The organism is Rufibacter sp. DG15C (genome assembly GCF_001577755.1).
Lineage (GTDB): Bacteria > Bacteroidota > Bacteroidia > Cytophagales > Hymenobacteraceae > Nibribacter.
The window spans coordinates 807,400-1,268,772 of record NZ_CP010776.1 but is presented as its reverse complement, the minus strand read 5'-3'; the positions used below and the strand labels follow the sequence as shown (position 1 = coordinate 1,268,772).

Here is a 461,373-nt window from a genome sequence, read left to right as displayed (position 1 = left end):
TGTGAAGAAAAAGACAATATTGAACCAGTGGGCAACTGGGAGCTGAGTTCAGCCGTGTTGGGCAATCCCGCAGAAAATGCCACCATCACCTTAGATGAGACCAAGCCAGACGCTACCGTTCGGTTTGAGTGGGGAGCCGCTATGTCCAGCAAGAACTACGGCGTCACCTACAAGCTGGTCCTGGACTCAGCCGAAAACGCAGATTTCAAAACGCCTATTCTCACCATGGCCACCGGAGACGCCGGTAAAAACCAGTTCCTCACCCCAACGGCCACGCAGTTAGACCAGGCGCTGTCGGCGGCGGGGTATGATGCCAACACCACCGTCAAACTGAAGTGGGCGGTCATTGCGCAGTCGTTGAGCAAAGAGAGCGTTTCACCCAGCAAGACCGTTTCTATCACACGGTTTGCCCATGAGACCCATCCTACCACGCTGTACATCTCAGGCTCAGCCACAGAAAAAGGGACAGACGTCACCCAGGCCATTCAATTGCGCCCTTTAAAGGATGCCAATGGAAACCAGACGCACGTGTTTGAAGGCTACACCAGCTTTACCAGCGGCGGAACGTTTAAAATCTACTCGCAGCAGAACGCCCAGTCCTTGGTATACGGAGCCGCCAACGGCGGAGGCCTGCGCAAGAACGGGACCGCCATTGCCGCCCCCGGTGCCGGCACCTACCGCGTAACCGTCAACCTGAACACCAACACCTACAGCTTCCTGAAGATTGACAGATGGAGCATGGTGGGCAGCGCCATTGCCGCCGGCTGGGGCGGAGACGAACCCCTGCAATACAAAGGAAACGGCGTGTGGCAGACCTCAGTGGACATTGAAAAAACAGAGGGCTTCATCTTCAGGGCCAACGGCGACTGGGGGTATTTGATGAAGCGCGTGAAAGGCACTACCAACCAATTGGTGATGGAGTCACAGGCGGCCGCCGGCACGTTTGAAGACATTCCGGCTACGGCGGTTGGCAAGCACATTGTCACCATGAACTTAAATGGTGAGCAGTACACCTATTCCATCGTGAAAGATGAGACGGTGACGCCGCCTGCCGCCATGCCAGACAAATTGTACCTGCTGCAAGGAGGCACCGTGGTAGCCGAGCTGGTGAAAGACGGTACCACCTTTAAGACCAATGGGTTTATAGCTCTAGAGAAGAGTAAGACCTACACGCTTAATGCTGCCAATGATGGTTCTGGCACCGCCTTCACTACCACCGCCAAAGTAGGTGAAACCACTACGCCAGACGCAGACGCCGTCACCGTGCCGGTTGATTTTGGCACAGGCAGCGCTCCTATTGCCGTCACCCGTGACCAAGCCTACCAGATAACCATCAACTTCGCCACGGGCAAACTCACCTGGAAGTACTACAACATCAAGCTCTTCCATTGGGACGATGCCGGCGGAGGCTGGGATGCCCGCAACGAGTACCTCATGACCTACAAGCACCCTTATACCTTTGAAGGCACGTTCGCGCTTAAAGCCAACTATGACCTCAAGTTTAATTCCCCTTGGGATGTTCAGTTCGGCTCTAACGGAACGGCGTTGAGCGGCACCATGACCAACGGCGGCCCTAACTTTAAAGGCGTAACGCAGGCGGGTACTTACAAAGCCACCATCACAGTAACCCCAGATTACAAAACCGCCGAGTATTCATTTGTGAAGCAATAACATTAACAAGGGAAGCTGCTGCCAATAACACAGGAGCTTCCCTTTTTTTTGAGATCGAACTAAAGGGTTGCTCCCGTTTTTGGCCTGTTTTCTAGAAATCAGGCCAAAAACGGAAGTTCACCCAAGTAGCATGTAGCAGAGGTGTTCTTGCCTTTCTTTTTACCAAGCGTTTTATGAGCTTCCCGTTTTCAAATAGAGTATCATCATTTTTAGGGGCGGTCCTGCTTGCCGGTTTGTTGGCTGGTTGCGGTGACAAATCAGACCCAACGCCGGCCCCGCCACCGCCACCGCCCGTGGTGTCCAGTGCTAGCCAAGTGGCGTTCTGGCTCACCAACGGCGACAAGTCCGTCCTGTTCAAAAGACAGGGTGTAGCCTTAAACTTCAAAGCAGAGACCAACAACAACCTCACCATTGACATAGACACCACCCAGACGTTCCAGACCGTGGACGGATTTGGTTATACCTTGACCGGTGGCAGTGCACTGGTGTTGAGCCAGATGTCTTCGGCTAGCCGGCAGGAGCTTTTGAAAGAGTTGTTTGCCTTTGACAGCACCTTTATTGGCACCAGTTACCTGCGGTTGAACTTGGGCGCCTCAGACTTGAGCCCCACGGTGTATTCCTACCAAGACCAGATGGGCGGGGCGTTCTCCCTGGCGCCAGACCAAGCCTATTACATTCCGGTGCTCAAGGAGATTCTGGCCATCAACCCTACGCTTAAGTTACTGGCTTCGCCATGGTCTCCTCCGGCCTGGATGAAAAGCAACAACAGCCCCAAAGGCGGTTACCTGAAACCAGAGTACTATGATGACTACGCTACCTATCTGGTGAACTACATCCAGGGAATGAAGGCGCAAGGGATCACCATTGACGCCATCACCATCCAGAACGAGCCATTGCATGACGGCAATAATCCCAGCATGTACATGTCGGCTACGGATCAGTTGACCTTCGTGAAAAACAACATTGGGCCGGCCTTGAGAGCCGCCAACCTGGCTACCAAGATTATTCTGTATGACCATAACCTGGACAAGCCAGAGTACCCCATTAGTATTATGAATGACCCGGCGGCCAAGCAGTATGTGGATGGTTCAGCCTTCCATTTGTACGGCGGCAACGTGAGTGCCATGACTACTGTGCATAATGCGCACCCAGACAAGAACGTGTATTTCACGGAGCAATGGGTGGGCGCCAATGAGGGAGACTTTGCGTCTAACTTAAAGTGGCACGTGTCTAACGTCATCATTGGGACCATGCGCAATTGGAGTAAAAACGCCTTGGAGTGGAACCTGGCCGCAGACCAGAACAACCGGCCTTTCACAGAGGGGGGCTGCAATTCTTGCCTGCCCGCAGTGACCATTAATTCTAGTAGTGTCACTCGCAACGTGGCGTATTACATAATTGCCCACGCCGCCAAGTTTGTAAGGCCCGGCTCTGTGAGAGTGCAAAGCTCTCTGAGGAATGCGACTAACAATGAGTTGTTCAGTCCTCTGCAAAGCGTCGCGTTTAAACGCACAGACGGCAAGAAAGTCCTGATTGTCTTGAATGACGGCGGTGCTGCGCAAAACTTTAACATTAGGTACAGAAACCAGATTGTCACATCCACCCTCAAGGCAGGATCAGTAGGCACGTATGTCTGGTAGCACATTTCATTGCTCCATTGCCTGCAAGGGTTCCATTGGACAGAAAACCTTACAGGCTGAGGATAACAATTTTCATCACCTTCAAACTCTTATCAAATGAATTTATTCCCCCAAAAGCGTTGGTTGAGACAGGTAAGCCTAGCTCTTTTGCTAGGCGGCCTGTTCAGTTGCAGCACTAAAACCGGGCAGTTGTCTAAATCTGATGCTGCGCAGCTCTGGCTGACCACCGCAGATAAAACTGTTCTGTTCCAAAAGCAGGCCACGGCGCTGCCTTTCCTAAAAAGCGAAGGTGCGCAGAGTCCTGTTATTGAAGTAGATGACAGCCAGACGTTCCAGTCCATTGACGGGTTTGGCTATACGCTCACCGGTGGCAGTGCCTATCATCTGCACAAGGTGACTCCTGGCGCGCGGGCTGCTCTCTTGAAAGAACTGTTCGCCACAGACGGAACCAACATTGGCATCAGCTACCTGCGGGTGAGCATTGGCGCCTCTGACCTGGATGAGAAAGTTTTCTCTTACAACGATCTACCTGAAGGACAGACAGACCCCAACCAAGAGAAGTTTAGCCTGGCGCCAGACCGCGCGTTTTTGATTCCGGTGCTCAAGGAGATTCTGGCCATCAATCCAGACATCATGATTTTGGGTTCTCCGTGGTCGCCGCCTACCTGGATGAAGACCAACCAAAACTCCAAAGGCGGGAGCCTGGAGCCGAAGTGGTATGATGCCTATGCCAAATACTTTGTGAAGTACGTGCAGGAAATGGCCAAAGAAGGGATTAAGATTGATGCCATCACGGTCCAGAATGAGCCTTTGCACCCAGGCAACAACCCCAGCCTGCTCATGTTGCCGCAAGACCAAGCCATTTTTGTAAAGAACCATCTGGGCCCTTCTTTCCAGAAGGCCGGCGTCAAGACCAAAATCATCATCTATGACCATAACCTGGACCGCCCGGATTACCCCATCAGTATCTTGAATGACCCCGAGGCCAAAAAGTACATTGACGGTTCTGCCTTTCACCTGTACGGCGGTAAGATTGAGGCAATGGCAGACGTGCACAACGCGCACCCAGACAAGAATGTGTATTTCACGGAGCAGTGGATTGGCGCGCCCGGCAACTTCCCCGAGGATATGAAATGGCACGTGCGCGAACTGATCATTGGAGCTACCCGCAACTGGGCGCGCAACGTGCTGGAATGGAACCTGGCCGCTGATCCTCAGCAGAGACCCTTTACCCCCGGCGGCTGCAACCAGTGTCTGGGCGCCATCACCGTTAATGGAGACCAGATTACCCGCAATCCTGCTTACTATGTGATTGCGCACGCCTCAAAGTTTGTGCGTCCAGGATCGGTAAGAATTGGGTCCAATGTCTTGGAAGGCTTGCCCAACGTAGCTTTTAAAACCCCCAAGGGAGAGCGGGTAGTGGTGGTCTTGAACAACAGAGCCTCTGCGCAGACTTTCCAGATTAAGCAAGGCGATAAAAGCTTTTCCACTACCTTGCCCGTGGGTGCGGTAGGGACGTATGTTTGGTAATTTAAAAGAAGAGAACAGACGGCTGAGTAAGATTCCGTTTTTGGCTTGTTTTCGTCAAAACAGGCCAAAAACGGCCTAACTTTCATTTACCCACGTCTACCTTAAATCATTCAATCACTCATTGATTCATAAGATGAAGAAACTATTTCCGGTTGTATCCTTCTCCCTCATGGCCCTTGGGCTGATGGGGGCTTGTACGCAGACCAATCCGTCGCAAAGCAAAAGCAATAGCCAGCCATTTCAACTGCAGAGCAGAGCGGTCACGGTCTATACCACCGCGCAGAATACCGAGCACAGACTAGCCAAAACAGAGACTCTCCAGTTTAAAGAGTTTGGTCAGCCTCTGGAAACGCAGGTGTGCGTGTTTGTAGACCCCAGCAAGACCTTCCAGACCATGCTGGGGATTGGCGGCGCCATTACAGATGCCACGGCAGAGACCTTTGCCAAAATGCCGAAGGACAAGCAGGACGAAATCATGCGGGCCTATTATGACCCTACCAACGGCATTGGCTACACCCTGGGCAGAACCACCATTCACAGCAGTGATTTTGCCAGCGGAAGCTACACCTATGTGGACGAAAATGACAAAGAGCTGAAAAGCTTTAGCGTGAAGCATGATGAGCAGTACCGCATTCCGTTCATCAAGCAGGCCATTGCCGCCGCCGGCGGAAAGTTAACCATGTACGCCAGCCCTTGGAGCCCGCCGGCCTGGATGAAAGACACCAAGACCATGCTGCAGGGCGGTAAGCTGTTGCCAGAGTACCGCCAGAACTGGGCCAACTACTTTGTGAAGTTTGTGAACGCCTATGAAAAGCAGGGCATTCCCATTTGGGGATTGAGCGTGCAGAATGAGCCCATGGCCAAACAAACCTGGGAGTCCTGTATTTTCACCGCCGAAGAGGAGCGCGATTTCATCAAAGAATACCTGGGACCCACCTTGCACAAGAGTGGCATGAAAGACAAGAAACTCATCGCCTGGGACCACAACCGTGATCTGATCTACCAGCGCGCCAGCACCGTGCTGAATGACCCGGAGGCCGCCAAATATGTATGGGGTATTGGCTACCACTGGTATGAAACCTGGACCGGCAGCGACATGCTTTTTGATAACCTCAAAAAGGTGAAAGAGACGTTCCCTAACACCAATTTGATCTTCACCGAAGGCTGTATTGAGAAATTCCAGTTCTCCCGCATCAATGACTGGGCGCTGGGTGAGAAATACGGCTACTCTATGGTGAATGACTTCAACGCCGGCACGGTGGCCTGGACAGACTGGAACATGGTCTTAGACGAAAACGGAGGACCCAACCACGTAGGCAACTTCTGCTTCGCGCCCATCCACGCAGACACTAAAACGGGCAAGGTGCACTACACCAACAGCTACTATTACCTGGGGCACTTCTCTAAGTTTGTGAAACCGGGTGCCAAGCGCATCATCAGTTCTTCTAACCGGGATGCCCTGCAAACCACCGCCTTCCTAAACCCTGATGGGCAGGTAGCAGTAGTGGTTTTAAACACCACAGACAAGAAACTGGACTACAAACTCTGGATTAATGGCAAGGCCGCTGATGCCACCAGCCTTCCGCACTCCATTGCCACGTTGGTCTTGTAATTTCATTACTTATGGATAAACACTGTAAAAGAGTAACTTAAAATTTCAAATCTACAGTCAAACAAAAAGCCCCTTAGTATTTTCTAAGGGGCTTTTTTATGTCTAATTGAATTTAATTCCACTAGCCTTGGCAGATGTGCCTTTTGGCTCCGCTGCCAGCTTCACTTCCTTTAGATTGTCCTTTAATTCCCAGTCAACCAATAAAAAGTTTGGGTCAATGCCCGCCTTGTCAGGTTTGCCCGGGACCGTCACCGTAATGGTCTGGTTAGCGGAAGTAATATGATGCTTCTGCAAGTAAATCCGTTTGCCCAGTGCTTCTCCCTCCTTTGCCTTGGCGTAAATGCCCACCTCTATCCAATCCTTGATGGGTAACTTAGTTTCTACGCCTATGCTGTCCACCACAAACTTGCGGGCTTGCACATTAAGAATCACTTGCCAAGCGCCTGCCTTGGTTTGTTGGGCCGTAGCCTGTTCTGTTTTTAGGTCCCAGAAGGTATTGGTCACAAAAAAGTCATGCAACAGCGGTTGGAGCGTGTCAGGCGTGGCCACTTTAAGCTCTTGGTAAAGGTCAAGCGAGGTAGGGAACGGCGGTTTTCCTAAAGCATGCTTTTTGAGTAAACTCCGGAGGGCGCCATTCACGCGGTCCTTGCCCATGTATTGGCTCAAGGCATACAGCGCCATCGGGCCTTTGCGGTAGTTGTGGTACCAGTCGGTGGCTTGGAGCAGAGGGACTGACGCCTTGGTTTTTGGAACCTCATACTCTTCCCGTAAAAAGCTCAGCAGTTTCTGTAAATGCGCAGGGCTGTATTTTTCTTCCATAACGCCCATCGCCGAATACCACGCCAAGCTCTCAGAAAGCAATCCGGAGCCTTCTGTCAAGGCCGGGTCTACTTGGTTGCCCCACCACTGGTGCGCAACTTCATGAGCCACCACTGCCGTCACCAAATCAAAGCCGCGTTCGTCGTTCTTGGGGTCCAAGATAAAGAATGCCTCCTGCGCAGTGATGTTGATGGGGGCTGCGTGGTTTCCAAAACCGTACCCAGGAAACGACACAAACCGAATCTGGCGGTGCGGGTACGGTCCGAACTGCTGGGTGTAGTACGTCAGCGAAGCCTCCACGCTTTTGGCCATGCGCTCTAGGTTCAGCGTTTGGCCGAGGTCATAGTAAATCTGAATGGTGACGTCTTTCCATTGCTTTTCATGTACCGCGTACCTAGCGGAGAAGAAGTTGTATTCGTTTCGGATGGGCGCGTCTGTCACATAATGGAAGTACTTTCTGCCGTCTTTGGTCCAGGTACGGCGCAAGGCACCCGGCCCTACCAACGTCTGGTCACCGTTGGTGCCCACCACCGCATCCACAGCGACGCGCTCCGCGAAGGGGGCGGTCAAGCGCGCTTTTTCATCATAGAGGGAAGCGGTCATGGGCCGAGGAACAAGCCCATACTCTTTTCTGGAACCAGCGTCATCCAACTCCCGGTAATCCTGATAGCCGATGGCGGGCAACCATTCATAGTTCCGAAAGTTGGTGCTATTGGCCATCACCGAGGCGTCTGCTCCGCTATTGGCAAAGCCTTGTGCCTTGGAATGCACCGAAAAGCTGAGTTGCAACGAATCTCCAGGCTGGAGCGGTGCGGACAGCGCATAGATATGGTGTCTTAATCTCTCATCAGCTAACAGCTTTTTTGATGGCCGGTCAAAGGCAACTTTGGTGGTTTGCACGCCTGGCGTAGTGGCCAGATGAATGGTGTCAATGGCAGATTTTGTGTTGTTCACCAGAAAGTAAGTGGCGCGTATATCTACCTCCTGGCGCTCAGGATAAATCTCCACGTGGAGCTTGGTTCTGGTCAAAAGCGGTTGGGGCCTGTTTTTATACTGCCGGTAGCGCTTCTCATATTCGGCCCGTTCGGCTATGCCCTCAGCGGAAGTGGTGTAGTCATTGAGTACATTGGTGTTATAGAAAATGAAACTGCCCAATATGAGGACAAGCCCCGTTGAGACAACGGTAACCAAGGCAGTGGAACGGGTAAAACGACCGCGGGCTACCTTAAGACGCGACCGTATGCTTCCTTCCCGGCTCCGGACCCAGAGCAGGTTCGCAACTACGGCTATCAGTAGCGCCCATGCCACCCAATACAACTTGAACCATAGCCACGGCGCCAGCGAAGTGCCATAGCCCACCATGTCTGTGTAGGACCAATTCGGGCTGGCGCCGTAGACGAAAAGCTTGTGCTCAATGCCTAGGTTAGGGGCAAAGAGCAGGAACCCGTACACCAGCAGAGCCACCAAATGGGCCACGAATTTCTGATTGACCAGCACGTGCACAAAGAGGGCCAGCAACGCAAACAAGAGACAATCCACCAGCTGTAACCCGAACATGCTTTGCAGGTAAAGGCCCATCTCAGGACTTCCGCCCCTGCCTAACTGCGATAAGATTCCGGAGGTCATTAAGAAGACCAGCCACCCTGCCAACACCAGACCAAGCGCCAAGAACTTGCTCAAAAAAAGCACCCATTCCGGCACCGGCGTTGCGTGGGCAATCTCGCTCAGGCCTGATTCCCGTTCCCGCCACACCAGTTCCCCGGCGTAGTAAATAGTAAGAAAGGCAATGATAATCCAGAAGAAGTCCAGTTCGCCTAGAGGTGCCGTAAAGAGGTTCAGAATCTGGTCGGTTCTGGGAAGCAGTGGAACGCCTTTGGCCTTCAGGTTGCCGTTCAGGGCAAAGGACTCCATGACCGCGATGGTTGCCAAAAGCGGAAGCCCGGTAAAACTTTTACCTATCTGCAGAAAGCCCTTCCAAGTGAGGAGGCGCAACTGGCGCAAGTGCGTGGCCAACCCGAACATCCCCTTGATGTGCGGTAATGCTTTCCCTGCTAAGCTGTTGCCCCAGGTCAAGCCTATTATAGTTGTTTCTGGTTGAAGGACTTGCTTCCGTTTTTGGTCTGTTTCCGGTAAAACAAGCCGAAAACGGAAATAGGTAAGCGCCAGCATTCCCCCTGCAATGCAAAGCCACAGCAGGCGGTTGAGAAGCAGAGTACCTTCCAGCGCCAGAAGACGCGTGTTCTTTTCCAGCGGGCTCCATTCATTGGACAATTGGCTTTGGATAGGCGTGAAACCTACGGGGTCAATCAGATTTCCCCATTCGCCTTTGTTTTGCAACACCTGCCCTAAAATAAACGCCGCCACAAAGAGAATGGCCCCGCCCAGATAGCTGGCCATGGACCGCCGGGTGAGCGACGCGAAGGAGAACTGGATGGCCGTTACAATCAACGTGTTGGGCAGAATGAGATAGAAGAAGGTAGTCATGTAGGTGGCCAACCTGAACGGACCCATAATCTCAGGTTCCACGCCTGTGCAATAGAGGCTAATCAAGATGCCCAGCGGGATGCCGAGCAGGACGATGGAGTTGAGGCACAAAGCCGCTAGGAACCGGCCTCCCAGATAGGCAAATTTGCTGGCGGGGGCAGTGTAGGTGAGCGAGAACATGCGCGTCTCCACATCGCGGGCCGCCGCATCTCCCGCCACCGAGGCGCCTATCAAGAGCCACGCCACCATGCCTAGCACGGTAACCGCCCCAATCACGATGGGCGCGTTGACCAGGAAATATCCGTCCCGCGCGTCATGAATGTAATTACCTATCATCCAGAGAAGGGAAAGAACCAACTGGACTAGAAAGTACAGCCAGGTGGTGACACTGCGTAACCCGTAGGTGAACTCCATTTGAAAAATCTTCCGGAACTTCATAGCTGTACCACCTCCTTCACTTTCTGCGGTTGCCCATAATTACCCGTCATGGTAGAGAAGTACACGTCCTCCAAATCTGGTTCTACCAGTTCAAATCCATTGCCGGGGTCTTCCTCATTGTAAATATGGACCATGGTGCGCCCGCTCAAGAGTTTGGCCGAGATGACCTGGTGTTCCTGCTCCAGGGTAGGCAGGGTATCCTTATCTGTTAGTTGGCGCCAGATTCTGCCTTTCAGGGCCGTTACCGCTTCTTGGGTATTTGCCTGCAGCAGTATCTGTCCCTTGTTGATGATGGCCATATTGGTGCACAGCTCTGAGACATCTTCCACGATATGAGTAGACAAAAGCACCACACTGTTCTCGCCTACTTCGCTTAAAAGGTTTAGGAAACGCACGCGCTCCGCCGGGTCCAGGCCGGCCGTAGGTTCGTCCACAATCAGCAGTTTTGGATTGCCCAAGAGTGCCACGGCCACACCGAAACGTTGCTTCATTCCCCCAGAGAATCCGCCCAATTTTTGTTTGCGCTTGTCCCAGAGGTTGGTTTGTTTGAGCAGGCCTTCGGTCACTTCCTTGCGCGAGGCCCGGTGGGTAATGCCTTTGAGCACGGCAAAGTAATCCAGCATTTCTTCGGCGCTTACCTTGGGGTACACCCCGAACTCCTGCGGTAGATACCCGAGCGTCTGGCGCACTTCCTCTTTCTGGCGCAATACATCTATGTCGCCCAATTGGATGCTTCCTTCATCGGGTTCCTGCAAGGTAGCCAACGTACGCATAAGGGTTGATTTTCCGGCGCCGTTGGGGCCCAGCAAGCCGTACATGCCCGGCGGAATTTCCAGGTTTATATTGGTCAAGGCCTGCACGCCGTTGGCGTAGGTTTTGGAGACATTTTGGATGGACAGGGTGATTGGGTGACGTTCCATATTTTTCATGATTGCTCAGTTGAAAACTTATCAGAGGTAGGGCTGTTTTTCTTTCCGTTTTTGGCTTCTTTTGGTGAAAACAGGCCAAAAACGGAAATTTCAAAGCCTTTAGAAGCGATGTATTTACTCGTATCGGTTCCTCTTCTTTGTAAAGGAATTATCTTCCTTGCAGAAAAGGAAAAACGATATGCTACCTCGGTAAAGTAATCGACGAACAGTGACTTTGCTTCCGCGAAAGCGCTTGCGGCCTGAAGTTAGGATTTGGTAGATTGGGAAGGCAGGCTGGTCGAGAAAGGGAGTTATGGAGTGGAGGGAAACAATACCTTTGTTTTATGAATCGAGTTAAAAAGCTATTCACATACATTCACATTGGTCTCTGGGTTCTGTTCACCCTGTTGGTGATGCTTCAGCTCAGTCAGGACAATGAGCACTGGCGGACCTTAACGTTGGGATTTGTCTTAACCTGCCTGTATGTATTTTACACCCATTTCATTCTCCTGACCCGGTATTTGGGTAAGAACCAGAAGAAGGCCTACTTCAGTAGGCTGGCAGTCATTATGCTCACCGGTCCGATTCCTTTTATGGTATTCCATTACCGCAAGATGACTATTTGGGACGTTTTCAGTGAGCACTATATTATTACTTTTTTCACCTGCGTCCCCATTTTTGTCTTTCTTAGCTGGCTGGCCAGGGTCACCGAGAATCTGGTCATCAACACCATTAAGAAGGAGCAGTTGGAGAAGCAGGCCGTAGAGGCAGAGCTGTATTACCTGAAATCCCAGATCAATCCGCATTTTCTGTTCAATACCCTAAACAACATCCACACGCTGGTGTACAAACAAGCGCCGGCCGCGCCAGAAGCCATCATGCGACTGTCTTCTCTCATGCGCTATATGATTTATGAATCCAATGCCTCCACGGTACCCTTGTCCAGAGAGTTGGACTACCTGAATGATTACGTGGGCTTGCAACAGCTTCGGTATAAAAATAGCCCGGTGGTAGACATGCAGGTGGAGGGCGAGATAGCTTCTTGTCACATTGCGCCGCTGTTATTCATCCATCTTCTGGAGAATGCCTACAAGCACAGCCCCGCCCGGTTGGAGCCGGGTGCTATAAAAATCAACGTGGAGGTACAGGAAGATACCCTTACCTTCAAGGTGCAGAACCCCATTGGGAATAACCGGACTATTGGATTGGAGGAACCCGGCGGGATTGGCTTGCCAAACGTTCAGAAGAGGCTTGCTTTGATTTATCCGGGCAAACACCATTTGGAGATTGACAGCCAGGGCACTACCTTTTCCGTTGTCTTAAAAATCGAAGGCATCCACTCACCCGCGCATGAAAGAAAAGCTGACGTGTTATATCATTGATGACGAGCCGCTGGCCCAGGAAATTCTGGAAGAGTACATAGCCAAGGTTTCTTTTCTGGAGCTCAAAGGTGTTTTTATGAGTCCTTTAGAAGCCGTGGCCCCTCTTGAAAAAGACAAACCGGATCTGCTTTTCCTGGACATCAACATGCCGGACCTGGACGGGCTCAGCTTCATTCCCATGCTGAACCCCAAGCCCATGATCATCCTCACTACGGCCTATGACCAGCATGCCATCAAAGCATTTGAGCTGGAGGTGAAGGACTATCTGTTAAAGCCTTTCTCCTTTGAGCGGTTCTACAAAGGCATATTACGCCTGTACCAGGAACAAAGCCCAAGACATTCTCAAGAAGTGAATAAGACGATTCCTGACTCTAAAAATGAGCAAAAGTATATCTTCTTAAAGGTAGGCCACCGCATTCAGAAAGTAGCCATCAAAGACATCCTGTTTGTGGAGGGGATGAAAGATTATCTGCGCATTCACACTCCGCAGGAAAAAATCATGACGCTCATCAGCTTCGCGAAGCTGGAGGAACTCTTACCTGCCCGGGATTTTGCCCGGGTGCACCGGTCATTCATGGTGGCCATTGACAAGATAGACCATATTGAGAAAAACAGGATACAGATAGGAGATCAATTGATTCCCATTAGTGACACCTACGCAGAAGCATTCTATAATAAGCTAAAGGGTTTGGCGTAAAATAGAAATTGGCGCTTTTACAGGGGAAGGCACCATTCCATACTTCTGGTAAACGCTGGAAAGCTATCCTTTAAAGTAGATTTTGAAAGTAGAACCCTGGCCTACTGTGCTCTCTACCTGTATTTCACCGCCCATGTCTTCCACCATGTTCTTGACAATGAACAACCCAATCCCCGAGCCCTCTACCTCGTTCCTTAATCTGATGTAGCGGTGAAAGACTTCGTCCTTTTTGTCTTCCTCAATCCCCAAGCCATTGTCGCTCACGGTCAACAGAATAGCATCTGGTAGCTGTTCAGTGGTGATATGTATCTCAGGGCGTCTGTCAGGGGCCTTGTACTTGATGGCGTTGCTGAGTAGGTTGTAGATGATGCTTCTCACGTTCTTTCTGGAGAAGTTAATCTCAGAGACGGTCACCTTAGAGGTGATTTTAGCATTGGTCTCGGTGATTTTATCCTTGAGAGAGAGGATGGCATCCTCAATCACATTCTCAAAGTTCACGCGCTCTGGTGCCTTCGTGAAATCAGTGCCTTTCTCGCCAATGTCCACTAGGTCATCTACCGTCTCCTTCAGCTTAGAGATAGAAAGTTTTATCATTTCCAGCACCTCTATGGTCTCTGCCTCATCGCTGTCTTTCTCCTCCAGAATGCTCACCAACGACTCAAGGTTGGAGATAGGTCCCCTAATATCATGGTAGAGCGCATGGATGACCACTTCATAGTTCCTGTTCAGCTTTTCATAGCTTCTTAGGTTCTGGATGCGGTCATTGATATCAATGAAGGTGATGATGACGCCATTGGTCCTTCTCTCCTTTTTTATGATGTAAGGCAGGATGTTCATTTGGTACCACAACTTGTCTGTGGTTTGAATCTCTTTTTCCAGCGCCTCATTGCTGTCAATCACCTCATGGATGTTATCAATGATGGTAGGGAACCTAATGTTGTTGGACACGTCATTGATGTGTCGCCCCACGTCACTGTCAGAGAGTTTAAAGTGCGTCATGGCGGCAGGCGTGAACTTGCGCAGAATCATGTCAGCATCCACAAAGAGCTGCGGAATGATGGTATTGCTAAAGTAGTTCTCCAGCTCATCATTCAGCTCAATTAGTTTTTCTAGGTTCTCTGACTTGCCAGATGCTTCTCCCATCAATGAAGGTTATTAGGAATTATAATTATAGAAGACACTTCTTAGAAAAGAACAGGTGAGTGCCCTTCTGTTTGAAGTGGTTAGCTGCAGACAAACAAGGCTATAGCGGTTCTCACACGCTCTTTTTAGCCGGTGCTTTTCACTGACACTACCCTACTAGCGCTGCCTTGTTCTGCATTCTACGGAATAACCCTATACGGGTATCATGAACATAGTTGCCTGACAAGACAGAAAAGCCTTAATAGTGCTGTGTAAACCCCAAAAAATCTGACGGATTGAGTGGCAGCACCACTCAATCCGTCTAAAAGAAATATAAAATTAGTTACGGTATAAAAGGCGTATCTTTCAGATAGTCAATAAGGTTTATTCAAACACACATCTGCCCTTCTACAGAACCAAGCCTGTCTTCTCTTTCCCTTAGAAGCCAAATTGCTCTAATCCTTACTCCGGCTTTTACTTGAACAACCAAAACGCTTACCGCCAACTTGCACACACCCGGCGCTTTATCCTCCATAGTATGAATGAAAGTGAAAAAAGATACCGTCGTTTAATTGAGGCCAGCCGAGACTTATTGGTGACGGTAGACCTGCAGGGAAAAATCCTGGATGCCAATGAGGCGTCGGTGACCATGACGGGAGAGGGGCGTGCTACCCTGATGGGCTCAGATTTTTTTAAGTATTTCACTGAGCCAGAACAGGTGCGCAACATGTTTGCCGAAGTGCTCTCAAAAGGTGACCTGACCAACGCGCCTTTTACGCTGCGTCATGTCAATGGCACCCTCTCAGAAGTGCTCCTTTCTGGATCTGTCTACAAAGATGAAAACGGCCACCTGCAAGGAGCCGTGATAGTAGCCCGCGAAACCGCTGAAAAGAAATGGGCTACGGAGTTGCTGCTAGCCAACAAGGAGCTTGCCTTTCAGCATGATGAGAAAGAGAAGCGTGCCGAAGAACTGAGCATTGCCAACGTAGAGCTCGCTTTTCAGAACGACGAGAAGGAGAAACGTGCCCAAGAATTGGGGGTGGCCAACGCTGAATTGGCGTTTCAGAACAATGAGAAGGAAAAACGAGCGCAGGAGCTGGGCGTGGCTAATAAGGAGCTGGCGTTCCAGAACGATGAGAAAGAAAAGCGTGCCGCAGAACTAGTCCTTGCCAACAAGGAACTTGCTTTCCAGAATGATGAAAAAATAAAGCGGGCCGCCGAGCTGCGCATTGCCAATTACGCCCGCGGCTTGATAGAGGCCAGCCGTGACCCCTTAGTCACCATCAGCCCCGAGGGAAAGATTACAGACATGAACCAGGCCACTGTGAAAATTACGGGCATTGGGAGAGAGCAACTTCTAGGCTCAGACTTCTTTGCCTACTTCACAGATCCGCAGATGGCGCGGGAGGTCTACCAAGAGGTGTTTGCCAAAGGCGCCGTGGCAGACTCGCCGCTCACGCTGCGGCACAAAGCCGGCAAACTCACCGATGTGCTTTTCAATGGCTCCGTCTATAAAAACGATGAAGGTACCGTGCTGGGCGTGGTGATTGTAGCCCGTGACGTAACCGACCAGAAACGCATAGCCACTGAACTCAACGAAGCCAAGATTGCCGCAGAGCTGGCCATGGTGCAGGCAGAGGAAGCTCAGTTAAAAGCAGAGCTGGCCACTGGCATTGCAGAAGACGCGGTAAAAGCCAAGCAGCAGTTTCTGAGCAACATGAGCCATGAAATCAGGACGCCCATGAATGCCATTATTGGGTTCACCAAAGTGGTCCTGAAAACAGAGCTCACCGACAAGCAGAAAGAATATTTGAATGCCATTAAGCTAAGCGGTGACGCCTTGATTGTGCTCATTAATGACATTCTGGACCTGGCCAAGGTAGACGCCGGCAAGATGACCTTTGAGCAGGCGCCCTTCAAACTCTCGGCGTCAATTTTTGCCATGGTGCATCTCTTTGAGACCAAGATCCAAGAGCGCAACCTGGAGCTGGTCATGGAATATGACTCCAAAATCCCCGAGGTGCTGGTAGGCGATCCCGTGCGTCTGCACCAAATCATCCTCAATCTGGTGAGTAACGCCGTTAAGTTTACCACCAAAGGCAAGATTACCGTGGGGGTACGCATGCTAGTACAGGATGCCGAGAAAGTGATTCTGGAATTCTCGGTGACAGACACCGGCATAGGCATTGAAGAAACCAAGCTCACTTCCATCTTTGATAACTTTCAGCAGGCCACCAGCGGCACCTCCAGATTATACGGCGGCACGGGGCTGGGGCTAGCCATTGTGAAAAACCTGGTAGAGCCGCAAGGTGGCACCATCACCGTGAAAAGCAAAGTGGGCGAAGGCTCTACTTTTAGCTTTATCCTCAGTTTCAATAAAACCCATGAAAAACCAGATGCAGAATCCAGGCTCAACATTGAGCTAGAGGATGGGTTTAAAGACGTGAAAGTGTTGGTGGTAGAAGACATCGCCTTGAACCAGCTCTTGATGAAGACCTTGTTAGAGGATTTTGGGTTTGAGATGGAGGTGGCAGCCAACGGGAAAATAGCAGTAGAGAAGCTGCGCCACCACCACTTTGACATTGTGCTCATGGACCTGCAGATGCCAGAGATGAACGGCTTTGAGGCCACAGAGTACATCAGAAATGAGTTAAAACTAAAAGTGCCCATCATTGCCCTCACCGCCGATGTGACAACCGTAGACGTGGATAAGTGCATGGCCGTGGGCATGAACGACTACATCTCCAAACCCATAGATGACAAACTGCTCTACAGTAAAATCATCAAATACCTTAAGAACCCAGAAGACGTCAAGAAGACGGTAACTACAGATAACCAAGACGCACCAAACCAGAACCAAACCTGCGTGAACTTTGACTACCTCAAGCGCATCACCAAGACAGATGCCCGCATGGTAGAAATGATCAAGCTTTATTTGATGGAGATTCCGCAGCTAGTGGTGGAGATGAAAACGGCCATTGACCAGAGAAACTGGCTGGGGCTTAAAAACCTCACGCACTCCATCATTCCCACCTTCTCTACCATGGGCATTCACCCAGAATCAGAAGAAATAGCCAAAACGCTGCAGTCGTTGGTGGCTAGTGTACGGGCCAATGCCAATGATGACGGTGTAGACGGTAAAACCATGGGTGTTATCCTGTCCTTGTTCTCCAAAATTGAATCTGTCTGCGCCCTGGCCGCGCATGAGCTAGAAGAAGAATTGGCTACGCATGCCCACGGGGTGCAGAAACAGTAAAAAGCGCTGTAGGTTACCTAACCAAGAGGCAAACTAGAGAGATCTGGCTTGCCTCTTTTCTTTTTAAGCTTGTAAGTGAGTTTATGACCGACTCTTGACCTTTATTATCGCTTCGGTCATCTTGGCGCTATGATAAAAATGCCTTCCCCTAAAAGCACAAAATTTCTCTTAGGTGCCCATTGCCTTGGCTTTTCTAATTACTATTGCAGTAAACTTCATGGTCTTGTAATGAGCACTTCTTGGTACCGGAATATGTAGAAACAAACGGTACCTACGGGAGCGTCTCAGAATTTGGCCGTGCCCAAGAAATCAAAATCACTAAATAGCAGTATTATACAGTAACCCTTGCAAAAGTCCCCAACCTGTACCAAGTAATCAGCAGCAAAATATATGACTAAACTTCTTCTAACCACCTTCCTTTTCCTCTCCTTTATGGGCTTGGTCAATGCACAGGACCTTTCTTCTCCCAACGGAAAGCTAACCATGAAATTCGCGCTGCAGGCCGACGGCAGCCCCACCTACACCCTTACCTACAAAGGCAAGCCGGTCATCAAACCCAGCAAGCTGGGGTTTGAGCTGAAGACTAGCGCCGCTATGAACGCCTCTGGAGGCTCAGACGCCAACATGGAGCAGAAAGGCGTGAACCTGCAGGCCTCCCTGCACCACAACTTCACGGTGGCTGACACCAAGACTTCTAGCTTTAATGAGACCTGGAACCCGGTCTGGGGCGAGGTGAAGACCATCCGGAACCACTACAACGAGCTGGCAATAACACTTAACCAGAAGGGGACCAACCGCCAGATGGTGGTGCGCTTCAGGTTGTTTGACGACGGATTGGGTTTTAGGTATGAGTTCCCTACCCAGAAGAACCTGGCCTACTTTGTCATCAAGGAAGAGAAGACGCAGTTTGCCATGGCCGGTGACCACACCGCCTTCTGGATTGCCGGCGACTATGACACGCAGGAATACGACTTCACCACTTCTAAACTGTCTGAGATACGGGAGATCATGGCCAAGGCCGTGACGAGTAACTTGTCGCAGACGCCTTTTTCGCCTACCGGGGTGCAGACGTCTCTCATGATGAAGTCCAAGGACGGTCTGTACATCAACCTGCACGAAGCCGCCCTGATTGACTACCCGGCCATGCACTTAAACCTGGATGACAAGAACCTGGTGTTCGAGTCTTGGCTGACGCCGGACGCCATTGGAGACAAGGGCTACATGCAGGCCCCGCGCAGCACCCCTTGGCGCACCGTGATGGTCAGTGATGACGCCCGCGACATCCTGGCCTCCAAGATGACCTACAACCTCAATGAGCCCAGCAAGATCAAAGACGTGTCCTGGATTAAACCGGTGAAGTACGTGGGTGTCTGGTGGGAAATGATCACGGGCAAGAGCAACTGGTCTTACACGGATGAATACCCGTCGGTACAGTTGGGCATCTCTGACTACACCAAGGCCAAGCCCCACGGCAAGCACGGCGCCACCACGGCCAACGTGAAACGCTACATTGACTTCGCGGCCAAGCATGGCTTTGACGGGGTGCTGGTAGAGGGCTGGAACATTGGCTGGGAAGACTGGTTTGGCAACTCCAAGGACTATGTGTTTGACTTCGTGACGCCGTACCCAGACTTTGACGTGGTGGGCATTAGGGAGTACGCCAAGTCAAAGGGCGTGAAGATGATCATGCACCATGAAACCTCTTCCTCGGTGCGCAACTATGAGCGCCATATGGACAAGGCCTACCAGTTCATGAAGGACAATGGCTATGACGCCGTCAAGAGTGGGTACGTGGGTGATATTCTGCCGCGCGGCGAGAACCATTACAGCCAATGGATTGTGAACCACTACCAGTATGCCATTGAGAAGGCCGCCGAGTACAAGATCATGGTCAACGCCCACGAAGCCGTCCGTCCTACCGGGGTGGGCCGCACCTGGCCTAACCTAATCGGGAACGAGTCTGCCCGGGGCACCGAGTACCAAGCCTTTGGGGGATCCAAGCCCAACCATGTGACCCTGCTTCCCTTCAACCGTCTCATTGGCGGACCTATGGACTATACGCCTGGTATTTTTGAGATGGATATCAGCAAGCTCAACCCAGGCAACACCTCACATGTAAACAGCACCCTGGCCAACCAACTGGCGCTATACCTGACCATGTACAGCCCGCTGCAGATGGCGGCAGACTTGCCAGAAAACTATGAGCGATTCTTAGACGCGTTCCAGTTCATCAAGGACGTGGCCGTGGATTGGGACGACAGCAAGTACCTGGAGGCGGAGCCCGGCGAGTACATCACCGTAGCCCGCAAGGCCAAAGGCACCGGCCAGTGGTTTTTGGGCAGCGTGGGCGGCAACAACGCCCGAACCTCTAACATCAAACTGGACTTTCTGGACAAAGGCAAAAAGTACGTGGCCACCATCTACGCAGATGCCAAGGACGCCCACTACAAGACCAATCCGCAGGCCTACACCATCAGAAAAGTAGACGTAACCAGCAAGACGAAGCTGTCGCAGTTTGTGGCTCCCGGCGGCGGCTATGCCATCAGTTTCGTGGAAGCATCTGGCAAGAAATAGAAAGCAGGAAGACTGGTTCTTTTTCTTCAGAAACTGGACAAGTTTATACACAAAAACGAACAGACGCGGGCAAAACCTCGCGTCTGTTCGTTTTTGGCCTGTTTTCTGAAAATTAAGCCAAAAATGGATTTCCTTATAACCATCGAGGTTCTAAAACCAATTTGTCATTGGGTCTTAGACATAGGAAAGAGTACTGCAGGGAAGTGGGTTTGAGAAACTTCTTGTTCTTTGAGTAGCCAAAAAATGCCTGTTTTTTCCTGATGTAATGCGGTGGTTTTATGAAAGGAAGGGATCAATTCTACGTATCTTTAAGAAGAAGCAATGTGAGGCTATGCAGTACTTTGTAGACAAGGAATCAGTGGTCCGGAAGATATGGGGCAAGAGTGACACCATCCTGTTCATTTTTGCGGGCGCCTCGGCTGAGTTTGCCCTCAATAAGGCGGTGGACTGGCTGTACTTTACCGGCAAGCTTCCGGCAGACCCGCTAGGCCGACTGTTCTCTACCGTTAGGTACGCCAGAATGATCGTGTTCTCGTCTATGGAAGACGCCAACAAAGCCATTGACACCATGGCCAAAATCCACTCGGCGGTAGAGCAAAGCAGAGGCGCTACTATCCCAGACTGGGCCTACCGCGATGTCCTCTTCATGCTCATCCATTACTCTATTGCCGCCTATGAGCTGCTGGAAAAGAAACTAACCGACGCCGAGAAGGAGGAAGTGTACAACGTCTTCTACCGGGTAGGCACCCGGATGGGCGTGAAGGAACTCCCCCCAACGTACGCCGCGTGGCTGCCGGTACGGGAGGCCCATCTGCAGGAGAACCTCCAAAGAAGCGAGTACACCTATGACCTGTTTAAGCAATACAAGAAACACTTGGGGGCTATGCGCTTTAAGGTGTTGATTGAAGGCCAGAAACTGGTAGTGCCACAACGGGTAAGGGAGCTGTTAGACTTCAGTGATTTCTCACTACTCACCCCCGTAGTGCCGTTGTACAAAGTAAGCCGGCTTATGAAAATGGACTGGCTCCTGAAAAACATCTTGCTTCCCGCTGACTACAAAGACCAGATTGACCAACTAGACGTTCACCCAGACTAAAATGCCACTTGTCCCAAGAATGAAGAAACCCGAGGCGCGTATTCTCTGCCTCGGGTTTCTTCGTTTTGAGATTGATTAGCCTATTTAATTGGGCGAACGCTAAAGGAAATTTTAAAGGACGTAAATAAAGAAGATGCCGTTTTTAACCTATTTCCTGAGAAACAGGCTAAAAACGGCATCCATCTTAAAGGCAAAGAGTTAGGGTAGATTAACGTTGGCTGGTCAGTTCTCCTAGCTTGGTGAACCTGATGTTGCGCACCACCGGGTTGCTATACTCCAGGGCCACTACTTTGCCGGTCTTGTCCCGCATAAAACGTACTAGCACGCCGCCTAACTGGAACGTATCAGGTTTAACCGGCGTCAGGGCAAAGCCGGGGCCGGCGGCATCATTGGCTTTACCCATTAAGCCGTCCTTGCCGGGAGCCATGTCAAAGAAGGCGCCTACCTCCTCGCTGGTGTATCTGCCGGTTAAGGCCTTCAGGTCAGCTGGGCTGGGAGTGTAAGGCTCGGCGCGTTTGTATTTGGCCGTTTTGCCTTCCATGGTCTTCAGTTCAAACTGGTCTGGTGACAAGAAGTTCAACTCAAACTGGTCCTGGGACATGTACTGCACAAAGGCACCATGACGCTTAAATCGGTTTTTAGACAAAGGCACTAGGCCTGGGCCACCTGCCACGCGCAGTCGGTCGCGGTCCAGGGCCAGACGCATGGTCTCGCCGGTCTGCTCATGGATGAACAGGCCAGCCTTGCCTTTAGCTTCCAGCAGCGTGTCACCGGTAAGGGCGGGCGGAGGACCTGCCAATGGATCCTGGGGCGTCTTGTAGCTCACAAACAAATCGGCTAGGCGTTCTGCCAGGCCGGTGGCGGGTTTTGCGTCTGAGTTGCACACCACGGCAATGGAGATGTTCTGCTCAGGAAAACTGCCCAGCCAGGAATGATACCCAGCCGCGCCGCCAGAATGCCACACCTCTTTCACCCCTCTAAAACTCTCCAGAAACAGGCCTCGGGCGTAGCCTAGTTGTCGACCGTTGTTCAGCTTGGCCGGTTCCTGTAGTTTCTCGCTCACAAAGGCACCCAGGCGGTTGTTTTTGAGGGCGTCGTTCCAAAGGACCAGGTCATTGGCCGTGCTCAGGATGGCCCCGCCGCCCCGGTCATTGCCCCAGTACATGTCCAGCTTGTAGCCGTCTTTCTGTTTCTCATAGGCCATGGCTCTGTTCTTGATGACGGCGGTCATATCTACCACGTAGCTGGTGGACTTGAGCCCAAGCGGTTCAAACAGACGCTTGCGCAGGAACTCCGCGATGGGCATGCCGCTTTTACGCGCCACAATCTCAGTGAGCAGGACATAGCCGCTGTTAGAGTAAGACCATTCCTCGCCGGGCGCAAAATTGAGTCCTTTTTGACGCAGGATGAGCGTGAGGGCCTCGGGCTTTCCGTTGGCCAGTGGCAGCAGACCCGTCCAGTCGCGCAGTCCGCTGGTGTGCGTGAGCAGGTGGTTCAGCGTGATTTTTTGACCATAGTCAGGGAGTTCGGGGATGTAGGTGTGAATGTCTTCGGTGAGCGAAAGGCTTTTCTCGTCTACCAGCAACAGGACGGCCGCCGCAATAAACTGCTTCCGGACGGACCCGATGTCAAAGATGGTGTTGGGTGTGATGGGTGCGTTGCGCTCAAGGTCCGCGGAACCGTAGGCGCGGCTCACCACCACTTTGCCGTTCTGAGAGACGGCGCAGGCGCAGCCGGGCGTTTCTTGATTGGCCCAATTGAAGATCTTGTCCACTTCGGCGGTCTTGTCCTGCGCATGCGCCGGCGAAGCGAAAAGTATAGCCACCACCAGCAGCGCCAAGAGAATGAAGTGTTGGAGAAACGATTTCCCCTGAAAGGAATAGGGCGTGTGTAAATGCTTTTTAAGTAGTTTCATATGTCATGCTTTTAAAAGTGTGGATTACTTGTGTTTTTGAAAGTGCTTTGAAATGCAAAGTTTAAAGACAAAAAAAATAGGCCGTTGGGTTAAGGTAACATGCGCTTCTTTAGAGCTACCTCAAGACTGGCGGTAAGATCTCGTTTTTGGCCTGTTTTCCGGGAAACAGGCCAAAAACGGATTGTGTAGGAGTCCGGTCAAGCTGATATCTAGGCTATAGATGCCTCACTTGAGAGCAGGGTTCTGTTTAGCGTTCTCATAGGCTTCCAGACATTTCTGAAGGGGCTGGCCTGCTAGGTGAATACAATCGCAGAACGTGACACAGGCTGCTGGGTTAGCGCTGTCCTCGCATTGGCTTTTGCAGTCTTTGGACGTGTTGCGCGGCATCAGCTCAAATCCATGAAAGGCGAACAGCACCACCATCGCCATCATGGTTGCTACCCCCGCAAAAAACTTAAACGGGAAGGTCGTATTCAGTTCTGGCCATTTAGGCAGCGGGTTGGTATTGGGATCTGGGTAGAGGGGTAGAATGTACTTCCATCTATGGTAGTACCAGCAGAGCAGGTACAGGTTGGCCATCACCATCAACGGCGAGGTGACAAAAGACCCTTCAAAGCGCACCGAAATGGACAAGATGCAAATGTTTAAAATGATGGGAAAATAGATGATGGCTCCCAGCAGGGCGGTCCTTGGAATCAACAACAGCACGGCCGCCGTCACCTGCAAAACCCCGATGAGGGTGTAGTAAAAGCCCGTATTGTAAATGGCTTCTAGGAAATTGCCCATGGGGTGGCTATCTGGGAGTACCGTGAACCGGTTGCCCAGCACCTTGACCATACCAGAGGTGATAAACCCGAAGGCCAGGGCCACCCTCAAGAAAATGGCGAAAAGATAGAGCCAGCGGTTTCCTCTTGCCCATGCATGCAGCTGGTCTAATTTGGTAGTGATTGTCATTCTTGTGTGCGTATGGTCTGGCCTTTCGGTTCTAAAGTGCTGCTGGTTTCTGTGTGCTAAAGTTTGTCAATCATGTCGCCTAGGTCACTCACCCCAAGCGTGAATAGCACAATGACTACGCCAAGGCCAATTTTAAGCACCACGGGCATGGTGAAACCAAACCATCCTTTAAGCAGGGCATTGGCCGGCGGCAGGTAAAGGAGAGAGAGAATGAAGTAGGCAATGGCAGGGACAGGATGTACCAGAAACAGATTGAGAATGCCTATCGCTATGATCAATAGACCAAACACCCAGCCTGCTAAATGACCTGTGTTCATTGATGAGTTTGACGTATTTTCCATGATAATTTCCTTTTTAAGTAAATGAAAGCAGTGTTTTTAAGCTGGCTTGGGCTGCTACTTTCTTAAGGCCCAAGCCAGCAGAAGATAAAGTGACGGTTGAAAAATCCGTGGCTATTTAAACCCGAAGAGGATTGGAAACAGGAAGGTCACGATAATGGCCCATAGGCAATAGATGGGCAGGTAAGTGGCAATGGTCTTGCCAACCCCGCTAATGTCGCCTCGCTTGGATAGGGCTCTAACCAATTGCGCCGTTACCAGCAGCAGGTTAATCAGAATAAGGACGTTGCTCCCCAGAACGGCCGCTCGGTTTGGGGTAATGCCCCACTCGGCAATCCTGAACAAGATGGCGGACAGGGCAATGCCGTTTACCAGAATGGTGACCAATGACAGGAGCGCCAACACCCAGATTTCTATTTGGCTTTTGGTAGATTTGGCCCCCTCCGCGATAGAGAAGAAGATAATGGCCATCACGCCAATGAGCAGCGCATTGAACATGATCAGGAACTCGCGGTCATTGTAAGGGTCTTTGCCCGAGTACATGATGGCCACCAGGTAGATCACCAGCATCACCAAGACCAGCGGGCTAAACATTCTGGCAATGACCGGTGAGACTTTGCCCACTAATTGCGGATTGGTCTGGATAAGATAAGTGCCCAGGATAGGAACCGCCGGTAAGCCAAAGACCACCACGTTCTGGAAGTAGAATTCGGCTATGTCAAAGCCTATCAAACCAAAAAGTCCCAGCGTGATGCCCGTCATGATACCGCCCGCTATGACAATGAGCGTAGTCATGACCACCAAGTCCCCATTGAACTTTAAGTACCCTATGCGCCGCTCCACGTCATTCTGCGGACCGCCTACAAAGGCAAAACCCAGAATAGACCACAAGAACAGAAGCATGTGCAGGCAGGAAAGAATCAAGGTATCACTGGTCTGGACATTAGGCAATGAATTGATGAACACCACCCCTGCCAAGGTCAACGCAGTCATCAACATGATTTTGCCGGTTGACAGTCTGTTCTTCCAGGCAAAGTAGGCCGTTAACAGCGGGAAGAGGATGAACCCAATGTTTCTGGGGTAGAAGAACTCCTCATTGATGGAGAAGATAGCCGGAAACTTAGCGATGATTCCCGCCACCAGCGCCATGAGGAGCACCAACCTAAGTTCTGTGCCAGAGCCCCAATTAATCTCATCAGAGTCATGTGTGAGCCGCTCATGCCAAAAGTCTGCCAGGGTGTTGCCTTTCACCGTTGGGTACAGGGAGATGAACTCCTTTTTAAAGGGAGCCTTGTTGGACCGGTAGAGTTTTTCCAGATGGCTGGGATTGTCAAGGTGGGTGATGATTTCTTCTCTCATGGGAATGTGCTTTGCGCCTTTATGGCAATGTTTAATCCTTTTTCTTAAGAATGCTTAATTCCACATGGTGCCAGCCAAGCCCAGCACAATGCCTAACCAAAGGCCAATGAAGAACACCACAATGCTGAGCAATATGGCCAGGGTTCTGTTAAAGCCTCGCGAGCTTTGGTAGTCCATGAAGGCGTAAAACAAACCACCCATTGCGCCAGCCAGAGGCGTAATGATCAAAGGTCTGATTTGCCAATATTGACCCCACGCTGGGTTTGGATGGTCTACCCCAAACACGAAGAAGGAAATTGCCAGCAGGCCAATGATGGCTCCAATGATGACTGGCATGGCCAAGGGAACTGAATGCTTGGGCTGGGTTGAGAAATTGTCTTGCGTTGTCATGATGCTTGAAATTAAAGTGTTATGCAGTTATTTGTTTTTATTAAAGTACTTTGAAATGCAAAGTGTATGGGCAAAAAAATATAGATTATCTTATCCTTTTACGCGAAAACAGTTGGTGAGTACACAGGATTGATTTGGTTTTCATTTCAGTTAGTCACATTTATGAGGATCAGATTGGTTGCTTAAGGTTTTAGAATTCCTACCTATCAACCTACTCCTTTTATCAGTTTCTCTAAGGCTTTAAGATGGTCTTCAAAGGCTTTCTTCCCTTCTTTGGTGATGAAGTAGGTAGTGTTAGGTTTTCTGCCTACAAAAGATTTCTCCACGCCAATAAACTCTTCCTTCTCCAAGGCCTTCATATGGCTGGCCAGGTTACCGTCCGTTACATCCAGGTACTCTTTCAAGGAGTTAAAGTCAAGCCGGTCGTTGACCGCCAGCACCGACATGATGCCCAGCCTAATCCTGCTCTCAAATGCCTTGTGTAAACCATGAATTGATATTCTCACCGCTCGTACTTGTAATGCATGTAAATGCCATATATGATATGGACCACCCCAAAGCCTAAGGCCCAGAAGAACAAGCCATAGCCCACAAAGTAAGCGCTAATCAATCCTAACCCAACCTGAATGAGGCCCAAGCTTCTCATCTCGCCGTAGGTATACTTGCTGGCATTGTACAGCGCCAAGCCGTAGAACAACAAGGTGAAAGGAGCTACAAAACCAATGAATCCTTTAGCGATCAAGATCAGAATCAAAAGACCACCCACCGTTAAGGGCACAGCCATGTTGATGAGCACTCTTCGGGCCGTGGCATTCCACAGGGTCTCACCGCGTTTCTCAGCCTTCTTAGACGAAAGGTAGATAGCCGTCCCAATGGCCATGGCCAGTATAAAGGCCGCCAGAAGAATGATGTTCAACAAGCCAGTAGACCAAGCGCCCGCCGCAAACGCGCTGTCTGTGATCCCGTCAGGGTGAAAGTCAAAAACGGCATAGGCAATGTAGGCACCCACCAAGGCGTAAATGCCTGCCATGATGCCTGCCCACCCAGAGAGCGACAGAAACTTAGTGGACCGCTCCATCATGGTGCGGATCTCCGCTAGATCCCGGCTATAATCCTGTTCTTGTTTCATCTAAAAGTGCTTTGCGTTTCAAAGTTAATAAGATTTAGACTTATCCCAATAAATCCATGAAAATTATTTTTGCAAAACGTGGGCAATTACCCACTTAACTTAAAAAGGGAGGCTCTGTCCTCTGTGTACAGGGCCTCCCTTTTTAAGGTTGGAAAAAGATGTAGCAATAGGATGTCTTGTGGATAAGGTGGGCAGCTGGGCTAGAATAGTTCTTGTGATGGTCCTTTACTTACTGGCCAGAGCCCTTGTTAGACGCAGCTTTCTGCTGAGAACAGAAGATGTCTGTCAAGTGCTTCTCAAAATAGCTATTGGGCGCCAAGGTAGAAGAGACTACATGGTCCATCACCTGAATGCGCATGGTGATGCTGTTGTCAAGGTTACTCTCAAAGTAGTATGCCTGGTTGTTGTTGTAGTCTGTAGAAATGGAGGCTATGAGTCTGAATTCCTTCAAGAACTTGTCCACGGCTATTTTGCAGTGGTCATTTTTATAGGTCTTGAATACCAAAGTGTCATTGTTGATAAGGGGCAGGATTTCTTTCTGGAACTGCTTCATAACCATTTCTTTACTTTAGATTACCTATTCATAGTGCAATGACATTCATTGAATGTTAATAGTTTCATTAATAACGGAAATAATTGGATGTTTATTGAAGGTATTGGATTGATTATCATTTAATTACAGGATGATTTCTTCCTGTGAATCACCGTTGCTTCCTCTGAAAAGGTAGAACAAAAGCTCTAATCGTTGATTTAATAGGTGAAGGCGGGTTACTTCTTACATCCGCATTCCCATCTGTAGTTTTCAGAGAACTCTACCGTCACCTGCGCCACCGTGGTCCCCTTCTGGAATTTAGAGGATTTGGGCGCCTGTCCTTTCATGGGACCCGAAAGCCAGGTGATGGCGCCCGTTTTGACGTTGTAGCTATACCTGCCGGTTCCCCCATTGTCTAGCCACCGGTAAGTGCCGTCCTTTCTTAACTCAAAGTAGCCTTTGTAATCAAACCTGTAGGCGGGGCTGGCGTTGGGGCCGTTCCAGATAGATTGGTGGCAGGTGTATTTTCCATAGGTCAGCGGGCCGCCATACGTCACCTTAGGAGCAGGTGCAGGCTTAATTATCTTGGCTTGTTGCTTTTTGTCCCATAGGGCTTTGGCCGAGGCCACGTCTGTTGTGTATTGGTTTTGCAGAGCGGCGTCGCCGGCAATGGCTTTCTGGTAATAGGACTGGGCGGCTGTAGTTTTGCCCTGCGCTGCCAAAGACACCGCCATCAAGTAGTTCACATAGGGATTCTGGGCGTCTCTGGCCAAGGATAGGAAGAAGCTGGTTTCAGCACTCGCAAATTCGCCGGCCTCATAATACTGGATACCGCCATGGGCCTCCTGGCCGGCACTCAACATCTGCGTCTCGGGGCCGCTGATGGCGTAGGAATGTTTGATCTTGGCAATATAGGCGGCCAATCCTTGTGCCGAAGGATTTGTACCTATGGGGTTACTAGGTTTGACTGGCGTTTTAGGATTGGGTGTGGTGGATACGGTAGAACTGCTTTGCGGCATTTCTCTGGCGAATCGGGCTTTTAACCCAGGACTCAATGCAAAGGCACGCTCTAGATATGCTTCGGCTTCTTTGGCTTTCTCTGGGTCGTTTTGCTTAAGGAGTGAGACCGCTAGTTGATAATTAGCATAGGGATGGTCTTGCTGCCGTTGCACTATGGCCCTGAAACTATACGCCGCCGAGGAGTAGTTCTTCGCCTCATAATACTCCTGCGCATACATGAAATCTGACCCGATGGACATGAACGCCGTCTCATTTCCGCCCGTGGCTTTGGATGCCTTCAGCTTTTGGATGTAAGCCTCCAACTCATCCTGCCCGCTTTGGGCAGACGCTACCCAGCCCGTACCAAGCAACAGGCACGCCATAAACATACGCAACAGTAATCTAGTCATAGAATAAAAGTGTGAGGAACTGTACCGAGGGATGTTAACTAAAGATAGTAAAATCTTAATATTTAATAGAATAATAGAAACTATTTTTTTAACCCGCAGAGCAGTTACAGGTTGGTTTTAAGCACAATAGACTTACTATGCTGGAAGAGGTTAGGCGTTTTTGACCTGTTTTCCAGAAAACAGGCCAAAAACGAAGGACAGTCAGCATTGGTGAGTAAGCCATGGGGCCAGAAAATGGGTTCAGAAATAGTTTTACCAGAGCAGGCAACCTGACTCTAAACATCTGCATCTCATAAGGGCAAGGCAACCAATACTAAGCTTCACCCACTGCCAACCTACCCAACTATGAAAAACCTATCAAGATTTCCCCAGGCCTTCGCTCGGCTTGCCGGCGCGTTTACTTTTGCCATTTTACTGAACCATCAACCAGCGCAGGCTCAAACAGACAGCGTTGATGTGTTCTTGCAAGAGATAATGCAACAGCGGGCCATCCCGGGCATGCAAGTGGCCGTGGTACAGAAAGGGCGCATCATTAAACTGGGCGCCTACGGAGTGGCTAACTTGGAATACAAGGTTCCGGTGACCAACCAAACCACCTTTTCCTTGAACTCCATTACCAAGTCCTTCACAGGTGTGGCGCTTATGCAGTTGGTTGAGGAAGGCAAGCTGGCGTTAGACGCACCCGCCGCACAGTACCTGGACAACCTGCCGCTAGCCTGGCAAAAGGTTACCGTCAAGCAACTGGCGTCTCATACCGCGGGTTTGCCCAACGTGATTGACCCTGCCACCGGCGAGTGGACGTTCCAAACCCTAGGCGATGCCGGGTGGGCCCAAGCGCTCACCCAGCCAAATGAGTTTGCCGCCGGTCAGAAGTTCAGTTATAACCAAACCGGCTACGTGCTTTTAGGGCAGATCATTGAAAAACTGACAGGTAAACCCTTCGCAGAAATTGTAACAGAGCGCCAGTTGAAAACCGCAGGCCTGCAGAAAACCGGTTTCGGGGATTTTAGCGACGTGGTGCCTGGGCTGGCCAAGCCCTACGTCGTGCGCAACAGAAAGCACATGAACGTGGCAGAGCACTTCCCAACGGTGACCAGAACCGCAGCCGGTATGTACAGCACCGCTCAGGAAGTAGCCCAATGGACCATTGCCCTGCAACAAGGCAAACTCCTTGAAAACACCAACAGCCTCAAAGCCCTTTGGGCGCCTACACCCTTGACTGACGGGCAGCTAGGAGGGTTTTCAAGGTTGTTAAACGGCTACGGCATAGGTTGGCCCACCATGACCAGAGCCGAACACCCAGCCGTGGGCGGGATTGGCGGCGGACGGTCGGCGTTTTTCATCTACCCCCAGGATGACGTGACCATCGTGGTCTTGACCAACCGCATGGGCTGCGCCCCCGAAAGCTTTATAGACGAGCTAGCCAGTTTCTACGTGCCCTCCATGAAACCATCCACCGGGTTTGGCCTTCCGGCCGAAGTGCTGGTGTTGCACAAGGCCTTCACCAAAAAAGGCTTTCAGAACGCAGAGAAAATAGTGCAGGACCTCAAACGGAGGGATAAAAACTACCAGGTAGCGGAGAATGATCTAAACGATTGGGGCTATTTACTCTGGAAGCAAGGAAAGCTGCCCCAGGCGCTGGCCGTATTCAAACTAAACGTGGCACTCTACCCCAACAGCGGCAACGCCTATGACAGCTACGCCGAAGCTCTGCTAGAGAACGGTCAAAAGGATTTAGCCATCCAAAACTACAAACGCGCCGTAGCCTTAAACCCGAAGAACAATGGGGCCATTAAACAACTACAAGCCTTAGAAGGCAAATAGCAGTTGATGAAAGGAGAATAACTGAATCTCCTGATGGGATAGGTAAAGTTAACGGAGCCTCGTTTTTGGCTTGATTTCCGGAAATCAGGGCAAAAACGAGGCTAGGTTATTTCTGCTTGTCGGTGGGGGGATGGCCCAGGCGCAGGCAGATGAGGAACTCGGTGCCAACGCCCTCCTTGCTGGAAACCTGAATATCGCCGCCCATGCTTTCTACCTGCGTCTTGATCATGAACAATCCCAGTCCCCGTCCTTCAATCTCATGGTGGAAACGCTGGTAGAGTTTAAAGATCTTGTCGCCGGCTTTTTCTTCGTCAAAGCCAGAGCCATTGTCTGTGAACAGGACTTTCACCCATTTGCCCTTGACCGTAGCCGAGACGCTGATCTCCAGGTTTCTGTCTGGTGAGCGGTATTTGATGGAATTGGTGAGCAGGTTGTGGAACATACTGAACAGGTACGCCTTGTTGCCGGAGACCCGTAAATCTTGGTCTATGCTTAGCTTTACCTGGCCATGAACCGCGTCAATGGACTCGCGCAGGCTTTCCATGGCCTCTGTGCAGACAGAGGTGAGGTTGATGCTCTCCACGTCCAGGGTGTCTTTGTTAAACCCAACGGTGAGGATGGTGTTCAAATCCTTTAACACCGTGTCAATGGAGAGAATGGACTTTTCAATTCCCTTCAGGGCTCGTTCATAGCCGCTGTCTTCTTTCTCTAAAAGCGGAAGCAGTTTGGCCAGTCCCAAGGCGTTAGCCACCGGTGCCCGCAGGTTATGCGACACAATGTAGGTGAACTGCTGCAAGTCCAGGTTTTGGCGGTTGAGTTCCTCGGTGAGCTTGGTTTGCTGTTCCTCGGCTTTTTTAAGCTGGGTGACGTCCGTCTGGATGGCAATGAACCTAATCACCTTGCCTTGTTCGTTTTTGACAGGGGTGATGTTGAGGCTTACCCAGAATTCCTCGCCGTTCTTCTTGTAGTTTAAGATTTCCTGCGTGAAGGGCTCGCCAGACTTATATCCGGCAAAAATACGTTTTCTTGCTTCTGGGTCAGTATTGGGGCCATGAAAGAAGTCATCGGGGCGTTTGCCTACTACTTCTGGCAGGGTATAGCCGTTAATGTTGGTAAAGCCCTCATTCACCCATTCAATGTGGCAATGGGCGTTCATGATGACCACGCCGTTGGTGATTTTGCTGGCCACCAAGGACAACATGCTCAACTCATTTTGATACCGTATGCGCTGGGTGATGTCCAGCAGATACACGGAGAGTCCGCCTTCAAAAGGGAAGAATTTCACGCTCAGCCATTTGCGCTTCCGTTTTAGGTAGGCTTCAAAAGACACAGACTTGCCGGTGGTGAGCATGCGTTTGTAGTGCTTTCTAAATTCATCCTCTACCTCTTCAGAGAATACTTCCAGAATGCTTCTGCCCAAGCTGTCTTCTTTGTCTATGCCCAAGAGTTTGACCATCTCGCTGTTGAGGTGGGTGATTCTTAGGTTGCGGTCCAAGGTGAAAAAGGCGTCTGTGATGCTCTCCAACACGGTATTCAACCGCTGGGCCTGCCTTTGAATAGTCTCAAAGGCCTGTTTAACCACGGTGATGTCTTTCGCAATGGTCTCTACGCCTAATAACTTGCCTTTTAAGGACAGGGGGTACATGACAATCTCAAATACCTTCTGTTGCTTGGTTTTAGTGATTAAGGGAATCTCAAAACTAGTGGTTTTTCCGGCCAGAGACTCCTTGAAATACCGCATGGAGGTGGCTAATTGGTCGGGGGGCAGTAGAAAAGCGACTTGTTGGCCTATTACTTCTTGGGCTGGATAGCCCAAGGCCTGCTGAAACGCCTGATTTACCTCAATGATAGAACCCTCTGGGTTCTGCAGAAAGACTACATCTGGGTTCTTCTCAAACAGGTTCCGGTATTTCTGCTCGCTTTCCTGCAAGCGGTGGTTGCTTTGCACCTGCTCTGTGATGTCTCTGGAGCTTACCACCAGGGCTTGGATGTTGGGGTTAAGGAGTTGGTTGCTCACCGAGGTGTCTACCCAGCGCCACTGTCCGTCTGCCCTTTTAAACCGAAACCCGCGGTTGTTGATGTACGTGTCTGATTGGAGTAGCGTGGCAAAAGAACTCTTAGCCTCTGGCAAGTCATCTGGGTGGATGTAATGGAAAACGTTCTTGCCTATCAAGTCTTCTGGACGATAGCCCAAAATGCGTTCTGTGGGGCCGCCTACATAGGTATAGATGCCTTCTAAGTTTAAGAGCGCCATCATGTCTGCCCCGTACTCCACCAAAATCTCATGTAAGTCTTTGGTCTGGCCCGGCCCGGTGGTGTTTACTTCCTGGTATCTGCAGTCTTTGGCCACGCAGTAGAAAATGTGGTCTTGCTCAACCCAGATGGCAGACCACTCCAGTAAAATGGGGGCTCCGTTTTTATGTTGATGGCTTATCCTTTTCCTGATGGGCAGTTCTGGCAGGCTGGAGTTTTGTCTAAGCAACTGCCTTGTTGTCTCTAAGGGAGGATAGCTATGCTCTGTTCTTATGATCTCTGACAAATGCTTGCCCAGCAGCTCATGGGGCAAATACCCCAACAGATGTAAGCTGGCTTCATTCACGTACTCAAAATGGCCGGTTTGATCAAGGGTGCAGTGCAGGTCTGTGGAATACTGTACCATTTTCTCAAAATCCACAGGCTTGTGGCCATTGTCCTGCTCGCTAGATCCCGGGGGTACTCCCAAGGTGGACGCTACCTTACTCATACTGATAAGGCTTTAATTAAGTGTTGAGGTACTTCCAGAATGCAAGAGTAACTAGGCTAGCCTAGGAATACATGCGTTTTAGGGGGAAAAGCGGCTATGTATTTTGCTTGTCTTTCTTCTTGGGGGAACGAAGGGGAATATAAAACCTGGCAAATAGTAGTTTACGAAATTTTAGAATGTAAAGGTGTTGGTTGTCAGGTATTTTGGTTGGTTGGCAGGACTAAAGCTTACGATAAAGATTTGATTGCTGTTGTTAAATATATTAAAAAATATTGGCAAAATTATAGAATGCTTTTGCGTTGTGTAATTATTATCAAGAAGAGGATTCATGGAGAGCATCCTCCATTAAAAGAGAGAGACTTGTTCTGTAAAGGAACAAGTCTCTCTCTGATCAATCACTTGCAATTATTGTATCACTATCTTCTGTTGAAGTGTGGCAGTGGCTGTTTTTATATGCAAGATGTACACTCCCTTGGCAAGAGCCTGGACAGCCCATTGGCGCTTGAAGTTGCCTTTGACTCCTAAGACCTTGTCTACCTTAACCACCTTGCCGCTAAGGCTTACCAATTGTAAGAGTATATCTGTTTTAGTATCAACGGTGGTTTCAATATTCAGGACGTCTGAGCTGGGGTTAGGCGTGGCTTTGAAGGTAGCCAGCATTACGTCTTCCTCAATGCCCAAACAGGTACTTACAGTTAATGGCTGAGTGGCAGTATTAGAACAACCGTTCCCATCTGTATAGGTGTACGTAATGGTGTGCGAACCAGGTCCGGCTACCCTTGCATTGAACTGATTGTTGCTGACCCCTGGCCCACTATAGACACCTCCTGTTGGAGAACCTCCTGTTAAGGTAAAAGGACTTTTATCTTGACAAAGCGTGGCAAAGGCCTCTAACGTTACAGTTGGCGGTGCCACAAGTGTAACTTGCGTAGCAGCTGATGTTGTTTTGCACCCTTCGGAATTACTCACGGTAACAAAATAAGATCCTTTTGTAGAGACGGTAATGGAACGAGTCGTTTCATTGGTGCTCCATAGGTAAGAAGTACCTTCAGAGGCAGTGAGGGTGACACTAGAGCCTTGGCAGATAGCAGTGGAACCACTTGCTTGAATGGTAGCCACAGGACCTGGCGTCACCGTAACAGTCACCTGAACCGTTTTGGAACATCCTTTGGCGTCTGTACCGGTCACCGTATAGGTGGTGGTTTCTGTAGGTGAGGCAATCGGGTTGGCAATAGAGGCATTACTCAAGCCTGTAGCCGGCGACCAAGTATAGCTTACCCCCCCAGATGCGGTCAAAGTAGTAGAGCCGCCCTGGCAAATGGTAGAAGCACTAGCAGAAGCTGTGATGTTAGGCAATGGGTTTACAGTCACTTTAACTTGGTCTGTTTTTATACAAACATTGTTTTCATTGGTGACGGTCACGGTATAGGTGGTGGTGGCACTGGGCGACGCAATCGGGTTGGCAATGCTAGGGTTACTTAATCCCGTACTTGGGGTCCAAGCGTAGGTTAAACCCCCGCTGGCTTGCAATTGGACACCGTTTCCAGCACAAACCGTCACATCTGGCCCCGCATAGGCTGCTGGGTTCACCGTCACCTTTACCACGTCTGTAGAAGAGCAACCATTGGCTGTGGCAGTGACAGTGTATTCCAAGGTGATGGGTGTATTGCTATCGCTTGGATAAGTCAGCGTTGGGTTGGCAATGCGGGTATTAGATAAGCCAATGGCTGGAGACCAAGAATAGGTATAGCCGGTGGTGGCAGCTGTTCCTAACACAATAGGCTGACGGGAGCAGACCACCTTGTCTACCCCGGCGTTGGCCACTGGAATTGGATTGACTTTTACTGTGACGGTTTTGGTAGACACGCAGCCCGCCGCCGAGGTGCCGGTCACAGTGTATGTAGTTGTGACGGCTGGAGAGGCAATTGGAGTAGCGCTGGTAGGGTCATTTAGGCCAGTGGCCGGACTCCAAGTATACGTTGCTGCCCCAGTGGCTTGTAGTTGCACCGAAGAACCTATGCAGATAGAAGGGGTCGCGGGTAAAACCGTCAAAACAGGCTTAGGAGTTACATTCACAAAAACCGTGTCATTGCGGCTGCAACCTTCAGCATTGGTTACGGTGACAATGTACCGCGTAGTAGCCGTAGGGAAGGCGAATGGGTTGGCAATGTTAGGGTCGCTAAGGTTGGTGGTGGGGCTCCATCTATAGGTAGTGCCTCCGGTGGCATTTAACTGGGCACTATTCCCTGCGCAAAGAGCCACATCTGGGCCCGCATTGGCCGGAACGGCTGGGTTGATGGTAATACGTACTTCATCAGTGGTGGTGCAGCCATTTGCAGTCACTGTAAGCTTATATGCTCTGGTGATAGCCGTCTGGCTGGTGTTGATGACGGTAAGCGTAGGTGTTTTGACTGTGGCACTAGACAAATCTGTGGCAGGCTCCCATAAGTATGTGCCCGTAGAGGTAACTGCTGAACCCAGCACTAATGCCTGGCCAGAGCAGATACTTCGGTCAAAGCCGGCGTTGGCTATTGGCAAAGGCTTAACAGTAACCGTTACTGTTTTGGTATTCGTGCAGCCCGTGGCTGAGGTTCCAGTTACAGTATAGGTAGTTGTTTGCGCAGGCGTAGCGACTGGGGTGGCGCTGGTAGGGTCATCTAAGCCTGTAGTTGGGCTCCATGAGTAAGTTGTCGCCCCTGATGCCTGCAGTTGCACGGAGGCACCCGCGCAAATCGCGGGGGCTGCAGGAGCTATGACCAAAGTAGGCAATGGGTTGACGGTCACTACAACTTGGTCTGTGCGCACACAGCCATTGGCATTAGTGACAGAAACGGTATAGATAGTAGTAACGGTTGGTGAAGCAATAGGACTGGCGCTAGTACGGTCATCTAGAGTGGTGGATGGGGACCACAGATAGCTTACTCCACCGCTGGCCGTCAGTTGTACGCTCTGGCCTGGACATATTACCTTGTCCTCTCCCGCGTTAGCGGTGGCTGGCTTTACTTCTACTACCGTGGTGTTAGAGTTAGTACAGCCATTCAAAGAAACGGTAAGGGTATAAATACCGCTGGCTGCAGTCTCAGCATTTGGAATGGAAACTGCTTGGCCTGCAGCTGAAAATCCGTTTGGTCCGGTCCAGGCATAAGTGGCACCAGTAATTCTGCCCGCAGTTAAGGTAAGCGTACTGCCCGCGCAGATGCCCGAATTAGACGTGATGGAGGGTTTTGCCGGAGGAGTCCCAATGGTAAGATTACTCCCATTGTCCAAGACCATCATATTGGAGGTAGGATTCGAGGCTACCACTCTAATGCGATAACCTGTGCCCGCCGTAATATTTAGAGGTAAAGCCACCTCTATCTGGCCAGAAGCAGTGCCTGATGCGCTACCCAAAGCCCGCGGTGAAGTGAAACTCCCAGAAGAACTAGATAACTGAACTGTGAAGGTATTGCCCAGAGGGAAATTAACGTCAGTATAAAATGGTACCGTCACCGTACTACCCACACAAAAAGGAGAGCCTGCGATAGGGAGGGTTTTAAGAGTGTCGTCAACGGCTCTAAATTCTTTGGCAAACGCATGGGCCTGCGGTGTAGTAAATAGGCAGCTCAGTAAGACTCCAAAGAAGAATAGTAAAGAATGTTTCATATTAGCAGAAGGTATAAATAGCCGCTAAACAACCCGGCTATTAATGGCTTAATAGTGAAATTAAGTAACAAGTAAGTACTATTTACAAAAAAACGCTAAATAGCTGTTTTTAAGTCACAGAAAGCCTAAATGTCAGGTTAAATAAGGGCAAAAAAGAATGGAGGTAACTGATTAGTACTTGACTTACACCTTCTCCTCCAGCCACAGGAACCCTAACGCCAGCAGTAATCCCAACCCAAAAGGCCACAAGGGGAAGGCTTCTTTTTGCTCGATATGCTTCTTGTCAATTGCATGTTTAGGAGCCGAGGCAAGGTTTAGATTGGATTGTTGTAAGTGATATAGCCGATGGGTTTGCCAGGAAGTAGATGGATATATAAAGAAATTGGCACTTAGACCGGGAGCTGATTGAAAGGAGTGCCAGCCTTGCTTTTGCGGCCAGATAGTAAAGGTCAATTGAGATGGCAACACCGTTGAACCAGCTGAGAGAACAGACGATGAGCTGCCGGTCTTTTCAGTTGATATCACAGGCTTTTGTAATTGGCCTTCGCCGGAAGTAGTAAGTGCTGCGGACTGGTGAACAGTAGCGAAGAGGGGCTCTACAGAAATAGCAGATTCTTCCAATGGTTTTGCCAAGCCAGTCAATACTGTGGCCCAGAAATCCTGATACAGCTTTTCTTTTCCCTCTAAGGCCAACGAGAAAGTCTCAGGCACCAAACTGACGCCCACTTGCCCTACTCCTTTTCTAGAGGTGAGGACCAATGCTTGGTTTTGCCTGTTGCTCCATGCCAGCGGTTGCTGGCCTTGTGTAGGCCTTATCGCAAAGGCTGTTAATGGAAGCACCACCGCAGAAGAAGTCTGCCCCTGCCATCTTACCGGCCCGTTTACGGCCTCTTTTTCTGAAATCCGGGCAAAAGCAGCTTCCCCAAAGAATGGGATGGACTTGGGCCTGTCACCGGTGAACGTGGTCAAGACGCCTAACCCCTGTTGCCGGACGGCCTGCTGTACCGCCTGCTTCTCCTGGCCCGACATGCTTTGCAACGCAGCCGCATCTAACAGCATCACGTCAAATTTCTGTAGCAATGCTGGCGTCACGCGGCTAACCTGAACCGCAGGCAGGTTCACGGTTTCGGTTTGGTAGATTCCTTTACTCACCTGGCTCCGCACCGCTACCCCGTGGCCTTTCTGCGCTAAGGCGTTCTTCAGAAACTTGACCTCAAACGACGGCGCGGAGGAAAGCAGCAGCACGTTTAACAACCTTGGCGCTTCTACTATCACTGGGATTTGTTCTTGGCGCAAAGAATCCTCCGCATCTCGCCACTGCAAATGGTACACAAACCGACCGGTAGTCTTGGGTTGGAACCTGAGCCTGAACATCTGTTCTGCTCCTTTCTTGATTTCCACGGAATCCCGCTTTATACCCGCTGCCTGTAGATAAAGACGCGTAGCCTGTCCAGTCGATATGAATTTGCCCTGCACCTGCACGTCCTCGCCTAACGTGATTTTATGGGGCCAGGAAGCGGAGAGCACCCCGGTTGGCAAGGGAGCCAAATGCGGAATTACCTGCAAATTGCCTAACTCAGCTAGTGTTTCTTCTTCTAACCCATGACCCAAAACATGCACTGTCTGCACTGCGGGGTTGCTCGCTTTGAACTGGCTAAAGTCCGTCACCAAGGTGGCGCGGTCTGCTTTCACGTCATAACTGAATACCTTCGGTTTGGGGCTTAAGCGATTGAGAAGCGAGGTAAGGGTGTCTGGCCTGTAGCCTTCGGTTAACAGGATGGCCTCTGTGGCGCTATAAGTGCGGGTAATGGACGGGGGAGACACCAGCAAAACCAGGCACGCTACTGCCACCCACGAAGCGACTATCCGCCAAGCCAGTCTTCTTCGGTCTGCACGGCGCACGGCCAGCCAAGTGAGCCAGGTGCCCAGCAACACAGCAAATACCAAAAGAAGCAGTAGGGAAATGGTCACGGTTAGTTGAGGCGGTTAAAGTAGTCTTGGGCTAGGTTTTTCTCAGGTGCGGGCGTCAGGCGTTTTTGGGCTGATTTCTCAGAAACAGGCAAAAAACGGTGCAAGGCGCTTTCCACGCGCACCAAGCAGTCATGGCACAACTTTCGGTTGGCTCTCAGGTCTTGAACCACTTGGCGTACATCCTGAAGGGCGCGTAAATACTGTCCCGGCTCGCGAACGGCGGCTCTGCCCAGTTCTTGCCCGGCTTGTTCCAGTAAGCTCGCATCTTCTGGCTTGGCTTTGCTTCCTGCTTTCAGGTTCTCTACGCGTTGCAGGGCCTGGCGCACCACGGGGTAAGAGGCAGATGGCTTTTCTTCGCGGCGTTGCTGGACGGTCTGGACTTTACTCAAATCGCCGGTGAGGCGTTTTTCTGGCTCTTTCAAAGGAGGCGGTTCAAAACCGCTTTTCTTCACATAAACCCTAGATTTCTGCTGAACGTCTTTGAGCATGCGCAGGGCTTTGTACTCAAACGGCAGGGCTTCTTTAGGTCGATTGGTGCGTAGCCGAAGCTCGGCTTCCCACATCTGGGCCAGGGCGCCTTTGAGCTTCGCTTTGATGGCGGGCTCAAAGAAGGTGGCGGCTTCTTCCTGGTCGTGCTTGTGCAGGTAGGGGTCTAGGAGTTCGCCCATTTTGGCCTCGTGCTCAGTGACGCCTTTGGGCGGGGAATGGTCGTGGCCGTCGTCTGCGGTGTGGCCTTCGGCTAAGCCTTCGGGCAAGGCGGCATTGCCGATGGTGGATTCAAACTCCTCACCCAGGAACTTGCCATAGCGCAGGCGCAACAGTTTCTGGTCTACGCCAATGTTGTTGGACCGGTCCGCGAAGACCGCTTGCGTAAGGCCTTTCTGTTCCTGAATCAGTTTCTCGGTGTCAATGATAATCTGGCGCTGGCTCCTGAAATACTCGGGGTTGGGATTCACGCCAAGGGACAGGTCATCCATGGTTTCTACCACGGTGGTGTCTTCAATCTCCACCAGAAAAGACTCGGTGCGGGTGTAGCCGCGGTGGTTGTCGTAGGCCTGCAGGTAGAAGTACAGCTCATCGCCGTAGGTCATGCCCAGCTTCTTCAGATCCAGGGTCTGGTTGAGTTGTAATTGTCGGGGCTGTCCCGCGAAGGAGAGGTTCAAGGGGATGCGCTGTTCCCTGAACTTGACCGCCTCACCTTCGCCTTGGGCCACGGTGGCCACCATCTCGGCTGAACGCAAGCCGTAGTCATCCTGCAAGGTGGCCTGAACTGTTACGCGCTGGGCTTGCCCGAAGAGAATCTCCAGGTACTGCGCTGGTTTCTTCACGGTGATGCTAGGAGCTTGATCTGGTATCACTTCTATGGAATAAAAATCAGAGGCCTGCCCGTTCAGTTGCAGGTGGTAGAGCGTGGATTGGGTGAGCGTCACCGATGCCGTATAAGTGTTCTTCTGGTTGGGCGCCGGCCGCAACAAGATTGGCTTCTGGTTGCTCAATACCAGTTTAGGCGATGGAATGGCTTGGTTGGTCTGTACCGTCCATGTGACCTGCGCGCCCACCTCGGCCTTAAATGAAGGCTTGGTGACGGCATACGGAGCCTTGCGGGTGTAGGCGGGCGGCGAAATGCGGATGTTCATCTGCTCAATGTTCAGCAGAATCTCCTTCGGCTGGGCCACGGCTTCTTGTGCATTAGTGGAAGTGCCAATACGGGTAGCGCCTGCTTGTTGTGGCTGTTGCAGAAGCCGGGGCACAAACCACAAGCCCGTCGCCAAGACCAAACCAATCACCAATGGCAAGAAGCCGTTTCTATAGCTCACCTGTGACACTTCCTTAGCCGGAATCTGCGCCAATACATCCGCCACCCGCTGCCGCTGAAGTTGCGGGAGCAAGGTCAGTTCTTCTTCGGGTTGCAGGAGCAGTTGGGTGCTTTCCTCTAGTTGCGGGTATTGGCGATTGAGGTGTTGCGCCACGGTGGCCAGACTGGTCTTTCGGTAGAGATCCCACCAGCGCCAGACTTGTAAGGTAAACACAAGCAACAGCAACAAGAGCGCCGCCATGACGCCTCCTTCCCTGCCCCAGCCTTTGTACGCCCACATGCCCAACGGCAACGCCATGCCCAGCGCCTGCAAGGCCATCACCGCCGCTTTCCTCCGGAAGTAGTGCGTACGCACTCGCTCCAAAGTAGCGGTCACTGGGGTGGTATGGGAGGTGGTTGAGGTCAAGAATTATTGTTGGACTGTGTTAAACAAAGCGCTTTTATTCTATTATTTTCCTCAAATCAGAAATAACTGATGGTAGTATTGTTGGGTCAACCTGAAATTCAACTTTAATGTCATAGGAGTAGTCGTTTGCAATCCTATCCTCTTCCAATAGATTGATGCCGACTGCAAGATGCCCTAGATTATCTATTGCTCTAAAATACAATGTAAATTCTCCAGGGCTCATTCCTTGAATTTCTGCTTGTCCTTTTCTGGTTTTGTCGAGCTCATTTAAACTTGAGATAAAGTTTTCTAGGTCTCCAAGGCTTATCCAAATGTGCTTTCTAAAACTTCCTTTAATGATTTCGGTGTCGAGTCCAACTTCAAGCCGGTAGCTTGGGTAATCCTCTTTTATTGATTCAGCTACTATGACTTCAATTGTTCTATTCTTTAATTCATTCTGAACTTTCATGATTTAAATGACGGCCAACTATTGTATAGTAAAAAGACACAAATTAGAAGGAATACCAACGCAATGGCTGTATATGTTAGCATATTGACTGCGCGGCTATTGGCTTGTGCTTCTTTTTTGTCGTTTTCAATTTCCTGTTTTAGAATCACATATTCCTTTTGCCATTCGCTTCTTCTGATCTCAATGTCAGTTTTGTCTATATCGAATGGGTGTTTGTCAAAAGTGGATATATTTCTTGTCAATCCACATTCAGAGTAAGAAATAGTGTCATTTTGGATATGCTCTGAATAGATTATCCACCTCCCTTTGTGGTTCGGCACTCCGGAACAACTAGACCAGTAATTACCTATTAGAGTATCGTTTTTCACTGTTCCTTTGATTACTTCTATAACTCTTAGAGAGTATGAATTAGTTGACTGCTCCTTTGAACTTTCAAAGATTGGCTCAGCAATGAAGACCAACTCAGAGAAGTAAAGGCTGTGCTTTACCCGGTCTGGGGTCCAATAGTATTTAGTACAGGTGCAGGCATGTGCCTCCAAGTGTAAGAAAAGGAATAAAAGCCCAATAAGATATAAGTAGCGCTTCATCCTAGCTAGCTATTCTTTTTCTTCTCCCAGCTAACCACCGTTCCAGTGCCAGCAACAAAGCCAAAACACCCACCAACCAAAGCTTCAAATCAAGCACCTCTTCCGTTTTTGGCCTGATTTCCTGAAAAGAGCCCGAAAACGGTTTAGGGCGTTCTACTTCTGGTGGCAGGGCGCGGGTGTCATACAGGGTTTTCCAGGTGGTATCTTCCGGGAAGAGCAGACGAAGGAGCGCTTCGGGGAAGTGGCCGCTATCCACCAGCGTGTTCCACGTGGGATGGAAGCGGCTGTAGAACTGATATTGGGTCTGGTTGGCTTTGTGTGTTTGGGTGAGCAGCGGGTCGCCGTAACCGTCCTGCCACAGTATCTGAGCCTGAAGATTCTTCTCAGCCAAAGTGCGCTGGTGCAAGGGCACCTGTAGCGGAACACCGGGAATCTGAAGCCAGCTTTTTCGTTTCTGCACGCGGGCAGAAGTGGGCGCATCTTGTAGCGTTTTCAACCTCTTTTCTGGAAAACGGGCCAAAAACGATGCTAGCGGTTCATCCGTCAGCCAGAAAACCCAGTCAGGCGCGGCGGAAGGCAAGGGCTGAGGGCTGGAGGAGGCGGTGAGGGAATAGGCCTGCTCGCGGTAGTCCAATGCCGTTTGTAGGGCGGCTTTCAAATACCGCACATCGGCTTGCCGGGCTTTGTCTACCTGCACCAATACCTGCAAAGGCAATTTTTGCAACGATATGGTGTTTTGGGCGCCGCCTTGTAAGGTCAGGGAATCAGCTTGAGCATGAGTGGTGAACTTGACCGCAGGAAGTTGAGGCAGAGAAATGGTCTGTCCATAGGCAGGCTTGGCCACCGTGTGTTCGGTAAAGATCACGGCCTGGTCATCGCTCTTGCCCACTTTAACACGCAGTTGGTTTTTCTGGGTGCAATAGGCTTCCTGCAACCAGACTTCCGTTTGCGGCGCACTCACCGGCACCCAGGTGAACCCAGCGCGCAAGGCAGGCTGTGCACCCCGGTGATGCCGGACCAGATTTGTGGTGAAGATCCAGGCCTTCGCGTGGGATGGGAAGCTTCGGGTCAGAACGCGTAGGCGCGCCCAGGCGTTGGTCGTATCTGCTGTAGTGCTGTCGGACTGAAAACTGGCGATGGACGTCTCTTGGTCTAAGGATAGCTTCGGGAATCCCGAAGCCAGCGTATGCACCTGCCAGCCTTTGCCGGCTAGCGAATCTACCGTAGTCGTAATCTGGGAAAGGTACTGCTTTTGGAGAAGGGCTGGGTGCAGGTATACGTGGTTTTCGGGCTGGGCCGTGATAGGCCGCGTCCATTGCGGTTGGGCCAAAAGCAGGGCCAGCAACAGCACCATCAGGCACCTGAGCAAGAGCAACCACACCTGCGACAGATGGATACTGCTCAGCTTCTGGCTCTGCGACGGCTGTAACCACCGGATACTGCCCACCTGCACCGTCTTGGGCGGTTTCTTGTTCCATAAATGGATAGCAATTGGCACCACCACGCCGGCTGCCGCCCATAACCAAACCGGATGCAGAAACTGAAGCAAGACTACTTAGAAAGAAGCAAGGTGTACCACATAATTCGCAAGACCAAGGGTATCGGTCTCAGGAACCAAGATACTGGCAGGGCGCGTCATTTCCTATACTGCCACCCGTTAATGTGCGCTGATGCATAGCACTAACCGCATAGAATTAGGTGGATGGCGCCAGCGTGCTTTTGAGATGGCGGTCATACAGGATGATGGACCCCGCCGAGGCTACGTTCAAAGACGTTTCGCCGGGCAGTTGCACCAGGTGGTGGCATTTGGCAAGGGCAGCTTTGGTGAGGCCGTGGTCTTCGGCGCCCAGCAGGTACACGCACCGCTCTGGGTGTGCAAACTGCTCTACCGGCACCGCTTTCTCATCTAGCTCAATCCCCACCAGTTGACAACTGTAGGGCAGGTGCTGGTAGAAATCCTCCAAGTCCTGGTAATGGTACAGCGGAATCTCCTTCCAACTCTTATTAGTATCTGTACTCTGCTTTTTGTACCGCTTGCCAATGGTGAAAATGAAGCTGGCCCCCAGCAAACTCGCCGACCGCCACAGCGTGCCCATGTTGGTCTCGTGCTTAGGCTCAAAAATGCCTATCCCAAAGTAGCCGCTTGTTGACATTGAAAGAGTGAGAGATGGAATGATTGAATGAATGGGCAAAGATAGACGGGGTGTTTCATTTTTGGCCTGTTTTCTGGAAAAGAGGCTGAAAACGGAAAATTGGTTATTCTTTTTCTACTGGCGTGGAAGTCTCCTTGTTGAATTGCTAATTCCTAGATTTTAGCTATTTGCTTTTTGTTTACAGTGAATGTGTAGTCAGTTCCGAAACTCAAGGTGTTTCCATTTTTATCTATAACCTCTATTTCGTACGCATCTTCATTATACTTCTCAAGGACAGCTCCATGCATCCCTTTTTTAAGGTTTGGATTAATATCTTCAGTTAACTCAACAACATCATATTGTTTTATTTCCACGATAAGCTGTCTTCAAAAGTAGTGGCCTTATAGTTTATTTTCTCTGGCGCGTTGCCTTTGTATTGCCAACTCAGAACTCCTTATTGCTTGGCTCGATTTAAAAGGAAAGCTCTGAGTGCTTTATCCAAAGGCTCATGCAGGTGGAAGCGTTCATAATGAATTTGGCGTTTGCGGGTGTCTGTTTCCAGGGTTTGCAACCAAGGGTTGAGGTTCTCCAGATAGTCTCTTCGTTGGGTATCTGAATTAACCTGCAGGGTTTGCCCCGTCTCCAAATCCTGAAAATCCACCTGCCCCTGGTAGCTGAATTCCAGTTCATTCTTGCCCATAAGATGAAACAGAAGTGTGTCTTTTTCGCGGGCGCCAATCTTGCGCAAGGTCTCTGAAATTTCAGACGTCTGCTCGTACATATCAGTAACCAAGACGGTAATTTCTTTTTGCCGTTTTTTCGCGAAAACAGGCGTTAATCGGTCCAGGCTGGGGAAGTTGCCAGCAGGTTGCAGTTGGTCCAACTGATGGAAGAGCCGTTGCAGGTGCTGAGTGGATTGTCCAGGTGCCAAAGGAAGGACCTGATTCTCCTGCAATACAAACAACCCCACGGCATCGCCTTGTTGCACCGCCAGATACGCCAACGCCGCCACCAGATACCGGGCGTAGTCCAATTTGGTCAAGTTGCCATCTTGATGTGCCATAGAACCACTGGCATCTACCACAAACCTTACAGCCACACTGCTGTCCACCTCAGACTCCCTAATGTAATACCGGTCTGCCCGCGCAAACAACTTCCAATCCAAAGCCCGTAAATCATCGCCGGGCTGGTAACTCCTGTACTGACTGAACTCAATCCCCGCCCCTCGCCGGATACTCTGGTTCTGCCCCAGCAAAAAGCCATCCACCACGGCCTTGGCAATCAAGCGCAGGTCTTTGATAGCAGTGAACGTTTGCGGGTTGAGCAGGCGGTGGGGCATGGGATTGATTGAATTACTTTATATTGTTAGGGGCTTCTTCGTCCCCCTTTGAAGGGGGTAGGGGGATGATTTACTCTTGCTGAGCAAGGCATTCCCGAGAAGCAGTTTTGGCTTTCTTAGTAGTTTGGCAGTTGGTTCTTTTACCGTCTTTGTCATCCCCCTACCCCCTTCAAAGGGGGACGGAATCCGTGTTGAAAACTCATTGTTTTTTCTCCATCTTCTCAGCTATCCAAATTTCTAAAGTCCGTTGCACGTTAGTTAAGTCGTTCATAACTTCACTATCTGTGAACCGGAAAACAGTAAATCCCAATTCAGCCAAAGCTTTATCCCTTACCGCATCTTCCTCTGTTTTAAACCTGTGGGAGTAGCCATCTACTTCAATAACCAACATCAATTCTTTGCACATGAAATCAGCGATGTAGTTGCCAATGGGCCGTTGCCGAAGGAAAGAATAACCCAACTTTCGTTTATTCAGCAATTCGCACCATAACCTGATTTCTGACTTGGTAGAGTCTGCCCGCAGAGATTTGGCTAATGGTTTCAGGTTCTTGTTGTAGCGATTGTTTTCTGCCACGACTCTAACTAATACCTACCGCAACACTTCCCTCGGCAACTCTACGCCTTTCACCAACTCTTCCACCACCTTGTCAGTGGTAATATTATCTGCCTCTGCAGAGAAGTTGACCAAGATTCTATGTCGAAGGACCGGATACGCCATGGTATGCAAATCAGGTAAGGTCACCGCGAACCTGCCTTGCAGAAGGGCGCGGGCTTTGGCGGTAAGAATGAGCGCCTGTCCAGCACGCGGACCGGCTCCCCAGCGCACAAATTCCTGAACAAAGGGCACCTGGGTTTCTTCTGGGCGCGTGGCGCGGACCAAGCGGGCAACGTAGGCGACCAATTCATCTGAGATGGTGACTTCGCGCACCAAGCTTTGCAGGGCCAGAATCTCAGGCCCCGTCAAGATAGGTTGTACTTGCGCACGCGCGCCACCGGTGGTGCTTTTCAGAACGGAGATTTCCTCCAACTCTGTGGGGTATTTAATTTTGATGTACAGCAGGAAACGGTCCAGTTGCGCCTCGGGCAATGGATACGTACCGCTTTGCTCAATGGGGTTTTGGGTGGCTAATAAAAAAAATGGCCGAGGCAATGGATAGGTTTTACCCGCGTATGTCACCTCAAATTCCTGCATGGCCTCCAATAGGGCCGCTTGGGTTTTGGGTGGGGTCCGGTTAATCTCATCTGCCAACACAATGCTCGCGAAAATGGGACCTTCATTGAACTGGAAAAAGCGCTTGCCGGTAGTGTGGTCCTCTTCAAGAACTTCGGTGCCCAGAATGTCTGTAGGCATGAGGTCTGGCGTGAACTGAATGCGCCGGAAAGGTAAATCTACGGCGCTGGCCAAGGTACGCACCAAGAGCGTTTTAGCCAGCCCCGGCACACCTTCCAGCAGTCCATGCCCACCGGCCAGAAGCGTGATGAGCACCTCGTCCAGGACCTCTTGCTGGCCTACAATAATTTTACCTATTTCCTGCCGCAGGACAGGGAGTTTGTCTAAAAGCTGAGTTACTTCTTGTGCAGTCAAGGGAGATAGAAGCTAATGGATACGTGGTAACCAAAGTAAGGGATTGTTATGGAATTTGCGCGTTGTTTTTAACCTAGTTTCCAGAAAAGAGGCTAAAAACGGAAAGGCTGGTTCCTGTCATCCTGCGCCTGAAATATTTGTGTACCTTAGAGTAGACATATTCCCTAATGCCGCTCTTATGAAAAAGCTTCTTTGGCTTTTATTATTCATTGTTTCAATTACCCAGATGCAAGCCCAGTCCAAGCGGTGGGCAGAGTGGCAGAAGCGTGGCGAGAAGCAAATCAATCTGTTGCCCATGTACGGCGGCCAGCCCAAGTCTAAGAATCTGTTGGCTTTGGATAAAAAGTTTTTAGCCTCGGTAGACAAGAAAGGCGGTACCCGCGCCGAGAACAGTAAGTATTTTTCTGACCGCGGATGGCAGCACTTTCAGCAAGGCGATTTTGAGACCGCTATGTTCAGGTTCAACCAAGCCTGGCTATTAGACTCTACCAATGCCAAGCCATATTGGGGCTTCGGGATTATCTGTGGCATGCTAGAGAATTATGATGATGCTTTTACCTATTTGCACAAAGCATACGCGCTGGATTCTTCTGATGTCCAGCTTCTATGTGACATTGTGTTCACCAACTTTTGCAAGTACCAAGAAACGAACCAAGCGCTCTATATAGAGAACGCATTAGTGGCCAGTCAAAAAGCGCTTCGCCAGAGTCCAGATCATGCCTTTGCGCTCTATTCCCACGCCTTAGTGCAGTACATGAAGAATGACTATGCCAGCACTTGGGAGTATCTATACAAAGCTAAGGAAAAGGGAGAAGTGGGGCTAGACCAAGATTTTATAAAAGCCTTGCATGCTCAGCTACCTGATCCAAAAAAAGAGTTTGTGAAAGATTGAGAGAGACCATCTTTTTCCATTTTTGTTTTAGTTTCCCAAAAACAGGCTAAAAACAGAGCAGACGATTTCTAATTTCTAATTCATAATTTCTAATTCGGCATAGACTTAACTGGTCAGCGCATACATCAAAATATTCACCCCAAACTTAGTGTTGTCCTCCGCTAGCCAGCGCTTGTTCCGGAAGTCATAGTCCCACTCACAGCCGTAGTCTTTGTTGCTATATAATACACCAATTCTTCCGTTCACCTCATAGGCTTTGAGGTAGTCGTGCACCAGGTCATCGCCCCAGCCGTTGAGCTCAAACGACGTGGTAGGCGGACCTTCCTCAAACTTGAAAAAGGATTTGTACAGCGCATGGGTATTGGGGAGCTTCTTCAAGGCCTTCTGGCCGAAGCAGACGCGCATCTGCTCCTCAAAAGAGCGGGCAAAGAGCCCGTCAATGTCATGGTTGCAGTCATCTACAAACACGAAACCGCCGTTCTGCACATACTTCACAAAATTGGCTTTCTCCTTGGCATTGAACTGCACCAGCTTGTGCCCGCTCAGATAGCAGAACGGGTACCGGAACAACTCAGCGTTTTCCAAAGAAATTACTTTCTCCTGCTCTATTACGGGCACGGTGGTGTATTCCACCAAGGAGTGTAGCAGGTTAGAGGGCATGCGCTGGTCAGTGTCCCAGTTGCCGGAGCGGTATTGTAAGCGTACGAAGGTGAAAGGAGTAGGCAAGGCTATTGATTTAGCTTAACTATTCTTTGGGTTTCCTTCTTCCCGCCAGCATCTATTTCCAGAATATACACGCCATCTGGTAAATAGCCTAAGGGAATAGATTGTTTAGTAGATGCGGAAGCTCTAGAAATAGAGTTTTTGTACAGTTCCTTTCCTGTGAGGGAAACCACCCGAATAGTAACGTTTCTGGCTTGTTCCCCTCTGTTCTCAAAATTCACAGATTCTTTGAACGGATTGGGGTAGGCACGGGAAGTAGTTGCTAGTGGAGAATATTCCTCTGGGGCTGCTAGAACATTATTAGAAATTATTCTTACTAACCCACTGGCTGTTATGGCCCCATAAGAAACAAGAGAAGAGGCTACAATGTAACTTGTAGCTGTTTCCTTTTTAAGGTCATATACATAGCCTAAGTCAATTCCTGGTAAGGCAACAGATGATAAATATTTGCCAGTAGGGTTTAGCAGAACGAGAGCACCAGTAGTAGACACATCATGACCATCAAAAGAATCAAATTGGCCAGCCACCAGCATGTTCCCATTTGGGTCTGGAACTATACTATTAATTAAAACAGCATTTGGGTTTTTTCCAGCAGGCCCAGCTCCAATAGAAAAAGATTCATCTAGGCTTCCGTCTGCATTAAACCGCATCACAAAATCATTAGGGTTTTGCACAAAGTTTCCAGAAGCCCATCTACCTGCCAATATTTTGCCGTCTGCTTGCAATGCTATAGTTTGAGCTGAGAACGTAACATTGGAGGCGGCATTGAAATTTTCATCTATGGTGCCGTTTGCATGTAGTCTGGCAAACCTTTTACCATTGATATACCCGGCTACTGCAATCTTGCCATCTGGGCCCACTGCTAAGTATTGAGCACTAATAGATGGTGTTTTAATAAAGGTTGGATCTTCTTCACCGTTATAGTTAATGCGCATCAAGTTGCTTTCTGTAGGGGAAAGCAAAATAATTTTATCTCCCTGCATGGCCATGGGGTAACTTCCGCCTATAAGGTGACCAAATGTAAACGTGGGGTCCAAAGAGCCATCTGGGTTGAGCCGTGCTGCCATGTTGACTCTAGTGTTGTTCACAAACTTAAAGGGCCCTGTTACAATAAGCTTTCCGTCTTTCTGTACATATACCTGTTCAACCAGCATATGAGTCTTTACATCTGGCACAAAACTTTGTTGAACATTGCCTTCTGGGTCTAATTTAGAGATACCCTTGTTCAATACCTCTTCTACCTTGTTGAGTGATCCACCTATAATTATGCTGTTGTCTGGTTGCACAACCATGCTTTTACACACGCCAAATGTGGTTTTAGGGGAAGGGGAAAAAGCAACATCTAGCGTGCCGTCTAAATGGAGCCGCATCACGCTTTTAGCAACATAGGTGGCAATGTTAGTTATGGCGCCGCCTACTAAGATTCTATTGTTTTGCAGAGCTAGTGTATTGATAGTGCTATAATACTGAGCAGAAGGGCCCTCTCCAAAAGTATTGGTAAAACCAGAAAAGATCGACCCATCCGTATTCAAACATCCAATACCTAAGTATCCAGTATCTGAGGCACTGCGTTTCGGTTTTGTGGCAAAAACAATTTTACCATCTGGCAGTAAAAGAACGTCTGTAATACCATTGTTATCTGCTACGCGGTTATCCCATCTGAAAGAAGGATCTACAGAACCATCTTCTAACAAACGTATTAGTTTTTTATAAACCTCAGAGCCGTTAAACAAAGTAAAGTCACCCGCTACCAGAAATTTGCCATCTGGTAATTTTTCAATGGCTTTTACTACTGCATTAGCTCCGCTAGAAACCAAAAACGTCTCATCTACAGCACCGTCGGCATGTAGCCGAGCTATATTTCTAAGAGTAGGATTGTCTTTTAAAGTAAAATTGCCCCCAATTAGAATTTTACCATTGGGTAGAACAAGAATGCTACCCACATACCCACTTGCTAAGGGGCTTATAAACGAATTATCTGGTGTGCCGTCTGCCAATAAACGACTAATTCCTATCTTCCCTTGATTGTTGAAGGAAGAGGTGGAGCCTCCTAAAAGAATTCGTTTATCGGGTTGCTCTACCGTAGTGATGGTAGTTATATTATACGTGATGGCTTCTGATTTAAAAGTTGGGTCTATGGTGCCATCTTGGTTTATTTTAACCAATCCAAAAACTTCTTTATCACCAGTGGTATGAATTATGCCTCCTGCCAATAGGTTACCATCACTTAGTCTTGTAATACTATTAACGTCTGCTTCTGCTTCAAACTTAGGGTTAAAGTTAGGGTCTATTTGTTGGCTAACTCCCTTGAAGGAAACGACTAAAAAGAAGAAATAAAGAAAGGGTAAAGTTTTTTTCATGTAAGGAGGAGTAAGCTAGAAAGATAAATAAAAATGCCGCAGACTAATAGAAAGGCCTGCGGCATTTTTGATAATGAAAGTAAGATCTCTACACCGCGTCTGACAAGCTGGTGAAGGTAAAGTCTCTGATTTTCATTGGAGGCACCAGGTTACCGCCAATTCTTTGCGGTTTGCCCAAGGCTTCCAAGTTATTGAGCATAATTACCGGGCTCTCATTGAAGCGGAAGTTCTTGACCGGGTGCTTAATCTTGCCGTTCTCAATGTAGAAGGTTCCGTCGCGGGTGAGGCCGGTGTAGAGCAGGGTCTGTGGGTCTACGGCACGTATGTACCACAAGCGCGTCACCAGAATGCCTTTCTGCGTGCCTTTAATGAGGTCTTCCAGGCTTTGGGTACCGCCTTGCATGATGAAGCCACCCGGCATAGGCAGGCCTTTCACACCTTTCTTTTGGGCCCAGAAGCGCGAGTAGGGCATCTGCTTAATAACACCTTTGTCAATCCAAGTCACCTTCTCGTGCGGACGGCCATCGCCGGCCCAGGTTGAGGTAGGAATTTCTGGGTTAGTGGGGTCTGAGGTGATAGTCACGCGTGCGTCAAACATCTTCTCGCCTAGCTTGGTGGCCCCGCCGGTCTTGCTCAGGAAAGAACGACCTTCCTCCGCAGAGCGGGCATCCATGCTCCCGAACATGTTCTGCAACAAATCTACAGCGGCTGTAGGCTCCAGAATAACCGTGTACTTGCCAGGCTCAATGGCTTTGGCGTTCATAGAGCCAATGGCTTTCTGCGCGGCAATGGCCGAGGCGGCCGCCGTGTCCAGCTTGCTCACGTCGCTCACATCACGGGTCACATAGCCAGAGCCGGTGCCGTCCTCGGTGCGCATGGTCACCGAGAAGTCCACGTCTGAGCTTTGGTTGTAGGCGAACAGGCCTTTAGAGTTCATCTTGGCGTTAAAGCCACTGCGGTCTTCCCAGAAACCAGCCGATGTCAGTTTCTTGCTGTCTGCCAGGGCCATGCTTTTGCGGGCGGCCTCAGCGCGGTACTCTGGGTTGATGTCTGCGGTGCTTTTGAACCACGCGTTGCTGGGCAGGTAGGTCTGCGGCCCCAGCATAGGCACGTACTCTGGGCTCTCGGGGGCGATGCGGGCCACCTCTTCGGCGCGGCGCACTACTTTCTCCAGAGAGGCGTCATCAAACTCATTGATGGTCGCCACACCCGAGCGTTTGCCAAAACGGGCTTCTACGGCCAGGGACATGTTTTCTTCCTCGCCGCTGGTAGAAACCGTGCTGCGGGCGTAGCGGATGTTGCCGCCTTTGTAACCGCTGAGGTTTACCTCACACTCATCGGCTTTTGAATAACTAAGGGCTTTTTTGAGAAGCGCCTCGGCTTGGTCTTTACTTAGTATTGCCATTGTTGGTATCTCGTAGTAAGTAGCAAGACACAAGACATTATGGTGTCACTGGCCCTGCTAGTTTCCCTCTAATTAAATTTTACGACCAGTGTTAATCACGTTCACGCCATTGAAACGCGTATGGGCAGAACCGTGCGACACGGCGCTCACCTGGCTAGGTTGGCCTTTGCCGTCAAAGAACGACCCGAACATACGGTAGTCGCTTTGGTCACAGATAGCCGCGCAGGAATTCCAGAATTCCTGGGTGTTGCTCTGGTAGGCCACATCCTCTAATGGTCCTACAATCTTGCCGTCTTTGATTTCATAGAACAACTGACCCCCAAACTGGAAGTTGTAACGCTGTTGGTCAATGGAGTAAGAACCGCGACCCGCAATGTAAATGCCGCGTTTCACGTCCTTAATCATCTCATCTACGCTCAGCTTGTTTTTGCCGGGCGCCAGCGACACGTTTGGCATGCGCTGGAACTGCACCGAGCTCCAGTTGTCGGCATAAGAACAGCCGTGTGATTCTTTCTCGCCGATGATGTGGGCTTGGTCGCGGGTGGCCTGGTAGTTTACCAAGGTGCCGTCTTTGATGAGGTCCCAGCGCTTGGTTTTCACGCCTTCGTCATCATACCCTACGGCGCCCAGAGAGCCTTCCTGCACTTTGTCTGCGAAGATGTTCACCAGCTTGCTGCCGTACGGGAAGTTCTTGGTTTTCCACTTGTCCAGCGTCGCAAAGGAAGTACCGGCGTAGTTGGCCTCATAGCCCAGCACGCGGTCCAGTTCCAACGGGTGACCCACAGATTCGTGGATGGTCAAACCCAGGTGGTTAGGGTCTAGGACTAGGTCATATTTACCAGCTAGCACCGACTTGGCCGTCAGTTTCTCGCGGGCTTGTTTGGCGGCCAGACCAGCGTCTGCCACAATATCATAGTATTTGTCATAGCCAATAAGACCGGTGCCTTCTGGGCCTTTCATGGTAGGCGCCTTTACCGTGAGGTACTCATAGCCCATGCCCATAGGCGCGCTCAAGGCATCTCTTGTTTTGAACTTGCCGGATGCTTTGTCTACGGCGGTTACCGTAAAGTTAGGCCAGATTCTATGGATGTCCTGGTCAATGTAAGACCCGTCCGTAGACGCGAAGTACTTTTGCTCATTGATTTGGAACAGCGCCGAGTTTACGAAGTTGGCACCGCCCGCCAAAGCGGCAGCGTTGGCAGCTAAAAGCAAGTCTGCCTTCTCAGACACCGGCACCGCAAACGCGTTCTGCTTGATAGGCGTCTTCCAGCTTACTTCACCAAAGCCTTGTTGCGGAGCAAGTACTACGGGCTCTTTCTGCAGTTTGGAGTTGGCTTTGGCGATGGCCACGGCCTGCTCGGCGGCTTTGGCAATGCCTTTGTCCGTCACGTCTGAGGTAGCCGCAAAGCCCCAAGTACCGTTGGCAATCACGCGCACGCCTACGCCGTAGCTCTCCGTGGTGCTGATGCCCTGCACCTGCTTCTCACGGGTGAACATGTTCTGCGACAGGTAACGGCCAATGCGCACGTCGGTGTAAGTGGCGCCTTTGGCTTTCGCGGCGTTGAGGGCCACGTCTGCCAGGCGTTTCTTCAAGGCCACGTCCACGGTTTCAAGGGCGCGGGCCGGGTCAATCTCGTGACCAAACGTTGGGATGTTGGCGAACATCAGTCCTCCTACGCCCATGGCGGTCAGTCCTATAAATTCACGTCTTTTCAAGTGTTTGTTAGTTAGGTAAGCGAGTAGGTTCACAGGCAAATACATTTGCCCCATTAAGTTTACCGCTTGTTTGGCAGGAAAGCAAGAAAGTGCCTTTAGAATTAAAGCACCCGGTATTTGAAAAAGAAGGAATAGGACGTTTTTGGCTTGTTTTCTGGGAAAGAGGCTAAAAACGGACTGCTTGTTTTAGTCTCCTTATATCATAGAAGAACCGAGCCTAAAGCAAAAAGGGAGCTACCAAAAAGTAGCTCCCTTTTAAAGGTTGTTTGAAAGAGGTCCTAAAGACTACTTGGCCAACACCACGCGGCTAGTAGTTACTTTGTTATCTGCTTCTATGCGGTAGATATACGTACCCGCCGGCAGTGAGCTTCCGTCAAAGTTGATAGTGTAGTTACCAGACTTTTTAGTCTCGGCTACTAATGACTGTACTTTGTTGCCTAGCACGTCATACACAGCTACGGTTACTGGTCCGTCTTGTGCCACGGCATAGGTAAGCGTTGTCTTGGCAGAGAACGGGTTAGGGTAGCTGTACACGCGCTCATTCTTGGCTATTGCAGAAGAAGTGCTGGTAGCGGCCACAGGTTGCGTGGCGGCATTCCACAGCGCGTGCGTGCGCGTAATGATGACTGCAAAATCGCCGCGGGTTACATCTTGCAACGGTTTAAACGTAGCGTGTAAGGTAGGTTGCAAATCATACGGCCCTTGCGTCACCGCATAGTAGGCATTGATGAGGTTCATCTCCAAGGCCACGCTTACGTATCCTTCCAACCCGGCCGGAATAGTGGCCGCGTCTTCAATAGGATACACCTTGCCGTCTACAATGACCGTAGGGGTTTGGCCGTTGCGCTCCAAGGCAAACTTCTGCAAACCTAGGGCCTGTACCAAGGAGTAGGCAATCTCTGCTCTGCTCACTTTGCCGCTAGGTGAGAACTTACCTGGGGCCACTGGTAGCATGATGCCGTTGTATATTTGGTCACGGTCACGCAGGGCACCGGCCTTGGCCACAATAGACTCCGCCAGCAGGTTTCTTTCTTTCACATCTGTCAAAGTGAAAGAACCGTCCACAGGCAGGAACTGACGAACGCCTTCGCCCATCATCAGGTAATCTGCCAGGTCAATACGCTTCAATAATTCATCTGGTCTGTACACGCCACCAGCTAAGCCATCTGCCAAACGGGCACTCACCGCCATCTTGATAGAGGCCTCTGCGGGGTGACCGGCAATGTCAGATAGGCCAGAAATACCGGCAGATGTCATTTTGTTCACCACCCCGTTGATGGTCTCAGGGAAGCCTACACCGTTCAAGCCAGAGATTTCGGCAGTCCAGGTGCCGGCCTCTGGGTTGGCCACAGATACGCCGCGGTCATAGCTCAAAGAGAACGTTACCGGAATACCCGCGCTGGTTCTTACGCCGCTTGGCGAGATGAGCGTCAAACGCACGGGGTTACCGGTTTCGCCGGCCAGACCTGTAGCTTTGATTTTGGCTTCCATGCCCGTGGTGCCAGACGCAACATTGAATCTGTACACGTTGGTGGCGGCAGTGGCTGGGTTGTAGTTGATGGTAAAGTTCTCGGCCTCATTGCTGGCATTCACATTGCTGTTGAATACTCGGGTAAGGTTAAGGGAAGAACCATAAGGAGCAGTAGGTCTGAAGGTTTTATCAACGGCGGCATAGGCATTCACATACCCGGCACCAACCTCCCAAGGCTGTCTGTTTGGTATGTTAGTAGCTGTCTGTTGCAAAATCTCCTTTACCTGTGCGGCGGTTAATGCCGGGTTGGCGTCCAATAAAAGGGCTACAATACCTGCCACGTGCGGTGCCGCCATAGACGTGCCGGTCATGTGGGTGTAGAAGGGAACGTGCGTGGGCTCTAACGTAGTGGCATCTTTGTCAATGGAGAGCGAAGAAACCGGGGCAACAACACGCGTAGAGACAATGTCAACGCCCGGGGCGGTCACCGTTGGACGGTCCTCCCAGGTATAGGACTTGCCTTCAAACGTGAAAGAACCACCTTTGCCTTGCACCCCTCTAGAGGAAGAAGCCGTTAAGCGGCCAGACTTTTCGCCGTTTGCCACACAAATCACCCACGGCGCTTTTTTGTAGTTGCCCGTGATGGTGCTGGAGCTAGGGCCAGAGTTACCGGCAGAGAACACCACTACAATGTTTCTGTCCACGCAACGCTTCGCCGCCAGGTTGATTGGGTCAGCTGGGTTTACGTCCGTGCCTGTGTCACCGGTGGCACCCCAAGAGTTGGTGATAACGCGTATGTTGTAGATAGACTGATTGATAAGGGCATAGTCAAAACCAGAAAGAACATCTAGCATGAGCAACGCGGCGCCAGAGCCATAGCCTACCAGATGGGCACCCGGGGCAACGCCCGTGTACTTACCAGAAGAAGCCTGACCTGTACCACCCACTATCCCAGCCACGTGGGTACCATGTCCGCCGGTAGCGTCTGAGTTTGGAACGTTTTCAATGGGGGTATATGGCAAGATGCCGTTCACTGAATTCAGGTTAGCAATGGCTGTCACATTCTGCTTCAGGTTCTTGCCTAGCTGCAAGTCTGGGTGCGTGCCATCCACGCCGCTGTCATTCACCAATACGCCAATGCCATTGCCTGTCACTGGCAAACCGCCGTTTTTGGTGGTGAAAGCCATCTCATTCCGCACTTTAACCACGCCGCTCACGGAGGTGGCGTTGTCGTTTTCATGCTTCATGGACTCATTCAAATACAGGGAGAGAATTCTTGGGTTGGTAGCCAGTCTCTCTACCTGAGAGGCGGTGGCCACTATCCCGGCAATGGGGAGCGCTCTTAACGTTAAGCCTTTGAGAATACCTACCTGCGAAAGGGCAGAAACGTCCAGTAACGTAGGGGCGCCTTCTCCTTTAAAGGTCACTACCACTTGCACCGGGGTTAGGCTGTTAGAAAGCGCGGCTTTCAGTTTTGGGTCTACATAGGCTTGTGAGAAAGCCTGGCTCACTGCCAAAAAGCAGAAGAGGACAATAGATAAAATTTTCTTCATCTAGTTTAGGGGGTAAAGGTTTGACATAGAGTTTTGTTTGTTGTGGTGTTTGAAAAGGATTGGTTGATTAAAAATGATCAAGTGAAAGTAGGAGCTGCCCTTGGCGAGATAAAGGAGAGTTCACGCCAAAAAGTAACATGGTCTACCTGTGCACCGGCTTCATTTTAACCTTGACTATTTACGAAAAGCCATTGCCTACAGAATTTCACGATACCAAGGAACTATATAGACCTTTCAATATTTTTTAAGCGCACGTAACACGTCAACTGACTGATGAACAGTAAGCTGTGGAAGGCTTAGAGATGGGACTTTTTATAGGGCAATGGAAGGTCTGATGGCCTGTTTTAGCTGCTGAGTAGAAAAGGCAACAGCATCGTTTTTGCCCTAAATTCAAGGAATCAGGGCAAAAACGATGCTGTTGAAGAAGTGCTATTATGAGTGCAGTATCTGTTAACTTCTTTCCTTGAGCCAGGCGTAAATTTCTTCTACGTCTTCTAAGCGGCAGAGCTCAGAGCCGGGTGTCATGGAGGTGGCTGTTCCGGTGGCTACGCCGTATTTAATAACATCAGACCAAGCCCATCCCTGGGTGAGTTTTAAGACCATGCCGCCTACCATGCTGTCGCCGGCACCCACAGCGCTTTCGGTTTTGACCGTAGGCGGGGTGACGTACTCAAAGCCGTCTTTGTTGGCCAGCATAGCGCCTCTTGGGCCTAAGGACACCACCAGAATTTCGCTCTTGCCTTCTTCTATTACCTGGCGTGCTAGTTCTTCTTGCTCACGGGCATTGATTTTTTCTTTTCCGGCCAGGGCGGACAGTTCGTTTAGGTTAGGTTTAAGCAGGTAAATGCCTTTCCCGGCAGATTTCAACAAGGCATCCCCCGAAGTGTCTACTACCAGTTTAAAACCTTTTCGGACGGCAATCTGGGCAATCTGCGCGTAGAAATCATCGGGTACGCCGGGACAAAGGCTGCCGCTGGCCACCACAAACTCGGGGGTTTCTTCCAGGTCTTCCAAGGCCTGCAGAAGCTGTTTCCATTCGGCCTCAGCCACAGACGGGCCGGGCATGCCAAAGCGGTACTGCTGACCGCTGGCGGTTTCAAAAACCATGAGGTTTTCGCGGGTCCAATGATCGCATTTGAATTCGCGGTATGACACGCCCTCTTCCTTCAATAATTTACCTAGCAACTCGCCAGACCCGCCCCCTGAAAGGTACCACGCACACGACTCGCCACCCAGCTTTTTAATGGCCCTGGAGACGTTGATGCCGCCGCCGCCAGGCTCATAGGTGGGCTGTTCGCAGCGCAGTTTCTTCTCTGGGGCTACTTTGTCCAGGCGGGTGCTTTTATCTATGGCCGGGTTGACGGTGATGGTAATGATTTTCATGGCAGGTGTCGGGTTGAATTCTAGCTAACGTGCCATTGAAATATGAGTTGGAACTGCACCCTTTTGAGCGCTGATGAGAGAAGATTCGTTTTTGCCTTGTTTTCCAGAAAACAGGCTAAAAACAATTATTAATCTAAGCTCACTTGCTGACCGTCTACCCAAACTTGTTGTAAGCTCATGTCTTGGTGAAGCACTACCAGATTGGCGAAGGCACCGGGCACCAATTGACCCACTTGATTTTCTAGTTGGAGGACCTGTGCCGGGTAGAGCGTGGCCATTCTTAGGGCTTCGTCTAGAGGGATGCCCACCAATTGCACGGTGTTCTGCATGGCTTTGAGCATGGTGAGCGCAGAGCCGGCCAAGCGGCCGTCCTCGGTTTCGCAGCGGCCGTTACGGTAATACGACCTGAAATTCCCGAACTGGGTGTAGGGAATGTCTGAGTTGACGCAGGCGGCGCAGTCTGAGATTAAGAGCAGTTTTTCGCCCAGCGCCTTCTTGGCCAGCCGAACCGCCGCGGGATGGCAATGTTCGCCGTCCACAATGATACCCGTCCAGGCTTTTCCAAAGTCTAGCGCAGCGGCGGCCAGTCCCGGGTGTTTGGTGTCCATACCGCTCATGGCGTTGTAGAGATGCGTCACCGCGGTCACGCCTTGCTGGAAGAAGCGCATGGCCTGGTCATAGGTGGCCATGCTGTGCCCCGCCGAAAGGACGATACCGCTATCCAACAGCCTTTGCAAAACAGAATCTTCTACGCATTCAGGAGCCAGGGTCAGGTACTTGATGACGTCCTGGCCGGCTCCCAGCAGAATGTCCAGCTCTTCATGCGTGGCCGTCCTGATGCAGGCCACGTCATGAGCGCCGGCTTTCTCCAGACTGAAGTAGGGACCCTCCAAATGCATGCCCAGAAACGTGCTGGGGTACTGGTGCATGGCCTCGCGTACGGCGTCAATGGTCTGCAAAATAGTCTCTTGAAACGCCGAGATGACCGTGGGCAAAAAGCTGGTGGTGCCAAACTGCAGATGCGCGTCCCTAATGCTGTTCAGGCTCTCCAGTGTAGGGTGTTGGGTGAAGTAAATGCCGTTTCCACCGTTCACCTGCAGGTCCACAAAGCCCGGGCAGATGATGCCGCCCTTTGCGTCTATTTTGGTGACATCAGTTGGCAAATTTCCCTCCAGAAGAATCTCCAACACGCGGCCGTTCTCAAAAATCACCGCGTGGCGATCTAAGATTGAATAACCCGAATAAATGGTACCGTTGCAAAGGGCAGTGCGCATAGGGAGTGTTTTCGTTTTTTGGCTAATTTCTGGGAAATAGGCCAGAAACGTCAAAGCTTTACACGGCAAATAACTGTTCAAGTTTAAAAGACGGAGGAAGTAGCCGAAGTCTGGCAGCTGCCGGGCTGGAAAACGGATGTTTACCCCAGCGCTACTCCCCCTGTTTCACGTCATCGTTCCGGATGGCTTTCTTCTTGCGCGCCGCGCTGGCAGCCGGATTTTGCCTGCCAAATTTATAGTCAAAGCTTAGGCGCACCGCGCGGTTAAAATTCCTATTCTCATTGGTTTGCACAAAGGCGTCGGTCACGGTTTCCTGCCCGAAGTTCACGGATTTGGTAAGCGGGTTGTTGACACCCAGGGTCAGGCTGGCCTTCTTTTCCCAGAATTCCTTTTTCACCGCCAAGCTGTACTGTTGCCAGGCCAGGGCGCGGCCTTGCAAGGTGACTCTGGGCGAGTTGAACATGCTGGTAAACTGACCCGAGAACCCTTTGCCAAACTCATAACCCGTAGTCAGGTTGAGGTTGTATTGCCAGCCGGTGGCCAGTCCGCCCAGGCCCTGCAGGCGGTTGTAATAGGCATTCAGGTTTCCGTTGAGGCTGAGTGAAGGAACCGGTTTGGTGGAGCCCGAAAGGTTGAGCCCATAGCTCAGTAACTTGCCTGCGTTCACAAAGGTGTTCTGCGCCACGCCCTCCTCAATGCCCAGGTACACCTGCTGAATGACGTTGTTAACCTTTCTCAGGTACATGGTGGCCACCACCGAACTGGTTTTAAAGAAGGTGCTATAGCCCAGTTCATACAAATGTGTGAGTTCTGGGTCCAACGCCGGGTTCCCGAAGAAGACGCTTTTGGGGTCCCGGCTGTCGCGGTACGGGTTCAGCAGGAAGATGTGCGGCCGCTGGATGCGTTGGGTGTAGTTGGCCTTGACCGTGTGGATTTCCTTGAACGTTCTGGACACCGAAAAGCTGGGAATGAGCGTGTGGTACTCTTGGTTGAGCGTGGTTTGGGTGCTGGTGAAATCCCCGCTCAGCCAGGTGTGCTCATACCGGCTTCCCACTTTTACGGCGTACTGCTTGGCCAGCGTAAACCCATAGGACAGGTACCCGGCGGCCACGTCTTGGCGGTAGTGGAAGTTGTTCTCCTCAGGCAGGGACTTGTTCTCTAGCGGAAACCGGATGTCATACTGGGCATCGCTTTCGGCGCGGCGCAGAATGGCTTTCACGCCCACTTCCAGGGTGGCTTTGTTCAGGAACGGATGCGTGTAGTCAGATTGCAGGGTAAGCTCCCGGTTCACGTTCTGGTTGGTGTTGCGCTGCACGTAAAACAGCTCCTCTTGCTGCGTAAAATGGTCCTGGTCCACCAGATTGCCATGCGCCGACCGGCTATACTGCCCCAGCAAAGTAAGCTCCTGCTGCGGTTTGAAGATGTGGGTATAGTCCAGGTTGACGTCGGTGCCCAGCGGCGTGAACTGGTATTGGCTGGTGTTCCTGATGTAGTTGTAGGGCCGGGCCACGGTAGCGGTAGTAATCTGCTGGTTTTCGCCGCGGTACTTGCCCTGGTTGATTTTGACACCCGCCGAGAAGAGGTTGGCAGAGTCCAGGTCATAGTCCAGGCCCAGTTGCGCGTTGCTTCCGCCACCAAATACTTTCCCGTCCCCGTCCTGGATGGTGATGATGTCCTGGCCTTCTGCAAACTCCCGCCGGTACATGCCAAAGCCTTTGGGCACGTCATAGGTAAAGGCGCCCACGCTCAGGTTCATGCCTAGCTTAGTACGCCGGGCGTTGAGCGTGCTATTGAGGTTGGTGCTTTGCGTGCCCACCATGCCTGCCACGTTGCCATGCACGCCCGGCAGCAGGCTTTTCTTGGTGATGATGTTGATGATGCCCGCAGAGCCTTCGGCGTCATATTTAGCCGAGGGGCTGGTAATCACCTCCACGCTTTTAATCATGTCTGCCGGAATCTGCTTGAGCGCGTCTGCCACGCTGGTGGCCAAGAGGCTGGAGGCTTTGTTGTTCACCAGCACCCGCACGTTGCCAGAGCCCCGCAGCTGCACGTTGCCGTCCACGTCCACCGTCAAGGAGGGCACTTTCTTGAGCACGTCCTCGGCGGTGCCGCCCGCGTTGGTGATGTCCTGGTCGGCGTTGTAGACCAGGCGGTCGGCTTTGTCTTCTACCAAAGGCTTTTGCCCTACCACGGTCACTTCTTTCAGCCGGTTCTCCACCGCTCTCAACCGGATGATTGGCACTGTCACCTCCAACTGATTTTCTGTTACTTGAACCGAATTGGTCTTGTGCGGCTGGTAGCCCACATACGAGACCGTAACCTGGTACTGGCCCGCCGGTATTTTGCTGAAGGTGAACTGCCCTTTTTCATCAGACAGCGCCCCATCCACAGACTGGGTAGCGTTGAGGAGCGTGAGGGCCACCGTGGCAAACTCTACGGGTTGACCGGTGGTGGAGTCTGTGACCGTACCGGTGATGGTACCCAGGGTTTTAGGAGAGGCTGAAATGGGTAGGGAAGCGCTTGAGGCCTGCGCAAACGAAGCAGTGGTATTGCTCAGGAAAAGGCATAGCAATCCCAGCAAAAAGTGAAGACTTTTTTTCATAGGTAAGATAGAATTGAGGCGGTAAAAGATGTGGTTGAAAAGCCTGAGGAAGGCTGGAAGCGTTTTTAGGCTGTTTTCTGGAAATCAGGCCAAAAACGGGAGGTGAGGATGAGGGGTTGGCGTTGTTGCTTCTGTAGAGACAACGGTACCGCCTTGTCTCTTGCGCATTGCTGATTTTATGTTCTTGTGTAAACACCCCTCTTCAGAGCTACCGCTCGCTGCCTCAAACTCTCGTTTGGGCAATCCTCAAGGGGAGAATCTGCGCTTGGCAAAGGTTCTTGGCGCAGACGCTTGCAGGTCCTGCCGGACGCTAAGAGGTCTTTGGAGTAAGCAGCATCGGCATTTTTGGCCTATTTTCAGGAAAGCAGGCTAAAAACGGAAAGTCTGCATTTGGTACTAGAAGTTCTGGATAGAAGCGCCCTTGCCCTCCCCCTACCCCTGTAAGGGGGCGAAATGCGTGGACTATTTCTAATTTGGAATTTCTAATTTTTAGCTACCTCTATTCCAGGCTGCCTAGGGGAGAGCAGCCTGAAATAGAGGTACTACTTTTTCTTGCGGAGGTAGATGTTGTTGCTGATGGATTCCAGTTGGATAGAAGAGCCGCCTTTGTTGACATCGCCTTTGAGCTCATAGCCTACCATGGGGATTTCCTTTTGCTTGTCTGGGAAGGCGATGGGAAGGTCTGTAAAGACCTCGCCGGTGATGGTTTTAAGAGCCACGGATGCCCCTTTCTGGGTGGGCCAGTCCATGTCCACGAATCCACTGATGGACTTGGCCTTGATAGGGCCGGTGAAGCCTCTCAGCTCAACGTCGCCATTGATGGTTTCCAGGGTGATGTGGGCGTCTTTGGGAAGGAAAATCTCATAGTTTATCTGCGTGCAGGCTCCTTTCCTGGCCTGACCCTTGGTATAGTTGCCAAAGCTGGTGGTGGCGCCCTCAGGGCAGTCGCCTTCATAGTTGCTGTTCTTAAGGAGCTCATGGTCCAAATCTGCCAGGACGGTCAGCTGGTCTTGCCCTGACGTGAAGGTGAGCAGCATGGCCTGGTTCAGTTTTCCGCCGTTAATCTCATAGGTCACCTTTATGTAGGCATCCTTCTTGTCCCAGGCGGTCACTTTCACGGCGTTGCCGAACTTGAGATTGAGGTTCACCTTCTTGCTGGCTGGCAGGTCCAAGGTCTTCTCCACGGTTTTTTTCTGGGCATAGAGGTTCCCGGCACCCCACAATAGCAGGGCGATTAACAATAATTTTTTCATGATAGGTAAGGTGTTAGGTGGTGTGAGAGGTGGTTATTTCTTCTTCCGGATGTAGATGTCGCTGGAGATGCTTATGATAGTGATGTCTACACCGCCACCGTTGGTTTTACCTTCAATGTTGCCTCCGCCGCCAATCATATTCAAATCGCTTTTATTTTCCTTCTTCAAGTTCATGTCAAAGTCGGTATAAATTTCGCCTTGTAGCGATTTTAAATTGAAGTTGGCTTTAGTGTTGGAGGGTAGGGTAATGTCTACTTTACCACTGACAGTTGAGATGACGTTGGGTTGTTTCTGATCCACAGAAGCGTATTTTATATTTACATTGCCGCTAATGGACTGTGCGACAATAGGGCCTGAAACGTTGTTCAAAGTGGCATTGCCGTTTTTGAGCATTAATTCAATTTCGCCGTCTACCTCAGACAGCGTAAGGTTAGCACTATTCCAATTAGCTTCTTTAAATACAATAGAAGCATCTTTAGGTACTTTGATGGTGTATTTGCCGTTGCCACGAGAGGCTTTGGTGATGGTGAGCGTGTTGTTTTCTTTCTCTGCCGAAAGTCCCATGCCGGTATTGTCCTCCAGCTGGTTGTAAAGCGGTTTCAAGCCTTCGGCGCGGGCTGGGGCGGCGGTGTTGGCACCGGTTCCTTCTATCACCACGTCATCGCTGTTATGTCCTACAATAGTCACTTGGCTACTGAAGAGGTTGAAGATAACCTTGCGGTCTTTGCCGTTGCCCAGCTTCACCTTGTAGGTGCGGGTGTTGTTCTGCTCCAGGACGGGTGTGTCTGGGGAGTTTTTTGCTTGAGAAAGGGCAAAAGAGTCCAAGGCAAGCAAGAGGCATGCTCCTGCCAGTACAATTAATTTTTTCATGACGGTACTTTGTTAGGTGTATTTTTAGATAAGGGTGCCTAGGCTTTCCTGGGCTTTGTTTTTTACAATGGGTAAGAGGTTCTCCTGCTTGGCCAGCTTCTGCAATTGCGGCGCGGCGTTGAGGTCTTTTAAATGCGTGACAACATCAATCAAAGACAGCTGCATCAAAGGGTTCTTCTCCTGACCCAGGGCCTGTAGGTACGCTTTGCGCACGGTTGGGTCTTCTTTGAACTTGAGCAAAGCCTCACAAGCGGCCAGACGCACGTTCACGTTTTCATCTGCGGTCATGGTCTTGATTAAGAGGCGCGTTACTTCCTGGTTTTCGGCGTCGCCCAGTTCCTGGGTGTTGAACGTCTGGCTCACTACCCGTATGCGGTCACTGGCCGAAGAACTTGCCGAGGAAGAAGAGGCGGTCAGGACCTGTTTCATCTCGCGCACTTCTTTTTGCAGGGCCACCACGTCTGCGGTGCCGGTGCTTGGTGAGTTCAGGAAGTAATGACCGGCCCAAAACGCGACTAGCAACAGGCTGATGCTGGCGGCCATCTGCCAACCGTAGGCCTGGAAGAAATTCTGCTTTTTCTCCGGGATTTTGGTAGCCGCCGTGGGGTTCTCAATCTTCTCAAACAGCCAGTCGTCTGCCAGAAACTTGTCTACCTGCACGTCCTGCTCCTGGGCGTAATGGTTGAACTGGAGAGCGTGTGGCTTGAGGTGGTCTGGCAGCAGCTTGGTCTCTGCAAAGAAGCGCTTGAGCTGGGCCTCCTCCGCCAGGGTGCTCTCCCCGTCATAGTATTTCTGCAGCAGGCGTTCTATCTGTTCAAATTGCATAATCTTCCATCTTTAAAAGTCCGTCCCGCACGCTTTTTCTGGCTCGGCTCAAGGCCACGCGGATGGCGTTGACGTTGGCGCCCGTGACCTGTTCAATCTCGGGGTAGTCGTAGCCCTCCACGTCGCGCAGGTGCAGGATGAGGCGCTGTTGCTCTGGTAGGAGCTGGAGCAGTTCCTGCACCTTGCTTACCTGGTCTGCGAGCTCATAGCGCTGGTGGGGGTTGGCGTCATGAGAGCCCAGTTCCAGGTCCACCACGTCTATCATGTACTTGTGCTTGCGGGCTTTAATTCTGTCCAGGCACAGGTTCTTGGTGACGGTCATGGCAAACGCCTCAATGCTGGCGTAGGCGTGGAGCTTGTGTTTGTTGGACCAGAGTTTCAGGAACACGTCCTGCAAGATGTCCTCTGCCTCCTCCTTGTTCTGCAACAGGAAGAGCGCCAGCCTGTAAAGCTTCTGTTTGCCCGGGAGTACCTTGGTTTTAAACTCTTGTAAGTCCATTCAATAACAAAGACGACGCAGGCTCCAAGTCATTACAGCCTTTTTGAAAAAATTTTCCTTTTTCTGAAAGATGGAAGTGAAACAGCCCTCTAGTGGGACTGAAGAAGGATTCTGTCTGGGAAGATGCGAAGAATTTAGCTGGAATGAAAGAGGCCGTTTTTAGCCTGATTTACGGGAAACAGGCAAAAAGCGGCCTAGGCTAACTTTGGGCAAATTGATTCTTATTTGCGCTCAATGCGCTGGAAACTCCGCTGTAAAACTCTTATCTTTATGATCTTACTTTTGGCATACCCCCTATGAATTCCCGCATTTTACTTACCCTGCTTTTCTTTTTAGCGCTTCGGCCGGGCTATGGCCAGACGGCGCAGGAGTTCTTGGGCAGGGGGGCGGCCAAACTGGAGCAAGGCCTCTTTGACGATGCCATTGTGGAGTTGGACAAGGCCATCGCCCTGGATTCTGCCAACGCCCTGGCCTACTATCACCGCGGCAATGCCAAGTTTGACAAGGAGGCCTTCAACGCCGCCAAGGTAGATTACAGAAAGGCCCTTCAGCTCAATCCCAACATCGGCTCGGCGTATTTTAACCTGGGTGTGATTGCGTTCAAAGGTGGCTTCTACCCGCAGGCCAAAGAGAAGTTTGACCAGGCCCTCACCTACCAGAAGACCAACGTCAACTGCTACTACATGCGGGGCCTAGTCAACCATGAACTGGGCCAGTACAATGCCGCCATCATGGACCTGGACCGCGCCCTGCAACTGCAACCCGACTATTACGATGCCATGGCCCAGCGCGGGCACACCAAAGCCTACCTGCAGGATTTTGACGGCGCCCTCCAGGATTTGCAGAAGGCCATTGCCATGAACGCCAACATGGAGTTCGCCTACGCCTACCGCGGCTACGTGCATATGAAACGGGAAGAATACCAGGAAGCCCTCCAAGACCTGGACCAGGCCCTGGACATCAACGAGGATTTTACGTTGGCCTATCTCTACCGCAGCCACGTAAAGACCGCCCTGAAAGATAGAAGAGGCGCCTACCAGGACCTGGCCAGCTCAGACGATGAAGGATGGGAGGATGAAGACCCCATCACCTGGTAAAACCTTAGGGGTAGAATCTGATACTTGAGTGATGCCGGACAGCTTTTGTATTCGGTAAGCTGAATGTGATTTAGCTCTGAAAAGCAGTCAGTATCCGTTTTTGGCCTGTTTTCCAGAATATAGGTCAAAAACGCTACACCAAGGCCCGCCGCACAAAGAACCCCGACACGGCACTCAGTCCGCCTACCAAGCCACCCAGCATCACCGTCACTGCCAGCAACACCCACGGCGACCCAACGGTGAACATCTCCGCCACCCGTGCACTCAAAATTCCATCACTCATTATCTGCCAGAACAGCGCCGCGCCCAGCCACGTGAGGCCTACTCCCAAGAAGCCTGCCGTAAACGCCTGCCCGCCTCTATGCGCTTTCCAGAAGGCCAACGCGAAACACACCACCGCCACGCTCCACCACGGCAAAAACAACTGGGCAACAAGGCTGAGAATAAGAATGAGGAGGAAGAGCATATGTGAGTAATTGAGTTGTCGTTTTTGGGCTGTTTTGGTGAAAAGAGGCTGAAAGCGGATGTAGATTACGGCATCAGGAAAATATCTATGAGTACTTGGTTGCCCTCTCGCCATTTATGCCAGCCTGTTGTTGGATAGAGCATTAATTATAGTCATTACTATACTGCCATTGAAGATTTTAGACATGATTAGACTAGGATTAAATCAATTTCTAAAATACTGGATTATGGTACCTGCAAGGTTAAATTACTTGGAACATTATACCTTTTAAGTGCTAAGTCAAAATCCTGTTTATTTAATGGACCAAGTACAATTGTATCTGAGTGGACAATTAGCCAATAGTAAATTTTATCTCTGCCGGATGGGTAAGTTAAAGTGCTGTCATACAGAGGGTCGTCTGTAGCATTGGGTTTCTGTGCAGCAATTATAAAATCACTGTTGTAGTCATAACTTAGAACATTAGCTGGAATTTCTTTTCTGTTAGGTAAATGTGGTAGGATTTCATTTATATCTCCTCCTTCGGCTCTGTAAAAGTAATCACCACTTAATTCTGAAGAATAATCTCCCCCGGCGCAAGCACTTAACATAAAGCATATTTGCACTTGAAGGATGTAAAATGACCACTTTAAAATTTTCATCTTATGGTTTTATTATCGCCAACTTAAGTATTTAATTACCTCTTCCCCTTCATCACCCACACCACACTCGTATTGCCATTCCTATCCTCTGAGGACTTCAAGAATAACAGTTCATGCAGTTTGCCTAGGCGCCAATCTTCTACCAGGTTGTCATAGAACTTACTTCCGGGGTTGCCGCTTTGGCCGCCGGGGTACACGCCATAAGCTTTTACTTGGGGGCCCATTTCTACCACCATCCGCCAGGACGGACCGTGGCTACCGTTGAGGGCGTTGATGGAATTGGCGCTCCCGCCAGTAAACAGCTTCTGCCCGAAGCCCGGCAATCGCGCCATGTGCCCAATGCTGGAATTCTTGTGATGTCCCCACTGCCATTGGTCAGTTACCGCGCCGTAGTCTTTGGTCAGGGTGTCCAGCGCTTGGGTAAAGGACAGCCGAACGATGTCTTGCATAGTCTCCTTTTGCGGCGTAGAAATGTCATCAAACCATTTGGCGGTGGGTTCCTGTAAGAGCATCTGTACGGTTCTGTCCCGGGCCGGTACTTTGAAATTCTCTATCGGAAACTCGTCTCGCCAGGTGTTGCGCGTAAGGGCCTTCCACCATTCCTCAAACAATGAAGGCGCGACGGCTTCGGCTACATATTGGTACTTCCAAGTGCTAAATGCTTGGTAGGCTTTCTGCTGCGCAGGTGTGAAAGCGCTTGGGTCCAGTTGCTTTAAAAGGGTGGGCAGGACGTTCTGCGCGTGTACATTGAAGTTGTCTAGTTGCAGGCGCTGGAAACTGTCTGGTGCGGCCTTGGTCATGGTGGCCAGGCGCTGGTTGATGCGGGCCCCGCGCTCATACCCGGCAAACGAAGCCCCTAGATAATACGGATAGTCCTTGGGCGAGACGGGAGATTGGTTCGCTGAACTCACAAAGCCCCGCGTTGGGTTCAAGACCTGCGGCACCTGGTCCATGGGAATCCAGCCTTGCCAATCGTGGGTGGGGTTAGTGCCGTCCAGCAGGTACTGGCCCTGGCCTTTCCATTTGTTGGGGAAGAGCCCATTGGAGATAATGGCAATGTTCTGGCTATCGGCGTAAACGAAGTTGAAGGCCGGAGCTGCCCAGGTAGTCAAGGCTTTTTTGAAGGCTGGGTAATTGGTGGCGCGGTTTACGCCGTGCAAGGCCATGAGCTCGTTTTGGGTGTCATGGGCGGTCCAGCGCAGGGCATGACCAATGGGCGTGGTGGCTTCGCGGTACGGGGTCTCATTAGGCAGGTAGGCCACGGGGCCGTGGTGCGTGTAGAGAACGGTGTCTATTTTGGAGGCCTTGCCTTTGATTTTGATTTCCTCCAGCACGCGCTTGATGGGCTTCCATTGGTTGTCGTGCCAGTACTCCCGGCGGGTGGCGTCCTTGAATTTGACTTCGTACCAGTCCATCACATCTGAGCCCACGTTGGTCATGCCCCAGGCTATGTGCTCATTAAAGCCAATGCCCACACCCGGCGCCCCCGGAATCATCACCCCGTACACGTTCACGCCCGGCGCGTGCAACTGCACCGCGTGCCAGATAGACGGCAAGCTCAGGTTCAAGTGCGGGTCTGAGGCCAGCAAGGGGTAGCCGTTGGCGGTGCGCGCGCCCGCCACGGCCCAGTTGTTACTGCCCAGGTTTTCGGGCTTCTGGCGTTCTAGTTGATGTGAGGCCAGACCGGCCACAAACTCTGCCGGGGTTGTTGGAACGGGCATTGGCTTAAAACTTATTGGCGTGCCTTCCGGAATGATGGGTTCTTCCCGGAAGGGATACTCAGGGAACAGGTCTTTCATGACGGTACTCCCGTACTTGCGCAGGTTGTTGGTCATGCGCAAATCATCTGAAAAGCCGGTCATGTCATAGGCCAGCATCTTCAAAAGCAGCGCGGTTTTAAAAGGCGTCCAGGGCTCTGGCGCGTATTTCAAAAGCTTATACTCCAACGGGTACTCCCTTGGCGAAAGCTGTTGGATGTAGGCGTTGACTCCGGCGGCGTAGGCATCCACAATTGCTTTGGAGGCGGGGGCTGAGGCGAATTTTTGCAGAGACTCCCTGGCAGATTTCATCATGCCCATGCGGCGCTGGTACTGATCCATGGCCAGGGTCTGGTCACCGATAATCTCTGAGAGCCGACCGGCCGCAGCGTGGGTCATGAACTCCATCTGCCAGAGTCGGTCTTTGGCCGTGACGTAGCCCTGGGCCAGGTACAGGTCATGGTCGTTCTGCGCAAAGATGTGCGGCACCCGTAGCGAGTCAAACCGAATCTGCACCGGCGCCCGCAGTCCCTCTATGGTCAAATCCTGAGACACAAAATCCCCGTCCCGCTCACTGTTCAGCCAAAACCCTTCATACGGGCTCAGGAACGGTCCCAGCGCCGGCACCACGCCGTAGGTTCTGTTGAGTCCATAGAGTACCAGTACTGCAAGGAAGGTGGCCAGAGCCGCTTTCAACCATTTCATAGAAGCAGAAAACAAAAGGATGCGTCCTGAAAGATAGCCGTTCCGCTTTCAGCGGACAATTAAATAGTAGAAATTAAGAATTAGAAATAGGATGACGCATTCCGTCCCCTTTCGAAGGGGGTAGGGGGATGACTACTAGGACGGTTGCATAGCAAAGAACTGTTACTAAAATCAGATTCGTAGATTCTCCCCTTGAGGATTGCCCAAACGAGAGTTTGAGGCAGCGAGCGGTAGCTCTGTAGAGGGATGTTTACATCAGCAGTTTTACATCAGCAAAAGAAAGCAATGCGTGGGAGACAAGGCACTGCCTTGTCTCTACATTATCTCAAACATCAGCCCTCTCATCCTAGCATTCTCCCTCTAGGAGTAGGGACTGCTCACAAGCATTTTTGGCCTCTTTCCCAGAAAACAGGTCAAAAACGCCACTCAAACAAAAAGCCCAAGCGGTGGGCTTCGGCTTTTTCTGTTCTTATCAAAAAGAATGTATTAAATGTCTCCTTTGGTTTTGTTGGTGCCTCTGATGGGTTGGCGTTTCCCCTGGCCTTGTTCCATCTGCTTGGCCAGCATGGCGGCAAACTTCTCTTGCTGGGCGGGCGTCAGGATGGCGTTGATTTCCAAGGCGCGCTTCTGGGCTTCGGCTTGCATGGCTTGGCGGTCTGGGCGGGTGCCGGGGGTGCGCAGTTTATCCATTTCCTGCACAGAGGCGGTGACAATGGCGGTGATTTTAACGGTTTGCTCTGGCGTTAAGTCCAGTTGCTTCTGGTAGCGCTGTACCTGGGCCTGGGCACGCTGCTCGGCAGTGAGGTTGGCTCTGGGGTTGCTGGAGTTGGCCTGCTGGGCGAAGGCGGTGGTGCCCATCAAGAAAAGTGAGAACGCAAAGGCCAACCGGGTGACTTTCTTAAATGTCTTCATACTAGATAAGGGGATTAAAGGGTTTACAGCTTAGAACGAGAAACGGACCGAAGGTTAATATACACCCAAAAATTTATTTCTAGGGGCAAGGCAATCAGGCCAATAGAATTGATTTCCGTTTTTTTGAGTTAATTTTAAGGACGATTCAATTTTTGAGTACGCCAAACCAACCAAACGGACCCTTACTTTTTTTAACGCTTTTTGAATGAAACGCTTATTGTTGAGTACCCTGTTGCTGGGTGCCGGCCTCACCGCCGCCGCGCAGAGCAACAAGATTGCCTTCACAGAATATGACCTGCCCAACGGTCTGCATGTGATTCTGCACCAAGACAAAACCACGCCCACCGTTGCCGTCACCATGATGTACCACGTGGGCTCCAAGAACGAAGACCCGCGCCGTACCGGTTTCGCGCATTTCTTTGAGCACTTGATGTTTGAAGGCTCTGAGAACGTGGCGCGCGGCAAATACATCAACATGGTTCAGAGCGCGGGCGGGGCCGTGAACGCCAACACCTCCTTTGACCGCACCTATTACTATCAAATCCTGCCGTCCAACCAATTGGCCTTGGGCCTTTGGATGGAAGCTGACCGCTTGAAATCTGCCAAGATTGATGAGCAGGGTGTAGAAACCCAGCGTCAGGTAGTCAAAGAAGAAAAGAAACAACGCATTGACAATCAGCCGTACGGCACCCTGCTGGAAAACACGTTCTCTACGGCGTACTCCGTGTTTCCGTACCGTTGGACGCCTATTGGCTCGGCGCAGTACATAGACCAGGCCTCTCTGCCAGAGTTCATGAACTTCTACAAAACCTACTATGTGCCCAACAACGCCACGTTGACCATTGCCGGAGACTTGGACGTGAACCAGACCAAGGCCTGGGTGGAGCAGTATTTTGGCAGCATCCCTAAAAGTAACATTCCCATCATTAGACCCAGCGTCACCGAGCCTGCCCAAATGGAAGAAGGCCGCCGCGTGATTTTTGACAACATTCAGTTGCCGGCCGTCATCCAGGCCTATCACATTCCGGCGCAGGGTACGCCAGATTCGTATGCCATCAACCTGTTGACCACGCTATTGTCAGGGGGGCAGAGCTCTCGCCTGAACAAGGCCTTGGTAGACAATCAGCAGAAAGCGGTGCAAGTGGCTTCAATCCCCATGCCGTTAGAGCACCCAGGCTTGTTCATCAACCTGGCCATTGCCAACATGGGCGTAGACGCACAGGAATTGGAGCGTGCTCTAGATACAGAAATTGAACGCGTGAAAACCGAGCCCATCACCGATCAGGAGTTCCAGAAACTGCGCAACAAGATTGAAACCGAGTACATCAACAGCATTTCTACCTTAGAAGGCCGCACCGAGAAACTGGCGTCTTACCACGTGCTCTACAAAGACACCAACCTCATCAACACCGAGCTGGACAAGTTGCTAGCCGTGACCAAAGAAGACATTCAGCGGGTGGCCAACCAGTACCTCACCAAAGAAAACCGCGTGGTGTTGCATTACCTGCCAAGGGGTAGATAATTTGAAGATGTGCAGATTTGAAGATTTGAAAATGAGCCGAGTAAGAATGCTGTTTCAAGCCTTCAATAGTTTCAGTTATTAGTTTAGATTTCGATGAAAAAATATATATCAATTTTCTGTTTAGCACTTTCTGCCGCGGTGGTAAACGTGGCGCAGGCGCAGCAGACTCCGCCCGTAGCGGGTCCCGCTCCTACCATTCAGTTGGGCGCGTATGAGTCGTTTGTCTTGTCCAATGGTTTAAAAGTGTATGTGGTAGAAAACCACCAACTGCCCAAAGTAGCCATGAGCTTGGTGCTGGACCGTGACCCTCTGCTGGAAGGCGACAAAGTTGGCTTGACTTCGGCGGCTGGTTACTTGATGCGCAGTGGCACCGCCACCCGTCCTAAAGACAAACTAGACGAAGAGGTGGACTTTATTGGCGCCTCCTTGAACACCAGCGCCACAGGTTTCTCCGCATCTGGCTTGAAAAAGCATCTGCCTAAGTTGATGGAACTGGCGGCAGACGTAACCTTGAATCCGCAGTTCAAACAAGAAGAACTGGACAAGTTTAAAAAGCAGATGCTGTCTAATCTTGCCGCTAGCAAAACCGATCCTGCTGCGATGGAACAAAACCTGCAACAGTCACTCCTGTTCGGGAAAAACCATCCATACGGCGGCGTAATGACGGAGAAGACCGTAGAGAACATCACCCTGGCAGATGTGCAGAAATACTATTCCACCTACTTCCGGCCGAACATTGGTTACTTAGCCATTGTAGGCGATGTGAGCGTGAAAGAAGCCAAAAACTTAGCCAAGCAGTACTTTGGTAAATGGAAGAAAGGTGATGTGCCAACTGCCACTTATCCGGCGCCTGCTGCTTTGTTAGAGAACAGAGTAGCCATAGTGGATCGTCCTAACGCGGTGCAGTCTCAAATCTCCGTGACCTACGCCGTAGACCTAAAACCCAACAGCCAAGATGTGATTGCCGCTACCTTGTTGAACAACATTTTAGGTGGTTCTTTCGCCCGCCTGGATGCCAACCTACGTGAGAAACACGCCTACACCTACGGCTCAAATTCCACGCTGTCGGCAGACAAGCTGGCGGGGTATTTCACGGCCTATGCCAACGTGAGAAATCAGGTGACGGACAGCGCCTTCACGCAGATTCTGTTTGAGATGGACCGTCTGCGCAAGGAGCCGGTACCTGCCCAAGAGTTGCAGAAAGTGCAGAGCATGATGACGGGTTCGTTCGCGCGTTCCCTGGAGAACCCGTTGACGGTGGCCATGTTCGCCATCAACACGGCCCGCTACGGCCTGCCCAAAGATTACTATGCCAACTACCTTAAGAATGTAGCCGCAGTCACGCCGGCAGATATACAAAAGGCCGCTCAAAAGTACCTGCAACCAGAGAACGCGCACCTATTGGTAGTAGGCAATGCCCGTCAGGTAGCCGGTTCTCTAAAGCGTTTCAACACCAGCCAACCTATTGGGTATTTTGACGCCTACGGTGAAAGAGCCGAGGCGCCCATCATCTCTCTGCCGCAAGGCGTGACCGTAGAAAGCGTGCTGGCCTCATACATCAAGGCCATTGGCGGACAGGCCAACATGGAGAAAGTGAAAGATCTTACCTTAAAGCGCACCATGAAAGTACCGGGCGGCGAACTGTCCATCACCCAGCAGCAGAAAGGCTTCGACAAAATGCTGATGTCTACCAAATACGGCACCGAGGAGCTGAACCGCGTCACTATCAACGGCAATCAAGGCGCACTTAACTCCCAAGGTCAAATAAAAGAACTGAGCACGGTAGAAGTACAGGACCAGAAACTGGAGGGCATTCTTCTTAGCGTGCTCAATTACGGCAACCTGGGCGTGCAACTTGCCTTGAATACCATGGAGAAAGTAGACGGCCGCGATGCCTTTAAACTGGAACTGACCCTGCCCAGCGGCAAACGCTCGTTCCATTACTTTGACCGCGAGACCGGCCTAAAGGTGCGCGAAGTAGCCACGGAGCAAACCTCCGTAGGCACCGCCAACCAAACCACCGACCTGAAAGACTACCGCGAAGTGAACGGCCTCAAGTATCCGCACCAGATTGACCTGCACGTGGGTGGCCAGGTGCTCACTTCCACTGTGACCAGCATTGAAGTCAACAAGAACCTGAAAGACGATTTGTTCAAAGTGAAGTAAGCCGTTCTTTCTAAGTTAATTTCCGCTCTCGTTTTTGGCCTCTTTTCTAGAGAAGAGCCCAAAAATGAGAGCGGTTTTTTTTGTGCTTGATCACAACTCTATCCCTCATCAGATTTGTCATCCTGAATGGATTTTGGTAGCGAACTAGACAGGCCCTAGCCATGAAATAACTATGACTCTCCTCTGGCATGAACTCTATTTCTCTCTTGGTAAACGCTACTACAGATTGGCCACAAGATTCTTTAAGGATGACAAAAGTGGAGGGGTTGCTACTTCACAGATAGAGCGGATTACCAACTTTCAGATTACAGACTGGGCAACATTTCTAACTTCTTCCTTAAGGAATTTTCCCTGCAGCCCCTGCATCGTTTTTGGTCTGATTTCTTAGAAACAAGCCAAAAACGAAAACCTTATTCCCTACCTGAAAACAACCTTGAAAGAACACTTTAAACTTGACCACATCTGGACTTGAGTGTCCACTTCTGGACAGTGGGTTGTGATGAAACAGTTTGTAATTCACTTAAAAACAAACATTTATAAGTTGGCACGGCGCTTGGATACAAAATGGTACCAAACCTGTATTAAAATGGATAGAGAATTACCACAAACCGTTGTTCAGCAAGCTAAGCGCCGCCGCCTTTGGGTGATAGGTGCCGTGGTTGTAACCGTGTTGCTGGGCGTGTTGGGCTTCCGGCTTTTGCTAGAGACCAGAGTGGCGAAATCTGAATTACGGTTTGCCACGGTTGAGATAGGCGCGGTAGAAGCATCGCTTACCGCCACCGGTACCGTGGTTCCCGAAAACGAGGAAGTCATCACCAGTCCCATTCAGGCCAAGATAGAACGCGTACTGCATACCCCAGGTGACCAGGTCGCCTCTGGCGAATCCCTTCTGCAACTAGACAAGCAACTGGCGCAAACTTCTTTTGAGAAACTGAGAGACGAGCAGCAATTGAAGCAGAACAAGACCGCTCAAGTAGAAAACGACCTTAGAAAGAACGTGAACCAACTCCGCTCCCGCTACGCCGTGCAAGAAGTGCGTGTGAAGAGCTTGCAAGCTGCCCTGGCAGACGAACAATATTTGCTGTCTATTGGTGGGGGCACTAAGGAAAACGTGAAGAAAGCCGAGCTGGATTTGAAAGTAGCCATGCTAGAGCTGAACCAACTGCAACGCCAGATTAAAGACGAGCAAGAAGCCGCCCGCATTGGCATGAAAGACGTGGGCTTTGAACTGGAGATGAAGCGCCGCGACATTGGCCAACTGCAGCGCCAACTAGACCAAGCAGACGTGAAAGCCTCGCGCAAAGGCGTGGTGACTTGGGTGAATGAGGAAATTGGCGCCACCGTCAACGCCGGAGACCCATTGGCCCGCGTAGCCGACTTGAGCAGCTTCAAAATAAAAGCCACTATTTCTGACACCTACGCCGAGCAATTGAAAGTAGGCGGCCCCATCACCGTCCGCATCAACAACACCGACATGCGCGGCGAGATTGCCAACATCCAGCCCAAGGTTGAGAACGGCATCATCACCTTCTATGTGCGCCTGCAGGAGAAAAATCACCCGTCTTTGCGGTCTAACCTAAGAGTGGAAGTGTTTGTGCTCACAGACTTCAGGCCAAATGTATTGCGCGTCAAGAACGGGCCTTTCTATACCGGTGCCAAGGAGCAAGCCGTGTTTGTGGTGCAGGGTGACAAAGCCATCCGCCGCACGCTCAAGACCGGGGCCAGCAACTTTGACTTCGTGGAACTGCAGGGAGACATCGCTGCTGGTGAGCAAATCATCCTCTCCAATACCAAGGAGTACGCGCACCTCAAGGAGCTTCACCTCACCAATAACTAGGCCTGCGTCATGAAAAAGATATTCCTTTCTCTAGTTGCGCTAGTGCTATTGTTTCAAACTACAGTGGCGCAACTGCCGGGCCGACAACTGACCTTGCAGGAAACCATTGACCTGGCACTTAAATCTTCTATAGGCGCTAAGCAGATTGCCACCAACAAAACCAGCAGTTACTGGCAGTACCGCACTTTTAAAGCCAATTACCTGCCGCAACTTTCTTTGACCGGAACGGTGCCTAATATGTCCAGAAGCATTGTGCCAGTGGTGCAGCCAGATGGAACCACAGATTTCAGGGCGGTATCTATTAGTAATTCAGAGTTGGCCTTGACGGCTTCACAAGCGGTGGGCGTGACGGGCGGGCAGTTTTTTGTGACTACGCAGAGCCAGCGCTTTGATGATTTTAACCAAGACCAGCGTCGTTACAATTCGTTTCCGGCTATCATTGGGTTCAGTCAGCCGTTGTTTGGCTACAACCAACTGGCCTGGGCGAAGAAGATTGAACCGCTACGCTATGAAGAGGCCGAACGTCAATATTTAGAAGATAGAGAGAACTTGGCCACCTCGGCTACGCAACGCTTCTTTGAAGTGCTCTTGCAGCAGGTGAATTATGACATCGCGTCTAAGAACGTGGCCAACAACCAAGCCTTGTTCAAGGTAGCCGAAGAGAAGTACCGCCTAGGCCGCCTATCCCGCAATGAGTTACTGCAATTGAAACTAAGCCTTATGAACGCGCAACTGGCGCAGGCCGAGGCCAGCACCGAGTTGAAATCCGCTACCATGCAATTTGCCGCTTATGTGGGTTTACCGCAAGGCGAAAAAATTACGGTGCTAGCGCCAGAGGAAGCCCCTACTTTACTGGTAGATGAGCAGGCCGCCTTAGACCAAGCAAAGCAAAATCGTAAAGAACGCTTCCAAAACCAGCGCAAGGTCTTGCAAGCTCAGGAAGACGTAGCCGAAGCTAGAGGCAAAGGCGGTTTTAATGCGAATCTGTATGCCACCTTCGGGTTGACCAAAAGCGCCAATAACTTTGGCGAAAGCTTCGCGCAACCCGAAAACCAACAGCAGGTAACCTTGGGCTTTAGCGTGCCGCTGGTAGACTGGGGACAGCAGAAAGGAAGAGTTAAAACGGCGCAGGCGCAACTGCAACTCACCCAATACACCGTGGAGCAAGAGCAGACTGCTTTTGAGCAGAGCGTTTTGACGCAGGTGAACCAGATAGAATTGCTGAAAGAGCGCCTTCGCATCACCGCCGCCGCAGATTCCATCGGTCAGGAACGCTATGACATCACCAAGGCCACGTTTCTGGTAGGCCGCATCAGCATCACAGACTTGAACATAGCCCTGCAAGAAAAAGACCAGGCCCGTCGGGCCTTCATCTCCGCCTTACAGGATTTCTGGGTGGCTTATTACCGCCTGCGCGCCCTTACTTTATATGACTTTGAACGCGGCCAGCCATTATTAGCCAAAGAGTAACTGTTTTTGGCCTCTTTTCCAGCAATCAGGCCAAAAACGAAATGTAAATATGCATACCACCCTTTTCAAAAGAGACGAGAAAGAAAATAGCACATTAGAAAAAACTTAGCACATCAGACTATGATACAGTTATCTAACATTGAAAAAGTCTACCGCACCAAAACCATTGAGACGGTAGCCCTCAACTGCGTGAACTTACACGTGGAACGCGGCGAGTTTGTGTCTATCATGGGCCCCTCGGGCTGCGGAAAGTCTACCCTGCTCAACATCATGGGCCTGCTGGACGAGCCTTCTGCCGGACAAGTGGTGATTGACGGACTTCCGGTGAAGACGCATTCAGACAAACAGCTGGCCAAACTCAGAAATGAGAAGATTGGTTTCGTGTTTCAGAGCTACCATTTGATTCATGACCTATCTGTGGTGGACAACGTGGAATTGCCCTTGCTGTACCGCAACATCTCAGGTTCAGAGCGCCGCAAACGGGCGTTGGAGGCTTTGGAAAAAGTAGGTTTGAGCACCCGTACGCGTCACTTCCCTAGCCAATTGTCAGGTGGGCAGCGTCAGCGCGTGGCTATTGCGCGGGCCTTGGCTGGTAACCCAGAGATTATCCTGGCAGATGAGCCTACTGGTAACCTGGACAGCGTGATGGGTGAAGAGATCATGGACATCCTGCTAAGACTCAACAAAGAGGAAGGCACCACCATTGTGATGGTGACCCATGATGAGAACATGGCGCACAAGACCAGCCGCCTTATCAGGTTCTTTGACGGACAGCAGGTAGCGGATTCTTTGGTATTGGAGGCGCAGATTTAAGACCACGGCCATGTTAAAAAACTATATAAAAATTGCCTGGAAGGTCTTGCAACGGCGCAAGTTCTTCACCTTCATCAGCCTCTTCGGGATCAGTTTCACTTTGATGGTATTGATGGTAGTGACCTCGCTCTTTGACCATGTCTTCGGGCCCCAGATGCCAGAGCGCAATACCGACAAGCTGTTGTTTGTGAACATGATGCGCGAGCAGGGAGAGCAGGGATTTAGCAGCAGCGGTCCGCCCAGTTACTATTTTTTGGACCGATATGTGAAGAAACTGCAAACGCCAGAGAAGGTCTCTATCAACTCAGTGTTCATCACGGTTAACAGTTATGTGAACAACCAAAAGCTGGCCTTGGATCTTAAGCACACAGACCGGGCGTTCTGGGAGATTCTGGATTTTGAGTTTCTGGAAGGCCGGGCCATCAATGAGCAAGAAATTGCCAATGCCAGCCACGTGGCAGTCATCAATCAGAATACCCGTAAAAAGTACTTCGGGGATGCCGCGGCCATTGGCCAGGACATAGTGGTAAACCAAGTCAAATACAAGGTGATTGGCGTGGTGAAAGACGTGCCCGTGCTACGGCTCAACTCTTACGCTGATGTGTGGGTGCCCATTACGTTGCGTCAGAATGAGTTCAAGAACGACGGTTTGCGCGGTACCTTTTTCGCCATTATCCAAGCCAAGCAACCGAGTGACCTGTCAAAAATCAAGGACGAGTACGCTCAGATGATGACCCAGGTGGAGATTAAGAACCCTAAGGAGGTGTCCACGCTCTATTCCTTCCCGGACACAATCCTGGAAACCTTTGCGCGCACTTCCCTGGGAAAAGGCGAGAAGTCAAATGTGGCCCTGTTCTATTCCCTGCTGGCCCTGGCCGCCTTCTTGTTCATGCTCTTGCCTACCATTAACCTGGTGAACATCAATATTAGCCGCATCATGGAGCGGTCCTCTGAGATTGGGGTTAGAAAAGCGTTTGGTGCTTCGTCTAAGGTGATTATTGGTCAGTTTGTGGTAGAAAACGTGTTCCTGACCTTGATTGGGGGTATGGTGGGTTTGGCTTTGTCTCTGGGCGTCATGCACCTTATTAACCAGAGCGGCATCATTGCTTATGCAGACCTGGGGCTCAATGTGCGCGTGTTTGCCTGGGGCATTCTACTGTGCCTGGTGTTTGGGTTAATTTCTGGGGTGTACCCCGCTTATAAAATGTCACGCTTAAACGCCGTTGAGGCACTGAGAGGAGGTTCAAAATGATACGCCATCTGTTTAAACTAATCTGGAACCGGAAGAAAAGTAACTTCCTGTTGATATCTGAGATTTTCTTCTCCTTTCTGGTACTGTTTGGAGTGCTCAGCTTTGCGCTCTACAACTACCATAATTACCAAAAACCGCTGGGCTTTACCCATGACAATGTCTGGCTCCTTACCATGGAGACCCGGTCAGATTCTACTGCCCAGAACGCGCAGATTCAAGAGCAGATTATGCAGCGGGTGCGTAGTTTCCCAGAAGTGGAACATGCCGCTTTATCCAGTAGCAATGCGCCTTTCTCTTTCTCTACCATGAACAACAAGCTTTCTTACGGCAACGTGAAAGAGCTGTACGCCAACCAATATGACGTAGAAGATCCGTATAAAGACGTGTTAGGGTTGAACGTGGTGCAGGGCCGCTGGTTTGGGCCGCAGGATGGGACTAGTTTGCACCAACCCATTGTGATTAACCAACAATTGCAAAGGGAACTGTTCAACGACGAAGACCCCATTGGAAAGCTCCTGCCTATCAATGACTCTACCCAGTACCAGGTGATTGGAGTGATGGATTATTTTAGGGCTTCTAGTGAATACAGTGCAGAAGAAGGCGCATACTTTACCCGCATCAAACGTGGCAAAGATGATTACCAATGGAACAGCCTTTTAATTAAGGTAAAACCAGGCACAGACATCGCCTTTGAAGAAAAAATGATGCGCGAGCTGGGTCAGATTGCCAAGGGCTGGACCATGGACGTTTCTACGCTGGAGAAGATGCGCCAGAACAAAGCCAATTTCACGTTAGTGCCTTTGATTGCGCTGGCCGTGGTGTGCGGGTTCTTAGTGTTCAACGTGGCTTTGGGTTTGTTTGGCGTCCTGTGGTACAACATCAACAAGCGTACAGGAGAGATTGGCCTGCGCCGCGCCATGGGGGCCACTACGCGCCAGATCAGGGCTCAGTTTGTGGGCGAAGTGGTGGTGCTGGCTTTCTTTGGGGTGATGCTAGGGCTGTTGCTGGCCGTGCAGTTTCCGTTGCTGGATGTGTTTCAGTTGTCTTCAGAGATTTACTGGCAGGGCATGGCCTTGGCGGGCGTGTTCATCTTCCTGCTGACCGCGCTCTGCGCCTTGTACCCAAGCCGACAGGCCTCAGGCATACAGCCGGCTGTGGCCTTGCACGAAGAGTAAACCACGGTCCTTCTTTTTGGGAGGGTGTTTTTATAAAGCGTTTTTGGCCTGTTTTTCAGAAAACAGGCCAAAAACGCTACCTTCATCTTATCTATTCCTAATAGTGTCTTTCTCTCCAGTGCCATGATCCTTATCATTGACGATGACGTTGCCGTACGGGCCTCTTTAAGTCTCTTGCTCAAGCAGGCCGGCTACACTACGGTGCAGGCCGCCAACCAGCCCGAGGCCCTGCAGGCGGCCGCCAAGCACCGGCCGCAGCTGGTGCTCATGGACATGAACTTCTCCATGGAAACCACCGGTGAGGACGGGCTGGAGCTCCTGGGCAAATTAAAGGAATTGTATCCGGCCATCCCGGTCATTCTGATTACCGGTTGGGGTTCCATCAACCTGGCCGTAGAGGGCATCAAAGCCGGCGCCTCTGATTTCATCACCAAACCTTGGAACAACGACTACCTGCTCCAAGCCATAAGAACGGCTATTGACCTGTCCCTACCTGCCCGCGAAGCCGCCACTGATAAACTTACCCGCAAAAAGCTGGACGAGCTCTATGATTTCTCCATGATTGTAGGCGAAGACGCGGGTTTGTTGCAGGTGTTGCGCAACGTAGGGCAGATTAGTGCCACAGATGCCTCTATCTTGATTGAGGGCGAAAGCGGCACGGGCAAGGAACTCATCGCCGAGGCCATCCATAAAAACAGCCACCGCGCCAAAGCGCCCTTCGTGAAGGTGAACCTAGGCGGCATCTCAGCCAGTCTGTTTGAAAGTGAGATGTTCGGGCACCGCCGCGGCGCGTTCACAGATGCCAAAGCCGACCGCGTGGGCCGTTTTGAGATGGCCAACAAAGGCACCATCTTCTTAGACGAGATTGGTGAACTGGACCTCTCCAGCCAGGTAAAACTCTTACGTGTACTCCAGGATAGAACGTATGAAGTACTCGGCGACAGTCGTTCCCGCAATTTGGACATACGCGTCATCTGCGCCACCAACCGCGACCTCCGTGAGATGGTCTTGGAAGGCAAGTTCCGGGAAGACCTTTATTATAGAATCAACCTTATCACCGTGCGCCTGCCAGCCCTGCGTGAACGTCCTCAGGATATTCCCTTGCTGGTGCAGCACTTCGTGAACAACCTCAAGAAGACGTACCATAAACAGGAACTGGAGGTGAGCACCAAAGCCTTGGCTTGGCTCAAGGAACAGCCCTTGCCCGGCAACATACGGGAGTTAAAGAACTTGGTGGAGCGCACCGTACTGGTGTCTGGCAAGAGCCTACTCACTGAAGATGACTTCCTGAACCAACTGCAGGGCGGCTTGCGCAAGCAGGAAGACAAAGCCTTACCGTCTGTGGGTGCCATGACCTTAGATGAACTGGAGGCCAGCATGATCAAAAAGTCTATGGCCCATTATAATAACAACGTAAGCAAAGTGGCCAAAGCCCTGGGCGTAAGCCGCGGTTCTTTATATAGAAGGCTGGAGAAGTTTAACATCCCGTATGACGCTGCGGAGTAAGTTCATCCTTACCATGGCGTTGCTGTACCTGGCCATGGGCGTGCTGGCCTGGCAGCTGTTGCGCTTTGACAAAGTGCTGTTTGTTGTGGCGGAGGGCTTGATTGTCATCAGTCTGGTGTTCACCTACCGGTTGTACATGTCCTTCGTGCGGCCCATGAACCTGATTGCCGCCGGCGTGGAGTCCATCAAAGACCGCGACTTTTCCATCAAGTTCATGGAGACGGGCCAAAAGGAAGTAGACCAACTCATTTCTGTCTATAACCAGATGATGGATGAGTTGCGGCAACAGCGCGTAACCCAAACCGAGAAGCATTTTCTGCTGGAGCGCCTCATTGAAGCCTCGCCTTCAGGCATCATCCTATTAGATACCTATGACCGCGTGGCTGGCTTGAACCCAGCGGCGGCGCAGCTATTGCAGACCTCGGGCAAGAACGTAGTAGGGAAAGCGCTGGGCGAACTGCCTGGCCACTGGGGCAACTCCCTGGAAAGCATTCCTAAGGACGAGCAGCGCGTCATCAGGCCCAACGGCATCCAAACCTACCGCTGCCGCAAAATAAGGTTCCTGGATCGGGGCTACCACCGGTATTTCATTCTGGTGGAAGAACTCACGCAAGAACTCTTGGAGAAAGAGCGGAACGCCTATGAGAAGCTCATCCGGATGATGAGTCACGAGATCAATAACTCCATCGGCGCGGTCAACTCCATTTTGCATTCCTTCAAGTATTTCTCTCCGCAATTAAATGCAGACACCAAACCAGACTTTGATGAGGCGTTGCAGGTCTGCATTACCCGTAATCAGAACCTAGCCGGGTTCATGGCCAACTTCGCGAACGTAGTGCGCATACCCGTGCCGGTAAAACGACCTGTACCCTTGCATGAACTGTTGCAGGGCATTCATACCCTCATGGGACCTAGCTTTGAGCAGAAGCAGATAAGCTGGCAATGGGAACTGGATCAGGAGTCTCCTATGGTGGCCGTAGATGTGCAGCAACTAGAGCAGGTCTTAATTAACGTAGTGAAGAATGCACTGGAGGCCACGGAGCCGGGCGGTTGGGTGAAGGTGAAGACCAGTGCCTCGCCCATTGTCAAGCTGTGCATTCAGGACAACGGGAAGCCCATCACCCCCGAAGTGCAGGAAAAGCTGTTCTCGCCTTTCTTCAGTACCAAAGTAAACGGCCAGGGCATAGGCTTGACCATGGTGCGCGAAATCTTATTGCAGCACGGATTTAGGTTCTCTTTGCAGACTGGCCAGGACGGACTCACTGCCTTTGCCATAGACTTTATAGAAGCGTAAGAAGTAGCGCCTACCGTTTTTGGCCTGTTTTCTGGAAATAAGGTCAAAAACAGCCTGTCACCTTATATATAGAGTAAGCAGCTTTCTTAGAACAACTGGCCTTGTATCATCTGGGGCAATTTCTTGGGCCTCTGTATGGAGATGCCGGTGCGTTCCTCCAACTGATCCATGAGAAAGGCCAGGGCGGGCGGGGCATGTAGTATCTCCTGCTGGTGCATGAAAAAGTAAACTGTGTGCAGGCCCTGTTCCAGCCACTGGTGAAGGCGCGTGGCCCAATCCTCCAGCCGGGTGTAATCAGTGGGGTGCAAGCCATGCCCATTAAACCGTATCATGGCCATTGGCGCCGTCAGGCGCATGTGTAGCACGTCTCTTCTGCCAGCCACGTCTGTGAGGACCGTGGCCATTTGCAGCTCCTCTAATAAGGTGAATGCCTCGTCTTGAGCCGAGCCTGGTCTAAACCAGTCTGGGTGCCGAAACTCCACGGCCAAGGGCACTTCTTTCGGGAATTGCTCTAAAAACCGGCGCAGAATGTCAAAGTCCTCTGGCCCGAAGAACGGCGGCAGCTGCAGAAAGGCCATGCCCAACTTATCCCCTAATTCTAAGATAGCCTCGCAGAAACGCTGCGTGGGCTCTCCGGCGTTCTGCAACAGTTGGTCATGACTTATGATCTGCGGCAGTTTGGGGCAGAAGGTAAACCCCTCAGGGACGGCCTGCTTCCATTTGTGCACCGTGGCCAGGTCTGGGATGCGGTAGTGCGTGGTGTTCATCTCCAGGGTGTTGAACTGCTGGCCATACCAATGCAACAGTTGGTTGTCTGGCGCACCGGCGGGGTAGTAAGAGCCCAGCCAGTCCTTGTTCACCCACGTAGGGCAACCCAGGTACAAAGACGGTTTGGTAGGGCGCTCAGACCGGGCCAAGACTCGCGCCGTGGCCACGTGATCTTTGGGAAGAAGAAAGGTTGTCTTGCTGATGTCTGGGAGCCGTCCGAAATCCATGAGATAAATATATGCCTTAAACGATATTCGGCTAAAAAAGGAGGACATTTAAGGGGCAAAATTCTAGGCTTGACTATTTTTTTTAGCGAAAAGCCATTTTTTTTTCTCGCTTTCTATTTTTCCAAGGAAGTGTTACGTGGTCAGCTTACCTGTTTGGCTAGCCAAAATTTAGCCATACGTTCTGTATGCCTACATTCTGGGGGTTTGAACTATTGAAATCTTGGCATACCATGTTTTATGAATAAAGTTATATTTATGAAATTTTATTTTGAACATTATAATAATTTTATATAATTTTAGAAAGTTGTTAAGGAGGGCAAAGGAGGTTGCTTTCAGGCTAGCAGTAGCATTGGAAAAAATAATTCCTAATTTTGTCCCCTCAGAATTGATGTTCCACCAACAAAACCAACAATGGGGATACAGAAAATTTACCATGCAATTGTCGTTCTTTTCATATCAATCATCACCTTTGCCCCAACTGCCTCTGCGCAGGAGATAGGCGAAACCCAAAAAGGCCTAGCCTCTTGGTACGGCGCCAAATACCACGGCCGGAAGACCAGCAGTGGTGAAGTCTACAACCGCCACAAGCTCACCGCCGCCCACAACGGCCTACCATTGGGAACAGTGGTGAAGGTGACCAATCTCTCCAACGGAGAAAGCGTAACGGTCAAGATCAATGACAGAGGCCCGTTCAGAGGTCGCCGCATCATTGACCTCTCTGAAGCCGCCGCCAAGAAAATCAACTATCGTAATGCGGGTCTAACCGAAGTGTCTGTAGAAGTGGTAGAATTGCCACAGTCGTACATGGCCAAACGCTCTAAGCCCGTGCCAGCGCCTACAGAAACCAAAGAAGTAGTAGCCGAAACCGTATTGGCGGCCAACACGGTCTCTTCTTACGTGATCCAAGCGGGTGCTTTTGGCAGCCTGGCCAATGCCCAGGCCCAACTAGACAAGCTTAAGAAAATCTACCAGCAGATGCCGGTTTCCTTGATGGAGGAGACGGTGAACGGTAAAAAAGTGCACCGTATAGTGGCTGGCAAGTTCCAGGACAAGACCACTGCAGAGCAGGCGCGCCAGGATCTGGTGAAGAAAGGCTTCTCTGGACTGGTGAAAGAAATGAAAGAGCCCGCCCAGGTGGTGAGTGCTATCTAAGAGTCCATTTGTGTTTACGAGTACCGCCAAGTTTGCTCTTGCAGGCTTGGCTTTTTTGTGTCTGGCGTTTTTGGCCTGCTTCCCAGAAAACAGGCCAAAAACGGAAAGCGCTGAATCTTATCAGGAATTTTTTGTTCTTTACACATGGACGCCACCCGCGCCGGCAATTAGCGTACAAGGGAGCTGTCTCATACCAAGGCGCCGCAAAGCGCGTTACAACCAAGAAGTATTTTGATTGAAAGGCATAGCATGAGTTCACTTTTTTCATACGGGGGCAGGCTGCTGGTTTTGGGAATGGTCTTGTCCATGGTTTTGCCCAACACCATTCAGGCGCAGATTATAGGCAAAGAGAAGAAAAAGATCTTCTTCTGGCAGCGCAACAAAGAGCTGGTGGACCTGTCGCCGGCAGACACCATGGCCGTTCTGGACTCCCTGGGCAAGCCCTCGCTGGCCGTGGCCACCAAAGACAGCCTAGCCGAAGAGGAGAAGAACAAGAAGTCTAAAAAGAAGAAGGCCTACTTTGGCTACCGGGTCAAGAAAGGGTTCGCCCGGCAGGGCAAAGGCAAGAACCAGATAGTGGAGACTTTCCATTACCTGCGTGAATTTCAGCAACCCAGCGCGTTCGCGCCTGAGAAGTATTACTATGATGTCAAGAAGCGCGATGTGCTGCGCACCTTCAACTTCACCTTAAAGCCAGCGCAAGCCAAGATTCTGCACGGCCCTTATACCCGCATGCGCGGCGATGTGGTCATTGAGCAGGGATATTTCTATGTGGGCACCAAGCACCTGCGCTGGGAAACCTTTAGAACGGACAGTACCCTGGCCAGCAAACTGCATTATGAGAAGGGCTTCCCCAGGGACGCCGTCATCTCTTATTATGACGCCGGTAAGACCAAGATCAAAGAGGTGATCCCGTACCAATACGGCGAGGTGCAGGGCCAGTACCTGAAATTCTATGAGAACGGCCAGCTGGAATGGCGCGGTACTTATGACAAAGGCAAAAAGGTGGGCACCTGGTCCCATTTCTATGATTACAGAGGCCGCCTGCAGCATGAGTTCCAGTACCCAGAGTCTGCCTACGACAAACCCGCTGAGCCTATCCTCACCAAGCACTATGACGCCTACGGGGTGCTGGTGTATGAAAAGAAAGACTAGCGGCTAAGTGTCGTTTTTGGCCTGCTTTCCAGAAATTAGGCCAAAAATGGGCTTTTAATGGAAGGCGTCCTCTATGTGCAGAACCTCTGGGTGGCTGTGGTGCCAGAAGATGGAGACCACGTCAAAGCGCACTTCGTGCTGCCAATCCAGTTCCTGTATCAGTTCCTCGGCGGCCAGAAACAGCATCTCCTGCTTTCTGCCGGACACCGCCTCTTCTGGGTTGCCATATTGACGACTGCTGCGGGTCTTTACCTCTATCAATACCAGAAATCGGTCTTTCTGCATGACCAAGTCTACTTCGGCACGTTTGTAGCGGTAGTTTCTGTGCAGGAGCGTGTAGCCTTGGGCCAATAAATAAGTTTCAGCGGTTTTTTCGCCCTGCTGGCCCAAGGTGGTGTTGGTGTTCATTTTTGGTTGCTCCTGGTTAAATGAGTAATTTGCAGAAATTCTACTGGACTGGTTTATACGGGGTAACCAAAAAATTGCCCAGCCCCGGCGCGTGAACAGAAGGTTTTACCCATTTCAAGCTGACGCTGTGATTCAAAACAAAGAAGTGCTTCTTCAAAAACTGGGGCTGATAGACTACCAACAAGCGTGGGACTACCAGGAACAGGTGTTTAAGGGCATACTGGATATAAAGGCGCAGAACCGTACGCTGCCCGAAGAGGAGCAACAGATCACCCCCAATTACCTCTTGTTTTGCCAACACCCGCATGTATACACGCTGGGGAAAAGCGGACATCTGGACCATCTATTATTAGATGAGCAGGGCTTAGCCGAGAAAGAGGCTACCTTTTACAAGATCAACCGGGGCGGCGATATTACGTACCACGGTCCGGGCCAGTTGGTGGCGTACCCGTTGCTGGACTTGGATAACTTCTTTACAGATATCCATAAGTACCTACGGCTTTTAGAAGAGGCCGTGATTCTGACCCTGGCAGACTTTGGTTTGAAGACTGGTAGAATTGAGGGTTTAACGGGCGTTTGGCTGGATTTTGAGGAGCAGAAGAACCCGCGTAAGATCTGTGCCATGGGCGTTAAGTGCAGCCGCTGGGTGACCATGCACGGCTTGGCCTTGAACGTGAACACAGATTTGACCTATTTCGGGAATATTGTGCCCTGCGGTATTTCTGACAAGGCTGTTACCTCCTTGCAACAAGAATTGGGACGGCCGGTAGTGATGCAGGAAGTAGAGGAAAGGCTCTTGGTGCATTTTCAAGAGCTATTTGACGCACATATAGTAGAGAAAGCACATGAAGAAAGATATTGAGTTCCATGCAGTAGAAGGCGTTTCGGTGGCCATTGCCCAAGAAGTGAACGAACTGGGCCAGGAAGAATGGAACGTCTTTTTTATCAATAACAACGATCTGTACCTGGACAATGTGATGGTGGCTTCCAAGGGCTACGGCGAGCATGAGGGCCAAGAGGTGAAAACATCTGTGCTCCGGCACATGTTTGAGCAAGTAGGACCCAAAAGCTCTGTGCAGATAGAGCCTATTGACCCGGCCTTATTTGGCATTACCAATGAGTACTGGGTGAGTTATTACATTGGGCAGACCATCTATGACAAGAAGTTTCTCTTTGTGCCGGGCTCAGTGGTAGAGGAAAACTTGATAGATATTTCTATATTGAACAAGCGGGGGGTGTTGCATTCCTAAGGGATACTGCATCTGCAGGCCGTGGCTTGCGTAATGATACTTTTTCACAGCTTTTTATACCTTTGTGACACCGCATGAAATTTGTTACCTACCTGCTTTCCTTTAGTTGGTCGTTTTTCATAGCCTTGTTCGCCATACCGTCTATTGTGTATGTGGCGCACTTGAAAAACATCCTTGACCAACCCAACCAGCGCACGGTGCACGTGTCGCTTACGCCTAGACTAGGGGGGCTTGGGGTATTTGCCGGTTTCATGTCGGCGCTAACCATCTTCGGTGATCTTAATAACGGGGTGCAGCAGCTGCTTGCAGGATGTATCATTCTGTTCTTCGGCGGCCTAAAGGATGACCTGGTGTCCATCTCGGCGTTTAAGAAGTTCTTTATGCAGGTGCTAGCCACGGGCGTGGTCATGTTCATGGCTGATATCAGAATTTCCAGCTTTCAGGGTATTTTCAACATCCATGAGTTGCCTATTGGCTTGAGCTATGCCTTTACCTTTTTCGCGATTGTGGGCATCACCAATGCCATTAACCTGATTGACGGCTTGGACGGCTTGGCAGGCACCATGGTGACCATCATTGTGGCCACGTTCGGTTTCTTTTTCTGGGCCTCGCATTACAGTGGTTTCTCTAACTACGCAGGGGTGGCGGTCTGTCTGATTGGCGGCTTGCTGGGCTTTTTGCGGTATAACTTCTATAAGGCGAGGATCTTTATGGGCGACACGGGCTCCTTGGTCTGTGGCTTCATTGTGTCTGTGCTGGCCATCCAATTCATAGAGATGCGGTATGTGCCTTCATCGCCATCAGTGGCGCTAGGAATTTTGTTTGTTCCTTTGTTTGACACCATTCGGGTTTCTGTTATTCGGGTATTAAAAGGACTTTCTCCTTTCGCGCCAGATAAGAACCACATACATCACCGCATTTTAGCCATGGGCTTTAGCCAGGTGACCACTGTGTTGATTCTAGCCTTGCTGAACATCTTGGTCACAGCCTTTGTGTTCTATTTCTCTTACTGGGGCAATTTGAACCTGTTGCTCTGCTTGTTGGGCTTCTCTTTGGTCTTAAGCTTTGTGCTGGGGCAAAACACCACCAAAGCTACCACTACTCCTACAGTGTAATCTATGCGGTTTTGGGGATTGCTCCTAGGCTTCTGGTTGATGTGGGGGGTGGCTTGGTCACAGGCTGTACCACTCAAGCCGCTCATCTCTTCTGACTGGCTTATTTACCAGCCGCAGAGCAACCAGCTCGTTCCTTATCTTCCAGAATTTCATGATGAACGGCAGGCGCTTTACCAATGGGTGAAACTTGATGCCTTTACCAGTCCGGTGGTTGAGTTTGCCGCCCGGCAGCAGTTATGTGTCTTCTTGGATAACAAGTTAGTGTTTGTGGCAGATTCTACGGCTAAGTACACCGTAGACCTTAGCAAATGGATGAAGCCCGGTCAGAAATATCTGTTATCTGTCTGGCATCCTTTGCAGCAACCCGACTACCATTCCTTTAAATTGCCAGAGGTGCAAGTCGCTCAAAGTAGTTTCCTGCCGCAAAAAGCTACTCAGTTTCTAACCAAGCCCTCCAGTTCACCGCGCAGTGTGCTCATCTTATTTATGGTGATTGTGGGCTTGATTTACGGAAGCCTGCGCATGACTTTCCCCACGGACTTCAGCAGTATTTTCAAGCTTTCTAATTTTGCCAAGGAGAAAACCTTGGAAGAGGGACTTTTGGCAAAGCCCATTGGCAACTGGTCCAGTATCCTGTTTGTGCTGGCTTTCTCGCTCTCCTTTGCCTTGTTGATAGTGGCCATTCATAGAGATATTGAGGATCTAGCCTTGTTGAACCAGCTTTTCACTGTGACGCAAGCAGACTTAATCTTAAAGATTATCCTCTACGCACTGTTGGTTTTCTCCTTTGTGGTCTTTAAGTATCTCTTTCTGCAATTGATGGGCTTCATCTTTGGGGTAACCGAAGTGGTACTTACGCAATACCGAGAGTTCTTGCGGACGCTATTGGCCCTGGGAGTATTTTTGCCGCTCATCTTGCTTCTGCATTTAGGGCTTTCTAAATCAGCGCCTTTGACCATCTATTGGATTGCGAATCTAAGTGTGGCTGTTTTGCTTATTTTTACAGTATTCAGGACTTTTCTTACAATCAGTAAAAAGTATTCGCTTCAAAATCTTCATTTATTTTCGTACATTTGCGCCACAGAAGTAATCCCTTTGATGATTTTGCTCAAATTGATTGTTTTTGTGTAGTAACAAGCGGAGTATAAGCGTCTTGTCACTAGAATCCTCAATCTAAAAGTCGTTTTAACTACTTTCTACAACATGGCTGACGGTAAAGAAAAGTTGGGTGCGGACAGACATTCGAAGAAGATTACCAGTATTCTGGTCACGCAACCAAAGCCGGCAAATGATAACTCCCCTTACTTAGGCATTGCTGAGAAGTATGGGATTAAAGTAGATTTTAGAGCTTTTATTGACATTGAGCCGGTTCCATTCAAAGAATTCAGAAAAGACAAGGTCAATATTCTAGAACATACGGCGGTTATCTTTACTAGCCGGAATGCGGTAGACCATTTCTTTAGAATCTGTGCTGAAGGCAAGATTGACGTGCCCGCAGAGATGAAGTACTTCTGTATTTCTGATCAAACGGCCTACTACCTGCAGAAATACATAGTGTTGCGCAAGCGCAAGCTATTTGTAGGGGGTAAAGTGGCTGCAGATTTGTTTGATGTATTGAAGAAGCACAAGACCGAGAAGTTCTTGTACCCTTGCTCTAACATCAGAAAAGAGGACATCCCGGAGTTCATGCGAGCGAATGGCTTTGATTTCTCTGAGGCCACCATGTACAAAACCGTAGCTTCTGATCTGTCAGACTTAGCTGAGGTGAAGTATGATTGCATTGCCTTCTTCAGTCCTTCAGGCATCCATTCTCTGTTTACAAACTTCCCCGACTTTGTGCAGGATGGAACGCGCATTGCCGCCTTTGGTCCCACTACGGCTCAGGCGGTGAGAGATGCCGGTTTAGAGCTGGACATTGTTGCCCCTATGCCTAATGCTCCTTCTATGACTGGGGCTATTGAGGTGTATATCCAGCAACATTCAGGCAAAAAATAATAGGTTTTGCTCTACCTTAGGGTATAATATACGTAGCTAAGCAAAAGCTTAGAAAATGAATATAAATTTTGGTCTTTATCCATCATTTTCATAGCTTTTGCCAAAAGGCACCTGTGCCCAACGTTTTCTATCTTCTGGTATGATGCCCAAAACTTTACGCTCCCTTTTAGTTTGTGCCTGTTTGCTGGTTGTCAAGCCTTTGGCAGCACAGCAACTTCCCCAGTTCAGTCACTATGCCTTTAATGGTCAATTTATTAGTCCTGGCTATTCAGGGATAAAAGGGCAGACTGAGTTTAATTTCTTATACCGTTACCAATGGTTGGGCTATGAGGGCTCTTTTGACGGCGGCGGTTCCCCTAAAACAGGCTTATTCTCTATCTCTACCCCTATTCCATCTTTGAAGAGCGGCGTGGGTTTGGTGGTGATGAAAGATGAGATTGGAGCCGTAGATGTTTTCCAAGCGCAACTTTCTTATGCCTACCATGTCACTTTAGGGAACGGGAATTTAGGAATAGGTGTTCAGGGGAACATAACTAACATGAGCAAAGGAAGTTACAGGCCCAATACGGAGTCAGATCCAAGGGTGCCCTTCCAGAGTTCAGACAGGAAATTGGATATGGGAGTTGGTTTATGGTACCAACAAGAAAAGTGGTACCTGGGGGCTGGACTTACTAATTTACTGGGTGCTACTTATGAGTTTGAGAACAGGGACCGCGGGGACGAGAGAAGCACAGTGACGGGTGAAAAGCATTTTATGGTTTCTGGAGGGTACACCGCTGAGGTGTCTAGCTCAGTTTCTGTAACGCCCACGGCCATTTTGAAACATGACTTGAGCGCGGGCGTATCGTCTGTGGAAGCTGGAGCACGGGCTACGTTCTATGATAAGTTCTGGGCAGGTGCCGGTTACAGGTTTGGCGAGGCCGCTACGGGTCTGTTAGGCGTTTACTTTTTAAAGGACAATGCGTTAAGCTTTGGATATGCATTTGATTATACCTTGGTAGATGCTGCTGCAAAAAGCGCTACTTCACATGAGGTAATGTTGGGCTATAGATTGCCAAAATCTAAGAATACTGCAAAACCTCCTATCAAGACACCTAGATATAACTTTTAGGAACAAAACAGGGTAGGGTGGTCAAATACCTGACACTATTATATTACTGGTTTCAAATACTAAGAATTCTCTTGGAACGTTAAAAAAAATATGTTCAAGAAAAATTAATAGTTTTATTTTTGAAACCGGTTATCTATATTTGCTTTCTTAAAATCCGAATACTCTTATTAGCGCGTTTTCTTTTCAATTTTCAAGTTATATGAATAAGGTTTTACAGTTTTCTGCCATTGCTTTGAGCGCCATTTTGACGGTGGGTTGCGGTATGGGAAGAAGCTCCGAAGGTGATCTGATTGGTGCAGAGGACCGTCCGGACTTTAATCCGCAAGAGGTGCCCTATGGAATGATTGCCTGCCCAGGCGGTACATTCCACATGGGACAGACTGACCAGGATATTGCTGCAAGTATGTCTAACCTGAACAAGCAGGTGACAATTGGTGGCTTTTACATGGATGAGACTGAGATTACCAATAATGAGTATCGTCAGTTTGTGGATGCCATCAAAACCGACTCTGCAGGTGCGCCTGGCTATGATGAGGACTATGTGATGACCAAGCTTTATCCAGATACTACTGTTTGGGTAAAAGACTTTAGTAACCACATGGGTGATCCATTGATGGAATACTATTACACGCACCCTGCCTTTGATGACTATCCGGTGGTGGGAGTAAGCTGGCATGGAGCCAAGCGTTTTAACGAGTGGCGTACCAAGCACAAAAACAACTACAACCTAGATAACGGTCAGGCGCCAATGCCTAACTTCCGTTTGCCGTCTGAGGCTGAGTGGGAGTATGCCGCCCGCGGTGGTCGTGATTTGGCGACGTATCCTTGGGGTGGTCCTTACCTGCGTAACTCTAAAGGTTGTATGCTAGCTAACTTTAAGCCAGGTCGTGGTGACTATTACAGCGATGGGTTTACTTATACAGCCCCAGTTGGCCAGTACTATCCAAACGACTTTGGTCTGTATGACATGTCTGGAAACGTGGCAGAGTGGTGTGAAGATGCTTATTCTGTAGCGTCTGTTCCATTGGTATGGGACTTGAATCCAACCTTCAGCAATGATACTATTAAAGAGAAAGTAGTGCGCGGTGGTTCTTGGAAAGACATTGCCCATTTCTTAGAAACAGGTGTTCGTAACTTTGAACACGAAGATTCAACCAGATCCTTTATTGGTTTCCGTAGTGCAATGATTTACATAGGTCGTTCTTCTGGCCGTGAGTTTGGCTTCGGGAATTAATCTAGACCCTTTATAATTGACGAGTAACAAATACAAAACTTAATAACTTTAAATCTGTCAAAAAAATGAGCAAATCAAAAGGTCACTGGTTCTGGGATGGTTTAATGCCCAAAATTTATGGTATTGGTGCCGCAATCGTAATCCTAGGTGCATTGTTTAAAATCTTGCACATTGGCCCAGCAGATATTATGCTAATGGTAGGATTGGGAACTGAGGCCGTTATCTTCTTCTTAAGTGCATTCCAACCAGCCGCTCATGAGCCAGCTTGGGAGCGTGTATATCCTCAATTGCGTGATGACTATGATGGTCCACTTCCTACGGTTGCCTCTAAGTCTAGCGAAGGTTCTTTAACTGGTGACTTAGATAAAATGCTGCGTGATGCTAACGTGACGCCTGCTACGATCAACACCTTAGGCCAAGGCTTGAACAGATTGAGCGAAACTGCTGCTCAGATGTCTGATTTGTCAGATGCTACTATCGCTACAAACGAATACACTTCTCGCGTAAGAACAGCTGCTACGTCATTAGACAAAATCAACGAAGCATACGGTGCGACGGTTGAAGCTGTTTCTCACATGGCAAAATCAACTACAGACACACAAGAATACCATATGCAAGTTCAGAACATCACCAAGAATTTGGGTGCATTGAACGCTGTGTATGAAATGGAGTTGCAAGACGCCAACAACCACTTGAAGTCAATGAACAAATTCTATGGTAGCTTGACTATGGCTATGGAGAATTTGACAGAAGCAAGCCGCGATACAGAGCAGTTCAAAACGGAGGTTACTAACTTAACTAAGAACCTTCACTCATTGAACAATGTGTATGGCAACATGCTTAACGCAATGAGAGGTTAATCTCTGCCAATCCTATTATTAAACCAATAGTTTAACTAAAAAACTAGACACAAGGATTATATGGCTGGAGGAAAAGAAACGCCACGGCAGAAAATGATCGGGATGATGTATCTCGTTCTTACTGCAATGTTGGCTTTGAACGTAAGCTCTGCAATTCTTCTAAAATTTCAGTTTATAGATGACAGTTTAACAACTGTGAACACTAAAACTAAAAGTGATAACGGAGGTATTGTAAACGGCATTAAAACAACCGTAGGTGAGTCTGGTAACAGACCAGCCGACGTTAGAGTAGTAGAAAACGCTACTGCTGTTAGAACCAAAACCAGTGAGATTATTGCTTACATGGATGGTTTACGCGAGCAACTTGTGAAAGAAGCTGGCGGAAAGAACGAAGAAACTGGTGGATACAACAATCCAGAGAACAATGAGCGTGTAAACATGCTTATGATTGGTGGACCAGGTAAGGGTGGTAAGGCATATGAGTTAGAGAAAAAGCTAAACGAATACGCCGCCTTCTTACGCCAGTACAATGAAAACGCTCCCGCTAAATTAGCGATGAGTGGTAAGGAAGACCCGCGTGTTCAAGGGAACAAGCAGCAAGTAAAGAAAGACTTTGCAGAAATCAACTTTGAGGAGACCCCTATTGTAGCTGCTTTGGCTACCATAGCACACATGGAATCTGAAGTATTGAAATACGAGTCAGAGACCCTTGCTAAATTGGCCCAAAAAGTGGGTGCAGATATCATCAAGTTTGAGAAGATATTTGCCATGGCGAGTGCTGAGTCTAAGACAGTAGCTGCTGGTACCAAGTACAAAGCAGAGATGTTCTTAGCGGCTTCTTCTGATGCGGTAACGCCTACAATGTCTGTAGACGGTAGACCAATCAAAGTACAGGCTGGTAAAGGTCAGATTGAATTTACGGCAAGCGCTGGTAACTATGATGCAGAAGGCAACGCTAAAAAGCAATGGACAGGCCAAGTGCGTTTCCGTCAGCCAAGCGGCCGTGATACCGTGTTTACAGTTAAGCAAGAATACGTTGTAGCCAAGCCTGTTATGCAAATTCAGTCTGCCGCTATTAACTCACTTTATTTTAACTGCGGTAACGAACTAAACATTCAAGTTCCAGCGTTAGGTGCTACATATGAGCCTTCGTTCTCAGCTTCTGGTGCAACTGTTGTAAAAGGAGCGAAGAAAGGTTTTGTAACGATCATTCCTAACGGAAGAACAGTGAAATTGAACGTGAGCAGCGGGGGTAACCTGATTGGTTCACAAGAGTTCACCGTGAAGACAGTTCCAAGACCACAGATTGCTGTATTGGCCAATGGTCGTCAGGTTGACCCAGTAAGAGGGATGGCAGCGCCAGGTCCAAGAATTTTGCAAGTGAATGCAGTGCCAGATGAAAGCTTTAAAAACTTGCTTCCTAAAGAAGCTCGTTATAGAGTAACCAACTACACAGTGTACCTAGTGCGCGGTAACCGCCCAGTAGATCAAGTACCTGGTAATGGCCCATCTGTAAACATTACTGGTCTTGCGTCTAAGGCGCGTCCGGGTGACCGTATCGCTATTGAGGTGAAGGAAGTTCGTAGAATGAACTACCGTGACCAGCAAGAAACGGTTCCGTCAAACGGAATGAGCATGACGTTTGCACTTAATTAATTAAGTTATTTTCCCTAGTACCATGAAAAAGTTAATTGTTTTGGGTTTAGCGGGTTTGTTGAGCTTACCAGTGGTATCTGTGGCTCAAAAAAGAACCACTACCACTAAAAAGAAGACAACTACTACTACAGCCAAATCATCTGCAGCTACTGCAGCTCAGGAGAAGGCTCGTCAGGAGGAGTTGGCAAGACAACAACAAGAGGCAGCTGCATCCCAGAGATCCCAACAATTACTGGCAAAATCTGACTCGGCAAATCCTTCGGCTAGACCAATTCCAGCATCAGATGTGATGTTCAAGAAAACAGTTTGGCGTTTGATAGACTTGCGTGAGAAGCAGAACAAGCCAATGTTCTCACCAGGGAAAGAAATCACTAAGCTTATTGTAGATGCAGTAAAGCGTGGTGAGTTACAGCCTTATGCCACTGACAGCTTAAACAGACCAATCACTCCTCAAGAGTTTTTGGCCGCAATCTCTCCTGACCAAGGTGGTGCCACCGCCTTAACTGAAGAAGAGAAAAAAGCTGGTTTTGGTACTGCTGACGTTGCCACTGATGATGGTTGGGGAGCTCCTGCAACTCCAGCCAAAGGTGGTAAAACTGCCGCTGCTGCTGCGCCAATGACTGCTTCTAATGAGCTTTTCGCGAACCAGTTGTATCAAATGGAATTGAAAGAGGATGTGATTTTTGATAAAAAGCGTTCACGCCTATATCATGACATTCAGGCTATCAGCATTACAGTTCCATCAAAGTACAATGCGCTTGGAATTGAGAAGCCTGCTGCTTCTTTCAAATACAGTGAGTTAGCTAAAGTATTCAAGGCGCATCCAGACGAGGCGCTTTGGTTCAACCAACAGAATGATGCCCAGCACAAGAACTTGTCAGATGCATTTGACCTATGGTTGTTTAGCTCTTACATCACCAAAGTATCTAACGTAGGTAACGAGCGCTTAGACGAGGTTTACGGTTCTGGCAAGAAAGGCCTTTTGGCTGCTCAGCAAGCCATGGAAGAACTGATTGAGTTTGAGTATAGCCTTTGGAGCTACTAATTAGCATACAGTATAATAAAAAAAGGAGATCAACTGGTCTCCTTTTTTTATGCTCTAATTGCAGAGTTTATTTATCATGATTCTTGTACACTTCTCTTCATCAACTATAACTTGATGCTTAGATGTCTTGATGAAAGAATGCGTTTTTGACCTAGTTTCTAAAAATTAGCCCAAAAACGACTGACTTAGTTACATAGTAGAACATGACGTTTCATTATATGAATGATGAGAGGTGATGTGAATACTATGCACTGAACTAATGAAGTCATTAGAGGTCCAGAGATATAGAATACGTAAAATCGTTTTTGACCTGTTTTCAAGAAAAGAGGCCTAAAACGATTTCACTTAAACCTTCCCGAAATGGGCTAAAAGCAGTTTCGTTTTGCTCTTACCTACCTCAGCTTCTAATTCTTGCTGGGAGAGTTCGGCAATCTTCTTGACAGACTTAAACTTGGTCAAGAGCTTTTCGGCGGTGGCAGGGCCAAGTCCTTTGATCTGGGTAAGCTCGGTTTGCAAGGTTCCCGCATCGCGCAGGGAACGGTGGAAGGTAATGGCAAAGCGGTGCGCTTCGTTTCTAATACGTTGGATTAGTCGCAAAGACTCAGACTTCTTGTCTATGTACAGCGGTAGCGTATCCCCAGGGTAGAAAATCTCCTCCAGTCGTTTGGCAATGCCTACTATGGCAACCTGGCTGTAAATGCCTAAGTCTTTGAGCGCCTTCACGCCCATTCCCAACTGGCCTTTGCCGCCGTCTACAATAATGAGTTGCGGCAAGGGAGTGCCCTCGTCCAATAATCTCCTGTACCGACGCGTGACCACCTCATACATAGAGGCAAAGTCATCTGGGCCTACCACGGTTTTAATATGGAAATGGCGGTAGTCTTTTTTAGACGGCCGCGCGTTTTTAAAGCAGACCATAGACGCCACCGGGTTATCTCCCTGAAAGTTGGAGTTGTCAAAACACTCAATGTGCTTGGGCAGTTCGGTCAGCCTAAGGTCCTTCTTCATGGTCTCCATGATACGTACCTCGTTGCTGTCTTTGGACTTATCCTGCATGCTCTCCTTCTCCTTGCGCAGGTAAAGGGCATTCTTCATGGACAGGTTTAGTAGCTTCTTCTTATCACCAATCTGCGGGACGGTAATAGAAACGGTATCCAAGGGAAGTACTAGGTCAGGAATATTGACGATGATTTCCCTGGACATGCTTTCAAACTCTTGCCGCAGTTGCATGATGATAGAGGCTAGGATCTCTTGGTCGGTTTCTTCCAGCTTCTTCTGCAACTCCAAGGATTGAGTGGCAATAATGGACCCGTTCATCACCTTCAGGTAATTGACAAAGGCGCATTTCTCATTAGAGGTAATGGTGAAGACGTCAATGTTGGTGAGGGTATGGCTTACCACCGTAGACTTCGCCTGGAAGTCCTCTAGCCTATCCAGCTTCTGCTTGAATTGATGCGCCAGCTCATATTGGTAATCGGCGGCGGCCTCAGACATGCGCTCCTTAAAGTAGGTCTTGGCGATGGTGAGGTTTCCCGAAAGGATGTTCCTGATCTGCTGGATATGCTGGTTGTATTCCTCCTCTGAGTATAGATTTTCACACGGCCCTTTGCAGTTGCCAATATGATACTCTAGACAAACCTTGAACTTGCCGGCGTCAATGTTCGCTTGGGATAAATTATAACTGCACGTCCTGAGCGGGTACAAGGACCGGATCAGCTCCAGCAAGACATACATGCTGGTGCCCGTCGGGTAAGGCCCAAAGTACCGAGAGCCATCATTGATCTTGTTGCGCGTGCTAAAAATGCGGGGGAAACGCTCATTGGTGATGACCAGGTACGGATAAGTCTTGCCGTCCTTGAGCAGGATGTTGTATTTGGGCTGATGCTGCTTGATGAGATTATTCTCTAACAAGAACGCATCAGCCTCATTGTCTACAATGGTAAACTCAATGCGCAGAATCTGCGAAATGAGTTTTCTGGTCTTTTTGTTGTGCTGTGTGGAACGGTTAAAGTAACTGCTCACCCGCTTCCTGATATCTATGGCTTTGCCTACGTAGATAATGCCCTTATCGTCATAGAACTTGTAAATACCAGGCCTGTGCGGCAAGTGTTTAATCTGCTCTCTAATCTGTTCCTCAACGGCCATGTGTGCGCTTCCTTAAAACTCTTCTTCCGTTACGTTTTGTGGAACGGTTAAAACTTGGTCTTGTTTTACGGAATCAGGGAGCGCAGGTGTTGTATTATAAGCCCCACAGTTGATATTAGTTGACAAAGGCGTAGTTGGTTTAGGGAAAGGCGCCTTAGAGACGTTCAACGCTTTGTCAGCATACACCTTTCGCATGAAGGCTCCATAGATAGGCATGGCTAACTTGTTCCCTTGTCCATAAGCGGCACTCCTGAAGTGGATACTACGATCCTCGCCGCCCACCCAGACACCAGCAGCCAAGTCAGGCGTAATACCCATGAACCATGCATCAGAGTAGTTAGAAGTAGTACCGGTCTTGGCACCAATCTCGTTTTTTAAGTTATTCCTGAATCTTAGGCCATAATAGGCAGTACCCCCGCGCGTGTCTGCGGAGCCTTGCAGCATGTGCACCATCAAGTAGGCTGTTTCTTCGCTTAAAGCCTCTACCGTCTTAGGTGCGAACTCCTGTACTACGGTACCGGCCTTGTCTTCAATGCGAAGGATATATTGTGGTTGCGTCCAGACGCCTTTGTTAACATAGGTACCATACGCGCCCACCATGTCAAACAAGGTTACATCACTAGACCCCAAAGCCAAAGAAGGAACAGCCTCTAATGGCGTGGTGATGCCCAACCGGCGGGCAGTAGTGACCACCGCTTCGGGACCCAGCTTCTTCATTAAGAAGGTAGTGATGGTATTCACTGAAAGGGCTAAGGCTTCACGCAAGGTATACCTACGACCCGTGTACACGCCTTCACTGTTTTTAGGAGTCCACGGCACACCGTCTTCGTTGATGATGGTTACGGGTGCATCTACCACCTCATAACAAGGAGAGTAGCCTGCCTCAATAGCGGCGGTGTAAACGAATGGCTTAAAGGTAGAGCCCGGCTGACGGGCACCCTGCTGCACGTGGTCATACTTGAAGTACTTGTAATTAGTGCCGCCCACCCAAGCCTTCACGTGGCCGTTCAAAGGGTTCATGGCCATAAAGCCCGCGTGCAAGAAGTGTTTGTAATACCGCAGCGAATCCATAGGGCTCATGACCGTGTCAATCTCACCTTTCCAGGAGAAGATGCGCATAGGTATTTTCTTGGTCAGGTGGTACTTGATAGAATCTTCGTTGCCGTCATACTGCTCATTCAAGCTTTGGTAACGGGCCGTGCGTTTTATCTGGGTGGCCAGGAAGTTCTTGATTTCTTTGCCGTTCTCGTCTATCCAAGGGTTTTTGCCTTTCCATTGCTGGAAGAAAATTTTCTGCATGGCCTTCATGTGGTCTTCCACAGCGTCTTCGGCGTGCTTCTGCATGCGCGAATTGATGGTGGTATAGATACGCAACCCGTCTGAGTACAGATCATAACCATTCTCCTTGGCCCATTTGGTCAGGAACTTGCCCATCTCCGTCCGGAAGTAAGGCGCCAGTCCCTTGTTCTGGTTTTCTACATTGAAGTCCAGTTTCATGGGTTTACTTACGCTGGCCTGGTAGGCTGGCTGGTCAATGTAATTGTACTTGAGCATCTGGTCCAGCACCGTATTGCGTCTGGCTTTAGAGCGCTCTGGTTGGCTTACCGGGCTGTAAAATGAAGGACCTTTTAAGACGCCTACCAAAGTAGCTGACTCTTCCAAAGTTAACTGCTCAGGCTCTTTGTTAAAGAACGTTTTAGCGGCCACTTTCACGCCGTAGGCGTTGCTGCCAAAATCCACGGTGTTCAGGTACATCAAGAGGATCTCCTTCTTGGTGTAAGAGCGCTCCAGCTTAATGGCCATGATCCACTCCTTGGTCTTGATGATGAGCATGCGCAAACCGGGTACGCTGCTTAACAGACCGTCGTTCAAGTCACTGCGGGTTCTAAACAGGTTACGCGCCAACTGCTGGGTAAGCGTACTGGAGCCCCGGTCCTGCTTGCCAGTCAATTGGTAATACGGTACCGCCAGGGTGCCTTTAAAGTCAATACCGGAGTGCTCTTCAAACCGAATATCCTCTGTAGCCACCAACGCGTCTACCAAATGTTTGGGCAGTTGTTCATAGGTCACCGGGCTGCGGTTCTCCCTGAAGTATTTTCCCAGCAGCACGCCGTCTTCTGAATACACCTCAGAGGCGAGTTCGCTTTTGGGATTCTCCAGGGCCTTAAGGTCCGGAAGGTCTCCAAACAGGTTGAGAAAGTTGATGCTTACCGCAAAAACGTATAGGACGAAGAAGATGAATCCTCCAGCAAAGCAAAGCCACAGCGCCGAAATAATTTTCCGGAACGTGCTATTAGGCGACGAGAACATACTATTGGTAATTTTTTTCAAAGAAGGCTAAATACGCAGGCAAGTCCTTGAGCTGTTGCAGCAACAGCAGGTTCTCTGCAGATATGACAAAGGTAGCAAATTTCGGGCCTTTTACGGTAACCAAGGGAGAGTTACGGGCTTTCTGCAACCTGGAGAATTGATCGGTGGTTTTGTAGTCGGCAAACGGCTGCACCACAAGAAGCCTAGTGCTGTCTGTAAGCGGGATGACTTGGATAGTCAGGTTCTTTTTGGCGTGGTATCGCGTGTTGTATTGCTGAAAAGCAGCCATCATTTTTTGCGCCGCCAGGCTGTCGTTGGGGTAAGAAACGACAAAGGCATGCGGTGCGGCTATATTTACCTTGTAGCTGGGAGCTTCAACCACCGGCGGTGCCACTGGAACAGGGTCTGGTTTTTTGTTTAGTTCTCCGCTTTCCAGGCGCTGGTGCAGACTCAGCAAATCCTTGGCTCTTGGTTGTAAGGGACTGTCTGGGTATTGCTGCTGGAAAGCCTCCAACGCCGACTTGAACGCCGCGGGTGACTGGGTGCGGCCCGTAATCAAAGCCTGTAAAAACGTGACCTGGTCAGGAATGTCATTTCCGGGGTATTTTTGCGAAATCTCGCCTAAAACAGCAGAAGCCAGCGCATACTTTTCCTCATCATACAGCTGGTACGCCGAATCATACAAGGCATGCGCCGCGGCATTCTCGGCAGTGAACTGATTCAGGAAGTCTGGTTGGTCAATGAGGCGGCTGTACTTGGAGTTAGGGAAGCGGTCTTTTAAGGCTTTGGCAAACTGGGCGGCCTGTTCGGGTTGCTTCTGGGCCTGCGCAATCAGGTAAAGACCATAATAGGCCTCAGAGGCATGCACTGAGTTAGGGAAGCGTTGCAGTAACTGCTGGAACGTTTTGGTAGCTTGCTCCGGCTCGCGCAAGCGCTGCTGATAGATATTGGCCAAGGTGAACAGCGCCTCTTCCACCTTCTTGTCAGAGGCCTGGCGTTGCTCCACGGTGACCGGGATGGCCTGCAAATAGGCTTCCTGCTTTTGGGCGTTTGCCGTCGCCAAGGCGGTGCTGTCCACAGCTGGGCGCACGGTTGCATCGGCTGGCTGGCCGCCGCTCATGGACAGCGCGGTGGTGCGGCGCCAGTTGTCTTGTAAAGGACGCTCGCCCCATACGCGCAGGAAGTCGTTTCTAGCGCCGGCCATGGCCACCGGGTTGTCAAAGTACCAGGTGCCGCCCGCGGCGCCAAATCCTCCGGCTGGTGGTGGGCCGGACGTCCCCGCGCTAGTTCTGGCAGCGGCTGGCGCAGATTCGGCGGCAGTCAAGGCCTGCTGTTCTTTTTCAAGCTGCTGGGCAATGCGCAGGGTGCGTTCGGCAGCAGGCAATTGGGCTAAGGCTTGCAAGCTGTCCTCGGTCCTGATGATCTCCAGTTGCTGCGTAAAGGCGGTGAGGACCGTACGTCTGTCGGCCAGCTCTTCGTAGCCCAGGGTGTTCTGCGGCAGCAACTGCAAGGTGCTGTCATAGTAGGCTTGGGCCAGCTTGTACTGTTGCAGGTGCTCGTAATGAATCTGTCCCGCTAATAGATAGGAGTAGGCCTTCTGGGTGCGGTTAGAGGTGGCGGCTTTGGTGGACTTGCCTAGGTACTCCAAAGACGCCGGGTACTGCTTTTGCTTCAGCTCCAGACGGGCTAGGTCATAGTAGATCTTATCCAGGTACTCGCGGTTCTTCTCATCCTCGGCCAGGTTGTTCAGGAAGCCTTCTACTTTGTCCTGGTCGGTGGCGTCCTTTAGTTCAGTGACCTGCGCCTGGTTCAGCTTGGAGTAGAAGCCCAGTTCATAGGGCGGCCTTTTCTTGAGGATTTGAGAGAACTGCTCATAGGCTTTGGCATCTTGGTTGGTAGCTTGATAGGCTTGCCCCAAGATGAACCGTACCCTTGACTCCTCATCGCGCTGCTCTACAAATGGTAAGGCGTTCTCCAGGTTGGCGATCATGTCTGGCAGGTTGTTCTGCTCGCTGGCCAGCTGGGCTCTGGTCAAGAGTAACTCGCGGCCGTTGTCCTCGTTCATGCGCTCATTTCTGAACAGCTCTGAGATGGAGGAGGCGTTGTCATAGTCTTTGGCCCTCAAATATGTGCGCATAAGCCAGACCAGCGCGGCGTGCTTGGCATTGGGGTCCTTGCTGGTGGACTGCACGTACCTGAAGGTCTTGATGGCCTCGGCTTCCTCACCTTGGTAATAACGGGCTTTCCCTATCAAGACGTAGCAGTCATCTATCCACTTGGATTTGGGATGGCGGGCAATGGGGAAGGAGGCGCGTTTGATGACTTCGTCCAGGTCTGGCTGAAGCGTTCTGAGTACCGTGGTGTCTATGGGCGGCAGCACGTCCAGGATGCGGTTGTAATCGTTGACGTTGGCGGCAGCCAGCTTGTTCTCAATCTCCAGCATCTTCTCCCTGGCCAGAAAGTAGCCGTTGAACCGGGCGTTCAGGTTGCGGAAGGCACGGCTCATGGGGCCATTCTTCTCAGAAGAACAGCCGGCCAGCAGGCCAAGCAGAAGGAAATAGACAAAGAAACGCGTCAGCTTCAACGTATAGGAGTATTGGAACAACAGTAGAACTGTGCAGGGTTAGATTTATTTTACCGGCAAACCGCCTTTCTTACACCAGAAGGACGTATGAAAGAGCGAATTGCTATATAGCAAACTTACGCTTTTTTGGGCTCATGCTACCCTAGTACGCAAATGCCCGGTAGATAGATAACGCACAGGCGCGGCAGATGGATATGCCCGAGGCGTTTTTGGCCTGATTTCTAGAAAATAGGCCAAAAACGGAAGATTTACAAGACCTTACCTTATAAGATGCTTTTGTACCTTTGTTCAATCAACGACCTATGGAGCCAGAGAATAAACCAACCGAGAAGCCACGGCAAGAATCACAGGCAGCCAAGCCGTACCTGAAGTATTCTGGGCTGGCGTTTCAGATGATAGGCATCATGGTGCTGGCCGCCTTAGGCGGACGCAAGCTGGATGCGCATTTTGGCAATGACACGCCGTGGTGGACCTTGGGTCTGCTGTTGGTGGCCATTGCCGCGTCCATGTACCTGGTCATTGTCTCCCTGACTAAAAAAGATTAACGCGTGGGTTTTATTAGAGGACTGGTTTTGATCACCGGATTGGTGGTGCTAGTAGCCAGTGGTTTCATCGCTTTTACCGGAAACGAGTTTATCCATCCCTTGATCTGGTGGATGGTGGGCTTCTTTGTCTTTGTGACCGGCTTTGCCCATTATGTGGCGCACATGGGCTTAAAGCATGATCAAGAGCATTTGCACGCCTACTACTACGCCTCCATGGGGGTGCGGATGGTGTTCGTGATTATAGCAATTTTTATATATAGATATTTCAATGAGGAGCGGGTAATCCAATTCGTGTTCAACTTTTTCGTGCTTTATTTTATTTACACTGGATTTGAAATCTACTCATTGTTGAGTAACTTGCGCCAAAATTCAAAAAAGCAAATCTAGGGGAATGTGTCAACTAAGGCACGTTACTTTTAAACCGCTCTTAATGAAGAAGATATTCGTTTTTCTGCTTTCTATTCTTACTTTTTCAGCCCAGGCGGCAGAATCTACTGAGGGTGGAGAATTCAAGCCCGGCGACATGATTATGCACCACATTGGTGATGATTATACATGGCATTTCGCTGATGGTCTGGTGCTTCCCTTGCCAGTAATTGTAAAAGGTGAAAACGGATGGGATGTGTTCTCATCTGCTAACTTCTATAATGCCAACCATGAGTTGCAGCCTTACAAAGGCTATGTGATGGAGCATGGTCACATCTATTACGCAGACGCCAACGGTCATCCAAGAACTGAATTGGTGAACGGCGAGGAGAAGCACGTGGGTCCTTTTGACCTGTCTATCACTAAGAACGTTGCTTCTATGCTGTTAAGTGTGTTGCTGCTGTTTTTAGTGTTCATGTCTATTGCAGGCGCTTACAAAAAGAATAGAGGCAGAGCGCCAAGAGGTCTTCAGTCTTTCTTTGAGCCCATCATTATCTTTGTAAGAGACGAGATAGCAAAAACCAACATCGGGCCTAAGTATGAGCGCTACATGCCATATTTATTGACTGTATTCTTCTTTATCTGGTTTAACAACCTATTGGGTCTTTTGCCAGGTGGTGCCAACTTAACTGGTAACATCACGGTGACGTTGATCTTGGCTGTATTCACGTTGTTGATCACGGTGTTCAGTGGTAACAAATCCTACTGGGGTCACATCTTCAACACGCCGGGCGTTCCGTGGTGGTTGAAGTGGGGTATTCCCATCATGCCATTAGTAGAGGTGATTGGTATCTTTACCAAGCCGTTCTCTTTGATGGTCCGACTTTTTGCCAACATCACGGCGGGTCACATCATTATCCTTTCCTTGTTTAGCTTGATCTTCATCTTCAAGTCTGTGGCCATTGGTCCGGTGAGTGTTGCTTTTGCCACGTTCATGAACTTTTTGGAGCTGTTTGTGGCTTTACTGCAAGCGTACATTTTCACCCTGCTGTCTGCCATGTACTTTGGTGGTGCGGTAGAAGAACATGACGGCCATGATGACATGGGCCACGGCGATGCTCCTTACGTAGTGGACGCACACCATTAATCTGAATTTCTTTTTTAACTATATATACCTACAATTATGTTAGCATTATTGCTTCAAGCTTTGTCAGAAGGCGCAGGTTTTGCGATTATGGGTGCCGGTATCGGTGCTGGTTTAGTTGCTCTTGGCGCTGGTCTTGGTATCGGTAGAATCGGTGGTTCAGCCATGGAGTCTATTGCAAGACAACCTGAGGCCGGTGGTAAGATCCAGACTGCAATGATTATTGCTTCTGCTCTTATTGAAGGTGTTGCCCTTTTCGGGGTGGTTGTTTGCCTTCTGATCTCTTTCATCAAGTAAGATGATTCTATCCTTCTCCCGTCCTGACGATTGGTCTGGACGGGATGAAGTGATAAAAGGAGTGGGTAGAGTATATGCGTTATTAGAGGGATTGCCCTCCAAGACTTTAAATAGAAAGAAATGAATCCATTAGTAACTCCAAATCTAGGGCTACTTATCTGGCAAGCAATCACCTTCCTGATTGTGATGTTTTTATTGTCTAAGTTTGCCTGGAAGCCTATCATGGCCGCCTTGCGCGAACGTGAACAATCTATTGACAGCGCCTTGCAGATGGCTGAGAAAGCCAAACTGGAGATGCAGTCTTTGAAAGCAGACAACGAGCGTCTTTTAAACGAAGCCCGCGTAGAGCGTGAGCGCATCTTGAAAGAAGCCACAGAAACGGCTAACTCTCTAATAGAAGGAGCTCGTTCTAAAGCCACTGAAGAAGGACAGCGCATGATTGAGAACGCCCGTGAGGCGATTGGTCATGAGAAGCAAGCAGCCCTGACCGAGGTGAAAAACCTGGCGGCTACCTTGTCTATCAACATCGCTGAGAAGCTGTTGAACCGCGAGTTGCAAGACGAGCAGGCGCAACGTGCGCTGGTGCAAAGCTACCTACAGGACGCCAACTTAAGCTAAGACCGGTAAAGGCGAGCCGCTTCCCGCCCATTGAAAAGGAAGCCTGAACCTTAAACCACGCTAGAGAGATGTCAGACGTTAGAGTTGCCTCCAGATACGCCAAGTCGCTGTTGGAGCTAGCCAATGAGAGAGGCCAGCTAGAGCAGGTGTACGCAGACATGCTTTTATTTACAAAAGCTGTTGCCGAGACCCGCGACTTGCACCTGGTGTTGCAAAACCCCATAGTAAAACACGATAAGAAACTTGCCATCCTTACCTCTATTTTCTCAGGGAAGGTAACCGAGTTGACCCTTGCCTTCTTCAAGATTCTTACTCAAAAGAACCGCGAGAAGATTTTAGAAACGGTGGCCACAGAGTTTGTGACCCAGTACAATGAAGTCAAAGGCATTCAAATAGCAACGGTGACCACTGCCGTGCCATTAACTGATGAGCTGCGCGCTACTTTCCAGAACATGGTGAGAGAGCGCTCTGGCAAGACAGTAGACTTGAAAGAAGTGGTGAACCCAGCCGTTGTAGGCGGGTACGTATTGCGCGTTGGTGATGAGCAGATTGATAACACAGTCCGCGCCAAGGTGCAGAAGTTGAAAAATAAGTTTAAAGAAAATCCATACATTACTAAACTATAATCATGGCAGAAGTTAGACCTGATGAAGTATCAGCGATATTAAGAGAACAACTGTCAAACTTCAGAACAGAGGCTGAACTAGAAGAAGTTGGTACTGTTTTGCAAGTTGGTGACGGTGTTGCTCGTATCTACGGCTTATCCAAGGCACAATCTGGTGAGTTGTTAGAATTCGAAAACGGTCTGCAGGCCCTTGTTCTTAACTTAGAGGAAGACAATGTGGGTGCGGTATTGTTGGGTGACTACAGCAACGTTAAAGAAGGCGATACTGTAAAGAAAACAAATAAAATTGCCTCCGTTCGCGTAGGTGATGGCATGGTAGGTCGTGTAGTGAACACCTTGGGTCAGCCAATTGATGGTAAAGGTCCTTTGGTGGGTGAGCTATATGAGATGCCGATTGAAAGAAAAGCACCAGGTGTAATCTACCGCCAGCCGGTAAATGAGCCTATGCAAACCGGTATCAAAGCCATTGACTCTATGATTCCGATTGGCCGTGGCCAGCGTGAGTTGATCATTGGTGACCGTCAGACAGGTAAGACTGCCGTGGCCATTGATACCATCATCAACCAGGGTGAGTTCTTTGACAGAGGTGAGCCTGTATTCTGTATCTATGTAGCGGTTGGCCAGAAGGCTTCTACGGTTGCACAGATTGTGAACGCTCTACAAGCCGGTGGCGCCATGCGTTACACGGTAGTAGTTGCCGCCCCTGCCGCTGACCCTGCTCCAATGCAATTCTACGCGCCGTTTACAGGTGCTGCTATTGGTGAGTTCTTCCGTGATACCGGTCGTCCTGCACTAGTAGTTTATGATGACTTGTCTAAGCAAGCTGTAGCTTACCGCGAGGTGTCTCTATTGCTTCGTCGTCCTCCAGGACGTGAGGCCTATCCAGGTGACGTATTCTACCTTCACTCTCGTTTGTTAGAGCGTGCGGCTAAAATCAACGCTTCTGATTCTATTGCGCAAGACATGAACGACTTGCCAGAGTCTATCAAGCACTTGGTGAAAGGTGGCGGATCCTTGACCGCTCTTCCAATCATTGAGACGCAGGCTGGTGACGTTTCTGCGTATATCCCAACTAATGTGATCTCTATCACAGACGGTCAGATCTTCTTGGAGACCAACTTGTTCAACTCTGGTATCCGTCCGGCTATTAACGTAGGTATCTCGGTATCACGTGTAGGTGGTAACGCCCAGATCAAGTCAATGAAGAAAGTGGCTGGTACCTTGAAACTAGACCAGGCGCAGTTCCGTGAATTGGAAGCCTTCGCTAAGTTTGGTTCTGACCTGGATGCCGCTACTAAGTTGACCATTGAGCGTGGCCGTAGAAACTTAGAAGTATTGAAGCAACCACAGTTCTCTCCAGTATCTGTAGAAGACCAGGTAGCTATGATTTACTGCTGTACCAACGGTCTGATTGATGATGTGCCAGTAAACGAAGTTCGTGCCTTTGAGAAAGAATTCTTGATGACCATGAACGCACAGCACCGTCCGGTATTGGATGCCTTGAAAGCTGGTAAGATTGATGACAACGTGACCAACGAGCTGAAGCAAGTGGCCCGTGACATCACTGCCAGATATCGTAAAAATTAACTCAACAGAAGAAGAGCTTTGCCCACCCGGCAGGCTCTTCTTTCTCTGTTCATATTTGACTAACTATTAATGGCTAGTTTAAAAGAAGTACGCAATAGAATTGTTTCCATTGGGTCTACGCAACAGATCACCAAAGCCATGAAAATGGTGGCGGCGGCCAAGTTGAGAAGAGCACAGGACAACATTATCCGTATGCGTCCCTATGCACAACGCTTGAACAGTATTTTGTCTAACGTCTCTACGGTAAATGCAGAGTCAGACACTAATATCTATTCGCAGAAGCGTGATGTGCAGCGGGTATTGATCATTGTGGTGACCTCTGACCGCGGTTTGTGCGGGGCTTTCAACTCTAACGTGATGAAAGCGGCTAACCTTTTGATTAAAGAAAGATACAGCGCACAAGAAGCCGCCGGCAACGTAGAGATTATGGCTATTGGTAAAAAAGGACATGAGTTCTTTACCAAGCGTAACTACACGCTAGCCGGTGACTATACTACGGTCTTCAACAACCTGTCCTTTGAGCGCGTACGCGTTGCCGCAGAGCAGGCCATGGAAGGCTTCATCTTGGGTCAGTATGACCGCATTGATCTTGTGTACAACGAGTTCAAGAACGTGGCTACCCAGATTGTGCGCACAGAGCAATTCTTGCCAATCCCTGAGAAGACTGAAGAAGAGACGGCCAACAACGCCAACTCTGACTATATCTTTGAGCCTTCAAAAGAAGAGATTGTGGAGCAGTTGATTCCTAAGTCTTTGAAGATTCAAATCTACAAAGCGGTGTTGGAGTCTAACGCTTCTGAGCACGGTGCTCGTATGACCGCCATGGACAAAGCCACTGAGAACGCCGGTGAGCTCTTGAAGCAATTGAAACTGACCTACAACCGAACGCGTCAAGCGGCCATTACCACAGAAATCCTAGAGATTGTGGGTGGTGCAGAGGCGCTCGCGGCCAGCAGATAAGCTACTTTCACCCATATTTGCGGCGCCCATCCAGAAAGATGGGCGTTTCGCATTTTAAAGCGGTGCGTGTTACCGTAAGGTTATCATTTGTAAAACGTTAGCAGAAGAGACAGTGCAAATGCAAAGCACAGGTATCTTTGCTTCGTTTTTTACCTGTTTTCTGGAAAATAGCCCAAAAACGGCCAATCAACCTCCACTTATATGGAAAGAAGATTTTTCAACTTCCCCCTGGTTCTTCTCTTCTTGCTGTTGTCTTTCTCTGCGGAGGCGCAGAAGAGAAACCGTTCTCGCAAAAATCTACCAGCCCAGCCTAAACTGGTAGTGGGGATTGTGGTGGACCAGATGCGCTATGACTACCTGTACCGCTATTGGAGCAAATACTCTAATGACGGCTTCAAACGGCTGTTGCGCGAAGGCTTCAATTTCAAAAACAACCATTACAACTACGTGCCCACGTACACGGGACCGGGCCACGCGTCTATCTACACAGGCACCACGCCCGCTATGCACGGCATTGTAGGCAATGATTGGTACAACAGAACTACGGGTAAGAACATCTACTGCGCCGAGGATAAGACGGTACAGTCAGTAGGCTCTACTTCCGCCGCCGGGCAGATGTCGCCGGTGAACATGATTTCTACCACCATCACGGACGAGCTAAAACTGGCCACTAACCAGAAGAGCAAAGTGATTGGCTTGAGCCTGAAGGACCGTGGGTCCATTCTGCCGGCCGGACATGCCGCCAACGCTGCTTATTGGTTTGACGGCACTAACGGCAACATGATCACCAGCACCTATTACATGCAGGAATTGCCAACCTGGGTGCAGGCCTTCAACAACCGCAAGTTAGCTGACCAATACCTAAGCCAGCCGTGGACGACGTTGTTGCCTATAGAACAATACACCGAAAGTACCGCTGATGACCAGCTGTTTGAAGGATTGTTCACCGGTGAGAAGAAACCGGTTTTCCCGCATAATTTACCAGAACTGCGCGGCAAGAATTTTGATTTGCTGCGGGCGGTGCCCTTCGGGAATACTTACACCAAGGACTTCGCCATTGAGGCCATTAAAGCTGAAAATCTAGGGAAAGGACAAGTAACAGATTTTCTGGCTATGAGCTTCTCTTCGCCAGATTACATTGGTCACCAATACGGTCCAAATTCCATTGAGGTAGAAGACAACTATTTGCGTTTGGACAAGGACTTAGCTGATTTCCTCAAGTTCCTGGACGGTCACCTAGGCAAGGAGAATGTGCTCATCTTCTTAACGGCAGACCATGGCGCGGCCCACAACCCTAATTATCTGAAGAGCCTGCGTATTCCGGCGGGTACCACGGGCGGCGCTGTGATGACAGACTCTCTTAAGAAGCATTTGAATCAGAAATTTGGCGCGGCAGAATGGGTGTCCAGCTTCTTTAACCAGCAAGTGTACCTGAACCACGCGGTCATTGAGAGCAAGAAAGTAGACTTAATAGCCATTCAGGAAGAAACTGCAAGATTTATGCAGCGTTTCCCGGGTGTTTTACGTTGTATCACCTCTGATGCCCTCATGAAGTCTCATTGGGAGAGCGGCGTAGGCATGCTGGTAGAGAACGGCTATATGCCTTACCGCTCAGGTGATGTGATGGTGATGCTGCAGCCCGGCTGGTATGAAGGCTACGGACGCGGCGAACCGAAAGGCACCACCCACGGAAGTCCCTGGGCCTATGACACCCATGTGCCGCTGCTGTGGTACGGCTGGCAGATACCGGCGGGTGAGAGTTCCCAGAGAAGCCAAATCACAGACATTGCCCCAAGCCTGGCCAACTGGCTGAACATTCAAGAGCCCAACGGCACCACCGGAAAAGCCTTACAGCAATACATGCAGAAATAATCTGTTTCTGCGCAAAACGATAAAAATAGAATAGAATTTAAAGTACATATGTTAGAAACCTCAAAAAAAACAGCCAGCAACCCTTGGCATGATGTTGAATACGGCGATCAAGCGCCAGCAGTAGTAACCGGTATCATTGAAATCCCGAAGGGATCCAAAGCAAAATACGAGTTAGACAAAGAAAGCGGCCTTTTGAAACTGGACCGCGTGTTGTTCTCAGCGGTGCATTATCCGGCCAACTATGGCTTCATTCCGCAGACCTACTGTGATGACAAAGACCCTTTGGACATCCTGGTGCTCTGCTCTATTGACGTGGCTCCTATGTGCCTTATTGATGCCAAGGTGATTGGTGTGATGCAGATGATTGACAACAACGAGGAAGATGACAAGATCATCGCCGTGGCTGCCAATGACATGTCTGTGAAGCACATCAATGACATCTCTGAGTTGCCGCCGCACACCTTGCTAGAGATTCAGCGTTTCTTTGAAGACTACAAGAAGCTGGAGAACAAGCAAGTAGTGGTAGAGAACTTCCTAGGCCGTGAAGACGCTTACAGAATCATTGAAGACAGCATCAAGCTCTACAATGACACCTTCCGCAACGACGCGTAATTTGTAAGTACTCATCAAAAGCGCCGCTTCCTGCAAAGGGAGCGGCGCTTTCGTTTTTAGCCAGTTTTCCAGAAAAGAGGCCAAAAACGAAAGAGATTTTTGAACATGTTGTCAGGTTTCTCATCTGCAACGTATCTTGCCATACGGACTCATTCTTGCCGTAACCAGATCAATGCGCCTCCTTCAGAAAATTCTGGATTTCTTCTTGTTCAGTAACTTTTTCATTGCCATCTGCGCAACGGCGTTGGTATGGGAGACCTATTTGCTCAACGGCATGCCCATCTCTGTGAGGTTAGGGGTGATGGCGTTCTTTGCCACGCTGTTTGTCTACAACGCAGACAGCCTCTTGCCCTACAAGTTCAACCAGGACGTGCCGCTCACGCCGCGCATGGCCTGGGTGCAGAAAAATAGATTGGTCTTGATGGCCATTGCCGCCACCAGCGCCATGTGCGTATTTACGTTGTATTGGACCGCCGCCTTTGAGTTGAGCTTCTGGTTTATGCTGCACTTGGCGGTGGTGGCGGGCGTATATTCCATCCCCGTGTTGCCAGACCGAGAAGGCTATATTCCGCTGCGCGATGTTCCCTTATTAAAGGTATTTCTTATTGCCTACGTCTGGTCTGCCATCACGGTGCAATTGCCGCAGATGGAAGCCGGCCGCGACCTGTTTGCCGCGGACAGTCTTATCCTGTTTGTGCGCCGCTTCCTGTTCATCTTTGCCTTGACGCTGGTATTTGACATCAGGGACATGCAGAAGGATAAACTGACGGGGACGGTGACGTTTCCGGGGATGTGGGGAATTGCCAGAACCAAACGTCTGGCGCTGATGGCCTTGCTGCTTTTCGCCCTGCTTTTGCCCGCAAGCGTTAGCTGGCCGGTGCGCATTGCCTTGGGGCTATCTGCGGTTGCGGCTGCCTGGGTAGTATGGAACGCCCATGAGAAACGGTCTTATTACTACTTCCTGATTCTAGCCGATGGCATGATGCTGCTGCAGTTTCTGCTGGTCTGGCTTTTGATTTGACTTTCCTGCACAATAAATCGTTTTTGGCCTGGTTTCCAGAAAACAAGCCAAAAATGCGTTTCAATCTCAGGACGCCTGCAAGGCTAGAAAGGCTTTCCCCAGAAAAGCAGTAAGGTCTGAGGCAACCAAAGAAGCCTGTCCCATTTCCTGCGCAGCCAAGTCCCCGGCCAAGCCATGCAGATAGACGCCCAACAGGCATGTTTCTAAGGCGGTGTAGCCTTGGGCCCGCAAAGACGTGAGGATGCCTGTGAGCACGTCGCCAGAGCCCCCGGTGGCCATGCCCGGGTTACCGGTGCTATTGAAGTAGAACTCACCGGTAGGCGTGCCCACGCAACTATGCGCCCCTTTCAAAACCACGTAACATTTATGTTCATGACAGAAACTCTGGAGCAGCTGCAGTCTATGGAAATCATCCGTGGCGGGGCCAGCCAAACGTTCAAATTCCTTTAGGTGCGGGGTTAAAATGCTTCCTTCGGGTAGGGTTCTGAGCAGCGTACGGTCGGCGGCCAATAGATTGAGGGCATCGGCATCCAAGACCAGCGGCGGAAGATGGTGTCTAAACAATACCTCCAGCGCTAGTCGGGTGTCTTCTGCCTGTCCCAGGCCGGGGCCAATGCCCAAGCACGCATAGGCGTCTGGCTGACCGGTAAACCGCGTGAAGTGCAGGTCATGGGCGTCTGTGAGGGCCATGGCTTCGGGTACGGCGGTTTGTACAATGCTATAGCCCACCTGCGGAACCTGCACGGTCAACAATCCCACGCCAGCCCGCAAGGCCGCCTTTGCAGCCAGGATAAGCGCTCCCAGTTTACCGTAGCTTCCGCCAATAATCAGGGCGTGGCCATAAGTGCCTTTGTGGGCATATTTCTGGCGTGGCTTAAGAATGGTCTTTACAAAAGCGGGCGTGAGAAATTGATAAGGTGAAGAAACCTCCTGTAAAAAGGCTGGGTGGAGGCCAATGGGCACCACATGCCATTTGCCCACATATATGCCCGAAGAAGGCAAAAGGAACGATAATTTGGGCTGTTCAAACGTGACGGTGTGCGTGGCATGTACCACGGCATTGTCTTGCAGCAAACCTTCATCGGCAAAAAGCCCCGAAGGGATGTCCACGGAGATAACGGTGCCGCCAAACTGATTCATCTTCTCCACCACCTGCGCATAAATTCCGTGCAAAGGCCTAGACAAGCCAGACCCAAACAACGCATCCAGCAGAACGGTATCAGATGATACATTAGGCAAATCTTCTATGGATTGGATGGAGTGCTGGGGAATTTCCTTCGGAAGCCGTTTTAAGTTTTGGCTGAAATCCTCAGATTTGGTCTGACCGGCCTCTTCCACCAGAAACACCTGCACGTTATAGCCGCTGTTGTGCAGAAGCCTGGCCGCCGCCAGTCCGTCTCCGCCGTTGTTGCCCGGTCCGCAGAAGATTGCAAACGGCACCGCTGGAGAATACCTGGCCGTTAGCCATTTCACCAATGCCCCCGATGCTCTTTCCATCAAGTCCAGGGAAGTGATAGGCTCATGCTGAATGGTGTAGGCATCAGCGGAGCGGGTTTGGGCGGCGGAAAGGATTTTCATAATGAATTGTTGATTGTCAATTGCTGGGAAGAGTAGAGGTTATGTACCTTATTCTACGTGCAGAAAAAAGCATGGTGCTGGAGAAAAGGCATATAGAAAGAGAGTCGTCTTGAATGCTTCTATTAATACGCTTCTTAGACGAAGAACTGATGGAAGTACGCCCATGATTAGTTTAGGCGTAGCCCATTGCTAGTGCCCACCTCCATTCTAGCCGCCGTTGTTGGTATTGTCCCAACAACCCTATCAGCCTCTCTCAACCCAAGTCCTTTCCCAACTCCAGTAAAAGAAGAAATCCGTTTTCGGGCTGTTTTCACCAAACTAGCCCAAAAACGGATTTTTTCTTCTGATTGCCTTCTTTTACAATCAGCTATCAATAATTAATAATCAATTAAAACTTTACGGCCAGCCCCATGCCCATTTCGCCGTTGGGTAAGACGGTGGGTGCCAGCGTCGCATTAAGGCCTTTGTTTCTGGCAAACTTGTCATGAAGCCAATAGACCGTGTTTACAGATAGGATTCCAATTCCGGCGCCGGCCAGTACGTCAGACATCCAGTGCTCATTGTTCAAGACGCGCATCACGCCTGTGGCAGAGGCAATGGTGTAACTGCCCACGCTTATCCAAGGGCTCTTGTCTCTGAACTCTTTGTCTGCAATGGTGGCAATGGTAAAGGCGTAGGCCGTATGCCCCGAAGGGAACGCCCGTGGCAAACCATTGGGCCGGGTCTGGTTAGACAAAATTTTAGTAGGATAGACAATGGCCGTTGTTAGAGCTCCCGAGGCCAGTAGCAAACCGGTCTGGCGCCTAATGTCATGCTTGTTCTGCGAGGAGAACAGGTTGAACCCATACAGCCCTACAATAGGCACGAAGAAAAGGTAATCATCTACCTTAGTACTGAACCTGGGGAATTCTGTTCGGGCGTCATTCTTGGCGTCATAGCTGCTGTAGAAACCGTTGTCTTTGATGGTATAGATACCAGCCGCCACCAAGACAGCCGATGGCAGAACCGCCTTCTTCAAAAACTGTCTATTGCTACGCTTCTGCTCTATTTTATGAAGAGAGTCTGTCCTGGTGAGGATAGAAACAGAAGAACTAGAAAGTTCAACGGGCGGGGTCACCTGCTGCGCCTGCACATTGCCCAAAAGGCTCAAGGACAGGAGCGGGACCGCTACATATTTTCTGAGATTCAAACGCTTCTTGATTTTTGGTGAAACAGAGACATAACGCACAAGCCAACAAGAGAATTCACAAAAGTAATCCCAAATTTGTTTAAGCGGTGCGCAAGCTACTGAATTAGAAAGGAATAGAATCATTTTTGGCCTGTTTCTCAGAAAATAGAAGGAAAACAGAAAGCATTCTTTACATCGTCACAAATAGAGATGGGAATAAGGTCTTGTGCTGGAGGTGGCAATGCAGCTGGCAGAACCTTGAAATTTATGCAGTGTTATGTGGCGTAGTTTTATAGCTCTATTCTCGCTTTTTTGCCGTCCATAACTCCCTCTGCATAAATCTTTCCTTTCTTATGCTCTATGGAGAGCAAGTCAAACCCATTCTTGATTTTTCTTTGCCCTGTCGTATCAATAACGTACCACTTGCCATCTCTCTCTATCTGGCCATGGTACCATTTGAACTCTGATATGCCGCTTCGGCTGAAAGATGAGAAAAGTTTACCTTTGTAATCAATAAAAGCATATTGATTGCCTTTTCCGACAACGGAGACGCCGTTCTTGAATCCCCAAACTGTATCAAATGGGATGGCGGAAATCAACTCCTCCTTTTTATTAATCATGTAATATTTTCCTTTTATCTCCACAACAGCAGTTCCCCTGTAAAATGGAACGGCATGTTTGAACTTAGGCTTAATCAGCCAATTTCCTGTGGTATCGACATATCCATACAAAGAGTCTTTAAGCACCAAGGCGGAATAGTCATCCACTAAAACATAATCGAACTGTGGCCTGAACAGCACTTTGCCAGTTGCATTAATAAGACCGTATTTGTTGAATTTGTAATCATTGTATTCCCTTTTGCCTCCTGAATCTACCAAGATGAACCCGTATTCTTGCCAGTCTTGGATATAGTCGAACTGGGCCGGCAGAATGATATTACCTATGGAGTCAGAAAGTCCTTCCTTTCCCTTTTCCTCATAGATATAGACCGTCTCTTTTATCTCGCCGATTGGACGCATTGCTACATCTTCCTGGCTTGGCGCTTTACAGGAGACGATAAAGTAAAGAAGTAAATATAGGACCCTCCTCATTCTTTTTTATGTCATGTACTTAAGTGATAAACTGAATTAAGAGGTGCGCCATAGTTATCACCTATCTAACTCACCCAAGACAATGTCCACTGAACCTACAATGGCGATGAGGTCAGAGACCATACAGCCTTTGCTGATTTCATGCAACACAGAAAGGTTAGAGAAACACGGTGAACGGCCTTTGCACCGGAACGGCACATCGGTGCGACCGGTGGTTCTAAAGAAGTAGCCTAATTCACCACGCGGGGTTTCTGCCCTGAAGTAGAAGTCCTGTGCCGCCGGTCGTATCTTTTTGGGGCATAGGGCCTGCGGGTCGAAGTCTGGGGTGCGTTTGTGGTCTCCTTCTAGTTGGTCCAAACACTGAGAGATGATTTTGATGCTCTCATGGCATTCCTGCGCGCGCACGTAATTCCGGTCCCAGCAATCACCCACGGCGCCGGCCAAGCCCTGCCCAATGGGAATGTCAAAGTCCAGCTCTGGATAGACAGAATAACCGTCCACCCGTCGCAAATCAAACCGAAGGCCAGACCCACGGAGCAAAGGGCCCGAGCACCCGTAGTTGATAGCCACGTCCAGCGGCAGAGTGCCCACGTTGGCGGTGCGGTCAATGAATATTTTATTCTGAAGCAGAAGTGTGTCTAGTTCTGTGAGTTTGGGCAGGAGGTACATGATGAATTCGCGGCAGCGCTGTTCAAAGCCCACAGGCAGGTCATAGTACAGACCGCCAATCCAGATGTAGTTGTAGAGCATGCGCGCGCCCGTCACCCACTCCAGCAGGCGCTGGATGTGCTCACGGTCGCGCAACAGCCACAGGAACGGAGTGAAGGCGCCAATGTCAATGGCATAGGTGCCAATGGCCAGAAAATGCGAGGCAATGCGGTTGAGCTCTGCTACCAGCACGCGTATGTATTCCACACGTTTGGGCAGTTGTCCGTCCAGACCCAGCATCTTCTCCACAGCCATGCACCAGACGTGCTCAGAGTTCATGGCGGCTAGATAGTCCATGCGGTCCACGTACGGAATGGTCTGGTGGTAGGCCAGGGCCTCGGCGTGTTTCTCAAAACAGCGGTGCAGGTAGCCAATGTGCGGCACCACCTCCACCACCAGCTCGCCGTCCGTGACCACCTCCAGCCTCAGAACGCCGTGCGTGGCCGGGTGCTGGGGGCCCATGTTCAAGAGCAGTTCGCCGTGTTGCAGGCCGTCTACGTCAAACTTGTTGGGTTCAGACTGAAGCAGGTACTCTGTGTAGCGCGTGGTGGTGGCCAAAGGGAATTAGTGATTTTAGGCTAATTTCTGGAAAACAAGGCAAAAACGGAAACAGCTAGTTCACCGAGCGTGCCTGGGTGACCAGCCGTTCAATGTCATCATCCGTGTTAATCTTCCGGTCCTTGCCCGCCGATGTCAGTTTAAAGCCTAGGTTAGGCAACATAGGTTGATATACCACGCGATTGCCCCAGCTGTCATAGGTGTTGTTTCTAATCATCGGGTCATTGGCTACTACCTCATTTAAGTGCGCCGGAAGCATAGCCCGTGTTTGGTAATACTGGGCAATCTGTCCGCTTAGGCGGTTTAGTTTGAGCGAGGTGTTTCGTTCTTTGACCATGTTGTAAGTCAAAGCGTAGACTAACAACATCAGCACAAAGCCGCCTACTAGTACAATCATGGCCAGGCGAATGACGGGTCCCAAGGTTCTTGTGAAGCTGTTCCAAAAGCCACGTCGGCCTTCAAAGTTGTTTCTGGTTCTCACGCCAAACAGCAGGGCCAGAAAATCGAATATATTTCTAATCTTTCTCATGAGGGTAGATTCCAATCGTTTTTAACACCGTTCTCTTCATTGTGCCGGTCATAAGGCACCTTGATGCCATGGTAGGTGGCCGGCCACACGTAATCTTTCCTGAGCGGATGTCCTTCCCAGTCGGCCGCGCACAGAATGCGCCGCAGGTCTGGGTGGTCTGGAAACGAGACGCCCACCAAATCATAGACTTCGCGCTCATGCCAATCCGCTGACCGCCACACATGGCTCACCGTGGGGACGGCGGGCAGGTGCTGGTCGGGTAGATTGCGGGGTACCTGTACCTTTAACGCAAAATGATGGTTGTACGGGATGGAGTAGAGGTGATAAATTACTTCCAGGGTGCCCGCCTCTGGTCCGTTGTCTACGCCCGTGAGGCAGGAGAGGAAGTCAAAATAGGTCTGCTCCTGGTCATGCAGAAACTCCGCCACCTCGGGCAAGGCCCACACGGCCACCAACGCATAACTCTGCAAAGGATGCATCTCTTCGCCCAAAATCATGTTTGGCCCGAACCGGGAAAGAAGCAAGTCTTTGATTTCTGCGAAGGTCATGTAACAACAGTTATTTGAAGACGAACATAGGACAAGTGGCGCTGTTATTATGAACTCTGGTGATGATAGTATCTTTTTTAATGATTCTGTAGGTGAGTTCGCTTGCGTTCTTAATAATTGAATCGCCTATTTCAAATTGTTGAAACTCTAGAGTATCTGTAGTGGAGTAATAATATCCTTCATTTAAACTGTTTGCGGCTTGCACTGATAGAATGTACTTTCTACTTGGATTAGGGTATTTGGCACTAACCACTCCCCTAAATGAGATTTCCCTAGTACAAGCTTCTTTCTGTGACTGCGAAAAGAACATACTGTTATACCTGCATTGAAAACAGATAAATATTAAGAGGAATATAATTCCAAACAGGGCTGATTTTTCTGTGGAGTTCATCCTTTAGCTTCCTCTTGGTCCAATAACCTCAAAACGGCCCTAGGCGCGGTGATACTTTCCTTTCTAATGAGTTCCTGCAGTTTCAGGAAGCCGCCAATCAGGGCCTCGGGACGGGGCGGACAGCCGGGCACGTAGACGTCTACCGGAATGATGCGGTCCACGCCTTTGACCACGTGGTAGCCGTGCTCCCAGTACGGACCGCCGCAGTTAGAGCAGGAACCCATGGAGATGACGTAGCGCGGCTCGGGCATCTGTTCGTAGAGGCGGCGTATGCGGTCGGCCATTTTAAAAGTGACAGTGCCGGCCACAATCATGACGTCGCTCTGGCGCGGCGAGGGCCGGGGCAGAATCCCAAACCTATCCATGTCATAGTTAGACCCATACGCGCCCATCATCTCAATAGCGCAACACGCCAGACCAAACCCCATAGGCCACAACGCCGACAGCCTGGCCCAGTTGAGCAGGTCATCCAGTTTGGCGATGAGGACGCCGCCTTCGCCGGTTTTGTCTGTGGGGAGCATAGGTGCGTTTTTGGGTTGTTTTGATGAAAATAGGCTAAAAACGGTTGGGTCTATTTTTTATATCTGTCATTCACCTGCTGGTACAAATCGCCCGGAATCTTAGACCGGCTTTTAGGCACTACCGGTTTGGGCTTAATCCAATCTAAATGGCCTTTCACCCAGGCATAGGCCAGGCCCAAGGCCAGCACCAATACAAAGAAGAACATCTCGGCCACCGCAAACCACCCCCAGGTGCCATTAGAAGCGTCTATCAGTTTTTTGTCGCCAAAGACCACTGCCCAGGGGAAGAGGAAGACCAACTCCACCTCAAACAGCAGAAACACCAGGGCAATGACGTAGAACCTGGGGTTAAAAGCGCCCCAGGCGTTGCCTAGGGCCTCCTCACCAGATTCATAGGTGGCCAGCTTCTCTGTGTTGGGGTTGTTGGGCCGCAGCAGTCTGCTGGTAAAAAGCCCGAGCGCCACAAACACCACTCCGCCAATCAGGAAGAGCAGAATCACTCCGAAGTCTGAGAAATATGCGCTTTTTGTCATGAGCTACAGGCCTATACAAAACTAACCCATTTCTTTAAAAGTCTAGTGTAAATATACTGGGCGGGGCCGAGCGCAACCTTTTTTTGGAGCCGCGGTTAAGAAAGCTTAGTTCATTCATCATATTCATTTTACGGATTCTCTATGCTGACAGGAGTTGTCAACGCCCCCGAAATAAACACCAAGCACGGCTGGCTCAACACAGACCGCTCCTATACCTTAAAAGACTTCAGGGGGAAGATTGTGCTGCTGGACTTCTGGACCTACGGCTGTATCAACTGCCAGCACCTCATGCCAGACCTGCACCGCCTGGAGAAGGAATACCCCCAGGAACTGGTCATCATTGGCGTGCACTCGGCTAAGTTTGAGGCAGAGAAAAGCCACGAAGCCATCAAGCAGGCCATCCTCAAGTTCGGGATTACGCATCCTGTGGTGAACGACGCCGATTTTGAAGTATGGAAGCATTACGCTGTCAACGCCTGGCCCACCGTGGTCCTCATTGACCCCAACGGCAAGGTGATTGGGCAGAAACCCGGCGAAGGCATTTATGACACCATCAAACCGCACCTGGACCAATTGATAAAGGACTTCGGGGACAGAATTAACCGCGAGCCGTTTCCCTTTACCCAAGAGCAAGCCGCCAGGCAGGTCCTCAATTTCCCGTCCAAGCTCATCGCAGACCCAGAAGGCAACCTGTATCTGTCAGACAGCGGTCATAACCGTATTCTCAAGCTTTCAACGTCGGGGCAAATACTAGAAGAAATTGGCAACGGTGATGCTGGATTCACGGATGGTTCTTACGCGCAGGCCACGTTCAATGAGCCGCACGGCCTGGCTTTGCACGGGCAGACGCTGTACGTGGCAGACGCCAAGAACAACGCCATCAGGGTCGTCAACCTTGAGACGAAAGAAGTGGCCACGGTAGCCGGCACCGGCGAACTGAGTTATTACTTCTTTGACGACCAACTGGGCGCGCCCGTCAACCCCAACAGCCCCTGGGATTTACTCTTGGACGGTAACCAACTCTACATCGCCAGCGCCGGCAACCACCAGATTCTGCGCATGGACCTGCAGACAAAGCACGTGCTAAGATTTGCCGGCACCGGCCGCGAGGCCCTGGCAGACGGTTCTCTGCGCGAAGCCGCCTTTAACCAGCCCAGCGGCCTGGCCCTGAATGGCCGCACCCTGTACATCGCAGACCCCGAGGCCAGCGCCATAAGAGCGTTGGATTTAGACAAAGCCGCTGTCTCTACCCTGATTGGCCGCGGTCTCTTTGAGTTCGGTGATGAGGACGGCTATTTTGACGAGGCCTACCTCCAGCACTGCATGGGCCTCACCTTCCACAACGGCCTGCTCTATGTGGCGGACACCTACAACGGCAAAGTCAAAGTGCTAGACCTAGAGAAAGAGCAAATCCACACCGTGCTGGACGGCCTGCAGGAACCCAATGACGTCCTCGTGCACCAAGGCTATCTATGGGTCACCAATACCAATGCCCATCAGCTGGTGAAAGTAAACCTAGAGACCGGAGAGCAGGAAGTAGTGGAGGTGAAGGGATAAGTTTTCATGTAATGCGAAATGCGTTTTTGGCCTGCTTTCTGAAAAGCAGGCCAAAAACGCATTTTTGTTTTCCAGCCAATACCGGTAAATGATAGAAAATCATCCATCTTCACTTTGAGGAGGCTGAAAGGCTAAAGCACCAAACTCATCCAATCACCAGCCCCAACCTAGACCCAACTGATTTCCTGATGGATTACAAAGACTATACCCTTAAAGCTGTATCAAAAGACCTTGAAGCGGTGAAGGAGCGGCTTGTAAGAATGGAGGCAAAATTTGTGGGGCTTGACCGGCAGGTGGACACGTATTTTGACACACCGCAAGGAAAGCTCAAACTGCGGCAAGGGACCATTGAGAACCTCATCACCCACTATGAGCGGGTAGTAGAAAACGGGGTAGAAAGGACCATCGTCTACCGGTATGACCAACACCCGACTGAAGAGGAGATGGAGGAACTCAGAGCCAAGCATAGACAGATAGCCGTGGTCCTGAAAAACAGGGAGATTTATACACTAGCGAACATCAAAATTCACCTGGACACCCTGCCCAACCAACAGCGGTTCATAGAGATTGAAGCCATGGACCTAACCAACGCCTTCACCAAGGATGAGCTGAAGGACCAGTGCCTGGCCATGAAATCAAAACTGGGAATACAAGATGAGGACTTGGTGAAAACTGGATATTTAGCAAAGTAGTTGAAAGATATGATTAAGTTTTAGCAACTTTAGATACTAGTTAAAAGGCTGTTTTATTTGAATAACTAATGAATATTAATGCTAGTAAGAAGAAAAATCGCCTATCTGCCAATCTTAGGATATATGTTTTTGCCTGTATAGGCTTTACTATCTTAATCTTTTCAACTGGGTGTGTTCAGAAAGATGAGAATAACAAGTTGCCCAATACGTATGCTTATGAAACTGAAATAACAGATACTTTGCTGTTACAGTCTATTAAAGCTTATTTTAAGGAGAATAAGCTGAAGCATAAAGAAGTAATTGTCTTTCTCACAATAAGGAGGTCTGGAGAGAGATACAATTATTATCTAACTCACTCATATAACAGCATAGACAAGGCAGAAGCAAAGCCCATTTTATTTGCTGTGGTTGACTCTTATATTGTCCTATTATATGGAGGTGTTGAGCAGGTTATTGCTCATGATGGTCCTTTTAAGGAAGTTCAAGCCTACATGAAAGAAAACGGATACAAGCAAACTCAAGACTATCTGTTAGAACATTATTTAGCTTGGCGAATCACTAAAGATTGTGATGGTAAAATCTCAAAAGAAGTAGATAATTATTTTTTTGATGATATTCCTTGTGGGTACTCTATCAAGCTTACTGAGCAAAAAAGTTTAGTCTTACAAAAAGATAAGTAAAGAAGGCGGATAATGGTCTTAGAGAAGTCTTTGCATCTTTAACTTATCCAAAAGAACTAGAACCGCCGACCTCTTTCACACCACCAAACTCAAAGGCTGTCCGGCGCTTTCCTTTACTCTTAGGGCCTGTTGCAGATGGCGTTGCTCATGCAGTACCACAAACTCTAGCGCCTCGCCTAGGCGTAGTTTCAAAAGCTGAAAGAACTCCACCGGCACGACTTTCCTGTTTAAATCCACAGAGGTAGATTCCTTAAGTAATTGCAGAAGCGTGTCTTGGTGTTGCAAAAACTCGTCTAAAACTGCCTTAGTAAGTTGACTGTTCTGCGGGTTCATGCGAGCAATGGTCTTGTGCTTTTTAGCGCTTTCTGGGTTTACCATCTCCAGAGACTTCTTCCCGAACCAGGAGTACCTTACGACCTGGGCAGAAGCAGAGGCCGGCGCATGGGAAATGGCTTTGGCAAAGGCGGGCAGGTAGAAGCGGCTGTAGCGGTTCAGGTGCTCCAGGCATTCCAGAATGCTCCAGCTGCCGGCTTGCGGTTTGAAGTTGAGGGCGGCGGCCTCCAAAGAAGAGAATTCTGTTTGGGCAGTGATTTTGATGTGCTGGAAGCGGTCCTGCAAGTGGGTGAGAAAGGTCTTCGTTTCCATAGCGATTTCTTTTTTTACCAAAGGTATAGGGCCGGTTCTCCTGAATCCTTGATGCAAATCAATATCTCCGGATGCGGCTCAGGGTCTCTGGGGTCATCCGCAGGTAGGAGGCAATGTACTTTAAGGGCACCAGTTGGAAGATATGCGGGCTTCGGGCCAACAGGCGGTCCAGGCGCTGCTGCGGGTCTAGCAATTGTAGGTCTATCTCGCGCTCCATCTTGCCAATGAGGGCTTTCTCCAGTTCATGCCGCCAGAATTTGCCAAACACCGGCCGCTCCTCCTGCAAGGCGTAGAAATCTGCCCTGGAAATGGCCAGCAGCTCACTTTTCTTCAGGGCCTGGATGCAGTAGGTAGAAGGCGTCTGCGTGACCAAAGACGGAAAGGCGGTAATCAACGTATTAGGATAGGCGAAGCCCACGCAGATATCCTCCTCGGGCGTTGGATAGTAGAGCCTGAACGCGCCGCTTAGCACAAAGTACAGATTGTGCTCCACCTGGCCTTCATGGATGAGAAAGTCGTTGCGCTTCACGTGCATCTGCTTGTTCCAGAGGGGCACAAAGGCGGCCACGTCCTCAGGCGTGAAATAAGGAACTTGGCGTAAGAGCTTGGCCAGCATAGGCAAGGTTGTTTTTGGGCTGAAATCCAGAAAACAGGCAAAAAACGACGCCAGAACTAGTGCCAGCGGTATTTCGCTTCTGCTAGGGGCGGGAGAAGAGCAGAATCTGTTTTTCTTTCCGTAAATTTAAAGGCTAAACGCACGTGCGCAAGCTTGCAGATAGACCATAGTTCGTCCTGAAGCGCGCATACCCACCACTGATTTTTGGTCTTACTAATATGGCATTACTATTTAACGATTTCGCGAGCTGGGGAAAACATTGCGCCGAAACCGGCGAACCGCTCTGGCAGGCCGTCCTCACCTATGAGGTGGAGCAGAAGGGCCGCACCGAGGACGTGATTTGGGACGGTCTGGCCCGCGCCTATGACGTCATGCGCGACGCCGTGCACACCGGCTTAACGGATGACATGACCTCGCGCTCCGGCATGATAAACAACGGCGCCAAGAAAGTGGCCGCCGCCCCGGTGACCGTCTTGTCCCCTGAGTTTCAGATGCTGATAAGCCGCGCGCTGGGTGCCAAGGAGGTGAACTCCTGCATGGGCCGCGTGGTGGCCGCTCCCACGGCGGGTGCCTCCGGTATCCTGCCCGGCATCCTCACCACCATCCAGGACCTGCACAAACTAGACGACCGCAAAATCCACGAGGGCCTTTTAATTGCCGCCGGCATTGCCCTCATCATTGAAACTAACGCCTCTCTGGCCGGCGCCGTGGGCGGTTGCCAGGCCGAGACGGGCAGCGCCGCCGCCATGGGCGCGGGCGCCATTGTCTACTGCCTGGGCGGAAACGTGGACCAGACCTTCGCGGCGGTGGCCGTGACCATCCAGTGCATGTTGGGCTTGATTTGTGACCCGGTAGCCGGTTTGGTGGAGGTGCCCTGCGTGGTGCGCAACGCTAGCGCCGCCGCCATTGCCTTCTCCAGCGCCCAGATTGCCATTGCCGGCGTCAATCCGGTTATTCCGGTAGACCAGTGCGTGATGGCTTTGGGTGAGGTAGGCCAGAGCATGGAAACCAAGTACAAAGAAACCGCGCTAGGAGGCCTCGCCAACACGCCCAAGGGAAGAGAGATAGAGAACATGGTGCTGGTGCAGGACGTAGAAATCCTTCCAGACGAAGACTAGAACTTAGTCGCGAGTCTGGATTGTAGTTAAACCGATAATACAGAACCGTCCCGTTTTTGGCCTGAATTTGTGAAATCAGGCCAAAAACGGGACGGTTCTGTATTAATGATATCCGCACTTTAAATGACTCGCGACTCTAGACTCAACACTCGCAACTCAATAATTAGGAATATCCTCTACATCTCGCTTAGTTAGAAGCAGGCCCAGCATCATTAAGAGACTTGTCAGAATCACCACAAAGAACAATACGCCTTCGCCCAAGCCTGTAATGGAATATTGAGGTGGGATGCTGTAAAACAGCAGGATGGTGATGAGCCCCCTGGGCGCAATGAACAATTCTGGGATAAGCGGCGTGCGGGCCACGTACTGCAAGTATAAGAAGCGCACCAACAGGGTGATGGAGAAAATAGTAAAGCCCAAGACCCAGACATCCAGGCTGTACAAGTCCTCCAACTGAATGGAAAACCCAAAGAGCAGGAAGAAAAACGTCCTGATGACAAAGGCAGACTCACCGTTGATTTGTTTCAGTTGCTTAAGCTCTGCGCTCAGGTTGCCCAAGTGCAGGTAGTTGGCCATCCTGCCTTTCACAAACAGCGCCGCGTTGTTGAGCATCAGGCCGAAGACCAAGACCATCAAAAGAGAGGAAAGGTGCATCTTCTTGCCAATGGAGTAGAGCAGAATCAGGAGCGCAATAATGAGGAAGAACTTGATGTGCGTTTTAATCTTATCCAGAAAGAACAGCAGAATAAGGCAGCAGACTATGGAGATGGCCAGAATGGTGAAGATGTCAACACCCAGCCCTACAAAAGAGCCGAACCCAATCTGCTCATTCTGGATGGCAAAGTTAAACAGCATAATGCCAATGATGTCTGAGAAAGTGGCCTCATAGACAATGAATTCGCGCTTTTCTGGCGTAAGGTTAGACACGCTGGGGATGGCAATGGCACTGCTGATTACCGCCAAGGGAATGGCATTGATGAAGGCCACCTTGTAGCCTACCTCTAACCAATAATGCACAAAGAGGGCAATAAGCGCGGCTGTAATAAGAAGCGTTAATGTGGCCGTGATAAGGGATTTACGGATGACCGGCAGTTTCTCTTTGGACAGCTCCAAGTCCAGTGCGCCTTCCAATACAATTAAGATGAGGCCTATGATGCCAAACAGCTCTAAGATGTTACGCAGCGGTGGGGTGCTCACGCCAAAATACGTGCCGGCCAGTTGCAGTAAAATGCCGGTGGTGAGCAGCATAATAACAGACGGTACCTTGCTGCGCTTGGACAAAACATCAAACAGATAGGAGACCACTACCAGGCCACTCAGGATAATCAGGAAGGTATATACGTCTAGAATCATTCAGTAGGTTTTAGGTGAAGGCACGCACTGGCGGCCTAAAGGATAAAGAAGATACGGAATGGTTTCCAAATTCAATGAAAATCAGCGCAGGAATAGGGGGAAACCGGCAGACAACGGTCTATTAGTTAGTACGCACCAAAGGCAGAATTATTAAACAAACCCCTGCCATAAGGCACTTGCCCGTGCGCCAGCTCCTCCGTTTTTAGCCTGTTTTTCCCAAACCAACCCAAAACTATGAAATCAAAGTCTCGCCTTCGGGCTGTTTTAGCGGGCGCGCTGCCCTTGTTTTTGCTGACCGTAAGCGCCTGCTCGGTGCCAGACATGCAGGTAAGCCAGAGTTTCGCGGAGAAGGCCACGGTGCTGCCGGTTGAGGGCCGTCCGCTGGTGCGCATGTCCATAGGCAAGGAGAAGGGCTTCCAATTTGGGCAGTACCAGTTGCGCGACATTCAAAGAGGCTGGACCAGAAAGACAGAGCCAGACGCCTTCTGGCTCAAAGTGTCAGATGCCTACCAGAAATACACCTTCGCGGTGAAGGACACGGCCCGGCAGAAAACCTGGCCGGTGCAGGCGGCGGCCTTGCACAGCTCCACTGCCCTGGAGGCCGAGGGTCTCTCCATTTCTCTGGACAAACAGCGCGAGTTCCTGCAGGCAGAGTTCACCTCGCCGGAGAGTGGTGTCTGGCAACTGGCGCTGGCCGACCCCGGCACCTACATAGAGCGCGTGCACTTTAAAGGAAGCCTGGCCAACGGCAAAGAGGAGATTGAAGTAAGGCCGCTCTACAAATGGCAGAGCAAATCGTTGCCGTCCAGTACCAATCTGGGCTATGAGTTCTCTGTAAACGGCGAGGTGCTGGCCACCGTGCAGACCGTGAACAGCGGCAAAGTCTGGCTGAAACAAGGCCTAAGCCCAGACCTGCAGATGGTGCTGGCCAGTGCCAGCGGTTCCCTGCTGCTCTATGATAAACTAGGTGAAGAGAAGTAAACCACCGCACAGGAACCAATCTCATTCTGTGGTAGTTACCGCCTCGGCTTGTTCCAAATACAGGAAAGCTGGGGCGGTTTCTGTATGTTTGCCCACTTTTTGACGACTACTATACAATTCCCGCCTTTTTAGCGTTACCCAGAAACTAATTTTAACACGGATGCAGCTGCATCCCAGTATTTTATGAGAAACTTCTTTTGGTGGTGTGCCGGCGCCGACGACCGCATTCTGGCACAGTGCCCTAAATCTGAACACATCAAGTTTGGCGGTATAGGCGCTACCGTTTTGTTTACCGGCATCCTGGCCTCCCTTTCGGGTGGTTACGCCCTCTACACCGTGTTTGACTCCGTTCCCTTCGCCGTGGCCTTTGGCCTGTTGTGGGGCGCCGTCATCTTTAACCTGGACCGTTTCATTGTCTCCACCCTCAGAAAAGAAGGCAAGTTTGGCCGCGAGTTTCTGCAGGTGCTGCCGCGTATCTTGTTGGCGCTGGTGTTGGCCATTGTGATTTCCAAGCCTTTGGAGCTGCGCATCTTCCAGAAGGAGATTGACAGCGTGCTCATGGAGAAGAAGGCCGAACTGGCCCTGGAGCACCAGAAGCTAGTGAACAAGCAGTTCACCGAGACCGACTCGGTGCGCAAGGACATTGACCGCCTCAAGGCCGAGATGGCCACCAAGTCGGCCCAGCGCGACACGCTCTACACCCAGATGTCTGCCGAAAGCGACGGCACCGGCGGTACCAAGAAAATAGGTCGAGGTCCTATTTACACCGAGAAGAAAGCCCAGCATGACAAGATCGACCTGGAGCTGAAGCAACTGCAGGAGCAAACCACCCAGCTCATTGCCGAACGCCAGAAACGCATAGACACCCTCACCGCCCAGCGCGACAAGAGCATTGCGCAGGGCAAGGAGCGCTTCGATAATTACGGTGGCTTGATGGCGCGCATTGAGGCCATGGAGAAGCTTCCGTTGCTGCCCAGTCTCTTCATCACCCTGCTATTTATCTGCCTGGAGACCGCGCCTATCTTCTCCAAGCTCATTTCCAAGCGTGGACCCTATGATGACCTGCTCCGCGATGTAGAGTCTGAGGTGGAACTGGACAGCTTGGAGAAACTGGAAGGCCGCCGCCGCGAATACGACACCCGCAAAGCCATTGAAGACGTGGGCAAAGACGCCCGCATTGAGCACTACAGCTACAACCGCCGCGAGACCGTCAAGGCAGACGCTGATGCGGATTTGGAACTAGCCCGAACCAACACCCAAGCCCGCCTGAAAACCGGCAAAGAGAAAATTCGCCGCGAGACAGACGCGTACATGGATTTGGTGTAGCACTGTTCTAGAAAGATACACCCAATATAAACGAAGAAGCCGCTCCTAATCATGGGAGCGGCTTCTTCGTTTATATGTACTTCGTATTTGGGGCTGCTTTTCAGAAAACAGGCCAAAAACGAAATGCTACTAATTACGTCTTGCAGATGAAATCAAAAGAAGAAGGTAATACATCAGAGACAAGGTGATGCCTGGTCTCTACAATTAACACGCATTTCGTCCCCTTTGAAGGGGGTAGGGGGATGATTACACCCTCGCGAAACTTCCCACCAAAGGCTACGGTCTTTCTATCAACTCTGGGCGGTTGGTAATGACGCCGTCTGCGCCGTTTTTAAAGAGCTGTTTGATGTTCTCGGGGTCATCCTCTGTCCAGACGAAGGTCTTGAAGCCCTGGTTGTGCAGCGAAGAGATAAAGGACTTGGACGCGAAGTGGCGATGAATGTTGATGGCGGCGGCTTTGTGGTAGCGGTCCAGGCTGCCAAACTTGAACTCGTGGTCAAAGAAGATGGGTAGAAACGGCACCTTGCCCATCATGAGCTTGTGCGTGGGAATCATGAAGTCTGACTGCCAGATGCGCTCCAGAATGGGGTCATAGAAGGACTGTAGCACGCACCAGTCCGTGGCCTTGTGTTCACGCAGCAGGTCCAGGGTTTTCTGTTCCAGGCCTTCGTAGTAGTCTTTTTCGCCTTTCTTGAGCTCAATGAGGAGTTTCTTCTTGCCCCGTACGACCTTCAGCACCTGCGCCAAGGTGGGGATGCGTTCGCCTGCAAAGGCAGAGTCCAGCTTGCGGCCGGCGTCCAGTTTTTTAAGTTCTTCTAGGGTGAGGTTGGCTATTTGGCCGGTACCGTTGGTGGTGCGGTCCACGGTGGCATCATGGATGACCACCACTTCACCGTCTTTGCTCAGGTGCACGTCAATCTCAATGAAATCTGCCTCAGTCTCTATTGCCTTTTTAATGGCTGCCAACGTGTTTTCGGGGGCCTGGTGAGAGGCGCCGCGGTGGGCAATGACAGAGACTTTTCGGCCTTTGTTGTTCATGAGTTTTACCTTGGCGTTGGGGTCTGAGGGAGTGCAGGAAACTACCGCTAACAGTAGTACGGGCAGAACAAACCGAAAGATGGATAGGGAAGAACAGGTAAATCTTTCAATCATAAAGACTTGTCCCGGCAGGGGTGGCTATCGCTTAGAAAGATAACTCAACTGTAAAATGTCACCAAGGTAAAAAGGGTGGCGCAAAGGCAATTAGAGGATGTCTACCTGGCGGGTGATGCTTTCCTCTAGAGAGATGATGGTCTCTGTACGCTCCACGCCCGGGATGATCTGGATCTTCTCATTCAGAACCTCACGCAGGTGCAGGGTGTCACGGCAGACAATCTTGGCAAACATGCTCCACTGGCCAGTGGTGTAGTGCATCTCCACAATCTCGGGCACTTCGCGCATCTGCTCCACGGCCTGCTGGTACACAGAACCCTTCTCCAGGTAAATGCCAATGAACGCGCAGATGTCAAAGCCCACCGCGTTGGGATTGATCACCAGATGAGAGCCTTTGATGACGCCCAGTTCCTCTAGTTTTTTCATGCGCACGTGTACCGTGCCGCCAGAAACCTGTAACTCTTTCGCTATATCTGTATACGCCCGGGTGGCATCCTGCATCAGCATGGATAAAATCCTCCGGTCAAGATTGTCAATTTCTGAAACTTGAGGCATTGTGTAGAGCTCTTTTTATCAAATCAACAACAAAAATAAACATATTTTAATGATGTACTAATATATAAATTTTATCCTTACAATATTATCAATTAAAAAGCATGTTTGGTATGTTTGTGTTAAGTAATAATTGATTTTGTTAACACATTTATAAAAAATAGAAGGCATGCAAACTGATCTTATAGAAGACGCCGAAGTTTCTCTGGAGGCCACCCTGGCGCAGGTAAAGAACCCTGCCACCGTAGATGTTCTCAAAGTACAACAGGCTATCATACGGGCAACGCACACGTTTATGTTCAACCGCGGCTTGGTGCAACTCATGCCCCTCATGCTGTCGCCCATCACAGACCCCTTGAACCACGGGGTGGTAGACGCCGCTATTTCCTACGCCGGAAGTCGCTGGAGCCTCACCAAGTCCATGATTTTTCACAAGCAGCTGGCCCTGTTGAACGAGGAGCTGGACGCCATTTATATTGTGTCGCCTAACGTGCGCCTGGAGTTCGCCGATCGTGCCTTTACCGGTCGCCATATGTTTGAGTTCACGCAAATTGACTTTGAGTTTAAGAACCAGGATGGCGCTTATGTTCGGCAGTTTATGGAAGATTTGGTGGAATATATTTTCTGCGCCGTCAACGCGCAATTGCCGCAAATTGTGGCTAAATACAGACCTGGTTTACTGCCTGTTTTTGACAAATTAAAGGTGTTTAGAACAGAGGAATTGGAAGCCCAACACGGCCCTGATTTTGAGCACATCAAATCCAAGGAATCAAGTGCGCCGTTCTGGCTTTTGAACCACCGCCGCGAGTTCTATGACAAAGAAGACCTGAGCCGCCCGGGCACGTTCCTCAACTATGACCTCATCTGGCCAGAAGGTTTTGGCGAAGGCTTGTCTGGCGCAGAGCGCGAGCATGAGTACCACCAGATCCTAAAACGCATGGAAGAGACGGGCACCAACCAGGAGGTGTTCAAAAACTACCTAGAGGTGGCCAAGGACGGTCTGCCCGTGACGGCCGGCGCCGGCTTTGGCGTGGAGCGCATGGCCCGCTACATCTGCCGCGTGCAGGACATCAACGACGTGACGCCTTTCTCCAGAAGACCAGGCCAGCCGGCGCTTTTCTAAACGTTGCGTAGAGGAAGAATCGTTTTTGGCTTGTTTTTCAGGAATCAGGTCAAGAACGATTTCTCCTTTTAAATTGCCCTCAAGCATAAACGCACGTAGCTGGTTTAGGCGGCAGAAACGTAGTACAGATACCTAGAGCCAAACGCTTTCCCTCATGCCCACCCAGAAGCACTTTATCATAGATTTTGACAGCACCTTCACCAAGGTAGAAGCCCTGGACGTGCTGTGCACCATCTGCATCCCAGACCCCGAGCAACGCCAACAGACCCTGCGGGAAATCCAGCGCCTTACCGACCTGGGCATGGAAGGCGAGATTCCCCTGACCGAGTCCCTGGAACGCCGTCTGGCCCTCCTGAAGGCCAACCGCACGCACCTGGCCGAGCTCATCCGGCAGCTGCACGGACAAGTGTCAGAATCATTTAAGCACAACAAGGCGTTTTTTGACGCTTTCCGGGAAGATATCTACATCATCTCCAACGGGTTCAAAGAGTTCATTGTGCCCATTGTGCAGGAACTGGGCGTGAAGCCCGAGAACGTCTTCGCGAACAGTTTTGAATATGACGCAGACGGCAACATCACCGGCTTTGACCGCGACAATGTCCTGACGCAGAACCAAGGCAAAGGCAAGCAGATTCTGGCCTTGAACTTGCCCGGCGAAATCTACGTGATCGGTGACGGCTACACGGATTATGAAATCAAAGGCGCCGGCATCGCCGACAAGTTCTACGCCTTCACGGAGAACGTGGAGCGCGAAAGCGTCATGGACAAAGCTGACCACGTCACGCCCAGCCTGGACGAATTCCTGTACGTGAACAACCTGCCTAGCGCGCTGTCCTATCCTAAGAACCGCATCAAGGTCTTGGTGCTGGAAGGCATCCATGACAAGGCCATCCAACTGTTCAAAAACGAAGGCTATCAAGTGGAAGTGGTGAGCGGCGCCCTAGAAGAAGACGAACTATGTGAGCGGATCCACAACGTGTCCATTCTCTGCATCAGGTCCAAGACGCAGGTCACCGCCAAGGTGCTGGAAAACGCCACCCGGCTCATGGCCATTGGGGCGTTCTGCATAGGCACCAACCAGATTGATTTGACCACCTGCACTGAGCGCGGCATCATTATCTTCAACGCGCCTTACAGCAACACCCGCAGTGTGGTGGAACTGGCCTTGGGCGAAATCCTTTTATTGTCCCGCGGCATTGTGGAGAAGAGCAACAAACTGCACCAGGGCATCTGGGACAAATCAGCGGCGGGGGCTAGGGAGATACGTGGTAAGAAGCTGGGTATTATGGGCTACGGAAGCATCGGTTCTCAACTATCTGTTCTGGCTGAGTCGCTGGGGATGGAGGTGTATTTCTATGACATCGTGGACAAGCTGGCGCTGGGCAATGCCAAGGTCTGCTACTCGCTGGCAGAGTTGCTGGCCATCTCAGATATTGTAACTCTGCACGTAGACGGCCGCCAGGAGAACAAGCATTTGATAGGCGCGCAGGAGTTTGAGAAGATGAAGCCGGGTGTTCTGTTCCTCAATTTGTCGCGCGGGCACGTGGTGGATTTGGAGGCGTTAACGGCCAACATCAAAAGCGGAAAGATTAAAGGCTGTGCCGTTGACGTGTTCCCGTATGAGCCTAAAAACAACGATGAGGTATTCCAGTCTGAACTAAGAGGCCTGCCCAACACCCTGCTCACCCCGCACATTGGCGGCAGTACCGAAGAGGCGCAGGAGAACATTGCCCAGTACGTGCCTTCCAAGATGATAGACTACATCAACACGGGCGGCTCTTACAACAGCGTCAACTTCCCTAACCTGCAACTTCCCGAACTCAGAAACGCGCACCGCCTCATTCACGTGCACCGCAACGTGCCGGGCATCCTGGCTAAAATCAACAACGTGCTGGCGGCGCACAACATCAACATCCTGGGCCAGTACCTAAAGACCAACGAGACCATCGGGTACGTGATCACCGACGTGGACACCACCTATGACCGCTCCATGACCCGTGAACTGAAGCAGATTCCAGACACCATTAAGTCCAGAACGCTGTATTAAGTTTTGAGACACAAGAAGCAAGATGTAAGACACAAGATTCAAGACACAAGATTTATTTCATTAAGCGATTTAAGGACGAATAGATTGAGAAGCGTTTTTGGCGTATTTTCTGGAAACTAGGCCAAAAACGAGAGTAGAAGTGTGCAATGGGACTTGTATTCTAACTCCTGCTCATTTCTAAAATCTCCACATCTTCAAATCAAAGAATAGTACATCAGCACATTAACCAATTAGCACATTAAACAAAATGGCTTCTGTTTACTTCACACCCGGCCCGGCGCAGTTATACCCAACTGTTGAGAGACATCTGCAACAGGCATTGGATAATCAGGTGCTTTCGCAGTCGCATAGGAGCCAGGGATTTAAGGAATTGTACAAGCGGGCAGACACGGCGCTCAAAGAGCTGTTCCAACTGCCTGCGGGCTATGCCATTTACTTTACGGGGTCCGCTACGGAGATTTGGGAGCGAAGCCTGCAGAGTCTTACGGCTAACACGTCCTTTCATCTGGTGAACGGCTCCTTTTCCATGAAGTACCTGGAGCATGCGCAGTGGCTGGGAAGAGAGGCAGACGCGTATCAAGTACCGTTCGGAGAGGGGTTTGACATGGCCCAAGTGCACGTGCCAACGCAGGCAGAACTGATAGGCATTGCTCAGAATGAGACCAGTTCCGGCGTCTGCACGCCCGTCTCAGACATTCATGCTTTAAAGGCCCGTTACCCAGAACCGTTACTGTCGGTGGATATGGTCTCAGGAGCACCCTATGCCCAACTGGACTTCAATCTGGTAGATACAGCGTTCTTCTCGGTACAGAAAGGGTTTGGCTTGCCTGCGGGATTGGGCGTATGGCTGGTGAACGAAAAATGCTTAGCCAAAGCGGCTTCTTTACAAGGGCAGCAGTACACGGGTGGCCATCACAGCATTGCCATGTTGCATGAGTTTTACCAGCAGTTCCAGACGCCGTGTACGCCAAACGTCCTGGCCATTTACCTGCTCACGCATGTGGTGGAAGACATGCTGGCCAAAGGCATAGACACCATCAGAAAGGAGACAGAGGTCAAAGCCGAGATGGTGTACAATTTTCTAGAAGAGAGCGAGTTGTTCCAACCATTTGTGCAGGAGCCTGCCCATAGGTCACCCACCGTGATAGTAGCCGAGGTGAAGGGGAAACCTGCTTCTGACGTCATCTCCAAGTTGAAAGAGCAGGGTTTAGTATTGGGATCGGGGTACGGGAAGTACAAGGATCAGCACGTGCGCATCGCTAATTTCCCGGCGGTCTCTGAGGCCGACATGGAGCGATTGGTAAAGGCGCTGAGGTTATTGTAAGAAATTTGTTTTTGGCGTGTTTTCTGGAAAACGAGCTAAAAACGGGTTGGCGATGTCTCATCTCTTCCAGTGAATCCCAAATAAAACAAGTTCGTAGGATAGGGCATGTGTCACTAATTCCATGTCCAACCTATGAAAAAAAGTCTACTTGCTTTAGTACTCGCCTCTATCTTAGTAGGGCTGGCGCCTGAGGTGTTTGCCACTGAGACAGTCACCACTTCCACCACTACCTGGAAACTGCCTATCTTCAAAAAGAAAAAAACCGCCAAGCTAAGCCGCGCCGCCACGGCTAAAAAATATAACCCGGTGGTGAAAAGAGCTAAGAAAGGCACCAGCAAACCGAAGCGTAATTGGTAAGCGTTTTAACTCAAACGCATTTCCCCCTTATGCCATTTAGAGACTGTGTTGCTCCCCCCCCCCCCAACAAAAAAGGCCCGCTAATAAAGCGAGCCTTTTCTTTTATCCTCGTTGCTTTCGCCACATCTCATTAAACGACTTCGGCGCAGCCAGAAGGGGCTCCCGGCGTTTACTCCAAGTGTCCTTCTGGACATGGCGCAACACAAAGTTCTTGACCGAGGCGGGCGCCAGATTAAGGAGGGTGCGGCTCTTCATGCCACGTACCCAGAACTTAAAGGCCAGCTTTTCATTCTTATCCACCAGGCCTTCGTCCACGCTTTGTTTGCGGTTCAATAAGAGCAGGTTGTGCAGGTTGATTTTCACCGGGCATACGCTGGTGCAGGCGCCGCAGAGCGAACTGGCAAAACTCAAGTGCTTGTTTTCTTCCATGCCCGCCAAGTGCGGCGTAATCACCGATCCAATAGGGCCGCTGTAGGTGGTTTCATAGGTATGGCCCCCAATGTTCTTGTACACGGGGCACACGTTCAAACAGGCGCCGCACCGGATGCAATTCAAGGCCTCACGCTGTTCTGGCTGGGCCAATAGGTTGGTGCGGCCGTTGTCTAGCAGGATGACGTACATCTCCTCGGGGCCGTCTTTCTCGGTGGGCTGGCGCGGGCCGGTCAAGATGGTGTTATAGATGGTCACGTTCTGGCCGGTACCGCTGGTGCTGAGCAAAGGCCAGAACAAGTCTAGGTCATGCACAGACGGCAGCATCTTCTCAATCCCCACAATTGCTATGTGCGTCTTGGGGAAGGTAGTAGACAGACGTGCATTGCCTTCATTCTCTGTGAGTGCAATGCCGCCAATGTCTGCCAGAATGAAGTTTGCGCCAGTCACGCCCACTTCTGCGCTGGTGTATTTGTCGCGCAACAGCTTTCGGGCGGTAGCCACTAGTTCTTGGGCATCATCCGTCAAAGGAATGCCCAGTTTCTTGGTGAACAGCTCAGAGATGTCTTTCTTGGACATGTGCATGGCGGGCGTCACAATGTGGTAGGGGCGCTGCTCGGCCAGTTGCACAATGTATTCGCCCAGGTCGGTCTCTACGGTCTCAATGCCATTCTTCTCCAGAAACTCATTCATGTGAATCTCCTCGGTGATCATGGACTTTGACTTCACCACCGATTTGGCACGCTTGCGTTTCATGATGGCGCCAATCTCGCGCAGGGCTTCTTCATCATTCTGGGCCCAGATGACCTTGCCGCCGCGCTTGGTAAAGTTGTTCTCAAACTCCACCAGGTACTTGTCCAGGTTGTTGATGGTCTGGGTCTTGATGAAGGACGCGCGCTCCCGGGCCAACTCATGGTGCTCATAGGCCTGCATGCCGTTGTGCACGGCCGCGTTGTACTTGCCAATATTGAAACGAATCTTCTGCCGGTGGTCCAGGTCAAAAGCCTTGGCCTCTGAGTCCAGCAAAAACTGTTTTAGTTTAGTGCTCAAGGTAACTCCTCTATGTTGTATAGGCTACTCGCTATGTATGCTTGATTGCCTGTGTTTTGTCTATAGGTCTTCGTTTTTAGGCTATTTTCTGGAAAACAGGCTAAAAACGGCGGTGCAAGTTCTACTTTTCTTCAAGAAAACAAACATCCCCACAAAACTAACGACCAAACCTGCAAGAAGATATACTTTCAAAGAAAAAGGAGAGGCCAACGCCTCTCCTTTTTCTTTGAAACAGTCCTGAGTTCTGAGTTTCATTTTTGACTCAAGACTCGCGACTCAGAACTCAGGACTGAAATAAGCGAAGCTTATTTCTTATTGCTGTCTACTTTGATGCGCTCGGTGCGGTTGGCCAGTTCCCAAGCGGTGTGGAATACCAAACGGCTTACTTTTTCAGCAGACGGGAAGTTGATTTTCTCCACGTCATCGGTTGGCTGGTGGTAGTCATCATGCACGCCGTTGAAGTAGAACGCGATTGGAATACGGTGCTTGGCGAAGTTATAATGGTCTGAACGGTAGTAGAAACGGTTCGGGTCATTAGGGTCGTTGAAGGTGTAGTCCAACTCTAGGTTAGAGTACGTCTTGTTGACATTCTCAGAGATGGCGTGCAGCTCAGAAGAAAGCTTGTCAGAGCCAATCACGTAGATATAGTCTGGCTTGCCTTCGTGCTCTTTGTCATGACGGCCAATCATGTCAATGTTCAAGTCAGCCACGGTGTTGGCCAACGGGAACACAGGATGATCTGTGTAGTACTCAGAACCTAACAGGCCTTTTTCCTCGCCGGTTACGGTCAAGAACAAAATGCTACGACGTGGTCCGGCTCCGGCTTTCTTAGCCTCGGCGAAGGCTTGGGCCAGTTCCATCACGGCTACGGTACCAGAACCATCATCATTGGCGCCATTGTATACCACGCCGTCTTTGATGCCTTCATGGTCATAGTGCGAGCTGATCACAATCAGTTCGTCTTTCAGGTCAGAGCCTTCCAGATAGCCCAATACGTTTTCAGTTGGCAACGGCTGGCGCTTGCGCTCGGTCTTTACTTTCACGCCAGTGGCGGGCTTAAACGTAGAGGCCACCGGCTTGCCGGCTTTGGCTACGCTAGCGCCGTAGGCAGTTAAATTAGTGGTTTTGGTGTTCAACAACGCTGAAGCCATGGTAGGCGACACCATCATCAAGGCGGCACGTGGCTGAGTAGCTGTAGCGCCAAACCCGATGGACGGGCGCGTCAAGGCGTTGGCGTAACGGCCGGTCATTTTTTGGAATTCCTCATCTGTGGTGCCCGTTACCAGCAGTACTGCTTTGGCGCCTTTTTTAGTGGCTGCGGCAGCTTTGGTACGTGGGTCTTGGCTCCAGGTGCCCATCTTGTCAGTGCCACTGATCATATAAGTACCATCGGCTTTCTTAGGCTCACCGGCCAGGACCACCACTACTTTGCCGGTCACGTCCAGGTTGGTGTAGTCTGAGTAGGCCGGGTCGTCAATACCGTAGCCCGCAAATACCACTTGCGCGGTCTCTTCTGCCTGGAACGGCGAAGCGCCCAGCACAAAGAAGTCTTTGCCCATGGTGTATTTCTTGCCAGCAATGGTCATGTAGCCTTCGCCCCATGAGCTTTCTTCCAGGTCAAAGGTTTGATAATATGGATTAGCACCAGTTTTCACTGGACCTGTTAAGCCAATGTTCCGGAAGTGCTTAGAGATATAATCAGCAGCCATCTTCTGCCCACGACGACCCGTTTCACGACCTTCCAGTGAATCTGAGGCTAGGATGCGCAGGTGTTTCTCAAGGTCTGCTGCGGTGATAGTGCTGGCGTACTTGGTTGGGTCTGCGGCAATGGCGCCTACCGCCTTAGCGGCCGTGCTCACCGCGTCTGCGCCAGATGCAGCCGGGGTCTGGGACGTTGAACACGCCGACAAAAAGGCGGCGGCCATGCCCAGGGTATACAAATGCTTTTTCATGTACTGGAGTTTGTTTGTTGTTTTGGTAGTCTAATGATAGGCAAAGTTGCGGCTAAAATCAAGTTTAAACCGTTTTTGGCCTGTTTTCTGGGTTTAGACTGAAAACTGGGGAGAAGGTTTAATTGGCTACTCTATGAATCAATACCGTGGCATAGGCGGCTACGCCTTCCTTCTTACCCACAAATCCTAATTGCTCCGTGGTGGTGGCTTTAATGGAAATATCGTCCTCCGGAATGCCCATCACCTCGGCCAGGCAGGTTTTCATACCAGGGATGTGCGGGTTTACCTTTGGCTCTTGCAAGCAGACGGTGGAGTCAATGTTGCCTACTTCATAACCCTTCTCTCTCAGCAACACCATCACCTCGCGCAACAGAATCTTGCTGTCAATGCCTTTGTATTTGGGGTCTTTGTCTGAGAAATGGTAGCCAATGTCACGCAGGTTGGCGGCTCCTAGCAGGGCATCACAAATGACGTGAATGAGGACGTCTGCGTCTGAGTGGCCCAGGGCACCGTGCGTGTGCGGGATTTTGATGCCGCCCAGCCAAAAGTCCAGTCCTTCCTGTAATTGGTGCACGTCATAGCCGAAGCCGGTTCTTATGTGAAAACTCATGGTATTGTTTAGATAGTGGACATAAGATGCAAGATATAAGATACAAGACAGAGATGCGTCAAAGATGTTTGTCCGGGCTAAAGTAAAAGCCGTGTATTTGAACTAAGACTCCCCGCTTTGTCATCCTGAAAGGAACTTGTGGTCAAACTAGACAGACAGTTTTGACTAGGAAGCACAAAGCCTGTACTGCTGAAAGTGAAAGGCTAGAAGAGGTTAGTTTACTTTAGTCTATGTCATGGTGAATTAGTCCCAAATCTCTGAGCTTCTTCTTAAACTGCGGATCTTTGGTGTTCACTAATTTAGTTTTAATGCCTTTCCCTATTCCGTAGATGAACGGTCCCGGTCTTTTGCTCCAGCCAATTCCAAAAGGACAAGGTGGGTACCCTGCTCTCCTTCCTGTTATTCTCAAAATATTTTCCCTTGATTCTGGTTTCTCAATGACTAAGTCCACACAGGGGTAAATCTCTTCTTCAGAAACAAAAACCCTGTCTGCTATTGCATAAACAATGTTTTCTCTGCCAGTAGTAATGGTTCGGTCATAAGATGTCCATTCAAATGCTAGCTCATGGTCGCTAAAACTTTTACCCGCATGTACTTCGGCATAAAGAATTAGCTCGCTTAAAGTCTTATCTACAAATGCTTGGAAGTCCTCAAGAGACATATTGAATACTTTGTATAGCTCCCAGCTATGAGCAAACGCTACTACAGCTGGCCCACAAGTTCCTTTCAGGATGACAAAAGAGAGTTAAAGAAAGGAGCCGAAGCTTAGATTTTCCGTTTTCGGGCTGTTTTCACCAAAACAGCCCGAAAACGAGAGTATGAGATTACTCCTCTGCCATGGCTTCTTCCAGCTCAGACAAGGTGGCGGCGCTGGGAGCGGCTTTATAAATTAAGGTAGAGCAGTTCTCTGGTCTGAGGACTTCCTGGGCCTGTTGGTAGAGGTCTTCGGCGGTGACGGACTGGACACGGCTGGCTTCCTCGTTGACGTAGTTGGGGTTGCCCATCAGTTTGCCGTAGGCCAGGTTCATGGCGCGGTTCAGGAGCTCAATCTCAGAGAAGACAATAGAGGTCTCGGCCTTGTTTTTGACTTTCTGCAACTCGTCCTCAGCTACGTGGTGGGCGCGTACCTGGGCTACAATTTCCTCTACCGCGGCATTGGCCTGGTATGGGTCTACGCCCACGTTCAATTTGCCTTGGATGATGAGCAGGCCGGGTTCCAGAGAGCCCGTTACAAACGCCCCGATGGAGTTGAGCAGCTTCTGCTCTTTCACCAGCTCATTATAGAGCCTGGACGAGTTGCCGTTGCCCAAAATGTCGCTTAGTAAATCGGCGGCGTGGTAATGCGGGCTGGTGCGGCCGGGCATGTGGTAGGCTTTGTAAAGCGCGGTCAAGGGCACATCGGCTTCCATTTCTAACAGGCGGGCTTCGGTCTGGCGCGGCTCTAGGGGCAGGTTACGCTCATACTTCACGCCTCCCGGTATCGGTCCGAACCATTTTTCCGTCAACTCCTTCGCGCGTTCAAACGTGATGTTGCCGGCCACCACCAGAATGGCGTTGGCCGGCGAGTAGTGCTTTTTGAAAAAGGCACGCACGTCATCCATCACGGCGTTCTCAATGTGACTGATTTCCTTGCCGATGGTCGCCCATTTGTAAGGGTGGTGCTGGTAGGCCAACGGACGAAGCTTCAACCAAATGTCGCCGTACGGTTGGTTTAAGTAGTTCTGCTTGAATTCCTCTACTACCACTTTGCGCTGTACCTCTAAGCCGTTCTCACTGAAGGCCAGGTCCAGCATGCGGTCAGACTCCAGCCAGAAACCGGTCTCTATGTTCTGGGCCGGTACCGTCAAATAGTAATTGGTAATGTCTGGACTGGTGAAGGCGTTGTTCTCGCCGCCGGCCTGTTGCAGGGGCTCGTCGTAGCTGGGAATGTTCACCGAGCCACTGAACATGAGGTGCTCAAACAAGTGCGCAAACCCAGTGTGGGTTTCCACTTCGTCCCGGGAGCCTACGTTGTACAACACGTTTAAAACCGCCAGTGGCGTGGTAGGGTCCTCATGCACCAGGCACTGAAGACCGTTATCTAAGGTAAATTCTTTGAATTGAATCATAGGGATGCTCTTTTTAGGCGAAGCCAATACGTAGTAACGAGCCCGTGCCGCGGGTGTTGCCGATGGGCTGGTTTCGTTTTTGGCCTGGTTTCTGGAAACGAGCCCAGAAACAGTAAAAGTAAAAATAAGATCAGGAATATTTCCGTGTGACTGGGATTGCCTTAAATTTACACGTTCAGAATGTTGTAATCCGCCATGAATTTCAATAGAAAAGACTATACCGACGATGATTTACTGATGTTGTACCGCGGCATCCTCAAACCAAGAATGATTGAGGAGAAGATGCTGATTCTACTGCGTCAGGGGAAAGTGAGCAAGTGGTTCTCGGGCATCGGGCAAGAGGCTATCTCGGTGGGCTCTACCTTGGCCCTGGAGCCAGACGAGTACATTCTGCCCTTGCACCGCAACCTGGGCGTGTTCACCTGCCGTCAGATTCCGTTGGACAGGTTGTTCGCGCAGTTCCAGGGTAAGCGCACCGGTTTCACCAAAGGCCGGGACCGTTCCTTCCACTTCGGGACCAATGAGCACCACATTGTAGGCATGATTTCGCACCTGGGCCCGCAGTTGGCTGTGGCAGACGGTATTGCCCTGGCAGACCTGTTGGACAAGCGCGAGAAAGTAACCGTGGTATACAGCGGGGATGGCGGCGCCAGCGAAGGAGACTTCCATGAGGCCCTGAACGTGGCCGCCGTGTGGGGCCTGCCGGTCATCTTCATTATTGAGAACAACGGTTATGGACTGTCTACGCCTAGCAACGAGCAGTTCAAGTGCCAATACTTTATAGACAAAGGCCCGGCCTATGGCATGGACGCCTTGCAGATAGACGGCAACAACGTGCTAGAAGTCTATGACACTGTGCGTCAGGCCGCCTACAGCATCAGAAAGAATCCGCGCCCCATGCTCATTGAGGCGATGACCTTCAGAATGCGCGGACACGAGGAAGCATCCGGAACCAAATACGTGCCGCAGGAGCTGTTTGAGCGCTGGGCGAAGAAGGACCCGGTAGAGAACTTTGAGAAGTACCTGCTGGATGAAAAGGTGTTAACGCCTAAGTCACTGGCCGCGGTTAGAGAAGAAATTAGAGCCGAGATAGAGCAAGGTTTAGAAACTGCGTTCAATACGCCAATGCCGGTCGCGGACCCTAAAGAGGAGTTAGCTGACATGTACGCGCCGTTCATCCAGACGGTCATGACGCCCAAGGACAGCGCCCGCACTGATAAGCGCTTCGTGGATGCTATCTCAGATGGTTTAAAGCAGAGTTTGGAGCGCTACCCAGAGTTGGTGGTGATGGGCCAGGACATCGCGGAATACGGTGGCGTCTTCAAAGTCACCGAGGGCTTCGTGGAGAAGTTTGGGAAGGAGCGCATCCGTAACACGCCATTGTGCGAGAGTGCCATTCTAGGTGTGGGTCTGGGCATGTCCATTAAGAAAAAGAAGTCGGTGGTGGAGATGCAGTTTGCAGACTTCGTGACCTCAGGCTTTAACCAAGTGGTGAACAACCTGGCCAAGACGCATTACCGCTGGGGCCAGAACGCCGATGTGGTGGTGCGCATGCCTACGGGTGCCGGGGCCGCCGCGGGTCCGTTCCACAGCCAAAGCAATGAAGCTTGGTTCTTCCATACGCCGGGCTTGAAGATTGTGTACCCAAGTACGCCGTATGACGCCAAAGGCCTTTTGAATGCCGCCATTGAAGACCCGAATCCGGTCATGTATTTTGAGCACAAGATGCTGTACCGCTCACTCACAGAATCTATCCCGGATGATTATTACACCGTAGAAATCGGTCGCGCCAGACTGGCTCAGGAAGGAACCGACTTGTCTATCATTACCTACGGCATGGGCGTACACTGGGCGAAGCAGTTGCTGGCCACCATGCCAGACGCCAGCGTAGACGTTTTGGATTTGCGTACCCTATTGCCTTGGGACAAAGAAGCGGTGCGCCAGACCGTGGCCAAAACCGGCCGCGTATTGGTCTTGCATGAAGATACTATCACGGGCGGCATTGGCGCCGAGATTGCCGCTTGGATATCGGAGCATTGCTTTGAGCAGTTGGATGGACCAGTAGTACGCGTGGGCGGTCTGGATACTGCTATTCCGTTTGCGCCGCCGCTGGAGCAGGAGTTCTTGCCTGTCAAGCGCTTACGAGAGAAAGTAGAGCATCTGCTTAACTTCTAACCTTTCCGTTTTTGGCCTGTTTTGATGAAAACAGGCCAAAAACGATTCACAATATCCGTGGCTGGGCTGTATTACGTATACTCTTTGATTGTGCCGTTATGAATCTAAAAGACAGATTGTGGATGTTCCTGCTGGTGGCAGGAATTGTGATGAGTAGCTGTAACTCTGGCAGGATTCCCTGCCCAGACGTGACGGGTAAAAAAAGCCTGAATCCCTTGGCCATGTTCAAGCCAAAAGAACCCACCCCAGAGGACCAGGCCAAAGAAGGAACAGACATTGGCGGCCGTAACATGGAGTTTGGCGCCAAGGACGGATTGCTCAAGAAGAAGAAAGTGAAGATGCCAGGTGCCAAGAAGAAACAGAAGGTAGTAGTCAAATTTGGCAAAGGACCCAGTAGTAAAAATTAACCCCCAATTTCATGAAACAATCTTTACACTTCTTTCTTTTTACGGGGATGTTGGGCGTGTTTTTGCTGCTATCTACGACGGCCAACGCGCAGGTGGAGCATAAGTCCCGTAACCAGCAACGCCAAGAGGTACGTAAGAGTCTACGCGAGGCCCAGAAGGTAGAGTCTGAGTACAGCGAGTCTCATTTGAATCTGGCCAACCACAGCTTTAAAGACGGCGAAAGCTCGCGCAAGCGATCAAAGAAGAAGGAGGCCCGTGATAAAATGGAGATCAAGGAGGACGGCACCGCCGCCAAGCCAGACGTTCCTGTTAAAAAACGTAAGAAGGCTAAGAAGAAGTAAAGGTTGAACCCCCACGTTAGATTAGAGTGTATGGAATGGAATTCATTGACCAGCCAAGAACAGCTGGCCCAGATAAGAGAAGAGTCTAAAACACAACCAGTAGTTATTTTCAAGCATAGTACTACTTGTTCCATTAGTGCCACGGCCAAAAGCCGGCTGGAGCGCCAGTGGGGTGACAGTGGGTTAGCCCAGGTGAAACCGTATTACCTGGATTTGTTAAGCTATAGACCTATCTCTAACCAGATAGCAGAAGAGTTTAGCGTGCGTCATGAGTCCCCGCAGTTGCTGTTGATTAAAGACGGGCAGGTGCAGTACCATGGTTCTCATTTAGGCATTAACCTGCAAGAAGTTAAGAAACATTCAGCGTAGACAATACTATCCGTTTTTGGCCCGTTTTACAGCAAATAGGCCAAAAACGGAAATTAATTGCTGCCGTTAAGGAGAAAGTAGTCCTTGTCATTCAAGGGAGAAAGGCTTCACAGCTGCTATTGTCTGAAAGCCTGGCCTTGGGTCTGTTTTAGAGGTGCTTATATTTTAGTAGTTTTAACAAAATTTAGCCTTTTTGCCCGTGCGCAAATATCTACTCATCCTTTTGGCCTGTATCTGCTTTCCTTGTTCGTGGGCCTTTGGTCAGAACGTAGAGGAAGAGGAGACCTACACCCGTGAGTTTACTTACGGCATCAACTTCAACTCCAACGGCGGCCTTATTGGTGGTCTCATGATCAAGTCTGCCTACCACCTAACCAACAACTGGTACCAATTCTGGGCGATTGAAGGCGTTGAGGTGAAACACCCCAAGGAATATAGATACCAGAATGTGAACACCGGGGCGAATTTTGTCTTCGGCAAAAGCAATTATTTCTTTGTGCTTCGTCCAGAGTATGGCCGGGAGTATACCTTCTTTAAAAAAGCCGCCGAGTCTGGCGTGCAGGTAAACGGGATTGCGGCCATTGGGCCTTCCATTGGCATTCAGGCGCCCTATTACATTGACTATGACCGTAGCCGGTATGTCTATAACCCGCAGACCAGAACCTATTACCGCACCGGCGAAATGATTGTGGCCTCAGAACCCTATGATCCCGCCATCCATAATGACGCCTTGATTCTGGGTAGTTCTGGTCCTTTCAAAGGCCTGGGTGACCCAACATTCAAAGTGGGCGCGCACGTAAAGGCGGGTGTCAGTTTTGAGTACGGGCGCTATATGGAGAGTGTGACTGGCATTGAGGTGGGCATGGTGTATGAGGCTTTTACAGACAAGATTCCTATCATTCCAGTGGCAGAGCAGAGCAGTCATTTCACGTCTGTGTACTTAACCTTGTATTACGGACGCCGCCGTTGAACAATTCGGCCACCTCGGCTGTTTTTTGTCTATCCGCTCCACGCTTAGTACCTTTGCCCCATGGATCAATTGATTGCATTGCCCGTTATACAACCGGCAGAAGCTCAGACAAAAAACCGCAAACCAGACTGGCTTCGTGTAAAACTGCCCGTGGGCAAAGAATACGCGAAAGTGCGCCAACTGGTAGATACCTATAAACTGCATACCATCTGTGAGAGCGGCAACTGTCCTAACATGGGCGAGTGCTGGGGAGCCGGCACGGCCACGTTCATGATCTTGGGCAATGTGTGTACCCGTTCCTGTTCTTTCTGCGCGGTGGCCACGGGTCGTCCCAATGAGTATGACTTGGATGAGCCGCGCCGCGTGGCCGAGGCCATTCAACTTATGGGCGTAAAGCATGCCGTGATCACCTCTGTGAACCGTGACGAGTTGAAAGACCGCGGCGCCAGCGTGTGGCATGAGACTATTGTGCAAATCAAGAAGCTTTCGCCAGAGACTACCATTGAGACCCTTATTCCAGACGTGAAAGCAAACTGGGAGGCCTTGGAGGTGATGATCTCAGCGGGACAGGAAGTAGTTTCCCATAACGTGGAGACCGTGCAGAGCTTGTACCGCCGGGTGCGTCCGCAAGCCAAGTATGAGCGAAGCCTGGAGCAGTTGCGCCGCATCAAGGAATACGGCAAGCGTTCCAAGACCGGGATCATGTTGGGTCTAGGCGAAACCCAGGAAGAAGTCTACCAAGCCATGGATGACTTGGCCGCTGTTGGGCTGGATATCTTGACGCTGGGCCAATACCTGCAGCCTACCAAGATGCACTTAGAGGTAGCCGAGTTCATCCACCCGGATTTGTTTGCGCATTATAAGGAAGAAGGCCTTAGACGGGGCATCAAGTATGTAGAGTCCGGGCCGCTGGTTCGTTCTTCTTACCACGCAGAGCGTCACGTGCACGTATAATCTTTTTAAAACTGAATTTCTTCAAAAGCCTCGCAACCCTGCGAGGCTTTTTTCGTTTAGGGCTCTGGTGCTTTTCCAAGCTTCTGTGGCTATTCCCCTAAAACCTATTCCATCAGCATGAATTCCAGATTTTGCATAAAACTCATATAGTGGTTTTAAGCCTGGTTCTGTGTGTCTGGATGAGTTGAAATAGGTAGCTGTGCCTAGGAGATGAGAGCAGCCTTGAATATTGAAGAATTTATATATAACTTATTGATAATTAAATTATTTGTTTCACTTAAGTGATGGAGAGAGGGTAATGGGAAGATAAGTGGTAGGAAGTAGTTTTAAATAACCACCTTTGAGGTGCTTTGGGGTATTTGCATCTTTTTTATACCTCGAAACCTTTGGTTTGGCAGAGAGTACACGTAAGGACTCATATATTAATATGACTATATACGGTTAAGTTTATTTTGATAATAGTTTAGTTGGTCGCATGAAGAAAATTTTACACCTAATAGCAGCACTGTTTGCTATTTCAATTTCAACGAACGCACAAACTCAGAACGCCCCAGGTTTAGGGGCGGCACAGGAGTTTGCCGTGTTGGCCAGTGGCTCTGTGGTAAACACAGGTAGCACGCTGGTGTATGCAGATTTGGGTACCTCCCCCGGTAACGTGATTCTTGGTTTCCCTCCCGGGATTGTGCTGGGTGAGATTAGACCTGGTGGGGTAGAGCCTGCCGCTGCGCAGGTAGACGCCCGCAAAGCCTATGACTTCCTAGCCACGCTAACCCCCACCAGTAACATGACGGGTCAGCAGTTGGGTAAGGGTTTCTCCAGAACCCCTGAGGCAGTAGCCGGTACCGTATTGGGGCCTGGCGTTTACCGTTTTGACGGTGACGCTCGCCTAAAAGGCCAGTTGCGCCTAGACGGCAAGGGAAATCCTAACGCTGTGTTTGTGATCCAGGTCAACGGAGACTTGATTGTAGATGAGGGCTCAGTTATCTCGGTACAAAACGGCGCGCAACCTAAGAACATCTTCTTTAGAGTAACCGGCAACGTAGTGGTGGGTAACCAAGGATTGGTTGGTACCTCTTCGGCCTTGAAGGGCAACGTGCTGGTTCAAAACAACATAACTTTAAGCAACGGTACCACGCATGAAGGACGTCTTTTGTCTTTGGGTGGCAACGTGGTTTTAAACAACAATACGGTCTTCCTTCCGCTTATTGTAGAGACAGACTTAGCCATTACCAAAACCGCAGACAGATCTGAGGTAGCCGTTGGTGATACCATTACTTATACCATCACCGTAAGAAACCAAGGGCCAGATGACGCTACCGGTGTTCAGGTGGTAGAGACCTTGCCTTCTTCCCTGGCATTTATTGACTATACGTCGTTCCGGGACAATGTGCCGGCTACTTTTGCTTACAATGCCACTACCAGCACCTTCACAATTGGTAACCTTGCCTTTGGCGAGACCGCTACCATTAAATTGAGAGTGCGTGTGTTATCCTCTGGTAACTTGGTGAACCGTGTACGCGTGATTGGCAATGAGCCAGATCCAGATAAAGACGATGATGAAGACGAGGAGCCGGTAGTAGTACCTGGCGTAGTAACCGACCTTCAGACCATTAAGACGGTAGACAAGACCCGCGCCAACGTAGGCGATGCCTTGACCTATACCATTGTGGCCCGTAACAACGGACCAAACGCCGCCACGGGTGTTATCATTAGAGACGTGTTGCCAATTGGTCAAATCAACATCACTGGCCAGACGTCCACCAACGGAACCAACTTGGATATCACTACCGGAGTTTGGACCATCGGGAACTTGGCCAGCGGCCAGTCAGTGACCCTGACCATCAATGCCACAATCACCGGCACTGGTACCATTGTCAACACCGCTATCATTAGAGGAAACCAGGCAGACCAACAGCCTGCCAATAACACCTCAACGGTGGTAACAGTAGTAACCCCAGGCGTTGGGCCGGGTGCCATGGCAGATTTGCAAGTGCAAAAAACGGTAAACAAAACCCGCGCTAGCGTAGGCGATGCCCTAGTCTATACCGTGACGGCTCGCAACCTAGGTCCTGACAACGCAACTGGTGTAACCGTAAGAGATGTGTTGCCGCTTTCTCAGATTGACCTGGTAGGCAATGTGACGGTTTCTACCGGTACGTATAATGCCACTACCGGCATCTGGACCATTGGCAACCTAGCGGTTGGTCAGACGGCTACATTAACCGTTAACAGTACCATTAAAGCCAACGGAGTCATTGTAAACACGGCTGTGATTAGTGGTGATCAATTAGATGAGCGCCCAGAAAGCAATACCTCTACCGTGATTACAGTGGTAGGTGCTGGCCCAGAAGTGCCAACAGTCTTTACAGATTTACAGGTTGTAAAAACAGTAGATAAGACAAGAGCCAACATTGGAGACGCCCTGGTATACAATGTAACGGTTCGTAACAACGGTCCTAACAATGCTACCAATGTATTTGTGGTAGACGTACTGCCAACCAATCAATTGGATATTGTAGGCCAGGTGACGGTATCTGTGGGTACTTACAACGCGGCCACTGGGGTTTGGACTATTGGCGCCTTGGCCAACGGACAGACGGCCACCCTGCGTGTGAATGCTACTATCAAAACCGCTGGTACTATTGTCAACACGGCCATTGTAAGAGGCAATGAGGCAGACCAACAGCCAGTAAACAATACTTCTACCGTGATTACCATTGTAGGTGAGACGCCTGGTCCAGGAACGTCCACTGATTTAGAGGCTATCAAAACGGTAAACAGAACCCGCGCTAGCGTAGGTGATGCTTTGACCTATACAGTAACAGCCCGTAACAACGGACCTAACGCTGCTACAGGAGTCATCATTAGAGATGTGTTGCCATTGGCGCAGATCAACGTGGTGGGTACCATCACACCTTCGGCTGGAACGTACAACGCGACTACTGGTATATGGACCATTGGCAACCTGGCAGCAGGACAGTCAGTGACCATGACCGTGAATGCCACTATCAAAGCCACCGGCACTATTGTAAACACCGCTATCATCTCTGGCAATGAGCCAGACTTGCAACCGGCCAACAATACGGCAACGGTAGTAACCGTGGTAGGAGACGGCACCGGCAACCCAACCACTTCTGCTGACTTGCAGGTGGTAAAAGCCGTTGACAAGACCCGCGCCAACGTAGGTGATGCACTTCGCTACACTATCACAGCGCGTAACTTGGGGCCAAACACTGCCACTGGGGTGAAAATCACAGATGTGTTGCCAGTTGCGCAGATAGACCTAGTTGGCGCCGTAACGGTTTCGACGGGTACCTATAATGCCACTACCGGCATCTGGACCATCGGGAATTTGGGAGTAGGACAGACTGAAACCATGACGGTGAATGCCACCATTAAAACAACTGGTACCATCATCAACACGGCCATCATTTCTGGTGACCAGGTAGATGAACGTCCAGAAAGCAATACCTCTACCGTAATTACCATTGTAGGTGGCGGAACGGGTAACCCAACCGAAGCCACTGACCTAGAAGTAGTGAAAGCCGTTGACAAAACCCGCGCCAACGTGGGTGATGCGCTACGCTATGATGTAACCATCAAGAACAATGGGCCTAGCAGTGCTACTGGCGTATTAGTAGTAGATGTGTTGCCATTGGGTCAATTAACTTTAGTAGGGACTCCAACCGTGAGCAAGGGTACCTACAATGTGGCCAATGGTGTTTGGACGGTAGGAAATCTAGCCAGCGGCGAGACTGCCACCTTTACGGTAAACTCTACCATCACAACAGCTGGTACTATCGTGAACACGGCCACCATCAGGGGCAATGAGGCAGACCAAACGCCTGGCAACAACAGCTCTACCGTGATTACCGTGGTAGGTGCCACAGGTGCAGGCGTAGCCAACTTAGGCATCTCTAAATCAGTGGACAAAGGAGACGTGACGTTAGGGGAGCAAGTAGTGTTTACCCTACGTGCCACCAACGCTGGTCCTAGTGACGCCACTGGCGTGAAAGTAACAGATGTGCTGCCAGCAGGACTTGACTATGTGAGCGCTTCTACTTCTGTAGGAACTGTTGCCTTCAATGAAGCTAATAGAACCATCACATGGTCAATAGGAAACATTGCAAGAAACCAGGCAGATGTCGTTCTTACTATTACCGCAAAAACCTCATTGGTGGGTAAATTGAGAAACGTAGCCGTGATTGACGGAGATCAAGTGGATCCAGATGAAGATGATGACGATGATGACGCAGAAGTGTGTGTGCGTCCATTGGCACCAATCGTGAACAATCCTACCGCTTGTGTGGGCGGTAACGCTACCTTCACCTTCACGGCCACTGGAACTACACAGTATGAGGTAACTGGACTTCCTGGAGTGACCAATCCAGTGACAGTAACGGGTGGTGCTTATACAGTGTCAATTGCAACTCTAAGTGCTGGTAGTTACACGATAACCTTTAAAGCAATAGGTAGTTGCGCGAGCAGCTTGCCATCTACTGCCACGTTGACGGTAAGTGCGCTTCCTGGTAAGCTTGGTCAGATCACGGCTTCTAGCCCAACGCTTTGCGTAAATGTAGCCATCAGATACAGCGTGACGCCAGTAACTGGAGCCACCAGCTACATCTGGACAGTGCCAGCCGGCTGGAGATTAACTGGAACCACCACGGGCAACGGTCCTTTCACTACCACAGCGCCTGAGATTGAATTGATCCCAAGCACTACTAAAGGAGAAATCACCGTGAAAGCGTCTAATAACTGTGGAACCAGCGAGGCTTCTATCCTAGCGGTAGAGCCAGGTGCTACGCCAGCCACCCCGGTGATTATAAACGAGAGCGGTCCATGTACTGATTTGATCTACAGAGTGGCTGGAGTTACAGGAGAAACTTATACCTGGACTGTCTCTGGAGACATTAAGTTCAAAGGTACAACTGCTACTTCTGTGGAAGGTACAACGGTAACGCTTGAAGGTACTAGTGCTGACGCTAAAACCGGAACGCTTACGGTAACTGCTACTAACGGAGGCGCCTGTGGCAATGCAGTAGCTTCAGTGACAGTAGATGCCACGGCTCCAGGAAGCCTCTTCATCCCGAACGTGTTCACTCCAAACGGAGACGGCGTGAATGACTTCTGGGTGATCCGCAACTTGGAGAAATTCCCAGACAATGACTTGGCTATCTACAACCGTTGGGGCAATGAGGTGTTCAAGACCCGTGGTTATAACAATACTTGGCAAGCCGCTGGTCTAGAGGAAGCTACTTACTTCTATGTACTGCGTGTGAGAGGCTGTAACGGCGACGAGCAAGTGTACAGAGGACCAGTACAGGTAGTTCGCTAAGCCTAGCACTAGACATAATCCTAATTTCAAAAAGAGATATGAAACGAATTCTAATACTGATCATGACGATGCTGGCCACAGGAAACCTGTGGGCCCAGCACCGTCCCCAGTACTCACAATACATTTTTAACCAGCTGGTAATCAATCCAGCGTACGCAGGTGCTAAAGAAAACCTTACCTTGAATGCTTTCCACCGGCAACAGTGGGCAGGCTTGGAAGGCGCTCCCAACACCCAGTCCTTCAGTATTGATGGCCTGACTAAAAACAAGCGCATTGGCTTGGGATTCCATGCCACCCGTGATGAAATCTTTGCACAGAATCGCAAGAACTTCATCGTAGATGCTTCTGTCAAACTGCCTGTGAGCGCAGACGGCGTGATTAGTGTAGGTTTAGGTGCCGGGGTGTCACATTACGCAGTTGATGCCAACAAGTACAACGTAGACGGTGACCCTACTTTGATCAACCAGAAGGAAACCACCTTCAGCCCAGATTTGAACCTGGGTATTTTCTACCATACAGAGCGCTTCTATGCTGGGGTGTCTGTGACAGACCTTTTAGGAATTGATAAAGACATCAACTATGACCCAGAGAGACATTACTTCTTCACGGCTGGGTATGTGGCTGACCTAGGCGACAACATTAAGTTCAAGCCGAGCTTCATGCTCAAGGACAACTTTGATGGACCGTCTAACGTGGACTTCAACTTCTTCTTCTTGTTCAAGGAGCGCATTTGGTTGGGTACTTCTTACCGCACGGGCATCAACATCTTCAAAAACGACTTTGAGGCAAAAGGCCTGAACCACAGAGACGCCATTGTAGCCATGACAGACATTTACTTAACCCAACGTCTGCGGTTAGGCTATGCTTATGACTACACCCTGCACAGTAATTTGAATGACCTCTCTACCCATGAAATATCTGTTGGATACACGTTCCTGCGCATGCAGCCTACCAAGATGGTAACGCCACGTTATTTCTAATTTAAAATTTGAATTGACTATGATCAATAAATACAAATCTTTATCACTGGCTCTTCTTCTGGCAGGCGGTTTAGTGGTGGGTGGCTGTAATTCTACCCGCAAAGCTGACTTGCATTATGAGAACTTTGATTACACCCTTGCTATTGAAGAGTATAAAGAAGCCTTTGCCTCTAGAGAGCCAAACCTAGTAGGGGCACAGCGCCTAGCTGACTCTTACCGCCTGACGGGCCGCACCAAAGAAGCGGAGGAGTGGTACGCCAAAGTGGTGGCCATGCCAGAGGCAGACCCCATCAACATCTATTACTATGCCGAGGCCCTGCGGAGCAACGGTAAGTACTTTGAGGCCAAGACCCAGTACCAGAACTACGCCATGAAAGTGCCCGCCGAGGCCGCCAAAGCCAATGCCAAGGCCAACGCCTCTGACGCTGCTTTAAAGCTGTTAGAAGAACCGGTATCTGCCATTGTGGTGAATGAAACTGCCATCAATTCTGGTAACGCAGACTTCAGCCCGACGGTGTATGAAAACGGTATCATCTTCGCCTCTGACCGCGGTGGCCCTAAAAGCAACGACAAGGATGTAGACGCAGGCACCTACGGCTGGACCGGAAGACCTTACTTACAGATGTTCTATGCAGAGCGCAACCAGGACAGCACCTGGCAGTTGCCTACCATGGCTAGCGAGTCGTTGAACTCTTTGTACCATGACGGCCCAGCCGTGTTGGACAGCTCTAACTCCACCATCTATTTCACCCGTACCCACATGGTAGAGGTGAAAAACAAGAACGTGAACGTGGATCCTACCAGCTGGGTGAAGAAACCAATGACCAATGATCACGTGAACCGCCTGGAGATTTTCTCGGCTACGCGCAGCGACAGTGGTGCTGCCGGCACCTGGTCTGCTCCAAAGGCCTTTCCTTACAACAAGGTGAGTGAATACAGCGTGGGTCACCCGGCCTTGTCACCGGATGGTAAGACCATGTACTTTGTTTCTGACAAGCCCGGCGGGTTCGGTGAAACTGACATCTATTACTCAGAGCTTCAGGCAGACGGTAATTGGGGACAACCGGTAAACGCTGGTAACACCATTAATACGGTGGGTAAGGAGATGTTCCCGTCGTTTGACAGATCTGGGTACTTCTACTTCTCTTCAGACACGCATCCGGGCTTTGGTGGTCTGGACGTGTTCAGAGCCCAAGGAAGCCGCGCCAGCTGGACCAAGCCACAGAACTTGAGAAATCCCATTAATTCACCTAAAGACGATTTCGGGATGACGTTCATGCGCAACGTGGAGAAGAGTGAGACCGTTGGGTATCTTTCTTCTAACCGTGACAGCAACAACGGCACAGATGACATCTACAGCTTTAAAATGCTGAGCAACGCGGTGCTGCTGGTGACTACCTTAGAAAGAGTCTCTCTGCCTAGCAAGCGCACCACTACCCAGCCGTTGTCAGATGTACAGTTGAAACTGGCCATCAAAGGTTCTACAGATACTACTGCCGCTTTCACCAATCTTAATGGTGAGTATGCGTACGGTGTCATGAAAGGCAATGTATATGAATTGGCTGGTCAAAAATTTGGCTACCTGAAGCAATCCGCTACGGTTTCTATTGACACGACCAGCCTGGCAGACACCACCCGCGTGACCTTGATCTTTGATAAGAGCAAAGCCAACGTGGCCATTGCCCTGGAGAACATCTACTATGACCTGGACAAGTGGAACATTAGACCAGATGCCGCATTGGAGCTAGATAAGCTGGTGCGTATTCTACAGGATAACCCGAGCATCAAAATCGAGCTAGGTTCCCACACAGATGCCCGCGAAGGCCTAGGCTACAACATGTTGCTGTCTGAGCGCAGAGCCCAGTCGGCGGTGGAGTACCTGGTTAGCAAGGGTATTCCTAGAAACCGCCTCAGCTGGAAAGGCTACGGCGAGACGCGTCTTAGAAACGGTTGCGCTGATGGGGTAGAATGTACCGAGGAGCAGCATCAGATGAACCGCCGCACTGAGTTCAAAATCAAATAAATTCTTCTTGTTGATCCAATTCTATAAAAGCCACCCTTTTGGGGTGGCTTTTTGTTTTACGTCCGTTTTTGGCCTGTTTTCCAGAAAATAGGCCAAAAACGGAAGCTGTTAAAAAAGCCCTAGCTTGTTGGGCTAGGGCTTTTTAAGTGAAACCAAGTTTCTAATACTGGCTAGAGGACACTTGGTCATTACTAGTCTTAGGCGGGAACTTGGCCAAAATCTGGGTAATGACGGCTTGGACTTTTTCTTGGGTCAAGGATCTCTCGCCGCCAGTGGTTTGCCCGGTGCCGCGCCATACCAGTTCATTGCTTTGGGCGTCCACAATATCCAAAATAATAGTACCCGCCTGGTATTCTTGCACGGTGGTATTATTGTATAGCCTGTTGTAGGTGTAGGCATAGCGGTAACCGTACCAGTACCCATACCCTATGGTAGGAATACTTATATAGTCTGGCCGAATGCGCTGCACATTCTCAATACTCACATCATAGGCCAAAAGCATGTCTGTTTTTTGTGAGCCGGCAGCTAGCTGAAAGCCTCGGCGGGCCATTTCACTTTCTACCGCAGTCTTCACCCGCTTGTCTAAGAACGTACTGTATTTACGGGTAGAATCACTTTTTGCCACAGGTTGGTCTTGGTACCAGCGCCAGGTACGGTATTGCGCAAAATTGGTGTTCTTCTCATAATCTGAGGAGACATGGATGGAAGGAGCACAGCCTGCAAAGCCTAAGATCAAAAGGCTCATGCTTAACCCCATCAAATACGTAAGGATGCTGTTTGGTGAGTTCATCTTGTTCTGGATTTGTATGTAGAATAAACAACGTCTCAGTCTCTATTGCACAGGGAGTCAAATACTTATATTATACGTTTTTGGGAATATAGTAGCCCTCTGGATTATAGAGACTTGCTAGGAGGTGAAGTGCAGACTATTCCTGTCACATAGCGTTTGTCTATTCCTTAGCGGCGTTGCTGTGTCTTATACAAGTGAAGAAACTATCTGCATGACTATTGTGAAAAGCAGATAGGTGGCCGTTTTTTGGCTGTTTTCCAAGAATTAGCCTAAAAACGAAAACGCCCGCTGCGGTGAGGCAACGGGCGTTTTCTGTAAGGAATACTTAAAATGGTGATTACACCGCGGTCATAGGCTGGTCTTGCTCATTATAGGCTTCTACCGGGGCACAGCTACAAATCAAGTTACGGTCACCGTAAGCACTGTCTACGCGGCTCACGGTTGGCCAGAACTTAGCAATTCTGGTATACGGCACTGGATACACTGCTTTCTCTCTGGAGTACGGCAAGGTCCAGTTCTCTACCAGGGCAATGTGCGCCGGGTGAGGAGCGTTTTTCAACACGTTCACCTTCTGATCGGCTTTGCCTTCTTCAATCTCAGTGATTTCTGCTCTGATAGAAATCATGGCTTCGCAGAAACGGTCTAGCTCTGCTTTGCTTTCGCTCTCAGTAGGCTCTACCATCAAGGTTCCGGCCACTGGGAAAGATACTGTTGGCGCATGGAAGCCATAGTCCATCAAACGCTTGGCAATGTCTTCTACCTCAACACCCACTTTTTTGAAGGCGCGGCAGTCTAAGATCATTTCATGAGCGCAACGGCCGTTGGTACCTACGTACAATACTGGGTAGTGCGGCTCCAGACGGGCTTTGATGTAGTTAGCATTTAGGATGGCAATCTTGGTGGCCTCTGTCAAACCTTCGCCGCCCATCATGGCAATATAGGCATAAGAAATTGGCAGGATGCTGGCGCTTCCCCAAGGTGCGGCAGAAACGGCATTGATAGCCTCTGGTCTACCCAAATCTACCACCGCGTGGCCTGGCAGGTACGGAGCTAAGTCAGCCACTACGCCAATTGGGCCAACGCCTGGTCCACCACCACCGTGCGGAATACAGAAGGTCTTGTGCAGGTTCAAGTGGCACACATCCGCGCCAATGTTACCCGGCGAGGTCAAGCCCACCTGGGCGTTCATGTTGGCACCGTCCATATACACACGGCCACCGTACGTATGGATAATCTCACAAATTTCAAGGATGCTTTCCTCATACACGCCGTGGGTAGAAGGATAGGTCACCATTAGGCAAGATAGATCGTCTTTGTGCTGCTCGGCTTTCGCTTTCAAATCAGCTACGTCAATGTTACCGCGCTCATCGCACTTCACAATCACCACTTTCATTCCGGCCATCACCGCAGAGGCCGGGTTGGTGCCGTGTGCCGAAGATGGGATCAACGAGATGTTACGGTGATGATCACCGCGCGCCTCATGGTAGGCTCTGATTACCATCAGACCGGCGTACTCGCCTTGGGCACCTGAGTTTGGCTGCAGAGAAACAGCGGCAAAACCAGTCACCTCGCATAGCCACGCTTCCAGATCTTCAAAGATTTGGGCGTAGCCTTTGGCTTGGTCTACTGGGGCAAAAGGGTGCAAAGAGCCAATCTCTGGCCAGGTCACCGGAATCATCTCGGCGGTGGCGTTCAGTTTCATGGTGCAAGAACCCAACGGAATCATGCCGTGCGTCAAAGAGAAGTCTTTGTTCTCCAGGTACTTCATGTAGCGCAGGATTTCGCTTTCTGAGTGGTACTTGTTGAACACCTCGTGCTGCAGGTAAGAAGACGTTCTGATCAATGACTCTGGCCACTGAATGTCTACTTGCTCAGGCAATTCGGTCATCTCCAGCTCAGCGGCTGGTTTTCCGGCTACTTTTGAGAAAACAGCCAAAATCGCTTTCACATCCTCTAAGTCTGTATTCTGATTAAGAGAGATGCCTATGTTATGAGAATCTGCGAAGTAGCGGAAGTTGATCTCAGATGCCTCTGATTCTTGCTTGATGGCATTTTGCAACTCAGCGCTCTCCACTCTAATCTGTAGGGTGTCAAAGTAGTTGTCGTTGATCTGCTCAAAGCCCAGACGCTCCAAGCCTTTCTCCAAGATTTGGGTCAGGCTGTGGATGTTGAGGCCAATGTATTTTAAGCGACGCGGTCCATGGTACACGGCGTACATACCGGCCATCACGGCCAATAATACCTGCGCGGTACAGATGTTAGACGTGGCTTTCTCTCTTCTAATGTGCTGCTCACGCGTCTGCAAGGCCATACGGTAAGCTTTGTTGCCGTGCGCGTCCACAGAAACCCCAATTATACGGCCCGGGATGGAACGCTTGTACTCTTCTTTAGTGGCAAAGAAACCAGCGTGCGGTCCGCCGTAGCCCATAGGTACACCAAAACGTTGCGAAGAACCTACGACTACATCGGCACCCATTTCACCGGGGGCTTTCAACAAGGTCAAGCTCATCAAGTCAGCGGCTACGGCCACTAACATATCCTGGGCGTGTGCCTGAGAGATGAAGTCTGTGTAGTCAAATACCTCTCCATTGGCGGCCGGGTATTGTACCAAGGCCCCGAAGATGGTGTCATCTTCCAGGTTCACGTCCAGGTGGTCGCCTACAATCAGTTCAATGTTTAATGGCGTGGCGCGCGTAATCAACACATCTAAGGTCTGCGGCAATACCTGGTCAGAGACAAAGAAGCGGGTGGCATTCTTTCTGGAGCCTTTGCGTAACGCATAGAGCATGTTCATGGCCTCAGCAGCAGCCGTAGCCTCATCCAGCAAAGACGCGTTGGCAATCTCTACGCCGGTCAACTCAATCACCAGGGTTTGGTAATTAATCAACGCCTCCAAGCGGCCCTGGGCAATCTCGGCTTGATACGGCGTATAAGCGGTGTACCAACCTGGGTTCTCCAGGATGTTGCGCTGGATGACCGGAGGCAAGATGGTGTCATTATAGCCCAAGCCAATGTATGACTTGTACAGTTTGTTCTGCTTGGCAATCTGAGAGAACTTGCGCAAGAAGTCGCGCTCCGTTAAGGCAGATGGCAGGTTTAAGGGTTGTTTTAGTCTGATGGCCGCGGGTACGGTCTCATCAATGAGCTGATCCAAAGAATCTGCACCAATTACTTGCAACATCTCCTGAATTTGGTCTTTCACAGGGCCGTTGTGGCGTTCTTTGAAGATGTCTGCTGGTTTGGTCTTAAATATCATGTGAGGTATATTAAGAGTAGAAATGGAATCTTGTTATCTGAAAAACAGCCGTCAGGCTCAAATCATTACACAAAAGTAAAGCTTAAAATTCAGTAATTACACCCAGACCTCCTAAATTGCAGAGACAGCGCGCCGTCTTTGGCCTGTTTGCGACGTTCTTTTTTGATTTGCACCTTAAACCTGGAGTAGAATTCCATTTGCAGCATATGACTAAAGTAAAGCTTGGCATTTTAAGAGAGGGCAAAATGCCCGTTGACAAACGCGTTCCCCTTTCTCCTAAAAAATGTCTGCAGGTATTGCAGGAATTCCCCAATGCGCAATTAGTGGTGCAGCCCAGCCCGCACCGGTGCTTCAAGGACCAAGAGTACACAGACCTGGGCATTCCGCTGCGCGAAGACCTGACCAACTGTGATGTGCTGTTTGGCGTCAAGGAGGTGCCGGTAGACCAACTCATCCCGCATAAAACCTACTTCTTCTTTTCACATACCATCAAGAAACAACCTCATAACCAGAAACTACTGCATGCGGTTTTAGAAAAAGGCATTACGCTCATTGACTATGAGCTCATCACCAATGACCACGGCGAGCGCGAAGTGGCTTTTGGACGATGGGCCGGCATTGTGGGCGCCTACAACGGGCTGCTCACCTATGGCAAGAAGTGGAACCTGTTTGACCTGAAGCCCGCGCACCAGTGCGTGGACATGATGGACATGGAGGAGGAGTTCTTCAAGGTGAAGTTTTTGCCCAACATTAAGATTGCCGTGACGGGCGGCGGCAGGGTGGCCTTTGGCGCCATTGAGGTGTTGCAGCGCATGGGCTTGCGGCAAGTGACCGTGGCTGAGTATTTGAATGAGGAGTTCGCGGAGCCGGTGTTTGCGCAGCTGCGTTCCTCAGACTATCACGCCAAACCTGGTTCAGACACCTGGGACTCTCAGGATTTTTACCACAACCCGCAGCTGTACCAGTCCACCTTCTCTAAGTTTGCCAAGGTCACCGATTTGCTCATGGTCTGCGCCTACTGGAACCCGGCCGCTCCGGTGCTCTTCACTGAGGAAGACATGCGCGACCCAGATTTCAAGATCAACACCATTGCCGACATTAGCTGTGATGTAGATGGCCCCGTGCCGAGTACCAAACGCGCGTCTACCATTGCAGAGCCGGCCTATGATTACAACCCCTGGACTCAGAAAGAGGAGCCGGCCTATAGCTCTACCAAGAATATCACGGTGATGGCGGTAGACAACCTGCCCTGTGAGCTGCCCAGAAACGCTTCTGTGGATTTTGGACGGCAGTTAATAGCCCACATCATGCCCGCCTTGATCAATGGTGATACCCACGGAGTGCTAGAAAGGGCTACTATCGCCAAGAACGGCGTCCTAACGGAAAGGTACCAGTACCTGCATGACTATGCCATGGGCACGCTGGAGCAAAAATAAAGGGAAGAAAAGCTACAAAGAATAGGCATCGGCCATGGCAATGGCTTCCTCAGGCGCGTGCTTCTTTTTGGCAAACCACTTAAGGGCGGCGGCAATGTCATCTACATACTTCAACTTGAAATTAAGCGAGGTATAAGAGGCGTATACCATGTGCTGCAGGCTTAGTTGCTCGGCGTTCTGGTCAGATTCCAGCACTGCCACTTTCTTTAGGGAAGACTGCAACACCTTGGGGATAAACTCATACGCCACCCAGTCATAGTCTTGCAACGGCATGGGCCGTAGGTCTTGTATGTTGTACACGCAGTATAGCAGCTGAGAGCTGTTGATGAGCTGCAATGCCCGCTCCAGGGTTTCTCTAAAAACGGCACTCGCAACTACCCCCGTCCATTGCAAATGCAATATCTTTTGGTCTAAATCTTGGGAGATGGTGGCAGAAGGAGATGTGTAGGTAACAGTCACGTAATGTCTACGCTAAGGATTAATCTAATAGCAGGGGACGCACAAAGGTAGAACGAAAGTCTTTATATGGCACTATTCTTTCAAATAATATAATTTAATAATTTTTTAAGTTGAGTTGTAAGTGACTAATACTTAGGCTTTAAACAAGATTTTCTAGCAAGAAAATTGGGTGATATAAAAATACTGTTTTTCCTATGTTTTATGTACCAACCTTGTTTTGGCGTAAAGCACACGTTTCTGTTTTTAGCCTAGTTTCCAGAAAACAGGCCAATAGCAAAGCTCTGGTTGCAAATGTTTATTCAGCTGGTGATTGCCTATAGGGAAACGTAAGAATAAGCTAGACACAAAATACGGCAGAGGAATTATCGCCCATGTCATTTTAAGAATTGATCGTTTTTGGAAAAGAATAGAGATGAGGCAGCTAGGGAAAGGCCTTGACCAATTGTTGGGTGGCTACCCAGTTAAAAACAGAAAGCCCCGAAGACATTTCTTCGGGGCTTTCTGTTAACGTTTTTCCCTAAGGGGATTATTGGTCTTTCTTGTCAGCTACGCCGTCATCTACTGTAGTGTCTTGTACAGTAATGGTGTCTCTGCTTTCAAGGGTGTTGTCTATGTCATTACCAGCTTCGTTGGCCGCATCGCCCATTTCATCGCCGGCGGTTTCTACTGTTTCTTCTGCTTTGTCAGCGGTTTTAGATTCACAAGAAGCAAATCCAAACGATAGCGCTACTAAGGCCGCTGCCGCTACTCTGGTTACTTTTTTCATAGTCTCTGTTTATTGGTTTTGGAATGGGTATACGTGAAGCCTCTCAGAAAGATTAAGAAAGTGCTACACATTGAAAATCAGAACCTTTCTCAACTCCGGTTTTGGCCTGTTTTCCAGAAAGTAAGCCAAAAACCATGGCAGGGATTCCCGCTATGCGTTTCATTCTACAACCACGCCAAACATCTTGTTTAGAGGAAATTCGCCTTGGTTAAAAAGCTAGGACTTTAAGCGGGCATGAGCTGGCTTTGCTTGTAGAGGCCGTCCAGGGGTTGCTTGCCAATTCTTAGGCCGTAGTAGGCCGCGTCTTCAGAGATGTTCCAGATAATGTCAGTGATCTGGGCCATCATGCCTTTGGGCTGGTTGGCAGGCCGTACAAACTCCCCGAAGGTGAAGGGCAACGGATGAATAGTCGAGTAAAAGTCTGGACGCACTTTGAACTCCTCGTCTGCGTAGCGCAGCAGGTACCAGCCGTTCAACTCACTCACCTTCTCAAATACTTTGTTGTGAGGCTCCAGAACCTCAAACTCGCGGCGGTTGGCTGGGTGGATGGCGGCATACCCGTACCCCGGAAACCACGGATAAACTCCAAACTCCTGAGACTTCTTTGGCATTGTTTCTTAATCTTTACGGTACCCAAATTTCCTTCTTAAGAAGAAAACAAGGACAATGAGGGTTCCCAGAACCAACAGGGTGATTCCGGTTTTAAGGTCAGTATCTGATGAAATCTCATAGCCGGGAGCATGGGCCAACACCCAGAAAATGACATTCAAGATCACCAGCACAAACAGAATAGCCAATAGGGTGTTGAACAGGGCTCTCATGGCGCTTTTTTCTATTTACAGCACAATACCCATGGCTGCGGCAGTTTGCAGGACAATCTCACGGGCGTAGTTTTTCTGAATGACCAAGTCTCCGGTCTGGCTGTAGTGCGTGATGATGCTTTGGTCCAAGAGCAGCGGCGTGGCATAGGCACCATAGGCATCTATGAGGGCTTTCTGCACCAGGCATATCTGGTCTTTGCGGGCCTCAGTCTCTGGGGTCTTAAACCGCGGCGGGTACGGGCTGGACGGCAAACGGTTAGAAATCTGACGCTTCTTGGCTTCTTGCAGCGCGCCATTGATGATGCGTTGTAGTTGCGCCTCATAGCGGTCCTGCTGCAAACGGCCATGAACGCCGCGCGTATGGTGCAGCCACTCGTTCAAGTTGCCTTCTGGGTTGTTGAGCAAGGCCATGAGCGCAGCCGTATTGATGACCTGACCCGCCGGAATGTTCCATTTCTGAGCCAGCTCATCCCTAAAGTCATAGATAGGCTTCAAGATAAACTGCTGCAAGTACGTGAGGCGCTGCGGAAACTTGATTTTTAAGTGCGGGTCTGCCGGAACAGAGAACACGATAGATTCCAAGAGCTTGTCTTCCTCTGCCAGCCAATGCAGACGGCCCAGTTCTGCCACTTTGCCTAGCATTTTGTCTTTGAGCAGGTGCAGGTGCAGCACGTCCAGGGTGGCGTACTCCAGCTGGCGTTTGGTCAAGGGACGCAGGGTCCAATTGCTCATCTGCTGCGACTTGTCCAGGTTCAAGCCCAGTTCTTCTTCTAGCAGCGTGCCCAGGGCGGCTTTGGCGTAGTTGAGGATTTTGGCGGCCACGGCGGTGTCCACCAGGTTGTGTACCTGGCAGCCCAGCATGCTCAACAGCATGAGGTCATTGTTGGCGTGGTGGAAAATCTTGATGATGGCCGGGTCTTCCAGCACCTGCCAGAGCGGCTGCAGGTTTTCAATAGCAAAAGGGTCTATCAAAAAGCAAGCCTGCCCGTCAGAGATCTGGATAAGGCAGAGCGTGAAGCCGTACGTATAATGGTGTTGGTCAAATTCAAGGTCTAACGCCAGTTCTGCTTGCTGGCTTAGATAGACCGCTGCCTCAGACAAGGCCTCTTCCGTTTCCACCAAATATACTGGTCTGCCCTCTAAGACAAATGCAGGTTGATTCATAACTCTCAAATGTACCAAAGATTTGGCATTTGCTTGACGTGCAAGGCAAAGACAACGTTGTGGTTTTTGAGGTATTTTCCAGAAAATAAGCCAAAAACGCCGGCCCCGCCTGTAAAAGATGGCAAGACCGGCGTTCCTGGCGCTTTTGAGGGATCTGCTATTCTAAAAGAAAACTCACTTCTACTGAGGAACTGATGATGATCTGGCCCGCGGCCAGGGTAGGACCTCCGGCATCACCGGCCATGGACTCGGCCATCATGCGCTGGTTGGCCATCTTCCCGAAGATGGGCATGGGGCCCTGTCCGCCGCCTTCATTGATGTTGTACACGCGGCCAATCTTGGCGCCCAAGTCGCCGGCCAGCAGCGTGGCTTTCTGTTTGGCCTGCTGCACGGCTTTGCGTCTGGCTTCTTCTTGGTACTTGAGTAATTGGCTGCTGGTGTAGAAAATACCGTCCACGCGGTTGGCGCCTGCTTTGTAAGTGCCGGCCATCACCTCGTCAAACTTGTCCAGCTTTTCTAGAGTCACAGAAAGCGTACGGGTGGCCATGTAAAATTGCGGGGTGCTTTGGCCGTACTCGCCGGTGTACATGGGCTGTAGGGACAGGTACGCCGTCTGGATGTTCTTTTCCTCTATACCGCTCTTTTTGAGGTAGGCAATAAGGGCGGCGGTGCGCTGGTCGGCTACTTTACGGGCCTCTTCCAGGGTTTTCTCGCGCACTTCCACACCCACGTTAAAGGTGATCTGGTCTGGTCTTACTTTCACCTCGCCGGTGCCGGTCACGGTCACCAAGGGTGGTAGTTGGCTTTGGGCCTGGCTCTGGAAAGAAAACAAGGAGAGCAAGGCGAAGCTTAAAAGGGGAAGGAGCTTTTTCATAGATGTAATTTTAGGTTTCAAGGGCAAACACAAGGACCATGCCGAACTGCCTTTACCCGCAGGTACAACGCAAGTAACCAAGCCTTGGTGTATTTACGCAGGTTTGATTTGTATCTTTGCGGTCTGTACGTTTTATCTTTCTTTCTATGCAGCAGCACTTGGCCATCTTTGATCCCTTTGAGAACATGCGGTTTGGGTACCGTACCTGTTTTCTCTGCGGCAACACCATCACGCAAGACCAGGTTACGCAGGTGTTTCCTCAATGGCTGATGCAGGAGTTTGACATAGCCGAGCGCCCCCTTAGAATGCTGGACCAGAGCGTGGTGCAGTTCCAGGAGCTTCAGGTGCCGTGCTGCCGCCGCTGTCAGACGCAGTACGTGCAGCCGCTAGAAGAGCAGGTGCAGCAAGCCTCCCAACAAGGTGTAGCCGGTCTGCGCGCCTTAGACCCTAAGTTGCTGTTCCAGTGGCTGGGCAAGATGTTCTACGGCACGCTTATCAATGAACTCATCAAAGAGCAGGACCCGCTCATCAAGCCAGAGTACGCCGTGAGCGAGCAGCCCAAGATGCTCATGAAGTTTCAGGCGTTCTTTAGGGTGCTACAGTCCATCAGGGTGCCTATGACCTTCGCCGACTTTCTGCCCAGCTCGATTTTTGTGGTAGAGGTAGACGCTGCCGCAGAGCCCAGCCGCTTTGAGTTCAGGGATGATTTGACCACCATGATGGTCAGTCTGCGCATGGACAATGCCTTGATTGTGTGCTGCCTGCTGGACAATGAGCTGCTCAAACGCGCCATGCGCCGCGTCTGGACCGAAGTAGAGCCTAGAAAACTTCAACCCATCCAGGCCGCCGAGTTCAGTGCCCGCGTATTCTATGGTGCCTACCTGCTCAACGTCATACCAGATTACCTGCCCCGCCCGGCCAAACCACAGGACGAGGTGCTGGTGATGGACTCCCTCATTGATGATATTACCGATGTCATTTTCAACCCTTGGGAGAACAGCGCCTACGCCAAGATGCTGGCTCTGTCCTGGGCGCGTTGGGGCGTGACGCAGGAAGACATCCTCCAAGACCCAGAGCATCCCATGAGCATGCTTTTTACGCCGGCCGGCGAGTTTATTGAGTTTCCTTCCATCCCGGGGCAAGGATAAAATCAAGGAAGAGATTGCATGGAGGTGCGCGCTCCGTTTTTGGCCTGTTTTCCAGAAAGCAGGCCAAAAACGGAGCGCGCTTCTTTGGAGCCATAGCTAAAAGTGGTTGGGCAAGCGCGTGGTAAGGGCTGGCAGATAAACCTCTCACACCCGCCTGCGTACTCAGAGGTACGGCCTTCTTAGCCGACTAACCTAAACTGATAAAACTATGGCTGAAATTAATGTTGAACGCAAAAAGCGCTCTGGCTGGTTGTGGATTATTGTGCTTGTGGTACTGGCTATTATTGGCTATGCCCTGTACAGATACCTGAATGAAGACAACAACACCGCCGAGTACAATGGCGCCCCTACGTCTTTTGTAATGCCTGTCGCTCCCCATCACTTAGGGAGCGTTTGAGTTTCTGACCTCATAACCTAAAAGAAACATGGCAAACAATAATGACTATTCAAAGGGAGTGCGACTGCGCCCTTTGCATAAACTGAGCAATTTTAAAGTATCTGACAACAACCTTGACGTGCGCGGCTGGGAAGTGGTAGGCGCTGACGGCCGCCGCATTGGCAAAGTGGATGACCTCATCGTGGACCAAACGCTCATGAAGGTTCGCTACTTGGACGTAGACGTAGATCCCAACCTGCTCTTGCCAGACACCGATGACCGCCACATTCTGGTGCCCATTGGTGCGGCCCATTTAGATGAGTCAGCTGATGAGGTGCGCGTGACTGGTTTGGAGCTAGCCGGTTTGTCCCGCTACCCATTCTACCGCGGCGGCGAGGTGACCCCAGACTATGAGTACCGCGTGCTGCACGCCGTGACCAGTCCTACTACGTCGTTCATGACCACGTCTTCGCATACCACGCCACCAGATGACCAGTTCTATGAGCATGAGTCTTTTGATGACAGCCGTTTCTACCAGACGCGTCGTCAAGATGATTACATAGACCAGAGAAGCTCGGCTGTGAATGCAGACATGAACCGTAACATAAACCCAAATGTGGGCTCTACGTCCTCTGGCATGGGCTCAGGCACAACCGGCATGGGTGGAAACAGCGCCATTGACGGGGACATTGCCACCATTGAACGTCTTAAGCGCATGCTAGACGAGGGCACCATCAACCATGACGAGTTCACGGCCCTAAAGAGAAAAGCGCTGGGCTTATACTAGTTTTCACCTGATTCTGGGAAAACAGCCCAAAAACGAAAAGAAGAAGGCGAGCCAATTGGCTCGCCTTCTTCTTTTTATAATTCCAACCCGCTTCTGCTAGGGATAGTTGTTGGTAGCGTCCGGCATGTCTAGATAATCTCCCGAAGGATGGTACAGGTTGCCTACCGTGGCGTTGGTAGCGTGTTGCGTGTGGGCTTGGCCTGGCCACCGCTTGCGCTGCCGTAACTTGCCGTTGTGCTGGCTTCGCTTGGCCACTGAGTATGCCGCCATGCCTGCTAAGGCTACCAAGCCAGCGGTGGCCAATACCTTAGGCACAGTGTTCTTGACAGTAGGGGGCAATTCTACCACACCGCTCTCATCTGTAATGGCCGGGTGGTTTACGTAACGTCCCTTGTTAGGCACTGCCAATTGGTCAAACAACCTGGCTAGTTCGCTTAACTGCTGCTCTAATTCCTGACCTTGCATAGGTAGACCGTGCCCACTAGCTGCTACCAAAGGCCGAATGCTTGCCAGTTTCTGGACAGACGCCTTGGCTGCCGCCCAGTCTGGTGTAAAATACGCTGGCGGTCCGCAGACTTCTTTCTTTTGAGTGAGTACCGCCAAAGCAGATTCCGGTTTTCTTGTCACAAAGGCATCACCTACCAGCAAGACGCGGTCATGTTCTCTAAAGAAAGAGACGTGCCCTGGCGTATGGCCCGGGGTTTCCAACCATTTCCATTCTGGCATGAACGGCACAGAACCATCTGGCGGAAGTGTCTCTAGTCTGCCATGGAATTTGATGGGCTTTTTAGGGTACATGAAGGACATGTACGCCATGCCGCCGCCGCCCACGCTAGAGTCTGGCGGTGGGTAGCTAGACATGCCGGTCAAATAAGGCAACTCTAATGGGTGCGTAAACACCGGCACATTCCAATAGTCAGCTAAGGTCTGTAGAGCGCCCACGTGGTCAAAGTGTCCGTGCGTAAGCAGGATGGCCTTGGGTGGATTAGATTTGCCAAACTTCTCCTCGGCGGCCTTTCTGATGCGGTCAGCTGAGGCATAAAGCCCCGCGTCTACCAACACCCAGGAGCCGTCTGGGTTTTCTACAAAGTAGAGGTTCACAAAGACAATCTCCATCCCCAGAATGCCGGGGGCTACCGGAAAGGTAGATTGCTGTTTCTGCTGTAATATCTGTTGAATCTGGTCTTGCATAGAATTCTGGATTAGGTGATACATCAGCTGTCTAGCCGGCCAAATACACTTTGCTCATTGTCTGTGTCATGCCGCGAGTTGGCGTCCCGGTCGGTTGATTTTCCGCCTTGGCCTCCTTGGCTGTTGCCCGGCTGCTTGCCGCCCTGCTGAAAGCTGGCGTTGCCTTTGGCGCCCGCGCCCGGCTCCTGGTTTTTGTTTTGCTTCATGTCCTGTTGAGAGGACTTGCCCCTGGGCAGTTTGTCGTCCAGATTCAGGTTTTGGTCCTTTTTTTCTTCTTGTGCCATAGCTTTATGGATAAGGTGAGTAATGGAGACGTAACTGGCTAAGCCAGATTTAAATGTACGTGCCTGAAAAAAAGTAGGTGCCTGGGAATAAGATAAATTGCAGGGCTGCGTTTTGGAAGTTGGAAAACAGTTCGTATTATAGACTTGTTATAACCAGAAGGCAGCCCCTAAATTTGGCGAGGAATTTGCAAGAGAAAGGATAGGGGGCGAGTGACCTGCCGGAATTTTTTACACCTGTTCACCGTTTATACGTCATGGTAAATTTGATCTATCCACCCAGCTATATGGCCGTTTATGCGAAATGCATAGATGCTACCCCGCCTGCCTTTGATCCAGAGGAATGGATTGAGGAAGGGCACATTTACACCGTTAAGCATTTTACAGAGCCTTTGAACCAGGAAGAAGGAATGGCCGTGACAATCATTGATGAGTCTGGTGACGAGATTCACCCCAGCCCGTCACACTGGAGCTTCTCTTCTAACCGCTTTGAATTGTTCTCTGTCTTCTTGAACTAGGCGTTTTTAGCCTGTTTTCCAGGAAATAACCCAAAAACGAAAGGGGCTGACCATCTGGTCAGCCCCTTTCGTTTTTACAGGATTGCTGGTTTCTAGAAGAAGAAGCCAGCCTTGATTAAGGGTAGTTTGTCCTCTTCAGAGACGGTGTAGCCTAAGGAGATGACCACTTGGTTTACTGGAGCAAACCAAACGCCGCCGCCGTAGCCCGTGTGCCATTCTTTAGAATTCTCGCCTTCTACCCACACGCGGCCCATGTCATGAAACCCGAATATGCCCACCGTAGCCGGGAACAGGTAGGTGGTAAAGCTGAATAGCCGCAACCTAGCCTCTGTGTTGTTATAGAACGCGGTTTGGCCGGTAAATCTGGTTCTTCTGTAGCCGCGCAAGGTGTTCAAGCCGTCCAGGTGCTGGCCCTGGAAGAACTCAAAATCATCTCCTCCGTCACTGTCAAAGGTGTGCCCGCCGCCAAAGCGCGTGGCCAAGGTCAGCTTAAACGGAATCCTGATGGTATGGTACAAAGACAATTCAGAGTTGACCCGGTTAAAATCTTTTGAACCCGTCTTGGTGCCTTTCATGAAATCTGCGCCTACCGTCCAGTGAATCCCCTTGGCCGGCAACGCCGCCACGTCTCTGGAATCCAGAACATACTCAAGGCGCGCGCCAGCGTAGGCCTTCGGGTCATTGAAGTTCTCATACCGCTTCTCTGTAGTTGGGACCGTTGTTATGAAACGATCTGGCGTACGCTCAACATTCACCGTCTGGAAAACGGGCCCAGCAAAAAACGTAGCGTGCTCGCCAATCCGTTTGCCAGCCAAAGCGTTCACGTACAGCTGCGACGAACGGTAACGGTAGTACTCAATGTCAATGTCTGGGTTATACGCGCTCTCATTGCTAAACCCGAAGAAGTTGTCTGAGAAGCCCGGCGACTTGAAATTGACATTCAGCTTTACGTCCAAGCCCAGGCGCACTCTTGTGAAGTGGCCGGCATAGTCTACCAAGAAGGAGCTGGTGGCAAAGGCGTAACTGCCCGTCAATCTTTGGCGCATGGCAAACGGCTGCTTTTCAAAGCCTTGTTTCTCTAACAATACTCCGCCACCCAGCAAGAAGCCGTCATCTCGGTTAAACTGGAAGGAAGCCAACGGTCCTAGGTAATTGTATTTGTAGGCTTTTCGGTCATACTCTGCCGTGGGTCGGCGGTGGGTGAAGTCCCGGGCCTCAGTGCCGGCATCAATAGAAATGCCGTCTGGCTTGTCATAGACATAGGTAAGCCGGCGCAGACCCTCTACGTTAGAGCTGTCAATGGCTTGGTCATTTCCTTCGCCGCCAATGATGCGTACTCTTATGCCTTCCTCAGCGCGGCCTTTTACCAAGAAGTGGTCATTGCCGCCTAAGCCGTACAAGCGTATTTCATCTGTCTCTGCGGGCAGGAACTGGCGCTGGTAGATAATGTCTTTTGCTTTGTACTGAGCAGAAGCCGAGTCTTTTTTGAACACAGACACCAACGTGTTGCCGTCTGCCTGGCGCTGTACCTCAAAAAACTCAGGTTGGTCTGTGCCCACTACGTCCACTTGCTTGGCCAGGAACTCATAATAGTCCTCAGCGTCTTTTTTAATGGAGGCGCGGCGGGCTTTCAAGGTGCTGGCTAGTTGCTGTCCAGAGAGTTTGTAGATATCTTCTGGCAAAGCGCGCACCGCCTTGTCAATGGCCTCATCTGTGAGCGACGCGGTTAGGCTATCAGCCATGGCCAGCCAGTCTTTACGCTCCAGCCCAGTTAAAAAGCTTCTGTCAAAGTAGCGGTTGTTGAAGTTAAAGCCCTCAATGTCACGCAGGCTTTCGTCAAATCCCTGCACCTTGGGCAGAATCCACTTGCGGCTGGCAATGTTAGGAATCACGCCCTGGTTCACGAAGAAGGCCTGGTCGCGGTCTCTCGGGATGGCCTTATAGACTTTGCCCTTGCCGTCTTTCTTGAACTCGGCCCAGCGCCACTGGTCATCGTGGCGGTCCCAGTCAGCGATGAAGAAGTCAAACAGGCGGGCGCGCAAGAGGCTCATCTGGTCAATCTGGTCGTTCTGGTCTTCGCGGATGTTCTCCAAGACCTTCTCTGTGCTCACCACATTTTTGGAGTTGCCCACGCTTGCCAAATGGGACATGTCCTCATCTGGCCGCTCTTCAAACAAACCAATGGTGTTGGCGAAGCCTTTCAAGTACTTACCAAAGCGCGGGTCATTGGGAATGGCAAAGTACTGCGGGTTGGTATGGTATACGCCGGCAGCATCCGCCAACGGCGTCACCACCAGAGAGCCGTAAGGGTGCGAGGCCGAGATCTGGTCCTTCACCACATCGGCGGCAATGGTTTTCCTAAACACCGCCGGCAGGGCCGCGTCTGGGTACTTCTCTACGGAACGCAAGACGTACTCCTTGCCGGTGCTGTCTGCTAAGCGCAAGGACACCGTCTGGAATCCGCCGCCGCGCTGCACAACTTTTAGACCGCCGTTATGGGTGCCTATGTCAAACACGGGCAAGGCCACGGGCTCGGTCCATTCTGGCCGGTAGTTTTTTCCCAAAAGCCAATGCCTGAACTTGCTGGCCTGGTAGACTTCGCTGGCTTTTAAGGTAGCCGTCTTGCCCACAAAGCTCAGGTTCATTTTCTTGATTTTAGCTTCTAGCTGCTTGGTGGTGGGTTTTTGGGAGAGCTTGGCTCTGTAGGCTACCTGTCCCTGGGCGCTCTGAACATCTGGGGCGGTCCAAATCTCCAGCCACGTCTCGCCGTTGGCCAGGTACAGCACCTTGGCAAAACCGGGCGTATTGGTAGCATGGACTGGATTGGTGTCTTTGACTGGCTTGATGTCTTCTCCCAAGCCAGCGCTCACGTAATGCAGGCTGTCTTTGGTACGGTGCTGCAAGCCGTTGGAATTGCCCTCTACGTGAACCAGTCCTGCATGAGGGGCATATATCTGAGAGAGTTGGCGGTGCATGAGTTTGTACTCCAGGCCTTTCATCTCGGGGGAGATGCTCATGACCACCAGCAGGTTCTTTTCTTCATTGCTGCGCAGGGCGTCATCTACGGCAGCCATGGTGGCGGTGCCGCCTACAATCTCACAGCCGCGCATTTCTTTCTTGTCGTCCATGCGGCGGTTGGGCATGAGCCACTGCGTGTCCAGGAGCAATAAGTGGGCATCATCTGTAAGGGGAACTTCGGTGGGGCCAGGGCAGGCATTCTCCGGTAGAATCAGTTTGTCACTGCCCAGCACCTGAGAAAGATAGCGTTCCTGGTTTCTTACTTCCTGCACCACCTTGCCTTTGGCGTTGTGCTCGCCGGGCATGACAATGATTTTGCCTTGATAGCCTTGCAGGTATTGGAGTTGGGCGCGCAGTTTGGCTTCTAACGCGGGTCTGTCTGGTGCAGAAACTCCTGGCAGGCTAGCCGGCTGAAACGGGTTGCCTATAAAAACCAGGGTGCTCTTTTTGCCAGCCTGTTGCAGTTGCTTCTGTAACAAAGGCAAGGGTGCAGCAGTGGATTGGTTGGGTGCCCATCGTCCGGCCAGCAAAACGGTGTGTGTTACTTCTGAAGAGGGCAGGGCTGCCATCTGGGCCCAACTGCTCACGGGTAGAAGCGCACAAGTGACAAACGATAAGCGGATTACCCAGCGGGGTAAGTGTATTCTCATAGTGTGGTAAGTTCTGAGCTCTTTTACGAAAGGTCGTTTTTGGGCTATTTTATGGGAAATAGGCTGAAAACGGAAGTAAAAGGGCACGGGTTCTCAAAGGAGCTTAGTCCCTGTTTGCCGTGTTTACGCAGGTTAGCCGCCTTTGGGTTGAATTTATGTTTGCGTACCCCAGATATCCCTGAAAATAAGGCTGAGAATAGGAGGAGAAACAGGTCTTTGGGAATAATTTAAGGACTGTGGGTGTTGTATATTCGTAACGCTACCCTATGCCCGCATTAGACAAGACCCTCAGGAAAGCCGTGGTAGAACTGCCCGCCTCCAGAAAAGATAAATTGCTCCTACAATTGCTCACCGCCAACCCTGTTCTACAGGAACAATTGGCCTATGAACTGCTGGAGGGCGAAGACGCTTTAGACACCCGTCGTCAAATTCTGCAAGCGCACCTCCAAACCCACACCCAAGGCTTTTACTATAATGCTACCGAGCTCTTGATTTGCTTGCGGCAGGTCTGTCCCTTGCTAGCACACCATGTTAAGATCACCAATGACGTGGAAGGCGAGATACGTCTGTTGCTTCAATTACTCCAGGAAACCTTGACCCATCAAAAAGAGCATCTGCATACCTTGAGCGGCTCCAATGAGGCCTTGGGCCAATTTTTAGCCAAGCGTTTGGAAGAAGCTTTGCAGAAACTGGCTAAGCTGCATGAAGATTTATATGTAGAGTTTGAGGATGAAGTGAATGCCGTCTTGCCCTTGGTGCATGCCTCGGCGGCGGGTTATGCGGCCAGAAAGTTGGGCTTGCCAATAAAGTGGAAGTGACGGAAGAAAGAATTTCGTTGGTTTTCGGCTACGCCGCCCAAGAGTAACTGTCCGGTGCGCCTTCATGCAGGGCTTTGATCGCAAACAGACAACCGGCTAAGTCTTGCTGCAGCTGGCATTCCCAAATAACAAGGACCTGCCAGTTGGCAGCTTTTAGCTGGGCGCGGTGCTTCAGATCCCTTGCTTGGTTGCGCTCAAATTTATCCTGCCAGAAGGCCGTGTTGGATTTGGGTAAGGAGGGCTGGCAGTGCGGACAGCGGTGCCAGAAGCAGCCGTGCACGTAAATGGCCAATCGGCGGCCGGGGTAGCAGATGTCTGGTTTGCCGGGGGCTTTCTTCCAGTGCAGCCTGTAGCCACGCAGACCTGCCTGCCACAAGGCTTTTCGTAAGGTGACCTCAGGCTGGGTATTCTTGCTTTTGTTAGCCCGCATGTTTTTGCTCACGCGCTCCTGCGCCGTTAAGGGCGGGGCAGACGAAAGGCTGTATTTCTTTTTCTTTTTGCGGAGCTTCTGCATACTACTAAGCGGTCAATTGGTAAACGCCGTTTGTCTCTGGAGAGTGCCAGGTTTCCGTTGAAATTTCATTCATCCTACCTCATTTTTGGCCTGTTTTCTAGAAAGTAGGCTAAAAAAAGAAAGGCCCCGCAGTCACTCTGCGGGGCCTTTCTTTTTGAAAAATGATAAGTAATGTTAGTCGTGCACTTCCTCGGCGTCAGCAAACTGATGGCCCGTGTAGCTTACCAGGGCAATGGCGCCAATGGCTACCGCAGCCACGGCCAGAATCATCTGGACAGGTGTCATTTTTTGTCTGGTTCTCAAAAGTAATTTACCGGCGTCTGCCAAGAGTTCTGGCAATACGTCATGTTTCCCTTGGTAGACATTTAAGATAGACTCAACGGTACGCGCCAGGTCCTTAGGCTGCACCAGGGCAGTAGAAGTGTTAGTTGATTGTTCCATAGTGGTAGTTCTGAATTAGCATGAAAAAAGGAATCCCGGCCCGTGGTCCAAGGAATGGACACGGGCCGGGATGTTTATACGCAAAGAGTGCGCCTTAGGTCAAGCAAAAATCAGATTATGCCACTTGGCCACCGGCAGAACGCACGGCTTCGTTGATTTTCTCAATGATTTTGTCTGGGCTAAACATCATGCTGGCCGGAAAGCTCACTGCCACGTTGTTGATTTGCAAGGTCTGGTCTCCCTCTTGGTAGGCATAGTCTGCGGTCACGCCTTGTTTAGACACTCTTCCAGAGGTGCCTTCCAATTCAATGCCGGCGGCGCCTAGTTTGCTGCGCAGGTTGTTGTATAACTCAGGAGTGATGCCGGTGTAAGTAGCGCTATTTGCCATAGTTTCAGTTTTTTATAGTGGATGGAACATTGTAAACGCAGGATTTTGCCCGAAGGTTGGTCTTGGCGTCCCTTGGTTAAAGGTAGTGTTTTTCGGCTGTTTTCAGAAAAAGAAGCCAAAAACGTCCTGTGCTTCTGCTAACCTTTAAGGGGTTTTTAAGGTAAAGCGGTTCAACTAAGTTTGCGTTTTTTACCATGAAGAAGCTTTTTCTGGCCCTAGTACTATTCATCTTCCTGTTTGGGGTGGCCAGGTACTTCTTTCCTGGTCATCCCGCCTCCAGCCTAGACCAGTCAGGTGATTTCTTCGGGGAGAACCGGCATCTGCTCAACACCCCAGACAGCGTCATGGCTAGTGCCGGCGCGCATTACCAGATCAGTGCAATAGGAGAATTCTTCCTGGGCAAGCATTACCGCGCGGTCTGGGCCACTCCCGTCAAAGCCGAGGTCTTCCATATGGACAAGATTGGCGGGGGCTTGCGCATGGAGAAACTTGGCGGCGGTATGCAAACCACCAGCCTCACCCTCACAGACACCGCCGGCCATAAATGGGCGCTTCGGTCCCTGGACAAAGACCCCATCAGTGTATTGTCTCCATTCTGGCGGAAGACGTTTGTGGGTAGTTTTGTGCGGGATCAGGTGTCGGCTACCAATCCATACGCCGCTTTGGTGGTGGCACCCCTAGCCGAGGCCATCGGGGTGTTCCATCCTTCGCCCAAGCTGGTGTTTGTGTTGCCCTCAGACAAAGATTTCAGGCAGCATTCCCATCTGTTCAGCAACCGGTTATTTTTAATAGAGGAGAAGTTTACCTCAAAAGCCTCCTTGACCAAGAAGTTTGGCCCGGCCAGAGATTTGGTGGGCACAGAGGTGGTGCTGCAGCGCCGCTTCCAAGACACGCACCACAAGATTGACCAATGGGCCTTTGCCCGCGCGCGCCTCCTGGACTTGCTTTTGAGCGACTGGGACCGGCATGAAGGGCAGTGGGACTGGGCCGAATATAAGCAAGGCACGGAGACGTGGTACAAGCCCATTCCCAAAGATCGTGACCAGGCGCTTTGCTGGTATGATGACGGCGTGTTGCCCTGGGTGGCTACCCGTAAGTTTGCCGCACGTAAGTTTGAGTCGTTTCACCCCACGTTCAAGGATGTTTATGGTCTTACCATCAATGCTTCTTTCCTAGACGCCCGGGCCTTGTCTGAAGTGTCTCTGGCCGACTTTAGAAGGATAGCACGAGAAATTCAGATGGCTTTGACTGACTCCGTGTTGCAGGATGCGGTGCATAGGCTCCCACCGGCCGTATATGATCTGGTAGGACGGCAGACATATGATATTTTAAGGAGTAGACGCCAACAGCTAGCCAAGGCCGCCGATCAGTATTACCATATCTTAGCCAAAGAGGTCATAGTAGCTGGGTCAGATGGGGCAGAACGGTTTTTGGTGCAGCGTCTGGCGCAGGGCAAAACCGTGGTAGAGGTGTATAAGATAAATGAGAACGGCGTTAATATAGGCAGAAACTACAGCAGGACCTTCTTTGCCAATGAAACCAGCCAAATCCATCTACATGGTTTAGACGGTGATGATGTGTTTGATATTAGGGGAGACGTATTGGTAGGGTCTACGGTTTATGTGTATGGAGGCAAAGGCAAGGACCAGGTCCTAGACAAGTCCTCCGTGCAAGGTTGGCGCAAAAAGACCATTGTCATTGACGCGAAGGAGAATGTACAAATCCAGAAAAGCGCAGAAACAGAGGTGCAGTTAAAAGAAGATAAAGTTATCTCCTTGGTCAGATTTTGGGACAAGTAAGTTTGGGCTATTTTAATAGTCTAAGCAATTATATAATAAGGCTCCATATTTACTGATTCATCTTTTTTTGGAGTATTCCGTAAAGAATTGTTGCTCTTCTTTCCATTCTGCCTTACTTATAGAGTATGGCTGCCTATCATTTGATAATCACTTATATTTGCTTATGCGAATAAAAGGGACATCACTTTAAAAACCTTTCTTTACTTTGGCATTGTCGAGTAAAGAAGAATAAACACTTATGGATAAATACTCTTATATCGCTAATGCCCACGGGACTTATATAGATGAGCTCTATAAGCAGTTCCAGCAGGATCCAGAATCAGTTGAGTTTGGATGGCGAAAGTTTTTTGAAGGCTACGAGTTCTCTGACAATTATCCGGGAGAAAACGGAACATCTGCCCCAGCGACCACGCAAGGTCAACCTGCCGGTGCCTCTGCCACGGCGGTAGACAAAGAAATTCAGGTTCGCAACCTAATACATGCGTACCGTTCCCGCGCGCACCTAAGAGCCAAAACCAATCCGGTACGCCCAAGAAAAGACAGAAAAGCCAGATTAGACATTCAAGAGTTTGGACTTTCTGAGGCTGACTTAGATACGTCTTTCCAATCTGGGGCCGAGCTTGGCTTAGGCAATGCCAAACTGCGTGACATTATCAACGCCTTGCAAACTATCTATGAGCGCACCATCGGGTTTGAGTTCATGTACATCCGGGACCCAGAGGTACTGGAGTGGTTCAAGACCAAGGTGGAGAAAGAGTCTCTGGCATTCAACCCATCCATAGAATACAAAAAGCGCATCCTTTCTAAGCTGAACGAAGCTGTTGTCTTTGAGAACTTCTTGCATACTAAGTTCTTAGGGCAGAAGCGCTTCTCTCTAGAGGGTGGCGAGACCACCATCCCAGCCTTGGATGCCATCATTGACAAAGGCGCCGAACTGGGCGTGCAGGAAGTGGTGATTGGCATGGCGCACCGCGGGCGTTTGAACGTGCTCGCCAACATCATGGGCAAAACCTATGAGCAGATTTTCTCTGAGTTTGAGGGAACGGCTGTTCCAGACTTGACCATGGGCGACGGAGACGTGAAATACCACATGGGTTACTCTAGTGAGGTAGAGACGCCGTCTGGCCACAAAGTGAACTTGAAACTGGCTCCCAACCCCTCGCACTTAGAGGCGGTGAACCCAGTGGTAGAAGGCTTTGTACGGGCCAAGATTGATACCATGTATGGCAAAGACTCCAGCAAAATTCTTCCTATCTTAATACACGGTGATGCGGCCGTAGCTGGTCAAGGCATTGGCTATGAGCTTATCCAGATGGCCCAGCTGGAAGGCTACGGCACTGGTGGTACGGTGCATTTCGTGATTAACAACCAGGTGGGTTTCACCACTGACTTTGAGGACGCCCGTTCTTCTATCTACAGCACAGACCTAGCCAAGGTAGTAGACGCGCCAGTATTGCACGTGAACGGGGACGACCCAGAAGCCGTGGTATTTGCCGTACGCCTGGCTACTGAGTATCGTCAGAAATTCAAGAACGACATCTTCATTGATATGGTGTGCTACCGCCGCCATGGACACAATGAGGCAGATGAGCCTAAGTTCACCCAGCCGCAGCTATACAACCTGATTTCTAAGCACCAGAACCCGCGCGAGATTTACAACAAAACCTTGGTGAGCCGTGGTGATGTAGACGCACAGGTAGCCGAAGAGATGGACAAGCAGTTCAGGAACATGCTGCAAGACCGTCTGGACATGGTCAAGCAGAAGCCATTGCCGTACAACTACCAGAACCTGGAGAAAGAATGGCAAGAGCTTCGCCGCTCCACGCCAGAGGATTTTGACCAGTCGCCTGAGACCGGTATTTCCATCGAAGCCATTGAGCAAGTAGGAAAAGCCTTAACTACGCTTCCAGAAAACTTCAAACCGCTCAAGCAGATTGAGAAATTGACCAAAGAGCGCCAAGACATGTTCTTCAATGCCCGCTCTTTGAACTGGGCCTCTGCTGAACTATTGGCTTACGGGTCTATCTTGCTAGAAGGAAAGATTGTGCGTATGTCTGGACAGGACGTGCAACGCGGTACGTTCTCGCACCGTCATGCGGTGTTGCATGATGCCAACACCAGCGCTGCTTATACCAACTTAAACCACATTGCCGAAGGCCAACAACAACTGCATATCTACAACTCCCTGCTTTCTGAGTATGGCGTGCTAGGGTATGAGTTTGGCTACGCGATGGCCAACCCCAATGCCTTGGTGATTTGGGAAGCCCAGTTCGGGGATTTCGCCAACGGCGCGCAGGTCATGATTGACCAGTTCATCTCTTCCACAGAGTCTAAGTGGCAGCGTATGAACGGCGTAGTGATGCTGCTGCCGCATGGCTATGAGGGCCAGGGTCCGGAGCACTCCAACGCCCGCCCAGAGCGCTTCTTGCAGTTAGCCGCTGAGTACAACATGTACGTGACCGCCTGTACCACGCCGGCTAACTTCTTCCATATGCTGCGCCGCCAGTTGGCTACGCCGTTTAGGAAGCCGTGTATCCATATGTCGCCTAAGTCTATGCTGCGTCACCAAGCGGTGATGTCTCCTATTGAAGACTTCACGCAAGGCTCGTTCCAGGAAGTGATTGGCGACGGTTTTGTAGACGCTGCCGCGGTGACCAAAGTGTTGCTGTGCTCTGGCAAGGTGTACTATGACCTGTTGGAAGAACAACAAAAAACAGGTCGTACAGACGTGGCCATTATCCGTTTGGAGCAGTTGCATCCGTTCCCTAAAGTGCAGTTGCAGGCTGAGCTGGCCAAATACCCGAACGCCCAAGTATACTGGGTACAGGAAGAGCCATATAATATGGGTGCCTGGACGTACATCTTGAGCGTGATGCGCAATGAGGTGGTAGACGTGGTTTCACGTAAATCAAGCTCATCGCCGGCCACTGGGTACAACAAGGTGCACCAGAAAGAGCAACGCGCCATAGTTGAAAAAGCATTTGCAATATAATTAAGAAAGAAAGCTTCCGTTTTTGTGCTACTTTTCAGGAAATAGCCCAAAAACGGAAGCGTATTAAGTTAATCTTAATCAAAAAGATATGTCATTAGAAGTGAAAGTGCCGGTAGTCGGTGAATCCATCACCGAGGTAACCGTTGCCAAATGGTTAAAGCAAGACGGTGACCAGGTAGCCATGGATGAAATCATCTGTGAGCTGGAGTCAGACAAGGCCACCTTTGAACTGCCCGCCGAAGCTGCCGGAGTGCTTCGTATCCAAGCACAAGAAGGAGATACCATTCCGGTTGGTGCGGTTATCTGCGTGATTGAAGGTTCTGGCGCCGGTGCCTCAGCCCCTAAGCCAGCCGCTGCCACTACGCAAGAAGGAATGGTAGAATCTAAAACCGTTTCTGACCCACAGAGCACCACTCTAGCCGAGCAAGTACCCAGCCGCGATGCCCAAAACCAACCTATGGAAGGCGGTAGCGCAACTGGTACCGGTCAGACCATTGATATCAAAATCCCAACCGTAGGCGAGTCTATCACCGAGGTGACTATTGCCAAATGGTTGAAAGCCGATGGTGACCAAGTGAACATGGACGAAGTGCTATGCGAACTGGAATCTGACAAAGCTACGTTTGAACTACCCGCTGAGGCCGCCGGCGTGTTGCGTATTGTGGCCCAGGAAGGCGAAACTGTTGAGATTGGTGCTACTATCTGCCGCATTGAGGTAGGCGCTGGTTCTGGTGCCTCGGCACCAAAAGCAAGTGCTCCTGCGGCGCAGCCAGCCCAAGCGGCTTCTGCCCCAGCAGGCGGTGCTTCTACCTATGCCAGCGGCACACCATCTCCAGCGGCCGGGAAAATCCTTTCTGAAAAAGGCATCTCAGCATCTGATGTAAGCGGTTCTGGCCGTGACGGACGCATCACCAAAGCAGACGCACAGAACGCTCAGGCTCGTCCGGCAACTCCAGCCGCTCAGCCAACGGCTGCTTCTGCTCCAGCAGCAACTTCCCAAGCTCAGGCACCAGCGGTGGCGGGTTCAAGAAACTCACGCCGAGAGAAAATGAGCTCCTTGCGCAAAACAGTCGCCCGTAGATTGGTGTTGGTGAAGAATGAGACGGCCATGTTGACTACCTTCAATGAGGTTGACATGAAACCGATCATGGACATCAGAGCTAAATACAAAGAGACGTTCAAAGAGAAACACGAAGTTGGTCTGGGCTTCATGTCCTTCTTCATCAAGGCGTGTACTGTAGCCTTGAAAGAGTGGCCAGCGGTAAATGCTCAGATTGACGGCGGCGAGATGATCTTCAATGACTTCTGCGACATTTCCATTGCCGTGTCTGCGCCTAAAGGCTTGGTAGTTCCGGTTATCCGTAACGCTGAAGGCCTCAGCTTGGACGGTATTGAGAAAGAAGTAGTGCGTCTAGCTAAGCGTGCGCGTGAGAACAAACTGGGCATTGACGAGATGACTGGTGGTACCTTCACCATCACTAATGGTGGTGTGTTCGGGTCTATGATGTCAACGCCTATCATCAACGCACCACAATCGGCTATTTTGGGTATGCACAACATCGTGAACCGCCCAGTAGCCATCAATAACCAAGTGGAAATCCGTCCGATGATGTATTTAGCGCTATCGTATGACCACCGCATCATTGATGGTCGTGAGTCGGTTAGCTTCCTAGTTAGAGTAAAGGAATTGCTGGAAGACCCAATGCGTTTGCTATTAGGAGTTTAATTTCCGTTTTAGGCGTGTTTTCTATAAAAATAGGTTAAAAACGAAAGGCTCCGTACTGCTTATACAAGTGGATGCGGGGCCTTTCTTTACATAAAAAGATAAGAGCATGAAATACGATGTAACGGTCATTGGTTCGGGTCCGGGTGGTTATGTAGCCGCCGTGCGGTGCGCACAGTTGGGTCTGAAAACAGCCATCATTGAGAAATATTCGGTTTTGGGTGGTACTTGCTTGAACGTGGGCTGTATTCCATCTAAGGCTTTGCTGGATTCCTCTGAGCACTTCCACAACGCCGCGCATACCTTCAAAGAGCACGGGATTGAGCTGGAGAACCTGCAGGTGAACCTGGAGCAGATGATTACCCGCAAAAGCGGCGTGATTAAGTCCAACAACGACGGTATTGCCTACCTCATGAAGAAGAACAAGATTGACGTGTACAACGGTCTTGGCTCTTTCGTGAACAAAAACACCATCAAAATTACAGGTCAGGACGGCGCCGAACAGCAGCTAGAAACCGATAAGACCATTATCGCCACAGGTTCTAAGCCGGTGAGCCTGCCATTCCTGCCTATCGACAAGAACCGCATCATCACATCTACCGAGGCCTTGACTTTGAAAGAGGTGCCAAAGCACATGGTAGTGATCGGCGGCGGCGTGATTGGCCTGGAACTGGGCTCTGTTTATGCGCGTCTGGGTGCTAAAGTGTCTGTGGTAGAATACACAGATGCATTAATTCCTACCATGGACCGTGCCTTGGGCAAAGAGTTACAGCGCGTCTTAAAGAAGACCTTGGGCTTCCAATTCTTCTTCGGGCATAAAGTGACGGGTGCGCAGGTAGAAGGCGATGTGGTAAAAGTAACCGCAGAAACCCCTAAAGGCGAAACCATTACCATGGAAGGCGACTACTGCTTGGTGTCTGTGGGCCGTAAGCCGTACACCGAAGGCCTGGGCCTAGAGAACGCCGGCGTTCAGCTAGCCGAGCGCGGCATGATTGCCGTAGACGACCACCTGCAAACCAACGTACCGGGCATCTATGCCATAGGCGACGTGGTACGCGGAGCGATGCTGGCGCACAAAGCCGAAGAAGAAGGCGTGCTAGTAGCCGAGCAGATTGTCGGTCAGAAGCCGCACATCAACTATAACCTGATACCGGGTGTAGTCTACACGTGGCCAGAAGTAGCCGGAGTTGGTCTTAATGAGGAACAATTGAAAGAGCAGGGTCGTGCCTACAAAGCAGGATCTTTCCCGTTCAAAGCCTCTGGCCGCGCCAAAGCGTCTATGGATACCGATGGGTTTGTGAAGGTATTGGCAGATGCGCAGACAGATGAGATTCTGGGTGTGCACATGATTGGGCCTCGCGCCGCTGATATGATTGCTGAGGCCGTAGTCGCCATGGAGTTCAGAGCGTCAGCTGAGGACATCGCCCGCATGAGCCATGCCCACCCAACCTACACCGAGGCCATGAAAGAAGCCTGTTTAGCTGCTACAGAAAACAGAGCTATTCATATTTAATTTCATACTAAGCACTAAATATAGAAGGCCTCTCCTGAACATTCAGGAGAGGCCTTCTCTTTTGTATTCGTTTTTGGCCTGTTTTCCAAGAAACAGGCCAAAAACGGTGCTTAGAAATTCCAACCGAAGGTTACCACAAAGCTGGTATTTTTGTTATCTGTGGTCACTAGGGGAGTAGTCAAGTTATAATACTCAGAATTGGCGTCATTAATCTCAGCGTTGGTGAAAGGAGAGTAGAGGCTCTTGTATTTGCTATACACCAAGGCTGCATCTAAGAAGTAGTTATTCTGCTTAATGCCCACGCCACCTGTTAAGAAAGTTTTAGACTGGTCCACGTCCTCATCATCAAAAGGATCGCCATATAACCCGTAGCCGGCTCTTACCCTAAAGACATCAAACCGTCCTTCGGCACCAATGCGGTAGTTAAGGGCACTATTGTACACAGATTTGGTAGTGGCATTCTCATCACGGTAAGAGTAGTCATCTGCGCTCAATCGGCCATTTGAATAGTCAACGTACTCCACGTCAGCAGTGATGAATCCATTCTTTCCAATGAATACGGCTGTTCCAGCGCTTGCTCTAAAAGGAGTGGTTAAATTGTATTCAAACTCCCCCGGGTCTGTATAGGCAAACTGGTTGACCCCTACGCCAGCAGAAGGCTCATTTCTAAAGTTCACCTCTAAGCTGGTGTTGTAACTGTCTCTTAGGGTGTACCACGTAGGTGTCTGCACAGACACCCCAAACCGTACGGCATCATTTGGTCTGTAAATAGCACCAGCTTTCAACATCACCCCAGAGCCTTCTGTGAGTAATTCATCACGCAAGGTAAGATCTGTGATATCTGTAGCGGGGTCTTGTTCTGAATAGGTTCTTACACGCTTATACCGGATGGACGTAATGCCCACAGAGGCCCCTAAGAAAAGCTTGTCTCTAAAGCTAGCCCCGTAAGACAAGTCAAATTGGTTTTGAGAACCGCTGGTTTGTATGGTTTCTGAGAAAGGGTTCTCATTGTTTAAGTTAGGAGAGAAAAACCCCGCATCATCCTCATCAATTAGATACGTGTCAAAAGCTAGATCTTGTAACGTAACAGGATTGCCGTTGGGGCTTAGTCCATTTCTATTGGCCAATTGGGCGGCATACTCACCAAACTTCAAAGCCGTGGCCGGGCTGGTGCCTGCGTAAACGGTACGCTGGTTAAAGTTATTCAACCGGGTATAGCCCACGCCAAAAGAACCAGAGCGCCAATCGCCTTCCTCGTCATCTGCCTTGCGTCTAGAAATGACGATGGCCAGCTGAGGAACATTCAGGTTATTGCGGGAATCTACGGCTGAAGTGCCATACACCGTGCTGTTGGCCTCATTGAAATTCAAACCCGCAGACACCGTCACTTCTGACCGTCTAAACAAGCCTAAACCAGCAGGGTTAGAGAGAAAGGTGCCGGCATCGCCGCCAAGGGCTACACTGGCGCCGCTAAGACCTAACGTACGGGCAGTGCCACCAAAATCTGTGCGGGAGTATCTAAGGACGTCTGCCTCGTTCTGGGCAAAGCCCTCTCCAGCACTGCCTAGCAATGCCAGGCAGGCCAGAAGGATGCTATATTTTTTCATGTTTTAGATTGGGAGTGAAAATTAGTTTCGGCCTCTTCTAGAAGACCCTGAGCTTGAACCAGAGCTGCTGCTGCCACTGCTTCCTGAGGAAGAGGAAGAAGAGCTAGAACGGGATGGTTCATAGGTTGAACGAGAGGGTTCAGAAGTACGTGACGGCTCATAAGACGTACGTGGCTGCACCCGCGGCTGACTCTGCCCTTGGCTGGCGGTTTCTGGCGTGTCTCGGCGGCGTCTTGCCGGCGGTGCGCTTTGGCCCTCAGTAGAGCGTGAGTTGGAGTTCTGTTGCGTGCCTTCCACTCGGTCTGGGTTAGAATCTGTGCGTCTACGGGTTGGGTAGGCTGTTCCGTCAGAACTGCGTGAAGGTCTAATCACGCCGTCTGGCGCCGTACGGGAATTTCTGGTGCCAGAAGTAGAAACTGAATTTCTGCTATCTCGTGATCCTGTTCTGGACGCTGAGCCCACGCCCACGCTAGAAGCTCTGTCATGGCGCGGGCCATAGTTTACTTTGCGAGCATACACATCTCCTCTGTAATAACCGTCATAGTAGCCACCATAGCGGTAAGAATTATACCCATAGCCATATCTATAGGGGTTGTATCCGTAGCCATAGCCCCAAGGGTTTCTCCAGCCTAAGCCAATAGAAATCATCACCCCGCTGTACATTGGGCGCGGCCAGAAGGGATCATACATAACCACAGGTCTGTAGAACGGGTCGTAGAATGGATCATACCACGGGTCATACATAGCCGCGCGGGAGTAATACCTGGCAGGAGAATAGTAAGGGGAATAAGCGTAATAGGGGTTGCCAAACGGCGCGTCGTAATATGAATACTGGTAGGGGTCGTCGCTCCTACGGGAACGGCGGTCGTCTTGGTAGGTCTCTGGGTCGCTTACCCGTTCCGTGATGTCCTCAGAAGAACTCTGGTACTGGCCAGCATCTTCTGAACGCTGCTCATACGTGGGCTCCACGTAGGTGACTTTGTCTTTGGACGAAAAATAAACATCATCTGTCTCACTTGTCTGCAAGTTAGAGGATGTGCTACAGCCCGCCACCAAGAAACCCAGCAGAGGTAGCAACAGGACTTTATTTGTAAAGTGGTTCATTATAGTACAGGTAAAAGAGTAGTTGGGTAAGGACGCTTTATTCAAACACAGGAGCCAAGTATCACTAGTATCCGGTTCGCCAACGTTTCTATTATAATATATTAACGTATTTTTGAGCCGAAAAGGTATGAGTAGGCTCTAGAAAATAAGCAAATTCTATGCCGAATTATACAAGATTCGTTCTATAATTCACTTCAGTAAAGATACATAAAATGAGCAAAGGGTTGCCTAAGCGCAGTGAGGATTATTCCCTGTGGTACAATGAGTTGGTAAAACGGGCCGGACTGGCAGAAAACTCGGCCGTGCGCGGCTGTATGGTCATTAAACCGTACGGCTACGCCATCTGGGAGAAAATGCAGCGGGTCTTGGATGATATGTTCAAAGCGACCGGGCACTCCAACGCCTATTTCCCGCTGTTTGTGCCTAAAAGTTTGTTTGAGGCCGAAGAGCAGAACGCCGAAGGCTTTGCCAAAGAGTGCGCCGTAGTCACCCACTACCGCCTGCAAAACGACCCTGACAAACCGGGCAAACTGCGCGTAGATCCAAATGCTAAACTAGAAGAGGAGCTGATTGTTCGTCCTACCTCAGAGGCCATCATCTGGAGCACCTACAAAGGCTGGATTCAAAGCTACCGCGACTTGCCGTTGCTCATTAATCAATGGGCGAACGTAGTGCGCTGGGAAATGCGTACGCGCCTGTTCTTGCGCACCGCTGAGTTCCTGTGGCAAGAAGGCCATACCGCCCACGCCACCGCCCAAGAAGCCGTAGAAGAAACCGAACGCATGCTACACGTGTACGCTGATTTTGCGGAGAATTTCTTGGCTCTGCCAGTGGTACGCGGCAAAAAAACCCCAAATGAGCGCTTTGCGGGGGCCTTGGATACCTATTGCATTGAAGGCTTGATGCAAGACGGAAAAGCCTTGCAGGCCGGCACCTCTCACTTTTTAGGGCAGAACTTCGCGCAAGCGTTTGATGTGAAATATGCCACCAAAGAAGGCGGCTTGGAATACGTATGGGGAACCTCTTGGGGGGTGAGTACCCGCTTGATGGGAGCCTTGGTAATGGCCCACTCAGATGACGAAGGTTTGGTATTGCCTCCAAAGTTGGCGCCTATCCAAGTGGTGATTGTGCCAATCTACAAAGGCGAAGAGCAACTGGCCCAGATTTCTGAGAAAGTCTTGGCCCTGAAAAAACAACTGGAAGCCAAAGGCATCTCTGTGAAGTTTGACGACCGTGACACGGAGCGTCCCGGATTTAAGTTTGCCGAGTGGGAATTGAAAGGCGTGCCGGTACGTATCGCCATCGGGGGGCGTGACCTGGAGAACGGCACCGCCGAAGTGGCCCGCCGTGATACCAAAGAGAAAACCTCGCAACAGTTTGATGACTTGGTGAATTTGATTCCAGCTTTGTTAGATGAGATCCAAGCCAACATCTACCAGCGCGCCTTTGACTTTAGAGAGGCTAACACCACCAAGGTAGATTCTTATGATGAGTTCAAGCGCTTGCTAGACGAGAAGCCAGGCTTCATCCTAGCGCACTGGGACGGCACACCTGAGACCGAGGAGCGCATCAAGGAAGAAACCAAAGCCACCATTCGTTGCATCGCTTTGGACACGCCAGAGGAAGAAGGCGTTGACATGGTGACGGGCAAACCTTCCAGCAGACGCGTGTACTTTGCCAGAGCCTACTAAGTGATGTGAAGATTTGTAAATGAGGAGATGTGAAAATGCCTTCTCTATTTGATAGAAAAGCGGAAGTTGTGCAAACAACTTCCGCTTTTCGTTTTTAGGCTATTTTCTGTAAAACGGGCCAAAAACGTCATTCTAAAATAATAGCGCTGCTGTGATTTTAACTGTCAATAGATTTAATCAACCGCGTATCACCGGCTAGCCAGACAATATCATCGGGCTCAAAGATGGTGTTGGGTTCTGGGTTTAAGATGCGTTCGCCGTGGCGCTCAATGCCCACCACCAGGCCATTGGTCTTTTCACGGATGCCCGAGTCCCGAATGCTTTGCTGCAGGAAGGGGAATTTCTTGTCTACCGTCAACTGCCGCAGGGAGATGTCTGGCTGGTCAAAGGTCATGTCCATTTCCGGGGCCTCAATCTCCACGTGCGGCTTGAACTCGGCTAGTTGCTCATCTGTGCCAATCACCGTGATGCGGTCCATGGGGTACAGGTACTCGGTGCCGCGCGGAACGGGAATGATGGTTCTGCCGCGCTCTATGCGGGCTATGTTAATGCCAAACCGTTCACGCAGGGCCAAGTCAATCAACGTTCTGCCGGCAAAATACGACTCGGGGCTTACCCTAAACTCTGCCAAGTGGGCATCCCAAGGCAGGATCTTCTTCACCGGCGATTCATTCTCTAGTTCACGGGCATGGAGGTTGGTCAAGAAGCGGCGCTCAATGCGGTCATAGGTCTTGCGCAACCGCTGCGTGAGCATGGGGAAAATAATACCAATGAGAACGGCCGCTATGATAAGCGCCACTTGTAAGGAGAAGAGCTGATCCAGCAGTAGACCCACAAACACGAGCGCCAGCAAGATGCGCGCAATTTCCAAAACCAACAACGGCCCACGGGTATACTTCTTGTCGCGCCAAAGCCGGGAGTATGCCCTGGTTCTTATGCGTCTAATGGAAAGGGCATAGATGAACGGCGACATGAGGACCAGCGCTATAAAAACCGTGAGCAGATTTCCCCATAAGGGATTAGCGATAGTCACCGTCAGCAACGGTCCCAGGTACTGCGTGTTGATAAGGATCATGCCTATCAGAATCACAGAATTGGTGACAATGATCTGCGCGAAGGACCGTAAGACCAACTGCCAGTCTGTGGCGTTGCTGATTGCCTGCGCGCTGGTGCTGTAGTTGTTAATTCTGGTTCGCCAGTGATGGGGGAGCTTCTGGTCCAGAAAGTTGGCGAGCGGCTCTGCTGATCTAATCAGAAACGGCGTGGTAAACGTAGTCAAGGCAGACACTGCCACCGCAATTGGGTAGAGGTAATGGCTGGTGACGCCCAACGTGACGCCCAAGGTGGCAATGATAAAGGAGAACTCCCCAATCTGCGTCAGGCTGAGCCCCACTTGGATAGCTTGCTTGAGCGGTTGTCCAGAAATTAAGGCGCCCACCGTGCTAAACGTGCATTTGCCTAGAATGAGCATGCCAGAAATCAGGAGTATAGGGCCTATGTAGTCTGCCAGAGTGGCCAAATTAATGAGCATGCCCACAGACACAAAGAACACCGCCCCAAAGAGATCCTTCACAGATTTAGTCAGGTGCTCAATTTTTTCACTAAACACCGTCTCAGCCAGAATGGAGCCCATGATGAACGCGCCCAACGCCGGCGAGAAGCCAGCCTCAGAGGCCAACACCACCATGAGCAGACACAAAGCCACCGAAATGATGAGCAAGGTCTCGGCGTTCATGAGTTTGCTGGCCTTGCGTAGAAAAGAAGGCACCAGGTAAATGCCGCCCAGAAACCAGATAGACAAGAAGAAGGCCAGTTTGAGCATGGCCATGAGCAGGGCCTCGCCGCCAAACTGCTGGCTCACGGCCACGGTAGACAGTAACACCAACAGTAAAATGGCCACCAGGTCTTCCACAATCAACACGCCAAACACCACGCCCGTGAACTTCTGCGTTTTCACGCCTAACTCGTCAAAGGCCCGCAAGATGATGGTGGTAGAGGAGATGGCCATGATGCCGCCCAGAAACATGCTGTTGATGGTGTCCCATTCCAACAGTTGGCCGGTGGCAAAGCCCAGGATCATCATGCCTAACAACTCAGTAATGGCGGTAATGGAGGCCGTGCCGCCCACCTTGGCCAGCTTCTTGAAACTGAATTCCAACCCCAGGTTGAACAGCAGAAAAATAACGCCAATCTCTCCCCAGACCCTAATGGTCTTGCCGTCTGTGATGGAAGGCAGAAAGGTGAAATTTGGGCCCACCAGCAATCCAGCCAAAATATAGCCCAGCACCAACGGTTGTTTCAGTTTCTTGAAAATGAGCGTAGTAATGCCGGCTGTGCCCAGAATAAAGGCCAAGTCTGTGATGAGCGCTGGGAGGTGAGTTGCCGCAAGGTCTTCCATCTACGTCAAGCAAGGGCACAAAATAATTCTACAAGTCTGCTACAGAGGAAAGGGGCTCCTTTTTACATACGGAATAAACGCGTAGGTGTAAATACTGTGCACGGGCAGCCTTTGAATCGGGGGCAGGGAGAATTGGTCGTTTTTAGCCTGTTTCCCAGAAACTAAGCCGAAATCGGGAAAGGTGGCATCTGTTTTAGAGGCAGTTAGATAAGCAATTTCTTTTCTGGAAAGATGTGTGGCCGAAGCATGCTTTGTGAAGGTGTCACTGGTGAAAGTTTACAAAAAGACAATGTGGTTCTTGGACTCAGGTAAAGAACCTTTCCTATTTTTGTGACCATATCTAACGTTTGTCCATCATGAAAAGCATAGCCATATTTTGCGGCGCCAGCAGTGGCCATAATCCTGTTTACCAAGAAGCCGCCCACACCTTAGGAACAATGTTCGCGCAGAAAGGAATAAAGCTGGTATACGGCGGCGGAAAAGTAGGCCTAATGGGCGTGATTGCAGACGCGGTCCTGGCCGGCGGCGGCGAAGTGGTAGGCGTGATTCCGCAGAGCTTGGTGGACATGGAGGTGGCGCACATGGGCCTCACGGAGTTGCACGTGGTGCAGACCATGCATGAGCGCAAGGCTCTGATGGCAGCCGAGTCAGACGCGTTTGTGGCCATGCCCGGCGGCTTCGGGACATTTGACGAGTTCTGCGAGATTGTGACCTGGAACCAATTGGGCATCATCCAGAAACCAGCAGCGCTCTACAACGTGAACGGCTACTTTGATGCGTTCCTGCAAATGCTCAGCCACAGCGTGTCAGAAGGCTTCTTAAAGCCCGCGCACCGCGACAACCTCATCATAGAAACCCAACCCGAAGTTTTGTTAGACCAACTCCTGCACCATGCCCCGGTCATGACCCAGAAGTGGGTGGACTTCAAACGTATTTAAGTTGCAGCTGCGCGAAGATTTGATAAGCTCAATGAATCTTCGTTTTTGGCCTGTTTTCCAGAAATTAACCCAAAAACGAAGACCCCAATAAAAGCAGAAGCCCCGGCACTTAGATCGGGGCTTCTGCTTTTATATGAATCTAGAATTTAGCGTCTTTTTATGCCTCGGTGACCATGTCCACCACAGCCTGTACCCAAGTAGGATGCGTGTTGAGGCTTTCTACCAGTTGCCAGTGTTCGCCGCCGGCGGCTTCAAACTCTTCTTTGAACTCCTTGCCCACTTCAATGGTGGTTTCCAGGCAGTCGGCTACAAAGGCGGGGCTGAAGGCCAGTACGTTTTTCACGCCAGCTGCGGCCAGGTCTTTCAGGATAAAGTCGGTGTAGGGTTGCAACCACGGATCTTTGCCTAGTCGTGACTGGAACGAAACGGTGTACTTGTCCTCTGGAATGTTCAAAGCCGCCGCCAGTTGTCTGGACGTCTCAAAACACTGCGCCCGGTAGCAGTAGCGGTTATGTGAATGATAGGTGTTGCAGCAGGCGCCCAGCTTGCAATAACCTTTGGTGCTGCCTTTCAAGATCTGGCGCTCGGGCAGACCGTGGTAACTGAACACCACGTGGTCATAGTCGCGTTGGGCCATGTGGGCGCTGGCAATCTCGGTGAACGCCTGAATAAAGCCCGGATGGTTGCAGAACGTACTAATGAACTTGATGTCTGGAATAACCTCCCATTTGCTCACCAGTTCCATCACCTTTTCCTGTACAGAGCCTGTGCTGGCAGAGGCGTACTGCGGAAACAGGGGCAACACCACAATGCGGTCCACCACTTTGTCTTTCAATTCCTGCAAGGCCGCCGCAATGCTAGGGCTCTGGTAGCGCATGCCAAAGGCCACGTGGTAGTTCTTGCCCAGTTTCTCCTGCACCAGCTTCTGCAAGTCCAAACCATGGAATAGCAAGGGAGAGCCGCGCTCGGTCCAAAGCTCGGCGTAAATTTTAGCAGACTTGGGTGCCCTGAACGGCGCAATGACGCCATTTACCAGCATGAACCGGCTTGGGGCGGCAATGTCCAGCACGCGCTTGTCTAACAGGAACTCGCGCAGGTATTTACGCACGTGCGGTACACTTGGCGTGTCTGGCGTGCCCAGATTGACTAATAAAACCCCTGTCTTACCAGAGGAGGCTCCACTTTTCATAGGTGTTCAATTGAAATGCAAAGATACGGATAGAACGGTACTTCCTTTAAGGCAATTAGATGATATACGTCATCTTACTGAAACCAGAAATTTTGGGAGAGGCTCAGTGGCAGAATAACACAGATTCAATATATTTAAGGTACTGTTCTACACAACCCTTTATTGACTCCAAAGTTTTATGAATGTAACCTCTACCAAGAAAATTTTCTTGTTGGTATTGGCGGCCCTTGTCTTTTATATACAGGCGCAGGCCCAACAATTACAGTTTAGTGTCCAGAATAAGATGGGCTCTGGCAACACGCAGGCACCCCAAAGCGTGGCCATAGATGCCGCCGGTAATATCTATGTGACGGACCAGTACAAAGACCAGGTGTTGAAGTTCAGCCCAGCCGGTGTGTTGCTTACCACGTTTGGCGCCAACGGCTACAATGACGGTCAGTTCTCAAACCCAGAAGGCATTGCCGTGGATGCAGCTGGCAATGTCTACGTGGGTGACCAAGGCAATTACCGGGTGCAGAAGTTTAGCCCTAACGGCAACGGCGGTTACACCTTCACGGCAAAGTTTGGTTCCTCGGGCTCGGCGGATGGGCAGTTTGGCGAAATAGCCGATTTGGCCGTAGATGCGGCTGGTAACGTGTACGTAGTAGACAACGCCCGCTACCGTGTGCAGAAGTTTAGCCCCGCAGGTGAGTTCCTGGCCAAGTTTGGGAGCTACGGCAACAGTAACGGCCAATTCTGGAGCCCAGAAGGTGTGGCAGTAGACTCCGATGGCGTAGTGTATGTCTCTGATGATGACCGCCAGAACATTCAGAAGTTTAAGCTAAACCCAGACGGTACCTATTCCTATCTAGGCACGCTCCTTTCTGGCTACGGCGCAGAAGATGGCAAACTCAGTAGCCCCAACGGCCTGGCCATTGACCCTTCCGGAAATGTATTCGTAGCCGAAAGACTCAACCACCGGGTGCAACAGGTAAACACCACAGGAGCTTATGTGAGTAAGTTGGGCGCACAGGGCTTCACCGATGGCGCCTTGAACCAACCTTTGGATGTAGCCATTGGCCCAGACGGATCCTTGGTAGTAGTGGGCGATACCAGAATCCAGAAGTTCACCAATGCGGGCGTGTTTGTAAACCGCTTGGGAGAGGACGGCACCACTGCTGGTAACTTCAACGGACCGGCCTTTGTCACCACAGACGCTAGCAACAACGTGTATGTCACCGATGCCTACAACCACCGAGTACAGAAATTTGACGTCAATGGTGTTCTTTTGACGCAGTTTGGCAGCTATGGCACCGGTGACGGGCAGTTCCAGAGACCCAACGGCATTGTGGTTGACCCCGCCACTGGTGATGTGTATGTGTCAGATGCAGACCAGAACAGAATCCAAAAGTTCACGCTTGGCGCTAACGGCTCCTATGCCTTTGCTCTGAAGTTTGGGACGAAAGGGGAAGGAGACGGTCAGTTGGATGAACCTGCTGGAATGGTCTTTGACGCAGCAGGCAACCTATGGGTGGCTGACCGTTGGAACAACCGCGTGCAGAAATTCAGCACGGCCGGTGTCTTCTTGAGTAGCGTGAACACTTCTGGACAGATCAACGGCCGGTTCTTTGAGCCCACTGGTATTGCCATAGACGGTACGGGCCACCTGTACGTGGTGGACAAGGAGCTAAGCCGGGTGCAGAAACTGAAAATCAACGCAGACGGTACTTTTACTTTTGTTACGCAGTTTGGCGGTTTGGGCTTTAGCGGTGGCGGAATGTACAAACCATCTGGCATAGCCGTAAAGGAAAACGGCGACCTGTACGTAGCTGACTACAGCAACCATAGGCTGGCGCATTTTATTCTTCAGGCAGATGGCAGTTATTCCTTTGGCGGAGAGTACAAGAAATTTAATGATGCCTGGCTCGGGAACGTGAATGGCGTGGCGTTGGATAAACAAGGCACCCTGTACCTCACAGACATGGGCACCAATGTAGTGTATCAGTTAAAAGCTAGTGCCCCCGGCGAATTGCAAGTAAAAGTGGACGGAGGGGTAGTTGCCCAGAACGCTGTCATCAACTACGGGAACTATGCAGGCTTCATTTCCAGCTACCCAGTCACCATCAAAAACGTATCTGCTACCAACACCCTTAATCTGCTAGGGGCACCTGTTGTGGTCTTGTCAGGTGCGCAGGCCGGCTCCTACAGTGTAGATCAGTTTAGCGTTCCTTCTTCTTTGGCTCCCAATGAGAGTGCCACGTTCAGGGTCAAATTCAATCCTTCCACAGCAGGCACGCATACAGCCCAAGTGACCTTTAAAACCAATGATCCCCAGAAAAGCACCTTCACCCTTCAACTAACAGGTACCAGGATTGAAAACTCTGGAGAGTTGCTAGTAAGCCAGGGGGCTACGGCCGTTGCGAAAAACGGGACGCATAATTTTGGGGCCTTCTCTGGCACGGCGACTACGGTAGACTTCACGGTGTTCAATAATTCTACCTGGAGCTCGCTCACGTTTACCGGCACGCCCAAAGTAGTCTTGTCTGGCGCTCAGGCAGCAGCTTATACCGTGCAGGAAACCAACCTGCCGGCCTCACTGGCGGCCAAGGGTACTTCTACGTTTAGCGTCACGTTTAACCCAGCCACAGGCGGCACACACCAGGCCCAGCTTTCCATCAGTACCAATACCTGGGGAAGCACACCCTACGTGATTAACCTAACCGGTACCAGAAGCGTGGCTTCGGCTAAGGAAGAATTAGCCCAAGAATCAGTGAAGGTGTATCCTAACCCAACTGCGGCACTAGTCACGCTGGATGTAAGCTCTCTGCCGGTACAAACGTACCAAGTGCAGGTGCGTAATGCTCAAGGCGCTTTGGTGATGGAGGCCAAGGAGAAACCCAAGGCCGGCAAACTGCACCTGCAACTAAAAGAGCTTGCCACCGGTATCTACACCGTGCACCTGCTCACAGAAAAGCAGTTCATCGTTAAGCGAATCATTAAGAACTAAACCCAAGAAAGCCAGTCCCAACAGACTGGCTTTCTTTTTAACACGCCAGCCGTTTTTGACCTGTTTTCCAGGAAAGGGGCCAAAAACGGCAGAGGCCTATGGTTCAATTACTTCTAGAGGTCTGCCCAAAAAACGTTACCTTTGCAGATTATTTAAAAAGCGAGGTAAAAATGGCAGAGCAGCCGCACAAAGCAGGATTTGTAAGCATCATAGGCAAGCCCAACGTGGGCAAGTCTACGTTGATGAACGTGATGGTAGGGGAGAAGCTTTCCATTATCACCTCCAAAGCCCAAACCACCCGTCACCGCATCATGGGTATCTTGAACAGTGACGATTTCCAGATTGTTTACTCAGATACGCCCGGCATCATCCAACCCCAGTATGAACTGCATGAGTCCATGATGCGGTTTGTGCATGCCTCCCTAGAAGATGCAGATGTGATTCTGTTTGTCACGGACATCTACGAGAAGCATGATGAGAGCGAAGTAGTGGAGCGTCTGCGCAAAGCCAAAGCGCCTATTCTGTTGCTCATCAACAAGATTGACCAGGCCACCCAAGAAGAGGTAGTCGCCAAGGTGGAATACTGGAAAGAGCAGTTGCCCGCCCAGGAATATCTGGCCATCTCGGCGTTGCACAGCCAGGGCACGCCCGGCGTCTTCCAGAAGATTTTGGACCTGTTGCCAGAGCACCCGCCCTATTACCCCAAAGATGAACTAACCGACAAGCCCGAGCGTTTCTTTGCGGCCGAGATGATACGGGAGAAAATCTTCCTCAACTACAAAAAAGAGATTCCTTACAGTTGCGAAGTGGTGATTGAGGAGTTCAAGGAAGACGACACCATTATTAGAATGCGCGCCGAAATCTCAGTAGAGCGCAAAAGCCAAAAGGGCATTGTGATAGGTGACAAAGGCGCCGCTTTAAAGAAAGTAGGCACCCAAGCCCGTCTGGACATGGAAGAGTTCTTCGGGAAGAAAGTGTTCCTGGACCTGTACGTACGCGTCAACGAAAACTGGCGCGCCGACAAGCGCTTGCTGGACCGGTTTGGGTATAACAGCTTATAGTAAGACGCTAGATGTTAGTATCTAAATATTAGACAGAAGAAAAGTCTAGCGTCTAGATACTAACTACTAACATCTCAAAAATAACACCCTAGTACTCCTAGTGGCGCCACGACGGCGATACCGCGGGAGCATCACACGCGTTTTTGGCTAGATTCTGCTAAAGGAGGCTAAAAACGCACATTTATTTATTGATTATGGCAAATACCATCGCCATTGTAGGACGCCCAAATGTGGGTAAATCAACCTTGTTCAACCGTTTAGTGGGAGAACGCAAAGCCATCATGGACAACGAGAGCGGCGTAACCCGTGACCGTCACTATGGCTACGGAGACTGGTGCGAAAAATTCTTCACCGTGATTGACACCGGTGGATACGTGCACGGCTCTGAAGATATTTTTGAAGGCGAAATACGCAAGCAGGTAGAACTGGCTATCAAAGAAGCAGACGTGATTCTGTTCATGGTAGACGTAGACGCTGGCTTGACCGGTCTGGACCAGGAGTTCGCGGATGTGTTGAGACGCACAGACAAACCCATTTACATTGTAGCCAACAAAGCAGACACGCACGCCAGAGGCCACATGGCCGGTGAGTTCTATGCCTTGGGCTTTGAATCTGAGATTTTCCCTATCTCCAGCCAGAACGGTTCGGGCACGGGTGAGTTGCTGGACGAAGTAGTAAAGCACTTCAAAGAAGAAGGCATTGAGAACCCAGACGCAGGCATTCCGCGCATTGCCGTGGTGGGTAGACCAAACGTGGGTAAATCCTCGTTCGTGAACCTGCTTTTAGGCGAAGACAGAAACATAGTAACAGACATAGCCGGCACCACCCGTGACTCCATCCACTCGCACTACAACGCGTATGGCAAAGAGTTTATCCTGGTAGATACTGCTGGTCTAAGACGCAAGGCTAAGGTGCATGAAGACATTGAGTTCTACTCAGTGCTGCGTTCCATCAGAGCCCTGGAGGAAAGTGACGTGGTAGTGGTGATGCTGGATGCCACCCGTGGTATTGAGTCACAGGACTTGAACATCATTGGCTTAGCAGACAAAAACCGCAAAGGCTTGATCATCCTGGTAAACAAATGGGACTTGGTGGAGAAAGAAACCAACACCATGAAGATGCTGGAAGACGCCATCAGGGAACGTATTGCGCCTATTGCGTATCCGCCTATCCTCTTCATCTCTGTGCTCACCAAACAGCGCGTACACAAAGCCATGGAGAAAGCCATTGAGGTGTATGAGAACAAGAAGACCAAGATTCCTACCTCTAAGCTTAATGAAGTGTTGCTAGCCGAGATTGAGCGCTATCCGCCGCCGGCCATCAAAGGCAAGTTTATCAAGATCAAGTACGTGACGCAGTTGCCTACCAACACGCCCACGTTTGCGTTCTTCTGTAACCTGCCGCAGTACATCAAAGAGCAATACTCGCGCTGGCTGGAGAAAAGAATTAGAGAGAACTTCGGGTTTGAAGGCGTTCCGGTGAACATCTTGTACCGTAAAAAATAATTTTTGGGGGTTGGTCAGGAACAGGGAGAATGTTCTATTTTTGTGCATACTCCTAACCTTACCAACCCCTTTATTACCATGAAGAAAGTTTTATCATTCTTATTAGTGGCGGGCCTGTTTTCTGTAGCTTCTTGTGATGCTAAGAAAACAGAAGAGGCTACTACCACAGAGACTGTGGAAAGCACAGAGGCAACAGACATTTCTGAGACCACCGCATCTTCTATAGACACCGCGGCGGCCGTGGCAGATACTACTTCTTCTACCTCAGACACTACGGCGCAAAGCACTACAACAGGAAAGTAAGCTGCTTTGCTTAGGCAAATAAATAGAAAGGCTTGACGTTAAGATGTCAAGCCTTTTTTTTGTGCCCAGACTACAGCCAATGGACATTATTTCTATATGTTGAGAAAAAAATATATCCATTTGTGCATACTTGCGTAAAAGCACTTAGTAAATCGTAAAATCGTCTTTGCGTTAGTGAATATTAGCGGCAGGGAATGGAGATAAGAAATACTAAACCAACAAAATAAAACTATGAAAAAGACATTTTTAATGATGGCCTTGGCAGTTGGGATGACTGCTTTCGCTTCTTCTTGTGATTCTAAGAAAGAAAACCAGATCGAAGAAAACGCTGAGAATATGGAAGATGCCGCTGATGACGCAGACAATCCTGCTGCCGAAGAAGCTGCTGAAGACATGTCTGACAGCGCTGACACTGTTGACCCGCAATAAGCAGTCAACATTTGTTATAAACTAAAAAGAGAGGCTACCCTGCAAGGTGGCCTCTCTTTTTTTGTAGCCTTTTTATGGTGTGGCACCTTTCAACAAAATGCGCAGGTTGCCTTACATGCCCAAGCGTTTTTGAATAAGGCTGTCTACCACCTTGAACAGTTGCGGCGGCGTGAGGGTGCGCCAGGGAAGCGTGTCTAACGGGCCGCCAAAATTAATGTAGTAGTCTACGTTGAACTGCTGCATCTCCTGCTGAATAAAATCCTGGAAGCCAATGCCCGCAATCCAGCCGTCCTCCACGTCCTCAAACCATTCTTCATAGTAGGCGTCATCTGAGCCATGGAAATTAAAGATGTTCTCGCCCACCAGAATGAAATGACTAATGCCTTCGCCCACCATCAAGTCAATGATGTTGCGCTTTAGGGTCATGATGTCATTGTTGATGGCATCGTTCCATTCGCCAATAAACTCAATGACGGCGTATTCCTCTACATAATCCACATACAGAATCTTTAGAAACAGCGTCTCTGACTCTATGTTGTCCCACTGCGGATGGATGTAATAGCCGTAGATGGTGTCTATGTATTCCAGTTCACTGTTCTCTGCCCCGTACAGCGGCGACTTGGGATCCTCTGACGCGGAGTAGGCTTCTATCCAGTTATAAAAGGGTTCAATAGTATGCATGGCAAATATGAAAAAGATGCTTGAAAGCTAACGCAGAAACCTTTTGCAAGGTGAAGAAAAAGCATAAAAAAAAGATTCGCCCATATGGTATAGGACGAATCTCTCTTGCCCGTTTTTGGCTTGTTTTCTGAGAAACAGGCCAAAAACGGAGGCTTAGTTATTTTGAGCAGCCACAATGGCGGCGCGCACGCTGCCGTGCAGGTCCAGCAGTTCGCGGGCTTTTTCTTCTGAGATGTTGAGCTCTTCCATAATCATGCGTGTGCCCCGGTCTACCAGTTTGTGGTTGGTGAGTTGCATGTCTACCATCTTGTTGCCCTTCACGCGGCCCAACTGGATCATGGTAGAGGTGGTGAGCATGTTCAAGGCTAGTTTCTGGGCGGTGCCAGCTTTCATGCGAGTGCTGCCGGTCAGGAACTCGGGACCGGTCACCACTTCCACCGGGAACTTGGCCACAGCCGCTACCTTGCTGTTGGCGTTGCAGACAATACAACCCGTGGTGATGCCGCGCGCATTACAGGCCTCCAGGCCGCCAATTACGTAGGGCGTACGGCCTGAGGCGGCAATGCCCACCACCACGTCTTTCTCATTGAGGCCGTAGGCGTCCATGTCCAGAATGGCTTGTTGGTCATCGTCCTCGGCAAACTCTACCGCTTTGCGTATGGCTTTGTCGCCGCCCGCCATGATGCCAATGACCATGTCAAATGGCACCCCAAAGGTAGGCGGGCACTCAGACGCGTCTACTACGCCCAATCTTCCGCTGGTGCCAGCGCCAATGTAGAACAGGCGGCCGCCTTCTTTCATCCTGGCCACGGTGGCTTCCACCAGCTTCTCCAACTGTGGAATGGCTTTCTCTACGGACAGCGGGACGGTCTTGTCTTCTTTGTTGATATTGGTTAGCAGCTCATGCACGCTCATCTGCTCCAGATGATTGTAGTGCGAGGCGGTTTCTGTAGTGCTCATAGAACAATCTTTTGTTGGTGATACAGGCTCAAGCCTGCCATGGGACTCTCTAAAATATGGTGTACCCGTACGTTGTATTGCTGGGCTACTTTACGCAAAATGTCCCCGAAGTAAAACGCAATGGAGCCCACAAAGTGCACCGGGTACTGTTGGTAGTCTGGATATTTGATGATGGTCTTCTCAAAGAAATCTGCGAAGCTCTGGAAGATCATCTGGTACACAAACGGGTGCTGCCGGTGATCAAACAGGAACTTGGCAAACGTAGCCATGTACCGGTTGGGGTAGGGTTTTCGGTAGACATGATCTACCACTTCGTCCCGGGTGAGGTTGTATCGTTTCTGGAACGCCTCATGGATGTCTGCTGGTAGCTCATTGTTCAGAAAGGCTTGCACAATGCGTTTGCCCATGTAGCCGCCGCTGCCCTCATCGCCTAGAATAAAACCAAGGTTGGGAAGTGCCTCTACAATCTCCTTTCCGTCATACAAACAGGAGTTGGAGCCGGTGCCCAAGATGCAGGCTATGCCCGCCTCTTCTCCGCACAAGGCTCTAGCAGCGGCCTCCAAGTCATGGTGCACTTCAATCTTGCTGTTAGGATAGACTTCTTTGATAGCAGCCTCTACCATGGCCTGCTTGTCGGGCGCACTGCACCCCGCTCCGTAGAAATAAATCTCTTTGGGTTCTACGCCGGGCCACTGCACCAGAAGGCTCTGCTCCAGCATCTGGGCTATTTCTTGCGTGTTCTGGTAGTATGGGTTGATGCCCATGGTATTGGCATCAGCAATGACGCCTTCTGAGGAAATTTGACGCCAGGCGGTTTTGGTTGAGCCACTGTCTGCTATGATGATCATGTATATTTTTTGTGGGGGGGTTTAAAGGGTGAAAGAGCCGAAGCCGCCTAAATTACTTCTTTAATACGCCAACGGCGTCAAACTTGTCAAACACATAATCTGTGTGCGGCGCGTCCTTGAGTTCATCCGTCAAGTCTTGCCCTGCCCAGTGTTCATAATGATTGCCCCTGCGCCACAGCCTGGACTTGGTCACGTCATAAATCACGCCTAGATACGCCACCCAAATCTCGTCCCGGTCCTGTCCGTTTCTGAGGGCCAACTGTGACTTTGTGTATTCTTGAAGTTCCATGGAGGAGGGTTCTATTTATTTCAGTTTCGTTTTTGACCTGTTTTACAGAAAGTAGACCAAAAACGAACTCATTTTCTTACATCCTTGCTTGCGCTTGTATCCATCTGTTGGGCACTTCGCCGTCTGCGGCCATGAGGTAATCCTGGTAGCTGCAGGGTACTATCAAAGGCGAGCGCTGACCAGATAAATCGTCTACCTGCATCCACCATTTTTCTGTGTGGCGGTTTTTGTAGAAGAGCATCTTGTTGGGGTTGTCATGGAAGCCCACGGCGAACCGCAAAAAATGGTTGCTCTGAAAATCTAAGGTGCGCTGGCGGTGATAGAAGCCTTCAATGGCGTACCAGGCCATGGTGGCCACGGTAGTAGCCGTTAAAGAACGCTGGTCAAACTCGGGACGGTAGCCATACAAGCCCAAGGAACTGAGTTGGTCGTTCTGGCCGGCGTACCAGCAGAGTTGGCAAGCCTCTTCGCCGGTGAAGCCAAACGGGTTGGCCTGGCGCTGGCCGGGCGCGTCCTGGTGCCGGATGGCGGCAATGTCAAAGCTAAGCATGTCTGCCTGCCTGATGACCGGTTCCATCTCTTTCATCTGCTGCCGTACCTGGCCTACTCTAAATAACTCAAAGTGAAGTTTTTCTAACGCCGCCAACGTGTCATTGTCTGTGAGGTAAGACTGGTAGCCTAGTTGACTGAAGGTGAACAAGTAATTGGGCTCATGCAGCAGCAATCGGTGCAGATGACTTTCTTCCTGGGGCTGGTCTGGGTTCTCCTCAATATCTAGTTGGCTGTCTACTAGAACCACGCCTATTTTTTTGTGCAGGTGCTCATAGCCTAAGAATTGGCCGTACGTCAAGTCATGCGAACCGCCTAAAAGGATAGGGAATTTACCGGCGTCCACTACCATCTCAATCACTTCTTTCAGGCGCAGATAGGTGTCTTCCAGAGAGATGCCTGGTAGCAGGTTGCCCAAGTCCATTAAGAGCCAAGAACCGGTGCCTTTCTTTAGTTTATAGAGCTGTTCCCGTATCAGGTTAGGGCCTTGGTAGCTCACGTCCTGGTGAGAATGGGCGCCGCGGTATTCGGGCAATCCAATCAAGACTACTTCGGCTTGGCGCCAGTCAGGGAACGTGTGCAGGAAAGGCGCAATGTAGCCGCCCACTGACTTGGCGTCTGTTGGATAGCCGAAGGTGTCTTCTGGTAAGGGCTCAAAAAAGATGGAGAGGTTCATGCAGGGTGTAGTCCAAAAACCAAATTTAGAGAATTATTATACGCCAAAGGAAGCCTTTTTATAGAAGGAACGCCTTCAGCTAGAATTGCACCTAAGTTTTTTTTAATAAGAATTTAGTATAAATTACTGAACCAACTAGACAAACGACCTATGAAAGTGACCCGCGTTTTTGACCTTCTAACGCAACAGGTACAGGAGTTTCCGCAACCGGACTGCCTGGCCGCCAAGATAAACGGAGAGTGGGTGAAGTACAGTACCCAAGAGATGATTGATACCGCTAACAAACTGAGCCTGGCCCTCATCAAATCCGGAATTAAGAAGGATGACAAAGTAGCGCTCATCTCCATGAACCGTCCAGAGTGGATGTTTGCCGACTACGGTATTCAGCAGACCGGCGCGGTGAGTGTGCCCATGTACCCTACCATCACGGTAGAAGATTATCGCTACATCTTAAAAGACTCAGAGACCAAACTGATATTGGTTTCTACCGAGGACTTATACAACAAAGTAAAAGAAGCCGCCAGTGACATACCCGGCATCCAAGAGATTTACACCTTTGACCACGTGCCCGGCGCCAAACACTGGACCGAGCTTTTGAAAATGGGCGAAGGCGAAGACGTAGCTACGCTGGAGTCGTACAAAGCCGCCGTGCAACCGTCAGACTTGCTGTCCATCATCTACACCTCTGGTACCACGGGAGCGCCTAAAGGGGTGATGCTAAGCCATAACAACCTGGTAAGCAACTTCACCAACGTGAAGCCTTTTGTGCCAGTCAACAAAGACCACCGTGCCTTGAGCTTCTTGCCGTTGTGCCATATCTATGAGCGCATGGTGTCCTGCATCTACTTCTCAGTAGGCGTGTCTATTTACTTCGCCGAAAGCATTGAAAAAGTAGGCGACAACCTGAAAGAAGTAAAGCCCGACATCTTTGTGACCGTGCCGCGTCTGTTGGAGAAAGTCTATGACAAGATTGTAGCCAAAGGCTCTGAGCTGACGGGCGTTAAGAAAGGACTGTTCTTCTGGGCGCTGGCCCTGGGGCAGAAGTATGACACCCGCACCTCACCGGGCATCCTCTATGACCTGCAATTGAAACTGGCGCGCAAGCTTATCTTCTCCAAGTGGCAGGAGGCTTTGGGCGGCAACGTGAAAGTAATCGTGTCAGGTGGTGCCGCCTTGCAACCGCGTCTGGCCAGAGTGTTCTGGGGAGCCAACATCAGAATCATGGAAGGCTATGGCTTGACCGAGACCTCACCGGTAATTGCCGTGAACCGCTATGAGCCAGAAAACAACGTGATTGGCACCGTAGGCCCGGTCATCAATAATGTTGAGGTGAAAATTGCCGAGGACGGCGAAATCCTGACTCGTTCTGAGAGCGTGATGGTTGGTTATTACAAACGACCAGACCTCACCGCCGAAGTAATTGACCCAGACGGCTGGTTCCATACCGGTGACATTGGCGAGCTGGTGGAAGGCAAGTTCCTCAAAATCACAGACCGCAAGAAGGAGATGTTCAAGACCTCGGGTGGTAAGTACATCGCGCCGCAGCTAATTGAGAACAAACTGAAAGAATCCTTAGTGATTGAGCAGGTGATGGTAGTGGGTGAAGGGGAGAAGTTCCCGGGTGCGCTCATCGTGCCGGCTTTTGAAGGCCTCCGTGACTGGTGCAAAATCCACAACATCCCTTATACCAAGGATGAGGAGATGATCACCAAGCCAGAAATTCTGGAGAAATACCAGAAGGAAATTGACCGGCTCAATGAGCAGCTGGCCCAGTGGGAGAAAATCAAAAAGTTTGTTCTCTTGCCTAAGCTCTGGAGCGTAGAAACCGGCGAGATGACCCCTAAGCTAAGCATCAAGCGCAAGGTAATCACCAACAACTACCGTCCATTAATAGAAGGTCTTTACCGGACTGCCTAATACTTGAAAGCCCCGCCTAACCGCGGGGCTTTTTTTATGGTTTCGTTTTTGGCCTGGTTTCCGTAAAAGAGGAGAAAACCAGCCGCACCAGGAGAAAAAATTAATTAATTATAGTATGCAAGCATAACAAATTTTTCTATATTTGGTATGTTACTGAATGAGCACCATGAAGGCATCTGAGACCGTAGACTATAATATAAAGGTATGCTGGCACGCCATTGCCCGTATGTACAATACAGAGGCGGCCAAGAATGACATTACCACGTCCATCGGGTTTGTGCTTTTAAACATAGACCCTGAGAAAGGCACGCCGGCCACCAAGATTGCCCCTTTGCTAGGATTGGAGGCACGTAGCCTTACCCGCATTCTCAAGAGCATGGAAGAGAAAGGTCTCATCTATAAGCAGGGAGACACGGTAGACAAGCGGTCGGTGCGTATTCTCTTGACGGAGCTGGGTCTAGAGAAGCGCGAAGTGAGTAGAGTTACCGTGCGCCAGTTCAACAAGAAGGTGCGCGAGTTGATACCAGAAAGTCAGCTGCAGGTCTTCTTTCAGGTGATTGGCCAAATCAATGAGCTCATTGAAAGCAAGAAAGTCTTTTAGTCACCTATAGATACACCTTCCGTTTTTGGCCTGTTTTCCAGAAATGAGGCCGAAAACGGATAGAATCGTTTTGTAAATAAGTAGTAAGCTCAATCATAAAACATGAAAAGAATTATAAAGAAAGTGGCGGTCCTGGGCTCCGGAATCATGGGTTCCCGCATTGCCTGCCACTTCGCCAACATTGGGGTGCAGGTCCTGCTTCTGGACATGGTGCCCCGCGAACTGCTACCCGAGGAACAGGCCAAAGGTCTGACCCTGGACAACAAGCCCGTTCGCAACAGAATTGTCAACACGGCCCTGCAAACGGCGGTCACCTCCAACCCGTCTCCCCTTTACAAGAAAGAGGACGTGCGCTTGATTCAGACCGGGAACTTTGATGATGACCTCAAAGACATCGCATCATGTGACTGGACCATTGAAGTGGTGGTGGAGAACCTCAAAATCAAGCAGTCCATCTTTGAGAAGGTAGAGCAGTTCAGAAAGCCGGGCACGCTCATCACCTCCAATACCTCGGGTATTCCCATCCACTTAATGCTGGAAGGCCGCTCAGAAGATTTCCAGAAGCACTTCTGCGGTACGCACTTCTTCAACCCGCCGCGCTACCTCAAGTTGTTGGAGATTATCCCAACCGACCAAACCGACCCGGAAATCACGGCCTTCCTGTTAAAGTACGGCGACCTGTTCCTGGGTAAAACTACCGTACTGGCTAAAGACACGCCGGCCTTTATTGCCAACCGCGTGGGTATCTACGGCATCATGCAGGTGTTGCACGTGATGGAGAAACTGGGCTTGAACGTAGACGAGGTGGACCGCCTCACCGGCCCGGTGGTAGGCCGTCCAAAGTCGGCTACGTTTAGAACCTCTGACCTAGTGGGTTTGGACACGCTAGCCAAAGTAGCGCAGGGCTTGTACCAAACCGGCGAGACCGATGAGAAGCGCGACCTGTTTCAACTACCTGCCTACATTCAGCAGATGCTGGAGAAGAACTGGCTAGGCGACAAGACCAAGCAAGGCTTCTACAAGAAAACCAAAAACGAGCAAGGCGCCACCGAGATTCTGACGCTGGACCTCAACACCATGGAATACGGCCCTAAAAAGAAGGTCAAATTCCAGAGCATGGAGATTCTCAAGCCCATTGAAGATTTGCGCAAGCGTCTCAAGGCCTTCAGCCAGGTGCAGGACAAAGCCGGCGATTTCTTCCGGGAGACGTCGTATGGCTTGTTCCAGTACGTGACCAACCGCATCCCTGAGATTTCTGACGAACTCTACCGCATTGACGATGCCATGCGCGCCGGTTTCGGATGGGAACTGGGTCCGTTTGAGACTTGGGACATCTTTGGCGTGCGTGAGACCGTGAGCGCCATGGAAGCCGCCGGTTACAAACCCGCCGACTGGGTGTATGAGATGCTGGAAGGCGGTCATGAGAGCTTCTACCGCAGCCAGAACAACCAGCGGCAGTACTATGACATTCCTTCTAAGACCTATAAAGTAATTCCGGGCACCGAGAGCTTCGTGCTGTTGGATGTTTTGCGCGGCACCAACGTGGTTTGGAAAAACGCCGGAGCGTCAATCATTGACTTAGGCGACGGCATCCTGAACGTAGAATTCCATACCAAGATGAATGCCTTGGGCTCTGAGGTAATCCAAGGCCTGATGAAAGGCGTGGATTTAGCCGAGCAGGACTTCAGAGGACTAGTGGTAGGCAATGAGGCCGCTAACTTCTCAGCAGGTGCTAACTTAGGTCTGGTGTTCATGTACGCTCTGGACCAGGAGTATGATGAGCTGAACTTGATGATTCGTCAGTTCCAGAATGCCATGATGCGTTTGCGCTACTCGGCTATACCAGTGGTGGCCGCACCGCACGGCTTGACCCTAGGCGGAGGCTGTGAGCTTTGCTTGCACGCCGACCACGTGCAGGCCGCCGCTGAGTCCTATATTGGCTTGGTAGAATTTGGCGTGGGCTTAATCCCAGGCGGGGGCGGAACCAAGGAATTGACCTTGCGCACCTCCGCTGAGTATGAAGAAGGCGATACTGAGTACAACGCGCTTCGCAACGCCTTCATGACCATTGGTACAGCCAAAGTTTCTACCTCAGCGGCAGAAGCCTTTGATTTGAAATTCCTGCGCCGCGGGGATGGCATCACGCTCAACATCAACCGGCAATTAGCCGAAGCCAAAGCCGCCGCTATTGCCCTGGCAGAGGCCGGGTATACTAAGCCAACGCCTAAGACCAACATCAAGGTGCAGGGTCGTGGTGGATTGGGTATGTTCACGACCGGGGCGTACGCCATGCAGGTCGCCGGTTTTATCTCTGACCATGACCGCAAAATTTCTGAGAAACTAGCCTACGTGATGTGCGGTGGTGACTTGTCTATGCCGTCTGAAGTCTCTGAACAATACCTGCTAGACCTGGAGCGCGAAGCTTTCCTGAGCCTCTGCGGCGAGCGCAAGACCTTGGAGCGTATCAAGAGCATCTTGACTACGGGTAAGCCATTGCGCAATTAATGATGAATGAAACGTGTTGAATAATTAAGGTGCTAGTCGTTTTTGGCCTGTTTTCATGAAAAGAAGCCAAAAACGGTAAGGGGAAAGTAAACCCCCAGCGCATTAAGAATGAACACATTACCAACAAACAGAAAAGAAAATGCAAACTGCCTATATAGTTGCCGGATTCAGAAGTGCAGTGGGGAAAGCGCCCCGCGGCGTATTCCGTTTCACCCGGCCAGATGATTTGGCCGCCGATGTAATCAAGCATTTGCTGGCATCGGTGCCGCAATTGGACCCCGCCCGCGTGGATGACCTTTTGGTTGGGAACGCGGTGCCCGAGGCCGAGCAAGGCCTGCAGATGGGACGCATGATTTCCCTCTTGTCTCTGCCCATCAACGTGCCCGGTGCCATCATGAACCGCTACTGCGGTTCTGGTATTGAGACCATCGCCACGGCGGCCTTCAAGATTCAAGCCGGCATGGCTGACTGTATCATTGCCGGCGGCGCCGAGTCTATGAGCATGGTGCCGGTAGTAGGCTGGAAAACCGTTCCTAACTACAAGATTGCCAAGGAGCACCCAGAGTATTACCTGAGCATGGGCTTAACCGCCGAGGCTGTGGCCAATGACTTCAACGTCAGCCGTGAAGACCAGGACGCTTTTGCCTACGCCTCGCACCAGAAAGCCATCAGGGCCATTGAGGAAGGCCGGTTCAAGGACCAGATTGTGCCCATCAACATAGAGGAGACCTACCTGGATGAGAACGGCAAGAAGAAAACGCGCTCCTACGTGGCAGACACAGATGAAGGCCCTCGCGCCGACACGTCTGTAGAGAAACTAGCCAAGCTGCGCCCGGTATTTGCCACCAATGGTTCTGTGACCGCAGGTAACTCATCGCAGACCTCAGACGGTGCCGCCTTCACCATTGTGATGAGCGAGCGCATGGTCAAAGAACTGAACCTGGAGCCTATCGCGCGCCTGGTGTCGTATGCCGCCGAAGGCGTGGACCCGCGCATCATGGGCATGGGCCCGGTGAAAGCCATTCCGAAGGCCTTGAAAAACGCCGGCATGACCTTGCAGGACGTGGACCTTTTTGAACTGAACGAGGCTTTTGCGTCCCAGTCCATTGCCGTCATAAGAGAATTAGGTATTGACCCAGAGAAAGTCAACCCGAACGGCGGCGCCATCGCCCTAGGTCACCCGCTGGGCTGCTCCGGTGCCAAGTTGAGTGTCCAGCTCTTCAATGAGCTTCGTCGTCAGAACAAGAAATACGGAATGGTGACTGCCTGCGTAGGCGGTGGCCAAGGCGTGGCAGGGATTTATGAGTTGTTGCGCTAGCGCGCAGCAGGTATCAGGTAGCAAGAAAAAAGATGGCTGACAGTTTCAACTAAGTTCTGCCTCCCTTCTTTGTCATCCTGAAAGGATCTCGGTGGCAAGCTAGTCAGGCAATGGCTATGAAACAGCGTAATTACTTTGTCTACATCACGTCAAACCCAACAAAAACCATTTTTTACGTGGGTATGACCAATGATTTGAGCCGAAGGTTATTTGAGCACCGAGAAAATAGAGGAAAGCCAGAGACGTTTGCCGGGAAATACTACTGCTATAAGCTGTTGTACTATGAACGGTTCACTTATGTGCAACACGCCATAGAGACAGAAAAGGAATTGAAGCTCTTGAGCAGGGAGGAAAAAGTAGCTTTGATCAAAACAATGAACCCAAAGATGCTTTTTCTGAAAATAGCTGACTGAGTTACAGTTTGCCACCGAGATCCTTTCAGGATGACAAAGAAAGGGTGAAGAAAGAAATAGCTTGACGGCCGCTTGGCAAGTCATTCAACAGAAAAAGTCTACAATCTAATTACTAGAATCTAGCACCTAATAATATGGAAACTACTAATAAAACCCTAAAAGGCGGTGAGTTCATCATCAAGCAGACCAGCGCCCAGGATATTTTCATCCCAGAGGAATTCTCTGAGGAGCAACGCATGATGGCCGAGACCGCTCAGCAGTTTGTGCAGAGTGAAGTAATGCCTTTAGTAGAGCGCATGGACAACCACGAGGAAGGGCTGCTAGAAGGCCTCATGAAGAAGGCTGGCGAGCTGGGCTTGTTCGGGGTGGCTATCCCGGAACAGTACGGTGGGCTGGACATGGACTTCAACTCGTCGCTGTTGGTGACAGAATCCGTAGGAGCGGGGCACTCGTTCCCGGTAGCTTTTGCGGCGCACACGGGTATTGGGACGCTGCCTATCCTGTATTTCGGGACCGAAGAGCAGAAGGCCAAATACATCCCCAAACTGACGTCAGGGGAATGGACGGCCTCTTACTGTTTGACGGAGCCTGGTTCTGGATCAGATGCCTTGGCCGCCAAAACCAAAGCCATTCTGGACGTGGAAGGTGATAACTTCATCCTGAACGGTCAGAAAATGTGGATTACTAACGCCGGTTTTGCAGATGTATTCATTGTGTTCGCGCAAGTAGATGGCGACAAGTTCACGGGCTTTATTGTGGAGAAAGGCTATGAAGGCCTGAGCCTGGGCAACGAAGAGCACAAGATGGGCATCAAGGGCTCATCTACCCGTCAGGTCTTCCTAACGGACTGCAAAGTACCGAAAGAGAACGTGCTAGGCGAAATTGGCAAAGGCCACTTAATCGCTTTCAACATCTTGAACATTGGGCGTATTAAACTGGCGGCGGCCTGTTTGGGCGCATGTAAGAGCGTAGCCGAACTGTCTGTGAAGTATGCCAACGAGCGCATCCAGTTCAAGATTCCGATTTCTAAGTTTGGCGCCATCCGTCATAAACTAGCAGAGCAGGCCATTAGAATCTTTGCCGTAGAGTCTGCCATATACCGTTGCGGAAACGACATCTACAACAAAGAGCAAGAGCTGCTGGCTGCTGGTAAAAACTACAACGAGGCCGTGTTAGAAGCTGCCCGCGAGTTTGCCGTAGAAGCCGCCATCTTGAAAGTGGACGGTTCTGAGGTGCTGGATTACGTGGTGGACGAAGGCGTGCAGATTTACGGTGGTTACGGCTTCTCTGCAGATTATCCAATGGACCGCGCGTACCGTGATGCCCGCATCAACCGCATCTTTGAAGGTACCAATGAAATCAACCGCATGCTCATTGTGGACATGGTCTTGAAAAAGGCCATGAAAGGCGAACTGGATTTGATGGGACCCGCCGCTGCCGTACAGCAAGAGTTGATGGAGATTCCAGACTTCGGGGAAGAGGACACTACGCTGTTTGCCGCAGAGAAGAAAGCCGTGGAGAAATTCAAAAAGGCTGTTCTTTTAACCGCTGGTACCGCTGTGCAGAAGTTCATGATGACCCTGGACAAAGAGCAGGAAGTCTTGATGTACATAGCCGATATGGCCATTCAAACTTACATAGCCGAGTCTACTTTGCTACGCGTAGAGAAACTGGTAAGCCTGAACGGCGAAGAAGCGACTTCGCGTCAGCTGGACATGGCCCGCGTGGTGATCAATGACGCCGCAGACCGCATCAACAAGGCCGGGAAAGAAGCCTTGGCCGCCATGACCGAACCGGGTGATGAACAGAAGCTGTTGCTGATTGGCTTGAAGCGCTTCACCAAGTTGGATCCATACAACACCAAAGAAGCCCGCAGACGCATTGCCGCGGAAATGATCAAAGCCAACGAGTACGTGTACTAAGACACAGGATTCAAGACATAAGACGCAAGACTTCTCTTGAATTTAAATACAAGCGTTTTTGGCCTGTTTTGGCTAAAACAGCCTAAAAACAGAAAGCCCCGCCAAGTAGCGGGGCTTTCTGTTTTATAAATCCTCTGGTATACAGATTATCCTCTGCGTCTTTCCAGAAGAATCATCATAACCAAGCTTAGCATGATGCGCTCCTGTTCGCCGGCTTCTAATTCAGCTTCTTTGGTGACCGTGAATCTTCTGCCAAAGAAGCTTTTCTGCTTTTTAAGCGTGGCTATGAGCGTACCGTCTGGTCGGGTGACCGTGTAGCTTGGGTTGAAGAAGTAACCCGTGAAAATACCCAACAGCGGAATCTGGCCCATCAACGCATCGCCTACGCGTATCCAGGCATTGCCTTCTCTTATGGTAAAATCTTGCTGCTGGTATTGGTCAAATACCTCGTAATGGGCTTTCCACATGGAGGCCCAACCTTTGCGGGCCACGCGGCCTATCTCTTGTCCATAGGTGTCAGTGAAAATGTAAGCTGCCGAAAAATCAATCCACTGGTTGGCCTTGATGTTGTACAGCGTCTCTGCCTGTGATTCGTCTTTAAAAACGGTGACCTCCTCTACAAACTTGAAGAGCTTCTGTTTGACGTAGCTGACCGTCTGGCCGTTGGCGTCTTTCACCGTGAAGTCATTGGCCAGCGTAGAGATTTTGAATTGAAAGTCTAGGGGGAAATTGAGGTCTTGCATGTAGGGTAGTGGGTGTAGTGCGGGTATAGAATTGTTTGCGAAGAAGTAAGATGGCAAATAATTCCAGACCAAGAAAATAACACTTCCCGCTCATTTACAGACGATGTCGTTTTTGACTCGTTTTGAGTAAAACAGGCAAAAAACGCCCAACCTGTTTTGTGACATGCAAGCCACCTGATAGTTGCTACTAAGAAGGTTTATCCTCGGAGTCTTTCTTGAAGTACCAAGAGTATGATACTCAGCAAGAGTCATTCTTGCTCATGGGGCGTGCACGTTCCTTCTTTGGTTAAGGTGAACTTACTACTCCAAAAAGACTTCTCCTTAGTGAGGGTGGCCAGATGACTACCGTTTGCTTTGGTGACGTAGTAGCTTGGGTTGAAGAAATAGCCCGTTAAAAGACTTATAAAAGGAATCTTGCCTAAGATGGTGTCCTGTAACCTTAACCATGAACTCGGCTTCTTTGATGGTAAACACTGGCCGTATATACTGGTCAAGAACGTCATAATGCGCTCTTAATAAGTAATCCCAGTGCACCCTCCCAATGTGCCCAAACAGCAGGTTGTTATGGTCTGTAAACATAAAGGCCGCATAAAATTCCTTTGAGGAGCGGGCTCTAATAGAATAAAGAATTTCCTTTTCTGAGGCATCTTTGTATACAAGGGCCTCGTCTAGAAAAGGATCTATGCTGAGCAAAGAAGATTCTGAGAAAACATCTGAATGCACCTGCTTCACAAAAAAGACTATCTGCCCGTGTGCATCTTTCACCGTGATTTGATTGGACAACGCAGGTGCTTTATAGGTGAATTCTAAAGGGAAGGTGAGGTCCTGCATGACAAGAGAAACGATGAACTCTAGGCGAATAAATGGAAAAGGTTTGCCAAAAACGACTGATTACAATTTATAAGTGATGCGGCTCAAGCGTAGGCCTTTAGAAGACTTGGACGTTCTGTTCACTGCGGTAATGGAGCGTTCGTCTAACCAGGTGGTAAAGTCCTTGGCGAAAGCCACTTGCTGGTCATAGGCCAGTTTCAAGCCGGTTGCTTTGGGAGCGTCAGAAACGCCGGTCAGCAAATGGATAGAGCGGGTGTACAGGTCGGTTTTGCCGTTAAGGGTTTCTAGGGTCAGCAATTGTAGTCGGTTCCCGAAGAGTTGTGAGCGGTACGAGATGCCGGAGAAGCCTTCTGCGGCGGGCGCTTGCTGGTCTTTCTTGATCATGGAGTTCCAGGTGGGTTGCAGGTATTCGCTGTACCCGAAGAGCATCAGGTCCTGGGCGCGGTACTTGCCTTCGGGCCCTGCTTCCAAGAACTTCTTCTCTGTCATCACCACTAGCTGGCCGTCTTTGCTCACCAAAATATCTGACAGGTAGATGTCTTCCAGTTGGGCGGTAGTGGACAGATTGTTGGCCTTAGAGACGCGCTCCAAGAAAGCCGGGGTGAACATAAATTCCTCGGCAAAGCGCATGTTGTTGGTGCGGTAGTCAAAGCGCACCAGTTTCAGGCTACGGTAGGCGCCGGTTTTCTCTTCGGCCACCAGAGCTGCGGCGTACAGGGTGCTGTCCTGCTCCAATTGGAACCTGGTGTCCAGCACGTACACTTTCTCATTGTTGAAGGCACCACCCAGCATCACCTCCATCACCTTGATCTCATTGTCTTTGTTGTTGTAGCGGCGCACGCTTAAGCGCATGGAGTTTTCGGTGAGCAGGGTCAGGTATTGGCTGCCGTGGTTGTCAATCTGTACCTGGGCTGTTAAACTACCGGTGTGCACCGGAAACTCATAGCGTCTTTCCTTGAGCTTGGTAAGTGTGCCGTCATAGACAATGGCCTGGATGCCCTGCAACTGATCGCCCTTCTGTAAATACTGCTGCGTCACCAGCTTGGAACCGTCCTTTGACAGGGAGACAACCAGTTTTCTGGCAGTGCTGGGTGCCTCCATCAATTTCTGCTTCTGGAGCTCTTTGCCGGTGGCCAAATCAATGATAATGGCATAGAGCGCCTGGGTGCCTGGTTCTAGATGGATGCGGTGCGTAATGACCAAGGCCGTTTGGCCCTGTTTGGTAAAGGCTTCTACGGTTTCTTGTGAGGCCAACCCAATAGGCGTGGACCACTGTGGCTTCATGTTTTTACCATAGCGTTCTAAGGCGTAAGCGTCTTTCGCCTTCCTGCTCAGGATTACAAAATCTGTACTGTTGACGGCAAAAGATTTCTGCGGAAGCTGCTGGTTGTACTGGTCTTGCTGGGATTCAGAGAAAAATGAAAAATTAGAGGATTTTATACGCTGTGCCCGGGCATTGCCAGAAACGAAAGAAAGCGCGGCGAAAAAAACGATTATAATTTTTTTAAGCATGGCAAAGGAGGTTTAACTACAAATATAGCAGGATTCTACCCTTCTCACCTATTAATTGCCCTCTGTAAACCGCATGGTTGGAATGCTTTTTGCAGTCTAAATAATTAGTAGCTAAATAATTATGAAATCAAATGCGTATCTTTGCCCACGTTTAAGGCAGTTCAGACGGGATTGGCATTAAACAAAGCAAGCAGAGCATTAATTCAATAATCGTCATTTTTTGAAAAAATTTTCCTTAAAACGAAGAACCCAAATGGAAGCAAGCCGTAACTAGTTAGGCTTCTCTGGCGGGGGAAGCGGGAAGGTAGATAGAGAAAAAGAAAGTGATGAATCCTTAACAAAAGGATAACCGGCAGAATCTATTTAAACGCCTTCTGGACCCGTACTTTATTGGAGTGAATGATCAACGTTAACAAGTCGCCTATGAAATTTATTTTTAAGATTTTTGTGCTGGTAGGGATTATAATCATTGGCAAGTTTTTGAAAGAAGATACAAGTAATGCCGTAGTGACTGAAAAATCCCCCAAGGCTGCAGATGTTTATTCAATGAAGGAGACAGCTCCTCAAAACGTAACCACCCAGCAGACCTCTTACATGTTTAACCCAAGTAACTAGAAAAGGACAAAACTGACAGAAACTTTACTTTCAAATCAACCTAATTTTTCCCCCACTCTCCCCCAAAAGAGACCTTGACTTTAGTCTAGCTGATCCTGCTCCAATTAACGGCGTTGGCACTCAGTGACCGAATGTGCCGCAACAGGTTGGCATGCTCCGGAAGACTTAAGTCAGGGTCTTTTTCTATGATCTCCAGCGCCGCCGCCCGGCTCTCTTTCAAGATGGTGGCATCTTTGGACAGATCCGCAATCAATAAATCCAGAACCCCGCTTTGCTGGGTACCCATCAAGTCTCCCGGTCCGCGTAGTTTCAAGTCAATGTCTGCAATCTCAAAGCCGTTGTTGGTGCGCACCATGGTCTCAATGCGCGTCTTGCCTTCCTTGCTGAGTTTGTAGCCCGTCATCAAGATACAGTAACTCTGGTCGGCGCCCCTACCCACGCGTCCGCGCAACTGGTGCAACTGCGCCAGGCCAAACCGCTCTGCGTTCTCAATCACCATCACGCTGGCGTTAGGTACGTTCACGCCTACCTCAATCACGGTGGTGGCTACCATGATTTGCGTCTCATGCTTTACAAAGCGCTGCATCTCATAGTCTTTGTCTGCAGGTTTTAAACGGCCGTGCACCATGCTCACCTGGTACTCGGGGAACGCACGCGTAATGCTTTCGTAGCCGTCCATGAGGTCTTTGTACTCCAGGCCTTCAGACTCTTCAATAAGCGGGTAGACAATATAGATCTGCCGGCCCAGCTTAATCTGCTCCCGTATGAACCCAAACACCTTTAGGCGGTTGCTGTCATAGCGGTGCACGGTGATAATCTCTTTACGGCCGGCCGGCATCTCGTCAATCACAGACACTTCCAAGTCGCCGTACAGGGTCATGGCCAGCGTGCGGGGGATGGGCGTGGCCGTCATGACCAGCACATGCGGAATGACCCGTGGGTTCTTCTGCCAGAGCTTAGAGCGCTGAGCCACGCCAAAACGGTGCTGTTCATCCACAATGCAAAGGCCCAGGTTCTGGAACTGCACTTCGTCTTCTAGCAGCGCGTGGGTGCCCACAATCATTTTCATCTCCCCAGAGCGCAACTGCTCATGCAAGACTCTGCGGTCTGCCTTTTTGGTGGAGCCGGTGAGCTTGCCCAAGACAATCCCCAGTTTATCCGCGAACTGCTTCAAGCCTTGGTAATGCTGGTCAGCGAGGATTTCAGTGGGGGCCATGATGCAAGCCTGCGCGCCGTTGTCGGTGGCCAGGAGCATGGTCACGAAGGCCACAATGGTCTTGCCGCTGCCTACATCGCCCTGTAGCAGGCGGTTCATCTGCTTGCCCGCAATCACGTCCTGGTAAATCTCACGGACTACCCGTTTCTGGGCGCCGGTGAGGTCAAAGGGCAGGTGGTTTTTGTAGAACTCGGTGAGCGTAGGGGTTTTGCTGAAAATCTGCCCGGCCAGTTCTGCCTTGCGCTTGGTGCGGGTGCGGAGCAGCTTAAGCTGGGTATAGAACAATTCCTCAAACTTGAGCCTGAACCGCGCGGCCTGTAGGGTGTCCCAGTTCTTGGGGAAGTGAATCTGAATCATGGCCTCGCGCTTGGACACCAGCCGGTAGTTGTCTACCAACTCAGGTGTAAGCGTCTCTGGCAAATGCGTGGGTGCCTGCTTGAGCAGTTCCATCATCATCTTAGAGATGACTTTGCTGTCTACGCGGTGGTTTTTGAGTTTGTCGGTGGTGTTGTAAACGGGTTGCAGGTAGGTCTGTTCCTGCTTCATCTCGGCGGCCTCTTCCAGGTCTGGGTGCGCCATGTTAAACTTGCCATTAAACAAGCTGGGCTTCCCGAAGACGATGTACTCCTGGTTCACCTTCAGCTGCACGTTCATCCACTTCACCCCCTTGAACCAGACCAGCTCAATCTCTCCAGACGCGTCCCGGATGATGGCGCTCAGGCGCTGCTTGCGACCTTCGCCCAAAAGGTTTTTCTCCAGCACGCGTCCTTTGATTTGCACGTACTGCATGTCCTCGGTGAGGTCTGCAATGGCATGGAACTGCGTGCGGTCCATGTACCGGAAGGGATAGTGCTGGATGAGGTCGCCGTACGTGAAGATGCCCAGCTCCAGCTGCAGCAGGTTGGCACGTTGCGGGCCCACGCCCTTCAGGAACTCAATTTTGGTATGGAAAAAGCCAGAAGACACCTATATAAGATACAGCCTCGTTTTTAGCCTGTTTTCTGGAAAATAGCCCAAAAACGCCAGCCAAGCCGCTCTGTAAAGTTACTAAAAAGTGGTGAGTGGGGCTACCGCAGGCCCTGAAGAATAACAAAGCTGCAAGGTCCAGAACTTACGCTTTTCTAACAAACTCTGACTTGAGCGCCATAGACCCGAAGCCTTCAATCTTGCAGTCAATGTTATGGTCACCGTCTGTGAGCCGTATGTTTTTCACTTTTGTGCCGGCCTTTACCGGTTTAGGGGCGCCTTTCACGGGTAAGTCTTTGATGACCACCACCGAGTCGCCGTTTTGCAACACGTTTCCGTTGGCGTCTTTTATTTGGAGGCCTGTTTCCTCAGTTCCTTCGGCTAAGGTCCACTCGTGCCCGCATTCAGGGCAGGCATAACTATTGGAATCTGTGGCGTAGCCATACGGGGAACTGCAAGAAGGGCAAGGTTTCAATTCTTCAGACATGGTGGGTATACTTTATGGCGTGCTGGCGTCTTTGCGTTTTTGGCCTGTTTTCTGGAAGACACCATAAAAACGCCCGCTCTGCCGCTCTGTAAAATTACAGAAAAGACACGAGGGAGGCTAATGGGATCAGGCTAGTTTGCCAAGCTAGTTTTCCTCTTTGCCATGCCTAGGCAGAAAGGCGAAAATAGTTGGGTCTTCCGTTAGAAATTGGCATTAGAAAGCATACCAAAATATTTGGCGTTTCGTATATATCCATATCTACTCACTAAAGAAAGGAGATACTATCTGTGCTACGCTGTTACGGGCTAACGGTAAGCACCTTTCACGCTGGGCGAGCGTTAAGCCATTGAGTGGCAGTTGGGAAGCCTCGGTTACGCCGGGGCTTTTCTTTTTGTCTCGTTTTGAATTGTCGTTTTTGGCCTATTTCCTGAAAAAGAGACCGAAAACGACTGAGGGCTCTAGCATTGTAGTACCCTTACAAACCCCGCAATCTATAGTTAAAGCTTCACTTTCTTACCCAGACCGTCAATCCGGTAGAGTTGGTTGCTTTCTATGAGCAGGCCTTGGGTTTTGGGGCTGTTCTTCTCCTGGCCGTGTTTCACGTCAATCTTCACCAGTTTGCCTTGGTAGTCTGTGGTCACATTAAAGACAATGGAATGACCTACGACCAGCTTGGAGGCGTCATAGAAATCAAGGATCTGGTCTAACTCGGCTTGGGTGGTTTTATGGTAGTTGGCAGTAAGCGGGTCCCGGAGCAGGTACATGGCTCTGTATAGGGTGTGCATGGAGAGGCTTCGGTCCCAGTAGGGACTGTCATACTTGCTTAAAACGGTTTTCTCTTTGGGGGAGGTTACTTTCTCGCGGGCGTCCTGGCCGTAATACTTGCGGGCAATCTGGTTTATCTCTGCCAGTGACAGCTTGTGCTGGTACAGGTTGGGGTTGATGCCGGCGTGCACAAACAAATATGGGCCAATCTTGGCGGCCACGTTCTTGGTCTTCAGCCACTTGCCCAGCTCTGAGTTAGGGCCATATAAAACCCTGGCCGAGGTGTCCCAGTCAGAATGGCCACTGATTTGTTTGGCCACCTCACGGTACTTGTACTCGGTGTAAGAATAGTCGCCGTAGAGTTTCATGATTTCATGATTGCCCAAGATGTAGTGCACTCTGCCGCCAGCCGCCGCGGCTTTGTCTTCTAGCATGTAGATGAGCCAGAGCACCTGAGGTTCGTTCTCGCCGCGGTCCACAAAATCACCGTTCAAGACCAAATGTCCTTGGCCAAACGTCCAGTTGTACTGCCTGTCCATGACGCCGTTTTTGATGAGAAAACTGGAGAAGGCGTCAAAATTCCCTTCAATGTCTGAAATGGCTATCAACTTGGCCGGCAGGGCGTACTGCTCTTGCTGCGGCTGATAGGCAGTCTTTAAGGTGACGTAGAACGAGTCTTGGTCTTGGTTGTCTGCTTTTACTTTGATGGGCAGGCGGGAGTCTACCCTTGACTTGACCAGTTTGTTGTCTGAGGTAACAATGAACTGTTGATCCCCGAAAATATAAGGCCCGTCTGACCCGTCCAACTTGGTGGCCACGGGAGTGGCTGTAGAAAACCCGAAGTCCTCGTCATTGGCCAGCGCATCCAACCCAGACCAGTGGAAGCGGTACACGCCTTTGGTTTCGTCAATGCTGCTGTGCCCAAATACCACGGTTGTAATGACCCCATAGCCCAGCACGGCATAGAGAGACCACTTGAGAAAAATTCTAAAGGTTTGTGCGGGTCTGCGGTTGGTTTTTCTGGGTGACATAGGCAATGGTTGGGCGTTTCTTTTTTCAATAGACAATTTTCATAAAAAAGCCGAATGGCGTGCAAGCATTCGGCTTTAAAGGAGAGCAAAGTGGAAAGTCGTTTTTAACTTGTTTCTCAGAAAACAGGCCAAAAACGACTAATAGAATATAACGGTTAGGTCATTGTTTTACGCCTAAGCTTGACAAAGGGTCTGTATGTAAAAACGAGGTTATAATGATTTGATGGCTACTTGTTGGTCAGAGATGGAATTAACCTGCGTTGTGATGGTCAATCCATTTGCGTGCATTGTAAGGTTCATATCCAAGTTTACAATGTATTTGGTGGTAAAGTTGTTTTTGGTATCAAACTCAGAAACCCCTTTCCCAGACCCAGAAGCTTTTAAATTGGTTTGATCAATTGACATGTCTAATTGAACCGTTTGGGCAATGTCAAAAATGGCGGTGGCGGCTCTCATCTCTTTTAGGGTATAGATGGTAGTGATTAGAAGTTTCACTGGCTGTGAACCAGTTACTGGAATGCTCATAGGCACTTTGTGCTCAAACTTTTCTCCAATTTGCAAGGGTTTGGATGGGTAAGGACTTTGTTGAGCGCTCTCAAGCGTGGCCTTAAAGGCTTTTTTAAAAGCGTCATTAATCTTGCCACTGATTAAGGTGTCTACCTGAAACTTGCTTTCGGCGGTATACTTTCCCTTAGCAATCAGTCCTGTTATAGGACTTTCTGTGACGGTCTCCTTGCCATTATTAATTTGCTGGGCATCTACCTTTTGATATTGAATAATAGCAGGAAAGCTCTGGTCTGCTTGAAGAGCGCCAGTAGTGGTGGTAGACAACATGTTACTGTGTCCTTCAACCACAAGAGGAAGAGTGACGCCGTTTGCCTTGATTTTGGCAATCTGTTCCTTAGAGCCTTCAAAATTTACCACAGACTTTGAAGATGTCTTCATAGTGGTAGTGTATTCTGTGTTTGGAGAGAATTTGACTTTTAAAATTACTTCCTTTTTCTGGGCGAAAGCTAGAGAAGAGGAAACAAAGAGTAAAAGCGGTAGTAATAATTTCATGCGAAAGATACAGGCAAAAAGGAATGATTAGTCCTCAAACCTTTTGCGGTTAGAAAAGGTGTTTACCTCAAAGATAGGACTTGATGTTATTGCAGCCGCTTATTCTGATAGTATTATCTGAGAAGGGCATAAGGGGTAAATATTTGTGACACCCGCATTTTGGCGTATTTCTTAGAAAACAGGCCAAAATCGGTGGGTGGTTTTTTATTAACGTAAACCACAATTGCTTGGACACCTTAGTAGATTAGTTCAAGGACAGCCTAAACCCGAAGACGGGCAACGCGCCTTGCATAAAGTCAAGCTCCTCTGCTCGCTTAAAGCCCAGTTTCTCATACATGTCCCAGGCGGTCTGCATGGCTTTGGTACTGTGGATGATCAACTGCCGGTGCCCGGTGTCTCTTGTCTTCTGGATGCAGGCTTGCGTCAACAACTTGCCCACGCCTTTGCCTCTGGCGTCTGGTCCTACGGCTAACAACCTAAAACCCGCCGCGTTTTTCTCTTGCGTAGCCGTCCCGCCAGAGCCGTAGTGTTGCATGTCATGAAAGAACACCACCCCGCCGGCCAAATCACCTTGTTCAGAAATGGCTACTAAAAGCTCTACGCCGGGCTTCTGCGTAAAATCCCCAATGTTGGCCAGCAATTGGTAGTAGGCAGGCTGTTCCTCGGGCTTCGGGAAGCCGTCTAGTTGGGAATACACCTGCACCATGAGCTGGCCCAAGGCCTTGAATTCTGAGGGAAGGGCGGGTCTGATGGTGACGCTGGGTTGAGGCATTGAAGGTGAATATGGAAGGAATGGATTTATAATTGAAGAAAGGTGCCGTAGACTCCGTCAATTACCTTCGCCATTTTGGTCAGGTCTAGGGTTTCTAAAGTGTCTGTGGGCTCGTGGTAGTTCTTGTTTCTGTAGAAAGATGTGTCTGTGAGCATGAGGGCGCTGTAGCCAAACTTCCAATAGTTGAGGTGGTCAGAGAAATCAATTCCGGGCAAGGCCGGCGGGCCGGTGAATTTCTTGGTGTTGATGACGTCCCTTTTTTTAAAAGCCCTGCTGAAGTCCTTCGCAAAGGCACCGGCGCCAAACTTGTTTACCAGCGTAATGTAGTTGCCCCTGTTGCCATACAGCAAAGACAGAATTCCCACAGGATAGGTCTGCGATTTTTTCTCTTCCTTGAAATAGCCAATCATCTCCAAAGAAATCATGCCATAGACGTCTACTTTCTGGTCTGCCAAGGATTTGGCATGCACGTAACTGCCCATGTAGTCGGTCCTGAAATAGGGTGGCTCTTCTAGCGTGTAGGAGACCAAATCAACGCGATGGTTCAACTTTTGGCCTTTCATGAGCCGGGCGAGTTCTAGCAAACCCACTACGCCGCTGGCGTTGTCATCGGCGCCTTCCTGGTTTCCGCAGACGTCATAATGGGCACCCACAATGATGCGCTTTGGATGCTCCATCCCAAACGAGGCGATGACATTTTTGTATACCTGCCCCTCTACCTTGTACTCTTGCACCGTGACGCTGTCTGTGTATTGATTCAATACACTTATGAGATAATTGGCTGTCTGGTTAAGCTGGTCTACGTTTTGATAATTGCGGTGCTTGGGCGTCTTGGTAATGGCAGTCAGGTGCTGCTTTATTCTAAGCGTGTCTACTTGGGGAGAGGCGTAACTGCTCAACAGGCAGAGGTACAAACATACGGTCACTATGCTTTTCTTCATGTCCTTACTTGCCTGGGGCTTAGATAGAAATGAGGTTCAAAACCAATTGGGTTAACAAACAAAAAGCCGAACGAGGTGTCATGTCATTCGGCTTTTTGAGGTTCATGTCGTTTTTGGCCTACTTTCTGAAAAACAGGCCAAAAACGGGTTTTACTTCTTCACTTGGTCAGACCAGTGCAAGGTGTTCAACAAGTGCACCACGTCTTTTTTGATGTATTCAATCACCGGCGCCAGAGAGTCATTGGCGGTGGCAGTCCTGAAGTACAGTGCACCTCGGAAGAAGTGCTTGGTGCTATCTGTGAGGTAGAACTGGAACTGGCTGGGCACTTCGCCTTCTAGCTCAAACACGCTGGCGGTGATGCCGGTGGGCGTCTTTACCTGGCTTTCTTCAATGGCGTAGGCCTTGATCTGGTGCCGGCTGGTGAGTCTTCGGGCATCTTCTACCAGCTCATTGAACTTCTTGGGGTCTTGGTTGAAGTCCTTGTAGGTAAGCTGGATGTTGGCGTCAAACCGTGGGTAGTAGATGTCAATCCAGTGCGGCTCTGCTATGCGCGAGGAGTCCTTCAAAATCTTGGCATACACAGAATGCTCAAATACATACGGGTGCGGCTGATTTAAAACAGTATACTTGGCCACCGGCAGGTCTATGCGGTTATAGCCTTTGGGTTTGGGCGTGTATTCTTGCTCACAGGCAGAAAAGCCCACTACTGCCAAAAGGGCAACTACCGCTAAAAGGAGGTTATTTTTCTTCATTCTCTGGGTGCGCCACTGTTTCATGCACGCGTACTTTCTTTATTTTCTTACTGTCAGCAGACTCAATGGTAAACTGGTAGGGGCCTAGTTGCAGCTCTTCGCCGGTATGCGGAATTCTGGAGAACAGCCTGAGCATTAAACCAGCCACGGACTCCACCTCGTTGCGTACGTCTTTGAACAAGTCTGTAGGCGGGTCCATGATCTTGCAGAAATCATGCAGAGAGGCGCGGCCCTCAAACAGGAACGTATGCTCGTCTAGTTGCGTATAGTAGCGGTCTTCTTCGTCATCCAGCTCATCATGGATTTCGCCTACAATCTCCTCAATCACGTCCTCTAAGGTAAGCAAGCCGGTAGTGTCACCGTACTCGTCCACCACAATGGCCATGTGCACGTGCCGCTCCTGAAACTCGCGCAGGAGCTCATCTATCTTCTTGGTCTCCGGTACAAAGTAAGGGGTTCTGATCAGGTTTTGCCAGACAAAGTCAGTGGGCGCGCCTAAATGAGGGAGTAAATCTTTTACGTAGAGCACGCCATCAATCTTGTCTAGGCCGTCTGTGTACACAGGAAGGCGCGAATACCCCCACTGGTGTATCTGCTTGATTAAGGCAGGGTACGGCATTTTGCGTTGGATGCCCATCACGTCTACCCGGGCGCGCATAATCTGCCGCACTGTAATAGACCCGAAGTTGATGATGGCTTTCAGGAGGCCTTTCTCCTGCGGCGACTGTGGCTCTGACGGGTTGTTGTCCAAAGAGATATGGGCCTCCTCGGTGGCGGAGGGAGTGCCCAAGACATTTCTGGTATGGCCGGTAAACTGTTGCAAAGGCTGTAGCAGCTTGGCAAACGGGGTGCCTAGTGCCGTGACAAAGCGCAGCAAGCCAAGATAGGGAACGTCTTCTGCGGCGCTCGTCCGTTTGCCCCAACTCACCGAGGCTATCCTTAAGACAAATAGGAGCAGCACCATCAAGAATAGGCCGCCCCACACCACCGCCTGCGGTTGGGTGGACAGTTGGCTGGCGCGCACCAAGGTGCGGTAGGCGGCAATGGCCAGGAACAGGTGCAGGGAGGTAGACAGGAACGTGCCAGCCGCTAAGACCTGGTTGGGCTGTTGCAATAGTCTTTCTGCCGCCGCACTAAGGCCCGCCGGGTTTTTTTCTACAGATGAAAAAGAAGGAAGAAGCTTTAAGAAACCGGCCATGGCGGCCGTCAGAAGCACTATGCCCGCCAGACAAAAAAGGATGAGGCTAACAGGCCCGGCCCAGAACGCCCAAGAGGCATTGGCCGGCAAAAAAAGAAGTAGAGAGCCCCAACTGGAGGGCTCTCCTAAAGAAGGTATACTTTCCAAAATGAAGGTATTGGTTCAACAATAAGGTTTAGAAAGGAAGGTCGTCTGGCTCCTGCTCAGAAGAGAAAGAGGAAGAGGATGCGTTTCCTTTAGAAGAGGTGCTGGCAGATGCATTAGCTGCGGCGTTGCTTTGCTCATAGCTGCCGCCGGTGCCGTTGCCAGAACCACCTTCGGTGCGGCTACCCAACATGGTCATGTTGTCTGCCACAATCTCTGTGCTGTAGCGTTGCACGCCTTCCTTGTCTTGGTAGCTATTGGTTCTGATCTTGCCCTCAATGTAGACAGACTGCCCTTTTTTGAGGTACTTCTCAGTGACCTCGGCTAGACCACGCCAAACCACAATGTTGTGCCACTCTGTGCGCTCCTGCTTGTCACCGTTTTTATCTTTGAACGTCTCAGAGGTAGCCAACGGGAAACGGGCCACGGCCACGCCGCCTTCTAAGTGACGCACCTCTGGGTCTTTGCCCAAATTTCCTATTAAAATTACTTTGTTAATGCTTGCCATATCTTGGTTCAAAAAGTGCAAAAATAGATAACTGTAGATTAAATATAGCTAAAATAAGTGGTCTTTCAAAAACGAATTTATCAAGACTGCTTTGGGTAATTCCTCTATTTCCTCTAAGCTATATAGACTTAGGCCAATAGATTCTTCTACCTCATCCCTTAAACGGACAGAGAGCGAAACAAGGTAAAACTGCGCCATAATTTTTTGATGACTCAAGACGTGTTTATACGTCTTCTCAATCACTTTAAAGCTAGGGAGCGGGGTGTTTAGGTCCTGTTCTAGCAAGGCATGCACTTCTTGCGGCGGCAGGCCGGGTGCCTCAGACTCTACCAAGAAAAAGTCATACAGGCCCATCCAGATATCATTCTGGGTGCGCTTTTTCATGTACACTTGGTCGCCCACCTTTAGGGCGGCATAATGGAAGAAGCGCTGCCGGCTGCTTTTGGCTTTCTCCTTGACGGGCAGGGCGCTCACCAAGCCGTTCAAAAACGCGAAACACGTCTGCTGTAAGGGACAGAACAGGCAGTCGGGCGCGATGGGGGTGCACTGGATGGCGCCAAACTCCATGATGGCTTGGTTAAACGTGTCTGGCTCGTCTACGGAAATCAAAGTGTTGGCCAGTTCTTCAAAGACTCTCTTGCTGGCGGGCGCGGTAATGTTCTCATGCTTGCCAAAGACCCGGGACAGCACGCGGTATACGTTGCCGTCCAGTACGGCCACCGGTTCCTTGTAGGCAAAGGAGGCAATAGCGGCGGCAGTATAACTTCCTACGCCTTTGAGCTTCAATAACTCTTGGTACGTGCCCGGAAATTTGCCGCCAAACTCCTCCACTACCTGCTTGGCCGTGAAGTGCAGGTTGCGGGCCCTGGAATAATAGCCCAGCCCCTGCCAGAGGCGCAATACTTCATCCTGCGGGGCGTTTGCTAAGTCAGAGACCGTAGGGAAGCGCTCTATGAACCGCAGGTAATACGGCAGGCCCTGTTTTACCCGCGTCTGCTGTAAAATAATCTCTGACAACCAGATAGCGTACGGGTCGCGGGTTTCGCGCCAAGGCAAGGCGCGCTGGTGCCGGTGGTACCACTGGATAAGCGCAGAACTAAAGAAAGCGGGGGTAGGAGAGGGCATGTGCGGTCTTTAACGTGTTGGTTTGCTGTTGGTATGCAAATAAAAACACAGTTTATTTTTTAATTAAATGTTTTACTTTCCAAAAAGGCCGCCTACCTTTGCAGCCCGATTTCGGAGTGCTGCAGCAGTGCGGCCAAGTTGCAACAAACATATTCATCTTCACTCAATATTAACCGATTAAACAAGTGACTAAAGCAGAAGTTATATCAGAAATTGCGGACAAGACAGGGATTGAGAAATCTGATGTTACGGCAACCGTAGAGGCGTTCTTCAAAGTGGTTAAGGACTCTATGGCCGATGGCAATAACATTTATGTGCGTGGCTTTGGAAGCTTTGTGAATAAGAAGCGCGCCAAGAAGGTAGCACGTAACATCTCTAAGAACACGTCTATCATCATTGATGAGCACTTTATCCCTAGCTTCAAACCGTCTAAGACCTTTGTAGCTAAGATCAAAAACAGCAAAAAAATCAAGGAAGCGGTTGTTTCCTAAGGTTTTAGTATCTTTGCAGTCTTAAAATCTGTGTTTTAATCCTTTCTTTTTAAAAGAATTATGTCAAAAGGACGCTTAGCGCTTATCGTTTCTGCCGTTTTGCTGGTGGTTGTGCTGGCTCTTTTGCCAAAGGTGATTATAAACAAAGATAAGAAAGGTACATTTGCCGCTGACGGCACCGCTGCCCCTGTTGCGCAGACAGACCATGATCCTAACCATGAGGGCCATGAAGACCACGCAAAAGAGGCACCAGCGGCCATGCCAGGCAATCCCAAAGAGGCCCACGCTGCCGCTACGCCCGCTCAGTTAAAAGAGCTGACAGAGTTGCGCGCCAAGTTCAACCGGGAAAGCAACAGCCAGGCAAAAGGCCAGCTAGCCACGCAGTTGGGTGAGAAGTTTGCCAACATCAGCAAGTATGACAGTGCCGGTTACTTTTATGAGCAGGCGGCGCTGGTAAGACCTGGTGAGAAGAGCTTCCAGAAAGCGGCAGACCAGTATTTTGAGGCATTCAGTTTTGCCGCCACGCAAGAAAGGTCCCAAGCCATGGGCCAGAAAGCACGCGAGCTTTATGAGAAGGTATTGAAAAACAACCCTTCTAACCTGGATGCCAAGACAAACACGGCCATGACCTATATTGCCAGTGACAACCCTATGAAAGGGGTGACGCTGTTAAGAGAGGTGATTGCCTCTGACCCTAAAAACGAAAAGGCGCTCTTTAACCTGGGCGTGCTGTCTATGCAGTCTAATCAGTATGACAAGGCGGTAGAGCGTTTCAGGGAGCTGACGCTGGTTAACCCTAACCACATTGACGGTAACTTCTACCTAGGTGTGTCTTTGGCAGAGACCAAGCAGAAGGCAGAGGCCCAAAAGGTATTTGCCAAGGTAAAGCAGCTAAGCAAAGACCCAGAGGTGCTGGCTTCTGTAGACGGTTATCTGCAGAAGATGAACAGCGCCCAGTAACACTAGAGTTAAAATATTTTTCACTTATAAAAAGATCAAGACTATGCCTTGCGGTAAAAAAAGAAAAAGACATAAGATTGCTACCCACAAGAGAAAGAAGCGTCTGCGCAAAAACAGACATAAGAAAAAATAAGGCATAGCCCTTTGATCTTAAAAGCCCACATTGCCTGTCTTAGGCAATGGTGGGCTTTTGGTATATTCTTTCATCTAAGCATCTGACACATTGAGTAACGAATTAATTATTAATTCTACTCAAGATGGAGAACGAATAGCCCTTCTTCAGGATAAGCGACTAGTAGAGTATCATTTTGATAGAAATGACACAAACTACTCTGTTGGAGATATTTTTCTGGGAACCGTCAAAAAAGTAATGCCCGGTCTGAACGCAGCGTTTGTAGACATTGGGTACTCCAAAGACGCCTTCCTGCACTACCATGATTTGGGAGAGAACATCAAGACTCTCAACAAATTTGTGAAAGTGGTGCAGAACCAGAGAAACGCCACCGCCAAGCTGAACCAAGTTAAGTTTGAGCCTGAAATTGAAAAGCTGGGCAAGATGGCAGACGTCCTTAAAAAAGGACAGCAGATCTTGGTACAGATTGTCAAAGAGCCTATCTCCACCAAAGGGCCGCGTCTCTCTTGTGAGATTTCCCTAGCCGGGCGTTACTTGGTGCTGGTACCCTTCTCTAACACGGTAAGCGTGTCTAAGAAGATTGTCAGCAAAGAGGAACGCACCCGCCTGAAACGCCTCATCACCTCCATTAAACCGGAGAACTTTGGCGTCATCATCAGGACCGTGGCCGAAGGCCGGGAAGTAGCGGAACTGGACAAGGACCTGCGTGGCATGTTGGCCACTTGGGAAGAAGGGATTACCACTTTGAAGACCGCCAAAGAGCGTGACAAAGTGATTGGGGAGCTAGGACGCTCCTCCTCCATGTTGAGAGACATTTTGAATGAAAGTTTTGACAACATCGTGGTAGACGACGCTAAGTTGTACGACGAGATCAAAACTTACATTGAGACCATCGCCCCGGATAAGCTGAAGATTCTGAAGCACTATTCGGGCAAGGTGAAAACCTTTGAACACTTTAACATTGAAAAGCAGCTGAAATCCCTTTTCGGGAAGACAGTGAGCATTCCGGGGGGTGGCTATCTGGTGATTGAACACACAGAGGCCCTACACGTGATAGATGTGAACAGCGGCAACAAATCCAACTCTGAGACAGACCAGGAAGCCACCGCTTTGAATGTGAATCTTACCGCGGCAAAAGAGGTAGCGCGTCAGCTGCGCCTTAGGGACCTGGGGGGAATCATTGTAGTAGACTTTATTGACATGAAGTCTGCCGAGAACCGGCAAAAAGTGCAGGATGTAGTGAAGGAAGAGATGAAGAAGGACCGTTCCAAATACACGGTGCTGCCTATCTCCAAATTCGGACTCATGCAGATTACCCGCCAGCGCGTACGGCCTGAGCAAAATATTGTAACCGGTGAAGTCTGCCCTACCTGTCAGGGAAGCGGTAAGATCTCGGCTAGCATTCTAGTGACGGATGACATAGATCAGACCATTGACGATCTGTTGACCCGCCAGAATCAGAAAAACATTACGCTGTACGTGCATCCGTTTATACACGCCTACTACACCAAGGGCATTCTCTCCAAACAACGGAGATGGTTCTTGAAACACATGAAGTGGGTGAACGTGATGAAGGATACGGCGCTTGCCCTCACAGAATTCAAAGTGATGGACGAACACGGTGATGAGATTGAGCTGAAATCGGCTTACTCAGAAGTGAACAGTCTGCAAGACAGAGACGTGGTGGTAGAAGAATAACCTACTGCCTCTTATCATATTAAAGAAGAAGCCCCTGCCTCAACAGAGACAGGGGCTTCTTCTTTAATATACTCTTCCGTTTTTGGCCTGTTTTTCAGAAAACAGGCCAAAAATGATGTTTAGAACTTAACGCCTAGGTCTAGGGAGAAGGAGTTGTTCTTTAATTCTACTTTGTCATCTCCAAACAGGTCTGCGTAATAGGCATCATCTGCATCGGTTAGGCCACGGTGGTAGGTAATGCCCGCAAAGAGCTTAGTGCTTTCGCCGATCTTCTTCTCAGCGCCCACGCCAATCAGGACATCAATCTCAAAGGTGTTGAAACGCTTGGTGAATTTGTCACCACCATCATCTACTTTCTTCTCATTCACCTTGGCATTGAGCATGGTGTTCAAAGACGTACCTGCCTGGAAATAGAAACGCGTGTCTGTGGTAATCTCATTGGTGAACAATTTCAAGGCGATAGGAATCTCTAGGTACTGTAGGCTCAATTCGTCTTTGCCTTGTACTCTTATAGTACCTGTAGAAGCTGGGTCTGGGTAAGAATAGTCATAAGACACGTTTCCGCCTTTGATGTTGTAGGTTAGACCGCCAGACACCGCGTAATTTGTGCCAAAGAAGTAGTCTGCCACCACGCCCACGCCAAAGCCCGGTTTAGAGCCTTCGGCCTCAAACTTATACTTATCTTGTGCAATGGTGCGGCTGAACGCCAAAGAAGGGGAAATCTTCACGCCAATTTCTACCTGGGCGCTTGCGTTATACGAACTGAAAAACAGAGCCAAGGCAAACGCAGTGGCTGTGATGCAACGAATCATCTTCATGTTATAAGAATAAGAAGGTATTGGTGAATGTTAAGTAAATTTGGCTTAAAGATAAAGAAGGAATACAATGAAAGGACGTTTGCTGTTATTTTTTAGTGCAGTACTATGGTTTGGCTGTCAGAAGAAGGGTTGTGACATACCCAAGGAGATTGCCAAACTGCCGGTAAAGGTAGAAGTGGAGCAACTGGAAAAGCGTTTCTTCTCCATCAAGACCATGCCTGAGATGCAAACATTCCTGCAAGAGGAGCCTCTTTTTGCCGACCGGTTCCTGCAACGCAAAGGCTACCCGTCAGAAGAAATGCTGGCCCAAGGCCTGTTGAAGCTAGCCACAGACACCAGCCTTACCAAGTTAGTGAAGCAGGCGGACGCCGCGTTCGGGGATTTGTCTGCCGTGGAGACGGAACTGGAGAACGGCTTCAAGCACGTGAAACATTATTACCCGTCCTTCTATGTGCCGCCGGTCAAGTCCTTCATCTCTGGCCTAAACCGGGACCTGCTGGTGTCTGACAGCCTGATTGTGCTGGGACTGGACTTCTTCATTGGCCGCAAGGCAGCCTACCGCCCGCAGGCGCCGCAATACATTTTGGAGCGCTATGAGAAAGAGAACCTGGCGCCGTCTGTCATGCTGCTAGTGTCTAACAAATTCAACAAGACGGACTTTGTGAACAGCACCATGCTGGAAGAAATGATAGACTACGGCAAGTCCTATTATTTTGTAGAGCGCATGATGCCCTGCACGCCAGACTCCCTCATCATTGGCTACACCGGCCAGTCCATAGCAGATGTGCAGCACAACGAAGCCAAGGTTTGGGCGCATTTCATTGAGAAAGGCCTGCTCTATGAGACCAGTCAGTTCACTATTAGAAAATACATTGGCGAACGGCCCAACGTACCTGAGATTAGCCAACGGTGCCCGGGGCGCGTGGGTGCGTGGGTAGGCTGGCAGATTGTGCGCAAGTACATGGCCAACAACCCAGACATTACACTTCCGCAGTTGATGAACGAGAAGGATGCCCGCAAGATTCTGGACCAGTCTAAGTACAAGCCTCAGAAACAGTAATCTTTAGCCCAGCACTGAAGCTCCTCCTTTAGAACCCTCCGTTTTTGGCCTAATTTCTAGAAAACAGGCCAAAAACGATTCCTCACTTTATACATGCACATAGCACTGTTTCATCAATACCACCATAACCCAGACTGCCCTGCCACGTGCCGGCATTATACGTTTATGGAGGAGTTGGTGAAGCGGCACCAAGTGACCTTAATTACCTCAGATGCCTGGGAAAGCAAGCGCCTCACGCGTGACTATCCTTGGGTGCCAGACGGGGTAGAATTGGTTTCGGTGCACGTGCCCTATCATAACAGAATGGGGAAGGTGCGGCGGCTACAAGCCTTCGGGAGCTTTGCCATGCATGCTCTTACCAAAGGCCTCAAAATTCCCAAGCCCGACGTCATCTGGGGAGTGTCTACACCCTTGACCACTGCTTGGGCGGCCAGCAAAGTAGCCGGTTTGAGAAAGGTGCCGTGGGTGTTTGAGGTGCAGGACCTGTGGCCCTCTTTCCCCATTGAGATGGGCGCAGTGCCCTCCAAGTTTCTGCAGAACCAACTCTATCGGTTAGAAAAAAGCCTGTACCGTTCCGCTGATCATATCATTCCGTTGTCTAAAGGCATGGAGGAGTACATCCTGTCCCAAAACATCTCTCCTGAGATGGTAACCACCTTTGTAAACGGGACTGAAGTAGACCTGGGCCGCGTAACACAAATACAGCAAGATGAGCTGCGTAAAGATTTGGTATTGGAGGGGAAGCAGGTAGTGCTTTATGCCGGTACCTACGGGCGGGCCAATGACATGCCGCTTTTAGTTGAAACCGCCAGACGCCTGCAGCACAGAACAGACATTGTCTTTGTCTTCACGGGCCAGGGCTTTGACGAACCGCTGTTAGAGAAAGCGAGCCAGGAGTTGCCCAACATGCTCTTGCTTCCGCCGCTGCCACGGCATAAGGTTTTTACCTTGTTTGCGCTGGCAGAGGTGTCGGTGGTTTCGTTTATTGATTTGCCGGTGTTACAGGCTAACTCGCCGGGTAAGTTGTTTGATAGTCTGGCTACGGGCACACCGGTCATCGTCACCAATCCTGGTTGGACCAAAGAACTGGTAGAACGGCACCAGTGCGGTTGGTATGTGCCCGCGGGAGACAGCGCTCAACTAGCGCAAACCCTAGAAAACACCTTACACGACAAAGCTGCCTTACAAAGAATGAATGTAAACGCCAGAAAAGTGGCTGAAACCCAATTTGACAGGCTGCAGATGGTGCCTGCCTTAGAAAGTATCTTTGAACGGGTAGTGGCTACCAGAAAAAGCCGGTAACTGGCCGTTTAGGTAAATTTTCCTAGCTTAGGGGTAGAACACGTACACTTGGCGCTTGATTCTTCTACCCTTTACCCGCAAGTCTATTACTGTCAGGCTTTTTGCAAGTCTATGGCTTGGGCTATTCAGTTTTCTTTTCCATCTCAACGCACAGGCATCGGCGCCTATTTCCAAGGAAAAAATACAGCACCTGCTCACTTCTGCCGAGGAGGACCGATTGGTGCAGCAATTTGTACTGGCTTACCTTAAATACAACCAAGCATTAGAATATGAGAAGGCGCTTGACTCCTTGCAATGGGTCACCATCCAGCATGGCATGGCGGCCTGCCTCATTAGGTTGAACGCACCTGAATCTGCCCAGTCCATTTTAGACACGACTCATCCAGTGATTCAACGCCGCTTTGGTCAGAAAAGTGGCCAGATGGTGCAATGGTATGACCTGATGGGGGAGCTGTACTACAAACGCTTGGTCATAGACCCCGCGTTAGTCTATTGGAAGAAAGCCAATAAGTTAGCCTTGGAGTTGTACGGTCCAACGCATATCAACACCGCCAGAACTTACCGGCAATTGGGGAGATTCTTTATTGGCGAAGCAGATGTTGCGGTAGACTATGCCCTGAAGGCGGTACAAATTCTAAGACGCCAGCCTAAGTACCTGCAACACAAAGAGGCTTTCTTGTATTACAACGTGCTGGGCTATGCCATCCATGAGGAAAAGTATGACCTGGCCGGTTACACCCGCGAAGGCAAACACTATCCCAGTAACCTGCACGGAGCCTTGGCCTACTATGACAGTGCCCTTATTGCCAACAGAAATAGGAGAGGTGATCAGACAGCGGCTACGGCCATGGTGTACCACAACATGGGCAATTCCTACAACAACCTGTATGGCTTTAGAAAGGACTTGGCGCCAGCCCTGCAGAAAGATGCAGACCTATACTTCGCTTCGGCTAATCGGTACTATGACAAAGCGATTGGTATTTTTGAAAAGACAGGCGTTCACCCCGGCAGTGTCACCCTCACCTTAACTACCAAGGCCATTCTTTTGCAACTAAAAGATGATTGGGAAACCAGTTTACAACTCTATTCCCAAGGATTGCAACGCTTAATGCCACAGGCAAACATCACCAATGCTCTCCAACTTCCGCCAGTACCGGTTGGCGTCCCGCAGCGCGAGTATTTGTTGCTTTTGACCGGTAAGATTAAGTCATTGTTGAAGATCTATGAGGCCAAGAAGGAAGTCGCTTATTTAAAGGCCTACCACCAGCACGTGGTCCAGTATATTTCCTTTTTAGAGGCGGCCAAACGCGAGGCTACCTCTTTGGCCGGCAATACCGGCAGGATTGACTATGAGGGTGCGTCTGAAGGATATGGGTGGGGAATCAACGCAAGTTATCTACTCTACCAAACCACCGGCCAGGACCGGTACATGCAGCAGGCCTTAGATATTGCCAACCGGTTTAAAGGCTACAGCTTGCTGCACAATGAAGTAAAGCACCAAGCCACCTCGGATAAAAAGACAACTCTACAGGAAATAGCACGGCAAAAGCTGGAGGAGCGCTGGAAGGAGTTGGAAGAGAAGAAGGCTTTATTAGCGCTGTATCCTAAATTAGGCAAAACGGTTACTTTTAAGAATGTGCCGGAGGATTATCAGCGTACCAAGACACAAATAGAGGTGCAGGCCAAAAACAAAGTAGCCGTAGCTCATCTACCCGTTCAAACCGTGCCCACGGTGCAACAGCTGCAAAAAGAACTGGCCCCAGACGAAGCGCTTCTAGAACTTGTGCATTTTGACCAGGGCATCACTCCGCAGCGCAATAAGCTGTTTGCGTTTATAATTACCAAAGAGAAGGTCGCCTTTATCAAATTGAATGACATGGACACCACGCTCCATGCCAGAATACCCGCCTTGCACCAAGCCTTGGCCCAACGGCAAGGCGAGCAATACAGAGAAAGTGCCTACCATGTCTACCAGGACCTGGCCAAGCCGCTGCTGCGTCATATTCCTCCTCACACCAAGAAACTGATTTTCTTACCAGACAGCGAATACTGGCGCATACCATTTGCCACACTCTTGACAAAACCGGTGCGACACCTAAATTTCAGGGAATACCCTTTTCTGCTGCATCAATACCACATAAGCTACGCCCATTCATCAGCGTATTGGTATGTGCTCCGGAAGGGAAGCGCTGGTAACAGGCTAAATCAAGAACCCAAGGTGTTGGCAATGGCGCCGTTTGGTCTGCCAGATAAAGAGCAGGTGACCGGGGCATTGCAGCTTCCATTCACCGCCTCGCTGCTGCATCACTTAAATGGCACGCTGCCCGGCACGTTCTTGGTTAATGAGAAGGCCACGGAGGAGTATTTTAAGCAGAACGCCAACCGGTATTCAATCCTGCACCTGGCCACGCACGCAGAAGCAAACGCAGATGAACCTGGGCTTTCTAAGTTTCAGTTGTCCAAGAGCGGCAGCGAGGATGGGGTATTGTACCTGGAGGAATTGATGGAGTTGAATCTGCGTCCGGCGCTGGCCATTCTAAGTGCCTGTGAAACGGGCATTGGGGTGTCTACCCACCGTAACCGCGCTGAGCTGCAAAGCCTTAGCTGGAGCTTTAAGTTTATTGGTGCCCAAAGCACCGTGGCCACGCTCTGGAAAGTAGATGACCGCAGTACAGCCGCGCTTCTCAAAGATTTTTACAAAGGCATATTGGCCGGCGAAGATAAATCAGTGGCCTTGTCCATGGCCAAACGCAACTACCTGGCCCAGGCACGGACCTCAGAAGAGGCGCATCCCTTCTACTGGGCGGGATTGGTGTTGAACGGTCAGGATCAGGCCTTTGAAACCTCTGTTCCGTTTGGCAAATGGCTGAAGCTATCTTTGATCAGCTATCTGGTGCTGTTATTGGCGTACGGAGGCCGACAAGTCTATTTACAAAGAGCCAGACGCTAGCACCTGAGCCGCTTCTTTCTGGAAAGTGTGTTTTGGATTTCGGGCTATTTCTTCAAATACCGCTTTTGCCTCTTGTTTTCTGTCTGCCTGCCAAAAGGCATAGGCGCGGTAGTAGCTGGCTTTTTCTGCGTAGGCAGATTTGGCCAAGGCGGCATCTTGGAAATGAGTGAGCGCAACAGCGGGCTGTTGTTGTCTTAAAGAGAACAGCCCTTTAAAGAAAGCGGTAGTGTCTGCACCAGCTTGGGTGGGCATTTGCTGGAGGGCCAATGCATAATTGCCTGCCCTGTAGGCATTCATGGATGGGCTCCAAGACTGGCTAGAGCCCATCAATACGGGCAGTCCTGGCTCCTCTACGTAGTTCTGGTCCGTAAAAGCAGGGGTATGTGATGCTTTATAGAGAAAGAAGCTCCCAGAAAGGGTGATAAGCAAGACAATGCTGGCGGCAATTTTCCAGATGGGGTTTCGTTTCTGGGCAACTGGCGGCATCTGGGCGTCCCAGGTTTGGAGCTTTGCCTTCAGGTCTTGGCGCTTGGCTGCTTTTATGGCTTCTACCCAGTTCAGGTATTCTTGGTACAAAAGCCGAAGCGCAGGGTCTTGCGCAAGTTCCTGCTCAAAGGCAAGTCTTTCTTGAGCAGGCAACTGCTGTCTGCGGTACGCTTCAAAAGTGGTGTAGTGGGCCTCTTCTTCTATCAATGTCTGGAAAGGCGCCTAACACACAGCGCCTAGATGTTTAACAGTTCAACTTTCTCTTTTAAAATAACGGACAGCTTGCGCAGACATTGCAGTTTTTTCACTTTGGCTACATTCTCATTCTTATAACCCATCTCGCGGGCAATAGAAGCCATGTCATAGTCATGGAAGTAGTACAGCTCTAGTACTTTTCTGCTGTCTGGCGGTAGAAGGGCAATGGCTTGGTGCACCAGCGTTTTCTGGTGATCCTGCGCCTCTGCTTCTTCTAGTGTGTTGTCTTGTATCTTAATGTCAGAAACATCAACAAAGTTAGCGGCAGACGCTTTATTTCTTAAAAAATTATGGATGTGGTTTTTGGCGATGGCAAAAAGATAGGTCTTCAGCTCGCAAGAAAGGTGGGTGAGTTTGCCAGAGGCGGCATTTTCATAAAATGCCATCATGGTCACCTGAAAGATATCCTTGGCTTCGTCTTGCTCTAATTGGTACTGTCGGCAAGCCCAGGTTACAAAATCATCACGGTGCTGCTGGTAAAGGTCGCGCAAACATGTTTCATCGCCAGACCTAAGCCTGCTCAGAATTTTCTCTTCCCCTCGTATCAATGCCTTTCAATTAAATTTGGTATAGCTTGCTTTACCTGCGTTTCTAGCGTCTAATCATGCTTTTTCAGTGAGAAGGCAGGCACGTAGAGAAGAAGAAAAATAGGCTTGTTTTGTGACTGCTAGTTTACAAAATATAAGAATGGATGTTGCTACGTATAAAACTCGATTAATTGGTAATTAATACGGATTTTTCACAAAGGGCTGGCTACGCATAAAAATGCATTAGGCAGTGTTGGTTAACGGTTTATCCCCTAATGCTTAAAGTGCAGACTTATGAAAATTTGGAAGCCTGTTAAGGAGTCTTCGTTTTTGGCCTGTTTTTATGAAAACAGGCCAAAAACGAAGTGTCTATCCCAGTTTGTTTTGGGGATCATCTGGTTTGTTGGGCCAGTTCTTCTGGAAATAGGCGCAGAAGTGCGTGAGAGGGCAGCGCTCACACTGCGGCGTTCTGGCCAGGCAGATGTAGCGGCCGTGCAAAATCAGCCAATGATGCGCTTTGGGTACTAGCTCTTCTGGGATGTATTGTAGCAGTTCTCTTTCTACCTCTAAAGGTGTTTTGGCTGTGGCGCTTACCAAGCCCAATCGCTTAGAAACCCTGAACACGTGGGTGTCTACGGCCATGGCCGGCATGTTGAAAATTACAGAGGAGATCACATTGGCCGTCTTCCTGCCCACGCCCGGCAATTGCTGCAGTTCTTCTATGGTACTAGGCACCTCTCCACCAAAACGTTCCACCAGCATCTTGCCTAGTCCTGCCAGGTGCTTGGCTTTGTTGTTTGGGTAAGAAATGCTTTTGATGTAGGGGAAAATATCGTCAGAAGTGGCAGTAGCCAATACCTCAGCGGAAGGGTAAACCTCAAACAAAGCAGGAGTCACTAGGTTTACGCGCTTGTCTGTGCACTGGGCGCTCAAGACCACGGCAATGAGCAATTCATAAGGCGTGCGGTAGGCCAATTCGGTCTCAGGCTCTGGGAAATGCTCTGTAAAGTAGGAGATAAGGTGACGGTACCGTTCTGGCTTGCGCATACGTTTGAAATGTCTTGTATACAAACTTAGGCAAATTGTGGTTTGATACTTCTTGCAGAATTCATTTCTAAACCGAAAAAACACCGTGCTCCTTAAGCGCTGCTGCTGGCCAAACACAACGCTGGAACAGCATGAAAACAGCGAGGCCCTGTCTATTTTAGTAGACAGGGCCTCGCTGTTAAAATTTGGTACAATTAAGGATGCAAACTCAGGTTTTGGGAGTACTGCAGGATGGCGTTGGTGACCCGGTCACTTGGCTGGGCGTAGGCTTCTTGTAGGCGTGCGTGGGCCAGAAGCAAATCTGCACAGTCTTCGGCCAGGTCCTGGTCTGCCATGAAGGCATCCTCCAGTAAAAGGCGCTGCCGCGTGGGCAACTCGTTGTAAAGATACTGTACTAGATCATTTTGAGTAAAGGTTTTGATCATAGGCTGATTTATCAAGGGACATTTTTTTCCGCAAGTTGATTAATGCGTATCTCATTCTGCCCAATGCCGTGTTAATGCTAACTCCGGTAGCCTCTGCAATCTCCTGGAAACTCATGTCAGCGTAGTGGCGCATGATGAGCACCTCTTTCTGGGCCGGCGGCAAGAGCTGAATCAGCTCTCTTAGGCGGGCATGGGTTTCCTCTTTGATGCGAACCGTCTCTACAGACTCCTCAGAGAAGCTCAACGTGTTAAACACATTGCTGCCGTCTTCCAGGGTGATCATAGGGCTTCGCTTCTCCTTCCGGAAATAGTCAATGGCCATGTTATGGGCGATACGGCAGATCCAGGATGAAAATTTGCCTTCCTCATTGTAACGACCACTTTTCATGGTGTTAATGGCCTTCACAAACGTTTCCTGCAGCAGGTCTTCGGCTGTGTAGGTGTCTTTTACAATAAGCAGAATGGTGGTGAAAACCTTGCTTTTATGACGGTTCACCAATTCCTCGAACGCACTCTCGTTACCACCGATATACGACGTCACTAGCGCCGAATCGTTGAGCTGTACTGTATTCATCTAAATCTACATGTAAGGTAACGTAGAGGTTTAGGCCATATTGTGAGGTTAGCGTGAATTGATGGGAATAACTTATATATCAAATATAAACAGTCTGCTATGATAAAGCAACGGGTCCTTTTCTTTTATTCAAAAAAAAATCTGTTTTCCGGCTAATTCCTCAAAAATAGCCGAAAAACAGAAGTAAGATGGTAATTCTTCCTGAAAGTTTAATCTGGTTCCCTCAAGGATACCACTGATGTAAATGTTTTTATGAGGGTAATAACCTGATATTCAATATCATAGGTTTATTGCTGAGCGCCTAAACGTTGCAGATCTCTCTCTACGGAGGCAATGCGCGCGTTCAGGCCTTTTACCTGAGCAGCGGTCTTGTCCTTTTCTGTGGCGGCCAGTTTGGCCTCCAGCAGTTTAGAGCGCTGCTCCAGCAAGTCTACCAGCTGGCGGGTCAACTCTACTTTTTTCTGCATGCCCGTAGGCGTGGCGTTGGTTTTACCAGACTCCTTAATAGAAGAAATTTGCCCATTGATGACCACAATCTTGGTCTCTGTGTCTCCGGCTACCTGGCGCTCTTGTTCTTGGATGGCATTGTAGGTGAACAAGTCATCGGCTACCAGCACAATGTTGCCCTGCGGGTTAATGGCCTGTTTCATGGACAACGTATAGGTTTTGCCATTGGCCAGGCGCACTTTTCCTTCTGGTGAGATGGACGTGCCGTTTGGGTATTTTACGGGTTCATCTATGGCCTCCAGGTTGCCTTGGCTATGACGCACCAGGCGGTTCTGGTTCCAGAAGATGGTGTTGTCTTTGATGGTGGCCCGCGTAATCAAGGAGTCTGTCTTAGAGGGAGTTGTCTGGGCTTGGGTAGTAGTGGATAGACCCAAAAACGAACAGGCAAACAGCAGGGCAAGTAAAAAATATGGTTTCATAGTAAGCAATGGTATGACGTACGTTTAGACGTATTTTCCTGCATTTTGGTCAAAAAGTTTGAACGGTTTGCAAGGATTTACAATAATTCCAAATTAAGTTATGTATAGTCTATAAATATCTTTAAAAAGTTATATAGTGCATCGCATCAAAGCATAAAATAGGGCGTATACAATGAATACTATGGAATATAACATTTACATGAGCCCTGAGTTTAAAGACGAGGTAAAGAGGGACCTCAAAATTAAAGAGAAAGCCAATGTAGAGATCAAGGATACTCTAGCAATTGAGCGGACCTCTTTCGCCAATGAGCGCACCTTCTTAGCCTATATGCGCACTGCGCTGTCGCTCATTGTAGCGGGGTTCTCCCTGCACCAGTTTTTTAAGTCAGACATTTCCATGTGGCTGGCCGGCATTTTAATCCCGGCGGGACTGTACATTGGGTACAAGGGATACCTCAAATTTGTGAAAAAGCGCGCTCTTATCAAACGTAAACGTGATGCCTATGTGCCGGCCAAGCAGATGCTGGCTCTCTTGAAAGCCGAAAAGGCCCAGGCAGAGGCAGAAGAAAAAATCAAGATGAACTTATAACCCTTAATTAGGGCACTTATAAAGATATTCCAGATAGTAGGAAATGGTGCGGTGTTGTGGAGATTGTGATGTTGAAAGGACAAGCCGCCCATTTCTCTTTTTTTTGATTGCCCCCGTGAAAAGTAGCCTTGGGCACTTTCTCTACAAATGACCAAACAGAATTGAACAGAAAGCGGATGCCCCACGGTGTCCGCTTTTTGCTTTATGGTCCTTCCTTTAAAGGGTGTTGTCGCTTTTGGGCTGTTTTCTGAAATTCAAGCCAAAAACGCTTCCCTTCAATGAGACTTTATGCTTAGCGCGCTTTTAATAAAAAAGCTTATAGTTGCCGTGTAAACAAAAACGCCTGACCCAACCAAAAGACTGCATCAGGCGCTTCCATGAAAATTAAGCTGATAACGGTGAGCCATTTTAAATGCTAGCTCAGTGTATTTTCAAGGTATGCGAGTTGTTTGATTCTTAAAGATCAACGCTCATCATTGAGCCGCTTAGGATTTTGTGAGCGGCGTGGCCCAGAGGCCCATCTTCATCTGGAAGATATTGGCAATGCTGACGGCTTTCTGCTTGGCTTGTTCGGCCATTTCTCCGGAGAACAGCTCATCAATGGTTTGGGTGAACAGGTGAATCCAGCGGGTGAAGTGCGTGCGCTCCACGGGCAGGCCCATGTGCTTGGGGAACGGCTGTCCTTTGTAGGCCATGGACCCAAATAGCACCGTGCTCCAGAATTTGTACATGTTGGGTAGGTGGTGGTCCCAATCCACTTTCGCGAAGTCATTGAACACCGGCCCCAGCAGCTCGTCCTGGTTGACATGGTCATAGAAGGTATCTACCAAGCGTTTAATGTCTTCCTCGGTGGTGATGTCTGGTTTGGTGGGCGCTGTCATGGTAAGCAAAGGCTGTTCTGTCTGTAAAACACTGCAAGGTTAGGGAATGGTGCCACGCCGTCCAATGACATTCATCACTCTTCCTTGTTTTTAGCTTCTTTTCTGGGAAACAGGTCAAAAACGACCATGGTGCAGCTTGAAATGTTGGCTAGCTCAGTAGAAATACCTATTTTCAAAGCTTATTCCACAGCAAACAAACAACATGTCTCAACCAACCGCCAAACACCCTAAGGGGTTGTACATCCTTTTCCTGGCAGAAATGTGGGAACGCTTCGGCTACTACCTCATGATTGGTATCTTCTTCCTGTACATGACAGACGCCCAAAGTGGCGGTATGGGACTGCCCAAAGATCAAGCCTCAGATATCTACGGAACCTTCATTGCGCTTGTGTTCCTGACGCCGTTCATTGGCGGCCTGCTCGCTGACAGGGTACTGGGTTACCGCCTGTCCATTACTTTGGGCGGCTTGCTCATGGGTTTGGGCTATTGCGGACTGGGCATTCCCGGTGATTCTTTCTTTTACCTTTCCCTGGCCCTTATCATCATTGGGAACGGATTCTTTAAAGCCAACATCTCCACCTTGCTGGGGAATTTGTATACAGAAGAAAAGTACCTTCCGCAGAAGGACGCGGGATACAACATCTTCTACATGGGCATTAACGTGGGCGCGTTCATCTGCAACTTTGTGGCGGCCTACCTGCGCAATACCTATGGCTGGGGCTTTGCCTTTGTGGCGGCCGGTATTGGTATGTTCATTGGCCTCATCATCTTCTGGCTGGGCAACAAAACCCACCAGCACGCCGACATTAGAAAACCGGCGCAGCCCCATGACATGTCCCTGCTCAAGATTGTGGGTACGGTTATTTTTCCGGCGGCCATTGTGGGCGTGTTGAGCTGGGTCTTGATTCCGGGCAACGTGTTTGGGTCAGATTCTACGGATGCGTTCATCTTCGGGTCTATTCCTATTGTGTTGTTCTATGTGAGTTTGTGGGCGAGGGCCTCTAAAGAAGACAAGCGCCCTATTGCGGCCTTGCTGTCCATCTTTGCGGTGGTGATTGTGTTCTGGGCGGTGTTCAAGCAGAACGGTACCGCGCTCACCATCTGGGCCGAACATTACACGGACCGTAGCATGCCAGCGCCTTTAGAGAAACCTGCTGCCTCCTTGGGCATGGTGCAGAGCATTGACGCCTCTGTGAAGACCGTTCCAGACTTTGACAATGCGTTCAGGACCCGCACCGATGCGGACGGGAAAGTCATCACCAAAGAAGGCCTGGACCCGTACGTGAACAACCTGCCAAAAGAGGAATGGCCGACAGAGGAGCGTTCACTCGCATTGATTTCTACGGAGCTGTTCCAGTCCATCAACCCGTTCTTTGTGGTGATTTTGACGCCGCTGGTGGTTTCCTTCTGGGGCTTTATGCGAAGAAAGGGCAAAGAGCCCAGCACCCCTGCTAAAATGGCTTGGGGCTTGTTCATCACCGGTCTCTCTACATTGGTGATGGTAGGCGCCGTTTGGGCAGGCAACAACGGCCAGGACAAAGTCTCCAGTTTGTGGCTGGTAGGGACCTATTTTGTGGTGACCATTGGCGAACTCTGCCTCAGCCCAATGGGCTTATCACTGGTGTCAAAGGTGAGTCCGCCACGCTTGACGGCTTTGTTGATGGGCGGTTGGTTTATGGCCACTTCTATTGGCAACAAGCTGTCAGGGATTCTGGCCAGCCTCTGGGATACCTATGATGACAAGCAGTACTTCTTCTGGGTGAACTTTGCCGTGACGGTCACTGCGGCGGCTGTACTTGTTCTCATGCTGAAGTGGCTCAGGGAAATCATGGAGAATCCGTCAGGCGATAAAGCGTAAAGTAAATCTTCCGTTTTTGGGCTGTTTTCTAGAATTCAGGCCAAAAACGGAAGTTCAACACGTAGTATAAAATAGAAGAGGCGCCTTACACGTAAGGCGCCTCTTCTATTTTATAGCGGGAAAATATTTCTTGAAATTCTAGCCAACCACTTCAGCCAGTTGGCATCTTTTCAGCCAGAGCAAAGCGTCTACCTCAGAGGTGAAGCCTTCAAAATCTACAGATTGGCCATACCATTCCTTTTGTCTTAATTCTGAGGCATGGGCAATGGTAGCGGCGTCTTCGGCGTGGCCGGGTGTCATGAGGTAAGCCACATAAATAATGCGGTCTATCTGCCCATGCAAGGCGGGATAGAACACCTGTTTCACCCATTCCATGTCAGTTTCTGATAAAGGGCCGCGGCTTCTAATGTCAAAAAGCCAGTAGCGGGCATTGGTCTGTTGGGCCAGTTCCAACACTTGCATATAGACCTCACGCGGCGTCATGGCATAAACGGGCTGTGGCCAACGAAGGAACAGCACGTCCAGGTCTGGACGATGGGTGAGGGCAATGGCATCTAAAAATGCTGGAGACATAGGCTTTTGGTAATGGGGGGTAAACTTACTAACAAAACACGCAAACTTGGTCGGGCACCCCTTAAAATATTAGCAAGTGGTATATAGGGAACACCTATGTTTAAAAATGGTTCAGTCAGTCCTGCAAATAACTCCAACACCCTTAAAAACCAGTAGCTTTGCGGCCTAATACTTTTTGACTGTGGCTACTTCTTCTACTTCCCCCATACCTGAACGGCACGACCCGTACGCGGTGCTGCGTTTGCCTGAGTTCAGGCGGTTCATCTCTGCTCGTTTCTGCATCACGCTGGCCATGCAAATACAGGCAGTGGTAGTGGGTTGGCAAATCTATGACATTACCAAGGACCCTTTCTCGCTGGGCTTGATTGGCTTAGCTGAGGCCGTTCCTTCCATTACCGTGGCCTTGTACGCCGGGCACGTAGCGGACATCGTGCCCCGTAAGCGCATCATCATTACGGTGTTGAGCGTGCTGCTTTTCTGTTCTCTGGCCTTGCTGGTGTATACAATGGGCATTGGCGAGTTTTTGCGCATGTGGGGCACGCTGCCCATTTACAGCATCATTTTCCTGAGCGGCATTGCGCGTGGTTTCATGGGGCCGGCGGTGTTCTCCTTCATGCCGCAGTTGGTCAAAGACAAAAGCCTGTACTCTAATGCCATTTCTTGGAGCAGCACTACGTGGCAGGCGGCCTCGGTGGCGGGTCCGGCGCTGGGAGGTTTGCTCTATGCGTTTGGCGGGGTGACCCTGGCCTTCTCCGTGGACGCGGCGCTGGTATTGTTAGCCCTTGTTTTCTATGGCCTTATTGCCGGAAGGCCTCTTCCTGAAAGCCAAGGGCCTAAACTCAACATCAAGGAAAGCCTGCAGACGGGCCTCAAGTTTGTGTTCGGGAACCAGATTATCTTAAGTGCGCTGGCGCTGGATATGTTTGCGGTCTTGTTTGGCGGCGCGGTCATTCTCTTGCCAGTTTTTGCCTCAGATATTCTGGAGATTGGCCCACAGGGGCTGGGTGCCTTGCGCTCAGCGCCAGCCATTGGCTCTGTGGGGATGGCCGTGTACCTGGCGCATCATCCCATCACCAAAGGCGCGGGCAAGAAAATGCTCTGGTGTGTGGCGGGTTTCGGGGCGTGTATTATAGGGTTTGGCCTGTCTGACTGGTTCTGGCTTTCGTTTATTCTTTTGCTGCTGAGTGGTTTACTAGACAGCGTCTCTATGATTATCAGGTCTACACTCATTCATACGTTCACGCCGGAGTACATGAAAGGCCGCGTCTCCTCAGTGAACAACATCTTTGTAGGTTCCAGCAATGAGATAGGCTCTTTTGAGTCTGGTCTGGCCGCCAAACTAATGGGCGTGGTGCCGTCGGTAGTATTTGGTGGAACCATGACGATTCTCATTGTAAGCTTCACCGCCTGGAAAGCGGACCAACTCCGAAAGCTTAGTTTCAAATAAGACTACTTTAAAAACAGCGATACTCGTTTTTGTCCTGATTTCTAAGAACCAGCCTAAAAACGAAACAGCCGCTTCTGCAGAACAGAAGCGGCTATTTTATTACTAGTTGACTCGAGACTCAGAACTCGCGACTCAGGACTGAGGCCTAAAAGGCCTTGATAATGTCTGTGAAGTCTCTTGATTTTAACGAGGCGCCGCCAATCAGGCCGCCGTCCACGTCTGGCTGCGCGAACAGTTCTTTGGCGTTTCCTGGGTTGGCGCTGCCGCCGTACAAGATGGTTTTGTTATAAGCTGCCTCGGCGTCAAACAGACGGGACAATTCTTCTCTGATGTAGGCGTGCATGTCCTGCGCTTGTTGGCTGCTGGCCGTGCGTCCCGTCCCGATGGCCCAGATGGGCTCATAGGCAATCACAATCTGGTCAAACTCCTCGTTACTCAAATGCCCTACGGTCTCGCGCAGCTGCTGGCCTACGTACTCAAAATGCTTTTCAGACTCGCGCACTTCCAACGGCTCGCCGCAGCAGAAGATGGGTTTGATGCCTTGGCCTAGAGCGGCTTTCATTTTCTTGAGCAGCAACTCTGAATCCTCGTGGTGGTACTGGCGGCGCTCAGAGTGGCCTACCAGCACGTACTCCACGCCCACTGACTGGAGCATGGCCGCAGAGACCTCGCCGGTGTAGGCGCCGCTCTCATGCGCGCTCACATCCTGCGCGGCCAAATGAATGCGGTTGTTGCCTTGAATCAACTTCCCAATAGACTGCAAAAACGGGAACGGAGGCGTGACAATCACACCCACGTTGTCTGTAGTGACTTCGTCGCGCACCATGTTCTCAATCTCACTTACCAGCGCCAAGGCCTCTTGGTAAGTCTTGTTCATTTTCCAGTTGCCGGCAACAATGTTCTTTCTCATAGTTTCTTATGTGTGAATGGAAACGCCTCTTTGCGCAAAGGCGTTTTTAGGTTCTTTTCTGGAAATCAGGCCAAAAACGGCCTGCTCTCTTCAAGTGCTAAGTTAGTGATTTGGCAGGAAGTCTCCTTTATACACTTGATTTTACAACAATCACTATAAAGACAAACCTTTTTTGAAAGGAAATTTGGATCTATTGTTTTTTGAATTCCAACTGACTCTTATTCATTAAAGTTTGGACTAGGTCAAAAAGAATAGTATCAAATTCACTTACTAAAGGCAATATGGTTTGCCAACTAATCTGATTGATAAGTTTAATTTGATCAAGCATTCTATGCTCCCTATGGGCAATACATGAATGCCTTATCTTACTCAGAAGGGGCTTATGCTTGTTGTTGTATTCTGATATTGCTTGCTTTATCTGCCTTAGCTGTTCAATATGAATTTCCGATTTTGATAATAAAGCGACAATTTGGGTTGTGAACTTACGACCTATAAGTTTGGGAACATCTTCAATAGCTTCATAAATTAATAAACATGCTTGTCTTGCGAAGTATCTCTTTCTCCACTCATTATCAGAGATCGTCAATTCTTTTAGGAGAATTTTTAAATCATAATAAGTCATGGTTATAAAACCAGCAACGTTCCAGACCTCCTCTACATCCTTCCATTTAGTTAAATTACAATAAGCTACACCTTCGGCTATCTGGCTCAAAGCAAAATCTAGTTTATCAAAGCTGATTTGAAACTTAGTTTCGATTTCTTTTCTATTGAGTGCAATTCTCTTTTCTAGTTCAATGTCAATAATCGTTTTTTCAAACATAACAGTAGGCTAAGGCGCAAGTCTATTCTAGGTATAAATATCTGAATTGCATTAAAAAAGAAAAGGCCTGTGACGCTTTTATAGCATCACAGGCCTTTTAAGAAATTTCGTTTTCGGGCTGTTTTCCAGAAATCAGCCCGAAAACGAATTAAGAAATCAACTTCGGCTTCAAATACTTAGCCGTGTGGTTTTCCTCAGACAATTTGGCCAAATCCTCTGGGATGCCTTCAAAGAGGAGGTGACCGCCGTTGGTACCGCCTTCGGGGCCCAGGTCAATAATCCAGTCTGCGCATTTAATGATGTCCATGTTGTGCTCAATGATGAGGACGGTGTTGCCGTTTTCTACCAGAGCATTCAGGGCGGTTAAGAGCTTGCTGATGTCATGGAAGTGCAGACCCGTGCTGGGCTCATCAAAGATGAACAGGATGTTGCCGTTATGCGGCGTGGCGCCTTTGGTCAGGAAAGACGCCAGTTTTACCCGTTGCGCCTCGCCACCCGACAAGGTATTGCTGGACTGACCTAGACGAATGTAACCTAAGCCCACGTCTTGCAACGGCTTCAGTTTCTCCAAAATCTTAGGCTGGTCTTCAAAGAAAATCAAGCTGTCGTCAATGGTCATGTCCAAGACCTGAGAGATGTTGCGCTCGCGGTAGGTGATATCCAGGATGTCTTGCTTGAACTTCTGGCCTTCGCAGGCCTCGCAGGTCAGGTAGATATCGGCCATGAATTGCATCTCAATCTTCACCTGGCCTTCTCCTTGGCAGACCTCGCAGCGGCCACCTTCAATGTTGAAGGAGAAGTGCGATGGCTTGAACCCGCGCGCTTTGGCCAAGGCTTGGTCGGCGTACATGGTCCGAATGGCGTCATAGGCCTTCACGTAGGTCACCGGGTTGGAACGCGACGACTTACCAATGGGGTTCTGGTCCACAAACTCCACGTGGGCCACGCGGTTCATGTCGCCAGAGAGTTTGTCAAACTTACCCGTGGCATCTGCGTGCCCGCCCAAGGATTTGATAAGCGCCGGCGCCAGAATCTTTTTTATTAAAGTAGACTTGCCCGAGCCGCTCACGCCCGTCACCACCGTCATCACGTTCAGCGGGAACTTCGCGCTTACGTTTTTGAGGTTGTTCTCCCGTGCGCCGTGCACCTCCACGCTGTTGCGCCAAGGACGACGTTGCGCCGGAACCGGTACTTCCATGCGTCCACTCAAGTAACGACCCGTGTAGGTATCGCTCTTCAGCAAGTCTTGGAACGTGCCTTGGAACATGAGATTTCCGCCGCCAGAACCGGCCTCCGGGCCAATGTCCAAAACCTGGTCGGCTACTTCCATCATGCCTTCTTCGTGCTCCACCACAATCACGGTATTGCCCATTTCTTGCAGGGAGCGGAGTACGCCAATGAGTTGGTCGGCATCTTTAGGGTGCAGGCCAATGCTGGGCTCATCCAGAATGTACATGGAACCCACCAAAGCACTACCCAAAGACGTGGCCAGGTTGATGCGCTGGCTCTCGCCACCCGACAAGGTATTAGATAGTCTATTCAAGGTTAGGTAACCCAAACCTACACGCGTCAAATAGCTTAAGCGGTTGGTGACTTCGGTCACCAGTCTATCGGCAATGGCTTGGTCGTGTTCGCTTAGCTGCAGGGTTTGGAAGAACTCCAGCGTTTTGGTCACGGGCATCAAGACCAAGTCTGTGATGCTCTTGCCATCTACCTTCACGTAGCCGGCGTCTTTGCGCAGGCGTGAGCCCTTACAGTCTGGACAAACCGTGCGGCCGCGGTAGCGGGACAACAATACGCGGTACTGAATCTTGTGCGTCTGCCCCGAGATATGCTTGAAGAAATCTGTCAGGCCCCCGAAGTACTTGTTCCCCTTCCATAGGAGTTCCTGCTGTTCCTCGGTGAGCTCATTGTAAGGTCTATGAATAGGGAAATCAAACCGGATGCCGTTTTTGACCAAGGGCTGTAGCCACTCGTTCTGCTTTTCGGTGCGCCAGGGCGCGATGGCTCCTTCAAAGACCGTGAGGCTTTTGTCTGGGATGACCAGGTCTGGGTCAATGCCGAGGACGCTTCCCCAGCCTTCGCAGGTCTGGCAGGCGCCGTAGGGGTTATTGAAGCTGAAGAAATTGACGTTGGGCTCCTCAAACACCATTCCGTCCAGCTCAAAGCGGTTGGAGAAAACGCGGGTCTCGTCACCTATGCGAACGTGGCATTCGTCATGGCCTTCATAGAACGCCGTCTGCACCGAGTCCGCCAGGCGCATCTGCAGGCTTTCGTCCTCCTCGTCTTGCTTGATGACGGTGCGGTCAATAAGTACAAAGACATCGCCCTTCGGTTCTGGCTTGTCATCGCCAATGAGTTCCTCAATAAAGAAGGCCTCGCCGTTCAATAAAACCCTGGAATAGCCTTTCTGTAGGAGCAGGTCCAGTTCTTTGCTGAGCTTGCGGTCTTTGGTCTGCTGCAATGGGGCCAGAATCATGATGCGCGTGTCGTTGGGCAGCGTCATGAGATTATCCACCACGCTGGACACGGTGTCCTTCTTCACCTCTTGGCCAGACACCGGCGAAATGGTCTTGCCAATGCGGGCGTACAACAGCTTGAGGTAGTCGTAAATCTCGGTGCTGGTGCCCACAGTGGAGCGGTTGTTTCTAATGCTTACCTTCTGCTCAATGGCAATGGCCGGGCTGATGCCCCTAATGTAGTCCACGTCGGGCTTGTCCATGCGGCCTAGGAACTGGCGGGCGTAGGAGCTAAGGCTCTCCACGTACATGCGCTGGCCTTCGGCGTAGAGGGTGTCAAACGCCAGGGAGGATTTGCCAGACCCCGAAAGGCCGGTCACCACAATGAACTGGTTGCGCGGCAGGGCCACGCTCAGGTTCTTTAAATTATGAACGCGGGCCCGCTTGATGATGATGTTCTCGCGGGCATCTAGTGCGTCTATTTCTGAGTCTTGGATGAGATCTTCTGTCATAAGAATTTATAGCCTCTCTAGAACATGAACCGCGGCAGAATAATTCTGTTTACCGGCAATTAAACAGCCTGAGACTAAACCGCAAAGGTAGACATACGCATTGGCATTTAGAAGAGTCGCGCTTGTCTGCGTTTTTGGTCTGTTTTCTAGAAATCAAGCCAAAAACGAAACCAGAAACTTGTGCTTATTCTGCGTACTTTGTAACTTTCTAGACCAGTTTCTCATAAGAGAGTACTTGTTACATCATGTTTCACTTATAATTAAACACTACCATCATGGGAAGAGGAGATATCAAAAGCAAAAAAGGAAAGATCAGCAATGGCTCATTTGGCAACAGCCGTCCTAAAAAGGCCAAAAACGAATTGACCAAAGAAGCCAAGCTAGGCGGCAAGAAAGAGCCCAAAGCCCCAGTTGCCACCGCTGAGTAAGCACCTGTTTTAAGCAAGAAAGAGCCCGCCCCCTGCAAAAGGGGCGGGCTCTTCTGTTACAGTGTCTTTGAATTGTTCACAGGAAAGCGGGCTGCAAATCGTTTTTGGCTTATTTTTCAGAAAATAAGCCAAAAACAGACGAGGATAAGCCGTATCTTCGTTAATTCTACTAATGAAGACCTTAGTGGTCTATTTTACAGGACTCTACATGGATTATATTGAAGTAACGTTTACCAGCTCCCCAGACTACACAGACATCCTCATCGCAGAACTAGGCGAACTGGGCTATGACACCTTCCAGGAAACCGAGACCGGCTTTCAGGCTTATGCCCCAGAGGACCAATTCTCTGAAGAAGCCCTGCAGGAAGTGGTGGAGCGCTACAGCTTTGCCGCCAGCTTTCCTTATGAGGTGAAGCGCATTGCCAAGCAGAACTGGAACGAGGAATGGGAAAAGAACTTTGAACCTTTGCTCATCAGCAACCAAGTGTCTGTGCGGGCAGATTTCCACCCCAAGCCAGAGGGCGTGCAGTATGACATTGTGATCACGCCTAAGATGTCGTTCGGGACGGGCCACCATGAAACCACCACGTTAATGATTGAGAACCAACTGACCCTCAATCACGTAGGCATGCGCGTATTGGACATGGGCTGCGGCACCGGCATCCTGGCTATCATGGCCGAGCAGCTGGGCGCCCGCGAAGTACTGGCCGTGGACATTGAAGACTGGACCGTAGAAAACGCCAAGGAAAACGCCGAGCGCAATGCCTGTAAAACCCTGGAAGTACGCCTGGGAGATGCATCTGTTCTGGCGGGAGAGGCGCCTTTTGACATCATCCTAGCTAATATCAACCGCAACGTCCTGCTAGAGGACATGCCTATATACAGTGAACTATTGAAAGCGCAAGGACCGTTGGTATTAAGTGGCTTCTACACAGAGGATTTGCCTATGTTGCAAGAGAAAGCAGCAGAATGCAATCTCTCGTTTGAGACCTCGCGCACCAAGAACAATTGGGTTTCCGCCATTTTCCGGAAGAACGATTAATCAACCCCTATTTTCTCTTCTTCTTATGAAGCACTTTACTCTCTCTCTCTTTTTGTTTCTGGTTGGGTTTGTGGGATATGGACAGAGTTATAAGCTGTCAGCAGAAGACCCACAACAGTTTCTGGTAGATGCCCGCACCATAATGGCCGGGACCAAGAACGCCGTCGCCCTGGAGGCGGCCACCGGCTTGGAGTCCGCCTGGAACAGTGGCAAGCTCAGCGCCGCCCAGAAAACCAAGGTCATGGAGCTCTCCCAGCAGATGCTCAAAAAGAAAATGAAGTCACGGCCGCACTTTGAAAGTTTCTGGGGCGCAGTGGGCAGTGCCGTGAACGTGCACCAGTACAGCGGGGCCAATATGGACCAGTTCCTGACTGTGACCGAACAGACCTTGCAGAAGCAGGATTTTAAAGTGTATGAGAAATACCTGAACACCGCTTACGCCTTCCTAGGCACCAAAACACTCTACAAAGGGCCTACCAATGGTTTAAGAGTATTAAATGGAAGTTTCAGCTTTGAATACCGTGAAGGCACTGCCTCAGCCGGCACAGACAGCGGTTGGGGAGAAGAGCCTCCCGTTGTAGAGAAACCGGTCGCTAAGCCAGCCACTCCGGCCCCCGTAGCCGCAGCCAAGCCCAAAACACCTGCTCCAGCCGCCAAGAAACCAGTTAAGAAAGTAGAAGATGACCCGTGGGCCAGCTGGGATCCACCCAAAGCAGCCAAACCCGCCGAGGACGATCCATGGGCCTCTTGGGACAAGCCTAAGAAAAAGGCTCCGGCCAAGAAGACAGCCAGCAAGCCTAAAACAACTACCACTACTCCTAAGAAAGAAGAGCCTGCTCCATTAAAAGAAGTGGTGCAACCAGAGCCTATGCGCTTTGCTTACACGGCCGCGCCTTTGCCAGAAATCAAAGGTCCGGTGGTGGTATTGAAAGACGTTGACCTATTGCTGACGGCGCCGTTTGACTCGGTGACTATCAAGAAAACCTCAGGTGCGGTGTCTTTGGGCGGCGGCATGTTTGTGGGCAACGGCGGCACGTTCACGTGGAACAGTCTGGGCGGCGACGCCACGGCTACATTCAAAGGCATTGCCGTAGAGGTGAGCAAAGCCGGTTTCAAAGCCGAGGATGTGACCTTGAACTTCCCCGCGGTGTTGGACAACAACATACAGGGTAACCTGGAATACAAACTGGTGCGCACTCCGACCAATGGCCAGAAAGCCTACCCGCGCTTTATCTCGCACACCAATGACGCCAAAATCAAACGCTTTGGCGCAGATGTGCAGTACGTGGGTGGCATGTCCCTGCTGGGTAACAAACTCATGAGTGCCTCTCTGGATGAAAGCCCTTCTACTATCTGGGTGTCACAGAACGGCGAGAAGAAATTCAGGTCCTGGGCGCGCAACTACACCATCACGGACAGCTTAATCTCTGCGCCTGAGGCCGGAATTGCCATGTACCAGGGCAAAGACTCCATTGCGCACCCGGGGGTTCAGTTCAAATACAACAAGAACTCCAAGCGCCTGTTGCTCATGAACCCGGATGGGCTATACAAAACCACGCCGTACTCTAATTCTTATCACCAGGTAGAGCTTACCTCAGAGATGGCCGTTTGGGATTTGCAGAAACCGCAGATTGACTTCGGGATTGTGACGGCTAAAAACCAAGTGCCGGCGCAAGTCGCTTCTAAGGAATACTTCACAGAGACTACATTTCAGCAGATTCAGAACATCTCCAATTTCCACCCACTGTATTTAGTGGTGGGCTTTGCGCAGAAGAAAGGCGCCAAGGGGTTCCATATCTCTGAGATGATAGAGGAGTTTAAGATGAAGCCAGCCACGGCGCATACTACGCTCAATTCTTTGATGCAGGGTAACTTTGTGGACTATGACGTTCCGTCTGGTAACGTGCAGGTGCTGGACAAGGCCTTCCATTACGTTGAGGCGTCCCGCAACAAGAAAGACTTTGACTACATTCAATTGAACGCTTTGTCACCGGCGGGTAAAAACGCTACGCTAGACTTAGCCACCGGTGATTTGATTCTGCGCGGCGTTAAGAAATTCCCGTTCAACGCAGACTCTACCGTGTACGCCGAGCCAGATAGCCAGATAGTGCGCATCCAGAAAAACCGCAACATCTCGTTCAACGGCAAGGTGGTGTCGCCTAACTTCAGTTTTAAAGGCAAGGAGTTCATGTTTGACTATGATGGTTTCTTCATCAACATGGCCAAGATTGACTCTACCATTGTAACCACCAAAGCCACCGATAAAGACGGTAAACCCAAGCAGTCTAACTTTGCCATGGTAAGCCGTGGCGACAAAGGGACGGCCAAGTTGTACCTGAACCGGGCAGATAATAAGTCTGGTAGAAAGAAAGTACCCGGTTATCCGTCACTAGATGCCGTTTCTGGCGCTACGGTATACTTCAACAAGCCTGAGATCATGGGCGGCGTGTATGACACCACCGTGTACTTTACGGTACCGCCGTTTAAAATTGACAGCATGACCAGTTCCAAGGCCAGTGCCATCAGCTTTAACGGTACGTTTACCTCGGGTGGTATTTTCCCGGATTTCCCTACCAAGTTGAGTGTGCAGCCAGATGGGACTTTGGGCTTTAGGTACATCATCCCCAAGGGTGGTTTCAACGCCTATGGCAACAAAGGCAAGTTCACAGATACCTTGACCATGGACGGCAAAGGCCTGCGCGGGCGTGGTACGTTGTCGTATCAGACAGCCACCATGTACTCGCCTAACTTCACCTTCTTCGTGGACTCTGCGCATACAGACAAGGGCGTGAAAGGCAGTTTTGTGGCGGGTTCTGTGGCCCAGGGCTCTTACCCCAGCGGAAGCTTCAATGCCTTTACCATGCAATGGTGGCCGTATAAAGACACGCTAGAGGTAAGAACCAAAGGCAAGGACGTCATGAAGTTGTTTAATGAGCGCTTCACCTATAAAGGCATGCTGGGCTTTACACCGTCTGCCTTGTTTGGGGACGGGGTGGCAGAGAGCAAGGATGTAGCCATCAAGTCGCCGTTGTTTGTGTTCAAGAAAGGCCTTATTCATGGCAACAGGGCTTCCATGGAGATCAGCTCGGCAGACATCAAGCGGCCAGCCCTGTCTACCTATGACATTTTCCTAGACTTCTACTTAGACGAAGGCTACTCCAAATATGCGCCAGAACGCAAAGGCTTTGCCAGTACGGTGTTCCCGTTTGCGCAGTACAAGTCCTCTCTGGGCGGCGGCCGCTGGGATTTCAAAGAAAAGAAACTGACGCTTACCTCGGGTCAGGATGACAACACGTCCTACTTCTACTCCATGAAGCCGGGTGTAGACTCGCTAAGATTCAAGGCGACGGGCGCGGTGTATGACCTGAGCAAATCTACCTTGATGGCCTCTGGCGTGCCCTACATCCCGGTAGGCGACAGCTACGTGATACCAGATAGCAATAGAGTGCACATCTTGGAGAACGCCAAGCTTAAAACCTTCAAGAATGCCGGTTTGGCCATGGACTCCCTTCAGAAACACCACCAACTGGTGCGCGGCGAAATCCATATTGACAACAACCAGGCGCTGACCGGTAATGCCATCTATCAGTTTGCCAACGCCGCCACAGACAAGTACAACATCAAGTTCAACAACTTCGCCTGGAATGAGGTTTCTGAAGATAAAAAGGAGAGAAAGAAGGAGGCTACGGCTACACCTTTCTTCCTGGCCTCAGCTACGGTGAATGAGAAAGACACCCTCTACATTCTGCCCAGAGTACGGTATTATGGAGACGTAAAACTTCACTCCAACAAAAAGCACATGGACTTTGACGGACACGCCAAGCTGAGCTTCACGGGCATGGAGAAGTCTGACTGGTTCCCATACAAACGCGAAGGCCTGAACCCTGAAGATGTGCGCTTAGAGATTACTAAACCAGCATTGGCAGATGGCACGCCGTTGAAAACAGGTATCCATATCAACAACGGTACTGGTAAGATTTACAACACCTTTGTGTCGCAGAAGCAGGACCTCACAGACTTGGACGTGTTTGAAGTGGAGGGCTTCTTGTCCTTTGACAAAGAAACCAAGAGCTTTAAGTTAGGCGAAGAAGGCAGAGCCTATGGTAAGTCCTATACCGGCAACATGCTCCAGTACAATGACGCTACCAAACAACTCACCTATGACGGTACGTTCAAATTGATTGAGCCCACCAAAGGCTTTGAGTTAAAGGCCGCAGGAACTGGTAATGCCCGCACAGATAGCAGCTCGTATAACCTGAACACCTTCCTGGCCTTTGACTATGACATTCCAGCGCAGGCGGTGGAGAGCATGGGCAATACTTTGGCTAAGAACGTGGACGGTGCGCCAGAAGCCATAGACCTCAATGATGCTACCTTGCCTTATAAACTGGCCGCATTCTTAGGCGACAAAGGCGTAGAGGAGTTTAAGAAGCAGACGGCAGCGGGCTATGTGCCTTTCTCCAAGATTTCGCCTAAGTTGTTGCACAGCCTGGTCTTGAATCAAGTGCAGTTCAAATGGTCGCCTAAAACCAATGCCTGGTACAGCGTGGGTCCATTGAGTTTGGCAGGAGTGGGCAAAAAAGACATCAATGCCAAGATCAATGGGTACATTGAAATAAAGCGCGGCGCCTCTGGAGACGCAGTAGCCATCTTCCTGGAGCCAACGCCGTATGCCTGGTACTTCCTGAATTTCTATGAAGGCGCCTTAGGCTTGGCCTCCTCAGATGAAGGATTCAACGGCATCATCTCAGACAAAGCCAAAGGCGGTGGGCCGGGCGCTGGTTCTTACAACTTCTACCCGGTAGAGCAGATAGAGAAGATGGAGTTTGTGAACTACTTTAGAAAGAACTACCTGGGCAAGGAGCCTTTGAAAGCGGCACCAGCGCAACCAGTGTACAACACCTTTGACACGGCACCGGCCGAAGAAACCGGCAAGAAAGCCAAGAAAAAGAAAGGCAAGTCAGAAGAGGCCACCGATGCGGTTCCTCCAGGATTTGAACCAGCTCCGGCCAAAACGCAGGAAGAAGCCCCGGCCAAGTCTAAGAAAGAGAAAAAGAAGAAAGACGCTGAGGTAGAACCAGCCCCAGACATTCCGTTGGCTGACCCTGTGACTGAAGACCCAAAGAAAGACAAAAAGAAAAAGAAGAAGGACGAAGGCACCCCGCCGCCAGACATCAACCCGACGGGCAACTAAGTCCCGCCTCTGCTTCTTCACAACCTTCTGCCGCACAGGCAGTATTATACAGCATCCCGTTTTTGGCCTGATTTCTCAGAAACAGCCTAAAAACGGGATGCTGTATTTCGGGTCTAAGGCACCTTGGGGCTTGGGTAGTACAAAGGGCTTTCTCTATATTTGGAGAATAATATAACCACACACGTACAAGATATAGGCCGCAAGGCCTGTGTTGAGAAGAAGAAGCATGGAAGGATTGATTATTGGAGGGATGTTTTTGGCCGCGTACCTCATTGGGGCTCTGCCTACCGCGGTTTGGGTAGGGCAGGCGTACTATGGCATAGACGTGCGTGAACATGGCAGCGGCAACGCCGGCGCTACCAACACTTTTAGGGTACTGGGCAAAAAGCCCGGCGCAGTGGTGATGCTGGTAGATATCTTTAAAGGCTGGACGGCCACTTCCCTGGCGGGCTTCCTGCTGATTTTTGAGGCTATTCCGGCTGAGCAGGTGGTGCTGTATAAAATCTTGCTAGGCACTTTGGCGGTAATTGGGCACGTGTTCCCGGTGTACGTGGGCTTTAAGGGCGGCAAAGGCGTGGCCACGCTCATGGGCATGGTGCTAGCCGTGCAGACAGACGTGGCGCTCATCTGCCTGGGCATTTTCATCATTGTGCTGCTTGCGTTTAAATATGTGTCATTGGGCTCTATGCTGGCGGCCATAGCGTTTCCCTTGCTTTTGCTCTTGCCTAAGTTTCACCCCGAAGAACCTTTGATGATGGTCTTTGGTGTGTTGATTGCGCTGCTGGTTATTTTTACGCACCGCAAGAACATCGGCCGGCTGCTGCAGGGCGTGGAAAGCAAAATCAGCTTCGGCGGAAAAAAATCCTGACCTATGCCATTTCCAGATAAGACAACAAAGCCATTCTTTAGGAGAGAGTGGCTTTTCTTTTTAATTTAAAACCTTCGTAACCCACCTTCTATGAAAGACTATATCCAAGAGAATAAAGACCGCTTCATCAATGAGTTGCTGGACTTGTTGCGCATCCCGTCGGTGAGCGCTGACCCCGCCTTTAAAGGCGATGTGCTCAAGGCCGCCGAGTTTCTGAAGCAGAAGCTACAGGAAGCCGGCGCCGACAACGCCCAGTTGTTTGAGACCGCCGGTAACCCCATTGTCTACGCCGAGAAAATCATTGACCCCAGCCTGCCCACGGTGCTGGTGTACGGCCACTATGACGTGCAGCCCGCCGACCCATATGAGCTTTGGGACTCGCCGCCGTTTGAGCCGGTCATCAAAGACGAGAAGATATACGCCCGCGGCGCCTGTGATGACAAAGGCCAGACCTATATGCACGTGAAGGCCTTTGAGACCATGATGCACCACAACCAGATGCCGTGCAACGTCAAGTTCATGATTGAAGGCGAAGAAGAAGTAGGCTCTGTGAACCTGGCCACCTTCGTGAAAGCCAACACAGAGTTATTGAAGTCAGACGTGATTGTGATTTCTGACACGGGCATGCTGGCCAATGACGTGCCGTCTGTAACGACTGGTCTGCGCGGTCTAAGCTACCATGAGGTAGAAGTGACCGGTCCTAACCGTGACCTGCACTCAGGTCTATATGGTGGCGCGGTGGCCAACCCCATTAATGTGCTGTGCAAGATGATTGCGTCGCTGCATGATGAGAACAACCACATCACCATTCCGGGCTTCTATGACAAGGTAGAAGAGCTGAGCCAAGAAGAACGTGCCGAAATGGCCCGCGCTCCTTTCAGCCTGGACAACTACAAGAAAGCTCTGGACCTCTCTGACGTACACGGCGAAGCCGGCTATAGCACCATGGAGCGCAACTCCATCAGGCCTACACTGGATGTGAACGGCATTTGGGGCGGCTACACCGGCGAAGGTGCCAAGACCGTGATTCCTTCCAAAGCCTTTGCTAAGATCTCCATGCGTCTGGTGCCGCACCAATCGTCAGAAGAAATCTCTGAGCTTTTCCAGAAGCATTTTGAGTCCATTGCGCCGCCCAGCGTAAAAGTGGTAGTGAAACCGCATCACGGCGGTGAGCCGGTGGTGACGCCTACCACCTCGGCGGGCTACCAGGCGGCTGCCAAGGCCATGGAAGATACTTTTGGGAAGAAGCCAGTGCCGGTACGCAGCGGCGGAAGCATCCCAATTGTGGCCATGTTCAAGTCAGTGCTGGACGTAGACACCGTGTTGATGGGCTTCGGGCTAGATTCAGACGCTATTCACTCGCCTAATGAGCACTTCGGGATTTTCAACTTCATGAAAGGCATTGAAACCATTCCAGTGTTTTACCAGCATTTTGCTGAGCTTCAGAAATAGACGCAAGACATAAGACTGTTTCAGCAGAGGTGTGACTTGATTATTGCGAATACCGTTTTTGGCCTGTTTTACAGAAAACAGGCCAAAAATAAAAATCCCCACCCTCAAGAAGAAGGTGGGGATTTTTTATGAGCACAAGTCCTGTGCCTTGCGTCTTACATCGTGTGTCTTACTTGCTCAGCGGGAAGCCTACAGACAGTTGGAAGACAGAGTGACGGGCATCTTTGAAATCGCCGCGGGCAGGAGAGTCATCAGATAAGTCTGTGAAGGCGCCGTTGTAGCGCAAGCCCAGGCTCACCCCACCCGAAGTGGCGAATCCTAAACCGGCGGCGTAGCCTATCTCAAAGTCTGAGTAGCCTTCTTTGCTTTTCTCGCTGGTAGATCTGTCCTGCAATTCGCCGTCCACATAGGTTTTGGTCTTGTCATTCACGTTGATCAGGTAAGACAACTGTGGGCCCGCCTCAAAGAAGAAGCCAGCGGCCTTTACTCTGGCCAATACTGGCACGTCTAAGTAGTTGAAATTGGCAGAGCCTTCCTGGCGAGTCTCAGTGCCAAACAATGAGGTGGTCACTTTGTCATCATACTTGAAGCCTTTATTAGAGTACAGAAACTCTGGCTGGATAGACAACAAGTCACTAATCACCGGGATGTTGGCGTATAAGCCGCCATGAAAGCCTAGTTTGTTATTGAAGCGACTTTCGTCTTTCAGGTCACCAGAAAGGTTAGAATAATTAGCGCCTGCTTTGATACCAATAGTTGTTTGGGCTTGAGCTGCAAAAGATCCTACTACTGCAACTAAAAGGATAAATGCTTTTTTCATGGGTGTCAGTTTTTGGGGAATTAGTTCCATTTACTTGTCAACGTACGTTTCAAATCTTATGCCAGATTTAAAGGAACGCTGCAATGCAAAGGCTATGACACACAGAAAGCCCCGCATAGCAAGGCTTTCTGTGTGAAAAATTACAGTTTTTCTAATATGTCTTATTTACGTGGCAAGGTAAAGCCAATGGTAGCCATCACGACTGAATGACGCGCGTTGGTCAATTCGTCATTGTCTTCTTTGGCCAAGGCATTGATACCACCGTTGTATCTTACGCCTAAGCTTAAGCCGTTGTCTAACTGATATCCAACGCCGGCAGCATAGCCAATCTCAATCTCAGAGAAATCATCTTTGTCATATCTCTCAGTTGACTCATAGCTTTCATCATTTACCTTAAACTCACTGTTGTCTTTTACAGAAAGTAGGTAAGACACCTGTGGGCCGGCCTCAAAGAACAATCCACCTGCGTTTACTCTCAAAAGCACCGGCAAATCCAAGTAGTTGTAGTTCACGTCGCCTTTGATTTTGTAATCTGTGCCACCTACCGTGAACTTCTCATCATTGTATTGGTAGCCTTTTTGCGAATACAGCAATTCTGGCTGAAGTGATAGGAACCCATCACCGGAAAGGTCAAAGTTGGCCGTCAAGCCGCCTACAAACCCAAACTTGTTATCATAAATGTCTTCGTTTTCTAAGTCACCAGAAAGGTTAGAGTACGTCATACCAGCTTTTAAGCCAATGCGTGGTCCAGATTGAGCGTTCGCGAAAGAGAAGGAAAGTGCGGCAGCTACAAATAATACAATCTTTTTCATAATCTTGTTGGTTTGTAAAAAGTAAGTAGACTGTTTAGCCTACCCGTAATTGTGGGTGTTATACGACTATAACGGAAAAGGTTGTATATATTGTTTAAGTATTCAGCGCCTTTCTTAAAACGTCACTCTGGAAAAAGTATAATACTTAACATAATCTAAGAGGGACCTCAAAAGTGATTATAAAGTTACGTGGGTAAGTGATTGAGTCTCAGATTGTGATTCATGAGCGCACAAAAAGGCATAAAAAAAGAGGCCTGTGGTAGACAGGCCTCTTTAGATGGAATGGTACTTAGAATATTATCTGGTACCCAATGTATAGCTAAGTCCCAACTGGAAAACAGAGTTGGTGATTTTATCAGCGTCATCATTGTCAATGATGCTGGTCAAGCCACCTTGGTAACGCAGACCAATGCCTAATCCGCTAGCCATTTGGTAACCCAAGCCAGCGGCATAGCCGAATTCAAATTTCTTGTAGTCGTCTGTCTCGCCTTCGCTAACAGATACCAAGTAACCCAAGGTAGGGCCGCCTTCAAAATACAAGCCTCCAGCATTTACTCTTACCATGATAGGAAGATCAATGTAGCGTAGGCTTTGGTTGAAGTCATCATCATCGTCACCGCTCACTGCAAATCCTTTGCTAGAAAACAACAACTCTGGACGGATAGACACCATCTCAGAAATGCCATAGTCTAAGAAACCACCCACGTGGAAACCAAACTGAGAGTCTAACTCATCTGTGCCGTCGCCAGACAGATTGCTGTAATTTACTCCGGCTTTAAGGCCTAATTTAATTCCTTCTTGGGCCTGTGCGGCAAATGAGAAGGTGAACAACGCTGCTAAAATGAATACTAGTTTTTTCATAATTGTACAGATTAAGTGATGGGTTACGTCCTAATTTGACTAAATATATAAATTATATATATAAAATTAGTAGAAAGGTGATATTTTTTAAATAATTAAGCCCGATTTAACTATTTGATAACCAGTTAAATCGGGCTTGACTGTTTATTTGCTGATACGGTAGCTTACAGAAAGCTGGATTACTGAATTTTTAATTTTTGCATCATCATCCTCTTCTGCAATGCCAGTAAAGTCACCGTTGTAGCGTAGGCTCAGGGCTACTCCGTTAGAAAGCTCATAGCCAGCACCTAAGGCATAACCCAAACCTACAGATCTTAATCCGTCAGTAGAAGAGTCGCTGTCCTCTTCGCTTTCAGAAGTTCCGTCAGCTGCCTTGTATGTTCCTTTCACAGTACCTTTGGCACTCATTAAGAAAGAAACCTGAGGACCCACTTCCAAGAAGAAGTTACCTTGTTTGATGTGCGCAAGTACTGGTACATCTATGTAGTTTATCTGTTGAGTCATCTCCATGGAATATCTATCCCCTGCCTCAAAAATATTAGACTCAGACTCTTCCATTTTAAAGCCTTTGCCAGAAAACATAATCTCTGGACGAATAGAAACCATCTCGTTGATGCCGTAGTCTGCAAACGCGCCAAAGTGTAATCCAATCCTCGGATCTGCGCTAGAGGCGTCATCTCCTGTAATGTTGGCGTAGTTGATACCAGCTTTCAAGCCTAATTTGATACCGCCGTCTTGTGCCTGGGCAAAATAAGAGCTGCAAACTGCTGCAACCACTAGTAATACTTTTTTCATGTTAATAAAGGGTAGGTTATAGATTGTTAATAATTACACGTTTGTACAAGCTGCTACTGATTACAAAGTCAGTAAACAAACAGTCTGCGGCAGCGCTAACTTTCTTTTAGACAAATTAACATAGGTTTACCCCTATATACAAATGATATATTTTTGCGTAAACGGAAACGGCCGGCCTCTTCATGCAATATAAGAGGCCGGCCGTTTTGGCTTGATTTCTAGAAAATAGCTTAAAAACAGAAAGTTACCCGGCCCAGCCTTCGCGGTCTAAGCTGCGGTACTGGATGGCTTCTGCCAGGTGCTCAATCTTAATGTTATCAGAGCCAGAAAGATCTGCAATAGTGCGGCTTACTTTTAAAATACGGTCATAAGCGCGGGCAGAAAGGCCCAATTTTTCCATGGCGGCTTTTAAGAGCAGACGGCCGGCCTCATTGATGGGGCAGAGGTCTTTCACCATCTGGGGCGGCATCATGGAGTTGGAATGAATCTCTGGGAAATCCGCGAAGCGCACTGCCTGCCACTTTCTGGCCCTCTCCACGCGCTCCCTAATGTCACCGCTGCTTTCTGTTTTACGAACTTCGGTCATCTGGTCAAAAGAGACGGGCGTCACCTCTACGTGCAAGTCAATTCGGTCAAGGAGTGGACCACTTACTTTGTTTAAATAGCGTTGCACAATGCCCGGCCCGCAGACGCATTCTTTCTCGGGGTGGTTGTAGTAGCCACAGGGGCAGGGGTTCATGCTGGCCACCAACATAAAATTCGCAGGGAAATCTATGCTTACTTTGGCTCTAGAGATGGTGACTCTTCGTTCTTCCAAGGGTTGGCGCATCACTTCCAATACGGTGCGCTTAAACTCGGGCAACTCGTCCAGGAACAAGACGCCGTTGTGGGCTAGGGAAATTTCGCCGGGCTGGGGATTGCCGCCGCCGCCCACCAAGGCCACGTCTGAAATAGTATGATGCGGCGCTCTGAAAGGCCGTTGCGCCAATAGTGATGCCTGCTTGCCTAATTTACCTACTACCGAATGTATTTTAGTCGTCTCTAGCGCCTCATGTAAAGTAAGCGGTGGCAAGATGGAGGGTAGCCGCTTGGCCAGCATGGTCTTACCAGCACCCGGTGGCCCGATCATGATCACGTTATGACCACCAGCCGCGGCAATCTCCAAAGCGCGCTTTATGTTTTCTTGGCCTTGCACATCGGCAAAGTCGGCGGTATATTGATGGACGGTGGCCTGAAAGATGTCTCGGGTGTCAATCTTGACGGGCTTTATCTCCAATTCATCATTCAAGAAATCTATGGCCTCTTTTAACGTAGAGACACCAATGACGTCTAAATTATTGACAATGGCGGCTTCTTGTGCATTTTGGATGGGAAGAATGATACCCTTAAATCCTTCCTTTCTAGCTTGGATGGCAATGGGCAAGACGCCTTTGATGGGACGCAGCTCGCCACCCAAGGCCAACTCGCCCATGATCACATAGTCACTCAGACGCTCAGAAGCCAATTGATCTGAGGCAGCCAGGATGCCCAAGGCAATGGGCAGGTCATAGGCAGAGCCTTCTTTGCGCACGTCCGCCGGGGCCATGTTGATGACTACTTTCTGGCGCGGCATGCGGTAGCCATGGTGTTTAAGGGCAGACTCTATGCGTTGCTCGCTTTCTTTGATGGCATTGTCGGGCAGGCCTACCAGAAAGTATTTGGTGCCGGGTGTAACGTTTACTTCAATGGTAATGGTGAAGGCATGCACGCCTTGTACTGCACTGCCAAAGGTTTTGACTAGCATAGAGCAACAGGTAGTTTTCAGTGATTTTTATTGAGAGCCCCAACATACGCAAAGGCTAATAAATTCCGAAGGTACCCTGGCAATTCCGTTTTTGGCTTATTTTCTGGAAAGGAGGCTAAAAACGCATATCTGTTATTGCAACAACTTTATATCTGGGTGTAGCGGCAAGTATTCTTCCTGCACGCCCTTGCCTTTGGGATGAATGGTGATGGCCACGCACACGCTATCTGCTCCACTCACTTCAAAAGCAATTCCTTGGTGCTGCACATCATACACGTACACTCTATCATTTCCTGGAACCAGATAATAAGCGACTGCCTTGGCAGAAGGATACACTTTTCTGATCTGCGGAAGCGAGCTGCCGGTCTTTAGATAATTATCTGGAATAGTGAATTCTGGAGAGGTAATGCGTACCTGCCGCACGCCCACCTGCTCATTGGCCATTCCCGTGTTTTCCCGGACGGTGTACACGGTCACTTCCTGCCGCGGTGCTTTGCTTGATTTACTAAACCAGGTCAGTAAGGCCTTGCCCATGGCCGCATCTGTAGAATCTGGTGGCCCCAAGGCCTTGACCAGATCCTCTGGCGATTGTCCCAGAGAAATCTGCCCAATGCGCTGGCCCGGAATGATTTGAAAACTAGAATCCTGCTTGTCTGATCCTTTAGGTTGGATTGTAGAAGCTGAATCTTTTGTAGAAGTTGTCTCAGAAAGGTTGGTTTCTGGTTTCTCTTGCGGGTTAGAACTACACGCAGATAAGCCTGTCCACAACAGAAAGCAAAAAAGGAGACCATGTATTTTCATGGTCTCCTTTTACTGTCTTGCATAGTATAAGTTATCAAGCTTGGTCAGTACCACTCTGTTTTTGGCCTGTTTTGGTGAAAAGAGGCCAAAAATGGTTTTAAGCCATCTCCTTTTCCAGTAGCAAAATCAAGATATGAATCACCTTGATATGGATTTCCTGGATTCTATCGGCGTAGCCGAAGTGGGGCACTCTAATCTCTACATCGCTAACCGCCGCCAGCTGACCGCCGTCTTTGCCGGTAAGACTCACCACTTTGGCGCCTTTTTGTTTAGCGGCCTGAGCGGCTTTAAGCGCATTGCCAGAATTGCCGCTGGTGCTGATGGCCAAGACCACGTCATTGGATTGGGCCAGTGCTTCTACATACCTTGAGAAGACATGTTCATAACCGTAGTCATTGGACACGCAGCTTAAGTGACTAGGGTCTGAGATGGAAATGGCGGCCATGGGTGGACGGTTCTCGCGGTAGCGTCCGGTCAGCTCTTCTGCAAAATGCATGGCATCACACATGGAACCACCGTTGCCGCAGGACAGGATTTTGCCGCCGCTTTTCAGGCTTTGAGCCATGACTTGCGCTGCTGCTTCAATAGACGTGATGGTTTCTGGCTGGGCCAAGAAGTTGGCTAAGACCTGTTGGGCTTCCTGAAGTTCAGCTATGATGGTGGATGCGTGTGTATTCATTTAGGGTAAGGGTCTCTCATGGTCAGGCAACGGACGCCAGGTGTCATCTGCCGGATCATTCGGATGAACGGTTGGCTGATGGGGCTGGCTGCTGCCGTGACGCAGGTTCTGTTCTATTTCTATATCTCTAGCGGATTCAGGCTTTGCGCCTCTTGGCACAATGGGCGCCTCTGATGCTGCTTTTAACCGTTGGTCAAACAGTTGGGCCTTAGCATCTGTCAGTTGACGACGTTCCCGTTCCAAGCCTCGTTTTAAGGTGGCAATATACGCGTTTTCTACCAAGAGTAAGGTGAAGAGGAGCAGGGCACCCACCCACAGCAGACTGTAATAGAAAGAGGCGTTGTCTGCCATATCAAAGAGCATCACAAACTTAGACACACTTAAAATGTGTAAGAGAAACAGAAACGTGATGACCAGATAGACCATCACCAATACATTGAGAAATTTCTTTACAGGTTCCATACTATATAGTCTTTACAAAGATTAGATTCATTGAATATTCTCCTGTACGCAAATCCTGTAAAAACAAAGAACTGTTTTTGACCTCTTTTCTGGAAAGTAGGCTAAAAACGGTTCTTTGCACAATTGCTGATTGCTGATTGTCAATTGTTGTTCAGCAATTAGTAATCAACAATTAGCAATCAATTAGTTATGCTGCATCTGGGTGAGTTTGAAGTAAAGACCGCCTTGCTGAACCAGCGTGGCATGGTTGCCGCGTTCTACAATGCGGCCGGCCTGTAAAACAATGATTTCATCTGCGTGCTGAATGGTGCTTAGACGGTGAGCGATGACCAGGGAAGTGCGGTTCTTCATGAGGTTGGTTAAGGCTTCCTGCACCAGTTTCTCAGATTCGGTGTCCAGCGCCGAGGTGGCCTCATCCATAATCAAGATGGGTGGGTTCTTTAAAATGGCGCGGGCAATGCTCAAGCGCTGACGCTGACCACCGGATAGTTTTCCGCCACGGTCGCCAATAATGGTCTGGTAGCCGTCTGGGCTCTGCATGATGAACTCATGCGCGTTGGCAATCTTGGCAGCGGCTATTACTTCGGCCTCAGTGGCGTCTGTCTTGTTAAAAGCAATGTTATTGAAGATGGTGTCATTGAACAGGATGGACTCCTGCGTCACAATACCCATCTGCTCTCTGATAGAATGCAGACTACAGTCGCGCAGGTCTACGCCGTCAATAGAGATGGTGCCTTCGGTGGGGTCATAAAAGCGCGGTAGCAAGTCAGCTAGCGTAGATTTTCCACCACCCGACGGACCTACTAAAGCGATGGTCTTTCCTTTCTCAATGGTCAAGTTGATGTCCTGCAAGATGGGCTCGGCACCGTATTTAAAGCCTACGTTTTTGAATTCTATGGACTGCGTGAAAGCCGGTAATGTCTTAGAATCTGACTTGTCTCTGATGAGCGGCTCAGTATCTATCAATTCCAACACGCGCTCCCCGGCCACCAATCCGCGCTGAATGTTGCTGAACGCATTAGACATGGCCTTCACCGGCGACAATACCTGTGAGAAGATGATGAGGTAGCCAATCAATTCAGAGGCCTCTAAGTCTGAGTTTCCGCCTAACACCAAAGAGCCGCCATAATATAAAATGCCTGCCACTACTGTGACTCCTAGAAATTCAGATACCGGCGAGGCCATGCCGCGTCTGTTAAAGATGGCCGTGGCTACGCGCGCGTACCAATTATTGCTCTGCTCAAATTTCTGAATGACGTACGGCTGGGCGTTGAATCCTTTGATGACCCGCATGCCGCCTAAGGTCTCGTCAATGATGCTCAAGATGGAACCCAAGGCGTCTTGGCCGCTACTAGACTGCTTGCGTAGTTTCTTAGAAATCAAGGCAATGATGCCCCCCGAGATAGGCAAGACCAGCAAACTGAAAAACGTCATGCTCGGTGACAGGTAGAACAGCACCACAAAGTAACCAATCAGTAGAAACGGCTCCCTGAACAACACATTCAAAGTGCTCACCACGGAATTCTCAACTTCCTGCACGTCATTGGTAAGAATAGACATGACGTGGCCTTTGCGCTGGTTAGAGAAGAAACCCAGTTGCAACTGCGTCAGTCGCTCATATACGGCCATGCGCAGGCGCTTAATCACTTTGGCCCGCACCACGCCTTCAATCCTAAGCCCCAGATACCTGAACACGTTGGCCAGAAAGACAGACCCGATCAAAATCAAGCAGATGAACTTCAAGGCTCCTAATTTGCCCTGCTCCTGAATGATACTCCCGAAGTTGTAGTAGAAGAATTGTTTGATGAACCCCAGTGTGAAGGAAAACTCAGGCTTGCGGGTCATTTGCGCGGCCTCAGCGGGCGTCACCTGGTCAAACAGCACCGACAAAAGCGGCATCAACAAGCTGAAGTTCATAATCCCGAACACCGTGGCCAGCAAAGTGGCAAGTGCGTACCAGGGAACATATTGATTAAAGGGCCTCGCAAAATTGAGGATGCGGAAATACGTTTTCATTGCCGCAAAGGTACGCTATAGCCTTGAAAGATAGCGCATATCCCAGACCTGCCGTTTTTAGGCTGTTTCCAGCAAAACAGGCTAAAAACGAAAAGGCCTTCCATACTAGGTACAGAAGGCCTCGGCGTGAAAATTGAAAGCTAATTATTTAAAACTCATATGTGCGTTGTGGAATATTCCATCTAAACGATATTGAGGAGAAAGAAGTTTTCTGATCATACGCTGGGTCATCTGCATTGGCGCGTCTAACCACTTGCGTCACGTCCACAAACATGTTGTAGAGGATCTGGTAGGACAGGTTAAACTCGCCATAAAACTGGTTGGTCTTCACGCCGCTTCCTACCTCAAAGCCGTAGTTTCCGGGACGCGTAGTATAAGGCTTAAGGACGTTGCCGCCGTAGTTGGGCTCTACTCTGTTACCAAGTTCATCTGTGGTGTTAGGCGGGTCTTGGCCGTATTGCGTAGCGATTGCTTTGGCCACCATGGTTAGTCTAGGAATGGGCTGGTAACGGATAATCCCAATGGCCTCTGCTAAGTTGGCGCCCATAGGGTGGGCCAACGGTTGTTGATAGTGCTGGTAGTTGGTGTAGGCTGCCTCGTGCTGGTAGGTAAACGGGCGCACGTAATTCAGCTCGCCCTGCAAATCAAGGTTAGAAATCCCGAAGGCATCAATGTATTTAGCGCCCCCTTGCAAAGCGTATTTGTTGGCCCACCAGCCGTTACCCGCTTTGATTTCGCTTAGCAGGAATTCGTCTAAAACTAATTGGCCATAAAGTTGTACGCGGTTGAAAATGTTCCATTTGGCGTCCATGCCCAGCAAGGCATTGTCAGAAGAACCCAGGCCCTGCTCCACGGCGCGGTAGAAGATAAGCGGGTTCAGGTATTGCAACTCAAACCGACCTTTGTCCCGCCCGAAGATGGTAGACTCAAACACGCCAATGTTCAGGTTGGGCAGCAGGTTTACGCTTAAATGGTGCAGGGTCATGTACTTTTTAGGGTACAGTTGATCAGAGCGCTCATGATCGGCGGTGAGTTCTGCGTAGAGATTGGTGTACTGCAGTTTCCAGACCTGGGTCTGCAACTTAAGGAAAAAGTACGGCGCCGAGTAGTCTGACAGAATCAAGGAGCGATGCCCGTTTCCGATGAAGTTACGATCATGGCCCAGCATCACGCTGATGTGCTTGGTGGCGGCGTACCGGATGTAGCCGCGGGCGGTGAAAAAGTCATAGCCGTCGCCTTTAAAGTCTTTCCAGTAGCCTTCGTGCGGCACAATGGTGTCACGCACAATGCGGTTGTTTACGTAGCCAGGGAATTTAACCTGGTTGTCTGTCAGGAAGGTATAAAAACCCAGCTTCTCATCCAGCGCACCTTCTACCTGTATGCCGCGGGTGTTCACGTAGCGCAAGCCATCGGTCTCACTGTCTGTGCCGGCCTGTAAGCCAATCACGGGATTTACTCTCAGCGTGAACTCAGGGCTTTCATAGTGGTAGAAATCGGTTTTGTTCTCGAAGAAGTGGTTAAGAATGCTTCTGTTGCTGGCGTTGTCACGGTCGTAGCGCGTGTAGTTCCAGTTGTCGTTGAGCAGGTAGTTGACGTTGTACTCATCTGCCGGCGACTGCTGATTCATGTCCTGGTCGGCTTTCTCCGCTAAATCAGCCACTTTTAGCCTTCCATACGGCTTAAAAGAGGTATGTAGTCCTTCGGTGTTGTACTTGATGTGGTAGCGGTCAATGAGGCGGTAAACGTCGGCGTTCAAAGGCACCTCGGCGTCCTGTGCCCAAGCTGGGCTGGATACAGTGGCTGTTACCGCGAAAAGTAGGAGGAAGTATAAATATCTCATTTATTGAATATATAGACAGGCGAAGGTACTAAATTTTGTGCGTGTACTCTTAAACCGCCCCATAGGTTGTGCGCTTGTAAGAGGCAATAGCAGGGATAGTCGTTTTTGGCCTCTTTTCCGGAAAACAGGCCAAAAACCGTATCTTGCTCCTGCATGATTCAACTACTGTCACACCAAGAAATTGACGTTGCTAAATGGGAGGCCTGCCTGGCTTCCTGTCCGCAGGCCATGGTGTACGCGCATGCCTGGTACTTGAACATAGTGACCAAAAAATCTTGGCAGGCGCTGGTAGAAATGAAAGATGGTAAGTACGTGTCTGTCTTCCCCTTGCCCGTGAAAAAGTGGATAGGGCAGAAGCAGGTGTACCAACCTCTGTTCACGCAACAATTAGGGTTATTCACCACTACAGACAGTGCCCACCCGGCGGTAGAAGAATATCTTTCTTTGCTAGGGCAACACTATCCGACAGTTCAATACCAATTGCCAGCATCAGAAAGCTTTTTACTGCCCGCTCAAGCAGGTTGGCAGATGCGCCCTCGGCCTAACTATGAATTGTCTTTGGCCGCTCCTTATGAGGCCATCTGCCAAGGCTATTCCCAAAACCTGAAAAGAAGTTTGAAAAAAGCGGCTCAAGCGGGCTTACAACCTACGCAAGTTTCTTCGCCTGATTCAGTCATTCGCTTGTTCACCCAAACCAAAGGCAGAGAGCTGCCTAGGCTACAACCTCGGCATTATGCCATTCTGCAGAAACTTACCAAAGTGGCACAAAAACAAGAAGCAGGCGAAGTCTGGGAAATACGACAGGCCGGCGAACTGCTGACTGGTGCCATTATTTTGCGTGATACCCGTAGAATTACTTTTCTGTTTGGGGCGAGTTCTGCGCTGGGAAGGAAATTAGGCGCCATGGGCTTTCTGTTAAACTACTTAATTGAGCAGGCGGCCGGGCAGGATATGATTTTTGATTTTGAGGGCAGCGAAGTGCCTGGAGTGGCTAATTTCTACGCGGGTTTTGGTGCAGAGCCGGTCTCTTACCTATCTTTAAGCTTCCAACGTTCAAACACAAGCCCGTCATGGACCAGAACCGTCTTCACATCCTTAGCCAAACGCCTTCCATAGCCAACCATTTTATCTCTGAGTTGCGTGATGTGACCATTCAGACGGACACCATGCGGTTTAGGAAAAATCTGGAGCGCCTGGCAGAGGTGATGGCCTACCGTATTTCTGAAACGTTGGCTTTTGCGCCGCAAACCGTTCAAACGCCCTTGGCTCAAACCCAACAGACGCTTTTGCAGGAGTTCCCAGTACTAGCTACGGTCTTGCGCGCGGGCTTGCCTTTCCATCAGGGCTTTTTGAACTACTTCGACCGCTCTAACTGCGCGTTTGTGGCGGCTTATAGAGTAGAAGGCGGGCGAGAGTTGACGGTGCACGTGGACTACCTGGCCTCACCTCATTTAGAGGACCAGGTCTTGGTTTTGGTTGACCCCATGCTGGCCACTGGCAAGTCTCTGGTGCAAACGTATAATGCGTTGCTGCGCTTTGGCGTGCCCAAACGCTTTATCATTGCCGCGGCCATAGCCAGTCCAGAAGGCGTAGAATTCCTCCATCAAGAACTGCCCAACGTAGAAATCTGGGTAGGTGCCTTGGACGAAAAGCTAAACGAGCATTCTTACATTGTGCCGGGCCTAGGCGATGCCGGTGATTTGGCTTTTGGCGCTAAAAAGTAGAATAATACAATACAAAAATATTTTAGGGGTTAATTTGCTTGTTTAGAGAGGTTTAATTTATATTTGACCGCTTTGAATTGGTAATGCACTTAATCTTCTCGTCTGGTGTTCGTATACCTGAATGAGTTGTTTCTTTAGTACTACTGGGGGGTAGTTGTTTATGATTGCCGCATTTGTAAAATATATCTCTGTCTTTTTATTAAGCTCCGTCAAATTCTTGGGCGGACCGGTGGCTGGCGTTACTATGGGCTTGTCTTTCGGGGCAACTCTTGCTTTGACAGTGGCCGGCATGATGACCAGTGTTTTTCTTTTCTCTGTGATTGGCAACGCCGTGCATAACCGCTACGTGGCCCGCCAGCGTCTCAAGAACAAACCCATGTTCAGTAAAAAGAACCGCCGCATTGTCACTGTCTGGAAACGCACCGGCATGTGGGGCATTGCGTTCTTAACCCCCATCTTACTCAGCCCCATTGTAGGCACCGTCTTAGCTACTGTTTTAGGTGTCTCCCAAGGCCGAATCCTGTTGCATATGCTCTGGAGCGCCGTTTTCTGGGGCTTCGCTATTACGCTCACCATGTTTGAACTGAGCCATTTACCGTTCCTGCAGTTTTTGCATAAGTAGTTGTTAATCGTCAATTGCTGATTGTTTTCAGAAAAGTAATATAAATAGAAAAGCCGCCTAGATTTCTTTAAGCGGCTTTTCTATTTTTGGGCTGTTTTGACCAAAATAGGCCAAAAACGATTGTGTCAGCAATTGACAATCAACAATCAATTACCGTCTCTTACTGCTTTTGCGCTTGCTGGCTCCGCCTGACTTGGTTTTCTTCCAGCCGGCTTTCTTGAGGTCTCTCACTTTGGCGCCTTTGCCTATGTTCTCACCGTGGGTAAAGGCTTTCTTCTCATGGAACGCGCCTTTGAATTCTGGGTCGGCTTGACGTTTATGGTGATCTAGCTCGCGGTCAATTTCCTGTTTCTCCTCAAACGGCGTTTCATATATGTGCACTTCCTCGGGCATGGGCTCCATAGGAATCTGCATCTTAATCAGCTTCTCAATGCGCTGGATGTGGTGCATCTCGGCCTCATTCGCGAAGGTGATAGACGCGCCTTTCTGTTCTGCTCTACCGGTGCGGCCAATGCGGTGCACGTAGTCTTCATAGATAATGGGCACGTCAAAATTAATCACGTGGCTCACGTCATTGATGTCAATACCGCGGGCGGCTACGTCTGTGGCTACCAGGTAACGAACTTCGCCGGCCCTGAAGGTTTCTACGGCATTGATGCGGGTGTTCTGGCCTTTGTTGCCGTGCACCACGCGTACGCCGCCATCGCCTTTGCGGTCCAGGAACGAGGTAATGTTGTCTGCATTAGCTTTACTGCGCGTGAAAATCATGACACGGTTGAATGTCTCGCGGTCCTGGAACAGATGCTCCAGCAAAGCAATCTTGGTGCGCAGGTTAGGCACTTGGTACAAGACCTGCGTCACGGTCTCTACCGGCGTGGCCTGCGGCGTTACAGCTACTATCATCGGGAATTCCAGGAACTCCTCAGACAGAATGTGCACGCGCTCATGCATGGTAGCCGAGAACAGCAAGTTCTGGCGCTTGCGTGGAATAATCTCCAGAATCTGACGAATCTGGGGCATAAAGCCCATGTCCATCATCTTGTCGGCTTCGTCCAGTACCAGCGTCTTGAGTTCTTTGAGCACCAATTCGCCTTTGCGGTAAATGTCCATAAGGCGGCCTGGGGTGGCAACCAGTAAATCTACGCCGGCCTGAATGCGCTCAATCTGTTGCTTAGGACCTACGCCGCCGTAAATGCCCACCGTCCTGATGTCTGTGTACACGCTCAGGTTTTTGATGTGCTCCTCTATCTGTATGACCAGCTCGCGGGTAGGCGCTAGAATCAACGCGCGTGGGTGTTTGCCTTGCGCATATTTCACTTTCATGAGCAAAGGCAACGTGTAGGCGGCCGTTTTACCGGTACCCGTCTGCGCGATGCCCATCACATCATGACCAGCCAAGGCCAATGGAATGGTCTGTACCTGCACGGGGGTAGGCTTGTTGAAGCCCTGCTCGGCCACGGCGTTTAGCAACTGCTTGTTCAGCTTGAAATCCTCGAAGCTGGGTACTTCCTCTTCTACCTCTTGCTCTGAGGTTTCTTCTGTTTCTTCTCCCTCCAAGGAAAGTCCTTCTGACGGCGCATTCTCCTGCTGGGCGTCTATATTCTCGTCCTGCTCAGGGGCAGAATTCTTGTTCTCTTCTTCTATCATCACTGCAAAGGTACGGATTTGAATTTTGATGTCTTTCCTCTTGCCATTGCATACGCTTTTGGGCAATTGAATGATGGATTGATTGAAGGAAAGCAAAGATTGTTCTCCCAAGACCTCGTAATGTCCGGAGGTCCTACGAGTGTCTATGCATCGTTTTTGGCTTGATTTCCAGAAAAGACCCCAAAAACGCGTTAGTTATAAAAGGGGCGGTTATCTTAGCAACATGAACAGCATCCTCATCAAAAACGCCCGTCTGGTCAATGAAGGCCAAATCCAAGAAACAGATGTCTTCGTCAAAAACGGTCTAATCTCGCGCATTGGCCAAAACCTTAATGAGGTGGCAGACACGGTCATTGACGCCCGAGGCCAATACCTCATGCCGGGAATTATTGATGACCAAGTACACTTCCGGGACCCGGGCCTTACGCACAAGGGTGATTTGTACACAGAGCCAAAGTCGGCGGTGGCTGGCGGGGTGACTACCTTTATGGAGATGCCCAACACCGTGCCCAATGCCACCACCCAACAGCTATTGCAGGATAAGTATGACACGGCATCGCAAAAGTCATTGGCCAACTACTCCTTCTTTATGGGGGGCACCAATGACAACCTGGAGGATATCCTGAAAACCGACACCCGTTCTGTCTGCGGTATTAAGCTGTTCATGGGTTCCAGTACGGGCAATATGCTGGTAGACAATGTGCACACGCTGGAAGAGATTTTCAAGCAAAGCCCCATGCTCATTGCCACCCATTGCGAGGACGAGGCCACCATCAGGGCCAACACCCAGCGCTACGTGGAGCAGTACGGCGAAGAAAACATTCCCATGAGCGCGCACCCTTTGATTAGAAGTGTGGAGGCCTGCTACAAATCCTCTAGCATGGCGGTAGAGCTGGCCAAAAAGCACAATACGCGTCTACACATTCTGCATATCAGCACAGAAGAAGAGTTGGCCCTGTTTGCGAATGACGTGCCTCTGGAGCAGAAGCGCATCACCGCCGAGGTCTGCGTGCACCATCTTTGGTTTGACGCTTCGCAATATGAAACCCTGGGTTCGCAGATTAAATGTAATCCCGCCATCAAAGAAGCCCGTCACAAACAGGCGCTGTTCCAAGGCCTGCTAGATAACAGACTAGACATCATTGCCACCGACCACGCCCCGCACACCTGGGAAGAGAAACAGGCCGGTACTTATAAAGGAGCGCCTTCGGGATTGCCGTTGGTACAGCATTCCTTGCAGGTGATGCTGGCCTTTTACCAACAGGGAAAGATTTCTCTGGAGCGCATAGTGGAGAAAATGTGCCATGCCCCGGCTATCTGCTTCCAGGTAGAGAAACGCGGTTTCGTGCGTGAAGGCTACTGGGCCGACCTGGTCTTGGTGGACTTAGAGCAAAACTTGACGGTGTCCAAAGACAATATTCTGTACAAATGCGGTTGGTCTCCTTTAGAAGGCCAGACCCTGCCGGGCGTGGTGACGCACACTATTGTCTCTGGGCACTTGGCTTATAAGAATGGTGCTTTTGATGAGAGTAAAAGAGGGCAGCGGGTTTTGTTTAGTAGATAGTTAGGCCATATTTAAATGAGAAAAATAACCATAATTCCTTTTCTGTGTATCTGGGCAATCCAAGGATGTACTTCGGTAAACCCAATAGAAAAAGTAAAACAAGATTTGCAGGGGAATTGGAATGGGGTCTTCATTGAAGAGTTTGAAATAAGGCCATCTCTTATCCAAAAAGCTAGTGAGGACTTAGAGCAGTCATTAGCTAGGAAACGGTTTAAAAATTCCTCCGACTCTGTCAGATTGGTATTTGATGAAGCACAGTTAAAAATGTATAAAGGACAAACTCATCTCTACAGCCTTGACAATTTATCAATACTTGCCGAGGGTAAAGAAATTGAAGTGACCAACACTGTAGAGCCGAATCAGAAACTGTCCTTCATCATAGAAAAGCTAACGCCAGACTCACTCATCCTTAAAGACAACAACAACTCAATGTATCTCAATGGGGGCGACAATCCTGCTGACCCTGATACAATTGCTGTACAACAATATTATTCCCTGAGAAAAACAAAGTAAAACCTTGATGAGCATTGTGTAAATAGCACCTTGGCAAATGGTCTCGCCTTCTCATACACGAGTTATTTACAAATAATATAATAGGGGCCACTTGAAACTCTTTTAGAGGTATGAAAGGAACTGTTTTTTTACTGATAAGTCTCTTCGCTTCCTTATTAGCAGAGGCACAAGTAGCTATTATCAATGATAAAGACGGATACACCAATGTGAGGAAAGAGCCAAACGCACAGTCTCCCATCATTTACAAAATCACCAGCAATACTGTTTTCTGGTATGAGGATCAGGAAGGCCAAAATGCTAATGAGTGGACAAGGGTTTATGTTTCTGAAGATGATTTCAGCTTAAATGTTGATGACACGAATTACATTGAGGGGTTTATTCATACTTCTAGGCTTCAGCCGTTGGAGCAAGTAAAAGTCTATAAGGGTTCTGATTTTGCTTTCAAGTATGCAGTTGAGCCTTTTAAGCTAGAAGGCAGAAGCGTTAAAAAGCAGAATGGTCAATGGGTGGAAACTATTGGTGGTAAAAAAGTATGGGGGACAGATGGAGGTTTTCCTAAAACACAAGTGAAAGGCGTAAAGGTCTCTATAGCAGGCAAATCAATTCCAATCAGCAAAAACCTGTATGCAGACATTTATGAATGCACCAATGAGTTCAAGGTCTACAAAAACGGTGATACCTACTTTGTCTACCAATGGAACAGTGATGGTGCTGGTGCTTACCAAGTTGTTTGGGTTTTTAACACAGAAGGCTTGAAACAAAGGTTAGTGGGCTCCATGATTTAGAAAGAAATTGTCAAGCCGTGAGAGAAAATATCCGCTTGAGACAGAGAGTTTTGAATGTGCTGACAAAGACGTCTAGCACAACTTTCCATAAAAATTTAAGTAAAATACTTGCGTTGAATAGCCAAAGGCGCTACTTTTGCTCTCCAATTACACGGTGGTCGTAGTTCAGCTGGTTAGAGCACCAGATTGTGATTCTGGAAGTCGTGGGTTCGAACCCCATCGATCACCCAAAAAGCTCCTGAGAGATCAGGGGCTTTTTTTGTTTTCGGCCTGTTTCTCAGAAATTAGCCCAAAAACGAAAGAAATGATAGGTGAAGGCGCTTGCCGTCAAAGCCTTAAAGTAGAGAAGAGTTACAATTAAGCTACGCGGTGAGTGCTGTTTGAGGAGCGCATCGCATATATACTAAAAAAATATGAGTCTATTGGTGATTGGATCCGTGGCATTTGATGCCTTGGAAACCCCCTTCGGAAAGCGTGACAAGATCATTGGCGGCGCTGGAACGTTCATTTCTTTATCAGCAGCCAACTTTGTGAAACCGGTGAACCTGGTGTCTGTAGTGGGTGGCGATTTTTTAAAGTCTGACATTGCCATGATGCAGGGAAAAGGCATCAACACGGACGGTCTGCAAGTGAAAGAGAATGAGAAGTCGTTCTTCTGGTCTGGTCGTTACTTCAATGACATGAACAGTCGCGAGACGTTGGCCACTGAGCTGAACGTGCTAGGCGATTTCGACCCGATCATCCCGGAGAGCTACCAAGACTGCCAGTATTTGATGCTGGGCAATCTGGCCCCGCAGGTACAGCGCCAAGTGATTGAGCGCCTGACCAATCGTCCTAAACTGGTGGTAATGGACACCATGAACTTCTGGATGGACATTGCCTATGATGACTTGATCCAGACCATTGGCATGGTAGACGTGTTGAGCATCAATGACGAGGAAGCCCGCCAGTTGAGCAAGGAATATTCCCTGGTGAAAGCCGCCAAGAAGATCATGGCCATGGGACCTAAGTACCTGATCATCAAAAAAGGTGAGCACGGTGCGTTGTTGTTCCACCAGGATGAGATTTTCTACGCCCCGGCTTTGCCGTTAGAAGAAGTATTTGACCCAACCGGCGCGGGAGATACGTTTGCCGGTGGTTTCATTGGGTATCTGGCCAGCACAGATGACATCAGCTTTGACAACATGAAACGCGCGGTGATTCATGGTTCTGCCATGGCGTCTTTCTGCGTAGAGCAGTTTGGTACTGAGCGTCTGGTAGATTTGAAGGAAGAGGAGTTAGCCGAGCGCGTGGCCCAATTTGCCAAGTTGGTGAACTTCTAATAAGAAGTAGTGAGCGTTTTTGGCCTGTTTTCCAGGAAACAGCCTGAAAACGGATTGTATAAAAGAGAAAGGCCGCTACAACTTGTAGCGGCCTTTCTCTTTTATATGTGCTTGAGCCAAAGCTTGGCCTCGGCGGCGTTGTCAAAGTACCGGATGTCAATGTCGCCTTCCTGCTCTTCTTTCTTGTTGGTGGCCTCCATGCTCATGCGGCCAAAGATGTCTTCAGGCACCAGAAAAGCCATGTGTTTGATGCCTATTTGCTTAGCCCTGGGAAACCAGACGTCCTCAATCCATTGCTGTGACTCCTTGAGCATGACCTTTAGGTGACTGGTGTCTACCAGAATCTTGGAAAGCTGTTGGGTTTGAGCCGTTTCTAGCGCGCCCAGACAAATCTCTTTAAAGGCATCATGCTTAAGGAAACCGCTGTAAATGGTCACCACTGAAGAGAGACCGGGGTCAAAGAAATAGGTTTTCATATATAGAAGAATGCGCTTCTTTTAAACAGATGCAATGGCTGTACGTGACGACTATCTTTTAGATATAGATTCAAGATAAAAGTTCATCTTTGTTTTTCCATCCTGCTCTCTAGAATTTTATGGATCTCTAACACATCTTGTTGCCCATGGGTAAGAAAAATGACGAAGCGTTTGCCATAGTAATGGGCGCCATTGCCTTTCTGGCGCTGGAGGTGTTGGTGTATTACGGCTTGGTGACCTGGCTTATCCCCACAGACCCAGAGGTGGAGGCCGCCGGTGGGGCCGTGGTGCGTAACTGGAACAAGGTCATGTACTTTATCCTGGCGTACATGGGCATCTTGATCACCACTCTGTTGGTGGCCAGCTCTATGGTGCCGCGTCCTTATAGGCGCCATGTCATGTTTTGGTTCTACCTTTCTCTGCCCACTATGCTGATGCTCTTGTTTGTGGCCTTCAATTAAATTAAGGCATACTTTTCTGCTAACCTGCGTATAGTAGGGTACATTTAACTAAAAGGAGGTTTTATGAGCAGCAATAAAAAGAACGATAGCAATATGCATGGCGAACATGATGCCATTGCCAAGGGTAAAGAAGATCAAACCAACCAGCATGACAGCAAGAAGTTTGATCCTACCGGACAAACGCAAAATGACCCGGTAGACAAAGGCCTGCAAGAGGATGACACCAAGGTGCAGAACCCTAACCGAAACCTGGCCAAAGGTGGTAACCCCAGCCGCGAAGATATCCCTAAGGGATATGGCAACGCCGGTAACCGCCCTAGAAGCAACCCAAGCGACAACCAACAAGACAGAGGCAAATAAGCCGTATGCTTGACGATTCATAAAAAGGGCCACCCATATATGGGTGGCCCTTTTGTTTTTGGCCTGTTTTCTAAGAATTAGCCTAAAAACGACGCGTTAATTATTGGAGACGGTTCTAAAACTCCTGCTTCAGCCAAAGTTTGAAGTTCTGCTTTTGGTCTGGCGTGGCCTTTGGGTTTCTGGAAACTCTAAAGAGAGGCAGATGAATGTCGCCGTCTGGGAGGAGGGTAACGGTTAAGAGTTTTTTCTGTCTGAACAAAGTGAGTTCTGCTTTCTCCTTTTGGGCCAGTAAGGCTTGTAGGTTCAGGTTCTCTAGTTTGCGGCCATTGAGGGCAATCAGTTCATCGTCTACAGAAAGCACTTTTGCCGCTGGCGAGTTGGGAGCTACATAGCCAACCGTGAATAATGGGGTAGGCGCCAGCCTGAACCCATAGCGGCTCTCATGCAACAGGGGAGACGGCAGTTTCTGTAATTGGCAGCCCACGTACTTCAAAGCCGGTGCCAGCCATTTCTCAAAAGGCACCGTCCCGAAAATCATCTCCTCAAAATAGGTCTGCAGTGAAACGCCGGCTACCTGTTCTGCCAAGTTTTGGTAATCTTGTTCTGTGTACCCAATTCCTTTCTGCCCAAATTCTAGCCACATGCGGCGCATGACCTCGTCTAAGGATTGGGCGTTGTTGGTGGCTTTTCTTATTTCTATGTCTAAGACAAGCGCGGCAATGCAGCCCTTGTGGTATATGCTCACCTTTCTATCTGGGATGCCGGGCTTATAGCCGTCTAGCCAGGTGTCAAAGGAAGAATCGGCCACGGATAGGTTTTGCTCACCCTGGTCTGCGGTATGGCGTTTGAGGACCGTGTTCAGTTCTTCAAAGTATTGGTCTGGGGTGAAGACACCGCTGCGGGCCAGCAGGTAGTCACCGTAGTAAGTGGTGACGCCTTCAGCTACGTAGCCGGTCCTAAAGTAATTTTCCTGGGTGAAGTCATACGGCAGCATCTCTTTGGGCCTGATTTGCTTGATGTTCCACGTGTGAAACAGCTCATGACAACTCACGCCCAACAACTCTTTGTACAAAGCCGGGGTCATCAAGGCCTCAGAAGGCCCCAGCGTAATGACCGTGGAATTCAAGTGCTCCACGCCATGGTAGTGCTGGTAAGGCAGAATGATATTGATAAAGTGGTAATCCTGCACCGGAAACGTCTTAAACAAGGCCAACTGCTCTTGCGTGAAGGCCTTGAACTGCGGGATGATCTGCTCCCAGTCTGGTGTACAATCTCCGTAGAACCACACATGAAACGGAATGCCCTGCTCTTCATAGGTTTGGTGCTGCAAATTGGCGCTGGCTATGAACGGAGAGTCTACCAAGTGGTCAAAGTCACGTGCCTGCAGGATGTTTTCTTCTGATACAGGTAACCCGCAGGCAATCTGCCAGTCCGCTGGTATATCTAGGGACAGCGAGCAGGGCAGATGGTCCTGGCCCTGGGCGGTGAGCAGGCAGTTAACGGGGTTTACATATAAGACTTGGTCATCTACCCAAGACCCGCCGGCGTCCATTTGGCGGGCGTAGAAATTATAGCGCACCTCCAGCTCTGTGTGGCCATGTGTTGTTACTTCCCACTTGTCCTTGGTGACTTTCTTGAACGGTATAGGAGTTCCGTCTGATGACAGCACCTCAAAGGCCTGCAACTTCTGCGCGAAGTTCTGGAGCTCATAGCGGCCGGGCCGCCAGGCGGGCAGTTGCAGGAAAAGCGTGGCTTCTGTTATCTCGGTTATCTGGGTGCTGACTTGTATATAGGCACTAAGCGGGTTCAGGCAGGAAAGGCTGTATTGTATCATATGGCTTTCTAACGAAGTTCTGGAAAGGATAATGGCCGGAAGATGCAAGATTTTAGACTTGAAGGCAACAATTCCGGGTGTAGTCCTCCCTCACCTAAGTTTGAGCTGCACTTTTAAACTAAGCCTATTCTTCATCGTTAAATTATAGAGATGGTCTCTAAGTTTTTGAGTGTCTGGTATTTCAGTAGAACATCATGGATGAGATAGAAGAACAGAAAGCCGCCCTTAAAAAGGAAAAGAAGAAAGCCAAGGAGAGGGAGAAGGAGGAGGAAAAGGCCAGAGAGAAGCAGTTGGCCCTTGCCACCAAGGAGCGGATAAGTGGGCTCACCAACATGTATCGCACCGCCGCCAGAAACCATGTCTCTTATATTGCCATAGGGGATAGGCGTGCCAACATCTTGATTGGTATTTGCACGCTGGCCATTTCTGTGATGTTCACGGTGTTCCTGCGCAAGTTTGAGGATATCAGCAGTTACTTGATTCCGGCGATTATCTTGATCATTACCTGCACCTTCACCATGGTGCTGGCCATCATCTCTACGCGTCCAGAGCATACGCGCGGTTATTACACCCTAGACGAGGTAGCCAATAAGGAAGTGAACCTGCTGCACTTTGAGAACTTCCATAAGATGTCCATCCAGGAGTATGAGTTGGCCATGGACAAGCTGTTGGAGAACGGTACCAGGTCTAGGCACGCCCTCATGCGCGATTTGCATGGACTAGGTGTTTCTGTGGCCCGCAAATACCACTACCTACGGTTGAGCTACAATGTATTGATGATAGGGTTTGTCTTGACGGTGTTGGCGTTTTTTGTAGTCATTTTCGTGCATTACTAGTCTTGAGAGAGCTGCAATGCTTACCTATTAGCACCTTTGTCTAGCTTTTCCATCTATTACGCAATCTGGCACTAGACGCGCGCTCATTCGTTTTTGGCCTGTTTTCCAGAAACGAGGCCAAAAACGATATTTGCTTTTGCCACAGTGACTGCCTTTCTTTGCTGACTTGATAGCTGGTTTTAAGTTAAATCCTGAAAAGGAGGCCAAAAACGGTTTGACACTGAGCCTGATATAGAGTGTAGCTTTTAGCTGAAGCAGGTAACGTGCAAATAATCAAATTAAAATATGGGAGCAGGGTTGATTTATCAGATTTGATTTCCTAATTTTGCAACCCTTAATATAATGTTTAGTGTAAGATGAAAAGAACATTCCAACCTTCGCAACGCAAAAGAAGAAATAAGCATGGTTTCCGCTCAAGAATGGAAACTGCCAATGGTCGTAGAGTATTAGCTAGCAGAAGAGCTAAAGGCCGTCACAAACTGACCGTTTCTGACGAAAGAAGACACAAAGCCTAATTTTTCTGAGTAGCTCGCTGCAAGGCACCTTGCGAATGGGTACCTTCACTGAACATTCTGCAGAAGAGCAACCGATTTCTTATAGATTTCAGAGAGAAGAACGTTTACGGAGCAAAAAGCTGATTGACCAGCTGTTCCGTGAAGGTTCTTCTTTCAATTCTTACCCTTTGCGGTTTGTGGTCCTCAGATTGCCACAGCCCAGCGTAGGCGCCCCGGTGCAGGTTTTGGTATCTGTATCCAAACGTCATTTCAAAAAAGCGGTAGACCGCAACCGGCTCAAGCGCCAAATACGGGAGGCCTACCGTCTCCAAAAGCATGCCCTCGCGGCGGCCCTCTCCCCAGATACTACTCTGCTCATTGCCTTTTTATATACAGGGAAAGAAAAATCTTCTTTCAATACTATCTGTAAAAAACTAAATTCAGGGCTGGAGCGTTTGATTTTAGAATAGCTTCTCATTTTTCCCTATTCCACCTGTGTAATATGCTGAAGAAATCTTTCGCTGGCCTTCTAGTGGCCGGTGCGGCATGGGGCCTTTTCTCTTTCACCAACTCAGACGCCTCTGAGCGGTACTTTGACATAGCCAAGAATCTGGACATTTTTGCCACGCTTTTTAAAGAGGTGAACACCTACTATGTAGATGACGTGCCGCCTACCAAGCTGGTGCGCGTGGGGATTGATGCCATGCTCAAGTCACTGGACCCGTACACCAACTTCATTCCTGAGGATGACATTGAGGATTTCAGGACCATGACCACCGGGCAGTACGGCGGCATTGGGGCATTGGTGGGTAAACGCGATGGTCGTACCATTATCTCGCTTCCGCATCAAGGCTCTCCCGCCCAGAAGGCCGGCTTGCTCATTGGCGATGAGATTTTGAAGATTGATGGCGTTGACCTGGCTAAGAAGAATGACAATGAAGTAAGCAAGCTCTTGAAAGGGCAGGCCGGCACACCCGTGAAATTGGAAATCAAACGGTTTGGCGTGGACAAACCCATGCTGGTAGACGTGACCCGCGCCAACATACAAATCAACAACGTGCCCTATTATGGCATGGTCAATTCAGAAGTAGGCTACCTGCAGCTGTCGGGCTTTACCGTAGACGCTGGGGTAGAGGTGCGCAAAGCCGTTTCTAAATTGAAGGAGCAAGGCGCTAAAAAGATTATCCTTGACCTGCGCGACAATCCAGGCGGTCTGCTGAACGAGGCGGTGAACATCTCTAACCTCTTTTTGCCGCGCGGCAAGGACATTGTGAGCACCAAAGGCAAAGTGACCGAGTACAACAAAATGTACAAAGCTTTGGACGAGCCTTTGGATGTGCAGATGCCGTTGGTGGTCTTGGCTAGTTCTAACAGTGCCTCGGCGGCAGAGATTGTAGCCGGTGCTTTACAAGATTATGATCGTGCCGTGTTGGTAGGGGAGCGTACCTACGGCAAGGGCCTGGTGCAAATGACGCGTCCACTCTCTTATAACTCCCAGTTGAAAGTAACTACGGCAAAGTACTACATCCCAAGCGGACGTTGTATCCAGGCCATTGATTACGCGCACCGCAACAGTGACGGCACCTTGAACAAAACGCCAGACTCTCTGCGCGCGGCTTTTAAGACGGCTAACGGTAGAGTAGTGTATGACGGCGGCGGTATCTCTCCAGACATTGAAGTAAAGGAAAAGCCTTTACCAGATATCATAAGAGTATTGATTACCAAAAGCTACCTGTTTGACTATGCCAATCGGTTTAAGGCGGCTAACCCTACCATCGCGTCGGCCAAAGACTTTAAATTGTCTGACGCCGAGTACCAGAAGTTTGTCTCTTACCTGAACGGCAAAGACATCTCTTATTCTACAGACGTGGAGAAAGCCTTAGACAATATGATCAAGAAGTCTAAGGAAGACAAGCACTATGAAGATGTGCGCTCAGATATAGAGCAGATAAGAAAGAAAGTGGCTACCAACAAGAGCAATGACTTGGTACGCTTTAAGCCAGAGATCACAGAGATGCTAGAGCAGGAGATTGCGGCACGTTATTATTTACAGAAAGGGATAGTGGAATCTACCTTTGATGATGACCAGGATATCTTGGCCGCGTTAGATGTTTTGAACAACCCAACTAAGTACCAAGGCTTGTTGACTGCTTCGGCTAAAAAGTAAAACCACTCTATATATATAGTGTAGTAAAGGAAACTAAGAAGGGCGATGCATGCATCGCCCTTCTTAGTTTCAAAACGTGTAGCTTTGCAGTAGAAAGTGCTCAATGCATATCATATAGAATGGCCTACATCCTTTCCTTAGAAACCTCTTCGTCTGTCTGCTCTGTGGCTTTGCACCAAGACCAGCAACTACTGACCTATGCAGAGCTTAGATTAGAGAAATCGCACTCCTCTCATATCACCGTCATGGTCAATCAAGTGTTGGAGTATGCAGGCGTTTCTTTAAAGGAAGTGAATGCCGTCGCGGTTTCGGGCGGCCCAGGATCATATACTGGTTTGCGCATAGGTTCCGGAACAGCCAAAGGTCTTTGCTATTCTCTGGATATTCCTTTGATTTCAGTTGATACCCTTACAGCTATGGCACAACAAGTCATTGAGACTACTCCTAATAAAGAGAAGTTTCTCTATTGCCCTATGATTGACGCCCGTCGGTCTGAAGTCTATACCTGTATAGTGACGCATGATTTAAAAATTGCGTTGCCAGTAGAGCCTCTAATTATAGAGTCCAACAGTTTTGAGCCTTATCTGGAAAAGCAACCCGTGGTCTTCTTTGGGAGTGGCGCCGCCAAGGCACAAGAAATGTTAGCGCCAAATGAGAACGCATTCTATTTAGAGAATGTTAAACCTTCGGCGAAAGCCGTAGGGCAGTTGGCCTTTGCGAAACTGCAAGCACAGCAGTTTGAAGATGTGGCCTATTATGAGCCGTTTTATTTAAAGGAAGTATATATCACCAAGCCTTCAGGAAAGTAAGAACATGGAAGAGTTTGTAAACAGAGTAGCTAATAGCGGACTGGTCACCTTAAACCTAGAGGAGCTTCTACACCCAGGCGAAAGAGTAGTTTATGATATAAAGGACAATCTATTCCACGGGCTCATGCTACGGGAGAAAGATTTCAGGGCTTTTGTGAAAGAGCATGACTGGTCCCAATACACAGGAAAGAATGTAGCGATCATTTGTTCAACAGACGCCATTGTCCCAACTTGGGCCTATATGCTATTGGCAAGCAAGCTTCAGCCATTTGTGAATAGATATGTGTTTGGAGATGTAGAGGCTTTGGAGCAAGCTTTGTTGCAAGATGCTATTGCCTCTATAGATATAGAGCAATACAAAGACGCCAAACTAGTCATAAAGGGATGTGGTCAGATACCAGTTCCAACTTATGCTTATGTGGAAATCATGCAGAAATTATTGCCAGTAGCTAGTAGCATCATGTATGGAGAACCCTGCTCAACGGTTCCAATTTACAAGAAGCCAAAGGATCGGGCGGAGGTATAAACCCGCCCCTAGAAACCTTTCCCGTTCCGAATCAGGCACTTAGGCGGGACGCCGTTAAACCTTCGCCGTCCCCGCTTGCCTTCCCGGGGAATCCTCGTACCTTTGCACTCCCGATCAACAAGGGGGCCTTCCGGACGGGGAGGCAAACAAGCTTAAAAAAAAACCTCGCGCGGCGTTTTGAAAGTCTGAAAAGCCTTCCTACCTTTGCACTCCCTTCTGAAAAGAGGGGCCTTCCGCCGAAAGGGCGGAGGGGAAAGTAAAAAAAAATATCCGCAGGGTGTTGCAGACTAGGGTAAGTTTGCTACCTTTGCACTCCCTTCCGAAAAGAGGGTCTTCCGCTGGATGGGCGGAGGAAAAAAAAGAGAAAAAATCGCTGCGGGTATTGCGGAAACGAAGATTCTTCTTACCTTTGCACTCCCTTCCAGAAGGGTTCTCGGTCGAAAGGGCTGAGGGAAAAAAAGAAGAAAAAAGCTGAAAAGATTATTTGGAAGTTTAAATGAAACTTCGGACCTTTGCAGCACGCCGAATCAACTGGCACACAGAAACATACAGAGTGAAAAGTCGCTCTGCAGTCACCGGGGAAAGCCCGGTGGGAAGTTCTTTGAGTAGATGGGATAAGATAGGAAAAGCACTCAGGATGTTCAGTCATCGGAGTGAGAAGTGAGGTTCAAGCGAGGGCGGTCGGTCTTTACAAAACTACCGACTGTCTTTATTATTAAAGTAATTGAGACCAGTCAGACAATCTACTACAATGGAGAGTTTGATCCTGGCTCAGGATGAACGCTAGCGGCAGGCCTAATACATGCAAGTCGAACGGGTGCAGCAATGCACCAGTGGCGCACGGGTGCGTAACGCGTATGCAACCTACCTTCAACTGGGGGATAGCCCGGAGAAATCCGGATTAATACCGCATAACACCCTTCGATGGCATCTGAAGAGGGTTAAAGATTTATCGGTTGGAGATGGGCATGCGTGCCATTAGCTAGTTGGCGGGGTAACGGCCCACCAAGGCTACGATGGCTAGGGGTTCTGAGAGGACGGTCCCCCACACTGGCACTGAGATACGGGCCAGACTCCTACGGGAGGCAGCAGTAGGGAATATTGGGCAATGGGCGGAAGCCTGACCCAGCCATGCCGCGTGCAGGATGAAGGCCTTCTGGGTTGTAAACTGCTTTTACCAGGGAAGAAAACACCCATGCGTGGGGAACTGACGGTACCTGGGGAATAAGCACCGGCTAACTCCGTGCCAGCAGCCGCGGTAATACGGAGGGTGCAAGCGTTGTCCGGATTTATTGGGTTTAAAGGGTGCGTAGGCGGCCCCTTAAGTCAGTGGTGAAAGCCCGCGGCTCAACCGCGGAACTGCCATTGATACTGGGGGGCTTGAGTACAGACGAGGTAGGCGGAATTGAAGATGTAGCGGTGAAATGCTTAGATATCTTCAAGAACACCGATTGCGTAGGCAGCTTACTAGGCTGTAACTGACGCTGAGGCACGAAAGCGTGGGGAGCGAACAGGATTAGATACCCTGGTAGTCCACGCCGTAAACGATGATTACTCGATGTCGGCGATAGACCGTCGGCGTCTTAGCGAAAGCGTTAAGTAATCCACCTGGGGAGTACGCCCGCAAGGGTGAAACTCAAAGGAATTGACGGGGGCCCGCACAAGCGGTGGAGCATGTGGTTTAATTCGATGATACGCGAGGAACCTTACCTAGGCTAGAATGCGCGTGACGGTACCGGAGACGGTACTTCCCTTCGGGGCACAAAGCAAGGTGCTGCATGGCTGTCGTCAGCTCGTGCCGTGAGGTGTTGGGTTAAGTCCCGCAACGAGCGCAACCCCTACCTTTAGTTGCCAGCACGTAACGGTGGGGACTCTAAAGGGACTGCCTCCGCAAGGAGTGAGGAAGGCGGGGACGACGTCAAGTCATCATGGCCCTTACGCCTAGGGCTACACACGTGCTACAATGGGCGGTACAGAGGGTCGCTACCTGGTGACAGGATGCCAATCTCAAAAAGCCGCTCTCAGTTCGGATCGAAGTCTGCAACTCGACTTCGTGAAGCTGGAATCGCTAGTAATCGCGTATCAGCAATGACGCGGTGAATACGTTCCCGGGCCTTGTACACACCGCCCGTCAAGCCATGGAAGTCAGGGAGACCTGAAGGCGGTAACCGTCAAAGGAGCCGCTTAGGGTAAAACTGGTAACTGGGGCTAAGTCGTAACAAGGTAGCCGTACCGGAAGGTGCGGCTGGATCACCTCCTTTCTGGAGACGCCGCCTCCGCGGCCCGCTTTACTTTTCCTATCCCCCCCTACTTAATTACGCTTACAAACATCAGCATCAGCACTCGTCAGGAAGCGTGCGGAGGCCCAGTTCACTGGGCTTGTAGCTCAGGTGGTTAGAGCGCTACACTGATAATGTAGAGGTCCGTGGTTCGAGTCCACGCAGGCCCACTCTAAAGATCTTGGGGGATTAGCTCAGCTGGCTAGAGCGCCTGCTTTGCACGCAGGAGGTCAACGGTTCGACTCCGTTATTCTCCACACTCCGACAGAGTCGCGGCGCGACTGACAGATTCAAGGCATGCACCGGAAGGGTGGATGCCGCACATGCCCGAGGGGACTGTACTTGTACGGGTCCCGGAGGCGGGGAGGTTCTTTGACATATTGGGAAGAGAGAAAACAAACTAGAGTACGCGCCGAGGCTTAGGCCTCAGGCGCTAGGAAGTTAAGAAGGGCGTATGGGGGATGCCTTGGCTCTCAGAGGCGAAGAAGGACGCGATAAGCTGCGATAAGCCGCGGGGATGGGCACATACCAGTCGATCCGCGGATGTCCGAATGGGGAAACCCGGCAGGTTGAAGACCTGTCACACCTTCGGGTGGGCGAACCCGGGGAACTGAAACATCTAAGTACCCGGAGGAAGAGAAAATAACAATGATTCCGCAAGTAGTGGCGAGCGAACGCGGAAGAGCCCAAACCAGGGTCGTTACGGCGACCTTGGGGTTGTAGGACCACGACGTGGGACCAAGAAAAGAAGCTTAAGCGCCTGGGAAGGCGCGCCGCAGAGGGTGATAGCCCCGTCAGCGTATAGTTCTTGGCCCTAGTGGTATCCTGAGTAGGGCGGGACCAGAGAAATCCCGTCTGAATCCACCGGTACCATCCGGTAAGGCTAAATACTCCTGAGAGACCGATAGTGAACCAGTACCGTGAGGGAAAGGTGAAAAGTACCCCGAATAGGGGGGTGAAATAGAACCTGAAACCATGCGCCTACAAGCGGTCGGAGCCCTTTAGTGGGGTGACGGCGTGCCTTTTGCATAATGAGCCTACGAGTTACTCCTCCCTGGCAAGGTTAAGCGTCTCAAGACGCGGAGCCGCAGCGAAAGCGAGTCTGAACAGGGCGCACAGTCAGGGGGGGTAGACGCGAAACTTTGTGATCTACCCTTGGGCAGGATGAAGTTGCGGTAACACGCAATGGAGGTCCGAACCAGTTAGCGTTGAAAAGCTTTTGGATGACCTGAGGGTAGGGGTGAAAGGCCAATCAAACTGAGAAATAGCTCGTACTCCCCGAAATGCCTTTAGGGGCAGCGTCGAGGTGGAGTCTCATGGAGGTAGAGCTACCGATAGGACTAGGGGGAGTCAAATCCTACCGAATCCTGACGAACTCCGAATGCCATGAGACATACTCGGCAGTGAGGCTTGGGGTGCTAAGGTCCCAGGCCGAGAGGGAAAGAACCCAGACCGCCAGCTAAGGTCCCTAAATATATGCTAAGTTGAACAAAGGAGGTCCAGTTGCCTAGACAGCCAGGATGTTGGCTTGGAAGCAGCCATTCATTTAAAGAGTGCGTAACAGCTCACTGGTCGAGCGACAGGGCATCGATAATAATCGGGCATCAAGCATATTACCGAAGCTGCGGATTGTACTATGTACAGTGGTAGGGGAGCATTCCCTTCTGCGGTGAAGGCGCCTGGTCATGGGCGCTGGAGCGTAGGGAAAAGCAAATGTAGGCATAAGTAACGATAATGCGGGCGAGAAACCCGCACACCGAAAGACTAAGGTTTCCTGATCAACGCTAATCGGATCAGGGTTAGTCGGGTCCTAAGGCGGAGGCGAAAGCACAAGTCGATGGACAACTGGTTAATATTCCAGTACTAGCGTAACCCAGTGATGCGGTGACGGAGAAGTGAAAGGCCCGCCTGGTGACGGAATACCAGGTTGAAGCACGTAGGTATAGGACCGGTAGTCAAGTACGCCGGACCTGCTGAAATGCGATAGTACCCCAAGCCCCCGGGCGAGGGGATAGCGGCCCTAATCATGCTCCCAAGAAAACCCGCTAAGCGTTCAAGGTTACGCTACCCGTACCGCAATCCGACACAGGTAGTCGAGGAGAGAATCCTAAGGTGCTCGAGTGAATCACGGCCAAGGAACTCGGCAAAATGGCCCTGTAACTTCGGGAGAAGGGGCGCTTCCTCCAAGCAATTGGAGAAGCCGCAGTGAAAAGGCCCAGGCGACTGTTTAACAAAAACACATGGCTTTGCGAAATCGAAAGATGAGGTATAAGGCCTGACACCTGCCCGGTGCCGGAAGGTTAAGAGGGGGGGTTAGCCGCAAGGCGAAGCTCTGAATCGAAGCCCCGGTAAACGGCGGCCGTAACTATAACGGTCCTAAGGTAGCGAAATTCCTTGTCGGGTAAGTTCCGACCTGCACGAATGGTGTAACGATCTGGGCGCTGTCTCAGCCGTGAGCTCGGTGAAATTGTAGTCTCGGTGAAGATGCCGAGTACCCGCTACGGGACGGAAAGACCCCGTGCACCTTTACTATAGCTTAACATTGACTCTGGGTAACTCATGTGTAGGATAGGTGGGAGCCTGTGATCCGGCGTCGCCAGGCGTCGGTTAGGCAGCGTTGAAATACCACCCTTGAGTTACTTGGAGCCTAATCTCCAATGCGGGAGACAGTGTTTGGTGGGTAGTTTGACTGGGGTGGTCGCCTCCAAAAGAGTAACGGAGGCTTTCAAAGGTACCCTCAGCACGCTTGGTAACCGTGCGCAGAGCGCAATAGCAGAAGGGTGCTTGACTGTGAGGCCCACAAGCCGAGCAGGGCCGAAAGGCGGATATAGTGATCCGGTGGTTCCGCATGGAAGGGCCATCGCTCAAAGGATAAAAGGTACGCCGGGGATAACAGGCTGATCTCCCCCAAGAGCTCATATCGACGGGGAGGTTTGGCACCTCGATGTCGGCTCGTCACGTCCTGGGGCTGGAGAAGGTCCCAAGGGTTGAGCTGTTCGCTCATTAAAGTGGCACGCGAGCTGGGTTCAGAACGTCGTGAGACAGTTCGGTCCCTATCTGTAGTGGGCGTTAGATATTTGAGGGGACCTGTCCTTAGTACGAGAGGACCGGGATGGACGAGCCTCTGGTGGACCTGTTGTGGCGCCAGCTGCAGCGCAGGGTAGCTACGCTCGGATGAGATAAGCGCTGAAAGCATCTAAGTGCGAAACTCACCCCAAGATGAGATATCTTTCAAGGGCCGTGGGAGACTACCACGTCGATAGGCGGCAGGTGTAAAGGTAGGAATACCACAGCCGAGCCGTACTAATTGCCCGAAGGCTTCCGCGCACCGGCGCGTACCCTAGCAAAAGTTCTCTCTCAACCCAATATGACAAACAACACTCCCCAACCCCATTAGGCCGAGAGGCCGACGACAATGGTGGCTATGTCGCGGGTGTCCACCTCTTCCCATTCCGAACAGAGAAGTTAAGCCCCGCCGAGCCGATGGTACTGCGGTCACACGCGGGAGAGTAGGTAGCCGCCAACCCCATTATGGAATCCCGCCCCAGCGTCATGCCGGGGCGGGATTCTTGCGTTTACAAGGCCCCCCTTGCTTTTCAGGGGAATTGGGGGTAGATTCACAGGATGGTAGAAAAGACTATGCTATTCCTTTCTATAGGCTTTTTCTTAAGCTTCATCTTCTTAATACTAATTCATTTTTTTGGAGTTAGAATAAGGAAGAGTATTAAGTTCTCTAATAACCAATTTCTCCTTTCAGTCTTAAACCTCTCTAAGGCAACACAGTATTTTAAGAATAGAGTAATTTTTTCTATCCGTGCCTTGGCGTTAGTTTTCTTTGGCTTAGCATTTATTCTCTTCTTTTCAAACTACAAAAGTTTTGATCACAAATTAGGACAAGGCTTAGTTGTCATTGATGACTCCTGGAGTATGGCCTCTAAATCCTTCAATGGTCGAACTTCTAAGTTGCACCAAATTGTTCAAGATTTCAAAAGGATCAATTCACCTGTAAGTACTTTAAAGTATTATACTACTTCTAAGGCCTTTTTGAAACCAGACTCTGTGTCTGAATTATTCCCAAGTTTTTCCCAAACAGTTATTAGTGGTAGTAAGGAGTTTTTAGGAATAGGGAAGCAAATTTTTTTAGCATCAGATTTTCAAAGGAACAATACTAATTCAGTTGAACTTTTGTCTTTGGCCAACAAGCGAGAGCTTACAATAGTCCATTATGGTTATGAAAGTCAGAGTAATGTGTTTGTTGATTCTGTTTGGTTTCAAGCGCCTTTAAGGGTTTCATCTGGGAGCTTCATCTTACATGCTAGAATTAAAGTTATCGGTTCTAGTAAGATCCCCTTTGTGAAAGCTAAGTTGTTAAATGGGGATTACCATATAGGAAACGCTGAAGTTTCAATTGATGAAAATGGGATTGGCAATGCTAACTTTTCCCTGAAAAAGCCATCAAAAGAAGCTCTCCTTCGGATAATTGTGGATGATCCAGGCAACTCATTTGATAATGAGTATTTCTTAATATTGCCAAAAACTGAAAGATTGGAAATTTCTTTTTTTCCATCTTTAAGTAATAGCAATCCAATTTATAAAGCTTTCCAACAAGAACCTGGGTTTGCTTTACGCAACTCATTAGTTAAGACTTCATCAGTTTGGGTTTTCCAGACTGAGAATGAAATCAACAAGTCCACGCAAACACTGATGAAAGAATGGTTAAGACAGGGAAAGTCAATTGTTATAGTTCCTTCCTTCAAATCAGCTGCTTCCATTATTGAAATGATGAGGGCATTAGGTGTCAAAAATCTAAGCGAAAGGGGAAATGCTTATTCTACACTTCCTCTTTCTAGGCCAGATTTTACAGATCCTTTTTTTAAGGAAGTCTTTGATAGAAGGTATCAGAAAATTACTATGCCTTCTGTAACTCCGCTTTTACAATGGCAGAGCTCCTTTCATTCTATTCTTACCTTTCAAGATAATTCTCCATTTCTCAGTTCCTTTAAGATAAGTGATGGATTTGTATATTTATTTGCAGCTCCTCTTGCAGGTTCGGAATTTAGCAATCATCCCTTATTTCTGCCTGTATTGTATCAGTTGATTTTGAAATCTGATCCTCAGGCGCCATTGGCCTACTCGGGTGATCAAGATAAGATTGAGTTTCCTTTAACTATTCAAATGAATAGAGAATCTGTAGTTGAATTGAGGAATGGTGGTAACGTGTTTATACCTGAGCAAAGAGTTCAACCCAATGGAGTAGAGTTATATTTGCCTCAGGAATTGAGGGACCCAGGTTTTTATGAAGTACTTATAAATGGTAATCCCATCTCTACTATAGCGATAAACATTCCTTCTGAAGAATCTGATCTTCAAAGTTATTCTAAAGATGAACTTCAAGACTTCTTTAAAGGAACTAAGTATCCTGTAAAGGTCATGCAGGCAAATGAAATTCAATCCTTGCAAAAATTGATTGAAAAGGACAAAGATGGTCCTGACCTTTCAAAATATTGCCTAATATTGTGCATACTTTTACTCCTAGTAGAAAATTTTGTCCTTAGAAATAGAAAAAGTGGATCTGCTACTTAAGGGTGTTACCATTATACACAATACTTCTCCTTTTCATGATAAATCTGTTGACATTCATCTTAAAGATGGTTTAATCCATGAAATAGGTTTTGGTTTAGAAGCGCCAAATGCAGTTCTCATTCATGAACTGGGTTTGTGTTGTTCTATTGGATGGTTTGATTTGACAGCCCAAATGGGGGAGCCTGGGTTTGAGCATCGGGAAACCAAGGAGTCTTTTATGCAGGCGGCATCATATGGTGGATTTACAGAAGTAGCTGTTTTGCCAAATCTGGTGCCAATTACACAAACTAGGTCCTCTGTTTATTCTGTTAAAAGTTACTCTCAAAATAGCCCTGTCACAATCCACCCTATAGGGGCCGTCACTGAAAATTGTGAAGGGCAAGATCTTTCAGAATTGGTGGACATGCATCGTGCTGGGGCTGTTGCTTTTTCTGATGGCGTTCATGCTATTCAGGCTTCAGACTCTATCCTTAAAGCTTTAGAGTATCTTAGTCTAATTGATGGATTACTATTGAACAGGGCGGAGAACCTTAGAATGGCCTTGGGGGGACAAATGCATGAAGGCGTTATCAGTACTACTCTAGGGCTAAAAGGCATTCCTTCTATAGCAGAAGAGACTCAAGTAGTGAGAGATTTACAACTGTTAGAATATGCCGGTGGTCGTCTTCACTTTTCACAAGTATCCTCGGCTAAATCAATTGAAGCAATTAGAACTGCTAAAAAGAAAGGTCTAGCCGTTACTTGTGATGTGGCTTCTTACCAATGTGCCTTCACTGATAATTCTATAGTACCTTTTGATACTAACTATAAGGTAAGCCCACCCTTTAGGAGTGAAGAAGATAGAAAAGCTATTGTTGATGGACTCTCTGATGGGACTATTGATGTTTTAGTATCTTCTCATCTTCCTTTAGAAATTGAAGCTAAGGAATTAGAATTTGATTTTGCTCAACCTGGTATTGTCAATATTCAGACCGCATTTTCAATTGCTAACCAAACCCTTAGGCCTCATCTTGCCTTATCTGATATTGTTCACAAACTAACCGTTAGGCCTCGAGAAGTGTTAATGATGGAAGTTCCAACCCTTGAAGAAGGTAGTATTGCTAACTTAACTTTGTTTCACCCAGAAAGAGAATGGTCATTTACCCTTGCGACCAATGCTTCTCTTTCAATTAATTCTCCATTCTTAGGGCAATCAATGAAGGGTAGCGTGTATGGCACCTTTCATCAAAACATATTGACCAAGAACCCTACCTATTAGTTAATCCAGAGTTTACCGAATGCTTGATAGATCAATAGTTAATATTAGTGCCAGATATGGTCTGGTAGGGGGAGTTGTCAGTTTTATCTACGGGTTATGCCTTTACTTTATCTATCATCAAAATCCCTATAGTGAGCAGACCGAACTATCAGCTACACTATTGTTTGTGCCTACTTTCGTTTTTTTGGGAGTTAAGTATTTTAAAAAGTATATTGATACAGAAATAGGTTTTGGTAAGGCTTTTAAAGTGGCTTTTATAACAGTCTTAATTTTGGCTGGTACAGTGGCTCTTCTACAGCTTATATATACATTGCTAATTGGTAATGACTTGGTTCCTCAATTTATTACTGAGGCTCAGGCAGAACTGACGAAGAGTAGACCAGATTTGGTCAAGAGTGTTGGAGTGGAAAACTATGAGATGATGAAACAAGAAGTGGGCACAAGGAATGCGTTCTCTCTTGGAATGAAGCAATGGACGCTTCGTATGTTGGTTGGTTTTTTTATGAGTATCGTTTCTGCCGTCTTTTTTAGAAAATAAACCAAAACTAACTTTAACAATCTTATGATGGAACAAACCACTACTACACATGAGGCACCTGCAACTACTACATCTGTCGGGTTGCGCTATGGATTGATCACAGGCTTCATTTCTGTAATCTATAGCTTAATATTGTTCGTGACTGAAATGAACAATAATTCAGCACTCTCCTATCTTAGCATCCTTATCCTTGCTGGAGGGATTTTCTTCGCCTACAAACATTTTAAAGGTATGAATGGTGGTTTTATGTCTTATGGCCAAGGCTTAGGGATTGGAACTGTGCTTTCGGCAGTAGCTGGTCTATTAGGAGGGATTTTTACGTTTATTTATGTAAAGTTTGTGGATACTGCGTTTCTTCAGAAGGTGCAGGATCTACAAATAGCTAAAATGGAGGAGCAGGGATTAAGTGAGGCCCAAATTGAAAAGGCAACTGAAATGGCTGCAACTTTCTCTGGTCCTGGTATGATGCTGGTCATGGGTATCTTGGGTACCTTAGTTATCGGGTTTTTAGTATCATTGGTTATGGCTGCTATTATGAAGCGTAGTCAGCCAGAGTTTGAATAAAGAGTTAATGCAACCACAAATAGATATTTCCATAGTGATTCCTCTCTTAAATGAAGAGGAATCACTACCAGAGCTTACCCAATGGATAAACCGTGTGATGGAATCGCACGGTTTTATTTATGAAGTGATATTAGTAGATGATGGTAGTACAGATGGTTCTTGGAGAGTTATTCAAGAATTGTCTGTACAACTCCCTCAGATTAGAGGCATTCGTTTTAACAGGAACTATGGTAAATCAGCTGCCCTCAACACTGGTTTCAAAGAAACTCAAGGACGCGTAGTCATTACAATGGATGCTGATTTGCAGGATAGCCCCGAAGAGATTCCAGCTTTGTATGAAATGATTATCAATGATCAGTATGATCTTGTCTCAGGCTGGAAGAAGAAGAGATATGATCCTCTTAGTAAAACGCTGCCTACAAAACTCTTTAATGCCGCCACCCGCAAAATCTCTAGAATAAAGCTCCATGATTTCAATTGTGGATTGAAGGCTTATGATCAACGGGTAGTGAAAAGTATTGAGGTGTACGGTGAGATGCATCGCTACATTCCCGTCATTGCCAAATGGAATGGGTTCGGGAAAATAGGGGAGAAGGTAGTACAACACAGGGAACGAAAATTTGGGACTACCAAGTTTGGTTTAGAGCGTTTTGTGTATGGCTTCTTAGATTTGATGTCCATTACATTTGTCTCTAGGTTCAAAAAACGTCCTATGCACTTCTTCGGAAGTTTAGGAACAGTGTCTTTCTTGTTAGGCTTCCTTATTTCGTTCTGGCTCATAGCTGAGAAAGTATATTACTCATTCCAGAATTTGCCAGTGAGAAATGTAACAGATCAACCACTTTTCTTTTTGGCTTTAGTAGCAGTGATACTTGGTATGCAATTATTCCTAGCTGGCTTTTTGGCAGAGATGATTTCCTTGTCTGGTAAAAAAGAAAATGAGTACTTAATAAGAGATACTGTAGGGCTAAGCAAATAATGGCTTATATAGTTATGATTGGTCCAGCATACCCTTTTAGGGGGGGCATTGCTGCTTTCAATGAGCGGTTAGCTCAAACTTGGCAGGCAATGGGCCATACCGTAGAGATTATTACATTCACAGTTCAATATCCATCGTTTCTTTTCCCAGGCAAATCTCAATTTTCAGATGAACCGGCCCCTAAGGGTTTATTAATTAACAGAAAGCTTAATTCTATAAATCCCCTCTCATGGATTAAGGTTGGTCTAGAAATCAAATATAAGAGACCAGATATTCTATTCGTCAGGTTTTGGCTTCCATTTATTGGACCAAGTCTAGGAACAGTCGCTCGCCTTGTAAAGGCAAATAAGCACACAAAGGTAATTGCGCTTACAGATAATGTAATTCCACATGAGCACCGCTTAGGAGATAAACTCCTTACTCAATATTTTGTAGACTCCTGTGATGGCTTCGTCTCCATGTCAGATTCAGTGACTAAGGACCTGGCTAAATTCACTTCTCAGAAAGAGATCCTTTTTCAACCCCACCCTATATATGATGTCTTCGGACCTGCAATAGACAAGCAACTAGCCAGAAAACAACTTGGGCTCTTAAAGAAGCGCTACATATTATTCTTTGGATTCATAAGAGCATATAAGGGATTAGATCTTTTATTAGAAGCATTAGCAGATTCTAGATTGAAAGAATTATGTGTTAATCTAGTGGTTGCAGGAGAATACTATGAGGCAGCAGACAGATACGTTACTATTATAGAGAAAAACCATTTGTCTGAAAGAGTATACCTAAACACAGAGTACATACCTGATTCAAAAGTGGCTGCTTATTTCTCTGCTACAGACATAGTGGTACAACCATACAAAACCGCTACGCAAAGCGGAGTAACCCAAATAGCCTATCATTACAATAAGCCAATGGTAGTTACCAATGTAGGTGGTTTACCAGAAATAGTGCCTCATGGGAAGGTAGGATATGTTGTCAATGTCAATCCTAAAGAGATTGCAGATGCAATAGTAGACTATTATATAAATGAGAGAGAATCTGAAATGGTGAATAATATAAAGGAGGAGAAGAAACGTTTTAGTTGGGAGGTAATGGGGGAAGAGATAGTGAAATTAGCAGGAAGGTTGAATCCATAACAAGGCCCTGGAAAACCTTTCCCGTTCCGTCTCAGGCACTTGGGCGGGACGCCGTTAAACCTTCGCCGTCCCCGCTTGCCTTCCCGGGGAATCCTCGTACCTTTGCACTCCCGATCAACAAGGGGGCCTTCCGGACGGGGAGGCAAACAAGCTTAAAAAAAAACCTCGCGCGGCGTTTTGAAAGTCTGAAAAGCCTTCCTACCTTTGCACTCCCTTCTGAAAAGAGGGGCCTTCCGCCGAAAGGGCGGAGGGGAAAGTAAAAAAAAATATCCGCAGGGTGTTGCAGACTAGGGTAAGTTTGCTACCTTTGCACTCCCTTCCGAAAAGAGGGTCTTCCGCTGGATGGGCGGAGGAAAAAAAAGAGAAAAAATCGCTGCGGGTATTGCGGAAACGAAGATTCTTCTTACCTTTGCACTCCCTTCCAGAAGGGTTCTCGGTCGAAAGGGCTGAGGGAAAAAAAGAAGAAAAAAGCTGAAAAGATTATTTGGAAGTTTAAATGAAACTTCGGACCTTTGCAGCACGCCGAATCAACTGGCACACAGAAACATACAGAGTGAAAAGTCGCTCTGCAGTCACCGGGGAAAGCCCGGTGGGAAGTTCTTTGAGTAGATGGGATAAGATAGGAAAAGCACTCAGGATGTTCAGTCATCGGAGTGAGAAGTGAGGTTCAAGCGAGGGCGGTCGGTCTTTACAAAACTACCGACTGTCTTTATTATTAAAGTAATTGAGACCAGTCAGACAATCTACTACAATGGAGAGTTTGATCCTGGCTCAGGATGAACGCTAGCGGCAGGCCTAATACATGCAAGTCGAACGGGTGCAGCAATGCACCAGTGGCGCACGGGTGCGTAACGCGTATGCAACCTACCTTCAACTGGGGGATAGCCCGGAGAAATCCGGATTAATACCGCATAACACCCTTCGATGGCATCTGAAGAGGGTTAAAGATTTATCGGTTGGAGATGGGCATGCGTGCCATTAGCTAGTTGGCGGGGTAACGGCCCACCAAGGCTACGATGGCTAGGGGTTCTGAGAGGACGGTCCCCCACACTGGCACTGAGATACGGGCCAGACTCCTACGGGAGGCAGCAGTAGGGAATATTGGGCAATGGGCGGAAGCCTGACCCAGCCATGCCGCGTGCAGGATGAAGGCCTTCTGGGTTGTAAACTGCTTTTACCAGGGAAGAAAACACCCATGCGTGGGGAACTGACGGTACCTGGGGAATAAGCACCGGCTAACTCCGTGCCAGCAGCCGCGGTAATACGGAGGGTGCAAGCGTTGTCCGGATTTATTGGGTTTAAAGGGTGCGTAGGCGGCCCCTTAAGTCAGTGGTGAAAGCCCGCGGCTCAACCGCGGAACTGCCATTGATACTGGGGGGCTTGAGTACAGACGAGGTAGGCGGAATTGAAGATGTAGCGGTGAAATGCTTAGATATCTTCAAGAACACCGATTGCGTAGGCAGCTTACTAGGCTGTAACTGACGCTGAGGCACGAAAGCGTGGGGAGCGAACAGGATTAGATACCCTGGTAGTCCACGCCGTAAACGATGATTACTCGATGTCGGCGATAGACCGTCGGCGTCTTAGCGAAAGCGTTAAGTAATCCACCTGGGGAGTACGCCCGCAAGGGTGAAACTCAAAGGAATTGACGGGGGCCCGCACAAGCGGTGGAGCATGTGGTTTAATTCGATGATACGCGAGGAACCTTACCTAGGCTAGAATGCGCGTGACGGTACCGGAGACGGTACTTCCCTTCGGGGCACAAAGCAAGGTGCTGCATGGCTGTCGTCAGCTCGTGCCGTGAGGTGTTGGGTTAAGTCCCGCAACGAGCGCAACCCCTACCTTTAGTTGCCAGCACGTAACGGTGGGGACTCTAAAGGGACTGCCTCCGCAAGGAGTGAGGAAGGCGGGGACGACGTCAAGTCATCATGGCCCTTACGCCTAGGGCTACACACGTGCTACAATGGGCGGTACAGAGGGTCGCTACCTGGTGACAGGATGCCAATCTCAAAAAGCCGCTCTCAGTTCGGATCGAAGTCTGCAACTCGACTTCGTGAAGCTGGAATCGCTAGTAATCGCGTATCAGCAATGACGCGGTGAATACGTTCCCGGGCCTTGTACACACCGCCCGTCAAGCCATGGAAGTCAGGGAGACCTGAAGGCGGTAACCGTCAAAGGAGCCGCTTAGGGTAAAACTGGTAACTGGGGCTAAGTCGTAACAAGGTAGCCGTACCGGAAGGTGCGGCTGGATCACCTCCTTTCTGGAGACGCCGCCTCCGCGGCCCGCTTTACTTTTCCTATCCCCCCCTACTTAATTACGCTTACAAACATCAGCATCAGCACTCGTCAGGAAGCGTGCGGAGGCCCAGTTCACTGGGCTTGTAGCTCAGGTGGTTAGAGCGCTACACTGATAATGTAGAGGTCCGTGGTTCGAGTCCACGCAGGCCCACTCTAAAGATCTTGGGGGATTAGCTCAGCTGGCTAGAGCGCCTGCTTTGCACGCAGGAGGTCAACGGTTCGACTCCGTTATTCTCCACACTCCGACAGAGTCGCGGCGCGACTGACAGATTCAAGGCATGCACCGGAAGGGTGGATGCCGCACATGCCCGAGGGGACTGTACTTGTACGGGTCCCGGAGGCGGGGAGGTTCTTTGACATATTGGGAAGAGAGAAAACAAACTAGAGTACGCGCCGAGGCTTAGGCCTCAGGCGCTAGGAAGTTAAGAAGGGCGTATGGGGGATGCCTTGGCTCTCAGAGGCGAAGAAGGACGCGATAAGCTGCGATAAGCCGCGGGGATGGGCACATACCAGTCGATCCGCGGATGTCCGAATGGGGAAACCCGGCAGGTTGAAGACCTGTCACACCTTCGGGTGGGCGAACCCGGGGAACTGAAACATCTAAGTACCCGGAGGAAGAGAAAATAACAATGATTCCGCAAGTAGTGGCGAGCGAACGCGGAAGAGCCCAAACCAGGGTCGTTACGGCGACCTTGGGGTTGTAGGACCACGACGTGGGACCAAGAAAAGAAGCTTAAGCGCCTGGGAAGGCGCGCCGCAGAGGGTGATAGCCCCGTCAGCGTATAGTTCTTGGCCCTAGTGGTATCCTGAGTAGGGCGGGACCAGAGAAATCCCGTCTGAATCCACCGGTACCATCCGGTAAGGCTAAATACTCCTGAGAGACCGATAGTGAACCAGTACCGTGAGGGAAAGGTGAAAAGTACCCCGAATAGGGGGGTGAAATAGAACCTGAAACCATGCGCCTACAAGCGGTCGGAGCCCTTTAGTGGGGTGACGGCGTGCCTTTTGCATAATGAGCCTACGAGTTACTCCTCCCTGGCAAGGTTAAGCGTCTCAAGACGCGGAGCCGCAGCGAAAGCGAGTCTGAACAGGGCGCACAGTCAGGGGGGGTAGACGCGAAACTTTGTGATCTACCCTTGGGCAGGATGAAGTTGCGGTAACACGCAATGGAGGTCCGAACCAGTTAGCGTTGAAAAGCTTTTGGATGACCTGAGGGTAGGGGTGAAAGGCCAATCAAACTGAGAAATAGCTCGTACTCCCCGAAATGCCTTTAGGGGCAGCGTCGAGGTGGAGTCTCATGGAGGTAGAGCTACCGATAGGACTAGGGGGAGTCAAATCCTACCGAATCCTGACGAACTCCGAATGCCATGAGACATACTCGGCAGTGAGGCTTGGGGTGCTAAGGTCCCAGGCCGAGAGGGAAAGAACCCAGACCGCCAGCTAAGGTCCCTAAATATATGCTAAGTTGAACAAAGGAGGTCCAGTTGCCTAGACAGCCAGGATGTTGGCTTGGAAGCAGCCATTCATTTAAAGAGTGCGTAACAGCTCACTGGTCGAGCGACAGGGCATCGATAATAATCGGGCATCAAGCATATTACCGAAGCTGCGGATTGTACTATGTACAGTGGTAGGGGAGCATTCCCTTCTGCGGTGAAGGCGCCTGGTCATGGGCGCTGGAGCGTAGGGAAAAGCAAATGTAGGCATAAGTAACGATAATGCGGGCGAGAAACCCGCACACCGAAAGACTAAGGTTTCCTGATCAACGCTAATCGGATCAGGGTTAGTCGGGTCCTAAGGCGGAGGCGAAAGCACAAGTCGATGGACAACTGGTTAATATTCCAGTACTAGCGTAACCCAGTGATGCGGTGACGGAGAAGTGAAAGGCCCGCCTGGTGACGGAATACCAGGTTGAAGCACGTAGGTATAGGACCGGTAGTCAAGTACGCCGGACCTGCTGAAATGCGATAGTACCCCAAGCCCCCGGGCGAGGGGATAGCGGCCCTAATCATGCTCCCAAGAAAACCCGCTAAGCGTTCAAGGTTACGCTACCCGTACCGCAATCCGACACAGGTAGTCGAGGAGAGAATCCTAAGGTGCTCGAGTGAATCACGGCCAAGGAACTCGGCAAAATGGCCCTGTAACTTCGGGAGAAGGGGCGCTTCCTCCAAGCAATTGGAGAAGCCGCAGTGAAAAGGCCCAGGCGACTGTTTAACAAAAACACATGGCTTTGCGAAATCGAAAGATGAGGTATAAGGCCTGACACCTGCCCGGTGCCGGAAGGTTAAGAGGGGGGGTTAGCCGCAAGGCGAAGCTCTGAATCGAAGCCCCGGTAAACGGCGGCCGTAACTATAACGGTCCTAAGGTAGCGAAATTCCTTGTCGGGTAAGTTCCGACCTGCACGAATGGTGTAACGATCTGGGCGCTGTCTCAGCCGTGAGCTCGGTGAAATTGTAGTCTCGGTGAAGATGCCGAGTACCCGCTACGGGACGGAAAGACCCCGTGCACCTTTACTATAGCTTAACATTGACTCTGGGTAACTCATGTGTAGGATAGGTGGGAGCCTGTGATCCGGCGTCGCCAGGCGTCGGTTAGGCAGCGTTGAAATACCACCCTTGAGTTACTTGGAGCCTAATCTCCAATGCGGGAGACAGTGTTTGGTGGGTAGTTTGACTGGGGTGGTCGCCTCCAAAAGAGTAACGGAGGCTTTCAAAGGTACCCTCAGCACGCTTGGTAACCGTGCGCAGAGCGCAATAGCAGAAGGGTGCTTGACTGTGAGGCCCACAAGCCGAGCAGGGCCGAAAGGCGGATATAGTGATCCGGTGGTTCCGCATGGAAGGGCCATCGCTCAAAGGATAAAAGGTACGCCGGGGATAACAGGCTGATCTCCCCCAAGAGCTCATATCGACGGGGAGGTTTGGCACCTCGATGTCGGCTCGTCACGTCCTGGGGCTGGAGAAGGTCCCAAGGGTTGAGCTGTTCGCTCATTAAAGTGGCACGCGAGCTGGGTTCAGAACGTCGTGAGACAGTTCGGTCCCTATCTGTAGTGGGCGTTAGATATTTGAGGGGACCTGTCCTTAGTACGAGAGGACCGGGATGGACGAGCCTCTGGTGGACCTGTTGTGGCGCCAGCTGCAGCGCAGGGTAGCTACGCTCGGATGAGATAAGCGCTGAAAGCATCTAAGTGCGAAACTCACCCCAAGATGAGATATCTTTCAAGGGCCGTGGGAGACTACCACGTCGATAGGCGGCAGGTGTAAAGGTAGGAATACCACAGCCGAGCCGTACTAATTGCCCGAAGGCTTCCGCGCACCGGCGCGTACCCTAGCAAAAGTTCTCTCTCAACCCAATATGACAAACAACACTCCCCAACCCCATTAGGCCGAGAGGCCGACGACAATGGTGGCTATGTCGCGGGTGTCCACCTCTTCCCATTCCGAACAGAGAAGTTAAGCCCCGCCGAGCCGATGGTACTGCGGTCACACGCGGGAGAGTAGGTAGCCGCCAACCCCATTATGGAATCCCGCCCCAGCGTCATGCCGGGGCGGGATTCTTGCGTTTACAAGGCCCCCCTTGCTTTTCAGGGGAATTGGGGGTAGATCGGAGCAGGCGTCAATGGGTATTAGAAATGATGGTAATAAAAGAGGGGCTCAGTGTTAAATACTGAGCCCCTCTTTTATTATGGGGTAATTGCTTTTTTGTTTATAGACCTCCAGCTATCACAGTTAATAACTTTTCTATTCTTAAATATTTATTCGCTATTTCATTCACAGTTGAGGGCGTCATGTTTAAGAACTCCTTGACTAAGGAATGATAATGATCTGTTGGGAGTTTAAGAAACACAGTAGACTTGTATCTATCCATTTGGTCAAATAATGTTGCTTCATCTGAAATAAACTTACCGCTTAAGTGTTTTATTACAGTACGCATTTCCTCTTCTTGAATAGGTTCTTCTTTTAATCTGCCTAGCTCTAATTCTATTTCTTTTAGTGTCTCTACGGATTTATCCCCTTTAACTTCTGTACCTATTGTAAAGGTGGTGCTGTTTTCTTTAGTAGAAAGTGAAGCATAAATACCATAAGTATATCCTTTGTCTTCCCTTATGTTTTTCATAAGTCTAGAACCAAAATATCCTCCTAACAAATGAGTTGTAAAGTATAACCCAGGAAAGTCACTGTGCGACGGTGATATCACTTCGTTTCCTATGCGTATAGCCGCCTGTAAATTATTCTTTGTTGCTACCTTTGTGTGAGCCTCACTTTCTTGTTGAAGTGCATGTATAGTGTTATTTCTTCTATTTTCTTCTACTCTACTTCTTAAGTCAGTTTGTAGTGCATGTTGTAAGAGGTTTTTAGTAGTTAAACTAATGTCACCTGTCACAAATACTTGGACCTCGCCAAGGTTGTAATGTGAACGATGGAAATCATTGACCTCTTCTAAAGTAACTGCGTTGATTTCATCTTCTGAGATGAATGTGGTATAGGGATGGTTTAGACCATAAAGCTTTATTGAGTAAGCTTCAGACGCTAAATAGCCATTCTTTTGTTTATCAACAGATAGCGCCTGGATTAGGCGTTGCTTTAGGAGAATAAGTTCATGCTCTGGAAAAGATGGCTCTTGAATAACTTCAAAAAGTAGCGGCAAGAGATCTGGCAAGAACTTAGACAAACAGTAAAGCGTGACGGTGGATCTGTCAAATCCATGTGACACATCCAGCGTGGCTCCATAGAAGTCGGCTAGCTCAGCTATTTGTCTTGCGTTCTTTTTGAATGTCCCTTCTAAAAGCATTTTAGCCGTTAATGAGGCAACCGCGGCTTTTGGTTGGTACCACTTACCGGCTTTAAAAACAAATTCAACCCGTACGATGGGTTGAATTGTGTTGTGGGCGATATGGAGAGTAGTTCCTTTGGAGATTGGAATTACTTCTGGTACTAGTAAGGGTATGTCAGCACTATCAAGAAGAAGTGGTGCTACTGAACGGTTTAAACTCATATAGATTATTCTTGCCCGTCAAATTTAAAATGAAGCGAGAAACGGATCGTTTTCGAAAGGGGGTTATTTTGTTCGTTCGGTATTAAGTAAGCGGCGTCAAGACCAAATTGTTGGTACCTTAATCCTAAGCCCATCGTCAAATACCGTCGGCCCCCCTTCAAGTCATTCTCATAGAAATAACCGGTTCTGGCTGCAAAGATATTGTCATACCAATACTCTAAACCAGTTGACAGTGTAATTTCCTTGAATTCCTCACTTGCGCCACCTGGGGCATCGTTAAAGGATTTGAAGATTCCGGAGAATACATTTGTTTGGTCATTAGACGAAGCATCTTCTGGTGCAGAATATGGAACCAGCAATTTGTTCCCGTCAATGGCCAATGTGATTTTATTGTATGGGTCTAACTCATAGGTTAATGCTGTTCCTAAGCGTAAGTTGGTAGGCAGAAAGTCTTTTCTACCGGCTGTGCTGTAGGAGATTTTAGCACCTAGATTGGAAATGTTTCCGCCTAGGGCAAGGTTAAGGTTTTTACCGCCTAAGGTTAAATCATTGGTGTAATAGATACCCAAATCTACTGCTGCTGAGTTACCTGGTTGTGATTCATAATTGCCGCTTGGGTTTACTACATTGGTATTACCAGCCAAATTGGATCTAATGTATTTCGCGCCCACGCCTAAACTTAGGTTTTCGCTCAGTTTCTGACCATAAGACACATTTACTGCATATTCTTTTGGATTGAAAGGCTGCTGGTCAGTACCCGTCTGTGAAAAGACAATCTCGCCTAAGTCAAAATACATCAAGGAGACCGCTATGGATGAATTAGGTGTTAGCCTTTTATGGCCAGACAGGTAGGCCAGGTACATGTCATTTACAATTTCTCCTAACCAGGGAGTGTAAGAAAGAGAGGCTTCAAAATCAGACTCAAGGAACCCTAGTTTAGCCGGGTTCCAATAAGGACTGTTCGCGTCTGGCGAGGTGGCAACTCCCGCATCACCCATACCGGCTGCTCTGGCATCTGGTGCAACTAATAAAATAGGAACAGCTGTGGTGATAGGCCTGTAGTTTTCTACATTCTGACCGATAGAGTTCTGACCCAACGCAGAAAGGCCAGAGGCGGCCACTAGTAGAAAACAAATCAAGGTAGACTTGAACGTTATATGATTCATGTGGTAAAGGTTGGTATAGCGTGGCTGGTTATTTTAGTAAGACTAGTTTTTCGAATTTGGAGGTGGAGGCCCCATCTACCTGAGAACGGACATTCACCTTATAAATATATACTCCTTTGGCTAATTTACCATTATAATCATCTCTACCATCCCAAGTAAGATCAGAAAAATGGCTGCCTCCCGTACTAGTACCATGAAGCGTTTTAACTAATATACCAGATACGGTAAATATTTGAATAAGTATATCTAATTCCTGACCGTTTCTATTATGGTCAAAATGGAAAGTAGTTTTCTCTAAAAAAGGATTGGGAATGTTGAGAACATGATTTAGCGCCAGTTTCTCAGAAGACGCCACTACGAACTCTATACGAGCCGTAGCCGAATTGTTATGCGTGTCCCAAGCCTTCAACTGCAATGAATGGGGACCAGGGCTTAAATTCTTTAGTGAATACCGGACTTTTCCTGCCTGGTAGCTATCAATATCTGCCGTGTAGAAGTCATTCAACACTAAAGGGTCAGAGGCCTTGTCATCTAAGATAGCGGTGATTTCATGCCCAATGCCAGCACCGGCAGTATTGATACCGTTCTCATCAGACAGATGGGCCAGTAAGATCGCATCTGTGGCTGTTGTCCCCCCAGATACAAAAGACTCATCATTCATGTACAGTTGTATTTGGGGAAGGGAGTTGTCCGCCACTGTATTAACATCTGCGCCACCTACAGGTACAAACGTAGCTCCATTGCCGTCAGTAGAAGAAGAAAGGGCATACAAGTTGACGCTTCCTAACCCAATCTGATAATTAATGTCTTTGGGTACCACAAACGTAATCTGGAAGAGCCCATTCTGCACACTGGCTACTCCATCATATAAAAGGTTTTCCCGGACTGTTACTTTACGCACAGGGTCTTGGTCGCCTAAGGTGGAAACGGTAGAAGGTTTATCATACACAGACACATGCACCTTGCCTTGAAAGCTAGTAACTACCTGTTGTTGGGCATCAGTTACCTGGCCTTTTAATACTACTTTAGACAAGGCGTGCAAGGTATCTGTTGTGGCTGAGGCAACAGGCTTGTCGTTTACTTCGGTCACCGCTACTTTTAAGTTAGGATAGGCTAGACGCATGGTTGGATCTCCTAGCAGCGCGAAGTTGCGGTTGTTCACCTGAGACAAGCTGTTGTTTTTGGTATAGCGCGTCAGGTACCCTAATGTGGGCATGGCACCAGACGGCAAGGGTGTAAAAGCAGCTTGAAAGAAACTTGTGTTCAATTTACGGTTACCGTCTGAGTACACTGGCCGGGTAGTGGTTAGCAGGCCAACGGCCCCGCCATCGGGGTGCAGCAAAGCCGTCTCTGCCCCTGAGTTTCTTCTGGGATCATCATACCGACCAATCTCACAAGTAGCCGTCAATAAAAACGTAAGCTTATCTGGGTTCTTCCAGGCCAGAATCTCATTGATGGTCAAAATCTGCTCATCTGCCAAACTCACCTCATTGCCGTGTCCCGTGTAATTCACTAGCAAAGCTCCTTTTTCAATGGCGTCTTGCAAGGCTTTGTTAGTAGCCGGCGACCGTTTGCCATTGGGCACCGAAATCTGCGGGTACAAGTCTAAGTAAAGCTTCTCAGTGAGGTATTCCGGGTGGTTCTTCTCCATGTAGGCAGACAGGTTCTCAGCATCCCCAAGATGCTCGTTCGCCTCACCATCATCTGCTAAAAAAACCAACTTGTTCCGCCAATTCCCTTTAGAGGCATCACTCTCATATTTGAGAATCTTATCCACTAGCAGATCCGCCTCTGCAGAGGTCTTGGCGGGCAGCCGGCCAATGCCAATGTCCAGCATTTCCTGGAGAGAGAAATTGGTCTCAGACCATTCGCCCTCGTGCGCGTCTAATAACCCGAAGTAGTCATCTGAAGAATAAGAGAACACGGGGTGCAGGGATTCCCTAGACTGATAGATTGGCACAAACTGCGAAGTGGAGGCGGTTCTAAAACGAGGATCATAGGTAGCATCACCTAGCAGAAGCAGGTTCAATTGTTCCTCGCCTTGTTTTTGGCTGCGCTCATACAACATGCTCATAAAATCCCGGATGGCCGTCCAGTCCCGCTGGCCCGAGGCAAACTCCTCAAAAACCTGCGGCAACGAGACCACTTCCACCTGCAAACTGTTCCGGGAGCGTCTATGCGCGGCCAAGCGTTGCGCCTGGGCTAGGAAAGCGGGCGGCGCTAAAATCACCAAGTCCAGGTCCGCTCCCGTATTAAGGCTATGCAGGTTTTGGTTGGTTATCTTTCCTATGAAAGCCGGGGTTGGGAAGCTGTTGCCCGTGAACGCAATGAATTCCCGCAGTTCTGTACTAGGCACCGAAAACTGACCAGCGGTAAAAAGCTGCTGTACCGGTTCCAAGGCGTTGGTCACATCCCAGATTTGTGTTGAAGCAGATGCGTTTGCGATTTGGTAGGTAGTGACCGGTTGCTGTATACTGGCCAAAGACCTAAAGGCAGTTTGCGATCCATACAGCTTTAGTTGCCGCTGCGCGAACAAGGAGAAGTAATTCAGATAGCCCACCGCCGACGAACTTCTTCCCGGCTGAAAAACATAAGAAACCGCCAAGTCACCTGAATACATGAGGCTGTTGAGCGGTTGCGCGAAGACTTTGAAATTATTAAACCCCGCCTCATGGTAGGCATCTCCAGCATCATATCCTTGCATGACATGATCGCCTAGGGCAGTGCCGTTCAAAGCGACTTTAAAAGATGAGGCCTCCGGAGAACTTCCCATCACGGCAGAGGAGAGGTATACCGTGCTGCCTGGCACCAAATCAGAAGCAGAGAAAGTGAAAGGAGACTGCTGCGTAAAAGCATTGAATTCCTCCCCGTACCACTCCCTGCCAGACTGAATCATGTTCTTGCTGTCTAACTCATGGTGCCAGCGCTCATCAAAACTAGATACCACCGGATAAGAGCCCGGTACAGAAGCTCTGGAAGCCACTCGTTTCCCTTCGGTGGGGCCAATAGTCAAATAGTAGTAAGTAGTGTCACTGAATAGGTTTTTGGCATGCACAAATGGTGCACCGCCGCTGGTGTTTACCGCCCAGGTATGTGGGCCTTCGCCATAGAAAAGCAGGTAGTCACTAGCGTCAAAAGAACCATCTTGCTGACCTTCTACCCAGACGGCATTCTCCGTTAAGTCGTCGGGTCTGGGAGCGCTGTTGGCTTGGGGTAGCATGCCGCCGCCGTTGCCAAAGAGACGCAAGAACCTAGGGTTGAGGTTTTGCACGTTTACCCCCATGCTTTGCAAGGCGGCGCGGTCCAGTTTGTACATGCCCGTAGCAGGCACCCCAATCTTATACCAATCCCCAGAGCTCAGCACCGACCGGGTCACGTGGCTTCTTAAGGGCTGCGGAGTAGTACCTGTTTTTCTGCTGGCCGGTGCAGGAGGATTGCCTGTTCTATACTTATAGCTAAACGTCACCAGCCGCTCCACTGCGCCCGTCTGCGAGTTCAACCTATACGGCTGGAAGGAGACGGTGCTGTGAGTTTGTCGGTTAGACGTACCCGTGCCCACCTGCGGCGTGATGTCCGTTTTTAGGCTGTTTTTAGGAAAAGAGGCCAAAAACGACGACGCTACAGGCGCAAATTCCAGGTGCGTAAACTCAAATGAGGAAACGGCAACGCCGGGTATGGTAAAAACATAAAAAGGAAGCGCTCCCGGTTGATGGTAGGAGGCTTCCTCAAAAGTGGGTATTGTAGAAATAGATTTGCCCGTGGTACCAGTGGCGGGTTTGTCGCGCCAAGTAATGGTACGGGTTTCCTCCTGTTGGGCAAAAACAGCCGCAGCAGGGAACACCCAAAGGCAAAGGCCTATCAGTAGGTTTCTAAACAGGTGCATGTACGCGGGGTAAAGGTATTCACTCCGCAACACAGCCCATATAGCATAGGTTCAGCCAGATAGGGGCGGTTGGCAACAGAACGGTCTGCTTAGTTTGCTGTGAGACGGTAAGAAAACGACTCCATAATCATGTTGGCCAACAGTTTCTTGCAAGCCTCTTCTACTTTCTGGGCAGCGGCCGCCTCGTCCTGCGCCTCAAGTTGCAGTTTAATGTGCTTTCCAATGCGCACATCAGACACTTGCTCTAGTCCCAAATGCTCCAGGCCCAGCATCACGGCTTTTCCTTGAGGGTCTAATAATTCAGCATGAGGCATGATGTCAATCTCGGCAGTGAATTTCATATGGAAGAAGGTTTTATAAGCGATAACAAAATATAGATGGCCACTAGTAAGGGAACCGCAGTAAAGTTAAGCCAAGCCAGCAACACTATGGTCAAGATCATGAAGATAAAACGGATCTGGTTGCCTTCCCATTTAAGGTTTTTGAACTTAAGCGCGAACAAGGGCAGCTCGGCAATAAGCAAATACGAGAACAGAACGGTGATGCCCAGCAAGAACCAAGGGTTTAGGATGATGGGCGTGAGCCCGTAGGTGTCAAAAGCGAGGATCAAGGGGAAGCTCACAATGAGCATGGTGTTGGTTGGCGTAGGTACCCCAATAAATGAGTCTGTCTGGCGCGTGTCCAGGTTGAATTTAGCCAAGCGCAGGGCAGAGAAAACCGTCAAGATAAAACCGGCAAAAGGCAGCAAGGTGTCTAAGGTCAACCCGAAATAGCCAGACTGCACGCTTTTCTCTAACAGCTTGAACATGACCATTCCTGGCACCACGCCAAAAGACACCATGTCGGCTAGGGAGTCTAGCTGCTTGCCAATCTCTGAGTGCACGTGCAAGATGCGCGCCACCATGCCATCCCAGAAATCAAAGAACACCGCCAGGGCCACCAAATAAGCGGCGCCCACTAACTGCCCCTGAAAAACAAACGTAATGGCCAGACAGCCGCAGAGCAGGTTCAGGCAGGTGATAAAATTAGGAAGGTGTTTTTTCATGTGCTGTAAGGCTGGTGGTCGTTTTTGGCTTGTTTTCTGGAAACTAGGTCAAAAACGGATTATGTTTTTTCTCTTCGCCAATAGTGGTGGTGGGTCCGTGCCCCGAATGTACGGTTACATCGTCTGGCAGGGTGAAGAGTTTGGTTTTTATGCTTTGGATGAGCGTCTCGTAGTTTCCGCCGGGCAAGTCTGTGCGGCCAATGCTGCGCTGGAAAAGCACATCACCGCCAATCAGGTTCTTGGAGGCTGAGTGGTATAACACCACATGTCCCGGTGCATGGCCCGGCGCAAAAATCACTTCCAGTTCGGTCTCGCCAAATTTCACGGCTTCGCCTTCTTTCAGGAATTTCTCGGGTAGCTGCTCTGCGTACATCGGGAAGCCATAGGCGGCAGAGTAAGTAGGCACGGCGCGCAGCACGGCTAGATCGTTTTCATGAATCTCTAGCGGAACGCCGTAAGTATCTGCCACAAACTTGTTGCCCAGCACGTGATCAATGTGGCAATGAGTATTGAGCAAGCGTACTACTTTTAATCCCTGCGTCTGGATGTAGTCCTTCAGTTCTTTTTCCTCTTGGGCATTAGAGCAGCCGGGGTCCACCACCACGCATTCTTTGGTGGCATCATACAACACGTAGGTGTTCTCAGAGAAAGGATTAAACGTAAAGCTCTTGATTTGCATAACAGAAGGTGCCTGCGCACATTTTGAAGGGGCTAAGTTACAGATTTCAGCGGCACAAGCCGTACCTTGGCATATGATTTATGATTACTTGGTAGTAGGCCACGGCCTGGCCGGCGCGATTTTGACCTGCTTTCTGGAAAAGAACGCAAAAACAGTGATGGTGTTGGACGTCAATAAACCCAACGCCGCCTCACGGGTGGCGGCCGGTCTCATCAACCCCGTGGCCGGAAAACGATTTGCCAAAAGCTGGCAGGTAGACGCTTTTCTGCCCGAGGCCAAGCAATTCTACCAAGCGCAATCTCAGGTGTTCAATACACCCTTCTTCCATCAGAAACCCATCTTAAAACTGTTCTCCACGCCAGAAGAACAAAACACCTGGATGGGCAAATCAGCGGAGGCCATTTGGGATGACTACATTGAAGCCACGCACCTGCAGTTACCACCCTCAGAAGACGTGCACCAGGAACTGGGCGGACTGCTCATCAAGCAGGGCGGATATGTGGAGTTGCGTAAGTTTCTGCAGCTACGGGAAGAGGCCTTGGCCCAACGGCAAGCCATCAGAAGAGAAGCCTTTGATTTCTCACAACTAGAACTGCTACCAGACGGGGTGAAATACCAGGACGTGCAGGCTAAAAAAATCATCTTCTGTGAGGGAGCCGGCGCGGTCAAAAATCCGTACTTCAATTGGTTGCCGTTTTCTTTAAACAAAGGCGAGATCCTGGACATTTCCGTCAAAGGATTTGATGCGCCTTATATCTATAACAAAGCCGTTTACGTTGTTCCTTTAGGAGAAGAAAACTATCGCATTGGCGCTACCTACAACTGGCGTGACTTAGAGGAAGTTACCACGCCAGAAGGGTTAGAGGAGCTGGTCCACAAAACAAAGGATATTATAAAGAAACCTTTGCAGGTCACAACACAGTATGTAGGAATACGGCCCGCCGTCAGGGACCGTAAGCCTTTGGTGGGCATTCATCCAGAATTACCGCAGTTGGCGGTGTTCAATGGCATGGGGTCTAAAGGCGTTTTGATGGCCCCCTTGCTGGCACAGCAGTTGATTACGTATTTAAAAGGGCAGGAGCCGCTTTGGAAGGAGGTAGACATTGCCCGGTATTTTCCTTTATATTTAGCATCTAAGTCAACCATATGAGTCAACGTTCTACTCGCTTCGAGATTATCTGTCAGGTGTGCCTGATGTTGCTGGGTGCCGGCAGTGCCTTCAACGCCCAAGCGCAGGCTACCAGTCCAGATGATTTCGGGAAGAACCGCATCCAGTACAAACGGTTTGCCTGGCAATATTACAGCACGCCCAACTTCAATGTGTACTACGCCCAAGGCGGCACAGAACTGGCCCAGCACGCCGCCGAGCACGCCGAGAAGGAGCTCAAGCGCATCACGTCCCTTATTGGCTACTATCCTTATTCTAAAATTACCCTCATTGTCTATAACTCCGTCTCTGACTTAAAGCAGAGCAACATTGGGCTGGTAGATGACCCATACAAAGGCGGCAATGACGCCATGTTCATCAAAACCAAGATAGAGGTGCCCTATGAAGGCTCACAAGCCGAATTAAAGCGCCACATCAGCTACCGCATCTCTGAGCTCTTGATCTCTGACATGATGTATGGCGGCAGCCTGAAAGAAGTCATCCAAAGCAATTACCTTTTGCGCCTGCCAGACTGGTTTGTGTCTGGCGCCGCCGCCTATATTTCTGAAGGCTGGAGCGTGGAGATGGACAACTACGTGCGGGACATGATCCTCAAAACCGGAGGCAGACGCGCAGACCCGCTGTTTGCCCGCAATCAGCGGTTGACCGGTCAAGCCATCTGGAACTACATCACCGAGCGGCACGGACCTGCGGCCATCCAGAACATCCTCAACCTTACCCGCATCACCAGAGACATTGAGATTGGCATTGCCAGCAGCTTGAACATGCCGTTCAAGCAGTTTGAGAAAAACTGGTTTGGCTATTACCTGCAGATGAACTCCTTCACAGAAGGGCAGCTGGCTACGGCAGACAAAGACCACCGCCTCAGAAAAATCAACGCCCGCAACTACCAATTCTCAGAGCCGGTGTTCAGCCCTAGTGGCAAGCAACTGGCCTACGTGATGTATGACCGCGGCGCGTACAAGGTGTTTGTGCGGGACATTGACCGCGGCAGCCAAAAGCTCATCTACCGCGGCGGCTACAAAGTGCCTAACCAGCAGACAGACCGCTCGGTGCCCATGCTCGCCTGGAAGTCTGAGACCGTCATTGGTATTTCTGACTACAGAAAAGGCGCCTTAAAGCTGCACCAACAGTCTGCCAGTAAACGGTATTTTAGGTCTATTGCCTCTGCTAAACGGTTGCTGGGCGGTGCCAATAATGAGCTCAACCTGAGCGCCTACAGCCAAATGACCGGGTTTGACTACTCAGATGACGGGCAAATGATGGTGATGAGTGCCGTCAGGAACAACAAGACAGACTTGTTCCTGTTCAGGGGCAGTCGATTGTCTCAGCAACTTACCAATGACGTGTATGATGACCTGCAGCCTTCTTTCTTGCCGGGCACCACTGGTAAAATAGTCTTCAGCTCTAACCGCATGGCAGATTCTTTGCAGGCGGCCCAAGGCAAGTTTGCCAACACCAACAACAACTTTGACATCTTCTTGTATGACCCCACGGCCACCATCCAAAGGTTCTGGCAATTGAGCTCCACACCGTCTAAAGAAGAGATGCCCAGAGGTATTTCTGCTGAGGAGTTAGTCTATGTGGGCGAAGAATCAGGAATTAGGTCTTTGTACCGCCACAACATTAGCAATGGGGTCATTAAACGGGTGTCTAACTTTGGGCAGAACATCAAAGCCTTTGACTACCATGCTGGTACGGGCAACCTGGCCTTCGTGGCCTTGGACCGCGCTAAAGAATATCCGTTCCTCTACCAAAGCCAGGCCTTGACACCGGTTCCAAATACAGAGTTCAAGACAGAGCGCCAGCGCGTACTGGAGGCACACTTACAACGCCGGGCTCAACAAGAAGCAGACCGCTTAGCCGCCATACAGGCTGCCAAAGCCAGATTAGATTCTTTGGCCAATGTGCAAGTGCCAGACTCTGCGCTGGCCGTAACAGACAGTGCAGCTACTCCTCCGCCGGCGCCACCAGTCACGCAGCCCGCCAAGCAAAGATCCGTGTTAGCGTTGGGCCCGCCAGATTCATTAGACTTGCGTAGGTCCAGAGCCTATGACTTGCGGTTTGGAGTGAACAACATCATCTCTTCTGTATATGCAGATCCGTTGCTGGGCTTCGGGTTTGTGATGGAAGTGGGCATGGCTGATTTGTTTGAGGACTACCGCATTAGAGGCGGCGTGTTTGCCCTTACAGACCTAAAGACCACCAACTTTTACGCCGAGTATTCCAACCTCAAAAACCGCTACGACTACCGCATTGGGTACCAGAAGCAGAGCGTCTTCATTGATAACCAATTTGCCATCAGAAGGCTCTCCAAACATGAGATTCTGCCGGCCTTCAGTTATCCTTTGACGCACGCCATCAGTGTGAAAGTATTGCCGCGTTACGCCAACATACGCTATACCGTCATTGAGAATTTCTCTGTGCCAGATGCGGTGCTGGACTTTGCCGGTATTGGCGGCGAATTGGTGTTTGACAATTCTGTGGTGATAGGCATGAACATGCGCGAAGGCACCCGCATGAAAGTAGGGGTGACGCGCATGTACGGTATGGGCAACAAGAGCGAAGGTTTCGGGAAGTTTTACGCAGACCTGCGCCATTACCAGAAAATCCACAAAGAGTTTATCTGGGCCAACCGCGTAAGTTATGGTCATTCCTTCGGGCCGGCACCTAAGAAATACTTGTTGGGTGGGGTAGACAACTGGCTCAACGCCACAGAAGACGTAACGCCCATTTATGACAACAACGGCAATCCTACCGGTGATGTGGCTGATTTCTTCTACTTGGATTATGCTACGCCTATGCGCGGCTTTAATTACAATGCGCGCAACGGCTCACGGTATGTGCTCTGGAACTCTGAACTGCGTCTACCGGTCTTCCAGTACCTGTTTGAAGGACCCATCAACTCAGGCTTTTTCAGGAACCTGCAGCTAACCGGTTTCTTTGACGCAGGTACCGCTTATAACTCGGGCAACCCGTTCAGTGAAGACAACTCGGTCAATACCCAACCCGTGCCGCGTCCGCCGTTTGAGGTGATTGTGCGCAACTTCAGGAACCCGTTCATGTTTGGCTACGGCGGCGGCGTAAGAACCACCTTGCTGGGCGTGTATGGCCGGTTTGACATTGCCTGGGGCGAAAAAGACTACGTACGCGAAGGACCTAAACTTTACTTTTCCATGGGCTATGACTTCTAAACTCGTTTTCGGGCTGTTTTCAAGAAAACAGGCCAAAAACGACTAAAGCAGAAAGGGCTTCTCTATTGGATAGAGAAGCCCTTTCTGCTTTATAAAATATCTGTATGATTACGCTTTTACCGTCTGCAGCAAGGCCTCAAACATCAAGCGCCCGTCTGTGTTGTTCAACTCAGCATCTACCGCTCTTTCTGGGTGCGGCATCATGCCAAATACATTCTTGCCCGCGTTAGATATGCCCGCAATGTTGTTGGCGCTTCCGTTGCAGTTGGTGGCCTCCGTCACTTTGCCGTTGGCGTCACAGTACCGGAACATGATCTGGCCGTTGTCCTGTAATTGCTTTAGGGTGTCTGCATCAGCGTGGAACCGTCCCTCGCCGTGCGCAATCGGAATTTTATAGGCTTTGCCGGGCTCTAATAAAGAGGTTGGCAATAAGTCCGTGTTCTCTGGCGTGATGTACACGTTCTGGCAGATGAACTTCTGGCTGTTGTTGCGCAGCAAGGCGCCTGGCAACAAACCGGCCTCTGTCAAGATCTGGAAGCCGTTGCAAATGCCCCACACGTAGCCGCCGCTGTTAGCAAACTTGATCACCTCCTGCATGATAGGCGAGAAGCGGGCAATGGCACCAGAACGCAGGTAGTCTCCGTAAGAGAAGCCACCCGGCAAGACTATAAAGTCACAGTTCTGCAGGTCATGGTCTTTGTGCCACAGCCGTACAACTTCCTGCTCCGTGGTCTGGCGCAGAGCATCAATTACATCTTGGTCACAGTTGGACCCCGGGAAAACGACAACTCCAAATTTCATGGCTCAAAGATAAAGAAAATACTAAGCTAGAACAGCCAGAAAACGGCCAATGTTCACTCCTTATCTTATCAACGTCAGAATGGGGATATTTTTGTATTTTTACCTTTTAAATACTTTTTCCAGAAGAGGTTATGCTACAATCAATGACAGGGTTTGGGTCCGCGCAGTTAGAGACCGAATCATTTACCGTTTGCGTAGAAATTAAGTCACTGAACTCTAAGTCCATGGACCTGAGCGTGCGGTTGCCGCGCAGCCTGTCAGACAAAGAGCTGGAAATCAGAAACATCATCAGCAAGAGCCTGGTGCGCGGCAAGGTGAATCTGTCTGTGGAGGTGTCTAGAAACAGAGCCGCCGCGGGCCGTAGCCGCATCAACACAGAACTGCTGCAGACCTACTACAAAGAGCTGGAAGTGGCCGCCTTGAACATGGGCGCCAAGTCGCCGGATTTGTTCAGGCTGGCATTGCACATGCCAGAAGTGATGCAGGCAGACGCCGTAGAAGATAAAACCGAAGACCTGAACTGGGAGCAGGTGACACCTTTGCTGTTAGAGGCCATTGACAAATTGGTGGTGTTCAGAACGGATGAAGGAAAGGCACTCACCAATGAGATCATCTCCTACATAGACCGCATCAGAATCCTGCTAGCCGAAGTGGAGAAGCATGATCCTAGCCGCGTAGAGCAGATCAAGACCCGCATCCAAGGCCATATGCAAGAGTTGAGCTCTTCTGAGTCTTTCAACCAGAACCGCTTTGAGCAGGAGATGATTTATTACATTGAGAAGCTGGACATAGCCGAGGAGAAGGTGCGCCTGATCAATCACTTGCATTATTTCACAGAGACCGTCTACCTGCCGGAACCAACGGGCAAGAAACTAGCTTTCATCTCTCAGGAGATAGGCCGCGAGATCAACACCATCGGGTCCAAAGCCAATGACTCTACCATTCAACACTTGGTGGTAGAGATGAAAGAGGAACTGGAGAAGATTAAAGAACAGCTGAATAACATTCTGTAAGCCTTTTTCAGTTTTGCCCTGTTTTCTGGAAAATAGCCTAAAAACGCCCGCATGCTTCAAAAACTACTGGTCCTTGTTTGTCTTTTAGGCATGACTGTGGGCGAAATTTTCGCTCAAACCCGCGCCTGTGCCACCATGGAGTATGTGCAGCAGCTGGAGAAAAGCCGGCCGGGCCTGCGCGCGCAACTGAAACAGCAAGCCAGAAACACAAACCGCCTAGACTACAAGCAACTGGATGGCAAACCGGTCTTAGGGCAGGTGGTGACCATCCCGGTGGTGGTGCATGTGGTCTACAATACCAGTTCGCAGAACATTACAGAGGCGCAAGTACAATCCCAGTTGGATGTCTTGAACAAAGATTTCAGACGCTTGAACGCAGACGCCAACAAGACGCCGGCTTTGTTCCAAGGCGTGGCCGCCGATGCCGAGATAGAGTTCTGTCTGGCCAAGCAGGACCCCAACGGCGAGCCTACCAACGGCATCACTAGAACCAGCACCGCTGTAAAGCAATTTGCCGGCCTCTCTGACTCCATGAAGTTTGACGGCCTGGGCGGAAAAAGTGCTTGGGACAGCAAGAAATACCTGAACATCTGGGTGGTCAATTTTGCCAGCAGTGCCAATATTCTGGGCTACGCGCAGTTTCCTAATGCTGGACCAGCGGCTACGGATGGCGTAGTGATTGACTACCAATACTTCGGGACAACGGGTACTGCGTTACGGCCATACAATTTAGGCCGGACTACCACCCATGAAGTGGGCCATTGGCTCAACCTGTTCCATATCTGGGGAGATGAAAGCTGCGGCGATGATGAGGTGCTGGACACGCCCACCCAGGAAGAAGAAAACACCGGCTGCCCCACCTTTCCCAAGGCCAGTTGCAGCAATACCAGTGACATGTTCATGAACTACATGGACTACACCAATGATGCCTGCATGAACCTGTTCACCACGGGCCAGAAAACGGTGATGCAGTCTGTGCTCAACTCCTCCAGAATCAGTTTGTTGTCTTCAATTGGCTGTGTTGCGCCGCAAGTGCCTGCCTTAGATGGCGCCTTAATTGGGTTTAAAGTGCCTACTGCCATTGTTTGCAATACCAGTGTGGCGCCGGTGGTGTATCTGCGTAATCGTGGCACTTCAACGCTGACCAGCGTGCAACTACAATACGCCATAGACAACGGCCCAGCGCAGACGTTCACTTGGACGGGAAACCTGGCCTCGTTCCAGACGCAGGAAGTGACCTTGCCTACGCAAGCCGTCACGGCAGGCGCGCATACTTTGACCGTCACCCTTCTTTCTAGCAACGGGCAAACCACAGACGGAAACGCTGGCAATAACACCATTCTTACAAATTTTCAAGTGCAAGGAAACGCCTTGCCGCTGCAGGAAAGCTTTGAGAGTACCACCTTCCCGCCGGCGGGCTGGCGCGTAAACAACTTCCAAGAGGATTTGACCTGGCAGCGCACCACAAAAGCAGCGTTTATTGGCAAGGCATCAGCGTATATGCAGAATAAGGAGTACGAGGCGAATGGGCCAGTAGATGAACTGGTATTGCCGCCCTTGGACTTGGCTTCGCGCGGGGCTCCTAGGTTGACGTTCCAATTGGCGTATTCCTTGCTGTCTAGCTCTGGGTACTCAGACACGCTGGAAGTGCTGGTCTCCACGGACTGCGGCCAAACGTATCAGCGCGTGTACCGCAAGTTTGGCCAAGCCTTGACCACCGTGACGCCATATTTCACCGAAGAGGAGTTTGTACCCGCCAGCGCCGCGCAATGGCGTCTGGAAACCATTGACCTGTCGGCCTTCGCCGCTGCTAAAACCGCCCTCATCAAGTTTAAGCACACCACTGACTATGAGAACAACCTTTACTTGGATGATGTCAAAGTAGATGGCAATGCCTTGGGCACCGCAGAGGAGATAGCCTTGCAGTCGGTGTCTGTAGCCCCTAACCCCACCACTGGTCTGGTGCAGATTACCTCGCCCCAAGTAGCCATTACCTCTGTGAAGGTATTGGATGCGCTAGGCAAAGAACTGCAAACCATCAACGTTTCCAAGACGACTAAAAGTCAACCAGTACAGGTGAACTTGGGTGGCTTGCCTAACGGGTTGTACTTTCTAAGAATAACCTCAGAGAAAGGCGTAACCGTGCGCCGGGTGGTTGTTTCAAGATAACTGAACGCTGAAGCGCCCTCCGTTTTTGGCCTGTTTCCCAGGAAAAAGGCCAAAAACGGAGGGCGCTCTTATTTGGTACGTTCGTTACAGCGCTTTGAAAAACGCCTGGATCAAGCCAATCACCTCTTTGAACTTGGTCAACGGCAAGGTGCCGGCGGTGTCTTTGGGGTGATGGTACTCAGTGGTGGTGCCACCCAGGGTATAGAAGAAGAACGAAGGCACACCCTTTTCTGAAAAGTAGTAATGATCTGAGTTGGATGCCTTGCCGCGCACTTTTAAGGTTGGCAGAAACTGGTGCTGTTGGTTGAGTTGCTGGAGCAGGCTGAACTGCTTGGTAAACACGCTACCGTTCACCACCATCATGCCTTCCTCGCCGGTGCTCATCAAGTCCAGGTTCACCAGCATTTTAATGTTGGCTAGCGGGAACAGCGGATGCTCCGTGTAAAACTCAGAACCTACTAAACCAGCTTCCTCGGCGGCGAAGGCCATAAACGCAACTGAATACTTGGGGCGGTTTTGGGGTTGGGCGTAATAGTGAGCCAGTTCTAAAAGCATTGCCGTTCCACTGGCGTTGTCATGCGCACCCGGGAAAAGTACCTCTTTGCCCATACGGCCCACGTGGTCATAATGCGCCGTCACCACCAGAAAAGAATCTGGCTTGCTGGTGCCGGGCAGAAACCCAATCACATTCTGGCTACGGTAGTTTTTCTCCAACCGCGCATCCACGGCAAACTCTACTTTGTCTGCTTTGGCCGGCCAGGAGCTTTCCAATACTTCCAGCACCGGCACCGGGTATTGGAAGCTGCGCACCGCGGCCATCACCTTATTACCAGATTGCAGGACAATGACCGCGGCGGCTTTCTGCAGATGCTTCTTGAACGGCTCGGGTAGGTTCATCAGATCCTGGAAGTGCCGCTGCCGCACCACCAGCACTTGTTTGCGCAGGTTCTGACTCAAAAAGGTCTGTGCCTCATCGGCGTCTTGCAAGAGCACGGTATCAATAGAGTACACAAATCCGCTTCCCTTGCCCGCGGCCGAGGCGGCATGCGCTAGAAAGTCCACGCCCGGGGTTAAAGCTCTCCCGTCTACCTTGAGGCTCAGTTGATTGTCCAGAATATTGACCGGCAAGGTGAAGTGCTGCAGGAAGGAACCGGCAAAAGGCTTGAGACCAATGCTAGCGTATTGTTGCTGTAGATAATCAGCGGCCAGGCTGTCTCCTTTGAATGCGTAGCCTCTGCCGTGCATCTCTGGTGAGGCTAGGTGCGCTATGGTTTGCCGCACGCGTTGCAAGTCCTGCGCAAAAGCAGGCAAGACACTGAACACCAGAAGAAAGAAGAGGAGCCGTTTCATGGCTACAAGATACGCAATTTCCGTTTTTGGCCTGTTTTTCAGAAAATAGCCTAAAAACGACGGATCAGCCACCAGAAGCCCAAGCCAAACAAAGCACCTACGGCATTACTGATGGCATCTACGGGGCTGGTCACCCGGCCAAAGGGCATGGCGCCCTGCAAGAACTCAACGCCCACACCAAAGCTCACAACGGCCAAGAAGGCAAGAGAGATGTTAAGAAAAGTAAGGGAAACAGATGGGTCTTTATGCAAAGCCCACAGCAGAAGAAACAACTGGGTGCCGAAGAGGAGGGCATGCACCAGCGAGTCAAAGGTGAGGAAATCCCACTCAGGGGCGGGAGGAAGCGCGTTGGCGGGCAGAAGCGTCCCAATCAGGATCACCACTGCCCACCCCAGCGCAGGTGCATAATAGCGTGTACGCACCCAAATAAGTATTAAGCGCCTACCAGTTCTTTGTATGCGTCGGCAGAAAGTAGATCAGCTACCTCAGCAGTGTTGTCCACAGACATCTTGATCATCCAGCCATCACCGTACGGGTCAGAGTTCACTAGCTCTGGGTTGCCGTCTAGTTTGTCGTTTATTTCCATTACCTGGCCGCTCAATGGGCTGAACAGGTCAGAAACGGTTTTCACGGCCTCAACGGTGCCAAATACTTCTTCTCTGGCTACGTTCTTGTCTAGCGTGTCAATGTCTACATACACAATGTCACCCAGCTCACGCTGCGCGAAATCTGTGATGCCTACGTAGGCTACGTCGCCTTCAATTCTAATCCACTCGTGGTCTTTGGTGTATTTTAGCTCTGCTGGAAAGTTCATGTGGTATGTGATTAAGTTTGCTTCAAAAATACATTCTTTTTTGGCTTGGAGGCAATGCTTAGTCAGATAAACTGAATCTAAGCTGAATGCCGCCCTCGGTCATGGTGTTCCTGAACGAGTTGGCCACCTTAGGATCATTGATGTTCTTGGTGAAGTAGAACTGCAAGTTCAGGCGCTGGCTCACCACGTAATCTATGGTTGGCCGCAACTGCACCTGCAATCCGCCGCTGGTCACTAGGTTGTTCTGATACTCCTGGCCGCTGGCGTCTACGCCAATGGTGCGCTGGATAGTGACGTTGTCCCTGATGGTCAAGTCCAAGCGCATGGTCAGCTCGTTCTCCAAGGTTTTGCGCTGGCCGCCAATCCTGAACGGCACTCTAAAGTTGGTAGTGCTATAGCCTATGCCCACTACGTAGTCTTTTACACCGTTCTCCGTTACCTGCGCGTTGGTCATGTTCAACAGCAAGGCCCGCTCGGTGCGGTACTCCATTCTACCCGTCAACTGACCTTTGGTCCTGAAGTTAATACCAATCAACGGCGCCATTGTTTCAGTGATGGACACCTGGTTGATGATGTGGTACGGGATCACTTCGCCTAAGTCATTGGTTCTGTCTGGGAAACCGGCTGGCTCAAACTGGTAGTCCAATGAAGAGCTAAAGTTGGCCAGCGTGAAGTTAGACTGGTACGAATGGCTTAACGTGAACGAGCTGAAGTACTTCTGGAAGAAAGGCACCTGTGACAGACCATTGTACTCCAGACGCCAGTTAGGCAGCGGAATGGCGTCAAACGGATCACTTGGCTCCGCTTCATAGCCATTAATGTCCTTGCCTTGGTAGGCATGCACAAAAGAGGCAATCAAGACATCCTGTGAGTTCAAGCCATACACCCCATTTGGGCTTACCGCGTTCAGACGGCTGGCTACGGTAGCCCGGTTCCTGATGAAGTTCTCAAAAGCCGCCGAGCGGTTGCCAGAATTAGATTCAAACAAGGTCTGCACGGCAATGAAGGACACGCGGTAAGAGCCCGTGGTGAACGGATTCTGGCGCTGCACTACCTTAGCCGAGTCTCTTCTGTAATACACCTCGTCAATCTCAGACTTGTTCATAGCCCCGTCCAGCGTGATGATGAAGTTGCGGAACGGTTCTATAGTGGCCCGGGCGGTGATGTTGGTAGAAGACAGAGAACTCAGCGGCGTGTTAAGGTACTGACTGCTGTCCGTGTACCAGTTCTCGCGGTCGGCGCGGTTGTAGAGCTCATCCAGGTTGTACTGCTTGCCCAAGACAAAGCCCAAGCCCGGCGCGCCAAAGCCGTCCGCCAACCCGAAGTTCCTTGCCGTCGGCAGGAAGCCCGGGAGCAAGGTGCCCTCGGTCCGGGCATAGGTCACGTTGATGGACCTGGCAGACATCAAGGTGCGCAAGATACCGTTCAAGACTTTGCTATCACGTTTCTGGGTGGTGTCTGCCGCTGCGGCGGTGCCTGGTCTGCCCACGGTTTTCGTATTGGTAGCGCGCAAGCCTGGTTGTGGCGTGGCTTCGTTTACCTTTTTCAAGATTTTCACCTTGTTGTAGAGGCGCACCAAATCAATCTTACCGGTCAGGCTGGTCTGCGTGTTGTTCTCAATGGTGTTGCCCAATTGCAGGGTGTCATTGTTACGCAAGGCCGTGGAAGACGAGGTCCAGGTATAGCCCGCCTCATAACGCGCATCCCCGCTAATCCAGTCTGTGAGCGGGAATTTGTCCAGGGGCAAACGATAGGTCATGGCCACCACTTGATTAAAGTTGGTGTTACGGCCAAAGCGACGCAAGTTGTGCCAGATGACTTTGTTCTTGTAGCGCAGAGAATCTACCTCATTGTTCACGCGTCCGTCCGGCTCGTCAATCACCGAGCGGTTGGTGGCGGTGTAGTCTAAGCTCAGGCTACGGGTCAAGTCCCACTTTACATCATAGATACGGTTGAAGAAGAACGATTTCTGGTACGTAGGCAGAATGCCGGCCGTATCTGGCAACGCATATGGCGAACTTCGGCCTTGCAGGAACGTCTCATTGTAGCTTCTGTCCAGGTCTGCTCTCACCGCAATTCTGCTTGGCAATAACGTCACGTTAAACTCCTTCAACCAGCGCAGGTACGGCGACTCCAAGACGGCTATCTTGGCCAGCGGCGTGTAGCTCTTCGGTGAGGCGGTGTAGTTGTACGCAATGCCCCCGCGGTGGCTCTTAGAGAAGTTGCGGTCGGTGATGATGTCCGTGTGCAGAATCTCACTGTAGGCGTAGGAGAAGGAGAGGTTCTCAATGTCATACAGACGCGCCTTGGCCTCTGGGTTGGTCTTCTCCTTGCGTACGTTCAACAGGTTGATGCTCTTGGTGGTGGTCTGACTGACGACTTCCTTGCGGTAGGCGTCTCGTTCCTCGCCTTCGTCAAACTTGTCTAAGGATGTGTCTAGCGGGGTATCTCTGTCCAGCGGGTCATAGCGCGGTTCTGCTACGGTAGTTCCGTACTGCACAGACAGAGGTACTACCAAACCGGTACCGGCTGGCAATAACTTCTCGGCGGCTATGTTGGCGTTGATGTCAAACTGGCCGGTGTTCTCTCTGGAGCGCTGGGCGGCTCTCTCCTGGATGCCGCCAAAGCCTACGGTGGTATAAGAACCAGTAGCGGTGATGTTGGCGAAGTCGGCGAGTTTCACGTTGGCTCTGGCGGTGGCAGCCCAGCCGGCTTTGCGGTCAAAGTCAGAAACGCGCAGTTCATTCAGCCACAAGCACACCGAATTTGAGGCACGGTCTGCGGTGATTGGGTTCTGTAAACCAATCATCAAACTCTGCACATCTGAGAAGTCTGGGTTCCCGACCACCGTGAGCGTCTTGCCGTTGACGGTAATAGAATAAGGTTTCGTGAGGTCAAAGCCAGCACGGTTCCGTTCAGATTTCACGCGCACAAACTCATCAAAGGCTACGTCTACAAAGTTGGCCTCGTTCCAGATGGCGTTCGGGTCGCGGGTACCCTCTGGTGTGATCTGCAGCGGGATGGCATACTCGTAGTAGTTCTGGGTAAAGTCAGAGCCGATGCGCAGGAACGCCACCATCTCACCGTCACGGGTGCCGGTGGAGCTTTGGGCGTGCAGGTACATTTTCAGGCGCTTGTAAATGAGCATGTCCTGGGACACGTTCTTGTACACCGCCTTGCTGAAGCCGTCTCTCAGGTTCTCTACACACAACTGCAACGACTGCTCGTTCTGGCGGCGGTTGTTGGCAGAGGAGTAATCCCGTTGGCGTTCTACTCCCGGTGGCAATACATACGGAATGGTGCCCGCATCTACCTCGCCGTTCTCTTCTACATTGACCGTTGATACCGTAAAGTTGTCTGCATCTGAATCACAGTCGGTACAAGGTCCGCCGTCAGTTAACACCGAGTTGTAGGTTCTCCATTGGTTGGCCACAAACTGCATCTGCACAAAGCGCAACACCACCGGCTGCTCAAACTGGGTCATGTACATGCGCATGAACCTGATGGACTTGAAACCCTGAATGCCGCCCACGGTGCCGGTTGGCTTACGCACCGGAATCCGGAACTGGTACCAGCTCACCGTAGTTCCGTTGATCAAGGTGTCTACTTTGTCTACAATGTAATTCTGGCCCACGTTCATGGTAGACGGCCGCAGGTTCAGCTTGTACTCATAGTACTGCTCCAGGTCACTGATGACGTTGTCCCGGTTCAAGTCTTCTTTGTCTGGGAAAGCATAGGAAGACTGGTTGCTGTTGACCGGAGAGTTGCCCTCCATGCCGTTGAAGTTCTTGTAACGGCCCAGAATGCCTATGTTGCGGGCGTCATAATCCGCGTCCAGATGGTGGCGGAAGTCATCTCCAGAAGGGTCGGCTAGATTGGCGTAGATGCCCTGGAAGAAGTTCTTCTCGTCTGTGTTGTTCAAGCCGTCCAAGCCAATATCCTGGTACTGCCTGGAGCTTGGGTTGTTGTCAAAGGCGTCTGTCAGAAACTGGTTTCTTGTCACGCGGCCCCAGATGGTTGGGTCTGTGGTAGGTTGGGCAGGGTCTGTTGGCAAGCCATTCTCAAACTCATAGCGCTGGTCCTTGAGCAGGTCTTCAGAAACGTTCCCCAAGTTAAAGACCAGTTCCCCGCCGGTGGTGTTGTTGGCGTTGTTGCCTTCGCCGTCGTTCACCCGGCCGCGGTCGCCGTCAATGAACGGGTTCAGCATCCAGAACTCAAGGTACTCAATGTTGGCATTGTCAAAGTTGTTGTCAAAGGAAATCTCACGGCTAATACCGGCCCAGTTCTGGCGCGGGTCGCCGGGTAGACGGTTGTTGCCAAGCAAGCCAGGATTATAGTTGTACTGGCCGCGCTCTGCCGGGTAATACGCTAAGTCAAAGGTGTACTCAAAGGTGTTGCTGGCTTCTGGATCCCGGTTAGGGAACAGCTCTCTGCGCTGCACGCCCCGGGTGTAATGGTTCTCCAGTTCCTCCTTGGTGATGTTAGAAGGCCTTAGGTCATTGGGGGTATAATAGATTTGGTCAATGGTGTACCAGGCAATCTTGGCGCGTTTAAAGGCAGTCTCTAAGCCAGACGTTCCGTTGGCAATAGGCGCCGGAGTAGCGGCCAAGCGCCAGATGTTGGTATTGAAGCCGCCCAGGGAATAAGGCGTCTCTGCGTTCTCAAAGTCATCAATGTAAGACACGCCGTCTTCGCCCTCAAACTCAGTGGTATTAGGCACCAGACGGGCAAACTCAGCCCCCAGCGTAACGGTAGACGGCACTTTGGTGGTTAGGAAGGGAAGCTTGTCAGTGAGGTTGGTCAGGAAACGGGAATCACGGCGGTAGTTGATGTCCATGCCGTAGATGGTGTTGTTGGTCGGCTCGTCGCCAATGCTCACGCGGTTGATGAACGGCTGCTCGCCCTGGTGCATGACCGTAGCCCCAATGATCAAGTCATTGTCTACTTTATAGTCAAAGCGTGCTCCTAATAGCGTGCGCGGTTGCACGTTGAGGATGTCTGCCTTCTCATACGTCACGCGCAGGTTGTTGGCGTTGTTGAGGTAGCTGGGGTTGAGGATCTTCACGCGGCCCAAGTCATAGAACACCTGGTAATCCTGGCCTTCTACCAAACGCGTCCCGCCAGAATAGACGGCAACTGAACCCTCGGCGATCCTAATGCCCGGCAAGGTGATCTCATCGGTGCTGGAGGCCTGGTAGCGGCCGCGTAAAAAGAATTTGTTCTTATTGGAGAACTGCTGCGCGTCTGTCTGAATGGAGTCATAGAGCTCCTCAAAGACATATTTCTCAGTGAGGGGTTCTTCCTGGGCAGTACCTAGTTTGTTTTGCAGATAAGAGCCAAACGGTTCTACCTCTGGGAAGTAGATGCGCCCGTTCTCAGGGTCAATGGTGATGCCGGGCAGAAAGTCAAAGTTGCCATCGGCGGGCTTGTCATTGTTGGTGTTGACGTTGTCCAGGTTAAAGACGCGCACCAGCGGCGTTCCTTTAATGCGCGACTCATCCTGCAAGCTGGTCAAGTCAGCGCCGGTCTGATCGTCTTTGTAGACAATATTCAACTGGAAGTTCTGGCGTTCAATCTGGTTGGCGTTGAGCGAGTACACGTTCTTCATCATCAGGTCCCAGGTAGGGAACTGCAAACTAGGATTGGTGGCGCGCAGCATCTTCAGGAAGATGACCTGGTCTTCGGTAACGTTCTGGTAGTCGTCCTGCAACTCGCCCACTTTGTAGGTGCGGCCGTTCAAGGTATACTCAAAGGCCACGCCCAGCACCTGCTCAGGTAACAGCGCCGAATTCAAGGAGATGTAGCCTAACTGCGGGTTGAACTTGTATTCGCGTTGGTCCAGGCGACGGGCGCGCACATGCTCATAGTCCACACTTTTCTGCAGACCCTGTGCATCTAGGGCGTTTTCTACCTGGTTGTTGTTACGCTGGCCTTTTATCTGGTCAAAGAGGCTGTTCTGGTTGTTGCCAGCGGCTGCGCCCGTAGGCTGGTTGGTGTCAAAGCGAGTCCTAAACGGGTCTGCCTCGCCAATGTCCATGAGGGCTACAATGTTCCGGAGGTTCTCAGTGGTGCGGTTGTCATTGGTAATGTACACTTCCAGACGACGGATCACAATGCCCGAGTTCACCAATGGCAGATTCCTTAATGACTGATCATACTTGCCCCGGAAGAACTGCGCTAGGAAGAAGTGACGGTCAGCGTCATACTCATCTGCCCTGATCTCAAAGTTGCGGTTCTGGGCGCCGTTCTGGATGTTGACCTGGTCAATGCTCCCGCGCTGGTTGGCGGCAATGGCGGTCACAGATAAGCGGCCCAGTTGCAACTGCGTCTTTAAACCGAACAAGTTCTGCCCACCCGTGATCAGAGAGCTGTTGAGCGGCATGCTTACGTTACCCGCCTCAATCTTTCTAATGATTTCTTCTGGATAACCGGTGTACTCCAGCTTTAGGTTGTTCTCAAAATCGAAGTTGGCTTTGGTGTCCCAGTTGGCGGTGATGCGCAGTTTCTCACCAATGCGGCCGTCAATGTTGAGGGCAATGCTCTGGTCAAACTCAAAATCCCCCACGCTCTGCTGGCGCAGCGGGATGGCCGGATTCTCATTCTTGTTGAAAAGCGCGCCAAACTTTAGCGTGGCCAAACCATTCGGTCTAATGTCTACGAAGCTACCGCCAAACAGACGGTCAAAGGTGCGGCCACCTATGTCAATGCGCGGCACCAGACGGCGGCTGGGCGCGGCTGGGTTCTGCTCATCTAAGGTGGCAGATTTAGAACGCCAATAATTTCTGATTGACTCGCGCTGCTGGTACCGTGAATATTCCTCAAAGGTCATGGTGCTAGGCGTGCGGTAATCTAAATCCCCTAACTGTTCCCTAATCTCATAGCGCTTAAGGCTGTCATCTGGCACCACTTCTATCTTTAAGTTAGAAGGCGGCGGCAAGATGAGTGGGGTAGTGGAGAAATTATTGGAAAAAGGGTCTCCGGCGCGGTCCTTGAACTGGAGCTTGGGACGGCGCGAAGGGATGTATTTTATTTGTGTTGTGTCTTGTCCTTGTTGCTTTTTAGGCTGCGCTGTGAGGCCGGTAGTGATGGTTTGTAAGCGGCTTTTCCAGTCACGCAGGGACGTATTTTGGTGAGGCTCGGCTTGAGACAGCCACGCTGTCAAAGACACCAATCCTACGGCAGAGGCAAGAATGAAAGGCTTTCTTCTTCTAGTAAACACAAATGCAAATAAGGTGGCCTATGATGATTTCAGGGCAAGCTTGATCATGTCTTCCACGGTCAGTCCGGCGCCCTCGCGTTTGATGATGTTGTCCAAGGTTTTCTCTGCCATGTTCTTCGCGAAGCCCAGCGTAACCAAAGCAGATAACGCCTCCTCTCTGGAGGTATTGTGTGCCTCAAAGGAGACGTGCAGGCCTTCGGCTCCCAGGCCTTTTCTGAACTTGTCACGCAGTTCCAGGATGATGCGCTGCGCGGTCTTGGCGCCAATGCCTTTCACTTTCTGGATGGTGCGCACGTCTTCCCGCACAATGGCCTGCTGCAACTCAGATACCGACAGGTAAGAAAGAATCATCAAGCCGGTGTTTGGCCCCACGCCTGAGATGGAGATCAAGTGCAAAAAGGCGTTCTTCTCTGCAGAATCAGAGAAACCATAGAGCGTATGCGAATCTTCTTTGATGGCCAGGTGCGTGAATAAGCGGCAGCGTTCGCCTTCCGGCAAAGAGCCATACGTGTTCAACGAAATGCGTAATTCATACCCAACGCCGCCCACGTCAATGATAACGTACGTGGGATCTTTATGAGCGAGACGGCCGTCAATGTAAGCTATCATATGGCTAAGGTTGGCAGGTAAAGGGTCTGAAATAGGTATTGGTTTTAATAAACATCTTCGTTTTTGGCCTGTTTTCTAGAAAACAGGCCAAAAACGAAGATGAAAATAGGTTAGTTAGCGCTTTAAATGGCCTTTGCTAACTAACGCAGTACGTTTGGTACAATTTATAGTTTCCCGTTGGATGTTTGGGCGTCTACCACTGAAATGGCCACCATGTTCACAATTTCGCGCACAGAACTACCCAACTGCAAAATATGAACCGGCTTGCGCATTCCCATCAGTACCGGCCCAATGGCCTCGGCGTGGCCCATCTCCTGCAATAGCTTGTAGGCAATGTTACCTGACTCCAAGGTGGGGAAGATAAGCGTGTTGGCGCCGTCATTGGCCAGCTCACTGAACGGATAATGCTCGCGCAGCAAATCTGCGTTCAAGGCAGTGTTGGCCTGCATCTCGCCGTCAATCAACAAGTCTGGGTATTTAAGCTTGGCCAAACGCGTGGCCTCGCTGGTTTTAGCTGGAATCTCGCCGGTGCTGGACCCGAAGTTGGAGTACGAGAGCACAGCCACGCGCGGCTCAGTGTCAAAGAAGCGCACATAGCGGGCCGTCAGGCCAATGATGTCCACCATCTCCTCGGCGGTGGGGTTCAGGTTCACGGTAGTGTCTGCGAAGAAGAACGGCTCCTTTTTGCTCAGGATGATGTACATGCCGGCTACCTTGTTCACCCCCTCTTCTACGCCAATCACCTGCAAAGCTGGAAGGATGGTTTTAGAGTAGTCACGGGTCAAACCAGAAATCAAAGCATCGGCCTCACCGTTTTCCACCATCATACAGCCAAAATAGTTGCGGTAGCGCATGAGGCGGCGGGCGTCAAAGAGGCTTACGCCTTTGCGCTTGCGCTTCTCATAGAACAGATGCGCGTATTTCTCACATTTGGCGTCCTCTTCTTGTGGGTCTACAATGCGGCAGCCTTGCAGGTCCAACTTGTACTCTTCCATCAGTTCGGCAATGCGCACTTTGTTTCCCATCAAAATAGGGGTGGCAATACCCTGGTCCAGCACAATCTGCGCCGCCTTCAGGATTTTGTAATGATCCGCCTCTGCGAAAATAACTGTCTTAGGATTCTGCTTGGCCTGGTTCATGACGCGGTTCATCAATTTCTGGTTGATGCCTATGCGGGCCTGCAGTTCATGGTGATAGCGCTCCCAGTTGGTGATGGGGTTTTTAGCGACGCCAGAATCCATGGCAGCTTTGGCCACCGCTGGGCTCACCACTGTGATCAAGCGCGGGTCTAACGGTTTAGGAATCAAATACTCGCGCCCGAAGGAGATGGTGTTGTCACTGTAGGCTTTGTGCACAATCTCCGGCACCGGTTCTTTGGCCAGTTCTGCCAGGGCTTTCACCGCGGCCAGTTTCATGGCCTCGTTGATCTCCGTGGCGCGCACGTCCAAGGCTCCTCTAAAGATGTAAGGGAAACCCAGTACGTTGTTGACTTGGTTAGGATGGTCAGAACGGCCCGTGGCCATAATCAAATCCTTGCGCGTAGCCATGGCCACCTCATAAGGTATCTCAGGGTCTGGGTTGGCCAGCGCGAAGATGATAGGGTTAGGCGCCATCAACTTCACCAACTCTGGGGCCAGCACGTTGCCGGCGCTCAGGCCAATGAACACGTCCGCGTTCTTCATGGCCTCTGCCAGCGTGGTGATCTTGCGCATGGTCACAAACTGCGCCCGGTAAATGTCCAGGTCGTTGCGGTGCGGGGTAATGATGCCGTCCTTGTCAAACATGACAATATTGTCCAGTTTCACGCCCAGGGCCACATATAATTTAGCGCAGGCAATAGCCGCCGCGCCAGCACCGTTGATCACCATCTGGATGTCGCGGATTTTCTTGCCTACCAGTTCCAGACCGTTTAACAGGGCGGCGCTGGAGATGATGGCCGTGCCGTGTTGGTCATCATGCATCAAGGGAATGTTCATCTGCTCGCGCAGCGCATTCTCAATCTTGAAGCTTTCAGGGGCTTTGATGTCCTCCAGGTTAATGCCGCCAAACGTAGGCTCTAAGGACTTTACAATCTGAATGAATTTGTCAGGATCGGTCTCGTTGATCTCAATGTCAAAGACGTCAATTCCGGCAAATTTCTTAAACAGTACGCCTTTTCCTTCCATCACAGGCTTAGAGGCCTCAGGGCCAATGTTTCCCAAGCCCAACACGGCGGTACCGTTAGAGATTACACCCACCAGGTTGCCCTTGGCGGTGTATTTATAGACGTCTTCTGGGTTGGCAGCAATCTCTTTGCAGGGCTCAGCCACGCCCGGTGAATAGGCCAGGGCCAAGTCCATCTGCGTGCTCACCATCTTTGTAGGAACCACTTCAATCTTCCCGGGCTGCCCTTGGCTGTGATAATTAAGGGCGTCTTCCTTGTTGATTTTGATCATATCCTTCTTCTCCTGTGGTAATGTGTAAAAATCAGCGGGATTGCCCTTTTACAAGCAGGCGCTGGTGTAAAGCGTAAATTGTTAAGATTTTTCGGTTTCGCAAAGGTAAACGCGGTTTGTCTACTTTCCGTTTTTAGCCTGTTTTTCTCAAATGGAGCAAAAAAAAGCATCTCAGACCAGCCGCCTGAGATGCTTTATACTTGTATGGTAAAAGATTAGCCTACAATCAGTTTCATGCCGGGCTTGATCTCGTTGTCTTTTAAGTTGTTGGCCTTCTTTAACTGGTCAATGCTCACGTTGTTGTAGCGCTTGGAGATGTTCCAAAGCGTGTCGCCGGGCTGCACGTGGTGCACGGTGCCGCCTTTGAAGATTTCTTTGCTGGCCGCCTCAGATGTTTTAGCAGGTGCTTTCTTCTGAGCGACTAAAGCCGTGGCCGCATTCTCTTTGGGTGTGCTTTCAGCGTTCGGGCCGGCTACTTTCGTTTCTTTCTCTACGGCGGTCTCGGCAGAGGCCAATAAAGCAGCCTCAGACTTTGGTTCAGGTGACGGGGTAAGCGTGGCTGGTTGGCCAATCACCAGTTTCTGGCTGGCCAGCAGGGTAGAGCCTTTTAGCTTGTTCCATGCCTTCAGTTCGGTGATGGTCACGTTGTTGGCTTTGGCAATCTTGTCCAAAGTATCGCCGCGACGAACGGTGTAGTAAGTTTTCTTGGTGCTACTGTCAGTAGGGGCAATGGGTTCTGCCTTGGCCACCATGGTAGAGGAGGCGGGCAACAGCAACTGCACTGGTGCTCTGTAGCGGGCCGAATCCAGGATGGCCATTCTGTTCATGTCCAATACCGGTTTTGAAGCCACTGGAATGCGTAGCGGGAAATTCTTTACCGTCTCGGGTAAGAAAGGCTTGCGCAAGGCGGGGTTCAACTCCACTAATTGGTTGGCAGGCAGATTCAATTGTTTAGCCAGCAGTTTCAAGTCCACGCCTTGGCTCAACATCAACGTATCCACGGCAATGGGCTTCCGGATGGAGTCTGGCTTGATGTTATGGTCGGGCGCGTGATTCATGGCATAGACAATGGCCGTGAACGAGGGCACGTAGCTGCGCGTCTCTTTGGGCAGGTAAGGGTAAATCTCCCAGAAGGTTTTCTTTCCGCCAGAACGGGTAATGGCTCTTTTTACGTTGCCCGGTCCGCAATTGTAGGCGGCCAGCGCCATCTCCCAACTGCCAAACATGCGGTGTAGTTGCTTTAAAAACTTACAGGCGGCCTCGGTTGACTTCTCAGGGTCCATGCGCTCATCCAGGTAGGTGTTTTGCACCAATCTAAAGTCATTGGCCGTAGGCGACATGAACTGCCACAAACCCACTGCCTTAGCTGAGGAGACCGCTTTTGGTAATAACGCAGATTCTACCACTGCCAGGTACTTGAGCTCGTCTGGCATGTTGTGCTTGGCCAGGTATTTCTCAAACATAGGGAAGTACAGCTGCTCGCGCTCCAAGATGCGGCGGGTGTACTTGCGGTTTCTTATGGTGAAGTAATCTATCAACCCTCTCACGTGCTTGTTGAACTCCAAGGGAATCTCCTGCTCCAAACAGCTCAGGCGGTCCTGGATGAGTTCATTGGATTCTACTGGAATAAACTCCACGCTGTCTATAAGCACTTTGGTAGAGTCTTTCGACGCCAGCAAAGGTACTTCAGGAGCAGGGGTTTGTTGGGCTTGGGCCGGAAAGCCCAGACCTACTACCAATAAAACGCCAGTGAGAAAAGTAGAAATGCGCATTAAGCAGAAACGGTTTTTTGGTGGTCCATCAGTTGCTTGGAGAAGGCAAACAGTTGCTCTTCTCCAAACGCTTTTGTCATCAGTTGCACCCCAATAGGCAGGCCTGCGGCGTCTTGCCCAATTGGTAACGAAATAGCCGGAACGCCCGCCAACGAAGCCTGCACCGTGAAGATGTCTGCCAAATACATGGCCAACGGGTCTTTGGTGTTCTCGCCTATCTTAAAAGCTGTGGTGGGGGCGGTAGGCAATATCAAGAAATCATATTGCTTGAGCAACTCATCTGTCTTGTCTTTGATGAGGCGTCTTACCTGCTGGGCCTTGGTATAGTAGGCGTCATAGTAATCTGCGCTCAACACAAAGGTGCCCAGAATGATACGACGCTGCACTTCAGGACCAAATCCTTCTGAGCGGGTCTTTTTATAAAGCGAAGTTAAGTCTGTGACATTCTCGCTGCGGTAGCCGTACTTGACCCCGTCATAGCGGCCCAGGTTAGAGCTGGCCTCTGCCGTGGTCAGGATGTAATAGGTAGGCACCATGTAGTCCAGGTACGGGAAGTCCACGGCCTCTACGGTGTGGCCTTCTTCCTGCAATCTGTCAAGCACGCCCATCACGGCGTCTTTCACCTCGGGCTGCAAGCCTGGGCTTTCAATAGAATCCTTTATGTAACCAATGCGCGCTGGGCGGTCATAGGTCAGGCTCTGGCTGTAGGCTGGTACCTCGCGCTGACTCACAGTAGAATCAAACTCATCGGCGCCCGCCATTACCTCTGTCAAAAGAGCGGCGTCTTCCACGCTATGCGTCAAAACCCCAATCTGGTCAAAAGAAGAAGCATAGGCGATGAGGCCGTAGCGAGAAATGCGGGAATACGTGGGCTTAAAACCCACCACTCCGCAGAACGCGCCCGGCTGACGCACAGAACCACCCGTGTCTGAGCCAATAGAGGCTAAACAAAGGTGTGCTTGCACGGCCACGGCAGAGCCCCCAGAGGAGCCACCCGGCACGCGGGTGTTGTCTGCGTCATTGAGCGCGGGGCCAAAGGAAGAATTCTCATTAGAGGCGCCCATGGCAAACTCGTCGCAGTTCTGACGGCCAATGATGATGGCGTCTTCCTGCAACAGGCGCTGTACGGCGGTACCGGTGTACAGGGACTTGAAACCGTTCAGGATCTGGCTGGAGGCCTGGAGCGCGTGGCCCTCGTAGGCCAACACGTCTTTCAGGCCAATCACCATTCCTGCCAGTTTGCCGGCGGTGCCGGCTTTTAGTTTAGCATCCACCTCCTCGGCTTGCCGAAGGGCTTCTTCTTCAAACACTTCTAAAAAAGCATTGAGGTGGCGCTTTTCTGATATGTTCTGCAAGTACTGCTCTACAAGTTTTTTACAGGTGAGCGAGCCTCGGCCTATCTCCTCACGGATAGCGTCAAGGGATGTGTAGTGCATGCTTAAACGTTGGTATTGTTGGGAGTTGTGGTTGGGTTTGGATTTACCGCTGGGTCATTGTTGTAGGCACCAGGCGCAGGGTTTTGCGGGGCTGGTTGCTGATAACCGGCGTTAGGGTTTGGGTTGTAAGGGCCGTTGTTGTAGCCGCTATTGTTGGGACGGTCGTTGTTGTTGGCCGACTTCTCAATGTCTGACTTGATCTCATTGGTGGCGTCCTTGAACTCCCGGATACCTTTTCCTAAGCCGCGGGCCAAATCTGGAATACGCTTCGCGCCGAAAAGAAGAAGGATCACAAGCACGATCAAAATCATCTCTCCCGTGCCCAGGTTACCGATAAACGCCAAAATGTTAGATAGCATCATAGCTGTACTGTTAAAAGTGTTAGATTGCAAAATTAGGGTATAATTTCCAAAAGCTGGTAACTATCACCAAGTTTAAAACGATTGCAGAGTTTGGGTAGTGTACGGCGGGGTCCAAAGGCAGCTTCTGTTTTGGAGGTGTTTTCCCAGAACTAGGCCAAAAACGCTTCTCATCTACGAGCGGCAAGCCCTCTCCGGATTTTTTGCGTAGGTTTACCCCTGCTAGAAATTCTTTTTTTGTGCTGAAGACGCTTCTTTCTTTCCTGACCGCGCTGTCTACGGGCTGGCTGCTGGTGGGAGTTTTATGTCAATATGTGCCGCCGCACGTGTTTTGGCCGGCTGGCTTTTTGGCCATGTCGCTGCCTGGGGCCTTGCTCTTTAATTTCTTCATGGGTCTGCTCTGGCTCTGGAAGAAACCGCTCATGGCGCTTCTGCCATTGCTATTGATTGTTCTTTTCTGGAGCCAGCATACCCGCTACTTTACCTTGAATACCCCAGACGCAGAGCCTCACCCAGAACAACAGCGCGTGAGTGTGTTAAGTTACAACGTGCGCGTGTTCAACGTATACAAGCACCTGCACGCATCAGATCCAGACCTTCCTGAAAAGGAGCTGGAATGGGTGGCCAACCACCCCGCTGACATCCTTTGCCTGCAGGAATTCTATTATGACAAGAAAAGCCGGCAGTACAACAGCAAAAAGCGCATAGGCACCAGTAAGGGCCGCGAAATGTTCCTGGGCAAGGCGCTCACTAACAAAATAGGCGCTGAGTTTGGCTTGGCTATTTTTTCCCGGTACCCTATCGTGAACAAAGGCAACGTGACCTTTGATCGCCCTACCAAAAACCAGGTCATTTTTGTGGACGTCAAGCTGCCCAACAAAGACACGCTGCGGGTCTACAACATGCACCTGGAATCCATGAGCATTGAGGAAAAGGAAGTAGCCCAAGCCGTAGAAAGCGAAGCCGCCTTCAAAACCAAAGGCCGCGGCATTGCCCGAAGGCTCAAGGGCGGCTTCATTGCCCGTAGCCACCAGGTACAGCGTTTGGTAGAGCATTTGCAAGAAAGTCCGCATCCGGTTTTGATTTGCGGCGACTTAAACGATGTGCCCAGTTCTTACACCTACCAACAGTTGCGCCGGCACCTAGACAACGCGTTTGAAGAGGGCGGAAGCGGTTTTGGGTTTACCTACAACGGCAAGCTGCCTCTGCGCATTGACAACCAGTTCTTCAGCCCCACCATGCAGTTGCTTCGGTTTGACGTGCTAAAGCATATTTCTTTTTCAGACCATTTTCCCCTGGAAAGCACGTATGTGTTGGAGAGAAAGCCCGAAGGGGTAGTCTCAGAAGAATAGTCTTGAACTACAAATGTCCGTTTTTGGCCTGTTTTCCAGGAAATAGGTGAAAAATGGCGTTCACCTTAATCTAAACCACCTGCGTATTTCTCTGCAGCCGCTGTCTTGGCAGAAGTACCAGTAAGTTTTATAATTTTGCCCCATGCAACACCCATTGTCATTATATAATACGCTCACGCGCCAGAAGTCAACCTTTGAACCCTTGCACAGCCCGTTCGTGGGGCTTTACGTCTGCGGGCCTACCGTCTACGGCGATGCCCATTTAGGCCACGCCCGCCCGTACATCACCTTTGACGTATTGCGCCGCTACATGCAACATTTGGGCTACAAGGTACGCTACGTGCGCAACATCACAGACGTGGGCCACTTGCAGAACGATGCCGACTTTGGCGAGGACAAGATTCAGAAACTGGCCAAAGCTGCGCACTTGGAGCCCATGGAAGTGGTGGAGAAATACACCAACAGCTTCCATAAAGACATGGCCAGCCTGAACGTATTGCCCCCGGATATAGAGCCACGCGCCTCGGGCCACATCATTGAGCAGATTGAGATGATTCAGGAGATTCTGGCCAACGGCCTGGCCTATGAGTCCAACGGGTCGGTTTATTTTGACGTACCTGCCTATAACAAGGAGCATAACTACGGCAAGCTGTCTGGCCGCGTGATAGAAGACTTGTTGTCCAATACCCGCGACAACCTGGAAGGGCAGGAGGAGAAGCGCTCGCCGCTGGATTTTGCGCTCTGGAAAAAGGCCTCGCCAAGTCATATCATGCGCTGGAACTCACCTTGGTCAGAAGGATTTCCGGGCTGGCATTTGGAGTGCTCGGCCATGAGTAGAAAATACCTGGGCACGCAGTTTGACATCCACGGCGGTGGTTTGGACTTGATGTTCCCGCACCATGAATGCGAGATTGCGCAGAGCCAGGCCAGTCACAACCATTCAGACGCCGCCCGCTTCTGGATGCATAACAACCTTATCACCATCAACGGCAAGAAGATGGGCAAATCCTTGGGCAACTTCATCACGTTGGGCGAGTTGTTCACTGGCAAGCATGAGGTATTGCAACAGGCCTATAGCCCCATGACCATCCGGTTCTTCATCTTGCAGGCCCATTACCGTAGCACGCTGGACTTCAGCAATGAAGGGCTGCAGGCCGCGCGCAAAGGCTTCTTGAAGGTGATGAACGGACTGCGCATCTTGGAGCAGTTGCAGTACCCAGAAACTGCTGGTGAGATTGACGCCAAAGCCGAAGAGGAAATCAAGAAGCAAGTAGCCGAATTATTTACTAGCTTGAATGATGATTTAAACACCGCCAAAGTCATTGCGGCCTTGTTCAACCTGCTCAAGAAAATCAACAGCATGTTCACGGGCGGCTTTAAATTGGAGACCATCTCCAAAGAAGTATTTGAGCAGATGCGCACCGCCTACCAGACCATGGTGAAAGACATCTTGGGCCTAAAAGAAGAGCAGACTGCCAATGCCATGGATATGCTCCAGCTGGTGCTCAGTTTCTACAAAGAAGCCAAGGAAGCCAAAGACTACGCCAAGGTGGATTTGATTAGGGCGCAGCTTAAAGGACAGGGCATTGTCATTAAAGATATGAAAACCGGGATTGACTGGGCTTATGAAGAATAACATGAAAGTAGCGGCACTGGCTCTGTTAGTAGCCGCCAACCTGTATGCCTGCAAAGACAAAAACACAGCCAGCACTGAGACCAGTGAACCGGCCACAAAGATGGCAACCGTGACCCCGCCGGCGTTCAGCGCTGACTCGGCGTACCAGTACGTGGCTGCGCAGGTGGCCTTCGGGCCGAGGGTGCCCAACACGCCTGCGCACCGCGCCTGCGGCGATTTTTTGATTGGTAAGCTGAAAGGCTTCGGGGCGACGGTGCAGGTGCAGAGCTTCACGGCCAAGGCCTATGACGGCAAGACCCTGGAACTGCGCAACATCATGGGCCAGATTAACCCGAAGGCATCGCGCAGAATCCTGCTGGCCGCCCACTGGGACACCCGCCACGTAGCCGACAAGGACACGCAGAACCGCGATAAACCTATTGACGGCGCCAACGACGGTGCCAGCGGTGTGGGTGTGCTTTTAGAGATTGCTCGTCAACTACAGGCTAATCCTTTAAGTGAAGGTATAGGCGTGGACATCATGCTGTTTGACGGTGAAGACTACGGCCAACCCGATGATGCCGGCGACTACATCCCAGATACGTATTGCCTGGGCTCGCAGCACTGGTCCAAGAACCTAATGCCTATTGGCTACAAAGCGCAGTATGGTATTCTGTTAGACATGGTAGGTGCTAAAGGCTCACGCTTCGCGCAAGAAGAAATCAGCAGAACCTACGCCAAAAATGTGGTGGACAACATCTGGAAAGCGGCGCACAGCATGGGCTTCTCCGACTACTTCCCGTACCAGAACAGCGCCAGCATCACGGATGATCATTACTACGTCATCCAAAACGCAGAAATCCCGATGGCGGACATCATTGCCTATGACGCCACCAGCCCAGACGGCTACTTTGGGCCGTATCATCACCGCCATGCAGACAACATGCAGATCATTGACAAGAACACTTTGAAGGCCGTCGGTCAAACAGTGCTACAAGTAGTGAAGTCAGAGAAGTAATTGATATAAAAGGAGAAGTGTGAAATCCGTTTTTGGCCTGTTTCCTTAGAAACAAGCCAAAAACGGATTTCTATTTTTAAGCCTGCGTGAAAGCAAACGTCAGCGAAGCGCCTTCGGGGGTTACTTCCAAAGTCACTTCGCGGCCCACAATCATAGCCAAGTTTCTTGTCACATGCCCCACCTGGAAGTCAAAGCAGATGGGATAGCCGTACTCGGTGCAATGCTCCAGCACTATATCTGCTACGTCTCGGCCGAAGGGAACGGCCGTGTCCTGCATGTCTGAGAATTGGCCAATCACCAAGCCCGCTAGTTGCTGCAAGCGGCCCAGGCGTTTGAGGTGCACCAAGACGCGGTCCACGTTGTAAAAATATTCGCCCACGTCTTCCAGAAACAGAATCTTGCCGGCATAATCAATATCTGAGGCAGTGCCCACAATGTTGTTGAGCAGAATCAGATTGCCGCCTACTAGTTCACCCACAGACGTGCCTTCTACATTCTGAGCATGCGCTGGAATAGTGTAGGCGAGAGGTTCACCAAACAAGGCCTGACGCAATGTCTCATCGGCTTCCTGGGTATCGGTCTGGCCCATGAGTAGGGGCATGGTGCCGTGAATGCTTTCCATGCCCAGCGCGTGCAAGTGGCAGTGCAAGGAGGTGATGTCAGAGAAGCCGACAATCCACTTCGGGTTTTCCTGCAGCGTGCTAAAGTCCAAGGCATCCAGAATACGAGTGGTGCCATAGCCGCCGCGCGCTGAGAAAATGGCCTTGATGTCTGGGTTGTCCAGCATCTCTTGGAAATCTGTGGTGCGCAGTTCATCAGTGCCACCAAAGTAATGGTCTTCGGCGCCAATCGTTTTCCCCAGTACCACCAGCAGGCCCCAGCTTTCCAACAATTGTACGCCCAACTGTATGTCCTCTAGGCTTACTTTTCTGGCCAGGCACACAATGCCAACGGTATCTCCTTTCTGTAGGGCAGGTATGTTCACGGTTCTTAAAGGCTAATGAATCTTGAAAGTAGCAAAAGGCCGCAAAAGTAAAGCCGTTTTTGGCCTCTTTTCTCAGGAAGAGCCTAAAAACGACTCTGCTTTACTTTACCAGTTTTACTCCATTCCCCGTATCTTCCCCATTCTTAATTATTCATTACTAATTATTAATTAACAGAACGTGGCCCGTATCCAGATTGACCTCCCAGCAAGCTATTCCTTCCAGACGCAACTGCTCATTAGAATCACCGACTTGAACTACGGAGGGCATTTGGGCAATGACGCGCTGCTGAGTCTCTTGCATGAGGCGCGGGTGCAGTTCTTGCTGCAGCACGGCTACTCAGAGCTGGACTTGGCGGGGGCAGGCTTGATAATGAGCGATGTGGCCATCGTCTACAAAGGCGAAGGCTTTTACGGCGACACCCTCACTATACAGGTAGCGGCCACTGATTTTAACAAGTACGGCTTTGATCTGGTGTACTTGCTCACTAACCAGAACGGCAAAGAAGTGGCCCACGCCAAAACCGGCATGCTGTGCTTTGACTACACTATCCGGAAATTAAAATCGGTGCCCGAAGAAGCCAGGGAGCGCCTGGAAACTAAAGCGTAAGATATTTTGTACCTTTGTGGTATGAGTACCACTTTGATTCCAGACATAGAGATTCTGAACCGCCAGGACATAAGAAAGCTTTCCTTAGACCAACTCAAGGCATGGATGACCGAGCAGGGCGAAAAGCCTTTCCGGGCCAAGCAAGTGTATGAGTGGATTTGGAAGCTGACGGCGATGTCGTTCGCAGAGATGAACAACATCGCCTTGCCCCTGCGCGAGAAACTGGAACGCCATTTCACCATCAACAGCGTGGCCGTGAACACCAGCCAGCTGAGCGAGGACTATACCATTAAATCTACCTTCAGGCTGTATGACGGCAATATTGTAGAGGGCGTACTCATTCCGCACCCTAAGCGCATGACCGCCTGCGTGTCTAGCCAGGTAGGTTGCTCGCTTACCTGCTCTTTCTGCGCGACCGGCAAGATGGACCGCATTAGAAACCTCAACGCAGATGAGATCTATGACCAGGTGGTGCGCATCAAAGAACAGACCGAAGGCAACTACAACCGTCCGCTCACCAACATTGTGTACATGGGTATGGGCGAGCCTTTACTCAACTACGCCAACGTCATGAAGTCCATTGAGCGCATCACCGCGCCCGACGGCCTCAACATGGCCGCTCGTAGAATCACCGTCTCTACCGCCGGTATTGCCAAGATGATTAAGAAGATGGCCGATGATGGTATTAAAGCCAATCTGGCCTTATCATTGCACGCTGCCAATGACGTGAAACGCAACGAAATCATGCCTATCAATGAGACCAACTCTCTGGAGGCCTTGAAAGAAGCACTGGTCTATTACCACAACAAGTCTGGCCGCAAGGTCACCTATGAATACATTTTGCTCAGCCACTTCAATGACAACATTGAAGATGCCAAGGAATTGCTGGAGTTCTCCAAGCTCATCCCGTGTAAGGTGAACATCATTGAATACAACCCCATCGGCGATGGCCTTTTCCAGAAGTCTGAGGATGACCGCTTGGAACCGTTTATGCGCTACCTAGCCGACAGAGGCGTACAAGTCAACGTGCGCCGGAGCCGTGGCAAAGACATTGACGCCGCCTGCGGGCAATTGGCTATCAAAGACCAACAGCAAGAAGCGTAATCGTTCTTGTGACGTTATAAAACAGAAAGCGCTACCCTAGGGTAGCGCTTTCTGTTTTTAGCCTGTTTTCTGGTAAATAGCCTAAAAATGGCAGTTTAGAAAATCAATTATACAATCAACCTCAATTGTCATCCTGGAAGGATCTTGGTAGCCAGCTAGAAACGCGCTTAAGTAAACGCTACTACAGCTTGCCCACAAGATCCTTTCAGGATAACAAAAAGAAAGTCAGAGCAGGAGAAGGACAGAGGAAGAGCGGAATTTTACTTTCGCATCAGTCTGTCCACTGGAACTCTTACACAGTTGGCTTGTTAGGTGCGCGCAAGGCGTCTCTAATCTCAGTCAATAATACTTCTTCTTTGGTAGGTGCTGGCGGTACGCCTGGTGAGTCTGCTTTTTTGCGTTTCAAGGAGTTCATCAGCTTTACGACCATGAAAATGGCGAAGGCAATGATCATGAAGTCAATCAAGCTCTGGATGAAGTTACCGTAGTTCAAGGTCACGTCTGTGAACTTACCTTCTGCGTCTTGCACACCTCTCTTCAAGACAACTTTAAGGTCTGAGAAGTCAACACCGCCCAAAAGTACGCCCAGCGGGGGCATCAAGACATCCTCTACAAAAGAGGTCACTACTTTCCCGAAGGCCGCTCCAATCACCACCCCCACTGCTAAATCAACTACATTGCCACGCATGGCAAACTCTTTGAATTCTTTGATCATGGACATAGTATGCTAGTTTAAGGTTAACTGATGAAAATGGTTAGGAATAAGTGGCGGCTACTTTCTTTTAATGACCAAGGTGCTGGCGATGATGTCATGCAATCCTTGTTTCTTGGCCGTGAACGCCACCATGATATAGCCAATCAAAATAATACAGGCAGACAGAAGGCTGGCAAGGCTTCTTCCTAGGGCACGTATTAAAGAAAGGCGCTCTCCTTCTTCGGTGGTTACTTGCAAGCTTAGGGCTTTTTTGCCCACCGTGGCCTGCCAGGTAGAGCTTTCCAGAATAGAACGGTACAGCGTCCATAGTACAAAGGATAGAGAGGTGCTCAGGACGAGTGTGTTTACAGAGTTGTTTTCATCTGCGCCAGTCAAGTTTCCGGTTACCAAGAATTGGATGAGGGTGTTGGGGATCCAGAGAACCATGGCATCAATGAGGTACGCACCCACGCGTTCCCAAAAGCCAGCATAGAGGACCGCGTCTGTTGTGGCAAAGGAAGAGGAAGCCGCATAAGATACGTTAAGGTCTTGATGTTCCATAATAGGGTTGGTTGTTTAGGTAATTTGTGTTTAAATATACCAATAAATTAATATGAGACAATAGGTTAAGTCTTGGTAAAATACAGGTGTAAGCCCGTCTGGAGGAAGTTTTGTTTTTGGCCTACTTTCCAGAAAATAGCCCAAAAACGACAAAGCCGATGCGGGTAAGGCATCGGCTTTGCGCTAAATAGAAAGAAGGTTTAAGCTTACATACCTTCTTTCTTGGTGGTGTCTTTGATGATGATGGCGTCTACGTTCTTGTTCCGGATGAGCTGGTTCAAGGCCGGCAGTTCTTTGGTGAACACTTGGTTCAGCTTCTGCAACTCCTTGTCAATCTCAGCGGTGATTTCCTTCTGGAATGCGTACTGTTGCTCCGTAGGCTTATAATCTCCCTGCGACGCCTGCGAGGCCACGTTGGCCAGGCGGTTATTCAGCTTGATAGGGTAGTTCAAAGGGTCCTGGCCCGAGCGGTTCTTGGTCTGGTACAAGGCTTCTTCTACCTCGGTCATGCGTTTGTTCAGGTCCTTGGCAGTGGCCAGCACGTCTTTCATGTCCTCACGTCCCTGGAACTTAGACGTCACGCTATTAATCTGCGTGCGGGCTTCGCGTATCTTGCTGATGGCGTCATTGGTCTCGGTGAGTTTGTCACGCACGGCTAATAAGAAATCAAATTGCGCCTTCAAGTCGGCCGGGGCGGTTTTACTGCGTGGGTCCTGAAGAATCTCAAAATCGGTTTCCTGTTTCTGCCCGTTCACGGTGAGGCGCGCGGTATAGGTGCCCGGAATGGCTCTCGGTCCCTGCGTGCCGCCTCCCCATAGAATCATCCCTTCAAACTTAGAGGCCTCTGGGTAGAGCATGTTCCAGACGAAGCGGTTCATGCCGTCTTTCACGTCCAGTTTAGAGGCGCGGTCTTTGGCGTTGCTGGCGTACTTCTTAATCAGCTTTCCGTCTTTCTGCAACAGCTCCAGCGTCACGGTAGTCGCCGAATCTGGTTTCTGCGCCAGGTAATAGTGAATCATGACCCCGCCCGGGTGGTTCTGGCCTTCCAGTTTAGGGTTGGCGTTGTTGCCTCCATTCATGCGGTAGCTCGGCATGGGCTTGTACAAATGCACTTTGCTAGAAGCCACGGTGCTGTTGAGCTGGTGCAGGGGCGTCAAGTCATCAATAATCCAGAAGCTTCTACCCTGAGTAGCGGCAATGAGGTTGTCGTTTTTAAGGGTCAAGTCAGTGATGGGCACAATGGGCAGGTTCATCTGGAAAGGTTGCCAGTTCTTGCCATCGTCAAACGAGACGTACATGCCATACTCCGTACCGGCGTACAGCAAGCCAGCGCGTTTAGGGTCTACGCGCACTACGCGGGTGAAATGGTTTTCATTAATGCCTTTGATGATTTTGGTCCAGGACTTTCCGTAGTCATCTGTCTTGTACAACAGCGGCTGGAAATCGCCTTTTTTGTACAGCGTGGCGGCAAAGTACATCACGCCTTTCTGGGTAGGATGCGGCTCCACGCTGTTCACCATGCTCCACTCGGGCAGGTTCTTAGGCGTTACGTTTTTCCAGGTCTTTCCGCCGTCACGGGTCACGTGCACTAGGCCGTCGTCAGAGCCCGTCCAAATTACGTTCTCCTCGGCGGGTGACTCCGCGGCCGCGAAGATGGTGCCGTAGTATTCCACGCTGGTGTTGTCCTTGGTGATAGGCCCACCCGACGGTCCTAATGTAGACTTCTCATTGCGCGTCAAATCCGGGCTGATGTCCTGCCAGCTTTGTCCCTCGTTGGTGGTCACGTGCACATGGTTAGACGTGGTGTACATCTTCTTGGGGTTGTGCGGCGAAAAGAAGATAGGGAAGTTCCACTGGAAGCGGTACTTCAAGTCCTCGGCGCCGTGGCCCATGGGGTTGTCTGGCCACACGTTGATGGTGCGCTCAAAGCCGGTGCTGTGGTCCACCCTGGATAAGAAGCCTCCGTAGTTGCCGCCGTACACAATCTCTGGGTTGGTAGGGTCTACCGCCAAGTGCGCACTTTCGGCGCCGGCGGTTTCCTGCCAGTCATGCATGCCAATGCTTCGGCCGGTGGTACGGTGGGCAATGCGCACGGTAGAATTATCCTGTTGCGCGCCGTAAATGCGGTACGGGAAGGCGTTGTCCGTCACTACGCGGTAAAACTGCCCGGTAGGCTGATTGTCCATGGTGCTCCAATTCTGCCCGCCGTCAAAGCTTACCTGCGCACCGCCGTCATCCGCTATAATCATGCGTTTGGGGTCCTCTGGGGCAATCCAGAGGTCATGGTGGTCACCGTGCGGGGCGTTGTAGCTTTTGAACGTGCGGCCACCGTCTGTGGAGTGGTGGTAGCTTACGTTCATCACGTACACGCCGTCTTCGTTTTTAGGGTCTGCGGTCACGCGGGTATAGTACCAGGCGCGCTGGCGCAGGTTTCGGTCATCGTTGAGTTTGGTCCAGTTCTGGCCACCGTCATCTGACCGGAACAGTCCGCCGTCCTCAGCTTCTACCATGGCCCACACGCGCTGGTTGTTCACTGGGGACACGGCTACCCCAATAATGCCCAAAGTACCTTTCGGTAAGCCGGTATTTTTGGAGAGTTCTTTCCAAGTGTCACCGCCGTCGGTGCTTTTCCAGATGCCAGAACCGGGGCCGCCCGAAGACAGGCTGTACGGCGTGCGTTGCATGCGCCAGGTGGTGGCGTACAGGTTGCGCGGATTCACCGGGTCAATGGTGAGGTCAAAGGCGCCTACTTCTTTGTTGACAAACAGCACGCGCTCCCAGTTCTTGCCGCCGTCCTTGGAGCGGTACACGCCGCGCTGTTCATTGGGCGCATAGATGTTGCCCAGCACGGCCGCGTAGACCAAGTCTGGGTTTTTAGGGTGGATGCGTACTCTTGGGATGTGCTTGGAATCCTTCAGCCCGATATGTTTCCAGGTAAGGCCGGCGTCTTCCGACTTCCACATGCCGAAGCCCGAGGACACGTTGCCACGTACCGTTTTCTCGCCTTCGCCCACGTAAATCACATTAGGGTCAGACTCGGCTACGGCCACCGCGCCAATAGAACCCCCGAAGAACTTGTCAGAGATGTTCTCCCAGCTGGAGCCTCCGTCTTTGGTGCGCCAAACGCCACCGCCCGTCGCCCCGAAGTAGAACAGATTAGGCTGGCCCGGCACGCCTACCGCTGTGCCTGAGCGCCCGCCCCGGTACGGCCCGATGGAGCGCCAGGTGAGGGCATTGTATAGTTTCTCATCAAAGCCTTCTTTGCTGGCTTTGGCCTTAGATGTTTTAGAGGTGGCAGGTTTCTGTTGCGCCTCGCTGGGCAAGGCCGGCAACAAGAGCAATCCGCCCAGCAACACGGGCACGGACTGACGCAGGAACCGCTGCGGGAAAGGGTTCTTCATGGGAGATTCTGGTTTGTTAGGTAGTGTATAGGATTGAGTGTCTGAAGCTAAGCAAAAAAGCCATTGCTTGGATAGATGGTGCGCGTTTTGGGCCTATTTTCTGGGGAAAGAGGCTGAAAATGGAGTGGTCTTTAAATTCCCCTCTTCTTATCCATATCCTTCAACAACCGCAGGGTCATGTATCCCAGGCCAATGGCCACTACTCCAATCACTGCCCACATCAACATCTTAGAACCTTGTGATTTGGGCTTCTCCTCTTTGAGCGAGGTGATTGCCTTGACGGTGACAACAGGCAGATTGGCTGGAATGCTGTCTTGAAAAAACTGCAAGTCGTAATTGGGCGCTGGTACATCCTCGTCTCCGTAGCGCAGTGTGTAAGTCTGGCTAGGTTGCAGCTGAGCCACAGCATAGCGGTTCAGTTGCAGGACCTGGATTGAGTCGATTTTAAGCGGCTGGTTGTCCTTGTTCTGGAGCTGAATGACCAGCCGCTCCACTTTCTGACGAGGCAGGTTGACTTGGGCGGGCGCGTTGGAATGCAAGGTAAAGGACTCATAAATCTCATGTGTTTGGTTGCGACGGCGGCGTTTCTTTTCTCGACGAGTCCCTCCTGTGCGTTTTCCTAGAATCACTTTGCCTTCGCGGTAATACAGCTGGGTCGCAGAGATGTAAAAGACCAACTGCTCTGGATACTCCGGCTGCCCGAAGTCTAGGCGCAGGTACGTGGTTTTATTAGAGCTGTCTTTGCGGGATAGGTGCTGAATGGGAATACGGGTATATTTGCCAGCCTCAGAATAGGTGTCATAGTAGCCCGCTTTTAGAATGTTGAGCGGTGCGCTGGCAGAGTCGTTGAGCTGTAGCCTGAAGTAGCGGTACTTGCTCAGCGGGAAGTCCAGCAACTTGACCTCGGCGGTCTGCTTTTCATTCCGGATGGCATAGAGTACGTCCTGCTCTTTGAGCACGTACCAGTCCTGCTGGTTGTCGCTGCCGCTCAGGGCCACCGTTTTCCGGACTTCGGCGTTGCCGATGAGCAGGCTGATGTTGTTGATGCTCCGTTGTTCTGGATTATGGATGAGCAGTTCAGAAAGGCCGCCGGGCTGGCGAGTGTAGCGCAGAACCTGGTAGGGTTTGAAAAGGGTCCGGTACTGCACCGGCTGTTCGGTCTGCAACAGGTAGGGCACTTCTTTTCCATCGGCGCTATACAGGCGCAAATCTTCCAAACCCGCTTGCAAACGCCCGGTCACCGAAGCGGGCAACAGCACCCGGTGCCATCCTTGCGTAGACACAGGCGACAAGGTCGCCTTCCAGCCGAAATCCTGGGCTCGCGCAGACATCCAACCCAGCAAAAAGGCCAGAAGAAACAGGCTACGCTTCTGGAGAATGAGAGGAAGAATCAGGCGTTTGGGCATCATCTACAAGAATGAGGTTTTTGAGTTTTTGGTACATAAAGGACACCACTAGCAGGATGACGCCTAGACAAATGAAGGCCGCAATCTTCCCGCCTTCCGAGATGCCCCTGATGTCAAACAGGAACAGTTTCACCAAGGTCAGGAAGAACAGGGAAAGCGAGATAATGCGCAGGGTTTTCAGCTTTTTGGACATACCCACTGCCATCAAGATAAAGGAAGCCACGCCCCAGAGAATAGGGAAGCCAATCTTTTGGATATGTTGTTGGAGGGCGTAAAGGCCGGTTTTGGCCTCGAAGAAGAGTATCATCCACCAATGCTCCAGCTCAGCGGAGGCTAAAAACACCGCCACAAAGCTCACCAGCCATAAGCCAATCTTGCCTAACCTCCTGTGCAATCCCACCATCCTTTGCAGCAGACGCACCATAGCCACCAGCAGCACCAGAATCAGCAGAAATGGCAGATAGTGCAGCAGGAAGGAGGCCATCGTTTCGCCTTGTCCTAACAGATACGCGTTGCGGGTTTCTATGGTAGTGGGGTGCAGGATAACCAGATAGGAGAGGATGGCCGCCAGTGAAAACGCCAAAGCGCCCCATTGGTACACAGGGTTGCCGCGGCGCTGTCCCCACCAGACCAAGCCCAGCAGGTATAGGTAATGGAACAAGCCAAAGACCAGCGTCTGGGCGTTTCCGGTTAAAGAAGAATAGCTGAGCTGGTGGTCCAGTTCCAGTACCAGCACCAGGTACAAGCAAATGACCAACGCCGTGCCTACCAGTTGCCGGTACCGGTGCCAGAACCTAGATTGTTGTGCGTTGACTTCCTCTTTGCCCAACAGCCACCAGGTGCCCGCCAATCCGACCACGGCCACCTCGCCCGTGATAAACAGTTTGTTGATAAGCGGCGACAATTGCGTTCTGGTGATGGTATAGCCCATCCAGTCCATGGCCAGGCTCACCACCATCAAACCCAGCACCAGCACCGATGCTGATTTGAGCAGTTGAATGCCCGACCGCTGGAACAACCATAACAGCAGAACTGCCTCCAAAGCCCAGAACAGCGTGATGTAATTACCCTCCAATTGCACCGGTGCCGTCAAACTCACAAAGGTGAGCACCAGGCCAATGAGCAGATACACCAGGTTTCGGTCCACCTGCTGGCGGCGGTACAAGGCAAACGCGAAGACAAAGTTGAACACCGCCAACAGGATGGTGAAGAGTCCCTGGTACTGCCCCCGACCCAGGTAGGTCAAAATGTACATGCCCGCTGCGTAATACAAGAAGCTGTTGCTGAGCAAGACTAGAATCTCGGGGGCGGTGAAGCGCCTGCTTTCTTTGAGGTTGTAGACCATGTTCATCAGGAAGAACACCAGGTAAAAGAGCGTCGCGAAGAGCAAGGCACCGGCTAGTGGAGCGTTGGGCACCGAGACCACCTGGGTGCCCAGCCAGCCGCCGTACAGAATGATGGTGAAAACGTAGGCGATGAGGTTGAGCAGGTTCCATTTCTTAAAATACGCCAGCACCAGAATGCCCACGTTCAAGACCAGGATGAAACTGAAGAGCACCACGTAGTTGCCTTCGCCGGTGCTGAGCATGAACGGACTGCCAAACCCACCAATCAAGGCCAGCACCGCCAGTTCAATCCTGTCATAGGCAATGGACAGGAGAATGGTAAACCCCGTGATGGCCACCATTAAAAGAAACGCCGCCGTCTGACTGAACAGCTGATACTCATGAAAGGCAATGGCGATGGTGAAATACAGAATGGCCATGCCGCCTCCCACCAGCACAGAACTGAATGCCTTGTACTCCACCCGCAATCTATGGGCTACGGCAATCAGGGCACCACCAGCCAGCAGACCAATGGCTACGCGGCCTATCTCATTTATCCAGTCCTGGTCAATGGCATACTTCACAAAGAACCCGATGCCCAGCACCAGAATGGCAATCCCCAACTTGTTGATGAGGTTCTCCCCAATGAATTTCTCCCAGTCCAGGTTCTCCGTGAAAGAGGAAAAGATGTTTCTGCGCGATGGTTTCTCATCTTCCACCGGAGTGAAAGCCGCCGTGGCGGTACGTTCAGGGATGTAGGGCTCAAGCACCGGCGGCTTGGGCGCTGGTCTGGAAGGCGGCGGAGGTAAAGGTACTGGCGCAGGAATCGGTTCTTGAACTGGGGTGCTAGTAGAAGCGGTGTCTCGTTGAGCGGCCAGGGCAGCAGCGTCCCGAGGAGGTGCCGAGGGTCGTTGGGCTTGCTGTTCTCTTAGATGACGTACCTCGTCATGCAGTCTTTCAAGCGTGTGGCTTTGCTGCTCCAACCGTTTCAGTAAACGGCTGCCAGTCACTATCAGCAGTACCAGTAACGTCAGAAGCAACGCAATTTCCATAGGAGCCCATCACATATATTAGATTCTATATTACGACTTTATCTTGTAAAAGCGTGAAGGGAGCCGAGTGCAATGGGTTGGAAACGCTATAGCAATCCGTTTTTGGGCTGTTTTCTCGAAAATAGGCCAAAAACGGATGTACAGTGTCTGGAACCTTTAGGCACAAAAAAGCCCCACTGCTGGCAGTGAGGCTTTTCTAATTAGAGAACGCAGGGATGCTTAGCCGTTGGCTTGGGCGTAGCGCTTGTTCACTTCGTCCCAGTTGATGAGGTTGAAGAACGCTGAGATGTACTCTGGTCTGCGGTTCTGGTATTTCAGGTAATAGGCGTGCTCCCAAACGTCCAATCCTAAAATTGGCAATCCGCCGCAGGTGTCAACGCCTTCCATTAAAGGGTTGTCCTGGTTGGCGGTAGAGCAGATTTGCACCCCGCCTCCTTCTACGGCACACAGCCAGGCCCAGCCAGACCCGAAACGGGTAGTAGCGGCCTTGGTGAATTCTTCTTTGAACGCATCATATGATCCGAAGGCTTTGTCAATCGCCTCAGCCACCGGACCGGTTGGGTTGCCACCTCCGTTCGGGCTCAAGATGGTCCAGAACAGGTTGTGATTGTAATAACCGCCGCCGTTGTTTCTAATGGCTGGGGTTTTAATTGCATCGCGCAGCAACTCCTCAATGGTCTGACCTTCTTTGTCAGTGCCCTGGATGGCGTTGTTCAGGTTGGTAGTGTACGCTTGGTGGTGCTTGGTATGGTGGATTTCCATGGTCTGACGGTCAATGTGCGGTTCAAGCGCATCGTACGCATACGGAAGTGGCGGAAGTTCAAATGGCATAGTTTTATAGGTTAAGGTTGTACAATAAATGATGTCTGTATAGACATACGGACTGCGCCAAAGTTAATCTAAATTCTTTTCGCTCTAAAGAAATCAGACATCAGCTGACTGCATTCATTGGCCAGGATGCCGGCCACCAGTTCGGTCTTAGGGTGCAAAAGGTTCACGCCCAATCTGCGGTAGCCGCGTTTTTCATCTGCAGCGGCATAGACTACCCGCTTGAGCTGCGACCAGTAGCTGGCGCCGGCGCACATCACGCAAGGCTCTACGGTCACATACAAGGTGCAGTCATGAAGGTACTTGTTGCCCAGGTGATTGGCGGCGGCGGTAAAGGCCAGCATCTCGGCGTGGGCGGTGACGTCGTTGAGCTTTTCGGTCTGGTTATAGGCGCGGGCTATGATTTTGTTCTGGCAGACAATAACGGCGCCAATGGGGATTTCGCCCTCTTCTAAAGCATACTGGGCCTGTTTGTAGGCCTCGCGCATGAAATGTTCGTCTGAGTGTACACTAAGCACGGCTGGGTTGGGTTAAATGAAAACGGGTAGCTCTTTTTACCGCTACCCGTTCTGCTATGTTACAAAAGCGTTTTCGGCCTGTTTTCTGGGAAAAAGGCTAAAAACGGAAAAATCTACTTGACTTGGGCGCTGGCCATCACGGCTTTGGCGGTCTCCTGCCACTGCGGCTGCAGCTGCGCCGGGGCATTGAAGCTGAAGATGAGCATCTGGTCTTTGAGGAAGGTGTATTGGATGATGGTGTACTTTCTCACCGGGGCCAATTGCTGGGTCTTGCGCTCATCTTTGACGGTAGAGACAAACTCAAACACTAGAAAGTCGCGGCCGTTGATTTTTTGATTCTCCTCTTTGATGAATTTCACTTCAGAGAACATGCGCTGGATGGACGCCTTATAAAAAGCCTGCATCATTTTCACATCTCCCTCTGGAAAGGTACTTGGGCGCTGGTTTACGCTGATGTCAATCTGGCCGTCTGGGCTGGTGAACACGGCCAGGGGCTTGCGGGCCGCCGGGTATTCGCGGGCAATGCCGTCATCAGGCATCACCGCAAAGGTCTCCGGGATGGAGAGGCTCACGTCTTTGGTAATAGCAATCTTTTTCAGCTTGGGTCCGGCGAAGGCCAGTAAAAACGGAAGGATAAGGGCTATAAGGTATTTTCTGTTCATGTTCTTTTATAAGGATGTGGTTGCCACGCTGGCAAAAGCAAATACCGGGCCGGTAAGTTCCAGAAGTAGGCAGGGCAAAGGTAGGGGAGAAAAGAGGAGCTTTTCAAATGAAGGCAGGGCAGAGAAAAAGCCCGGCTAAAATAACCGGGCTTTTGCCATGTTTGAAGAAAGCTTTAATAATTCAAACAAGGAAGGTTTAGGGTCTGAGGGGGAGTCCGCTAAACCTTATGAGAACATTCATGTTCTACTATGTAAAGAAAGAATTTTTTTGAGAATAATAACAGCAGGCCGCCAGATTATTTCATTTTTTCTAAAAGAAATATCGTTTGCCAAAGAAGAATTAAGAAAAAGCCAAGTCTGGACGGTGGTATCTCAGGGATATGTGACCATTCTGTATTTTCCTTTGAATCTTAGGTAATAGTGCCTAATTTTGCCACCTAATTTGCTTTATTATGGAACCGACAGCAACTGCGCTATATGTACCGGGCGATTTCCTGCCCATCGTGATTCAGTTCGCGGCCGCTCTGGGCTTTGTGGTTTTCGCCATGGTGGTGACGCACCTCATTGGCCCTAAGCGCCACAGCAAGGTAAAAGACGCTTCTTGGGAGTGTGGTATTGAGTCCAAAGGTGATGCCCGGGCTCCTATCTCCATCAAATATTTCCTGATTGCCATCCTGTTTGTACTTTTTGACGTGGAGGTCATCTTCCTGTATCCTTGGGCGGTGAACTTCAGGGCGCTGGGCGTGGACGGTTTTGTGTGGATGCTGGTGTTTATGGGATTACTTTTGACCGGCTTCTTCTATGTATTGAAGAAGGGCGTCCTTAAGTGGGAATAGAATTGCATTTTACCGCCGCCGGCAACAAACTATTATAAGCTTACAGGTGTTCTAGAGGACAGGCGTTTTTGGCCTCTTTTCCAGAAAACAAAGCGAAAACAACAATGAGCGATAACAAAAGCGATATTACCTTGGTGAATGCCCCTGAGGGCATTGAAGGTGCCGGTTTCTTTGCCACCTCTATTGAGAAGGTGGTAGGCATGGCCCGCAAGCACTCTTTATGGCCTTTGCCGTTTGCTACGTCTTGCTGCGGTATTGAGTACATGGCCACCATGGGTTCTCATTATGATATTTCCCGTTTCGGGTCTGAGCGTCCCAGCTTCTCGCCGCGTCAGGCAGACTTGCTGATGGTGATGGGCACCATTGCCAAGAAGATGGCGCCGGTGGTAAAGCAGGTGTATGAGCAGATGGCCGAACCACGTTGGGTGATTGCCGTGGGCGCCTGCGCCAGCAGCGGTGGTATCTTTGACTCTTACAGCGTATTGCAGGGCATTGACCGTGTGGTACCGGTAGACGTGTACGTGCCGGGCTGCCCGCCGCGCCCAGAGCAGATTCTGGATGGCTTGATGCGTATTCAGGATTTGGCTGAGAATGAGTCCCTGCGCCGCCGTAACTCACCAGAATATCAAGCATTACTAGCTTCTTACAACATTAAATAGGCATGTCCGAACTTACCAACGAACTCCTCATCCAGAAGCTTCAAGAGAAGTTTGGGGACCAGGTGTTTGATATCCAGGAGCCGTACGGTCTGGTCACTGTGACCACCACCCGTGAAAACATCATCCCCATCCTGCAGGCCTTGTATGATGATGAGATGATGCAGTTCCAGTTCCTCACCACCATGTGCGGAATCCATTACCCAGACAACAAGGGCCAGGAACTAGGCGTGATATACCACGTGCACAGCCTGGTGCACAATGTGCGCCTTCGCATCAAAATCTTCTTCTCTGAGGATGATGCCGTGGTGCCTACCGCTACCAACCTATACGCCACCGCTAACTGGATGGAGCGTGAGACCTGGGATTTTTACGGTATCCGGTTTGAGGGCCACCCTAACCTCATCCGCATTCTGAATGTGGAGGAGATGGAGGTGTTTCCCATGCGCAAGGAGTTCCCGCTAGAGGATCAAACCCGCGAAGACAAGATTAATACCTTCTTCGGAAGATAATAGAAGGCCGGACCGGTGACTGCGTACAAACGTGGTCATCGGTCTGGCCGCATACCCTAACAGCCATCATGGAGTTAGACAAAGCAACCACAGGAACAACAGAGTTAAACACCACAGACACCTTTGTACAGGAGTTAACCACTCTTAACCTAGGTCCTACACACCCGGCTACGCACGGCATCTTCCAGAACATTCTACAGATGAATGGCGAGAAGATTGTCTCGGGCGTGCCTACCATTGGCTACATTCACCGGGCCTTTGAGAAGATTGCCGAGCGTAGAGCGTTCTATCAAATCACCCCGCTCACTGACCGCATGAACTACTGCTCCTCACCCATCAATAACATGGGCTGGTGGATGACGGTAGAGAAGCTGTTGGGCGTGACCGTACCTAAGCGCGCCGAATACATTAGAGTGATTGTGATGGAGCTGGCCCGTATTGCGGACCACTTGATCTGTAACTCTATTCTGGGTGTGGACACGGGCGCCTTCTCGGGCTTCTTGTACGTGTTCCAGGAGCGTGAGAAAATCTATGAGATCTATGAGGAGATCTGCGGTGCCCGCTTGACTACCAACATGGGTAGAATTGGCGGCATGGAGCGTGACCTTTCTCCGTTAGCCATTGAAAAAATAAGAAAGTTCTTAGCTGAGTTCCCAGCCGTAATGCGTGAGTTTGAGACCATGTTCAACCGCAACCGCATCTTTGTGGACCGTGTGGAAGGCGTGGGCCCCATCACCGCGGAGCGTGCCTTGAACTACGGTTTCACAGGTCCTAACCTGCGGGCCGCCGGCGTGGACTATGACGTGCGCGTCATGAATCCTTACTCTTCTTACCAAGACTTCGATTTCGAGATTCCGGTAGGTACCAAGGGTGACACCTATGACCGCTTCATGGTGCGTAACGAAGAAATCTGGCAGAGCTTGCGCATCATTCAGCAGGCGGTTGACAACCTTCCAGAGGGACCGTTCCACGCAGACGCGCCAGAGTTTTTCTTGCCGCCAAAGCAAGAGGTGTACCGCAACATGGAAGCCTTGATTTACCACTTCAAAATAGTGATGGGCGAGATTGACGCACCAGTAGGTGAGGTCTACCATGCAGTAGAGGGCGGTAACGGTGAGTTAGGCTTCTACCTGGTGTCTGACGGAGGCCGCACACCATACCGTTTGCACTTCAGAAGACCTTGCTTTATCTATTACCAGGCCTACCCAGAAATGGTAGTAGGCACGCAGTTGTCAGATGCCATTGTGATCCTTTCTTCTATGAATGTGATTGCCGGTGAGCTAGACGCCTAAGCGGTTCTTATAACAGAAACATTTTCCCAAGCTTGCTGTGAGGCGGCTTTATATCGACCATTGACCAAATGGATCAAACAGTAGAAAAAAAAGAAGTACAGTTCTCTGAAGGGGCGATGGCCGAGATTCGGCGCTACCTGTCCCATTACCCAGCAGACCGTCAGAAGTCTGCGTTACTGCCTATTCTGCACATTGCGCAGGCCGAGTTTGGCGGCTGGGTAAGCCCAGAGGCAATGGACAAAGTAGCGGAGATCCTCAACATCCAGCCTATTGAGGTGTATGAGGTGGCTACCTTCTATACTATGTTCAACCTGAAGCCGGTAGGCAAGCACGTGTTGGAGGTTTGCCGCACAGGGCCTTGCATGCTTCGTGGCTCAGATGACCTGATCATGCACTTGGAGAACAAGCTGGGTTGCAGAGTAGGAGAGACCAGCGCAGACGGAAACTTCACCTTGAAGACCGTGGAGTGCCTTGCCTCTTGCGGTACCGGCCCAATGTTGCAGGTGAGAGAGCAGTATTATGAGAACTTGGATGCAGCCAGCGCAGACCAGCTGCTGGAGGACCTGAAAGCTTCAACGGTGAAGAAACCATGGGAAGAAAATTATTAACTGAACATATCAACGTTGAAGGAATTGAAACCTTTGACGTGTACCGCAAGCACGGCGGCTACGCCTCTGTAGAGAAAGCATTGAAGACCATGACCCCAGAGGAAGTGGTGGAAGAGGTGAAAACCTCTGGCTTGAGAGGCCGCGGTGGCGCTGGTTTCCCGACGGGGATGAAGTGGAGTTTTTTGGCCAAGCCAGAAGGCAAGCCGCGTTATTTGGTGTGCAACGCAGATGAGTCTGAGCCGGGCACGTTCAAGGACCGCTATCTGATGGAAAAACTGCCGCACCTTTTGGTGGAAGGCATGATTACCTCTAGCTACGCCTTGGGTTGCCGCACCTCTTACATCTACATACGCGGGGAGTTAATGTACATCCTGCGCATTTTGGAGAAAGCCATCGCGGAAGCCTATGCCAACGGGTTCTTAGGTGAGAATATCTTAGGAAGCGGTTACTCTCTTGATTTGCACGTGCACCCAGGCGGCGGCGCATACATCTGCGGAGAAGAGACTGCTTTACTTGAGTCTTTGGAAGGCAAACGCGGAAACCCGCGTAACAAACCACCTTTTCCAGCGGTGTGGGGTCTTTACGGCTCGCCAACAGTGGTGAACAACGTGGAGTCCATTGCCACTGTTCCCTGGATTGTAAACAACACTGCCGCTGAATATGCCAAGATTGGCGTAGGGCGCAGCACCGGTACCAAATTGATCTCCGCTGGTGGTAACATCAACAAGCCAGGCGTCTATGAGATTGAAATGGGCATCACAGTAGAGGAATTCATCTACTCAGAGGAGTACTGCGGTGGCATCTGGAAAGGCCGTGACATGAAAGCGGTCATTGCTGGTGGTTCTTCGGTTCCAATTCTGCCAAAGGATCTGATTTTGAAAACTGCCGCTGGCGAGGATAGATTGATGACCTATGAGTCTTTGTCTGACGGAGGTTTTGCCACGGGTACCATGTTGGGCTCTGGCGGCTTCTTCGTGATGGATGACCAGACTTGTATTGTAAGACATACCTGGACCTTGGCCCGCTTCTATCACCACGAATCTTGCGGCCAGTGTAGCCCATGCCGTGAAGGAACCGGTTGGTTAGAGAAAGTCTTGCACCGCATTGAGTACGGCCATGGCCACATGCATGACATTGACTTGCTGGTGAGCGTTGCCAAGCAGATTGAAGGAAACACCATCTGTCCACTAGGTGATGCTGCGGCATGGCCAGTAGCGGCGGCGGTGCGTCACTTCAGAGAGGAGTTTGAGTGGCACGTGAAACACCCAGAGCAGGCAACTTCTCCGGGCGCGGTGTTTAATAAAAACGCTTCGGTGTTAGCCTAATAAGATTTCGTTTTTAGCCTGTTTTCTAGAAAAGAGGCTAAAAACGAGCAATAGATTAAATAGCCATTTGCTGATGTTCACCAACAAGTGACAACCAGCAATCAACAATATATTGAAATGGTAAAGATAACTTTTGATGGCATAGAGGTGGAGGTAGAAGAAGGAACTACCATCCTCAACGCGGCCCGTAAAATCGGCGGCGAGGTGGTTCCTCCGGCCATGTGCTATTATACTCCTTTAAAAGGAAGCGGCGGAAAGTGCCGGGCTTGCCTGGTGAAGGTGGCGGCTGGTTCTGTCAAAGACCCGCGCCCTATGCCTAAGCTGGTGGCTTCCTGCATTACCCCAGTACAAGACGGCATGGTGGTGGAGAACACTACCAACCCAGACGTACTGGCCGCCCGCAAAGGCGTGGTAGAAATGCTGTTGATCAACCACCCCCTGGATTGCCCTATCTGCGACCAGGCCGGGGAGTGCGACTTGCAGAACTTTGCCTATGAGCACGGTACTTCTGGTACCCGCTATGAGGAAGAGCGCCGCACCTTTGACAAAATTGACATCGGGCCGTTGATCCAATTGCACATGACGCGTTGCATTCTGTGCTACCGTTGCGTGTACACCGCTGACCAGATTACTGAGAAGCGCGTGCATGGTGTATTGGGTCGTGGCGATGCCGCCGAGATTGGTACCTACATTGAGAATGTGATTGACAACGAGTTCTCTGGCAACGTGATTGACGTGTGCCCGGTAGGCGCCTTGACCGATAAGACCTTCCGTTTCAAAAACCGTGTATGGTTCACCAAGCCTCTAGATGCGCACCGTGACTGCCCTAAATGCTCTGGTAAAGTTGTGTTGTGGATGCGCGGGAATGATGTGTTGCGCGTGACCGGTCGCAAAGACCAGTACGGCGAAGTGCAGGAGTTCATCTGTAATGAGTGCCGCTTTGACCACAAAGACCCGCAGGATTGGACCATTGAAGGACCGCGTCACATTGACCAACGTTCTGTCATTGCCACCAACCACTATGAGTTGCCGGTATTGAACGTTCCAGTGGTGCCTAACTTGCCAGGATCTACCGAAGAAGATTTAAAAAGCACGCCTTTTAACCTAGGAAGACAAGTATAATGGAGTCAACCGTATTTTTGGTAAAAGCCCTCATCATCCTGGCGGTGTTTGGGGTCACTTTATTAATTGCCACTTACTCTACCTACGCTGAGCGCAAGGTGGCTGCCTTCATCCAGGACAGGATTGGGCCAAACCGGGCGGGTCCGCTAGGTTTGTTTCAGCCGTTGGCAGATGCGGTGAAGCTTTTCTTTAAAGAAGAGTTTGTGCCGGCCAATGCCAATAAGTTCTTGTTCATCCTGGGGCCGTCTCTGTCTATGCTGACAGCGTGTATGGCCAGCGCGGTGATTCCGTTTGGCGGCAGTATTCTCATTGACGGTCAGTACATCAACGTGCAGGCCATTGAAGTAAACATTGGTATCCTGTACATCTTTGGCGTTGTGGCCTTGGGCGTGTACGGTATCATGATTGGTGGCTGGGCGTCTAACAACAAGTTCTCTTTGTTGGGAGCTATTAGAGCGGCCTCGCAGAACATCAGCTATGAGCTGGCCATGGGTATGTCTATCATTGCTCTTTTGCTAGTGACGTCTACCTTGTCTTTGGGCGAGATGGCGCGTCAGCAGGGGGAGCCTTTGTTTGGCATCTCGGGTATGAACTGGAACATCTTCTATCAGCCGCTGGGCTTCCTGATTTTCATCATATGTGCGTTTGCAGAGACTAACCGCGTACCGTTTGACTTACCTGAGTGCGAGACCGAGCTGATTGGCGGGTACCACACCGAGTATAGCTCCATGGGGATGGGCTTGTACCTGTTTGCCGAGTATGTGAACATCTTTGTGGCTTCGGCTGTGATGGCGACGCTTTACTTTGGCGGCTACAACTTCCCGTTCATGTATGACATGGGCTTGCCGCACAATATTGTGACTTTGCTGGGAACGGTGGCGTTGTTTGGTAAGATTTTCTTCTTCATCTTCTTCTTCATGTGGGTGCGCTGGACCTTGCCGCGCTTTAGATATGACCAGTTGATGAACCTTGGCTGGAAAATCTTGATTCCGTTGTCCATTGCCAACGTGATTGTGACTGCGGCCATTATTTTGTTCAAGCAAGAGTACTTCCAATAAGAAGCAATTGCCGTGAGTTGTAAGGCTCTCTGTTTAGAAAAGCCTTACCCACTATTTAAAGACTAGAATGATATGCAATCATTAAGTAATAGAGCAAAGAAGCTGGAAAAGAAACCGATGAACTTCTCCGAGAGAATGTATCTGCCGGCTATTTTTCAGGGCTTGACCATTACCATGCGTCACTTCTTCAAGAAGAAGGCGACCATCAGCTATCCTGAGCAGACCCGCCCGATGAGTGCGGTTTGGCGGGGCTTGCACGTGTTAAAGCGGGATGAGAAGGGAAGAGAGCGCTGCACGGCCTGCGGTCTGTGCGCCGTGGCTTGCCCAGCCGAGGCCATTACCATGGTAGCCGGTGAGCGCAAGCGTGGGGAAGAGGGCTTGTACCGTGAGGAGAAATACGCAGTGAGCTATGAGATTAACATGTTGCGTTGCATTTTCTGCGGCCTGTGTGAAGAAGCCTGCCCTAAGGCGGCCATCTTCCTGCAGAACGACAAGACGGCCCCGGCCCGCTATGAGCGTGATGAGTTCATCTACGGTAAAGACCGTTTAGTGGAGCCTATGCCTGCTACAGGAAACAACCAATAACCCAAGCACCAGACGCATCTAATCATCTATAAAATGACTGGAAATTTATTCTTCTTCTTAGCCTTCTTGACCTTGTTCGCGGGAATTGGTGTGGTAGTGTCTAAGAACCCCGTGTACAGTATTCTGTTCATGATTTTGACCTTCTTCGCTTTAACAGGCCATTACATCTTGTTGAATGCTCAGTTTGTGGCCGCCGTGAACTTCATCGTGTACATGGGCGCCATCATGGTGTTGTTCCTGTTTGTGATCATGTTCCTGAACATGCGTGAAGACACCGAAGAGCACAAGTCTAACCTGAGTAAGTTTGCCGCCGCCATTGCCGGAGGAATCCTGTTGGTGATTATGATTGCCGCCTTGAAAGACGTGAGCACCGGTGGGTACGCCACAGACTTCAACTCGCAGGTAGGTTTAGTGGAGAACTTGGGCAAGGTATTGTTCAGAGACTACTTATTGCCGTTTGAGCTGGCGTCTGTGTTATTCCTGGCCGCTATGGCAGGAGCCGTGATGCTGGGCAAGCGCGAACCAGGCGAGCAGAATAGATTCTAAGGCTTTTCAAGAGCCTCTTAAAGGACAGCTGTGCATGTTGTCCTTTTTTCTTGTCTAACCGTCGCTTCGTTTTAGGCCTGGTTTTCAGAAATCAAGCCAAAAACGCCAAGTACAATCGACAGAAGCAGATTGCAGGCACCTAGCAAGTAGGCGCCTTTTAATGTGGATTTACCAAAAAATGGGAATAACTTTGGCCGCCGTTCACGCGCCCGGGCAAGGCAATTCCTGCGAATACAAAAACCATGAATGAGATACCTGAGGTAATCAGAACCATCCCGTTGAACTACTACCTGTTCTTCAGTACTATGCTGTTCTGTATTGGGGTTACGGGCGTATTGGTTCGTCGTAATGCCATCATCATCTTTATGTGCATTGAGTTGATGCTGAACTCTGTGAACTTGTTGCTCACGGCTTTCTCAGCGTACCGCTCAGACCCGCACGGACAGATTTTTGTGTTCTTCATCATGGCAGTTGCCGCCGCCGAAGTGGCTGTGGGTCTTGCCATCATTGTGATGATTTACCGCAACCTGCGCACCACAGACATACATTTCCTGAACAAATTGAAGTGGTAGACAGACGTGTAGTCTCTGCCTGAATCTGTTAAGCATACCGTTTCATATACGCTTTACCAAATGCAAGAATTTATTTTGCCGGCAAACAATTCTGAGATGCGTCTCATTACGTTGCTGATTCCGCTCCTGCCGTTCATCGGGTTTCTGATTAACGGGCTAGGCAACCGGAAATTGCCGAAAGGGCTGGCGGGACTCATTGGCTGTGCCTCTGTCCTGGGCTCGTTCCTGCTGTCTTTGTACCTGTTCTTCGGGTTTGAGGGATACGGCAACCGTCCGTACACCACGCAAATCTTTGACTGGATTAACGTCGCCAACCTGCAGATTCCGTTCGCCTTCCAGATTGACCAGTTGTCGCTGGTGATGCTGTTGTTGGTGACGGGCGTGGGTTCTGTGATTCATATCTACTCAGCGGGCTACATGAGCCATGATGAGAACTTCGGTAAATTCTTCTCCTTCCTCAACCTGTTTGTGTTCTCCATGCTCCTTTTAGTGATGGGTTCTAACTACGTGATGATGTTTGTGGGTTGGGAAGGCGTGGGTCTTTGCTCGTACCTGCTCATCGGGTTCTGGAACAAGGTAACGCCATATAACAATGCTGCTAAGAAAGCCTTCATCATCAACCGCATTGGTGACTTAGGCTTCTTGCTGGGAATCTTCTTAATCTTTATCACCTATGGTAGCGTGAGCTACGGCGAGGTGTTCAACCAAGCCTCACAGCTGAACCAGGTTAACGATGGCGTAGTGATTGCCATTACCTTGTTGCTGTTTGTGGGTGCCATGGGTAAATCTGCCCAGTTGCCGCTTTACACGTGGTTACCAGACGCGATGGCCGGTCCAACCCCGGTATCTGCCTTGATTCACGCCGCTACTATGGTGACGGCGGGTATCTATATGGTGATTCGCTCCAACGTGCTCTATACCTTGGCACCGGACACGCTTGAGTTCGTGGCCATCATTGGTTTGGCTACGGCTTTGTTTGCCGCTACCATTGGCTTGTTCCAAAACGACATCAAAAAAGTATTGGCGTACTCTACCGTGAGTCAGCTGGGGTATATGTTCCTGGCGCTTGGCGTGATGGCGTATTCATCCTCTCTGTTCCACGTATTGACGCACGCCTTCTTCAAAGCCCTTCTATTCTTGGGCGCGGGTAGCGTGATTCACGCTATGTCTGGCGAGCAGGATTTGCGCAGAATGGGCGGCCTGAAAAAAGTATTGCCTATCACCTTCCTGACATTCTTAATCGGGACGCTGGCCATTTCTGGTATTCCACCGTTTGCCGGTTTCTTTTCTAAAGACGAGTTGTTGGCGCACGTGTTTGTGCACAGCAAAGTGATGTGGACCTTTGGTCTGTTGACCTCGTTCATGACGGCCTTCTACATGTTCAGACTGTTGTATCTGGCTTTCTTCGGGGAGTTCAGAGGCACCGAAGAACAGCGCAAGCATTTGCACGAGTCACCAGCCGTGATGACCATTCCATTGATTATCCTGGCCATCCTTTCCACCATTGGTGGATTCATGGGCTTGCCGGCGGTATTCAGCCAGAACCACATGCTGGGTAACTTCCTATCACCAATCTATGAGCTGGCCAGAAGAGCCGTGCCAAGTGCGTTTGAAGCACCACACCTTTCGCATGAGACAGAATACATGTTGATGGGCGTTTCTGTGGCTGTGGCAGTAGTCGCCATCATCTTGGCTTATGTCATCTATGGCAAAAAGAAATCTGTTCCTGCTGAGGAAGGCGCCGCTTTGTCTCCTTTGCACAAGCTGGTGTACAACAAGTACTACGTGGACGAGCTGTATGACGCTATCCTAGTGAAACCAGTCATGGCCATGTCTACGGGCCTACACCGTTTCGTGGAGAAGGGCATCATTGACCCTATCGTGAACGGTTTCGGGAAAGCTACTTTGGGTGGCGGACGCACCTTGCGCTTTGTACAGAGCGGAGCCACCGGTTCTTACATTCTGATGATGGTGCTGGGCATCGCGTTAATTTTATTGCTGAACTTTATTATCTGATAGGCCACACATGTTAACCGCATTATTAATCTTATGGCCTGCTGTGGCCGCACTGCTGGTACTGTTGGTAAAAGGACAGGGAGCCAAGAAAGTAGCATTTGGCGCAGCCTTGGTAGAATTGCTTTTGGGAATCTGGGCATGGGTTGGTTTTAACCCGGCAGACAGCTCAGCCCAGTATTTAATTAACCTTCCGTGGATTGAATCTGCGGGCATTGTGTTTAAAGTAGGCATGGACGGCATCAGCTTACTGCTGGTGTTGCTGACGGTATTCTTATTGCCGTTGATTATCCTGTCCACCTTCAAACACAACTATGAGCGTCCGTCGTCTTTCTATGCCTTGATTCTGTTTATGCAGACCGGTTTGATTGGTGTGTTCACGGCGCTGGATGCCTTCTTGTTCTACTTCTTCTGGGAGGTAGCCTTGATTCCAATCTACTTCATTGCCGGCCTTTGGGGCGGTGAGAACAGAATTAGAGTGACGTTCAAGTTCTTCTTGTACACAGTCTTCGGTTCGTTGTTCATGCTGGCCGCGTTTGTGTATCTGTACTTCCAGACGCCAGGCACGCATACGTCTGAACTTTCGGCTTTCTACCAACTGGTGTTGGATGCGGGTACGCAGAGCTGGCTGTTCTGGTTCTTGTTCATTGCCTTCGCTATTAAAATGCCGGTGTTCCCGTTCCATACCTGGCAACCAGACACGTACGCCGAGGCTCCGACCGCCGGCACCATGTTGCTGTCTGGTATCATGCTGAAGATGGGTATCTATGGCGTCCTGCGCTGGTTGTTGCCAGTGGTGCCCTTGGGTGTTAGCCAGTGGGCTACGGTGGCCATCGTCCTGTCTATTATCGGGATTGTGTACGGAGCCATCATCGCCATCCGGCAGCATGACATGAAGCGCCTGATTGCGTTCTCTTCCATCTCGCACGTGGGTCTGATTGCCGCTGGTTTGTTCACGTTGACAGAGCAGGGCTTGCAAGGCGTGATGATACAGATGCTGAGCCACGGTATCAACGTGGTAGGCTTGTTCTTCATCATTGACATCATTCAACAGCGCACCGGTACCCGCGAAATTGCCGCCATGGGTGGTATCACGCAGAAGGCACCATTCCTGACCGTTTGCTTTATGGTCTTGATGCTAGGCGCCGTTGCTTTGCCGTTGACCAATGGGTTTGTGGGCGAGTTCCTGCTCTTGATGGGCGTGTACCAGTACAATGCCTGGATGGGTGCGGTAGCCGGTCTGACCATCATCTTGGGAGCCGTGTACATGTTGCGCATGTTCCAGCGCGTGATGTTCGGGGAGACCAACCACATCACCGAGGTATTCACCGATTTGACTTTTACGGAGAAAGCCGTATTGGTACCTTTGGTCATCATGGTGTTCTGGATTGGCTTGAACCCCAATACGTTTTTGAACATCTCTGAACCGGCCATTGGGCAGTTGCTGAACGTGATTAACCGCTAAGTTTAGCGACAATAGTATATACACAGGAGAAATTACCTGCACATGACCTCATTAATTCTACTCTCTATTTTTGGTATTGTGAACCTGTTCTTAGGGTTCATGAAATCTAAAAAGGTACTTATGCCTATGGTAATGCTGTTTCTGGCAGTTTCCTTGGGCGCTACGTTACTGGACTGGAACAATCCTCAGACGTATTTCAACAACATGTTCACCATGGACAACTTCGCCGTCGGGTTTACCGCAGTGATGGTGTTGTCTACGCTGTTCATCCTGCCCTTCTCCAGCAAATATGGCCGCGATGAAGATGGTAACCTAGCCGAATACTATTCTTTGATGCTGTTCTCTTTGGTGGGCGGTATCATGATGGTAGGCTATGAGAACCTGTTGATGCTGTTCATCGGGATTGAGATTATGTCCATTAGCATGTACATCCTGGCTGGTTCTGACAAGCGCAACATCCTGTCTAATGAGGCCTCCATGAAGTACTTCTTGATGGGGTCTTTCTTCACGGGTATCATCTTGTTCGGGGTGGCGTTGTTGTACGGTGCCACCGGTTCTTTTGACTTGACTACCATCTCTGACGCCGCCAGAAACATTGACGCCGGCAACGCACCGTTGCTACTAATGGGTCTTCTGTTGGTGTTGATAGGAATCACCTTTAAAGTAGGGGCCGCGCCTTTCCACTTCTGGACGCCAGACGTGTATGAAGGTACGCCCACCGTGTTTACCAGTTATATGTCTACCGTGGTGAAAACGGCTGGTATTGCGGCTTTCTACAAATTGATGTCGGCGGCGTTTGGCGGAGTATATGAGCAGTGGTTCCCAACCGTGGTGGCCATCACCGTGTTGACTTTGTTGATTGGTAACATTGGCGCGGTGGCCCAAACCAGCATGAAGCGTATGCTAGCGTACTCCAGTATCTCGCACGCGGGCTACCTGATGATTGCCTTGACCTCATTCAATGACCGTTCTGAGAACGCCATCTTATTCTATTCACTGGCTTATTCAGTGGCTACTATCGCGGCATTCGGGATATTAAAGTACGTGGCAGACGAACGTAAATCAGATGCCTATGAGGCTTTCAATGGCTTGGGCAAGACAAATCCTTTGCTAGCATTTGTGATGACAGTAGCGATGTTGTCTTTGGCCGGTATACCGTTGACGGGCGGTTTCTTTGGGAAGTTGTTCCTGTTCTCTGCCGCTCTGGAGCAAGACATGCTGTGGCTGATTGTAGTGGCCATCCTGATGTCTGCCGTGGGTATCTACTATTACTTCAGAGTCATCATTGCCATGTATATGAAAGAGCCAGCCGGCGAGCGTATCACCGTTGATGCCTTGGCCAGCTTTACGCTAATTGCCTTGGTGGTATTGACCGTGCTGATGGGCGTTCTGCCAGACCTGTTCAATGACTTACTGTAAGCAAAACATAATTCTTTTAGAAAGCAGAAGAGGCGCTCCTAAGGGAGCGCCTCTTCTGCTTTCTGCGTTTTTAGTCCGTTTCCCAGAAATCAGCCTAAAAACGCACCTCTTCTACAAACTCATCAAATCCTTAAACACCTGCGTCTGCCTTCTGGAAACTTCCACTTCCTCGCCGCCTCTGAGTTGAATCTTGATGCTTCCGCTGAACCAGGGGTTAATCTGCTCAATGTAGTTCACGTTGATGATCTGCTGGCGGTTGGCCCGGAAGAACACCTTGGGGTCCAGACGGCTTTCCAGGTAATTCAAGGTTTTGAGGATGCAGGGCCGCTCGTTGTCAAAGGAGAGCAGGGCGTAATTACCATTGGATTCAATGAGACGCACTTGCTTCAAGGCGACAAACCAACAGCGCTCGCCGTCTTTCACAAACACCCGGTCGTCTTCGCTGAGCTGAGAAGGAGCAATGGCAGGCTTGACGGATGCTTGTCTAGACAGGGCTTTTTCCACGGCTTGGCGCAGGCGGTTTTCCTCAATGGGTTTCATGAGGTAGTCCAAGGCGTTTCGCTCAAAGGCTTGCAGGGCGTACTGGTCATAGGCGGTGGTGAAGATGACCTGCGGGACATGCTCCAAGGCCTCCAGCAGCTCGAAGCCGTTTTTCTGGGGTAGGTGAATGTCTAAGAAAACCAGGTCCGGCCGAAGCTCCTCAATGAGCGCAATGCCTTCTTCGGCGTTCTCGGCTTCGCCTACCAGTTCAAGTTCTGGAAACTTGGTGAGCAGGTGCTTCAGCTCCAGGCGCGCCAGCCGGGAGTCTTCAACTATGCAGATTCTCATACTTTTTGAAAGGTAGCGTGAGCATGGCGGTCACGCTGGTTTCTGTAGTTTGATGTAAAGCAAATGTACCGGGTTGGTCTAGCGAATGAGCGACGCGCTCCAGCAATCGCTGAATGCCGATGCCAGCAGGGGCAGACGAGGCGCCCAATCTACCGGTGTTCTCTACCTGTACCTGTAAATGCCCGTTCTGGCGGAGCAGAGACAATACAATTTGGCCTCCTTTAGCCTGCGTCCCGATGCCGTGTTTAATAGCATTCTCCACCAGTAACTGAATTCCCATGGGCGGAATGGCGGCTGATTTTAGGTCTTCGGCGACCTCAGAAGAGAAAGCCAGCTTGTCTTCAAAATGGATTTTCTCCAGGGCCACGTAATGGTCCAGAAACTCCAGCTCTTCGGCTAAGCTCACCAGGTTGTTGCGGTTGTAGCCAATTACGTAGCGCATCATGGCAGAAAGGCGCGTAATCATCTCGCGGGCCTTGGACGGGTCTTCCAGCACCAGGGACCTTATGTTGTTGAGACTATTGAACAGGAAATGCGGATTCAGTTGCGACCTTATAGCTTCCAGCTCGGCCTCTTTCAAAGACAGTTGCAGTTTGAGCGTTTCCACTTCCTTGGCTTTCCAGCGTTGAATGGATTGAAACCCGAAGTAAAAGGAGGACCAAGCGGTGAGTACCAAAATCCCATTGATGGAATACAGGAGAAGAATCAAAAAATCCATCTGATCCCAGGTGTAAGCCCCGCTAAAGACCATCTGGGCATAGGTAATCAATTGCACGAGCACAGAGCTGACAGCATTGTAGAGCAATATCAAAAGGGCCAGCTTGGGGATGGAAAGTTTCTGCCAGTGGTATTTTTTGGAAAGGAAGCGTTGTAGGTGCGTAGCTACCAGAAACAAGAAAGCACCGGTGAACTGGATGCCGTAAATGGTAGGGGAGCCTTTGAAGAACTTATAACTAATGAACAATCCCATAAAAAAGTAAAGGGTCCAGCCAATACCTTGGCAGACCCAATACCATTTTTGTTGACGTGCGTTAGACATGAACCGTGCTTATTTCTTCAGGAAGGCGTCCATTTGTGCAAACATCCAGGCAGGCTCATCATACATGATGAAGTGGCGGGCGGTGTCTGCTATCTTAACTTCGGCGGAAGGCAAGTTAGCAAATTGCCCCTTATACATGTTGGTGGTTGTATCTTTGGTCACGCCGTAATTTTTGTACCCGAACCAAGCACCCAATACCAACACCGGCGATTTGATAGCGGCGATGTCTTTGCGCAGGTCTGTGGTGTACATTTCATACATGGCCTGGCCGGTGGTTTTATAGTCAGACTTTCTACCCCAGTCAATCACCTTCTTGATGTGCACCGAGTCCGTGGCCATGGTCACGCCGTAGCTGGCCTCCTGTTGTTTCTGCATCTCGGGGCTCATCTTAGCCATGGAATTCTTCATCTGGTCGGCCATGGGCTTGATGGTTTCCACGGTGGCGTTTGGGTTCTGGGCGGCGCCAATGTACGGCAGGCCGTCTACCACTACAACTTTCCCAAACAGCTCAGGCGCTTTGACACTCAAGGACAGCACCATGTACCCGCCCAGGCTATGGCCCACCAATACTGGTTTCTTGAGCTTAGTCTCCTGCACGTAGGTGATGATTTCGTCGCGCACGGTGTTCAGGAAATGGTCAGTTTGGATGGCCGGCTGTCCGGCAAAACCGGGTAAGGTCAGTACGTAACAGGTGTAGTTTTTCTGGTAGTGTTTTACGGTCTCGTCCCATACCTCACCGTCAGAATTCAAACCAGGAATCAGAATCATGGCTGGGCCTTTGCCGGTTTTCACTACTTTGAACGAGGGGGCTTTGGCTTGTGCTGTCAAGGTGATGAACAGCAACAGAGTTAGGAGAGAAGTTAGTTTTGCTTTCATGGTTTCTATGGATTAGGGTTTTAAGTGCGATTGCTTGATACAAAGATGCAGGAAGTCACCATGCTAGAGAAGTGAAATATGATGAGCGGTTGTTCGGATGTGTGAACGGCAGAGGCTCTTGTTTTACTTGGAAGGGGATGTCGTTTTTGGCTTGTTTACTGAGGAATAAGCGAAAAATGCCTGAAAGCGATTTCTAGAGAAGAACCCTTTGTTGTGGGTATTAATGACTAATTTGTTGCATCTCTTCTGGTAAGCGCTCACGGCCGCGGGGGCCCGTCCTGGCCCTTCGCACTGCTGTTGTACTCTGGGCCTGTGGGGCCCTGCCTTCGGCAACGAAACAACAGAGGCGCTCAGGGTCAGGACTGGCTTGGGTCCCAGTTCTGTAATGGCCTGATGGTGGGTTTGTTGCTTACAGGCAATGGCAGGTACTGTCGCTGCAGAGGCATGCGTGCTGCGCACGGTTTGCTTGATCTGATGTCCCGTGGCCATGGTTCAAGTCTGCGACTCGGACCCATGGTGGAGGCAGTCTGCGACTGCCGCGAAGCACTAGACTTCAACCTGCGCATTCCGTCCCCCTTTGAAGGGGGTAGGGGGATGACTAGGGCCATGTCCGGCTAGAACTGCCACTACTCAAAAGGCTTCATAGCATCCGGCAGGACCTGAGAGACTCTCTGCTAAATCGCTTTTGGCTTAATTTCTAGAAAACAGGCCAAAACGAAAGAGCCTGCAAAGTACAACTCCGCAGGCTCTTTTATAACAATCAACAATCAACAATCAACAATTAGCCTTTCAACTTCACGTCAATCTGCAACTCATCCAGTTGCGCTTGCGCGATAGGGGAGGGAGCGTCTATCATGACATCACGGCCGGAGTTGTTTTTAGGGAAGGCGATGAAGTCACGGATGGAGTCAGCGCCACCGAACAGGGAGCAAAGACGGTCAAACCCGAAAGCGATACCGCCGTGCGGAGGAGCGCCGTACTCAAAGGCGTCTAGCAGGAACCCGAACTGGGCCTGTGCTTCCTCTGGGGAGAAACCTAGCAGGTTGAACATGCGTGACTGCACCGCGCGGTCATGGATACGGATAGAACCTCCGCCCACTTCTACGCCGTTAATCACCATGTCATAGGCATTGGCACGCACGGCGCCCGGGTTGGTGTCAATCAGGCCCATGTCCTCTGGCTTTGGTGAGGTGAACGGGTGGTGCATGGCGTGGTAGCGGTTGCTTTCCTCGTCCCACTCCAACAGCGGGAAGTCCAGCACCCACAGCGTAGAGAATGTGTCCTTGTCGCGCATGCCCAAACGGGTGCCCATCTCTAGACGCAATTCATTCAAGGCTTTTCTTGTTTTATCTGCGCCGCCGGCCAAGACTAACAGCAAGTCACCCGGCTGGGAGTTGAAGGCTTGCGCCCACAGTTGCAGGTCTTCTGGCGAGTAGAATTTGTCCACGCTTGATTTCACGCTTCCGTCTTCCTGCACGCGGGCGTACACCAAACCGGTGGCACCTACCTGTGGGCGCTTCACGAAGTCTGTGAGCTCATCCAATTGCTTGCGGGTGAAATGGGCACTGCCACTGGCGTTGATGCCCACCACCAGCTCGGCATCGTCAAATACCTTGAAGCCTTTGTTCTTTACCACGTCATTCAGCTCCACAAACTGCATCCCGAAACGGGTATCTGGCTTGTCTGAGCCATAGAGGCGCATCGCATCTGCGTACGTCATGCGTGGGAAATCTGGTAACTCAATGCCTTTCACGGCACGGAACAGTTGCTTCACTAGCCCTTCAAAGGTGTTCAAAATGTCTTCTTGCGTCACAAAGGACATTTCGCAGTCAATCTGGGTAAACTCCGGCTGGCGGTCGGCGCGCAGGTCTTCATCTCTAAAGCATTTCACAATCTGGAAGTACTTGTCAAAACCCGACACCATTAACAACTGCTTGAACGTCTGCGGGGATTGTGGCAGGGCGTAGAACTCACCGGGGTTCATGCGGCTAGGCACTACAAAGTCGCGGGCGCCTTCGGGTGTTGACTTGATCAAGACCGGGGTCTCTACTTCAATAAAGCCCTGTCCGTCTAAATATGCGCGCGTCTGCTGACCGATGCGGTGACGCAGTTCCAAACTCTTGCGTACCGGGTTCCGGCGAAGGTCCAGGTAGCGGTACTTCATGCGCAGGTCATCACCGCCGTCGGTTTCGTCTTCAATCAAGAAGGGAGGGAGTTTGGCAGGATTCAGGATTTCAAGGTCCATTACCTTAATCTCTACATCGCCTGTGCCAATTTTATCATTCTTAGACACGCGCTCAATCACGGTGCCGGTGGCTTTTATCACAAACTCACGGCCCAGGGTGCGCGCCAGAGTAAGAGCCTCAGGGTTAGAAACGCCTTCTTCCAGCATCAGCTGCGTGATGCCGTAGCGGTCGCGCAGGTCCACCCAAAGCATACCGCCTTTGTCGCGTGATTTCTGAACCCAACCGGTCAGGACAACTTCCTGGCCTACATTCTCTAGGCGCAATTCGCCGCAGGTGTGTGAACGAAGCATTGTATCTCTATTTCTTAAGTCGCAAAAACAAGAAGCAAAGGTACACAATCTCCTTTGTTCTGCCGAAAGCCGTTTTTGGGGTATTTCCCATAAACGAGGCCAAAAACGGAAATACTTTCTGTACGCCCACTAGAACGGGGTGTACGGTGTCTGCTGTTCGGTTCTGGATAGGAAAGTGTCCGGTTTTATACACTTTGGAAGTGGTCTGTGTTTTAAGTGATTGACAATCAATGGTATAAAATGTTGGCACATAGCTTGTAAAAGGGTGAAAACGGCAAGGTGTGCGCTATAGTGTCCAAGTGGCTCATGCGCATGCAACTGCCTAAGAAATCCAAAGTCCTTACCCTTAGAAAACAATAGACTATGATGCACAAAGACAAACTTTTCCTGCTTTTCTTCCTTTTGCTGGTGGGCGTGGTGCCTGCCTGGGCGCAAGACGCCAATAGATTTGAGCTAAAAGGCAAACTGAAAGGCACCAAAGCTGAGCCTTTGCTGGCTGCCAACATCCAATTAGTGAAAGACTCCTCCATGGCCCTGGTCAAAGTAGAAGTCTCCGCAGAGGACGGCTCCTTCACGTTCAGCAACCTTCCGGCAGGTAAGTACAAGCTCATGGCTACGCACTATGACTACGCCACGTACCAGTCGGGCACCATCCAGCTGCGACAGAACACTGACCTAGGTGACCTGGTAATGCCAGAACGGGCCGTGGCTTTAAAAGAAATTAAAATTGAGCAGCAGAAGCCCTTGGTGGAACAGCACTTTGACAAAACGGTGCTTAACGTAGAGAACAGCATTGCCGCTACGGGCAGTACCGTGCTAGAAGTGCTGGAGAAAGCGCCTGGCGTGAACATTGACCAAAACGACAACATTAGCATGCGCGGCAAAGGCGGCGTGATTGTGATGGTGGACGGCAAGCCCGTGCCTATGTCTGGCGCAGAATTGGCTAACATGCTGCGCGGCATGGGGGCCAACACCGTGGCCAAGATTGATTTGATTACTAACCCATCGGCTAAGTATGATGCGGCGGGCAATGCCGGAATTATTGACATCAGGCTCAAGAAAGATAACCGCGTGGGTACCAATGGAACGCTGTCCTCTTCTTTGGGAATGGGCATGTATCCTAAAGCCAACCAAGGCTTGCAGCTCAACCACCGCAACAGGAACGTAAACGTGTTTGGCTCTTACAACTACGTGCACCGCAATGACATCAACAAACTGGACTTGTACCGCCAGTTCTATGAGGTGGTAGAATCTGATAAGGACGGTCCAAGATCTGGCAATCTGGTAGGTATTTATGATCAGAAAAACGTGTTTGGGCACATCATCAACGGGCACAATGGCAGAGTAGGAGTAGACTATACAGTTTCACCTAAAACCATTGTGGGCATAGTGGGCAGCGGCGCGTTCACAGACATTAACCGCACGGTCAACAACAAGGCTGATATCCTGGATGCCAACCGCCAGTATGAAAGTTCTTTCCTGACAAACGGTTTCACTGGTACCAATCGTAACAACCAAGCGCTCAACTTTAACCTGAAACACTCTATAGACTCTGCCGGCCGTGAGATTTCAGCGGATGTGGACTATGCCGCTTTTCAGGTCCGTGATTTGCAGAACATCAACATTTCTTTTGTGAACCCATCAAAGGTTACCCCAGATTCTACGCTATTCAGTGATTTAGACGGTGGCTTGGCTATTTATTCGGCTAAGGTAGACTACTCCCAGCCGTTGCCCTCTATCAGTGCTAACTTAGAGGCGGGTGTCAAGGCAAGCTTGGTGAAGGCAGACAATGACCTGCAGTTCTTTGACCGTTCTGAAGGTAGAAACACCTACCTGACTAAAATGAGCAATCACTTCCTGTACTCAGAGAACATCAATGCCGGGTACGTGAACCTGAATAAGAAATGGACCAAGTTGAGTTTGCAACTAGGGCTGCGCTTAGAGAATACTTTGGCAGAAGGAAAGCAATTGATCACCAATGATAACTTTGACCGGAACTACACCCAACTGTTCCCAAGTGCTTTTGTGGGTTATACCGTAAGTGAAAAGCATGACGTGGGCTTGTCCTTAAGCAGACGCATTGATAGACCTACGTATAATCAACTCAACCCCTTCAGATTCTTGCTGGACCAGACTACCTATTCACAAGGAAACCCTGCGTTGAAGCCACAGCTCACGTATTCCTTTGAGTTTACGCACACGCTTCTGCAAAAATTTGTAACAAAGCTGAGCTACAGCCGCACCACAGACGTGATTGTGAGCGTGCTTTCGCCTACAGATGAAACCACTGAGGACGGAAAGCCAATTGTAAAACAGCAAGACCAGAATTTGGCCCAGCTAGATTATTACGGCGTTACTGTCTCTGTGCCTGTTACAGTGGCCCGTTGGTTTACCAGCACCAATAATATTGAAATGTACTATGGCTTGTACCAGGGCAACTTGGCCAAGACCACCCTACGCAACGGAAGACCCACTTTAAACATCAACTCTAACAACTCCTTCTTGATGCCTAACAACTGGTCCGCAGAGTTGGTGGGAGTGTACCGCGCCCGTGAGATTTATGGTTTCTTGGATGTTGAGCCGGTTAGGTTTTTATCTGTGGGGGTGCAAAAGCAGTTTATGGACAAGAAAGCCAGCCTCAAGCTAAACGTGTCTGATGTCTTCTATTCCAATAAAACCCGCGCCACCACAGAGCTGACGGGTTATTTTGAGCGCTTTTACCAGCGCAGAGACACCCGCGTGGCCACTTTAAGCTTTACTTACAGATTTGGCAAGAGCCAGGTAGCGCCATCGCGTAGACGCACCGGCGGTGCCGAAGATGAGAAACGCCGTGCCGGATAAGTAATCACCTACTCTTTTCTAAAGCATCCTACATTGAGAGGGAGCCAAGAGGTGTAGTTAGCTACATCACTTGGCTCCCTCTTTTTTAATACGCTAGCTAATGAAGGAGATAGCTGATTTGGAATCAATGAATAATACTAACTGATTAGACAAGAGCTTGATTTTATTAACAGTCAGATATTCTGTATTTTTGTGATGCGGCTTTATTACTATATAAGGAATAGTATATAGTAAATTAAGTATATTTTTTAGGATTGTAGCTGCCTGTATTGAGCTGTTTATTACATCCAAGCAAGAAGTTATTATAATCTTATAGGAATATCTTTGAAGAATGCGCAAGGGGTAGTAACTAGCTTAAAATGTATAATAGCAAGAGTGCAGCCTAGGCTGCAAAAGGATTGTCAAAGACATTTATATATAAATAGGAAACAGTTAAATACAGCATTTACTTAAAATATCAGCAATGTTTGGTTTATTATGGCATAAGTCTAAATCGGGAAAGTCTAAAAAACGATACGAGACGAGCTCTACTAAGGAAGAATATTTTGATAGAGTAAATTACCCCCGCACGGCTGTAAGTTTATTGAACATGGTCACTGATAATAAGTCGGTTGCAGAGAATTCTGACCTGACTATTACCTTCAGAGGCGTGGAGTTTGGCACTACCTTGAAAGAGGCAAGACAGACCCTTGGTAAACCAGATTTACATGCTCACCGTGACATGGAGGTAGAAGGACATGAGATCCTTTTTTACTCTTCTTCCATTGGCTCTGTACGCGTCACGCAGTGTCTTCATTTTAAAGATGACAGCTTCTTTTTGGGGCAGACCATCTTGAGAAGACCATCCCAGGAGCAATACAAGGCCTTTTTAGAAAAGGTGTTGGAGAAATATGAGTTGATGCCTTCTAAAGGAGCCAGCGTGTCTGACCTAGAGGCGCAGCTGCCGGTATGTGATGCCAGCCGTAACCGCATTGAGTTTACGCAGGCCTTCCACTTGACCATCAACTACATCTCTGGTGACCCACAGATAGCAGACGCGTTTGATGACGTGCGCACCCAGAAGCAACGCAAACGTTCATCCGCTAGAGCTTCTTTCAGGGAGCAGGTAGAGAACTTTATTTAGAATACAGTACCAATCCAAACTACACAAACAACTGCCCTTTCTCTTTAGAGGAAGGGCTTTTTTATGGGCAATTACCAACCTTAAAAATCAATGAATCCCGCCAGTTCTGGTCCTAAATGAAAACAGCCCAAGAACGGAGAACCGTTTTTGGGCTGTTTTCTAAAAATTAGGCTAAAAACGCTTAAATGGCGCCTTCTGCGGCGCTTCCGCGCTGTAAGAAAGGATAGCGATAGTCTACTGGCGGTACAAACGTTTCTTTAATGGTACGGGCGGTTGTCCAACGCAACAGGTTCAGCATAGAGCCGGCCTTGTCATTGGTACCAGACGCGCGTGATCCACCAAACGGCTGTTGGCCTACTACGGCGCCAGTTGGCTTGTCATTGATGTAGAAATTACCTGCCGCGTGGCTCAGTTTTTTAGACGCTACATCAATGGCGTAACGGTCATTAGAGAAAATGGCACCGGTCAAGGCATACGGAGAGGTTTTGTCTACCATCTCCAGCGTCTCCTCAAACTTGTTCTCGTCATACACGTGCAAGGTCAACACCGGGCCGAAGAGCTCTTCGCACATGGTCACGTATTGCGGATCTTGCGCCACTATGATGGTTGGCTCAATGAAGTAGCCTTTGCTCTTGTCATAGTTACCACCGGCAATGATCTCTACGCCTTTGTCTTTCTTGGCGGCGTCAATGTACTTGGCCAGTTTGTCAAAAGACTTCTCGTCAATCACCGCGTTGATGAAATTTCCGAAGTCCTGCGGGTCGCCCATCTCTAAGGATTTCAAGTCTTCAATCACGTACTTTTTCACGTCATCCCAGATGTTGCTAGGAACATACGCTCTAGAGGCCGCCGAACATTTCTGTCCCTGATACTCAAAGGCACCGCGGGTAATGGCTACGGCTACTTCTTTGGCATCCGCTGATTTATGGGCTACAATAAAGTCCTTACCGCCGGTCTCCCCTACAATGCGTGGGTAGTTGCGGTAGTTGCCTACGTTCTCGCCAATGGTTTTCCAGATGTTATTGAAAACGCCGGTACTACCGGTGAAGTGGATACCAGAGAAATCACGGTGCTTGAAGATGACGTCACCAGCAGTTGGGCCATCCACATAAACTAGGTTAATCACGCCGTCTGGCACGCCAGCGGCTTTGAACAAGTCCATGATCACTTTAGCCGAGTAAATCTGCGTGTTGGCTGGCTTCCAAACCACCACGTTGCCCATCAAGGCAGGAGCGGCCGGTAAGTTGGCGGCAATGGAGGTGAAGTTGAACGGTGTCAAGGCGAAGATAAAACCTTCAAGCGGGCGGTGCTCCAAACGGTTCCACATGCCAGGTAATGACTCTGGTTGCATCTTGTAGATGTCGGTCATGTACTTCACGTTGAACTTGAAGAAGTCAATCAGCTCGCAGGCGGCATCAATCTCAGCCTGAAAAGCGTTCTTAGACTGACCCAGCATGGTAGCGGCGTTCATGCGCGCTCTGAAAGGACCGGCCAACAAATCGGCGGCTTTCAAGAAGATGGCGGCGCGGCTTTCCCAGGGCATGTTGGCCCATTGCTCACGGGCGGCCAAGGCGGCGTCAATGGCTTGCTGTACGTGGCTGGCATCTCCCTGGTGGTAATTGGCAATCACGCGTTTGTGGTCATGCGGAGGCGCGATGGTAGCGGTCTTGCCGCTGCGCACCTCTTCGCCGCCAATGTACATGGGGATGTCTAACTGCTGTTCGCGCAGTTCATTGTATGTGTTGAGAAGTTCTTCTCTTTCTTTGCTGCCCGGAGCGTAGCTCTTCACAGGCTCGTTCACCGGAATGGGAACATTGAAAAATCCGTTGGCCATATTGACTATAGTTTTAGATTCTGGTTATGGTGTAAAGGTAGGGCATCTAGAGGGAAAAGGCTAACGCCTGTACGTTCAGGCTGTATACCTCTCCCTATTTCTACGTTGCTTTGATTAATCTTACATATGCGTAAGACGCATGGAGTCAAAGAATTTTCTGATTCTCTCTTTGCTTGGTTTGTGCAGATGCGAAATGGGTGTGTATTGCGCCTGATATACCCGTCCATCAACAAAAATTACCCGTTTGCTAAACGTGATTGGATACTTGCCAAGCGGAGGCGCTGCCGAAAAAGAGAATTCAAGCCCTCTATAATTGTCTAATGTGAAAGAAGATGAATCTACCAATGTGCCATTTGCCCCTTTAATCTGAGAGGTCATTAAACTGACATAATACTGGTAAGGGTTGGTAATGGGTTTGAGGCTTGGCTGATTATTATAATGAATGGCAGTCGCTATAAAGCCTGCATCGGTTGACTTGATAAAGTACAGTCTGTGGCTAGTGCCAGATCCTGTTTTTTCAGTAGGAGTCCCCGGAAATTCAATAGATAACCTCTGGTCTAGGTGCTGTCTAATCCAATCTGATGTGCGAATAGTGAACGCGAGAAGTGGCACGGTAATGCAAATAGCAAAAAGTGAAATGGTTGTTTTAGAGGAAAGAATGCTTTTCATGGAATTGAATATAGGATAGGAATAAGGCTTCAAATTACTGAATCTTTTGGCAAGTCACTAGCTTCAAATTAGAACAAATGGGGCTTTTCTTTGATTCCTGAATAATGGGAAGCAGGAGTGTTGTTTCCTGTTTGGAAATTTAAAGCAGCGCAAATTCGTACCTTGTTCCTATGACCGCTCCCAAAGACAATTTCTCCCGGCAGGCCTCGCTCTACAAGAAATTCAGGCCCACCTACCCGCCAGCCTTGTTTGAGTTTCTATTGGCCTTAGTACCGGACAAAGAATGCGCCTGGGACTGCGGCACCGGCAACGGACAGGTGGCGGTAGAGTTGGGCAAGCATTTCACCCACGTAAAAGCCACCGACATCAGTGAGAAGCAACTGCAACAAGCGCCAACCAAAGACAACATAGAATATAGCCTTCAGCCCGCGGAGCAGACTGATTTCCCTGGTAATTCCTTTGACTTAATTACCATGGGGCAGGCTGCGCATTGGTTTGACTTTACTCGGTTTTATCCTGAGGTACAACGCGTAGCCAAGCCTAATGCCATTTTAGCGCTGTGGGGTTACGGCTTGTTGTCCATTACACCCGCCATAGACGCCATCATCCAGCATTTCTACACAGAGGTGATTGGTCCGTACTGGGATGTGGAACGAAAACACATTGACGCCAACTATTCTTCTCTGCCTTTCCCGTTGGAGGAGTTGCCATCCTTTGCTGGAGTTATTGAACAGACGTGGGCGGTATCAGATTTAGAAGGCTACTTAAACACTTGGTCCAGTGTGCAAGCCTACATCCAGAAGCACGGAGAGAATCCAGTGGATGCCTGCATGGTAGAAATTAGAAAGGTCTGGAAGGAAGAGGAGGAGTGGCCAGTGCGCTTCCCGGTCTTCAGTAGGATTGGCAGGATTATGAAGTAAGGATGGATAGAAAATAAGAATCCCGTTTTCGGCCTGCTTTCCGGAAAACAGGCCGAAAATGGGATTCGCTTTAATGCAATGTTAGTTACACGTCAAACAGGAAGAACGGCATGGCAAAACCGGCTTTCTGCAGGATGGGTTTGGCCACGTTGAACACCTTTACGCCATGCGAGGTGGCACCCTCCAGCGTGCCAATGTGTGCGTGGCCGTGAAAGCAAGCTAAGACATTCTGCCGGTTTAAGGGTTCAGCCAAACGGGAACAGCCCAGAAATGGATGAATGGCTTCGGGCTCGCCTTCTACGGTGGCCCGGATGGGTGAATAATGCAGCAGGGCTATTTTCTTGATGTCTGGGTTCTCACTGTCCAGTCTGGACAGGCCAGCTTCCAGTTTCAGGGCCTCGTCTACGGCTTCTTGTACGAAGGCTTTGTTGGACGTTTCGCCAAACATGGAGAGCATGTGGTGGTCAAAGCCGCCACCAAAGCCTTTCACGCCGGTAAAGCCTACGTTTCTGATCACTACCGCGTCTCCGTCCAAAAAGTGCACGTTGTCTTTGATGAGGCACTTTCTGATTTCGTCCTGCTCGTTCTTGTCATGATCATGGTTGCCCAGCACGCACACCACGGGTATGGTGCAAGCCCGCATTTCCTCGGCTAAAACCTCGGCCTCGCGGGCGTATCCATGGTCGGTTAAGTCGCCGCACAATAGCAATACGTCTGCCTGGTCGCTGGCCGCCCTGAAGAAATCCACCCATTTGCCTTTGTCTGTTTCGCGCACATGAATGTCACCTACGGCCGCAATGCGCGTAGGGCGCTGCGACTCTTGAGGCGACGCGGGAACCGGCTGCGGGTAAGGCGCCAATGGTTGTTGCGGTTGAGGCGTGTCTGGGGCCGGGGGCGTGTTAGGTGATTGCTCCATTCTTTTAATTGTTGGTGGTTGATGGTCAGTTGTTTAAGAATATTGTTTTAAGGACGAACAACTTGTAACGATCAACTAATAACTAAATAGTCATGATGGTCATGGCCTTGAAGCCCCACTCGGTGACGGCTGGGGCGTACTGGGTCTGGTCGATGAGCAGGCCACGGCACACGCGCTCGGTGGGCGGTGGCATGTCAAACTGTTCTTTGGCGCGTAGCAGCAGCTCATCAAACAAATCGCGCGGAATGATGTCCCGCTCTGAGGGGTACACAAACTGGAAGGAGAGGAGTTGCATGAGCAGTAATTGCCAGTGTTGCTCCAGGGTCTGCAAGATGCGCTCCCAGTCCATCTTGTCACCGTGTCTTAGAATTAAGTGGTTCAAGTCTGAGCCGTCATAGCGCTCGCGGTTCTGCACGTAGATTTTGCATTTGAACAGATCCTCCGCAGAGATATACTTGACGGGCACGCCAAACTCGGTGCCTTCGGGCGCTCTCCTGAACCAGCCATCGTTGACGGGCATGTTGCTGGCGGGATTGTTGAAGATGAAGTCCACGTACTTGCCGTCCTTGAAGGCCTTGGCCAGCCAGCGGGCGTCCACCAGTTCGGTTTTGAAGCCCTCGTCTGAGAAGATCTTAAGCAGGCGTGGGCAGTCGCCGGCTTTGCAGAAGACGTCCATGTCTTTCATGTTGCGCTGCATGCCGGTATACTGGCGTAAGGCAAAACCGCCACCCATCAAAAAAGGCAGACCGCTCTCGTGCAGCATTTGCAGGGCCTGCGGGTAAAATTCTTTGGCCACTTCGGGGGCCATATCGTCAAGTTCCATATTCTTCTAAAGCTCTGAAATGTAAATGGGTACCTTTTGTAGAGGCGTCTGTCCCAGCAAAGAGCAAGAAAAGAGCTTCTGGAGAGGCTAATCAGTTCTTTGGTGGTATTGCATGTACTAAATCCTGTAGAAAATGTTATCTCTCATTTTGCTCTCTTTTGCTTTTGTCAGAAACCGGTAAGAATTCTTTCATGCCTGATAGATAGGCGGTTATTAGATGTGTTAAAAATAAAAATGCTATAGTTATATGATTTAAGTCAAATTAATATTACTATTGTTCTAATTAAAGCTATAGCGTCATGAAAAACTTCATTAGTGCACTGTTGGTCATATTCTTGTTAGGCACTTCTGGTACTGCTCATGTAGCCTTCGGCCAGAGCAGCCCTGAAGCAGACAAAACCTCTGCCATGGTTTCTAAAAAGATGTTACAGGTGTTGAGGCTCAATGAGTTAGAATACATAAAGGTGAAGGAGCTGAACTTTGCTCGGGTTTCTAAAATGACCGAGGCGCTCACTATGTACAGCCATGACCAAGCCGGGTTAGACACCCGTTTAAACGAGATTGAAAAGGAATTTGAAGCCAACCTGGCGGGCGTCCTTAAAAAGGATACCTTTCTTAGCTACGCAAGTTTCAAAATGACCCCAGAGGGCGATGTGATGGCCATGATGAAGAAGACGCCAGCGCCAGGTGCAGCCCCGGTAAGATAGATAAGCTTCTTTTAAAAAGACTCCCCCAGGGAAGACGCCGTTTAGCGGTTGCTTCCCTGGGGGAGTCTTTGCGTTTGAGCTGCTCTCATAACCTGGCTTCCGTTTCTTACCTTTGCCCAGAAACTGGCTTAGCCTTTAGATACCCTGAGAGAAGCACCATGTCTGGAAAGAAAATAAAATACCTGTTGATAGCCCTAGGCGCCTTGTTAGTGATTTGGTTTGTGAAAGATGCCTTCACCCAGCCCAGCATAGATGATCTCTCTGGTGAGTTTAATGAAGTAGCTTTTTACCGAAACGAGAACAACACCGGCCCCATCCAGCGGATCTACGCCGTCACGGTAGAAGACACCCTCTGGGACCAGATGCAACAGTACGGCGAGTTTATGCCGCATACTAAATACGGCATTACTAAAATCTACTTCTTCTTAAAGGATCAGCCTTTTCCTGAGACCGTGGCTCCCGGCCAGGAGAACTTTGACGCGCAATACCAAAAGCACTGCCTGGCCAAGTATGAGAAGGACGCCATGGGCCAGGTGAGTTTTGTGAAGTATCCTTTTAGATAAAATTTACCTAGCTTTTTGGTTTATAAGAGATACTATGTTTTTGGCCTTTTTTATGGGAAACAGGCCAAAAACAAAAGGGGGGATTTTCTTACAACCACTACTTCCTGAAATACCATTTAAGTTGTTTGTTCACCTTTCTATATTTGAGAGTTATATCAAATTCTATAATATGAAAAATTTAATCCTTACGCTTTCCTTAGTAATAATAGCCTCTGCTTCTGGATTGGCGCAACAGGCCCCTGGCACCTTGCAATTAGGCATTGTGGCAGGCCCTACCCATACATTCGTCAGAGGCAATGATAACATCAAAACTGAAGCTGACTTTAGAAAGGCAGTAGGAATTTCTGGCCAATACCAATTCAACAAGTTCTTCTTGAAGACGAATGTGCTGTATGAAAACAAGGGCTACGTGATTAATTACCCTGAGGAAATGTTTGATACCTCAGACCCTGCCCTTTTTGAACCAACCGGCGATGGCATTTACACAGTAGATTTTAGGTACCATTACATAACTGTTCCCATACTGGTAGGCGCTTATCTTAGGAACACAGGTCTATTTGTTTCTGGAGGGGCGTATGGGGCGTATCTGTTAAAGGATGATCTGAAAACTGAGCGAGGAGACAAGCAAGAGATAGAGCGGGATAAGAAGATAGACTTGGGCGTGGTGGCAGGTATTGGCTACGAACATGCTTTATCAACTAAGTTAGTGGTTAGCGCTGAAGTAAGACATAATTTAGGGCTGGCCAATAATTCAGAGAACAAAGATTATCCCGTCAGAAACAACTCCACAAACCTTCTTTTCGGTCTCCACTATAAGTTAACTGCTAATTAGCATTCTGCTCTCGTTTTTGGCCTGTTTCAACCAAAACAAGCCAAAAACGAACGAGCCATTGCACAAAATCAAGAACCTTGCGGGCGTGCTTTTATTCCTTTCCAAATAGAAAGAGAATCGATTAACTTTGTAGAGCGATGGAGAATTTTGTTGTATCGGCTAGAAAATACCGTCCTGCTACCTTTGACAGTGTAGTGGGCCAGCACCATATTACCACTACCTTAAAGAACGCGATTAGCAGTAACCATCTGGCGCAGGCCTTCTTGTTCTGCGGTCCAAGAGGGGTGGGCAAGACTACGTGCGCGCGTATTCTGGCCAAGACCATCAACTGTGAGAACATCACGCCAGAGACTGAGGCCTGCAACGTCTGTGACTCCTGCAAAAGTTTTAACACCAGCAGTTCGTTCAACATCCATGAGCTGGATGCGGCGTCCAACAACTCCGTAGATGATATTAGAAGTCTGGTGGAGCAGGTGCGCTATGTGCCGCAGACGGGCAAGTACAAAATCTACATCATAGATGAGGTGCACATGCTCTCCAACCAAGCCTTCAACGCGTTTTTGAAGACCCTGGAAGAGCCACCGTCCTACGCCATTTTCATTCTGGCCACTACGGAGCGCCATAAGATCATCCCTACCATTCTGTCCCGCTGTCAGATTTTTGACTTCAACCGCATTCGCATTGAAGACATGGTCCAGCATTTGGGCAGCATTGCGGGCAAAGAGAACATTGAAGCCGAAGAAGACGCCCTGCACCTGATTTCGCAGAAGGCAGACGGCGCCCTGCGCGATGCGCTTTCCATTTTTGACCAGATGGTGACCTTCTCGGGTAATCATTTGACCTATAAGGCCACGGTGCAGAACCTGCACATTCTGGACTATGACTATTACTTCAGGCTGACCGACTACCTGCTCACGCAGAACCTGAGCGGCACCTTGTTACTGTATGACGAGATCTTGAAAAACGGCTTCGATTCCCATAACTTTATCTTGGGTATTGGCGACCACTTCAGAAGCCTGTTGGTGTGCAAAGACCAGGTGACGGTACAATTGCTGGAGGTTTCTGAGAACATTAAGTCCCGGTACGCGCAACAGGCGCAGGAAGCCAGTTTGAGCTTCTTACTGTCAGGCTTGAACCTAGTGGGTACCTGTGACCAGAACTTTAAAGCCGCCAAGAACCAGCGCCTGCACGTGGAGCTGTTGCTCATGAAACTGGCGCATTTGCCGCAAGCCTTGCAACTGGCCTCAGACGTCTCTCTTACCGGGGACGTCAAAAAAAAAACTAATGGAAGTTCCAGCGTAGCCGCACCTGCGGCTCCTGCAACTGCTATTCCCGCCCCAGCTCCTGTTTCTGCTCCGGTAGCAGTTGCCTCAGCACCCTCGGTTTCTGCTGGTTTTGAGAAAAACAGCCCAGAAACGCACCACAATACGGCACCCTCAGACATGGATGCTGGCGAGGACCCCATCTTTGACACGTATCCAGAAGAGGCGCCTTCGCCGGTGCCTTCTATGATAGCGCCCGCTGCGCCGGTGACTACGCCCGCTCCCTTGCGCGCGCCCATCGCTTCGCCGCTGGCCGGGCGCAAGATGTCCAAACTGCCCAGCCTCAAGAACATAGAGGAAAAGGTGGCTGCTTCGGCAGCCCCGGCCATAGACGTGCTGGAAGAAGAAACCGAGGCCTACGTGCCCGGCTCCCTTCCTGCCATTAATGAAGAGAAGCTGAGACGGTTGTGGCAAGCCTACGTGGACCGCGTCAAGCAAACGGACCGTACGCTGGAGTTAACCATCATGAACCGCGACTGGTCCTTTGACGTGGAACGCGCTGAGGTGCGTCTGACCGTGGAGAATGACGTGCAGGTAGCCGAGTTCAACTCTTTCAAGCCTGAACTACTCTTGTATTTGCGCCAAAGCTTGGGCCACAACCGCCTGCAGGTGAACATTGAAGTAGCCCAGCAGGAAAATATCGGCCGCAATCTCTACACCTCACAAGACCGTTTCAATTACTTGTCAGAGTTGTATCCAGGCTTGTTAGAGCTGAAAAACCGCCTTGGACTGGACACAGATTTTTAAGTAGAAAGCTGTTGCCTTCATATTCACGAAAGGTAATATCGCTCTCCTTTTAGTCGTCCTAAAAGGAACTTGTGGGCAAGCAGTAGTAAAGGTTATTCAAAGCTTACCTAATACTGTATGATAAGAATAGTGACCATTTCGCTTTGTGCAACCCTCTTAATTAGTTGCTCTTCAACAGTTCAGCACACTGGCCAAGCGCCAGAAAATTTTGAGCAGTCAATAATCAATTCTAAACAAAGCTTTTATACTCAAATAAGCTTAGATACATTGACTAATGCGTCTTACAAAGACTTCAGTGTGAATGAGGCTTATAGATATAAGAATTATAAGCTTTTGTTCGGGGCGTTTGATTCACAGATAGGGGAATTATCTCCCAATGAATCTGAGTCTGATATTGGTGTAAGGCTCTTGGTGCTAGACCAAGCAGATCAATTAGTTTTCCGCTCCAAAGGACAAGGTGACAGCTATATACTAAGACCTAAATTCTACGCATTAAATGCTCAATCTCCTTTGCTTGTCTTTGCAGAAATTGGGACGGAGTACTCTTGGGGAAACATTGTTTTCTCCTTAAATGAAAATGGTATAAAGGAAATTGGTGAGATTGACGTAGCTGGAATAGATTTGGCTTTGGATGATTATGATGATGTCTCAAACGTGATAAAGATTGAGAAAACAGGCTCTAACCTCAAGTTTAGTTTTGACGCCGATTCAGTAGTTTTGAACCCAGGCGGTAATAATGAGCAAGTGGTGGAGGCGAAAGGGTATTTCTATCTCTATAATGGGAAAGACTTTATATTAGTCAAGAAGTAATTGATGATAGTGGCTAATTGCCTCCTCTGTTGTTTCAATAAAAAATAATACATCATGTCAAAGGCCCTTTGTAGTTTAATCTTACTACTGCTTGTCTTTTCAAGTTGTACTCAAAAGGCTCTTGGTCAAAATACCCAAGCAACTAATGAAGTGTCTTCTCAATCCGATTTAAAGGCATACATACTTAAGGAATCGCAGGAAGGTGGTAAGTTTGACTTTTTCACTTCTATAAAGGGGCATGAATATGACGGATTACAGGTAAAACCCGGGATTTACGCCGCAAACATTAGCCTTGCCATTTATAAATGGGGAAAAGCAGTTTCTGATGCAGGCATAAAATCACTGGATGAAGTGTATGCTATATATTCTGATTATAGAAAACGTCCTTTAAATGATAGAGAGAAAGCTTATCTTAAAAAGGGATTCGATGGAGAGTTGTAAAATAATAGTTGACAAGCTTTAAAAATTAACTCTTTAGGTGATTGCATTGGAGGCATTTACTTCAACGCTTTTCTAGTTTTCCCACAAAATCCTTTCAGGATGACAATAGAGGAAAAGGATATAGATTTGCCTTTCCACATTAATACCTTTCCCCTCAGCTACTAACTTCCCACATGTCCCACATCTTCGACCGCAAAACAGATTCTTTCTTTGGCTCGCTCAGTTACGCCGGGTATGGGTTGTTGTTGGTAGGCGCGTTGATGATGAGCAGTCGATGGTGGTGGAGTGGGGAGGTGAACCAGACGCAGATGTTGGCGGTGGGAGCGTTGCTAATGGTTTTGGGTGTTTTGTTCAAGTTTACGCACCATGGCTTTCAACTGGATTTTGAGCAAGGTCGGGTGCGGGAATACTTGTTGATGTTTGGGATTAAGTTTGGCCAATGGGCACCCTTGCCTGCCTTTGAACGCGTGGTATTGACGACCAACCTGATCCCGACAGACCATGACCTTCCGGGGGAGGAACCTGCCTTGGTGAAATGGTACACGGTGGGTTTGTATGCCACCGCAGATGAGCCCGCCTATGAACTACGCACCAGCCATGAGCACGAAGCCCTGCAAACACTAGAATTATTATCTCATCGCCTACAGGTTCCTTCTGAAAACAGGCTGGTTTCCTGAAAACAGGCCAAAAACGAACTCCCTTGGTCATTGTCTATTGCGGTTAGTTTATCGAAACTCAATCCTTGCCTAAGACAATAATTTCCCTGCTTTTTGCTTTATTTAAGTAGAATTTCATTCAATCCTATACCTGTGAAGAAAAGACTCATAGCCTGTTCACTAATAGGCGCAATGCTGTTTACCCAGTGTAAGACCAGCACGCCTTCGCCAGCAGCACAAACCACTACACCTGAGGCGCAGACCGCTACGCCAAAGGCCAAGGACTATACCTACACCACCGTCCCGAACGACCCACTCAAAGCCCGCATCTACAAACTGGACAACGGCCTGACGGTCTATCTAACGGACTATAAAGATGCGCCCCGTATTCAAACGTACATTGCCGTGCGCGCGGGTAGTAAGAATGACCCGGCAGATGCCACGGGTTTGGCGCATTATCTGGAGCACATGGCGTTCAAGGGTTCCTCCAAACTGGGCACGAAAGACTGGGAAAAGGAGCAAGTGGAGCTGGCCAAAATAGAGGCGCTGTATGAACTGTATCGCACTCAGAAAGACCCGGCCGTCCGGAAGAAAACCTACCACCAGATTGACTCCATCTCGGGTGTGGCCGCCAAATATGCCGTCCCCAATGAGTATGACAAGCTGGTAGCCTCTATGGGTATGCAGAATTCCAACGCCAGCACCTGGGTAGAGCAGACTATTTACTACGGAGACATCCCAAGCAACCAACTGGAGCGCTGGGCAATGCTAGAATCTGAGCGCCTGAGCGTAATGGTGCCCCGTTTGTTCCACACAGAACTGGAGGCAGTCTACGAGGAGAAAAACCGTTCCTTGGACTCAGACAACAACAAGGTGTTTGAAGCGGCCTTCGCGGCCTTGTACCCCACGCACCAGTACGGGACGCAGACTACCATTGGCACGGTAGAGCACTTAAAGAACCCGTCCATTACCGAGATCAAGAAGTACTTTGACAAATACTACGTGCCCAACAACATGGCTATTGCCATGAGCGGCGACCTGGACCCAGACCAAACCATCAGGATCATTGATGAGTATTTTGGAAAGTGGCAGAAGAAGACAGACCCGGTATACAACGCACCGCAGGAGAAACCACTGACGGCACCGGTGGTTAAAGAAGTGGTAGGGCCAGACGCCGAGAGCGTGTTTCTGGGCTTCCGGTTCCCGGGGGTGAAATCTAAGGATGCTTTAGTGTTACGCATGATCAGTCAGATTCTGAGCAACGGCCAGGCGGGCTTGATTGACTTAAACATCAACCAGAAGCAGGCGGCCCTGGGCGCAGGCTCCTTCGCCGAAATCTACAATGACTACAGTGCGCACTTCCTGTCTGGGAATCCGCGCCAGGGACAGAGCCTGGACCAGGTGAAGGATCTGTTGTTACAGCAGATTGAGCTGGTGAAGAAAGGTCAGTTTGAGGACTGGCTGATTCCGGCCATTGTCAACAAGAACAAGATTAGCCAGATGGAAGCCTATGAAAGCAACGAGGCCCGCGCCACGGCCTTCGTGGATGCGTTCATTGCTCGCCAAGACTGGGCCGACTATGTGAAGCAGGACGCAGAGTTTGCCAAGATCACCAAGCAGGACGTGATGGAAGTGGCCAACCGCTACTACGGCAACAACTACGCCCTAATCTACAAGCGGACCGGCAAAGACCCCAACGCGCAGAAGGTAGAGAAGCCAACTATCACCCCGGTGCCCGCCAACCGCGAGGCGCAGTCAGACTACTACAAAACAGTAGCCAGCAAGCCGGTATCTGATCTTCAGCCTGAGTTTGTGGACTACAAGAAAGACATTCAGCAGGGGCAATTGAAGGCTGGTATACCGGTGTACTACACGCGCAACAAGGAGAACGGCCTGTTCAACCTGTACTACGTGCTGGACATGGGCACCAACAATGACCTTAAGCTGGGCTTGGCGGTGAACTACCTGCAGTACCTGGGCACCGACAAATACTCAGCCGAGGAGCTACAGAAGGAGTTCTTCAAGATTGGATGCTCGTTTAACGTGTCGTCGGGGCAGGACCAGATTTATGTGTCTCTGTCTGGCCTGGATGAAAACATGGAGCAGGGCCTGAACCTGTTCGAAAGTCTCTTAAAGAATCCGCAACCCGATCAGAAAGCCCTGAGTGATATGGTGGCCGGCATCCTGAAGGACCGCAAAGACGCCAAGCTTAACAAGAACATCATCCACAGCGTGGCCATGGTCAACTACGCCAAGTATGGTCCAAAGAACCCGTTCACCAACATCTTGTCTGAGCAGGAACTGAAGAAGGTGAAACCGCAAGAACTGGTGGCCTTGATCAAAAGCATTCCCAGCTACCAGCACCGCGTGTTGTACTACGGCCCAAGAGAACTCCAGGCTATCACCGCCACGCTCAACACCGGTCACATAGTACCGGCTACCTTAAAGCCCGTGCCCGCCGAAAAGCCGTTCAAAGAGCTGGACATCACCAAACGCCAGGTCTACTGGACCGACTACAACATGGTACAAGCCGAGTTGCTGTTCCTAACCAAGTCACTCAACTATGACCCGAAACTGGTGCCGACAATCAGGCTGTACAACGAGTATTTTGACGGCGGTATGGGCGCCATTGTCTTCCAGGAACTGCGCGAGTCCAGAGCTTTGGCGTATTCTGCCAGTTCACGGTTTGCCAATGCCAGCAAGAAAGACCGCGCCAACTACATTCTCTCCTACATAGGAACGCAATCAGATAAGTTACCGGAGGCCATGGCCGGCATGCAGGAACTCCTGAATGACCTCCCGCTGGCAGAAGCCAACTTCGCGAATGCCAAAGCCTCGGTGCGCAACAGCATTGCTACGGAGCGCATCAACAAGACGGCCATCTTGATGAACTATGAGCAGGCCCGCAAACTGGGCATTGACCATGACATTAGACGTGACATCTATGAAAGTCTGGACGCCCTGACCCTGGACCAGATCAAAGCCTTCCAACAGCAGTTCGTGAAGGGCCAAAACCAGACCATCCTGGTGATCGGCTCCAAAGACAAACTCAACTTCAAGGAACTGGCCAAGTACGGCACCGTGAAGCAGTTGAACTTGAAAGAGCTGTTTGGGTATTAGGGGTTAGACGTTAGTAATTAGATACTAGACATTAGATTTTGCAGAAGGAGAGGCCGGTGGTTTCTCCTTCTGCGTTTTTAGCCTGTTTCTGGAAAAACAGGCTAAAAACGATGTGGCTAAAAAACTTATGAAGCGCTCATCTAATATAAGTTTACATCAAGCCGAGATGCCTTAGAATAGCTCAAACACGATTAAGCCACTCCAATACTTTAGTGGTTAGTACAATGCTCTGAATTATTAGCAGAAGACGAGTAATAAGTAAGCCTCCCCTGCGACTCATAGGCAGTAACTAAATTCTAACACTTTTAAGAATTGACTATGAGCAAAGCATCGTTTTTAAGGGTAAGGATTTGGTTGACGGCGCTGGTAGCCATTGTTATCTGGTCGCTCTTGGGTTATCAGCATTATAATGGAGGCGTGCCCAGTCACCATATCCTGGCAGATGAAACCTTGCCGTCTTTCTCTAATTGGTGGGGAGCGCTTCTGTTGCCTGTCCTGACGTGGATTCTCTTATACCGCATAGAAAAAAGGGTATTCGCGCATTCTAATACAGTTCTATCAATGCAACACGTCCTCTATCGGTTTGTCGGGGCCTTGCTGTTTGGCGTGGTCCTTTCCGTCTTCTTTACGCTGGGCAATACGAATGTGCCGGGCTTTATGCTCCTGGGCGTATTTGCCTTAGCCTTATTTCTTCCGGTTTACCGTGCGCAGTGTCTACTGGGTTTTGTGCTGGGGATGACCTTCACCTTCGGGGCGGTTCTACCAACGGGTATTGGGCTTGTTCTTTCCTTGATTACTGCAGTGCTTTACCTGGCCATCAGACCCGCTTTCTTATTTGTGGTCTCTAAGCTGACCAGAAAGCAGAGTGCGCAAGTTTAACGCTTCTTTCGTTTCCTTTCATTCACCGCTAATAGCGCACTGTCTAGTGTAGCCTACCTCCGTTTTTAGTCTGGTTTCACCAAAACAGGCCAAAAACGCCTATTCCTCCTGCCCTGAAAATAATTCTTCCCGTGTCTGTGATTTTCCTTCGCTTTGCTACACTAATGGGCTGAAGATCGATTTTACATGGACCTACACCAGCAATTTACCAGCGTCATCCAAGAAAATAAAGGCTTGATCTTTAAGGTGTCGGCTATGTACACCAACACCCCAGATGATAGGAGTGACCTGCAGCAGGAGATTGTGTACCAGCTCTGGAAATCGTTTGGGTCCTTTAAACAGGATTCTAAGCTGAGCACTTGGATGTACCGCGTGGCCTTGAACACCGCTATTTCGCAGTTAAATCAAACTAAGCGTAGGGTCAGCACCATTCCGTTGGAGTTGGAGGCAGACCGCCTGGCCGAGGATTATGATCAGAACGAGGAGGAGCAGATTCAACAGCTCTACGCTCAGATTCAGAGCCTCAACCTGTTGGACAGAGGCATCATCCTGCTGTTTCTGGAAGGCAAGAAGTACGAGGAGATTGCCTCTATCATTGGCATCACGCCCAGCAACGTGGGCACTAGAATCTCGCGCATCAAAGAAAGACTAAGAACGCAACTAGTTAAACAACCTGCATAATGGAACTAGAAGAAATGCAACAGGCTTGGGGGAAACTAAGCCAACGGGTAGAACAACAAGAAATCTTAACCACTCATCTGGTAGAGCAGACAGAGCGCCAGAGGTATCACGCTAGGTTGAACAGCATCAAGTATTCTGAGTTGGCCGGGACTTTGGTCTGCTACGCCGCCGCCGGGTACGTGAGTGTGTACCTCACTAAAATAGAAGGGTTCTGGATGCAAGTCTTGGCAGGCTTGACTATTGTGGTACTGTTGGTATTGCCCATTCTGTCGCTGGCCTCGGTGCGCGCGGTTAGGGGTGTGAACATCTCAGTGGCGTCGTATGTAGAAACCATCCAGACGTTTGCCCGGCAGAAGATCAGGTTCCAGCGGCTACAGAAAATCAACGTGTTGTTAGGCTTGGTGCTATTGTTTGTTTCCCTGCCCGTGCTAGCGGCCATTCAAGGCAAAGACCTGTCTCAGATTCCGTATCTCTGGACGGTGCTGGTGCCGGTAGGAGTGGCGGTGTTTCTGGCCTTCGCTTATTGGGTGCTAAGGTCCTACAACAAGATCTTAACCGATATGGAAAGCCTGCTTACTGACATTGAGAAGTAAGGCTGACAGCAAGCGATCAATTTCAATTAATCACAGCGCCTCACCATTGTTGAGCTTCATACAGAATGAATAATTAAGAAGGGATGACCACAGGTTGTCCCTTCTTCGTTTTTGGGTTCTTTCGATGAAAACAGGCAAAAAACGAGAGGAGGTATAGCTTAAAGGCTATATAAATAAGCTAAGAGAAATGGGCGATTCTTCGTTCTTGAGTCTTATTCTGTAGCGTTTTGTAATAATGCCGGATGGAATGCTACATATAAAAGAAAAACTCCATGAAGAGATTCTTCCTGCTCACCAGTCTAAGCCTTCTGTCTCTCATTTTTAACACGTCAGTGGTTTTGGCGCAGGCTTGCAATTCGCGGGTGCTGGACCCCAACGTAGCGGGCTTTCTGAAAATGATAGGGTATCAGGATTTGACCTTGGACCAGTTAAGGGCTATGCCCATGGAGCAGATCAAATTTGCCGGTCCGCCTGCCATTCCTTATCCCAAAGAAGATATGCGGAGAATGAAGATCACGGCAGACAGCATTCCGGTCTTGGTGTTCAATGCCTCTAAAACGACTAACGCGCCCATCATCATCAACTACCATGGGGGTGGCTTCATCTCGCCGTTGTTGCCGGGCCTGGAGCACTCTTTGTGGCTGGAGTCTAAAACGTATGGGGCTGTGGTGGTAGCCGTTGATTATAGGGTGGCACCAGAGCATAGGTTCCCGGGGGCAGTCAATGACAGTTACAACGCATTTATATGGGTAGCGCAACATGGCAGAAGTCTGGGCGGAGATACTGACCGCATTGTCTTGCTAGGCAACAGCGCCGGTGCTAATCTGGTGGCAGTCATCGCCCAGAAAGCCAAGAAGGAAGGCATCGCTAAAAAGATAAAACTGCAGGTGATGAACGGTTTGCCGGTGGACCTAAGGCCCCAGCACATGGAAACGTCTGTGTCTTACCAGCAGAACGCCAAAGGCTACTTCCAGACCAAAGACGCCTGCTACTTCGCGGTAGAAACGTATGCGCCTAATCAGTACAACAACCCAGAAGTGTCGCCTATTCTCACCAAAGACTTGAGTGGATTACCACCGGCGGTCATCATCAACGCCGAGTTTGACCCTCTGCGGGAGGACGGTATTTTATATGCTTCTAAGTTGAGAAAAGCCGGCGTGAAGGTTTGGGATAAGTGCTTCGCAGGGCAGATTCATTGTTTAATTGGCCTGCAACCAGGCGCTCCAGCGCTATTGGAGTATGAGGCGCTGGTGAAGACCGCCATGCAAGAGAGCTTCCAAAAGTAGATAAACCTGATCTCGGTCGGGTGAAGAAAGTGTAAGGCTATCCGTTTTTAGCTTGTTTTCTGGGAAACAGGCCAAAAACGAATGGCTTTTCTTTTTAGCTATTATAAGCGGTGAGGGACGGTAGTTTCCTCTTCTTTAAACGCCTCTTTCCAATATTATCAGAATTATATATAGTCTTTCTTTAAGCTTGTGCTAAGTAATCCGTTTACCTTAGAGGCATTATTGCTATAAAGGCGCAAAACCCATTCTTTCCCCTTCATCTCTCATGAGAGTATTTCTTTTCCTTTTATTACTGCTTCCAACCTTTTGCTTTGCACAAACTGCTAAACAGCCTGATGCTCCCATCACTATAGGCACCAAGCAGACCATTCACTCGGCTATTCTAAAGGAAGACCTAAACCTATGGGTGTATGTGCCTAAATCTGGGGACGGCGCGAAAACGCGTTACCCAGTCATGTACCTGTTAGACGGCGAGGCTTTTTTTATGTCCATGGCCGGCACGGTGGACTACGTGAGCGGACAAGGCAAGATGCCCGAAATGATCATTGTCGGCATTGAAAGCACAGACCGGGTACGCGACCTGACGCCCACCCATTATCCGTTTTGGGCCAGTGGTGAGCCGGCCAATGATTTAAAGACATCGGGCGGAGGAGCCAATTTTATGGCCTTCCTGGAAAAGGAAGTGATGCCCTACATTGAAAAGCGCTACCAAACCCAGCCGTACCGCATGCTGGTAGGGCACTCCCTGGGCGGTTTGACCGTCTTGCAGGCCCTGGTGCACCAACCAGCCCTCTTTGCATCGTATGTGGCCATTGACCCTAGCATTTGGTGGGACAAGCAACTCATCATGAAACAGGCCGAGAAAGCCCTCACGCAAAAAGACTACGCTAATGAAAGCCTCTTCTATGCTGTTGCCAATACCATGGAGAAGGGGATGGATACCGTGCGGGTAGTGCAGGACAAAACGCAAGGCAATCATAATGTGAAAAACCACCTCTTGTTCAGGGAGACGCTCAGAAAGAGCAAGAACCTGGCCTGGGCCTGGAAGTACTACCCAGAAGACAATCATGGTTCGGTGCCGTTCCCGGCGCAGTACGACGCCCTGCGGTATCTCTTCAAAAAATATGAGCTAGACAAGGACTTAAAAGATCCTACCATCACCGTAGACTATATCAAAAATCATTACCGTGCCGTGTCTGCTATGCTACAATACCCAGTGTTGCCGGACATGACCACAGTGAATACGCTGGGTTATATTTCTTTGAGCGAAAAACGGTATGACAAGGCCTACCAATTTTTCCAATTAAACCTTGAAAACTACCCCGCCGTGGGCAACCTCTATGATTCCATGGGCGACTATTACGTGGCGGTAGGTAATAAGAAGAAAGCCATGGAAGCTTTTAAAAAGGCACTGTCTTTGGAGGAAGTAGCAGAAACCAGAAGAAAGCTGAAAAGCCTGGAGGCGGGGAAATAGTAGAATCATTCCCTGTACAAGCAAAGTTGGCCAAGGTATCTTGGCAGTTGCCATTAAGGATACTCATCTCAGTAAAAGAAAGTCTATTGCTGATGCTCACTAAACAAAGAAGCCGTTTCAACTAGATTGAAACGGCTTCTTTGTTTAAGATGGGGTGGGTTGAAGAAACTACCCAAGAGAGAACGAATGGCTTAGTTGCCAGTTGGCATGATGGCAATACCAATTACGGCTCGGTCTGTTTTGCCCAGGTTCTTCGCCTTGCCCGTCTGCAGGTCAATGGAGTAGAACCGGTATTTGTTGCCGTTTGATTCTTCTTGTTGATCGGCATCGCCGCCACCCCGGCCATACAAAACAGCAAGGGCCATGGAGTTGCCTGGGGAAATGTCAAATCCGCCTTCGCCGGAGGCCTGCACGTTTAGGCTACCTACTTCTACCAATCCGCCGCTGTTAGGAGGAGACTGAATGTAGAGCTTGTCAGTGTTTACGTCAATGTCATACAGGGTGGTAGACGTAGCGCCGGCCATGCTGTTGGTATACGCCGCGGCTACTACCGCCGGGTTTCCTGGGTTCAAATCACCGTCAATGGCAGCCACTGTTCCTGTGATGGGGTTCAAACGAAGATTCTGGCCTGTGTTGGTCACTAACCTAATGCGGTCTACCGTCGGGTTAAAGTCAAAGCCCACCTCTGTGCCCTCAATGGCAGGGGAGAAGGGCTGAGAACCTATAGCCATGGCAGCCCCCGTCATTTGATCAATCACATACAATCTACTTTGGTTACTAACGGCATACAGTTGGCCCGTGGCTGGCCGGAAATCAATGCCCAAGAGGCTCTCGCCGCTTTGTAAGCCGGTAATGCTAACCGCGCTCATCTCCTGTATGGTTTGGTTGGAGCTGTACTTCACCAACTGATTCATATTGGTAAGCGCATAAAAAAGGGTGGGGCTGTCCATCTTTTTAGCTGCGTCAATAGCCGTCGCGTTTTGTGGGGTCAAGGTCTCAAGCTCATCTGTAGAGCAAGAAGAAAATAACAGGGAAATGGAGAGAAATCCCGAAAGCCCGAAGGCAAAATGTTTGTTTGTTTTCATAGCAAGATGTGTTTAAGTGGTTCATATGTAGGGACCTACGAACTGGCTTGATGCCCAGATTGCGGGCTTCTAAATAAACTTGCCATGCTCAGAACACACAGTGGCGGAAGTAAGATTGAGCCCTCCTATATTTTCTATAAAGCGTTTTTAGGCTGTTTTCTGGAATAGATGCCAAAAACGCTTAATGATATCAAGAGAATTTACAGGCTAGGCAAAAACCGCTACCCACTATTGCTTACTTTTAAGGAAAGAATTCTGCATTCCTATTCTGCTTGAACCTCATGAACCTAGCTGATAAAGTCACCACCTATAGAAAGAGCCAAGGCTTGTCACAAGAAGACCTGGCTGACCTTTCGCAAATCAGCTTGAGGACCATTCAACGGATTGAGGGGGGCAAGAGCATCCCGCGGGGCTATACCCTGAAATCTTTGGCGCAGGCCTTGGGCAAACCGGTGGAGGAATTTGCCAGGCCGGAAGAATCCGAAGTGCCGTCTCTGCCTGTGGCGGTGGAGCAGGAGGTGGCCCCGCCTGCGGTTCAGCCGATGATACATTCGCCGGGGGCGCTCAGCATGTGGTTGCAACAGTTGAACATCGCGTCCTTCGCGTTTCTGGTGTTGCCGTATTTGGGTTTTCTAGTGCCGTTGTGGCTCTGGAGGAAACAGCCGGAAGGGTCAGAGGCCAGAGTCTTGGGCGCGCGAGTGGTCAACTTTCAAGTGTTGTGGTGTGTGGGCATGCACCTGGGTTTGTTGCTGGCCTTGGGCGTCCAATTAGCGCTGGCGTATTACTTCCAGGTGAGGCTGGGCTTTCTGGTCCTCGGGACGTTTTTCTTCTTTTATGCGCTCAACATTGCGGCCATTTTGTATGGTGCGGTTAAGCTGAGAACCAGCCAAAATCTCTATCCCGTAGGGTTCTATTTGTTCGGGTAAAACACACTTAATACTAGCTTTGTCAGGAATGGCGTAAGAATGTCATAGGCAAAAACGGCCTTGGCGTGTGTTTGGCGGGCATATGGCGTAAGAGTGGCGTGTTCAAGCGCTGGTCTCTGCCCTAACATTGCAAGAAAAAAAACACTTGCTATGAAACTGCTGAAAAGACTCTCCCTCGTTTTTGTTGTACTGTTTATCCTGAGCTCAGTAGGAGGTTGCTTCTACTTCAAGAAGAAGTTTGCCCCGCCTGCCAACCAACTGCACATGGCCAACCAGGCCCACTACATTCCGTTTGTATGGCGCGGTGATGCCAATGATACTCATGCTTTTCTTTTGGTGCCGGTGACCTTGCCGGGTTCTTCTAAGAAGTTCTACATGCAGTTAGACACGGGCGCGCCGTACTCGCTTTTCTACCAAAGCAAAGTAGAGGCGCTTCAGAAAAAGTACGGCACCTATAACCTGCACCAAAAAGAGAACGGCCTGTCCTTGCAAGACATGAAATTCAATGTGGGTGACCTGGCGGTGACGGCTACAGAAATGAAAGTGCTGGCCAACGGGACCACGGGCATTAACTGGGAAGACACTACCCAGGTAGAAGTGATTGGCACGCTGGGCTCAGACTTTATTGAGAACAAGGTGGTGGCCATTGACTACCCCAAAGGCGTCATCTTCTGGGGCGACCAATTGCCCAAAGAGATTCCGGCTTCTACGCCCATGCTGGACTTTGAATTTGAGAACAGACGCGTCATGCTCCCTTCTACCATCAACGGCAAAGAAACCAAGTTGATGTTTGACACCGGCGCCAGCGCCTATGAGTTGCTCACCAACCAGTCTACCTGGAAAGAACTGGCCGACCAAGGAAGCCATACCGACACGACCAAGGTAAATTCCTGGGGCACTACCCTCACGGCGTTCACCATCAACACCAGCAAAACGGCCACGTTCGGCCAGACGCAGATTCCTGTCAAGCAAGCCACCTACATGGAGGGCATGAGTTTCATAAATACTACCTTGATGCGGTTTTCGGGGATGGGCGGGATGACGGGCAATAAGCTCTTTTTGGGAACTACGCTGGTATTGGATACCAAGCACCAGAAGTTTGCCATTGTGGCCAACCGCTAAACCGTTTGGCTGGGGAGATTATCTTGCCCAGCAGAAATACAGCACCCGTTTTTGGCCTGTTTTACAGAAAACAGGCCAAAAACGGGTTTTACTTTTTAGTGGCCAGCACTTCTTGCACGCTGGTCCAGCGCATGCCTGGGTAGCGGTCATTGTCCAGGGGGGCCAGTTTGGTTTCTCCGCTGAGCATGTCGCGCAGGTACTGCATGCCTTGCCACGGCGGAAACACTTCCTGGTTGTTGCGCATAAGCGTCTTGGTCACTTTAATCATTGCGTTCAGGACGCCCAGCCCGCCGGCTCTCAAGAGTTTAAAGGGTTGACCTGTGGCCTGGCTGGCGACGCGTTGCAGGCTTCTGGGCGATTGCACATCGCCGGCGATGCGCAGGTAGCGGGGTGTGTTGGGGTCTAGGGCCACCAGGGCGGTATATTGGGCGGTGTTGGCAATGGTGGTGAAATCCAGGGGCTGGTCTGCGTTGCCCCAGAACAGGATGCGCTTTAACGGGAACAGCACCACCGGCGCCTGGCCCGTGAGCAAGTCTGTGAACATGCCGTTCAGGACCGAGGTCCCGGCAATGGGTGCGCTGTCCAGCACCTCGCTAAACTCCTTCCTGAAGTCCAGGTTGCGGTTCTTGCCATAGGCCAGCCGGGTGAAATCAATGGAGAAGTCTGAGGGAATAAACCGGGGCACGCTTGCCTGTACAGACGCGTTCAAGAGCTGGGTCTGGGTGTCTACCATGACGTCCCGCAAGCCAGACAAAGCACTCACCACGCAGGTCCCACCTTGGCAGGCCTGGGTCAAGGCAGGTGCATTTTGAAAATCCACCTCCACCACCTCGGCGCCCAGGGCTTGCAAGGCAGAACGTTTGCCAGCCTCGGTTTCCATCCGCACCAAAGCCCGCACGTGCGCGCCTCTTTTGCGCAACTCCTCGGCAATGAGTCCTCCTAAGTGGCCGGTGGCTCCTGCGAGGATGATGGTTAGGTTGTTGGGTGAGGTGGGATTGGGCATGGTTAAGGCTTAAGTTTTTACTTTAACTGGTAGAAGGGATTATTGTTAGGGAATACAATAAATTGGGGAATTGCAAACAAATCTAATGAGGGTATTAAAGTGCTCATCTTATTCAATACAACTAACAAACACGTGATAATACATGCTAATACTAATAGTAAATCGTATTTTTGGTATTATATCCATCTCAATCAATCATTGTTTTACCTTTATTCAGTGAAGTTGTACTATAAAAGCTACCTTTCATTAGAGAGTGCTGATTTTAATAATTTTTGAATTGACGAATGAATAATCCAAAAGTCATTATTCTCTCAGTTATGGGAATAGTCTATAGCATTATAATATTATTATCTGGTAGCGTTAGTGGTTTTGTATTCTTTACGCCAATAATTCTATTCATAATTTCGATAGTCAAGGCTATAAGTTGGTTGTTAAAAGATGATTCCTCGTCAGCTTATATTGCCTTATTGATAGGCCTTTTGATGTTAACTATTCCTGTAATGTTAACTTACACCTATTACAATACAGTTTGTGCTCTCCTTCTTGTGTCTATATCAATATGGGTTTATAAGGTAAAGTCATCGGTGCCAAATCTTGGTTATATAACTAAAGCCTTACTCGTTGCAATTTTAACTACTTCAATTTTTCTAGTAATTCCTCATGAAACTTTCATGCGTTCAGAGGTATCCGATATTTATGTTCCTTGGAAACCCAACCTGACGTTTGAGGATTTTAGAGTAATAGATGATGCTGAGAGATTAGAATTAGGTGATACTTCAAAATATGACGCTTTTATAACTAATGCATTCTATGGTAAAGTCAACATCGCTTATAACTATCCGCCGGCCATAGTTATAGCATGTATGGATAAATCAAAGTCTTACCGAAAAGCATCAATAGGTATAAGAGATAAGGACCTTTTGTTGCATGAGCAGGTACACTTTAATATAAATAAACATTATGCAAACTTGGCTAACGATAGCCTATCAAAGCTTTGGGGTGGAGATAGAGAGCAGTTGATGGTAGTAATTACTTACTTTCACAACAAAGTTGCTAAAGAAGGCGATTTGTATGATTCTCTGACTAACCACGGATTAGATTCTGTTCAACAAGCGGTTTGGGCGCAAAGGTTTAAAATGGATTAAATAATAAAAATATAGATGTTGCATAATCATAGTAAAATCGGTTGAATAATATTCATTCTATTGAAGGTTGTTGCTTTTAGTTCTGCTATTAAATAATTAATAATCTATGTTTATTTCCTGTGTTAAAACTGCGGGACTTTTGTATTACATTTAAAAATAATAGGTTTAAATGAATGCATTATATAATTGCATATCAAAGTACTATCCTATTTCTTCTGAAGCTTGGAAAGCCTTGTCGAAAGCTTTAACCCAAATTAAGATTCCAAGAAATTCCTTCTTGGTAAAAGAGGGGACAGTTTGCAATAACTTGTATTTCCTTGAGCAAGGTTGTTTGCGAGGGTATTATAACCTAGACGGGAAAGAGATTACCTATTGGTTTGGCTTCGAGGATAATTTTGTCACCTCCTTTTACAGCTTTATTTCTAGAAAGCCAGCGGTAGAAAACATACAGGCTTTAGAGGATTCTACTTTGTGGAGCATTAGTTCTGAAGCATTGCACCAGTTGTTTGATGCGCATCATGACCTAGAGCGACTTGTCCGCATTATCAATGAGCAGTACTACATACGGCTGGAAGAGCGGTTTATGGCCATGCAGTTTAAAACGGCTAAAGAGCGCTATGAACAGCTACTAGAAAACTCGCCACACATTCTTCACAGAATCTCGCTTGGGCAAACGGCTTCTTACCTGGGTATTAGTCAGGAAACGCTGAGCAGAATAAGAAGCCAGGTATAGCATTTCGCTTTTTGACAAATGTCAAAAGAAAGGATTGGGACCTCCTCTACCTTTGATTCATCATTTAACTAAAAACAAAGATGAATCAGAAACCATCCAACGTATTTGCCGCAGCCTCTTATTTTGTTCTACTTACTGGTATCAGTGCCTACATCATTGGGCTATGGAACGCCGACATGATGCTGAATGAAAAAGGGTATTACTTTACCATTCTCATGTATGGTTTGTTCTCAGCCATCTCTCTGCAAAAAAGCGTGCGTGACCAATTAGATGGTATTCCTGTTTCTAGTATGTATTATGGGATTGCCTGGTTTTCTACCATCGTGTCGCTAGTGCTTCTCACCGTAGGGCTTTGGAACGCAGATTTATTTCTGAGCGAGAAAGGCTTTTACGGGATGTCCTTTCTATTGAGCCTCTTCGCGGCGATAACCGTTCAGAAAAATACCAGAGACAGCCTAGCAATTGAAGCGCCAGCTAATCATAAGGTGGAGGTTTATTAACTGCCTGGCAGGACTTTATCTTACCTGGTAAACTAAGAAAGTTGCTGTAATACATTTAGAACTTATCATCCTCTATTCTTGTGGAAAAAACACTTCACATTATTCTATAAATGGAGTAATAGAAAAGTTTAGTAATAACATTGTCTAAACGCTAGCTTTGACCATTGACTACACTTGATGTTACTAATCTAAATAATGAACCCTTATACAAAAATTTGGACAAAAACATCTGCGACAATAGATTTCCTTCTTGAAAATGGGTTAAGCACAAGCCTTCTTAATCTCAACTTCCTAATAGCTGGGTTGACAGCTTCTTTATTAAGTGTAGGGGAGGATAAGGTGTTTGCTACATTTGGGGTTGCAGGCGGGCTTGTTTTTCTTCTGTTTCAAACAGTGCTTATTTGGCTGGCCTTGAAATTCCTTCTTCCTTACATGTACCTCTTGATTGGAAAGATGTGGAATGGGAAAGCTACCTTCCATCAAATGGCGTTGATTGTATCGCTTGCTTTCATTCCTGAGGTCATTTATTTAACCTACGTACTGGTCTTGTTTGCAGTAAGCGGAGAGATTATTGAGGTTAACTATTTAATCAGACTGATTGGTTGGGTTTTCACTATCAGAATTCTAGTGATAGGAATAGCAAAGGTGCAGGGGTTCAACTATGTATTTGCTCTTATGAATTTGTTTCTACCAGCTATTATTTTGGGGGTTTTAGGGCTTCTACTTGGTGTACTGAATAATTAATCCTTTAGCTCTGTTAGGTTTTTTTAATGTGACCGTTCACAAGCTTTACTCATTTATAAGACACAATGAAAAGGCCGCTTGAGATTTCTCCCGAGCGGCCTTTCCTTTTCTATAACTTATCCTCCTAGAACTGGTCTAAGAAAGAGTTCAACGTGGCGCTTGGGCGCATGGCTTCGGCAACTTTGGCCGTGTCTGGGTGGAAGTAACCGCCCATGTCTACGGGTTTGCCTTGGGCCGCAATCTGCTCCTGTACAATCTTGTCTTCGTTCTCCGTTAAGCCTTTGGCCAAGTCCGTGAAACGGGTTTTCAGCTCCTCGTTCTTGGTTTGCTCGGCCAGGGCCTGAGCCCAGTAAAGCGCCAGGTAGAAGTGGCTTCCGCGGTTGTCAATGCCACCTACTTTACGGGCCGGTGACTTGTCTTTCTCCAGGAACTCGGCGTTGGCTTGGTTCAAGGCTTCGGCTAGTACCGCGGCTTTGTCGTTCTTGGTTTTGTAGGCCAGGTCTTCCAGAGAAACGGCCAGGGCCAGGAACTCACCCAGTGAATCCCAACGCAGGTAGTTTTCCTCAGCGAACTGCTGTACGTGCTTAGGGGCAGACCCGCCGGCACCGGTTTCAAACAGCCCGCCACCGTCTAGCAAGGGCACAATAGAAAGCATTTTGGCGCTAGTACCTAATTCAATAATCGGGAACAAGTCTGTGAGGTAGTCACGCAGTACGTTACCCGTTACAGAGATGGTGTCTTTACCGGCAACCGCGCGCTCACATGAGTAACGCATAGCTTCTACCGGAGACATAATTTTAATCTCCAGGCCGTTGGTGTCATGGTCTTTCAGGTACTGGTTTACCTTCTTAATCAGGTTGGCGTCATGCGCACGCTTCGGGTCTAGCCAGAAGATGGCAGGCGCGCCGGTGATGCGGGCACGGGTCACGGCCAGTTTCACCCAGTCCTGAATAGGCAGGTCTTTGGTCTGGCACATTCTCCAGATATCGCCTTCCTCTACTTTGTGCTCCATTACCGCTTTGCCCGAGGCATCTACCACGCGCACAGTACCGCTGGCCGTGATTTGGAAGGTCTTGTCATGTGAGCCGTATTCTTCGGCTTTCTGGGCCATTAAGCCAATGTTAGGCACGGTGCCCATGGTTTTAGGGTCAAAGGCGCCGTTCTCTTTGCAGAAGTCAATCACCTCTTGGTAGATGCCCGCGTAGTTGCGGTCTGGTATCATGAACTTAGCGTCATGGGCTTTGCCGTCTGCGCCCCACATCTTGCCAGACGTTCTAATGGCCGCCGGCATAGAGGCGTCAATAATCACGTCATTAGGGAAGTGCAGGTTAGTAATGCCTTTGTCTGAGTCTACCATGGCCAGGGCCGGGCCGTTCTCTATGGCCGTTTTCAAGTCAGCCTCAATCTGGGATTTCTGGTCTGCCGGCAGGGTCTGGATTTTGTTGTACAGGTCGCCTAAACCGTTGTCTGGGTTTACACCAATTTGCTTGAAGGTCTCTGCGTGCTTGGTGAATACATCCTTGAAGAACACGGTCACGGCATGGCCAAACATAATAGGGTCAGAGACCTTCATCATGGTGGCTTTTAAGTGCAATGACAACAGAATACCAGATGCCTTGGCATCTGCAATCTCTTTCTCATAGAAGGCGCGCAGGGCTTTCTTGCTCATCACGGATGAGTCAATCACTTCGCCGGCTTTCAGGGCCAGTTTGTCTTTTAGGGTAGTGGTGGTTCCGTCAGCAGAAACAAACTCAATCTTCACCTCGGTGGCTTGGTCCATGGTCACAGACTGCTCAGTGCCATAGAAATCACCATCGGTCATGTGGGCCACGTGTGATTTTGAGTCTGCCGTCCAGGCACCCATGGAGTGCGGGTGCTTGCGGGCGTACTGTTTCACGGCATCGGCTACGCGGCGGTCAGAGTTTCCTTCGCGCAGGACCGGGTTCACGGCACTGCCCAACACTTTGCCGTAGCGGGTTTTGATTTCCTTCTCGGCGTCGGTCTTCGGGTCTGCCGGGTAATCTGGAATGTTATAGCCTTGGCTCTGCAATTCTTTAATGGCCTGCGTCAACTGCGGTACAGAGGCCGAGATGTTAGGCAATTTGATGATGTTGGCTTCTGGGGTTTTGGCCAGTTCGCCCAGCTCTGCCAGGTCATCAGACTGCTTTTGCTCTGCGGAAAGGTTCTCTGGGAAGGTAGCCAGAATACGGCCCGCCAGGGAGATATCTCTGGTTTCTACCTCAATGCCGGCCGCTTTGGTGAACGCCTTTACAATGGGCAGGAACGAGTGCGTGGCCAGGGCCGGCGCCTCATCTGTGATGGTATAAATGATTTTTGATGTGTTTGCCATAGTAGTATGTGTTAAGTAATGTGCCCTGCGCGCAAACCTGTTACCCGCACGTCTAAACCCTGTACGGTTGGCAAAGGGTTAGACCGGCAAATATAAGTGAAAATTGATACGCACTATTCTGCAGACCAACTGTTCTAAACAATAAATACCTGAATAGGTTAAGAGGCAAACTGGTCTTTCGTTTTTGGGCTGTTTTCGTCAAAACAAGCCAAAAACGACCTTTGCGACTATTGTTTGTGGCATGAACGCTGGTGCTGACAACTTTAATCCATGGCCGTTAAAAAGGTCTTTTCTGCGCTTTAAGCTCAATATTAATCCTATCTTTGGTAACCACGTAAAGGGAGTTCCTTTGCTACATCAGCTCTCAGCGGTACATGACTGATTTCTCCACTTCCCCCAAACCTACAGCTTCTTTTAATGAGGCGCTTTCGTTTCAGAAGATTTTTGAGGCACAAAACAACCCTATTCTTGTGCTCTCGCCTTCTTTGAAAATATTAGGGTGTACTGAAGCTTATTTAAAAGAAACGCTTCTAACCAGGGAGCAACTGCTCGGGAAAAGTGTGTTTGACGCTTTTCCAGACAATCCAGAAGCCGGCGAGTCTCTCTCTTCAGTAAAGCTGAGAGCTTCTTTGCAACAGGTGCTGGCTAGTAAACAGGCCCACCAGATGGAGGTGACGCGGTATGACATCCCAGATCCCAACCACTCGGCCTCTTTTATAGAACGGTATTGGTCTATCCTCAACACGCCTATTTTAGACGAAAGGGGAGAGGTGCTTTATATTTTGAACGAGGCCACCAACGTCACAGAGGCGGAGAAATCTAAAAAGAACCTACTGGAGAGCGAAGAAAGGGAAAAAGTAGCCTTGGCCGAGGTAGAACAGCAACGCCTTCGGTTAGAGCGCCTGTTTGCCCAGGCACCGGCGGCCATGGCCGTTCTGGAAGGTCCAAATCTTGAATTCAAGGAAATCAATGACGCGTATCAGCAGTTGTTTCCGGGACGCAAATTACTGGGTCTAGCCTTGTTTGAAGCTCTTTCAGAGCTAAAGGGCCAGCCCATAGAAGAAATTGTGCAGCACGTCATCACTACCGGTGAGACGTTTGAAGGCAAGGAGATTTTGATACCCGTAGCCCGTTACAAAGACCAACCGGTAGAGGACATTTACTGGAACTTCATCTACCAGGCCCTTTATGACGCCCAAGGCAAGATCAACGGCATGTTCATTTTTGCCTTGGATGTAACGCCTTTTGTAGAAGCCCGCCAACAAGTAGAGAAAAGCGCCGAGGACCTGAAAGCCCTTAACCTGGAACTGGAGGCCCGGGTAGAAAGACGCACCCAGGAGGTGCAAAAAGCCCAGGCCGATGCGGAGCGCCAACGCCAGCGCTTTGAAAGGCTCTTTATGGATGCGCCCACGGCCATCTGCATACTGGCTGGCCCCAACTTGGTGTATGAACTGGTAAACCCCGTGTACGCAGGCCTTTTCCCCGACAGGGAGCTTCTGGGCAAGCCCATTTTAGAGGCCTTGCCAGAGATTGGACATAACAAGGCGTATGAGACCTTCTCAGAAGTGTATAGAACGGGTATCACCCATGAAGAGCCAGAATTGCTCATTCCCTTCACCTCGCCCCATGGCTTCTTAGAGGACAGGTACTTCAGGTACATTCAACAAGCCAGAACCAACGAAGAAGGCATAGTAGACGGCGTTCTGGTCTTCGCTATTGAGGTGACAGAGCAGGTGGCGGCACGCAAAGCCGTAGAAGAAAACGCCAACAACCTGCGGCTCATCACAGATTCTTTGCCGGTCCTCATTGGGTACCTGGACCGGGACCGGGTTTACCGTTTCACTAACAAAGCCTATGAAGCGTGGTTTCCTATCAAGTCTGAAGATTTGCTGGGCCGCCGGGTGCAGGACGTGGTGGGTGAAAAAGCCTACAATAACACCAAAGGCTACATGGACCGCGCCCTGGCCGGAGAGCGCCTTAGCTTTGAGGCCACCATGCCCTACCGCGAAGATTTTGTCAAGCATATAAAGACAGACTATGTGCCAGACGTAAGAGGCGGCGAAGTGGTAGGTTTCTATACCTTGGTCACGGACGTAACCGACCAGGTAGAGGCTCGCTTAAAAATAGAGACCAGCGCCCAACAGGCCAGCGCCATTGCCGTTGAACTGGCCGCCGCCAATGAAGACCTGCGCCTGGCCAACCTGGACCTGGCCGACGCCAACCAACAGCTTACCCACACCAACAAAGACCTGGATAATTTTATCTATACCGCGTCACATGACTTGAAAGCACCTATTTCTAACATAGAGATGCTGCTGAGAGAATTGCAGGTAGAACTACCCCAGGAAAGTTTGAAGGGCCATGAAGTCAAAGCCATCATTAAGATGATGCAAAACTCCATTGACCGCTTCAAGAAGTCCATTGCCAGCCTCACCGAAATCACCAAGCTACAGAAAGACCACGACCAGGCGGCCCAAACCGTAAACCTGCAGGAGGTAGTGCAGGAAGTGCAGCTAGACATGCAGCAAATCATTCTTGCTTCGGGCGCCAAGGTAGAATCCACCATCCGGAACGATGCCATGGTGTCCTTCTCAGAGAAAAACCTGCGCAGCGTGGTCTACAACCTGCTTTCTAACGCCATCAAATACCGGCACCCAGACAGAAACCCGCTGGTAAAGATCAGTTGCCAGCCAGAAGAGGACTATGTGGTGCTGGTCATACAAGACAATGGCCTAGGCATCAACCCTAAACAGAAAACTAAGCTGTTTACCATGTTCAGTCGGTTCCATGACCACGTAGAAGGTTCTGGAATTGGCCTCTACATGGTGAAAAGAATCTTAGACAATGCCCAGGGAAAGATTGAAGTGGAGAGCACCGTGGGGGAAGGTACAACCATTAAAGTGTACCTCAAGAGAGCCGAGTAAATGAAAAGGCAAATTCTTTTACACAGACCCGTATACAAATACATGAAGACCTTGATGCATTACGCCTTGGTGTTGAGCCTGGGCCTGGCTAGCTGCCAAAGCAAAACGTCCACAGAAACCGTCACGTCAGACGCCGCTACTACTCTGGACACCGCCACCGCTCCCGCCGTTTCTGCCGGACCCGAAGGCCGTGTGCTGGAAAAAGACGCCCTCAACGCCGTACAGGATGAGGTAGTCAAGAAGCCGTCACCAGAAGAAGACCTTTCGGGCTTTGAGAAGATGTTCAATCAATTTAACCAAAGCATTCAGCAGGGAGACGCACAGGCCTTTAACCAGTACATTGACCCCACGCATGGCCTCTACATCATAGACACGCCCGGCGCCATGCCCCAGTTTACCAAAGTCACAGACATACGCCAGTACAAGCGATTCTACCAGGACTTGCCGTTCTTCACCATCAAAGAATACTTCAAGAGTTGTGACCTGCAAGCCATAGCCACCCTGCCCAAAGTCACCTGCGAAGGGGAGGACGCCTACGCCCAAAAAGGCTGTTTTGTGGCAGATGCCGCCGCCTTTAGAAAGAACACGGCCGTGCAATACACAGAGCTTCCCGCGCCCCAAAAAAAGACCATCGCCCAGACTCAATTGCTAGTGAACAAAACCGTGCTGCACACCGCTTCGGGCTTCAAGTTCCACTTCGCGCAACTCAACGGCCAGTGGCGGATCCTGTTCATTGACCTGATGATCCCGTGCAGCGCTTAAGGGGATAGACACAAGACATAAGACGCAAGATGCTAGACTTAATATGCAAGCTGTAAGGATCTCTTCCTTATTTTATCATCCTGAAAGGACCTTGTGGGGTAGTTAGAAAAGCGCTTGCTCTAAGCAGGGTTGTTCTTAATCATCTATTGTCAACAAATCTTCAGTCTACTTTCAAGTTGGGCAAGTCATTACTCCCTTTTCTAGAGGCCAAGATATCTTGCTACTGGAGTTGCCGTACAGTCATAGGGAATGTCGTTTTCAGCCTGATTTCCGGAAAACAAGCCAAAAGCGGCACGACTCATGATGCCCAACTTTAGACTCAGGACTATACAACATGGCTTGGTACGCACAATATCCCACACCAGATCCAATCATCGTCAAAGAACTCACGGCCAAGCAGGAAGAGCTGCGGCAACAGGTGATTCTTCAAAAACCAGACTTTGAACTGAAGTGGCTGGCCGGCTGTGACTCGTCGTTCATTGGCGAGAATATCTTGTCGGTGTTTGTGTTGCTGAAGTATCCCAGTTTGGAGTTGGTGGAGAAGGTGTACCATTACGGCCCGGTGGAACTGCCCTACATTCCGGGGTTTCTGGCCTTTAGGGAAACGCCCAATCTGCTCAAAGCCTACGAGAAACTAGTACAGAAACCCGACCTGATCATGGTAGACGGTCACGGCATTGCGCACCCGCGGCGCCTGGGCATTGCCAGCCAGCTGGGCGTCTTGCTCAACAAACCCACCATGGGTGTGGCCAAGAAAGTGCTCACCGGCAAATATGACGAACCCACCCCCGTCAAAGGCAGCTCATTTCCGCTCATGAGCAAACAGGAGCAGATAGGAACCGTCATTGTGACCAAAGACAAAGTGAAACCCGTGTTCGTCTCTCCGGGTCATTTGATGGATTTGGAGACCGCTACCGCCCTCACCTTAGAAACCGCCATCAAACACAAACTCCCAGAACCCACCCGCCTGGCAGACTACTACGCCGAAGTCTTTAAAGCCGAAGTCCGATAATTAGTGGGTGCTTAGGCGGCAGGTTCTCATTTTGGACCTGTTTTCTGGAAAAGAGGCCAAAAGCGGTTTGAATACCCCTAAATCCTTTATTGTTAGCCTGCTTTGGGTCTGGTTAGGGAGCAGACGCTCGCAGGTCCTGCCAGACGTTACAAGGTCTTTGGAGGAGCGTTCTACTCAAACTGCAATAAGCTTATCATCCCCCTACCCCCTCAAAGGGGGACGCAATGCGCACCAATTGGCAAAAGGCCAACGGCAGTCGCAGACTGCCTCCAACATGGGTCCAAGTCGCAGACTTGAACCATGGCCACGGGAAAGCTGATCAAGCAAACCGTGCGTAGCACGTATGCCTCTGCAGCGACAGGAACGGCCTTCGCCTACAGACAGGGTAGTTACTTATAAGCGCCAGCGGAACTGGAACCCAAACCAGTCCTGGTCCTGAGCGCCTCTGTTGTTTCGTCGCCCGGCAGGGCGGGGCCCCACAGGCCCAGAGTACAACAGCAGTGCGAAGGGCCAGGACGAGGCCTCGCGGCCGTGAGCGCTTACCGGAAACTATGAAACAAGACTGTAAATGCGCACCGCAGAAGACGATCTTGCCAAGGGAATAGCCAGATGCGTGCACAAAAGTATTGGCAAGGGTCATTGTAGCTGGAAAAGCAGTCATAGTCATTAGTGAGAACACCCACAACGGTGGAAGAGTACAACCTTCAGCATTCATTAAGAAAAGCACCCCACAAGAAAGTCCATAAACTAGAATAAGTTTTCTCTCACCAACCAAAAAAGCAATAGCGGCAAATCCCGTGAGAATCCTTAATATTGATTCTTCAACCCGCAGGCCATTCCCAACCCATGAAACCCAAGTATTTACTGCTGCTACTGCTGCTCATTCCCATAGATTTCCTGTCTTACACCCAAATCACCGAGCTGCTGCGGCAACCCTCAGACGTGGCTGTCCTATTTGGCGTGTTCTTCCTGGCCATGCTGCTGGTAGGCAATTTCATCATCATCCGGTACTTACTTTCTAAAATAAACCGCTCATGAACCGCCGCATACTGACTGCTATTCTAACAGGGGTAGCCATTTTGATTTTTTCCATCACCGCTACCCAATCCTGTACCCGCGTAGACGCCGGGCATGAGGGCATCCTGGTAAAAATGTACGGCACCGAGAAAGGCGTGCAAGACGTGTCTCTGGTGACGGGCCGTGTGTGGTACAATCCCTTCACAGAGGAAGTCTACGAGTTTCCGACTTACATCCAGACGCAGGACTATGACGCGTTCACGGTCAATGCCAAGGACGGTTCTGTGTTCACGGTAGACCCCACCATCTCCTTTTATGTGAAGGCGGGTGCCTCCCCGCAGATTTTCAAGAAGTACCGCAAAGACATAGGCGAGATTGCCAAGACCACCTTGCTTAACTATGTGAAAGACGCGTTCAGGATACGGTTGAACCAATACAGCACCGAGGAGATCATCTCCAAGCGCCAGCAGTTTGAAGCCGAAGTGCAAACCACCCTGGACCAAGCCCTGCAACAGGACGGGTTCAAGCTGGAGCAGATGACCAGCGGCCTCACGTACCCCGAGGAGATTGTGCGTGCCGTGAACCTCAAGAACCGCGCGGTGCAACAGGCCATGCAGGTGGAGAACGAATTGAAAGTAGCCGAGGCCCAGGCCCGCAAAAAGATTGTAGAAGCCCAGGCCGAGGCGGAGGCTAACCGCCTGCGCCAGCAGACCTTGACGCCCTTGCTCATTCAGCAGCAGTTCATAGAAAAATGGAACGGGTCCACGCCTTTGTACGGCAACTCGCCCGTCTTCTTTAAGAACGTGCAATAGGGCAGACAAACTTTAGATTAACCAAAACCAGCGGCCTTACGTCTTTAGCGTAAGGCCGCTGGCGTTTACAGCCCAGAGGGTTTAATAAATAAAAGTTAGAATTCAATATTGCTATGGACACACTTCGCAGATTCTCCGGTACGTCAGAAGAAGAACTTTGGCGCCAGCTTACCATTGACCTTGCCCGTGATAAAAACCTCACCAGCTACTCGGCGCAATTGATGCTCAATGACACTGAGGTCTTTCTGGACATTGACATTGACCTGGGCGGAGGGTTTGAAGGAGGTTCTTCGTCTACCACGTTCATGGCGCCCGTGCCCACCAATGTGCCGCTTCGGTTTGCCTTGCATGAGCAGGACTGGATGAGCGAGATTGGTAAATTCTTCGGGATGGGGGATGTGCAGTTGAACCTGCCTGACCTGGACGATGCCTTCGTGATCAAAGCCAACGACCCCGTGGCCTTGGCGTCGCTGTTATCAGATGCTAAAGTGCGGCAGACTCTGCTGGAGCATTCCAACTGCGAGTTAAAACTGAGCGTGGACAATGATGAGCCAGATGCCACGCCGTTTCTTACCTTCTCCAAGGACGACGCCATCCTGGACATGGACAAACTGCAAGAAGTCTATCGCATGATTTTAAAGCTGTTGCAGAAGTTGAATCCGCCGGTTGCCACTACAACAGAGTTTGATAAACTCTAGTTGAGTCATTTTGTCTGATTATGTTAAATAGTTTCTAATTGTTTCTGTCATAATTTCCGGAAAACAGGCTAAAATCGGTTCGGTACCCTGTTTGCTTCTAGCCTCGTAGAAAAGTAAGAAACTACTCTAACCACGATATAGAAGCTATGAACTTTAACAATTATACCATCAAGTCTCAGGAGGCCGTGCAGAAGGCCACTGAGATAGCGGGGGGCAACCAGCAGCAGGCCATTGAAACCGGCCACCTGCTCAAGGGCATCCTGCAAACCGACGAAAACGTGCCCAACTTCTACCTCAAGAAGCTGGGCGTGAACACCAACCAATTCGAGTCCAAACTCAATGAGATAGTGACTGCTTACCCGGTGGTAACCGGCGGAAACCCTTACCTAAGTAATGACGCGGCGGCGGCCCTGCAAAAAGCGACGTCCTATCTAAAAGAGTTTGACGACGAGTACGTAGCCATTGAGCACTTGCTTTTGGGCTTGCTGGCGGGCCGCGACAAGGTAGCCACGCTCATGAAAGACGCGGGCATCACCGAGAAAGGCCTGAAAGCCGCCATCAAAGAACTGCGCGGCGATTCTAAAGTCACGGACCAAAACGCCGAGGCCAAGTACAACTCCCTCAAGAAATACGCCATTGACCTCAATGAGCAGGCGCGTTTGGGCAAGATTGACCCGGTGATTGGCCGTGACGAGGAAATACGTCGCGTCTTGCAAATCCTCAGCCGTCGTACCAAGAACAACCCGATTCTTTTAGGTGAGCCGGGTGTGGGTAAAACCGCCATCGTAGAAGGTCTGGCCCAGCGCATTGTGTCTGGTGACGTGCCTGAGAACCTCAAATCCAAAACCATCATGAGCCTGGACATGGGTCTGCTGGTGGCCGGTGCCAAGTACAAAGGCGAGTTTGAGGAGCGTCTGAAAGCGGTCATCAAAGAAGTGGTGGACTCAGAAGGGGACATTGTCCTGTTCATAGACGAAATCCACACCTTGATTGGCGCCGGGGCCGGGGGGGAAAGCGCCATGGACGCCGCCAACCTGTTAAAGCCAGCCTTGGCGAGAGGGGAGCTGCATGCCATCGGGGCCACCACGCTCAAAGAATACCAGAAGTACTTTGAGAAGGACAAAGCCATGGAGCGTCGCTTCCAGGCGGTGACCGTGGACGAGCCCAGCATTCCAGACGCTATTTCCATCTTGCGAGGTATCAAAGACAAGTATGAGCTGCACCACGGCGTGCGCATTAAAGACGATGCCATCATCTCTGCCGTGGAATTGTCCAGCCGATACATCTCTGACCGTTTCCTGCCAGACAAAGCCATTGACTTGATTGATGAGGCGGCGTCTAAGTTGCGCATTGAGATGGACTCCTTGCCCGTAGAACTGGACGAGGTACAGCGCAAAATCATGCAGTTGGAGATTGAGCGCGAAGCCATCAGAAGAGAAAACGACAAGGAGAAAGAGAACCTGCTGTCTAAAGAGATTGCTGATTTAAGCGAAGCCCGGGACACCTTGCGTGCCAAATGGCAAAGCGAGAAACAGGTCATTGAAGGCATCCAGAAAGAGAAAGAAGCCATTGAGCAATACAAGCTGGAAGCAGACCATGCTGAGCGCGCCGGAGACTACGGCCGCGTAGCCGAGCTGCGCTACGGTATCATCCAGGAAGCCGAAGCCCGTTTGAAGGAATTACAGGAAACTGTGAAGCAGCAACAGGCCGGTGAGCACATGCTCCAGGAAGAGGTGACCTCTGAAGACGTGGCCGAAGTGGTAGCCAAGTGGACGGGCGTGCCCGTGAACAAAATGCTCCAAAGCGACCGCGAGAAGCTCCTGCACCTGGAAGAAGAACTAGGCCGCCGCGTGGCCGGTCAGGAAGAGGCCATTGCGGCCATTTCTGATGCCGTGCGCCGGAGCCGCGCCGGGTTGCAAGACCCTAAGCGCCCCATCGGGTCGTTCATTTTCCTGGGAACCACCGGGGTGGGTAAAACGGAGCTCGCCAAAGCCTTGGCCGACTTCCTGTTCAACGATGAGAACGCCATGGTCCGCATTGACATGAGCGAGTACCAGGAGCGTCACGCCGTGAGCCGTCTGGTAGGGGCGCCTCCGGGCTATGTGGGCTATGATGAAGGCGGTCAGCTGACCGAGGCCGTGCGCCGGAAGCCGTACTCTGTGATTTTGCTGGACGAGATTGAGAAGGCGCACCCGGACGTGTTCAACATCCTGTTGCAGGTCTTGGATGACGGTCGCCTGACGGACAACAAAGGGCGCGTGGCCAACTTTAAGAACACCATCATCATCATGACGTCCAACATTGGGGCCAACATCATCCAGGAAAACTTCCAGGATTTGGATGAGAAGAACCCAGAACCCACCATTGAGCGCACCAAGGACGAAGTGTTTGAGGTCTTGAAGAAAACGCTTCGGCCAGAGTTCCTCAATAGGATTGACGAGCTGATTATGTTCCGTCCGTTGAGTTCCCGTGAGATTAGGAAGATTGTGGACATCCAGTTCCGTCACATCCAGGAACGTCTTGAAGATTCGGGCATCCGTTTGGAAGCCACCAACGAAGTGCTGGACTTCCTGGGACGCGAAGGCTACGACCCGCAGTTCGGGGCCCGTCCGTTGAAGCGCGTGCTACAGCGCCGTATCTTGAACGAACTGTCCAAGTCCATCCTGGGCGGCGACATCCGGAAAGACGCGGTGGTAGAAGCGGTGCTGGCCGGAGACCAGATAAAATTTGTGAACATTGACATTGACTTGCCAGTAGATAGGTAAGAATGAATGATGAATAAGAAAAGGCGTCGGAGGGAGATTTCCCTTCGGCGCCTTTTCGTTTGGTGCCAGACGGCAACCGTTTTTGCCCTGTTTTCTGAAAATCAAGCTAAAAACGGTCGTTGGCGCAGACGCTCGCAGGACCTTTGCACGCTGCAAGGTTTTTTGAGTAAAGGCAGTTCTTTTTGGCAGGCGCCCTTGCCATCCCCTTACCCCCTTCAAAGGGGGACGCTATGCGCAGGTTGAAGCTAGTGCTTCAGGGCAGTTGCAAACTGCCTCCAACATGGGTCCAAGTCGCAGACTTGAACCATGCCCACGTGCCAGCAGATAAACCAAACCGTGCGCAGCACGCATGCCTCTGCAGCGACAGTGACCGAATTTGCCTTCAAGCAACGAACCCACCATCAGGTCATTACAGAACTGGAACCAAAACCAGTCCTGGTCCTGAGCGCCTCTGTTGTTTCGTCGCCCGGCAGGGCGGGGCCCCACAGGCCCAGAGTACAACAGCAGTGCGAAGGGACAGGACGGGGCCCCGCGGCCGTGAGCGCTTGGCAGAATCTATGAAACAAGACTGTGAGTGCGCACCAGAATGAAAGTATTTCTCAGGGATAGCCAAATGCGTTCACAAGCACAGATGTGGCATGAAAGGCAGTCTGAGTCGTTGGTGAGAACACCAACAACGGCGGGTAGAAGGCACGTTGGGCTGAGTGGAAGTTAACTTATGGTAAGTAACCAGCTATTAACAATCAGCAACCAGCAATCAGCAATCAAACAGCAATTCAATCCTTGCTTTCCGCCCAATTCCCAGAAAACAAGCCAAAAACGGTCCTTGCAAAAGACAGGTCGTTGCTTAAATTTGTCTGCTTTAATATTTATAAAATAGCTCCTGTGTCTTCGGTTTTTTACACGTATCTTCAGTTAGGCTTCCACCATATTTTCAACCTGCAGGCGTATGACCACATGGTCTTTGTGCTGGCCATGTGCGCGCTCTATACCGGGCAGGAGTGGCGAAGAATCCTTGCCTTGGTCACCAGTTTCACGCTGGGGCATTCCATTACCTTGGCCTTGTCTACGCTAGAGGTGATAACGTTTAATACGGCCTTGATTGAGTTGTTGATTCCGGTGACCATTCTGCTCACGTGTCTGTACAACCTCACGCAGATGGATAAAAACAAACGCAAGGGTTCAGTGGTACTTAGTTGGAGCAACTTCTTTGCGGTGGCTTTCGGGCTGATTCATGGCATGGGCTTCTCCAATTACCTCAAGTCCCTGCTGGGCAAAGGCGAAAATATTGTGCTGGAGCTGTTTGCCTTCAACGTGGGCATTGAAATTGGCCAGTTGCTGATTGTAGCCCTAATTCTATTGGTGAGCACCATTTTGGTGAATGTGTTTAGCGTGGGTAGAAGAGACTGGGTGTTGGGGGTGAGTGCGGCCGCCGGGGCCATTGCCCTCATGCTCATTCTGGAGCAGGACTTTTCGGCTATTTTATAGAAAAGAGGTCAAAAACGGAAACCCTTCCGGGTAGATAATAAGAACATGCTGGCGGAGTCATACAGAGTGTTGCAAGTTCCTTTTGGCACGCAGATGCCAGAGGTGAGGCGCGCCTATAGACAGCTGGTTTTACAATACCACCCCGACAGAAACCGCGAGGCGGGCGCGCAGGAGATGTTCCTGCGGGTACAGGCCGCCTATGAGTTTCTGCAGGGCTATCATTCCCGGCCTTTATATTCGTATGCGCCACCCGTGGTGCCTACAGAGCCTGCCAAATCCAAAGCCGAGCAAGACTGGGAGAAGTACCAATACGTCTACGAGCCGCCCGCAGACCCCAAGGAGTTTGCAGCCTGGGCCGAGGTAGGGAAGGAGCGCGTGCGGCGGCAGGCCAAAAAAGACCATGAAGCTTACATCCGGCGTACTCTGGCCATGAAAACCAAATGGTGGTACCACCTGGCGCGGTCCGTTAGTTATGTAGTGTTGGTGTTTGGCGCGGTGTTTGGCCTGGCGGTGCTGGTGACGCCTTTCCTGTTTGCCTGGGCGGGCTATTTCTACCATCCCTATTATTACAAGTTCATTGTCTTGGGCGTGATTATCCTTCCCATTGGTCTGCGCGTGTTGCAGATGATGAAGTCCCTGAAAGAGGACATCGCCTATTACTTCGGGGAAAACCTGAATGAGCAAAATTAATGTAGAGACACGCGTCAGAAGCTTTGTTTTTGGCCAATAAATGCCCAATTTGCTCGTTCACACTACCACAAACTCACAAACTTTTAGAATGAAGAAGTTCTTACTCGCCTCGGGGCTGCTGTTAAGCGCTTTGGCCCCGGTTTTGGCGCAGGAAACCATTGATAAGTCCAAATTCAGGCAGCTGGCCCAGGAATTACCCACTCCTAACACCTACCGTTCGGCTTCGGGCGCGCCCGGCCATGAGTACTGGCAACAACGCGCCGACTACAACATCAAAGCCGAACTGAACGATGACAACCAGTCCTTGACCGGCTCTGAGACCATCACCTACACCAACCTGTCTCCGGACGTGCTCACCTACCTGTGGGTGCAGTTGGACCAGAACATCTTTGAGAAGAACTCCATGACCAGCCTCACGCGTACCAACTCGGTGCCGGCGCGGGCGCCGTTCAGCACGGCAGAGGCCTTGGCAGAACAGACCTTTGACGGCGGGTATAAAATCAAATCGGTGAAGGACGCCAACGGCAAAGCCTTGCCCTACACCATCAACTTCACCATGATGCGCATTGACCTGCCTCAGCCGCTACGGCCCAAGCAGTCTGTGAAGTTCTCCATTGACTGGACCAACCTCATTAATGACCAAAAGAAGCAAGGCGGTCGCGGGGGCTATGAGTTTTTCCCCGAAGACGGCAACTACGAGTACCAGATGGCGCAGTGGTTCCCGCGCATGGCTGTCTATGATGACGTGAATGGCTGGCAGCACAAGCAGTTCCTGGGCACGGGTGAGTTCGCCCTGCCGTTCGGGGATTACAAAGTGAGCCTGACCGTTCCTGCTGACCACGTGGTAGCTTCTACCGGTGAGCTGCAGAACGAAGACGTCTTGACTTCTACGCAACGCAACCGTTTGGCCCAAGCCAAGAAAGCCAACAAGCCAGTGTTGATTGTGACGCCAGAAGAGGCCCTGAAAGCAGAGAAATCTAAAGCGAAAGGTAAAAAGACCTGGACGTTTGTGGCCAAAGACGTGCGCGACTTCGCGTGGGCGTCTAGCCGCAAGTTCATCTGGGATGCCATGAACGTAAACTACGCCGGCAAGAACACGCTGGCCATGAGCTATTATCCTAAAGAAGGCAACCCGTTGTGGGGCCAATACTCCACAGAAGTAGTGGCGCACACCATCAAAGTCTACTCCAAGTTCACGATTGACTATCCGTATCCGGTGGCCATCTCGGTGCACGGCGCCGTGGGCGGGATGGAGTACCCAATGATTTCGTTTAACGGCGGCCGTCCAGAGAAAGACGGTTCATATACGGAGCGCACCAAGTACGGCATGATTTCGGTGATTATCCATGAGGTGGGCCACAACTTCTTCCCGATGATCATCAACTCGGATGAGCGTCAGTGGACCTGGATGGACGAAGGCTTGAACACCTTCGTGCAATATCTAGCAGAGCAGGAATGGCAACGCGATTATCCGTCTAGCCGCGGTGAGGCCAGAAACATGACCACCTACATGAAGATGGACAAGGCTATGCAACAGCCTATCATGACCAACTCTGAGTCTATCTCTCAGCTAGGCAACAACGCTTACGGCAAGCCTGCCACCGCTTTGAACATCTTGCGTGAGACCGTATTGGGCCGCAAGCTGTTTGACTACGCCTTTAAAGAATACGCGCGCCGTTGGGCCTTCAAGCACCCAATGCCCGCAGACTTCTTTAGAACCATGGAAGACGCGTCTGGCACGGACCTGGATTGGTTCTGGAGAGGCTGGTTCTACACCACAGACTACGTGGAACAAGAACTGACTGGCGTGAAGTGGTACTCCGTAGACACCAAGAACCCCCAGGTTGAGAACACCAGAAAGCGGGAGGAAATCAACGCCGCGCCGTTGAGCATTTCGCAGCAGCGTAACCTGCAGGAAATCCCGAAGACCTTGCTGGACACCAAGCCAGAGCTGAAGGACTTCTACAACAACTATGACCCCTTGGCGGTAACACCAGAAAGCCAAGCCACTTACCAGAAATACGTACAGTCCTTAAGCCCCGAAGAAAAGGCCATTCTGGAAAAAGGCCTCAACTTCTATGAAGTGGGCTTGCGCAACAACGGTGGCTTAGTAATGCCGGTAGTAATGCAAATGACCTTCTCTGACGGAACCAACCAGATTGTGCGCATACCGGCAGAGATCTGGCGCTACAATGAGCAGGAAGTGACCAAGGTGTTCGTGACTGAGAAACCGGTGGTGAGCTTCGTCCTGGACCCGTTCCAAGAAACCGCTGACATTGACATGAGCAACAATGCGTACCCGGCCCGCATGGCGCCTTCGCGCTTTGAACTGTTCAAGCAGCAGCCGCAGGGCGTCACGCCAAACCCTCTGCAACAGCAGATGCAACGCCAACAGCAAACACGCCCGCAAGGGAATCAATAGTCTTTGTTTTTGGCCAGTTTTCCAAGAAATAGACCAAAAACGATTTTTGGGAAGCCCATTCTTTACAGGAGTGGGCTTTCTTTTTGCATGAACAGAGCGTGCGAGTGAAATTTAGTGCAGAGCCAAGAGTTTACAAATGAAGTTCTTTGATTACATATTCTACAGGGTGACCAAATTCTTTTACTCAAGAGACGGTCCCGATGGGCCGAGGGGAATTGGGTTAGTTAGTGTGATGCAAGTGTTCCTTTGCTGTAAAATTTATTATGAGGTTTTGTGGCTATTCGTAGAGCCTCAAAAGAATGAACCCGGCGAATTTAACTATGCTAAGTTGATTGGGTTAGTGGTTGCGCTCAGTATTTTAATCTTTAATGTAGTGCGCTACTGTGGCAAATATGTGCTTTATGACCTGCGCTGGGGGTGCAGTGAGACACAAAGGCAGAGAAGATTCAGGGGATGGCTGGTGGTAGTGGCTTTGGTTGCGTCTTTTATATTACTGTATTTGTAGAGGACGCTCATTTATCGTTTTTAGCCTAATTTCCAGAAATTAGGCTAAAAACGAATTCGTCTTATAGCAAGAAGGCCCAACCATCGTCTGGTTGGGCCTTCTTGCTATATTTATTGATTTGCAACTACTCCTTCTTCTTGAAATCGCCACGTTTGATGGCTTGGATCACTTGGTACCAGGCAACCGGGTTGAGCAATGGATTGGTGGCCCCTGGGTTGTAACCGCCTCTGCGTAGCATCTGCTGGTTTTGCAGGTTCATGTAGTTCTGGTGGTTGGCATTGCCATCCATAGGCGTGTTCTTGTACATCTGGGCCAGAATCTGGGAGCTCATAGCCGTCTGTTGGTCTACGTCCTGTGACGGTAGTTTAATGGCCATGACCGCCTGAGTGAACTCCCTAAAGGTGGCATACGGGAACACCTTGATCTCGGCCAGCACGGTAGGATCTTCCAGCATCTCAATGATCACAGAATAACTCTGCTTCTCAAAATTGGCCGGAATGATGATGGACTGCTTGGCAAACCCAAGTGAGCTAATCACTACGCTGTCGCCGGCCAGCACTGGAAGCGAGAAGAAGCCATACTCGTTGGTAGTGGTGCCTCTGCCGGCCTTGGGCACGTACACGCTGGCGCCTGGTATTCCTAAAAGGCTGTCGCCGGCGGCTACTACGCCGGTTAGCTGGATGACCTTTTTGCCGCCTTGGGCATGTGTTGTGCTAAGAGAGAAGCCCCAGGAGAAGAACAAAAGTGCACTAAACGTGAAAAGCAAGCGCCACCTGCGGCCAATGGATTGGGTAAAAACGGAAGAGAAAGTCTGCATTGAATAAGATCGTTTACAAGTATAGCCTTTTTATGGTACTTTGTGCCGCAGGGGGCGTAAATTTGTTTACGCAGCTAGTAGAACATGAGGCTCAAACATTTCAACGTCAATTTCGGGGAACAAGTATTCAAGGCCATGAGCGATGCCTCGCGCATCCGCATTCTGCACCTGCTGCTGCGCAACAAAGAGCTCTGCATCGCGGACATGGAGATGGTGCTGGACTTCACCCAGACCAAGACCTCCCGCCACCTCATCTACCTCAAAAACGCCGGTCTGGTCTCCTTTCGGAAACAGGACCAGTGGGCCTTCTACGCCATCAAAGACGAAATGCTGGACCTCTTGCAGCAGATGTTCGGCTATCTGGAGAAGGACCAGCTGCTCTTGCATGACCAGGAAGTGTACCAGACCCTGTACTCCAACCGTGAGCTGGCCATCAACCGCCTGCAGCAGCGTCATTTTACGGGCTTGTAGTCATTGCGTCTGCCCGATGGGCGGCACGGTAAATAAACATTGTCCCAATCCGTTGGTTTTACCCAAGAACGAAGAACTTTGTGGCACCGGCCGCCGTTCTTGAAGGCCCAACGCGTACTCCCATGAAAAAAGTAAAAACCTACAGCCACCTCTTCTTTGACCTGGACCATACCCTTTGGGACTTTGAGAAAAACTCAGAAGAGACGCTGGTGCACTTGTTTCATGAGTTTGAACTGCACCGCCTAGGCGACTTCACCATCACAGACTTTTATAAGAAGTACAGCTACATCAACCTCAGGCTTTGGGACCTGTTCCACAAGGGCAAGATTGACCAGCAGGAGCTACGGGAGAAACGCTTTGTAAAATGTCTTACCGGGTTGGGCGTGGCCGAAGAAGACGTGCCCGTAGGGCTGAGCGAGGCGTACACAGACATCTGTCCTACCAAGTCGGCGGTGTTTCCGTTTACGCATGAGGTGCTGGGCTACTTGAAGCAGAAATACACGCTGCACATTATCACCAACGGTTTTAAAGACGTGCAGGCCATTAAGCTACAATCGTCTAACCTGACGCAGTATTTCTCTGAGGTGGTCACGTCTGAGTGCGTGAACTGCACCAAGCCAGACCGCCGAATCTACCAGCACGCCCTGGAGCGCGCCGGCGTAAAGGCCAGTGAGAGCCTCATGATTGGCGACAACCTGGAGGCCGATATCCTGGGCGCCATGAACGCGGGCTTGGACCAGGTGTTCTTTAACCCTGAGCGTAAGCGCATTCCATTAAAGCCCACCTATGAGGTGGCCTGCCTGAGTGAGCTGAAAACGTTTTTATAAAGCCGTTTTTGGGCTGTTTTCACCAAAACAAGCCGAAAACGCGGAACCAGAAAGGGCTAGTATTTGTCTATTATTTGGTTACTTTTGCAGGCCTTCGGGCGTAAAAGAAAGCATACCACGTTCTTTTACTTATTGGGGATGACCGGAATTGACAGCTTGAGCAAGCTGGGTGTAAGCATGTCGGGAGTTGGCTGTTTTCCCGTAAATCAGAATTGACCGACTATTATCTGGCGAGTCTAACTACGCCATGGCTGCCTAGTCTAGGTACTAAGCATTTTGCCATTGTCCTGCAGCTCCTCGGTTCGGTGGGGGTTGGTCACAGGGCATCGTAATGCCGATCTAGTGTACTCCAAGGTGTGGGGAGTGCATGAAACTAAAGCACCTAAGGTGATTTCATAGGCCAGGCTTGGGCCTGAACTCACACGAAAACCAATCCAAGACTAAACATGTAGAAAGCGCTCAAGTTTCCTTGTCTGGACCAGGGTTCGACTCCCTGCATCTCCACCAATAACACAAAAGGCCCGTCATGAAAATGACGGGCCTTTTGTGTTATATGCCTTTCCTGTTGCTGAGCAATTCTTTTGTTTTTATCAGTATCTTTAAACTGTTTTTGCGCAACAAAAGCAGCTTGGCTCATAGTTAGGCTGATCAAAGCATCCAATTACCTTAAGGGAGACTTTAATCTAAGAATGCAAGGCAAGGTAAATTATCTCTTATGGGCAATGCTATTTTGGGCTGTCTCCTTGACAAGCGCGCAGGCAGAGTCTACCCAGAATTTTAGCTTTCCTTTCGTTCAGAACTACTCCAAGCTGCTCTACCAGTCGGGCAACCAGAACTGGTCCATCACTGAGGGGCGCAACCGGGTAAAGTACTTCGGGAACTCAGAGGGGCTGCTGGCCTTTGACGGCAACCACTGGCAGCTCTACAGAATGCCCAATAAGGTGATTGTGCGGGCTGTGGCGGCAAATGCAAGCGAGGACAAAGTTTATGCCGGTGGTTTCGGGGAGTTTGGGTACTGGCATTACAATGACAAAGGCCGCTTCGTCTACCGCTCTTTAATTAACCTAATTCCCAAAGAACACGGCCTCAAAGACGAAATCTGGAAAATACACGTGGAGAAGGACCGCGTGCTGTTCCAGTCCTTCTCTGGTATCTATATTTATGAGAAGGGCAAAATACAGGTAGTCAAAGGCGAGCAAAGTCTACTCTTTCTCCTAAAGGCCAAGAACCGCTACTTTGTGGAGGTCTTGGGCAAAGGCCTCTATGAACTCAAGAATAACCAACTGGCCTTTATTCCGGGGAGTGCTTTTTTGGGTGATGCCCACGTGTTGTCGGTGCTGCCCTTGCAGGGAAACTCTTTCCTGATAGGCACTGCCAAAAACGGCTTGTTTCTGTACGACGAGGCGGGAATCAGGCCTTGGGCCAATGACGCCAATGACTTCCTCAAAACCAACCAGCTCAACAATGGGGTTCTTTTAAAGGACAATTCCCTGGCTTTTGGTACCATCCTCAACGGGGTGATCATCCTGGATAAACAGGGCAAGGTCCTCCACAAAATCAACAAGGCCAGCGGGTTGCAGAACAACACCGTGCTGAGCCTGTTCGCGGACCAGGAGCAGAACCTGTGGGCGGGCCTGGACAATGGCGTGGACAGGGTAGAAGTGGATTCACCATTTTACTTCTACTTTGACAAGACCGGTAAGTTTGGCACTGTGTATTCCAGTTTGATACATGGCGGCAACATCTACTTGGGCACCAACCAAGGACTCTTTTACAGTGAGTGGCCGGCGCAGAAAAACCAGTCCTATCAATCCCTGGACTTTAAAATCATAGAAGGCTCACAGGGGCAGGTGTGGGAACTATCCTTGTTGGGCGGGCAGCTGCTCTGCGGCCACAATGAAGGCACGTTCCAGGTAGTGGGGAACCAGCTGCGCAAACTCTCAGATTACAAGGGCGGCTGGGCAATCAAAAAACTAGCCTCTGAGGAAGAGACGCTCATCCAGGGCACCTACACCGGCTTGGTCCTCTACCGGAAAGACGCCCAGGGCAATTGGGTCCTGTCCCATAAAATAGAAGGATTTGGGGAGCCTTCAAGGTACGTAGAGCAGGACAACAACGGCCACATCTGGGTGAGTCATGCCTATAAGGGACTGTATAAGCTGTCCCTGAGCTCAGACCTGAAAAAGGTAGAATCTCTGCAATACTACAACCAGAAACAAGGCCTGCCCGCCGACTACCGCATCAATACGTTCAGGCTGGACGGACGCATTGTCTTCACCTCAGACGCAGGCTTTTATATTTATGATGCCATCAGCGACTCCTTTTCCAAATACACAGAACTCAATAAGAAGTTGGGGCCTTTTGCCACGTCTAACCGCATCATAAAAGCAGCGGGGACCCAGTACTGGTTCATTAACCACGGCCAGGTGGCGCTGGTAGATATGCCAAAGGCCGGGACGGTGAATGTAAGCGCCAACCAGTTTACCATGCTCAGTGGGCACATGGTGGAGTATTATGAGAACATCAGCAGAATCAGCAACTCCATTTACCTCATTAGCATTGACGAGGGCTTTGTGGTGTACAACGCAGACCTGCGCTTCGCCCGAAGGAAGGCCATGCCGCAGGTGCTCATCAGAAAAGTGCAGCACAGCGTAGAAGACAAGGCCCTGCTCACCGAGGCAGCTACCTTTCCGCTTACCATCCCCTACAAACGCAACAGCCTGAGTATCTCCTTTGCGCTGCCCTATTTCAGTCAGATGAAGCCCCAGTTCCAGTACTACCTGGAGGGCTATTCCCAGCGCTGGTCAGATTGGTCTTCAACTACCCAGAAGGAGTTTATTAATCTGGCGCAGGGAGAGTACCGGTTCCTGGTGAGGGCCAGGGTAGAAGACGGTGCCGTATCACCAGTCACTGCCTTCAAGTTTACCGTGGGGCCGCCGTGGTTTGCCACCTATTGGGCGCTTTTGGGCTACGTATTGCTGGGCAGTGCTTTGGTGTATCTGTTCCGGTACTTATATCAAATAAAACTCAGGAAAGACAAGGCTCGCATAGAAATGCGCTTAGAGCAGGAGAAAGAAGAGGCGCTCCGCCGAGAGGCTCTGCTCAACGAACAAAAGCTGGTACGGCTGCGCAACGAGCAGCTGGAGTCTGAATTGGCCACCAAAAGCCGAGAGCTGGCCAACTCGGCCTTGAGCATTGTGTCAAAGAACGAGTTGCTCAACGGCATCAGAGAGGAAATCCTACAATTAAAGGACGCCTCTGGCAAGAAGCTGGCGCCTGAGCAGTTGAAGAAGCTGCAGAAGGTGATAGAAGAGGGCATGGACACAGACTATGACTGGAATTTGTTTGAGAGCAGTTTCAACGAGGCCCATGAGAACTATTTCAAAAAGTTGAAAGCCGTCCACCCAGAGCTCACCCCCAAAGACCTGAAGCTGTGTGCCTACCTGCGCCTGAACATGAACAGCAAAGAGATTGCCACGCTGCTAAACATCACCGTCCGGAGCGTAGAGATTAGCCGCTACCGCCTCCGGAAGAAGCTCAACCTAGACCATGAGAAGAATCTGGTGGAGTTCCTGATGGAAGTATAGTACGTTCCTGCTTCTTTTCTCCCTCGTGTCGGCTATGGCATAGAACCCTTCTGCCGTATTCACTAACTCTCTTCATGTCTTCCTAACTTAAAAAAATCTCTTTCAGAGTAAGAGGAGGCGCTTCCGTTTTTAGCCTGTTTCCTAGAAAACAAGCCAAAAACGCATAGGACATTTTCTTCTAGTTTCTGGTACATCACATCTTAAGAATAGGACGGGCTTGCTTAATTCTTTCTTCATTCCTCCTTTTTGAGTTGTGTCGCCTTTTGTATTACAGGATCCATGGAAGGTTCTCAGTTAGATTATACATCTTGGTCTACATCCTGACAGGGTCATCAGCTGTTTTTTCAATTATTCACCTCAACATTACCTCACAAGGACGCGTAAATCACTCTCTCCCAACAATATGAAATTCGCAAAAATCACCTCATAAAAGTCGTGTATCCTTTGTTGATATGCGTTTTAAGGGCGTTTTTTTAAGAAAATTTCATTTGATGTAGCGTTGTATAGGTAGCTTTTTGGTTTCATACGTATTAAGCAGCAAGATTTGAGCCTATCAATCATAGGTGATTCTCAGTCCAGCTCACATAACTATACTTTATGAAGAGACCTCTACTTTTTATATTCTTAAGCTTCTTTTGTCTAACCTCTTTGTATGCCCAGGAAACCCTGACGGTAAAGGGGAAAGTGACGGGTGGAGATGCCAATGAAGCCCTCATTGGTGCCAGCGTGCTGGTGAAGGGAAGCACTAACGGCTCCAATACAGATGTGAATGGGGAGTATACCATTAACAACGTTCCTTCCAATGCTACACTGGTCATCAGCTATCTTGGGTTTGCCACGCAAGAGGTTCCAGTGAACGGTAGGTCAAATATTAATGTGACCATGCAGGCCGCTGCCAATGAACTACAGCAAGTAGTGGTGATAGGCTATGGCACGCAAGAAAAAAGAGACGTTACGGGCTCCATTGTGTCTTTAAAAGCCGAAGAGTTTGAGGACACTCCTGCTCCTAACCCATTGAATTCCATTCAAGGGAAGGCGGCTGGAGTCTTGATCACTAACAACGGCTCTCCTGGGGCAGCACCTACCATCCGGATTAGAGGGATTGGTTCCTTGAATGCAGGAACTACCCCGCTGTATGTAGTGGACGGTATTTTTGCCAATAACATTGACTTCGTGAACCCTAATGACATTGCATCCATGGAGATACTGAAGGATGCCTCTTCGTTGGCCATCTTCGGGTTACAGGGTGCCAACGGGGTTATCATTGTTACTACCAAGCGGGCCAAGAAAGGGGAGACCAACATCAACTTTAACTCCTATGCCGGTATTCAACGGGTGGCCAAAAAGATTGACGTGGCCAATGCCGCCCAATTTAAGCAGCTCTACAATGAACAGTTGGCCAACTTAGGACAGGCACCCTTTGACTTTGATTTTAACGGCTATACCGCAGACACAGACTGGCAGGACCAGATTCTGCGCGAGAACGCCTTCATTAACAACAATAGCCTCAGCATCACCAGCGGCACAGAACGTAACGCGGCCAGCTTTAGCCTCAACTATTTTAACCAAGACGGGTTGGTGAAGTATGATTCTTACAAACGCTACACCGCTCACTTACGCGATGAGTTCACCGTAAATGAAAACCTGAAAGTAGGGGCAGATATCAGCTTGTTCCGGTGGGACAGAACGCCGGCCACGGGAGGCATCTTGAATTCTCTGTGGGCAGCACCTGTCTATTCGCCGTACCATTCTTCGGGGGCATACAACTCAGGTCCTTCTTTCCAGAGAGCGCAGGTGGGCAACCCGGTAGCGTTCATGGAGATTTACAAAGGTACCACTGTCAGCAATGGGTACCGGTTTGTAGGTTCAGCCTTCGGCGAAGTGAAGTTTCTGAAAGCCTTTACCTGGCGCTCTACGTTTTACACAGACCTAGGCTTTAACCAGGAGCGAGGCTACTCACCCATTTTCTCAGTAGGCTTTGGTGACCAGCGCGCGCAGTTCAATGACATTAGCGGGGTAAGACAAAACAAGGCCACCTTTACCAGCTGGCAGCAGGACCATACCCTTACCTATTCCAAGACCTTTAATGAAAAGCATGACTTCACGGTGTTGTTGGGCGCCACGGCCCAGTACAGAGCAGACGACAACCTGGGCGGTTCTACGCAGGGCTTAACTACGCCCATCCCCAATAACCCAGATTTCTGGTTCCTGGACATCAGCAATGACCTGGAAGCCGAGCGCAACTTTGGCAACGCCGGCGAAGAAGCCTTAGCCTCTGCCTTCTTCAGGGTTAATTACGCCTTTGCCAACAAGTACCTGTTAAACGTGTCATTACGCCGGGATGGAACCTCGCGCTTTGGACCAAATAACCAGTTTGACAACTTTCCGGCGGTAGGCGCGGGTTGGGTAATCTCTGATGAGTCCTTTATGCAGAACCAGAAATATGTAGACTTTCTTAAGTTGAAAGCCTCTTGGGGTAGACAAGGCAATCAAAACATCAGCAACAGATATGCCATTTATCCGGTCCTTAACTCTGGGGTATCTGCCGTGTTTGGAGAGAATGTGTATCCGGCGGCGGTGCCAGAGTATGTTCCTAATCCATTCATTCAATGGGAAGTGACCGAAGGCGCCGATGCCGGTGTGGAGGTAATTACGCTCAACAATCGGTTAACCATAGATGCAGACTATTATAACCGCAAGACAGAGAAGATTTTGGTGATAGTGGCTCCGCCTGCCGGCGCAGGTATTCCGCCTACTTTCACCAACGCGGCTAGCGTGTTGAACAAAGGCTTTGAATTATCCGCTACCTGGCGTGATCAGAAAGGAGACTTTGGTTACAGTTTAAGTGCCAACGCCACCACGGTTCACAATGAGGTGACTTCATTTGGAGACAATATTGGCTATGAATTAATAAATGGCAACTCCAGAACTTCTTTGGGTTATCCTATTGGGGCTTTTTACGGCTATGTGCAGGAGGGAATTTACCAATCACAAGATGAGATTGCCAATTCACCGGCCAGCGCCGTGCCAGTTTCTCCGGGAGACATCAAGTTCAAGGACCTTACCGGAGACAATATCATTGACAACAAGGACAGAACCTTCCTAGGGTCACCAACACCAGACTTTATCTATGGGGCTTCGCTCAACCTAAATTACAAAGGTTTTGAATTAGGCTTGGATGTGCAAGGAGTAGCCGGCAACTACATTTACAACAACAGAATTGCTGCCAACTTCTCTATTCTTAACTATGAGGCCCGTCGTTTAGACCGCTGGACCGGTCCGGGCACTTCTAACAAAGAGCCAATCTTGGACAATACCCGTTCCCAGAACTTCAGGCCGTCAGACTACTACCTAGAGAAAGGGGATTACTTCAGAATCAGGAACCTCACACTGGGCTACAACTTGCCGGGCGGGGTACTAAACATGCTCAAACTAAAGGGTGCCAAAGTATATGTAAATGCCCAGAACCTGAAAACCTTTACCAAAGCCACGGGCTATTCTCCTGAAGTGGGCGGCGGCGTGTTGGAGTCTGGCGTGGACAACGGTACCTACCCGGTTCCGGTTATTTTCACAGGTGGTGTAAACATTAATTTCTAAGCTATATGAACCGTCTATATAAATATACCACTGCTTGTCTATTATGGGTTTTGGCTGTGAGCACCTCCTGTGATGACTTCCTGGACAGACAGCCGCAAGGGCGTTATACTACAGAAAACTATCCGGCGGGCGGCTTGACGCAGTATGTGTATGGCATGTACTCAGACCTTCGGGCGTGGGGCGTGCATGCGTTTGCCTTTGTAGGGATTACCAGCATCACGTCAGATGACGCAGACAAGGGAAGTACGCCGGCAGATGCCCCAGACCAGCTGGCGCTGGACAACTTTAATATCCTGCCAACCAACGGTCTTACCTCAGATTTTTACACCTCACATTTTTCTGCGATCAGTAAGTGTAATCTGGTGTTGCAGCAGGCCGAGGAGCGCAAAAATGACATCAGTCCGGCAGATTATAGTACCTCACAAGCAGAGGCGCGGTTTGTAAGAGGCTACTTGTACTTTAATTTAGTAAGAACCTACGGCCGCGTGCCCATCATTGAAAAGGTGCTGGCCCAAGGTGACAACTTTAACATTCCGCAGTCTTCACAGGCGCAGGTGTACAGTTTCATTGAGCAGGATCTTCAGTTTGCCTCTGTGAACCTGCCTCCAAGCTGGGGTTCTGAGTTTATAGGCCGCCCTACCAAATATGCTGCCCAAGGCATGCTGGCCAAAGTCTACCTATACCAGAAGAAGTGGGGCAGCGCGCTGGCCGAAGCCAAAGCCGTGATGGCTTCTGGCATGTTTGACCTGAGCACGCCGTACAATCAAATCTTTACCGAGGCCAAGGAGAACAGCAAAGAGTCCCTATTTGAGATACAGGCCATCCACAACACTGTCCATCAGTTTGGCACCCAATACGCCGAGGTGCAAGGCGTGAGAGGATCTGGAGACTTTGACTTTGGCTGGGGCTTCAACACGCCATCACAGCAATTGGTAGATGCCTATGAGCCTGGTGACCCCAGAAAAGAAGCTACCATCTTGTTCAGAGGTGAGACCACGCCCTACGGCGAGGTGATTCCGGCATCGGTGCCCAATGAGCGCTACAACCAAAAAGTGTACACAGATCCTAAGGTAAGGGCCGAAGCCAACAACAAGCATGGCCTTTGGGTGAACATCAGAATTCTGCGCTACGCAGACGTGGTCTTGATGGCCGCCGAGGCCGCAAATGAACTGGGTGGTGTCGCAAACACAGATGAAGCCCTTATGTATCTGGAGATGGTGCGTGCCCGCGCCCGCGGAAGCAACGCCGCTGTTCTGCCTAGGATTACGGAACGCAACCAAGCTGCGTTAAGAGACATTATCCGGCACGAGCGCCGGGTGGAATTTGCGATGGAGCATGAGCGCTTCTTTGACCTGGTGCGCTGGGGAATTGCCGCCGATGTGCTGCACGCGGCCGGCAAAACAGGATTTGTGGCCAGTAAGCATGAATTGATGCCTATTCCGCAGGGCGAGATTGACAAGTCTGCCGGCGTGCTTACTCAGAACCCAGGCTACTAACAGATAAACAAAGTCGCTCCTCTGTTTTTGGCTTATTTTCCAGGAAACAGGCCAAAAACGTAGAAGCGTATAAGCAAAAGGTCTTTCCCTCTGAGACGGTAACAATGCTCAGAGAAAGGATGCCTTTAAAATAAAATAGCGCGTAGACGAATGAAGAGACCAACACCTATATTTTTCTTTTTGATGACCCTGCTGTGGTTGGGTGTGGCTTCTTCATGTAAAGAAAAGGAAGAATCTACCCCAGAACCACAGCCAGCGGCGCCATCTTCCACGGTAGAGGATAAGAAGCTCCTAGATGAGGTGCAGAAAAGCACCTTCAACTACTTCTGGGATTTTGCCCACCCTACCTCTGGCCTGGCGCGGGAACGTACCACGTCTGGTGACTTGGTGACCAGCGGAGGCTCAGGTTTTGGCATTCAGGCCATTGTGGTGGGTACGCACAGAGGATTCATTACCCGCGCCCAGGCCGTGGACAGATTACTCAAGATATGCAATTTCCTAGCTGCGGCAGATCGGTTTCACGGTGTTTGGCCCCATTGGCTGAGCGGCAGCACCGGTGACGTGATTGCCTTCAGCCCCAAAGACAATGGTGGAGACGTGATTGAGACCGCTTACCTGGTGAACGGACTGCTCACGGCCAGAGCGTATTACAATAGCTCAGATTCTAAAGAAGTAGAGCTCCGCACCAAAATCACGCAACTCTGGGAGACCGTGGAGTGGGACTGGTATGCCTCTAGAGGGGATAACAAACTGTACTGGCACTGGAGCCCTAACTACGGCTGGGAGATGAACATGCCCATCCAAGGTTGGAACGAGGGCCTGATTGCCTACGTGTTGGCCTTGTCTTCACCCACACACGCCATTCCTTCTACCGTGTACCAAAACTCTTGGATTGGCAACGGTGGTTTCTGGAACGGCAGCACCTATGAGGGCTATAAACTTAACCTGGGACCGGAGTATGGAGGGCCATTGTTCTTCGCGCATTACTCATTCATCAGTTTAGACCCGCGGCAACTACAAGACCAATACACCAACTATTGGCAGCAGAACGTCAAGCACACCTTGATCAACCGGTCTTACAGCATCAATACTGCCCCCAAGAAGTACGGTTACTTTGCCAGCCTGTGGGGCTTGACGGCCTCTGACACCTATAACGGGTATACCGCGCACAGCCCTACCAATGACAACGGGACCATTTCGCCCACGGCGGCGCTTTCTTCTTTCCCTTACACGCCTTACTTCTCTATGCAGGTGCTGCGCCATCTGTACACCAGCCTGAAGGCCGTGATGATAGGAGAGTATGGCCCGTATGACGCTTACAACAAGGAAAGAAATTGGGTAGGTCGGCAGTATTTGGCTATTGACCAAGGGCCCATTGTCACCATGATTGAGAACTACCGCAGCGGATTACTTTGGTCCCTGTTCACCAATTTGCCCGAGATTCAGGCAGGCTTAGCCAAGGCCGGTATTCAGAAGCCAGTGTATGAGACAGGTTTTGCGTTGGCGGTGCTGGATGTGCAGTCCAATCTGCTGGACTTGCTCAAGCACCCAGACGCAGACGCCTACCAGATAGAAGTAGCGGTCAACAATGCACCCGGCTTGACGCTGCAAGTGGAGAAAGGGGACGGCACCGTGGTGGAAACCATCTGGACCAATGAAACCAAAGCCACAGGTCTGCACACCGTCAACTTCGGGAAGGCGCTGCCCCCGGGCACGTATAGATTGCGCCTAAAGAATGCTTCTGTAAACAAAGAACTGGTCGTGTTCCTGCATTAAGAATATGATAGTTCATCACCGAAGAGCTTTTAAAGCTACTCCAAGTGCTGCTGATCATTAAGCCATTATTATTACGAATACCATACATAACATTCACTAAACAAACTATTTATGAAACACTTATTTAACAATTGGAGAAGCCTGCTGGTACTAGTGGCGCTTTTTTCATTCACGGCCTGTAGTGATGACGAGGATGACAACCCAACCAAGTTTGAGTTAAAGTCTCTGATGGCAGGCACCGTTGACTTGAATACGGCTACGGCCGCCACCAACGTGCCCACCAACGCTGCCATCAAAGCCACGTTCTCGGTGCCGGTTAATGCTACTAGTGCCACCAATACTAACATCACGCTTAAAAAGCAAGGAGACACCAATGCAGTGCCAGCTACTGTAACCACTAGCGGCATGGAAGTGACCCTAACACCAAGCGCTCCTTTGGTTGCCGGCACCACTTACACCTTGAGCATGGGGGCTTTGACTGCCGCTGACGGCCAGACCATGGCAGCTATGACCAAGACGTTTACTACCGCTGGCACTGCGCCATTGCCGGGTGTGATTGCACATTGGTCTTTTGACGGCAACGCCAATGACCAGGTAGGCGCTTTCTCTGCACCAGCTAGTGGTGTGGTAGCCATCACCTACGGCGAAGACCGCAAAGGTCAAGCGGGTAAAGCCGCCGTGTTTAACGGAACCACTTCTATCATTGAAATCCCTAACGGTGAGCAACTGTTGAACTCCAGCAACTTTACCTTAAGCTTCTGGATGAAAGCCACGTCTGCCGGTCAGGTAGACGGTAGCGGCAATCCTAAGGCACACTTTGTGATGGGCTTAGGTGCCTTCCATGGCCTTGCCTTTGAACTGGGTGCAGACTACAACACCGCCAAAGTGGTAGCCCGCTATGAGTGGGGCAACGGTACTACCAGCCCAGGAGACTTCTTCTTTAATGGAGATGGCATGACAGGTACTTCTGGTGGCTGGGAAGCCATTGAGGTGGAGAAAAACCTGACCGCTGCTGGTGGCATGGCAGCCCTTGTGAAAGACAAATGGGCACACATAGCCGTTGTGTTCAACGGTACGGCTAAAACCAGATCACTGTATGTGAACGGTGTATTGATGGAGAGAGACAACTTCATGCTGTTACCTAGTGCCTCTATTGAAAGAACTATGAAAGGTTTGAAGTATGATGCCAACCCAGAAGTAGAAAACAAATTCGCGTTTGGTTTTAACCAGTCACGCGGTGGTACGCTTTGGGCCTCTGAGCCTTGGGGCGGCTACAACCAAACCACGGCGAACCACTTTAGAGGTAGCCTGGACGAGGTTCGTATCTTCCATACTGCCTTGACAGACGCCGAAGTGTTGGCCATGTACAACGCAGAGAAATAATTGAGTACGCTCACCCTTGAATAATTGAATGAATGATAATGATTGCCGTTTTCGGGCTATTTTCTAGAAAATAGCCCGAAAACGGATTTTCCAGCCCTCTCCTGAATTTGGGAGAGGAGCTAGGAAAAATAAAAGAGACGCGCCCAAAGGCTGCCCTCTGAAAACCAATTGAAAGGCCCGGTGGCCAGCGTTGCACGCCTAGCGGCAATTGCCTGAACCAACCTAGAAAGGATTACCGGACGGGAGATGCCTCCTTTCCATCTTCTTCAGAAATCATTGCACCATGAAGCACTTCTTCGCTCTCCTTCTCCTTTGTTGCCTGCTTTCTGGTTGGACCATGGCCCAGAAGAAAAACGCGGCCAAGCGTCCCAAAAACCTCACAGACGAGCAGCTCCTGGACCTGGTGCAAAAACAAACCTTCAAATACTTTTGGGACTTCGGTCACCCGGTGAGCGGCATGGCCCGCGAGCGCAGCAACACCTCGTTTGACTATGGCAATGAGGTAGTGACCACGGGAGGCACGGGCTTTGGCGTCATGGGAATCATAGTAGCCGCCGAGCGCGGTTGGATTACCCGTCAACAAGCCGCCGAACGCGTACAGAAGATTGTCAATTTCCTCTGGAAGGCAGACATGTTCCATGGGGTTTTCCCGCATTGGCTCAACGGCGAGACGGGCAAGGTGATCCGGTTCAGCCCCAAAGACGACGGCGGCGATCTGGTAGAAACCTCTTTCCTGTTTCAGGGCCTGCTCTGCGCTAAACAGTATTTCACCAAAGACACGCCCGCCGAGAACCAGCTGCGCAACAAGATACAGTGGCTCTGGGACGGCATTGAGTGGAACTGGCACACCCAGAACAACCAGAACGTGTTGTACTGGCACTGGAGCCCCAACAACGACTGGAGCATGAATCACCAGATAAGAGGCTTCAATGAGTGTTTAATTACCTATGTGCTGGCCGCTTCTTCGCCGCGCTTCTCCATCAGTCCGCAGGTGTACCACCAGGGCTGGGCCAATAGCAACTACTTCCGCAACGGGCGGGAATATTACGGTATAAAGCTGCCGCTAGGCTTTGACTACGGCGGGCCGCTGTTCTTCTCCCATTACTCTTTTCTGGGATTGGACCCACGCGGCCTTAAAGACAATTACGCAGACTACTGGGAGCAGAACAAAAACCACACGCTCATCAATCGGGCCTACTGTATAGACAACCCCAAGAAATACAAAGGCTACAGCGCCAACAGCTGGGGCTTAACGGCCTCAGACAGCTACCGCGGTTACGCCGCCCATTCACCCACTGAGGATTTGGGCGTAATCTCGCCCACGGCGGCGCTGTCTGCGTTCCCGTACACGCCAGAGTTTTCTATGCAGGCGCTCAAGCATTTCTATAACAACCTTGGTGACAAGATATGGGGCGAATACGGCTTTGTGGACGGCTTCAGTGAGCACCATAACTGGTATGCAGACTCTTACCTGGCCATTGACCAGGGCCCAATCATTGTTATGATTGAGAATTACCGCACCGGCCTGCTCTGGAAACTTTTCATGAGCAACAAAGATGTGCAGGGTGGCCTTAAGAAACTGGGTTTTCAAAGTAGTCACCTGACCACAGAAGCCACCAAATGAGAGCGTTCTGGTTGGTAGCGGTTTTACTTTTATGCGGCGTGGCCAGTTGGGCGCAACAGGGGCAGCAGACCTATTGCAATCCCATGAACCTGGACTACGGCTACACGCCCATCCCCAACTTCACGGAGTCGGGTAAGCACCGGGCTACCGCAGACCCTGTTATTGTTACCTACAAGGGAGATTATTACCTGTTCTCTACCAATCAGTGGGGCTACTGGTGGAGCAGTGATATGTACCACTGGAACTTCGTGTCCAAGTCTTTTCTCAAGCCGCACCACAAAGTTTATGATGACCTCTGCGCGCCCGCCGTGTTTGTGATGGGGGATACCATGCTGGTCTTCGGGTCTACGCATGAGAAGAACTTTCCGCTCTGGATGAGCACCAACCCCAAGGGCAACGAGTGGAAAGAGGCGGTGGAGCCTTTTCAGGTGGGCGCCTGGGACCCGGCGTTTTTCCTGGATGATGACGGGCGGTTGTATTTGTATTGGGGCAGCAGCAATGAGTTTCCGCTGTACGGCATTGAAATTAATAGAAAGACCTTTGCGCCCATTGGCGAGAAGAAGCCACTCATCCACCTCAACCATGAGAAGTTTGGCTGGCAGCGCTTTGGGGAGTACTTGGACAATACCTTTCTGGACCCGTTCATGGAAGGTGCCTGGGTGACCAAGTACCAGGGTAAATATTACCTGCAATATGGCGCGCCCGGCACAGAGTTCAGCGGTTACGCCGATGGGGTGCAGGTGAGTGACCATCCGTTGGGGCCGTTCACTCCGCAGCCGCACAATCCCTTTGCCTACAAGCCGGGTGGCTTTGTGCGGGGCGCCGGGCATGGCAACACGTTTCAGGACAAATGGAACAACTGGTGGCACGTGTCTACCGTGGTGGTGTCAGTGAAAAACAACTTTGAGCGGCGGCTGGGCGTGTGGCCCGCCGGGTTTGACAAAGACGGGGTGCTCTACAGCAACACCACGTTCGGGGATTACCCGCACTACCTGCCCAATGGCCCTGCAGACCATCTCAAAAGCCGGTTTACGGGTTGGATGCTCCTCAACTACAACAAGCCCGTGACAGTGTCCTCTACGCTGGCGGCCTATGCGCCCAACTACGCCGTCGATGAAAGCATCAAGACCTACTGGAGCGCCGCCACCGGAGATAAAGGCGAATGGGTTCAGACGGATTTGGGCGCCCTGAGCACCGTGCGCGCCATCCAACTCAACTACGCAGACCAGGACGCCGAATTCCTGGGCAAGCAGACCAACACCTACCATCAGTACAAAATCTACCATTCCACCAACGGCAAGAAATGGAAACTGCTGGTAGACAAAAGCCAGAACAAGACCGATGTGCCGCATGACTACATAGAACTCAAGGAGCCGGTGAAGGCCCGTTACCTCAAGCTGGAGAACATCCACATGCCCACCGGCAAGTTTGCCATGAGCGGGTTTAGGGTGTTTGGCAACGGCATGGGCAGTAAACCCAAACCAGTGAACAATCTGGTGGTCTTGCGCACCCAAAAGGACAAGCGCAGCGCCTGGCTTAAGTGGTCTCAGTCAGCAGATGCGTACGCCTACAACATTTACGTGGGCATTGCGCCAGACAAGCTCTACAACTGCATTATGGTGCACGGCAGTGGCGAGTATTACTTCAAGGGCATGGACAAAGACCTGCCGTACTACTTCCAGATTGAGTCCATCAATGAGAACGGCGTTTCTGAGCGGAGCCCGGTCATAGAGTCAAAATAGATAGAACCCGTTTTTGGCCTTTTTTCTGGAAAAGAGGCCAAAAACGCAGCAGCCTGCTATGTCTTAAGCGAGTCAGGCCAGAATAGAACTTAGTGTATAGAAGAAACTAATAAAGAGCATGAGAAAACTACCCCTAGCCTTAGTGTTGTCTTTGGGATTAATGGTCCCGCAGGTGAACGCCCAGAAAGCGAAGTCTAAGAAAGCCCCGTCTACTACGGTACAGCAGAAAACAAAGCCCGTCAATCCTGCTGAGATGAAGAAATTCATTGATGCGCTCATGGCCAAGATGACGCTGGAAGAGAAGATTGGGCAATTGAACCTGGTGTCTGTGGGGTTCACGGTGACCGGGCCGGTGGTGAGCGAGAACGTGGACGAGAACATCACCAAGGGACTGGTAGGTGGCGTGTTCAACACCTTCACGCCCATTGCCGTGCGCAAACTGCAGGAGAAGGCCCTCAACCAGAGCCGCCTCAAGATTCCGCTTATTTTTGGGTATGACGTGATCCATGGGCACCGAACCATCTTCCCCATGCCTATTGCCTTGGCCGGAAGCTGGGATTTGGCCGCCATTGAGCGCAGCGCCCGCATTGCCGGAGATGAAGCCTCTGCCGATGGCCTGAACTGGGTGTTCTCCCCAATGGTGGACATTTCTAGAGACCCGCGTTGGGGACGCATAGCTGAAAGTTCTGGCGAAGACACCTGGCTGGGCTCGCAGGTGGCCATGGCCATGGTGCGCGGCTACCAGGGCAATGACTTGGCGGCCTATAACACCGTCATGGCCTGCGTGAAGCACTTTGCGCTGTACGGCGCCGCCGAGGCGGGCCGCGATTACAACACCACAGACATGAGCGACCGCCGCATGATGGACGAGTATTTGCCGCCGTACAAAGCCGCGCTGGACGCCGGGGCAGGCAGCGTCATGACCTCGTTCAATGACATCAACGGCGTGCCCGCCACTGGTAACAAATGGCTCATGACCGATTTACTCCGGAAGCAGTGGGGCTTCAATGGCTTCGTGGTGACGGACTATACGGCCATCAATGAGATGATTCCGCATGGCATGGGCAAGAATGAGTATGACGTGGCCAAACTGGCCCTGGATGCCGGGGTGGACATGGACATGGTGGGCGAGGTGTATTTGAAGGAGCTCAACAAACTGGTAAAGGACGGCAAAGTGACTCAGGCGCAGATAGACGTGGCCTGCCGCCGCATCCTGGAGGCCAAGTACAAGCTGGGCTTGTTTGATGACCCGTACCGTTACGCCAACGAGCAGCGCGCCAAGGAGACGCTGTTGAAGAAAGAGTACCGTGACGCCGCCCGCGACATTGCCCGTCGCACACTCGTGCTCCTCAAAAACCAGAACCAGACGCTGCCCCTTAAGAAAACCGCCTCTATCGCTTTGGTAGGACCACTGGTGAAAAGCCAGATTGACCAACTGGGCAACTGGAACGGCGCCGGCGACTGGAAACAAGCCATCAGTGTGGAACAGGGCATCCGAAACGTTGCCGGACCCAATGTGCGCATCACCTACGCCAAGGGCGCCAACGTGGCAGATGACACCCTTATGATCAAGCGCCTGAACGCCCACGGCGGACAGATAGAGATTGACAAACGCTCCCCTGAGGAAATGATCAGAGAAGCCGTAGCGGCCGCCCAAAAGGCAGACGTGGTGGTGGCCGTGGTAGGGGAGACCCAGGGCATGAGCGGCGAAGCCTCCAGCCGGGCAGACATCACCCTCCCGGGCCGCCAGCTGGATTTGCTCAAGGCCCTGAAAGCCACGGGCAAGCCCTTGGTGGTGGTATTGATGAACGGCCGCCCATTGGCCTTGAAATGGGAGAACGACAACGCAGACGCCATGCTGGAAACCTGGTTTGCGGGCACCGAGGGAGGCAACGCCATCGCAGATGTGCTCTATGGAAACTACAACCCGTCGGCGAAGATCACGGCTACCTTTCCGCAGTCGGTGGGGCAGGTGCCTATCTACTACAGCCAGAAGAATACGGGCCGCCCCTACGCCGGTGACCTGCTGGACAAGTACAAATCTAGGTACCTGGACGTGCCTAATGTGCCCTTGTATCCGTTTGGCTACGGCTTGAGCTACACCACCTTCTCCTATAGTGCGCCCACGGTAAGCACGTCTACCTTGAAAGCGGGCAGCTCCCTAACAGTGACGGTGCAGGTGAAGAACACCGGTAACTATGACGGCGAAGAAGTGGTGCAGCTGTATGTGCAGGACCTAGTGGGATCGGTTTCCAGGCCGGTGAAAGAATTGAAAGGCTTCAAGAAGGTATTCCTCAAGAAAGGCGAGGCGCAGACCGTCACCTTCACGCTCTCTGAAAATGACCTCAGGTTCCATGACCTCAACATGAAATATGTGGCCGAGCCCGGGGAGTTCAAGGTATATGTGGGCACCAACTCCAGTGAGGTACAATCTATTTCCTTCACCCTGGTAAAATAGGAATCGCCGTTTTTGGCCCGTTTTCACCAAAACATGCCAAAAACGGATATCTTAGAAGGCAGAAAAAGTAAAAAAGAGTGGCGGGCCAGGTTGTGTCTTCTGCTCTTTTTTCTGTTTCTGTTAAGTTGTGTTTTCTGCCTATAATGGTGTGCTGAGTAATTCGTGGGCGCCTAAGTAGCAATCTTCAAAATCTGCCTAGGGTTAGCGCTGCTAATAAGTTGTAAGTATCTTCTTGCGATCTTGCTGAATTGAGCCTAGGTAACCCCCTAACCCTAAGCGACCGAAAGATTCTCCCAGACAAAGGCGGCAATTATAACATTCTAACTAAATACAAGTACATCATCCCATGACAAACTCTGACTCCTTTTACAAGAAAGCGACCCTCATTCTGTTGGGTATTATTTTGTTGGTGTATGTGCTCTTTACCTTGGCAGATATTCTGGTACCCATCGCGTTCTCCTTGCTGTTGGCCATTCTGCTTAACCCTTTAAACAACAGGTTGCTAAAGCTGAGGGTGCCTAAGGTGCTGGCCATCTTGCTCACGCTGCTATTTGCCTTGTTGGTGATAGGAACCATCTTGTATCTGCTCTCCACCCAGATTCTGCAGTTCGGGGAGATGCTGCCTACGTTAAAGCAAAAGTTTACCCAGATTCTGACGGATTTGCAGCACTACATGGAGACTGCGTTTGGGGTGAGTATCCAGAAGCAGACCCAGTTCCTGAAGGATACGGCCAGCGGCGGAAAAGCCTTGGTGGGAAGGACGGTGAGTAGCGTGCTGGGGATTTTCAGTCTGCTGTTCCTGATACCGGTCTATATCTTCCTGTTTCTGCTGTACAAGCCCCTGATTTTGAATTTCTTGTTTGAGGTGTTCTCGTCTAAAAACACCCGGTACGTGGCAGACATTTTACATGAGACCAAGACCGCCATCCAGAGTTACATTGTAGGTATTTTGATTGAGGCTTCCATTGTGGCGGTGATGAACTCCGTGGCTTTGATGCTCTTGGGGGTGCCGTATGCCATCCTGTTGGGCGTGATTGGCGCCATCCTTAACATGATTCCTTACATTGGAGGCGTGATTGCCATCGCGCTGCCCGTACTCATGGCCACCGTCACCAAAGACGGCTATTCTACCCAGCTAGGAATCTTAGGCGCCTACGCCCTTATCCAGTTCATAGACAACAATATTCTGGTGCCCAGGATTGTATCCTCTAAAGTGCAGATTAATGCGCTGATTTCCATTCTGGCGGTGTTGCTAGGAGGGGCGTTGTGGGGCGTGTCTGGGATGTTTCTCTCCATTCCGTTTGTGGCGGTCCTTAAAATCATATTCGACCGGATTGACTACCTGCAACCCTGGGGCAAACTGTTAGGTGATCAGATACCCGAATCTTATCCGGGACAAGTGCCGGCAGTCCCTAAGATAGTCACCGAAAAGAAAATCCTTTAAGAATAGATCCTACTAGCAACGCTTTGAAATGCCCGGCAATTACCGGGCATTTTTTGTGTAAAACCAATTCCTACTCCAAGTCACTATTCAGTGCCATGGTATATGGGCGTCTATGGCTTGTTACTGGTTTGTAAAAGTTATTCTGCTCTGGTAGACACAGTCTAAAGAATGGATCAACATAAACAATTCTTCCTGACACTCAGGGAAGCATCCAAGCTTAGAGCAAAAGGGCTGCGTTACGCGTTCACATGTAATCTAGCCCACCATTTTCTTGACCATGAAAACCTGAAAAACGCTCTTTAGGAGACTAAGCGAAAATTGTCCTACAATATTTGAAACCCTATATATGCTTATTTATCACTTATGCAACTAATTGAAAGATTTAATATATAAAACATTGAAAAGTGCAATGTGTAAAATGCGTCTTTTAGCACAAAAGTGGGTGTTTTAACATTAAAAAGGGTTATTTATTGAACTTTTCAAATAAGATAATTGGAGTTTTAAGATAAAGTGCAAAATGCGTGAAACCACATAAAAGAAAGGGCGTTAAAGAGGTATGTAAGCTGAAATATAATAAAACACAGCGACATAACCTCTAAAACGATTTATATATGAAAATAATTGTACTTCCTATCCAGATTCAGTCAGCAATAGCAGACCTCACTTACCATATCTTCCTGAACTAAGGTAAGTTTTCTCCCCCACTCTCTTCTCAAAGAGAACACCGATTACCAAGCAAGTATCCTCAAATATTCTTTTTCCTATAAATCCTATTACTATGAAAAGATCATTACTTTCATGGGCTAGCATCCTAATGTTCATACTTTTCGGATTCACGCAACAAGCCCAAGCACAATGCACTGCCTCCAATGAGTGCTTTGATTTTACCTTCATGGGCGTTGAGAAGTTAGACAGCGATTTTGTTCGTCTTTCTTTCAAAGTGAAAACCAACTGCTCGCATGATTTAAGCAACGTAGCCTTTGAATTGCCAACCGGCGCAGGCGTAACGTCATCAGCGGTAGCTTACTCTTCAGCCAAATACAAATACACGGTTGAGAACGGCACCAACAACCCATTCTACTCTATCAAATTTGAGGGCGTAGGCATTAACGGTTACAAAAACGGGGTAGAAGATATCTTCACGTATGACCTAAGCGCCTATGAGTTCTCTACCATGAAAACCTTGAAAGTGTCTGCCAAGGCGGCCACTACCACTGGTACTGTTATGTTTGACCTTGCTAAATGTGCTCCAGTGACTGGCGGTACAAACGGCGGTGGCACTAACGGAGGCGGCGGCAACAACGGTGGTGGAACCAATGGTGGCAACGATGCTTCTGGCAAATGCTCAACCTCACAACCATCTCCTATCACTGGTCCATATGACCCATGCCCAGGTGATATTGTAACCTATTGCATCACCGCAGACGCCAAATACACTTCTTATGTATGGGACGTTCCAAGAGCACACGCCGGCGAAGAACCAACTGGTTGGGTGATCATCTCTGGCCAAGGCACTAACTGTGTGACCGTGAAAGTAGGTGAGAAGCCAGGGACCATGAAAGTGAAAGTGAACCACATTGAGTGCGGCACTAAAGTAAGAACCAAACCAGTACACCCAGGACGTAACGCAAACGTTGACATTGCAGGCCCAGGCCAATACTGCCCAGGCGATCGCTTGACCTACACCGCAGACATTGACAAACAAGGACCAGGAAACGGCAACGGAAACGGCGGAAACCCTAAATTCTTCACCTTTACTTGGGCAGTACCAGCCGGCTGGCAGATTGTTTCTGGCCAAGGAACAGAGAAAATAGTAGTAGTAGCAGGAGCTTTGCCAGGTGCCATCTCAGTAAGCGCTGAGTACAACAAGACCACCGGTAACGGCAACAACGGAAACGGAAACAACACAGACGGCAACCCTAACAACGGAAACGGCAACACCGGCAACAACCAGTCACAGAAAACCTACTGCGGCAAAGCAACAGATGTACTGCCAGTGACTCCTAAACCAGAATGCGGTGGCGGACCTTGCGTAGAGCCAACAGTCGCACTAGTAGCCCCAGACACTGTTTGTAACTTGTCAGATGAGTTCTACACCTTTAGTGTTGAGCAAGTACAAGAAGGCGTAACCTACTCATTCACATTGCCAGAAGGCTTTGTAGTGATTGAAGAAACAAACGGATCTGTAACAGTAGCCGCCATCTTTGAAGAGTCGCAACTAGGTCAGCCACAAACCATCACCGTAACGGCTACCAATGACTGCGGAACTGAAACGGCCACTGCCCAAGTAGTTGTCTCTGAATGCGCCCCTGGTAACCCACTTCCTGTGACCATGACCAGATTTGACGGTGTGTCTAGAAACGGAGGGGTTGAACTAAGCTGGGCCACTGCCACAGAGATCAACAATGATAGATTTGAAGTAGAGCGCAGCACCAACGGTAAAGACTTTGTGAAAATTGGCGAAGTAAAAGGAGCTGGAAACAGCAGCATCTTGAGAGACTATACCTTCACAGACCGTCAAGCCTCTAAAGGCACCGTGTACTACCGCTTGAACCAAGTTGACACAGACAAGAAGAATGAGTACTCTAAAGTGATTGCAGTACAACACAGTGTGAATGGCGCTGGCAACGGATTGAGAGTGAGCTTGTATCCAAACCCAGTGAGCAACGGTAACCTGAACATCAGATTTGATGAGATGCCACAAGGTGCCGGTAACGTAGCCTTCCAGTTGCTAGACATGAGCGGAAGAGTATTGCACACTAGAACCCTGAACGGTAACAGCGCCGAAGCCGCCGTAGCGCTACAGTCTCTAGGCTTGAAACAAGGTGTCTACATGGTGTCCATCACCGCTGCCGGACAGAAAACAGTACAGAGAATAGTAGTACAATAAGGAAAGGAATTACAATAGGATGCTTTTGGAAAGGCAGCGGCTCAAGGCCGCTGCTTTTTTTATGTGCCCCTGGCAAAGCGGCGGCCCTTGGTGCAAGAAGTCACTAAGGGCCGCCGCTTTGCATTAATATGTGTTGTTTTGGGGAGCTCTACACTCTTAAGACAATAGGGTGTTCTTCACGTAGTCATGGCTTTGCCTGATGCTTTGAAAAGGATCCACGGCAGCGGCAAAGTTTTCCTGCTCCACAAAAACACGGTGTACCCCAGAAAGCTTAGCTTGCTTGAAGATCTCCTGATACGGGATGCTCCCGCGGCCAATCTCAGTATTCAGGTTCGGGTTAGCTTTGTCCATATCTTTCACATGCCAAAGCACAAACCTGCCCGGGTGCTGCTTGAACAAGTCCATCGGGTTTTTGCCTGCTCTCACCATCCAGAACAAATCAGCCTCAAAATTGACTAAAGCAGGATCTGTCTCTTTAAGCAGAATATCATACCCTGTAGTAGTGCCTTGGGGCATGAATTCGAAATCATGGTTATGATATGCCAGTTTCAGGTTGGCGGCCTTACACAGCTCTGCGGCTATATTTATCTTGTTCGCAATGTTTTTATAAGCGTCTGGATTAGTACGTACTTCTTCAGGTAGCCAAGGCACAACAATAGAAGAGTGCCTCACCAGATGGGCTGCTTCAATATACTGCTTCACTATGTCAAGGTGGCCATCCTTAATATATTGCGCGAAGTCATAATGGCCGCTAGTAGAAAGCAGGTTGTTGGCTAAGAGCTGGTCTTTAAATTCTCGGGGTGTCAAGCCCCAATAACCGTCTTTTACAGAGTAGCCATACGTCTCCACGTCCTGATACCCTGCTCTGGCAACTTTGGCAATGACACCTTTGGGATCTGTGGGGAGGAAATTGCGAAGAGTGTACAGTTGCAGGCCTACTGTCTTGATGCTTCCTGTCCCTAAGCGAGAAGTTGATTGGCCAGAGGAAGCACAGGAGGAGAGGAGGTTGGGCGCCAAAGCCAGACCGGCGGCAGCCAGGCCCAACTGCTGTAAAAAATGTCTTCGGTGGTTCATATTCCTTTAAGAAATTTGGACTGAAAACGCAGCTAAACTCAAAGCCACGGCTTCTATCATGCTTTCCTTTGGGCAAGGTAAGTTATTTGGGTTGCCCGAAAGGCGTTTTTGGCTTATTCCCTGGGGAATAGGCCAAAAACGAGGATGTAGCTTAAAGTCGCTTGATTAGTATGTTGCGGTACCAGACATCATCGCCGTGGTCTTGCAAGGCTATTTTACCTGATTTGAACATCCCAAAACCAGGCATCTGGGCAAACTTGCTTTTACTTATTAGACCTTTCCATTCATCGTTCCAAAGAGTAGTGGACAGCACCTGCACTCCGTTTAGCGTAACTGTCATCTGGCTATTCTGACAAATGATTTCTACTTGGTTCCATTGTCCGGCGGGCTTCACGGTTTCTGGGCTGCAGGCAATGAGGTCATACAAATCGCTGGCGCGGTGCTTGTGTATTTTAGCGTCTGGGTGCCCGGCATTGTCCAATACCTGCACCTCTGGCCCGGTGTGCCAGGCGTAAGGATACTTGGCTGGTTCTTCCTGCACGAAGAGTATAATGCCGCTGTTTCCGTTGGGGGCAATCTTCCATTCTAGCTTTAGGTGGAAGTTGTCAAAGCTTTGGTCTGTGACAATGTCGCCTCCTTCAGCAGTCTGCCAATCCTTTTTTGAAGAAGCGTCTAAATGGAGAGCGTCGTCCTCTACCGTCCAGGCTTTGCCAATGGTTTGCTTGCCGTACGTATGCCAGCCACTGGTGGTCTTGCCGTCAAACAATGATTGCCACTCTCCTCTACTGCTGGAATCATTTGATTTTACCATGGAAGAATCTTGGTTGGTGGATTTACAGGAAAGTAACACCGCCAGAGGAAATAGCAGCAAACTGTTCTTTGATATCATAGCTTTCAGGTTTGAACCAAGGGAAATAAGGAGACCGTTTTTAGCCTGTTTTCCTGAAACTAGCCTAAAATCAATGTAAGGTCAAATCCCATGTTGATAAATTCCCTCGGAAGGACCAAGCTGGAAATTCAGAGAGGAGTAAACGTGTCAAGTAAAACCAAGCTGCTTTGCCTGTAGTATTGCAACTTTCGCTCAGACTAAAGTCTGTTTTTGACCTATTTTCCAGAAAACAGCCTAAAAAAGAAAAGGCCTCACCTGTTTCCAAGTGAGGCCTTTTCTTTTAATATAAATCAGCTTATTCCTGAACGCCAGGTACGCCAATGGGTAGGGCGCTGTGCCAGTCAAAGTCTGGTGCCTTCTTCTTGGTAGGGGCCAGCTCATCCAAAGTGTTGGCATCATACAGACGGCCGTTGCGCATCACGTACTGCACCGTGTTGGTATTCCGGATGTTCTCCAGCGGGTTCTGGTCCAAGATCACCAAATCAGCTAGTTTGCCATTCTGGATTGAGCCCAGGTCGCCTTCCAAGCCCAAAGACTTGGCACCTAAGATGGTCGCGGTTTTCAAGGCGTCCAGATTGCTCATGCCACCAGACTGCATAGACCATAGCTCCCAGTGGTAGCCCAGGCCCTGCAACTGACCGTGCGAACCTACGCCTGCCAAACCACCGGCTTTCACCAGGTTGTTGACAAACTGCGCATGGCGGTCAAAGATGTGCTCTTCTTTCATGAACCACCCGGCGCGGCGTCTAATCTTCTCATCCAATTCCACTTTAGGCGTGAAGTAGTTGAGTTTTTTATCGCCGGCTACATCTTCGGTGGCATAGTAATAGTTCTCGGCCCAAGGTCCACCGTAAGACACCAACAGCGTAGGCGTGTAGGCAATCTGCGACTGAGACACAAAGTCAATCACGTCTTTGTACAGCGGGTAGATGGGGTACGAGTGTTCATGGCCCGGGTAGCCGTCCAAAATCTCGGTTAAGTTGCTCTTGAAGTCAAGACCGCCCTCGGTGGTGGGCATCAGACCTTGCTCTTTGGCGGCCATGATTACCCACTGACGGTGCTGACGATTCCCCACCATGTACATCTTAATGGTCTTGGTGTTGTAGTACTCAGAATACTGCTTCAAGACGTTGCGGGTATGGTCAAGGCTCTTCAGGTTGTAGCCCCAGTAGCCAACTCCCGGTCCGGTAGAGTACACGCGCGGCCCGATCATCTTGCCTGTTTCCACCATGTCTGAGTAGGTGAGCACGTCAGTGGTAGCAGTCTGTGGGTCGCGGGTGGTGGTGACACCGTAGGCCAGATTAGCGGCGTAAATCCAAACCTGGTTGGAGTGAACACCCCAGCGTGGCCACATGTGCGCGTGAGTGTCAATGAAGCCCGGCGTAATGGTTTTACCTTTCACATTCACCACGGTGGCGGACTTAGGAGCGTTCAACGTTCCTGAGGCACCTACGGCTTTAATGCGGTTGTTCTCTACCAGGATGTCTCCGTTTTCAATCACTTCATCACCGTTCATGGTAATGATGCGGGCGCCTTGCAACAGGACTGTGCCTTGCGGGATGTCACGCGGAACCTCAATCGCGATTTTCATCTCCTTCGGCTTGTAGCCCTCAATCTTCACCGCCTCTTTGGCACCAGTGCTGTCCGTTTTCACGGCTACTTCTGGCTTGGCCTCTTTCTTCTTTTCCTCGGCTAAGTCCAGCTCTCTTTTCTTGGCGAAAGCCTCGTCTAAGTTATAGGCGAAGAACGCATTCCCGATAGACCAGTACACAGATTTACCATCGGCAGACCAGCTTGGGAATTGACCGCCAATGTCCGTCAGTTTCCAGCTTGGGAATTGTGAGCTAGTCACGTCTGCTACTGAAATAGTTGGCGTCTCACCCCCCACAAACGGAATGGTCACTACGTAAATCTCATTGTTAATCAAGGCCAAGGCTTTGTCGCCTTTTGGAGCCTTAATCACGGTGGTGGCGGTAGAGGCCTGCATGGTAGGCTCCTTCTCGTTCACGTGGGTGTTGTGGCTCATCTCTTCCTCCAGCATGTCGGCAAACGAACCATAGGTGGTGATACCTTTCACCTTCACGTACGGCTTCTTGTCGGTGCCATCCCAACGAATAGAAATCAATCCGTCGCTGGAGCTGTACAGGTAAATGCGGTCATCGCCTTGCACGAAGTGTGGGTTAGCGCCCAGGTTGGCTTTGGTCACAAACGTACTCGCGCCGCCTTTGCTGGAAATCCAGTTGATGGTCTGTCTAGAGTCAAACGCCCCCGGGCCCGCCGACTCACGGTAGGTCTGGGCAGAGCCTTTCACGAACACAACCTTATCACCCTTAGGTGACCAAACCGGCTCCTGAAAAACAGAATTCTCTACGGTCAGTTTCTCCGGCTTGCCTTTGCCAGTAGCCGCTACTTTATAAATAGCACCGCCGGTTTTCTCATGCCAGGTCACAAACACGAGGTTCTTGCCGTCTGGCGACCAGGCGGGTTGTGCCTCAGTAAAGTCATTGGTAGTGATGCGCTTGGGCGTTCCGCCTGGGTAGTCCATCACGTAGAGTCTGTCCAAGGCGGTGAAGGCCACACGCTTTCCATCCGGAGACACCGCAGCGTCCCGGATTTGCGTCACCTTCATGGTCTTGTCATCCTTGATAGGGTATTTGAACTCCAGCTTCGGGCCGATGGCAATCTTGGTGTTCACCTCAAACGGGATTTCCTTGGCGGCGGCGCCGTTCATAGGAATGCGGTAAATTTTACCGCCGTAAGAAGCCACCAGTTCTTTGCTGTCTGGTGTGAAAGACATAGCCGGAAGAACACCAAGTGGTGCTACTGATTCCTGCTCATCTCGTTGTACCGGATAGGCCAGCCATTTCTCGTCACCAGATTTCAGGTTCTGGGCAATTAAACCGGTGTGGTTGTTATAGCGCGTGCCGTACACCAGCCAGTTGCCGTCCGGCGAAAGGGTAGGCGTGAAGGCAGACCCGTAACGTGACGTTCTCGTATCCGTCTCGCCGGTCTCACGGTCAAAGGTAGAAAGCTGGAACTGTGGTAACTGGGCATTGTAGTTCCAGCCGCCGGTTCTCTTGGCGTACCAGATGTAACGGCTGTCCTTGCCAAACGCAGGCTCCACCGTTTTCAACGTCTCTGGCGTTTTAATTAACTGCGTACCAGAACCGCTGTCTTTGTGGTACAGGTGCAGCTTCAAGTTTCTTCTTCCCTGAGAAACCACCAGGTATTCGCCGTCTGGCGTCCACTCAGCGGCCTGGAAGTTCTCGTTCTTGCTCTTGCTGATTTGGCGGGTCTTCTTGTTAGCCAGCTCCATCACCCAGACGTTGTCAGAGCCGTCGCGGTCAGAGAGGAACACAATGGATTTCCCGTCTGGGCTGAAGCGCGGCTGCACATCCAACGCCATGCCGTCAGTTAGTTGCTCGGCTTTACCGCCCGTGATGGGCAGCATGTACAAATCACCCAACATGCTGAAGATGATTTTCTGGCCGTCAGGGCTCACGTCCAGCGCCAGCCAGGAACCCTCTTTGGTGTTGATGTCAATGATGCGGCCGGCCTCTAGCGGCAGGTCTTTTTTCTCTTCCTTTTTAGGAGCGTCTTTCTTTGCGGGCGGGGTGGTCTGCTGCGCCGAGGTCGGGTCAGAGAGCAAGCCTAGCGTGCAAAGCAGAAACACTGATTTGGTCCAACGGCCTGGGCGGCTGGGAAATAGATGCTTCATGAAATCAGGTTTAGTAGTGTTTGTTTGTAGGTCTGAATATAAGGAGCAATTGCCAAAATGTAAATACCGCTGAGTAATAATAAGTTAGGATAGAGTCGTGAGTCCAGAGTCTGAATTCGTTTTTGGCCTGTTTTCTGGAAACGAGGCCAAAAACGGAAAAGCACAGCAGCCCCCTCTCACTCAAGGAAAAGGAACTGCTGTGCCTAGTTAGTGTGGCAGATTCTGTAGAGACCAGGCATTGCCTTGTCTCCAGCGCATTGTTTTCTTCTGTGCCGATTCATCTGCTGGTGTAAACATCCCCCTACACCCCCTTCAAAGGGGGAATCTGCGTTTTGGAGAAGTCATTGGCGCAGACGCTCGCAGGTCCTGCCGGACGCTACGAGGTCTTTGGAGCAAGCGATGTTAGCGTTTTTGCCCTGATTTCCGAAAAAGAAGCCAAAAACGGGTTGTCAAAAAACAAGGCTTAAGAACCGCCAAACATGCGCTGGTTCATCTGCTCAGAGAAGGCGTCGTTCTCTTGTCTGGACGCCAGTCTTCTTTGCTCAGAATTGCCGTAGCCTACTTCCAGTTCGCCTTGGTCCAGGCGCTGCATCACAGAGTCGGCGAAGGCGTCTACAGGCTCTCCAAACGTATGCAAGCCCACGCCGCCCAAGTCGGTGTTTACGGCCGGCGGCACAATCTCCAGCACTTCCACGCTGGTCTTGGAGAGCAGGAAGCGCAGAGATACGGTGAAGGAATGCAAAGCCGCTTTGGTGGCGCAGTAGATAGGCGCGAAGGCGGCGGGCGTAAAGGCCAGCCCCGAGGTCACGTTGATGATGGCCGCTTTCTCCTGCTTTTTCAAATGCTCCGCGAACAGCATGCACAGGTGAATGGGCGCCTCCAGGTTAATGGCCAGTTCCTGCTGCGTCTCAGACCAGGGTTCTTGCGTGTCCACTGGGTTCACGCGGCGCTGGATGCCGGCGTTGTTGACCAGCACGTTCAGCTTCGGGAAGTTTTCCGTAACCCAGTTGTATAACTCTTTCCGTTCCTGTTCCTGGGCCACGTCGCAGACCCGGGCATGTAGGGTGGGGTGCTGCTGCTTGGCCTCGTGCAGTTTGTCTTCGCGGCGCCCGCAGATAATGACGGTGCTGCCGGCCTGTAAAAAGCGTTCGGCTATGGCCAGACCAATGCCCGAGGCCCCGCCGGTCACTAAAACGGTATTTCCTGCTAATTTCATGGTGTCTGTTTAGGTTAGGTAATCGCTTCTAAAACTATACTCATATTCATAGAAAAGGGCTGAGGAGAGAAGCCATCGTTTTTGGCCTGTTTTCAGAAAATGAGGCCAAAAACGAGTAAACTTGCCGCACGCTTAAATTCCAACCAAGTCATGAAACAACCCACGCCCATCACCCTCATCGGCCAGCACGTCCTCCTTCGTCCTATGCAAGCCGCAGACATTCCAGAACTGTGCGCAGTAGGGCTGGAGCCAAGCCTTTGGGAACTGAGTTTGAGCGTGCTGCAAACCCCCGAGGACATGGCCCAGTACGTGCACACCGCCTTGCAGGCGCAGGAAGCAGGCACGGCGCTGCCCTTCGTGTACGTGGACCCGAAGACGGGCGGCATCATCGGGAGCACGCGCTTCGGGAACATGGAGGAGGCCAACAAAGGCCTGGAGATTGGCTGGACCTGGCTTATCCCCGCTTACCAGCGCACCGGCGTGAACACCGAGGCCAAGTTCCTGTTGCTGCGCCACGCATTTGAGGAACTGGGCTGCATTAGAGTCGCCCTGAAAACCGATGTCCTGAACGAGCGCTCCCGCAACGCCATGAAGCGCATTGGCGCCCAAGAGGAGGGTATTCTGCGCAACCACATGGTCACATCCACGGGCCGCGTGCGCGACTCAGTGATGCTCAGTATCATTGTTCAGGAATGGCCCGAGGTGAAGGCGCGTCTGGAGCAAATGATGGCTAGAAACTACGGTACATAATCTAGGGAGTGCAATTCTGCGTATGAGAGAAAAAAATCATTTCAGCACTCCATGAACACACCTCCGCAAGTACCGTTAGATGACCGCTTAAAATGGGTAGAATCTGTGGCCCGCCTCCTGGACAACCAGTTTAAGGTGCCCGGCACCAACTTCAGGTTCGGGGTGGACCCGCTGCTCAACCTGATTCCGGTAGTGGGCAGCCTGTCCACGTTTGCCATGTCTGGGGTGATGGTCATGACCATGGCCCGGCACGGGGCCAGTGGAGCTTTGGTGGTGCGCATGCTGTTCAACATTCTGCTGGACGCGGTGGTGGGCGCCATCCCGGTGCTGGGCTGGCTATTTGACTTCGGGTACAAGGCCAACCAGCGCAACGTAGACATGCTGCGTCGCCATTACGTGGAGGGCAAGTACCAGGGCCGCGGCACCGGATTTGTGGTGGGCGTGCTTCTGGTGTTCTTGGTGCTATTCGGGTTGGTGCTGTACGGCATCTGGCAGCTGTTCGCGTTTGGCTGGGAATGGGTGTCTACGGCGTTCTAAATCCGTTTTTAACCTGTTTTCTGGAAAAGAAGCCAAAATCGCCTTTGCCGGGCGCGGGCTTTGCGTAATTTGCCGCCATGAAACCGAAGGCCATCTTTAACTGGAGCGGCGGCAAAGACTCTGCGCTGGCCCTGCACCGCATTCAACAGCAAGACCAGTTCCAATTGCACGCCCTGTTCACGTCCTTGAGCCAGGCGCACCAGCGCGTGACCATGCACGGCGTGCGCACAGAACTCATGCGCCAGCAGGTGCAACGGCTAAACCTCCCCTGGACACCACTTTTCCTGCCAGAAGGGGTGTCTTTGAAAGAATACAACCAAGTCATGGCAAATGCTTGGCAGGAGTTTACCGCGGCCAGCGTCACGCACGCCATCTTCGGGGACATCTACTTGGAGGATTTGCGCCAGTACCGCGAGACGCAGCTGGCAGAGGTAGGCGTGACCGCGGTCTTTCCCATCTGGCACGAAGACACTACGGAGCTATTAGAGGAGTTCTGGCGACTGGGTTTCAAGGCCAAAGTGGTCTGCGTGAACGGCAAGCATTTGGACGCGTCCTTCGCGGGCCGTGAGCTGGACGAAGCCTTCATAAAAGACCTGCCCGCCGGCGTAGATCCCTGCGGCGAGAACGGCGAATACCACACCTTTGTCTATGACGGCCCCAATTTCCATGCGTCCGTGCCGGTGCAGGTAGGGGAGACTGTGTTTAAAAGCTACGCGCCCTCCAGCCAGGACAGCGAGGATGATTGCTTTGCCGCCTCACCGCCCGCCTATGACACCGGTTTCTGGTTCTGTGATTTGCTGCCGGGTTAGTAAAGCTTTTGCAAGAAAAGAAGGAGCGCGAATTTTGTTTTTGGCCTGTTTTCCTGAAATGAGGCCAAAAATGCGTAGCTTCCTGTGTTAATCCAGAGCCTATATGCTGTATTTTATATTAAAGTCCCTCTTCCGGATTGCGCTGCGCGTGTTCTTTAGGCGGTTCACGGTCAATAACAAGCACCTGCTGTTCTCAGAGGGGCCCTTGATTGTAGTATCCAACCATCCCAACACGCTCATGGACCCGGTGGTGACCGCCTCGCTCATGAAGCAGGACATCTACTTTCTGGCCAAGAGCAGTTTCTTTAAGCCGGGCATCCAGGGCTGGCTGTTCTCCAAGCTATTCATGATACCCGTGTACCGTCGCGAGGACGTGGGCGATGGCGGCACCGCGCAGAACGATGCCACCTTTGTCAAGTGCTACGAGTTCTTGGGCAAGGGCGGTACGCTCATGGTGTTCCCAGAGGGCAACAGTTTTATGCAGCGCCGCTTGCGTCCGCTTAAGACCGGCACGGCCCGCATTGCCTTGGGCGCCGAGGCCCAGCGTGACTTCCACCTGGGCGTGCGCATTATTCCCGTGGGGCTCAACTACTCAGACCCGTCTAGGTTTAGGAGCGAGGTATTTGTGAACGTGGGCGAACCCATCCATGTCAAGGAGTTCAAGGATGCCTATCTACAAGACCCCTTCCAGGCGGCGCATGCCTTGACCGACCATCTCAAAGAACGCCTAGAGGAACTGGTCATCCACACCGAAACCGATGAAGAGGACCTTTTGGCTCGGCAGGTGGAAGCCGTCTACCAGGACACCCTAGCCGAGGAGCTGGACCTGGCCAAGTCAGACCCGCAGGAGCGCTTCTTAATCACCAAAGGCATTGTGCAGAGCATTCAGCATTTTGAGAACACCCAGCCGGAGCGGGTGCATAAACTGCGCCTGGATTTACAAGAGTATCTGAACCATCTGGAGCGGGTGGGCTTGCTGCCCAGCGCCATCAAAAACATGCCCAAGCGCCACCACCTGGCCTGGGGGACGGTAGAAACGGTGCTGTACCTACTCATCGGGTTTCCGTTTTATTTGTACGGGGTGATTCATAATTACCTGCCTTACATTCTGCCCGCCAAGATTGCCAAGTCATTGACCAAAGACGTGGAATTTCATGCGCCTATGATGATGACCATTGGCATGTTCACCTTTCCTATTTTTTATGCGCTGCTTGGCTGGGCCGCGCACGCCTGGTTTGGGCTGAGCGGCTGGGGGCTGGTGGCGTACCTGGTGACCCTGCCCATCACGGGCTTTTTTGTGCTGCATTACTGGCACCGCGTGGAGGTGGCTCGCCGTGGCTGGATTTTTCTTTCGCTTTTTACCAAGAGGTCAACTATTATGGCCCATTTATTGGAACAGCGCAAATGCCTGATGGCAGAACTGGAGAGCGCCAGAAAAGAGTTTTTAGCAACTGCACCTCAAATTTAATTTCTACCGTACAATGCTTATCTTGGCAAAGTTCAAGTAGAGGTGTGGTGTTGAAATTCGGGAAGGGGTTGAACTAATTATTTTGCAATCTCTGTTGTGCGGGCGAGGCCTTAAACGGCCAATTAAGAATAAGGTTTCATACTAATACCATAGTCTCTATGCGTTATTTGCTTCCCCTACTTTTAGTAGTCGTTACTTTGTTTTCTTCTTGTGAAAAATCTCCCATGGACGAGCTGGAGGACACCCTGCCCGGACCTGGCATGGCAGCCAAGTTCCTGGCCTTGGGAGACTCTTATACCATTGGCGAGGGCGTCCTGCCCGCCGACAGGTGGCCCATGCAACTGTCTGTCCTCTTAGAGCAAGAAGGCATCCAGTTAGGCGAGCCCTTGTACGTGGCCAAAACCGGCTGGACCACCGGCAACCTCTTAAGCTACCTGCGCACCGTGAGCATGCCCAGCGACTATGGCTTGGTGACCCTGCAGATTGGCGTGAACAACCAGTACCAGAACCGTCCTATTGACGAGTTTAGAAATGAGCTGCGCTCCTTGCTAACCATTGCCACCGGCCTGGCCAGCAAAACCCCCAGAAACGTGATGTTACTCACCATTCCAGACTGGGGACTTACGCCTTTTGCCACCGGTAAAAACACTACTACCATCACCTCCCAGATCAATAAGTTCAACACCGTCATTACAGAAGAAGGGCAGAAAGCGGGCGTGGTAGTGGTCAACGTGAATGACCTATCCAAAATGGTAACGTCTAACCCCGCGTTTGTGGCGCCAGACGGTTTGCATTACAGCGCTTCTATGTACACTCTGTGGGCCCAGCGCGCTTTGCCTACTGCCGTGGCCATTATTAAAGAATAATTTTTTCTGGTTTTCTGTTTTTTGGAACAGAATGTGCATAGGTCTTGTCAGCTACAAAAGTGGCTCCTGTTAAGAACCTATAATGTTGGAAAGAATGAAGCTGAAAAAGACTACCCTGGTTGCATTGTTGATGTTCGGATTTGGCGCCTTATTGGTTCCGGCTCAAGCCCAGTCTACGCCAAAAGGCACCTTGGCTATGGCCGATACCAATGCCAAGAAAGGTCCAGAGAAAGTGGTGCGCCGCGAGACGCTCTCAGGCATTGACTTGTACGAAGAGAAAGGCAAGTCCAAGGATTTTATGCTCTCGTTTCAGCAGAACCTGGTGGAGGACGGCGTCCTGACATTTGCCAACAGTGCGGGTAAGGTGCTGTTCACTAAGTCGCTTACTGCCGGAGATTATACGCTGGCACCGCCTATGAATTTGGGTGTGTTGCGCAACGGTACTTACTTGGTAGAAGTGAAGACCGGGAATACCATCTACTGGAAAAAACTGAGAATCAAACAGTAATTCTATTGCTGTCTTAGAATATAAAAGGCCTTCTGAACCATGGTTCAGAAGGCCTTTCTTTTTAGGTATCCAATCGAATTAAAACGTAAGCTTCAGGACCACCAGCTCAGAGCGGCCGTCATCGCTGTCGGCCACGGCCACGGCTTGGTAGCCTCCCTCGGTCAGCGGTTCTACCAGGGTGATGGACTCCAGTTTGCCTTGGTAGACACTGCCATCTGATTCGGTGACGATGGCTATCTGCTGGGGCTTCTGAGCATCTGTCGCCGCAAAATCAGGCGACATCCAGCCCACCAGACTGCCATATACCTTGCCGTCTAGGATCGCGTTGGGCGTCTCCTCTGCGGAGGCCGTGAACAGCAGTTGTCCGTTGTCATAAGGCATTAGGCCAGAGAATCCGGTCTTGATGTTCTCAATGTCGGGCAGGGCCCAGGGCTGGATATGCCGGGCTGCCGGCGCCGGGGACAAGCCCATCAAAAACGGGATGATTTCTTCCATGGCGTACAGCAAGAGCATGTTCTGCCCCCCCGGGCTAAACCGATGCAGCACGTACAGAAACTCCTCGTTGGCGGCCACGCCCTCAATGTTCAGGGTGGCGCTGCCGGTCACTTTCTGGTTGTCCTGCAAGGCCTGGTATAAGGCGGTAAAATCTATGCTGCGGACGTGGCCCAATCGGCCTCTGTCTAGGGGCACTAAATAGCCCTTGTTTCTATACTCCGTGGCACCCGAGCCTAGAATGAGCAGGTGCGTCTCGCCTTCAATAGACAGGGAGGTGATGGCTTCCAGGTCTGGTTTGACGGATTTGGGGATTCGGCCGTCGGCCACCTCTTTAGGCTCCAGCAGTTTGGTCTTGGCAATGATCTTAAAGTCCTCGTTGAGCGTGAACAGATACGGCGAGTCATCGCCAATGACGTAATAGCGGTTCTCTACCTTCTCAATGCCGGACGCTGAGGGGATGTCTGTGAACGTCACCTTCTTAGTCACCACCGCCGATATGGGGGTAGTGGAGGACTCAGAAGGAGAGAAGCACGCCGAAGAGAAAACAGACAGGGAGACCACAAGGCTATAAATCAGAGATGGAGTAATCCTTTTCATACCACCCTCAGTACGAGGTGCGCCCAAGAAGAGCTTCGTTTTTGGCCTCTTTTTCAGAAAATAGGCCAAAAACGAGGTGCTGATAATTTAATGATTGAACGGGAGTTTACACCAAGGCCAGTTCCTCTAAGACTTGGCGCGCGCGCAGACAGCTGGCTTCCTTGTCTTTGATTTCCAGCATGATGTCCACGTCCAGACCGTTCAGGTGCGTCAAAAATTCCCGGAATAGCTCTACGTCCATGCTGTTGGTGTGCTTGCCCTTGCGCTCCCCCTGAGACTGCGAACTGTAGTCCATCATGAGCACGCCGTCGGTGTGCGGGTGCCAAGTACCGGCAGCCAGTTGCAGGGCCTCGGCCATGGGCTCTCCGTTGTTCAGGCATTCATGGTGGAAGTTGTCAAACAGGATGGGAATTCCGGTTTCGCCGTGTAACTCTAAACAATCCCGAAGGCTGTAAAGGCGGTCATCGTTCTCCACCACCAGCCGGGCCTTCACTTCCTCGGGCAGCATGGTATGGTAGGTGTGGATGAAGCGTTGGAGGGCCGCTGGCTTGTCGCCGTAGACGCCGCCG

General features: G+C 50.2%; 364 protein-coding genes, 5 tRNA genes, 6 rRNA genes and 1 other RNA gene (2 of these 376 cut by a window edge). 209 read left to right on the top strand and 167 right to left on the bottom strand.

Features of this window, described 5'->3' with window-relative positions:
- The 4 genes from TH61_RS05260 to TH61_RS05245 all read left to right on the top strand — a co-directional run.
- Positions 1–1,671, top strand: partial view of a SusE domain-containing protein gene (locus TH61_RS05260; RefSeq protein ID WP_197464096.1) — the 3' portion only. It extends 57 nt beyond the left edge of the window; the window shows 1,671 of its 1,728 coding nt (coding positions 58–1,728); the start codon falls outside the window, past its left edge; the stop codon is at positions 1,669–1,671.
- A gap of 173 nt (positions 1,672–1,844) precedes the next feature.
- The gene (locus TH61_RS05255) at positions 1,845–3,311 is read left to right on the top strand and encodes a glycoside hydrolase family 30 beta sandwich domain-containing protein (protein ID WP_071887783.1); all 1,467 of its coding nucleotides are present in this window, start codon (positions 1,845–1,847) and stop codon (positions 3,309–3,311) included.
- A gap of 96 nt (positions 3,312–3,407) precedes the next feature.
- A complete protein-coding gene (locus tag TH61_RS05250; protein ID WP_066506777.1) occupies positions 3,408–4,841 on the top strand; it encodes a glycoside hydrolase family 30 beta sandwich domain-containing protein in 1,434 nt (477 codons plus the stop codon).
- Positions 4,842–4,974: 133 nt separating this feature from the next.
- Positions 4,975–6,453: a glycoside hydrolase family 30 beta sandwich domain-containing protein gene (locus tag TH61_RS05245; protein WP_066506771.1), complete on the top strand. Its 1,479-nt coding sequence runs from the start codon at positions 4,975–4,977 to the stop codon at positions 6,451–6,453.
- Between the two features lie 102 nt (positions 6,454–6,555).
- Here the strand turns inward: TH61_RS05245 and TH61_RS05240 are convergent, their stop codons facing one another.
- A complete protein-coding gene (locus tag TH61_RS05240; protein WP_066506770.1) occupies positions 6,556–10,194 on the bottom strand; it encodes a M1 family aminopeptidase in 3,639 nt (1,212 codons plus the stop codon).
- Positions 10,191–11,114, bottom strand: a complete 924-nt coding sequence (locus TH61_RS05235) for an ABC transporter ATP-binding protein (RefSeq protein WP_082780303.1) — start codon at positions 11,112–11,114, stop codon at positions 10,191–10,193. The genes TH61_RS05240 and TH61_RS05235 overlap by 4 nt, the downstream gene beginning before the upstream one ends.
- Positions 11,115–11,446: 332 nt before the next feature.
- On the opposite strand from TH61_RS05235, the gene TH61_RS05230 reads away from it, so the two are divergent.
- Both TH61_RS05230 and TH61_RS05225 read left to right on the top strand, forming a co-directional pair.
- Positions 11,447–12,484: a sensor histidine kinase gene (locus tag TH61_RS05230; RefSeq protein ID WP_066506765.1), complete on the top strand. Its 1,038-nt coding sequence runs from the start codon at positions 11,447–11,449 to the stop codon at positions 12,482–12,484.
- Complete coding sequence (locus tag TH61_RS05225; protein WP_066506763.1) at positions 12,453–13,181, top strand: LytTR family DNA-binding domain-containing protein; 729 nt, start codon at positions 12,453–12,455, stop codon at positions 13,179–13,181. The genes TH61_RS05230 and TH61_RS05225 overlap by 32 nt, the downstream gene beginning before the upstream one ends.
- Positions 13,182–13,244: 63 nt before the next feature.
- On the opposite strand, the gene TH61_RS05220 is transcribed toward TH61_RS05225, so the two are convergent.
- Positions 13,245–14,324: an ATP-binding protein gene (locus TH61_RS05220; RefSeq protein ID WP_066506761.1), complete on the bottom strand. Its 1,080-nt coding sequence runs from the start codon at positions 14,322–14,324 to the stop codon at positions 13,245–13,247.
- A gap of 517 nt (positions 14,325–14,841) precedes the next feature.
- On the opposite strand from TH61_RS05220, the gene TH61_RS05215 reads away from it, so the two are divergent.
- From TH61_RS05215 to TH61_RS05205, 3 genes are all read left to right on the top strand, one after another.
- On the top strand, positions 14,842–17,559 hold the full coding sequence (locus tag TH61_RS05215) for a PAS domain S-box protein (protein ID WP_066506759.1): 2,718 nt from the start codon (positions 14,842–14,844) through the stop codon (positions 17,557–17,559).
- A 390-nt stretch (positions 17,560–17,949) separates the two neighbouring features.
- Complete coding sequence (locus tag TH61_RS05210) at positions 17,950–20,133, top strand: glycoside hydrolase family 97 protein (protein WP_066506756.1); 2,184 nt, start codon at positions 17,950–17,952, stop codon at positions 20,131–20,133.
- Positions 20,134–20,464: 331 nt separating this feature from the next.
- Positions 20,465–21,229, top strand: coding sequence for an oxygenase MpaB family protein (locus tag TH61_RS05205; RefSeq protein WP_066506747.1), 765 nt, complete (start codon positions 20,465–20,467; stop codon positions 21,227–21,229).
- Between the two features lie 208 nt (positions 21,230–21,437).
- Here TH61_RS05205 and TH61_RS05200 read toward each other — a convergent pair whose 3' ends face one another.
- The 9 genes from TH61_RS05200 to TH61_RS05160 all read right to left on the bottom strand — a co-directional run bounded on the left by TH61_RS05200 (position 21,438) and on the right by TH61_RS05160 (position 29,255).
- A complete protein-coding gene (locus TH61_RS05200) occupies positions 21,438–23,144 on the bottom strand; it encodes a serine hydrolase (RefSeq protein WP_066506738.1) in 1,707 nt (568 codons plus the stop codon).
- Between the two features lie 225 nt (positions 23,145–23,369).
- Positions 23,370–24,098, bottom strand: coding sequence for a hypothetical protein (locus TH61_RS05195; RefSeq protein ID WP_066506736.1), 729 nt, complete (start codon positions 24,096–24,098; stop codon positions 23,370–23,372).
- Positions 24,099–24,154: 56 nt separating this feature from the next.
- Entirely contained in the window at positions 24,155–24,439 is a 285-nt protein-coding gene (locus tag TH61_RS05190) for a hypothetical protein (protein WP_066506734.1), read from the bottom strand.
- Between the two features lie 111 nt (positions 24,440–24,550).
- Positions 24,551–25,795, bottom strand: coding sequence for a hypothetical protein (locus tag TH61_RS05185; protein WP_066506732.1), 1,245 nt, complete (start codon positions 25,793–25,795; stop codon positions 24,551–24,553).
- Between the two features lie 54 nt (positions 25,796–25,849).
- Positions 25,850–26,185, bottom strand: coding sequence for a potassium transporter KefB (locus TH61_RS05180; RefSeq protein WP_066506722.1), 336 nt, complete (start codon positions 26,183–26,185; stop codon positions 25,850–25,852).
- A 206-nt stretch (positions 26,186–26,391) separates the two neighbouring features.
- Positions 26,392–26,631: a transcriptional regulator gene (locus TH61_RS05175; RefSeq protein WP_231862335.1), complete on the bottom strand. Its 240-nt coding sequence runs from the start codon at positions 26,629–26,631 to the stop codon at positions 26,392–26,394.
- A gap of 56 nt (positions 26,632–26,687) precedes the next feature.
- Complete coding sequence (locus tag TH61_RS05170) at positions 26,688–27,314, bottom strand: hypothetical protein (protein ID WP_066506718.1); 627 nt, start codon at positions 27,312–27,314, stop codon at positions 26,688–26,690.
- A 229-nt stretch (positions 27,315–27,543) separates the two neighbouring features.
- Positions 27,544–27,867 carry a hypothetical protein gene (locus TH61_RS05165; protein WP_066506717.1) on the bottom strand — a complete coding sequence of 108 codons (324 nt, stop codon included), beginning with the start codon at positions 27,865–27,867 and terminating at the stop codon, positions 27,544–27,546.
- A 215-nt stretch (positions 27,868–28,082) separates the two neighbouring features.
- Positions 28,083–29,255: a M48 family metallopeptidase gene (locus TH61_RS05160; RefSeq protein WP_066506711.1), complete on the bottom strand. Its 1,173-nt coding sequence runs from the start codon at positions 29,253–29,255 to the stop codon at positions 28,083–28,085.
- A 345-nt stretch (positions 29,256–29,600) separates the two neighbouring features.
- Here TH61_RS05160 and TH61_RS05155 point away from each other — a divergent pair, with 345 nt between their 5' ends.
- The gene (locus tag TH61_RS05155) at positions 29,601–31,079 is read left to right on the top strand and encodes a serine hydrolase domain-containing protein (RefSeq protein WP_066506708.1); all 1,479 of its coding nucleotides are present in this window, start codon (positions 29,601–29,603) and stop codon (positions 31,077–31,079) included.
- Between the two features lie 106 nt (positions 31,080–31,185).
- Here TH61_RS05155 and TH61_RS05150 read toward each other — a convergent pair whose 3' ends face one another.
- The 11 genes from TH61_RS05150 to TH61_RS05095 form a co-directional block, all read right to left on the bottom strand.
- A complete protein-coding gene (locus TH61_RS05150) occupies positions 31,186–33,822 on the bottom strand; it encodes a PAS domain S-box protein (RefSeq protein ID WP_066506707.1) in 2,637 nt (878 codons plus the stop codon).
- Between the two features lie 405 nt (positions 33,823–34,227).
- The gene (locus tag TH61_RS05145) at positions 34,228–37,212 is read right to left on the bottom strand and encodes a T9SS type A sorting domain-containing protein (protein ID WP_197464095.1); all 2,985 of its coding nucleotides are present in this window, start codon (positions 37,210–37,212) and stop codon (positions 34,228–34,230) included.
- 435 nt (positions 37,213–37,647) lie between these two features.
- The gene (locus TH61_RS05140) at positions 37,648–39,435 is read right to left on the bottom strand and encodes a hypothetical protein (RefSeq protein WP_066506702.1); all 1,788 of its coding nucleotides are present in this window, start codon (positions 39,433–39,435) and stop codon (positions 37,648–37,650) included.
- 2 nt (positions 39,436–39,437) lie between these two features.
- Positions 39,438–41,657, bottom strand: coding sequence for a DUF4175 family protein (locus TH61_RS05135; RefSeq protein WP_066506700.1), 2,220 nt, complete (start codon positions 41,655–41,657; stop codon positions 39,438–39,440).
- Positions 41,658–41,691: 34 nt separating this feature from the next.
- A complete protein-coding gene (locus TH61_RS05130; protein WP_066506697.1) occupies positions 41,692–42,105 on the bottom strand; it encodes a hypothetical protein in 414 nt (137 codons plus the stop codon).
- A gap of 588 nt (positions 42,106–42,693) precedes the next feature.
- Positions 42,694–44,241, bottom strand: a complete 1,548-nt coding sequence (locus TH61_RS05120) for a BatA domain-containing protein (RefSeq protein WP_066506693.1) — start codon at positions 44,239–44,241, stop codon at positions 42,694–42,696.
- 145 nt (positions 44,242–44,386) lie between these two features.
- The gene (locus tag TH61_RS05115) at positions 44,387–44,845 is read right to left on the bottom strand and encodes an RNA methyltransferase (RefSeq protein WP_066506690.1); all 459 of its coding nucleotides are present in this window, start codon (positions 44,843–44,845) and stop codon (positions 44,387–44,389) included.
- A gap of 152 nt (positions 44,846–44,997) precedes the next feature.
- A complete protein-coding gene (locus tag TH61_RS05110) occupies positions 44,998–45,198 on the bottom strand; it encodes a DUF4926 domain-containing protein (protein WP_066506682.1) in 201 nt (66 codons plus the stop codon).
- 80 nt (positions 45,199–45,278) lie between these two features.
- Positions 45,279–46,163: a DUF58 domain-containing protein gene (locus TH61_RS05105; protein ID WP_071887782.1), complete on the bottom strand. Its 885-nt coding sequence runs from the start codon at positions 46,161–46,163 to the stop codon at positions 45,279–45,281.
- Between the two features lie 199 nt (positions 46,164–46,362).
- Positions 46,363–46,737, bottom strand: coding sequence for an endonuclease domain-containing protein (locus TH61_RS05100; protein WP_066506679.1), 375 nt, complete (start codon positions 46,735–46,737; stop codon positions 46,363–46,365).
- Positions 46,738–46,752: 15 nt separating this feature from the next.
- On the bottom strand, positions 46,753–47,748 hold the full coding sequence (locus tag TH61_RS05095; protein WP_066506676.1) for a MoxR family ATPase: 996 nt from the start codon (positions 47,746–47,748) through the stop codon (positions 46,753–46,755).
- A gap of 178 nt (positions 47,749–47,926) precedes the next feature.
- Between TH61_RS05095 and TH61_RS05090 the strand changes: the two genes are divergently transcribed.
- Entirely contained in the window at positions 47,927–48,640 is a 714-nt protein-coding gene (locus TH61_RS05090; RefSeq protein ID WP_066506673.1) for a tetratricopeptide repeat protein, read from the top strand.
- A 105-nt stretch (positions 48,641–48,745) separates the two neighbouring features.
- On the opposite strand, the gene TH61_RS05085 is transcribed toward TH61_RS05090, so the two are convergent.
- The 12 genes from TH61_RS05085 to TH61_RS05030 all read right to left on the bottom strand — a co-directional run bounded on the left by TH61_RS05085 (position 48,746) and on the right by TH61_RS05030 (position 66,574).
- Positions 48,746–49,366: a DUF4159 domain-containing protein gene (locus TH61_RS05085; RefSeq protein WP_066506671.1), complete on the bottom strand. Its 621-nt coding sequence runs from the start codon at positions 49,364–49,366 to the stop codon at positions 48,746–48,748.
- Positions 49,367–49,368: 2 nt separating this feature from the next.
- Complete coding sequence (locus tag TH61_RS05080) at positions 49,369–51,723, bottom strand: T9SS type A sorting domain-containing protein (RefSeq protein WP_066506670.1); 2,355 nt, start codon at positions 51,721–51,723, stop codon at positions 49,369–49,371.
- A gap of 88 nt (positions 51,724–51,811) precedes the next feature.
- The gene (locus TH61_RS05075; RefSeq protein WP_066506669.1) at positions 51,812–53,128 is read right to left on the bottom strand and encodes a TldD/PmbA family protein; all 1,317 of its coding nucleotides are present in this window, start codon (positions 53,126–53,128) and stop codon (positions 51,812–51,814) included.
- A gap of 72 nt (positions 53,129–53,200) precedes the next feature.
- On the bottom strand, positions 53,201–54,844 hold the full coding sequence (locus tag TH61_RS05070; RefSeq protein WP_066512543.1) for a TldD/PmbA family protein: 1,644 nt from the start codon (positions 54,842–54,844) through the stop codon (positions 53,201–53,203).
- A gap of 285 nt (positions 54,845–55,129) precedes the next feature.
- Complete coding sequence (locus TH61_RS05065; RefSeq protein WP_066506666.1) at positions 55,130–57,868, bottom strand: S8/S53 family peptidase; 2,739 nt, start codon at positions 57,866–57,868, stop codon at positions 55,130–55,132.
- Positions 57,869–58,318: 450 nt separating this feature from the next.
- Complete coding sequence (locus TH61_RS05060) at positions 58,319–59,251, bottom strand: 1-phosphofructokinase family hexose kinase (protein ID WP_066506660.1); 933 nt, start codon at positions 59,249–59,251, stop codon at positions 58,319–58,321.
- A gap of 128 nt (positions 59,252–59,379) precedes the next feature.
- A complete protein-coding gene (gene nagA, locus TH61_RS05055; protein WP_066506654.1) occupies positions 59,380–60,525 on the bottom strand; it encodes an N-acetylglucosamine-6-phosphate deacetylase in 1,146 nt (381 codons plus the stop codon).
- 151 nt (positions 60,526–60,676) lie between these two features.
- Positions 60,677–63,127: a TonB-dependent receptor domain-containing protein gene (locus TH61_RS05050; protein ID WP_066506647.1), complete on the bottom strand. Its 2,451-nt coding sequence runs from the start codon at positions 63,125–63,127 to the stop codon at positions 60,677–60,679.
- 542 nt (positions 63,128–63,669) lie between these two features.
- Positions 63,670–64,380, bottom strand: coding sequence for a hypothetical protein (locus tag TH61_RS05045; protein WP_066506646.1), 711 nt, complete (start codon positions 64,378–64,380; stop codon positions 63,670–63,672).
- 33 nt (positions 64,381–64,413) lie between these two features.
- Complete coding sequence (locus tag TH61_RS05040) at positions 64,414–65,250, bottom strand: DUF4097 family beta strand repeat-containing protein (protein WP_071887781.1); 837 nt, start codon at positions 65,248–65,250, stop codon at positions 64,414–64,416.
- Between the two features lie 24 nt (positions 65,251–65,274).
- Positions 65,275–66,075, bottom strand: a complete 801-nt coding sequence (locus TH61_RS05035; RefSeq protein ID WP_066506640.1) for a HEAT repeat domain-containing protein — start codon at positions 66,073–66,075, stop codon at positions 65,275–65,277.
- Entirely contained in the window at positions 66,065–66,574 is a 510-nt protein-coding gene (locus TH61_RS05030) for an RNA polymerase sigma factor (protein ID WP_066506637.1), read from the bottom strand. The genes TH61_RS05035 and TH61_RS05030 overlap by 11 nt, the downstream gene beginning before the upstream one ends.
- A 296-nt stretch (positions 66,575–66,870) precedes the next feature.
- On the opposite strand from TH61_RS05030, the gene TH61_RS05025 reads away from it, so the two are divergent.
- Positions 66,871–67,671 (top strand): tetratricopeptide repeat protein, encoded by an 801-nt coding sequence (locus TH61_RS05025; protein WP_066506634.1) that lies wholly within the window; start codon positions 66,871–66,873, stop codon positions 67,669–67,671.
- A 133-nt stretch (positions 67,672–67,804) separates the two neighbouring features.
- On the opposite strand, the gene TH61_RS05020 is transcribed toward TH61_RS05025, so the two are convergent.
- The 4 genes from TH61_RS05020 to TH61_RS05005 form a co-directional block, all read right to left on the bottom strand.
- Entirely contained in the window at positions 67,805–68,137 is a 333-nt protein-coding gene (locus TH61_RS05020) for a hypothetical protein (protein ID WP_066506631.1), read from the bottom strand.
- A 224-nt stretch (positions 68,138–68,361) separates the two neighbouring features.
- Positions 68,362–68,775, bottom strand: coding sequence for a hypothetical protein (locus tag TH61_RS05015; RefSeq protein WP_066506628.1), 414 nt, complete (start codon positions 68,773–68,775; stop codon positions 68,362–68,364).
- 35 nt (positions 68,776–68,810) lie between these two features.
- Positions 68,811–71,237, bottom strand: a complete 2,427-nt coding sequence (locus tag TH61_RS05010) for a penicillin acylase family protein (RefSeq protein ID WP_066512538.1) — start codon at positions 71,235–71,237, stop codon at positions 68,811–68,813.
- Between the two features lie 486 nt (positions 71,238–71,723).
- Positions 71,724–72,149, bottom strand: coding sequence for a hypothetical protein (locus TH61_RS05005; protein ID WP_066506627.1), 426 nt, complete (start codon positions 72,147–72,149; stop codon positions 71,724–71,726).
- A 205-nt stretch (positions 72,150–72,354) separates the two neighbouring features.
- Between TH61_RS05005 and TH61_RS05000 the strand changes: the two genes are divergently transcribed.
- From TH61_RS05000 to TH61_RS04960, 9 genes are all read left to right on the top strand, one after another.
- The gene (locus TH61_RS05000; protein WP_066506625.1) at positions 72,355–73,671 is read left to right on the top strand and encodes a pitrilysin family protein; all 1,317 of its coding nucleotides are present in this window, start codon (positions 72,355–72,357) and stop codon (positions 73,669–73,671) included.
- Positions 73,672–73,764: 93 nt separating this feature from the next.
- Positions 73,765–75,837 (top strand): insulinase family protein, encoded by a 2,073-nt coding sequence (locus TH61_RS04995; RefSeq protein ID WP_071887780.1) that lies wholly within the window; start codon positions 73,765–73,767, stop codon positions 75,835–75,837.
- 586 nt (positions 75,838–76,423) lie between these two features.
- The gene (locus TH61_RS04990) at positions 76,424–77,674 is read left to right on the top strand and encodes an efflux RND transporter periplasmic adaptor subunit (protein ID WP_066506620.1); all 1,251 of its coding nucleotides are present in this window, start codon (positions 76,424–76,426) and stop codon (positions 77,672–77,674) included.
- A 9-nt stretch (positions 77,675–77,683) separates the two neighbouring features.
- On the top strand, positions 77,684–79,144 hold the full coding sequence (locus tag TH61_RS04985; protein WP_066506618.1) for a TolC family protein: 1,461 nt from the start codon (positions 77,684–77,686) through the stop codon (positions 79,142–79,144).
- A gap of 120 nt (positions 79,145–79,264) precedes the next feature.
- Positions 79,265–79,957, top strand: a complete 693-nt coding sequence (locus TH61_RS04980) for an ABC transporter ATP-binding protein (RefSeq protein ID WP_066506616.1) — start codon at positions 79,265–79,267, stop codon at positions 79,955–79,957.
- 10 nt (positions 79,958–79,967) lie between these two features.
- Positions 79,968–81,209, top strand: coding sequence for an ABC transporter permease (locus TH61_RS04975; RefSeq protein ID WP_066506614.1), 1,242 nt, complete (start codon positions 79,968–79,970; stop codon positions 81,207–81,209).
- Complete coding sequence (locus tag TH61_RS04970; RefSeq protein WP_066506612.1) at positions 81,206–82,384, top strand: ABC transporter permease; 1,179 nt, start codon at positions 81,206–81,208, stop codon at positions 82,382–82,384. Before TH61_RS04975 ends, TH61_RS04970 begins: the two co-directional genes overlap by 4 nt.
- 123 nt (positions 82,385–82,507) lie before the next feature.
- Positions 82,508–83,890, top strand: coding sequence for a sigma-54 dependent transcriptional regulator (locus tag TH61_RS04965; RefSeq protein WP_066506610.1), 1,383 nt, complete (start codon positions 82,508–82,510; stop codon positions 83,888–83,890).
- Positions 83,874–85,184 carry a PAS domain-containing sensor histidine kinase gene (locus tag TH61_RS04960; protein WP_066506608.1) on the top strand — a complete coding sequence of 437 codons (1,311 nt, stop codon included), beginning with the start codon at positions 83,874–83,876 and terminating at the stop codon, positions 85,182–85,184. The genes TH61_RS04965 and TH61_RS04960 overlap by 17 nt, the downstream gene beginning before the upstream one ends.
- Before the next feature lie 86 nt (positions 85,185–85,270).
- Here TH61_RS04960 and TH61_RS04955 read toward each other — a convergent pair whose 3' ends face one another.
- Complete coding sequence (locus TH61_RS04955) at positions 85,271–86,179, bottom strand: DUF72 domain-containing protein (protein WP_066506607.1); 909 nt, start codon at positions 86,177–86,179, stop codon at positions 85,271–85,273.
- Positions 86,180–86,590: 411 nt separating this feature from the next.
- Here TH61_RS04955 and TH61_RS04950 point away from each other — a divergent pair, with 411 nt between their 5' ends.
- Positions 86,591–87,331, top strand: a complete 741-nt coding sequence (locus TH61_RS04950; RefSeq protein WP_066506606.1) for a septal ring lytic transglycosylase RlpA family protein — start codon at positions 86,591–86,593, stop codon at positions 87,329–87,331.
- A 249-nt stretch (positions 87,332–87,580) separates the two neighbouring features.
- On the top strand, positions 87,581–88,486 hold the full coding sequence (locus TH61_RS04945; protein ID WP_066506605.1) for a toxin-antitoxin system YwqK family antitoxin: 906 nt from the start codon (positions 87,581–87,583) through the stop codon (positions 88,484–88,486).
- A gap of 54 nt (positions 88,487–88,540) precedes the next feature.
- On the opposite strand, the gene TH61_RS04940 is transcribed toward TH61_RS04945, so the two are convergent.
- Complete coding sequence (locus TH61_RS04940; protein ID WP_066506603.1) at positions 88,541–88,894, bottom strand: YraN family protein; 354 nt, start codon at positions 88,892–88,894, stop codon at positions 88,541–88,543.
- Positions 88,895–89,021: 127 nt separating this feature from the next.
- Between TH61_RS04940 and lipB the strand changes: the two genes are divergently transcribed.
- From lipB to gldN, 10 genes are all read left to right on the top strand, one after another.
- A complete protein-coding gene (gene lipB / locus TH61_RS04935; RefSeq protein WP_066512535.1) occupies positions 89,022–89,756 on the top strand; it encodes a lipoyl(octanoyl) transferase LipB in 735 nt (244 codons plus the stop codon).
- Entirely contained in the window at positions 89,740–90,144 is a 405-nt protein-coding gene (locus TH61_RS04930; protein WP_066506601.1) for a hypothetical protein, read from the top strand. The genes lipB and TH61_RS04930 overlap by 17 nt, the downstream gene beginning before the upstream one ends.
- Positions 90,145–90,218: 74 nt before the next feature.
- The gene (locus tag TH61_RS04925) at positions 90,219–91,259 is read left to right on the top strand and encodes an MraY family glycosyltransferase (RefSeq protein ID WP_066506598.1); all 1,041 of its coding nucleotides are present in this window, start codon (positions 90,219–90,221) and stop codon (positions 91,257–91,259) included.
- Between the two features lie 3 nt (positions 91,260–91,262).
- Complete coding sequence (locus TH61_RS04920) at positions 91,263–92,390, top strand: DUF4271 domain-containing protein (RefSeq protein WP_066506596.1); 1,128 nt, start codon at positions 91,263–91,265, stop codon at positions 92,388–92,390.
- Positions 92,391–92,462: 72 nt separating this feature from the next.
- A complete protein-coding gene (locus TH61_RS04915; RefSeq protein WP_066506595.1) occupies positions 92,463–93,254 on the top strand; it encodes a uroporphyrinogen-III synthase in 792 nt (263 codons plus the stop codon).
- Positions 93,255–93,393: 139 nt separating this feature from the next.
- Positions 93,394–94,365, top strand: coding sequence for a type IX secretion system membrane protein PorP/SprF (locus TH61_RS04910; RefSeq protein ID WP_369796925.1), 972 nt, complete (start codon positions 93,394–93,396; stop codon positions 94,363–94,365).
- 199 nt (positions 94,366–94,564) lie between these two features.
- On the top strand, positions 94,565–95,599 hold the full coding sequence (locus TH61_RS04905) for an SUMF1/EgtB/PvdO family nonheme iron enzyme (RefSeq protein ID WP_066506588.1): 1,035 nt from the start codon (positions 94,565–94,567) through the stop codon (positions 95,597–95,599).
- 65 nt (positions 95,600–95,664) lie between these two features.
- On the top strand, positions 95,665–96,459 hold the full coding sequence (gene gldL / locus TH61_RS04900) for a gliding motility protein GldL (RefSeq protein WP_066506585.1): 795 nt from the start codon (positions 95,665–95,667) through the stop codon (positions 96,457–96,459).
- Positions 96,460–96,519: 60 nt separating this feature from the next.
- Positions 96,520–98,115 carry a gliding motility protein GldM gene (gldM, locus tag TH61_RS04895; RefSeq protein ID WP_066506582.1) on the top strand — a complete coding sequence of 532 codons (1,596 nt, stop codon included), beginning with the start codon at positions 96,520–96,522 and terminating at the stop codon, positions 98,113–98,115.
- 22 nt (positions 98,116–98,137) lie between these two features.
- Positions 98,138–99,160, top strand: coding sequence for a gliding motility protein GldN (gene gldN / locus TH61_RS04890; RefSeq protein WP_082780298.1), 1,023 nt, complete (start codon positions 98,138–98,140; stop codon positions 99,158–99,160).
- Positions 99,161–99,505: 345 nt separating this feature from the next.
- On the opposite strand, the gene uvrC is transcribed toward gldN, so the two are convergent.
- Genes uvrC through TH61_RS04875 form a run of 3 tightly spaced genes read right to left on the bottom strand, consistent with a single transcriptional unit; the run spans position 99,506 to position 106,121 of the window.
- Positions 99,506–101,305 carry an excinuclease ABC subunit UvrC gene (gene uvrC / locus TH61_RS04885; protein WP_066506579.1) on the bottom strand — a complete coding sequence of 600 codons (1,800 nt, stop codon included), beginning with the start codon at positions 101,303–101,305 and terminating at the stop codon, positions 99,506–99,508.
- A gap of 12 nt (positions 101,306–101,317) precedes the next feature.
- Entirely contained in the window at positions 101,318–103,615 is a 2,298-nt protein-coding gene (locus TH61_RS04880; RefSeq protein ID WP_066506575.1) for a penicillin-binding protein 1A, read from the bottom strand.
- A gap of 1 nt (position 103,616) precedes the next feature.
- Entirely contained in the window at positions 103,617–106,121 is a 2,505-nt protein-coding gene (locus tag TH61_RS04875) for a tetratricopeptide repeat protein (RefSeq protein ID WP_157600558.1), read from the bottom strand.
- Positions 106,122–106,501: 380 nt separating this feature from the next.
- Between TH61_RS04875 and TH61_RS04870 the strand changes: the two genes are divergently transcribed.
- From TH61_RS04870 to TH61_RS04820, 11 genes are all read left to right on the top strand, one after another.
- Positions 106,502–106,744, top strand: coding sequence for an AtpZ/AtpI family protein (locus TH61_RS04870; RefSeq protein ID WP_066506571.1), 243 nt, complete (start codon positions 106,502–106,504; stop codon positions 106,742–106,744).
- A 3-nt stretch (positions 106,745–106,747) separates the two neighbouring features.
- Complete coding sequence (locus TH61_RS04865) at positions 106,748–107,131, top strand: hypothetical protein (RefSeq protein ID WP_071887779.1); 384 nt, start codon at positions 106,748–106,750, stop codon at positions 107,129–107,131.
- A 43-nt stretch (positions 107,132–107,174) separates the two neighbouring features.
- On the top strand, positions 107,175–108,257 hold the full coding sequence (gene atpB / locus TH61_RS04860; RefSeq protein WP_066506566.1) for a F0F1 ATP synthase subunit A: 1,083 nt from the start codon (positions 107,175–107,177) through the stop codon (positions 108,255–108,257).
- A gap of 36 nt (positions 108,258–108,293) precedes the next feature.
- Positions 108,294–108,551, top strand: coding sequence for an ATP synthase F0 subunit C (gene atpE, locus TH61_RS04855; RefSeq protein WP_066506565.1), 258 nt, complete (start codon positions 108,294–108,296; stop codon positions 108,549–108,551).
- A gap of 120 nt (positions 108,552–108,671) precedes the next feature.
- Entirely contained in the window at positions 108,672–109,169 is a 498-nt protein-coding gene (locus tag TH61_RS04850) for a F0F1 ATP synthase subunit B (RefSeq protein WP_066506563.1), read from the top strand.
- Between the two features lie 68 nt (positions 109,170–109,237).
- A complete protein-coding gene (gene atpH / locus TH61_RS04845) occupies positions 109,238–109,795 on the top strand; it encodes an ATP synthase F1 subunit delta (RefSeq protein WP_066506561.1) in 558 nt (185 codons plus the stop codon).
- Positions 109,796–109,797: 2 nt separating this feature from the next.
- The gene (gene atpA / locus TH61_RS04840) at positions 109,798–111,381 is read left to right on the top strand and encodes a F0F1 ATP synthase subunit alpha (RefSeq protein ID WP_066506554.1); all 1,584 of its coding nucleotides are present in this window, start codon (positions 109,798–109,800) and stop codon (positions 111,379–111,381) included.
- A gap of 69 nt (positions 111,382–111,450) precedes the next feature.
- Positions 111,451–112,341 (top strand): ATP synthase F1 subunit gamma, encoded by an 891-nt coding sequence (gene atpG, locus TH61_RS04835; RefSeq protein WP_066506553.1) that lies wholly within the window; start codon positions 111,451–111,453, stop codon positions 112,339–112,341.
- A gap of 201 nt (positions 112,342–112,542) precedes the next feature.
- Positions 112,543–114,213: an alkaline phosphatase PafA gene (gene pafA / locus TH61_RS04830; protein WP_066506552.1), complete on the top strand. Its 1,671-nt coding sequence runs from the start codon at positions 112,543–112,545 to the stop codon at positions 114,211–114,213.
- A gap of 48 nt (positions 114,214–114,261) precedes the next feature.
- Positions 114,262–114,825 (top strand): inorganic diphosphatase, encoded by a 564-nt coding sequence (locus TH61_RS04825; protein ID WP_066506550.1) that lies wholly within the window; start codon positions 114,262–114,264, stop codon positions 114,823–114,825.
- A 172-nt stretch (positions 114,826–114,997) separates the two neighbouring features.
- On the top strand, positions 114,998–115,846 hold the full coding sequence (locus TH61_RS04820; RefSeq protein ID WP_066506548.1) for a UbiA family prenyltransferase: 849 nt from the start codon (positions 114,998–115,000) through the stop codon (positions 115,844–115,846).
- 66 nt (positions 115,847–115,912) lie between these two features.
- Here TH61_RS04820 and TH61_RS04815 read toward each other — a convergent pair whose 3' ends face one another.
- The 8 genes from TH61_RS04815 to TH61_RS04775 all read right to left on the bottom strand — a co-directional run bounded on the left by TH61_RS04815 (position 115,913) and on the right by TH61_RS04775 (position 123,471).
- Positions 115,913–117,424 carry an NAD(P)H-hydrate dehydratase gene (locus tag TH61_RS04815; protein WP_066506545.1) on the bottom strand — a complete coding sequence of 504 codons (1,512 nt, stop codon included), beginning with the start codon at positions 117,422–117,424 and terminating at the stop codon, positions 115,913–115,915.
- 388 nt (positions 117,425–117,812) lie between these two features.
- On the bottom strand, positions 117,813–118,613 hold the full coding sequence (locus TH61_RS04810; protein WP_066506542.1) for a phosphatase PAP2 family protein: 801 nt from the start codon (positions 118,611–118,613) through the stop codon (positions 117,813–117,815).
- Between the two features lie 269 nt (positions 118,614–118,882).
- Complete coding sequence (locus tag TH61_RS04805) at positions 118,883–119,611, bottom strand: WG repeat-containing protein (RefSeq protein WP_197464094.1); 729 nt, start codon at positions 119,609–119,611, stop codon at positions 118,883–118,885.
- Between the two features lie 129 nt (positions 119,612–119,740).
- Positions 119,741–120,949: an NADH-quinone oxidoreductase subunit D gene (locus TH61_RS04800; protein WP_082780296.1), complete on the bottom strand. Its 1,209-nt coding sequence runs from the start codon at positions 120,947–120,949 to the stop codon at positions 119,741–119,743.
- 55 nt (positions 120,950–121,004) lie between these two features.
- Positions 121,005–121,478, bottom strand: a complete 474-nt coding sequence (locus tag TH61_RS04795) for a hypothetical protein (protein WP_066506531.1) — start codon at positions 121,476–121,478, stop codon at positions 121,005–121,007.
- Positions 121,475–122,026, bottom strand: coding sequence for an NADH-quinone oxidoreductase subunit C (locus TH61_RS04790; RefSeq protein ID WP_066506529.1), 552 nt, complete (start codon positions 122,024–122,026; stop codon positions 121,475–121,477). Before TH61_RS04790 ends, TH61_RS04795 begins: the two co-directional genes overlap by 4 nt.
- A 387-nt stretch (positions 122,027–122,413) precedes the next feature.
- Complete coding sequence (gene nuoB / locus TH61_RS04780) at positions 122,414–122,938, bottom strand: NADH-quinone oxidoreductase subunit NuoB (RefSeq protein WP_066506521.1); 525 nt, start codon at positions 122,936–122,938, stop codon at positions 122,414–122,416.
- A 50-nt stretch (positions 122,939–122,988) separates the two neighbouring features.
- Positions 122,989–123,471 (bottom strand): NADH-quinone oxidoreductase subunit A, encoded by a 483-nt coding sequence (locus tag TH61_RS04775; protein ID WP_066506519.1) that lies wholly within the window; start codon positions 123,469–123,471, stop codon positions 122,989–122,991.
- Positions 123,472–123,612: 141 nt separating this feature from the next.
- On the opposite strand from TH61_RS04775, the gene TH61_RS04770 reads away from it, so the two are divergent.
- The 3 genes from TH61_RS04770 to TH61_RS04760 all read left to right on the top strand — a co-directional run bounded on the left by TH61_RS04770 (position 123,613) and on the right by TH61_RS04760 (position 126,400).
- The gene (locus TH61_RS04770) at positions 123,613–125,028 is read left to right on the top strand and encodes a thioredoxin-like domain-containing protein (RefSeq protein WP_066506509.1); all 1,416 of its coding nucleotides are present in this window, start codon (positions 123,613–123,615) and stop codon (positions 125,026–125,028) included.
- A gap of 260 nt (positions 125,029–125,288) precedes the next feature.
- On the top strand, positions 125,289–125,720 hold the full coding sequence (locus tag TH61_RS04765) for a CYTH domain-containing protein (RefSeq protein ID WP_197464093.1): 432 nt from the start codon (positions 125,289–125,291) through the stop codon (positions 125,718–125,720).
- A 68-nt stretch (positions 125,721–125,788) separates the two neighbouring features.
- A complete protein-coding gene (locus TH61_RS04760; protein ID WP_066506505.1) occupies positions 125,789–126,400 on the top strand; it encodes a hypothetical protein in 612 nt (203 codons plus the stop codon).
- A gap of 75 nt (positions 126,401–126,475) precedes the next feature.
- On the opposite strand, the gene TH61_RS04755 is transcribed toward TH61_RS04760, so the two are convergent.
- Both TH61_RS04755 and TH61_RS04750 read right to left on the bottom strand, forming a co-directional pair.
- Positions 126,476–127,045 carry a DinB family protein gene (locus TH61_RS04755; protein ID WP_066506504.1) on the bottom strand — a complete coding sequence of 190 codons (570 nt, stop codon included), beginning with the start codon at positions 127,043–127,045 and terminating at the stop codon, positions 126,476–126,478.
- A gap of 58 nt (positions 127,046–127,103) precedes the next feature.
- Positions 127,104–127,661 carry a Crp/Fnr family transcriptional regulator gene (locus TH61_RS04750; RefSeq protein WP_066506502.1) on the bottom strand — a complete coding sequence of 186 codons (558 nt, stop codon included), beginning with the start codon at positions 127,659–127,661 and terminating at the stop codon, positions 127,104–127,106.
- 218 nt (positions 127,662–127,879) lie between these two features.
- Here TH61_RS04750 and sdaAA point away from each other — a divergent pair, with 218 nt between their 5' ends.
- On the top strand, positions 127,880–128,779 hold the full coding sequence (gene sdaAA / locus TH61_RS04745; RefSeq protein WP_066506500.1) for an L-serine ammonia-lyase, iron-sulfur-dependent, subunit alpha: 900 nt from the start codon (positions 127,880–127,882) through the stop codon (positions 128,777–128,779).
- 156 nt (positions 128,780–128,935) lie between these two features.
- On the opposite strand, the gene TH61_RS04740 is transcribed toward sdaAA, so the two are convergent.
- Positions 128,936–130,132 (bottom strand): cation:proton antiporter, encoded by a 1,197-nt coding sequence (locus TH61_RS04740; RefSeq protein ID WP_066506498.1) that lies wholly within the window; start codon positions 130,130–130,132, stop codon positions 128,936–128,938.
- Between the two features lie 234 nt (positions 130,133–130,366).
- On the opposite strand from TH61_RS04740, the gene TH61_RS04730 reads away from it, so the two are divergent.
- Together TH61_RS04730 and TH61_RS04725 are read left to right on the top strand one after the other, a co-directional pair.
- Complete coding sequence (locus TH61_RS04730) at positions 130,367–131,113, top strand: hypothetical protein (RefSeq protein WP_157600556.1); 747 nt, start codon at positions 130,367–130,369, stop codon at positions 131,111–131,113.
- Between the two features lie 183 nt (positions 131,114–131,296).
- Positions 131,297–132,439 (top strand): DUF4407 domain-containing protein, encoded by a 1,143-nt coding sequence (locus TH61_RS04725; protein ID WP_066506488.1) that lies wholly within the window; start codon positions 131,297–131,299, stop codon positions 132,437–132,439.
- Between the two features lie 276 nt (positions 132,440–132,715).
- Here the strand turns inward: TH61_RS04725 and TH61_RS04720 are convergent, their stop codons facing one another.
- Together TH61_RS04720 and TH61_RS04715 are read right to left on the bottom strand one after the other, a co-directional pair.
- Positions 132,716–133,591: a glycerophosphodiester phosphodiesterase family protein gene (locus TH61_RS04720; protein ID WP_082780295.1), complete on the bottom strand. Its 876-nt coding sequence runs from the start codon at positions 133,589–133,591 to the stop codon at positions 132,716–132,718.
- Between the two features lie 90 nt (positions 133,592–133,681).
- Complete coding sequence (locus tag TH61_RS04715) at positions 133,682–134,146, bottom strand: Lrp/AsnC ligand binding domain-containing protein (RefSeq protein WP_066506483.1); 465 nt, start codon at positions 134,144–134,146, stop codon at positions 133,682–133,684.
- Between the two features lie 166 nt (positions 134,147–134,312).
- Between TH61_RS04715 and TH61_RS04710 the strand changes: the two genes are divergently transcribed.
- The 4 genes from TH61_RS04710 to TH61_RS04695 all read left to right on the top strand — a co-directional run bounded on the left by TH61_RS04710 (position 134,313) and on the right by TH61_RS04695 (position 138,994).
- On the top strand, positions 134,313–135,266 hold the full coding sequence (locus TH61_RS04710; protein ID WP_066506481.1) for an asparagine synthetase A: 954 nt from the start codon (positions 134,313–134,315) through the stop codon (positions 135,264–135,266).
- Positions 135,267–135,420: 154 nt separating this feature from the next.
- Positions 135,421–137,313 (top strand): phosphoglycerate dehydrogenase, encoded by a 1,893-nt coding sequence (gene serA / locus TH61_RS04705; RefSeq protein WP_066506479.1) that lies wholly within the window; start codon positions 135,421–135,423, stop codon positions 137,311–137,313.
- A gap of 247 nt (positions 137,314–137,560) precedes the next feature.
- The gene (locus TH61_RS04700; RefSeq protein WP_066506477.1) at positions 137,561–138,637 is read left to right on the top strand and encodes an aminotransferase class V-fold PLP-dependent enzyme; all 1,077 of its coding nucleotides are present in this window, start codon (positions 137,561–137,563) and stop codon (positions 138,635–138,637) included.
- 132 nt (positions 138,638–138,769) lie between these two features.
- Positions 138,770–138,994, top strand: coding sequence for a hypothetical protein (locus TH61_RS04695; protein ID WP_066506475.1), 225 nt, complete (start codon positions 138,770–138,772; stop codon positions 138,992–138,994).
- Positions 138,995–139,096: 102 nt separating this feature from the next.
- On the opposite strand, the gene TH61_RS04690 is transcribed toward TH61_RS04695, so the two are convergent.
- From TH61_RS04690 to TH61_RS04670, 5 genes are all read right to left on the bottom strand, one after another.
- On the bottom strand, positions 139,097–140,473 hold the full coding sequence (locus tag TH61_RS04690) for a LutB/LldF family L-lactate oxidation iron-sulfur protein (RefSeq protein ID WP_066506472.1): 1,377 nt from the start codon (positions 140,471–140,473) through the stop codon (positions 139,097–139,099).
- A gap of 305 nt (positions 140,474–140,778) precedes the next feature.
- Entirely contained in the window at positions 140,779–142,425 is a 1,647-nt protein-coding gene (locus TH61_RS04685) for a M28 family peptidase (RefSeq protein WP_066506471.1), read from the bottom strand.
- A 118-nt stretch (positions 142,426–142,543) separates the two neighbouring features.
- A complete protein-coding gene (gene ispF / locus TH61_RS04680) occupies positions 142,544–143,035 on the bottom strand; it encodes a 2-C-methyl-D-erythritol 2,4-cyclodiphosphate synthase (protein WP_066506468.1) in 492 nt (163 codons plus the stop codon).
- A 223-nt stretch (positions 143,036–143,258) separates the two neighbouring features.
- Positions 143,259–143,696 (bottom strand): hypothetical protein, encoded by a 438-nt coding sequence (locus TH61_RS04675; RefSeq protein ID WP_066506465.1) that lies wholly within the window; start codon positions 143,694–143,696, stop codon positions 143,259–143,261.
- Between the two features lie 163 nt (positions 143,697–143,859).
- A complete protein-coding gene (locus TH61_RS04670; protein WP_066506463.1) occupies positions 143,860–145,143 on the bottom strand; it encodes a pitrilysin family protein in 1,284 nt (427 codons plus the stop codon).
- Positions 145,144–145,338: 195 nt separating this feature from the next.
- On the opposite strand from TH61_RS04670, the gene TH61_RS04665 reads away from it, so the two are divergent.
- The 9 genes from TH61_RS04665 to TH61_RS18450 all read left to right on the top strand — a co-directional run bounded on the left by TH61_RS04665 (position 145,339) and on the right by TH61_RS18450 (position 158,700).
- A complete protein-coding gene (locus TH61_RS04665) occupies positions 145,339–147,318 on the top strand; it encodes a thiamine pyrophosphate-dependent enzyme (protein WP_066506460.1) in 1,980 nt (659 codons plus the stop codon).
- Between the two features lie 98 nt (positions 147,319–147,416).
- Entirely contained in the window at positions 147,417–147,725 is a 309-nt protein-coding gene (locus TH61_RS04660; protein WP_157600554.1) for a hypothetical protein, read from the top strand.
- 11 nt (positions 147,726–147,736) lie between these two features.
- Positions 147,737–148,066: a hypothetical protein gene (locus tag TH61_RS04655; protein WP_066506454.1), complete on the top strand. Its 330-nt coding sequence runs from the start codon at positions 147,737–147,739 to the stop codon at positions 148,064–148,066.
- A gap of 30 nt (positions 148,067–148,096) precedes the next feature.
- Positions 148,097–148,435 (top strand): bacillithiol system redox-active protein YtxJ, encoded by a 339-nt coding sequence (gene ytxJ, locus TH61_RS04650; protein ID WP_066506451.1) that lies wholly within the window; start codon positions 148,097–148,099, stop codon positions 148,433–148,435.
- Positions 148,436–148,634: 199 nt separating this feature from the next.
- Positions 148,635–149,405, top strand: coding sequence for a hypothetical protein (locus TH61_RS04645; protein WP_157600552.1), 771 nt, complete (start codon positions 148,635–148,637; stop codon positions 149,403–149,405).
- Between the two features lie 69 nt (positions 149,406–149,474).
- Complete coding sequence (gene lipA, locus TH61_RS04640) at positions 149,475–150,359, top strand: lipoyl synthase (protein ID WP_066512527.1); 885 nt, start codon at positions 149,475–149,477, stop codon at positions 150,357–150,359.
- Between the two features lie 475 nt (positions 150,360–150,834).
- Positions 150,835–155,697, top strand: coding sequence for an ice-binding family protein (locus TH61_RS04635; RefSeq protein WP_066506446.1), 4,863 nt, complete (start codon positions 150,835–150,837; stop codon positions 155,695–155,697).
- A gap of 38 nt (positions 155,698–155,735) precedes the next feature.
- Positions 155,736–156,677, top strand: coding sequence for a type IX secretion system membrane protein PorP/SprF (locus tag TH61_RS04630; protein ID WP_071887777.1), 942 nt, complete (start codon positions 155,736–155,738; stop codon positions 156,675–156,677).
- Between the two features lie 19 nt (positions 156,678–156,696).
- Positions 156,697–158,700 carry an OmpA family protein gene (locus tag TH61_RS18450; RefSeq protein WP_066506443.1) on the top strand — a complete coding sequence of 668 codons (2,004 nt, stop codon included), beginning with the start codon at positions 156,697–156,699 and terminating at the stop codon, positions 158,698–158,700.
- A 160-nt stretch (positions 158,701–158,860) separates the two neighbouring features.
- Here TH61_RS18450 and TH61_RS04620 read toward each other — a convergent pair whose 3' ends face one another.
- Both TH61_RS04620 and gcvP read right to left on the bottom strand, forming a co-directional pair.
- On the bottom strand, positions 158,861–159,490 hold the full coding sequence (locus TH61_RS04620) for a DUF4136 domain-containing protein (RefSeq protein ID WP_066506436.1): 630 nt from the start codon (positions 159,488–159,490) through the stop codon (positions 158,861–158,863).
- Positions 159,491–159,827: 337 nt separating this feature from the next.
- Positions 159,828–162,746 (bottom strand): aminomethyl-transferring glycine dehydrogenase, encoded by a 2,919-nt coding sequence (gene gcvP, locus TH61_RS04615; RefSeq protein WP_066506434.1) that lies wholly within the window; start codon positions 162,744–162,746, stop codon positions 159,828–159,830.
- A gap of 206 nt (positions 162,747–162,952) precedes the next feature.
- Here gcvP and TH61_RS04610 point away from each other — a divergent pair, with 206 nt between their 5' ends.
- Positions 162,953–164,182: an NAD(P)-dependent oxidoreductase gene (locus TH61_RS04610; protein ID WP_066512525.1), complete on the top strand. Its 1,230-nt coding sequence runs from the start codon at positions 162,953–162,955 to the stop codon at positions 164,180–164,182.
- 12 nt (positions 164,183–164,194) lie between these two features.
- Here TH61_RS04610 and TH61_RS04605 read toward each other — a convergent pair whose 3' ends face one another.
- The 6 genes from TH61_RS04605 to TH61_RS04580 form a co-directional block, all read right to left on the bottom strand.
- Positions 164,195–164,641, bottom strand: coding sequence for a hypothetical protein (locus tag TH61_RS04605; protein ID WP_066506432.1), 447 nt, complete (start codon positions 164,639–164,641; stop codon positions 164,195–164,197).
- A 526-nt stretch (positions 164,642–165,167) separates the two neighbouring features.
- A complete protein-coding gene (locus tag TH61_RS04600; RefSeq protein ID WP_066506430.1) occupies positions 165,168–165,407 on the bottom strand; it encodes a hypothetical protein in 240 nt (79 codons plus the stop codon).
- A gap of 224 nt (positions 165,408–165,631) precedes the next feature.
- Complete coding sequence (locus tag TH61_RS04595) at positions 165,632–166,018, bottom strand: hypothetical protein (RefSeq protein WP_066506428.1); 387 nt, start codon at positions 166,016–166,018, stop codon at positions 165,632–165,634.
- A gap of 6 nt (positions 166,019–166,024) precedes the next feature.
- Positions 166,025–166,228, bottom strand: a complete 204-nt coding sequence (locus tag TH61_RS04590; RefSeq protein ID WP_066506420.1) for a hypothetical protein — start codon at positions 166,226–166,228, stop codon at positions 166,025–166,027.
- Positions 166,229–166,243: 15 nt separating this feature from the next.
- Positions 166,244–167,392, bottom strand: coding sequence for a ribonuclease D (locus TH61_RS04585; protein ID WP_066506417.1), 1,149 nt, complete (start codon positions 167,390–167,392; stop codon positions 166,244–166,246).
- Between the two features lie 157 nt (positions 167,393–167,549).
- Positions 167,550–168,266 carry an SIMPL domain-containing protein gene (locus TH61_RS04580; RefSeq protein ID WP_066506415.1) on the bottom strand — a complete coding sequence of 239 codons (717 nt, stop codon included), beginning with the start codon at positions 168,264–168,266 and terminating at the stop codon, positions 167,550–167,552.
- A gap of 146 nt (positions 168,267–168,412) precedes the next feature.
- On the opposite strand from TH61_RS04580, the gene TH61_RS04575 reads away from it, so the two are divergent.
- The 3 genes from TH61_RS04575 (at position 168,413) to TH61_RS04565 (ending at position 170,577) form a co-directional block, all read left to right on the top strand.
- Positions 168,413–169,414, top strand: coding sequence for a hypothetical protein (locus tag TH61_RS04575; protein ID WP_066506413.1), 1,002 nt, complete (start codon positions 168,413–168,415; stop codon positions 169,412–169,414).
- 208 nt (positions 169,415–169,622) lie between these two features.
- Positions 169,623–169,811, top strand: a complete 189-nt coding sequence (locus TH61_RS04570) for a hypothetical protein (protein ID WP_066506411.1) — start codon at positions 169,623–169,625, stop codon at positions 169,809–169,811.
- 28 nt (positions 169,812–169,839) lie between these two features.
- On the top strand, positions 169,840–170,577 hold the full coding sequence (locus tag TH61_RS04565; protein WP_066506410.1) for a PRC-barrel domain-containing protein: 738 nt from the start codon (positions 169,840–169,842) through the stop codon (positions 170,575–170,577).
- Between the two features lie 96 nt (positions 170,578–170,673).
- Here TH61_RS04565 and TH61_RS04560 read toward each other — a convergent pair whose 3' ends face one another.
- Complete coding sequence (locus TH61_RS04560) at positions 170,674–171,768, bottom strand: MBL fold metallo-hydrolase (RefSeq protein WP_231862302.1); 1,095 nt, start codon at positions 171,766–171,768, stop codon at positions 170,674–170,676.
- A gap of 23 nt (positions 171,769–171,791) precedes the next feature.
- Positions 171,792–172,052, bottom strand: a complete 261-nt coding sequence (locus TH61_RS04555) for a hypothetical protein (RefSeq protein ID WP_066506407.1) — start codon at positions 172,050–172,052, stop codon at positions 171,792–171,794.
- Positions 172,053–172,336: 284 nt separating this feature from the next.
- On the opposite strand from TH61_RS04555, the gene TH61_RS04550 reads away from it, so the two are divergent.
- Positions 172,337–172,567, top strand: coding sequence for a hypothetical protein (locus tag TH61_RS04550; protein WP_231862301.1), 231 nt, complete (start codon positions 172,337–172,339; stop codon positions 172,565–172,567).
- 92 nt (positions 172,568–172,659) lie between these two features.
- Here TH61_RS04550 and TH61_RS04545 read toward each other — a convergent pair whose 3' ends face one another.
- Entirely contained in the window at positions 172,660–176,235 is a 3,576-nt protein-coding gene (locus TH61_RS04545; protein WP_082780294.1) for a BamA/TamA family outer membrane protein, read from the bottom strand.
- Between the two features lie 266 nt (positions 176,236–176,501).
- On the opposite strand from TH61_RS04545, the gene TH61_RS04540 reads away from it, so the two are divergent.
- Positions 176,502–177,053, top strand: a complete 552-nt coding sequence (locus tag TH61_RS04540; RefSeq protein WP_066506399.1) for a hypothetical protein — start codon at positions 176,502–176,504, stop codon at positions 177,051–177,053.
- Between the two features lie 28 nt (positions 177,054–177,081).
- Here the strand turns inward: TH61_RS04540 and TH61_RS04535 are convergent, their stop codons facing one another.
- The 3 genes from TH61_RS04535 to TH61_RS04525 all read right to left on the bottom strand — a co-directional run bounded on the left by TH61_RS04535 (position 177,082) and on the right by TH61_RS04525 (position 178,396).
- Positions 177,082–177,567 (bottom strand): very short patch repair endonuclease, encoded by a 486-nt coding sequence (locus tag TH61_RS04535; RefSeq protein ID WP_066506397.1) that lies wholly within the window; start codon positions 177,565–177,567, stop codon positions 177,082–177,084.
- Positions 177,568–177,741: 174 nt separating this feature from the next.
- Positions 177,742–178,008 (bottom strand): hypothetical protein, encoded by a 267-nt coding sequence (locus tag TH61_RS04530; protein WP_066506395.1) that lies wholly within the window; start codon positions 178,006–178,008, stop codon positions 177,742–177,744.
- Between the two features lie 115 nt (positions 178,009–178,123).
- Entirely contained in the window at positions 178,124–178,396 is a 273-nt protein-coding gene (locus tag TH61_RS04525) for a hypothetical protein (protein ID WP_066506393.1), read from the bottom strand.
- 194 nt (positions 178,397–178,590) lie between these two features.
- Here TH61_RS04525 and TH61_RS04520 point away from each other — a divergent pair, with 194 nt between their 5' ends.
- The 4 genes from TH61_RS04520 to lpdA all read left to right on the top strand — a co-directional run bounded on the left by TH61_RS04520 (position 178,591) and on the right by lpdA (position 186,423).
- On the top strand, positions 178,591–180,195 hold the full coding sequence (locus tag TH61_RS04520) for a hypothetical protein (RefSeq protein WP_066506392.1): 1,605 nt from the start codon (positions 178,591–178,593) through the stop codon (positions 180,193–180,195).
- A 238-nt stretch (positions 180,196–180,433) separates the two neighbouring features.
- Positions 180,434–183,187 (top strand): 2-oxoglutarate dehydrogenase E1 component, encoded by a 2,754-nt coding sequence (locus TH61_RS04515; protein ID WP_066506390.1) that lies wholly within the window; start codon positions 180,434–180,436, stop codon positions 183,185–183,187.
- A gap of 88 nt (positions 183,188–183,275) precedes the next feature.
- The gene (odhB, locus tag TH61_RS04510) at positions 183,276–184,913 is read left to right on the top strand and encodes a 2-oxoglutarate dehydrogenase complex dihydrolipoyllysine-residue succinyltransferase (RefSeq protein WP_066506382.1); all 1,638 of its coding nucleotides are present in this window, start codon (positions 183,276–183,278) and stop codon (positions 184,911–184,913) included.
- A gap of 106 nt (positions 184,914–185,019) precedes the next feature.
- The gene (gene lpdA / locus TH61_RS04505; protein WP_066506379.1) at positions 185,020–186,423 is read left to right on the top strand and encodes a dihydrolipoyl dehydrogenase; all 1,404 of its coding nucleotides are present in this window, start codon (positions 185,020–185,022) and stop codon (positions 186,421–186,423) included.
- Between the two features lie 110 nt (positions 186,424–186,533).
- Here lpdA and TH61_RS04500 read toward each other — a convergent pair whose 3' ends face one another.
- Positions 186,534–188,030 carry an OmpP1/FadL family transporter gene (locus tag TH61_RS04500; RefSeq protein ID WP_066506376.1) on the bottom strand — a complete coding sequence of 499 codons (1,497 nt, stop codon included), beginning with the start codon at positions 188,028–188,030 and terminating at the stop codon, positions 186,534–186,536.
- 21 nt (positions 188,031–188,051) lie between these two features.
- Positions 188,052–189,134 (bottom strand): hypothetical protein, encoded by a 1,083-nt coding sequence (locus TH61_RS04495; protein WP_066506372.1) that lies wholly within the window; start codon positions 189,132–189,134, stop codon positions 188,052–188,054.
- A gap of 212 nt (positions 189,135–189,346) precedes the next feature.
- Here TH61_RS04495 and proS point away from each other — a divergent pair, with 212 nt between their 5' ends.
- On the top strand, positions 189,347–190,825 hold the full coding sequence (gene proS, locus TH61_RS04490; protein WP_066506370.1) for a proline--tRNA ligase: 1,479 nt from the start codon (positions 189,347–189,349) through the stop codon (positions 190,823–190,825).
- Positions 190,826–190,982: 157 nt separating this feature from the next.
- Here the strand turns inward: proS and TH61_RS04485 are convergent, their stop codons facing one another.
- Positions 190,983–193,223: a cation:proton antiporter gene (locus tag TH61_RS04485; protein ID WP_066506369.1), complete on the bottom strand. Its 2,241-nt coding sequence runs from the start codon at positions 193,221–193,223 to the stop codon at positions 190,983–190,985.
- Positions 193,224–193,579: 356 nt separating this feature from the next.
- On the opposite strand from TH61_RS04485, the gene TH61_RS04480 reads away from it, so the two are divergent.
- On the top strand, positions 193,580–194,161 hold the full coding sequence (locus TH61_RS04480; protein WP_066512524.1) for a TIGR00730 family Rossman fold protein: 582 nt from the start codon (positions 193,580–193,582) through the stop codon (positions 194,159–194,161).
- Between the two features lie 157 nt (positions 194,162–194,318).
- On the opposite strand, the gene hemH is transcribed toward TH61_RS04480, so the two are convergent.
- On the bottom strand, positions 194,319–195,350 hold the full coding sequence (gene hemH / locus TH61_RS04475) for a ferrochelatase (protein ID WP_066506368.1): 1,032 nt from the start codon (positions 195,348–195,350) through the stop codon (positions 194,319–194,321).
- Between the two features lie 178 nt (positions 195,351–195,528).
- Between hemH and TH61_RS04470 the strand changes: the two genes are divergently transcribed.
- The 5 genes from TH61_RS04470 to TH61_RS04450 all read left to right on the top strand — a co-directional run bounded on the left by TH61_RS04470 (position 195,529) and on the right by TH61_RS04450 (position 201,634).
- The gene (locus TH61_RS04470; RefSeq protein WP_066506366.1) at positions 195,529–198,336 is read left to right on the top strand and encodes an SMP-30/gluconolactonase/LRE family protein; all 2,808 of its coding nucleotides are present in this window, start codon (positions 195,529–195,531) and stop codon (positions 198,334–198,336) included.
- 170 nt (positions 198,337–198,506) lie between these two features.
- Positions 198,507–199,397, top strand: coding sequence for a GTPase Era (gene era, locus TH61_RS04465; RefSeq protein ID WP_066512522.1), 891 nt, complete (start codon positions 198,507–198,509; stop codon positions 199,395–199,397).
- A 194-nt stretch (positions 199,398–199,591) separates the two neighbouring features.
- Complete coding sequence (gene der, locus TH61_RS04460; protein ID WP_066506364.1) at positions 199,592–200,902, top strand: ribosome biogenesis GTPase Der; 1,311 nt, start codon at positions 199,592–199,594, stop codon at positions 200,900–200,902.
- Positions 200,903–200,980: 78 nt separating this feature from the next.
- The gene (locus tag TH61_RS04455) at positions 200,981–201,205 is read left to right on the top strand and encodes a hypothetical protein (RefSeq protein ID WP_071887904.1); all 225 of its coding nucleotides are present in this window, start codon (positions 200,981–200,983) and stop codon (positions 201,203–201,205) included.
- 231 nt (positions 201,206–201,436) lie between these two features.
- The gene (locus tag TH61_RS04450; RefSeq protein WP_066506359.1) at positions 201,437–201,634 is read left to right on the top strand and encodes a hypothetical protein; all 198 of its coding nucleotides are present in this window, start codon (positions 201,437–201,439) and stop codon (positions 201,632–201,634) included.
- 111 nt (positions 201,635–201,745) lie between these two features.
- Here TH61_RS04450 and TH61_RS04445 read toward each other — a convergent pair whose 3' ends face one another.
- The 5 genes from TH61_RS04445 to TH61_RS04425 all read right to left on the bottom strand — a co-directional run bounded on the left by TH61_RS04445 (position 201,746) and on the right by TH61_RS04425 (position 205,637).
- A complete protein-coding gene (locus TH61_RS04445; RefSeq protein ID WP_066506357.1) occupies positions 201,746–202,315 on the bottom strand; it encodes a hypothetical protein in 570 nt (189 codons plus the stop codon).
- A gap of 153 nt (positions 202,316–202,468) precedes the next feature.
- On the bottom strand, positions 202,469–203,275 hold the full coding sequence (murQ, locus tag TH61_RS04440; RefSeq protein WP_066506355.1) for an N-acetylmuramic acid 6-phosphate etherase: 807 nt from the start codon (positions 203,273–203,275) through the stop codon (positions 202,469–202,471).
- Positions 203,272–204,123 carry an N-acetylglucosamine kinase gene (locus TH61_RS04435; protein WP_066506354.1) on the bottom strand — a complete coding sequence of 284 codons (852 nt, stop codon included), beginning with the start codon at positions 204,121–204,123 and terminating at the stop codon, positions 203,272–203,274. The genes murQ and TH61_RS04435 overlap by 4 nt, the downstream gene beginning before the upstream one ends.
- Before the next feature lie 52 nt (positions 204,124–204,175).
- The gene (locus TH61_RS04430; RefSeq protein WP_066506352.1) at positions 204,176–204,412 is read right to left on the bottom strand and encodes a cytochrome b5 domain-containing protein; all 237 of its coding nucleotides are present in this window, start codon (positions 204,410–204,412) and stop codon (positions 204,176–204,178) included.
- 76 nt (positions 204,413–204,488) lie between these two features.
- On the bottom strand, positions 204,489–205,637 hold the full coding sequence (locus TH61_RS04425; protein ID WP_066506350.1) for a formimidoylglutamase: 1,149 nt from the start codon (positions 205,635–205,637) through the stop codon (positions 204,489–204,491).
- A 150-nt stretch (positions 205,638–205,787) separates the two neighbouring features.
- Here TH61_RS04425 and TH61_RS04420 point away from each other — a divergent pair, with 150 nt between their 5' ends.
- From TH61_RS04420 to TH61_RS04395, 6 genes are all read left to right on the top strand, one after another.
- The gene (locus tag TH61_RS04420) at positions 205,788–207,554 is read left to right on the top strand and encodes a long-chain fatty acid--CoA ligase (RefSeq protein WP_066506341.1); all 1,767 of its coding nucleotides are present in this window, start codon (positions 205,788–205,790) and stop codon (positions 207,552–207,554) included.
- 166 nt (positions 207,555–207,720) lie between these two features.
- A complete protein-coding gene (locus TH61_RS04415; protein ID WP_066512521.1) occupies positions 207,721–208,155 on the top strand; it encodes a MarR family winged helix-turn-helix transcriptional regulator in 435 nt (144 codons plus the stop codon).
- A gap of 102 nt (positions 208,156–208,257) precedes the next feature.
- The gene (locus TH61_RS04410) at positions 208,258–210,660 is read left to right on the top strand and encodes a 3-hydroxyacyl-CoA dehydrogenase/enoyl-CoA hydratase family protein (RefSeq protein WP_066506338.1); all 2,403 of its coding nucleotides are present in this window, start codon (positions 208,258–208,260) and stop codon (positions 210,658–210,660) included.
- 139 nt (positions 210,661–210,799) lie between these two features.
- Positions 210,800–211,978 (top strand): acetyl-CoA C-acyltransferase, encoded by a 1,179-nt coding sequence (locus TH61_RS04405; RefSeq protein ID WP_066506336.1) that lies wholly within the window; start codon positions 210,800–210,802, stop codon positions 211,976–211,978.
- 116 nt (positions 211,979–212,094) lie between these two features.
- A complete protein-coding gene (locus TH61_RS04400; protein WP_066506333.1) occupies positions 212,095–212,391 on the top strand; it encodes a GIY-YIG nuclease family protein in 297 nt (98 codons plus the stop codon).
- 134 nt (positions 212,392–212,525) lie between these two features.
- Entirely contained in the window at positions 212,526–214,313 is a 1,788-nt protein-coding gene (locus TH61_RS04395) for an acyl-CoA dehydrogenase family protein (protein WP_066506330.1), read from the top strand.
- A gap of 146 nt (positions 214,314–214,459) precedes the next feature.
- On the opposite strand, the gene TH61_RS04390 is transcribed toward TH61_RS04395, so the two are convergent.
- From TH61_RS04390 to TH61_RS04380, 3 genes are all read right to left on the bottom strand, one after another.
- Positions 214,460–215,056, bottom strand: a complete 597-nt coding sequence (locus TH61_RS04390; protein ID WP_066506328.1) for a hypothetical protein — start codon at positions 215,054–215,056, stop codon at positions 214,460–214,462.
- A gap of 342 nt (positions 215,057–215,398) precedes the next feature.
- On the bottom strand, positions 215,399–215,887 hold the full coding sequence (locus TH61_RS04385) for a hypothetical protein (protein ID WP_066506324.1): 489 nt from the start codon (positions 215,885–215,887) through the stop codon (positions 215,399–215,401).
- A gap of 60 nt (positions 215,888–215,947) precedes the next feature.
- Entirely contained in the window at positions 215,948–217,399 is a 1,452-nt protein-coding gene (locus tag TH61_RS04380; protein ID WP_066506320.1) for a hypothetical protein, read from the bottom strand.
- Positions 217,400–217,822: 423 nt separating this feature from the next.
- Here TH61_RS04380 and TH61_RS04375 point away from each other — a divergent pair, with 423 nt between their 5' ends.
- Positions 217,823–218,014, top strand: coding sequence for a hypothetical protein (locus TH61_RS04375; RefSeq protein ID WP_066506318.1), 192 nt, complete (start codon positions 217,823–217,825; stop codon positions 218,012–218,014).
- Positions 218,015–218,099: 85 nt separating this feature from the next.
- Here TH61_RS04375 and recG read toward each other — a convergent pair whose 3' ends face one another.
- From recG to mutY, 10 genes are all read right to left on the bottom strand, one after another.
- Positions 218,100–220,196, bottom strand: a complete 2,097-nt coding sequence (gene recG / locus TH61_RS04370; RefSeq protein ID WP_066506316.1) for an ATP-dependent DNA helicase RecG — start codon at positions 220,194–220,196, stop codon at positions 218,100–218,102.
- A 145-nt stretch (positions 220,197–220,341) separates the two neighbouring features.
- The gene (locus tag TH61_RS04365) at positions 220,342–220,683 is read right to left on the bottom strand and encodes a zinc ribbon domain-containing protein YjdM (protein WP_066506313.1); all 342 of its coding nucleotides are present in this window, start codon (positions 220,681–220,683) and stop codon (positions 220,342–220,344) included.
- A 497-nt stretch (positions 220,684–221,180) separates the two neighbouring features.
- Positions 221,181–222,479 (bottom strand): metallophosphoesterase, encoded by a 1,299-nt coding sequence (locus tag TH61_RS04360; RefSeq protein ID WP_071887903.1) that lies wholly within the window; start codon positions 222,477–222,479, stop codon positions 221,181–221,183.
- 210 nt (positions 222,480–222,689) lie between these two features.
- The gene (locus TH61_RS04355; RefSeq protein WP_066506307.1) at positions 222,690–223,424 is read right to left on the bottom strand and encodes a hypothetical protein; all 735 of its coding nucleotides are present in this window, start codon (positions 223,422–223,424) and stop codon (positions 222,690–222,692) included.
- A 358-nt stretch (positions 223,425–223,782) separates the two neighbouring features.
- Positions 223,783–224,310: a GNAT family N-acetyltransferase gene (locus TH61_RS04350; RefSeq protein ID WP_066506304.1), complete on the bottom strand. Its 528-nt coding sequence runs from the start codon at positions 224,308–224,310 to the stop codon at positions 223,783–223,785.
- Positions 224,311–224,336: 26 nt separating this feature from the next.
- Positions 224,337–225,251, bottom strand: coding sequence for a M28 family peptidase (locus TH61_RS04345; protein WP_066506301.1), 915 nt, complete (start codon positions 225,249–225,251; stop codon positions 224,337–224,339).
- A gap of 150 nt (positions 225,252–225,401) precedes the next feature.
- Positions 225,402–226,004, bottom strand: coding sequence for a gliding motility lipoprotein GldD (gldD, locus tag TH61_RS04340; protein ID WP_066506298.1), 603 nt, complete (start codon positions 226,002–226,004; stop codon positions 225,402–225,404).
- On the bottom strand, positions 225,991–227,349 hold the full coding sequence (locus tag TH61_RS04335; RefSeq protein WP_157600550.1) for a transporter associated domain-containing protein: 1,359 nt from the start codon (positions 227,347–227,349) through the stop codon (positions 225,991–225,993). Before TH61_RS04335 ends, gldD begins: the two co-directional genes overlap by 14 nt.
- A gap of 28 nt (positions 227,350–227,377) precedes the next feature.
- On the bottom strand, positions 227,378–227,854 hold the full coding sequence (locus TH61_RS04330; protein WP_066506295.1) for a single-stranded DNA-binding protein: 477 nt from the start codon (positions 227,852–227,854) through the stop codon (positions 227,378–227,380).
- Positions 227,855–227,902: 48 nt separating this feature from the next.
- Entirely contained in the window at positions 227,903–228,979 is a 1,077-nt protein-coding gene (gene mutY / locus TH61_RS04325) for an A/G-specific adenine glycosylase (protein ID WP_066506293.1), read from the bottom strand.
- A 185-nt stretch (positions 228,980–229,164) separates the two neighbouring features.
- On the opposite strand from mutY, the gene TH61_RS04320 reads away from it, so the two are divergent.
- The 3 genes from TH61_RS04320 (at position 229,165) to TH61_RS04310 (ending at position 232,261) form a co-directional block, all read left to right on the top strand.
- Complete coding sequence (locus TH61_RS04320) at positions 229,165–229,470, top strand: HU family DNA-binding protein (RefSeq protein WP_066506288.1); 306 nt, start codon at positions 229,165–229,167, stop codon at positions 229,468–229,470.
- Positions 229,471–229,530: 60 nt separating this feature from the next.
- Entirely contained in the window at positions 229,531–230,430 is a 900-nt protein-coding gene (locus TH61_RS04315) for a tetratricopeptide repeat protein (protein WP_066506286.1), read from the top strand.
- Positions 230,431–230,653: 223 nt separating this feature from the next.
- Entirely contained in the window at positions 230,654–232,261 is a 1,608-nt protein-coding gene (locus tag TH61_RS04310; protein ID WP_066506283.1) for an Rne/Rng family ribonuclease, read from the top strand.
- Between the two features lie 119 nt (positions 232,262–232,380).
- Here TH61_RS04310 and TH61_RS04305 read toward each other — a convergent pair whose 3' ends face one another.
- Positions 232,381–233,079 carry a porin family protein gene (locus TH61_RS04305; RefSeq protein ID WP_066506280.1) on the bottom strand — a complete coding sequence of 233 codons (699 nt, stop codon included), beginning with the start codon at positions 233,077–233,079 and terminating at the stop codon, positions 232,381–232,383.
- A gap of 67 nt (positions 233,080–233,146) precedes the next feature.
- Between TH61_RS04305 and gldB the strand changes: the two genes are divergently transcribed.
- The 3 genes from gldB to TH61_RS04290 all read left to right on the top strand — a co-directional run bounded on the left by gldB (position 233,147) and on the right by TH61_RS04290 (position 238,391).
- Positions 233,147–234,139, top strand: coding sequence for a gliding motility lipoprotein GldB (gene gldB, locus TH61_RS04300; protein ID WP_066506278.1), 993 nt, complete (start codon positions 233,147–233,149; stop codon positions 234,137–234,139).
- A gap of 93 nt (positions 234,140–234,232) precedes the next feature.
- Positions 234,233–235,441, top strand: a complete 1,209-nt coding sequence (locus tag TH61_RS04295) for a glycosyltransferase family 4 protein (RefSeq protein WP_066506277.1) — start codon at positions 234,233–234,235, stop codon at positions 235,439–235,441.
- Positions 235,442–235,496: 55 nt separating this feature from the next.
- Positions 235,497–238,391, top strand: coding sequence for a CHAT domain-containing protein (locus TH61_RS04290; RefSeq protein ID WP_157600548.1), 2,895 nt, complete (start codon positions 235,497–235,499; stop codon positions 238,389–238,391).
- On the opposite strand, the gene TH61_RS04285 is transcribed toward TH61_RS04290, so the two are convergent.
- The 6 genes from TH61_RS04285 to TH61_RS04260 all read right to left on the bottom strand — a co-directional run bounded on the left by TH61_RS04285 (position 238,371) and on the right by TH61_RS04260 (position 242,631).
- Entirely contained in the window at positions 238,371–239,084 is a 714-nt protein-coding gene (locus TH61_RS04285; protein ID WP_066506273.1) for a tol-pal system YbgF family protein, read from the bottom strand. The genes TH61_RS04290 and TH61_RS04285 overlap by 21 nt on opposite strands.
- 29 nt (positions 239,085–239,113) lie before the next feature.
- Complete coding sequence (locus tag TH61_RS04280; protein ID WP_066506272.1) at positions 239,114–239,623, bottom strand: RNA polymerase sigma factor; 510 nt, start codon at positions 239,621–239,623, stop codon at positions 239,114–239,116.
- Between the two features lie 405 nt (positions 239,624–240,028).
- Entirely contained in the window at positions 240,029–240,706 is a 678-nt protein-coding gene (gene nth, locus TH61_RS04275; protein WP_066506271.1) for an endonuclease III, read from the bottom strand.
- A gap of 194 nt (positions 240,707–240,900) precedes the next feature.
- On the bottom strand, positions 240,901–241,131 hold the full coding sequence (locus TH61_RS04270; protein ID WP_066506268.1) for a hypothetical protein: 231 nt from the start codon (positions 241,129–241,131) through the stop codon (positions 240,901–240,903).
- Positions 241,106–241,705 carry an RNA polymerase sigma factor gene (locus TH61_RS04265; RefSeq protein WP_066506265.1) on the bottom strand — a complete coding sequence of 200 codons (600 nt, stop codon included), beginning with the start codon at positions 241,703–241,705 and terminating at the stop codon, positions 241,106–241,108. The genes TH61_RS04270 and TH61_RS04265 overlap by 26 nt, the downstream gene beginning before the upstream one ends.
- A gap of 287 nt (positions 241,706–241,992) precedes the next feature.
- The gene (locus TH61_RS04260) at positions 241,993–242,631 is read right to left on the bottom strand and encodes a DUF6799 domain-containing protein (protein ID WP_066506263.1); all 639 of its coding nucleotides are present in this window, start codon (positions 242,629–242,631) and stop codon (positions 241,993–241,995) included.
- 181 nt (positions 242,632–242,812) lie between these two features.
- On the opposite strand from TH61_RS04260, the gene TH61_RS04255 reads away from it, so the two are divergent.
- Complete coding sequence (locus tag TH61_RS04255; RefSeq protein WP_066506260.1) at positions 242,813–243,220, top strand: YidH family protein; 408 nt, start codon at positions 242,813–242,815, stop codon at positions 243,218–243,220.
- A gap of 485 nt (positions 243,221–243,705) precedes the next feature.
- On the opposite strand, the gene TH61_RS04250 is transcribed toward TH61_RS04255, so the two are convergent.
- Positions 243,706–244,101, bottom strand: a complete 396-nt coding sequence (locus TH61_RS04250; protein WP_066506257.1) for a group III truncated hemoglobin — start codon at positions 244,099–244,101, stop codon at positions 243,706–243,708.
- 202 nt (positions 244,102–244,303) lie between these two features.
- Here TH61_RS04250 and TH61_RS04245 point away from each other — a divergent pair, with 202 nt between their 5' ends.
- On the top strand, positions 244,304–245,959 hold the full coding sequence (locus TH61_RS04245; protein WP_066506254.1) for a peptide MFS transporter: 1,656 nt from the start codon (positions 244,304–244,306) through the stop codon (positions 245,957–245,959).
- Between the two features lie 138 nt (positions 245,960–246,097).
- Here TH61_RS04245 and TH61_RS04240 read toward each other — a convergent pair whose 3' ends face one another.
- The gene (locus tag TH61_RS04240; RefSeq protein WP_066506249.1) at positions 246,098–246,532 is read right to left on the bottom strand and encodes a hypothetical protein; all 435 of its coding nucleotides are present in this window, start codon (positions 246,530–246,532) and stop codon (positions 246,098–246,100) included.
- A gap of 181 nt (positions 246,533–246,713) precedes the next feature.
- On the opposite strand from TH61_RS04240, the gene TH61_RS04235 reads away from it, so the two are divergent.
- Positions 246,714–247,979, top strand: a complete 1,266-nt coding sequence (locus TH61_RS04235) for an MFS transporter (RefSeq protein WP_231862300.1) — start codon at positions 246,714–246,716, stop codon at positions 247,977–247,979.
- 145 nt (positions 247,980–248,124) lie between these two features.
- On the opposite strand, the gene tpiA is transcribed toward TH61_RS04235, so the two are convergent.
- The 3 genes from tpiA to uvrA form a co-directional block, all read right to left on the bottom strand.
- Positions 248,125–248,889 carry a triose-phosphate isomerase gene (gene tpiA / locus TH61_RS04230; protein ID WP_066506246.1) on the bottom strand — a complete coding sequence of 255 codons (765 nt, stop codon included), beginning with the start codon at positions 248,887–248,889 and terminating at the stop codon, positions 248,125–248,127.
- 190 nt (positions 248,890–249,079) lie between these two features.
- Positions 249,080–249,709, bottom strand: a complete 630-nt coding sequence (locus tag TH61_RS04225) for a hypothetical protein (protein ID WP_066506243.1) — start codon at positions 249,707–249,709, stop codon at positions 249,080–249,082.
- A gap of 148 nt (positions 249,710–249,857) precedes the next feature.
- Positions 249,858–252,680 carry an excinuclease ABC subunit UvrA gene (uvrA, locus tag TH61_RS04220; protein ID WP_197464092.1) on the bottom strand — a complete coding sequence of 941 codons (2,823 nt, stop codon included), beginning with the start codon at positions 252,678–252,680 and terminating at the stop codon, positions 249,858–249,860.
- 275 nt (positions 252,681–252,955) lie between these two features.
- Here uvrA and TH61_RS17775 point away from each other — a divergent pair, with 275 nt between their 5' ends.
- The 5 genes from TH61_RS17775 to TH61_RS04200 all read left to right on the top strand — a co-directional run bounded on the left by TH61_RS17775 (position 252,956) and on the right by TH61_RS04200 (position 261,664).
- Positions 252,956–253,108: a 30S ribosomal protein THX gene (locus TH61_RS17775; protein WP_071887774.1), complete on the top strand. Its 153-nt coding sequence runs from the start codon at positions 252,956–252,958 to the stop codon at positions 253,106–253,108.
- Positions 253,109–253,280: 172 nt separating this feature from the next.
- Positions 253,281–254,150 (top strand): 50S ribosomal protein L11 methyltransferase, encoded by an 870-nt coding sequence (prmA, locus tag TH61_RS04215; protein WP_231862299.1) that lies wholly within the window; start codon positions 253,281–253,283, stop codon positions 254,148–254,150.
- Between the two features lie 25 nt (positions 254,151–254,175).
- Positions 254,176–259,344 (top strand): hypothetical protein, encoded by a 5,169-nt coding sequence (locus tag TH61_RS04210; RefSeq protein WP_066506233.1) that lies wholly within the window; start codon positions 254,176–254,178, stop codon positions 259,342–259,344.
- A 226-nt stretch (positions 259,345–259,570) separates the two neighbouring features.
- Positions 259,571–260,212 (top strand): glycerol-3-phosphate 1-O-acyltransferase PlsY, encoded by a 642-nt coding sequence (gene plsY / locus TH61_RS04205; protein ID WP_066506232.1) that lies wholly within the window; start codon positions 259,571–259,573, stop codon positions 260,210–260,212.
- Positions 260,213–260,302: 90 nt separating this feature from the next.
- Positions 260,303–261,664: a dipeptidase gene (locus TH61_RS04200; protein WP_066506229.1), complete on the top strand. Its 1,362-nt coding sequence runs from the start codon at positions 260,303–260,305 to the stop codon at positions 261,662–261,664.
- 169 nt (positions 261,665–261,833) lie between these two features.
- On the opposite strand, the gene TH61_RS04195 is transcribed toward TH61_RS04200, so the two are convergent.
- The 10 genes from TH61_RS04195 to TH61_RS04150 form a co-directional block, all read right to left on the bottom strand.
- The gene (locus tag TH61_RS04195; RefSeq protein ID WP_231862298.1) at positions 261,834–262,484 is read right to left on the bottom strand and encodes a porin family protein; all 651 of its coding nucleotides are present in this window, start codon (positions 262,482–262,484) and stop codon (positions 261,834–261,836) included.
- Positions 262,485–262,645: 161 nt separating this feature from the next.
- Positions 262,646–263,296, bottom strand: coding sequence for a porin family protein (locus tag TH61_RS04190; RefSeq protein WP_071887773.1), 651 nt, complete (start codon positions 263,294–263,296; stop codon positions 262,646–262,648).
- Positions 263,297–263,593: 297 nt separating this feature from the next.
- Positions 263,594–264,157 carry a porin family protein gene (locus TH61_RS04185; RefSeq protein WP_066506223.1) on the bottom strand — a complete coding sequence of 188 codons (564 nt, stop codon included), beginning with the start codon at positions 264,155–264,157 and terminating at the stop codon, positions 263,594–263,596.
- Positions 264,158–264,301: 144 nt separating this feature from the next.
- Entirely contained in the window at positions 264,302–264,952 is a 651-nt protein-coding gene (locus tag TH61_RS04180) for a porin family protein (protein ID WP_066506221.1), read from the bottom strand.
- Positions 264,953–265,196: 244 nt separating this feature from the next.
- Positions 265,197–266,735 (bottom strand): YifB family Mg chelatase-like AAA ATPase, encoded by a 1,539-nt coding sequence (locus tag TH61_RS04175; RefSeq protein ID WP_066506219.1) that lies wholly within the window; start codon positions 266,733–266,735, stop codon positions 265,197–265,199.
- A 132-nt stretch (positions 266,736–266,867) separates the two neighbouring features.
- A complete protein-coding gene (locus TH61_RS04170) occupies positions 266,868–267,536 on the bottom strand; it encodes a hypothetical protein (protein WP_157600547.1) in 669 nt (222 codons plus the stop codon).
- A gap of 97 nt (positions 267,537–267,633) precedes the next feature.
- Complete coding sequence (gene lpcA, locus TH61_RS04165) at positions 267,634–268,215, bottom strand: D-sedoheptulose 7-phosphate isomerase (RefSeq protein WP_066506216.1); 582 nt, start codon at positions 268,213–268,215, stop codon at positions 267,634–267,636.
- Complete coding sequence (locus tag TH61_RS04160) at positions 268,216–268,677, bottom strand: hypothetical protein (protein ID WP_066506214.1); 462 nt, start codon at positions 268,675–268,677, stop codon at positions 268,216–268,218.
- Positions 268,678–268,860: 183 nt separating this feature from the next.
- Positions 268,861–270,693, bottom strand: coding sequence for an ABC transporter ATP-binding protein (locus TH61_RS04155; protein WP_066506213.1), 1,833 nt, complete (start codon positions 270,691–270,693; stop codon positions 268,861–268,863).
- A 148-nt stretch (positions 270,694–270,841) separates the two neighbouring features.
- Positions 270,842–272,533 (bottom strand): hypothetical protein, encoded by a 1,692-nt coding sequence (locus tag TH61_RS04150; protein WP_066506211.1) that lies wholly within the window; start codon positions 272,531–272,533, stop codon positions 270,842–270,844.
- Positions 272,534–272,686: 153 nt separating this feature from the next.
- Here TH61_RS04150 and TH61_RS04145 point away from each other — a divergent pair, with 153 nt between their 5' ends.
- From TH61_RS04145 to TH61_RS04135, 3 genes are all read left to right on the top strand, one after another.
- On the top strand, positions 272,687–273,649 hold the full coding sequence (locus TH61_RS04145) for a GNAT family N-acetyltransferase (RefSeq protein ID WP_066506208.1): 963 nt from the start codon (positions 272,687–272,689) through the stop codon (positions 273,647–273,649).
- Complete coding sequence (gene upp / locus TH61_RS04140; protein ID WP_066506203.1) at positions 273,604–274,257, top strand: uracil phosphoribosyltransferase; 654 nt, start codon at positions 273,604–273,606, stop codon at positions 274,255–274,257. The genes TH61_RS04145 and upp overlap by 46 nt, the downstream gene beginning before the upstream one ends.
- A 160-nt stretch (positions 274,258–274,417) precedes the next feature.
- Entirely contained in the window at positions 274,418–274,879 is a 462-nt protein-coding gene (locus TH61_RS04135) for a hypothetical protein (RefSeq protein WP_071887772.1), read from the top strand.
- A gap of 150 nt (positions 274,880–275,029) precedes the next feature.
- Here TH61_RS04135 and TH61_RS04130 read toward each other — a convergent pair whose 3' ends face one another.
- On the bottom strand, positions 275,030–276,526 hold the full coding sequence (locus TH61_RS04130) for a DEAD/DEAH box helicase (RefSeq protein WP_082780441.1): 1,497 nt from the start codon (positions 276,524–276,526) through the stop codon (positions 275,030–275,032).
- 223 nt (positions 276,527–276,749) lie between these two features.
- Here TH61_RS04130 and TH61_RS04125 point away from each other — a divergent pair, with 223 nt between their 5' ends.
- The 5 genes from TH61_RS04125 to TH61_RS04105 all read left to right on the top strand — a co-directional run bounded on the left by TH61_RS04125 (position 276,750) and on the right by TH61_RS04105 (position 280,710).
- Positions 276,750–278,090, top strand: coding sequence for a dihydroorotase (locus TH61_RS04125; RefSeq protein ID WP_066506200.1), 1,341 nt, complete (start codon positions 276,750–276,752; stop codon positions 278,088–278,090).
- 15 nt (positions 278,091–278,105) lie between these two features.
- Positions 278,106–278,603: a hypothetical protein gene (locus tag TH61_RS04120; RefSeq protein WP_066506198.1), complete on the top strand. Its 498-nt coding sequence runs from the start codon at positions 278,106–278,108 to the stop codon at positions 278,601–278,603.
- Positions 278,604–278,713: 110 nt separating this feature from the next.
- Entirely contained in the window at positions 278,714–279,388 is a 675-nt protein-coding gene (locus TH61_RS04115; RefSeq protein ID WP_066506196.1) for a hypothetical protein, read from the top strand.
- Positions 279,389–279,542: 154 nt separating this feature from the next.
- Positions 279,543–279,616, top strand: a tRNA-His gene (locus tag TH61_RS04110).
- Positions 279,617–279,801: 185 nt separating this feature from the next.
- Positions 279,802–280,710 (top strand): PfkB family carbohydrate kinase, encoded by a 909-nt coding sequence (locus TH61_RS04105; protein ID WP_066506194.1) that lies wholly within the window; start codon positions 279,802–279,804, stop codon positions 280,708–280,710.
- A 101-nt stretch (positions 280,711–280,811) separates the two neighbouring features.
- On the opposite strand, the gene TH61_RS04100 is transcribed toward TH61_RS04105, so the two are convergent.
- Entirely contained in the window at positions 280,812–281,186 is a 375-nt protein-coding gene (locus TH61_RS04100) for an STAS/SEC14 domain-containing protein (protein ID WP_066506191.1), read from the bottom strand.
- 146 nt (positions 281,187–281,332) lie between these two features.
- On the opposite strand from TH61_RS04100, the gene TH61_RS04095 reads away from it, so the two are divergent.
- A complete protein-coding gene (locus TH61_RS04095) occupies positions 281,333–281,647 on the top strand; it encodes a hypothetical protein (protein WP_066506188.1) in 315 nt (104 codons plus the stop codon).
- A gap of 63 nt (positions 281,648–281,710) precedes the next feature.
- Positions 281,711–282,007 carry a hypothetical protein gene (locus TH61_RS04090; protein ID WP_066506187.1) on the top strand — a complete coding sequence of 99 codons (297 nt, stop codon included), beginning with the start codon at positions 281,711–281,713 and terminating at the stop codon, positions 282,005–282,007.
- Positions 282,008–282,122: 115 nt separating this feature from the next.
- Here TH61_RS04090 and TH61_RS04085 read toward each other — a convergent pair whose 3' ends face one another.
- The gene (locus TH61_RS04085) at positions 282,123–283,841 is read right to left on the bottom strand and encodes a M61 family metallopeptidase (protein WP_066506185.1); all 1,719 of its coding nucleotides are present in this window, start codon (positions 283,839–283,841) and stop codon (positions 282,123–282,125) included.
- 194 nt (positions 283,842–284,035) lie between these two features.
- On the opposite strand from TH61_RS04085, the gene TH61_RS04080 reads away from it, so the two are divergent.
- The 22 genes from TH61_RS04080 to rrf (TH61_RS03980) all read left to right on the top strand — a co-directional run bounded on the left by TH61_RS04080 (position 284,036) and on the right by rrf (TH61_RS03980) (position 306,815).
- Entirely contained in the window at positions 284,036–284,677 is a 642-nt protein-coding gene (locus TH61_RS04080; protein ID WP_066506183.1) for a Pycsar system effector family protein, read from the top strand.
- A 356-nt stretch (positions 284,678–285,033) separates the two neighbouring features.
- Complete coding sequence (gene rpmH, locus TH61_RS17770; protein ID WP_071885432.1) at positions 285,034–285,192, top strand: 50S ribosomal protein L34; 159 nt, start codon at positions 285,034–285,036, stop codon at positions 285,190–285,192.
- A gap of 35 nt (positions 285,193–285,227) precedes the next feature.
- Positions 285,228–285,641 (top strand): ribonuclease P protein component, encoded by a 414-nt coding sequence (rnpA, locus tag TH61_RS04075; protein ID WP_071887771.1) that lies wholly within the window; start codon positions 285,228–285,230, stop codon positions 285,639–285,641.
- A 32-nt stretch (positions 285,642–285,673) separates the two neighbouring features.
- Positions 285,674–287,338 (top strand): S41 family peptidase, encoded by a 1,665-nt coding sequence (locus TH61_RS04070; RefSeq protein ID WP_066506177.1) that lies wholly within the window; start codon positions 285,674–285,676, stop codon positions 287,336–287,338.
- 119 nt (positions 287,339–287,457) lie between these two features.
- The gene (gene tsaB / locus TH61_RS04065; RefSeq protein ID WP_066506176.1) at positions 287,458–288,147 is read left to right on the top strand and encodes a tRNA (adenosine(37)-N6)-threonylcarbamoyltransferase complex dimerization subunit type 1 TsaB; all 690 of its coding nucleotides are present in this window, start codon (positions 287,458–287,460) and stop codon (positions 288,145–288,147) included.
- Positions 288,148–288,151: 4 nt separating this feature from the next.
- Entirely contained in the window at positions 288,152–288,673 is a 522-nt protein-coding gene (locus TH61_RS04060; RefSeq protein WP_066506174.1) for a DUF2480 family protein, read from the top strand.
- Between the two features lie 748 nt (positions 288,674–289,421).
- Positions 289,422–290,934: ribosomal RNA gene (locus tag TH61_RS04055) — 16S ribosomal RNA — on the top strand.
- Positions 290,935–291,048: 114 nt separating this feature from the next.
- Positions 291,049–291,122: transfer RNA gene (locus tag TH61_RS04050), tRNA-Ile, on the top strand.
- Between the two features lie 13 nt (positions 291,123–291,135).
- A tRNA-Ala gene (locus TH61_RS04045) sits at positions 291,136–291,209 on the top strand.
- Positions 291,210–291,386: 177 nt separating this feature from the next.
- Positions 291,387–294,279 (top strand): 23S ribosomal RNA (locus TH61_RS04040).
- Positions 294,280–294,366: 87 nt separating this feature from the next.
- Positions 294,367–294,478, top strand: a 5S ribosomal RNA gene (gene rrf / locus TH61_RS04035).
- The 16S, 23S and 5S rRNA genes sit together here with 2 tRNA genes alongside, the layout of an rRNA operon.
- 113 nt (positions 294,479–294,591) lie before the next feature.
- Entirely contained in the window at positions 294,592–296,535 is a 1,944-nt protein-coding gene (locus tag TH61_RS04030; protein WP_066506170.1) for a BatA domain-containing protein, read from the top strand.
- Complete coding sequence (locus tag TH61_RS04025) at positions 296,498–297,793, top strand: dihydroorotase (protein WP_231862297.1); 1,296 nt, start codon at positions 296,498–296,500, stop codon at positions 297,791–297,793. Before TH61_RS04030 ends, TH61_RS04025 begins: the two co-directional genes overlap by 38 nt.
- Before the next feature lie 19 nt (positions 297,794–297,812).
- Positions 297,813–298,331 (top strand): DUF4199 domain-containing protein, encoded by a 519-nt coding sequence (locus TH61_RS04020; protein ID WP_066506168.1) that lies wholly within the window; start codon positions 297,813–297,815, stop codon positions 298,329–298,331.
- 24 nt (positions 298,332–298,355) lie between these two features.
- The gene (locus tag TH61_RS04015; RefSeq protein ID WP_066506165.1) at positions 298,356–298,895 is read left to right on the top strand and encodes a DUF4199 domain-containing protein; all 540 of its coding nucleotides are present in this window, start codon (positions 298,356–298,358) and stop codon (positions 298,893–298,895) included.
- Between the two features lie 7 nt (positions 298,896–298,902).
- Entirely contained in the window at positions 298,903–299,874 is a 972-nt protein-coding gene (locus tag TH61_RS04010; protein WP_066512500.1) for a glycosyltransferase family 2 protein, read from the top strand.
- Positions 299,874–301,010 carry a glycosyltransferase gene (locus TH61_RS04005; protein WP_066506162.1) on the top strand — a complete coding sequence of 379 codons (1,137 nt, stop codon included), beginning with the start codon at positions 299,874–299,876 and terminating at the stop codon, positions 301,008–301,010. The genes TH61_RS04010 and TH61_RS04005 overlap by 1 nt, the downstream gene beginning before the upstream one ends.
- Before the next feature lie 748 nt (positions 301,011–301,758).
- A 16S ribosomal RNA gene (locus TH61_RS04000) occupies positions 301,759–303,271 on the top strand.
- 114 nt (positions 303,272–303,385) lie between these two features.
- Positions 303,386–303,459: transfer RNA gene (locus TH61_RS03995), tRNA-Ile, on the top strand.
- A 13-nt stretch (positions 303,460–303,472) separates the two neighbouring features.
- Positions 303,473–303,546: transfer RNA gene (locus tag TH61_RS03990), tRNA-Ala, on the top strand.
- A 177-nt stretch (positions 303,547–303,723) separates the two neighbouring features.
- Positions 303,724–306,616 (top strand): 23S ribosomal RNA (locus tag TH61_RS03985).
- An 87-nt stretch (positions 306,617–306,703) separates the two neighbouring features.
- A 5S ribosomal RNA gene (gene rrf, locus TH61_RS03980) occupies positions 306,704–306,815 on the top strand.
- A gap of 192 nt (positions 306,816–307,007) precedes the next feature.
- Here the strand turns inward: rrf (TH61_RS03980) and TH61_RS03975 are convergent.
- The 6 genes from TH61_RS03975 to TH61_RS03950 form a co-directional block, all read right to left on the bottom strand.
- A complete protein-coding gene (locus tag TH61_RS03975; RefSeq protein ID WP_066506160.1) occupies positions 307,008–308,297 on the bottom strand; it encodes a pitrilysin family protein in 1,290 nt (429 codons plus the stop codon).
- Between the two features lie 5 nt (positions 308,298–308,302).
- Complete coding sequence (porV, locus tag TH61_RS03970; protein ID WP_066506158.1) at positions 308,303–309,463, bottom strand: type IX secretion system outer membrane channel protein PorV; 1,161 nt, start codon at positions 309,461–309,463, stop codon at positions 308,303–308,305.
- 28 nt (positions 309,464–309,491) lie between these two features.
- Positions 309,492–313,346: a type IX secretion system sortase PorU gene (porU, locus tag TH61_RS03965; protein ID WP_066506156.1), complete on the bottom strand. Its 3,855-nt coding sequence runs from the start codon at positions 313,344–313,346 to the stop codon at positions 309,492–309,494.
- A gap of 89 nt (positions 313,347–313,435) precedes the next feature.
- A complete protein-coding gene (gene purS, locus TH61_RS03960; protein ID WP_066506154.1) occupies positions 313,436–313,687 on the bottom strand; it encodes a phosphoribosylformylglycinamidine synthase subunit PurS in 252 nt (83 codons plus the stop codon).
- Positions 313,684–314,391 (bottom strand): CDP-diacylglycerol--serine O-phosphatidyltransferase, encoded by a 708-nt coding sequence (gene pssA / locus TH61_RS03955; RefSeq protein ID WP_066506153.1) that lies wholly within the window; start codon positions 314,389–314,391, stop codon positions 313,684–313,686. Before pssA ends, purS begins: the two co-directional genes overlap by 4 nt.
- Before the next feature lie 43 nt (positions 314,392–314,434).
- Positions 314,435–315,070 (bottom strand): MBL fold metallo-hydrolase, encoded by a 636-nt coding sequence (locus TH61_RS03950; RefSeq protein ID WP_066506150.1) that lies wholly within the window; start codon positions 315,068–315,070, stop codon positions 314,435–314,437.
- Positions 315,071–315,143: 73 nt separating this feature from the next.
- Between TH61_RS03950 and TH61_RS03945 the strand changes: the two genes are divergently transcribed.
- Both TH61_RS03945 and TH61_RS03940 read left to right on the top strand, forming a co-directional pair.
- Complete coding sequence (locus TH61_RS03945; protein ID WP_066506148.1) at positions 315,144–316,220, top strand: FAD-binding oxidoreductase; 1,077 nt, start codon at positions 315,144–315,146, stop codon at positions 316,218–316,220.
- Positions 316,217–319,432, top strand: a complete 3,216-nt coding sequence (locus TH61_RS03940) for a hypothetical protein (protein WP_157600546.1) — start codon at positions 316,217–316,219, stop codon at positions 319,430–319,432. The genes TH61_RS03945 and TH61_RS03940 overlap by 4 nt, the downstream gene beginning before the upstream one ends.
- Positions 319,433–319,540: 108 nt before the next feature.
- On the opposite strand, the gene purQ is transcribed toward TH61_RS03940, so the two are convergent.
- On the bottom strand, positions 319,541–320,233 hold the full coding sequence (gene purQ / locus TH61_RS03935) for a phosphoribosylformylglycinamidine synthase subunit PurQ (RefSeq protein WP_066506146.1): 693 nt from the start codon (positions 320,231–320,233) through the stop codon (positions 319,541–319,543).
- A gap of 131 nt (positions 320,234–320,364) precedes the next feature.
- Between purQ and TH61_RS03930 the strand changes: the two genes are divergently transcribed.
- Both TH61_RS03930 and TH61_RS18445 read left to right on the top strand, forming a co-directional pair.
- Positions 320,365–321,246, top strand: a complete 882-nt coding sequence (locus TH61_RS03930; protein WP_066506145.1) for a YicC/YloC family endoribonuclease — start codon at positions 320,365–320,367, stop codon at positions 321,244–321,246.
- Between the two features lie 51 nt (positions 321,247–321,297).
- Positions 321,298–323,415 (top strand): choice-of-anchor J domain-containing protein, encoded by a 2,118-nt coding sequence (locus tag TH61_RS18445; RefSeq protein ID WP_082780291.1) that lies wholly within the window; start codon positions 321,298–321,300, stop codon positions 323,413–323,415.
- Positions 323,416–323,499: 84 nt separating this feature from the next.
- Here TH61_RS18445 and TH61_RS03920 read toward each other — a convergent pair whose 3' ends face one another.
- From TH61_RS03920 to tatA, 9 genes are all read right to left on the bottom strand, one after another.
- On the bottom strand, positions 323,500–324,765 hold the full coding sequence (locus tag TH61_RS03920) for a M28 family metallopeptidase (RefSeq protein WP_066506134.1): 1,266 nt from the start codon (positions 324,763–324,765) through the stop codon (positions 323,500–323,502).
- Positions 324,766–324,815: 50 nt separating this feature from the next.
- Positions 324,816–325,187 (bottom strand): VanZ family protein, encoded by a 372-nt coding sequence (locus TH61_RS03915; RefSeq protein WP_066506133.1) that lies wholly within the window; start codon positions 325,185–325,187, stop codon positions 324,816–324,818.
- An 11-nt stretch (positions 325,188–325,198) separates the two neighbouring features.
- Positions 325,199–325,579, bottom strand: coding sequence for a glycine cleavage system protein GcvH (gcvH, locus tag TH61_RS03910; RefSeq protein WP_066506131.1), 381 nt, complete (start codon positions 325,577–325,579; stop codon positions 325,199–325,201).
- A gap of 58 nt (positions 325,580–325,637) precedes the next feature.
- On the bottom strand, positions 325,638–332,798 hold the full coding sequence (gene sprA, locus TH61_RS03905) for a cell surface protein SprA (RefSeq protein WP_066506128.1): 7,161 nt from the start codon (positions 332,796–332,798) through the stop codon (positions 325,638–325,640).
- Between the two features lie 18 nt (positions 332,799–332,816).
- Positions 332,817–333,407: a Holliday junction branch migration protein RuvA gene (gene ruvA, locus TH61_RS03900; RefSeq protein ID WP_066506125.1), complete on the bottom strand. Its 591-nt coding sequence runs from the start codon at positions 333,405–333,407 to the stop codon at positions 332,817–332,819.
- A gap of 164 nt (positions 333,408–333,571) precedes the next feature.
- Positions 333,572–335,842, bottom strand: a complete 2,271-nt coding sequence (locus TH61_RS03895; protein WP_197464091.1) for an NADP-dependent malic enzyme — start codon at positions 335,840–335,842, stop codon at positions 333,572–333,574.
- Between the two features lie 215 nt (positions 335,843–336,057).
- The gene (locus tag TH61_RS03890; protein ID WP_066506118.1) at positions 336,058–337,614 is read right to left on the bottom strand and encodes a lytic transglycosylase domain-containing protein; all 1,557 of its coding nucleotides are present in this window, start codon (positions 337,612–337,614) and stop codon (positions 336,058–336,060) included.
- Positions 337,614–339,050 (bottom strand): Asp-tRNA(Asn)/Glu-tRNA(Gln) amidotransferase subunit GatA, encoded by a 1,437-nt coding sequence (gene gatA / locus TH61_RS03885; RefSeq protein WP_066506115.1) that lies wholly within the window; start codon positions 339,048–339,050, stop codon positions 337,614–337,616. The genes TH61_RS03890 and gatA overlap by 1 nt, the downstream gene beginning before the upstream one ends.
- A gap of 2 nt (positions 339,051–339,052) precedes the next feature.
- Positions 339,053–339,412: a twin-arginine translocase TatA/TatE family subunit gene (gene tatA / locus TH61_RS18475; protein ID WP_071887770.1), complete on the bottom strand. Its 360-nt coding sequence runs from the start codon at positions 339,410–339,412 to the stop codon at positions 339,053–339,055.
- A gap of 236 nt (positions 339,413–339,648) precedes the next feature.
- Between tatA and TH61_RS03875 the strand changes: the two genes are divergently transcribed.
- From TH61_RS03875 to TH61_RS03865, 3 genes are all read left to right on the top strand, one after another.
- Positions 339,649–340,761: an endonuclease/exonuclease/phosphatase family protein gene (locus tag TH61_RS03875; RefSeq protein ID WP_066506112.1), complete on the top strand. Its 1,113-nt coding sequence runs from the start codon at positions 339,649–339,651 to the stop codon at positions 340,759–340,761.
- A gap of 142 nt (positions 340,762–340,903) precedes the next feature.
- The gene (cysS, locus tag TH61_RS03870; protein ID WP_066506108.1) at positions 340,904–342,397 is read left to right on the top strand and encodes a cysteine--tRNA ligase; all 1,494 of its coding nucleotides are present in this window, start codon (positions 340,904–340,906) and stop codon (positions 342,395–342,397) included.
- Positions 342,387–343,394: a M28 family peptidase gene (locus TH61_RS03865; protein ID WP_066506105.1), complete on the top strand. Its 1,008-nt coding sequence runs from the start codon at positions 342,387–342,389 to the stop codon at positions 343,392–343,394. Before cysS ends, TH61_RS03865 begins: the two co-directional genes overlap by 11 nt.
- A 76-nt stretch (positions 343,395–343,470) precedes the next feature.
- On the opposite strand, the gene TH61_RS03860 is transcribed toward TH61_RS03865, so the two are convergent.
- The gene (locus TH61_RS03860) at positions 343,471–344,379 is read right to left on the bottom strand and encodes an LD-carboxypeptidase (protein ID WP_066506103.1); all 909 of its coding nucleotides are present in this window, start codon (positions 344,377–344,379) and stop codon (positions 343,471–343,473) included.
- Positions 344,380–344,557: 178 nt separating this feature from the next.
- Here TH61_RS03860 and TH61_RS03855 point away from each other — a divergent pair, with 178 nt between their 5' ends.
- Entirely contained in the window at positions 344,558–344,986 is a 429-nt protein-coding gene (locus TH61_RS03855) for a thioesterase family protein (protein WP_066506095.1), read from the top strand.
- A gap of 21 nt (positions 344,987–345,007) precedes the next feature.
- The gene (gene rlmN / locus TH61_RS03850; RefSeq protein ID WP_066506093.1) at positions 345,008–346,090 is read left to right on the top strand and encodes a 23S rRNA (adenine(2503)-C(2))-methyltransferase RlmN; all 1,083 of its coding nucleotides are present in this window, start codon (positions 345,008–345,010) and stop codon (positions 346,088–346,090) included.
- A 292-nt stretch (positions 346,091–346,382) separates the two neighbouring features.
- Here rlmN and mscL read toward each other — a convergent pair whose 3' ends face one another.
- The 8 genes from mscL to TH61_RS03810 form a co-directional block, all read right to left on the bottom strand.
- Entirely contained in the window at positions 346,383–346,811 is a 429-nt protein-coding gene (gene mscL / locus TH61_RS03845) for a large-conductance mechanosensitive channel protein MscL (RefSeq protein WP_066506091.1), read from the bottom strand.
- A gap of 51 nt (positions 346,812–346,862) precedes the next feature.
- On the bottom strand, positions 346,863–347,345 hold the full coding sequence (locus tag TH61_RS03840; RefSeq protein WP_082780290.1) for an RDD family protein: 483 nt from the start codon (positions 347,343–347,345) through the stop codon (positions 346,863–346,865).
- A gap of 206 nt (positions 347,346–347,551) precedes the next feature.
- Positions 347,552–350,746 (bottom strand): glycosyl hydrolase, encoded by a 3,195-nt coding sequence (locus TH61_RS03835; RefSeq protein ID WP_066506090.1) that lies wholly within the window; start codon positions 350,744–350,746, stop codon positions 347,552–347,554.
- A gap of 131 nt (positions 350,747–350,877) precedes the next feature.
- On the bottom strand, positions 350,878–352,155 hold the full coding sequence (locus TH61_RS03830) for a DUF3999 family protein (protein ID WP_066506088.1): 1,278 nt from the start codon (positions 352,153–352,155) through the stop codon (positions 350,878–350,880).
- Positions 352,109–354,529 (bottom strand): DUF2339 domain-containing protein, encoded by a 2,421-nt coding sequence (locus tag TH61_RS03825; RefSeq protein ID WP_066506084.1) that lies wholly within the window; start codon positions 354,527–354,529, stop codon positions 352,109–352,111. The genes TH61_RS03830 and TH61_RS03825 overlap by 47 nt, the downstream gene beginning before the upstream one ends.
- A gap of 219 nt (positions 354,530–354,748) precedes the next feature.
- Entirely contained in the window at positions 354,749–355,360 is a 612-nt protein-coding gene (locus TH61_RS03820) for a superoxide dismutase (RefSeq protein WP_066506081.1), read from the bottom strand.
- Positions 355,361–355,428: 68 nt separating this feature from the next.
- Positions 355,429–355,875, bottom strand: coding sequence for a nucleoside deaminase (locus TH61_RS03815; protein ID WP_231862296.1), 447 nt, complete (start codon positions 355,873–355,875; stop codon positions 355,429–355,431).
- 113 nt (positions 355,876–355,988) lie between these two features.
- The gene (locus TH61_RS03810) at positions 355,989–356,537 is read right to left on the bottom strand and encodes a hypothetical protein (RefSeq protein WP_066506078.1); all 549 of its coding nucleotides are present in this window, start codon (positions 356,535–356,537) and stop codon (positions 355,989–355,991) included.
- Positions 356,538–356,694: 157 nt separating this feature from the next.
- Between TH61_RS03810 and TH61_RS03805 the strand changes: the two genes are divergently transcribed.
- The 15 genes from TH61_RS03805 (at position 356,695) to TH61_RS03735 (ending at position 370,546) form a co-directional block, all read left to right on the top strand.
- Positions 356,695–356,955, top strand: a complete 261-nt coding sequence (locus TH61_RS03805) for a hypothetical protein (RefSeq protein ID WP_066506076.1) — start codon at positions 356,695–356,697, stop codon at positions 356,953–356,955.
- A gap of 34 nt (positions 356,956–356,989) precedes the next feature.
- Positions 356,990–357,373: an NADH-quinone oxidoreductase subunit A gene (locus TH61_RS03800; RefSeq protein ID WP_066506073.1), complete on the top strand. Its 384-nt coding sequence runs from the start codon at positions 356,990–356,992 to the stop codon at positions 357,371–357,373.
- Positions 357,374–357,477: 104 nt separating this feature from the next.
- Positions 357,478–358,032, top strand: coding sequence for an NADH-quinone oxidoreductase subunit B (locus tag TH61_RS03795; RefSeq protein WP_066506071.1), 555 nt, complete (start codon positions 357,478–357,480; stop codon positions 358,030–358,032).
- Positions 358,033–358,034: 2 nt separating this feature from the next.
- Positions 358,035–358,541: an NADH-quinone oxidoreductase subunit C gene (locus TH61_RS03790; protein WP_066506070.1), complete on the top strand. Its 507-nt coding sequence runs from the start codon at positions 358,035–358,037 to the stop codon at positions 358,539–358,541.
- 68 nt (positions 358,542–358,609) lie between these two features.
- Positions 358,610–359,833: an NADH dehydrogenase (quinone) subunit D gene (gene nuoD, locus TH61_RS03785; protein ID WP_066506069.1), complete on the top strand. Its 1,224-nt coding sequence runs from the start codon at positions 358,610–358,612 to the stop codon at positions 359,831–359,833.
- Positions 359,834–359,901: 68 nt separating this feature from the next.
- A complete protein-coding gene (gene nuoE, locus TH61_RS03780) occupies positions 359,902–360,441 on the top strand; it encodes an NAD(P)H-dependent oxidoreductase subunit E (protein WP_066506067.1) in 540 nt (179 codons plus the stop codon).
- Positions 360,423–361,766, top strand: a complete 1,344-nt coding sequence (nuoF, locus tag TH61_RS03775; RefSeq protein WP_066506065.1) for an NADH-quinone oxidoreductase subunit NuoF — start codon at positions 360,423–360,425, stop codon at positions 361,764–361,766. Before nuoE ends, nuoF begins: the two co-directional genes overlap by 19 nt.
- A 117-nt stretch (positions 361,767–361,883) precedes the next feature.
- Positions 361,884–362,888: a 2Fe-2S iron-sulfur cluster-binding protein gene (locus TH61_RS03770; RefSeq protein WP_066506063.1), complete on the top strand. Its 1,005-nt coding sequence runs from the start codon at positions 361,884–361,886 to the stop codon at positions 362,886–362,888.
- Positions 362,888–363,946: an NADH-quinone oxidoreductase subunit NuoH gene (gene nuoH / locus TH61_RS03765; RefSeq protein WP_066506060.1), complete on the top strand. Its 1,059-nt coding sequence runs from the start codon at positions 362,888–362,890 to the stop codon at positions 363,944–363,946. The genes TH61_RS03770 and nuoH overlap by 1 nt, the downstream gene beginning before the upstream one ends.
- Positions 363,947–364,063: 117 nt before the next feature.
- Positions 364,064–364,531: an NADH-quinone oxidoreductase subunit I gene (locus TH61_RS03760; protein ID WP_066506058.1), complete on the top strand. Its 468-nt coding sequence runs from the start codon at positions 364,064–364,066 to the stop codon at positions 364,529–364,531.
- 33 nt (positions 364,532–364,564) lie between these two features.
- Complete coding sequence (locus tag TH61_RS03755) at positions 364,565–365,077, top strand: NADH-quinone oxidoreductase subunit J (protein WP_066506054.1); 513 nt, start codon at positions 364,565–364,567, stop codon at positions 365,075–365,077.
- Between the two features lie 242 nt (positions 365,078–365,319).
- On the top strand, positions 365,320–365,649 hold the full coding sequence (gene nuoK / locus TH61_RS03750; RefSeq protein WP_066506053.1) for an NADH-quinone oxidoreductase subunit NuoK: 330 nt from the start codon (positions 365,320–365,322) through the stop codon (positions 365,647–365,649).
- Positions 365,650–365,709: 60 nt separating this feature from the next.
- Positions 365,710–367,665, top strand: a complete 1,956-nt coding sequence (nuoL, locus tag TH61_RS03745; RefSeq protein WP_082780289.1) for an NADH-quinone oxidoreductase subunit L — start codon at positions 365,710–365,712, stop codon at positions 367,663–367,665.
- A gap of 10 nt (positions 367,666–367,675) precedes the next feature.
- Complete coding sequence (locus tag TH61_RS03740) at positions 367,676–369,127, top strand: NuoM family protein (protein WP_066506052.1); 1,452 nt, start codon at positions 367,676–367,678, stop codon at positions 369,125–369,127.
- A 42-nt stretch (positions 369,128–369,169) separates the two neighbouring features.
- Positions 369,170–370,546 carry an NADH-quinone oxidoreductase subunit N gene (locus TH61_RS03735; protein WP_066506049.1) on the top strand — a complete coding sequence of 459 codons (1,377 nt, stop codon included), beginning with the start codon at positions 369,170–369,172 and terminating at the stop codon, positions 370,544–370,546.
- Between the two features lie 111 nt (positions 370,547–370,657).
- Here TH61_RS03735 and TH61_RS03730 read toward each other — a convergent pair whose 3' ends face one another.
- From TH61_RS03730 to aspS, 5 genes are all read right to left on the bottom strand, one after another.
- On the bottom strand, positions 370,658–371,374 hold the full coding sequence (locus TH61_RS03730) for a LytTR family DNA-binding domain-containing protein (RefSeq protein WP_066506046.1): 717 nt from the start codon (positions 371,372–371,374) through the stop codon (positions 370,658–370,660).
- Positions 371,355–372,413 (bottom strand): sensor histidine kinase, encoded by a 1,059-nt coding sequence (locus TH61_RS03725; protein WP_066506043.1) that lies wholly within the window; start codon positions 372,411–372,413, stop codon positions 371,355–371,357. Before TH61_RS03725 ends, TH61_RS03730 begins: the two co-directional genes overlap by 20 nt.
- A gap of 9 nt (positions 372,414–372,422) precedes the next feature.
- Positions 372,423–373,289, bottom strand: coding sequence for an alpha/beta fold hydrolase (locus TH61_RS03720; RefSeq protein ID WP_066506039.1), 867 nt, complete (start codon positions 373,287–373,289; stop codon positions 372,423–372,425).
- Between the two features lie 123 nt (positions 373,290–373,412).
- Complete coding sequence (locus TH61_RS03715; RefSeq protein WP_066506036.1) at positions 373,413–373,778, bottom strand: hypothetical protein; 366 nt, start codon at positions 373,776–373,778, stop codon at positions 373,413–373,415.
- Between the two features lie 292 nt (positions 373,779–374,070).
- Positions 374,071–375,825: an aspartate--tRNA ligase gene (aspS, locus tag TH61_RS03710; protein WP_066506034.1), complete on the bottom strand. Its 1,755-nt coding sequence runs from the start codon at positions 375,823–375,825 to the stop codon at positions 374,071–374,073.
- A gap of 363 nt (positions 375,826–376,188) precedes the next feature.
- Between aspS and TH61_RS03705 the strand changes: the two genes are divergently transcribed.
- Both TH61_RS03705 and TH61_RS03700 read left to right on the top strand, forming a co-directional pair.
- Complete coding sequence (locus TH61_RS03705) at positions 376,189–378,666, top strand: TonB-dependent receptor (protein ID WP_066506033.1); 2,478 nt, start codon at positions 376,189–376,191, stop codon at positions 378,664–378,666.
- A gap of 589 nt (positions 378,667–379,255) precedes the next feature.
- On the top strand, positions 379,256–379,789 hold the full coding sequence (locus TH61_RS03700; protein ID WP_066506031.1) for a hypothetical protein: 534 nt from the start codon (positions 379,256–379,258) through the stop codon (positions 379,787–379,789).
- Between the two features lie 181 nt (positions 379,790–379,970).
- On the opposite strand, the gene pruA is transcribed toward TH61_RS03700, so the two are convergent.
- Together pruA and TH61_RS03690 are read right to left on the bottom strand one after the other, a co-directional pair.
- A complete protein-coding gene (pruA, locus tag TH61_RS03695; RefSeq protein ID WP_066506029.1) occupies positions 379,971–381,623 on the bottom strand; it encodes an L-glutamate gamma-semialdehyde dehydrogenase in 1,653 nt (550 codons plus the stop codon).
- A gap of 120 nt (positions 381,624–381,743) precedes the next feature.
- Positions 381,744–382,292 (bottom strand): hypothetical protein, encoded by a 549-nt coding sequence (locus TH61_RS03690; protein ID WP_066506027.1) that lies wholly within the window; start codon positions 382,290–382,292, stop codon positions 381,744–381,746.
- 170 nt (positions 382,293–382,462) lie between these two features.
- Between TH61_RS03690 and TH61_RS03685 the strand changes: the two genes are divergently transcribed.
- On the top strand, positions 382,463–383,212 hold the full coding sequence (locus TH61_RS03685) for a class I SAM-dependent methyltransferase (RefSeq protein WP_066506024.1): 750 nt from the start codon (positions 382,463–382,465) through the stop codon (positions 383,210–383,212).
- Between the two features lie 85 nt (positions 383,213–383,297).
- Here the strand turns inward: TH61_RS03685 and TH61_RS03680 are convergent, their stop codons facing one another.
- Positions 383,298–384,128, bottom strand: a complete 831-nt coding sequence (locus TH61_RS03680) for a metallophosphoesterase (RefSeq protein WP_082780288.1) — start codon at positions 384,126–384,128, stop codon at positions 383,298–383,300.
- An 82-nt stretch (positions 384,129–384,210) separates the two neighbouring features.
- On the bottom strand, positions 384,211–384,951 hold the full coding sequence (locus tag TH61_RS03675) for a nucleotidyltransferase (protein ID WP_066506021.1): 741 nt from the start codon (positions 384,949–384,951) through the stop codon (positions 384,211–384,213).
- A 299-nt stretch (positions 384,952–385,250) separates the two neighbouring features.
- Here TH61_RS03675 and TH61_RS03670 point away from each other — a divergent pair, with 299 nt between their 5' ends.
- The 13 genes from TH61_RS03670 to TH61_RS03610 all read left to right on the top strand — a co-directional run bounded on the left by TH61_RS03670 (position 385,251) and on the right by TH61_RS03610 (position 399,062).
- Entirely contained in the window at positions 385,251–385,658 is a 408-nt protein-coding gene (locus TH61_RS03670) for a hypothetical protein (RefSeq protein ID WP_066506019.1), read from the top strand.
- Between the two features lie 158 nt (positions 385,659–385,816).
- Positions 385,817–386,221, top strand: coding sequence for a hypothetical protein (locus tag TH61_RS03665; RefSeq protein ID WP_066506018.1), 405 nt, complete (start codon positions 385,817–385,819; stop codon positions 386,219–386,221).
- Between the two features lie 34 nt (positions 386,222–386,255).
- On the top strand, positions 386,256–387,053 hold the full coding sequence (locus TH61_RS03660; protein ID WP_066506017.1) for a porin family protein: 798 nt from the start codon (positions 386,256–386,258) through the stop codon (positions 387,051–387,053).
- A 137-nt stretch (positions 387,054–387,190) separates the two neighbouring features.
- The gene (locus tag TH61_RS03655; RefSeq protein WP_066506015.1) at positions 387,191–389,122 is read left to right on the top strand and encodes a DNA polymerase III subunit gamma/tau; all 1,932 of its coding nucleotides are present in this window, start codon (positions 387,191–387,193) and stop codon (positions 389,120–389,122) included.
- 117 nt (positions 389,123–389,239) lie between these two features.
- A complete protein-coding gene (locus TH61_RS03650) occupies positions 389,240–389,932 on the top strand; it encodes a hypothetical protein (protein WP_066506013.1) in 693 nt (230 codons plus the stop codon).
- A gap of 54 nt (positions 389,933–389,986) precedes the next feature.
- The gene (locus TH61_RS03645; protein WP_066506009.1) at positions 389,987–390,373 is read left to right on the top strand and encodes a hypothetical protein; all 387 of its coding nucleotides are present in this window, start codon (positions 389,987–389,989) and stop codon (positions 390,371–390,373) included.
- Positions 390,374–390,546: 173 nt separating this feature from the next.
- Complete coding sequence (locus TH61_RS03640; RefSeq protein WP_066506006.1) at positions 390,547–391,050, top strand: hypothetical protein; 504 nt, start codon at positions 390,547–390,549, stop codon at positions 391,048–391,050.
- 132 nt (positions 391,051–391,182) lie between these two features.
- Positions 391,183–394,149: a pitrilysin family protein gene (locus TH61_RS03635; protein ID WP_231862295.1), complete on the top strand. Its 2,967-nt coding sequence runs from the start codon at positions 391,183–391,185 to the stop codon at positions 394,147–394,149.
- A 318-nt stretch (positions 394,150–394,467) separates the two neighbouring features.
- Positions 394,468–395,028 carry a hypothetical protein gene (locus TH61_RS03630; protein ID WP_066506002.1) on the top strand — a complete coding sequence of 187 codons (561 nt, stop codon included), beginning with the start codon at positions 394,468–394,470 and terminating at the stop codon, positions 395,026–395,028.
- A gap of 186 nt (positions 395,029–395,214) precedes the next feature.
- On the top strand, positions 395,215–395,709 hold the full coding sequence (locus tag TH61_RS03625; RefSeq protein WP_066505999.1) for an RNA polymerase sigma factor: 495 nt from the start codon (positions 395,215–395,217) through the stop codon (positions 395,707–395,709).
- On the top strand, positions 395,709–396,302 hold the full coding sequence (locus tag TH61_RS03620) for a hypothetical protein (protein WP_066505997.1): 594 nt from the start codon (positions 395,709–395,711) through the stop codon (positions 396,300–396,302). The genes TH61_RS03625 and TH61_RS03620 overlap by 1 nt, the downstream gene beginning before the upstream one ends.
- Before the next feature lie 272 nt (positions 396,303–396,574).
- Entirely contained in the window at positions 396,575–397,588 is a 1,014-nt protein-coding gene (locus TH61_RS03615) for an alpha/beta hydrolase (protein WP_066505995.1), read from the top strand.
- Positions 397,589–397,853: 265 nt separating this feature from the next.
- Complete coding sequence (locus TH61_RS03610) at positions 397,854–399,062, top strand: alpha/beta hydrolase-fold protein (protein ID WP_066505992.1); 1,209 nt, start codon at positions 397,854–397,856, stop codon at positions 399,060–399,062.
- Between the two features lie 191 nt (positions 399,063–399,253).
- On the opposite strand, the gene TH61_RS03605 is transcribed toward TH61_RS03610, so the two are convergent.
- Positions 399,254–400,147, bottom strand: coding sequence for a DUF4394 domain-containing protein (locus TH61_RS03605; RefSeq protein WP_066505989.1), 894 nt, complete (start codon positions 400,145–400,147; stop codon positions 399,254–399,256).
- Positions 400,148–400,428: 281 nt separating this feature from the next.
- On the opposite strand from TH61_RS03605, the gene TH61_RS03600 reads away from it, so the two are divergent.
- Both TH61_RS03600 and TH61_RS03595 read left to right on the top strand, forming a co-directional pair.
- Positions 400,429–401,073: a helix-turn-helix domain-containing protein gene (locus TH61_RS03600; RefSeq protein WP_066505987.1), complete on the top strand. Its 645-nt coding sequence runs from the start codon at positions 400,429–400,431 to the stop codon at positions 401,071–401,073.
- Positions 401,074–401,223: 150 nt separating this feature from the next.
- A complete protein-coding gene (locus tag TH61_RS03595) occupies positions 401,224–402,195 on the top strand; it encodes a hypothetical protein (protein ID WP_066505986.1) in 972 nt (323 codons plus the stop codon).
- An 88-nt stretch (positions 402,196–402,283) separates the two neighbouring features.
- Here TH61_RS03595 and TH61_RS03590 read toward each other — a convergent pair whose 3' ends face one another.
- Entirely contained in the window at positions 402,284–403,198 is a 915-nt protein-coding gene (locus tag TH61_RS03590) for an NmrA family NAD(P)-binding protein (protein WP_066505985.1), read from the bottom strand.
- 284 nt (positions 403,199–403,482) lie between these two features.
- Here TH61_RS03590 and TH61_RS03585 point away from each other — a divergent pair, with 284 nt between their 5' ends.
- The 4 genes from TH61_RS03585 (at position 403,483) to TH61_RS03570 (ending at position 406,320) form a co-directional block, all read left to right on the top strand.
- Positions 403,483–404,343 (top strand): hypothetical protein, encoded by an 861-nt coding sequence (locus TH61_RS03585; RefSeq protein WP_066505978.1) that lies wholly within the window; start codon positions 403,483–403,485, stop codon positions 404,341–404,343.
- A gap of 307 nt (positions 404,344–404,650) precedes the next feature.
- Entirely contained in the window at positions 404,651–405,076 is a 426-nt protein-coding gene (locus TH61_RS03580; RefSeq protein WP_231862294.1) for a Crp/Fnr family transcriptional regulator, read from the top strand.
- Between the two features lie 80 nt (positions 405,077–405,156).
- Entirely contained in the window at positions 405,157–405,576 is a 420-nt protein-coding gene (yiaA, locus tag TH61_RS03575; protein WP_066505972.1) for an inner membrane protein YiaA, read from the top strand.
- Between the two features lie 195 nt (positions 405,577–405,771).
- Positions 405,772–406,320 (top strand): hypothetical protein, encoded by a 549-nt coding sequence (locus tag TH61_RS03570; protein ID WP_066505970.1) that lies wholly within the window; start codon positions 405,772–405,774, stop codon positions 406,318–406,320.
- 124 nt (positions 406,321–406,444) lie between these two features.
- On the opposite strand, the gene TH61_RS03565 is transcribed toward TH61_RS03570, so the two are convergent.
- Positions 406,445–408,670: an NADP-dependent isocitrate dehydrogenase gene (locus TH61_RS03565; RefSeq protein ID WP_066505968.1), complete on the bottom strand. Its 2,226-nt coding sequence runs from the start codon at positions 408,668–408,670 to the stop codon at positions 406,445–406,447.
- Positions 408,671–409,044: 374 nt separating this feature from the next.
- On the opposite strand from TH61_RS03565, the gene TH61_RS03560 reads away from it, so the two are divergent.
- The 11 genes from TH61_RS03560 to TH61_RS03515 all read left to right on the top strand — a co-directional run bounded on the left by TH61_RS03560 (position 409,045) and on the right by TH61_RS03515 (position 423,260).
- Positions 409,045–411,594 (top strand): PAS domain-containing protein, encoded by a 2,550-nt coding sequence (locus TH61_RS03560; protein ID WP_066505966.1) that lies wholly within the window; start codon positions 409,045–409,047, stop codon positions 411,592–411,594.
- 42 nt (positions 411,595–411,636) lie between these two features.
- Positions 411,637–412,356 (top strand): hypothetical protein, encoded by a 720-nt coding sequence (locus tag TH61_RS03555; protein WP_157600542.1) that lies wholly within the window; start codon positions 411,637–411,639, stop codon positions 412,354–412,356.
- Between the two features lie 334 nt (positions 412,357–412,690).
- Complete coding sequence (nfi, locus tag TH61_RS03550) at positions 412,691–413,368, top strand: deoxyribonuclease V (protein ID WP_066505961.1); 678 nt, start codon at positions 412,691–412,693, stop codon at positions 413,366–413,368.
- A gap of 846 nt (positions 413,369–414,214) precedes the next feature.
- Entirely contained in the window at positions 414,215–414,406 is a 192-nt protein-coding gene (locus TH61_RS03545; RefSeq protein ID WP_157600540.1) for a hypothetical protein, read from the top strand.
- The gene (locus tag TH61_RS03540; RefSeq protein ID WP_066505959.1) at positions 414,403–415,197 is read left to right on the top strand and encodes a prohibitin family protein; all 795 of its coding nucleotides are present in this window, start codon (positions 414,403–414,405) and stop codon (positions 415,195–415,197) included. The genes TH61_RS03545 and TH61_RS03540 overlap by 4 nt, the downstream gene beginning before the upstream one ends.
- A gap of 113 nt (positions 415,198–415,310) precedes the next feature.
- Entirely contained in the window at positions 415,311–415,895 is a 585-nt protein-coding gene (locus tag TH61_RS03535) for a hypothetical protein (protein WP_066505957.1), read from the top strand.
- Positions 415,896–416,041: 146 nt separating this feature from the next.
- Positions 416,042–418,660 (top strand): ATP-dependent chaperone ClpB, encoded by a 2,619-nt coding sequence (gene clpB / locus TH61_RS03530; protein ID WP_066505955.1) that lies wholly within the window; start codon positions 416,042–416,044, stop codon positions 418,658–418,660.
- Positions 418,661–418,966: 306 nt separating this feature from the next.
- Complete coding sequence (locus TH61_RS18085) at positions 418,967–419,221, top strand: hypothetical protein (RefSeq protein WP_157600538.1); 255 nt, start codon at positions 418,967–418,969, stop codon at positions 419,219–419,221.
- A 324-nt stretch (positions 419,222–419,545) separates the two neighbouring features.
- Positions 419,546–420,148, top strand: a complete 603-nt coding sequence (locus tag TH61_RS03525; RefSeq protein WP_066505954.1) for a HupE/UreJ family protein — start codon at positions 419,546–419,548, stop codon at positions 420,146–420,148.
- 45 nt (positions 420,149–420,193) lie between these two features.
- Positions 420,194–420,838 carry a DnaJ domain-containing protein gene (locus tag TH61_RS03520; RefSeq protein ID WP_066505951.1) on the top strand — a complete coding sequence of 215 codons (645 nt, stop codon included), beginning with the start codon at positions 420,194–420,196 and terminating at the stop codon, positions 420,836–420,838.
- 88 nt (positions 420,839–420,926) lie between these two features.
- On the top strand, positions 420,927–423,260 hold the full coding sequence (locus TH61_RS03515; RefSeq protein WP_066505948.1) for a M1 family metallopeptidase: 2,334 nt from the start codon (positions 420,927–420,929) through the stop codon (positions 423,258–423,260).
- Positions 423,261–423,889: 629 nt separating this feature from the next.
- On the opposite strand, the gene TH61_RS03505 is transcribed toward TH61_RS03515, so the two are convergent.
- A complete protein-coding gene (locus TH61_RS03505; RefSeq protein ID WP_066505944.1) occupies positions 423,890–424,582 on the bottom strand; it encodes a carboxypeptidase-like regulatory domain-containing protein in 693 nt (230 codons plus the stop codon).
- A gap of 84 nt (positions 424,583–424,666) precedes the next feature.
- On the opposite strand from TH61_RS03505, the gene TH61_RS03500 reads away from it, so the two are divergent.
- The 13 genes from TH61_RS03500 (at position 424,667) to TH61_RS03440 (ending at position 447,877) form a co-directional block, all read left to right on the top strand.
- On the top strand, positions 424,667–425,053 hold the full coding sequence (locus TH61_RS03500; protein ID WP_066505943.1) for a metalloregulator ArsR/SmtB family transcription factor: 387 nt from the start codon (positions 424,667–424,669) through the stop codon (positions 425,051–425,053).
- Positions 425,054–425,175: 122 nt separating this feature from the next.
- Positions 425,176–425,880, top strand: a complete 705-nt coding sequence (locus TH61_RS03495) for a YjjG family noncanonical pyrimidine nucleotidase (protein WP_066505941.1) — start codon at positions 425,176–425,178, stop codon at positions 425,878–425,880.
- A 134-nt stretch (positions 425,881–426,014) separates the two neighbouring features.
- Positions 426,015–426,387, top strand: a transfer-messenger RNA (tmRNA) gene (gene ssrA / locus TH61_RS03490).
- 215 nt (positions 426,388–426,602) lie between these two features.
- Positions 426,603–429,467, top strand: coding sequence for a triple tyrosine motif-containing protein (locus TH61_RS03485; RefSeq protein ID WP_197464090.1), 2,865 nt, complete (start codon positions 426,603–426,605; stop codon positions 429,465–429,467).
- A gap of 597 nt (positions 429,468–430,064) precedes the next feature.
- Complete coding sequence (locus TH61_RS03480; RefSeq protein WP_071887768.1) at positions 430,065–433,064, top strand: TonB-dependent receptor; 3,000 nt, start codon at positions 430,065–430,067, stop codon at positions 433,062–433,064.
- Between the two features lie 5 nt (positions 433,065–433,069).
- Positions 433,070–434,560: a RagB/SusD family nutrient uptake outer membrane protein gene (locus TH61_RS03475; protein WP_066505929.1), complete on the top strand. Its 1,491-nt coding sequence runs from the start codon at positions 433,070–433,072 to the stop codon at positions 434,558–434,560.
- A gap of 150 nt (positions 434,561–434,710) precedes the next feature.
- Positions 434,711–436,336 (top strand): glucoamylase family protein, encoded by a 1,626-nt coding sequence (locus tag TH61_RS03470; protein ID WP_082780287.1) that lies wholly within the window; start codon positions 434,711–434,713, stop codon positions 436,334–436,336.
- A gap of 111 nt (positions 436,337–436,447) precedes the next feature.
- Positions 436,448–437,719: an Ig-like domain-containing protein gene (locus TH61_RS03465; protein ID WP_066505924.1), complete on the top strand. Its 1,272-nt coding sequence runs from the start codon at positions 436,448–436,450 to the stop codon at positions 437,717–437,719.
- A 283-nt stretch (positions 437,720–438,002) separates the two neighbouring features.
- Positions 438,003–439,343: a glucoamylase family protein gene (locus tag TH61_RS03460; protein WP_066505921.1), complete on the top strand. Its 1,341-nt coding sequence runs from the start codon at positions 438,003–438,005 to the stop codon at positions 439,341–439,343.
- Positions 439,340–441,085 carry a family 43 glycosylhydrolase gene (locus tag TH61_RS03455; RefSeq protein ID WP_066505920.1) on the top strand — a complete coding sequence of 582 codons (1,746 nt, stop codon included), beginning with the start codon at positions 439,340–439,342 and terminating at the stop codon, positions 441,083–441,085. Before TH61_RS03460 ends, TH61_RS03455 begins: the two co-directional genes overlap by 4 nt.
- A 118-nt stretch (positions 441,086–441,203) precedes the next feature.
- Positions 441,204–443,543: a beta-glucosidase BglX gene (gene bglX, locus TH61_RS03450; RefSeq protein WP_066505918.1), complete on the top strand. Its 2,340-nt coding sequence runs from the start codon at positions 441,204–441,206 to the stop codon at positions 443,541–443,543.
- A gap of 346 nt (positions 443,544–443,889) precedes the next feature.
- Positions 443,890–444,987 carry an AI-2E family transporter gene (locus TH61_RS03445; RefSeq protein WP_066505915.1) on the top strand — a complete coding sequence of 366 codons (1,098 nt, stop codon included), beginning with the start codon at positions 443,890–443,892 and terminating at the stop codon, positions 444,985–444,987.
- Between the two features lie 778 nt (positions 444,988–445,765).
- Entirely contained in the window at positions 445,766–447,877 is a 2,112-nt protein-coding gene (locus TH61_RS03440; protein ID WP_082780286.1) for a T9SS type A sorting domain-containing protein, read from the top strand.
- 156 nt (positions 447,878–448,033) lie between these two features.
- On the opposite strand, the gene TH61_RS03435 is transcribed toward TH61_RS03440, so the two are convergent.
- The 4 genes from TH61_RS03435 to TH61_RS03420 all read right to left on the bottom strand — a co-directional run bounded on the left by TH61_RS03435 (position 448,034) and on the right by TH61_RS03420 (position 454,774).
- Entirely contained in the window at positions 448,034–448,951 is a 918-nt protein-coding gene (locus TH61_RS03435; RefSeq protein WP_066505911.1) for a sugar phosphate isomerase/epimerase, read from the bottom strand.
- A gap of 151 nt (positions 448,952–449,102) precedes the next feature.
- On the bottom strand, positions 449,103–449,840 hold the full coding sequence (locus TH61_RS03430) for a DUF1080 domain-containing protein (protein ID WP_066505909.1): 738 nt from the start codon (positions 449,838–449,840) through the stop codon (positions 449,103–449,105).
- A 295-nt stretch (positions 449,841–450,135) separates the two neighbouring features.
- The gene (locus TH61_RS03425) at positions 450,136–453,558 is read right to left on the bottom strand and encodes an amidohydrolase family protein (RefSeq protein WP_066505907.1); all 3,423 of its coding nucleotides are present in this window, start codon (positions 453,556–453,558) and stop codon (positions 450,136–450,138) included.
- A gap of 463 nt (positions 453,559–454,021) precedes the next feature.
- On the bottom strand, positions 454,022–454,774 hold the full coding sequence (locus tag TH61_RS03420) for an SDR family oxidoreductase (RefSeq protein WP_066505905.1): 753 nt from the start codon (positions 454,772–454,774) through the stop codon (positions 454,022–454,024).
- A 150-nt stretch (positions 454,775–454,924) separates the two neighbouring features.
- Here TH61_RS03420 and TH61_RS03415 point away from each other — a divergent pair, with 150 nt between their 5' ends.
- From TH61_RS03415 to TH61_RS03390, 6 genes are all read left to right on the top strand, one after another.
- A complete protein-coding gene (locus TH61_RS03415; RefSeq protein WP_066505903.1) occupies positions 454,925–455,524 on the top strand; it encodes a GNAT family N-acetyltransferase in 600 nt (199 codons plus the stop codon).
- A gap of 51 nt (positions 455,525–455,575) precedes the next feature.
- Complete coding sequence (locus tag TH61_RS03410; protein ID WP_066505901.1) at positions 455,576–456,061, top strand: DUF4112 domain-containing protein; 486 nt, start codon at positions 455,576–455,578, stop codon at positions 456,059–456,061.
- Positions 456,062–456,138: 77 nt separating this feature from the next.
- A complete protein-coding gene (locus TH61_RS03405; RefSeq protein WP_066505898.1) occupies positions 456,139–456,870 on the top strand; it encodes an ATP-binding protein in 732 nt (243 codons plus the stop codon).
- Positions 456,871–456,973: 103 nt separating this feature from the next.
- A complete protein-coding gene (locus TH61_RS03400; protein ID WP_066505896.1) occupies positions 456,974–458,338 on the top strand; it encodes a lysophospholipid acyltransferase family protein in 1,365 nt (454 codons plus the stop codon).
- Between the two features lie 224 nt (positions 458,339–458,562).
- Entirely contained in the window at positions 458,563–459,204 is a 642-nt protein-coding gene (locus tag TH61_RS03395; protein ID WP_066505895.1) for an SGNH/GDSL hydrolase family protein, read from the top strand.
- A gap of 94 nt (positions 459,205–459,298) precedes the next feature.
- Complete coding sequence (locus TH61_RS03390; protein ID WP_157600536.1) at positions 459,299–459,712, top strand: hypothetical protein; 414 nt, start codon at positions 459,299–459,301, stop codon at positions 459,710–459,712.
- Positions 459,713–459,790: 78 nt separating this feature from the next.
- Here TH61_RS03390 and TH61_RS03385 read toward each other — a convergent pair whose 3' ends face one another.
- Both TH61_RS03385 and uvsE read right to left on the bottom strand, forming a co-directional pair.
- Positions 459,791–460,804, bottom strand: a complete 1,014-nt coding sequence (locus tag TH61_RS03385; protein WP_157600534.1) for a hypothetical protein — start codon at positions 460,802–460,804, stop codon at positions 459,791–459,793.
- Between the two features lie 106 nt (positions 460,805–460,910).
- Positions 460,911–461,373: the 3' portion of a UV DNA damage repair endonuclease UvsE gene (uvsE, locus tag TH61_RS03380; RefSeq protein ID WP_066505889.1), read on the bottom strand. Its footprint extends 431 nt past the window's final position; only the last 463 of its 894 coding nucleotides appear in the window; its start codon lies off the right edge, out of view; its stop codon occupies positions 460,911–460,913.

Coding starts and splice junctions, on each gene's coding strand:
- TH61_RS03730 (WP_066506046.1), bottom strand. CDS start 371,374: ATGAGAATCTGCATAGTTGAAGACTCCCGGCTGGCGCGCCTGGAGCTG.
- TH61_RS03555 (WP_157600542.1), top strand. CDS start 411,637: ATGAAGACCTTGATGCATTACGCCTTGGTGTTGAGCCTGGGCCTGGCT.
- nagA (WP_066506654.1), bottom strand. CDS start 60,525: ATGCGCACTGCCCTTTGCAACGGTACCATTTATTCGGGTTATTCAATC.
- TH61_RS04525 (WP_066506393.1), bottom strand. CDS start 178,396: ATGGCAAATAGCGCTACTTACACCGGCATCACTCCTGAGTTATACAAC.
- proS (WP_066506370.1), top strand. CDS start 189,347: ATGAGCAAAGGGTTGCCTAAGCGCAGTGAGGATTATTCCCTGTGGTAC.
- TH61_RS04815 (WP_066506545.1), bottom strand. CDS start 117,424: ATGAAAATCCTTTCCGCCGCCCAAACCCGCTCCGCTGATGCCTACACC.
- era (WP_066512522.1), top strand. CDS start 198,507: ATGGCAGAGCAGCCGCACAAAGCAGGATTTGTAAGCATCATAGGCAAG.
- cysS (WP_066506108.1), top strand. CDS start 340,904: ATGCAACACCCATTGTCATTATATAATACGCTCACGCGCCAGAAGTCA.
- TH61_RS03405 (WP_066505898.1), top strand. CDS start 456,139: ATGAAACCGAAGGCCATCTTTAACTGGAGCGGCGGCAAAGACTCTGCG.
- TH61_RS04760 (WP_066506505.1), top strand. CDS start 125,789: ATGAATATTAATGCTAGTAAGAAGAAAAATCGCCTATCTGCCAATCTT.
- TH61_RS04670 (WP_066506463.1), bottom strand. CDS start 145,143: ATGATTCAATTCAAAGAATTTACCTTAGATAACGGTCTTCAGTGCCTG.
- TH61_RS03825 (WP_066506084.1), bottom strand. CDS start 354,529: ATGGAAATTGCGTTGCTTCTGACGTTACTGGTACTGCTGATAGTGACT.
- TH61_RS05200 (WP_066506738.1), bottom strand. CDS start 23,144: ATGAAACTACTTAAAAAGCATTTACACACGCCCTATTCCTTTCAGGGG.
- TH61_RS03480 (WP_071887768.1), top strand. CDS start 430,065: ATGAAGAGACCTCTACTTTTTATATTCTTAAGCTTCTTTTGTCTAACC.
- gldB (WP_066506278.1), top strand. CDS start 233,147: ATGAAAGGACGTTTGCTGTTATTTTTTAGTGCAGTACTATGGTTTGGC.
- TH61_RS04990 (WP_066506620.1), top strand. CDS start 76,424: ATGGATAGAGAATTACCACAAACCGTTGTTCAGCAAGCTAAGCGCCGC.
- ispF (WP_066506468.1), bottom strand. CDS start 143,035: ATGAGTTTTCACATAAGAACCGGCTTCGGCTATGACGTGCACCAATTA.
- tsaB (WP_066506176.1), top strand. CDS start 287,458: ATGGCCTACATCCTTTCCTTAGAAACCTCTTCGTCTGTCTGCTCTGTG.
- TH61_RS04260 (WP_066506263.1), bottom strand. CDS start 242,631: ATGAAACCATATTTTTTACTTGCCCTGCTGTTTGCCTGTTCGTTTTTG.
- TH61_RS04965 (WP_066506610.1), top strand. CDS start 82,508: ATGATCCTTATCATTGACGATGACGTTGCCGTACGGGCCTCTTTAAGT.
- TH61_RS04415 (WP_066512521.1), top strand. CDS start 207,721: ATGAAGGCATCTGAGACCGTAGACTATAATATAAAGGTATGCTGGCAC.
- TH61_RS18450 (WP_066506443.1), top strand. CDS start 156,697: ATGATCAATAAATACAAATCTTTATCACTGGCTCTTCTTCTGGCAGGC.
- TH61_RS03595 (WP_066505986.1), top strand. CDS start 401,224: ATGAAACTGCTGAAAAGACTCTCCCTCGTTTTTGTTGTACTGTTTATC.
- TH61_RS03515 (WP_066505948.1), top strand. CDS start 420,927: ATGAAGAAGTTCTTACTCGCCTCGGGGCTGCTGTTAAGCGCTTTGGCC.
- TH61_RS04805 (WP_197464094.1), bottom strand. CDS start 119,611: ATGCGTCCAATCGGCGAGATAAAAGAGACGGTCTATATCTATGAGGAA.
- TH61_RS03795 (WP_066506071.1), top strand. CDS start 357,478: ATGAGCGATAACAAAAGCGATATTACCTTGGTGAATGCCCCTGAGGGC.
- nuoB (WP_066506521.1), bottom strand. CDS start 122,938: ATGCTCCCCACAGACAAAACCGGCGAAGGCGGCGTCCTCATCGCCAAA.
- pruA (WP_066506029.1), bottom strand. CDS start 381,623: ATGGCCAACGGATTTTTCAATGTTCCCATTCCGGTGAACGAGCCTGTG.
- TH61_RS04255 (WP_066506260.1), top strand. CDS start 242,813: ATGGAATATAACATTTACATGAGCCCTGAGTTTAAAGACGAGGTAAAG.
- TH61_RS04540 (WP_066506399.1), top strand. CDS start 176,502: ATGCCCGCATTAGACAAGACCCTCAGGAAAGCCGTGGTAGAACTGCCC.
- TH61_RS04180 (WP_066506221.1), bottom strand. CDS start 264,952: ATGAAAAAAGTATTACTAGTGGTTGCAGCAGTTTGCAGCTCTTATTTT.
- TH61_RS03820 (WP_066506081.1), bottom strand. CDS start 355,360: ATGCCATTTGAACTTCCGCCACTTCCGTATGCGTACGATGCGCTTGAA.
- TH61_RS04555 (WP_066506407.1), bottom strand. CDS start 172,052: ATGGCACAAGAAGAAAAAAAGGACCAAAACCTGAATCTGGACGACAAA.
- TH61_RS03505 (WP_066505944.1), bottom strand. CDS start 424,582: ATGCAGACTTTCTCTTCCGTTTTTACCCAATCCATTGGCCGCAGGTGG.
- TH61_RS04720 (WP_082780295.1), bottom strand. CDS start 133,591: ATGATTGAAAGATTTACCTGTTCTTCCCTATCCATCTTTCGGTTTGTT.
- TH61_RS04600 (WP_066506430.1), bottom strand. CDS start 165,407: ATGAAAAAAGTAACCAGAGTAGCGGCAGCGGCCTTAGTAGCGCTATCG.
- TH61_RS04545 (WP_082780294.1), bottom strand. CDS start 176,235: ATGAGAATACACTTACCCCGCTGGGTAATCCGCTTATCGTTTGTCACT.
- TH61_RS04350 (WP_066506304.1), bottom strand. CDS start 224,310: ATGCCTCAACCCAGCGTCACCATCAGACCCGCCCTTCCCTCAGAATTC.
- TH61_RS03950 (WP_066506150.1), bottom strand. CDS start 315,070: ATGCAAATCAAGAGCTTTACGTTTAATCCTTTCTCTGAGAACACCTAC.
- TH61_RS04185 (WP_066506223.1), bottom strand. CDS start 264,157: ATGAAAAAACTAGTATTCATTTTAGCAGCGTTGTTCACCTTCTCATTT.
- gldN (WP_082780298.1), top strand. CDS start 98,138: ATGAAAAAGTTAATTGTTTTGGGTTTAGCGGGTTTGTTGAGCTTACCA.
- TH61_RS03685 (WP_066506024.1), top strand. CDS start 382,463: ATGACCGCTCCCAAAGACAATTTCTCCCGGCAGGCCTCGCTCTACAAG.
- TH61_RS04905 (WP_066506588.1), top strand. CDS start 94,565: ATGAATAAGGTTTTACAGTTTTCTGCCATTGCTTTGAGCGCCATTTTG.
- nuoK (WP_066506053.1), top strand. CDS start 365,320: ATGAATGAGATACCTGAGGTAATCAGAACCATCCCGTTGAACTACTAC.
- TH61_RS04080 (WP_066506183.1), top strand. CDS start 284,036: ATGGATGAGATAGAAGAACAGAAAGCCGCCCTTAAAAAGGAAAAGAAG.
- TH61_RS04725 (WP_066506488.1), top strand. CDS start 131,297: ATGAGAAACTTCTTTTGGTGGTGTGCCGGCGCCGACGACCGCATTCTG.
- gldL (WP_066506585.1), top strand. CDS start 95,665: ATGAGCAAATCAAAAGGTCACTGGTTCTGGGATGGTTTAATGCCCAAA.
- TH61_RS04295 (WP_066506277.1), top strand. CDS start 234,233: ATGCACATAGCACTGTTTCATCAATACCACCATAACCCAGACTGCCCT.
- hemH (WP_066506368.1), bottom strand. CDS start 195,350: ATGAAAAGTGGAGCCTCCTCTGGTAAGACAGGGGTTTTATTAGTCAAT.
- TH61_RS04655 (WP_066506454.1), top strand. CDS start 147,737: ATGAAACAATCTTTACACTTCTTTCTTTTTACGGGGATGTTGGGCGTG.
- TH61_RS03475 (WP_066505929.1), top strand. CDS start 433,070: ATGAACCGTCTATATAAATATACCACTGCTTGTCTATTATGGGTTTTG.
- TH61_RS03800 (WP_066506073.1), top strand. CDS start 356,990: ATGGAACCGACAGCAACTGCGCTATATGTACCGGGCGATTTCCTGCCC.
- TH61_RS05130 (WP_066506697.1), bottom strand. CDS start 42,105: ATGAAAGTTCAGAATGAATTAAAGAATAGAACAATTGAAGTCATAGTA.
- TH61_RS03500 (WP_066505943.1), top strand. CDS start 424,667: ATGAGGCTCAAACATTTCAACGTCAATTTCGGGGAACAAGTATTCAAG.
- TH61_RS04740 (WP_066506498.1), bottom strand. CDS start 130,132: ATGATTCTAGACGTATATACCTTCCTGATTATCCTGAGTGGCCTGGTA.
- atpE (WP_066506565.1), top strand. CDS start 108,294: ATGTTAGCATTATTGCTTCAAGCTTTGTCAGAAGGCGCAGGTTTTGCG.
- TH61_RS05105 (WP_071887782.1), bottom strand. CDS start 46,163: ATGCCCCACCGCCTGCTCAACCCGCAAACGTTCACTGCTATCAAAGAC.
- TH61_RS03455 (WP_066505920.1), top strand. CDS start 439,340: ATGAGAGCGTTCTGGTTGGTAGCGGTTTTACTTTTATGCGGCGTGGCC.
- TH61_RS04315 (WP_066506286.1), top strand. CDS start 229,531: ATGTCAAAAGGACGCTTAGCGCTTATCGTTTCTGCCGTTTTGCTGGTG.
- TH61_RS04115 (WP_066506196.1), top strand. CDS start 278,714: ATGAAAGGAACTGTTTTTTTACTGATAAGTCTCTTCGCTTCCTTATTA.
- prmA (WP_231862299.1), top strand. CDS start 253,281: ATGAAGACCTTAGTGGTCTATTTTACAGGACTCTACATGGATTATATT.
- TH61_RS03675 (WP_066506021.1), bottom strand. CDS start 384,951: ATGGAACTTGACGATATGGCCCCCGAAGTGGCCAAAGAATTTTACCCG.
- TH61_RS04980 (WP_066506616.1), top strand. CDS start 79,265: ATGATACAGTTATCTAACATTGAAAAAGTCTACCGCACCAAAACCATT.
- gcvP (WP_066506434.1), bottom strand. CDS start 162,746: ATGATATTTAAGACCAAACCAGCAGACATCTTCAAAGAACGCCACAAC.
- TH61_RS03700 (WP_066506031.1), top strand. CDS start 379,256: ATGGTCACTGATAATAAGTCGGTTGCAGAGAATTCTGACCTGACTATT.
- TH61_RS05010 (WP_066512538.1), bottom strand. CDS start 71,237: ATGAAATGGTTGAAAGCGGCTCTGGCCACCTTCCTTGCAGTACTGGTA.
- TH61_RS04430 (WP_066506352.1), bottom strand. CDS start 204,412: ATGGAACTTCAAGAATACACAAAGTCACAGTTGGCCCTCAGAAACGGA.
- TH61_RS03540 (WP_066505959.1), top strand. CDS start 414,403: ATGAACCGCCGCATACTGACTGCTATTCTAACAGGGGTAGCCATTTTG.
- TH61_RS05250 (WP_066506777.1), top strand. CDS start 3,408: ATGAATTTATTCCCCCAAAAGCGTTGGTTGAGACAGGTAAGCCTAGCT.
- TH61_RS03760 (WP_066506058.1), top strand. CDS start 364,064: ATGAACTTCTCCGAGAGAATGTATCTGCCGGCTATTTTTCAGGGCTTG.
- TH61_RS03790 (WP_066506070.1), top strand. CDS start 358,035: ATGTCCGAACTTACCAACGAACTCCTCATCCAGAAGCTTCAAGAGAAG.
- TH61_RS04515 (WP_066506390.1), top strand. CDS start 180,434: ATGGATAAATACTCTTATATCGCTAATGCCCACGGGACTTATATAGAT.
- TH61_RS03865 (WP_066506105.1), top strand. CDS start 342,387: ATGAAGAATAACATGAAAGTAGCGGCACTGGCTCTGTTAGTAGCCGCC.
- TH61_RS18445 (WP_082780291.1), top strand. CDS start 321,298: ATGCTTCAAAAACTACTGGTCCTTGTTTGTCTTTTAGGCATGACTGTG.
- gldD (WP_066506298.1), bottom strand. CDS start 226,004: ATGAAGAAAAATAACCTCCTTTTAGCGGTAGTTGCCCTTTTGGCAGTA.
- TH61_RS04930 (WP_066506601.1), top strand. CDS start 89,740: ATGAAGAAAGATATTGAGTTCCATGCAGTAGAAGGCGTTTCGGTGGCC.
- TH61_RS04060 (WP_066506174.1), top strand. CDS start 288,152: ATGGAAGAGTTTGTAAACAGAGTAGCTAATAGCGGACTGGTCACCTTA.
- TH61_RS04010 (WP_066512500.1), top strand. CDS start 298,903: ATGCAACCACAAATAGATATTTCCATAGTGATTCCTCTCTTAAATGAA.
- TH61_RS05040 (WP_071887781.1), bottom strand. CDS start 65,250: ATGAAAAAATTAATTGTACTGGCAGGAGCATGCCTCTTGCTTGCCTTG.
- TH61_RS04135 (WP_071887772.1), top strand. CDS start 274,418: ATGATTGCCGCATTTGTAAAATATATCTCTGTCTTTTTATTAAGCTCC.
- TH61_RS03520 (WP_066505951.1), top strand. CDS start 420,194: ATGCTGGCGGAGTCATACAGAGTGTTGCAAGTTCCTTTTGGCACGCAG.
- gldM (WP_066506582.1), top strand. CDS start 96,520: ATGGCTGGAGGAAAAGAAACGCCACGGCAGAAAATGATCGGGATGATG.
- TH61_RS04410 (WP_066506338.1), top strand. CDS start 208,258: ATGAAAAGAATTATAAAGAAAGTGGCGGTCCTGGGCTCCGGAATCATG.
- TH61_RS04590 (WP_066506420.1), bottom strand. CDS start 166,228: ATGAGAGCCCTGTTCAACACCCTATTGGCTATTCTGTTTGTGCTGGTG.
- TH61_RS04565 (WP_066506410.1), top strand. CDS start 169,840: ATGGCAAACAATAATGACTATTCAAAGGGAGTGCGACTGCGCCCTTTG.
- TH61_RS04145 (WP_066506208.1), top strand. CDS start 272,687: ATGATTCAACTACTGTCACACCAAGAAATTGACGTTGCTAAATGGGAG.
- TH61_RS05050 (WP_066506647.1), bottom strand. CDS start 63,127: ATGAAAAAAAGTCTTCACTTTTTGCTGGGATTGCTATGCCTTTTCCTG.
- TH61_RS04030 (WP_066506170.1), top strand. CDS start 294,592: ATGCTATTCCTTTCTATAGGCTTTTTCTTAAGCTTCATCTTCTTAATA.
- TH61_RS04160 (WP_066506214.1), bottom strand. CDS start 268,677: ATGGAACCTGTAAAGAAATTTCTCAATGTATTGGTGATGGTCTATCTG.
- rlmN (WP_066506093.1), top strand. CDS start 345,008: ATGAGTACCACTTTGATTCCAGACATAGAGATTCTGAACCGCCAGGAC.
- TH61_RS04635 (WP_066506446.1), top strand. CDS start 150,835: ATGAAGAAAATTTTACACCTAATAGCAGCACTGTTTGCTATTTCAATT.
- nuoH (WP_066506060.1), top strand. CDS start 362,888: ATGGAGTCAACCGTATTTTTGGTAAAAGCCCTCATCATCCTGGCGGTG.
- TH61_RS05195 (WP_066506736.1), bottom strand. CDS start 24,098: ATGACAATCACTACCAAATTAGACCAGCTGCATGCATGGGCAAGAGGA.
- TH61_RS04620 (WP_066506436.1), bottom strand. CDS start 159,490: ATGAACTCACCAAACAGCATCCTTACGTATTTGATGGGGTTAAGCATG.
- bglX (WP_066505918.1), top strand. CDS start 441,204: ATGAGAAAACTACCCCTAGCCTTAGTGTTGTCTTTGGGATTAATGGTC.
- TH61_RS04755 (WP_066506504.1), bottom strand. CDS start 127,045: ATGGAAACGAAGACCTTTCTCACCCACTTGCAGGACCGCTTCCAGCAC.
- TH61_RS04995 (WP_071887780.1), top strand. CDS start 73,765: ATGAAAAAATATATATCAATTTTCTGTTTAGCACTTTCTGCCGCGGTG.
- TH61_RS03840 (WP_082780290.1), bottom strand. CDS start 347,345: ATGGAACATCAAGACCTTAACGTATCTTATGCGGCTTCCTCTTCCTTT.
- TH61_RS03400 (WP_066505896.1), top strand. CDS start 456,974: ATGCTGTATTTTATATTAAAGTCCCTCTTCCGGATTGCGCTGCGCGTG.
- TH61_RS05245 (WP_066506771.1), top strand. CDS start 4,975: ATGAAGAAACTATTTCCGGTTGTATCCTTCTCCCTCATGGCCCTTGGG.
- TH61_RS04175 (WP_066506219.1), bottom strand. CDS start 266,735: ATGCTAGTCAAAACCTTTGGCAGTGCAGTACAAGGCGTGCATGCCTTC.
- TH61_RS05185 (WP_066506732.1), bottom strand. CDS start 25,795: ATGAGAGAAGAAATCATCACCCACCTTGACAATCCCAGCCATCTGGAA.
- TH61_RS04420 (WP_066506341.1), top strand. CDS start 205,788: ATGAAAGTGACCCGCGTTTTTGACCTTCTAACGCAACAGGTACAGGAG.
- TH61_RS04580 (WP_066506415.1), bottom strand. CDS start 168,266: ATGAAAAAGCTCCTTCCCCTTTTAAGCTTCGCCTTGCTCTCCTTGTTT.
- TH61_RS04495 (WP_066506372.1), bottom strand. CDS start 189,134: ATGAACCACTTTACAAATAAAGTCCTGTTGCTACCTCTGCTGGGTTTC.
- TH61_RS04445 (WP_066506357.1), bottom strand. CDS start 202,315: ATGCATACTATTGAACCCTTTTATAACTGGATAGAAGCCTACTCCGCG.
- TH61_RS05165 (WP_066506717.1), bottom strand. CDS start 27,867: ATGAAGCAGTTCCAGAAAGAAATCCTGCCCCTTATCAACAATGACACT.
- TH61_RS03725 (WP_066506043.1), bottom strand. CDS start 372,413: ATGTCTAACGCACGTCAACAAAAATGGTATTGGGTCTGCCAAGGTATT.
- TH61_RS03535 (WP_066505957.1), top strand. CDS start 415,311: ATGGACACACTTCGCAGATTCTCCGGTACGTCAGAAGAAGAACTTTGG.
- TH61_RS04790 (WP_066506529.1), bottom strand. CDS start 122,026: ATGACCTTCGCAGAAATCAAAGACTTGCTTCTTTCCCGGTTCGGGCCA.
- TH61_RS04665 (WP_066506460.1), top strand. CDS start 145,339: ATGAATTTCAATAGAAAAGACTATACCGACGATGATTTACTGATGTTG.
- TH61_RS05020 (WP_066506631.1), bottom strand. CDS start 68,137: ATGCTCTTCCTCCTCATTCTTATTCTCAGCCTTGTTGCCCAGTTGTTT.
- TH61_RS04820 (WP_066506548.1), top strand. CDS start 114,998: ATGCGCCTCCTTCAGAAAATTCTGGATTTCTTCTTGTTCAGTAACTTT.
- TH61_RS03770 (WP_066506063.1), top strand. CDS start 361,884: ATGGTAAAGATAACTTTTGATGGCATAGAGGTGGAGGTAGAAGAAGGA.
- purQ (WP_066506146.1), bottom strand. CDS start 320,233: ATGAAATTTGGAGTTGTCGTTTTCCCGGGGTCCAACTGTGACCAAGAT.
- TH61_RS03600 (WP_066505987.1), top strand. CDS start 400,429: ATGAACCTAGCTGATAAAGTCACCACCTATAGAAAGAGCCAAGGCTTG.
- clpB (WP_066505955.1), top strand. CDS start 416,042: ATGAACTTTAACAATTATACCATCAAGTCTCAGGAGGCCGTGCAGAAG.
- TH61_RS04695 (WP_066506475.1), top strand. CDS start 138,770: ATGAAAAAAAGTCTACTTGCTTTAGTACTCGCCTCTATCTTAGTAGGG.
- TH61_RS04960 (WP_066506608.1), top strand. CDS start 83,874: ATGACGCTGCGGAGTAAGTTCATCCTTACCATGGCGTTGCTGTACCTG.
- rpmH (WP_071885432.1), top strand. CDS start 285,034: ATGAAAAGAACATTCCAACCTTCGCAACGCAAAAGAAGAAATAAGCAT.
- rnpA (WP_071887771.1), top strand. CDS start 285,228: ATGGGTACCTTCACTGAACATTCTGCAGAAGAGCAACCGATTTCTTAT.
- TH61_RS04480 (WP_066512524.1), top strand. CDS start 193,580: ATGAAAAGCATAGCCATATTTTGCGGCGCCAGCAGTGGCCATAATCCT.
- TH61_RS04825 (WP_066506550.1), top strand. CDS start 114,262: ATGTTAGAAACCTCAAAAAAAACAGCCAGCAACCCTTGGCATGATGTT.
- TH61_RS04385 (WP_066506324.1), bottom strand. CDS start 215,887: ATGCAGGACCTCACCTTCCCTTTAGAATTCACCTATAAAGCACCTGCG.
- TH61_RS05115 (WP_066506690.1), bottom strand. CDS start 44,845: ATGTCAACAAGCGGCTACTTTGGGATAGGCATTTTTGAGCCTAAGCAC.
- TH61_RS03735 (WP_066506049.1), top strand. CDS start 369,170: ATGACCTCATTAATTCTACTCTCTATTTTTGGTATTGTGAACCTGTTC.
- lpcA (WP_066506216.1), bottom strand. CDS start 268,215: ATGAATACACACGCATCCACCATCATAGCTGAACTTCAGGAAGCCCAA.
- TH61_RS05015 (WP_066506628.1), bottom strand. CDS start 68,775: ATGAAAATTTTAAAGTGGTCATTTTACATCCTTCAAGTGCAAATATGC.
- TH61_RS05035 (WP_066506640.1), bottom strand. CDS start 66,075: ATGCAATTTGAACAGATAGAACGCCTGCTGCAGAAATACTATGACGGG.
- TH61_RS04520 (WP_066506392.1), top strand. CDS start 178,591: ATGAAGAAGCTTTTTCTGGCCCTAGTACTATTCATCTTCCTGTTTGGG.
- TH61_RS04130 (WP_082780441.1), bottom strand. CDS start 276,526: ATGATAGAAGAAGAGAACAAGAATTCTGCCCCTGAGCAGGACGAGAAT.
- TH61_RS05235 (WP_082780303.1), bottom strand. CDS start 11,114: ATGGAACGTCACCCAATCACCCTGTCCATCCAAAATGTCTCCAAAACC.
- TH61_RS03605 (WP_066505989.1), bottom strand. CDS start 400,147: ATGAAAACAAACAAACATTTTGCCTTCGGGCTTTCGGGATTTCTCTCC.
- TH61_RS04730 (WP_157600556.1), top strand. CDS start 130,367: ATGAAATCAAAGTCTCGCCTTCGGGCTGTTTTAGCGGGCGCGCTGCCC.
- TH61_RS05060 (WP_066506660.1), bottom strand. CDS start 59,251: ATGAAAATCATTACCATCACCGTCAACCCGGCCATAGATAAAAGCACC.
- TH61_RS04530 (WP_066506395.1), bottom strand. CDS start 178,008: ATGGAACAATCAACTAACACTTCTACTGCCCTGGTGCAGCCTAAGGAC.
- TH61_RS03445 (WP_066505915.1), top strand. CDS start 443,890: ATGACAAACTCTGACTCCTTTTACAAGAAAGCGACCCTCATTCTGTTG.
- TH61_RS04750 (WP_066506502.1), bottom strand. CDS start 127,661: ATGCTGGCCAAGCTCTTACGCCAAGTTCCTTATTTCACGCCTGAGGAC.
- TH61_RS03485 (WP_197464090.1), top strand. CDS start 426,603: ATGCTATTTTGGGCTGTCTCCTTGACAAGCGCGCAGGCAGAGTCTACC.
- TH61_RS04390 (WP_066506328.1), bottom strand. CDS start 215,056: ATGCAAGACCTCAATTTCCCCCTAGACTTTCAATTCAAAATCTCTACG.
- TH61_RS05090 (WP_066506673.1), top strand. CDS start 47,927: ATGAAAAAGCTTCTTTGGCTTTTATTATTCATTGTTTCAATTACCCAG.
- TH61_RS04090 (WP_066506187.1), top strand. CDS start 281,711: ATGAGCAGCAATAAAAAGAACGATAGCAATATGCATGGCGAACATGAT.
- TH61_RS03425 (WP_066505907.1), bottom strand. CDS start 453,558: ATGAAGCATCTATTTCCCAGCCGCCCAGGCCGTTGGACCAAATCAGTG.
- TH61_RS03930 (WP_066506145.1), top strand. CDS start 320,365: ATGCTACAATCAATGACAGGGTTTGGGTCCGCGCAGTTAGAGACCGAA.
- TH61_RS04210 (WP_066506233.1), top strand. CDS start 254,176: ATGAAGCACTTTACTCTCTCTCTCTTTTTGTTTCTGGTTGGGTTTGTG.
- TH61_RS04870 (WP_066506571.1), top strand. CDS start 106,502: ATGGAGCCAGAGAATAAACCAACCGAGAAGCCACGGCAAGAATCACAG.
- TH61_RS03670 (WP_066506019.1), top strand. CDS start 385,251: ATGAAAAACTTCATTAGTGCACTGTTGGTCATATTCTTGTTAGGCACT.
- TH61_RS04345 (WP_066506301.1), bottom strand. CDS start 225,251: ATGAAGAAAAGCATAGTGACCGTATGTTTGTACCTCTGCCTGTTGAGC.
- upp (WP_066506203.1), top strand. CDS start 273,604: ATGGACCAGAACCGTCTTCACATCCTTAGCCAAACGCCTTCCATAGCC.
- TH61_RS04610 (WP_066512525.1), top strand. CDS start 162,953: ATGACTAAAGTAAAGCTTGGCATTTTAAGAGAGGGCAAAATGCCCGTT.
- TH61_RS04685 (WP_066506471.1), bottom strand. CDS start 142,425: ATGAAAAAGCATTTGTATACCCTGGGCATGGCCGCCGCCTTTTTGTCG.
- TH61_RS04150 (WP_066506211.1), bottom strand. CDS start 272,533: ATGAGATATTTATACTTCCTCCTACTTTTCGCGGTAACAGCCACTGTA.
- TH61_RS04955 (WP_066506607.1), bottom strand. CDS start 86,179: ATGGATTTCGGACGGCTCCCAGACATCAGCAAGACAACCTTTCTTCTT.
- TH61_RS04675 (WP_066506465.1), bottom strand. CDS start 143,696: ATGTCTCTTGAGGACTTCCAAGCATTTGTAGATAAGACTTTAAGCGAG.
- TH61_RS04570 (WP_066506411.1), top strand. CDS start 169,623: ATGGCTGAAATTAATGTTGAACGCAAAAAGCGCTCTGGCTGGTTGTGG.
- TH61_RS03570 (WP_066505970.1), top strand. CDS start 405,772: ATGAACCCTTATACAAAAATTTGGACAAAAACATCTGCGACAATAGAT.
- TH61_RS04910 (WP_369796925.1), top strand. CDS start 93,394: ATGATGCCCAAAACTTTACGCTCCCTTTTAGTTTGTGCCTGTTTGCTG.
- TH61_RS04170 (WP_157600547.1), bottom strand. CDS start 267,536: ATGAAAATACATGGTCTCCTTTTTTGCTTTCTGTTGTGGACAGGCTTA.
- TH61_RS03585 (WP_066505978.1), top strand. CDS start 403,483: ATGAATAATCCAAAAGTCATTATTCTCTCAGTTATGGGAATAGTCTAT.
- TH61_RS04365 (WP_066506313.1), bottom strand. CDS start 220,683: ATGTCTGAAGAATTGAAACCTTGCCCTTCTTGCAGTTCCCCGTATGGC.
- TH61_RS03940 (WP_157600546.1), top strand. CDS start 316,217: ATGAGTCAACGTTCTACTCGCTTCGAGATTATCTGTCAGGTGTGCCTG.
- TH61_RS03495 (WP_066505941.1), top strand. CDS start 425,176: ATGAAAAAAGTAAAAACCTACAGCCACCTCTTCTTTGACCTGGACCAT.
- tatA (WP_071887770.1), bottom strand. CDS start 339,412: ATGATGCTATCTAACATTTTGGCGTTTATCGGTAACCTGGGCACGGGA.
- TH61_RS05155 (WP_066506708.1), top strand. CDS start 29,601: ATGAAAAACCTATCAAGATTTCCCCAGGCCTTCGCTCGGCTTGCCGGC.
- TH61_RS04975 (WP_066506614.1), top strand. CDS start 79,968: ATGTTAAAAAACTATATAAAAATTGCCTGGAAGGTCTTGCAACGGCGC.
- TH61_RS04660 (WP_157600554.1), top strand. CDS start 147,417: ATGAATCTAAAAGACAGATTGTGGATGTTCCTGCTGGTGGCAGGAATT.
- TH61_RS05045 (WP_066506646.1), bottom strand. CDS start 64,380: ATGAAAAAATTATTGTTAATCGCCCTGCTATTGTGGGGTGCCGGGAAC.
- TH61_RS04950 (WP_066506606.1), top strand. CDS start 86,591: ATGGGGATACAGAAAATTTACCATGCAATTGTCGTTCTTTTCATATCA.
- aspS (WP_066506034.1), bottom strand. CDS start 375,825: ATGCTTCGTTCACACACCTGCGGCGAATTGCGCCTAGAGAATGTAGGC.
- TH61_RS04595 (WP_066506428.1), bottom strand. CDS start 166,018: ATGCCAAAGAAGTCTCAGGAGTTTGGAGTTTATCCGTGGTTTCCGGGG.
- purS (WP_066506154.1), bottom strand. CDS start 313,687: ATGAAATTCACTGCCGAGATTGACATCATGCCTCATGCTGAATTATTA.
- TH61_RS04225 (WP_066506243.1), bottom strand. CDS start 249,709: ATGTTTGAAAAAACGATTATTGACATTGAACTAGAAAAGAGAATTGCA.
- TH61_RS03620 (WP_066505997.1), top strand. CDS start 395,709: ATGGAACTAGAAGAAATGCAACAGGCTTGGGGGAAACTAAGCCAACGG.
- TH61_RS04575 (WP_066506413.1), top strand. CDS start 168,413: ATGCAGCAGCACTTGGCCATCTTTGATCCCTTTGAGAACATGCGGTTT.
- lpdA (WP_066506379.1), top strand. CDS start 185,020: ATGAAATACGATGTAACGGTCATTGGTTCGGGTCCGGGTGGTTATGTA.
- TH61_RS03720 (WP_066506039.1), bottom strand. CDS start 373,289: ATGAAAGCAAAACTAACTTCTCTCCTAACTCTGTTGCTGTTCATCACC.
- TH61_RS04400 (WP_066506333.1), top strand. CDS start 212,095: ATGAAACAGCGTAATTACTTTGTCTACATCACGTCAAACCCAACAAAA.
- TH61_RS05255 (WP_071887783.1), top strand. CDS start 1,845: ATGAGCTTCCCGTTTTCAAATAGAGTATCATCATTTTTAGGGGCGGTC.
- atpA (WP_066506554.1), top strand. CDS start 109,798: ATGGCAGAAGTTAGACCTGATGAAGTATCAGCGATATTAAGAGAACAA.
- pafA (WP_066506552.1), top strand. CDS start 112,543: ATGGAAAGAAGATTTTTCAACTTCCCCCTGGTTCTTCTCTTCTTGCTG.
- gcvH (WP_066506131.1), bottom strand. CDS start 325,579: ATGAACTTTCCAGCAGAGCTAAAATACACCAAAGACCACGAGTGGATT.
- TH61_RS03395 (WP_066505895.1), top strand. CDS start 458,563: ATGGACGAGCTGGAGGACACCCTGCCCGGACCTGGCATGGCAGCCAAG.
- porU (WP_066506156.1), bottom strand. CDS start 313,346: ATGCACCTGTTTAGAAACCTACTGATAGGCCTTTGCCTTTGGGTGTTC.
- TH61_RS05210 (WP_066506756.1), top strand. CDS start 17,950: ATGACTAAACTTCTTCTAACCACCTTCCTTTTCCTCTCCTTTATGGGC.
- yiaA (WP_066505972.1), top strand. CDS start 405,157: ATGAATCAGAAACCATCCAACGTATTTGCCGCAGCCTCTTATTTTGTT.
- der (WP_066506364.1), top strand. CDS start 199,592: ATGGCAAATACCATCGCCATTGTAGGACGCCCAAATGTGGGTAAATCA.
- TH61_RS03470 (WP_082780287.1), top strand. CDS start 434,711: ATGAAGAGACCAACACCTATATTTTTCTTTTTGATGACCCTGCTGTGG.
- TH61_RS03660 (WP_066506017.1), top strand. CDS start 386,256: ATGTTTTTGGCCTTTTTTATGGGAAACAGGCCAAAAACAAAAGGGGGG.
- TH61_RS05225 (WP_066506763.1), top strand. CDS start 12,453: ATGAAAGAAAAGCTGACGTGTTATATCATTGATGACGAGCCGCTGGCC.
- TH61_RS04195 (WP_231862298.1), bottom strand. CDS start 262,484: ATGAAAAAAGCATTTATCCTTTTAGTTGCAGTAGTAGGATCTTTTGCA.
- TH61_RS04305 (WP_066506280.1), bottom strand. CDS start 233,079: ATGAAGATGATTCGTTGCATCACAGCCACTGCGTTTGCCTTGGCTCTG.
- TH61_RS03755 (WP_066506054.1), top strand. CDS start 364,565: ATGACTGGAAATTTATTCTTCTTCTTAGCCTTCTTGACCTTGTTCGCG.
- nth (WP_066506271.1), bottom strand. CDS start 240,706: ATGCGCAAGCCAGAACGGTACCGTCACCTTATCTCCTACTTTACAGAG.
- TH61_RS05230 (WP_066506765.1), top strand. CDS start 11,447: ATGAATCGAGTTAAAAAGCTATTCACATACATTCACATTGGTCTCTGG.
- TH61_RS04095 (WP_066506188.1), top strand. CDS start 281,333: ATGGGTAAGAAAAATGACGAAGCGTTTGCCATAGTAATGGGCGCCATT.
- TH61_RS04485 (WP_066506369.1), bottom strand. CDS start 193,223: ATGGAAGACCTTGCGGCAACTCACCTCCCAGCGCTCATCACAGACTTG.
- uvrC (WP_066506579.1), bottom strand. CDS start 101,305: ATGGCCGTTGAGGAACAGATTAGAGAGCAGATTAAACACTTGCCGCAC.
- TH61_RS05170 (WP_066506718.1), bottom strand. CDS start 27,314: ATGAAACAAGAACAGGATTATAGCCGGGATCTAGCGGAGATCCGCACC.
- TH61_RS03415 (WP_066505903.1), top strand. CDS start 454,925: ATGAAACAACCCACGCCCATCACCCTCATCGGCCAGCACGTCCTCCTT.
- TH61_RS04920 (WP_066506596.1), top strand. CDS start 91,263: ATGCGGTTTTGGGGATTGCTCCTAGGCTTCTGGTTGATGTGGGGGGTG.
- TH61_RS04190 (WP_071887773.1), bottom strand. CDS start 263,296: ATGAAAAAGATTGTATTATTTGTAGCTGCCGCACTTTCCTTCTCTTTC.
- atpB (WP_066506566.1), top strand. CDS start 107,175: ATGAAGAAGATATTCGTTTTTCTGCTTTCTATTCTTACTTTTTCAGCC.
- TH61_RS04375 (WP_066506318.1), top strand. CDS start 217,823: ATGAAATTTATTTTTAAGATTTTTGTGCTGGTAGGGATTATAATCATT.
- murQ (WP_066506355.1), bottom strand. CDS start 203,275: ATGAGCACTACAGAAACCGCCTCGCACTACAATCATCTGGAGCAGATG.
- TH61_RS03655 (WP_066506015.1), top strand. CDS start 387,191: ATGGAGAATTTTGTTGTATCGGCTAGAAAATACCGTCCTGCTACCTTT.
- atpH (WP_066506561.1), top strand. CDS start 109,238: ATGTCAGACGTTAGAGTTGCCTCCAGATACGCCAAGTCGCTGTTGGAG.
- gatA (WP_066506115.1), bottom strand. CDS start 339,050: ATGCACTACACATCCCTTGACGCTATCCGTGAGGAGATAGGCCGAGGC.
- TH61_RS03610 (WP_066505992.1), top strand. CDS start 397,854: ATGAGAGTATTTCTTTTCCTTTTATTACTGCTTCCAACCTTTTGCTTT.
- tpiA (WP_066506246.1), bottom strand. CDS start 248,889: ATGAGAAAGAACATTGTTGCCGGCAACTGGAAAATGAACAAGACTTAC.
- TH61_RS17775 (WP_071887774.1), top strand. CDS start 252,956: ATGGGAAGAGGAGATATCAAAAGCAAAAAAGGAAAGATCAGCAATGGC.
- mutY (WP_066506293.1), bottom strand. CDS start 228,979: ATGCCCTCTCCTACCCCCGCTTTCTTTAGTTCTGCGCTTATCCAGTGG.
- mscL (WP_066506091.1), bottom strand. CDS start 346,811: ATGTCCATGATCAAAGAATTCAAAGAGTTTGCCATGCGTGGCAATGTA.
- TH61_RS04245 (WP_066506254.1), top strand. CDS start 244,304: ATGTCTCAACCAACCGCCAAACACCCTAAGGGGTTGTACATCCTTTTC.
- TH61_RS04395 (WP_066506330.1), top strand. CDS start 212,526: ATGGAAACTACTAATAAAACCCTAAAAGGCGGTGAGTTCATCATCAAG.
- TH61_RS03560 (WP_066505966.1), top strand. CDS start 409,045: ATGACTGATTTCTCCACTTCCCCCAAACCTACAGCTTCTTTTAATGAG.
- TH61_RS03975 (WP_066506160.1), bottom strand. CDS start 308,297: ATGAGTTTAAACCGTTCAGTAGCACCACTTCTTCTTGATAGTGCTGAC.
- nuoD (WP_066506069.1), top strand. CDS start 358,610: ATGGAGTTAGACAAAGCAACCACAGGAACAACAGAGTTAAACACCACA.
- TH61_RS03440 (WP_082780286.1), top strand. CDS start 445,766: ATGAAAAGATCATTACTTTCATGGGCTAGCATCCTAATGTTCATACTT.
- plsY (WP_066506232.1), top strand. CDS start 259,571: ATGGAAGGATTGATTATTGGAGGGATGTTTTTGGCCGCGTACCTCATT.
- TH61_RS04765 (WP_197464093.1), top strand. CDS start 125,289: ATGGAGGCAAAATTTGTGGGGCTTGACCGGCAGGTGGACACGTATTTT.
- TH61_RS04915 (WP_066506595.1), top strand. CDS start 92,463: ATGGCTGACGGTAAAGAAAAGTTGGGTGCGGACAGACATTCGAAGAAG.
- TH61_RS03435 (WP_066505911.1), bottom strand. CDS start 448,951: ATGAACCACCGAAGACATTTTTTACAGCAGTTGGGCCTGGCTGCCGCC.
- TH61_RS05180 (WP_066506722.1), bottom strand. CDS start 26,185: ATGACAACGCAAGACAATTTCTCAACCCAGCCCAAGCATTCAGTTCCC.
- TH61_RS04250 (WP_066506257.1), bottom strand. CDS start 244,101: ATGACAGCGCCCACCAAACCAGACATCACCACCGAGGAAGACATTAAA.
- TH61_RS04200 (WP_066506229.1), top strand. CDS start 260,303: ATGAAAGACTATATCCAAGAGAATAAAGACCGCTTCATCAATGAGTTG.
- TH61_RS05080 (WP_066506670.1), bottom strand. CDS start 51,723: ATGAAAAAAACTTTACCCTTTCTTTATTTCTTCTTTTTAGTCGTTTCC.
- TH61_RS04850 (WP_066506563.1), top strand. CDS start 108,672: ATGAATCCATTAGTAACTCCAAATCTAGGGCTACTTATCTGGCAAGCA.
- TH61_RS03460 (WP_066505921.1), top strand. CDS start 438,003: ATGAAGCACTTCTTCGCTCTCCTTCTCCTTTGTTGCCTGCTTTCTGGT.
- TH61_RS03665 (WP_066506018.1), top strand. CDS start 385,817: ATGTCTGGAAAGAAAATAAAATACCTGTTGATAGCCCTAGGCGCCTTG.
- porV (WP_066506158.1), bottom strand. CDS start 309,463: ATGAATCATATAACGTTCAAGTCTACCTTGATTTGTTTTCTACTAGTG.
- TH61_RS04945 (WP_066506605.1), top strand. CDS start 87,581: ATGAGTTCACTTTTTTCATACGGGGGCAGGCTGCTGGTTTTGGGAATG.
- TH61_RS04425 (WP_066506350.1), bottom strand. CDS start 205,637: ATGAACCTCTCCATCTTTTTTGAGCCCTTACCAGAAGACACCTTCGGC.
- TH61_RS03740 (WP_066506052.1), top strand. CDS start 367,676: ATGTTAACCGCATTATTAATCTTATGGCCTGCTGTGGCCGCACTGCTG.
- atpG (WP_066506553.1), top strand. CDS start 111,451: ATGGCTAGTTTAAAAGAAGTACGCAATAGAATTGTTTCCATTGGGTCT.
- TH61_RS05075 (WP_066506669.1), bottom strand. CDS start 53,128: ATGGCAATACTAAGTAAAGACCAAGCCGAGGCGCTTCTCAAAAAAGCC.
- TH61_RS04270 (WP_066506268.1), bottom strand. CDS start 241,131: ATGATCAAAACCTTTACTCAAAATGATCTAGTACAGTATCTTTACAAC.
- ytxJ (WP_066506451.1), top strand. CDS start 148,097: ATGGAATGGAATTCATTGACCAGCCAAGAACAGCTGGCCCAGATAAGA.
- TH61_RS04985 (WP_066506618.1), top strand. CDS start 77,684: ATGAAAAAGATATTCCTTTCTCTAGTTGCGCTAGTGCTATTGTTTCAA.
- TH61_RS05005 (WP_066506627.1), bottom strand. CDS start 72,149: ATGAAGACATTTAAGAAAGTCACCCGGTTGGCCTTTGCGTTCTCACTT.
- TH61_RS03705 (WP_066506033.1), top strand. CDS start 376,189: ATGATGCACAAAGACAAACTTTTCCTGCTTTTCTTCCTTTTGCTGGTG.
- TH61_RS04470 (WP_066506366.1), top strand. CDS start 195,529: ATGAATGTAACCTCTACCAAGAAAATTTTCTTGTTGGTATTGGCGGCC.
- TH61_RS03835 (WP_066506090.1), bottom strand. CDS start 350,746: ATGAAGAACCCTTTCCCGCAGCGGTTCCTGCGTCAGTCCGTGCCCGTG.
- TH61_RS04265 (WP_066506265.1), bottom strand. CDS start 241,705: ATGAATACAGTACAGCTCAACGATTCGGCGCTAGTGACGTCGTATATC.
- TH61_RS03385 (WP_157600534.1), bottom strand. CDS start 460,804: ATGAAAAGGATTACTCCATCTCTGATTTATAGCCTTGTGGTCTCCCTG.
- TH61_RS03615 (WP_066505995.1), top strand. CDS start 396,575: ATGAAGAGATTCTTCCTGCTCACCAGTCTAAGCCTTCTGTCTCTCATT.
- TH61_RS04700 (WP_066506477.1), top strand. CDS start 137,561: ATGGCTTCTGTTTACTTCACACCCGGCCCGGCGCAGTTATACCCAACT.
- TH61_RS04550 (WP_231862301.1), top strand. CDS start 172,337: ATGGCCGTTTATGCGAAATGCATAGATGCTACCCCGCCTGCCTTTGAT.
- TH61_RS03805 (WP_066506076.1), top strand. CDS start 356,695: ATGTTTGAAGAAAGCTTTAATAATTCAAACAAGGAAGGTTTAGGGTCT.
- TH61_RS03830 (WP_066506088.1), bottom strand. CDS start 352,155: ATGATGCCCAAACGCCTGATTCTTCCTCTCATTCTCCAGAAGCGTAGC.
- TH61_RS05025 (WP_066506634.1), top strand. CDS start 66,871: ATGAATTCCCGCATTTTACTTACCCTGCTTTTCTTTTTAGCGCTTCGG.
- TH61_RS04100 (WP_066506191.1), bottom strand. CDS start 281,186: ATGAAAACCTATTTCTTTGACCCCGGTCTCTCTTCAGTGGTGACCATT.
- TH61_RS04875 (WP_157600558.1), bottom strand. CDS start 106,121: ATGAGCCGTGCCTTCCGCAACCTGAACGCCCGGTTCAACGGCTACTTT.
- TH61_RS05205 (WP_066506747.1), top strand. CDS start 20,465: ATGCAGTACTTTGTAGACAAGGAATCAGTGGTCCGGAAGATATGGGGC.
- TH61_RS04795 (WP_066506531.1), bottom strand. CDS start 121,478: ATGAGAAAGATTAGAAATATATTCGATTTTCTGGCCCTGCTGTTTGGC.
- TH61_RS05150 (WP_066506707.1), bottom strand. CDS start 33,822: ATGAGTAAGGTAGCGTCCACCTTGGGAGTACCCCCGGGATCTAGCGAG.
- TH61_RS03640 (WP_066506006.1), top strand. CDS start 390,547: ATGTCCCACATCTTCGACCGCAAAACAGATTCTTTCTTTGGCTCGCTC.
- TH61_RS04355 (WP_066506307.1), bottom strand. CDS start 223,424: ATGAAGACATCTTCAAAGTCTGTGGTAAATTTTGAAGGCTCTAAGGAA.
- TH61_RS04005 (WP_066506162.1), top strand. CDS start 299,874: ATGGCTTATATAGTTATGATTGGTCCAGCATACCCTTTTAGGGGGGGC.
- TH61_RS05240 (WP_066506770.1), bottom strand. CDS start 10,194: ATGAAGTTCCGGAAGATTTTTCAAATGGAGTTCACCTACGGGTTACGC.
- TH61_RS04155 (WP_066506213.1), bottom strand. CDS start 270,693: ATGAAAACGTATTTCCGCATCCTCAATTTTGCGAGGCCCTTTAATCAA.
- TH61_RS03545 (WP_157600540.1), top strand. CDS start 414,215: ATGAAACCCAAGTATTTACTGCTGCTACTGCTGCTCATTCCCATAGAT.
- TH61_RS04450 (WP_066506359.1), top strand. CDS start 201,437: ATGAAAAAGACATTTTTAATGATGGCCTTGGCAGTTGGGATGACTGCT.
- TH61_RS03590 (WP_066505985.1), bottom strand. CDS start 403,198: ATGCCCAATCCCACCTCACCCAACAACCTAACCATCATCCTCGCAGGA.
- TH61_RS03650 (WP_066506013.1), top strand. CDS start 389,240: ATGATAAGAATAGTGACCATTTCGCTTTGTGCAACCCTCTTAATTAGT.
- TH61_RS03410 (WP_066505901.1), top strand. CDS start 455,576: ATGAACACACCTCCGCAAGTACCGTTAGATGACCGCTTAAAATGGGTA.
- TH61_RS03420 (WP_066505905.1), bottom strand. CDS start 454,774: ATGAAATTAGCAGGAAATACCGTTTTAGTGACCGGCGGGGCCTCGGGC.
- TH61_RS04405 (WP_066506336.1), top strand. CDS start 210,800: ATGCAAACTGCCTATATAGTTGCCGGATTCAGAAGTGCAGTGGGGAAA.
- TH61_RS03680 (WP_082780288.1), bottom strand. CDS start 384,128: ATGGAGCAATCACCTAACACGCCCCCGGCCCCAGACACGCCTCAACCG.
- TH61_RS04085 (WP_066506185.1), bottom strand. CDS start 283,841: ATGATACAATACAGCCTTTCCTGCCTGAACCCGCTTAGTGCCTATATA.
- TH61_RS04105 (WP_066506194.1), top strand. CDS start 279,802: ATGAGTCTATTGGTGATTGGATCCGTGGCATTTGATGCCTTGGAAACC.
- nuoL (WP_082780289.1), top strand. CDS start 365,710: ATGCAAGAATTTATTTTGCCGGCAAACAATTCTGAGATGCGTCTCATT.
- TH61_RS04240 (WP_066506249.1), bottom strand. CDS start 246,532: ATGTCTCCAGCATTTTTAGATGCCATTGCCCTCACCCATCGTCCAGAC.
- TH61_RS04435 (WP_066506354.1), bottom strand. CDS start 204,123: ATGATCATCATAGCAGACAGTGGCTCAACCAAAACCGCCTGGCGTCAA.
- TH61_RS05175 (WP_231862335.1), bottom strand. CDS start 26,631: ATGTCGGTGCTGGCGGTCAACGACCGGCTTGACTTTAACTCCTTGAAA.
- TH61_RS04715 (WP_066506483.1), bottom strand. CDS start 134,146: ATGCCTCAAGTTTCAGAAATTGACAATCTTGACCGGAGGATTTTATCC.
- nfi (WP_066505961.1), top strand. CDS start 412,691: ATGGCTTGGTACGCACAATATCCCACACCAGATCCAATCATCGTCAAA.
- TH61_RS03645 (WP_066506009.1), top strand. CDS start 389,987: ATGTCAAAGGCCCTTTGTAGTTTAATCTTACTACTGCTTGTCTTTTCA.
- TH61_RS03630 (WP_066506002.1), top strand. CDS start 394,468: ATGAGCAAAGCATCGTTTTTAAGGGTAAGGATTTGGTTGACGGCGCTG.
- TH61_RS05215 (WP_066506759.1), top strand. CDS start 14,842: ATGAATGAAAGTGAAAAAAGATACCGTCGTTTAATTGAGGCCAGCCGA.
- TH61_RS05030 (WP_066506637.1), bottom strand. CDS start 66,574: ATGGACTTACAAGAGTTTAAAACCAAGGTACTCCCGGGCAAACAGAAG.
- TH61_RS04380 (WP_066506320.1), bottom strand. CDS start 217,399: ATGCTTAAAAAAATTATAATCGTTTTTTTCGCCGCGCTTTCTTTCGTT.
- TH61_RS03465 (WP_066505924.1), top strand. CDS start 436,448: ATGAAACACTTATTTAACAATTGGAGAAGCCTGCTGGTACTAGTGGCG.
- TH61_RS04970 (WP_066506612.1), top strand. CDS start 81,206: ATGATACGCCATCTGTTTAAACTAATCTGGAACCGGAAGAAAAGTAAC.
- TH61_RS04775 (WP_066506519.1), bottom strand. CDS start 123,471: ATGACAAAAAGCGCATATTTCTCAGACTTCGGAGTGATTCTGCTCTTC.
- pssA (WP_066506153.1), bottom strand. CDS start 314,391: ATGAAAAAACACCTTCCTAATTTTATCACCTGCCTGAACCTGCTCTGC.
- TH61_RS04360 (WP_071887903.1), bottom strand. CDS start 222,479: ATGTCACCCAGAAAAACCAACCGCAGACCCGCACAAACCTTTAGAATT.
- TH61_RS03715 (WP_066506036.1), bottom strand. CDS start 373,778: ATGGCCACGGGACATCAGATCAAGCAAACCGTGCGCAGCACGCATGCC.
- TH61_RS05190 (WP_066506734.1), bottom strand. CDS start 24,439: ATGGAAAATACGTCAAACTCATCAATGAACACAGGTCATTTAGCAGGC.
- TH61_RS04925 (WP_066506598.1), top strand. CDS start 90,219: ATGAAATTTGTTACCTACCTGCTTTCCTTTAGTTGGTCGTTTTTCATA.
- TH61_RS03890 (WP_066506118.1), bottom strand. CDS start 337,614: ATGCGCATTTCTACTTTTCTCACTGGCGTTTTATTGGTAGTAGGTCTG.
- TH61_RS04015 (WP_066506165.1), top strand. CDS start 298,356: ATGATGGAACAAACCACTACTACACATGAGGCACCTGCAACTACTACA.
- TH61_RS05160 (WP_066506711.1), bottom strand. CDS start 29,255: ATGACTAGATTACTGTTGCGTATGTTTATGGCGTGCCTGTTGCTTGGT.
- TH61_RS18085 (WP_157600538.1), top strand. CDS start 418,967: ATGCCCACGTGCCAGCAGATAAACCAAACCGTGCGCAGCACGCATGCC.
- serA (WP_066506479.1), top strand. CDS start 135,421: ATGCCCACCCAGAAGCACTTTATCATAGATTTTGACAGCACCTTCACC.
- TH61_RS04770 (WP_066506509.1), top strand. CDS start 123,613: ATGCTGACAGGAGTTGTCAACGCCCCCGAAATAAACACCAAGCACGGC.
- TH61_RS04710 (WP_066506481.1), top strand. CDS start 134,313: ATGCAAACTGATCTTATAGAAGACGCCGAAGTTTCTCTGGAGGCCACC.
- TH61_RS04880 (WP_066506575.1), bottom strand. CDS start 103,615: ATGTTCTCGTCGCCTAATAGCACGTTCCGGAAAATTATTTCGGCGCTG.
- TH61_RS03810 (WP_066506078.1), bottom strand. CDS start 356,537: ATGAACAGAAAATACCTTATAGCCCTTATCCTTCCGTTTTTACTGGCC.
- TH61_RS04070 (WP_066506177.1), top strand. CDS start 285,674: ATGCTGAAGAAATCTTTCGCTGGCCTTCTAGTGGCCGGTGCGGCATGG.
- TH61_RS04455 (WP_071887904.1), top strand. CDS start 200,981: ATGAAGAAAGTTTTATCATTCTTATTAGTGGCGGGCCTGTTTTCTGTA.
- nuoF (WP_066506065.1), top strand. CDS start 360,423: ATGGGAAGAAAATTATTAACTGAACATATCAACGTTGAAGGAATTGAA.
- TH61_RS04330 (WP_066506295.1), bottom strand. CDS start 227,854: ATGGCAAGCATTAACAAAGTAATTTTAATAGGAAATTTGGGCAAAGAC.
- TH61_RS04020 (WP_066506168.1), top strand. CDS start 297,813: ATGCTTGATAGATCAATAGTTAATATTAGTGCCAGATATGGTCTGGTA.
- ruvA (WP_066506125.1), bottom strand. CDS start 333,407: ATGATAGCTTACATTGACGGCCGTCTCGCTCATAAAGATCCCACGTAC.
- TH61_RS03625 (WP_066505999.1), top strand. CDS start 395,215: ATGGACCTACACCAGCAATTTACCAGCGTCATCCAAGAAAATAAAGGC.
- TH61_RS05065 (WP_066506666.1), bottom strand. CDS start 57,868: ATGAAGAAAATTTTATCTATTGTCCTCTTCTGCTTTTTGGCAGTGAGC.
- TH61_RS03920 (WP_066506134.1), bottom strand. CDS start 324,765: ATGAAACGGCTCCTCTTCTTTCTTCTGGTGTTCAGTGTCTTGCCTGCT.
- TH61_RS03945 (WP_066506148.1), top strand. CDS start 315,144: ATGATTTATGATTACTTGGTAGTAGGCCACGGCCTGGCCGGCGCGATT.
- uvrA (WP_197464092.1), bottom strand. CDS start 252,680: ATGACAGAAGATCTCATCCAAGACTCAGAAATAGACGCACTAGATGCC.
- TH61_RS04940 (WP_066506603.1), bottom strand. CDS start 88,894: ATGAACACCAACACCACCTTGGGCCAGCAGGGCGAAAAAACCGCTGAA.
- sdaAA (WP_066506500.1), top strand. CDS start 127,880: ATGGCATTACTATTTAACGATTTCGCGAGCTGGGGAAAACATTGCGCC.
- TH61_RS05000 (WP_066506625.1), top strand. CDS start 72,355: ATGAAACGCTTATTGTTGAGTACCCTGTTGCTGGGTGCCGGCCTCACC.
- TH61_RS04500 (WP_066506376.1), bottom strand. CDS start 188,030: ATGAAAAAATATAGCATCCTTCTGGCCTGCCTGGCATTGCTAGGCAGT.
- TH61_RS04630 (WP_071887777.1), top strand. CDS start 155,736: ATGAAACGAATTCTAATACTGATCATGACGATGCTGGCCACAGGAAAC.
- nuoE (WP_066506067.1), top strand. CDS start 359,902: ATGGATCAAACAGTAGAAAAAAAAGAAGTACAGTTCTCTGAAGGGGCG.
- TH61_RS03895 (WP_197464091.1), bottom strand. CDS start 335,842: ATGATCAAAATCAACAAGGAAGACGCCCTTAATTATCACAGCCAAGGG.
- TH61_RS04125 (WP_066506200.1), top strand. CDS start 276,750: ATGAACAGCATCCTCATCAAAAACGCCCGTCTGGTCAATGAAGGCCAA.
- TH61_RS03565 (WP_066505968.1), bottom strand. CDS start 408,670: ATGGCAAACACATCAAAAATCATTTATACCATCACAGATGAGGCGCCG.
- TH61_RS04535 (WP_066506397.1), bottom strand. CDS start 177,567: ATGCAGAAGCTCCGCAAAAAGAAAAAGAAATACAGCCTTTCGTCTGCC.
- TH61_RS04585 (WP_066506417.1), bottom strand. CDS start 167,392: ATGAATCAACCTGCATTTGTCTTAGAGGGCAGACCAGTATATTTGGTG.
- TH61_RS04560 (WP_231862302.1), bottom strand. CDS start 171,768: ATGCAAGACCAGATTCAACAGATATTACAGCAGAAACAGCAATCTACC.
- TH61_RS04120 (WP_066506198.1), top strand. CDS start 278,106: ATGAGAAAAATAACCATAATTCCTTTTCTGTGTATCTGGGCAATCCAA.
- TH61_RS03690 (WP_066506027.1), bottom strand. CDS start 382,292: ATGAAAAGCATTCTTTCCTCTAAAACAACCATTTCACTTTTTGCTATT.
- TH61_RS05220 (WP_066506761.1), bottom strand. CDS start 14,324: ATGGGAGAAGCATCTGGCAAGTCAGAGAACCTAGAAAAACTAATTGAG.
- TH61_RS03430 (WP_066505909.1), bottom strand. CDS start 449,840: ATGATATCAAAGAACAGTTTGCTGCTATTTCCTCTGGCGGTGTTACTT.
- TH61_RS03390 (WP_157600536.1), top strand. CDS start 459,299: ATGAAGCTGAAAAAGACTACCCTGGTTGCATTGTTGATGTTCGGATTT.
- odhB (WP_066506382.1), top strand. CDS start 183,276: ATGTCATTAGAAGTGAAAGTGCCGGTAGTCGGTGAATCCATCACCGAG.